Genomic DNA, 430,978 nt, shown 5'->3' on the forward strand with positions numbered 1-430,978 from the left:
ACGAAGCCGACAAGAAGAAACGCCTGGGTGAGGAAGGCGCCAAGCCGAAGCGTATCCGCTACAAGCCGCTGACCAACTAATCAGCCGCACCATGTCAAAGGGCCGGGCCTGCGTTAGCAGACCCGGCCCTTCTTACTTGAAGAGACTATGCGACGCTGCGCTTAGAAGTTGTAGCGCAGGCCCGCAGTAACGGCACCGGCTTTACGACCGGTGTCGATATCGCTCTTGCCGTAGTTTTCATACTCCAGCGACACTTTCACGTTCTTGTTGATGGCGTACTCGCCACCCACCGAAGCGTACAGCGCGGTTTTGTTGTCGCTGCCGTTCAGCGAGGCGACGCCGCTGGTGGTCACTTCATTGTGATTGCGGGCGACGCCCAGCTTGCCGAACACGGCGAAGTCACGCGCCACAGGCCAGGTGCCTTTGCCGGCCACGTAGTACGAGTGCGCGTCGGTGTTGATGCCGCCAGCGGCGCCGCCCTGGGTGTAGTTGTAGCTGCGCTTGCCGAAGTCGGTGTAGCCGGCTTCTACCGCCCAGGTATTGTCGATGTTGTAACCACCGTAGATTTTGCCCGCGGCCTTGGAGCCGGTCTTGTTGTCGCCGCTTTGCGAACCATCGCCTGCGGCGTCGAAGTTGTAGCGGCTACCCACCACGCCCGCGCCGATGTAAGCGGTGCCGGCGGCGTCTTGGGTGTTCGATTGGGCGTAGGCGGCGGTGCCGCTCAGAGCGGCTGCGGAAGCAACCAGGGCGAAGATGATTTTTTTCATGATTTTGATCTTTCAGCAAAAAGTTAAAAAGTGGTCTTGCTTGGGATCGCAGTTACTAGCGAATTGCGATGTGTCCAAGATAGCACTCGAACTCCCACACGTCACGACCGAATTAGTAAGAAGTGTGACGAGATGTAAGCCAAACGATCATTGGCAAATTTCAAGATGCGCCAAACTTAAAGATGGCTTAAAGCCGTCGCGCAAGCGCGTCAGGCGATCAGCCGGAAGGTCAGATTGATGCGCGGCCCGCGCGGCGTGCGTTCCTTGTTGATGCCGTGCACCCAGTGCCGCTGCAACGTGCCGGCCATCAGCAGCAGGCTGCCGTCGCCCAGCGCCAGCTTGAGCGTATGCGAGCGGCTGCGGTGCTTGAGGATGAAGGTGCGCGGCGCGCCGAAGCTGAGCGAGGCGATGGCCGGCTCCGGCCCCAGCTCGGGCTCATCGTCGGCATGAAAGCCCATGCTGTCGCGTTCATCGCGGTAATAGTTGAGCAGTACGCTGTTGAAGCGGCGTCCGGTGGCTAGCTCGACGGCCTGCTGCAGATGCCGTTGCAAGGCCGTGAACGGCTGCGGATGAAAGGTTTTGCCGGAGTAGCGGTAGCTGGCCTCGCCGTGCCAGGCGGACAGGCGCGGCTGCGCATGCCATTTGCCCCATACATGGATTTGCTCGTGCCGCCAATCGGTCTCGGCCAGCAGGCGGCGCATCACCTCGTCCGGCGCCAGGTCGAGCGCCAGCCGCTGCTGAAACCACAGCTCGCCGTCTTCCAGCGGTATCGGCGTCAGAGAGGTATCGTCAGCAAACAGGTCCATGCACGGTATGATACCGGCACTAAGGATTCGAGGAGTTCCCGCATGAAAAAACGCCAATTCCTGGGCACGGCCGGGGTGGCCGGCCTGGCGGCGGCCTTGCCTGGCGCCGCCACAGCAGCCACCGCGCCAGCCGGCCCGGCCTTGCTGACCGTCACCGGCGCCATCACCAAGCCCAACCGGGGCAAGTTCGATCCGGCGCGCGATGTGATGATGGCCAAGCAGCAGATCCGTTTCGAGCACGCGCACGCGTTCGACTACGCCGCGCTGGCGGCGCTGCCGGCCGTCACCATCCAGCCGACGCTGGAATACGACGCGCGGCCACACACGCTGAGCGGCCCGCTGCTGCTGGACGTGATGCAAGCGGCCGGCGCGCAATTGCGCGACGACACCCGGCTGATCCTGCGGGCGGTGGATGGCTATGCGGCGGCGGTGACGGTGGCGCAGGCGCGCGCGCAACGCTGGATCGTCGCCACCCGGATGGATGGCGCGGCGATGGCGTTGGGCGGACTCGGCCCGTTATGGGCACTGTGCGATGCGGGCAAGGTGCCGGCGCTGGCCGCCCTGCCGCTGGCGGCGCGGTTCGGCGGCGCGCCGTGGGCGCTCTACCACATCGAGGTGAGTGGCTAGATCAGGCGTAGGCTTCGGCCAGGCTCATCACCCGAGGGGTGACGGTGATGCCGATGCCGCCGAACAGCGCGTTGATGGCGGCCATGTTGGCTTCCTGCTCTTCCGGCTTCCAGCCTTCGAACAGGTCGGTGCCGGCTTTCTGGAAGTGCAGGTCCAGCACCTTGCCGCGGTCCTTATGGGTGTAGCCACCGCTGTAGGTCTGCTTGAAGCCGAGGGCGGCCAGCTGGGCCAGCACTTCGGTGGGTGGATTGTCGGGATCGGTGGCCAGGAACACGCCGAAGGTCTTGCCCGGCGGTTTGGCGGCGATGTCCACGTCGTAAATGCCTGGCGCTTTCGTGACGGTCGTACTCTTCAGAAATAACATGTTCTTACCCCTACTTTATCCAAATTTGGCGCCGGTTAGCTTGCAGATTGATTCTTATAGAAAACATTCTGAGAAACAAGCTTATTGCTAATTCCGTGGTTTGTCGACTAATCCCGTACTTATTTTTCACATTTCGTGTCATTCCGCCTTCAGCCTGTTGTGCAGTGCGGCGCTACATCTACTTAAAATATAGTTGTTAAGTAGTAATTTACAAGGAGATACGCGCTGAAGCGCTATTTCCGCTGTTTTCGCCGCGCCAGATCTGTGGTCGGAGCGACAAGAGACTGATACAACGCTCCGGTGTCCGGGTCCCACTGACTGACCGCCTGCTGCTGCCGCGCCACGGTGGCCATATCGCCGCGCGCGATCGGGCCGCTGAGCGCCGCCGCCGCGCCAAGTCGGAACACATTGGCCATCGACTCGCTGGCCAGCGGCTGCGCCAGCTGGCGCGCCACCGGCTCCGGAATGCCGGCCGCCTGGTAGGCGCGCAGCGCGGCGTCCAGCACCGTGACCAGGTAGTTGCTGGCGAACACCGCCGCCGCGTGATACACCGTCTTGGCCGCGGCGTTGATCGGCACTGGCTGCGCGCCGATCGCTTGCAAGGCCGGCGTCAGCATGGCCAACGCGCCGGCATCGCCCTCGACGCCGCAGAAGGTGCCGGCAAATTGCGCCGCCACCGCCGCCGGATCGGCGAAGCTGCGCACCGGATGCACGCTGGCCACCAGCGCCCCGGCGTCGCGCGCGGCCTGCAGCCGGTCGGACGCCAGCGCGCCGCTGCAATGGAACACCACGCTGTCGCGCAGCGGCACCGCGCGCGCCAGCGCCTCGCTGGCGGCGACGATCTGGTCGTCGCCCACCGCCAGCAAGTGCACGGCGGCCGGCAGCAGTTGGTCATAGGCGCTGGCCACCTGGCCGGCGCCGATGAACGCCACCGCTTGCCGCGCCGAGTCCACCGAGCGGGTCAGCACCTGTTGCAGCGCGAAGGCGCCGTGCTGTGCGAACAGCCGTCCCAGCACGCGGCCCACGTGGCCGGCGCCGATCAGATTGAGGGACGCGGCCGGCGTCTCAGCGTCAGTTGCGCGCATGGGTCAACTGGTAGCTGTGGATGCCGTCGAACTCGGCCAGCTCGGCCGACAGCACCGCCATCGGCGCGCCGCTGCGCTTGCTGAAAGCAATCGCCACAAAGCGCCACTCCTGCATGCCGCCTTCGCTGCCGATCATCAGCGAGCCGCCGGCGATTTCATAGCCGCGCTGGGCCGCCATGGCGCGCAAGGCCTGCTCCTGCGGCCGGTAACCGGCCTTGAAGCGCATGGTGATGGCGATCGCGTGGCGCGACGGCAGCCACGCCTCGACCTTGGTCAGGAAAATCATCGAACCGGCGCACAACATCGCCAGGCCGATCGCGCCCAGATAGAAGCCCACGCCCACCATCACGCCGATCACCGACGAGGCCCAGATCGACGCCGCCGTGGTCAGGCCGCTGATGTTGAAGCCTTCGCGCATGATCACGCCGGCGCCGAGAAAGCCGATGCCGGTGACGATGCCCTGCACGATGCGGGTCGGGTCCGAGTTCACCAGAAAGGTCGACACATGGCCGCCGAACCAGTGGCCGGGGTAGCCGCCGATCACGGTCAGCGCGGCCGACGCCATGCACACCAGGCCATAGGTGCGCATGCCGGCCGCGCGGCCGTGGTACGAGCGCTCATAGCCCACCAGCAGGCCGAGCAGCAAGGCCCCCAGCAAATTCAGCAAAATCACCGCGTTGGTGGCCAGCTCCGAGTGCGACCAGTAGGCCTGCAGGAATTCAATGGCGGGCATCAAGAGCCTTTTTTAGTGAGCTGCTTTTCAAAGGCAACATCCAGTTTGCTGACCCGCTTCGGCGCCGGCGGCGCGATGCCGTTGACGAAGGCGACGAATTGATCCAGCTCCATCGGCGCGTTCAGCGGCGCGTTGCCGGCGCCCTCGGACAGCAGAAAGTGGCCGTTGCCGGTGACGGTCATCGAATATTTCTCATTGCCGGTGCGGCGCTTGAGGCGGTCGATGGCGCTGGTGGCTCGGGTTGCGCGGCCGCTCATAAGGCCTCCGTGCGGGTGTGCAGCCAAGCCAGCGCGGCGCCGGACAGCAACGGCGCCAGGCGCTTGCGCACCGTGGCGTGATAGTCGTTCAGCCAGCGCAGCTCATCGGCGCGCAGCAGCGCGGTTTCGATGCAGCGGGTATCGATCGGGCACATAGTCAGGGTTTCAAAGTTGAGGAATTCGCCAAAGCCGGTCTGGCCGGCGGGACGGTTGAGCACCAGGTTTTCGATGCGGATGCCCCAGCGGCCGGTGCGGTACAAGCCCGGCTCGATGGAGGTGATCATGCCCGGCTCCATCGCCGTCTGCGGCTCCGGCATGGCCGACTGCGAGATCGATTGCGGGCCTTCATGCACGTTGAGGAAGTAGCCGACGCCGTGGCCGGTGCCGTGGCCATAGTCCAGGCCCTCGGCCCACAGCGGCGCGCGGGCGATGGCGTCCAGCATCGGCGAGCGGGTGCCGCGCGGGAAGCGGGCGACCGACAAGGCGATCAGCCCCTTCAGCACCAGCGTGAAATCGCGGCGGTGCTCCTCGGTGATGCGGCCGACCGCCACCACGCGGGTGATATCGGTGGTGCCGCCCAGATACTGGCCGCCGGAATCGATCAGCAGCAGACCGTTGCCCTCGATGGTGGCGTGGCGCGCTTCGGTGGCGCGGTAATGCATGATGGCGCCGTTGGCGCCAAAGCCGGCGATGGTGGCGAAGCTCGGGCTGATGAAGCCGGGGCGGCGCGCGCGGGCGGCGGTGATCTGCCGGTCAATGTCGACTTCGGTCAGCGGAGCGCGATCCGGGTCGGACAGTGTTTGCTCCAGCCAGGTGAAGAATTCGCACAGCGCGGCGCCATCCTGGTCCATCGTGGCGCGCACGTGGATGGCGTCCTGCTCGCTTTTGCGCGACTTGGCCAGCGTGGTCGGGTTGATCGCCTCGATGACCTGGACCGTGGCCGGTAGCCATAGACAGGTGCCGTAGGTGACGCGGCGCGGGTCGAGCAGCACGGTGGCGTCGGCCGGCAGCGCGCCGAGGGCGGCGGCGGCCGTTTCATACGGCGCGACATCGATCCCCTCGGTGGCCAGCGCGGCGCGCAGTGCGGACGGGATTTTGCCGTCGGCGACGTAAATCGTCGCACCCGCCGGCGTGATCAGCGCGTGCGACAGGAATACCGGGTTGAAGTTGACGTCGGCGCCGCGCAGGTTGAACAGGTAGGCGATGTCGTCCAGCGTCGACAGCAGGTGGTGATTAGCGCCGGCCTGTTGCAGGGCGTCGCGCAGCGCGGCCAGCTTGTCGCGGCGGCTGTGCGTGGCGTGGGGCGGCAGATGTTCGTCAATCGGCGCGGCCGGCAGCGCCGGACGGTCTTGCCAGACCTGCGCCAGCAGGTCGAGGTCCGTGTTCAATTTGACATGCTTGGCGCCCAGCGCGGTGTGCAGCAAGCGGGCGATGGCCAGGCCGAGCACGGCGCCGTCGACGGCCAGGGTCTGGCCGGATTCCAGATTGCTTGCCAACCAGTCAACATATTGCACGCTGGCGCCGGAGGTCAGCTTCATCAGCTGGATGCCGGTTTCGGCCAGTTGCTGCTCGGCCTGAGTCCAGTAGCGGGCGTCGGTCCACAGGCCGGCGAACGCTGGCGTGATGATCAGGGTACCGACCGAGCCGGTGAAGCCGGACGCCCATTCACGGCCTTGCCAGCGTTCCGGCAGGTATTCGGACAGGTGCGGATCGGCCGATGGAATCATCAGCGCGTCGATCTGGCGCTGACGCATCGCGGCCCGCAATCGGGCCAGGCGCTCGGCGACCTGGGAAGGGGTTGGGGTATCCATAAAAAACATTCTAAATAACTTGTTCCCATGATACCGCGATTACCTGATCTGCCGCTAAAGGGTCGGGACCGCGCAATGCTCAAATAGCTCAGCTTGTTGTAGCTTGTTGTAGCTTGTTGTGTTAACAACGCAGATCTATATTGATCATGATCGTCTCATTCCGACACCAGGGATTACGAAAGTATTTCGAGACCGGCACGCTGGCTGGAATACAGCCTCATCATGAGTCGCATCTTAAATATTTACTTGCAGCATTGGATAGCGCTGAACTAGTGGAGCATATCGATCGGCCAGGCCGGCATTTCCATCAACTGAAAGGAACCAAACCTCAACGCTGGGCGGTGAATGTTAATGCCAATTGGCGCCTGACGTTTGAATTTAAACAAGGAAAAGCGTATGCCGTTGATTACCAGGATTATCACCAATGGAAATGTACAATCCCCCTACCCCTGGTGAATTTATTAAATGGTGGTATTTTGATGCCAATAAAATAAGTGCGCGTCAATTCGGCGAGCAATTAGACGTATCACCACCGACTGTCAATCGTCTATTAAATGGACAAGGCAGAATTACACCCGCTATGGCAGAACGCGTATCCAGAGTCGTTGGCCGCTCGGTGGATAGTTGGATACGGCTTCAAGAAATGCAGGATCGGTGGCAGGAGCGGCTGCGCAGTGCGGCTTGATGAGATTTACATGCCGGAAACTGGTTAGTTCATGCTTATTTTTGGCATGACTTGGGCGAAAAAGCCCGCCTTCACTATCTCTGCAACAGGTGCAAAGTCTGATTCACACGCTGGCGTCTTCTTCCCGAATTTAATATAAGTGCGACTGAAATTAAAACACGCATATCAGCTTCCGTCCGAGCTCATTTAATTGCAATAGCAAAATCGGCTGAACGGAAGACTATTATCCGCCTGCGCCGTACGCCATTTTCTCGACGGTCGGATGTTTCGATCAGATGGCCGAACCACCACGATCCGCAGCATGTCCTTTCATCCATCGCGCCCTGCCAGATGACGACAAAATCATCACGGATGTGCCCGACTACCAATAAATGGAGGATAATATCGTCCTCCATATGTTTTCTTATGACAAAGATCATGCAAGATTTCCACCACAACCGCGCCCGCGCACTGATGCAGAACGCCGAAGAGCTTTACACCAAACAGGACGTCGATAAGGCCGTCACTGAAATGGCCAATACCCTGAACGCTCGCTACGATCAACCGGACAGCGAAGAATTCCCGCTGGTACTGGGTGTGATGGGCGGTGCCGTGGTATTCACCGGCAACCTGCTGCCGCAGCTGACCTTCCCGCTTGAATTCGACTATATCCACGTCAGCCGCTACGGCGACGAAGACCGGGGCGGCGAGGTGGTCTGGAAAGTGGTGCCACGTTCCAACGTCAGCGGCCGCACCGTCATCGTGCTGGACGACATTCTGGACGAAGGCGAAACGCTGGCCCACGTCAAACAGCGTCTGCTGGACATGGGCGCCAAGGAAGTGATCCTGGCCGTGTTCTGCGACAAGGCCATCGGCAAGGCCAAACCGGTGCGGGCGGACATCGTCGGCATCACCATCCCGAACCGCTTCGTGGTCGGCTTCGGCATGGACGCCTACGGCTACTGGCGCAACCTGCCGGGCCTGTGGGCGATCAACACCGAGAACTGATCTGCCCGGCCGCCGCCGGCGATTGCCACACGCGGCCGATAATGGCACGATGACGGGATGGTGAACACGATCATCTCCTGGCTCTTTCTTGCCGCCATCGCGCAGGCGGTGTTTCTCAGCATCTCGCTGATCCATCCGCGCCAGCCGGAGATGCGCACCGCTAACCGGCTGCTGTCGGCGCTGCTGCTTATTTTTTCAGCAATCATCGGCCATGCGTGGCTGGGGCTGAACCATCTGTACCAGGCTTATCCGCACAGCGCGCTGGCGATTGTCACGCTGGGGCTGGCGGTGGGGCCGCTGCTCTACCTCTACCTGCACGCCATACTGTCCGATGCGCCGCTGGGGCGGCGCGCGCTGCTGCATTTCCTGCCGTTTGCCGTCACCACGTTGGCGATGCTGCCCTTCTACTTGCGTACGGCCAACGAAAAACTGGCCTGGATGCGCGGATTCGACGGCTGGCCGTGGTATCTGGCGCTGTTCGCCGTGGTCAAAATGGCCATCCTGTTTTGCTACCTGCGCGCCGGCCATCGGCTGGTGCAACGTGTACCGGCCGAGTCCGCGCTGGTGGCCGATCTGCGCCGGCTGATGCGCGTCTGGCTCTTCAGCGCCGGGCTCAGCGTGCTCGCCGTGGCGATGGCGGCGGCGGATGCCGACCTGCCGCTGTCGGTGGAGGCGGTGGATGGCGGCGCGCTGATGCTGTTCGTGTTCGCCACCGCCTACACGGCAATGCGATTGCCGCTCGGCTATCGTCCGCAAGCGCTGCCACCCGCGCCACCGCCCAAGCCGCGCTACGCCGACAAGCCACTCGCCGCCACCGAGCGCGACGCCTTCCTGGCCAGGCTGACCAGCTGCATGGAGCAAGACCAGCCATTTCGCAACGGCGAATTGAAGCTGGAAGAGCTAGCCACGCAGGTCGCGTTGACGCCGCACGAACTATCCCAGATCATCAATCAACACTGCGGCGTCAATTTCGCCGATTTCCTGAATCGCTACCGCGTGGACGCGCTGAAAACCGCCCTGCACGACCCGAGGCAAGCCAGCACCAGCATTCTTGACCTGTCACTGATGGCTGGATTTAACAGCAAAAGCGCGATGAACCGCGCATTTAAGAAACACACCGGCATGACGCCGGGTGAATTCCGTGAACAGGCGCAAGCGCCCGCGTAGCGACGTGCCAAATCATGATCCGGGACGCAAATCGCGCCCCGGCACGCCACACTGGCTCCACCAACCCAAGGAGCCCCGCATGAAATTCCCCCAATTTATCGTCAGCTTGCTGATGTGCGCCCCGGCCATGGCCGGCCAGACCTGGATCACCAACGTCAAGCTGGTGTCGCCGGAAAAACTGGACCGCATCGAGTCCGGCAGCGTCCTGATCGAGAATGAGCGCATCGTCCGCGTCGAGCGCGGTGCCGATAACAGGACACCGGCCGGCGCCACCCGCGTCGATGGCCAAGGCTACTACCTGACGCCCGGCCTGATCGACTCGCATGTCCATCTGTTCGCCGTGCCCGGCATGAGCTTCGAGCAATCCGAACACATGCAAGCCATGGCCGACGCTTACTTCGCGCAAATGCCGCGATCTTATCTCTACTACGGCTACACGACCGTGATCGACCTGGCCGCCGGCAGCCGCGCCTTCATCGACCGGGTCAAGGCCATGCCGCTGCACCCGGACATCTACGACTGCGGCGCGCCGCTGGTGATCGCCAATGGCTACCCGTCGGCCTTCATCGCGCCGGCAAAGCGCTTCCAGATGTTTTCCAATTTCATTTACGATGCCGCGCAGAAGGACAAGATCCCCGCCCAGTACAAGCCGGAAGACTACACCGTGGCCCAAGGCGTGGCCCGCGTCAAGGCCGACCACGCCATCTGCCTGAAAACCCACTACGAGCGTGGCTTCGGCAGCCAGCGCAACCTCCCGGTGATGAGCCCGGAGATGTACGCCGACGTGCGCCGGCAGGCAAAGCAGGCCGATCTGGTACTGGTCACCCACGCCAATTCACTGGAAGCGCAAACCTTCGCCGTCAACGGCGGCGCCGATGTCCTGGCGCACGGCATGTGGCACTGGGGTGCACTGAACAATTCGAAGGAGTTACCGGAAGAAGTGACGACATTGCTGGACAAAGTCGTCGAAAAGAACATCGGCTACCAGCCGACGATGCAAGTGCTGTACGGTCTGCGCGCCTATGTCGATCCGGACTACCTGAACACGCCGGCACTGGCCAAACTGCTGCCGCCAGCCATGCTGGCCTGGCTGAAAACGCCGGAAGGCAACTGGTTCAAGGAAGAAGTGGCGGAAGAAGGTGAAACCGACGAGGCGGTTCGCCAGGGCATGGAAGCGCCGCTGCGCCGCCAGCGCCAGGTGGTGGCCTATTTGGCGGGCAAGAACGCGAACTTCCTGTTCGGCACCGACACGCCGTCCTCGCCAACCTACGGCAACATACCGGGCCTGAACGGCTATCTGGAGATGCAAAACCTGCGCAACGCCGGCCTGTCGCTGGCACAAATCTTCCAGGCCGCCACCATCAACAACGCCCGGGCCTTCCATCTGGACCGGGACCTCGGCACCATCGAAGCGGGCAAAGTCGCCAACCTGCTGCTACTGAAGGAATCGCCGCTGCAACATATCCGCGCCTACGACGCGGTCGACACGGTCTGGCTACGCGGCAAACCGGTGGCGCGGGACAGCCTGACCGCCGGGGGCGGCGACTAAAGCGCCAGGCGGGCGCGGGCGGCGTCGTACTCGCGCTTCAGGCGCGCGACCATCTCGGCGGTGGTCGGGATGTCGTCCATCAGGCCGACGCCCTGGCCGGCGCCCCAGATGTCGCGCCAGGCTTTGGCGCTGCTGGAGCCGAAGTTCATCGCGCTCTTGTCGGCGGTCGGCAGCGCGTCCGGGTCCAGGCCGGCGGCGACGATGGACTTCTTCAAATAATTGCCGTGAACGCCGGTGAACAGATTGGAATACACGATATCGGCCGCCGTCGATTCGACGATCGCCTCGCGGTAGTCGTCGCTGACGTTGGATTCCTGCGTCGCCAGCCAGCGCGAGCCGATATACGCGAAGTCGGCGCCCATGGCCTGGGCCGCCAGCACGGCGTCGCCGGTGGCGATCGAGCCGGACAGCGCGATCGGGCCCTGGAAGAATTTGCGCACCTCGCCCACCAGCGCGAACGGCGACAGCGGGCCCGCATGGCCGCCGGCGCCGGCCGCCACCAGGATCAGGCCGTCCACGCCCGCTTCCAGCGCTTTTTCCGCGTGACGGATGGAAATCACGTCGTGCAGCACGATGCCGCCATAGCTGTGGATGGCGTCCAGCATCTCTTTCGGCGGCGCGCGCAGCGAGGAAATGATGATCGGAATCTGGTGCTTCACGCACACTTCCACGTCATGCGCCAGGCGGTCGTTCGACTGGTGCACGATCTGGTTGACGGCGATCGGGCCGACCCGCTGGTCCGGGTTGGCGGCCTGATAGTCGGCCAGCTCCTTCTGCAGATCGGTCAGCCACACGTCCAGCAACTCGGCCGGACGCGCGTTCAGCGCCGGGAACGAGCCGACGATGCCGGCCTTGCACTGGGCCGCCACCAGCTTGGGACCGCTGGCGATAAACATCGGGGAGGCGATGACGGGAAGAGTGAGGTTTTGCAGGACTGCAGGCAAGGCCATGGCGTGCTCGCTGACGTGAGTTGATCGGGTCGAACGATTATAGATCGAAAATAGTACGACCGTGCCGCAAATAGACCTCGCCCTCTACATTTGCCTTATCACAAGCTTTCCGCCGCGTGCAGGATGAAATCGGCCACCCGCCGCGGCTGCGACTGCAGCGACATGTGGCTGGATTTCAACACCACCGTCCCGGCCTTGATCTGGACCGCCAGCTTGCGCTGCACCGCGAACGGCAGCGCCTGATCGTTCTCGGTCATCAGATACCAGCTCGGCTTGTCGTGCCAGGCGGCGCGCGAGATGGTATCGCGGAAAGCGCTGGCGGCGATCGGCTGTTGCGTCGCGGCCAGCAGCGCCACCGTCGCGGCGGGCACGTCCGCCGCCATGACCTTTTGGTAGGCGGCCGGATCGTCCAGCCAGATGCGGCCGTCGGCGTCCGGCGCCAGGCCGGTCATCGGTGCGCCGAGCCGGTCCAGTAGGCCCGCCACCGATTCGCCGCTGTCCGGCACCAGCGCCGACAGGTAGACCAGCCCGCGCACCTGGGGCAGGTTGCCCGCCTCGGTCACCACCGCCCCACCCCACGAGTGTCCGACCAGCAGCACCTTGCCCGGCTGGCGCTCGACCACCGCGCGCGTGGCGGCCACATCGTCCGCCAGCGAGGTCAGCGGGTTCTGCACGGCGGCGACATGACAGCCGCGATCCTGCAACGCCGCGATCACCGGCGACCAGCTGGCGCCGTCAGCGAAGGCGCCGTGCACCAGCACGATGCTGACGGCGGCGCACACCGCCGCGACCGTCATACGGCCCCCTGCGCCGTCAGCGCGGCCACCACGTCGGGCACGCCGTCGAGCGCGGCGCGGATCGACTGGCTGCGCAGCTCCGGCCCCTTGGACAGCAACTCGGCGCGCAGGATGTTAAAGCGCTTGATGCCGAGAAAGCCGAAATAGGCGCGGGTGTAGGTCTCATGGAAATCCATCGCCGCCGCCGGCCCCGAGGTGTAGCCGCCGCCACGCGTGGACGCCATGATCACTTGTTGATCGCCGGCGATGCCGACCGGGCCGGCCGCCGTGTACTGGAACGTCCGGCCCGGCTGCGCCAGCCGGTCGAACCACGCCTTCAACTGGCTGGGCACCGAGAAGTTGTACATTGGCACACCCAGCACGATGACATCGCTGGTCAGCAATTCGGTGACCAGCGTTTCCGACAGCGCATGCTCGGCCTTGTCGGCAGCGCTGAAATGTTCGATGCCGCTGGGACGGAAGCCGGCCGCGATCACCGCGTCCATGTGCGCCACCGGCTGCGCCGCCAGGTCGCGATACACATAGCCGGCGTCCGGATAACGGTCGCGCAGCTCGGCGGCGATCGCCGCGCTCAGGGTACGGGAGACGGAGGCGTCGCCAAAGATGCTGGTATCGATGTGAAGGATTTGCATGATGTTCTCCTGAAAGAAAGTACATGCAGCATATGCCGGCGACATTGTCCGCACCAGCCGTTAAAATAGATCAGTTCGTTCTACCGATGGGACAATGATGGAAGACTTCAACGATCTGGCCTTTTTTGCCGCCGTGGTCACGCACGGCAGCTTTTCCGGCGCCGCCCGCGCGCTGGGCATTCCGAAATCGCGTGTCAGCCGCCGCATTGCCGAGCTGGAGCAGCGGCTGGGCGTACGGCTGTTGCAGCGCTCCACCCGGGCCATGCGCGTGACCGATGTCGGCTCGGCGTTTTTTGCCCATTGCGAAGCGATGACCCAATCCGCCCGCGCCGCGATGGAGGTGGCCGAACAGGCCGGCGAGCGGCCGGCCGGCCGCGTGCGCGTCAGTTCGCCGGCCGGGGTGGCCCACCTGTTCCTGGCGCCGCTGCTGCCGCGCTTCCTGTGCGCGCATCCGGATGTCCGGCTGGAGCTGGAGCTGACCAACCGCCGCGTGGACGTCATCGGCGAGGGCTTCGACGTGGCCATGCGCATCCGCACCACGCTCGACGACTCGGAACTGGTGGTGCGCACCTTTGGCGTCAGCGACCAGGTGCTGGTCGCCAGTCCGGCCTTCATCGCCGCGCACGGCCCGTTTGCCGACGTCGGCGCGCTGCGCAACCTGCCCGGCCTGGGCAAGGGCGGCCAGGACGGTGAGGCGCCGCGCTGGCGCCTCACCGGTCCCGGCGACGAGATCGTGGAAATCGATTATCTGCCGGCGCTGGTGGTGGACGATGTCGAGCTGCTGACCATCGCCGCCGCCGGCGGCGCCGGCATCGCGCTGGTGCCGTTCAATGCCTGCGCCGAGGCCATCGCGTCGGGACAGTTGAGTATGCTGTTCCCCGAGTACCGCGCCGGCTCGCACCAGCTGCACGCGGTGTACGCGTCACGCCGCGGGCTGTTGCCGGCGGTCCGCGCCTTCATCGAATTCCTGGCGGCCGAGCTGCCGGAGACCATGCGCAGTCAGCGCATCACACGTTAAGTAAGTACTCACCTTTCACGCGTGCCGCCGCCGCGCGCACCAGCTGCTGTACCGCCCACCGGCCGAGCGCGTCCGGCGGCTGCTTCAGGTAGTGGTTGTTGGCGGCCGCAAACACCGGCATCGCGGTCAGCAACCCCGGCACATCGGCCAGGGCGATGCGCTGGCGCTCCAGCAGCAGGAACTTGAGCAGCACCTTCAGCGCGTTCTGCGCGTTGCGCAGCGGATCGGCGGCCAGATAGTCCAGCCGCGAACGGGCGCGGGCCAGCGCGCCGGCCACATCGGTGAACGGCGCGCCATGGCCGGGGATCACCACCGCCACGTCCAGCCCGGCGATCAGGTCCAGCGTGGCGCGCGCCTCGGCGAAACCGGACTGGCCGTCCAGCTCGGGAAAGATCACGCCGAAGCCGTTTTCCCACAAGGCGTCGGCGGAGATCAGCACCTTGGCTTCCGGACAGTAAAAAATCAGCGCATGCGGATCGTGGCCGGGCGCCGCCAGCGCCTGCCACGCCATGTCGGCCAGCCGCAGCACGTCACCGGGCGACACGGTGGCGTCGAAGGTAAAACGGTCGCAGCGCTGGCCGGTGGCCTTGAAGCTGAGCGCATCCTCGTCCCAGTGCCGCACCTTGTCGGCCTCGGCCACCGGGATCGCGGTGCGGCAGCCGAAATGCGCCTGCAGCATGGCGTTGCCGCCGCAATGGTCGGAATGCAGATGCGTGTTGAGGATCTGGTCCAGATGGCGGCCATGCAACACCTGGCGCACCAGCGCCAGCGTCTGCGGCGCGTGGCTGACGTAGCCGGTATCGATGATCGCCGTATCGTGGCGGCCCAGCAGCATGATATTGTTGGAGGAGAGCCAACCACGCTGCAGCACCTGGATCGCCTCCGGCAGCAAACTCATCTTTCCTCGTCGTCGCAACGGCGGGTGGCGCGCCGCCGCGGCAGCTCGGCCCAGACGGCGCGTTTGTACTCATCGTCGGCCTGGCCCCAGGCGATGATTTCCTCGATGCTGCGCAGGCAGCCCATGCAGTAACGCCGCTCCAGGTCCATCTTGCACAGGCTGACACAAGGCGAGGGGACCGGCGAGGGGCTTATGTTGTTTACTTCACTCATGGCTGCATTATGCCGCGAAGCCGCTTGACCGGGGGCGGCATCAGCGTAGACTCACCATCCATATAGATGGCAAATGGATGGAGACACCGTGGCCAAGCAAGAAATCAAGCTGAAGATTGCCGAATCAGAAAAAATCACCATCAATCTCGGTCCGATCGACCTAGGACAGATTGATCTGCTGGTGCAGGAAGGGTTTTACTCCAACCGTACCGATCTGATACGCACGGCGATCCGCAATCAGCTGAACCAGCACGCCGAGGTGGTCAAGCAGACCGTGGCGCGCAAGAGTCTGGTATTGGGGATGCAACATTTCTCGCGCGCCGATCTGGAAGCCAGCCAGGCGGCGGGCGAGCGGCTGCAAATCCAGGTACTGGGCCTGGCCAGCATCGCCAGCGACGTCTCGGTCGAACTGGCGCTGGCCACCATCGAATCAATCTTTGTACTCGGCTCGCTGCACGCCAGCGCTGTCCTCAAGACCGCGCTGGCACAACGCATCCACTAAGGAGTGCCATGAAACTGAATATTCTCAACCAGATGCGCGAGGCTGCGCGACAGATGTTGAACAAGGCCGCGCCGCCGCAACGCCCGGCCATGCGCGACATTAATCCACCGCCGGGGGCGGCGCCAACCGCCACCGAAGCGGCGCCGGCGCAAGCGCAGGAGCAAGCCCAGGCCCAGGCCACGCGCGCCAACATCAATCCGGCCACCCACCCGGCCGAATACGCGCAGGACATCCTGAACCGCATGGGCATCAAGCTCGACCTGCAAGCCAATCTGGACCGCGCCATCGATATCGGCTCGGTGCTGCATCCGGCGCCGGCCCAGCCGCTGCCGGCGGGAGCGCAGTTCGTCATGGGCAGTTACAGCAACCATGCGGGCACGCGCAATTACAAGCTGTACATTCCGTCCAGCTACCACGGCCAGGCGGTGCCGCTGCTGGTGATGCTGCACGGCTGCACACAGAATCCGGATGACTTCGCCACCGGCACGCAGATGAATCAGCTGGCCGAGGAAATGGGCTGGCTGGTGGTGTACCCGGAGCAGACCGCGCAGGCCAACCACTCCAAATGCTGGAACTGGTTCAACGCGATCGACCAGCAGCGCGGACAGGGCGAGCCGTCCATCATCGCCGGCATCGCGCGGCAGATCATCGACGAATATCCGGTCAATGAGCGGCAGGTGTATGTGGCGGGCTTGTCGGCCGGTGGCGCGATGGCGGTGATTGCCGGCACGCTGTATCCGGAATTGTTCGCGGCGGTGGGCGTGCATTCGGGCTTGCCGTTTGCGTCGGCGCAGGATTTGCCGTCGGCGCTGTCGGCGATGAAGCGCGGCGTCCATCACGCGCCCAAGGCGGGCAACGGTTCGCAGCCCATCATCGTGTTCCATGGCGACGGCGATACCACGGTGAATCCGCGCAATGGCGAGCAGGTGATGGAGCAGCGCCTGCATCATCATCGCGGCGCGCGGCCGCGGGTGCAGTCGGGCGCGGTGCCGAATGGTCATCGCTACACGCAGACCACGCACACCACGGCGGACGGCACGCCAGTGGGCGAACATTGGGTGGTGCACGGCGCCGGCCACGCCTGGTCCGGCGGCAGCGCGCTCGGCACCTACACCGACGCCAAAGGCCCGGACGCCAGCCGCGAAATGCTGCGCTTCTTCCGCACGGTGAGCTGATCAGATAGCGCCGCTCACCCGCAGGATCAAGCCGACCATGGTGACCAGATTGGTGATCGTCAGGCCGGCTACCCAGTACACCAGCCTGTCGATGCGGTTGTTCACCTGGTCAATCCGCTTGTTCACCTGGTCGATCCGGTTGTCCACCTGGTCGATACGCTTGTCCAGACGCTCCGCCACGCGCTCCTGCCGATCGATCAGATAGCGCTGGACGTCATCGAGCTTGTCATGCAGGGAGGCGAATCCGGCCAGCATGGCCTGATGATGTGCTTCTTGCGTACGCTGCAAGTTTTCCTGCGCGCGCCTCAAGTCAAGCAGCGCGCCGGTGACGTGGTCCATTTGGGTCTCCAGCCGCACGATGCGGACGATGTGGTCATCGTCCGCCGCGCCACCTGGCTTGTCAAGCGAGGGCGGGTTCATTTTCAGCGCACCCATCGAGGGTTATGCGCTATTGTCGGGCGGGGTATGGGCCGGGGTTTGAGGATGATCAATGATGTGCCGCCGCAGACACGCCGGGCACCAGCAACTGGCGCCGGGTACGGACGGAACCGGCAGCGATGGCGGCAAAAAAGTGCACCAGCACGGCTCGGCCGGAGCGGCTGGATCGGCGTCCTTCATGGCGCAGGAGAACTGCGCGCCGCAGCGGGAACAGGTGCTCATCGGCCCAGCCTAGCGGAGCTTGCGGGAAATTACAACAGGATGGCCCTATAATGCGTGCTTGAGTGCAGCCGCAGGCTGTAAAATTGCGCCCAAATTCTATCTACCGGAATCGCCATGACCCAACTGACCAATCTGAACCTAGGCAATGACGCCGACGACCTGACTTCCGTTGAACCACGGATCAAGGCGCAAATTCTGGCCGAGGCGCTGCCCTACATCCGTAATTACCACGGCAAAACCATCGTCATCAAATACGGCGGCAACGCCATGACCGACGAACGCCTGAAACACGGCTTCGCCCGTGATGTCATTTTGCTCAAACTGGTCGGCATGAACCCGGTAGTCGTGCACGGCGGCGGTCCGCAAATTGACAACGCGCTGAAGAAAATCGGCAAGCAGGGCACCTTCGTGCAAGGCATGCGCATCACCGACGAGGAAACCATGGAAGTGGTCGAATGGGTGCTGGGCGGCGAAGTGCAGCAGGACATCGTGATGTTGATTAATCACTACGGCGGCCAGGCCGTCGGCCTGACCGGCAAGGATGGCGGTCTGATCCGCGCGCGCAAGATGGCCATGCCGGACAAGGACAACCCGGGCCAGACGCTGGACATCGGCTTCGTCGGCGAAATCGAGGCCATCAACCCGGCCGTGGTCAAGGCGCTGCAGGACGACGCCTTCATCCCGATCATCTCGCCAATCGGCTTCGGCCAGGACGGCCAGGCCTACAACATCAACGCCGACGTGGTGGCCGGCAAGATCGCCGAAATCCTGAAAGCGGAAAAGCTGATCATGATGACCAACATCGCCGGCGTGCAGGACAAGCAGGGCAATCTGGTGACCGACCTGTCGGCGCGCGAGATCGACGAGATGTTCGCCGACGGCACGATTTCCGGCGGCATGCTGCCTAAAATTTCATCGGCCCTGGATGCGGCGAAGTCCGGCGTCAACACCGTGCACATCATCGATGGCCGCATTGAGCATTCTTTGTTGCTGGAAGTCTTGACCGAACAAGCTTTTGGCACTATGATCCGGTCTCACTGAAAAAAAGGCGGTCTCGCCGGCAATCGGTGAAACCGCCACATCAGTATGCCCTTTTAGCTCAGTGGTAGAGCACTCCCTTGGTAAGGGAGAGGCCACGTGTTCAATCCACGTAAAGGGCACCACTTCTCGCAGCACCCTCCCCCAGCTCAGTAAATTCGTTCCACCGTCAGCCCGCGTTCGCGCAGCAGTTCCGGCACGCTCGTTTTGCCGACCAGATGCAGCACGCCGATCGCCGCCACACTGTTGTTTTCACGCGCCATCAACGCGACGAGGCCATCGGCCAGCGCCGGATTGCGGCCCTCCAGCAACACCTTCTGCACAAAGCGGCCGGAAAAGCTCGCGTCCTGCTCCGCCTTCAGCGCCAGCGCGTCCAGCGCCTTCACATCGGCGCTGCGCCAGGCCTGGGCGATCTCGCGCGCCTGGCTGGCCTGCTCCTTGTCCTCGATGCCGCTGATGGCCTCCTCCAGGAAGGTCAGCTGCCCGGCCGGCGTCATCTTCTGATCGAACAGCGCCATCTGGCTCTCCGCCGATTCCAGCTCGACGACTTTCTGGCCGGCGGCATGCGCCTGTTTTGACAGATGCGCATCCACCGCCAGCGACGCGTCATAGCCTTGCGCGGCAAACTCGCTCACCGTCAGCATGGTGGCCAGCAGCCAGGGCTTCATCGACGCCACCGACTGCGGCGCGATGTTGTACTGCTTGAGCAAACGCTCAAGGCGCTGGCGCCACGCCGGCGCCAACGCGCCGCTGCCCTGGGCGCTCAGACCATGCTGCTGCACCGCGCGCGCCAGTTTTTGCGGATCGCCCAGGGGATCGATTTCCAGCGCCAGCACCGGCGCCTGTCGCAGCAGGCCGGCAAGGCGCGGCTCCAGCGGATAAAAATCCTTGGCGCCGACGTGGATGGTGCCGAACAAATACAGCGTCTGTCCGTTCTGCTGCACCTTGAACAGCGCGCCGCGGTTGGGCGCCGCGCCCTGCTCCGCGGCCCAGGCGGAACCGAAGGCAAAGAAGAACAAACTGCAGAACATCACTATAATCTGGCGCTGCATGATTTCCTTTTGTTGGTAGAGACAACGTGAATATTACCCGCTCCTCGCCCGTGTGGCTGTTTGATCTCGATAACACCCTGCACAACGCCTCGCACGCCATTTTCCCCGCGATCATGGCCGGCATGAACCGCTATCTCGCGCGTCTGCTGGGAGACGGCGTCACGCCCGCCAGCGAGGCTCTGGTGAACGCCACGCGCACGCTGTACTGGCAGCGCTACGGCGCCACCACGCTGGGCGTGGTCAAGCACCATGGCGTGAAGGCCGCGCACTTTCTCGATGAAACCCACCGCTTCGATGACCTGAGCGCGATGATCCGCGCCGAGCGCGGACTGCGCCAGCTGCTGCGCCGCCTGCCCGGCCGCAAAATTTTGCTGACCAACGCGCCGCACCGCTACTCGTCGCAGGTGCTCTGGCATCTGGGCCTGCAGCGCCACTTCAACCACCACATCGCGGTGGAGGCGATGACGGTGCACCGCCACATGCGTCCCAAGCCGTCGAAGCTGATGCTGCGCAAACTGATGCGCCGCCACCAGCTCACGCCACAACGCTGCATCCTGGTGGAGGACACACTGGCCAATCTGCGCAGCGCGCGCCAGTTGGGCATGCGCACCGCGTGGGTCACGCAATACCTCACCATCGGCGACAGCGCCGGCCTGGCGCATCCGCAAAAAAGGCTGATTCGCCCCGCTTACGTCGATGTCAAAGTAAAATCCGTCAGGAACCTGCCGTCACGCCTGCACCAGCTGCGCTGACCAACACTTTTAATCGCGAGATCATATGGCAAGCACACCGCCAGGCCAGCGCCGTTTGCAGATACTGCAGGCGCTGGCGGAGATGCTGGAACAGCCCAAGGGCGACAAGATCACCACCGCCGCGCTGGCGCGCAAGCTGGCGTTTTCCGAGGCCGCGCTGTACCGGCATTTCGCCAGCAAGGCACAGATGTTCGAGGGGCTGATCGAATTCATCGAATCATCCGTGTTCGGCCTGATCAACCAGATCGCCGAGCGTCAAAGCGACGGCATGGCGCAGGCGCGCGACATCGTCGCCATGCTGCTCAACTTCGCCAGCCAGAATCCGGGCATGACGCGGGTGCTGAACGGCGACGCGCTGGTCAACGAGGACGAACGCCTGCAACTGCGCATGAACCAGTTCTACGACCGCGTCGAGCTGGCGCTGAAGCAGGCCTTGCGCCTCGCCGCCAGCGAAGGCCAGGCGCACGAAGCCGATACCGCCGCGCGCGCGGCGATGCTGACCAGCTTCGTCATCGGCCGCTGGCACCGTTACGCCAAGAGCGGCTTCAAAAACAATCCGGCGCAGGACGCGGCGCTGCACATCACGTTACTGCTCTCGTAAATGAACACCGAAGTATTCGCGCTGCTGGACGACGCCAGCCCGGAAGCCACCCTGACCGGCGGACGTTCGCGCCTGTACACAGAGCACGCCGGCACGCTGCGCTGCGACGACATCGCCCAATGGCCGCAGCTGCTGGAACAGATGCAAGCGGCGCTGGCGCGCGGCGAATACGCGGTCACCGTATGCACCTACGAACTGGGTGAGGCTTTGCTTGAAGTGGCGCCGCCGCGCGCGGTCCCGCCGGGACAGACGCCGGCGCCATTGGCGCGGATCCTGCTGTTCCGCCGCTGCGCGCTGCTGTCGGCGGCGGAAGTCGGCGACTGGCTGGCCGCGCGCTCCTTTCCGATCGAACGCCCCGCCGGCGTGGCCAACATCCGCGCCAACATCGATCAGCAGGCGTTTAGCGGGGCGCTGGCGCGCATCCACGACTACATCGCCGCCGGCGACACCTACCAGGTCAATTACACCTACCGGCTGCGTTTTGACGCGTTTGGCGGCATCCATGCTTTATACGCGCGTCTGCGCGGCCGCCAGCCGGTTCCCTACGGTGCGCTGATCGCGCTCGATGACGGCAGCGCCGTGCTGTCGCTGTCGCCCGAACTGTTCGTGCGCCACGAGGACGGCGAACTGACCGCGCGGCCGATGAAAGGCACCGCACCGGCCGCGCCGCCGAAACAGCAGGCGGAAAACATCCTGCGCGCCACCAACCTCGCCGCCGATCCGAAGAACCGCGCCGAGAACCTGATGATCGTCGACCTGCTGCGCAATGACATCGCGCGCGTCGCCACCACCGGCAGCGTCGAGGTCCCGGCGCTGTTCGAGGTGCACCGCTACGCCAGCGTGCTGCAGATGACCTCCACCATCACCGCGCGTCTGCGCGCCGACGCCACGCTGGCCGACCTCTTCGAGGCGCTCTATCCATGCGGCTCCATCACCGGCGCGCCGAAGCGCCGCACCATGGAAATCATCCGCGAACTGGAGCCGGACGCGCGCGGCATCTACACCGGCGCCATCGGCTGGTTCGATCCGCGCCAGGACGGCAACGCCGACCAGGTGGGCGACTTCTGCATGGCGGTGCCGATCCGCACACTGACCTTGCGGCCGCCGGGCGCGGACGGCGTGCGCCGCGGCGAAATGGGCGTCGGCGCCGGCATCGTCTTCGACAGCGACGCCGACGAGGAATACGCCGAGTGCAAACTCAAGGCGCGCTTCCTCACCGGCCTGCAAAACGAATTTGAACTCTTCGAAACTATGCACGCCACGCCGGGCAACGGCGTGCGCCATCGCGAGCGCCACCTGAAACGGCTGGCCGCGTCGGCGCACTACTTCGGCTTCCCCTGGGATGAGCAGGCGGCGCATGCCTATCTGGATACCGCCTGCGCCACGCTGGAAGCACAGCACGCCGCCTATCGCCTGCGGCTCGCGCTCAGCGTCAACGGCGCCTTCTCGGTGCAGCACGCGCCGCTGACGCCGCTGGCCGAACCGGTGCGCGTGCTGCTGGCGGAAGACCGCAGTAGCAGTAACGACCTGTTCCTGCGCCACAAAACCAGCATCCGCCAGCGCTACGACGCCGCCTGGCGCGATGCCGAAGCACAAGGCGCTTTCGACACCCTGTTCTTCAACGAACGCGGCGAGTTGACCGAGGGCGGCCGCAGCAACGTCTTCGTCCGCCTCGACGGCCGATGGCTGACACCGCCACTGAGCGCCGGCGTGCTGCCCGGCGTGATGCGCGGCGTGATGCTGGACGATCCGGCCTGGAACGCCAGCGCAGCGGTCATCACCCGCGCCATGCTGGAAGCCGCCGACGAGATCGTCCTCTGCAACGCCCTGCGCGGCGCGTTGCGCTGCTTTTTGCGATAGGAAAACTTTCCTTTAAAAAATTTATGTTACCATAAGTAAATTCCAACAGGGAGAGGTAACGTCAGCATGACTACATGGGAAGCGCGATTAGAAAACGCCAATCAGGATGCCCGTATCAGGGACAACTACAGCCGGGATCGGGCACGGATCATTCACTCCGCTTTTTTCCGCCGCCTTCAGGGAAAAACCCAAGTCCTGGGCTTGGGCGAAAGCGACTTTTATCGCACTCGGTTGACTCATTCGATTGAGGTTGCGCAGATCGCTTCGGGTATCGTGGAACATCTGGAATCGCAGCAGCTCTCGGAAGATCAGAAACAGCTTTTGCCTTCTGCAAATTTAATCGAATCGATCGCTTTAGCGCACGACATTGGCCACCCGCCTTTTGGGCACGGAGGAGAAGTCGCATTGAATTATGTGATGCGCGATGACGGTGGCTTTGAAGGGAATGCGCAGACCTTACGCATTTGCACGAAGTTGGGTGAATATTCTGACGACAACGGCCTGAATCTGACGCGCCGCACGCTATTGGGTCTGCTCAAATATCCTGCCACCTATTCGAGCACAGTGAATGTGGCAGCGTATGGGGAAGAAAAGTCCTCTATCAATCTTGACGCCTACAAGCCGCCGAAATGCGTTTTTGACTGCGATAGCGATAGCTTGGATTTTATTTTACAACCCGTCGCAGCAGATCGTCCTTTGTTTCAATCTGTTGCTGCGGTAAACAACAAGCATCAACGCACGATGTATAAGGCGCTGGACACCTCGATCATGGAATTAGCCGATGACATTGCTTACGGCGTGCATGATCTCGAAGATGCCGTCGCGCTGTCGCTGGTCAAAGAGCGTCAATGGAATCTCGAAGTCACAGAAAAGTTCGATGCGCTGGGCGACGCCAGCGGCTTAAAACCTAAAATCGCGGACATTTCCGCTAATCTTTTCTCAGGCCTCAACAAAACCCGCAAAAAGGCAATCAGTGAGTTGGTTGGGTACTTCATACGATCCACACAACTAACCAGTCTCGAAAAATTTCAAGATCCACTGTTGGATACCAATGCGGTGATGTTTGAGACGGCAAAGAAAGAACTAAAAATCCTGCAGGGTTTCGTCGTCGATCATGTGATCAAAACTGCGGAAGTGCAAACCCTCGAATACAAAGGACAACAAATGATCGTCCGGTTATTCGAAGCGATCGACGCCAACCCGCAGCGTCTTTTGCCCGAAAAATATGCGCGTGAATATCAGGAATATCATGAGAAGAAGCAGCACGGTCAGTGTCGCCGGGTGATCTGCGACTATATTGCCGGAACAACGGACGATTACGCATCGCGGCTCTACCACAAGATTTTCACGCCATCGTCCGGCTCCATTTTTGATCGGCTATAAAGTCGAACGGCATGCTGGCGGGCGCCATGTATGAACGGCTACCTTAGCACGAAGCGTTTTCGGTAAGCGCCCGGTGTGGTGGCGGTGAGCCGACGGAAATGGTGGCGCAGCGTTTCCTCGGAGCCGAAGCCGGCGCGCTCGGCGATCCGCGCCAGCGGCACATCCGGTTCCTCCAGCAGCTCCTTGACGATGGCGACCCGCTCGCGGATCAGCCACTCGACCGGGCCAAGGCCGGTGGTCTGCTGAAACTGGCGCTGCAAGGTGCGCGGACTCATCGCCGCGCGCGCGGCCATGCTGGCCACCGTGTGCGCCTGCGCCGGATGGCTGCGCAGCCAGTCCATCAGCCGCGACAACCGGCCCTGCTCGCCCTGCGCCATCGGCCGCGGCAGGAACTGCGCCTGTCCGCCCTCGCGGTGCGGCGCCACCACCAGCCGCTGCGCCACCACGTTGCCGATCTTGGCGCCATGGTCGCGCCGCACCAGATGCAGCAGCATGTCCAGCCCGGCGGCCGAGCCGGCGGCGGTGATCACCTGGCCGTTATCCACATACAGATGATCGGGCTGCACCTCGATGCGCGGATAACGCTGCGCCAGCCGCTCGGCATAGCGCCAGTGGGTGGTGGCGCGCTGGCCGTCCAGCACGCCGGCAGCGGCCAGCACGAACACGCCCGAGCAGATCGAACACAGTCGCGCGCCGCGCGCGTGGGCGGCGCGTATCCAGTCCAGCAATGGCGGGGGCGGCGGTTCGGCGGCATCGCGCCAGCCGGGAACGATGATGGTGTCGGCGCGCGTCAGCAATTCCGGCTGGTACGGCGCCTGCACGGTGATGCCGCCGGCTGCGCGGATCGGTCCCTCCTCCACGGCGCAGACGGCGAAGTCGTACCAGTCCACGCCCAGTTCCGGGCGTTCCAGCGCAAACAGTTCGACCGTGCAGCCGAACTCGAAAGTGCACAGCCGGTCATACGCCAGCGCCACAACGAGGTGATTTTTCATGGCGCAATCTTACCGTAGATTGGCAGACGCGCCACTTCTGGCGCTGGCGGGACGGCGGCACAATCAACGCTCAACCTGAAAGGAGCGTCCGATGTCCCTGATTACCGCCATTCCCGCCGCCGACAGCGCCGCCGCGCTGGCCCACTTTGAAGCCAGCTTCCGTTACGAAACCGATTGCTGGGATGTGCATGACGCCATCAGCGGCGGCCAGCAGGACTTTGTGCTGCTCGATGTGCGCGGCACCGAGAAGTACGCGGCCGGCCACGTGCCGGGCGCGCTGGATCTGGCGCACCGCAAGATCATCGGCGCGAAGCTCGCCGAATTCCCGGCCGATACGCTGTTCGTGGTCTACTGCGCCGGACCGCATTGCAACGGCGCGGCCCGCGCCGCCTTGCGGCTGGCGCGACTGGGCCGGCCGGTCAAGCTGATGAGCGGCGGCATCACCGGCTGGCTCGATGAGGGCTTTGCGCTGGCCACCGCGACAAACGGGCGCGACAATCCATCAGCGGCGCTATAAACTGCGGCTGTTTGCAACGGAAGGGAAGGATGAGCAATGCACAAAACCAGCAGCCGATGGGCCGCATGCGCCGTGCTGATGGCCGTCGCGGGAGCGGCCTCGGCCAGCGCAGACAGAACGCCCAAACCGGGCGGCGTGTATCGCCTGAAACCGGGTATCTATGTGGCGGAAGGCTCGGAATGCGGCGCGCCACCCAACGCCGCCATCCGTCAGTATGACGGCAAGGGCATTTCCACCGCACATACCCGGTCGTGCAAGGCCAAGGTACTGAAACGTCAAGGCAAGAAATATACGGTGGAACAGTCCTGCATCGACGCCGGCGCCGGGTCGGCGCCGCGCAGTATCCAGCACCAGCAGGTGACGGTCGACAATGCGCTGACCTTCCAGCAGAACATCGCCGGCAACATCACCAACTATCGCTACTGCCCGATCAGGGAGTTACCGACCGACCTGCGCAAGGCGGCCAACGCCAAGCGCTGATCAGGAGCCCAGCGCTTTTTCGATGGCACCGACCAGCTGCTTGTCGCCCGGCGTGACCTTGCTGCCGAAGTTGTTCACCACATTACCGTGACGGTCGATCAGGTATTTGTGGAAGTTCCACGCCGGCGCCTTGCCGGTGGCCTTGATCAGGTTGGCGAACAGCGGGTTAGGCTCCTTGCCGGACACCACCGACTTGGCAAACATCGGGAACTTCACGCCATAGGTGTTGTAGCAGAAGTCGGCGATTTCCTTGCTGCTGCCCGGCTCCTGCTGGCCGAAGTCGTTGGACGGGAAGCCCAGCACCACCAGGCCTTTGCTGCCGTATTTGGCGTACAGGCCTTCCAGCCCTTCGTACTGGTTGGTGAAGCCGCAATAGCTGGCGGTGTTGACCACCAGAATCACCTTGCCGGCGTACTGGCACAGGTCCTGCGGCGTCTCGTCCTGCAGGCGCTTGAAGGTCTGTTTGAGGATGGCCGGGCAGCTGGCCGGCGCCGCTGCGGCGGGGGCGGCCGGAGCGGCGGCGGGAGCTTGCGCGAACGCGGGAGCGCCGGCCATGATGGTCAGCGAGGAAACGAGGCACAGGGCGAGGGACTTGGACATGGTGTCGGACCGGAAAGTGTGTAGAAAAATCCATTCTAGTTCAATTTAGTTCCCGTCGCACGATTGGCCCAGATTAAGCAAAATGCGCCCCCGCGCGATATCGTCATTGCCGCGCAGGCGAAAATCCACAGGCCATCAGCCGGCCACCTCGGCATGGATTCCCGCCATCGCGGGAACGACGGGGGGCGGCCATGCGAAAATTGTTTCTGTGCTTATTGTTGTGGATCGGCGCCGCGCAGGCGCAGGTGGTATCACTGCCGGCGCTGCGGGCGACGCAGGTCAGCGTGTCCGGACTGTCGTCCGGTGCTTACATGGCGGTGCAGTTCGAGGTGGCCTACTCGCGCACGGTGATGGGCGCCGGCGTCATCGCCGGTGGCCCGTATTTCTGCGCGCAAGGCAGCGTGTACATCGCCACCACCCGTTGCAGCTGCAACGAGGAACTGCTGGCCTGCCGCGTGCGCCCCGGCGGCACGCGCGTGCCGGAGCTGATCGCCCTCACCGACTGGTTCGCCGCCTCGCAAACCATCGACCCCACCAGCGCGCTGGCCAGCCACCGCGTGTGGATGTTTTCCGGCACGCTGGACTCGGTGGTGCCGCAGGCGGTCGGCAACGATCTGCTGACCTACTACCGCCACTACATCGACGCCAACCGCATCTCCTACAAGCGCAACCTGGCCGCCGAACACGCGATGCCCACCGACAGCTACGGCAACCCCTGTTCGGCGCTGGGCACGCCCTACATCAACCACTGCAACTACGACGCCGCCGGCGAATTGCTGAGCTGGATCTACGGCCCGCTGGCCGCGCGCGCCAGCACACTGTCGGGCCGCTTCATCGCGTTCGACCAGTCGGAATTCATCGCCCTGCCCACCTGGCACGGCATGGCGGACTTGGGCTATCTGTACATTCCGCCATCGTGCGAAGGCGGCGGCTGCCGTCTGCATGTGGCCTTCCACGGCTGCCAGCAAAACCCCGACAATATCGGCACGCTGTTTGTGCGCCGCGCCGGCTACAACGCCTGGGCCGACAACAACAAGCTGCTGATCCTGTATCCGCAAACCTCGGCCACCTTCTACAATCCGAAGGCATGCTGGGACTGGTGGGCGCACGACGACACGCGCTATGCACAAAAAGCGGGCCGCCAGATGGCGGCCGTCAAACGCATGGTGGACCGCCTGAGCGACGGCGGCACCGTCGCACTTATATGCCGCCGAGGCAGATGTACTTGACCACCAGGTAGTCCTCGATGCCGAGGTGCGAGCCCTCCCGTCCCAGGCCGGATTGCTTGACGCCGCCGAACGGCGCCACCTCGGTGGAAATCAGACCGGTGTTGACGCCGACCATGCCGCTCTCCAGCCCTTCCGCCACGCGCCAGATGCGGCCGACGTCGCGCGAATAGAAATAGCTGGCCAGGCCGAACTCGGTGTTGTTGGCCAGCGTGATGGCTTCCTCGTCGGTCTTGAAGCGGAACAGCGGCGCCAGCGGGCCAAAGGTTTCCTCCTTCGCCACCAGCATGTCCTCGCGGATGTCGGCGATCACGGTCGGCTGGAAGAAGCTGTGGCCCAGCGCGTGGCGCTTGCCGCCCAACAGCAGGCGGCCGCCCTTGGACAGCGCATCGGCGACATGCTGCTCGACCTTCTCCACCGCTTTGCCATCGATCAGCGGGCCTTGCGTGACGCCGTCCTCCACGCCGTTGCCGACCTTGAGTTTATCCACCGCAGCCACCAGCTTTTGCGCGAACGCCTCGTACACGCCGTCCTGCACGTAGAGGCGGTTGGCGCAGACGCAGGTCTGGCCGGCGTTGCGGTACTTGGAGGCGATCGCGCCCTCGACCGCCGCATCCAGATCGGCATCGTCGAACACGATGAACGGCGCGTTGCCGCCCAGTTCCAGCGACAGCTTCTTGATGGTCGGCGCGCACTGCTCCATCAGCAGCCGGCCCACCTCGGTGGAGCCGGTGAAACTCAGCTTGCGCACGAGCGGATTGGCAGTCATCTCGCCGCCGATGTCTTTCGACTTGCCGGTCAACACGCTGAACACGCCCGGCGGCACGCCCGCCCGTTCGGCCAATACCGCCAGCGCCAGCGCGCAGTAAGGCGTCGCCTCGGCCGGCTTGAGCACCATCGGACAGCCCGCCGCCAGCGCGGGGCCGGCTTTGCGGGTGATCATCGCGATCGGGAAATTCCACGGCGTGATGGCGGCGCACACGCCGATCGGTTCCTTCGTCACCAGGATGCGGCGGTCCGGCCAGGGCGACGCCAGCGTCTCGCCGGCCACGCGCTTGGCTTCCTCGCCAAACCATTCGATGAACGAAGCGCCATACGCCACCTCGCCGCGCGACTCGGTCAGCGGCTTGCCCTGCTCCGCCGTCATCAGCAGCGCCAGGTCGTCGGTGTTTTCCAGGATCAGGTCATTCCACTTGCGCAGGATGCGGGCACGCTCGGCGGCCGGCTTTTTGCGCCATGCCGGCCAGGCGGCGTTGGCGGCCTCGATGGCGCGTTTGGTTTCGGCCGCGCCCATCACCGGCACGGTGCCGATTTGTTCGCCGGTGGCGGGATTGGTGACGGCCAGCGCCTTGCCGCTGTCAGCGTCGCGCCACTCGCCGTTGAGGTAGGCCTGCTGACGCAGCAGGCGCGGATCTTTCAGTTGCAGCTTGATTGGCAACATCAGGCATTCTCCTTACTCCACGGTGAAAGACGACAGGTCCGGATGCGGCGGCGGATAATGCAGGTCCATGCTTTCCAGCGTTTCCAGCAGCAGGCTGGCGATCACCAGATTACGATGGGTCTTGGAATTGGCCGGCACCACATACCATGGCGCGTGCGGCGCGTCGGTCTCGCGGATCGCCTTTTCATACGCACGCTGATAGTCGCCCCATTTTTCACGTTGCTTGATATCTTCCGGATTGAACTTCCACTGCTTGTCCGGATCGTCCAGTCGTTCCTGCAGGCGCTCGCGCTGTTCTTCCTTCGAGATATGCAGGAACACCTTGATGATGACCGTGCCCGTTTCCGCCAGCATGCGTTCGAAATCGCGGATCTGCGCATAACGGCGCTTGCATTCCGCGTCGTCGATCCAGCCCTGTACCTTGGTGATCAGCACATCCTCGTAATGACTGCGGTTGAAGATGGCGATCTCGCCCAGCACCGGCACATGCTGATGCACGCGCCACAGATAGTCGTGCGCCAGTTCGTTGTCGGTCGGTCCCTTGAAGGACACCGCGCGCAACCCCATCGGATTGATCCCCTTGAACAGGGCGCGCACCGTGCCGTCCTTGCCGCCGGTATCGGTGGCCTGCAAGACCAGCAGCACTTTTTGCTTGCGCTGCGCGTACAGCTTGTCCTGCAGCGCCGAGATACGGTCGATCAGCGCGGCGGTGCGCTCCAGGTCCAGCGCCTTGGCGCGCGACTTGCCGAGTTTGGGGTTGGCGGCACGCGTCGAAAACGCGGTGTCGTCCGCATCCTCATCACGCAGCTTGAGTTTTGGGTTGGCGCGGAAGCGCTCGCGGGCATTATGGGTCATGCTTTGAGCATATCACTTTGCCGCCAGCTGTGCCGCGCGGATGCCCCACCAGGCGGCTTCCTCGAAGACCGAGAAGCCCGACAGGTCGGCGTGGGCGAACAGAATCGGGCCATCGACTTCGCGCAGTGCCTTCATGCCGGCGTTGCCGCGGAAGTTGGGCCAGGGGACCGCCATCGCGTGGCCACGCAGCGTGATGTCGACCCGCTCGACGCACGCGGCAAGCTGGCCGCCGTAAGCGGTTTTCAGATCGGCGCTGGCCAGCGCCAGCAACTCCTCCGGTTTGGCGGAGGCCATCCAGTGACGCGCGCTGCTGGCCTTGCGGTCCGACAGCGCGACGTAGGCGCTGAACACCGTCTTGGCCGGCGGCTGCACGCGGATGTCCTGGTGCGTGGAGACCACGTAGCCCAGTCCCGGCTCGCTGTACACCACGTTGTCCCACGATAGCGGCTGCGGGTTGGTCCCCCCTTGCAGCTCCTCGGGGAAGCGCTTGAGCAGGAAGTTCGCCACCATCCACGGCGCGTATTCCGGCGCGTGCCTGGCGGCGTCGAAACCGTATTCGCCGATGTTATCCACAACCCGCGCGGCGACGTAGGTCGGCATCGCGCAGATGGCCTTGCGGGCGCGCACCAGATAGCTGGTCGGCTTGCCGTTTTCCAGCTTGAAGCACAGCGCCTCGACGCCGCCCGCCGTTTTTTTCAGCGACACCGCCGTCCCGGCCATGCGCCGCACGGCGGCCGCGCGCTCGATGCCCGAGGCCAGCGGCTGCAAGCCGCCCGGCCAGGTCAGCCAGGCGCCGTCGCCGGCATTGGCGGCCTGCCCCCAGCGGCTGCAGTAGTAGTGCAGTCCCGCCCAGGCGGATACCTTGTCATAGCGGGTGCCGTAGTCGTCGCGGCAGCAGTAGTTCAGATACCAGTGCAGCGTCGGCGACTTGTAGCCGTTTTGATCCATCCACTGTTTGAGCGTGATGCGGTCCAGCGCCTGCCACGCCGGGTCTTCCGACGACATCACCGTCGGAAAAACGAAAACGCGCCGGCCATCCGCGCCGTGCGTCTGCCGCAGGCGGCGCACCTCGTCGAAGAAGCGCTTGTGCTCATCGAGCTCCCATTGCGGCACGCCGTCGGTGGGGATGAAGCCTTCCTGCCAGTGGCCGTTGTGCAGCAGGCGTTCCTCCGGCGCGTGCAGGATGAAGCGCTCGTCGTAGTAAGGCTTCTCGCCGTAAGGATCTTTCTGGATGATGCCCAGGTCCGCCAGAATTTCACGCACATGCGTTGATTCCGGCGACGGCAGCGGCAGATAATGCGCGCCGGTCGGATAGGCATATTCACCGAAGGCGCCGCCGGCCGCGTTGCCATAGGGCTGCGGGCCGTCGATCATCAGCACCTGCGTCTTGCCCAGCTTTTTGAGCTTCCACGCGGCAGTGAGGCCGGAGACGCCGGAACCGAGTATCGCGATATCGGTGTCGATAATCCGCGATGGCGGCGGCAGCGCGTGCTTGTCGCGCAGGAAGTGGCCTTCGTCGCGGCCGACGTAGTGCAGCGTTGGCGTAATCTCCTGCCAGCGCTGGAAGGCCAGCCCGCTGCCGGCCACGGTGGCGCCGGCCCAGACGAGGAAAGAGCGGCGCAGCATCAGCGTATCACCCGCCGCCAGTCCTGCTCGAATTCATGCACGAGCGACTGGGTGTTGAGGCGATTCGGCGCCATCGGCAGCGGCTTCATGTCCGGCGGGAAGATGAACATCTCGCGCGTGGTGTCGGCGTTCAGGTAGCGCATCGGCAAACGGTAGCTGACCGGCGGCGTGTACGACGCCTGCGGCGACGCCAGAATAAAGCCCCACTCGCCGAACGACGGCACATAGGCGTGATACGGCCAGGTCTTCATGCCGACATCGCGCAGCGTGGCGTCGATGGTCCAGAAGGCGTGCGGCGCGAAGAACGGCGACGTCGATTGCACCGTCATCAAACCGTTGGCCGCCAGATGCTTGCGCACCATGCCGTAGAACGGCACCGAATACAGCTTGCCCAGCGCGAAGCTGGATGGATCGGGGAAATCGACGATCACCGCGTCGAACATATCGTCGTTATGCTGCAGCCAGATCGCCGCGTCGGCGTTGATCACGCGCACCCGCTTGTCGCTGAAGGAGGCGTTATTCAGCTTGACCAGTTCCGCGCGCTGCGTGAAGGCGGTGGTCATGGCCGGGTCCAGGTCGACCAGCGTCACATGCTCGATATTTTTGTAGCGCAGGATCTCGCGCAGCGCCAGGCCGTCGCCGCCGCCCAGCACCAGCACGCGCCGGGCCCACGGCAGCGCCTCCAGCACCGGATGCACCAGCGCTTCGTGATAGCGGTATTCGTCGCGCGACGAGAATTGCAGGTTGCCGTTGATGTACAGGCGCGTATCGTCCTTCCAGCGCGTGATCACCAGGCGCTGATACGGCGTGGTGGTGGCGTAGACGATTTCATCGCCGAACAGGCCATGCTCGCCCCAGTGCGTCATCTTGTCGGCGAAGGCAAAGCCGAACACCAGCACGCACATCACCGCGCTGGCGCGCAGCATGCGGCCGGTGACGTTTTTCAGCTCTGTGCGAAACACGCTGATTGTCCACAGCGCCACGCCCACATTCAGCATGCCGAACATGAAACCGGTGCGCACCAGTCCCAGGTACGGTGCCAGCACCAGCGGGAACAGCACCGACACCGCCAGCGCGCCCAGATAGTCGAACGTCAGCACCTTGCTGACCAGTTCATTGAATTCGGTCTGCCGCGCATTCAGCGCGCGCATCACCAGCGGCACCTCCATGCCGACGAACACGCCGACCAGGAACACCATCGTGTACAGCATGGTGCGGAACGGCGCCGTCATCCACGAGAAGGTGAGGAACAGCACCGCCGCCGAAACGCCGCCCACCAGGCCGACCGCCAGTTCGATATCGACAAAGCGCGCCAGCACGTCTTCATCCTTGACGTACTTGGAGAAATGCGCGCCCACGCCCATCGCAAACAGGTAGCATCCGATAATGGTGGAAAACTGCAACACCGAATCGCCCAGCAGATAGCTCGATAACGCGCCGGCGATCAGCTCATACGCCAGGCCGCAGGAGGCCACCACAAAGACGGACAGGATCAGAATCTTTTTGTTCATTGAGCGCGTTTGCTTTATTATCAAGTAATAACTTTACATGAAGGTGTGACGTGCCCGCCATACTAAATTATCTGATCCACCTGTTGCTGGCCGCGTTGCTGCTGGCCGCGTTCTTCAAAGCCTACACCTGGATGACGCCTTTCGACGAGGTGAAACTGATCCGCGAGGGGAATCAGGCGGCCGCGCTGTCGCTGGGCGGGGCGCTGATCGGCTTTTCGATCACTATTGGTTCCGCGCTGATGCATACTCTCGATTACCAGCAGTTTTTCGCCTGGGCCTTCGGCGCCATGGTGATCCAGGGGCTGGCGTATGGGATCGCCACGCGCGTGCTCAACATGTCCAAAGACCAGATCGAGGCCAACAACACGGCCTTCGGCGGCCTGCTGGGCGCGATTTCACTTTCCATCGGCGTCATCAACGGCGCCTGCATTTCCTAAGCGAGGACCATCATGGGTATCGGCAGCTTTATCAAGAAGCAGTTTATCGATGTACTGCAATGGAACGAGGACACCGAGGGCGTGCTGGCGTGGCGCTTTCCGATGGCCGACCAGGAGATCCAGAACGGCGGCCAGCTGGTGGTGCGCGAGTCGCAGGTGGCGGTGTTCGTCAACGAGGGCCAGATCGCCGACGTGTTCGGCCCCGGCACCCACACGCTGACCACCCGCACGCTGCCGCTGCTGACCAACCTGAAAAACTGGGACAAGCTGTTTGATTCGCCGTTCAAGTCGGACGTGTACTTCTTCAGCACCCGCGTGCAGACCGGCCGCAAATGGGGCACGCCGCAGCCGATCACCATCCGCGACAAGGACTTCGACATGGTGCGCGTGCGCGCCTTCGGCATGTACTCGTACCGGGTGACCAACGCGCGCGCCTTCTTCACCGAAATCAGCGGCACGCGCGAGGTCTACACCCGCGACGAGGTGGAAGACCAGCTGCGCGGCATCCTGATGGCGACCATGGCCAGCTCGCTGGGCGCGTCGCAAGTGCCGTTCCTCGACATGGCGGCCAACCAGGCGCTGATGGCGCAGCAGGTCAAGGGCGACCTGACCGCCGCGTTCGCGCGCTACGGCATCGCGCTCGATGAATTCAATGTGGCCAGCGTCAGCTTGCCGGAGGAACTGCAGGCGGCACTGGACGAGCGCATCTCGGCCGGCATGAAGGGCGGCATGAGCGCCGACAAGATGGCCGGCTTTACCAAGTACCAGGTGGCCAGCGCGATCCCGCTGGCGGCCGGCAACGAGGGCGGCCTGGCCGGCATCGGCGCCGGTCTGGGCGCCGGCATGACGGTGGGCCAGGTGATCGGCCAGACGCTGGGCAACACGCTGGCGCCGCAAGCCGCCGCGCCGGCGGAGGACTCCATCGAGGCGCGACTTGAGAAGCTCAAAGGCCTGCTGGATAAAGGCCTGATCTCGGCCACCGACTACGACAGCAGCAAGGCTGAACTACTGAAAAAACTGATCGGCTAACACCGCATGCAAATCGTTTCCTGTCCCAGCTGCGGCGCGGAGGTCAAATTCCGCTCGCACGCCTCGGTCATGGCGGTCTGCGAGTATTGCAGCACGCGCGTGCTCAAGGACCAGGACGCCGTCAAAGACCTGGGCAAGATGTCGTCCGTGCTGGAGGACTATTCGCCGATCCAGATCGGCACCGCCGGCGTGCTCGGTGGCCGGCCGTTCACGGTGGTGGGCCGCATCCAGCTGCGCTATTCGGCCGGCATGTGGAACGAGTGGTTCCTGTTTTTTGACGATGGCAAAACCGCGTGGCTGGGCGATTCGTCCGGCATGTACACCATCACCGCCGAATACCAGGGCGAGACGCAGACCCAGGCCTTCGACGACCTGGTGCCGGGGCGCGGCTACCCGATCGGCGGCGGCGTCTACACGGCGGCCGAGGTGCGCTTGGCCGATTGCGTCGGCGGCCAGGGCGAGCTGCCCTTCAAGGTGGGCGACGGCTACCAGGCGCGCGTGGCCGACTTCCGCCGTGGCGCGGAATTCATCACGCTCGATTATTCGGACGGCCCGGTGCCGGTGGTCTACACCGGCCTCGCGGTCACGCTGGACAGCCTGCAATGCCAGTTGCTGCGCGACGACGACACCATCCAGCGCGCCGCCGGCCGCTATCGCGGCAAGCTCGATGCGCTGGACTGCCCCGCATGCGGCAGCCCGATCAAATATCTGCCCGGCGTGACGGCCAATCTGGTGTGCCCGGCCTGCGCCACGCAGATCGACGCCGCCAGTCCCAAAGCGCAAGTGGTGGCCGCCGGCGAACGCGTGGCCGCCGTGCCGCTGACGCTGGAACTGGGCGCCACCGCCAACATCAACAACCAGAACTTCACCATCATCGGCATGATGCGCCGCGCCGACGACGAAGGCACGCAGTGGAACGAATACCTGATGTACGGCCCGCGCGCCGGCTTCTCGTGGCTGGTGGAGACCGACGAAGGCTGGTCCGGCGCCAACGTGCTGTCCGATTGGCCGCTGACGTACACGCCGGGCGCCGGCACAGTGCTTGTGGATAAGGTCAGCTTTTCCCGCCTGTACGACTACGGCGCGGTGGTGACCTACGCGGTGGGCGCCTTCAACTGGCGCGTCAGCGTCGGCGACAAAACGCAGGTGGAGGAATTCCAGGCAGGTCAACTGCGGCTGGCGTCCGAGACCACGCCGCAGGAGATGACGTGGTCGCGCTCCTCGCCGGTATCGGCCGACCAGCTGGCGCTGTGGTTTGGCAGCGCCTTCAAGGGCAAGATCAAATCGCCGTCCAGGAACCAGCCGTTCGCCAACAACCGTCATCGCACGACGGCCAAGTACATCATCGGCCTCATGCTGGCGGTGAACGCGATCCCGCTGCTGTTCAACTTTGGCGACACCTGGTTCCTGAGCGCGATCGCCGCGCTGGCGATCTACCTGCCGGCGACCTTCCTCGATAACAATGACCAAGCATGACTAGATTCTTCATCTACGCGATTATCGTGGTGTTGTTCAGCGCCGGCACCAGCTGGAGCCGGATGGGCGGCGCCGGCGGCGGTGCCTCGCGCGGCAGCGCCTGGAGTTCGCACACCGGCGCCGGCGGCGGCAGCTGGGGCGGCGGTTCGGGCGGCGGAGGCCACAAGTGAAGCGCGCATCCTTGCCGGCGGGCGTGGCCGCGCCGGTGGCGCATGCGCCATCCGGTCAGCATGTGCTGGCCGATCTGAACGGAATCTCTGCCGAAAAATTAAGCAACTGCGCCGCGCTGGAAACGCTGCTGCGCGGCGCCGCCGACGCGGCCGGCGCTCAGGTTTTGTTCAGCCACTTCCACGCCTTCGGCGAAGGTCAGGGCGTGACCGGCGTGGTGCTGCTGGCCGAATCGCACATCACGATTCACACCTGGCCCGAATGCGGCTTCGCCGCCGCCGACATCTTCATGTGCGGCAATTCTCAACCGGAGTTAGCGCTCGCTCTCATCAAAAAGGCTTTGCAGCCTGGTTCTGCGCATGTGCATACCGCGCGGCGCGGGCCGCCAGTTTTTTAAGCAGCGCCGGCAAAAAGATAATCAGCGAGTCGATCAGCACGTGGGCGATCATGCAGGCGATCAGATCGCGCTGCCACAAGTACAGGCCGGTCAGCAGGCTGCCGCCGAACAGCACGCCCACCAGATGGCCCCACGACCAGCCGCCGAGATGGGCCAGCGTGAACACCGTCAGCGGGATCAGGGCGGCGATCCACAGGTTGCCGGTCAGTTCATGCAGACGTTCGATCGGGTAGCCGCGGAACATGATTTCCTCGGTGATGCCGGCGGTGACGACCACCGCCCAGCGGAACCATGCCGGCCTGCCAAGCAGCCGGTTCAAGCCTTCGGCTGACTCCTCAGGCAGCGCCGCCTTGCCGCCCTTGCTGGCCTGGATCACCGAAATGACCGACGTGGCCAGAATAGTCAGCCCCAGCGTGGCGCCGATCAGCCAGGCCAGGTAATTGCCCGGAACGATGCCGATGCTGGCCAGCGTGCGCCGCTCCCACAACAGCACCAGCGCCATCACGGCGATGCAGCCACCCCAGCTCTTGATCAGATGCGGCCACAGTTCGATGGGCCCCTGCTGCTTGCCGTGCTTGAGAAAGGCGAACAGCGACGGCAAGCCCATCGCCAGGATCAGACCGATGAGGGTTACGGTCACGCGGCGGCCTGTTCGGCGGCCAGCGCCGCGTCTTTCTCACGGGCGGCAATGGCGGCCGGACGGCGGTTGACGCGCTCGACGTATTGCTCGATGACCGGCAGTTTGGGCACGATGCCAAACATCAGCATCCAGCCGAAGGCCGTGCCCCACAACACGTCCAGCGCGCTGAACTGCTCGCCCAGCAGGTAAGGGCCTTTGCCCAGCTGTTCTACCAGCGTGTTGAACATGGTGTCGAAATCGCCGTAGTGGCAGGCCTGCTTGTCGGCCGGCTGGTTCTTCATCCACTGGTCGACGATGGCCGGCTCGAAGCAGCTGCCGTAGAAAGCCATCCAGCGCAGATAAGGGCCGCGCAGCGGATCGCCCAGCGGCGGCGCCAGATGCGCTTGCGGGAACAGGTCGGCCAGATACAGGTAAATGGCCACCTGCTCGGTGACGACGGCGTCGCCATGGCGAATCGCCGGCACCTTGCCCATCGGGTTGACGGCCAGATAGGCGGCTGCGCGGTTCTCGCCCTTCTTCATGTTCATCACCTGCAGCTCGTAGGGCGCGTGCAGTTCTTCCAGCAAGGTCAGCACGCCGGTCGAGCGCGTGTGCGGGCAGTGGAACAAGGTCAGTTGCTGATGCATGTGTTTCTCCTCGGTGGTGGTGAAAAACTCACGATAACGCTTGCTAAGATGGTGGTCTTGTAAAAACGCGAACGCATGATGACATCGCTGCAAAGTGTACCGCGTCCGACGCGCGGCGTGGTCAATCCGGCGGCCGGCGAAAAGATTTTCCGGCTGGAGCGCTATCTGCCCGAGGCCGACCTCGCTCCCTTCATCGAACATTTCTGGCTGGTGGCGTGGACGCCGCCGGATGGCGTGGTGCATGTGCAGCGCACACTGCCCTCGCCTTGTATCCATGTGGTGTTTGACGCCGGCCGCACGGCGGTGTTCGGCGTGATGACGGGGGCGTTTGAATACACGCTGCGCGGCAGCGGCCGCGTGCTGGGGCTGCGCTTCCGGCCGGGCGCGTTTCGCGGCTTCCTGCGCCAGCCGGTGCAGACGGCCACCAACCGCGAGCTGCCGTTGTCCGCCGTGTTTGATTGCGAAGACGCCGGGGCCGAGCAACGCGTACTGAGCGCGGCCGACGACGCCGGCATGGTGGCCGCCGCCAGCGCCATCATCCGTACGGCCCTGCCACCAGTCGATCCGATGACGGAGCGCATTGCCGCGATTCTGCAAGCCATCGAACACAACGCCGACATCACGCAGGTGCAGCAACTGGCGGACCATGTCGGCATCAGCGTGCGCAAGCTGCAGCTGCTGTTCAAGGACTATGTGGGCGCGACGCCAAAGTGGGTAATCCGCCGCAACCGCCTGCTGGACGCGTCCGATCTGCTGGCCAAAGGCAGCGACATCGACCTGTCCGCACTGGCGCAGCAGCTGGGCTACTACGACCAGTCACACTTCACCACCGATTTTGAAAAGCTGGTCGGCAAGCCGCCGGCCGGCTACCGGCGCAGTTGCAAGGATTGAGCGAACCGGTTTGCTGCCGTGAAAGACGTAAAAAAGGCAGCCGAAGCTGCCTTTTTGCTGATGCTGCTGTTGCGTTGCTTAGCGCTTGTCGCGCAGCTTGGCGATCGCTGCCAGCTGGCCGATGGCCGCCGCCAGTTCGGCTTGCGCTTTCGCGTAGTCGATGCCGGAGCTGTTGTTGGCCAGCGCTTCCTCGGCGCGTTTCTTGGCTGCGGCCGCTTTGGCCTCGTCCAGATCGGCGCCGCGAATCGCGGTGTCCGCCAACACCGTCACTGCGCCCGGCTGCACTTCCAGCAGGCCGCCGGCGACGAAGACGAACTCTTCTTCCGACTGGCCTGGGATCTGGATGCGCACCGCGCCCGGACGGATACGGGTGATCAGCGGCGTGTGCTTGGGATAGATCCCCAGCTCGCCCTGCTCACCCGGCAACGCGACGAATTCGGCTTCGCCAGAGTAGATCAACTCCTCGGCGGAAACCACGTCAACGTGAATAGTGTTTGCCATGTGTGTCCTATCGGGTAGAACGGTCCCGCCTCGCGACGGGACCGGTCAACTCAACTGATTAGTTGAGTTTCTTGGCTTTTTCGATGGCTTCTTCGATCGTGCCGACCATGTAGAACGCTTGCTCTGGCAGGTGATCCAGTTCGCCCGAGGCGATCATCTTGAAGCCCTTGATGGTGTCTTTCAGCGACACGTATTTACCAGGCGCGCCGGTGAACACTTCAGCGACGTGGAATGGCTGCGACAGGAAACGCTGCATCTTACGTGCGCGCGCCACCAGCAGTTTGTCTTCCGGTGCCAGCTCGTCCATACCCAGAATCGCGATGATGTCACGCAGTTCCTTGTAGCGCTGCAGGGTGCCCTGTACGGCACGCGCGGTGTCGTAGTGGTCCTGGCCGACGACCAGCGGGTCCAGCTGACGCGAGGTCGAGTCCAGTGGGTCCACCGCTGGGTAGATACCCAGCGAGGCGATGTCACGCGACAGCACGACGGTCGAATCCAAGTGACCAAAGGTGGTCGCTGGCGACGGGTCGGTCAAGTCATCCGCTGGCACGTACACGGCCTGGATCGAGGTGATCGAACCGGTTTTGGTCGAGGTGATGCGCTCTTGCAGACGGCCCATTTCTTCGGCCAGCGTCGGCTGGTAACCCACCGCCGATGGCATACGGCCCAGCAGTGCGGACACTTCGGTACCGGCCAGCGTGAAGCGGTAGATGTTGTCGACGAAGAACAGCACGTCCTTGCCTTCATCACGGAACGCTTCGGCCATGGTCAGACCGGTCAGCGCCACGCGCAGACGGTTGCCTGGTGGTTCATTCATCTGACCGTAGACCATCGCCACTTTCGAGTTGGCCGGGTTTTCCAGGTCCACCACTTTGGCGTCGGCCATTTCGTGGTAGAAGTCGTTACCTTCACGGGTACGCTCACCCACACCGGCGAACACGGACAGACCCGAGTGCGCTTTAGCGATGTTGTTGATCAGTTCCATCATGTTCACGGTCTTGCCGACGCCGGCGCCACCGAACAGACCGACCTTGCCGCCTTTGGCGAACGGGCAGACCAGGTCAATCACCTTGATGCCGGTTTCCAGCAGGTCTTGCGATGGCGACAGCTCATCGTAAGCTGGCGGGGCGCGGTGGATCGAGGCGATCTGGTCATGAGCGACCGGGCCGCATTCGTCGATCGGGTTGCCCAGCACGTCCATGATGCGACCCAGCGTCGCTTTGCCCACTGGCACCATGATTGGCTTGCCGGTGTTCTGGATTTGCATGCCGCGACGCAGACCGTCCGACGAGCCCAGGGCGATGGTACGCACGATACCGTCACCCAGTTGTTGTTGTACTTCCAGCGTCAGCTCGGAGCCTTCCATCTTCAAGGCATCAAATACCTTGGGCATTGCGTTGCGTGGAAACTCAACGTCAACCACCGCGCCGATACACTGAACGATTTTGCCATCAGCCATGTTCGTTCCTTCAAATATAGTTAAATTCGTTTAAACCGCTGCCGCACCGGCGACGATTTCGGAGAGTTCTTTGGTAATCGCGGCTTGGCGGGTCTTGTTGTAGATCAGCTTCAATTCGCCGATCACACTACCTGCGTTGTCGCTTGCCGCCTTCATCGCCACCATCCGCGCCGATTGCTCGGACGCCAGGTTTTCCGCCACCGACTGGTACACCAGCGCTTCTACATAGCGCTCCAGCAGTTCGTCGATGACCGTGCCCGCGTCCGGCTCGTAGATGTAATCCCAGTTGTGATTACCTGCGTCAGCCTGTTTGGTCGCGGCCGGCAGTGGCAGCAATTGCTGCACGACCGGTTCCTGTTTCATCGTGTTGATGAACTTGGTGTAGCAGAGGTAAACCGCATCGACCTCGCCGTTCTGGAACTTTTCCAGCATGACTTTGACGGGGCCGATCAGTTTTTCCAGGTGCGGGGTGTCGCCGATCTGGGTGACTTGCGCCACCACGGGAACGCCAACGCGATTCAGGAAACCCAACCCTTTATTACCAATCGCAACGGCGGCAATCTTGTTGCCGGCCGCTTCGAGCTCACGCGATTTGTTCGTCACCATACGCAGGATATTGGTGTTCATGCCGCCGCACAGACCCTTGTCGGTCGTGACCACGATGAAACCAATCGCCTTGGCCGTTTCCTTGGCTTCATCGGCCAGGAACGGGTGCGTGTATTCTGGATTTGCGTTGGCCAGATTAGCGGCGATGTTGCGAATCTTCTCACTGTAGGGACGGGCGGCGCGCATGCGATCCTGCGCTTTGCGCATTTTCGATGCGGCGACCATTTCCATCGCCTTGGTGATCTTCTTCGTATTTTCTACGCTTTTGATCTTGCCACGTATCTCTTTGCCTACTGCCATGAGTCCTTACTCCTTCTGCGCTGACGGCGCTCCAGGTTCACCCCGGAGCGCCAAGCACCTTAAAATGCGCCGGATTTCTTGAAGTCAGCGATAGCGGCGGACAGGGCGGCTTCGCCGTCTTTGTCCAGCTGCTTCGACGATTCAATCTTCGACAGCAGGTCAGCTTGTTTGGTCTTCAGGTACGCATGCAGGCCGGCTTCGAACGACAGCACTTTTTTGACTTCGACGTCATCCAGGTAGCCCTTGTTCACTGCGAACAGCGAGGCGGCCATCAGGGAGATCGACAGTGGCGAGTACTGTTTCTGTTTCAGCAGTTCGGTCACGCGGGCGCCGCGGTCCAGTTGCTTACGGGTCGATTCGTCCAGGTCCGAAGCGAACTGCGCGAACGCGGCCAGTTCACGGTACTGGGCCAAGTCGGTACGGATACCGCCGGACAGGTTTTTGATGACCTTGGTCTGAGCGGCGCCACCAACGCGCGACACCGAGATACCGGCGTTGATCGCGGGACGGATACCGGCGTTGAACAGCGACGTTTCCAGGAAGATCTGGCCGTCGGTGATCGAAATCACGTTGGTCGGCACGAAGGCCGACACGTCACCCGCCTGGGTTTCGATGATCGGCAGCGCGGTCAGCGAACCGGTCTTGCCGGTCACGGCGCCGTTGGTGAAGGCCGACACGTAGTCGGCGTTGACGCGGGCCGCGCGTTCCAGCAGACGGCTGTGCAGGTAGAACACGTCGCCAGGGTAGGCTTCGCGGCCTGGTGGACGGCGCAGCAGCAGCGAGATCTGACGATAGGCCACGGCTTGCTTCGACAGGTCATCGTAGACGATCAGCGCGTCTTCGCCGCGGTCGCGGAAGTATTCGCCCATGGTGCAGCCCGAGTAGGCCGAGATGTACTGCATCGCCGCCGATTCCGACGCCGAGGCGGCCACCACGATGGTGTACTCCAGCGCGCCGTGCTCTTCCAGCGAGCGCACGATGTTCTTGATGGTCGAGGCTTTTTGACCGATGGCGACGTAGATGCACGTCATGCCCTGGCCTTTTTGGTTGATGATCGCATCAACGGCCACGGCCGATTTACCGGTTTGGCGGTCGCCGATGATCAGCTCACGCTGGCCGCGGCCAATCGGTACCATCGCATCGATCGATTTCAGACCGGTCTGCATCGGTTGCGATACGGACTCACGGGCGATCACGCCCGGGGCGATTTTTTCGATCGGCGAGGTCAGCTTGGCGTCGATGGCGCCTTTGCCGTCGATCGGCTGGCCCAGCGCGTTGACCACGCGGCCACGCAGTTCGGGACCGACCGGCACTTCCAGGATGCGGCCGGTGGTTTTGACGGTGTCGCCTTCCGAGATGTGCTCGTAAGCACCCAGAATCACGGCGCCAACCGAATCGCGCTCCAGGTTCATCGCCAGACCGAAGGTGTTGCCGGGGAATTCCAGCATCTCGCCCTGCATAACTTCCGACAGACCGTGAATGCGGACGATACCGTCGGCCACGGAAATCACCGTGCCTTGGTTACGTACTTCAGCGCCACCATCAAGGCCTTGAATACGGCTCTTGATCAGCTCGCTGATTTCAGATGGGTTGAGTTGCATACTAACTAACTCCTAAATAGGGTTTCTCTCAGCTTGCGCGAGATGAAGAATCTGTTCTAAGCAGGCGGCGATCACGCCACCAGTGCAACACGCATTTGCTGCAGCTTGGCGCGGACCGAAGTGTCCAGCACTTCATCGCCGATCACCACGCGCACGCCACCGATCAACGCCGGGTCCACGGTCACGACCGGGTTCAGCTTGCGGCTGAATTTCTTTTCCAGCGTGGCGACCAGCTCACTGACTTGCGCGGCACTCAGCTCGAAGGCGCTGGTGACTTGCGCGTCTGCCGCGCCTTCCTCGGCGTTTTTCAACGCGTGGAATTGCGCGCCGATTTCCGGCAGCAGACTGATGCGGCCATTCTCGACCAGCATCGCCAGGAAGTTGTTCGCTTCCGGGGTCGAAGGCGATTTCACCAGGGCCGTGATGGCGGCGACGATATCGCTGGCCGACGCTTTCGGGTTGCGGGCGAACGCCTGTACCTCGGGGTGGCCGCCGATCTGCGCCAGTTCGGCGACCAGCTCGGACCACGCCGCGAGGGTGAACGATTCCTTACCTGCTTGGGCCACGCGGAAGAGGGCTTCCGCGTAGGGACGGGCGACGGTTGCGTTTTCTGCCATGATTACAGCTCGACAGACAGGCGCGACAACAGTTCGGCGTGGGCCGAGGCGTTGACTTCACGCTTGAGGATTTGCTCGGCGCCCTTCACAGCCAGGTCAGCCACCTGAGCGCGCAGCGCTTCGCGCGCCTTGGCCAGTTGCTGCTCGGCTTCAGCTTTAGCTTGCGCAATGATGCGGTCCGCCTCGGCTTGTGCATTCGCTTTGATTTCGTCCGCCACCAGTTGCGCGCGCTTTTCAGCGTCGGCAACGCGTTGCGAAGCTTCTTCGCGTGCACCGGACAGCGCTTCGGCGGCGCGCTTCTCAGCGGCCACCATGGCTTGCTGGCCCTGGTCGGCAGCGGCCAGACCATCGGCGATGCGCTTGGCACGCTCATCCAGCGCTGCGTTCAGCGATGGAAATACGAACTTCATCGAGACCCAAACCAACACCGCGAAGGTGATCATCTGGCCGAGAAGAGACATATTGATGTCCATACCTATGCTCCTAACTAAAAGTTTCTCCTAGTGTGGAGCAGATTACTGAGCGACGGTTTGCAGAGCGGCCAGGAATGGGTTGCTGAAGGTGTACAGCAGAGCGATACCAACGCCGATCATCGAGATCGCGTCCAGCAGACCGGCGATCACGAACAGTTTGGTTTGCAGTTGTGGCATCAGTTCTGGTTGACGCGCCGACGCTTCCAGGAATTTACCGCCCAGAATGGCGAAACCCAGAGCGGTACCGATAGCGGCCAGGCCGATGATGATAGCGGCTGCCAGAACGGTCATGCTTTGTACTTGTGCGATCAGAGCTTGCATTGAAATTTCTCCTAAGATTTAAAAAAGACTACAGATACTAAAAAGTTAAAAACGAAAGAATTAGTGCTTCTCAACCGCAATGGCCAGATACACAACCGTCAGCGCCATGAACACAAACGCTTGCAGGGTCACCACCAGAATGTGGAAGATCACCCACGGACCACCGAGCAGCCACTGCGCCCACCAAGGCAGCAGAGCGATCAGAATGAACAGCAGTTCGCCGGCATACATATTGCCGAACAAACGCAGCGACAGCGACAGTGGCTTGGCCAGCAACTCGATCAATTGGAAAGCCAGGTTGATCGGTGCCAGGATGATGGCCATGAAGCCATGCGCGTGGAACGGTGCCGTCAACAGTTCTTTACCCCAGCCGCCGAGACCTTTGGCTTTGATCGAGAAACCAATAATGCACAGCATGACGCCGAACGACATGCCGAAAGTGTGGTTGACGTCGGCAGTCGGCACGACGCGCAGCTTGTGGACGCCGAACAGACTCAGGATTTTAGGCAGCAGGTCGACCGGCAGGAAGTCCATGGCGTTCAGCAGCCATACCCAGCAAAAAATGGTGATCGCCAGCGGCGCGATGACCTTGCTCTTGGCGTGGAACGCCGAGTTGACCACGTCGTTGACCAGCTCCATCACGGCTTCGACAAAGTTTTGCAGCTTGCCCGGCACGCCGGCGGTGGCTCGGCGCGAGGCCATGTAGAACACGCCGAGGAACACCAGGCCCAGAATGGCCGAAACCCAGAACGTGTCCAGGTTAAACGTGCCGTCGGCCGATTTCAGGTGGCTTAAGTGGTGCTGAATGTACTCAATATTAGTGGGCGCTTCGTGCCCGACGTTTTCAGTGGTCATAAAAATATAAGATTTTGGTGATTAAATTGCGAGCAGTGAAAACCAGTACGCCATGGTTGCCACCGCGAAACCCAAGATCAGCCATAACCATGAGGCCGACTGAAACACCACGAGTGCGACAATAAACAGCACCACCGTGATAAAAATCTTTGTCACTTCAGCGCGCACATGCGCACGTAAAGCAATTTTGGCGTCATTTGAACCGCGCGCAACGATCATCGCGTACATCAGGCTCCCGATGACTGCGATGGCTCCGCCATAAGCGGCCGACCAAGCTTTGTTTACTCCGCCTAGGTTCCAGGCGAGCAAGGCGAATCCAGTGGCGATGACGAACTGGAGGGCGACAATGCGGAACACCGGCTTCGAGATGCTCGTCGAATTACTCACTCCCGAGCCTCCTTAAAAACCGATTAAACCCCAAAAGACGCGTGATTATATGTGTCTTTCCTGTAGCACGTCAAACATGCTGCACCGCAGCAGAGCATTTGGTGCACGAATGAGACGCTTTTAGAAACATTTCCGTCGTCTTTGCACCAAGTTGGAATCAGATAGAAAACCGGTGTCAGGTCTGACACCGGTTTTTGACGCTTAAGCGCGCAGGCGGGCCAGCACGCCGTCGAGGATGTCAAGGTCGGCGAAGTCGATGATCATCTGGCCGCGGCCCTTGGCGCCCATCTTGAAGATGACCGGGGTGGCCAGCTTGTCCGACAGTTCTTCTTCCAGGCGGGCGATGTCGCCGGACTTTTCCTTGGCGCGCGCTTCTTTCGGCGACGATTGCAGCTCTTCCAGCGTTTTGGTGACCAGTTTCTCGGTTTCGCGCACCGACAGCCGTTTGGCGATGACCATGTTGGCCAGGTTGATCTGCGTCGCGGCGTCGACCGCCAGCAGCGCGCGGGCGTGGCCCATGTCGATATCGCCGGCCATCAGCATGGTTTGCACCGGCGATGCCAGATTCATCAACCGCAGCAAATTCGATACCGCGCTGCGCGAGCGGCCGACGGCGTTGGCCGCCTGTTCGTGGGTGAAGGCGAAATCGGTGATCAGGCGGTGGATGCCCTGCGCCTCTTCCAGCGGGTTCAGGTCCTCGCGCTGCATGTTTTCGATCAGCGCCATCGCGGCGGCGGCCTGGTCGTCGACGTCACGCACCAGCACCGGCAGCGTTTCCAGCCCGGCCAGCTGCGCGGCGCGGAAACGGCGCTCGCCGGCGATGATCTCGTATTTGTCCTTGCCGATCGGACGCACCAATATCGGCTGCATGATGCCCTGTGTCTTGATCGACGCGGCCAGCTCCTGCAGGCCGCCCTCGTCCATGCGGGTGCGCGGCTGGTATTTGCCGGCCTGCATCTGCGTGACCTTGAGTTCGGATGGGGTGTTGGCATCCGCCTGGTTGATGTCGCCGTCGCCGCCCAGCAGCGCGTCCAGGCCGCGACCCAGGCCTTTGAGTTTTTTGGTTGCCATGTCTGTGCCTTACATTTTCTTGATGCGCTTGATCATCTCGGCGCCGAAGGCGATATACGCCTGTGCGCCCTTGGAGGTCGGATCGAAGGTGACGCCCGGCACGCCATACGACGGCGCTTCGGCCAGGCGCACGTTGCGCGGGATGATGGTCTTGAAGACTTTGTCGCCGAAGTGCTGCTCCAGCTGCGCCGACACCTGCTGCGACAGCGTCATGCGCGGATCGAACATCACCCGCAGCAGGCCGATGATCTTCAGGTCGGGGTTCAGGTTGGCGTGCACCTTCTTGATGGTGTTGACCAGGTCCGACAGCCCTTCCAGCGCGTAGTACTCGCACTGCATCGGGATGATCACGCCATGCGCGGCGCACAGGCCGTTCAGCGTCAGCATCGACAGCGCCGGCGGGCAGTCGATCAGGATGAAATCGTACTCTTTATCCACAAGCGCCAGCGCGTCCTTCAGGCGGCGTTCGCGGTTGTCCAGCTCCACCATCTCCACTTCGGCGCCGGCCAGCTCGCGGTTCGATGGCAGCACGTCGAACTGGCCTGGCTCGGAGCGCTGGCGCGCCGTCGCCACGTCGGCGGTGCCCAGCATCACCTCATAGGTCGATGCCTTCAGCCCTGCCTTGTTGATGCCTGCGCCCATGGTGGCGTTGCCCTGCGGGTCGAGGTCGACCAGCAGCACGCGCTGGTTCAGTTTTGCCAGACCGGCCGCGAGGTTAACGGTGGTGGTGGTTTTGCCTACGCCGCCTTTTTGATTTGCTACGCAAAAAATTTTTGCCATGTATTTCTTATCTGTGTTGATGCTTTTGATTTATACGGTATAAACGATATAAACTATTTATATCGTATATTTGATATAAACTGTTTATATCGTATAAACCATTTATATTGTTTATTCCGTTTCGGCTTTGATGAAAACCAGATGACGTTCCGCGTCCAGTCCCGGCACCGCCAAAGGCTGCAGTTTCTGCACTTTCCATGGTGCTGGCAGTCGCTCTCGCTCCTCCGCCGGCGCCGTGCCTTTCAAGGCGATGTATTGGCCGCCCTCGGCCAGCAAATGCCCCGACCAGTTGACGAAGTCCGACAGGTCGGCGAAAGCTCTGGAGGTGATGACGTCGAATTTGGTCTTCACTTCCAGGTCCTGCACTTTCTTCGTGTACACCGTGACGTTGCTCAGTCCCAGCTCCGCCTTCACCTGATTGAGGAAGGCGGTCTTCTTGTGCACCGTGTCGATCATCGACACTTTCATGTCCGGACAGCTGATCGCCAGCACCATGCCCGGCAGTCCGCCCCCCGCTCCCACGTCCAGCACGTTGGTGGCGCCGGCGAAGGCCGACACCGCCGTCAACGAGTCCAGCAGGTGCAGCTTGACCATTTCCAATGGATCGCGCACCGAGGTCAGGTTGTAGACCGAATTCCACTTGTTCAGCAGGGCCAGGTAGTCCAGCAACTGCGCCACCTGTGCCTCGCTCAGTTCCAACGGCAGCTGCTTGATGCCTTGTTTCAAAACATCCGCGACGACTTCGCGGGCTGGCGTGCCCCGGTCGAAAAACTTCATTAAGCTGCCTCTTCTTTATTCACAAAACCACCGAAACCGGCCTTCTTCAGGTGCACCAGCAGCAACGAAATGGCCGCCGGGGTCACGCCCGAAATACGCGATGCCTGGCCCAGCGTTTCCGGACGCTGTGCGTGCAACTTCTGGCGCACTTCCACCGACAGCGCGGTGATGTCCAGGTAGTTGTAGTTCTCCGGCAGTTTCAGGTTTTCGTAGTGCTCGTGGCGCTCCACTTCGCGCGTCTGGCGGTCGATATAGCCCGAATATTTGAGCTGGATTTCGATCTGTTCCTTGACCGCTTCGTCGGTTTCGCCAGGGCCGGCCAGGTCGCGGCCATCGGCGCCTTTCAGCGTCATCAGCTTGGCGTACGCGACGCCCGGACGGCGCAGCAGGTCGGCCAGCGAATACTCGCGCTCGATGGCCTGGCCAATCACGCGCTCCGATTCGGCCGCTTCCAGTATGCGCGGATTCACCCAGATCGAGCGCAGCCGCTCCAGCTCGCGCGCGACCGATTCGCGCTTGCGGTCGAAGGCTTCCCACTGCGCATCGCCAACCACGCCCAGCTGGCGACCGGCCTCGGTCAGGCGCATGTCGGCGTTGTCTTCGCGCAGGCTCAGGCGATACTCGGCGCGGCTGGTGAACATGCGGTACGGCTCCATCACGCCTTGCGTGACGAGGTCGTCCACCATCACGCCCAGGTAGGCTTCCGAACGCGCCGGCGTCCAGGCTTCCTTGCCCTGCGTTTGCAGCGCGGCGTTGACACCGGCCAGCAGGCCTTGTGCGGCGGCTTCTTCGTAGCCGGTGGTGCCGTTGATCTGGCCGGCGAAGAACAGGCCGCTGATGGCCTTGGTTTCCAGCGATGCTTTCAGGCCGCGCGGGTCGAAATAATCGTATTCAATGGCGTAGCCGGGACGCAGGATATGGGCGTTTTCCAGCCCTTTCATCGAGCGTACCAGTTCGATCTGCACGTCGAACGGCAGGCTGGTGGAGATGCCGTTTGGATAGAACTCGTGCGTCGTCAGGCCCTCAGGTTCCAGGAAAATCTGGTGCGATTCCTTGGACGAGAAGCGGTGGATCTTGTCTTCGATCGACGGGCAGTAACGTGGGCCGACGCCCTCGATCACGCCGGTGTACATCGGGCTGCGGTCCAGGCCACCACGAATGATGTCGTGGGTTTTGCTGTTGGTGTGGCTCACCCAGCACGGCATTTGCTCAGGGTGCATGGCGGTATTGCCCATCACCGAGAACACCGGCACCGGGTCCAGATCGCCCGGCTGTTCGGTCATCTGCGTGAAGTCGATGCTGCGGCCGTCGATGCGCGGCGGCGTGCCGGTCTTCAGGCGGCCTTGCGGCAGCTTCAGTTCTTTCAGGCGCGCCGACAGCGACACGGCCGGCGGATCGCCGGCGCGGCCGCCCGAGTAGTTGTTCAGACCGACGTGGATTTTACCATCGAGGAAAGTGCCGGCGGTCAGCACCACGGCTGGCGCCAGGAACTTCAGGCCGATCTGGGTGACGGCGCCGACCACGCGCTCGCCCTCGACCATCAGGTCGTCCACGGCCTGCTGGAACAGCCACAGGTTCGGCTGGTTTTCCAGGCGCGAACGGATCGCGGCCTTGTACAGAATACGGTCGGCCTGGGCGCGGGTGGCGCGCACGGCGGGGCCTTTGGAGGAATTCAGAATGCGGAACTGGATGCCCGATTCATCGGTGGCGATCGCCATGGCGCCGCCGAGCGCGTCGACTTCCTTGACCAGATGGCCTTTGCCGATACCGCCGATGGAGGGATTGCACGACATCTGACCCAGCGTCTCAATGTTGTGGGTGAGGAGCAGCGTCTTCTGGCCCATGCGGGCGGAAGCAAGCGCGGCTTCGGTGCCGGCGTGACCACCGCCGACAACGATGACGTCGAATTTCGTAGGGAATAGCATGGTGTGGAAACTTTAAAGCGAAGGGATCAAGGTCAAATTATAGAGTTTTTTTAGGGCTGCGACTTTTTTAGGCAAAAATATTCTTGGTTGTGTTCCACGTGAAACAATGAAAAAAGGGCACTCAGCGTGTCCACTGAGTGCCCCTTTAACTTTGTTCCACGTGAAACAGTGTCACCAACGCAACCAAGCGTCATGGCCGGTTTTGACGATCAGCACGGAGACCACGACCAGGAACAACTTGCGCACGAAGCCGCTGCCATGCTTCATCGCCAGGCGCGAGCCGATCAGCGAACCGGCGATCTGGCAAACGGCCATGGTCAGGCCCAGTTGCCAGATCAGGTGACCGGAGTAGCCGAACCACACCAGCCCGGCGAAGTTGCAGGCCACGTTGACGATCTTGGCCACCGCCGAGGCGCCGAGGAAGTCGAAGCCGAATACCCGCACGAACAGGAACACCAGAAAGCTGCCCGTGCCCGGACCGAAGAAGCCGTCATAGAAACCGATCGCCGCGCCGACCACCAGCGCCAGCGACTGCTCCCTGGCGCCCGAGTGGATGGGCGCGTGCACGCTGCCGAAGTCCTTCTTGGCGAAGGTGTAGATCGCCACCAGCAACAGCACCACCGGCAGCGCGGTACGCATGAAGTCGGCCGAGACGTGGGTCACCGTGTAGGCGCCGAGGAAGGCAAAGACCAGCGCCGCCATCGCCGCCGGCGTCGCCACCGACCAGGCGATCGCCACCCGCCGCGCATAGCTGACCGCCGCGACGCTGGTGCCGAAGATACTGGCCAGCTTGTTGGTGCCGATCAGCGTGGCCGGCGCCATGTTGGGAAACACCGTGAACATGGTCGGTAGCTGGATCAACCCTCCTCCACCGACGACCGCATCGACCAGACCTGCGCCAAACGCGGCCACACCCAACACCCAAAAGTCCACCATGATCCCGCTTTCCTCAACGTCCAAAGGCTCTATTGTACGGAAGAAATCTGCGTCGGCTGATGCCTATCCGACATGGGTTGGAGTAAGCTTGGCGAAGAACTCACCACCGAAGGGATGCCTTGTCATGCCTGATTTCCCCGCCTTTGCTTTCGACACCGTCGCCCATATCGTCGCCGAACCGGGCGCCGCCGGACGGCTCGGCGAGCACATCGCCCTGCGCTTTCCCGACGCCAGGCGCGCGCTGCTCGTCACCGATCCCGGCTTCCTGAAGACCGGGCTGGTCGATGCGCCGGTGGCCAGTTTGCGCGCCGCCGGGCTGACGGTGGCGCTCTATTCCCATGTGATGGCCGACCCGCCCGAGGCGGTGGTGCTGGAGGCGGTGGACACCGCGCGCGCTTTCGGGCCCGACATCGTGATCGGCCTCGGCGGCGGCAGCTCGATGGACGTGGCCAAGCTGATCGCGGTGCTGGCCGGCGGCGGGCAAGCGATCAGCGCGATCTACGGCATCGGCAACGTGAAAGGCACGCGACTGCCGCTGGTGCAGATTCCCACCACCGCCGGCACCGGTTCGGAGGTCACCAACATCGCCATCGTCACCACCGGCGCTACCACAAAAATGGGCGTGGTCGCGCCGCAACTCTATGCCGATTTGGCATTGCTGGACGCCGAGCTGACTTTGGGCCTGCCATCGCAAGTAAGCGCCGTCACCGGCATCGATGCCATGGTGCATGCGATCGAAGCCTACACCAGCAAGCACAAGAAGAATCCGCTGTCCGATATTCTGGCGCGCGAGGCGCTGCGGCTGCTGTCGGCCAATCTGATCACGGTCTGCGAGAACGGCAGGAATCTGGCGGCACGCCAGGCCATGCTGCTGGGGGCGATGCTGGCCGGACAGGCGTTTGCCAATGCCCCGGTCGCGGCCGTGCACGCGCTGGCCTACCCGATCGGCGGCATGTTTCACGTGCCACATGGACTGTCGAATTCGCTGGTGCTGCCGCACGTGCTGCGCTTCAACGCGGTCGAAGCGGCCGGCCTGTACGCCGAGCTGGCGGAGATTGTCGTGCCGGCCGCGAGCGGATCGGTCGAGGCCCGGGCGGAAGCGCTGGCTGTGGCGATGCAACAAATCGCCACGGTCACCGGCATCGAGCGCACGCTGCGGCAGATCGGCATCCACGAGTCGGATCTGGACCAGCTGGCCGATGACGCCATGCTCCAGACCCGCTTGCTGGGCAACAACCCGCGCACCGTCACCCGCGACGATGCGCGCGCGATCTACGCGGCAGCGCTTTAGTCCGGCACCGTCACCGTCGTGCCGCTGACCGAGATGGCGTTGCCGGCGGCTGGCGCGGTGGCGATCACCGGCAGGTTGGCGCCGGTCAGTGCCATGGTGTTATCGGCACGCGTCACCGTCCGCACCACTTGCGATGGCGGCAACGGCGTGCCGGTGCGCAGGTTGGCCAGCATCGCATCCAGCGCACGGAACAGGTACAGGTGCAGCGGCACCACGCTGGCCGGCAGCGCATTGGTGAATACGTCGAAGTGATTGGCATTCGTCACTTCGATGTAGCGCAGCTTGCTCGCCCCGCCCTCCACCGATGCGTTCAGCCCGGCATACGCGCGGGAGGCGAAGTTCACCGGAATCAGCGTGTCGCCGCGGCCATGGACGATGATGGCCGGCTTGCCTTGCAGATTGCCGCTCGCCAGCACCTCCGCAATGCCGGAGCGCACGCGCGCGCTGTTGGTCGCCAGCGTGCCGGTCAACGGCGCGCCGGTCACCGTATCGACGCCGGTCGCCAGCGAGCGCAGGCACAGGAAGCCATCCAGCGACTGGTCGGCGATGCCGCTGGCGGGCGATACGCCCAGGTTGTACGCCTTGGCGCCGCCGACCGCATCCTCATACACCACGCTGCCGATGATGCCGCTTTGCGTGGCGAAGCTGGACGCCTTCTGCTCCGCCGTGAAGGCCACCGGCGCGCCGCTGGCGTCCGTCGGCGCAAAGCTGAAGCCACAGACCTTGTCGGTGACGGAAAATTTGCCATAGGCATAGGCGTAGGTGACGGCGACCAGGACGTTGGTGCTGGCGTGCGCGGCTTGCAGCACGTCGGAATCGGCCAGCCAGCCGTAGGCCCTCAAACGCGCCCTTGCGTCGCTCTGCTGTGCGCTTAAATCGCCGCCGCTCAGCAAGCCTTTGGCGGCCAGCGCCGCACAGCGACCCGGCGCCGCCGCCGTGGCGGCGATACACGGCTGATACAGCGCCGCATAGGTCGAATAATCGTACAGGCCCTTGCCCTGCCCCGGCACCGCCGTCGCGCCCTGCCGCACCGTGTAGCCGCTAGAGGCGCGGGGCTGGATCTGCGGCTCGCTAACGGCCACGCCGGAAATCAGGCCCTTGGTGTCCTGCTCCGCCGCCAGCAGCGCCGCGCCGCCGCCGTTGGAGATGCTGGAGGCGATGGTGATGGTGTTTTTCGGCGTCAATGCCACCAGGTGGCTTTGGTTGTCGCGCGCCAGCGCGCCGTACTGTTCATTGAGCACGTAGAAGGCAAACTCCACCGCCTGCAGCGTGGTCTTGCCCCAGTTCTTTTCAGGATTCAGCTGCGCATGCGCGTGCTTGAAGGCGATGCGACCCGGATAGGCGGCGGCGAAGGCGGCGCGCTCGGCATCGCTCAGCTGCGGCGCGAACGTGGCATTCTTGCCGGCCACCGCGCGGGTGGCGCGCACGCCGTTCCGCAGGTTCACGCTGTCGTCGTCGAAGGTGTAGAGGCCGGTGCCGCCGCCCTTGTCGCTGTAGGCCACCGCGCAGTGGTTCTTCAGACCCCATTCGCCGGAAGTGCTGATGGCGCCGTAGATGCCGCGCGAGCCGCTCGACGTGCCGGTGACGATGCACGGGTTTTTCACGTCGAACCCGGCCGGCACCTGCACCATCAGGGTCGTGTTGTCGTCCGTGTAGGCGATATGTTCGCTGCCGGCGATCTTGCCCTCGCCCGCGCCTGCCACACCGCCGGCATCGACGTTGGGGCCGTACAGCGTGCCGTAGCCGCTGTTGGCGGCGATATCCAGCACCGCGCGGTAATTGCTGTAGATGGCGTTGCGGCGCAGTTCGGCGGGTGTGGGATGCGCGGGGTCGGTGTAGACCGGTGGCGCGTTGGCCGCCAGTCCGGTCTTGCCGAGGCCGGCGGTCAGCAGATCGTCGCTGGCGCCGTCGTAGGTGGTGCTGCTGATGTCGCCGAGGTAGGCCGGCTTGAAGTTCAGGTCTTGCGGATGGTCGTGCCCGTGACGGGAGCCGCAGGCGGCGAATGCGATGCCGGCCAGCGCCAGCACAATGGTTTTGATTTGCATAGCGTCCTCATACTGGTTTCTTCTTTCCGGCCAGAGCGATGAACTCACCGATGATTCCGCGCCGGAACAACAGCACACAAATAATGAAGATCAGGCCAACCACCATGTTGACCGCTTCCCCTATGGTGTTAAACCACTCGACGCCGGTGACGCGCGCCAGCAGCGCGCCCCAGTCGCCCAGCTTGTTCTCAAGCACGATGATGATGATGGCGCCGAGCATCGGGCCGGCCAGCGTGCCCATGCCGCCCACCAGCGTCATCAGAATAACCAAACCGGACATCGTCCAATGGACATCGGTCAAGGTTTCGAATCCCAGCACCACGGTTTTGGTGGCGCCGGCCAGCGCCGACAGCGCGGCCGACAGCACGAAGGCCAGCAGCTTGTACTGGTCGACGTCGTAGCCCAGCGACACGGCGCGCGGTTCGTTTTCCTTGATCGCCTTCAGCACCTGGCCGAACGGCGAATGCACGGTGCGCACGATCAGCGCGAACGCCAGCACGCAGATGCCCAGCACCACGAAGTACAGCGTGGTGTCGTTGCTGAGATCGACAGTGCCGAACAATCTTCCACGTGGAACACCCTGCAGCCCGTCCTCGCCGCCGGTGAACTCCCCCGCCCGCAGCGCGCCGAAGTACACCATCTGCGCCAGCGCCAGCGTGATCATCGAGAAGTAGATGCCCTGGCGGCGGATCGCCAGCGCCCCCATCACCAGCCCGATCAGCGCGCCGGCGGCGACGCCGGCCAGCAGGCCCAGTTCAAATGGCAGGCCCCAATGCTTCAGCGCGTTGCCGGCGAAATAACCCGCCATGCCAAAGAAGGCGGCGTGGCCGAACGACAGCAGGCCGGTGAAGCCGATCAGCAGGTTGAAGGCGCAGGCGAACAGCGCGAAGCACAACAGCTTGGACAGGAACACCGGGTAGCCGACCAACGGCGCCGCGATGGCAATCGCCAAGGCGATCAGGTAGCCGATTTTCTTGTTCATCATCGTTCCTTACCGAATAGTCCAGCCGGGCGCAGCAATAGCACCACCACCATCACCAGGAACACCACGGTCGACGAAAACTCCGGATAGAACACCTTGGTCAGGCCCTCAATGACGCCCAGCGCCAGCCCGGTCAGGATCGAGCCCAGAATCGACCCCATGCCACCGATCACCACAACGGCGAATACGACGATAATCAGGTTCTGCCCCATCAGGGGCTGCACCTGGATGATCGGGGCCGCCAGAACGCCTGCAAAGCCCGCCAAAGCGACGCCGAAGCCATAGGTCAGCGTCACCATCAGCGGCACGTTGATACCGAACGCCTCGACCAGCTTGGGATTCTCGGTGCCGGCGCGCAGGTAGGCGCCCAGTTTGGTCTTCTCGATGACGAACCAGGTGGACAGGCAAACCAGCAGCGACGCCAGCACCACCCAGGCGCGGTAGTTCGGCATCACCATGAAGCCGAGGTCGGTGGCGCCGGCCAGCGCCTCGGGCACCTGGAACGGCTGGCCGGAGACGCCGTAGAACGAGCGGAACACGCCTTCCACCAGCAGCGTGATGCCGAACGTCAGCAGCAGCCCGTACAGGTGGTCCAGCTGGTACAGATGGCGCAGCATGGTCTTCTCGATGACGACGCCGAACACGCCGACGATCAGCGGCGCGAGAATCAGCATCACCCAGTAATTCAGGCCCCAGTACTCGATGCCCATCCACGCCAGGAACGCGCCCATCATGTACAGCGCGCCGTGCGAAAAGTTGATCACATTGAGCAGGCCGAAGATGACCGCCAGGCCGAGCGACAGCATCGCGTAGAACGAGCCGTTGACCAGGCCCAGCAGCAACTGGCTCATAATCATGGGCAAGGGATAGCCGAAGATTTCCATGGGAATCCAGAATAGAGAGAGATCGTTTGAACCGTCATTCCGGCTTGCGCCGGAACGACGCTATTTCCACAAGCTACACTTGGTCTCCGCCTTGGTGGCATACGCCTGGTCGCCCGGTATGGTGGCGACGACCTTGTAGTAATCCCATGGATACTTCGACTCCGACGGCTTCTTCACTTCCATCAGATACATATCGTGGACCATGCGGCCGTCCGGACGGATCACGCCGTTCTTCGCGAACATGTCGTTGATCTGGTTCGCCTTCAGGTAGGCCATCACCTTGACCGAATCGTCGGTGCCGACCGCCTTCACCGCCTTCAGGTAATTGCCGGCGGCCGAGTAGTCGGCGGCCTGCAGCATCGACGGCTCCTTCTTCATCTTGTCGAAATAGCGCTTCGACCAGGCGCGCGTGTCGGCGTTCTGGTCCCAGTACCAGCCGTCGGTCAGGTACATGCCCTGCGTCAGGCTCAGGCCCAGCGAATGCACGTCGTTGATGAAGATCAGCAAGCCGGCCAGCTTCATCTTCTTGGTGACGCCGAACTCGTTGGCGGCCTTGATCGAGTTGATCGCGTCGCCGCCGGCATTGGCCAGGCCGAGAATCTGCGCGCCCGACGCTTGCGCCTGTAGCAGGAAGGACGAGAAGTCCGACGCCGACAGCGGATGCTTGACCGAACCCAGCACCTTGCCGCCGGCCGCCTTTACCAGATCGGCCGTGTCTTTTTCCAGCGACTGGCCGAAGGCATAGTCGGCGGTCATGAAATACCAGTTCTTGCCGCCCTGTTTGACGATCGCGCCGCCGGTGCCGCGCGCCAGCGCGATGGTGTCATACGCGTAGTGCACGGTGTACGGCGTGCACTCCTCGTTGGTCAGGCGGGCCGAGCCGGCACCGATCGCAATGAAGATTTTTTTCTTCTCCGCCGCCACCTTGGCCATGGCCAGATTGGCGCCGGAGTTGGTGCCGCCGATCAGCATGTCGACGCCCTGCTGGTCGAACCATTCGCGCGCCTTCGAGGCGGCGATGTCGGCCTTGTTCTGGTGGTCGGCGGAAACGAATTCAATCTTCTTGCCGTTGATGTTGCCGCCGGCGTCGGCAATCGCCATCTTGATGGCCTCGGCGCCGCCGGCGCCATCGATGTCGGTGTACAGGCCGGACATGTCGGTGATGAAACCGATCTTCACGGTGTCGTTGGAAATCTGCGCCTGCGCGGAGAAGGATGCACAAGCGGCGACTGCAAGCGTGATGGCTTTGATGTTCATTATCTGTCTCCCTACCAAGGTTTACACACCCAATAGCTCGGTCAACACCGGCATCTTGGCGCTCAACTCCGATGCAACAAAGGTCTCCACAATTTGCCCGTGTTCCATCACATAAAACCGGTCCGCCAGCGGTGCGGCGAAGCGGAAATTCTGTTCCACCATGACGATGGTGTAGCCCTTGGCCTTGAGGGTGGTGATCATGCGGGCCAGGCCCTGCACGATGACCGGCGCCAGGCCCTCGGAAATTTCATCAAGCAGCAACAGGCGCGCGCCGGTGCGCAGAATGCGCGCCACCGCCAGCATCTGCTGCTCGCCGCCCGACAGGCGGGTGCCCTGGCTGTGCTTGCGTTCTTCCAGATTGGGAAACATGCGGTAGATGTCCGCCAGCGGCATGCCCTTGTCGGCGCCGTTCAGTTGCGGCGGCAACAGCAGGTTTTCCTCGGCCGTCAGCGAGGAAAAAATGCCGCGCTCTTCCGGGCAATAGCCGATGCCGAGGTGGGCGATCTTGTGCGTCGGCAGGCCGATCGCTTCCGTGCCGCCGACCTTGATCGACCCCTTGCGCGCGCCGGTCAGTCCCATGATGGCGCGCAGCGTGGTGGTGCGGCCGGCGCCGTTGCGCCCAAGCAGCGTCACCACTTCGCCCGGCCGCACCGTCATGTTGACGTTGTGCAGAATGTGCGACTCGCCATACCACGCCTGCAGGTTGGCGATTTCCAATGCGGCCATCATCAGTGCGCTCCTGCCAGCGCCTGGGCGTCGGTGCCCATGTACGCCTCCATCACCTGCGCATTGCTCGACACCTCGGCATACGAGCCTTCCGCCAGCATGGCACCGCGCTGCAAAACGGAAATCTTGTCGCAGATGCCGGACACCACTTTCATATTGTGTTCGACCATCAGAATGGTGCGCCCCACCGACACTTTTTTGATCAGCTCGGTAACACGGTGCACATCCTCGTGGCCCATGCCTTGCGTCGGTTCATCGAGCAGCATCAGCTCCGGTTCCATCGCCAGCGTGGTGGCGATTTCCAGCGCGCGCTTGCGGCCGTAAGGCATATCGACGGTGACGGTGTCGGCGAACCCGCTCAGGTCGACCTCGGCCAGCAGCTGCATGGCGCGGTCGTTGAGCTTGTCCAGCGCGCGCTCGCTCTGCCAGAAAAAGAAACTGGTGCCGAGTTGGCGCTGCAAGCCGATGCGCACATTCTGCAGCACCGTCAGGTGCGGGAAGACGGCGGAAATCTGAAACGAACGGATCACGCCCATGCGGGCAATCTGCGCCGGCCGGGCGGCGGTGATGTCGCCGCCGTTGAACAGAATCTGGCCCGAACTGGGCACCAGAAACTTGGTCAGCAGATTGAAGCACGTGGTTTTGCCGGCCCCGTTGGGGCCGATCAGCGCATGGATATGCCCGCGCTGTACTTTGAGATTCACCTCATTGACCGCGGTAAAACCCTTGAATTCCTTGGTCAGGTGCTTTGTTTCCAAGATAACGTCGGACATGCTGTCTCCTTGTTATTCTTTTCAAAGTACTATCTTTTCCAGATCATACACAGTAACAAATTCGCTAACAATACAGTATAAATACGGTGATTTTTTGATCTGCATTCAAGCGGCGCGGATTAATTGCGCGGCTTTTTCAGCGATCATGATCGTGGGGGAATTGGTGTTGCCAGATGTAATGAACGGCATGACGGACGCGTCCACAACGCGCAATTTCGCCACGCCCAGCACGCGCAGCTGGCTGTCGACCACCGCGCTGGCGTCGTCGGCGCGGCCCATCTTGCAGGTGCCGACCGGATGGAAAATCGTCGTTCCGATGGCGCCGGCCGCCTCGGCCAGTTCCGCCTCGGTGCGGTAGTGGATGCCGGGCTTGTACTCTTCCGGCGCGTACCGTTTCAGCGCCGGCGCGGCGACGATGTTGCGCGTGAGCGTCAATGCTTCGGCGGCGACCTTGCGGTCTTCCGGCGTGCTCAAGTACATCGGCGAGATTTTTGGCGGCGCATACGGATCGGCGCTGGCGATGCGCACATGGCCGCGCGAGGTCGGCCGCAGATTGCACACGCTGGCCGTGAAGGCGGGGAACACGTGCAGCGGCTCGCCGAACTTCTCCAGCGACAGCGGCTGCACGTGGTACTGCAAATTCGGCGTTGTCTCGCTGGCGCTGGACCGCGCAAACGCGCCCAACTGCGACGGCGCCATCGACATCGGCCCGCTCTGGAACATCGCATACTCCAGGCCGATGCGCATCTTGCCGAACCAGCTGGACGCCATGGTGTTGAGCGTGCGGGCCTTGTTGCCGAGCTTGTAAATCATGCGCAACTGCAGATGGTCCTGCAGGTTCTCGCCGACGCCGGGCCGCTCGGCGACCGGCGTAATGCCGAGCTCATGCAAACGTTGCGCGGGGCCGATGCCGGAGCACTGCAAAATCTGCGGACTGCCAACAGCGCCTGCCGCCAGCAGGGTTTCTTTGTGCGCGGTGGCGCTGAAACGGGTGCCGCCGCCGGTAAAAATCACGCCGTTGCACACGCCGTTTTCGATCAGCAAGCGTTCCACATGACAGCCAGTCATGACGGTCAGATTCGGCCTTCTTGTGGCGGGTTTCAAAAACGCCTTCGCCGTGTTCCAGCGGATGCCGCGCTTTTGATTGACGTCGAAATAGCCGCAACCGGCGTTATCGCCGCGGTTGAAATCATCGATTTTAGGGATGCCGGTCTGCGCCGCCGCGTCGCGGAACGCGTCCAGTATTTGCCAGGACAAGCGCTGCTTTTCCACGCGCCACAGACCGCCGGCGCCATGGAATTCCGATGCGCCGCCGTGATAGTCCTCGCTCTTTTTGAACAGCGGCAGCACAGACTGCCAGCGCCAGCTGTCGTCGCCGGTCAACGCGGCCCAGCGGTCGTAATCGGCGGCCTGGCCACGCATGTAAATCATGCCGTTGATCGAGGAGCTACCGCCGAGGACTTTGCCGCGCGGGTAGAGCAGGCTGCGGCCGCCCAGGCCGGGATCGGCTTCGGTGCGGAACTTCCAGTCCGTGCGGGGATTGTCGATGCAATGCAGATAGCCGACCGGGATGTGGATCCACACATAATCGTCGCGGCCGCCCGCTTCGATCAGCAGCACCTCTTTGTCCTTGTCGGCGCTGAGACGGTTGGCCAGCACACAGCCGGCGGAGCCGGCGCCGATGATGATGTAATCGTAGTTGCCTGCTGATTCCAAAAACAGTCTCCCGTTAGCGTCTGCCGGTGCTAGCCGGAACGACGATTATTTTGCGCTGATCTCTGCCAGCAAAGTCTCCACCAGTTTCGCCGTCGGCATCGGCCGCGCGCGCGCAACGCCAGTACCGCACCAAAGCGACATCAGTTCAGTCTCGCCGCGCTTGGCCGCCTCCGCTCGGATCGGCGAAGTTAAAGCATTTTGAATTGGATATAAAGGCAAAAGCCGCTCGTTAGCAGACATTAGCTGCATGAAGCGATTTTCCAGCCCACGCGCGAAACGGCCGGAAAAAGTCCGCGTCAGCCGTGTCGGATGGTCGCCAGCCGTCAGCAAGCGTCGTTTATAGGCGGGATGAATGCCCGACTCGTCCGTGACCAGAAACGCCGTGCCCATCTGCACCGCCTGCGCGCCGCCATCCAAGGCACGCCGGATATCGGCGCCGCTCATGATGCCGCCGGCCGAAATCACAGGAATCTTCACCGCCGCCACCACCAGCGGCAGCAATTCAAACGTGCCCAGCGTCGCGTCTTCCTGCGCACCGAGAAAAGTGCCGCGATGACCGCCCGACTCCACGCCGGAGGCGATCACCGCATCGGCGCCGCGACTTTCCCAGGCCAGCGCTTCGTCAACCTGCGTAATCGTGCCGATCACCAGAATGCCGGCCTCGTGCAACCGGCGGATCTGTTCCGCGCTGAGAATGCCGAAAGTAAAGCTCGCCACGGCCGGGCGCAACTCTAACAAGGCCTCAAACTGGGCGGAAAAATCCTCACACCACTTGGCCGGCGTCGGCAATTCAGTCCAGCCCAGCGAAGACCAGACCGGTTTCAGCCATTCCTTGGCCTGTTCCACCTCTTCCACCGGTGGAGTTGGCGTTTCCAATACGAAAAAATTCAGGCAAAACGGCCGGTCGGTGAGGGCGCGGATTTGCGCGGTTTGCTCGCGGATGGCGGCTGGCGACAGCAAAGAGCAAGCCAGCGAACCGAGCGCCCCGGTATTCGACACCGCCGCCACCTGGGTCGGTGTGTTGTTCCCGCCAGCCATCGGTCCCTGGATGATGGGATGTTGAAAAACAGATGCCAAGTTCATCGATTCCCCTATTTACGCCTGTGGATAAGCATATGGATATCCACAGGCGCGAAATGTGAGTAAACAAACGAATTTTCGGGACGACTTTTTTTATCCCAAAACAGTTCTTCGCTCATACACGGTTTACGCGCCGGCTTATACGCCCCGTAAACGCCTGATTTTAATCCAGATTGATTACTTATCCACAGAAAACCGTGGTTGTTAACAACTATCACTATTTTTATATCTACATCTTTAGAGTAAACCATAAAACCTCCGATATACTGGACTTGTCAAATAAACAGCCCCAACCGGAGATGTTTTGCCTCTACAGCATAAAAACCCCCGGTCGCCTGCATACCTGCGGTTCCGGCGACGTTTGATCACAGGCCTGTTGTCGATGGCAGTGCTGGCCATTGCTGTTGTGGTGAACCAATTCCGTACTGCCCATCTGGAACGCGAACATTCCATCCAGATGCAAACCGAGCACTATGTGAAAGCGGTGGAAGCCCACGTCACATACTCGATTCAGTCGGTGGATTTGTCGCTGATCGGCTTCGCCAACGCCATCAAAGTTATGCCTGCCAAGCAAAGCCGTTCACCGGAAACGATGACCGAACTGCTCTCCTCGCGCGAATCCAGTTTCAACAGCGATTACTGGATCACTTTTATCGATCCCAAAGGCAATGCGGTCGCGGCTTCAATCGGCAACAGCGTCATCGGCGCCTCATATGCCGATCGCGACTACTTCAAGGTCCACGTCAACAATGACGCCCATGGCAAACTGTTCATCGGTGCGCCGTCGATTGGTCGAGTCAGCAAGAAAAAGCTGTTTTTCCTGAGCCGCAGGGTGGAAAACGCCAAAGGCGAGTTCATCGGCGTAGTGGCAGCGCCGCTGAACGTTGACCGCTACGTCCGGGTGTTTGAAAATTCGCGCCTGGATTCGGATGTGTCGATTGCGTTGATCCACGCCGGCGGCAAGGTGATTGCCCGCGTGCCGAACTTTGAAAAAGCGTTCGCGCGGGATATGCGCGCCACCCCGCTGTTCGACAATGTGAGCAAAGCGCCATCCGGTTCCTTCAAAAGCGTCAGCGTCATCGACAATTTGAGCCGGATTTTCAGCTACCGCGTGATCAATGGCCTGCCGCTGATCGTGGTGGTCGGCAACAATGACGCTGAAACCACCCGCTTGCTCCAGCAAAATTACCTGGTCGGTGGCGCCGGATTGGCGATGTTGTTATTGCTGATGCTGGGCGCCGGTCACTTTTTCCTGCGCACTTACCGCAGACAGGAAGAACGCGAACATCGCTACCGCGCGCTGTACAGCGCCAGCCACGACATGGAACGGCAACTGCGCGCCAACGAAGAATCGATGAAACAGGCGTCGCTGCTGTTTCAAAATAGCGGCGAAGGCATGATGGTGACCGACGCCCAGGGGCTGATTCTGACCGTCAATCCGGCATTTTCCATGCTGAGCGGCTACGCGGAAAAAGAATTAATCGGCCGTCACGCTCAGACACTGGCTTCCAGCCGCAATGACCAGGAGTTTTTTGACCGTCTTGTCGAGGGTGTCAACGAAACCGGACATTGGAAAGGCGAAATCTGGCATCGCAACAAGGACGACGAAGAACTGCTGGTGGCCATGGTGATCAACACCGTCTACGACGAGCACGGCAAACCGTTCCGCTACGTCGCCCTGATGAGCGACATCACGCAGAAAAAAGCCTCGGAAGAAATCATCTGGCGCCAGGCCAACTTCGATACGCTGACCGGACTACCCAACCGGCGCATGTTCCACGAACATCTGCGCAAGGAAATGAAAAAGACCGACCGCTCGCAGCTGCCGATGGCGCTGGTTTTCGTCGATCTGGACTATTTCAAGGAAATCAACGACACGCTTGGCCATGACATAGGTGACCTGCTGCTCAAAGAAGTGGCAACCCGGCTGCTCAGTTGTGTGCGCAGCACCGACACCGTGGCCAGGCTGGGCGGCGACGAGTTCACCGTCATCATCGGCGAGCTGCGCAACCCGGGCGATGTGATGCGCACGGCGCAGGAAATTCTCCAGCAAATGAGTAGGCCGTTCCAGCTGGGCGACAATATTGCCCATATTTCGGGCAGCATCGGCATCACGCTCTACCCGGAAGATGGCGCCGATGCCGAAACGTTAATCAAGAACGCCGACCAGGCCATGTACACGGCCAAGCAGCAGGGGCGCAACCGCTTCAATTATTTCGCCCCATTCATGCAGGAAAGCACGCACGCGCGAATCAACCTGGTCAACGATTTGCGGCAGGCGGTCAGCCATAACCAGTTGCGCCTCATGTACCAGCCGATTATCGACCTGACCAGCGGCGCCATCGTCAAAGCGGAAGCGCTGGTGCGTTGGCAGCATCCGCTGCGCGGATTGCTGAGTCCGGCCGACTTCATCACCGTGGCGGAAAGCAGCGGCATGATGATCGGCATCGGCGACTGGGTATTCCAGCAAGCGGCACGCCAGGCGCGGCAATGGCAGGCGATCGCCTCGCCGGCTTTCCAGATTTGCGTGAACAAATCGGCCTCGCAGTTCCGCGATGACAGCAGCAACTATCAGCAATGGCTGGATTTTCTGCACGAACTGCAACTCAAGCCCAAGAGCATCGTCGTCGAAGTCACCGACAAGCTGCTGTTGGACGTGGCCAACAGCAATATCGGCCTCGGCCATGAGCACATGCAGATCTGTCTGGACGATTTCGGCACCGGCTGCGCGCTGACTTTCCTCAAACGCTTCAGAGTGGACTACATCAAGATCAATCCGGCGGATGGATTGCTGATTTGTGAGGCCATGATCGCCATGGCGCACAAGCTGAACATCAAAGTAATCGCCGAAGGCATAGAAACACCTCAACAACTGAGCGCCTTGACGGCGGCCGGATGCGATTTTGGTCAGGGATATCTGCTTTCCAAGCCCATTTTGGCTGAGGAATTGCAGGAAAAACTACAAAAACAGGTTGAGCCTGTGAATAAGTGATTGGATATCCACAGGACGAGATGTGACCAAGCACCGGTTTTAACCACAGGCCGATATTTTATCCAAAATTTGTTCCTGAACTGATACAGCGCTTATGCAGCAGGTTGTTTACGCTGTAAACAGATGATTTGTAAACGTATACACGGGTTATCCACAGCAACTTATACGTTTACTACTACTACCATCTTTATATAAACCTTTTGTAAACAACTAAAACCGCGAATGCTGTGCCTCCGCAGACGCGATTACGCGGCTGCTCGCCGTTTGAAAGCCCGCTAGCCGGTAAAAAACGCCTTAAAATTCAGTTTTTTTCGCTACGCGTTGTGGAAAAGGCGCGCGAACTCCACAGGCAACATTCAAAAATTGAAGGAAAAATATGCGTTTAGGCATCATCAGCGCGTTGGCCGAAGAACAGCATGGGCTGCTGGAAGCCCTTCAGAGCCCCGCCAAGCACGTTCACGGCATGAGGGAGTACACCACCGGGAAACTCTGGGAAATCGACGCTGTGTGCGTTTTATCGCGGATTGGCAAGGTTGCCGCAGCCATGACGGCCGCAATCCTTGTGGAGAAGTTCGGAGTTACCCACATCATCTTCACCGGCGTCGCCGGTAGCGGGGATAAAAATGTCCATGTCGGGGACATCGTGGTCGCGGAATCGCTGGTTCAGCACGATTTTGACGCCAGCCCGCTGTTTCCAAAGTTTGAGATTCCGCTGACCGGGCTGTCCAGCTTTGCCACCGACGTGGCGTTGACTGAAAAATTGGCAGACGCTGCTGCGCCGTTCACGCGTGTGCATCGCGGTTTGATCGCCAGCGGCGATCAATTTATCGGCAAACTGACGCAAATTCAGGCGGTGAAAGCGGCTTTGCCGGCGGTATTGGCGGTGGAAATGGAAGGGGCCGCGGTTGCTCAGGTGTGTTTTGAGCTGGGCATTCCGTTTGCCGTGATCAGAACGATCTCGGACAATGCCAACGACGATGCCGCCGTTGACTTCATGCATTTCATCAAAACCGTGGCGTCGCGCTATGCGTTTGATGTGATACGAAACTTCTGTAAGCCATAATTTGACTTGTCCGGTCATTCCATGGCGGAATGACCGGGGCTTCAGGCTTGTTTAGGCGGTTTCCAGCGTCATCAGGCTGGCGTTGCCGCCGGCGGCCGTCGTGTTCACGCAGAGCGCGCGCTCTGCCAGCAAACGCCACAGCGGGATGCTGCCCTCCTCACTCGTGCCGATCAGGCCCACCAGGGCCCCGCTACGGGCCGCCAGCGTGCCGTATTGGCTCTTGGCGAGCATATCCTCCACCAGCGCGATCTGGAACGCGCAAGCGTCCAGGCTGGAAACGCTGTGGATGCGGTCCTTCACCGCCGCCGGCAGATCCGCCGGCAGCAGACCCACGCCTGGACCGGTGACCAGCGCCACATTGCCCGTCGCCAGCACGGCGGCGATCTGGTTCAGCAAGCCACCCAGCGTGCCGGCGACGCAGGCCACCGCGCCGCGGGCGACCAGCGCCAGCGTGTTGCGTTCGCCAGTCGGGCCCGGTAGCGTGGTCTGGCTGCCCAGCATGGTCGAGCGGCTGTATTGCTCCGCCAGATTGGCCGCGCGGTCGTGGCCATGCGCTTTGGCCCAGCCGATCAGCGCGTCCAGCGACGGCGTCGCTTGACGTTCATGCACCGGCGCCGTGATGGCGCCGCGTTGCAGGCGTTTCAGGTACAGCGGGCCGCCGGCTTTCGGGCCGGTGCCGGATTTGCCTTCGCCGCCGAACGGTTGCACGCCGACCACCGCGCCAACGATGTTGCGGTTGACGTAAATGTTGCCGACATGCGCGCGGCTGGCGATGTAGTCGATGGTTTCATCGATGCGCGAATGCACGCCCAGCGTCAGGCCAAAGCCGCTGGCGTTGATTTGCTCCACCACTTTCGGCAGATCGGCGCGCTGGTAGCGGATCACGTGCACCACCGGGCCGAACACTTCCTGCGTCAGTTCGGCCAGCGAGCGGATTTCCAGCACGGTCGGCGGCACGAAGGTGCCGGCGCCGGTCACGTCCGCCGGCAGGTCCAGCGAGTAGTAATCCACCGCCGTCGTCTTCAACTGGTTGATGTGGGCCAGCAGGTTTTGCTGTGCTTCGGCGTCGATCACCGGGCCGATGTCGGTCGCCAGGCGGTCCGGCGAGCCGACTTTCAACTCCTGCATCGCGCCTTTGAGCATTTTGATGGTCTTGTCGGCGATTTCTTCCTGCAGGAACAGCACGCGCAGCGCCGAGCAGCGCTGGCCGGCGCTGTCGAACGCCGACGAAATCGCATCCTGCACCACCTGCTCCGGCAGCGCCGACGAGTCGACGATCATGGCGTTCTGGCCGCCGGTTTCGGCGATCAGCGGAATATCGGCGTTCTCGGCCGTGGCGCGCTTGGCCAGCGTGCGGTTGATCAGTTGCGCCACTTCGGTCGAGCCGGTGAAGATCACGCCTTTGACGCGGCTGTCCGCCGTCAGCGCGGCGCCGACCACGTCGCCGCGGCCCGGCAGGAATTGCAGCGCGGCGCGCGGAACGCCGGCCTCGTGCAGCAGCTGCACCGCGCGGTGGGCGATCAGCGGCGTCTGCTCGGCCGGCTTGGCCAGCACCACGTTGCCGGCGGCCAGCGACGCGGCCACCTGGCCGGTGAAGATGGCCAGTGGGAAGTTCCACGGGCTGATGCAGGTGACCGGACCCAGCGCCAGCGTGTTGCTCGCGCCGCTCACTTCGGCGGCGTAGTAGCGCAGGAAGTCGACCGCCTCGCGCAGCTCGGCGATGGCGTTCGGTAGCGATTTGCCGGCTTCGCGGATCGCCAGCGTCATCAGTTCCATGGCGTTGGCCTCGAACAGATCGGCCGCTTTTTGCAGCGCGGCGGCGCGCTGCGCCGGTTCGGTGATCTGCCAATCCATCGCGTAGTGGCTGGCGCTGGTCAGCGCGAGTTCTACATCGCTGGCGCTGGATTCGACCAGTTGACCGACGATATCGTCGCGTTGAGCCGGATTGGTGATATTTTGCACTGGCTGGCCGACGCTCAGCTCGCCCGCGAGCAGCGGCGCGGCGTGCCAGCTGCGCGGCGTCGCCAGCGCTTCGGCTATGTCGCGCAGCACGTTTTCGTTGGCCAGATCGAAGCCGGCCGAGTTGCGGCGCGCGGCGCCGAACATGTCCAGCGGCAAAGCGATGCCCGGATGCGGCAGACCGCCCTGCTCGCGCGCGGCCGCCACCGGATCGCGCAGCAGCGATTCGATCGGGATGGCCTCATCGACGATCTGATTGACGAAGGACGAGTTGGCGCCGTTTTCCAGCAGGCGGCGCACCAGGTAGGCCAGCAGCGTTTCGTGGGTGCCGACCGGCGCGTAGATGCGGCACGGCTTGTCCAGATTGTCCTGGCCGACCACCTGGTCGTACAGCGATTCGCCCATGCCGTGCAGGCACTGGAATTCGTAGTCGGTGATGCCGTCGCGCTTGGCCCAGGTGTAGATGGTCGACAGCGTCTGGGCGTTGTGGGTGGCGAATTGTGGATAAATCAGGCCGTTTGCACCGAGCAGCTTTTGCGCGCACACCAGGTAGGACACATCGGTGTAGACCTTGCGGGTGTAGACCGGGTAGCCGCTCATGCCGTCCACCTGGGCGCGCTTGATTTCGGCGTCCCAGTAAGCACCCTTGACCAGGCGCACCATGAATTTGCGGCCGCTGCGCTTGGCCAGGTCGATCAGGTAGTCGATGACGAACGGGCAGCGCTTCTGATACGCCTGGACGACGAAGCCGATGCCTTCGAAACCGGCCAGGTCGGCGTCGTGCGCCAGCGCTTCCATCAGGTCCAGCGACAGTTCCAGACGGTCGGCCTCTTCGGCGTCGATGTTCAGGCCGATGTTGTAGTGCTTGGCCAGCAGCGCCAGCGCGCGCACGCGCGGCAGCAGTTCGTCCATCACGCGGCGGCGCTGGGCGCGGCTGTAGCGCGGGTGCAGCGCCGACAGTTTCACCGAAATGCCGGGGCCGTTGCGGATGCCGCGGCCGTTCGACGCCTTGCCGATCGCGTGGATCGCGGTTTCGTAGGAGGCGTAGTAGTTGCGCGCATCCGCTTCGGTCAGCGCCGCCTCGCCCAGCATGTCGTAGGAATAGCGGTAGCCGCGCGCCTCGTTGGCCTGGCCGTTCTTGATCGCGTCGTCGATGGTCTGGCCGGTGACGAACTGGTTGCCCAGCATGCGCATCGCCAGATCCACGCCCTTGCGGATCAGCGGCTCGCCGCCTTTGGCAATCAGTTTGCTCAGCGCTGAGCCCAGGCCGGCCTCGCTGGAGGTCGACACCAGCTTGCCGGTGATCAGCAGGCCCCAGGTGGCGGCATTGACAAACAGCGACGGCGATTCGCCCAGGTGTTTGCGCCAGTCGCCTTTGCTGATTTTGTCGGCGATCAGGCGGTCGGCGGTGGCATTGTCGGGAATACGCAACAGTGCTTCAGCCAAACACATCAGCGCCACGCCCTCGTCCGAGGACAGCGAAAACTCGTGCATCAGCGCGTCCACGCCGGAGGCGCGGGTGCGCTGCGCGCGCACCTGGCTGACCAGCTGATGGGCCAGTTGCTGCGCTTGCTGGAGGCTGACGTCGTCGTGATTTTGCAGCTGGTCCAGCAGCCACTGAACGGCGCTGCTTTCCTCCTTGCGATAGGCGGCCGTCACTGCGGCGCGCAGGGGAATCGGGTCGCGCAGCATCTCGGCTTGCAGGGCGGCGAACGGGGTAAAACCGGCAGGGGTGACAGCTTGCATTGGGTAACTCTCAGAAGAATAGTGGTGAGCCGGTCCACTTACAAAAACACGCCCGTCAGCGGGGCTGGCGAGCGTGAAATTTGCGAGGAATTCAGTGGACTGCTAATGATTCGATTGTACGAGGGTTTCTTCTGGATTAATTCTGGTAATGCAGGGGGCTAGCAATAGATTGTTTTTAGTGAGACAATTTAACCAAATAATATTTATTTGGGAGTTCCCGGAAATGTTAGACAAGATCAGCAAAAAAATCTTGATGGAATTGCAGAGCGATGGCCGTATCTCCAATGTGGAGCTGGCCGCGCGAGTGAACCTGTCGCCCGCCGCTTGCCTGGAACGTGTGCGCAAGCTGCACGAATCCGGCTATATCATGGGTTACACCGCGCAGCTGAACCCGCAACTGCTCGACGTTTCCCTGCTGGTCTTTATCGAGGTGGTGCTCGACCGCACCACGCCGGAGGTGTTCGACGCCTTCAAACACAGTGTGCAGGTGATCCCGGAAGTGCTGGAATGCCACATGGTTGCCGGTGGCTTCGACTATCTGGTCAAAGCCCGCGTCAAGGACATGGCGGCCTACCGCGAGTTCCTGGGTAAAACCCTGCTTCAGAAAGGCGTGCGTGAAACCCACACCTACGCTGTGATGGAAGAGGTCAAGAATACCACCAAGTTGCCCATAAAATAGCATCTCGGAAATAAAATGGTGAGACGCCCCAAGGCGCCTGTTGTAAAACGGGGGGACAGATGAAGCTTTTGCAGCATAAGTTGGTGCAACGTGGATTGTGGATGATGGGGGCGACGGCAGCCGGTACCGGCGTCGCTTGCCTGGTCAACCTGGCTGGGGCGGGGCCGGTCACGGCTGCCATGCCGGCGGCGTTGGCCAGCGCAGGCATCGCCTGGTGGGCATCGCGCCAGGGTAGCGACGAGGGCGGCGTGCGGCAATTTGCCCACACCGTCGGCGATGAGATCGACGCCATCATGATCGGCGCGGCGGAGACCTCGTATTTTGTCGACTCGGTCAAAAAGAAAATCGAACTCGACGTCAACACCGCCGGCGGCATCGTCCACAGCGCGGCGCAGAACGCCGACACCACCGAGCGCATCGCCGCCAACGCCGAGCGCGCCGCCAAGATCGCCGCCCGGGTGCGCGGCGAAACCGTGGCTGGCCGCGCCGAGGCCGACAACGGCCTGCAGCGCATCCGCACCGCCCGTGAAGATGCACAGACGGCCGCCGCCGTCATGACCGCGCTGCAAACCAATTCCCGCAAAATCTACGGCTTTACCGAGGCCATCAGCGAAATTTCCGCCCGCACCAACCTGCTGGCGCTGAATGCCGCCATCGAGGCCGCGCGCGCCGGCGAGCAGGGGCGCGGATTCGCCGTGGTCGCCAGCGAGGTGCGCCAGCTGGCGCTGCGCACCAAGGAAGCCACGGACGAGATCAGCGCCATGGTGCGCGAGATTAACCAGCAGGCCGAACAGGCGGCCACCGGCATGAACGCGCTGGCGGTCCGCGTCAGCGAGGCGGCCGGCAACGTCGAGACCGTGCATGGATTGCTGGGCAATATCGAGCAGTCGTCGGGCGTGTCGGAGCAGCAGATCGGCGAGATCGCGCGGGCCTCGCGCGAGCACGTCGCCACCACCGAGGAAATCGCCCAGGCCATCGCCAGCATCCGCGACAGCCTGTTGTCCACCGAGAAGGAATTGCCGCGCGCGGCCAGTTCGGCCATGGCATTGGCGGAGCGGGCGGAAATCATCACCGGCGCGCTGGGTGAATCGTCGATCGAGACCTCCCACGACGATATCCGTCTGGCGGCGCAGCGGGCGGCGGCGGAAGTGGGCAAGATTTTCGAGCGCGCCCTGGCCAGCGGGCAAATTTCAGCGGACGCGCTGTGGGATCGCAAGTACACGCCGATTCCGAACACCGATCCGCCCAAGCATAAAACCCGGTTCGACGATTTTACCGACCGCGTGCTGCCGCCGCTGCAGGAGGGCTTGCTGCAGGCGATGCCGCAACTGGCTTACGCCGGCGCTGTGGATAACAACGGTTATTTCCCCACACATAACAAGAAATTTTCGCAGCCGTTGACCGGCAACTACGATGTCGACATCGTCAATAACCGCACCAAGCGTATCTTCAGCGACCGCACGGGCAAGCGCTGCGGCGCGAATACCAAGCCGTTCCTGCTACAGACGTATAAACGGGATACCGGCGAGGTGATGCATGATCTGTCGGCGCCGATTTATGTTGATGGCAAACATTGGGGTGGGTTCCGCATCGGCTACAGGTCGAGCCACTAAGCAGCCACTGACACCCGGTCGTTCCGGTGCAAGTGCTTAGCGGGTCGACGCCGGCGCCTGCGTTGGCGCTGGCGCGGTATGCACCGCGCGCTGCGTCTGCGTGTTCATTTTTTCCAGATGGCTGCGCAGCCACTTGTGCGCCGGGCTGCGCGCATCGCGCTCGTGCCACAGCATGTCCAGGTGGACCGCTGGCAGATGGAACGGCAATTCCTTGTGCACCAGCGCGTCGGTCATGCCGGTCGCCGCGATCAAGTGGCGCGGCAGGACCGTCACCAGGTCCGAGTTGGCGACCACGCGGCCGGCGGTGAAGAACTGGTTCACCGTCAGCAGGATGCGGCGCTCGCGTTGCAGCTGCGCCAGCGCCTCGTCGACCAGACCGTGCGCGCGGCCGGAGAAGCTCACCAGCAGGTGATTGGCGGCGCAGTAGTTATCCAGATTCAGCTCGACCTTGGCCAGCGGGTGATCGCGGCGCATCACACACACGTATTTACCCGAGTACAGGCGCTCGTGGCGGATCGGCGAACCGGTCTCATACGACAGCTGCGCCGCCACGCCGGGGAAGAAGCCCACCGCCAGATCGATATCGCCGCGCAGCAGCATCGGCCGCGGTTCACGCGTGGTCAGCGGCACCATGCGCACATTGATGCCCGGCGCTTCGCTCTCGATCGAGCGCATCAGCGACGGCAGCCACATGGCGGCGGTGGCGTCGGCCATCGCCATGCGGAAGGTGGCGTGGGCCGCCGAGACGTCGAAGGTTTCCGGCGCCACCGCCGCTTCCAGACTGGCCAGCGCGCTGCGCACGGACGGCCACAGCGCCTCGGCGCGCGGCGTCGGCTTGACGCCGTAGGCGGTGCGGATCAGCAGTTCGTCGCCCAGGCTTTCGCGCAAACGCTTGATGGCGTTGGATACGGCAGGCTGCGTCATGGCCAGATGGCCGGCGGCGCGTGTCAGATTTTGCTCTGTCATCACGGCGTCGAACACGCGCAGCAAGTTCAGGTCCAGCGTCAAAAAGCTCATGGCGGCTCAGGGAAAGATGTTGGAGAAATAACGATAGCACAGTCCATTCACCAAACGCATAATTGTTATCGAGAATCACAATTGGCGAGTTATGTTGCGGCGCACTATAGTTACAGCAGATTCTAAAGCGCCCACCAAACTGTGTCCATCATGATTTCCGCATTACAAGATTTTTCTCTGATCGCCGCCATCAAGCTGGCGCTGCTGATCGCTGTCGGCGGTGGTTTGATCGTGCTGTTCAAGCCGCTGCTGCTGGGCTGCGTGCGCGCCGCCGTGCTGGTGGTCAAACCCAAAATGACGCGCGAACAGCGCCTGCAGCGCCGCCAGCTGGCGACGCGGTCCTGATACTGCGACGCAGCATTACTTTTCGCCGAGCAGCGCCGGTTTGAGCGCGCTGTCGGCCGGCTTATCACCCAGCCAGATGCGCAAGACGGCGTTGTAGAACGCCACGTCCGGCATCAACTCCCCGATTTTCTTCCCATTCAGATAGCACTGGGTGCCCTCGTTGGGCGTCCAGTCCAGCGACAGCTGGTCGCCCTTCTTCAGCACCGGCGTCTGCGCGAACACTTCGCCGAACTGCATGATCTGCGGCAGCATCTTGTTGCGTTCTTCCTTGCTGGTGTTGGCGTTGATGCCGTCGGTGAAGGCCTTGCCGAAGTCTTCCGAGCTGACTTCGCGCAGCATGGTGATGGCCACGCGGCGCGGGCCCGGCGCCGCCAGCACGTCCGGCACGGCGGTTTTCTTGTCCGTCAGGTAGAGACCGGCCGCATACACCTTGAAGATGAGCTTGGTGCGCACGCCGGCGCCGTTCAGCTTGAGCTGCTGGCCGGCGAGCGTGATCGTCTCGTCGAATTTGACGCCGGCCACGTCAACGGCGGCAAAGGCGAAGGAAGGCATGGCCGCCAACAGCGCGGCCGCGGCCAGGGCGTGCAGAGTGGTTCTACGGTTCATGAAGGTCTCCGGTATAGGTGTGATCGGACTATACCATCGTGGAGACGCCACGGCGTGTCAGGCTTTGGCGGCCTGCAGCAGTTCGAACTTGGCGAACAGTTGGTCCTTGGTTTCGCGGACTTCAGGATTGAACGGGATGCAGCTCACCGGGCACACCTGCTGGCACTGCGGCTCGTCGAAGTGGCCGACGCACTCGGTGCATTTGTCCGGATTGATTTCGTAAATTTCCGCGCCCATGTAGATCGCGTCGTTCGGGCACTCGGGCTCGCACACGTCGCAATTGATGCAGTCGTCGGTGATCATTAAGGCCATGATTCAGCTCGCTTACTTTGCCTGGCCGGTGGTCTTGTTGGCGGCGATTTTCTTCTGCAGCCAACGGTCCACCGATGGGAATACAAACTTGGACACATCCCCGCCCAGCATGGCGATTTCGCGCACGATGGTGCCGGAGATGAATTGATACTGGTCGGACGGCGTCAGGAACATGGTTTCGACGTCCGGCAGCAGGTAGCGGTTCATGCCCGCCATCTGGAACTCGTACTCAAAGTCGGACACGGCGCGCAGGCCGCGCACGATGACGCGCGCCTCGTGCGTGCGCACAAAATCCTTCAGCAGGCCGGAGAAACTCTCCACCTTCACATTCGGATAATGACCGAGTACTTCATTGGCGATTTCCAGGCGTTCATCCAGCGAGAAGAAGGGTTTCTTGTTCTGACTGTCGGCGACACCGACCACCAGCGTGTCGAACAGACCCGATGCGCGACGCACCAGATCCTCGTGACCACGGGTCAGTGGATCGAAGGTTCCTGGATAAACAGCTACTACCATTGCGGCTCCCTGCAAATGCACCAATATAGAACGCGCATTATGCCTGAAAAAGCGGTTTTACTTAAAATTGCATTAACTTGGCGCGGTTTTAGGCGCAAATACGGTTGACTTAGCCGTTGTATTTTAATAAATGATAGAACACCATCCCGGCCTTGTCGGCCCGGATGATTTCCCAGTGGGCCAGCCAGTCCGGCGTCTCGCCCTCGGGGAAGGCCAGCGCCAGCCCGGACTCGACGTAGACCAGGCCGCCTTCTTTCAGCAGCGTGACGCACAGCGGCAGCGTTTTTTCGAGCAAGCTCTGCTGGTATGGCGGATCGAGGAAGATCAGGCTGTATTTCTGGCCGCGCAATGCCGCCGACTGCGCCACCGAGACGGCGTCGCCGCGCATGATCTGCACATTGTCCGCCTTCAGCCTGGTCTTGATGTCGTCCAGCTGGCGCGTGACTTGCGCGTTGCTGTCGATCATGGTGACCGACTGCGCGCCACGGCTGGCCGCTTCAAAGCCCAGCGCACCGCTGCCGGCGAACAGGTCCAGCACTTGCGCGTCGGCCCAGTTGCCGTCGTGCTGATGATTGATCCAGTTGAACACCGTCTCGCGCACACGGTCCGGCGTGGGCCGCAGGCCCAGGGCGCTCAGCACCGGCAGCGGCGTGCGCTTCCATTGGCCGCCGATGATGCGCACCTGATTGGCGTGCTGCGGACCGTGGACCGGGACTTTGGCGGGTTTGGCTGGCTTGCTGGGCGGCTTTCTTGGCATGAGGCTGTTCTAAGTCATTGATTCAACAGGCCATCATACCATACCGCCATCTAGCGCTGTTGCGCCGCCAGGCTGCGGAAGTCGTCGATCCAGCCCTGCATGCGGCGCTGCGCGTGGGCTTTCTGCGTGGGCGTGGCGAGTTGGATCACCGTCAGCACCAGCTTGATGTTGCCCTCCTCGGCGGCGTCGAAGAAGGCGCTGCGCTCGGAATTGTCGAGGCGGCGGAAGCCTTCCTTGATCAGCGTCTGAATCAGCGCCTGCGTCGCCTCCTTACCCAGCTTCTCGCTCTGCACCTTGCGTACCAGCGCCAGGATGCTGTTCTGGCGGCGCGCGCGTTCGTCCAGCCAGATCTCATTGTTCAGCGGGCGGGCGTCGGACGCCTGGCGAATCTGCGCTTGCTGCTCGGCGGTGAAGTTGCCGAACCACAGCTCGAACTGCTCCATCGATTTCTTGAAGCGGTAGCGTTGCTGCGCCTCCTTGTCGCCGCGCATATTCTTCTTGCGGAACTCGGCGTTGTTGGCGGCGAACTTGCGCTCCAGCGTGGCGATCTGCTCCGGTTGCAGCGAACGCGCCAGCTCGGCCAGTTGCGGCGTCGCTTGCAGCAGCAGCGCCTCGGTGCGCCGTTTGATGTCGTCGTAGTCGTTCTGCAGGTCGGCCTGGGTTGGTCCGCTGCTGAGCTGGCGCTGCGCGGTTTGCAGCAGCTGGATGTAGTCCTGCAGCTGCGACTTGCGGTGCCACTGGAACAGGCGGTCGATATCGTCCTTGACCCAGCCCTTCTGCTCGCTGTTCAGGTCGACGTAGCCGTCCAGCCACCAGTACAGCAGCGTATCGCCATTGTTGTACGCCAGTTTGAGCGAACTGCAGCCGGCCAGCACGGCCAGCAACAGCATCACGAACAGGCCGTAAATGGTCCGGCGGCCACGCGGCGACATGTTAGACTGTTGCATTTCCACTCACTTTCTCGCTCACTTCTATGAACGTCGTTATCCTCGCTGCCGGCATGGGCAAGCGCATGCAATCCGCGCTGCCGAAAGTTCTCCATCCACTCGCCGGCAAGCCGCTGCTGCAACACGTGCTGGACACGGCGCGTCGTCTGTCCGCCAGCCGATTATGCGTGATCTATGGCCATGGCGCCGCCGCCGTGCAGGCCCTGCTCGCCAAGCAGGCGGAGCCGGTAGCCACCGCGCTGCAGGAAAAGCAGCTGGGCACCGGCCACGCCGTCATGCAGGCGCTGCCGGCGCTGGACGACAACGTCCCGACGCTGATTCTGTACGGCGACGTGCCGCTGACCACCGTTGCTTCGCTGCAGGCGCTGATTGACGTGGCCGGCAACGACAAGCTGGGTATTCTGACGGTCGAACAAGACGATCCTACCGGTTTGGGCCGAATCGTGCGTGAGAATGGCCACATTGTGCGCATCGTCGAGCAAAAAGACGCCAACGAAGCCGAACGCGCCATCAAGGAAATCAACAGCGGCATCCTGGTCGTGCCGACCCCGCGCCTGAAACAATGGCTGGGCGCGATCAAGAACGAAAACGCCCAGGGCGAGTACTACCTGACCGATATCGTCGCGCTGGCCGTGGCCGATGGCGTGCCGGTGGTGTCGGCGCAGCCGTCGGCGCAGTGGGAAGTGGCCGGCGTCAACAGCAAAGTGCAGTTGGCCGAACTGGAGCGCATCCACCAGCGCAACATCGCCAACCAGCTGCTGGAACAAGGCGTGACGCTGATGGACCCGGCGCGGATCGACGTCCGTGGCGAGCTGATCTGCGGTCGCGATGTCACCATCGACGTCGGCTGCGTGTTTGAAGGCACAGTGGAAATCGGCGACGGCGTGCAGATCGCCGCCCACAACGTGATCGTCAACGCCCGCATTCTGGCCGGCGCGCAGATCAAGCCGTTCTGCCACATCGAGGAAGCCGTGGTCGGCGAAGCGTCGCTGATCGGCCCGTATGCGCGACTGCGTCCGGGCACCGTGCTGGCGGAGGACGTCCATGTGGGTAACTTTGTGGAAATCAAAAACGGCCAGGTCGCCGCGCACAGCAAGGCCAACCACTTGGCCTACATCGGCGACGCCACCATCGGTTCGCGCGTCAACATCGGCGCCGGCACCATCACCTGCAATTACGATGGCGCCAACAAGTTCCGCACCGTGATCGAGGACGATGTCTTCATCGGCAGCGACAGCCAGCTGGTGGCGCCGGTCACCGTCGGCAAGGGCGCGACGCTGGGTGCCGGCACCACGCTGACCAAGGACGCACCGGCCGGCAAGCTGACGGTGTCGCGGCCGCGCCAGGTCACCATCGAAAACTGGACCCGTCCGGCCAAGATCAAAAAATAAGCGGGAATTATTCCTGTTTGCTGAACGGCGCCTGCGGGCGCCGTTTTTTTGTGGATAAATATGTGAGTAAGCCCTGAGTAGTCGCTGGAAAACAAGTGGGTAACCACGCCATTCATTTGCAAGCGAGGTGTACCGCGACTACCACTTGCCATCAGAGCCCTGAAATAGCCCACCGCTTCAACAAATGTGCATAACTCTGTGCGTAAGCATCTGGGAAGGTCTTGGATAAGTGGTGGAAAAGCGTGAATAACTTTTCTTGGCTAAAAATCGCTGTGGGTAAAGCTGGGGAAAAGCCATGGAATAGCGCTTGGATAAGCATGGGATAAATTGCCTGTGATCCAACAAAGTTGATCCCGCCATCCGAATGCCAATGACCTCTGTGGGTAACACTGTGGCTAACCCTGTGCAAAGCACAGGGATAAGCAAGTGCATAAACTGTTTTTAACTTCTGGATAAGCCTGTATAACTTTGCTCACACGGCGATGCGGGTTTCGAATTTGCTGCGGAAAGTGGAGAAGTAAGCCTTCACATTCCGCACATTCGCATGGCTCGCAAACAGGCGGTGCGCCAGCGCGTGATACGCCGGCATATCCGCCACCTGCACCACCAGCACAAAATCCGGCCCCGGCGCCACGCGGTAGCATTGCAGCACGGCCGCCTCGTCCGCCACCAGCGCTTCAAACGCGGCCATGCGCTCGGCGGCCTGCACATCCAGCGAGATTTCCACCAGCGCCGTCAGGCTGGGCCCGACTTTTTCCGGCGCCACGATGGCGACCTGGCGCTCGATCACGCCGCTTTCACGCAATTGCTTCACCCGCCGCAGACAAGTTGGCGGCGATACATGCACGGCGGCGGCCAATTCGGCGTTGGTTTGCGAGGCATCTATTTGCAGCGCATTCAAGATGCGGCGATCTATTTCATCCATTGTGGTGTTTTGAAATAATATTTCACGTAGTGACGATGATGAAATTTTATGCTAAATATGGGAGAAACAAGAAAGCTTATTTCATCAGGCCTGCTCTACGATGGCTGCATATATCATTTACAAGGATTCCTATGTGCGGCATCGTCGGCGCGGTAGCGCAACGTAACATCACCCCAATTCTGGTCGAAGGCTTGAAGCGTCTGGAATACCGCGGCTACGATTCCTGCGGCGTCGCCCTGCATGTGGACGGTCAGCTGCAGCGCTCGCGCAGCACCTCGCGCGTGGCCGATCTGGAACAGCAAATCAACGAAGCGCACCTGCAAGGCTACACCGGCATCGCCCACACCCGCTGGGCCACCCACGGCGCGCCGGCATCGCACAACGCCCACCCGCACTTCTCGCCGACCACCGAACAGGCGCGCATCGCGCTGGTGCACAACGGCATCATTGAAAACCACGACGAACTGCGCGCCGAACTGACCGCGCTCGGCTACGTCTTCCAGAGCCAGACCGACACCGAAGTCATCGCCCACCTGATCGATCACATGTACAACGGCGACCTGTTCGACACCGTGCAGCAAGCCGTCAAGCGCCTGACCGGCGCCTACGCGATCGCCGTGTTCTGCCGCGAAGAACCGCACCGCGTGGTGGCCGCGCGCCAGGGTTCGCCGCTGATCGTCGGCCAGGGCAACGGCGAAAACTTCGTCGCCTCCGACGCCATGGCGCTGGCCGGCACCACCGACCAGATCATTTACCTGGAAGAAGGCGACGTGGTCGACCTGCAACTGGGCCGCGTATGGATCGTCGACAGCAACGGCAAGCCGGTAGAGCGCGAGGTCAAAACCGTGCACGCGCACACCGGCGCGGCCGAGCTGGGACCCTACCGTCACTACATGCAGAAGGAAATCTTCGAGCAGCCGCGCGTCATCGGCGACACGCTCGAAGGCGTCACCGGCATCATGCCCGAGCTGTTCGGCGACGGCGCCTACCACGTCTTCAAGCAGATCGACCGCGTGCTGATCCTGGCCTGCGGCACCAGCTACTACTCGGGCCTGACCGCCAAGTACTGGATCGAATCGGTGGCCAAGGTGCCGGTCAATGTCGAAATCGCCTCCGAATACCGCTACCGCGACAGCGTGCCGCACCCGAACACGCTGGTGGTCACCATCTCGCAAAGCGGCGAGACGGCCGACACGCTGGCCGCGCTGAAGCACGCGCGCTCGCTGGGCATGGAACACACGCTGACCATCTGCAACGTCGCCACCAGCGCCATGGTGCGTGAATGCAAACTGGCCTACATCACCCGCGCCGGCGTGGAAGTGGGCGTGGCCTCGACCAAGGCCTTCACCACCCAGCTGGCCGCGCTGTTCCTGCTGACGCTGTCGCTGGCGCAAGTCAACGGCCATCTGAGCGACGAACAAGAAGCCGAGCACCTGAAAGCCATGCGCCACCTGCCGGTCGCGATCGCCGCCGTGCTGGCGCTGGAGCCGCAGATCATCGCCTGGGCCGACGATTTCGCGCGCAAGGAAAACGCCCTGTTCCTCGGCCGCGGCATGCACTACCCGATCGCGCTCGAAGGTGCGCTGAAGCTCAAGGAGATTTCCTACATCCACGCCGAAGCCTATCCTGCGGGCGAGCTGAAGCACGGCCCGCTGGCGCTGGTGACCGAAGAAATGCCGGTGGTCACGATCGCGCCGAACGACGCGCTGATCGAAAAGCTGAAATCGAACATGCAGGAAGTGCGCGCCCGCGGCGGCCAGCTGTACGTTTTCGCCGACGTTGACTCGCGCATCACCTCGGGCGAAGGCGTACACGTGATTCGTCTGCCGGAACACTACGGCCTGCTGTCCCCGATCCTGCACGTGGTCTCGCTGCAACTGCTGGCCTACCACTCGGCCCTGGCGCGCGGCACCGATGTCGATAAGCCACGTAACCTGGCCAAGTCGGTGACGGTGGAATAAGTAAGCTGTTATTGCAGTTAACTAGTGTTCTCTGCCAATAATGTCTGAGACATGACATTAGAGTCTGGGGCGCGACAATAAAGTTTGAGACATAGAGCGATGAAAGCGGATATTCTCAGAGCTGAGGATTGAAAATCCTTGTATCGGTGGTTCGATTCCGCCCCGGGCCATCAAGACATACTTCACGAAACGCCGATCCATGCAGATCGGCGTTTTTGTTTCCAGCGCAAGAAGTCCTTGGTAGCGCGGCGCCGCATTTGTGTAGCGCGGCGGCGAATTTGACACCGGTTTGCGGCGAATTTGACACCGTGAACATCTCATAAATTGCTGAAATTCGCATGATTTTTGTCCCTGATGTAATCACCAAACGCACCACATCAGTGTCAGTTATTGCGGCCGCCGTTTTTCAGAACCTCTTGCCGCATCAGATCGACTCGTGCCAGTTCGCTTTCGTAGCTTTTGCGGCAGTGATCGGGCTCAATCTGATCAAGCATCCAAGATAGCGACGTTGCCCACCTAGCCCCCTCCAATCCGGCCAGATATGCCCGCGTACTAATATACGCGCCAGCCTTACCGTTGAAGATCGGGTTACCTAGCAAATCATAGCCCTTTAGGATTTCAAACGCCCGTTCCAGATTAGTTACCAAAGCCCATAGCCAGCGAAGCGGAGCCAGCAGTGAAAATAAATAACAGGCAACCAATAGCAGGAAGATAATCAGGCGCTTCATTCCGGCCACACCAACACAGGCATAAGCGCCAGCAGTTCCGGCACCGAAGGCTGCGGCCTTGTATTGGACAGCACCTCCGCCATTATCCGGTATGCCAATGCATTGCATTCATCCATCCACGATGCGAACGCCGCCCCTTCCGCCTGGAAGGGGCCTGCATAGCCTGCGCGCAATGCACAGCTAATGCGGCCGTCATACCGACGTTCACGGGCTTTTGCTTCAAACATTCCGGTAAGGGCAGCGTCGTAATCCGCTACAGTCGGAAGCACCTCAACTGGTGGCATCAAGTTTTTCCCGTCCCAATGCCACCCGACACCACCAACTGTTGCCTCAATTAAACCAGGAACGATATCAAGCGAATCGACCTCGATTGTATTGATAACCACACCGTTTTCTACTACGAATGCACGCATTATTTAACTCCTGAGATAGTTACCAGACCACCGCCTCCATTGCCGCCCGCAGCGCCAGCACCAGCAGTGCAGCCACCACCACCGCCACCGCAGCCATAACCGCCATGCCCTCCACGGAATGCACCGCTACCGCCCCCGCCTGCGGCGAATGTACCTACCATGTCCTGCCCCTGTGCATTGAGACCGCCGATTCCGCCACCGCCGCTTAGGGTGGCTGGAACACGGGAAATTCCGCCTGGCCCACCCTGGTAGGAACTGTACTGACCAGTGCCGCCAGCCGCCCCCCCAACCAGAGAACCGTCTCCAGCAGTGCAGGGACTGTTGTTCCCAGAAGTCTGATTGGAAACACTTGCGCCACCATACTCGGGGTAATAGCCTCCCGCTGTGGAAGACAGGAAACCAGTGGGCGCGGCGTTGACGGTATAGGTGCCGCCGCCGTACGCACCGGAGATCGTATTTCCATAAGCAGTGCCAGCACCACCACCAGCACCACCTTTTGCCACTAGAAGCATGCCAACGCTAGTGGTACCGCCTACGCTTCCAATCGCGTCCTGCGCACCACCGGCACCACCTCCGCCGATGGTGACGAGGGTGGAAGCTGCCAGCGCAGATGCTAGGATCAATGCACGGATTGCCCCTGCGCCTGCACCACCACCACCACCGCGACCACCGGCCACGCTGCTGCCACCGCCACCGCCGCCGCCGCCTCCCAAGCCGAACGTATCGAACGCGAAATAGCCGGGCGGTTTTATAAAATTAGCTGTATTAGTGAACGTTTTCGTAAATGATTGAAGTATCACGCTATAAAACGCAGTACCATCGCATTGAATCAGCCGTACCTCGCCTGGGTACATGATGTAGCTGGTGAGTCCGTCAATTAGCTCAGTGCCGCTAGGGTCGAGCGTTATGTCGCCGGCCCCCGAATTGCGGATATAGCAAAACCATCCTGCGCCCAAAGTAGCGACTGCACCAAAGGTCTGCGTGAACGTTCCGCTGGTGATATCGATCAGTGCGCCTTTGTCGGCGACACCGAGGCTCGCATTCGCTGTGCGAGCTGAGCGAATAAGCGAGGCACTGACCCCTGCAACTGGCAATCCATTTGCCTTGATGTAGCTCACGCAATAGACCGTGACCCCATCGCTCTCATAGACCGCCCTATCGCCCGGAGCGGTAATAATATTTACGCCGCCCGGCAGGTTGTTGTTGGTTGCATGGTGGGTCAACGTCAGCACCCCATCGAAAATGACGGTCCGTGGGCCACGCGTCAGCGTCACCGCAGTGATAGGGTTGGTCCCTGTAATGTGAACGCGATTGCCGGTCGCTGCGTCGAGATTGATCGTAGCTGCGCTGGCGAGAGCAGCACCGGTCAGCAGATCAACAGCACCGGTGGCCACGCCAGCGAGCACGCCGGGAATGCCCTGCGGCCCCTGAGCACCACGAGGGCCGGAAAGCGACAGATTCCAGTCGGCACAGGTGCCGCTGCCACCGACCGTCTGCACGTCGATGACAAGCGTGGTGCCGATGTAAGAAGTAACCTCCCCAAACATCCAATTCGCTGGATTAGCTCGGCTCACGGCCGTCATCCAGATGCCTGCGCTATACTGCTCCCCGGCTTGCGTGATGAAGGTCTTGCTTCCCGCACCAATATTGAGCGAGCTGTCGCTTGTTCCAACAAATGCCCCAGCAATGGCGGCGGCAGAAGCAGCGCTTGCAGCGGCAGCAGCGCGATCAAGGCCAGTCTGCACGCGATCTGCGGAAGTCGCGGATGCGTCAGCTGCGGTCTGGCTTGCCTTTGCAGTTGCAATCGTCGCTTGTGCGGCACTATTGGCGGCCGACGCCGCAGCATCAGTAGCATTGGCATAGACATTGGCCGCAACAGCATTCAGCTGCGCGCTGTATGGACCAAGCGCGACGGACCACGGATAGGCCAAGGTATTGTAAGTGGCCCGGTTGTTTGGGTCGGGAGGAGCAGGCAAAGCGTTAATGGTTGGTGGGGCTGTTACCGCCATCAGATCATTCCTTTCACAGTAATATTCAAAGTCGCGTGGCCAAAGCTGTCGTATGTCAGCGAAGCCGATCCGAGTCCAAAGACGTTTAATCCCGCGTAGCCAGCAGCGTTGACGGCGATCCAGCTGACCGGAACATCGAGAACCTCTTGCACACAGGAGAGCGCATAGTCGGCAAATTCGCGGGGCATAATCACGCTTGCGCGCATGCTGGTGGCCGCAGTTCTGCGCACGATGCTGGTTGTCCCGTCAGGGTTGGTCTTGATATAGCTGTAGCTGATAGGCTCGGCGCTGGCACCGTATTGCGTCCCGCCCCACTCAGCCTCACCGAGCAGCGAGCGATAGTCGCCGACATTAATCATGCCGATGCCGACCTGTTGTCCTGCTGCGGCCGTGACCGTTACGGTCAGTTCAGCATTCGGGCGGATTGGAATTCCGGTCAGGAGCAATTTGGTGATTGGACGTGGCCGCAAAAACAGGTATTCCCACCAACCGGCAGGGTCTTCCATGAGCGGCACGACATAGCTGTAAATCTGTGCCCCGCCTGGCGCATCCTTGACCTTCACCGATATGCCCGTTCCAACCAAGCCGTATAAGGCCACCGCATTGAAATAGCCTGGCGTCAGGACGTAGGTGATAGACGTGGTGGCTTTCGCGGCCGTGTTGGTGTAGATGTCGAATGGCGCCCACTGCTGCGTTGGGCCTTTATCAAGCCAGTAAGCAGCATCGTTTTCAGGCAGCGCCTTACGTCCGGTGTGGGCTTGCACGCACTCATAGACGCGATGTGTGGTGGCGCGTATGCGCTGATCGCCTAGCGAGTAGGTGCCTTCCGATACCCAAGCTGTTTCAGTCGCTGCCGGTTCAGTTACCGAAGTTCCGGCAGCGATCATTTCGGCGGTGATTGCAATTGGGGTTACGATATTCATTCGATGGATACGCTCACATTATTTACAACCTCGACCAGCGTTGGCTGTTCTGGATTTCCGTTGACCGCATTGGCCGTCCGCTGGGCATACCCATTTCCCGTATCTACAATTCGCTGTAGTCGCTGTACCTCTGCGGTCAAGCCTTCCACCAGACTTTCCAGCCGCTCGTTGTTGCCACCGCCGCGCAGCATTGCGCGGGTCTGCCCCGCATTCCAGATGCGTGCCGGGCCGGTCGCTTCCAGCTCGGGGCCGTTTTCGCCTACAATCCGCAGGCCACCGATGTGGTCGCCACCCGTTGCGAAGCCTGGAATTTTTGAATACCGCTTTTTCGGATCGTAGGAATTTGGGTCCAGCAGTTGATAGCCATACCGAGCCATCAATGCGTCGCCCGACTCATTCGGGTCGTGGTAAATCCCCGAAACGGACTCGTAGCTGGCAAGCGCTTGAACGTCCTGCAGGCCCGATACGTATTTCAGGATTTCTTCCTGACTACCTTGGCCTGGATTGTTCTTAATCGCGTCGTAATAGGTCCGTTGAGCCGACGTCAGGCTTGCGACATTGGTTTCCTGTGCGGCTGTGGAGCCAACATTCGTGGAAGTGTTGCCCGTCGATTGCGACGCCGTATTGGTTGTTTGCGATGTGCCTGCCTTCTGCGCCGTGATTGCTGCCGACAGTTTGGAAACAGCATCAGCGACACTCAGCACGCCGGTATTGATTCCATTGAGCGCATCGACCTGCTTCTGTGCGTATTCAAGCTGCGAATCGAGCGCGGTGAGCTGGTCGTTGGCCGCTTTCAGCGCCTGTTCGGCTGTGCTCAATTGACGGCCCGACGCGTCTTGTATTTGCGTCAGCTTCCCGGCCATGACCAAGGCTGCTTTATCAGCCTCGAACTGGGTAGCATAATTATTGGCATCAAGACCACCGCGAGCAGCAGAGATCGCGGCAGCCAGCTTTTCTTGATCCGGCAGATAGCCGGAAGTCTTTAACGCCATCAAAGCCTGATCGATGAAGGCGTTGCCGTCATTCGCCAGCATCGTGGCCGTGCTGCTGACCGTCTGGTAAATCTGCGTGATCTGGTCTTTCAGAAGGTCGAACACGCCTTTGATCGAATTGACGGACTCGTTCGCCGCGTCCCGAATCGCGGTGACGCGTGTTTTCTCGGCCGCGATTGCCTTCTGCACGCTCTGCATAGCCGCATCGGTAGCAGCCTTTGCGGCACTGGTCATGGCCGTGTATGCAGCGGCCGAGTCTTGAGCGGCGTAGATTGCGCGCTGCGTTGCACGGAGCGATTCATCCATGCCAGCCAGCTCATCGGCGCGTTTGGCGGCAAGCGCCCCGGCGGTATCGCCGGTCGCTTCCATCAGCTGGATATCGAGCGCACGTTGCTTTGTGGCGATCTCCTTTGCCTTATTTGCCGCATTGGTCATGGCCGTGTATGCGGCGGCCGAGTCTTGAGCGGCGTAGATTGCGCGCTGCGTTGCACGGAGCGATTCATCCATGCTAGTCAATTCATCAGCGCGTTTGGCGGCCAGCGCGCCAGCGGCATCGCCCGTCGCTTCCATCAGCTGTATATCGAGTGCACGCTGTTTTGTGGCAATGTCTTTTGCCTTATTTGCCACCTCTTGAGCCTGTATCTCATCGAACAGGGCGCGGTTGCTCGCATCAAGCGCATCGCGCTGCTGGGCGAGCAACTGCGCCGAACTCATGGTCAGGTTGTCCAGTTGCGATTGCAGCTTCTCGCGCTCGCTTGCCACCGCTGCTTCTTTATTCAGCGCGGTCACACGATCAAACAGTGCCAGGTTGGACGCATCGATAGATGCACGCTCCTGTTCGCGCAACTGATCGCTGGTGAGCGTCAAGGCATCGATTTGCTTCTGCAAATCCTTACGCTCATCAAGTATCTCGGCAGCGCTCTTGGCGGCGGAAACGGTGGATTCTAGCTCGGGGTGCACCTGTGCGAACGCATCGGCCAGCTTCATCAACTGGGTGTACTGCTGTGCGCCCGCCTCGGTAGCGAGGGCACCAGACGCGCTCAGCTGGTTCACCACGTCCTTGAACTGTTCACGTGTGGTGACGCTGGCCAGCCCCATCGCGGCCATCTGGTCAGTGACGTATTTCGTGACCGGCGCAAGCTGCTCGGCTTCGGTCAGGAAGTTCTTGCTGTAGTTGCTGGTCAGCTGTGCCAGGTTGTCGATGCCACCGGCCATGTCGATGAGCTGTTCGCGTGCGGCGATGCTCGACACGCCGACAGCACCAAAACTCAGGTTTGCCGAGGACAGGATCAAGTCAACGTTTGCGTAGTCGGTGGCAATCCGGGTGAGCGTCTCAAAATAGCCTTCGCCAACCTTCTGGAAATTCTCCAAGCCCGGCAGCGCCGACTGGGCCATCTTGTCGCCCAGGGAGCTAAAGATTGCCTCAAACTGCTTCTGGATTTGGTCGCCGGTCAGACCTTTGAGGCTGATCTTTCCCAAGTCCACCACGAAGCCATTCATCTGCTTGGTGAACTCGTCGCTGCTCAGCCCCAAGAGGCTGGTCGCTGCTTGCGTGCCCGCAGCCAGGTTGTTGATGACCAGGCCGAGCTGCTGCTTAACTTCGCCGCTCAGTTCTGAGAATTCGGTGGATACGCTCTTGCTGTAGCTGATCCAGGCGAATTTCTTGGTCTTCTCGATATCAGCGTAAGCGGTCGCGTTGAGGCCGCTGGTTGCAATGGAGCCGACCGACTGCGCGCCGACGTAGATACCGTTGTCCACCAGCGAAGTCTTGGTGCCAAAACCCTTGCTAATGAAGTTGCCGACCGTGGACATCAGTCCACCCAGCAATTCGCCGACAACAGGGATTTTCTCCAGGGCTTTGGCAGTGACAGAATTACCGCCAAAAATGGCGTGGATTGCGGTGCCCACGTTGTTCGGATCAAAGCCTAGTGCCGTGCTGGTGGTCGGGCTTGTGATATTGAGCTGACGCGCCACCAGGCTGCCCAGCCCGGAGATGGAGCTTTCGATGTTCTGGAGTGAGCGCAGCATACCCGCCGTGTTCGACAGCTCCAGCGATGAATTCTTGGATACCTCGGCCATCGAGCGCGCAATGGAGTCGGACTTGGCAGTGGCATCCCCCAGCACCGTGCCGGTGCCTGCCGCTTCCTGGCGCTGCTTGGCGACATCGACACCCTTGCCGCTGCCACCCGCCACGGCAAAGCCCAGGGCGGCCATCAGCGCGGCCATAGCGGCCATGCGCGCAAAGGCGGTGTATGGATCGCCAGCCGCTTGTGCTGCGACGCCAGCAGTGGCGGCAGCAGCGCCCTTGGTCATCGATGCGGCCACGTCCGGGCCGACGCTGGCCACCGTGGCTGCGGTCTCGGTCGCCTTGCTGGCGACGAACAGGCCCGTAAAGGCCGTAATCAGGCCGCTCTTGGTCACCATATTGCTGATGGCCATTGCCAGCTCGGCGGCCCGGAACACTTGCTCGGCGGCTTGCAGCGCCTTGTAGCCCTTCGATTGCTCGCTGAAGAAGCCTTTGGCGGCACCGGCCATGCTGCTGTAGGCGCTCAGGCGTCCGCGCACCTCACGCTCCGTGATCTGCGCCGAAATAGCTTCCATGCCCTTGGCGTCACCAGCATAGGCAGTTGTGGCCGCTGCACGCGCCTTGGCGATCTGCGCTTCCTTCGCACCGTAGGTCTCCAGCGTTCCAATCAGCTTGCTCATGGAGTCGCCTGCCGCTCCCAGGGCACCGCGCAAGGCGTCTCCGAACGATTGGGCCTTGGTGGGATCAAACAGCTTGTCGAGTTCCTTTTTGGCCGCTGCCACACCTTCCAGCTGCGCGCCGGTCTCCAGCAACTTCGACAGTTCGCGGCGCTTCTGCACCTCGCTGTCCAGGTAGCTCAAACGCATGCGCAATGCCGTCTCGCTGGCCGCATCCAGACCGCCTTTGGCGATCAGGCCGCGCAGATATTCGGCATCGGCGGCAATCTGCGCCGTCGCCAGGTCTTCGGTAGCCTGGCGCGCCTGTTCGATTTTCTCTTTGGTCTTGCCAATCTCGGCGTTGTGTTGCTTCTGCTTTGCGATGGAGTCATCGAGACGCTTGCCGTCTGCAACACCTGTGTTCTGAATGGCCTTGATGACGTCGTCAAACTGTTTCTTGGTGTCGGCCATTTCATTGACCGAGTCTTCGCCGCTCTGCGCCCGCATACTGGCCGTGAATGCCAGATGCTGTTTGAGCAAGGCGTCATATTTTTCCTGGCGTGCGGCCAGCTCCTGCGGCGTATTGGCCTTGGTGCCCTGGATCAGCGCAGCTTCACGTGCATACGCCGCTGCCTCTGCCGCGATGTATTCGTTGCGTGCGGCTTCACGGCCAGCGTAGAAGTCCGCATCGGACAGACCGAACTTGGCGTGATACAGCGCGAGCATACGGTCACGCTGGCTGTAAATGTCCTTCTCGCGGTCAAGGGCGGTCTGCTCTTTAATCAGCGCATCTTGCAGCAGCTTGGCGCGGTCGTCATTGCCGCGTGCCTGGGCGGTATGCGCCTTGACGATTGCAGCCTCATGGGCGGCGACAGCATCCGGCGTGACCAGGATACTGTCTGGATTGACGGCCTTGATTTTTTCAATGTCAGAACGGTATTGATCGAGCTGCACTTGCATCTCGCTCATTCCCTTCTTTTGCAGCCTGCGGTCGTCCTCAGCAACCCGCGCCGCCGCGTGGTTGGCTTCCGACTCGGCAATACGTGCGTTCCCCTGCGCGATGGCCTGGGCGTCAGCCTCGTTGAGCTTGACGACGGCCGCCGTCAGTTCGCGGACGATCTTCATTCGCGCAGCTTCCATGTCCGCGCTCATGGCATCCGGCGCACGTCCCAGCCGCTTGTTGCTCTCGGCCAGTCCTTCGTCAAACATTTGCAGCTTGAAACTGACTTTCTTTACGTCGCTGGCGGGTGTGGCGCGAGCGCCGGCCTGGCCGATGGCGTCTACCGCAGTGCCTGCGGCTTCCTTGATGGCGTTCCATGCCCTGGCGATGCCACCAAGGTTCTGGGTAATCTGCTCGGCGCGCTCTTTGGTGACGTGGGCAAAAGTTTCAGTGGCCAGCGCAGAAGCTGCCTTGGCGTTACCTTCACGTTCCAGGGCACGGATTTGCTCGTAGACTGATTCCGTCAAGAAGTGATAGCTGTCGTCCAGCTTCAAGGCGGCACGAGATACGGCCTCGGTGGAGCGCGCAGCGCTGCCGGTGGTCTCCACGGCCAGCGATTCAAATTCCTTGATGATTGACTTCGCCGACCGACCGGTTGCATGCTCCCAGGCGACGGTCGCTTCCGTGATCTTGCCGATCTGGTCAATCGTCAACTTGCCGTTGGCCGCCAGCTCGGTGACAACCTTTTTGGCCTCGCCGATGCTACCGCCAGTCTCCACCGCCTGGTGTGCCAGATCGCTGAGCTTGTCACTTGTGGCACCGGCATAGTTGCCGGTCATAATCAGCGCATCGTCCATGTGCTTCTGGTCAGATGCGCCCTTAATCATCGCCACGCCAACGCCGACCACGGCCGCAGTCAAGGCAATGGCAGCCAGGCCGGTAGAGCTGAACAGCAGGCCAGCAGCGCCGGTTTGTTCGCCCAGCACCATGAGCGAGCCGCCGAAGCGCTGGAAGTTGCCTTGGCTTAGTTCATGGGCCAGCACCAGCAGCTCGCGTTTGGCACCGGCCGTGGAGAAGTTCAGGCCGTCCATGTGGCCGCTGGCGGAGCGCGCGCCGGAACCGGCTTCACCGATCTTGGCGATCATTGGCGCGGCGGCTTCCGCCACACCCAGCTGGGCGGCCTTGTATTCCAGGAGCTGGGTCTTGTTCATGCCCAGCGTAGCGGTCTGCTCGCGCAGCTTGTTCAGGAAATTTTCGGCTGCCTGGCCGCTGCGTTCTTCGGCCGTGATTTGTTCACGTAATGCCTGGGCGTTGTTCACCAGGGCATAGGCTTGCTGTTGCAGCGCCTTGGTGCCGCCTTGTAGCTTGACCTCATATGCGGCCTGCTCGGCGGCGTTCTTGCCCAGCATGTCGAACTGGCGCTGGAGCGCGGCGACGTATGCTTGGGATTCCTGGGACGAGACGTTACTGACGACGGTGGATGCGCCAGAGCGCGCCTGGAACATCTGTGCGTTGACGCGGGCGATTGCCTCGGAGAGGCTGCCCTGTTCTTCGGTAGTGCGTCGGGTGCTGGTGGACGCCCGCTCCATAGACTGGGCGGCTTCATTGGATGCGCTCGCCTGTTGCAGCGAGGCGGCGACCATCAGGCGTATGCGTTCGGCCGCTTGTTCTTCGGTTTCCGCCAGCGAGGTGACGGCTTGCGCGGTTTTTGACGCTGCGGCTGCGCCGTTGTTAAACGCGGCTTCCATAGCCTGGCCAGCATCCTGCATCTGGCCAGCCATCTTCGTGCCCGCTGCACCAATCCGTTCGATATCAGGGACGGCCGATTGCCCGTCAATTGCAACACGGATACCGAACTGGATTGGATTTGTCACTAAGCGTCCTTATCGTTAAAAATCTTTTTGGCGACCCTCTCCATCAGGCGAAGGTCTTCAAATACTTCCGGCCATTGCCGCCGTCGTATGCCCATCATTTCCATTGCTGCCTTGGCGCTGTCGTAATCGATTCCCTGGTAAATCACGGTCCCCATGTCGGAGATGATTCGCCACTGGGACTCCAGGGCAGCAAATACGCTGAACGGGATTTCGTTTTCGGGCCAAAGCTCGTAGCACTTGGGCTTGCGCTGGGCGAGGGCTTTGGCTTGAGCGTGCATTCCCAAAAACTTCAGGTCTTCCGCCAGCTCTTCCTCGCCCAGGAACGAACTGCCGCCCGCCCACCAGGCGGCAGCGCCTTCTAGTTTTTTGCGCGAGCGTTGGAGATGGTTTCGAAGAACTTGCGAACGAGGGTCGGGCGCACCGGGAAGATTTGCAGCAACGCGGTCAGGTTGGCGTCGTTGAATTCCAGCTGCTGGCCATCGTCGCCTTGCACGTCTTTCCAGCCCACCATCACGTCGCGCACCAGCTCGTCGTCGTTCAAAGTGGCTACGGTGGTGTCTGCGGTGCCGTCCGCATCGACGGTCGGGCCTGCCAGGCGCTTATGGATATCTTCGATTTCGGAAATGGTCAGGCGGCGGAAGACGGCGGTAAAAACGACCTTTTCGACACGGCCGTTGTCGCCTGGCAGCTCCACGGTGACTGGGGTGGAGTAGGTTGGGTTTGGAGTAATTTTAATCATGGTTTCGCTTTCAATGTAAGGGTGTTTGTTTGTGTGAATTCGGTGTTTGTTTGTTGGTGGCCAGACTTACAAACAGGTGATGGCCAGCTCGTCGTTGCCCATTACCGGTGGCGCATCCAGCGTCAACTTGTAGGCCAGCACGCCATCGACGTTGTCGTAGGCCACGTTGGTGACGCGCACTTGCAGATCGACCTGGACTTTCTTGCCAGGGACGCTGCCGTGCAGCACGCTCAGGGCAATCGTGGAACCGGAGTCGGACAGTGCGAACGGGTCGAAGTCGGCCAGCGGCGGGGCCAGTACGGTGATTTCGCCGCTGGCGGCGCGGTCGGTGATCGACACTTCGCGTTGCGGACCTGGCAGGTTCAGACGGGCGATCTTGTTGGCCTGATCCCAGCTGAAGTCGGACCACGCCAGGTGAACGCCGCCCAGCGATGCAGGGCCGGTGTTCTCGCTGTTGATGCCTTCTTCGATTTCCCAGCCGTCGGTGTTGACAACAGGCATATCCTGCTCGACTGGCGCGACATACATGGCGTCGAAGGCAAACGACAGCGTTGGCGTACCTTTGGCGGCCAGTTTGGCTTTCACACTGCCACGCGTGCCTAGGAGCTTGTGCAGCGTGCCGTCGATGTTGACGTACAGGGAAGCGCTGGAAATGAGTTTGCTGACCAGGTTGTATTGCACCGAGGTGGCGGCAACGATGGTCTGCGCGAAGGCGCAGGCCATCAGCAGCGCGCCCCATTTCGGTGGCGTGGCCAGCGTGCCGGATGCCACCAGGGCGATGTCAAACGACATCTTGGCCCACTTGCCGACGACGATCTTGCCGGAGCTGCCCATGTACGGCATTTCGATGTTGCGCTCGACCGTTTCGGTATCCATCGGCGTCAGCGAGACGTTGCGCGCTTCGATCCAGTTAGCTGGGCCGGGAGTGGCATCGCTGCCGTAAGCCGTTTCCAGCTTGAACAGAATGGCCTTGCTTTTCCAGGCGCGTGGCTTGCTCAACAGATTAGCCATGTGCTTTCTCCTTGTTGTTGGCCTTGGCTTTTGGCTCGGCCACGGTTTGTTCCGATTGCGCCGGGATGACGACGTGCGTGGTGCCGTCCAGGCGAGTACGTTGCTTGGTTGCCGGGTCGTAGGCGTAGCTGCCGCCCTGGCCCCAGTGCTTGCAGGCGCTCAGGTCATGCAACTTGTGCACGCCAGGCTGATCGTTCGTATTGCTCAAATTTCGCTCCTGTCGATGTACGACGTTAAATAAATGTCCTGCCACCACACATGCCCATCCCGGAATGCCAGGAGGTTGCTGTCACCGCGCTCCAGCGGGTCGTTGCCGTCCGCTGGCCGCCAGCCGTACACCACCTGCTTGACCTTATTGCGCAACGCATCGGTGTCTTCCAGGGCGGCCACGCCCTTGGCGTCGGTCAGGTTTTTGACCACCAGCACGATGCCCACCGAGGCGCGCACACGCTGGATCAGCCGTCCGGCAAACTGGCTTGGCGCTGGCGCTTCGCCCAGGGAAAACACATAGCAGGCTGGTGTGACGGTCGGGTTGCTTTCAACCGCGCTTTGAAAGTCCGCTGCGCCGCCTACTTGCTTTATTTCTGGCACCAGCTCGCGCAGCCTGGCTTTGATGTTTTCGATCAAGGCCGCCCCGTCCGCTTGAACACTGCCGGGGAGCTGGCCACCATCACCACAGTAGCCGGCTCATTGCCTGGCACCGGCGCTGCCTGCTGGAGCTGCACCCGGCCAGACTGGACATCGCGCAGCCATGCCAGGGCGTCCTGATAGTCGGTGCGGGCACGCTCGGTAGCTGCCTCGCCCAGCAGGTTGTAGCGGGCGATGGCTTCGGCGAACTGGGGCAGCGTGACAGGCACGACTGCCAGCGGCAGTGCGTAGCGGCCTGCCAGGTAGCCGTCGATCAGCGCGTCGGCCGCAGCAAGTGCCTTGTCCACCGCGCCTGGCTGCAAGGCTGCTTCGCGTTGGGCGATCTCGTCGGCACCGAAGCGCAGCTCCAGATCGTTGCGAGTGACGTAGGCCATTGCTTACTCAGCCTCAGCCACAGGGATATCCACTTCGGTGACGCGAATGTTGATATCCCATTCCAGCTGTTCCACTTGCCCTTCGGTCAGCTCGGACAGCGCGACGATGGTTGGCGCTTTAGTCCAGGCCCGGCCACCACGACGGTAACCGTCCACCGTCGAGGAAACTTCGAGGCCAGGAATACTTTGTGCGGTCTTCGCGCTTTCTTGCTCGGCGCTTTGGCCAGCTGGCTTGGCCTGGCTTGGTGCGTCCTGGCCGCCAGTGCCACGGTTGGCGGCCGTCGCTTTTTTTGGGTTCTTGGAGGTGTTCGCCATCGTATGAGTCCTGTTATGGGTTTCCAGTGATGCCCCGCCGAAGCGGGGCTATGCCGATTACGCGGTCGGTGCTGGGTCGGTGCCGGTCGAACCGAAGGCCAACTGCCAGAAGCCGTAGCCGCCAGCGGCACGTGCTTCAGCGCCGAACTTGAATTTCTTGCGATTGAAGACGTCGTCCGACTGTGGGTCGGTCTGAGCAACCGGCACAGGGGCTTTGCGCTCCTGGTAGATGAAAGGCTTCACCGGCTTGGTGGTGTCGAGCAGATACCAGGCAGTGCGCGATTTCAGGCGCGGATTGACGAAGACTTCGTAGGAGCCCTTGAACGGGTTGGCTTTGCCGTCGTCCAGGCGGTCAGCGGTCATCAGGGTATTGGCCACCGATTTCAGCGCTGGCGGCACCATCAGGATATTGGGGGTGATATTCAGCGGACGGCCTTCGTCGTCCTTGAATTCCATCATCGCGGTTTCAGCCGCACCCAGGCTGTTGATAGCGGCCTGCTGCGAGATTGCCGACAACTGCATCGTGCCCTTGTTGCTGACGCTGCCTGGCGTGCCGTCTTCTTTTTTGACGGGGTGATCGTCGTCGAAGTAATACTGGCCGTCATAGCACTTGGTTGCGAATGCGCCGTTGACGACGTCGGCGATGATTTCGTCAGGCAGCTGCTTGGACGATGCGCCTGCCGCTTCGGCCTGCGGACCGTAGATACCCAAGTTGTCGTCTTCGATGTCGTTGCGGTCAACTTCGACGGTTGCTTCGAAGTCGTCATTGCGTACCACGTACTTGAACGCTTCCAGTGCCTTGACGGTTTTCTCACCAATCCACTTGCGCATCTTGGGGAAGTTCGATAGCCAGGCGTAATCGTTTTGGCCGGTAGTCGAGGTGACCTTCATGGCGATCTTCTGCCAGGTCGAAGGGGCGGCGGCGAAGGCGTTATTGAAGCTCGTCTTCAGCGAGGTAAACAGATCAGTAACGTTTTGTTTATTGACCAGCATGTATGGTGTTTTCCTTATTTAATAGGTGGTTGGCGTTCTGGATTACTCAACCCAAACGCCGCTGGCATCGACGCCCACGACGCGGCCAGCGGCGGAGCGGGTGTTGGTGCCGTTGGTCTTGGCCACGGTCTGATCGTCCACCACGTAGCAGGTCTTGAACAGATCGGCCTGGGTGACGGGATCGGTGGCGCTGTTCGCCCACAGGAATGCTTTCTTGCGGCGGACGGTGATGGTCGCTGCGCCATCGGTGCCAGCGGTGTTGTCCACCGACATTTCGGCGCGGCCGAGGTAGGTCAGGTTGGTGGCGGTGGCACCAGGGACGCAAAAGCCAGCGGCATTGGCCATAGCGATGGCACCGGCAAAAATCTTGGCACCGCCTGCCACCAGTACGGGCAGGTTCTCCCTTTCCTTGTGCGGGGTGTTGCGGTCGGCGGTCAGGCTCAACTTGTTCTCCTATATATAGAGCAGTGGATGTTTCGCTTACGCGGCTTGTTCTTCCTGCTGGGTCTTGACGAAGTCTTCCGGGCTGACGCCGAAGGCTTTGCACAGCGCCTGCTGATTGGCAGTCAGGGCGACGGTCTTGGTATTTACTGGCGGCACACCTTTGGTTTGGGTGCCGGTCAGGATGGCCAGCTGCGGGGCGCTATCGAGGTAGGCGGTCAACGCTGCGATATCTTTGGCACCGAAGTCACGCGCCCAGGCTTCCTGCATTGGCAGCAGCTTGCCGTCGTCCAGCGCCTGGGTGACCAGGGCATCGATGCGAGTGGTGTTGGTCTCGGCGGTCAGTGCCGCGATGCGGCCCTGCAATGCCTGCATGGTTTCGATAGGCACGAACTTGGCCGGGTCAGGCGTTGCGGCCGACAACACGGCGATGGCACTGTGCTGTTTGCCCAGATAGGCGACCATGTCGAACGACGCGGCAGCGGTCACGGTGGTGTCTTGTTTCAGGGCGTCGATCAGTTTTTGCAGTTGCGTGGCGCAATCTTCGGCCGTGGAACCGACGGGCAGGTTCAGCAGCCAAATGACTTGCTGGATCAGTTCATCCATTGAGGACTCCTTTTCGGGTTGTGGATCGGATGGGGTGGTAATGAGCAGCGAGGCAGCAGCGATCAGCGCATCCATGCCGTCGATGGCCGGGTTATTGGTGATCGCGGCCATGAGAACCTGGAGAACTTCGCCAGTGGTCTCGTCGTACTGGAAAACAGGCGAGATATATTTGTATTCGCCAGCGGCGATCATCTCTTTGGCACGCGGGGTCCAATCGACATTGACGCCGAACAGGCCAGCGTCATCGCGCCATTCCAGTGTTTTGAACCAACCAGCAGCGGGAGCTGGCTGGCCGTTGGTCTTGGTCAGCAGGGTCTGGTGTTCGTAATCAATGACGCAAGGATTGGTGCGCTGCGCGGCCAGGGCGATGACGCGAGCGGCAATGGCGGCGTCGATGCGCCAGGCGGGAACTTCTTTAGGACGACCGTCCGCAGCGCGGAACTCGCCTACCGGCGTGAGCTGGATTTCACCGCTGGCCGTGACGGCCATCGTGCAGGCCGCAATGGCCGTCGCGTGCGTGCGAGCTTTAGTGGGGGAATCGGTGCGCTTTTTCATGCTGCCATGTTGGCAGCGCGCACGGCTTTAAATCAGAGTGACGAATGTCAGCGGTGGGTGGTATTGCTGGAGAAAACGGGGCAGCAATCGCTGCCCCAGTACGTCTTACAGGTCTTAGACCGCGAACACTTTAGACGCAATCAGATTTTTTACCAAGTAGACACGCAACGCATGGCCAACTACCGTCGCCGTGCTGGTGCCGAACTTTGGATTGCCAGGCGCGTCGGTCAAATGGCCCAGTTCATTCAGATAGAACTTAAACAACTCTACATCCTCGTCCTTGTAGCGGGTCGTAAAAGCGTATTCCATAAAGAACTGGTCGTCCGTATAGCGGACGATACGATTGCTCAGATTCATGGTCACGCTGCTGTAGGTCACACTGAGCTTGTCGCCAGTGGCAACCTCAAAGCGCGGTGGAAACGCGACATGGTCATGGCGAGGATTGTTCGCCTTAAGATTAGTCAAGAACTGCTCGTGCCCGCGCCACAAAAGCGAAATGTGGCCATCTACGATATCCAGCTTACCCTGTTCATCAGTTGCATTATTAGTCATCTATCTATCCCTGTCTGGTTGAGTGCAAACCATACCCATATGGCCGCACCTATGGATTTGGTAGCCCGACAGCAAAAGACAAGATCAAATATCAAAATTAACGCTGTTTTAACGGGTCTAGGCGCGTTTGTTTTCTTTTTCCGGTAGCGATACGCCAGTTAGCCCCTAAAACGCCTTGGCCGCCCGCGCACGAGATTTGGCAAAATCCATGCACGGGCCGCCGCCATCTAGAATAATCCGCCCGTTTCCAGCGGCTCCCAGTTCAGGATGACCAGCTCGCGGCTGGTCTGCTGCGCACCGGCATTGGCCACCGAATATTTGATATCCAGCTCCAGGATGTGGAAGCCTGCGAATGCCTGGCGGATTGCCGGATGGTCGTTGATGCTGACCATCGCCTTGCCCTTACAGGTACGCATGAAGGCGGCCATCTGCTCGTATTGCTCAAAACCGAACGGCAGGCCGTAGCCTTCCATTTCCCAGTAAGGCGGGTCCATATAGAAGAACGTATGCGGCCGGTCATACTTTTTAACGCACTCCTGCCAGTCCAGGTGTTCAACATAGGTTCCTGCCAGGCGCAGGTGCGCCGCGCTCAGGTTTTCCTCGATCCGGCACAGGTTGATCGGGCGGCCGGTGGTGGCGGTCCCGAAGTTCTGGCCAGACACCTTGCCACCGAAGGCGTGCTGCTGGAGATAGTAGAAGCGGGCGGCGCGCTGAATGTCGGTCAGCGTCTCCGGCCGTTTCATCTGCTCCCATTCAAATATCTTGCGGCTGCTGAACGCCCATTTGAACTGGCGGACGAATTCTTCCATATGGTGCTGGACGACGCGGTACAGGTTCACCAGTTCGCCATTGGCATCGTTCAGCACTTCGGTCTTGGCGGGCATGTTGCGCATAAAGTACAGCGCACCACCTCCACAGAACACCTCCACATAGCATTCATGCTGCGGGAACAGCGGCAGCAGCTTGTCGGCCAGGCGGCGCTTGCCACCCATCCAGGGAATAATGGGGCTTTCGGTCATCGGACTCCTTTAACAGGCGCTCCCTGGCGCTCTGGTTTGGGACTCGTGGCCCTCAGTAAATTCATCGTGCCGCATCGCGGGCACTTAATGTCCAGGCAGTGGTAAATCCCAGCACCCAGCTTTTTATGGCACTGGCCACAGCGTATGTCCTGCATATATATGTCTCTCCGTGCTAATATTCGCGCCCCCTACGGGAGGCAGAGCCTTGACGGAGCATGCGCTATGCGTGCCGAGTGGCCGACCAGGTGTTAGCGCACCTGGTCGGTCGCTCTGTTCTAATCGCCCACCAGGTAGTCGCGCAGGCTGGTGACGATAAACTCGACGTCCTGCGGATAGAGTTCACCCGCTGGCGTCACCGGCAGAAACGGCCGCGCCGGGATATCACCCCACAGGTGAGGGAATTGCGCCTTGGTGCCGCCGTAGTGCTGCATGGCCGCGTAGATCATCGACGAGCCGACAACCAGCTCCGAGGCCGAGGCGACGTAGAAAATCTGCCTGGCCAAGTCGCCACTCGCGCCCTGGAGTGGCCGCTTGCTGATCGCCAGGGTCCGGCCCTTGGCGCTGACCTTGCCTGTCTTCTTGGAAAAGCCGCCACGGCTTGCAATGTAATTAACAAGCGTGGCTTGCGAGTTGGGTTTCCATTTCGCGCCGTCCGGCGCGGTGGCCGTGGCAAATCGCTGCTTGATGCGGTCGACCTGATCTTCGCCGATTCCCTGGAGCACCGGCTGCATATCGTCCAGCCGGGCAGCCAGGTGCGTCAGCGCGTCGTTGAATGCCTGGTTGGAGACGGTAATCATTGACATCGTGTTTTGCTCTATACTTAAGGTTAGAACGGGCGAGGCGAGGAAAGGAGTCCACGCTCATGGGCAGTCCCAGCTGGGGCTGTCAAATGTATGGAGGAACGTCCGCCCTCCCGTCCGTTCACTTGACCACCTTCAAAAATCCCCCCTTGATATCCGCCTCGACCGCCTCGGCTGGCACCTTGAAGCCCGAGACGATCATGTTCAGTTCGCCCAGGGCGCGCTTCTGCTTGAAGTCGAATTCGACGGCCAGCTTGCCTACGCGATCATCAAGGCTCTCTACTATATAGAGCAGCTTCCCGGTCCGGGTGTCGAACAGCACCTGTTCGGGCTTGTCCAGCTGGGTGGGCAGGTTGGCCCATTCGTCTGGCGTCAGGGCATCGCCCGCTAGCTGGTGCCGCTGCGCCTTCTTGCCGATCAACAAACCATCCTGCACGGCGATCTCGGCGCTGGCCGGGGCGACGCCGACCTGTTCCGCTAACCATTGCAGGGTGCTGCGTTCAATAGCGCCGACGATGCTGGTGCGGCCGCGCTTAACCGGGTCGGCCAGCACTTCCGCCAGGAACTCGCCATAGGCCGCATTGCGCTCGGCCTTGAGCACCGGTGCCAGGACGGCATACATGGCAGCGCCGACCGGCGCATCCAGGTTAATCAGCTTGGCATCGATCAAGTCCTTAAACGAGCGTTCGGTGTTCGCGCCTGGCGCGTAGGCCCAGCCTTGGTCAATACCGACTGGAGCGCCGGTTTTCTCCGATATCTGGTCCCAGCCTGGTGGCGGTTCGGCGCGGCCTTCCGCTTGCGCTTTTGCATATTCTTTGGCACTGACTGCCACTACCGTGCAATGGCATCCCCATCCATTCGGCGGGAAGTGTGTCTGCCAGAACGGGTGGTCGTGTGGCAACACCAACCCATCCCAGGAGACGTGCAGCGGCCGTGGGTGCATGACTCCATCGGCGTGCACATACTTCCAGTATGGCCGCTCGGCCAGCAGTTTCGGATCGGTAAGCTGCTTCCAGCGCCCAGCCGCGTAGCTGGTGGCCATGTTGGTCTGGTAGATGACGCGGGTGCGCCATGCCTGGCCAGCCGTGCTGCCTTCACCGGCCCAGCCAGTCCAGCCGTGCTTGAGGACGATATCCTTAAATTCCTTGCGGAAGGCTTCTAGGCCGCGCCCGTCCTTGATGGCGCGCACGATGGCCCCGTTCAGGTCGTTCAGCAGATCGGCATCGGCGGCACCGGCCACAATAAAGGCGCGATCATGGGCAGACTTCAGAATGTCGTCATAGCGGTCCGTCGGCAGGTTGAGCTTGTTCTTGAAGAATGCCAGCTGCTCGGCGAACGGATTGGAGACCGTTACGCCATTCGCATCCTTCCCAGGGAAACTGATTGCCACCGGCATCAGCGTTCTTCCTGGGCATCGCTCATACCCTTCAGCTCGGCCAGGGCGAAGCCTGCCGCCATCAGCTTCACCAGCTGCTCGAATTGGCTGCCGCCATAGGCGTTGAGCAATTGGCTTTGCAGCTCCGCCAGGCTGGTGGCCTGTTCGACCAACTGGGCGATACGCTCAAGGTGCGACGCCCAGCTCGGCGCTGCACCTGCCGCCAATGTATCAGTCAGGTCGTCCGTGCTCAAGGCGGCCGTGGCCACCGGCACGCGCCGGGTCAGCTCGGCGGTGGGGGCCGGATCGCCTGGCGCTGTATTTGACACTGGTGCAGCCGTCAGCGGCTTGAGTACAGCCTCGCCGTCTTGGGGCTGCGGGATGTGCAGTCGCTCATGCGCCCAGTTCACCGGGATTTGCAGGCCAGCGCCGGCCAGCTTGGGCAGCGCCTCCGCGTAGCTGGTCAGGTCTTCCGCTTCGCCCAGGTCAAACGCCAGGCGCGGGCAGCGTGCCAGGCTCAAGGTGCCCGGACGGTTCAACGCTAGCAGTGGATAGACCAGGTCACGGGTCAGCGTTGCGGCGGCCTGGCGCGCATCACCGTTGCGGATATCGTGGCGTACCTCGTTGTGCACCTTGCCCAGCGCGTAGCTGCCACCGCCACCTTTTCCGGTATCGGCCGACAGCGTTTGGCCAAGGATGCTTTTCGACTGGGATTTATCGGCCCAGTTCATCATGGCCAAGTGCGCGCTTTCGCCAGCGCCGCCTGTGATCTTCTGGATTTCCAGTTTCATTTCTTCCGGCATGATGGCGCGGGCGTCATGACTCAGCTGGGTCACGGCGCGCATCAGGCTGGCCTTTTCCTCGGCGGTCGCACCGGCAAAGTATTTGCCCACGATGATGGGCAGACCATACGTTTCCAGAAACTCGGCGAAGTCGCCCAGCGCATACGCCTTATAGAGGAATGGCCACACCAGCGTGCGGAACAGTCCCATGCGCGCCGCATAGCCGGTCTTCGCTTCGCGCCTGGTGTGCATGATCCAGCCGAATGGACGCATCATCTCGCCGTCCGCAGACCCGTCGTTGAGGCGGATTTCGGTGCGAGCCTGGTTGAGCTTGAACCACTCCTGGGGGCGCGGGTAAAAGTCCGGCAGCAGGGTGCTGCCTTCGCGCCGCCACTCCAGCTCAACGGGCGCAAAGCCGTGACCTACTGCATCCATCATCGCCAGGCACAGGTTTTCCATTGGATCGGCGGCGTCTTGCAGCACCTCCTTTACCCATTGCGCCGATGCCTTCTCGGCGGCGGTCGCATTACGTGGCGGGACGATGTCCCACGACAGGCCGACGATGGCCGTCTTGCGCTTGTCCATCTCGGCCTGGATATGGCCGTCGCGTTCTTCCATATCCGCAAACAGGCGATGCTGCTCCAGCAGATTGCCGTTGTCGGCCTCCTGCAGGACGCGCGCCAGGCGTGCTGGCGTCAGGCCGCTCAGCATCGGCGTCAGGTACTGGTTTTGCAGGTTGGTGATGTGCGCCGTTTGCGGCTCATTCAACGTGCCCTGGTCGATAGGCTTGCCATACTGGTCAACGATTTTGCTCAACTTAACATGCTCCGGGAATTTTGATAGTGGTCGTCATCACCACGGCCTTGGTGAGGACGTGCGGCCGTTTGCAGACCGAGTACGCTGCGCCCGCGTGTATTGGCTATCCACCACAGCAGCTCCAGCGCTGTCAGGCCGTCGTAGTGGTGATGGCTTTGCGGCGCTGGCCATGTATCCATTTCGTCCAGCAGCTGCGTCAGGCCAGGGTGAAACACGATCTGCGGCACATGCGCATCGGTGATGTACGGCTCCAGCGCATCGATGCGCACCTCTGGCGCTACCGTGGCAGGATGGCCAACCAGCGGCAGCGGCACGCCCGCGTCTGCGCCCGCCTGAATGAAGGTCTGGCGCGAATGCTCATAGGCGTTGTTGTTCTCAAAGGCGATGGCGCGGCAGCGGAACTCGCGCTGCATGTCGATCAGGTCCGCTTCCAGCTTGGACGGTACGCGCCGTTTGATGGCGGCCATGATGACGTTGAGGCGGCGCTTATACGGATCGTAGCCACCCACGATCAGTGCCGACGGGTCGGCGCGGCGGCTGGCGCCCATCGACGGGTCACAGGCTCCGAACATGATCCAGTCAGGAAGACGCTGCACCCAGAACTGGTGGCGGGAGAATACCTTATCCTCATCGGTCAGCGGGTCGCCCTGCATCTCGGTGTTAAACGCCCGTTTTGACACCGCCCGCTGGCGCATCAGCCAGAACAGCGGGCGCACCGATGGCCAGGAAACGACCGCGCCTTCGTCCATTGCGGCCTTGTTCGCCAGGTAGAACTGGAACGACGGCAGCTGCACTTCGTCCAGGACTTCGCCGCGTGTGGCCGCTTCTTCGACCATAGGCTTATCGGCGTTAAGCATCATCTCCTGGCACTGCTCCCACAAGTCCATGTGGGTGGGCAGCGTGACGATGGCGCGGAAGTGATGGACGATGTGGCCGATGGTTTTCTTTGCGCGGCTGATTGGATCGTCCTTGTCCAGGATCGTGCCGACGCCGCAGTATTTAACCGTGCCATCAGGCGGGCCGAGATAGTCAATGGCCTTGGTCAGCCACGTCCAGCGGTTGTTGCGTTCAGTCGGGCTTTTTGCCTCGGAGTCGGTAATTAGATCATCGCCCAGCAGCAGCTTGGGACGGCTGGCACCGTGGAACGTGCCCCGGATCGCCTGTTCAGCGCCGAACGGCTCAACCTTGACGCCGGTCTTGGTGATGAATTCACCAACCTTCCACATCGGCCCTTTGCCGCAGGCTTCCGGGAAGTCGAGCGCCAAGGCCGCGTTCATGGTCAGCTCGGTCTTGCTCACCTCCACCAGCTTGGTCGGCAGCGAGGTTTCCGCGCCCAGCAAGATGATGTAGTCAATGAATGGCGGCAGTGGGCCGGTCGCGCCTATCTCGGTGCGAACCGCAGGCATTTGGTGCAGCGCCTGCACGGCGCACCAGACAGGACCGATCTTGGTCAAGAGCGATGACTTGGCCTCGCCACGCGGCGCGATCCACCATTCCTTGACACCACCAGCCATGCGCAGCAACTGCGGGAAGCGATTGCAGAACTGCTGGTGGAACAACGACGGCTCACCACGGATGTGATGCGGGAAATAGGTATAGGCGAAGAACTGGAAGTCTCCATCCAGTACACGCTTGCGGCGGGCACGGATCGCCGCTGGCGACGGATCAAGGCCGACCTTATGCGCCTCAATGTCACGGCGCAGCGAGCCGACCAGGTCGGCCAGCTCGTTCTGAAACTCTTTTTTTGACAGATCGTCGTGCTTCATTTGGCGTCCGCCAGAATCTTCGGCAGGATGTCGCCGAACGGCTCCAGAATCTCCAGCAGAACGCCGCCATGCTGCGGGTAGCGCTCCTGCACGAATTCTGCCAGGCCGCGCAGGACCAGCATGCCAATGGACAGGCTGTTCGCTTCCGGCAGGAACTTGCGCATCGCAGCCAGGCTCTTATGGATGTTGTCCATCAGGCTCGATAGCAGCTCCACGCGCTTGGTCGCGGGCATTTCGGTGTCGGCCTTGATTAACTCCAGCACCGCGTTGAACTGCACCAGCATCTCCGTCAGGATTTGCTGCGACAGCTGCTCCACATCGCCACCCGCCAGCGAGGTTGCGCTACGCAGCTTGTCCCAGTCGTCGCCCTCGGCCGCTGCCTTCTCTTTCCAGCGCTTGGCGGTGGTATAGGCGACATTGGCCATGCTCGCGCTCTGCTCCAGCGAGAGGCGGTCGAACACATAATGCTTGCGCACCAATGCGCGCACGTCAGCGCCCTTAGCCATTAATGCCCAATCTGGCGACGGATGAATTCGATCAGCGCGCCCACCACCACGCTGGTGCCGACACCGGCCAGCACGCCAGCCTTGGCCGCGCCTTTCTCCAGCGCCTGGATGCGCTGCTCGTGATCCTTGATCGAATCAGCCAGCTTCTTCGGATTGGCAATCTCGACCTCGCGCAGGCGCTGGTCATGTTCGTCCAGGCGGCGCGTGACTTTCTGCTCCAGATTGGCCAGGCCGACGCCGTGCGCGTCCAGCTTGGCTTCGATGCGGCCGAGGATGCGCGCCAGTTCGTCGTTACTAATTTGCATTCAGTTTTTCCGTTGAGGGTTAGCGGTGTGCCAGTTTCATCTGGCGTTCGTTGTCTTTAGCGCAGACGATGCAGCGCGTGCAGCCGTGGACGGCCTTGCGTCGCTTTGCCGGAATCGGCTCGCCACAGTCCACGCAATCGTGGACGACACCAGCGGCAACGGCCGGTGCTTGCGCTTGTTGGCGCTGGCGTAGGATGGCCGCTTCGCGGTCCAGTTCCTCCACCATCGTGGCGCGGTCATACAGGTCGGTCACTTCGTATTCCCCGTGTCGGTGTACCAGTCGATCCAGCCGCTCACTTTGTTGGCGCAGCGCTGGTACAGGCGGGCCACGTCAATGTGGTTGTTCACCGCGTTCTGGCCCGCCTTCGCTGGTGGCAGCTTCGGGCACTTCGTCATCAGGTTCGCCGCTGGCTGCGCCGTCTGATCCTGCGTTTGCGGCATTCCACCGGCGCAGGCTGACAGGATCAAGCACGCAGCCAATGGCAGGATTGTTCTGCTGGTCAGTTTCATATTCGGCTTTGATGGTCTGAAAGAGTTGATCGGTCTTGTCCTGGGCCTGCTCGGTGCGCACCCCCACCGCCGTGGCCTTGACGTTCTTGCGGGCGAGTTTTTCGCCTGCCTTACGTTCGGTCTTGACCGCTTTTGCCTGCCAGGCGTCGTTCGTCACGACGATGCCGCCGATGAATGCGCCAGTACCGACCGCGACGGTCCAGGCGAGGAAGGCGGCAATTTTTCCGCTTGTAGTCATAAGGGGCTCTCCAGGCAGACCGACTTGCCCCACGTCGCATAAAGAGGCTGATGGGTGAACAGGATGACGCGGGGATAGCGGCGGGAATAGGCGAAGTTTTTGTCACTCTGCCCGGCATTGATGTTTTCGGTTTGGCCGAACCACATACCGGGTTTGCTGGAAGTGCGCTGTGCGCGCTGTACATAGCCCAGTCCGGCGTTGTAGCCCTTCAATGCGGCGGCCCAGCGCTCGCAATCGGTATCGCCCTTGACACGCGCATAGAGCCAGCCGTCGTATCGCACAAGAGCGCGAATCGACCAGCGCGGTGAGTACGGATCGACGGGAACCAGCTCCGGGAAGCTGCGCGCCACCTGTTCGCTGGTGCTATCCATGAACTGGGCCAATCCACGGCCGTTGTCCCAGGCGGTAACGGAGGCACGGCAGCTGCTCTCCTGCTTCATCTGGCCAGCGAACATCGGGATAGGCGCGTTGATGCCGTGGACGGCTTGCGCCTCGCGGATCAGCATTGACCTGTACTGGTCGCACACATCGACTGCCTGAGCGCCGGTACACGCCACTGCAATGGCAGCGCCTACGGTCAGCACCAGCAGTTTGGGCGTCAACCAGATCAGGAGGTAGTCAGGCCAGCGCAGCTTGTTCATCACAGCCCCGTGCCCAGGGTGAACATGGATGCAGCCATGATGACGGCGCGGCGCATCATGAGCATCGGTGGCGTGCCGTAATCCATGCGGTCACGGAAGGCCATTCGGTCGAGCCAGTAGCCGATAAAGCCGCCGAGGGTCACATGACCGAGTTTCCACAGCAGCGTTTGAATCGCTGCCAGATGACCGGTGATGGGCAGTTGCGTGGCCAGCCAGTAGAACAGCGCTGCAACGAGCAGCCATTCAATCATTCGCACCACTTCACGCGTATGACTGACGACCTCTTTGGTCGCGGTGATGGTCACATGCAGCAGGAAGTACAGCAGGACTGCGCCGCCGAAAACGAGCCACTTGCAGAAGGTGCCGAATTTAATCAGTGCACGGCCAGCGCATTGCAGCGCCTGGCCGACTCGGTACAAAAATTTCATCAATCCCCCTTGGTGATGTTATGAACATCGGCCGATATCGGCCGTTAGGGGGACTTTACGTTTTGGGGAGAGGTGTCCCAAGGTTGACGGGTGTCAGCACCTTGGGCGGAGGGAGTGCGGAAAGGGACTAGATCAGGCTCATCTGGCGCGGGTCAACTTCTTCGACGTCGCCCGTGGTTTTCAGAATCCGCCAGATGGTACGCTCATGCAGGTACGGCGTAAATAGGCGCGTAATCTGCGCCACCGCCTGACGGGCCGACATGCCGTCAGGGCCAGCTGTCAGCTTGTCGAACTCCGCCAGCACTTCCTTGTTGCGGACCAGCTTCATCGCCTTCTGGCAGGTAGGCACCGTGAAGGGCACATTGCCGTAAAACTTGAACAGCTTTTCAGCAGCCTCACGCCCAATGGACAGAGACATTTTTTCCATGCTGTTCTCGCTGTTGTAGAGGTTGACTGTGCGCCCGCCGTAAGCATCAAGCAGGCGCAGCGCGCAAGGCAGGCCGATCACCGCAACCAGCTTTTGCGCGGTGGTCGGCAGATGGGAAAGGTCTGTTTGCATCGCTTTTGTCACTTCCTATTGTTTAGCCTGGCGGCGCTTCGCGTCGTAGCTCAGCGCCGCAATGATTTTGACGAGGTGTTCCGACTGGCAGAACTCGATACGCTCAATGCCGCAAATGCGCTTGGCCATGCCATCGGCATAGGCCCACGGCCGCTTAGCATCTGCGAGCTGGGCCTCGATCTTGTTGACCAGCTGGGCGCGTTGCGGCGCGGCTTTTGGCTTTGTCCGTCCGGCGTTGTTCTTCTCGATCTTGAACCCCACTTTTTTGAACCGATCCAGTACAGCCTGGCGCTCATCGGTGTTGAGACTGGCCGAGCTGGACTTGCCGGTGACGTTCACCAGGATGGCCCGGTAGGCGTCGTCGTCCAGCTGGAGCGCCTTCTTGGCCACGTGGATCAATGCCAGGTCAGCTTTACGCTGCTGCTCGCTGTTCTTCGCTCTCATGCTTGCTCTCTTTGGACTGTTTTGCGGCGGCAGCACCTGCCTCAATAATTGCCTGTGCCTCGGCCTTGCTTGGGATGGTGATGGATTCGCAGACCTTGCACAGATGATTGATAGCGGCCTTGCCTGTGCTCCAGTCCGGCAGATAGATAGTGTAGGAACCGCTAAAGTACGGGTCTTTGCTCACATGTCGTTTCCCCAGTGCCTTTTCCATCTTGCTGCGCTTTGCTGGCGACAGGTTTGGGCGAACGGATTGGCGCAGGAATTTCTGTTCAGGCGCTGGATTGCTGCCGATAACCCATGCCGCTTTCATCAGGCCGTTGACGTAGGTATAGACGCGAAACGTCATCGCGGTTTTACGCTCCACGTTCAGCGATACCAGATAACCGTCACACATCAGATTCACGCTCCCCCAAGGGAGCGACAATTCTTTTATCAGGTCTTCCTTCTGTTGCTTGCTTAACTTCATATTTCCTCTTGGTTGCTCATCAGTACCAGGCAACCCCGCCTGGCAGACTGGCCCGTTAAGGCCAGTTTCGCTTATGGAAAGTTAATCGTCGGACGGGGCGCTGTTAAACCTTGGCCACGTCCAGGGAAATGGGCTGATACTGGTCGGTGCTGCCGACGCGCTCATAGAAGCGCACATACTGGCTGGTGCCGATCACTTGCACCGATTCGCCGATGGCCTGCATGGCACGCTGCCAGCGCTCGTCTTTGATATCCAGACGGCGCAGGCCAAGGATGCGACCGGTGCTGATGTTGCCTTCCTTATCGGTGTCGAATGCCTGCTGGACGATGACCTTGATTTCAGGGCCGCTGTCACGGCTCCAGTCATGGATGCACTCGTCAATCAGGCCCTTCGCCGCTTGCAGGCGTTCATCGAATGTGATGTTTTCAGCAGTGGCGACATTGACCTTGTAACGGCCGTCGAACGACACCAGGGTGACGTTGCCTTTCTTGCCGCCAAGCTTGGCTTCATACTGCTCGGCCGACAGCGTCACGAAGGCGGCCACATCGGCGAACACACCGGCCTTGAACTGCGCCAGTGCCTTGTTCTGCGCCTTCGCGCCTTCAATCAATTCCTGCACCAGGCTGTCGCGTGCAAGATCGATAGGTTTGATGGTGTCCACCGGGATCAGGTGGCCTTGTGCGTTCTTGCGGAAGCCTTCCGGCACGTCGAGTTGTTGTGCGGTTGCGTTCATGCGTTTCCTTCTACGGGTTGAAAAATCTATGTGGTGAATCAGTGAGTGGCTGGAGCCGGTGCGGCAGGCGCGTCTGCTGCGTTATCTTCAACCTTGATCTTGACGCGCTCGGCGATGAACTCGCTCACTACGCCAGGCAGTCGGCTGCCATCGCCATCAAGGTGCGCTACCGTGATGCGGCTCAGCCAGCGCGCCATATCGCAGACGGTCTGTTCCATCGTGTTGCGCTCGACCAGCGCGCCGTGCAACGCAGCCTCCAGTTGCTCGTAGGTTGGCTTCTGGCCAGCTTCCAGTTTTGCGGCGAGTTCGTCTTTCCAGTTCTTCATTGCAGTTCCTTTTTAAGTTGACGCAGTGTGTTCTCCAGTTCAGCTTTGCGGCGGGCGATGTACTGCCCGCGCATGAAGTGCAGCTCCTGTGCGGTGTGCCGACCATCATCAACCGCGAGCATGAACTCGGCGACAGTGCGGCGGCGATGCGCCTCCAGGCGGCGCAGCTCCCAATGCACCAGGGCGATTCGCGCTTTTACGTACATGCGGTGCAGCTTGTTCATACTTGTTCCTCGTCTTTGCGTTTGTATTGGCACTGCTGGCACGCACGCCAGTGCTGCATGGCGACAGGGTTATGCGTCGGCGCGCGCCTGGTAGAAAAATCGTGGCACATAGCGGTCGGCAACTTCAGCGCCAGATACGGGCAGGCGATGGACATGGGCAGTTCCAAGACGGCGAGTACCTCGCGCTCCATCTTGGCCAAGTCCCCTGTGTACTTGCCAGCCAGCGCCAGGCTGACCGAAGTGCGCGAGTAGTTCACGCGGACAGCAGCGCGGCCGATGCTTGTCTTGGCGGCTTCAGTGCGCAGGAGCTGGAGCCAGCGCGGTTCAGAGGTCGTCATGGTTCTTCTCCTGTTCTTCCCAGACAACCTCATTCAAATTGGGGTCATACACGCTTTTCGTGCGCTGGATCATTGGTGGACGTGGTCCGGTGTATTTGCCTGCGGCCAGGCGATAGCGTGCAATGCTGCCCTGGCGGGCGTTCTGCGCTTCTTTGGTCAGCGTGAGATAGCCTGCCTGGAACAGCGCGCCAACGTATGCCTTGGCAGTGCCGTCCTTGACTTCGGTGCCGGACGTGCTGGCGTGGGCAGCCAGTTCGCGGTAGTTGAACTCGCCGATGATGCGCATTGAGCGCCAAAGTGCCTCAGTGCCCATGCCTTGCAGCAGTGGCTTGCCATCGCGGGTCAGGCGTGGAGCTTCGATGCCGTTGTCACGGACCAGCTTCCATTGCTTCTTCGCGGCGACCGGTGTGTTGGTCAGCATCTCGCCAGCGAGAAAGCCGCCCAGTTCCAGGGAGCGCAGATAGGTGTTCAGTGTCGCTTCGTTGATGTTGGTTTTGATGCTCAGTTTCGCGGTGGTGAAAGGTGTTTCCATTCCAAACTTACGAATCATTTCCCAAGCTCGCTGACGCGAGCCTTTGCCGCCGACCTGTTCTGCGTTGATCGGCTTGCGTTTAGTTTTGGTTGATGCCATTTACTCGTTATCTTTCTTCTTCGTTTTTCTTATGCTGCGCGGCGCTTCGGTGCTTCGCCGGTATAGAGGTCACGCTCGCCCCAGGCTTTCAGGGTCATGCTGGTTTCGGCGCTAATCATGGCCTGCTCGTGAATCAGTGTGAGGTTGACGCATACGCGGCGCACAGAGCCGTTGGCCAGCTGGACGATGTGTTCCAGCAAATCGGCGGAGATTTCGACGTCAGGGCAATAGATCGGTGCGAGCTTCTGCGCATCCGAGACGGACACGGGCATCGCGGGAATCCACGCCATGACGCGGCTATGAAAGCGCTCCCATTTCTTGAGCTTGTGCGGCAGCATTTCTTCGCCGACCAGGATCAGCGTGCCCTGGCTGCCTTCGTAGATATCGCGCACCAGCTCCACCATGTTGTCCGAGCGCAGGCAGAAGTCGAACTCATCGATAATCAGCGGGCGGCGGCTGGCGGCGATCTGTTCGCAGATTTGGTCTAGCATGCTTGCAATGGTGCTCATCGGCTTGATGCCCATTTCAAAGAGGATTTTCTCCAGCATGGTCTTACGATTCCAGGCGCTGCGCATTTGCACGTAGTAACCGCGTGCCTGGTTGGCCAGTGCCGAGCAGGCGATGGTCTTGCCACGCCCAGCCTCACCGTAGATGACGCCGATGCCTGGGAGGCCATCCACGCGGCTGATGAGCTTTTCAGCAGCGATGGCCACCAGATCGAGGTTAGAGATGCGGGCCGTGCGATTGACCATGTGATTGATAGTCGTCATACTTCGTCTTCCTTTGTTGGCGGCACCGTTGCAGCGGTGCCTGGTTGTTATGCGCTCTTGCGCTGGTACATACGGAATTCGGCGGTGGCTTGATATGTCTGCCGCCATTTCTTTTGCTTATCACTGCGGTCCTGCTGTGCTCCTTCAAATTCCATTCGCTGCCATTCGTCCCATCGTTCTTGCGGGGTGTTTGGCACGCTCCATTCCTGCTCATCGGGCACGACCGGCTGGGCCGTAGTCAGTGGCACGTCGATGACTTCCACATCCTTGACTTCGGCCGGGATCGCATCGCGGGCGCGCAGCGCCAGTTCGTCGCGGGTCATGTTGATGAAGCCTGGGATATGGACGCTTTCCATGTGCTCTAATGCAGGCGCGCCACGGCGTTCGCTGATCGCGGCATCACGCTTGACATCAAGGCGCTTGATCTTCGCGTCAAGCCGCTTGTCCCGCCCGCGATCCATTACGGACTGAGGCATGTATTCGCGGCTGTTACCGTTTAGTTCGGCGGTGCAGATGAAGCGCCCGTCGGGGTCATACACCCATACCTTTTCTGGATCGTGAATGTCGTAGCCAACACGCATCTGATCGGTGTGGAATTCCTCCAGGTACTTCGAGAAATAGCGATTCCCGAACACCTCAATTTCGCCCCGATGGATGGTGCGCAACACCTGTGGACGGAATAGGGGCCGCAGCTCATCGTCCGAAACCGTGTGCGGGACAAAACCTTTTGCAACTGCCAGCTCCCAAGCCTCGTTCGGCGTCATGTGCCGCCGACGGCCTGTTGCGGGATCGGTGATCTTGGCCAGCGACCGATGCGGACTGTTGTTGTATTCATCGACCTTCTGTTGGCAGAATTCGACAAAGCCGGGCCAGCCGATCAGCGGCATCGCCACCGCCTCGCCGTTCTTCTGCGCCTTGATCGCCTTGCGGGACAGCTTGAACGTGCCCAGCTTCGCCTGGCGGTCCATGTCGTGGCCGATATAGCCAGGCAGCTGCTTGGCCGCGTTGACCCAGATCGTCTGGTGTGACCGTTCGATGATGCCGCGTGCCTGGGAGTTGTACGGCAAGCTGTTAATCATTTCAGTGCCCAGGCGAGCCATCAGGCCGGTGCCGGTGTCGGTCATCAGCTCATTCTTGTAGCCCGAGCCGTTGTCCACATACAGGATGGCTGGGATGCCGCCGTTAATCACCGCGTTACGCAGCGCGTCCAGCACGGCGAAGGCGCTTTCAGCGAGGCCTACGGACCAGCCCACAGCGCGGCGCGTCGCCACGTCAAGCACAGAGGTAATTTCTGGCCTAAATGGCTGGCCGTGCAGCGGGTGCTGTACTTCGGCGTCGAAGCGGTGACCATCGGCGGTGTAGACGTCGCTGGGCAGCAGCGTGTCGAACGTGCGCCGGATAAATGGCTTGATCGACTTGATCTCGTTCGACCCCATGCGGCCCATTTCAAGCGTGACCTTGCCGACCTTGTCCAGGAAGCGGCGAACCTGCCAAATACTTGGCGTCGTGGCCATCTGCTTGGCTGCCCATTCGGTAGCAAACTGCCTGTAGGCATGCTCTACGGTAGGTTTTTCCGGGCGCTGGAAGTACCCCAGGAAGGTCGGCGCCCAGTCCGGCACGCTCATATCCCGTTCTTTCTTTTTCGGGGCCAGCATGCCTGCACGGTCGTACTCCACGAAGCGCAGGATGCTGCGCTCGGACGGCAGACCATCGGCGCTGGGGCGGCCGCGCTCATCGCGGGCCATCTTGAGCATGGCGACCAGCTGAGGATTGGCTTGACCTTCGCGGGCCATTTCAACCAGGGTGCGAGCGGCCTTTTTCAAGGGATAACCGGATAGATTCATCAGCGTTTGCAGGGCAAGCAGTACGCCTTTGCGTGCATCGGCCTTGAGAGCCTGGGTTTCGGTCTCGATCAGCGGAATCTGGTTTTCTGGCCCGACTTTTACTCGGCGCGGCTCGACCACCGCTACAGCTTTCTGCGCAGCTTTGTGGCGGATCGCCTCCATGATTTTTGCTGGCGGCAGATACTCCTTACGCAGTCCTCCGCGACCACCTTTGCCCGGCACTTCGATGAATTTCCACCCTTCGGATTTAGCTCGCTTAAATACAGCGGCGCGAGTAGTCGGGAGGCCATCAATTGCCATGCTCGCCAAGGTCTCGGCGTCGTAATGCGATTTCAAGATGACTGCATTCATGTTGTTCTTGGGGGGGCATTTAGTTGGATGCAACAGATTCCAGGGTTGCAGAAGTTGCTAATTTGTTCGGAAAGTTGGCAATCACAGAGATAACCGGCGTAAAATTACGTTTCGCATAACGTTCTGGCCAGATTTCTTCCGCCTCCTTGCCAATTGCTGCGGCGATGATTCGTTCAGCTTTGGGGTAAGGGGCAGTAAGAGCTGTTTTTAAGGTGTGCTCGCTCAAGCCATTTGCGCGAGATAATCCACGCATAGACCAGCCGTTTTTGTGTAACGCTGCGATTACGTCCGCCCGGTGCCAGTCGGCTCGTGCGGATTTTTTTGATGATGTGACTACACTCATTTGCTAACCCTTCGCGGTAAGTAAGTGGGTGCATTTTAGGTTGATTAGTTGTTTCTTGCAATAGAAAACAACCTGAAAAACAACTTAAAATTCAGTGTTTACGATAAGCTATTGATTTTATTGGGTTGTTTGTTGGTTGTTTCTTTGTGTTGCCTCCTCATCCAGAGGAAGCAACTTAGCGAATAGGGTTGTTTCCGTATGCCAGAGAATTTCCGAGAGCGGTTTTTGAAAGAGGCGGGCGAGCGTCCGTATGCCTGGGCTGCCACGATGGGCCTTCCTAAGGACTTGGTGACGGCGGTTATTAGGGGTGGTGAGGATTACCAGCCCATCCGGCGGACGCTGACCAAACTGGCCGAGGCTACCGGGAAAAGCGTTGCGTGGTGGCAAACAGGTGAAGAAGGCGAATCCTCGGGATTGCCTGCAAAAGCCGCTCAACCGCCCGCCAAATCACTCGCTGGCACTATCGCGGGTGGAACTGGGCAGGTGAACGTGCTCCAGCTAGAGCTGGCTATCAAGGCTGTTGACAAGTGGGAGCAGACCAGGGATGCAAAGATTGATCCCGAGCGACGTCCAGCCGTCATAGCCGTGCTTTACGAATTCCTATCTAAATCAGAGAACGCAGGCGATGCGGCAATAGACGTTGTGCTACGTGCGTTAGGGTGATGTGATAATTGGTGAGAATTGAAAAGTGGACTTTAGGTTTCATTGCTAAAATAATTGCTTTAAGAAAATGATTATTGCAATGAAAACACCTCAGAACGTAGAGAATGCCTTAGATTTGCTGATGAGCATGATGGATGACGCCGTCACGTATGGGACGCAGCAGGCAAAGAAAGCTTGGTTTACCTGTTTGTCTGCTGGACAACGTCGGGCAAGTGCGAACGAGCCGATTTACCAGACGAGGCGTCATTCGGCAGTAAGGTATCGGAGAGGTGTCAAAAAAAGCGCAATAGTGCGCACAATTCACTCGGTTTTGAGCAATCCGTGCCAAAACGTGTTGAGTAAGGAAAAGGGGCCGGGAGCCGCATGGTTACTGGGTTTCTGGCCCAAACTCTCGTTGATCTTCGGGTGTCAAAACAATCACTCCCTCACAATTTGGCACTGATTTGCGCTCCCTTTGGTAAGCCTGGTGAAAGAATCTTGAAGGACTTAAAAGCCGCACGCGACGCGGGCAACTTCATCCCAGTCAGTCTGGTCTATTCTTGGTGGTAGCTGCGTGCACGCTAGGCGATGCTACCTCAGTCGGCGTTTTCATTTCTGTGGAATCCCCACACCGCGCGGGGTGCGTGCGAGAGCGTGGGTGCCAAGCTGAGTGAAGTCGAAATTGAATTGTGGAATATATGTAACAAACGGGGGGACTGCGTCCGTCCAATCTGAGCCTGTTCGCACAAACATCGAATTGACGCGTCGTCGGTCTATTTAGGAGGCGCTACCGTGGAATTATTAGACTCAATCAAGAATGAGGCCATAGCCGTCGCGGAGCTCCCTGTCGACAAGATGGAACCGGTCCAGCTTCAATGAGGCCCTGCTACAGCCGGCGATCGCTGCTTTGCGTAGCAAGGATCAGAAACAGATGGCGATGTTCGAGGACCTTCTACCGGTTGGTGGTAAGCGTCCAGCGCACCCACCTATGAATCCTTGAAGCTCCAGGCCACACTCCGAATTTTTACTTGGAGATGAGGATGGTGAACACCGAACGCGAAGCGGTTTGGCAAGAGCGTGTTGAGCACTGGCGAGCAAGCGGACTGTCGCAGCGCGCCTTCGCCCTGCAAGAGGGCTATCCAATACGACAGGTGGGTTACTGGGTTCGCCGACTGACCCGGTCGCCGGCCACGCCTGGGCTCAATCTTTATTGCGAACCAGCGTGACGCTCGGTGATATCGATGCCGATACCCCGATAACCGATGAAGCGGCCGGCCTCATCGAATCGGGGTTCACCGCTCACTTGCAAGTACTGCCGCTCACCATTCACTTGCGTGCGGTGATAAATGAAATCGATAAAGGGTTCACGCCCTGCGATCAGGCGATCGAGTTCCTTGCGCTGTTCCGCTTCCCAACTGAGCCCCGGCTTCGCGACGACTGTCACGCCGTCTTCGCCCAGCATCAGGTCCAGCATTTCGAGCACGGGGCCGCACATGTTGGTGAACCTGCCATCGGCGTCCTGCTCCCAATACCAGTCGGATGACAACTCGGTAAAACTCTTGAAACGCGCCTCACTTTCCCTCAGCTCGGCGGTGCGTTGCGCCACGGTCTGCTCCAGCAGCACATTGTGCTGTTCCAGGCGCTGGTAGAGAAGCCGGAGCTCCAGCATATTGCGAATGCGGGTTTCGACTTCGACCAAATCGAACGGCTTGCTGATGAAATCCCTGGCGCCGGCTTGCAGCGCCCGCAGCTTGTGATTCGGTTGTGCCGTCAAAACCAGTACCGGCAGGTAGCCGCTCGGCTCAGTGGCCAGCAACTGCTGCATGACTGCAAAACCATCCATCACCGGCATTTGCAGGTCGAGCAGTATCAGGTCGTAGCGGCGCTGGGCGTGCAGCTTGACGACGGCGGTCGGATCCATCGTGCTACTGACGTGCTGGTATCCAGCATGACGCAGCAATTCGCACAGCAACAGGACATTGGCCTCCTGATCATCGACGATCAGGATATGGGCGTTCAGCATGTCGGGTACGGTGATCATAAATCTTTCTCCATTGGTTGCAAGGCCTGGTTTGCCGCGAAATCGAGTGCGATATCGAGTGCCAACATGAACTCGTCTATTTTGATAGGTTTGGTCAGATAGCGGAAGAAGCCAGCGCTCAGGCCCTGCTCGATATCTTGCTGAATGGCGTTGGCAGACAGCGCCAGCACAGGGATGCGCGCGGTCAGCTGGTCGGCGCGCAAAATCTTCAGGGCGTCGAGGCCACTCATGCCAGGCAGATTGATGTCCATCAGGATCAGGTCAGGGTGACGCTCGCGGGCCATCTCGATGCCGGCTTCACCATTCAATGCCACCAGCAAAGTCAAATCGCTGCGACGCTCAATCAGCTGTTCCACCAGATTGACATTGGCTTGGTTGTCTTCGACGTAAAGCAAGGTACGCATGGCGGCGTGAGGCGCGCCGCTCAGCTGCGCGACCGGCATGACCTGCGCTTCATGCCAGGCAGGCCCGTCATCGGTGACGGTGGTTAATTCGAACCAGAAGGTACTGCCGACACCGACCGTGCTGTCGACGCCGATGGTGCCGCCCATCAGTTCGATCAACTGCTTGGTCACCACCAGTCCTATTCCTGTTCCTTCCGTGTTACCGGTCTCCTGCCCCAGGCGGTTGAAGGGCTGAAACAGTTGCTTGATCTGTAAGGACGATAATCCGACCCCGGTATCGGAGACGCTCACGCGCAGCCGGCCACCAGGCGCCAACTCGCAACGGACGCTGGCCTGGCCATGGTCACGGTTGTACTTGATCGCGTTCGACAGCAGATTGATCATGACCTGCTTGATGCGTGTGCGGTCGGCATAAACGATGTGCGGTACATCGCCCATCGCAAACGTGATGGCAATATTGCGGGTGGCAGCCTGGGGCGCGATCATCACCTGGCAATCCTTCAATACTTCAGTCAAGGACATCGGCTCCAACGCCATGGCTAGTTTGCCGGACTCGATCATCGCCAGGTCAAGTATCTCGTTAATCAGGCGCAGCAGGTACCATCCGCCTTTGAGGATCTGCTCAATCGATAATTTTTGCGCCGGCGACGGTTGCGGCGTGGCGCTTTCCATTAACTGTGCAAACCCGAGGACGGCGTTGAGCGGGGTGCGCAACTCGTGGCTCATGTTCGACAAGAACTCCGACTTGGCCAAGTTAGCCTTCTCGGCCGCCGCGCGCGACAGTTCAAGCTCGACATTCTTTTCCTGGAGCACCTTTTCCAGCTGTTTGCGTTCCGCGATATTACGGGCTGCAGCAAACACGCCCTGCAAGCGACTTTCGCTGTCGTGATAGGTGGTGGCGTTGTAGGAGACCGGCGTGTGCACGCCGTCGCGGCTGATGGCAACCAGTTCGAAGTCCATCACCTTGCCTTCGCGTAGTACCTGGCGAATCGCCGCTTCCGCTCGCTCCGGGTCGATAAAATAGGTTTTGAACGGCGTGCCGATGAGCTGCTCTCGGCTACACCCGGTCAGCAACACCATTTGATGATTGACGTCGCTGATGACACCGTCCAGATCGCAGGTCATCAGCGCGTCGATATTCGATTCGATCAGGCTGCGCGTATAAAATTGCTGGTCGCGCAGGCGCTGGTCCAGCAAGGCCTGTTCAGCTTCCACCAGCTTGCGTTTCGTGTTATCCGTACCAATCAGCAGATAGCCGATGATCGCGTCAGCGCCATCGCGAAGTGCGCTGACCGACACGCTGGCGGCCAGGCGATCGCCGTTCTTGCACAGAAAGGTCAGCTCGACAACATCCTCCACGCCTTGTGCCGCCTTGACCAGCAGCGTCGGCAGGTTGGGCCAGCAGGCGCTGCGCAAGGCCGCACGCAGCGCCTGCTCGCGCGCGGCGATCTCCTGCGGATCAACCAGATTATCCGGCGTCACAGCGGCCACCACCTCATCACTGCTATAGCCCAGCATGCGTTCGGCGCCGACGTTAAATATTTGGATAATGCCAGCCGCGTCGGTGGCGATATAACAAAAGTGGGCGTTGTTGAAGATGGCGCGCTGGAGCACGTCAGTCTGCAACGCCGAGGATGGGTGGGACGCACCGGTTTGCTGAGTAGGGATCATTGCGCATTCGCTCGATAGTGATGGATAGGCCTGCAGGCCGGGGGCTGTGCGGTACAGGGAATCATGGGGTGGACGGCAGTAGCCGCGCGAATTCGCGCTTGACGACGTCATAGCACTCGCAGACATCGTCTTCCAGACCACAGCGGTCCACCACCGTGATATGCCCGCGCCGATAGCTGATATAGCCCTTGCGCTGCAAATTCCCCGCTGCGACCGTCACCCCCTCACGGCGAACACCCAGCATATTGGAAATGAGTTCCTGCGTAATCTTCAGCTCGTTGGTCGACAGGCGGTCCAGGGTCAGCAGCAACCACCGGCATAACTGCTGTTCCACGCTATGGTGCCGATTGCATACCGCCGTTTGCGACATCTGGGTCAGCAAGGCCTGCGTGTAGCGCAGCAGCAGCCGTTGCAAGGCGCCACTGCGCTCGAACTCTTCCAGCAAGATGGTGGCACTCAGGCGATAGGCGGCGCCGCTGGCCTGCACCACGGCCCGGCTCGACGTCGAGTTACCGCCCATGATCAGCGCCACGCCCAGCATGCCTTCATTGCCGACGCCGGCTATTTCGGAAGAGCCGCCATTCTCAAGCAGGTAATGCAGCGAGATAACCGCGCTAACGGGGAAATAGACGTAATGTTGGCGGTCGCCCGATTCATACAAGGCATCGCCAACCAGCAGAGAGACTTGCTCCAGATGCGGCAGCAATCGCGAAAAATCTTCCGCTGGCAGGGCTTTCAACAGAAAGTTACGCTGCGGTGCATTCAAATGTGTCATGTAATATTCCGAGGAATATTTCGTCATGAAAGATCCCGATAGTCGTCCTGAAAAAAAAGCCCGCGTAATCGCGGGCTTTTAAAATAAGCATGTCAATATTGTACTGAGACTTCTGCGAGACCCATTAAAATACAGGAACATCGACTAAACCATTTTCCATAGATCAGGGCTATCTGCCAGGTATCTAAAGCCGGTTGGAATCGTGTCATGACAAACTTTAATCTCGTGCGAGGTGAAATCACGCTGCCATGTGCTCTGGGCAGCATGGCATGGGTGACATATTAGTTCACCACTTGGATGTTCGCTGCCTTCTCGCCTTTTGGACCAACGCTGCGGTCATATGCCACGCGCTGATTCTCGGAGAGGCTCTTGAAGCCGTTGGACTGGATGTCCTGGAAGTGCGCGAACAGATCCGCGCCGCCTGCATCAGGGGTAATAAAGCCGAAGCCCTTGGCGTCGTTAAACCATTTGACAATACCTGTTTGTTGAATGCTCATGAATTTTCCTTCAGTGAAAAGAATGCCGGCAAGATCGCCGAAAAAGCACTTGAAACCAAGAAATTAAAACCGAAGGAGAAAAAACTGAACGACTTTGAAAACAGCCATGCGGAGTTGAGACCAACAAGATTACGACTTGATGCAAGTACAGCAATCAATATACATGCGACGCCCTTGTTTGCCTAATCTTTTATTTATTTTTTGCAAGAACTTAATTTACTGGCGGAAATGTACGCTGCCGTACAGAGCTGGTGGGGCGACTATTTGATACTGCGGCGGGGCTTGCTTTTCCCCCAGCCGATCATTTTCTTCGGTGTAAAAGCAATCACCGGAGAAATATATGATGATTTTAATCGTGGAAGATGACCTCGATCTGGCAGAAACCTGTTCGATGGTGCTGGAGACGTCAAATTTTGAGGTACAAGTGGCGCACAGTGCCGAAGATGCATTGGTCAAAATTGCCGGACGCAAGCCTGATCTGTTGATTTCCGACTGCGTGTTGCCTGGCCGCTCAGGCCTGGAACTCAGCCAGCAAATGCGCAGTCGTCATGATACGCGCGAGCTGCCGATTCTGCTGATGAGTGGTTCCTTGCGCAATCAGGTTGCGCATGGCGATAGCTACGACGGCTTCATCAACAAGCCGTTCCTGGCCGAGGCGCTGCTGTCAGAGGTCAGCAGACTGTTGCAGCTGGCCGGGTCTGCCGCAAATCGTTCAGCACGAGGCACCCCATGAAATTGTCGGCTTTCATCCGGGAAAATCTGGAGCCCATATTAAATGAATGGGAAGAGTTTGCGGCTTCGCTGGCGCCGCTGGAAGACGCTACCAAAGTTGAACTGCGCGACCATGCAGCAGCGGTGTTACGGTTTATCGCGACAGATCTGGAAACGCCCCAGGCCGAACATCAGAGCATTGCGAAATCAAGAGGACTGGATCGCGCTTTGAGCGGCAATACTGCTGCACAGTTGCATGCCGAAGAGCGCGTCGCCGCCGGATTTTCCGGCGAACAGGTGATGGCGGAATACCGGGCGCTACGCTCCAGCGTGCTGCGACTTTGGGCGAAAAATGCTGAGATCGCTACGCCCGATGATATTCAGGACATGATCCGTTTCAACGAAGCGATTGATCAGGCTCAGACCGAGTCGATGGCGCGCTATGCGCGCATGCTGCGGGAAGCACAGAACCTCTTCCTTGCCATTCTTGGGCACGATGTTCGCACGCCGCTGGGGGCCGTTAGCATGGGGGCGCAAGTGCTGCTGATGGATCAGACCTTGCCATCCAAGGCGCTCAAGGTCGGCCTGCGCATTCTCAACAGTTCGAAGCGCATGGACGCCATCGTACGCGACTTGCTGGATTTCTCGACCACCCACCTCGGTGATGGCATCCCAATTGATCCAAGTACTGTCGATCTGCTGGAGATATGCCAGCACACCATCGATGAGGCCAAAACCTTCCATCCCGACCGGCAGTTTGAACTGAAATCTGAGGGCGACTTGAACGGCGCCTGGGACGGCCAGCGCATGGGGCAGGCGTTCTCCAACCTGATATCGAATGCTATCCAGCACAGCACGCCGGAAAGCACCATCAAGGTTGTTATCTTCGGACTCAACGATGAGGTGGTGTATGAAGTCAAGAATGCTGCAGAGGTTTTTTCGCCGACTAAGCTGCGGACCTTATTCGACCCGATCAAACGGTTTGCCATTCGTCCCGCCAGTGAACGTGTGGGGGCACGCATGCAGAACCTAGGCCTAGGACTCTACGTCGTGAAAGAAATCGTCAGCGCCCACGATGGCAAGATCTCAGTCACCTCCAACGCCGATGAGGGCGTCACTTTTACAATTCGCCTGCCACGCCAGACGCCGCATCGTCGCAGCGACGATTAGTTGAAAATTTTCAAAAATCACCCCTCTACGGATGCTAACGATGCAGCCGCCGTTTAAGTCGGGAGTTGATTACGCGGCAGGTCGATGGTGAAGACACACCCATGACCGGCGACATTTCGCACGGTCAGTTCGCCCTTATTGCTTGCAACGCTTTGTTTTGCAATAGTCAGGCCCAGGCCTATGCCGGTACGGTCTGCGCCGGACTGAGAGAACGGCAAGAACATCGTCTCGGCGACCCCGGAAGCGAGCCCGCCGCACTGGTCTGCAACGGCGATCAGGATGCGATCTCCTGCGGCAACTGCGGTGAGCATGACTTCGGTGCCGGGTCTGGTGAATTTAAAAGCGTTCTGGAGCAGATTCGCCACTGCAGCGATCAGCAGATCCCTCGTACCATGCAAGGCCAGCGCTGGATCGACCTGCGGCGCGCGCAGGGTGCAGCCATGCTGTTTGGCCGACAGCGATGCGGCAGCGAAGATTTCGGTGATGAAATCAGCCAGCGAGAACACGCTTGCAGCGGCCGCTTTTGAGCGCATCGCCCTGACATCCTCCAGGGAACTTGAGATCAGTTTTTCCAAACCGCTCAAGCTGCGTTCAAGTATGGATCCGGTAGCGCCGCCGAGACTCAAATTGCCGGCCTTGGCTGCCGAAAAGGCCAGCGATGCCGTGCCTAGCAGGTTCCGCAATTCGTGCGCCAGAAATCCCATGCGTTTGCTCGACTCCAGGGCACTTGCATCAGCCTGCACCAGGTCCCGTTGGAAGCCAAATGCAGTGACAGCATCCGCGATGGCATTATCCAGGCAGCGGTTCAGCGTGCGAAATTCGTCGACCGTGAAGGGCGCATCGCGCTCAACTGCCAGATCGGTGATCGACTGGCAGAGATCGCCATAATCGTGGACTACCTGATCCACGGTCAGTCCAAGGCCCCACAGGTCTTTGCCGTGTTGGGTGGCAGAGACCCCCACCTCTGACACGGCAATACCGCCACCGGCAGGACCGGAAATCCGACGGCTATCCATCGGGGTTGGGGTTTGCTCGATCTGCAGGGTCTGGATGAGCTGCTGCAGGAATAGCGGGATGCCATCCTTCAACTGCGCTTCCGTTGCAGAGCGACCGACCCGCTCACCGACCTTCACGCGACAGCGTCGCGCAAGTTCGATGCGATTGTTCGACAAAAAATCATGCATCATCTGGACCTCCGAACTCAAGTGAACTTGATGGATACCGCAGATGTGCGAAGCAATCTTGACGATTACTTCATGTTACCACTGACATCTAATTTTGTTTATATATTTTGCAGTAAGCGGACTGCAACACGCTACGCAGCTTGGGCGAAGAGCGCGATGTGTCCGCCAGCAAATCAGCGGACGTGTGCTGCGCGTTCCCCGAGGCGGCCGAGCGCCCGCCACGCATGTACGCCTGGACACGAGCTTGATCCGTCCGCACCGGCGGGTGTTGAGCTTGCCGAACGATGTACCGGCCTGCTGGCTGGCCGAATTGATGCGAGCACTGTGATGGAACTGTCGGCCGATGCGATCTGGCTGGCGACGGCGGTGGTGGACTTCAGTGAGCAATTTCTTGCCCTCTTGAATCGCCAATCCCTTCGGTCCCGACGGGATGCTCGAGTCGGCCGGCACCGTGAATGGCGGCGCTGCTGGTTGCAAACCGCAACCAGCTTGTCCGCCGCCGCAACCATAACTTCGCTTGCCTTCAGCTCGGCCTTGGCGCGAAACAACTTCGCCAAGGTTTTACCAGAGGATGTGCGAGAGCCAATGGAAGGGCAGCCCATCGATATATTGAATTATAGAACGTATAAATATATAATGTGTTCGAGTAGATTGCAAACGGAAGGAGGCCAGGCATTGGCGCACGATCAAGACAAGCTGGATTTGCAAGCGATGCAAGCAGCCGCCGCGCGCGCCTGTTCGCTACTGAAGACGCTCGGCAATGCCGACCGTCTGCTGCTGTTATGCCAGTTGACGCAAGGCGATTTCTGCGTGAGCGAACTCGAATCAATGCTGGGCATCGTGCAGCCCACGCTGTCGCAGCAACTCGGCGTGCTGCGCGAGGAAAAGCTGGTCAGTACGCGGCGTGAAGGCAAGCAGATTTACTACAGCCTGGCCAGCGAGGAAGCAACCGAAGTGATGCAGGTGCTTTATCGCCTGTATTGCGTCAAACCGCAGGGAGAACACAATGGCAGTTGATTGGATCAATTTCACACCCTGGACGGCGCTGGCCGGCGGCCTTCTGATCGGTCTCGCGGCGGCCGCCTTGTTGTTGTTCAACGGCAGGATCGCCGGCATCAGCGGCATCCTGGGTGGCCTGCTCCATCCCAAGCGGGGCGACATGGCCTGGCGCGTCGCGTTCCTGGCCGGCCTGGTGATCGCGCCGCTCGCATACGGCGTGTTCGCGCCCCTTCCCGACGTACGCATCGACGCTGGCCCATGGACGCTGGTCGCCGCCGGCTTGCTGGTCGGCCTCGGTACCCGCTATGGCTCGGGATGCACCAGTGGCCACGGGGTTTGCGGTTTGTCGCGGATGTCGCCACGGTCGCTGGTCGCCACGCTGTCGTTCATGCTGGCCGGTTTCGTCACGGTGTACGTGCTGCGGCAGCTGCTTTCCTGAGGAGAAAATGATGCAAGTCTTGATGGCATTGATCGTCGGCCTGGTGTTCGGCATCGGCCTTATCGTTGCGGGGATGACAAATCCGGCCAAGGTCCAGGGTTTCCTCGATCTCACAGGCAACTGGGACCCGTCGCTGGCGTGCGTGATGGGCGGCGCCATCCTGGTCGGGCTGTTCACCTTCCGCTTCGCCGGCAAGCGCGAACGCTCGTTGCTGGGCGCTGCCATGCGCCTGCCGACCGCGAACCGGATCGACCTGCGCCTGGTGCTGGGCGGCCTGGCGTTCGGCGCGGGCTGGGGTCTGGCAGGCTTCTGCCCGGGACCTGCCCTCGCCTCGCTGGCGACGGGCGGCGCCAATGTGCTGATCTTTACCGGCGCCATGCTCGCCGGGATGATAGTCTTCGAACTGCTGGAACGCAGCACGGCCGCCCTGAGCCGGCCGCACGGCGGTTGAACGCCTATTCGAACTGCCAGTAGTCGATGCCGAATGGGACGTGGCGGCCATGGGCGTTTAACACGAGGTAGACATCCTGCGTGCCAGTCACGTTGGCCGACGGTACCGTGACGGTACGCCAGGCGGATGCGGCCCCCGTAGCGGGCACCTCGACGGTCGCGATCAATGTGCCTTCGGTTGAGCCGACCCGCACTTCGATCTTTCCTCCCGGCGTCGCGCTCGCCACGCTCACCTTGAACGTCTTCGGTGCCTTGCGCCCGAAGTCCACGCCCGCCACCTGCACGTAGGCGCGTGCGGCCACGGGCGTAATGTACATGCCCGCCTGCGGGTCCCTGGCGCTGCGTACGCCGGGAGCCCAGTCGAACGGCATGTCGCGATCGCGTTTCAGCCGGGATTCCCACGCTATCGTTTCGCCCTCCACGCGGCGATACGGCGACAAATGCTCCACTTGCTGGACTCCCGTCGTGTTCCAGAAAGGCAGTGTCGGGATGGTGCCGTCGGGACGATAAGTGAAATCTGCCACGGTCACGGAGCGGCGTTCGTGGTGTAGCGGTGTTTGGGCCCAGTTCAGGCGGTAGTTGAGCCCGAAAACATAGGATTTCCCCTTGAAGTCGATGATGCCAGGGTGATTGCCGGTCGACAGCGGGCTGGAGTCCATGATCTGCCCCTTGAATTCAAACGGCCCCGTCGGGCTGTCGCTGATCGCGTACCCGAGGCCTTCGGAACAGCAGGTCGACGCATACGCGAGGTAGTACTTGCCGTTGCGCTTGTAGACCCACGGGCCTTCCTGATAGTTGCGCGGCTTGGCGTCGATGCGGGTGATCTCGCCGGCATAGGACACCATGTCGCGATTGAGCTTGACGTACGAGAGGTGCGGATTGCCCCAGTAAAGGTAGGCTTGGCCATCGTCGTCGATCAGGACCGTGGGATCGAAGTTGCCTTCACCGCGTCCGATCAGGGGGCGGCCCAGCGGATCTTTGAACGGGCCGTAGGGACTGTCCGAGACGGCCACCCCGATGACGTTGCGGGGCGATCCGGCGACCGTCACCGGGGCGTACAAATAATACTTGCCGTTACGCGCAATCACTTGCGGCGCCCAAGCGTCGTTGTGCTGGTTCGCCCAGGGGAAGATGGAAAGGTCGGCCACCGTTCCGTGGTCGGTCCAGTTGACCATGTCCTTCGACGTGTACAGCTTCCAGTCGAGCATCTTGAACTCGAGCGCGTCGTCTTCGTCGTGCGTGGTGTACAAGAACACCGTGTCGCCAATCACCAAGGGGGCCGGATCGGCGGTGAAGCTGGTCTGAATGATCGGATTGGCAGCGAAGGCGGAGGCGCTGGTGAAACCGCACGCCACAAGGGCAAGGAGTGCCGCACGGGCATTGATGAAGGTGGGCATACGAACTATTTCCCTCATTAGGTAATCTTTCATCGGTGATGCCCGTAGGACTGATCGGTCGAAAAAATCCAACCTGGTTCAATTGCGCGGCCAATCCGAACCTTTTAGGTTTATGCCGTCCATGAACAAGTGTACCAGACGCCGAATACGCGATTTCGATGAGCGGTCATTTTCGACTGCGATGGAAATGAACGCACCTCACCTTGAGATACCGGGTTACTTTTTCACCCAAGCAGCCAACCGCTGCTTAAACGATACGGTAGCTTTTTGGAAAAACATGGAGATGGGATAATTGAAGAGAATTTCTCCAGGCAAATAGCGGTCCGCTTCGTCACGCTCATACATCACCACAAATCTTGCGGAGCTAACACCAGGCAGACCTTTCGTCACCATATCCCCTTCGATTTTGAGCGGTGCACCCGACTGCGAATCTAGCCATGCCTTTGCTTTGTATCCCGCGTGCCCTTTACTGCCTGGATATCCACATCGCCATTGCCCTTGTCGGCAATCCGCACATGGCCGTCGTTGCCCAGCAGGATCTGGTAATCCGCCAGCTTGCCGGTGTAGACCACGGTGTCCACGCCGTCGCCGCCGTCCTGGCGCGGCCGCAATTCCCACAGCCAACGCCAGCCTTGCGGCACCCACGGCGAGCTTGGTGACGGCTACCGCGCCGTCATTTCTCCGTTCCAAAACTGATCAATTTTCGCGCAGAGGCGCTGCCGCGCGTGACCAGCACACGCGCCTCGTTGACCTCCACGCACTGCCGGACTTCGAACGTGACGGGGACTGACTCGGCTGTTTCGCCGAGCCGCTGCCGGGAAGTGACGATGTCATAGCTACCGCGCTTGAAGATGAGTTGCTCAATGCCGGCTTCGCCCGTCGGGGCCGGCTTGATGACCACCAGCGACCAATGGCCTTCGTCACCGCTGAAGCGCTTCTTTTCAAGAAAGGCGTTGACCCGCTGCGCCGTGGGCGATGCGCCCGGCAATGCGCTCTCGTAAGGCGTGAGTGGGCAAAGCAGGGTTCCAGCCGGCCAATTTAATGACACCAGCGGCACCACGACGACTGGCTTTAGCCGGGATAGCTGCTGGTCAATCGGATGCTGCGCGTCGGTGCAGGCACCGAGCGCCGTTATCATCAGCACGCCGATGGCGCGAAACTTGACAATCATTGTCTTACCCCTGCTGTAGTGCGCGGCCGCCGCCGCAAGTTATTCCGGAATCGGCTTGGTCACCAGGAACAGATACGACATCGCGCCGAGGAAGGCGATGCCGGCGCCGGTCAGCAGCGCCGGCCCGAAGGACCAGGTCTGCGCGATGTAGCCGGTGAGGATGGGCGCCAGCGCGCCGCCGAGGAAGCCGCCAAAGTTCTGCAGCGCGCCCAGCGAGGCGATGCGGCTCGGCGGCGCCGCCACCGTCGCCAGCGACCACGCGCACGCCGACGACGCGTTCGCCAGGAAGATGACGATCGCAATGCAGGCCACCGCCACGACGTTGCTGTCCACCAGCGCCGCCGGAATGGTGAACCCCACCATGCCCAGTGTGGCGACCACCACCGCGTTGCGGCGGCCGGTGACCGGCGACGAGGCCACGCGCGCCACGCGGTCGGATGCCCAGCCGGCGATCAGCGCGCCGGCGAAGCCGCAGATGAACGGCACCGACGCGGCGATGCCGGCATACGCCAGATCCATGTGGCGCTCGGTGCGCAGATAGCCGGGCAGCCAGGTCAGGTACACCCAGTTCAGGTACACCGAGCCGAAGAAGCCGAGCATCATGCCCCACGTGACGCGGTAGCGGAACAAGGCCAGCCACGAGGCGAAGCCGGCCTTCGGCGCGGCGGCCGTGGTGACGGCGTCCACCTCAAGATAGGTGCGCTCTTGCGCCGTCAACTGCTCTGGCACCGGGTCGCGGTACAAGCTCACCCACACCAGCGCCGCCACGATGCCCATCGCGCCGGTGACGAAGAATGCCCAGTGCCAGCTGGTGGCCTCGATCAGCGGCGCCAGCAGCAAGGGCGCCAGCGCCACGCCCAGCGGCGAGGCCGAGTTATACACACCGGTCGGCGTGCCGCGCGCGCGCAGCGGGAACCAGTTGCTGACCACGCGCGCCGCCGCCGGAAACTGCGGCGCCTCGCCGATGCCCAGCGCGATGCGGGCGATGACGAAGTAGCCGAAGGTGGCGGCCAGGCCGCCGGCGGCCTGCGCCAGCGACCACACCACCAGGCCGATGCCGAGCAGCCAGCGCGGCCCGATCTTGTCGACCAGCGCGCCGACCGGCAATTGGCACAGCGCGTAGCTCCACGAGAACGCCGACAGCAGCAAGCCCATCTGCCCAAGCGACAGGCCCAGATCGGCGCGGATGTATTCATTGGCGACGGCCAGCGTGGCGCGGTCCAGGTAGTTGATGACGCCGCACACCACCAGCAGCAGCAGGGCCAGGGTTTGAGCGCGGCGAATCCGGGCTGGCGCGGCAAGGTGGGGGGAAGAAGCTGTCATGTCGCGTTATTAAGCGGAAGAAAATGACGGCGAGTATAGTACATGTCAGCGGGTACGCTGCGGCAACAGTTGGCGCAGCTTTCCGCCGTCAGACCTCGCTCCACTGCCGCAGCAGGTTGTGGTAGTGGCCGGTGATGCCGACCAGTTCGGGGCAGTCGCCCAGGCGCGCGCGCAGGCTTTGGATGTTCTGGTCCAGCTCCAGCAGCATGCCGCGCCGCATGTCGTCGCGCACCATGCTCTGGCTCCAGAAAAACGCGCAGACGCGGGCCCCGCGCGTCACCGGCTCCACCCGGTGGATGCTGGTCGACGGGTAGATGATGGCGTCGCCGGCCGGCAGCTTGACCTCGTGCTCGCCATACGCGTCGGTGACGATCAGCTCGCCGCCGTCGTACTCGTCCGGATCGCTCAGGAACACGGTGGTGGAGACGTCGGTGCGCACCCATGGGCCGTTGCCGGGCATGCGACGCAGCGAACCGTCGACGTGCGCGCCATAGTGCTCGCCGCCGGCGTAGTGGTTGAACAGCGGCGGAATGGTGCGCAGCGGCAGCACCGCCGCGAAGTACAGCGGGTGCTGGTTGAGCGCGGCCAGGATGGTCTGGCCCAGCTCCAGCGCCAGCGGCGAGGTCTCCGGCAACTGGCGGTTCTGCTTGACCTTGGCGCCCTGCTCGCCGACTGTGGCGCGGCCGTCGATCCAGTCTGCGGCGTCGAGCCGGCGGCGCATCGCGCTCACCTGGTCGCGCGTCAGCACGGCGGGGATGTGCAGCATCATGATGTCTCTCCTATAAAGCAAAAAACCTCGCCGCTACGGATAGCGGCGAGGCCAGCAACACGGAATCGGGTACCGCTGCTTAGAACTTGAAGTTCGCCGTCAGACTGGCCGAGCGTGGCGTACCCGGGGTGTAACGATAACCCGACTTGTTGATCGCCTGCACGTACTCTTTGTCGGCCAGGTTGTAGACGTTCAGGCGCAGATCAACGTGCTTGTTGATCGGGTAGGCCGCCATGGCGTCGAACACCCAGTACGAGTTGGCGTACTGCGGCGTGCCGACGGCGCCGTCGGTGCCGCGCGCCAGCTTGTCGCTGAAGCGCGCGCCGCCGCCGATTTGCAGGCCGAACGGCAGCGTGTACGAGGTCCACGCGGTGAACGATTGCTTCGGCGTGTAGCTCAGCTGGTTGTCGCCGCTGGCGGTGACCACCTTGCCGGACTCGACGCTGGTGTTCTGGTGCACATAGCCGGCGCTGACCAGCCACTTCGGCAGAATCTCGCCAGTGACGCTCAGCTCGATACCTTGCACACGCTTCTTGCCGGTCTGGTAGTACTGCGCGTCGACCGGGTCCTGTTCCACCTCGTTCTTCACCTCGGTGCGGAACAGCGCCGCCGACAGCGACAGTTTCTGGCCCAGCAGATCCAGCTTGCTGCCCAGCTCGTAGTTGGTGGTTTCCTGCGGGTCGAACTTCGGATTGGCGGCGCTGTTGGCGGCGGCGCTCAGCGCGAAGTTGGCGCTGCCCGGCGGCGCTTTCGACGAGGCCACCAGCGCGTAGACGCTGCTGTCGGCGGTCGGTTTGTACAGCGCCGACAGTTTGCCGTTGACCAGGTTGTCCGAGGCCTCGATGCTGCTGCCGACCAGCGTGCCGACCGGGATCAGTTGCGGCGTGGCGGCGGCCTGCACGGCGATGGCGTTGTAGGTGGTGTTGTAATGGTCGACGCGCACGCCGCCGTTGAAGATCCACTGCTCGCCGAACTTGATGGTGTCGAACAGGTACACGCTCTGGGTGTTGGTGGTGCCGTCGTTGCGCCCGCCGCTGCGCTGCAGGTTGACCTGGGCGCTGGTGATCGGCGTGTGCGGATTCGGGTGGTAGATGCTGGTCGCTGGCAGGCCGGCGGTGGCGGCCGGCGCGCGGTTCGCATACAGGTAGTTGGTCTGCTTCTCGTGGGTCAGCTCGACGCCGCCGACCACGGTGTGCTTCAGCGCGCCGGTGGTGAAGTCGGCGGTCAGCGTGGTCTGGTTGGTCAGGATCTCGTTTTCCTGATCCTTGGTGGTCAGGTTGGTGCGCAGCATGGTCCAGTCGGACGGATTGGTGGCCGCGGTGTTGGCCGCCAGATTGGTGTTGGTGGCCATGAACGCGGTCAGCAGGTAGTCCTGCTGGGTCTTGCCGTAGCGGCTGGTGTTGACCAGGCGGGCGCCGCCGGCGAAGTCGTGCTCGACACGCACGGTGGCCATGTCGGCCTTGACGTTGTCATGGTCCAGCACCGAGCCGTAGAAGTTCTTCGGGTTGACGGTGGCGGCGTTGGCCATGAAGGCGAAGCTCTTGGCCGGCGTGGCCGTGGCGGGTACCGCCGCGATGTCGGCCGGCGGGGTCCAGCCCGGCAGACCGATGGTCAGCACGCCGCCGTCCGGCACGTTGTCCTGCTTGACGTGGAAGTAGTTCAGGTAGACCCGGGTTGGGCCGTTCAGGCCGAACGCCACCGACGGCGCCACGCCCCAGCGCTTGGCCTTGACCATGTCGCGGCCGGGGTTCTCGCTGTCCTGGTCCAGCAGGTTCAGGCGGAAGGCGGTGCCGCTGTCGGCGTCGATGATGGTGTTGATGTCGGCGGTGGCGCGGCGTTGCTTGCCGCTGCCGACGGTGGCCGAGCCCAGGTAGGCGTTTTCCAGCTTCGGCTGTTTGCTGACCAGGTTGATCGAACCGGTCGGCGACGAGCGGCCGTTGTCGGTGCCGGCCGGGCCCTTGAGCACGTCGATCTGTTCGATGTTGAAGGTGTCGCGCGAGATCGAGCCGATGTCGCGCACGCCGTCGACGTAGATGCTGGACGAGGCGTCGAAGCCGCGCATGTAGATGGCGTCGCCGGTGTTGGTGTTGCCGTTTTCACCCAGGAAGAAGGCGCCCACGCCCGGCGTGTTGCGCAGCGCCTCGGTCAGCGTGGTGGCGCCTTGCTGTTCGATCAGCTCTTTCTTGATGACGGTCAGGGTCTGGGCGGTGTCGACCAGTTTTTCGGTGTACTTGGCGGACGCCGCGCGCTCGGCCTTGAAGTCGTTTTCGCGGCTGGCGTTGACTTGCACTTCCTTCAGCGTCTGCGGCTGGGCCTGGTCGGCTTCCGGCGCGGCGGCGGCCTCGGCGGCGTGGGCCGCGACCGGCAGCAGCATCGCGGCCAGCGCCGCGCTCATGTGTTGTTGAAAGCGCGTGTGCGCGTGTTTACGGCTCTTGATCATTGCCATGTCTTCTTTCTGTCTTGGAAAGGGGGTCAGTTGTAAAAATCAGTAAGATTGTAGCAATTCGCAGCGAAAAGGTAAATGCGAATTATTATCAATATGATTCACAGCGCAGAACGGGGCGTGGAACTGTGGTGAAAAAACCGCGGCCAGCGCCGCGGCGCGCTCAGGAAGATTGGCGTTCGAGCCAGGCGCGGGCCTCGGCCAGCGTGGCGGCCAGTTCGCGGCGGACGCTGCGGTACAGCGCGTCGAGCTGGTCGTCGCGCTGGGCGTGGATGGCCTCCTCGACCGCCAGCGTGGCCTGGATCAGGCGTTTGGCGCCGAGGATGCCGACCGCGCCGCGCAGGCTGTGGAACTGGATGGCGGCGTCGCGCAGCCGTCCTTCCTGCAGCGCCACGCCGGCCAGGTCGGCCGGCGCCATGCCGCTGTCGAGCGCGCCGCGCACCATCTTGGCCATGGCGGCGCGGCCCTTGGCGTCCTTGCCCATCACGCGCATCAGGCCGTCCATATTGAAGACGCTGGCCTCGCCGCCGGCGCCGACCACCCGCGCTGGCGTCGGCGTCGGCACCGGCACGAACGGCGTCGACGCCGGCACCGCAAACACCGGCGCCGGGGCGGCGGCGGCCATGGCTTCCAGCAGGTCGGCGGTGACCGCCATCGCCGCCGCTTCCACCTCCGCCTCCACCGCCGCCTCCGCCGTCTCGGGGGCGGACGCGACCACGGCCGGCGCCGGCGACGGCGGCAGCGCCAGATGGCGGCGCAGCACGCCCAGCATCTCCTCCACCTCGATCGGCTTGGGAATGAAATCGGTGATGCCGGCCTCGCGGCTGCGCTCGCGCTCGGACTCCAGCACACCGGCCGTCATGGCGATGATCGGCAGCGTCAGCCCCAGTTCCTGGCGCAGCAGGCGGGTGGCGGTGAAGCCGTCCATCACCGGCATTTGCATGTCCATCAGCACCAGGTCGTAGGCGGCGGCGTCGCTGCGCATCCGGTCGACCGCCTGACTGCCGTCGCCGGCGATGTCCAGCGTGGCGCCGGCGTGTTCCAGGATACCGCGCGCCACCGCCTGGTTCAGCAGATTGTCCTCCACCAGCAGGAAATGGCGCCCGACCAGGCTGTCGGCCACGTGGTTGTCGACCGGGTGCTGCGGGTCGGCCTCGCCCTGGGTGGCCAGCGCCTGGTGCAGCGCGTCGAACAGATTGGAGCCGGTGATCGGCTTGACCAGCACCACGTCGGCCTCCGGCGCGTGCGAGATTTCCTCGATGCGGTCACGGGCGAAGGCGTTCAGCATCACCACGATCGGCTGCGGCTTGCCGTTGGCGGCGGCGCGGATTTCCTTGGCCGTGACCAGCCCGTCCATGCCGGGCATGTGCCAGTCGGCCAGCACCACGTCGTAGGGCTGCTGCTGGTCCAGGCTCTGGCGGTAGCGGCGCAGCGCGGCCTCGCCCGAATCGACCTCGTCCGCCTGCCAGCCCCAGGCGCGGATCAGGCGCGCCACCAGTTCGCGGCTGGTGCGGTTGTCGTCCGCCACCAGCAGGCGCAACTGGCCCAGGCTCGGCTTGCGCCGCTCGTCGGTCTGCTCGGCGGCGATCTCGAATGGCAGGCTGAACCAGAAGGTCGCGCCCTGCCCCGGCCGGCTGCTGACGGCGATCTGGCCGCCCATCAGCGTGATCAGGCGGCGCGTGATGGCCAGCCCCAGGCCGGTGCCGCCGAAGCGCCGGGTGATGCTCTGGTCGCCCTGTGAGAAGGCGTTGAACAGCTGGCCCAGCTGGGCTTCGGACATACCCATGCCGGTGTCGCGCACCTCGAAGCGCAGCAGCGCGCTGTGTTCGTCGCGCGCGCTCAGCTGCACGCTGACCACCACCTCGCCCTGGGCGGTGAACTTGATGGCGTTGCCGGCCAGGTTGACCAGGATCTGCTGCAGCCGCATCGAGTCGCCGTGCAGGCGGTGCGGAATGGCGCTGTCGACGCTGATGGCCAGCTCCAGTTCCTTGTCGCCGGCGTTCATGGTCATCGTCGTGGCCAGCGCGTCCATCACCTCGTTGAGGACGAAATCGACCGGCGACAGCTCCAGCTTGCGCGCCTCGATCTTGGAAAAGTCCAGCACGTCGTTGAGGATGCCCAGCAGCGACTGGCCGGACACGCGCACCATGTTCAGGTACTTGCGCTGCTGCGGCGTCAGCTGCGTGTTGCCGAGCAGGTAGACCATGCCCAGCACCGCGTTCATCGGGGTGCGGATCTCGTGGCTCATGTTGGCGACGAAATCGCTCTTGGCGCGGTTGGCGGCCTCGGCGCGGTCGCGCTCGCTTTCCAGCTCCTGCGCCCGGCTTTCGACCTCGTGCTGCAGGCGCTGGCGTTCGGTGATGTCGGAAATCACCGCCAGCACCTTGGTGCCCTGGTCGGTGCGCACCGCGCTGAGGTTGACCTCGACCGGGAATTCGCTGCCGTCGCGGCGCTGGCCGGCGGTCGCCCGGCCGGCGCCCATGCGCACCGGCTCGGCGCTGAGGCGGTCGGCGAAAAAGCGCATGCGGTGCCGCGCGTGCTGCTGGCGCAGCCGCTCCGGCAGCAGGATCTCCAGCGGCTGGCCGAGCACCTCGTCGCGGCCATAGCCGAAGCAGCGTTCGCCTTCGCGGTTGAAGGTCTCGATGCGCCCGTCGACGCCGACCACGACAATGGTGTTGGGCGCGAACTCGACCAGGCTTTGCAGGCGCGCGTCGGCCGCCAGCCGTTCATGCATCAGGTCGTTGAAGGCGGCGGTCAGCTGGCCCACCTCGTCGCCGGCGCGTACCGGCAGCGGCGTGAAGCGGCCGGGATCGGCGCGCAGCGCGACGATGGCGTTGCGCAGTTTGATCAGCGGCGCCATGAGCCGCAGCGTCAGCAAGCTGATCAGCAAGGCCGCCAGCACGGCGGTGACGCCGCTCCACACCAGCACGCGCTTGAGCACGCCGTCGAAGGGTTCGAACGCCTCCTCGGCCGGCAGCGAGGTGGCCAGCAGCCAGTCGACCGACTTCAGCATCTTGTAGCTGTTGAGGGTGCGCTGACCGTCGCTGGTGTTGCCCATCAGCGTGCCTTCGAAGCCGTCGGCCAGCGCGCGCGTGGTGTTGGGGTTGGCGTTCGGCGCGCGCGGCTTGAGCAGGCGGTTGATGTCGGGATGCAGCACGTACACCGGGTTGGCGCCGCGGGTGACGGCGAAATAATAGCCGCTGCGCCCGACCTTGGCCATGCGCAGGTGGCCCAGCAGGTTGTCCTTGTACAGGCGCAGTACGCCGAGCAGCACGCACACCACCTCGCCCTGGTCGTTGAGCACCGGCGCCACCATTTGCACCACCGGCTGCTTGTTGGCGCGGCCGATGACCGGCTCGGTGATCATCGGCTTGCGGGTGCGCATCACGGTCTGGAAATAGGCGCGGTCGGCGACGTCGATGCCCACCCGGCCGGGCACCAGCGGCAGGTCCGAGATGACCTTGCCGTCCGGCCCCAGCACCAGCAAGTCGTCGAACAGCGCCAGCACGGCGCGGTTCTGGTAGTAGGCGCGCAACTGGTCGGTCGAGCTGGCCAGCGCTGGCGGCTGGTTGCGCGCCGACAGCGCGATGATGTCCAGCAGCATGGCCAGCTTGTCGTCCAGTTCCTGCGCGGTGCGGTTGACCAGCGCCGTCTGCTGCGTAAACAGCACCCGCGTGTAGTCCTCCTGCATGCGCTGGGTCTGCACCAGCGTCACCAGGCCGATCATCAGCACCGAGGTGATGCTGGTGGCGAGCGCGACTTTGGCCTTGATGCCGAGGGGCTGCATATCATCCTTGAAAGTCGAGGGCTGGGTCGATTCTCCTATCAACGCGACAAGTTGGCAAGGAACAAAAGTCAGCCGGCTGGTTGTTGCTTAAACTAGTATCATGCAAGCGCGGGCGGGCGGGAATACCCGATTGGATGAGTGCGGAATAGTCAGCAAAATTGATGCCGATGGGCTACACTAGCCGCATGATACGAGAACTTCCTTCGCTGGTGATCCCCGGCGCGACGATTGAGGTCCTGAAGGCGAGCTGCGCATCGTGCAGCATGCACCAGCTGTGCTTGCCGATGGGCTTGGATAACAACGACATGGAACGGCTGGACCAGATCATCGGTCGCCGTAAAAAAGTGGCGCGCGGCGCCACCCTGTTCCGCATTGGCGATCCGTTCCAGAACCTGTACGCGATTCGCCTCGGCCATTTCAAGACCTACCAGGTCAACCGCGAGGGCGCGGAACAGATCACCGGTTTCCAGATGGCCGGCGAACTGCTGGGCATGGACGCGATCAGCGCCGACCAGCACCATTGCACCGCCATCGCGCTGGAAGACAGCGAGGTGTGCGAAATTCCGTTCGCCACGCTGCAGTCGCTGCTGGCCGAAATGCCGACCCTGCTGCGCCATTTCCACCGCATGATGAGCCAGGAAATCACCCGCGAGCAAAGCGTGATGCTGTTGCTGGGCAATATGCAGGCGACCCAGCGCTTCGCCGCCTTCCTGGTCAACCTGTCGTCGCGCTACGAGGCGCGTGGCTATTCGTCGACCACGTTCCAGCTGCGCATGTCGCGCGAGGAGATCGGCAACTACCTGGGCCTGACCATCGAGAGCATTTCGCGTTTGCTGTCGAAGTTCAAGAAGGAAGGGTTGGTGCGCGTGAGCAACCGGGAAATCGAGTTGCTCGACCCGCACAAGCTGAAAGCCATCACCGCCGGCACCGAGACCTGCGGCTAATGGTGGCTGATGGCGGCTAATCCGGCAGCAGCGTGATCTCGCGCTGCTTCGGCCAGATCCAGGCGCCGGCCAGGCGCCAGTCGCGTTTTTCCCCCTCCACCAGCACCACCCAGCGGCTGCGTTCGAGCAGCGGCAGGCGCGCGCTGAAGCTGCCGTCGGCGGCCGGCACCACGATCAGTTTCAGATCCTTCTCCGGCTGCGTCGCGTGCGACAGGCTGACCATCAGCGGGCCGGTGTCGGCGCGGTTGACGCGCCCGGTCAGCAGGCCGTTGGCGGCGTCATAGCCGAGCCCGACCGACAGGCCCAGCTGCGCCGCCACGTGGTCGCGCCGCAAGTCCTGGTTGATGGCCTTGCCCTGCTTGTAGTAGTCCCCGACCACCACCGCGTCCGGCGTCTTGATGGCCAGGTAGGTGGCGTAGCCGGTGGCGGCCATGATGATGGCCGGGCCGGCCATCAGCAGCCAGGGCCAGCGGTGCTTCCACCATGGGGCGACGGGGGCGGCGAGTATGCTGCTCATAACGTTTCTCCTTAACGCGGTACGATGAATACCGCCGATTCCTTGACCCGCAGCGACGGCTCGTCGATGGCGGTCAGCGTGACTTCAATCTTGTTCGAGCCCGGCAGGCCGGCGCCGTGTTCGGCGCGCAGGCGGATCGGGTGGGCCCGGGTTTCGGTCGCTTCCACCCGTACCAGGTCGGCGGCGGCCACGGCCAGCGTCGGCAGGCCGCCGACGGTGATCTTGTAGATGTGCGCCTGCTCGGAGGTGTTCATGATCTGCAGGCGGTAGACGTTTTCGATCTTGCCGTCCTCCACCTCGCGGCCCATCGAGCCGCGGTCGCGGATCACGTCCAGCTTCAGCGGCGTCCGCAGGTACAGCGAGGTACAGGCGGCGATCACGATCAGGCCCAGCACGGCGGTGTAGATGCGCACGCGCGGGCGCAGGGCGCGGCGCCGGATCTCGGTCGGCGTCAGGTGCTCGTCCAGCGCGCGCTCGGTGCTGTAGCGGATCAGGCCGCGCGCCTGGCCGGTTTTGTCCATGACGATGTTGCAGGCGTCGACGCAGGCGGCGCAGCCGATGCATTCATATTGCAGGCCGTTGCGGATGTCGATGCCGGTCGGGCAGACCTGCACGCACAGCGAGCAGTCGATGCACGAGCCGCCGTTGCCGTGCTGCTGCTTGGCCAGCGGGCCGCGCGGTTCGCCGCGTTCGGTGTCGTAGGTGATGATCAGGGTGTCGCGGTCGAACATCGAGCTCTGGAAGCGGGCATACGGGCACATGTATTTGCACACTTGCTCGCGCAGCCAGCCGGCGTTGCCGTAGGTGGCGAAGCTGTAGAACAGCACCCAGAACCATTCCCATGGGCCGAAGTTGAAGGTCCACACTTCGCTCATCAGGTGTTTGATCGGCGTGAAGTAACCAACGAAGGTGAAGCCGGTCCACAGCGCCACGGCCAGCCAGGCCAGGTGCTTGGCGGTTTTCTTGCCGGCTTTTTTCACCGACAGCGGCTGCCGGTCGAGCGCGATGCGGGCGCTGCGCGGGCCTTCGATCTTGCGTTCGATCCACAGGAAGATTTCGGTGTAGACCGTTTGCGGGCAGGTGAACCCGCACCACACCCGTCCCGCGATCGCCGTCGCCAGGAACAGCAAGTAGGCGCTGATGATCAGCAGGACGGCCAGGTAAATGAAGTCTTGCGGCCACAGGACCAAGCCAAAGATGTAGAACTTGCGCGTGCCCAGGTCAAACAGCAGGGCCTGGCGGTCGTTCCATTGCAACCACGGCGTACAGTAGAAGGCCAGCTGCGTCAGCCAGACAAACAACCAGCGCAGACGCGCGTATTTACCGTCGACCTCGCGAGGATAGATCTCCTCGCGCTTTGCGTACATCTTGATAACTTGTTCCTGTGGGGCGTTCATTTTGTTTCTGCTATCGGTGGATCAGTCGGCGTGGCAGCGCTGGCTGCCGGCGACACTTCTGGAACCGCCTTTGTATCATTCGACAAGCTCCATACATACGCGGCCAACACATGCACCTTGGCTTCGCCGAGGAAGTCGGCGAACGCCGGCATGGTGGCGGTGCGGCCCTTGTTGATGGTCTCCTTGATGGTGTCGACACTGCCGCCGAACAGCCAGATCTTGTCGGTCAGGTTGGGCGCGCCGAGCGCCTGGTTGCCCTTGGCGTCCGCGCCGTGACAAGCCATGCAGGCGGCGAACTTCTCTTTGCCGAACACCGCCTTGATCGGGTCGTGGGTGGATTTCGACAGGCTCAGCACATAGTGCGCGACCGCCTCCACTTCCTTGTCGCCGCCCACCGCCGCGCCCATCGGCGGCATCATGCCGCTACGGCCGTGCAGGATGGTTTCCTTGATGGTTTCCGGCGCGCCGCCGAACAGCCAGTCCTTGTCGGTCAGGTTGGGGAAGCCCTTGTTGCCGCGTGCGTCAGAGCCGTGGCACTGGGCGCAGTAGGTCAGGAACAGGCGCTCGCCGATGGCGTGCGCTTGCGGATCGGCGGCCACCGCCTTCAGGTCCTGCTGCTGGAACTGGGCGAACAGCGGACCGTATTCGGCATCGGCTTTTTGCAGCTCCTGCTCGTACTGGCCGCTGGATTTCCAGCCCAGCTTGCCGACGTAGGAACCCAGGCCCGGATACAGGAACAGGTAGGCCAGCGAGAAGATGATGGTGATGTAGAACAGCCACATCCACCAGCGCGGCATTGGCGTGTTCAGCTCGGTCAAGTCCTCGTCCCACACGTGGCCGGTGGTGCCGGTCTTGCCGTCGGCGGTCTTGGCCACTTTGACCTTGGACTGCGAGTACAGCAGGATGCCGCAGCCGATGATGCCCAGCAGGGTCAGCGCGGCGATGTAGATGTCCCAGAAGCCGTTGGTGAAATCAGCCATGATGGGCCTCCTTCTCGTCGTCGGCGAACGGCAGCGTGGCTGCCGGGGCGAAGTCGGCTTCCTTGTGGTGCACGAAGGTCCACCACAGGATGCCGGCGAAAGTGATGAACGACACGACCGTCATCACGCTGCTGGCGTTGTCAAGCAGGATATCCATGCTAGTTCCTCGTTTTGATCAGGGTGCCCAGGCCTTGCAGATAGGCGACCAGGGCGTCTTCTTCGGTCTTGTCCTTGAGCTCTTCCGGCGCGGCGGCGATCTCGGCGTCGGTGTACGGCACGCCGATGCGGCGCAGCGCGCGCATCTTCGGCTGCACCTCGGCCGGCGCCAGCGCGGTCTTGGCCAGCCATGGATAGTTCGGCATGTTCGATTCCGGCACCACGTCGCGTGGATTGTTCAGGTGGGTGCGGTGCCATTCATCGGAATAGCGGCCGCCCACGCGCGCCAGGTCGGGACCGGTGCGCTTGGAACCCCACTGGAACGGGTGGTCGTAGACGAACTCGCCGGCCACCGAGTAGTGGCCATAGCGCTCGGTCTCGGCGCGCAGCGGCCGCACCATCTGCGAGTGGCAGTTGTAGCAGCCTTCACGCACATAGATGTCGCGGCCGACCAGGCGCAGCGGGCTATACGGCTTGAGGCCCGCCACCGGTTCCGTGGTCGATTTCTGGAAGAACAGCGGCAAGATCTCGACGGCGCCGCCGACGCTGACCACCAGCGTCACCAGCGCGATCAGCAGCCAGGGATTTTTCTCGATCCATTCATGTGAAAATTTCATACTGTGCTCCGGTTTCAGGCGTGGGCCGCGTTCACCGCCGGGATCGGCGCGACCGCGGTTTTGGTGTTACGCAAGGTCATCCAGGTGTTGTAGGCCATCACGCACATGCCGCTCAGGTACAGCAGGCCGCCGGCGACCCGCACCACGTAGTACGGATAGGTGGCCTTGACGCTTTCGGCGAAGGTGAAGGTCAGCGTGCCGTCCGGATTGACCGCGCGCCACATCAGGCCCTGCATCACGCCGGCGATCCACATCGCGGCGATGTACAGCACCACGCCGATGGTGGCGACCCAGAAGTGCAGGTCGATCAGCTTGGTCGAGTGCATTTTCTGCTGGCCGGCCAGACGCGGGATGATGTAGTAGATCGAGCCCATGGTGATGAAGCCCACCCAGCCCAGCGCGCCGCCGTGGACGTGTGCCACGGTCCAGTCGGTGTAGTGCGACAGCGAGTTGATGGTCTTGATCGACATCATCGGACCTTCGAAGGTGGCGATGCCGTAGAACGACAGCGAGACGATCATGAATTTCAGGATCGGGTCGGTGCGCAGCTTGTGCCAGGCGCCCGACAGCGTCATCATGCCGTTGATCATGCCGCCCCAGCTTGGCGCCAGCAGCACCAGCGAGAACACCATGCCGACCGATTGCGTCCAGTCCGGCAGCGCGGTGTAGTGCAGATGGTGCGGACCGGCCCACATGTAGGTGAAGATCAGCGCCCAGAAGTGCACGATCGACAGGCGATACGAGTACACCGGACGTTCGGCCTGCTTCGGAATGAAGTAGTAGACCATGCCCAGATAGCCGGCGGTCAGGATGAAGCCCACCGCGTTGTGGCCGTACCACCATTGGATCATCGCGTCCTGTACGCCGGCGTAGACCGAGTACGATTTGAACAGCGAGGCCGGCATCGACATGCCGTTCACCACGTGCAGAATCGTCACGGCGATGATGTAGGCGGCGAAGAACCAGTTGGCGACGTAGATGTGTTTGACTTTACGCTTGATCAGCGTGCCGAAGAACACCACGGCGTAAGACACCCACACCAGCGCGATCAGGATGGCGATCGGCCATTCCAGTTCGGCGTATTCCTTGCCGCGGGTGAAACCCATCGGCAGCGTGACGACGGCGCTCAGAATCACCGCCTGCCAGCCCCAGAAGGTGAAGGCGGCCAATTTGTCCGAGAACAGGCGCACCTGGCAGGTGCGTTGCACCACGTAGTATGACGTGGCAAACAAACCGCAGATACCGAACGCGAAAATCACCGCGTTGGTATGTAGTGGACGCAAACGGCCATACGTCAGCCATGGGATGTCCAGATTAAGGGCGGGCCACGCCAGCTGGGCAGCGATGATGACGCCGACTAGCATGCCGATGACGCCCCAGACTACGGTCGCGATCGCGAACTGCTTAACGACCTTGTAGTTGTAGTGTTGTTCCAATTTGTTCTCCTCAGAACACTTTGATGATGTAGGTCAAAGGTTACTTAGGAGAGACTTAAAAAACCTTGATATAAGTCAAAATCTGCCGGATCACCGTCATTCCAGCCTGCGCCGGAATGACGGCGGGGCTATTGAGGGTCGGCGGGTGGACGGTCGTCGTCCTGCAGGATGCGCAGCGCCGGGCCGACCAGGTCGTCGAACTGGCCGTCGTCGGCGGCGCGGAAGAAGATCCACAGCGCCACAAACACCAGAATCACGCTGAGCGGAATGAGTAAATAGAGCGCTTCCATCAAGCTTTCCTTCGCAGCCGTAGCGCGTTCAGCACCACCACCGCCGAACTGGCCGCCATGCCGACGCCGGACAACCACGGATTGAGCAGGCCGATGGCGGCGGCCGGAATCGCCGTCACGTTGTACAGCATGGCCCAGCCCAGGTTCTGGCGGATGATCCGCATGGTGCGCTCGGCGGTGCGGGCGCTGTCCGCCACCGCGCCGAGGCGGCCGTTGAGCAGCACCGCGTCCGCGTGCGCCTGCGCCAGCGCGGCGCCGCTGCCCATGGCGAACGAGACATCGGCCGCGCCCAGCACGGCGGCGTCGTTGATGCCGTCGCCGATCATCGCCACCACGCAGCCACGACGTTGCAATTGTTGGACGAAATTGAGCTTGTCGGCCGGCAGATAGCCGCCGACCGTGGTCTCGATGCCCAGCTGGTCGCCGACGCGGCGCGCCAGCACGTCGTCGTCGCCGCTGACCAGCACCACCGTCTTGCCGGCCTGGCGGAAATAGTCGACCGTCTGCTGCGCATCCGGCCGCAGGCCATCGTGCAGATGGAAACAGGCCAGCCACTGTCCTTCGGCGCCGAGGTAGACCGGGGTGGCGCCGTCGGCGTGCTCGCGCGCCGGCGGCAGACCGGCGATGCCGGCCACGAACTGCGCACTGCCCAGACGGTAGCGGCGGTGGTGCACCGTGCCCTCCAGGCCGCAGCCGGCGGTTTCGGTCAGCGCCGCCGCGCTCCAATGCGCGCGCCCGGCCGCGTCGGCGGCGTTGACGATGGCGCGCGCCAGCGGGTGGGCGCTGCCGGCTTCCAGCGCGGCCGCCACCTGCAGACAGAAGTCGGCGCGCATCGCGCCCAGCGCCTGCGTGGTTTGTAAGACCGGCCGGCCCCAGGTCAGCGTGCCGGTTTTGTCCAGCACGACGTGGGTGGTGCGATGCAGCGTCTCCAGCGTTTGCGGACCGGTCACCAGCACGCCCTGGCGCAGCAGCTGGTCGGTGGCGGCGGCCAGCGCGGTCGGCGTGGCCAGCGACAGCGCGCACGGGCAGGACACCACCAGCACCGCGATCGCGATCGGCCAGGCGCGCACCGCGCTGCCGTCGAGCCAGAACCAGACGCCGAAGGCGGCCAGCGCAAACAGCAGCAGCCCGGCGACAAAATACGCCGCCACGCGGTCGGCCCACAGCGCGATGCGCGGCTTCTCGCCGCCGGCGCGGTTGATCAGCTTGATCAGATCGGACAAGGTGCTGTCCTGCGCCTTGCGCGTGACGCGGGCGATGATCATGCTGCCGGCGTTGATGGCGCCGCCGGCGATGGCGTCGCCGACGTTCTTCGGCACCGGCGCGCTCTCGCCACTCAGCAGCGACAGGTCGAGCGAGGTGCGGCCTTCGAGGATGACGCAGTCGGCGGCCACCGCCTCGCCTGGCTTGATAACAATGACGTTATCCACAGCCAGCGCGGCGGCGCGCACGACGGTGGCGGCGCTGCTGGCCGGGTAGTTTTCCAGCAGCGAGGCGGCGGCCGGCAGCGCGTGTTGCAGGCGTTCCAGCGCGGCGCCGGCCTTGCGGCGCGCGCGCAGTTCGAGGAAGCGGCTGCACAGCAGCAGGAAGATGAACATGGTCACCGAGTCGAACCACACCTCGCCCTCGCCGCGGAAGGTGGCGATGACGCTGGCGCCGAAGGCGGCGGCGATACCCAGCGCCACCGGCACGTCCATGCCCAGCGTGCGCGCGCGCAGGCCGGCCCAGGCACCGCGCCAGAACGGCAGTGCCGAGTACAGGATGGCCGGCAACGTCAGCAGCAAACTGGCCCAGCGCATCAGCGAGGCCATGTCGCTGTCCAGCGTGCCGTCTTCGGCGGCCAGGTAGGACGGCGCCACGTACATCATCACCTGCATCATCGACAGGCCGGCGACGAACAGCTGGCGGCCCAGCGTTTTGGCGGCCCGGCGCTGCTGGTCGGTATGGCGGTCGAGGTCATACGGGTAGGCCGCGTAGCCGATGGTGTGCAGCGCGCCGAGAATGTCGCCGGGCTGGCAGCGCTCTTTTTGCCAGCGCACGTACAGGCGTTCGGTGGCCACGTTCAGCTGGGCGCTGTCGACGCCGGGCAGGCGCGCCAGGCGCTGTTCGATCAGCCACACGCAGGCGGCGCAACGGATGCCCTCCACCGTGAAGGTCGATTCGCGGCTGTCCTCATCGAGCGCGAAGCGCGGGTCGGCGTTGTCGTACAGTTGCAGTTCGGGCGGCAGCTGCTGCGCGCCTTCAGCGCTGGCGGCGTAGGCGGTGCGGTCGCGGTAGTAGTTTTCCTGGCCGAGATCGACGATGGTCTGCGCCACCGCCGCACAGCCGGGGCAGCACATGGTGTGGGCGACGCCGGCGATCCGCACGGTCCACGCGGCGTCGACGGTGTCGATGGTGTGGGGAAGCGGCTGGCCGCAGTGGAAGCACGGCGCCGCTTCCGGTACGGCGTCGTTCAGTGGTTTGGTGTGAGGCATAGCATGTCCATCCATTCGGGCGTCACGCCACCCGCCGCGCGGGCAAGCCCGATGACGCCGAAGGCCAGCACCAGCAGGCCGCAGGCGAGGCGCACGCCGCGCCGCTGCATCGCCCGCTGCACGCGCGCGCCGAGCAGGCCCAGGCTGGTCAGCATCGGCAGCGTGCCCAGGCCGAAGGCCAGCATCATGGCGGCGCCGTCGGCGACGGAACTGCTCAGCATGGCGGTGGTCAGGGCGCTGTAGACCATGCCGCAGGGCAGCCAGCCCCACAGCGCGCCGAGGGCGAAGGATTTGGCGGCGGTGTCGGCCGGCATCAGGGTTTTCATCGCGGGGCCGATGACGGGCTGGGCGCGCTGCCACAGCACGCGGCCGCCTTGTTCGAGTGTGGCCAGGCCGCGCCAGGCGTTCATCAGGTACAGGCCGAGGGCGACCAGCATCAGGTTGGCCAACCAGTAGAAACCCATTTGCACGCCGGCCACGGCGGCCATGTTGCGGGCGCCGCCAGCGAGGCCGCCGGCCAAGGCGCCGGCGGTCATGTAGCTGGCGATGCGGCCGGCGTTATACGCCAACACATGTCCGACGTCGGCGTTCCGGCGAACGCCGGAACCCATAGAACGCCGGAGGGGATACTCAACTATTCTATGGGCCGCAGCGGCGGACCGTCCGGCCTGCGCCGGAACGCCGGCTGCCGACATCGCGGTGACGATGCCGCCGCACATGCCGGCGCAGTGGACGCTGCCGGCCAGGCCGACAACAAACACTGGCAATAGCTGTGCGGCGTTCATGGCATCCTCAGATGGTCTTCGAATAGCGCAGCGGTTGCGGCGCGACGTCCTGCGCCACGCCCAGATAGCGGTCGAACACCATGCAGATATTGCGGATCAGCAGACGGCCCTTGGCCGTCACCGCAATCCATTCGTCATCGGTGGTCAGCAGGCCATCGTCCTCGAATACCTTCAGCTTGTCCAGCTCCGCCGCGAAATACTGGCGGAACTTGATCGGAAAACCCTGCTCGATCGACGACATCGACAATTCGAAATTGCACATCAGCTTGGCGATCACGATCCGCCGCAGCAGATCGTCGTTATCGAGCTTGATGCCGCGCGTGATCGGCAGCACGCCGCCGTCGAGTTTTTCGTAATACGCGTCCAGTGTTTTCTCGTTCTGGCTATAGGTCGCGCCGACCGCGCTGATGGCCGACACGCCGCACGAAATCAGCTCCGACTCGGCGCGTGTGGAATAGCCCTGGAAGTTGCGCTGCAAACGTCCCTGGCGCTGCGCCACCGCCAGCTCGTCGTCCGGCTTGGCGAAATGGTCCATGCCGATGTAGATGTAGCCGGCCCCGCACAAACGCTGAATGCTCATCTTCAGCAGTTCCAGCTTGACCGCCGGCGACGGCATGTCGGCGTCGGCGATGCGGCGCTGCGGCTTGAAGATGTGCGGCAGGTGCGCGTAGTTGTACAGCGCGATGCGGTCGGGCGAGGCGTCGATCACCTTGTCCAGCGTTTGCGTCATGCTGGCGATGGTCTGCTTCGGCAGGCCGTAAATCAGGTCGATGCTGATTGAGCGGAAGCCGGCGGCGCGCGCGGCGTCCATCACGGCGCGCGTTGCGGCCTCGGGCTGGATGCGGTTGACCGCCTTTTGCACCGCCGGATCGAAGTCCTGCACACCAAGGCTGATGCGGTTGAAGCCTTGCTTGCGCAGGCTGTGCACGCGTTCCACGCTGACCGTGCGCGGATCGATCTCGATCGAGTACTCGCCATGCGCGTCATCGGCGAAGTCGAAATTGGCGTGCAGGTGCGCCATCAGATCGCCCATCTGCCTGTCGCTCAGGTAGGTCGGCGTGCCGCCGCCGAAGTGCAACTGCTCGATCTGTCCCATGCCGTCGAACAAACGCCCCTGCATATCGATTTCCTGCTTCAGGTAGCCGAGGTAGACGGCCGCCTTGCTGTGATCCTTGGTGACGATCTTGTTGCAGCCGCAGTAGTAGCAGACCGTATCGCAAAACGGCACATGAATGTAGAGCGATAAGGGGCGGCGGCTGCGGCGCATGCGCAGACCCGCCACCGCCTCCAGGAACTGGCCGTAGCCGAAGTCGTTCTGGAAGCGATCCGCGGTCGGATACGAGGTGTAGCGAGGGCCCGATTGACTCAGCTTGCCGATGATCTCGGCGTCGAATTCAACGGGTGGGAAAGGCGTAATCATAATTTATGCCGCGAGGCGTTTCACGGAGGTTGGAGATTGCTGGGACGCAACCGCGCGTGCTACGCGCGAGCTGCGGGCCGGGCCAAATTTGAACAGGCTGACCGCTTGCGTCAGGCCGCCCGCTTCCAGCGCCAGGCTGGCGGTGGCCGCCGCCGCCTCTTCGACCAGTTGCGCGTTCTGCTGCGTCACCTGGTCCATGTGGGCGATGGCCGAATTGACCTGATCGACGCCGATGCTTTGCTCGTGCGAGGCGACCGAGATTTCGCGCATGATGGCCGTGACCTGCTGCACCGAGGCCACCACTTCCTTCATGGTGGCGCCGGCGCGGTCGACCTGCACCATGCCGGCGCTGACCTTGCCGACCGAGACGTCGATCAGGTTCTTGATGTCCTTGGCGGCGGTGGCACTGCGTTGCGCCAGGTTGCGCACCTCGCCGGCCACCACCGCGAAGCCGCGGCCCTGTTCACCGGCGCGCGCCGCCTCGACGGCGGCGTTCAGCGCCAGGATGTTGGTCTGGAAGGCGATGCCCTCGATCAGGCCGATGATGTCGACGATCTGGCGCGAGGAGTTGTTGATTTCGTCCATGGTGGCGATGACGTCGGCCACGATCACGCCGCCCTGCACCGCCACGTCGGAGGCGTTTTGCGCCAGCTTGTTGGCTTGCTCGGAGTTGTCGGCGTTCTGCTTGACGGTCGACGAGAACTGCTCGACGCTGGACGCGGTTTCCTCCAGGCTGGCGGCCTGCGCCTCGGTGCGGCCGGACAGGTCGGCGTTGCCGGCGGCGATCTGGCGGGTGGCCACGGCCATGGTCTCGACGTTGACGCGGACGTCGCGGATGGTGGCGATCAGGTTGCTGTTCATCTGTTCCAGCGCGCGCAGCAGCTGGCCCACCTCGTCGGTGGCCTGGGTTTCAAAGGTGCCCGACAGGTCGCCGGCGGCGATCGCGCGCGCGCCGTGCAGCGCGCGGTCCAGCGGCTGCAGCACCGACACGCGCAGCGTGTACCACAGGAACACGTTGATCAGCAGGCCGACGAAGGTGGCGGCGAAGATGCCGTAGTTGTTGGCGCTGGTGCCGTTGAGCAGCGCGGCGGCGCAGACCAGCACCTGCAGCACGTTGACCAGGCTGGTGGCGGCCCAGATGCGGAAGCCGAGCGAGGTGTGGCTCAAGCGCGACAGCAGCGTGCCGACGCCCGGCTCGATCACCTGGCCGTTCTTGATGCGGATGCCGTGGTTGGCGTCGGTGCGCATGGTGCGGTAGACCTGGTCGGCCTTGGCGATCTGCTGGCGGTCGGCCTTGACCCGCACCGACATGTAGCCGATGGTCTGGCCTTGTTCGCGGATCGGCGTGATGTTGGCGCGCACCCAGTAGAAATCGCCGTTCTTGCAGCGGTTCTTGACCAGGCCGGTCCACGGCGTGCCGGACTTGATCGACGCCCACAGGTCGGCGAAGGCCTCGGCCGGCATGTCCGGATGGCGGACGAGGTTTTGCGGCGCGCCCAGCAGTTCTTGTTCGCTATAGCCGCTGACCTGGGTGAAGTACGGATTTACATACGTGATGTTGCCGTTCAGGTCAGTCTTCGACACGATGGCCTGGTCTTCCAGGACTTCTACTTCGCGATTGGTGACTGGTTGATTGTTGCGCATTTTCGTCTCTCCGGGCGGTATTATTGCTTTGTCGCAATAAGTATGTTCAGTTTACGTAGTCCCCCCGTCAAATTTATTGATTTAGATCAAATTTGACCGGAATGGAGGGTGTAGGCCCCCGATCCGGCCTGGCAGACAGGGCGGGCATTTGGGGCGTAACGCTGGGCGCAAGCTGGGCGTTCCGCAGAGTAATTAATAGCAGCAAAATGGGCTGTCGTACAGCCAATCCGGCCCCGGTATGAAACTGGGATAGCTGCACCGCGCCGCAGCGGGGCGGAAGGCTCAGTCTGGCTTCTTGAGCAGGCGCAGCAGCTTGGCGCCGAGGGTGACCACCAGCAGCGCCAGGGCGCCGGCGATGACGCCGGCCACGGCGTCCAGCAGGCTGGGGACGACCACGCCCAAGGCCGGGCCGACGGCCGGCGCCGTGGCGACCGCTTCGCTGGCGTGGTGGATCAGGTCATGGGCGAACGGCAGGCCGTGGGTCAGGATGCCGCCGCCGACCATGAACATGGCCAAGGTGCCGACCACGCCCAGCAGTTTCATCAGCAGCGGCGCCGCCGACAGCAGCAGCCGGCCCAGCGCCTTGAGCGCCGCGCCGCCGCGCTGGGTCAGGTACAGGCCGGCGTCGTCCATCTTGACGATGGCCGCCACCAGGCCGTACACGCCCAGCGTCATCAGCAGCGCGATGCCGACCACCACCGTCACCTGTTGCGCGAACGGCGCCGTCGCCACCGTGCCCAGCGCGATGACGATGATTTCCGCCGACAGGATGAAGTCGGTGCGCACCGCGCCCTTGATCTTTTCCTTTTCCAGCGCCACCAGGTCGACCTCCGGATTGGCCAGCGCCGCGTGCAGTTGCTGCTTGTGCTCGTCGTCCTGGCCCGCGTGCAGCAGGCTGTGGGCGATCTTCTCGAAGCCCTCGAAGCACAGGTACAGGCCGCCGAGCATCAGCAGCGGCGTGATCGCCCACGGCGCGAAGGCGCTGATCGCCAGCGCGGCCGGCACCAGGATCGCCTTGTTCTTCAGCGAACCGACTGCCACCGCCCACACCACCGGCAACTCGCGCTCGGCGCGCACGCCGGCCACCTGCTGGGCGTTGAGCGCGAGGTCGTCGCCGAGCACGCCGGCGGTTTTCTTGGCCGCCACCTTGCTCATCGCGGCGACGTCGTCGAGGATCGTGGCGATATCATCGATCAGCATTAACAGGCTGGAACCGGCCATCGTGTGCAACTCCTTCATGTGTCATGTGGTGAGTCGGGCAATATTAACCCAAGCCAGCCGGCGCGCGATACCGCTACAATGGTGATTGCCGTCAACTAATGGAACCGCCATGACTTTCGCCACCTGGATCACCTTCTTTGTCGCCGCCTGCATCATTGCCGTGTCGCCGGGATCGGGCGCGGTGTTGTCGATGTCGCACGGCCTGTCGTATGGGGTGCGGCGCGCCAGCGCCACCATCATCGGCCTGCAGACCGGCCTGTTGCTGGTGTTCTTCATCGCCGGCGCCGGCGTCGGCTCGCTGCTGCTGGCGTCCGAGGTGGCGTTCAACATCGTCAAGACGGTGGGCGCGCTGTACCTGATCTACCTCGGCCTGAGCCAGTGGCGCGCCAAGGTCAGCGTCGGCGCCGAGCGGCACGCCGAGGTGGTGGTGCCGCCGGCCGGCAAACGCTTTCTGACCGGTTTCCTGACCAACGCCACCAACCCGAAAGGGATTATCTTCATGGTGGCGGTGCTGCCGCAGTTCATCACCCAGGGCGCGCCGCTGCTGCCGCAACTGCTGATCCTGGCGGTGACCATGTGCTGCATCGACCTGGTGGTGATGCACAGCTACGCCTTGCTGGCCTCGTCGATGCAGCGTTTCTTCCGCGACGCCAGCGCCCTCAAGAAGCAGAACCGCGTGTTCGGCGGGCTGCTGATGGCGGTCGGCGCGGCGCTGTTCTTTGTCAAGCGTGGCGGTGCCACGGCTTAATTTGTCACCGCGGTCGGCGTCGCCCGGGTGTGCGGCGTTAAGTTAAGTCAAGCCCAGCAACACCACAGGAGACGCAGCCATGAGGCGCACCATCATTTCACTCTTTGCGCTGGCCGCTTTGGCCGGCCACGGCGGCCTGGCCCATGCCGAGGATCCGCCCGCCATGGTCGGACGCATCTCCAGTGTCCAGGGCCAGGTGACACTGGTGGGCGACGGCGATCCGACCGCGGCGTCGCTGAACTGGCCGGTCACCGCCGACAGCCACATCAACACCGCCGGCGGCGCCCGCGCCGAGTTTCGCGTCGGCTCGACCGCCGTGCGGCTGGACGGCGACTCCGACCTGGAAATCACCGGCATGGACGACGACCTGCTGCGCCTGCGCCTCAACTACGGCAGCGTCAGCATCCGCGTGCGCAGCCCGGAGCTGCTGCGCGACTTTGAACTGAGCACGCCGCAGGCGCGCATCACGCTGCTGGCGCCGGGTGTGGTGCGGGTCGATGTCGAGCGCCAGCCGGACACCAGCCAGATCAGCGTGCTGGCCGGCAGCGCGCGGGTGGACGGGGCCGGCTCGTCGGTGGTGGTCAACAACGGCCGCCACGTTGATCTCACGGCGGAAGACGTGCGCACCAGCGTGGCCCGCCGCGACGGCTTCGACGTCTGGGCCGAGGACCGCGACCGGCTCGACAGCGCGACCACCACCACCCGCTACGTTTCCAGCGGCGTCACCGGCTACGAGGAGCTGGACCGCAACGGCCTGTGGACCGACAGCGTCGACTACGGCCCGCTGTGGACGCCGCGTAACGTGGCGATCGACTGGGCGCCGTACCGCGACGGCCGCTGGATCTGGCTGGCGCCGTGGGGCTGGACCTGGGTCGACAACGCGCCGTGGGGTTACGCGCCCTCGCACTACGGCCGCTGGGTGCTGGTCGAGCGCCGCTGGCGCTGGGCGCCTGGTCGTCCCGCCGGCCGGCCGGTATGGGCGCCTGCGCTGGTCGGCTGGGTGGGCGGCAACGGCGGCCCGCAGCATGCGGGACCGGGACCGGGACCGGGGCTGGGCTGGTATCCGCTGTCGCCGCGCGACCGCTTCGTGCCGAACTACCGCGTCTCGTCCGACTACGAGCGCCGCGTGACGTGGACGCACAACGGCCAGCCCCTGGCGCCGCGTGGCGAGGTCCACGGCCACCGCGACGGCCTGACCATGCTGCCGCGCGAGCAATTTGAAGGACGCCGCAACGTCAACGTCGGACGCGGCACGGCATGGCAGCCGCCGGCCAATTTCGTCCGGCCAGTGACGCCGGTGGCGCCACCGCAGCCGCGCTTGCCGTATCGGCCGCTGAGCACTGACCAGGGCGACCGGGGTGACCGCGACCACGACGGCATCCCCGACCGTTTCGAGCGCGGCGAGCGGCGCCAGGACCGTCCGGGACCGGGCCGCACGATCACTGCGCCCGCGCAGCCGCAAGCGGTGCCGGCGCAGCCGCCGCCAGGCCGCATCAGCACGCTGGCGCCGAACCAGTTTGGCCGGCCGGATACGCCGACGCAGACCATCAACCCGAACGACATGCGGCTGGAACTGCGTCCACGCTTCAATCCGGGGCCGCCGGGGCCGCCGCGTCCGCAGGCACCGCAGCCGCAGCCGGTGATGCCGCAGCCGGTATTGCAAGTCTCGCCGCCGCCGCCGCCACCCCAACCGCCGCGCGCCGCCCCGGCCCAGCGCGAACAGCGTGAGCAGCGAGAACCACGGGAAAACCGCGACCACCGCCGCAACGACAACCCCCGCGCCGCAGAACGTTAACCCGGTGTCAGGTCTGACATTCGCACACGGCCTCAACTGCTCCGCAGTTGAGGCCGTGTGCGAATGTCAGACCTGACACCGGACCTCCCGCAGGCGCTTGCAAAGGACTGATACGGCTACAATATAGGCTAGTGCCTCCATCGTGGAGGGCACTAACTTATTAGATTGGAAAGAATATGCGCGCCATCCCCCCATCCGAGTCCCTCATCGAGTATCCGAGCGACTTCCCGATCAAGGTCATGGGGCCGACTCACATCGATTTCGCTCCGACCATTGTGGTGGTCGTGCAAAAGCATGACCAGGATTTCCATGAAGGCAAAATGGAAGTGCGTCCTTCGGCCAAGGGCAATTACACCGGCCTGACCTGCACCGTACGCGCCACCAGCCGCGCCCAGCTGGACGCGCTGTACACCGAGCTGTCCGCCCATCCGATGGTCAAGATTGTCATGTAATTAAGTCTTGTTGGCGCTGGAAGGCGGCGATCTCTTCCAGCAGCCAGTCGCGGAACGCCTGCACCTGCGGCTTGGCGGCCGCATGCGGCGGCGTGACGAAGTAGTACTCATCCGGGCTGGGCGTGGCGATGTCGAACAGCCGCAGCAGTTGTCCGGAAGCGATCTCCTGCATCGCCACCACATGCCGCACCAGCGCCACGCCGTTGCCGTCGGCGGCCGAGCGAATCAGCATCGACAAATCCTCGAACATCACCCCGCCGGACGGTTCCGCCAGCGCGACGCCGGCCGCCCGCAGCCACGGCGTCCAGCGTTCCAGCGAACGCAGCAGCGTATGCCGCGCCAGCTCGGCCGGCTCTACCGGTAGCGCCCCGTTACGATAGTGGGGACTCACTACCGGGTAATACACATCCCCCATCAGCGGCACCACCAGCATGCCCGGATAGTTGCCGCGCCCGAAGCGGATGCCGACGTCCACGCCGTCGCGCGTCAGATCCTGCAACGCGCCGCTCGACTGTAGCACCACTTCGATCTCCGGATAGCGCTCGATGAAACGCCCGAGGCGCGGCGCCAGCCAGCGCGCCGCGAACGATGGGATCGAGCTGATCGTCAGCCGCTGGTTGCCGCCGGCCGCGCGCATGGTGTCGGTGGCGGCGGCGATGTCGGCAAAGGCCTTGCCGAGCAACTGGGCGAACTTCAGCCCGTCGTGAGTTATTTTCACCTGGCGGCCATGACGTACAAACAACGGCCGTCCCAGCTCCTCCTCCAAGCCGCGCACCTGATGGCTGATGGCGCCGTGCGTCAGGCGCAACTCCTCCGCCGCGCGCGAGAAATTCTCGTGGCGGGCCGCCGCCTCGAAGGCGCGCAATGCGGAAAAATTGGGCAGGCGACGCGCCATCCTGTGGATAACTATGTGAATAAAACTAACAAGAATTGCGAAAATATACCGTTATACAGGCACTTACACAAGGTTTACCATGTGAATAAATATAGCGAAGACGGGACCGTCGCGAATGCAAGCCGAGGCCGTGGCACCGGGCCCCGCCGGGAACGACGTGGCGCGGTGCTTTATAATGGCGGCATGACGTCTCCAACCTTCCCCGAGATCAAGCATCTCGGCAAAGCCGACTACGACAGCACGTTCGCCGCCATGCGCGCCTTCACCGACGCCCGCACGCCGGACACGCGCGACGAGCTGTGGATCGTCGAACACCCGCCGGTCTACACGCTGGGCCTGGGCGCCGATCGCGGCCACCTGCTGGCCGGGGCGTCGGACATTCCCGTGGTGCAGACCGACCGCGGCGGCGAAGTCACCTACCATGGCCCCGGCCAGGTGGTGATTTACCTGCTGATGGACCTGCGCCGCAACAAGCCCGGCGGCAAGCTGTACGCGCGCCAGTTCGTGCATAAAATCGAGCAGGCGATCATCAATGTGCTGCAGGCGTATAATCTCGTCGGTGAGCGCGTCGAGGGCGCGCCGGGCATCTACATGGCCGGCGGCGAACACCAAGGCGCCAAGATCGCCGCGCTGGGCTTGAAGGTACGCGGCAATGGCTGCACCTACCACGGACTGTCGCTGAATGTGGCGATGGATCTGGCCCCGTTTTCCTGGATTAACCCTTGCGGCTATGCCGGACTGGAAACAGTCGATATGCGCACCGTTGGTGCGCAGGCAACGCTGTCTGATGTGCAACAGCAGCTGGCCGAGGAGTTAGTCCGCGTCCTGGCGGCAAACGAATGAACTGATTATGACCACTGAAATCAACGCAGCTTACAACCCGAGCGAAAAGCAAAAAGGCGCCAGCAAAACCGCGCGCATTCCGATCAAGATCGTGCCGGTCGAGCAGGTCGAGCGCCTGAAGAAGCCGGACTGGATTCGCGTCAAGGCCGGTTCGCCGAACACCCGTTTCTACGAAATCAAGGAAACGCTGCGCGAGAACAAGCTGGTCACCGTGTGCGAGGAGGCGAGCTGCCCCAACATCGGCGAATGCTTCGGCAAGGGCACGGCCACCTTCATGATCATGGGCGACAAGTGCACCCGCCGCTGCCCGTTCTGCGACGTCGGCCACGGCCGCCCGGACCCGCTGGACAAGGATGAGCCGACCAACCTGTCGCATACCATCGCCAAGCTGCGCCTGAGCTATGTGGTGATCACCTCGGTGGACCGCGACGACCTGCGCGACGGCGGCGCCGCCCACTTCGTCGAGTGCATCTCCAACACCCGCGCGCTGTCGCCGAAGACGCAGATCGAAGTGCTGGTGCCTGACTTCCGCGGCCGTCTGGAAAAAGCGCTGGCGATCTTCGCCGACGGCCTGCCGGACGTGATGAACCACAATCTGGAAACCGTGCCGCGTCTGTACAAGGAAGCGCGTCCGGGTTCGGATTATATGCACTCGCTGAAGCTGCTGAAGGATTTCAAGGCCATGTATCCGCAGGTGAAGACCAAGTCCGGCATCATGGTCGGCCTGGGCGAGACCGACGAGGAAATCCTGCAAGTGATGCGCGACATGCGCGAGCACGACATCGACATGCTGACCATCGGCCAGTATCTGGCGCCGTCGAACAGCCACCTGCCGGTGCGCCGCTATGTGCATCCGGATGTGTTCAAGATGTTTGAGGAAGAAGCCTACAAGATGGGCTTCAAGCACGCCGCCGTGGGCGCCATGGTGCGCTCCTCGTACCACGCGGACGAGCAGGCGCACAACGTGCTGGCCGCCGGCTGATCAAGGCACATGAGTGTACGCATAGAGGCGTCATGGAAGCAGCGGTTGCAGGGGGAGTTTGAGCAGCCGTACTGGGATTCCCTGACGACCTTTGTGCGCGCCGAGTATGCGGCCACGCAGTGCTGCCCGGCCGGCAAAAATATCTTCCGCGCGTTTGACCTGACGCCGTTTGATCAGGTGAAAGTGGTGATTCTCGGGCAGGACCCGTACCACACGCCCGGCGCCGCGATGGGCTTCTGCTTCTCGGTCCCGGACGGCAACCGCCCGCAGCCCAGCCTGCAAAACATCTTCCAGGAACTGCACAGCGACCTCGGCCTCGATCGCCGCCAGACCGATCTCACCGATTGGGCCGAGCAAGGCGTGTTCCTGCTCAACAGCGTGCTGACCGTGCGCGCGCGTGAAGCCGGCTCGCATGCCAACCACGGCTGGGAGACCTTCACCGACAGCGCCATCAAGGCGTTGTCGCAGCAGCGTGAAAACATCGTCTTCATTTTGTGGGGCAGCTATGCCATCGCCAAGCGCGCGCTGATCGACAGCCGCAAGCACCTGGTGCTGACTTCGCCTCACCCATCGCCGTTCTCCGCGCATAAAGGCTTCTTTGGCAGCCGGCCGTTCTCGCGCGCGAACGATTACTTGACCGCCAACGGCCACGCGCCGATTCAATGGGCCTGAACATGGACGCCAGCACTTTCAATCCAGAATACTTCAACACCTTCGGCAAGGGCACGTTGCCGGATTTCCTGGGCATCGTCATCACCTCGGTGAAGGAAGGCGAGATCGTTGCCGAGTTCAACGTCGCCAAACACCATCTGGCGCCGAATGGCTTCCTGCACGCCGGCAGCGTGGTCACGCTGGCCGATACCGCCTGCGGCTACGCCTGCTTCTCGCATCTGCCCGAGGGCGCGCAGAATTTCACCACGATCGAACTCAAATCGAATCATCTCGGCACCGCCCGCGATGGCACGGTGGTGGCCACCGCCACCGCCGTCCATCTGGGCCGCACCACGCAGGTGTGGGACGCCATCGTCGTCAACAAGGCCACCGGCAAAACAATAGCGTTGTTCCGTTGCACACAAATGGTTTTGTTCCCCAAATAGCTGATAAATTGCCGGGTAGACACAACCACTGATGAGTTCTTTGATGTTCAAATTGACCCGCATGGCCACCATCGGCCTGCTGCTGGCCTCCACACTGGCCGTGGCGCAGACTCCCTACACCGACGACGCCACCTATCAGGGGCTGGGTGGCAAGGAGGGCATCCACAAAATCGTCGATAGCTTCCTGACCATTGTGCTGGCCGACCCGCGCATCAAGGACAACTTCGCCGACTTCGATATTGCGCAGCTGAAGGTGCGTCTGGCGCAGCAGTTGTGCGAGTTCGCCGGCGGCCCGTGCAAGTACACCGGTCAATACCGCGACAAGACGATGGATGGCGTGGGCACCGTGCGCGATATGAAGACCGTGCACCAGGACCTGCAGATCACCAACGCCATGTTCAACGCGCTGACCGAGGATTTGCAGATCGCGATGGAACAGCACCAGGTGCCGAGCGGCGTCGCGCTCAAGCTGGTCGCCAGGCTGGCGCCGATGCAGCGCGATATCGTGACCAAATAAGCCGCCAGGAATAGAACCATGAAAAAAATCATCTCAGCCTGCTTGGCGGTGTGTGCGTGCGGCGGTGTGGCCGCGCAGGATATGGGCAAGCTGCTGGCCACCGGCGGCGTCGCGCAGGTGGAAGGTGCGGGTGGTGGTGGCATCACGCCGTGGGCGCTGATCTCCGGCTATGGCACGCGCGACTCGTGGGGCGCCAATGCGCACGCCACGTATCTCAAAACGCAGGACTATCAGCTCAACAGCTACGGTGTGGCGGTGGGCGTGGCGGACCGAGTTGAAGTCTCCTTCGCCAACCAGGAGTTCAAGGGCAGCCTGGCGCCGCTGGATAAGCTGAACATCAAGCAGGACATCTTCGGCCTCAAACTGAAGGTGCTGGGCGACGCCGTCTACGAGCAGGATACGTGGGTGCCGCAAGTGGCCGTCGGCGTGATGTACAAGAAGAACAAGGGCGTCGGCGGCCTCGGTGCGCTGGGCGTCACCAACGTCAAGCAGCTGGGCGCGAAGGACGACAGCGGTTATGACTATTACGTCTCCGCCACCAAGCTCTATCTGGAATATAGCCTGCTGCTGAATGCCACGCTGCGCGCCACGCGCGCCAATCAGATGGGCCTTCTGGGCTTCGGCGGCGACCGCAATGACGCGATGCGCGTGAAGCCGGAGTTCTCGGCCGCCTACCTGATCAACCGCCAGCTGGCGCTGGGCGCCGAGTATCGCCGCAAGCCGCACAATCTCGGCGTGGACAACGAGAAGGCGTACTACGACGCCTTCCTCGCCTGGTTCCCTTCGCGGAATGTGTCGCTGACGGTGGCCTACGCCAACCTGGGGGACATCACCATCTTCAATCCGAAGCAGCAGAAGGGGGTGTATCTGTCGCTGCAGGCGGGCTTTTAACCCTTCAGCGATGCATCCAGCAGCTTGTGCAGCGCCGGGAAATCCGGCTCGCCCAGGTAGCGCTTGAGGATCTTGCCATCCTTGCCGATGACGAAGGTGGTCGGCGTCATCGACACATTGCCGTAAGCCTTGGCGGCCGAGCCGTCGACATCCAGCGCCACCTTGAACGGCAGCTGGCGCGTTTCGGTGTAGTTGACCACGTAGTCCGGACGGTCGTAGCTCATCGCCACGGCCACGAACTCCAGGCCCTGCGGCTTGTATTTGTTGTAGGTGGCGACCATGTCCGGCATCTCCTTGATGCAGGTGGCGCAGTCGGTGGCCCAGAAATTCACCATCACCACCTTGCCCTTGAGGCTGTCCGGCGTGATCTTGTCGCCCTTGATGCTGAGGAAGGTCAGTTGTGGCGCCACCTCGCGCTTGGATACCGTGGCGTAGGCGCCGATGCCGATGGCGGCCACCGCCACGGCGGCGATCACCGGCTTGATCCAGGCGCGCGAGGCGGTGCTCATGGGTTGCCGCTACCGCTGGTGCTGGCCGGCGCCGGCGCTGGCGTGGCCTGGTAGGTCTTCAGCTCTTCGTCGCTGATGTATTCGAACACCTTGACCACCTTGGTCACGCCGCTGACGCCGCGCGCGATGTCGGCGCCGATCTGGCCTTCGCGCTGGGTCACGCGACCCTGCAGGTACACCACACCGCGCTCGGTGACCACCTGGTAGGAGTTGGCCGAGATATCCTTGGCGTCCACCAGGCTGGCCTTGACCTTGCCGGTGATGATGGTGTCGCTGGAGCGCGAGGTGTAGCTCGACGGGCCGGCGATTTCCAGCTCGTTGATGACGTCGATCACGCCTTCGATGCCGCGGATTTCGCGCTCGATCTGCGCCTTCATCGCCTCGTCGCGGACTTCGCCGGTCAGCAGCGCGCGACGGTTGAAGCTGTTGATGTTGACGTGCGCGGCGTCGCCGCCGATGTTGTTGACCTTGATGCCGGCCTTGACCTCGATCGCCTTGTCTTCGGTTTGCGCGCCGAAGGTGCGACGGTCGGAGGCCGCCAGCGTACCGGAAATCGCACCGCCCGCGACCAGCGCGACACAGCCCGACAGCGATGCCAGCATGGCGCCGCACAGCACGCTCAGGGCCAGCGGACGTTGTACCTTGTTCCAGATAGCGCTGGATTTACTCATTCACATCTCCTCCGAACAGCGCGACGTCGATGCCGTCGCAAATAGCATGGATGGTCACCAGGTGGACTTCCTGGATGCGGGCGGTGCGGTCGTGCGGCACGCAGATGTGGACATCGGCGTCGGTCAGCATCTTGCCGATGGCGCCGCCACCCTTGCCGGTCAGCGCCACCACGCGCATTTCACGCTCCAGCGCCGCTTCAATCGCCGCCACCACGTTGCCGGAATTGCCCGAGGTGGAAAACGCCAGCAGGATGTCGCCGGCCTGGCCGAACGCCTGCACCTGCTTCGAGAAAATCTCGCGGTAGCTGTAGTCGTTGGCCACCGCCGTCAGGATCGAGGTGTCGGTGGTCAGCGCGATGGCCGGCAGCGGGAAGCGCTCGCGTTCGAAGCGTCCCACCAGCTCGGCCGCGAAGTGCTGCGAGTCGGCGGCCGAACCGCCGTTGCCGCAGACCAGAATCTTGTTGCCGTTGGACAGTGCCGTGAACATCATCTCGATCGCTTGCGCGATATGCGGCGCGAGGACGGTGGCGGACTGGATTTTAGTTTCGGCACTTTCGTGGAAGTGCGCCAGGATGCGTTGATTAGTCATAGTGTGCTGATTATAGTGCAGTCGTCCCGCAGACTCGACAAGCGCTGTTAAAAATGCTTACATCTCCAGTGCGTTTTGTATCCACGACAACTTTTCATCATCGATGGCGACCAGGTCGAAGCGGCATGGCGGCGGCAGTTTGTGGCGTAACAGATAATATTGCGCGGCGCGAAACAGCCGTTGCTGCTTGGCCGGGGTGACGCTGTAGACGGCGCCGCCGTAGCGCGCGTTGGCGCGGCGGCGGACCTCGACAAACACCAGCATCGGCCCGTGTTGCATGACGAGGTCGATTTCGCCCGATTTACACAGGAAATTGCGCTCCAGCAGCGTCAGGCCCTGGGCTTCGAGGTGGGCCAGCGCCCGGTCCTCGCCCAGCCGGCCCAGCCGCTGTTGTGGCGTGCGCGGCATGGCGACCTCATGGATTGACCGGCTCCGGCGCGCCGTTCAGGTACACGGCCGCGGGTTCGATGCGCTCAAAACTGGCCGGGCCGCGACCGAAGTCGATGCTCAGCCTGCCGGTGACGCCGTCCAGCCGGAAATGGCCGACCGGATGACGGCCGATTTCGCGCGCCACGCGGAAGGCGTCGATGCCCAGCGCGTACAGGCGCGCCATGTCGGCGCCGCCGACGCCGGCCTGCAGTGGTCGCGGATAAACCATCACCGCCGGGTGGTCGCGCTGGACCTGCCACGGCAGGTCCAGCAGGCGCACGCCTTCCAGGTCCTGGGTGGGGAAGCCGGCCTCGCGGCCCGGATTGAGCGCCGAGGTGCCGTAGATCGGCAGGCCGCGGAAGGACTCGGCCGGCGTCGCTGGTGGCGGTGGCGGCAGCGCATCGGCGGTGCTGAAGGTCGGGTTGGTCGCTTCCGGCGAGACGTTGCCGCCGAGGGCGATGCGCAACTGGCGCGTCTGGTCGGCGCCCATGGCCGAGAACAGCAGCGCCGGCGGCGACTGGCGCAGGCTGGCGCGCAGCTGCACCAGGTCGGGATCGCTGAGATAGCTGTCCGGCGCGTTCAGCTCCATCACGCGCACCGGACGGCCCAGGCGTTGCCATTCGGCGGCGAAGGCGTTGGCGACGCGCCGCTGCCATGGCGAGCTGGTGGTGAGCACCACGGCGGCGCCGTCGGCCTGCTCGCGCGCGGCCCACTGCGCGGCCTGGCGCGCCTCTTCCTCGATCGACAGGCCGATGGCCAGCATGTGCGGCGGCAGCGGCGTGGCGCCGGCCTGGCCGTAGCCTTCCGGATAATTCAGGGCGATGGTCGGCTTGCTGACCAGCGCGCTGGTGGCGATGGTGGCCACGGCCGAGCGCGACAGCGGGCCGACCACCAGATCCTCGCTTTGCAGCGCGCGGGCGTAGACCGACAGGATGTCTTGCGGCACGTCGCCGGTTTCCAGCACGGTGACGGTGATGTTGCCGCGATCGCGCTCCCAGGCGGCCATGAAGCCGGCGCGCACCGAGTCGGCGGCGGCGCCCAGCGTTTCCGATTGCAGCGGCAGCAGCAGGCCGATGCGGATCGGCGCGGTCGATGGCTGGCCGGCATCGTTGTCGGTGCGGTCGATGGCCGGCGGTTCGGCTCGTGGTGGCAACTGGCCGCGGTCGTCATCGCTGATGCCGGTCGAGCCGGGCGCGTCTGGCAGGTTGATGGCGAAGGTCTGCGCCGCCGGCAGCGCTGGCTCGGGCGGCGGTTTCGGCAGCGGGGCCGGCTTGGGTGGCGGCGGTGGCGGTGGCAGGCTTGTATTTGCCGCCTGGGGCGAGCACAATCCCCCCGGCGCGTTGCAAAACGGCGTGCTGCACGCACTTAAAACTGCGGCAACCATGCACAGCAGCGTCAACCTCACACTTTTCATCCTACCCCCAATGAGCGATCTTGAATCCAGTTCCATAGCCACTTTGCCCGTCATGGGCGAAATGGCGCATCAGACCTATCCTAGCGCAACCTTATACGTCGTGGCGACCCCCATTGGCAATGTCACCGATATTAGTCTGCGCGCGCTGCACGTTTTGAGCTTGGTCAATGCTGTGGCATGCGAGGACACGCGCAACACCGCCACGCTGATGGGACGCTTCGGACTGCACAAGCCATTGATCGCCGCGCATCAGCACAATGAGCGGGAGGCGGCGGAAATGTTGATTTCTCGACTACAGGCTGGCGAGCGCATCGCGCTGGTGTCGGACGCCGGCACGCCGGCGGTGTCCGATCCGGGCGCGCGCATTGTCGACGCGGTGCGGGCGGCCGGTTTGCGCGTGCTGCCGCTGCCGGGAGCGTCGGCGGCGGTGACGGCGCTGTCGGCCAGTGGCCTGGTGAATGATCAGTTTTACTTTGTCGGCTTCCTGCCGGCCAAGGCCAAGCAGCGCGAGAATTTCCTCGGCACGCTGCGCGCGGTGACGGCCACCATGGTGTTTTATGAGGCGCCGCACCGCATTCTGGACTGCGCCAGCGCGCTGGCGGCGGCGTTCGAGCCGACGCGCCAGGTGGTGTTTGCGCGTGAGCTGACCAAGATGTTCGAGGAAATCCACCGCTGCCCGCTGTCCGAGGCGGTGGCGTGGATCAAGGCCGATGGCCATCGGGAAAAAGGCGAATTCGTCGTGCTGCTGGACGGCGCGCCACCGGCGGATGATGAAAATGACGCCGAGGCGGACCGGATTTTGCAGATTCTGCTGGCCGAACTGCCGGTCAAGCAGGCGGCCGGACTGGCTGCCCAGATCACCGGGCGCAAGAAAAACGCGCTGTACGACCGCGCGCTGGAACTCAAGAACGACGCTTAAAACTTGCAGTGCTTGTCCAGCGCCCAGAATAACGGCGCCAGCAGGCCGGCGCCGGAGGCCGATTTGAGGCAATCGGTTTTGCCGGCCTTCTCTATTTTCCTGCCCAGTTCGGTGCCGTTGGGCTCGGCGGCGATCGGATGGGCTTCCAGCTGGGCGGCCAGCGTGCCGGGCGCGGCTTTCTCGGAGGCGGCTTTGCGGGCGGCTTTTTTGGCGGCCTCGATATCAAAAGCTTTCGGCTGCTGGTCGGCGTACAGCGGATCTTGCTCGCGCGGCAGCGTGATGGTCTGGGATTCGGCCGGCGGCACTGGCTCCCGCGCCGCCTCCTCGGTGCGCGGGGGTGTGGCGGCCACGGTGGTGCGCTCGCGTGCCGGCGCTGGCTGGCGTTTGCGTTCCGGCTTAGGCTCCGGCTTGGGCGGCTCGACCCTGGCAAGTGGCTTCGGCGCTTGCAACCACACCGTCATCGACCGGGCCGGTTGTTTGGCCGCTGGCGGGCTGGATAGCCGGTAGCCAAAAATCAAGACCGCGTGCAGCGCCAGCGAGACGACAATGCCCGCAGCGATGCCTGGTCTGCGCGGGCTTCTGGCCTCATCGAATGAAATCGTAGCGCTCATAGTTTTCAGATATTAGCATTGAAGCGATGGTAGCACTTGACGAGTTACCGGCCAGGCTGTATTATCTTGCTTCTTCGGAGTGTAGCGCAGCCCGGTAGCGCACCTGGTTTGGGACCAGGGGGTCCAAGGTTCGAATCCTTGTACTCCGACCAAAATCTAAAAACCCTGTTTGACGGCAACGTCAAACAGGGTTTTTTCCATTTCACGCCCGATTTTGGCCCTTCCGTCGCACGCGCCGTTGCCACCTTCCGCAGCCGTTAGAATGGGCGTGATGAATACGACACCTTTCCACCTCAAACAAGCGGTCACGCATGATCCCAAGCTGGTGCGCCGCTACAAGCGGGAGTCGGCGCTGCGGCAGTGGGGGCTCATGGCGATTTTCCTCATCGTTTTTGTACCGCCGCTGGCTTTGCTGATCTTGTCCGTCGTGCCACCGGGCCCGGGCAAGTCTACCTGGGCATGGGGGCCGTTGAGCAATGTGATGTTGCTGGTCTTGCTTCCCATCGCCATCACGAATGCGAGGGTGAAGCAGCGGTTGGCAGAGCTGACCGAAGCCGGCACCGCGCTGACCGAAGAGATGCTGTCCGCGCGTCCCCGGCGGACGCTGGTGTCGCCGCTGGACCAACTGGTCACGCACAACATCTGCACCGAAACGCTGTCCGGCCTGGCGCTGGGCACGGCGCTGGGTTATGGCGGGCCGGCGGTGTTTCGCTACTCGCCTTATGAAGGTCGCATCTTGATTTCGCCGCGGTGGCCGGTCTGGTTCTCCCAGTGCACCGAGGTGCTGATCGTGGCCGAGCGCGGGGCGCCAGTGGAAGTGCGCATCCGCCGCCGCATCGGCTACGATTTCTTCACCGTGCAGGTTGGTGGCGCGCTGCATGCGGTGGAAACGGTGGCCGCCCATCTGCGGACGCAGTTCGAGCAGCGCGAGCGCATGCTGCGCGCCATCAAACGCGAACAGGAACTGGAGCGCGCCGCGCTACACGCCAAGCTGTCGGCGTTGCAGGCGCAGGTCGAGCCGCACTTTCTGTTCAATACCCTGGCCAACCTCAAATACCTGATCCGCACCGACGGCGACACCGCGCAGCAAATGCTCGACCATCTGGTCGGTTATTTGCAAAACGCCCTGCCTGATATGCGCTCCGTGTCCTCGACGGTGGAGCGTGAGCTGGCGCTGGTGCGCAACTACCTGTCCATCATGCAGATCCGCATGGGGCAACGCCTGCGCTTCCATATCGAGGCGGATACCGCTTCGCTGGGACTGCCCTTCCCGCCGGCGATGCTGATATCGCTGGTGGAAAACGCCATCAAGCACGGTCTGGAGCGCGCCAGCCGGCCGGGTGAAATCGTCATCACCACGCTGCGGCGCAAGCATGATCTCTGTGTGCACGTCAGTGATGATGGCGTTGGCCTGACCGAGCAAATGGGCCAGGGCTTCGGCCTGGCGAATATCCACGAGCGCCTGCAATTGCTGTATGGTGAAGGCGCGTCGCTGTCGGTGACGGCGGGAGAAAACGGCGGCGTGGTGGCCACGCTGATCATCAAGGAGTGAGCATGCCGATCGCGTTGATCGTGGAAGATGAACCGCTGCTGGCAGCGGAATTGCGTGACCAGCTGGCCGCGCTGTGGCCGGAACTGGAGATCGCCGGCCAGGCTGAAAACGGCGTCGAAGCCATATCGCTGCTGGATACCCTGAAGCCGGATGTGGTGTTCCTCGACATCCAGATTCCCGGCCTGACCGGTATGGAAGTGGCGGCGCATGTGGGCGAACATGCGCAGATCGTCTTCGTTACCGCCTACGCGGAACACGCGGTGCAGGCGTTTCAGGCGGGTGCGGTCGATTACATCGTCAAGCCGGTGACGGCGGCGCGGTTGCTGCAAACGGTGAAGCGGTTAAAGACGCGCAGCACCGCGGCGGTGCCGGCTGGCGTGTGGCGGCAGATCGCGCCGGCGCCGGTGCAGCATCTCAAATGGATCAAGGCGTCGGCCGGCAACACGGTGCGGCTGGTGATGGTGCGCGATGTGCAGTACTTCCAGTCGGACGGCAAATACACGCGCGTGGTCACGCATGATGGCGAAGCGCTGATTCGCCTGCCGCTGAAAGAGCTGATCGAGCAGCTCGACGCGGCGCAATTCACGCAGATTCATCGCGGCGCCATCGTCAATTTGGAAGCGGTCGACCGTATCGACCGCGATGGCAGCGCGATGGAAATTCGCCTCAAGGGCCGCACCGAAAAACTCACCGTCAGTGAAACCTACAGCCGCCAGTTCCGCCAGATGTAACCACCGTCATTCCCGCGAAAGCGGGAATGGCTAGGTGGTGCGCTTGGCGGCGATGGCGTTGCCGGCCCGGCTGGCGCCTTTGCGGCCCAGGTACTGCGAGATAAACTGCCCGGCATCGACCACCATGTCCAGATCGATGCCGGTCTCAATACCCAGGCCCTGCATCATATACAGCACGTCCTCGGTGGCGACGTTGCCAGTCGCCCCTTTCGCATACGGGCAGCCACCCAGCCCCGATACCGACGAGTGATAAATCGAGATGCCCAGCTCCAGGCTGGCGTAGATGTTGGCCAGCGCCTGACCATACGTGTCGTGAAAGTGCCCGGACAAGCCATCAACGCGGAAAGCGCGGATGGCGCGCTCCATCACCGCCTGCGTCTTGCGCGCGGTGGCGACGCCGATGGTGTCGGCGATGTCGATTTCATCGCAGCCCAGGTCGCGCATGCGGCCCACTACATCGGCCACCGCGTCCAGCGGCACCTCGCCCTGATAAGGGCAGCCGAAGGCGCAGCTGATGCTGCCGCGCAGGCGGATGCCGTTGTCTTTCGCCGCCTTGGCCACGCCTTCAAAGCGGGCGATCGATTCGGCGATCGAGCAGTTGATGTTTTTTTGCGAGAACGCTTCCGAGGCGGAGCCGAAGATCACCACCTCGTCCGCGCGCGCCGCCAGCGCCGCCTCGAAGCCCTGCATGTTCGGCGTCAGCGCGGAATAGATCACGCCCGGCTTGCGCTCGATGGCGGCCATGACGTCGGCGCTGGTGGCCATCTGCGGCACCCACTTCGGCGACACGAAGGCCGCCGCCTCAATGTTCTGGAAGCCGGCGGCGGTGAGGCGGTTCACCAGCGCGATCTTGATCTCGGCCGGGGCGTTTTCTTTTTCGTTCTGCAGGCCGTCGCGCGGACCCACTTCGACGATTTTGACTTGTTTCGGTAAGCTGCTCATTTCAGTATCCCAGTGTGCGGTCGACCGCGCCGGCGATGGCTTCGCCCGCCTCGGCCTTGCGAATGTTGGCGGCAATCTGCTGCACGCTCTCGCGGCGCAAGGTCAGCGCGGAGATGTGCGGCGTGATGGTGATGCGCGGCTCCTGCCAGAACGGATGCTGCGCCGGCAAGGGCTCGTTGCGCAACACGTCCAGCGTGGCGGCGGCGATGTGGCCGGATTTAATTAACGTCAGCAGATCCGGCTCGGCGATGTGCGCGCCGCGCGCGACGTTGACGATGTACGCGCCCTGCGGCAGCTTGCACATATTGGTGCGGTCGATGATGTTGCTGGTTTCCGGCGTCAGCGGCAGCATGCAGACCAGCACGCGGCTGCCGCGCAGGAAGGTGTCCAGGCCATCGGCGCCGGTGAAGGTCTGCACGCCGGGCATGCTTTTGTCGGTACGGCTCCAGCCGCGCAGCGGGAAGCCGAACGGCGCCAGCGCCTCCAGCACGCGGGTGCCCAGCACGCCCATGCCCAATACACCGACGGCGAAATCCTCCTTGTGATATTGCGGCAGCGGCGCCCACTTGCCGGCGCGCGCCTGCGCTTCGTATTCGTCGAAACGGCGGAAGTAGCGCAGCACCGCGTGCGTCACGTATTCGGCCATCTGCACGCCCATGCCGGCGTCTTCCAGCCGGATGATGGGGATGTGCGCCGGCAGCGCGTCGCCGAACTTGAGCAGCGCGTCCACGCCGGCGCCGGTGACGAAGATGGCTTTAACGGTGGCCAGTTCCGCCAGCATCGCTTCCGGCGGCGACCACACCACGGCGTAGTCGCAGGCCTGGCATTTCTCGCCGGCGTGCCAGATTTCGATTTCCGCTTCGGGCAGGAACTTGGCGAAGTCCTTGATCCACGGCTCGGTTTTGCCGTCGGCGCGATGGAGCAGTATGCGCATGGTGGTTCTCCTTTATGCCGCCTGGAAGTCCAGCAGCGGCGCGCCATCCGCTACCTGGTCGCCGACGTTGTACAGGATGTCGTTGACGGTGCCGTCGTGCGGGGCGGCGATGGTGTGTTCCATTTTCATGGCTTCCATGATGACCAGCGCCTCGCCCTTCTTCACCGTCTGGCCCTTGCTGGCGAGGACGGCGACGACCTTGCCCGGCATCGGCGCGGTGAGGCGGCCGCCTTCGGCTTCGGTTTCGCCGGCGTGCGCCATCGGGTCGTTCCAGACCAGTTGGTAGTGCGCGCCGTTGCTGAAGACGTGGAAGGTGTCACCATCGCGCAGCACCGTGCCGCGATTGGCCTGGTCGCCGAGTTGAAGGCTGTCGTCGGCGGTGCTGAACAGGCAGCCGTCCGGGCGATAGGTGATGCTGGTGTCGTAGCTCGTGTGCTCGTCGGCGAAGGCGATTTTGCGGACGTAGGACTGGTTCATGCGCCAGCCGGTCGTCCGCGCCCATGGATCGGCGGCGTGCGTGCGTTCGTCGGCCAGCAGCGCGTCGGCGGCCAGTGCCAGTGCGGCGGCGGGCGCTGGCTGCGCGGCGGGAAACAGCGTGGTGTGATGGCGATCGATCAGGCCCGTGTCCAGATCGGCGTTGGCGAAGGGCTGGCCTTCAACCAGGCGTTTGAGGAAGGCGATGTTGGTGTGCAGGCCAACGATGTGATACTGCGCCAGCGCCTGCGCCATGCGGGCCAGCGCCTGCTTGCGGTCCGCGCCCCAGACGATCAGCTTTGCGATCATCGGATCGTAGAACGGCGAGATGGCGTCGCCCGCGCGCACGCCCGAATCGATGCGCACCGCCGCTGGCGCCGATGCGGCGCCGCCCAGTTCAAAGGAAACCGCATCAGGCGTGCCGAGATGGCGCAGCGTGCCGATCGACGGCAGAAAGCCCTTCTCCGGATTCTCCGCGTAGATGCGGGCCTCGATGGCATGGCCGTTGATCGTCAGTTCGTGCTGCTGCTTCGGCAGCGGCTCGCCGGCCGCAACGCGCAGCTGCCATGCCACCAGATCGGTCCCGGTAATCATCTCGGTCACCGGGTGTTCGACTTGCAGGCGGGTGTTCATCTCCATGAAGTAGAACGTGCCGTCCTGGTTGGCGATGAACTCCACCGTGCCGGCGCCGACATAGCCAACGGCGCGCGCGGCGGCCACCGCCGCTTCGCCCATCGCGGCGCGGCGTTCGGCCGTCATGCCCGGCGCCGGCGCTTCCTCCAGCACCTTCTGGTGGCGGCGCTGCACCGAGCAATCGCGCTCGAACAGATAGATGCAATTGCCTCGCGTATCGGCAAACACCTGAATTTCAATGTGACGTGGGCGTTGCAGGTATTTCTCCGCCAGCACCTTGTCGTCGCCAAAAGAACTGATCGCCTCGCGCTTGCAGGACGCCAGCGCATCCTTGAACTGCGCCGAGTTCTCCACCACGCGCATGCCCTTGCCGCCGCCGCCGGCCGAAGCCTTCAGCAGCACCGGATAGCCGATGCGGTCCGCCTGCGCATGCAGGAAGTCGGCGTCCTGCTGCTCGCCGTGATAGCCCGGCACCAGCGGCACGTTGGCCTTCTCCATCAACTGCTTGGCGGCCGATTTTGAACCCATGGCGCGCATGGCCGACGCGGGTGGACCGATGAACACCAGGCCCGCTTCCGCGCAGGCGTCCGCAAAACCGGCGTTCTCCGACAGGAAGCCGTAGCCGGGATGGATGGCTTGCGCGCCGGTGGCCTTGGCGGCGGCGATGATCTTGTCGCCGCACAGGTAGCTTTCCTTGGCGGCGGCGGGGCCGATCAATACCGCTTCGTCGCACACGGCGACGTGCTTGGCGTTGGCATCCGCTGCCGAATACACGGCAACGGTCTTGATGCCCAGGCGACGCGCGGTCGCGGCCACACGGCAGGCAATTTCACCACGATTGGCGATCAGAATTTTGGTAAACATCGTCTCTCTCTTTACGGCTTATGGCCGGAAGTTTTTTTGTCATCGTGGGAGTGGGCCTTTTAGCAGCCGCAGCTCTCCTTTTGCACCGATTCCAGCACCGCGCCACGGGTAAGCAGGCCCAGTTTCTCCAGCAGCGCGCGGTCGTCGTTCGCTTCCGGGTTATCGGTGGTCAGCAGCTTGTCGCCGTAGAAGATCGAATTGGCGCCGGCCATGAAGCACATGGCTTGCACCGCCTCGCCCAATTCGCGGCGGCCCGCCGACAAACGCACACGCGCCTTCGGCATGGTGATGCGCGCCACCGCGATGGTGCGCACGAATTCAAACGGGTCCAGTGGATCGAGGCCGTGCAGCGGCGTACCTTCCACCTGCACCAGGTGGTTGATCGGCACCGATTCCGGATATGGATTCAGGTTGGCCAGTTGCGCGATCAGGCCGGCGCGCTGGTCGCGTGTTTCGCCCATGCCGACGATGCCGCCGCAGCAGATTTTCAGGCCGGCTTCGCGCACATGGCCCAGCGTGTCCAGACGGTCCTGATACTGGCGGGTCGAGATCACGTTGTCGTAGAACTCGGGCGCGGTGTCCAGATTGTGGTTGTAGTAGTCCAGGCCCGCGTCCTTAAGGCGCTGCGCCTGGTGCTCTTCCAGCATGCCCAGCGTGGCGCAGGTTTCCAGGCCCAGCGCCTTCACCGAGCGCACCATCTCTTCAACCTTGTCCATGTCGCGGTCTTTCGGGCTGCGCCACGCGGCGCCCATGCAGAAGCGGGTGGCGCCGTTGTCCTTGGCCTGCTTGGCCGCATCCAGCACGGTGTCGATGTCGAGCAGCTTCTTGGCTTCGACGCCGGTGTCGTAGCGCGCCGCTTGCGGGCAGTAGCCGCAATCCTCTTCGCAGCCGCCGGTTTTGATCGACAGCAGCGTCGCCAGTTCGACATCGCCGTCCGGGAAGTTGGCGCGGTGGATTTGCTGCGCCTTGAACATCAGGTCATTGAACGGCAGCTCGAACAGCGCCAGCACTTCTTCGCGCGGCCAGGTGGCGGCGGCTGGCTGGATGGGCGCCGTCGGGCGGTGCAGGGAAACGACTTTCGGTTGCTGGAGGGTAGTTTCAGACATCTGTTTTCCTTCTTCGTTCAAATGGCGTTTTGCAGCGGCCAGTTGGGCAGCTGCGTAAAATCGATATAGTCGGCGGCCGCTTCGGCGCTCGGCTGGTCCAGGCGCGGCACGCGGCCGAGGAATGGCGCCGGAATGCGCTGCTCCAGCGCCAGCACGTTTTCGTCGGCGAAGGCCATGTCGGCCTGGGTTTCATTGGCCACCCAGCCAACCAGCTTCAGGCCGCGCGACAGGATGGCTTCCACCGTCAGCAGCGCGTGGCTGATGCAGCCGAGGCGCAGGCCGACCACCAGCACCACCGGCAGCGCCAGTTGCTCGGCCAGGTCGGCGGTGTCGTATTCGTCGTTCAGCGGCACGCGGAATCCACCCACGCCTTCCACCACCACCGCGTCCGAGGCGGCGTTGATTTCGACATAGGCCGCGAGGATCGGCACCGGCGAAATGGTCACGCCTTCCAGCGCGGCGGCGATGTGCGGCGCCGCCGGCTCCTTCAGCAGGAACGGCGTGGTGATCGACGGCAGCAGGTGCACGTTGCCGGCGGCGGCCAGCCGGTCGCAGTCGTCGTTGTGCCATTTGCCGTCGTCGCCCAGTTCAGTGCCGGCGGCCACCGGCTTCATGCCGCAGGCGCGCACGCCGCATGCCACCAGCGCATGCAGCATGGCCGAGGAAATCAGCGTCTTGCCGATTTCCGTATCGGTGCCGGTGACGAAGCAGTTGAAGCGCGGCGGCATGCCGCTGGCCGCGACCGTGGGTTCTGTTTGTGGAGTGACTGATAACACGGGATCGTCCAAGCTCATCTCAAGTCCTTTCCAATGCTTTCCAATGTATTAAGCGCTGCGATCAAGGTTGCCACTTCCGCGCTGGTGTGCCCCGCCGACAGCGTGACGCGCAGGCGCGCGGTGCCCGGCGCCACGGTGGGCGGGCGGATTGCCCCTACCCACAGCCCCTGTTCGTACAGGGCGGCGCCAGCGCGCATGGTTTCAGCATTATCGCCGATCAGGATAGGCTGGATCGCCGTCTTCGACGGCAGACGTTGCCAGCGCCGCAGGCGCAGGCCGTCGTCCAATTGTGCCACCAATGCCTGCAATTGCGCGCGCCTTGTGGCGCCTTCGTCGCCTTCCAGCAGATCGAGGCTGGTCAGCAGGGCATGCGCCAGCGCCGGCGGGGTGGCGGTGGTGAAGATGTAGGGACGGGCTTTCTGGATCAGCGTTTCGATCACCGTCTCGTGCGCGGCGATGAAGGCGCCACCCACACCGGCCGCCTTGCCCAGGGTGCCCATGTAGACCAGATAAGGGGAACGCAAGTTGAAGTGTTCCAGTGCGCCGTGGCCCTTGTCGCCCAGCGTGCCGAAGCCGTGGGCGTCGTCCACCACCAGCCAGGCGTTGTGCTGTTCGCACAGTGCCAGCAGCCGCGGCAGCGGTGCCAGGTTGCCATCCATGCTGAAGACGCTGTCGGTGACAACGATTTTGGTGGTCGCCCTGCTGGCTTTCAACAGCGACTCCAGCGCCGCCAGGTCGGCGTGCGGGTAGACGTGGGCCTTGACGCGCGACAGGCGCGCGCCGTCGATCAGCGAGGCGTGGTTCAGCGCTTCCGAAAAAATCTCGGCTTCCTTGTCGCCGGCGGTCAGCCCGGTGATGACGGCGAGGTTGGCCATGTAGCCGGTGCAGAAGCTGAGCGCGCGCGGCGCTTCCAGATGTGCGCCGACGAATTGCGCCAGCCGTTCCTCCAGCATCGCGTGGGCGCGGCCATGGCCGCTGATCAGGTGCGAGGCGCCGCTGCCGGCGCCGTAGAGCGCCGCGCCTTCCCGCAGCGCGAGCTTGATCTGGCTGTGGTTGGCGAGGCCAAGGTAGTCGTTGCTGCAAAAAGCCAGCAGTTCGCGGCCATCGACGCTGACGCGCGGGCCGCACGGCGACTCCACCGTGCGGCGCTTGCGGATCAGCTGTTGTTCGTCCAGCGCCCGCAGTTGCTGGTTGAGTCGATTGAGCAGTTCCATCGTCAGCCCGCCATCACTTGGTTGAACACGGCCAGCGTGTTGGCGGCCAGGCCGTCGATTTCCTCGTCGCTGAGGAGATACGGCGGCATCATGTAGACGGTGGCGCCGATGGGGCGCATCAGCAGTTCATGCTCGGTCGCGGTGGCGAAGAAGCGGCGCGAGAAGTCTTGCGGCGCGTCGATGGCGTCGAAGGCCCAGATCATGCCGCGCTGGCGGAAGTTACGCACTTGTTCGTGTTGCGCCAGCGGTTGCAGCGCCTTGGTCAGGCGCGCGGCCTTGACGCGGTTGGCGTTGAGGATGCCGTCTTCCTCGAAGATTTGCAGCGTCGCCAGCGCGGCGCGGCAGGCCAGCGGGTTGCCGGTGTACGAGTGCGAGTGCAGGAAGCCGCGCGTGACGTCGTTGCTGTAGAAGGCCTGATAGATCGCGTCGCGCGTCATCACCAGCGACAGCGGCAGGTAGCCGCCGCTGATGCCTTTCGACAGGCACAGGAAGTCCGGCCACACGCCGGCCTGCTCGCAGGCGAAGAAGGTGCCGGTGCGGCCGCAGCCGACGGCGATTTCGTCGAGGATCAGGTGGACCTTGTGTTGGTCGCACAGCGCGCGCACCAGTTGCAGATACAGCGGGTCGTGCATCGCCATGCCGGTGGCGCATTGCACCAGCGGTTCGATGATGATGGCGGCGATCTTGTCGCCGCGTTCGAGGAACAGGCGTTCGACGTGGGCGGCGGCGCGGCGGGCCACGTCTTGCGGCGTTTCGCCATCGGCTGCGGCGCGCCAGTCCGGCGACATCACGGTTTGCGAGGCGCGCAGCAGCGGGCCGTAGGCGTCCTTGAACAGCGCGACGTCGGTGACGGCCAGCGCGCCGATGGTCTCGCCGTGGTAGCTGCCTTTGAGGCAGACGAATTCCTGCTTGTCGGCGTGGCCGTTGTTGCGCCACGAGTGGAAGCTCATCTTGAGCGCGATTTCAACCGCCGATGCGCCGTCGCTGGCGTAGAAGCTGTGGCCCAGCACATGGCCGGTGAGCGCCGACAGCTTTTCGGACAACTCGATCACCGGTTCGTGCGTGAAGCCGGCGAGCATGGCGTGTTCCAGCGTATCCAGCTGGTCTTTCAGGGCGGCGTTGATGCGCGGGTTGGCATGGCCGAACAGGTTCACCCACCAGGAGCTGATCGCGTCCAGGTAGCGGCGGCCTTCATGGTCGTACAGCCAAGCGCCCTTGCCCCGGCTGACCGGGATCAAGGGGATGGTTTCGTGATGCTGCATCTGGGTGCAGGGATGCCATACGCTGCGCAGGCTGCGTGCGACCCAGTCGCTTTGTGTATTCAATTCCAAAACTGCTCCATTAATTCAACCAGGCGGGCTTGCGCTTCTCAAGGAAGGAAGCCACGCCTTCGCGCCCCTGGTCTGAGGCGCGGATTTGCGCGATGCGTTCGGCCGTATCGGCCAGCAGCGCATCGCTCACCGCTTGCCCGCTCACGTCGCGCACCAGCATCTTGGCTTGCTGCACGGCGTGCGGGCTGTTGTTGACCAGTGCCTTGACCACCTCCGCCACCTTGGCGTCCAGCGCTTCGGCGCCGACCACTTCATGCGCGAAGCCGATCCGCAGCGCTTCCCGCGCGCCGAATCGCTCGGCGGTCAGGCAGTAGCGGCGTGCCGCCTGCTCGCCCATGGCCTTGATCACATACGGCGAAATCGTCGCCGGAATCAGGCCGAGTTTCACTTCACTCAGGCAGAAGTTGGCCTCCTCCACCGCAACGACGATGTCGCACGCGGCCACCAGGCCCATGCCGCCGGCGTAGCAATCGCCCTGCACCCTGGCCACGACTGGCTTCGGGCACAGATAAATCGTGCGCAGCATCTGCGCCAGTTGCAGCGCGTCGGCATGATTTTCGGCGTGCGTGTAGCCCGCCATTTTTTTCATCCAGTTCAGGTCCGCGCCGGCGCAGAAGGCCGGGCCGTTCGCCGCCAGCACAATCGCGCGCAGGCCGGCATCGTCGCCGAGTTCACTGAAGGCTCGCTGAATTTCGGCGATGGTGGTTTCGTTGAAGGCGTTGCGCACGTCCGGGCGGTTCAGCGTGACGGTGGCGGTATGGCTGTCGCGCGTGATGGTGAGTGTGGTGTAGGTCATCTGATCGCTCCTTACATGCGGAAGACGCCGAATTTGGTGTCTTCGATTTCCGCATTCAGCGCGGCGGACAGGCCGAGACCGAGCACCGTGCGCGTATCGGCCGGGTCGATCACGCCGTCGTCCCACAGGCGCGCGGTGGCGTAGTACGGGTGGCCCTGATGCTCGTACTGCTCCTTGATCGGCTGCTTGAACGCCGCCTCCTCGTCGGCGGACCAGGTACCGCCCTTGCCCTCGATGCCATCGCGCTTGACGGTCGCCAGCACCGACGCCGCCTGGTCGCCGCCCATGACCGAGATGCGCGCGTTGGGCCACATCCACATGAAGCGCGGCGAGAACGCGCGGCCGCACATGCCGTAGTTGCCGGCGCCGAAGCTGCCGCCGATGATGACGGTGAACTTGGGCACCTTGGCCGTCGCCACGGCGGTGACCATCTTGGCGCCGTTGCGGGCGATGCCCTCGTTCTCGTACTTGCGGCCGACCATGAAGCCGGTGATATTCTGCAGGAACACCAACGGGATCTTGCGCTGCGCGCACAGCTCGATGAAGTGCGCGCCCTTCAGCGCCGATTCCGAGAACAGGATGCCGTTGTTGGCGATGATGCCGACCTTCATGCCGAAGATGTGGGCGAAGCCGCACACCAGCGTGGTGCCGTAGCGCGCCTTGAATTCATCGAATTCGCTGCTGTCGACGATGCGGGCGATCACCTCGCGCACGTCAAAGGGCTTGCGGGTATCGGCCGGAATCACGCCATACAGCTCCGAGGCGGCGTAGGCCGGCTCCACGGGTTCGCGCAACGCGCCCTGCCGCAGCTTGGTGCGGTTCAGATTCGAGACGATGGTGCGCGCCAGCGATAGCGCGTGCAGATCGTTCTGCGCCAGATGGTCGGCCACGCCGGACAGGCGCGTATGCACATCGCCGCCGCCCAGGTCCTCCGCCGTCACCACCTCGCCGGTGGCCGCCTTCACCAGCGGCGGGCCGCCGAGGAAGATGGTGCCCTGCTCCTTGACGATGATCGACTCGTCGCTCATCGCCGGCACGTAGGCGCCGCCGGCGGTGCAGGAACCCATCACCACCGCGATCTGCGGGATGCCCTTGGCTGACAGGTTGGCCTGGTTGTAGAAGATGCGGCCGAAATGGTCGCGGTCCGGGAACACGTCGTCCTGATTCGGCAGGTTGGCGCCGCCGGAATCGACCAGATAAATGCAGGGCAGGTTGTTCTGATCGGCGATTTCCTGCGCGCGCAGGTGCTTCTTCACCGTCATCGGATAGTAGGTGCCGCCCTTGACGGTGGCGTCGTTGCAGACGATGACGCATTCCTGTCCGGCCACGCGGCCGATGCCGGTGATGATGCCGGCGGCCGGCGCCGCGTCGTCGTACATGCCGTAGGCGGCCATCTGCGACAGTTCAAGGAAGGCCGTGCCGGGGTCGAGCAGCATCTGCACGCGGTCGCGCGGCAGCAGTTTGCCACGCGCCACATGCCTGGCCGACGCCGTCTCGCCGCCGCCCTGGGCGATTTTCGCGATCTTGTCGCGCAAATCGTCGACCACGGCCTGCATGGCGGCCGCGTTGGCCTTGAAATCCTCGCTACGAGGGTTGAGCTTGCTTTCGATATGCGGCATGGTGTTTCCTTTGTCTGTCTATTCTGGAAAACGACCGTCAACGTAAAACCAGCGCAGGTCTCCTCCCTCTGCCGGTTCGCGGACAAACTTGCTGATCTCGTGCAGGCGCTGCGCCCGGCCATTGATCTTGAACCGGGCGACAAACTCCACCGTGTCCTCGGTCAGGTCGGCGTCACCTGCTTTACGTTGACGTAAACGTAAAGCAGATTTTACCTCAAGTCCCAGCCATTGCAGCTTTTCCTCGTCGCTCATGATGGGCTCGGTCGGACGGGTGCTGGGGTGCCAGGTGGCCAGCAGATAAGGCTCGTTGCGCTGGCCGTAGGCGGTGTAGCGCGAGCGCATCAGCGCCTCGGCGGTGGGCGCGATGGCGGCGCCGTCGAGATAGGGGCCGCAGCAGGTGGCGAGCGCGGGGCCGCCGCAGGGGCAGCCGGCGGGCGCGGTGGACTTCTTGGACATGGTCGGAAACAGCCGGGGCTGGTGGTGCAAACCCCGCATTATCCGCCAAATACGGGCGTTCCGCCGCGTTCGGCGTTATGCTAGGTGTACAAATAATGTCGGTTGGCACCGCGCCGCGCGCACATCGTTACCGCATCGCTATTACACTAGCGGCGTGAGGAGAATTGAATGAGCCAGACCAGTGTTGAATTCAAGGTGGATGCCAACGACAGTTCGCCGTTGTACATGCAAATTGCGCGCAAATTGAGCGATGATGTGCTCAATGGCCGCTATCAGGTGGATCAGGCGCTGCCGTCCGAGCGGACGCTGTCGGAGTTGCTGAACGTGTCGCGGGTCACCGCGCGCAAGGCCATCGATCAGCTGGTGGACCAGGGCCTGGTGGTGCGCCGTCGCGGCTCGGGCAACTATATTGCGCCGCGCATTGAGCAGCCGCTGTCCAACCTCACCAGTTTTTCGGAGCAGTTGCAGCTGCGCGGCCACATTCCCGGTTCGCGCTGGCTCAAGCGCGCCATCGTCGCGCCGACGCCGGACGAGCAGCTGAGCCTGGGCTTGTCGCCGTATTCCAAGGTGGCGCGGCTGGAACGGCTGCGTCTGGCGGATGAGGTGGTGATGGCGTATGAGGTGTCGGTTTTGCCGCAGACGGTGCTGAACGATCCGAAGGCGGTCGGCAACTCGCTGTATCAGTATCTGGACAGCATCAACAAGGCGCCGGCGCGGGCGCTGCAGCACATCCGCGCGATGAACGCGCCGGCCGAGCTGGCCCAGCGGCTGGGCGTGCCGGAGGGCCAGGCGCTGCTGTACATCACGCGGATTGCCTACCTGGACAGCGGCGAGGCGATGGAGCTGACCCATTCGTATTGCCATAGCGACCACTACGACTTTGTCGCGGAGATGCGCCGCGCCACCTGACCATCATGCTCAAGACCGAGACGCCGAGTACGCAGCATCCCCAGCTGGACCTCTACCCGGTGGAGGACTTGGTCGCCGCGTTGATTGACGATCAGGCGCAGGCGGCGCAGGCCGTCAAGGGGGCCTCGGCCAGCATCAACGCGGCGGTGCTGGCGATGGCGCCGCGCATCGCCGCCGGCGGGCGGCTGATTTACGTCGGCGCCGGCACCTCGGGGCGGCTGGGCCTTCTCGACAGTGTGGAACTCAGTCCCACCTTCTCCTGGCCGCGCGAACGCGCGCTGGCGCTGCAGGCTGGCGGCCTGGGCGCGATGTTCGAAGCGGTCGAAGGCGCGGAGGATGACCGCGACCAAGGCGCCGCCGATCTGCGGCTGCTCTATCCCGGTTACAACGACGTGATTGTGCTGGTGGCCGCCTCCGGCACCACGCCCTACGTGCTGGGCGCGCTGCAAGCGGCGCGGACGGTCGGCGCGCTGACGTTGGGCATCGCCAACAATGGCGGCACGCCGCTGCTGGCCGGTGCCGACATCGCCATCTGCCTGGACACCGGCGCGGAAGTCATCTCCGGCAGCACACGGCTGAAGGCCGGCACGGCGCAAAAAATCGTGCTGAACACGCTCTCCAGCGCCCTGATGGTGCGGCTCAACAAAGTGTACGGCAACCTGATGGTCGACCTGCAGGCCACCAACGCCAAGCTGGTCGACCGCGCTATCCGCCTCACCATGCACGCCACCGGCGCCGACGCTTCGAGCGCCCGCAGCGCGCTCGAAGCGTGCCAATACCAAGTCAAAATCGCGATTCTCATGCTGCTCAAAAAACACACAGCCAGCCAAGCCCAAGCCCTGCTCGACCGCCACACCGGCAACCTCCGCAGCGCCTTGGAGTAAACCCCGGTGTCAGGTCTGACATTCGCACACGGGCTCAACTGCGGAGCAGTTGAGCCCGTGTGCGAATGTCAGACCTGACACCGGGTTGCGTTCCGTGAAAGGTGTGCGTATGGTGACTACGGTGAGCTTATCAGCTGGTAACGAAAGGATGTATGGTGCAGCAACGTAATCCCTGGGCCTGGGTGCCGAGTGTGTCTTTCAGCCAGGGCGTGCCGTATGTGGCGGTGATGATGTTGTCCACCGTGATGTACAAGAACCTCGGCATCTCGAACGCCGATCTGGCGTTCTATACCGCGTGGCTGTATTTGCCGTGGGTGGTCAAGCCGCTGTGGTCGCCCATCGTGGAGTTGTTCGGCACCAAGCGCCGCTGGACGGTGCTGATGCAGCTGGTCAGCGGCGCCGGCCTGGCGGCGGTGGCGCTCACTTTGCACGCGCCGGATTTCTTCCGCTGGACCCTGGTCCTTTTCTGGCTGATGGCGTTCAGCTCGGCCACCCACGATATCGCGTCCGATGGTTTCTACATGCTGGGCTTGCCCATCCAGCGTCAGCAGGCCGCGTTCGTCGGCGTGCGCAGCGCGTTCTACAAGCTGGCGATGATCGGCGGCCAGGGCGGCCTGGTCTACCTTGCCGGCGAACTGATCAAGTCGAGCGGCGATCCCGCCCATGCCTGGTCGGTGGTGTTCGCGCTGATGGCGGCGGGTTTTCTGGCCTTGTGCGTCTGGCATCAGTTCGTCCTGCCGCGCCCGCCGGACGATCACGCCCACACCGCCGGCGGCGCGCTGTGGCGCGACTTTGTGCAGACGTTTGCCAGTTTTTTCCGCAAGAAAGATATCGTCACCACGCTGGCCTTTCTGCTGCTGTACCGCCTCGGCGAGGCGCAGTTGCTGAAAATGGCGGCGCCCTTCCTGCTCGATCCGCGTGCCAACGGCGGACTCGGCCTCAGCACCTCGGATTTCGGCCTGGTCTACGGCACCATCGGCGTGTGCGCGCTGGTGATCGGCGGCATCGCCGGCGGCGTGGTGGTGTCGCGCTTCGGCCTCAAGCGCGCGCTGATGCCGATGGTGGTCATCATGCATGTGCCGGATCTGGTGTTTGTCTACCTGGCAACGGCGCTGCCGGCGCATCTGCCGCTGATCGCGTTCTGCCTGGCGGTGGAGCAGTTCGGCTACGGTTTCGGCTTTGCCGCCTTCATGCTGTACATGGTGATGGTGGCCGATGGCGCGCATAAAACCGCCCATTACGCCATCTGCACCGGCTTCATGGCCCTCGGCATGATGCTGCCGGGAATGATCAGCGGTTGGCTACAGCAACGGCTTGGCTATCAGCACTTTTTCATCTGGGCATGCATTTCGACGCTGCCGGCGTTTTATATGGCGCTGAAGGTGCGGATTCCTGCTGAATTCGGACGGAAATAGCCATTACAATACGTGCTCTACTGATTCGGAGAGTGGTTTTGGTTTTCAATGCGAAGAAGCGGCTGACCTTGTCGGCTGGCGTGGCGGCCGGCGTGGCGGCGCTGCTTGAGGGATGTTCCAGTACGCCGACCGCGCCGGTGCCGGCAGCGGGCACGGCGTTGCCGTCGCCGCAGCCGCAGCCGCAGCCGATGCCGGGTGGCCCGGCCACGGCCAGCGCAGAGCCGCGCACGCCGCCGCCGGCGCCGCGCGAATTCCGCGCCGCCTGGGTGTCGACCGTGGCCAATATCGACTGGCCCAGCCGCAGCAATCTGAGCATGGCCAAGCAGCAGGCCGAGGCCCTCGCCATTCTCGACCGCGCCAAGGCGCTGAACCTGAACGCCATCGTGCTGCAGGTGCGGCCGAGCGCCGACGCGATTTATCCGTCGGCGCTGGAGCCTTGGTCGGAGTTCCTGACCGGCCAGCAGGGCCGGCCGCCGGCGCAGCCGTGGGACCCGCTGCGGTTCTGGATCGAGCAGGCGCATGCGCGCGGCCTGGAGCTGCACGCGTGGTTCAATCCCTATCGCGCGCGCCACGCCACCGCCAAGACGCCGCTGGCCGCCAACCATATCGGCCGCACGCGGCCTGAGCTGATCAAGTCCTACGGCCGCTATCTGTGGATGGACCCGGGCGAAGCGGCCGCCTCGCAGCACACGCTGAACGTGGTGCTGGATGTGGTGCGCCGCTACGACATCGACGGCGTGCATATTGACGACTACTTCTATCCGTATCCGATCGATACGCCGAATGGGGCTGGGCCGGAAGGTGTGGCACTGGACGGCGGCGTGGGCGGCGCGCGGCAGGAGCTGGAGTTTCCGGACCAGCCGTCGTGGCAGCGCTATCTGCTGGAGGGCGGCACGCTGGACCGCGCGCACTGGCGCCGCCAGAACGTCAACACGCTGATCGAGGCGATGTACCAGGGCATCCGCAAGGAGAAGGCGTGGGTGCGCTTCGGCATCAGCCCCTTCGGCATCGGCCGTCCGGATCGGCGGCCGGCCGGCATCATCGGTTTCAGCCAGTACGACAAGCTGTATGCCGACGCCGAACTGTGGCTGCAGAACGGCTGGCTGGATTATCTGGCGCCGCAGCTGTATTGGCCGGTGGCGCAGGCGCCGCAGGCGTTCGATGTGCTGCTCGATTACTGGCTGGCGCAGAACACGCGCGCGCGCCATGTGTGGCCCGGTTTGTACACCAGCCGCATCGACAACAGCGCCAAGGCGTTCGGGCCGGAGGAAATCGTCAAGCAGATCGGCGTGACGCGCAGTCGCGGCGGCGTGCGCGGCCACCTGCACTTCTCGATCGCGCCGCTGATGCAGAACCGCAAGGGCATCACCGACCAGCTAAAATCGCAGGCCTACCAGACCGCCGCGCTGACGCCGGCCACGCCATGGCTGGGTTCAGACGCGCCGCCGGCGCCGCAGGCGTCCGCACGGCGCGAGGGCAATGGCGTGGCGCTGAAGCTTTCCGCTGGCGCGGGCAAGGCGCCGTCGCATTATGCGATCTGGTCGCGTTATGGCAATGAGTGGCGCTTTGCCGTGGCGCCGGCCTCGCGCCCGGTGCTGCTGCTGGCCGACGACGCGGCGGGCGGCGCGGCGCAGGTGGTGGTGGTCAGCGCGGTCGACCGGCTTGGCAATGAGAGTGAACGCGTCAACGCCTACGCGCGCGGCTGACGATGCGTGATCTCGGTCTGGGCATCGATGCCGGCGGCACGCAAACCCGCTGGGCGCTGGCCGATGCCGCCGGCATTGTGGCCGAGGGCAGCGTGGGCGGCATGTCGGCCACGCAGATGAGCAGTGCCGCTGGCCGCGACGCGGTGCGCGGCGTGTTCGCCATGCTGGCGTCGCAGGTGCTGTCCGCTGGACGGCCGGTACGCGCGTGCGCGGGCCTTACCGGCTTCGATGGCGCCGGCACGCAGGCCACGCAGTTGCTGGCGGAGGCGCTGAAGATGGCGCCGGCCGCGATCAGCATGCGCAACGATGTGGAGATCGCCTATCTGGATAGCTTTCAGCCGGGTGAAGGCTACCTGGTGTATGCCGGCACCGGCTCGATCGCCGCGTGGATCGATGCGGACGGCGCGTTGCACCGCGCCGGTGGACGCGGCGTGACGCTGGATGACGGCGGCGGCGGTTTCTGGATCGCGCGTGAAGCGATGCGGCATATCTGGCGGCTGGAGGATGAGCAGCCGGGCGTGTGGCGGCAATCGGCCATGGCGCGCGCCGTGTTCGCGCACATCGGCGGCAGCGATTGGTCGCTGTCGCGCCAGTTCATCTACGGCCAGGATCGCGGCGCGATCGGCACGCTGGCGCTGGCCGTCGCGTCCAGCGCGGACGCCGATCCGGTCGCGCGGGATATCCTCGAACGCGCCGGCGCCGAGCTGGCGCGGGTTGCGCTGGCGCTGGTCGGCCGCTATGGCGCGCGTCCGGTTGTGCTGAGCGGACGGGCGGCGCAGCTGCATCCGCTGATCGCGCAGAGCATGCGCACGGCGCTGCCTGCCGCGTTGGCGCTGACGCAGCGGCAAACGCTGGCGCACCACGCGGCGGCGCGGATTGCTCTACACTCTCATCATTGAACCCACGCTGATACGCTTATGAAAATTGTCCCGCTACTCGCTTTGACCGCATTGCTGGCCGGCTGCGCCACGGTGCCCGACCAGCCTCGCTTCGATCACTCGCTGACCGCGCGCGCGCAGAGTGACCGCGTCAAGTATGTGATCCTGCATTACACGGTGAGCGATCTGCCGCGCTCCATCAACACGCTGGCGCATGGCTCGACGGTCAGCGCCCACTATCTGCTGACCGACACCAACCCGCCGTTCTTCTACACGCTGGTGGACGAGTCGCGCCAGTCGAACCACGCGGGCTACAGCAACTGGAAGATCTATAACCAGCTCAACGCCGCGTCGATCGGCATCGAGATCGTCAATCCCGGCTTCAAGGAGACGCCGCAGGGACGAGTCTACGCGCCGTTCCAGCCGGCTCAGATCGATCAGCTGATTTTGCTGTTGAAGGATATCGTCAAGCGCCACAACATCCCGATGGGGAATATCCTCGGCCATAACGATATCGCGCCGCAGCGCAAGCAGGACCCCGGCCCGGCGTTCCCGTGGAAGCGGCTGGCGGATGCTGGCCTGATTCCGTGGCCGGAGCCGAGCCGCGTGGCGGCGCGCATGGCCGGCTATCAGGAACAGCTGCCGGAGGTGATCTGGTTCCAGCACAAGCTGGCGGAAATCGGCTACGCCGTGCCGCAAACCGGTGAGCTGGATCAGGCGACGCGCAATGTGATTTCGGTGTTCCAGACCAAATACCGCCCGGCGCTGTTCGACGGCACGCCCGACGCGGAAACGGCGGCGCAGCTGGATGTGTTGACCGCTCCGGTGCCGGCGCTGCCGTCCGCGCCGGCGGCGCCGCCTGAAGAGAATTAATCCTGTAGCGACGACAGAATGGTATGGGCGGCCTTGATGCGTTCCTCGCCAGGATAGTTGCGGTTGGCCAGAATGACGATGCCGATTTTCTTTTGCGGCACAAAGGCCACGTAGGCATTGAAGCCGCGGGTGGCGCCGGTCTTGTTGTACCAGGTGGCGTCCGACGCTGGCTTCGGTGGCGACAGCAGCTTGGCCGGATTGGCGTCGCGGCTCATTTTGGCGGAGTTCCCGGCTTGCAGCGCCGCCAGCGAGACCGGATACGCATACTGTTCCCATCCCAGTCCCTGCACCATGCCGCCGATCTGGTAGTAGCCCACATGCGTGGCCTCGATCGCGCGGCGCAGCGTGGCGTCCAGATGGCTTGGATCGATATTCGCCTGCACGTAGCGGATCAGGTCCGCGCTGCTGGAGCGCACGCCATAGGTCTGCACCGAGAACAGTTCGGAGCCCATGCGCACCGGCTGGTTGGCGGCGTTGTAGCCCCACGCGTAACGCGAGGCCGCGCTGTCCGGCACGCGCACATAGGTGCTGCTCATGCCCAGTTTCGGCAGGATCTGCTGTTCCAGCACGTCGGCTTGATCGGCCTTCAGCGCCAGGCTGGCCAGATGGCCAAACATGCCCAGGCTCGGATTCGAATACACACGCACCTCGCCCGGCGCGGCCTTGGGCTTGAAGTGACCGAAGTAATCGAGCATGCCCTGTTCGTTGTTGGCCACATCGTCCGGGAATTGCTGCGGCAGGCCGCCGGCGGTGTAGGTGCCGAAGTTCAGCACCGTGGCCTGATCGAGCGCGCTGCCTTTCAGCTTGGGCACGTAGCGGCTCGGATGATCGTCCAGCGACAGCTTGCCCTGCACCAGCGCATACGCGGCCATGGTGGCGGTGAAGGTCTTGCTGACCGAGCCCAGTTCGAACAGCGTGTTCTCGGTGACCGGCGTGTGCTCCTGCCGCGACGCCACGCCGTAGCTGAAGTAGGACGCCTTGCCATCGACGGTGACGGCGACCGCGATGCCCGGCACATCGTATTCTTTCATGATCGGTTTGATGGCCTGATCGACCACGGATTGCAGGTCGGCGGCGCCGGCGACAGGCGTGCAGCAGCACGCAGCGATGGCCAATGCCATGCGGCTCAGAGTAGACAAGGTAGCTCCTTTGGTTGGGGGGGATTAAAGCGTATCCAGTTGGGTGGCGACTTCGCTCAGGAAGGCTTGCCGCGCGCGGGCGCCGGCGTAGGATTCCTGTCGGTGGTCCAGCATCATGCGGGCGAACACGATGGTGCGCGCACCCTTGGTGGCCCAGCCGACGTACCAGCCGTAAACGCGCTGTTTGTCGTCGCTGCCATCCGGCAGCACCAGCGACGCGGTGCCGGTCTTGCCGTGGATGGTCCAGCCGTTGGCCAGCGTTTGCGCCGGCAGGATGCGGCCGGTCATCTGATAGGCCCTGGCCGATAGCGGCAACTGGCGATTGACGATCTTGCGCAGGAAGTCCACCTGCTCGTCCGGCGAAATTTGCAGCGACGAGCCGATCCACGACATCGTCAGGCCATTGTGCTTGCCGGCGTCGCCGCTGATATCGCGGTTGCCGTAGCCGAAGCCGTCGATGTAACGCTGCACGCGCGCCTCGCCCAGCTGACGGGTGACGTTCTGCGCGAACCACACGTTGGAGGTGATGAGCCAGCTGGTGGGGTCGGTCTCGGTGCGCCAGCTTTCGTTCCAGTCGGTGTAGCCAGGTTTGTATGGCATGACCGGGGTGTGCTCGTCCACCAGGATGCCGCTGTCAAAGCCCATCAGGCTGACCACGATGTTGAAGGTGGAGGCCGGCGTGGCGCGGGCGTCGCACTGGCCGTCGTGCAGCAGGCGCTGGCCGGTGGCGGCGTCCATCAGCGTGGTGCACGACAGTTGGGCCATGCGTTGCGAGGCCAGCGACGGTTGCAGCGCCAGGCTCGCGGCCAGCACGCCGGCCAGGCCGGCCACGGTGGCGATGCGCGCCCAGCGGCTGTGCAGCGCGCCGCGTGGATCGCGTATCAGCGCGATGCGGCTGGCCAGCGTGTCATGCGTGACGTTGCCGAAGGCGAGCGCGGTGGCGATCGGCGCCTGCTGCAGCTTGAGCTGGGCGACCAGCGCGGCGGCATAGGCCTTGCGTTGCGCTGGCGGACGGCCTTGCAGCACATCGCGGTCGCAGCCCAGTTCCAGCGCCCACGCCAGACGGTTGCGCAGCAGCCGCATGAAGGGATTAAACCACAGCAGCGTTTGCAGCAGAATGCCGGCGCCGGCCCAGTGCAGATCGCGGCGGCGCCAGTGCGTGAGCTCGTGGTCGAGGATCAGCTGGCGCTGGCCGCTGTCAAAGCCGCGCAGGTGGCGCGGCAGCAGCAGGCGCGGACGGAACAGGCCAAACAGCATCGGCGAGATCGGCGCGTCGACTTCAAAGGTGTCCATCGGCTGCGCGCTGGTTTGGTGGCCGGCGGCGGCCAGCGCGTGCAGCGTGCGGCGGATGCGCAGCAGACGGACCAGCGCTTCGCCCAGGCCGGCGGCGTACAGTACTAGCCAGCCATAGGCGGCCCAGGTCAGATAGATGCGCGGGCTGGCCGTTTCGCTGGCGACCAGCGGCTGGCTGGCGGCGGCAACGTTGGTCGTGTTGGCGGCGGCCGGGGCGCGCGGCGCGGCGAATTCTTCGATATCAATCGGCGGCAGCAGACGCAGGCGCTCGCTTTGTGGCAGCAGAATCAGCAGGAATGCGGCAATGATGGTGCACTGGCCCAGCAGCCACACCGAACGCTGGGCGGCGATGCCGGGCAGCCAGCGGCGACACAGCGTCATTACCACCCACACGCCCAAGCCGGCGGCCACGCAGCCGCCGCTGGCCAGCAGGAACTGGAACGCCAGCAGGTCAATGCCGGTGAAAAGATGGGATAGGGCCATGGGATACTCCGCGTGCGACTGTTGCCACCATTATGCGACAGTTGTCGCAATCAGGTCAAGCGTCCCGCATATCGCTTAGCGGTCCACGGTGGCCATACGCTCCTGACTGTAGCGCGGGCCGGCGATGGTCTTGAGGGCGTCTTCCAGCGTGGCGATTTCCTGCGGGCTGAGCACGATATCCGTGGCGGCGGCGTTCTGCTCCAGATTGACGCGGCGGCGGGTGCCGGGAATCGGCACGATGTCGTCGCCTTGCCGCAGCACCCACGCCAGCGCGATCTGCCCAGGCGCGAGGCCGCGCGCGGCGGCCAGGTCGCGCACGGTTTGCGCGGCGGCCATATTGGCGTCGAAGTTGGCGCCCTGCATGCGCGGGTCCTGATGGCGGAAATCGGTCGGTGGATACGCTTCGGCGCGCTTGGCGGTGCCGGCCAGGAAGCCGCGTCCCAACGGGCTGAACGGCACCAGGCCGATGCCCAGCTCGCGCAGCACCGGAATGATCCCGGCTTCCAGATTGCGTTCCCACAGCGAGTATTCGCTTTGCAGCGCGCTGATCGGATGCACGGCGTGGGCGCGGCGGATATTGTTCACACCGGCTTCGGACAGACCGAGGTAGCGCACCTTGCCTTCCTTGACCAGTTCGCCCATGACGCCGACCACGTCCTCGATCGGCACGGCCGGATCGATACGGTGCTGGTACAGCAAGTCGATGTAATCGGTGCCGAGCCGGCGCAGCGAGCCTTCGACGGCCACGCGGATATGCGCCGGGTCGCTGGTGACGGCGTTGGCCACGCCGATATGGAAGCCGAATTTGGTCGCCAGCACCACTTCGTCGCGGCGGCCCTTGAAGGCGCGGCCCAGCAGCTCTTCGTTGGTGTAGGGGCCGTACACCTCGGCGGTGTCGAAGAAGTTGATGCCCAGCTCGATCGCGCGGTGCAGCGTGGCGATCGATTCCGCCTCGTCGGCGTTGCCGTAGGCGTGGCTCATGCCCATGCAGCCCAGTCCCTGGGCGGAAACGGTTAATCCTTGAGTGCCTAATGCGCGTTGCTTCATGTGGGGCTCCGGTTAGTTGCTGCGCGCCACCCAATCGACCAGCGTGTCCAGCACGGCGCGGCCGGCGCCGTTGGCGACATGTTCGTCGTTGAGGATGGCGACCACGATGCACGGCTGGTTGTTGGCGTCGGTCACATAACCGGCGATGGCGATAACGCCTTTCAGGCTACCAGTTTTCAGCCGCGCGCGCTGGGCGGCGGGACTGTCCTGGAGCCGGCGGCGCATGGTGCCGTCGGTGGCGGCGATCGGCAGGCTGGCGAGGAACTCGGGCATCCACAGGCTTTTCAGACCGGCTTGCAGCACGCCGGCCAACTGGGCCGGCGTGGCGCGTTCGCTGCGCGACAGGCCCGAGCCGTTGTCCAGCACCAGGCCGTTGCCGTCGATGTTGTGTTGCCGCAGCCAGGCGCGGATCGCGGTCTCGGCCCGCATCGGCGTGCTGGCGCCGCCGGCGTCGGGCGGCAGCGGTTTGCTGCCCAGCATGGGGTCGGCTTCCAGACTGCCCAGGCTGAGGAAGATGGTGCGGGCCAGCGTGTTGTCGGACAGCTTGTTGGTGTCGCGCAGGATCTCGGGCAGCGAGCGCGAGACGTGTTCGGCCAGCAGCCGTGTCGGCTGGGCCGCAGACGATGTGGCCTCGCGCACCTCGCCGTTCAGGCTGCCGCCGAGCTTGTGCCATGCGGCCAGCAGCAGGCGTGCCAGATAGTCCTGGCTGTCCAGCACGTTGATGCTGGTGGCCTTGGTGCAGTCTTTCGGGAAGGCGCCGTGCAGGATCACTTCAATCCGGTCGCCCTGGCGCGCGTAGCTCGGCGTGCGCCAGCCGTTTTCCCAGGTGGCGCAGGGGGTGTCGCTCAGCTGCATGTCCGAGCGGATGCTGACCTTGTCCAGCTCCGGCTGCATCACCAGCGAGACCTGATCGGCGGTGGAGCGCATTGTCACTTTCAGCAGGTTGGTGTTGACCAGCGCGGCGTCCGGGATGACGTTGTAATACGCCCATGGATACTCGTCAAACGGCGGCTGCCCCAGCGCCGGCCGCGACGGCGTAAACAGCAGCCGGTCGATGACGAGGTCGCCCTGGATGCGGCGGATGCCCTGGTTGCGCAGCGCTTCCAGCATGTGCGTCAGCGCGTCCGCGTTGAGGTCGGCGTCGGCGCCGCCGCGCAGGATCAGGTCGCCCATCAGGACGCCGTCGACCACCTCGGCGTCGCTGCGCAATTCGGTACGGCCGCGGAAGGCCGGCCCCAGCTGCTCCAGCGCCGTCAGCGTGGTGAACAGCTTCATGGTGGACGCCGGCGACATGCTCTGTCCGGCGTTGTGCGACACCAGCACCGCCTCGCCGCGCAGCACGATCACGCCGGCGGCCTCCTGCGGGATGCGCGCGGCCTGCATCAGTTGCGCCACCGGCTCCGGCAAGGCGGCCTGGGCAACGCCGGTGACGAGAAAGGCGGCCGCCACCAGGCGGCGCAACAGCTTAGTAGAAGAAGACATAGGAAATCGCAATCGCGGCAATCACGCCGGCCAGATCGGCGATCAGCCCGCACGAGATCGCATAGCGCGTCTTGCGGATGCCAACCGAGCCGAAGTACAGCGCGACAATGTAGAAAGTGGTGTCGGCCGAGCCCTGGAACACGCAGGCCAGGCGGCCGACAAAGGAATCGACGCCGTAGGTTTGCATAGTGTCGATCATCATGGCCTTGGCGGCGCTGCCGCTGAGCGGCTTCATCAGCGCGGTCGGCAGCGCCGGCACGAAGTCGGTGTTGAAGCCGAGGAAGCTGAACAGCCAGCTGAAGCCCTGCACGATAAAGCCCAGCAGGCCAGCGTTGCGGATCACGCTGATCGCCACCAGCATGCCGACCAGGTACGGAATGACGGTGATCGAGGTCTGGATGCCGCCCTTGGCGCCTTCGATAAACGCCTCGTAGACATTGACCTTCTTGCGCAAGGCGCCAATGATGAAGCCGCCGATGACGGCGATCAGCACAAAGTTGCTGAACACCTTGGAGACTACTTCAATCTCCGGCTTGGTCAGATAATGGGTGAAATAAAAAACGATGCCGATGATGAAGGCGGTGATGCCGCCCAGCCAGCCCACCACCACGCGGTTGAACAGGTTGATGCGCTGGCGGATCGCCACGGCGATGATGCCGGTCATGGTCGCCACATAGGTCGCCACCATGCAGGGGATGAAAATATCCGAGGGATCGGCCGCGCCCAGGATCGAGCGCTGCGCCATGATGGCCAGCGGAATCAAGGTCAGGCCCGAGGTGTGCAGCACCAGGAACATGATTTGCGCGTCGGTCGGCTCGTCCTTGTTGGGGTTGAGCGTTTGCAGGCTTTCCATCGCCTTCAGGCCGAACGGCGTGGCGGCGTTGTCCAGGCCCAGCAGGTTGGCCGAGAAGTTCATCACCATGTGGCCGGTGGCCGGGTGATTCGACGGCACGCCCGGGAAGATGCGCGAGAAGAACGGCGCGATCAGCTTGGCCAGCAGGTCGATGGCGCCGGCCTTCTCGCCGATGTTCATGATGCCCAGCCACAAGGTCATCACGCCGGCCAGCGGCAGGGCGATGTCCATCACGCCGGTGCGGGCCGAGTCGAAGGTGCCGTCGATGATGCGCTTGAAAATTTCGGTGTCGCCCAGAAAGATGAACTGGGCCAGCGCGGCCAGGAAGCCCACCAGGAAGAATCCAGACCAGATGTAATTGAGCGACATATTTCTTGAGTGCAGTAATGTAGACGCAAAGTATAAGCGCTATCTGGACGCCGCCGCACATACCGCGCGTCGGGCTGTGCCTAGAATTGTTCGTATGAACTTATTCAACCGCCGGGCGCTGGCCTATGTGGCCGGTCATCCCATGGATTTCACGGTGCAATGCCTGAAGGGCTTTCGCGCCAATCAAGGCCTGCTGCTGGCGGGCGCGGTGGCGTATTACTCGCTGCTGTCCATCCTGCCGCTGCTGATGCTGGTGGTGGTGGCCTTGTCGCACGTCATCGATCAGGCCGAATTGCTGTCGGCGGTCGGCCGCTATCTGAACTATGTGGTGCCGGGGCAATCCAGGCCGATCGTGGCGGAGGTGGCGCATTTCCTCGAACATCGCGACCTGGTCGGCGGCGTGCTGGTGGTGACCATGCTGTTCTTCAGCTCGCTGGCGTTCACCGTGCTGGAGAACGCCATGTGCGTGATCTTCAAGCACCGGGTGGCGATCCGGCGGCGGCATTTCATGATCTCGGCGGTCATGCCCTACTGCTACATCCTGTCGCTGGGGGCCGGCATGCTGCTGGTGACGCTGGTGGCCGGCAGCCTGCAGGTGATGGGCGAGGAGAGTGTGCGCCTGTTCGGTTACAACTGGTCGCTGAACGGCGTGTCGGGTGTGCTGCTGTACCTGCTCGGTTTTGCCGGCGAGGTGCTGGTGCTGTCGTCGATTTATCTGGTGATGCCGGTCGGACGGCTGTCGCCGTCGCACGCGCTGATCGGCGGCGTAACGGCGGCGCTGCTGTGGGAAATCGCCCGCCACATCCTGGTGTGGTACTTCTCCACGCTGTCGCAGGTGAACGTGGTGTACGGCTCGATGACCACCGCCATCATCGTCATGTTCAGCCTGGAGATCGGCGCCACGCTGCTGCTGTTCGGCGCGCAGGTTATTTCCGAGTTCGAGCGGGTGGGCCGCGAACGGCCGCGCCGCGCCGCCCGGCCGCTGACCACGGAAGCACCGGCACAATAAATTTGTGCGCCGCACAAAATGTGTGGTACACTACGTCCGTGGTTGAGGTTTGCCTGCAAACAGTCCCACATCCGGCCGATGCGCCGCGCCCAGAGTTGTGTAAGTTCGATGGCGCAGGTGACGCAGACGCTGGAGTTGTAATCCCGAAAACGTTAGTCGATTTACACGTCAGGGGCACCACGCAGATAGCATGGGCGCCTGAGACGCCGCCTCACTTGGCATATAGCCCTGGAGCCCGGTACGATTGAAGCATAGGTAATACATTGGAACGAAGCCTGCAGCGATGCGGGCTTTTTTTTCGTCCGCAGCTTGCGTTCGCCCAAAGGGGGCGGACGGTGTCAGCTTATTCTGAAGTGCTGATGGAGGTGCACGATGGAATTCGCTTTTACGCTCCGCTACCGGTTGCCGAGCCAGTGCCGCGACGACGATCAGCTGGCCGGACAACTGGCCGCCTGCGACTGCGCGGACGCGCGGGTGAGCGTCAACCGCGCCGGCTATCTGGTGCTGGAATTCCTGCGTGCCGCCGACAGTCCCGCCGCTGCCCTGTCCAGCGCCATCGCCGACGTGCAGCGCGCCCTCCCCAGCGCCGAGCTGATCGATATTCGTTCCGACTTCATGTCGAACTGAATTTCGCTAATATTTCAATATTATTTGAAATGTAGAAGTGTATGCGCTAGTATGCCAGCATGAATACCAAACAAACCCTGGCCGCGCTGGCGGCGCTGGCGCAGGAAAGCCGGCTTGCCGTGTTTCGCTTGCTGGTGCAGACCGGTCCGGAGGGGCTGGCCGCCAGTAAAATCGGCGAGCGGCTCGCTATTGCGCCGTCCTCGCTGTCGTTTCACCTGAAGGAACTGTCGCACGCCGGCCTGATCGCCTCGCGCCAGCAGGGACGGTTCGTCATTTACTCGGCCGACATCGCCGCGATGAATGGTCTGATCAACTTTTTAACTGAAAACTGCTGCGGCGGTGTCCCGTGCAAACCATGAATATTCTTTTTCTGTGTACCGGCAATTCCTGCCGCTCCATTTTGAGCGAGGCCATTTTCAATCATCTGGCGCCGCTGGCTTGGCGCGCGATCAGCGCCGGTAGCCGGCCGGCCGGCCAACTGCATCCGCGCGCGCTGGCGCTACTGGCGCGCAAAGGTATCTCCACCGAGGGCTGCTACAGCAAATCGTGGGATCACCTGCCGGTCACGCCGGATATTGTGATCACCGTCTGCGGCAGCGCGGCTGGCGAGACTTGTCCTGCTTATCTGGCGCCGGCGCTGCGCGCGCATTGGGGTGTCGATGACCCGAGTCATGTGGTGGGAACGGAAGAGGAAATCGAAGCTGCGTTTGAGCAGGCTTACCGCATCATCCGCGCGCGCATCGAAGCCTTTCTGGCGCTACCGGCGATTTCGCAACAAGCACTGGAGCGTATCGGATGCTGAACGCTTTGCTGATTTTTATCGCCACGCTGGTGCTGGTGATCTGGCAGCCGCGTGGCCTGGGTATCGGCTGGAGCGCCTCGCTGGGCGCGGCGGCGGCCTTGCTGGCGGGCGTGATCCATGTCGGCGATATTCCGGTGGTGTGGCACATCATCTGGAACGCGACGGCGACGTTCGTCGCCATCATCGTCACCAGCCTGCTGCTGGACAAGGCCGGCTTCTTCGAATGGGCGGCGCTGCATGTGGCGCGCTGGGGTGGCGGCAGCGGCAAGCGGTTGTTCGTGCTGCTGGTGTTGCTGGGGGCCGCGGTGTCCGGCCTGTTCGCCAACGATGGCGCGGCGCTGATCCTGACGCCGATCGTCATCGCCATCCTGCACGAGCTGCGGTTTTCCGCGCGCGCCACGCTGGCGTTTGTGATGGCGGCCGGCTTTATCGCCGATACGGCCAGCCTGCCGCTGGTGGTGTCGAACCTGGTGAACATCGTCTCGGCGGATTATTTCGGCATCAGCTTCGCGCGCTACGCGGCGGTGATGGTGCCGGTGAATGTTGTCGCCGTCGCGGCCACGCTGGCGGTGCTGCTGTGGTTCTTCCGCCGCGATATTCCGGCGGACTACGATGTGCGGCAGATCAAAGATCCGGCGCTGGCGATTCGTGACCGCGCCACCTTCATCGCCGGCTGGTGGGTACTGGGCCTGCTGCTGATCGGCTTCTTCGTCATCGAACCGATGGGCGTGCCGATCAGCGTGGTGGCGGCGGTGGGCTCGCTGGTGCTGCTGGTGGTGGCGTCGCGCGGACACCGCATCTCCACGCGCGAGGTGCTGCTGCACGCGCCTTGGCAGATCGTGATTTTTTCGCTGGGGATGTATCTGGTGGTGTACGGCTTGCGCAACGCGGGGCTGACGGCTTACCTTACAGCGGCGCTCAACTGGTGTGCGCAATATGGCGTATGGGGCGCGGCCATGGGCACCGGCTTCCTGACCGCGATTCTGTCGTCGATCATGAACAACCTGCCGACCGTGTTGATCGGCGCCTTGTCGGTGGATGCCACGTCGGCGCAGGGCGCGGTGCGCGAAGCGATGGTGTATGCGAACGTGATCGGCAGCGATCTCGGTCCGAAGATCACGCCGATCGGCAGCCTGGCGACGCTGCTATGGCTGCACGTGCTGGCCAACAAGGGCACGCGCATCTCGTGGGGTTACTACTTCCGCGTCGGCATCTGCTTGACGTTGCCGGTTTTGTTTGTCACATTGGCGGCATTAGCAGTGCGCCTGGGGATAACGTGAAACCGAAGAAGTGGATTGCCGTAGTACTGAGTATCTTTGCCACGCCGCTGGCGTTCTTGTATGTGGGCGCTCCGCGCTGGGCTGTGATCAGCTTCACCATATCGCTGGCATTGGGCCTCGCCGGTTTCCTGCTGCCAGGCCAATTGGCCGAGGGTGCCGCCGGAATCCTGTCGTTGGCGCTGATTGCATTGTGGATCTGGCTTGCCTACCGGTTGGCCGCGGCCGCGCCGGAACAGGCGATCCGCCCGTGGTACGCGCGCTGGTATGGCATGCTGGCGATGGTGGCCGGCGTTGGCATTTTCGTCGTGCTGTTGCGGGTGTTTGCTTATGAGCCGTTCAAGGTGCCATCTTCGGCGATGCTGCCGACGCTTCCGGTTCGCTCCAATGTGCTGGTGCAGAAATGGGGTTACGGTCATTACAGCACGATGGGTTTCAGCTTCGGCAATGGCGGCATCTCGCAGCCGTTGGAACGGGGAGACATGATCGTGTTCGACTGGCCGCGTGATCCGCGCCAGAGCTTTATAAAGCGCCTGGTCGGCCTGCCGGGCGACCATATTGAATACCGCGACGACAAGCGCCTGTATGTCAACGGCGTCGACGTTCGTGGCAAGGCGCTACCGGAGTATCTGGATGAAAATCAGCTGGTGCCCCTGCAGCGCTATCGTCAGCGGCTGGACCGGATCGAACATGACTACCTGGTCAAGGAGGCGGCGGCATGGTGGATGCAGCAAGACGCACAGCTGCCGCCGCAATGCCAGGTCGGCGCTACGGCCTTGAGCTGCACGGTGCCGGCGGCCAGCTATTTCGTCATGGGCGACAATCGCGACAACAGCCTGGATAGCCGCTACTGGGGCTTTGTGCCGGCCAAATCGGTGATTGGCAAGGTGGTGTACATTGTTCCGCCCCGAACTTGAGGAGCCAGGATTGGATCAGCATATCAAACCGGTAGCACTTGAAAAAGCTTATCGCCTATTGAATCATGGACCGACGGTGCTGGTGTCGGCCAGCCATGACGGCGTGGAGAATGTGATGTCGGCGGCGTGGTCGTGCGCGTTGGATTTTGCGCCGCCGAAGGTGACGCTGGTGCTGGACAAGGCGACGGCCACGCGTCCGCTGGTGGAAAAGAGCGGCTACTTCGCGCTGCAGGTGCCGAATATGGCGCAGCTGCGGCTGACCTATGATGTCGGTCACACCAGCGCCAACGATACCCCGGACAAGCTGACCAAGGCTGGCGTGCGGCTGTTCCGTGTTGACGGTTACGATGTGCCGCTGGTGGCCGGATCGTCGGCATGGTTGATCTGCAAAGTGCTGCCGGAGCCGCGCAATGAGCAGGTCTACGACTTGTTCATCGGCGAAGTGGTGGCCGCGTATGCGGATGACCGCGTATTCCAGAACGGCCACTGGGCTTTCGAGAAGGCTGACCCGCGGTGGCGCAGCCTGCACTACATCGCCGGCGGCAATTTCTACGCCATCGGCGAAGCGGTGGTGGCGGATACCAACAAAACCTGACAAACGGATTCACCAAGCAATACAACGTGAAGAAGTTGATGTGGTTTGAGCAGCACGCGGATATCTGTGCTTGATGCGTTCCATGGGTTCCCGCCTGCGCGGGAACGGCGGTTAGAGGGCGCGGGCGATGAGGATTTTTTGGATGTCGCTGGTGCCTTCGTAGATTTGGCATACGCGCGCGTCGCGGTAGATGCGTTCCACTGGAAAGTCACTGACGTAGCCGTAGCCGCCGTGGATCTGGATCGCATCCGAACAGACCTTTTCCGCCATCTCGGAGGCGAACAGTTTGGCCATCGCGGCTTCCTTCAGGCACGGCAGGCCGGCGTCCTTCATTGCTGCGGCGTGCAGGATCAGCTGGCGCGCGGCTTCGATCTGCATCGCCATCTCGGCCAATTTGAATTGCACCGACTGATGCTCGAAGATCGGCTTACCGAAGCTTTCCCGTTCTCGCGCATAGCTCAGCGCCGCTTCATACGCGGAGCGCGCCATGCCCACCGACTGCGAGGCGATGCCGATGCGGCCGCCCTCCAATCCGGATAAGGCGATCTTGTAACCCTGGCCTTCCGCGCCGATCAGATTCTCCGCCGGGATACGGCAGTTCTCGAACACGATCTGCGCGGTGTCCGATGAGTGCTGCCCCATCTTGTGTTCAATGCCGGCGACGATGTAACCCGGCGTCGCCGTTGGCACCCAGAAGGCGCTGATGCCTTTCTTGCCCGCCGCTTTGTCGGTGACCGCCATGACAATCGCCACGTCCGCATGCTTGCCGCTGGTGATGAACTGTTTGACGCCGTTCAGCACATAGTGATCGCCATCGCGCGTGGCGGTGGTGCGCAATGCGGCGGCGTCGCTGCCGGTGTGCGGTTCGGTGAGGCAGAACGCGCCCAGCATCGCGCCTTGTGCCAGTGGCCGCAGCCATTGTTCCTTCTGCTGCGCGTTCGCATACATCATGCCGATGCTGCACACCGGGCAGTTGTTGACTGAGATGATGGTGGACGTGCCGCCATCGCCCGCCGCAATCTCCTCCAGCACCAGGGCCAGCGACACGTAATCCATGCCAGCGCCGCCCAGCTCCTCGGGCACGGCGACACCGAAGGCGCCCAGCGCCGCCAGCTCCTTCAGCTCTTCCTTCGGGAAGTGGTGCTCCTTGTCCCAGCGGGCGGCGTTGGGGGCGAGACGCTCTTGCGCGAAAGTGCGCAGGGCGTCACGGATCATTTCGTGTTCCTGACTTAGTAGCATCGTGTCTCTTCCCTTTTACCAGCCAATGGTGGTGCCATCGTAGGCGCGGTACACCGCTTGCTCGGACGTAGGGAGCGCCGCCAGCGTCGCGCGGATGCCGCTGGCGCTTTGTTCCACCGTGATGTCGGCGCCGGCGCCGCCCATGTCGGTCTGCACCCAGCCCGGATGGAAGGCGACGCAGGTGACGCCCTGCTTGCCATGCACCAGCGCCGTGTCGATCAGCACCGAATTGAGCGCGGCCTTGCTGGCGCGGTACAGCGAGCCTTGCGGCGATTGGCGCTCGCTCAAGGACCCCATGCGCGACGACAGCACCGCCAGCTTGCCCTGCGCCGCGCCCACCAGCGGCGCGAGGATCGGCAGCAGGCGCATGGCCGCCAGCACATTGGTGTGCATGACCGAGTTGAAATCGGCCTCGGTCGGGAAGCCATCGTGACGCGGGCCATACACACCGGCGTTGAGGATGGCGACATCCAGCTCTTCGCCATCCATCTTCCAGCCGATGCCGGCCACCGCTTCGACGTTGTTCACATCCAGCTTGTGTGGCTCGGCGCCCAACGCCGCCAGCGCGTCGCAGTCTTCCTGCTTGCGCGCTGTGGCGATCACGCGCCAGCCGTCCTTGCGATACTGCTTGACCAGTTCAAGGCCGATGCCGCGCGATGCGCCGATCACCAATACCGTCGCCATTACACCAGCTCCACGGCCATCGCGGTCGCTTCGCCGCCGCCGATGCACAGCGCCGCCACGCCCTTCTTGCCGCCGGTGCGTTTCAGTGCGCCCAGCAGGGTGACGATGATACGCGCGCCGGAGGCGCCGATCGGGTGGCCCAGCGCGCAGGCGCCGCCGTGGATGTTGACCTTGTCGTGCGGGATATCCAGGTCGTGCATGGCGGCCATCGGCACGGCGGCGAAAGCTTCGTTAATCTCGAACAGGTCAACGTCCTTGGTGCTCCAGCCGATTTTTTTGTACAGCTTTTCGATGGCGCCGATTGGCGCGGTGGTGAACCAGTCCGGCTCCTGCGCGAAGGTGGCGTGGCCGTGGATGCGGGCGATTGGCGTCAGGCCGAGTTCCCTGGCCTTCGATTCGCGCATCATCACCAGCGCGGCGGCGCCGTCGTTGATCGACGACGACGAGGCGGCGGTGATGGTGCCGTCCTTCTTGAACGCGGCGCGCAGCGTCGGGATTTTGTCGACCTTCGCTTTCAGCGGGCCTTCATCCTTGTCGATGACGGTGTCGCCGGCGCGCGAGGTCACGGTGACCGGTGCGATCTCCCACTTGAAGTAGCCCTCATTGGTGGCGACCTGCGCGCGTTTCACCGAGGCGATGGCGAAGTTATCCTGCGCCTCGCGGGTGAGCGCGTACTTGGCCGAGCACTCTTCGGCGAAGGTACCCATCGAGCGGCCTTCGCCGGTCTTTTCGTTGCGCGAGTAGGCGTCTTCCAGACCGTCGTACATCATGTGATCGAACATCATGCCGTGGCCGATGCGGTAGCCGCCGCGCGCTTTTGGAATCAGGTAAGGCGCATTGGTCATGGACTCCATGCCGCCGGCGATCACCACGTCGGCGCTGCCGGCCACCAGCTGATCGTGCGCGAAGATGGCGGCCTGCATCGCCGAGCCGCACATCTTGGACAGCGTGACGGCGCCGGTGGACGTTGGCAAGCCGGCCTTCAACAGCGCCTGACGCGCCGGCGCCTGACCCTGGCCGGCCATCAGGCAGTTGCCGAAGTAGACATGTTCGACCAGCTTGGCGTCGATGCCGGCGCGTTCAACGGCGGCCTGGATCGCGACGGCGCCCAGGTCGTGCGCGGCCTTGCTGGAAAAGTCGCCCTGGAAGGCGCCCATGGGGGTGCGCGCGGCACCGACGATAACGATAGGATCGTTCATGCTCAAATCTCCCTTAACAAGTTTCTGCGAACAGCTCGCGGCCGATCAGCATGCGGCGGATTTCGCTGGTGCCGGCGCCGATTTCATACAGCTTGGCGTCGCGCCACAGGCGGCCCACAGGGTATTCGTTGATATAGCCGTTGCCGCCCAGCGTCTGGATCGCCTCGCCGGCCATCCAGGTCGCCTTTTCGGCGCTGTAGAGGATGGCGCCGGCGGCGTCCTTGCGCAGATTGCGCACCTGTTCCGGCGTGACGGCGCGGTCGCAGGCCTGGCCGACCGCATAGACGTAGGCCTTGGAGGCCATCATGGTCGAGTACATATCGGCGATTTTGCCTTGCATCAGCTGGAACTCGCCGATCGCCTGGCCGAACTGCTTGCGGTCGTGGATGTAAGGCACCACCACGTCCATGCAGGCCTGCATGATGCCCAGCGGTCCGCCGGACAGCACGGTGCGCTCGAAGTCGAGGCCGGACATCAGCACATTGACGCCCTTGCCGACGCCGCCCAGCACGTTTTCGACGGGCACTTCGCAATCCTCGAACACCAGTTCACCGGTGTGGGAGCCGCGCATGCCCAGCTTGTCCAGCTTCTGCGCGATCGAAAAGCCCTTGCTGCCCTTCTCGATCAGGAAGGCGGTCATGCCGCGCGGGCCGGCGTCGAGGTCGGTCTTGGCGTAGACCACCAGCACATCGGCGTCGGGGCCGTTGGTGATCCACATCTTGGTGCCGTTGAGGACGTAGTGATCGCCCTTGAGGTCGGCGCGCAGCTTCATGCTGACCACATCGGAGCCGGCGTTGGGTTCGGACATCGCCAGCGCGCCGATGTACTCGCCGGAAATGAGCTTCGGCAGGTATTGCTGTTTTTGCGCCACGTTGCCGTTGCGCTTGATCTGATTGACGCACAGATTGGAGTGCGCGCCATACGACAGGCCGACCGAGGCCGAGGCGCGCGAGATTTCCTCCATCGCCACGATATGGGCCAGATAGCCCATATTGGCGCCGCCATACTCTTCCGGCACGGTGATGCCGAGCACGCCCAGCTCGCCCATTTTGCGCCACAGGTCCATCGGGAACTGATCGCTGCGGTCGATCTCGGCCGCGCGCGGGGCGATCTCGGCGGCGGCGAACTGCTGCACGGCCTCGCGCAGCGCGGCGATATCCTCGCCATGGTCAAAGGTCAGGCCTGGGAGATGGAGCATGTCTTCCTCTATTGTGTATGAAATCCGGAACGGCCATCATACGCCGCTATGACGTTAACGTAAACGTCAACTACGGCGTCAACCCCGGTGTCAGACCTGACACCGGGGTTAGGTTTGTGCGGCCAGCAGGCGCTTGCATTCGTCTTCGTGGGCCTGAATTTCGGCCAGCGACATTTCGATGTCTTCGCGTTGCTGTTCCAGCGTTTCGCGGTGCTGGCCCAGCACATTCAGGAAGCGGTGCATCTGCGCCGCCGAGTCCTTGGGCGTCTCGTACATGTCGACCAGGCCTTTGATCTCGGCCAGCGATAGCCCCAGACGCTTGCCGCGCAGCGTCAGCTTCAGGCGGGTGCGGTCGCGCCCGGTATACACGCGGTTGCGGCCGCCCGCACCTTCGCGCGATGGGCTCAGCAGCCCCTGGTCTTCATAGAATCGGATGGCGCGCGCGGTCACGTCGAATTCGCGCGCCAGTTCGGTAATGGTGTAGGTGGACATGTTTTATATGGATTTCCGTTTACGTCAACGTCAACGTCAACGTCAACGTCAACGTCAACGTCAACGTCAACGTCAAACCATTGTAGCGCGAAACACACTGGTAGAACGTAGACTTGGTGGCGACCCGTGACCAACAAGATGCGCAATGGTATCGTGCGACGTGAAAGGCCACGCGGCAGGATCATAGCCATCCCGCGCTGGCTGGCCGAATAAAATTCACCCGCAAATTTGCCCGTCGTTGGCTCTGGCAGAAGCTAGAATGTTAATTATAATGCCGTAGGAAGTTACGATTGCCGCGCCCCTCGCATAGACTGACTTTCATGACGCAACGTGAAATAGTGCAATGATGAATTCTTCTAATGAACGCGAAAGCTTTAGCCAGCGGCTTCAACAGGCTCTCAAGAATGCCCATTATTCGCCCGACAGTCCCACCCGGCTGGCGCGCGAATTCAACATCCGTTTCGATGGCCGGCCGATTACCGTGCACGCCGCGCGGAAGTGGCTCGTCGGTGAGGCGATTCCGACGCAGGAAAAGCTGCGCATGATCGCTCAGTGGCTGGGCGTGCCGGCGGAATGGCTGCGCTTCGGCGGTCCGGAGGACGGCGCGCCGGCGGGCGACAACGGCGCGGCGGCCTCGCGGTTCGAGTCGGCCGACGTCAAGCTGATCGCGGATTTGCAGCGCCTGGACGAACACCATCGCCAGATCGCGCGCGAATTTATCCGCATGCTGGTGCGGGTGAATTACCAAAAGTAGTTATTTTTACGTAGTACTACGGAGCAATGTTGACCGACACGCGACCGCCGCATCATGCATGATGTGAAACAGGTTTCATCTTTTGCCGGTTTTTGTTCGGATCAGCGCGCACCACAGGCGGCGTCCTTTTTATTTTCGCCACGTTTGCGAATAGTCATGGTCCCGACACGGATTTCAGGCACAATAGGACAGAACCTACTTTTTGGGGAGTCACGCTTTGAGCCGTTTGATGAAAAGCAACTACAGCAATGCCGCGCAGCTGAAAGATTTGATGACCGCCCCGCCCATGAGCGCCGCTCAGCATGCTGAAGTCATGCGCAAACGTATCGCCCAGCGCCGGATGCTGGAAGAGGCGCAGGAATTGAAACGCGCCAGCAGTTCTTACTACGACAAGCGCTGAGCTTAGCCCGCGTCGCCGCCAGAGGCGCTCTTCAGGCCCGCCCAGCGCGGCGCCAGCGCGTGCTCGATACTGAACAGGTCGATCACGCGCGCGACCGTGTGGTCGACCATCTCGTCGATGCTTTGCGGGTTGTGATAGAAGCTCGGCAGCGGCGGGAAGATGATGCCGCCCATTTCCGTGACCGCCGTCATATTGCGCAGATGCGCCAGGTTGAACGGGGTTTCCCGCACCATCAGCACCAGCCGGCGGCGCTCCTTGAGCACCACGTCGGCCGCGCGCGCGATCAGGTTGTCGGACAGGCCATGGGCCACCGACGCCAGCGTTTTCATCGAGCAGGGGGCGATCACCATGCCGTCGCTCTGGAACGAGCCGCTGGCGATAGCGGCGCCGACATCGCGCACCTTGTGCACCACATCGGCCAACGATTCCACTGCGCGCCGCTGCAAGCCGGTTTCCTGGTGCAGCGTGAGGACGGCGGCGTCCGAAATCAGCAGATGGGTTTCGACGCCGTTAAGATCGCGTAAATGTTGCAGCAGACGCACGCCATACACCGCGCCGGTGGCGCCGGTGATGGCGATGATGATCCGCTGCGGGCGATCAGGCATCCAGCAGCGCTTTCAGTTCGCCCGACTCGAACATTTCATTCATGATGTCCGAACCGCCGATGAATTCACCCTTCACGTACAGCTGCGGAATGGTTGGCCAGTTCGAATAGTCCTTGATGCCCTGGCGAACTTCCGGATCTTCCAGCACGTTGACGGTGGCGATGTTTTCCACGCCGCACGCTTTCAGGATCTGGATGGCGCGGCCGGAGAAGCCGCATTGTGGGAACTGGGCGGTGCCCTTCATGAACAGCACCACCGGAGTGTTGGTCACGGTTTCTTTGATCCAGGTTTGTACGTCGCTCATAGCTGCCTCTAGGGGTAAAAGATGTGGAATATCGGCATTTTATAAGAAATGCGCGCGCGATGTATTTGACGCGGCAAAAAATCCGCGTATGATCGCTATATCGAGTTCCGATATAGCGACTAGCGACATATGACCCAGTTTGCCAAGTACCTGCCCCTGTCCGAAGCCACGTTCTACGTGATGCTGGCGCTGAGCCAGCGGCCGCTGCACGGCTACGCCATCATGCAGCAGGCGCAAGCGATGAGCGCCGGTAGCGTCGCGCTGGGGCCGGGCACGCTGTACGGCATTTTCGGCACGCTGGAGAAGCAGGCATTGATCGTCAAGGTGGCGGAAGAGGAGCGGCGCAAGATTTATGCGCTGACGGAACTGGGCCGGTCGGTGCTGGCGGAGCAGGTGCGCCGGCTGGAAATCATGGTGAACAGCGCGCGCGGGGTGACATGGAAATGATAAAAAAGTTCAAAATCTGGTGGGTCTGGCAGGATGAGGAGCAGCAGGCGTGGCTGCAAGGCATGGCCGCGCGGGGATGGCATCTGAGCGCGGTGAACTCGTTGTTGGGCTTGTACACATTCCAGCGCGGGGCGCCGGCGAATATGGCGTATCGCTGGGCTTCGGCCTGATCGCCGCCTACAGCGCGGTGCGGCTGGGGCGGCGCATTGCCGCCCTCAAGCGCGCCGCTTAACCGCGCAGCTTGGCGAAGGCGGCGGCCATGCTGCCGCCGATCGCCGGCTCGCGCGCGGTCTGTTTTTGCTGCTGGCCCATGGCGCGGCGGTCGTTGCGGTCGCCACGCTGCTGCGGCTGCGAACCGGCTTGCGGCGCGCTGTCGGTCAGGCGCATGGTCAGGGCGATGCGCTTGCGCTTCTCGTCCACCTCCAGCACTTTCACCTTCACCACCTGGCCGGCCTTGACCACCGTGTGCGGATCTTTGACGAAGGTGTTCGACAACGCCGAGATGTGCACCAGCCCGTCCTGATGCACGCCGATATCGACAAAGGCGCCGAAGGCGGCGACGTTGGTCACCACGCCTTCCAGAATCATGTCCGGACGCAGGTCCTTGATGTCCTCCACGCCTTCCTTGAAGGTGGCGGTGGTGAATTCCGGACGCGGGTCGCGGCCCGGCTTTTCCAGTTCCTTCAGGATGTCGGTCACGGTCGGCACGCCGAATTTGTCGTCGGCGTACTTGGCCGCTTGCAGCCGCTTGATCAGCGCGCTGTCGCCGATGACGCCCTGGATGTCTTTCTGGATGTCGGCCAGGATTTTCTGCACCACCGGGTAGGATTCCGGGTGGACCGCCGAGGCGTCCAGCGGATTGTCGCCGCCGATCACGCGCAGGAAGCCGGCCGCCTGTTCAAACGTCTTGTCGCCGAGGCGCGGCACGGCCTTCAGCCCGGCGCGCGAGGTGAACGCGCCCTTGACGTCGCGATACGCGACAATCGCCTGCGCCACCGACGACGACAGCCCGGACACGCGCGCCAGCAGCGGCGCCGACGCGGTGTTGACGTCGACCCCGACCGCGTTGACGCAATCCTCGACCACCGCGTCCAGCGTGCGCGCCAGCTGCGTCTGCGAGACGTCGTGCTGGTACTGGCCGACGCCGATCGATTTCGGGTCGATCTTCACCAGCTCGGCCAGCGGGTCCTGCAGGCGGCGGGCGATCGACACCGCGCCGCGCAGCGACACGTCCATGTCCGGCAGCTCTTTCGACGCATATTCGGAGGCCGAATACACCGACGCGCCGGCTTCGGAGACGACGATCTTGTTCATCTTCTGCTCCGGGAAGCGCTTGAGCAGGTCCTGCGCCAGCTTGTCGGTCTCGCGCGAGGCGGTGCCGTTGCCGATCGAAATCAGCGACACATTGTGCTTGGCGGCCAGCTTGCCCAGCGTGTGCAGCGCGCCTTCCCAGTCGTTTTTCGGCTGGTGCGGATAGATCACGGCGGTGTCGACCACCTTGCCGGTGGCGTCCACCACCGCCACTTTGACGCCGGTGCGCAGACCCGGGTCCAGGCCCATGGTGGCGCGCTGGCCGGCCGGGGCCGCCAGCAGCAAGGCTTTCAAGTTGGTCGCGAAGACGGTGATGGCGTCCGCTTCGGATTTTTCGCGCAGCGCGCCCATCAGCTCGCTTTCGAGATGCATGAAACTCTTCACGCGCCAGGTCCAGCGGGCCGTGTCGGACAGCCATTTGTCGGCCGGGCGGCCGCTGTTTTTGATGCCGAAACGGGCGGCGATGCGGCTTTCGCACGGATTGTGCGGCGCGTCCCATTTCGGCTTTTCCGGCTCGGAATCGAGGCGCAGCGTCACGTCCAGCACGCCTTCGCGGCGGCCGCGCATCAACGCCAGGGCGCGGTGTGACGGCACCGTGGCCAGGGTTTCCGAATAGTCGAAGTAATCGGCGAATTTTTCGCCTTCTTCTTGCTTACCTTCAATAACCTTCGATTCCACGATGCCATGCTCTTGCACATATTCGCGCAGCGATTGCAGCAGCGTGGCGTCTTCGGCGAAGCGTTCCATCAGGATCTGGCGCGCGCCGTCGAGGGCGGCCTTGGCGTCGGCCACGCCCGGATTGTTGCCGTCGGCGGTGGTGAACGCCGCGCGCAGGTAGGTGGCCGCCTCGGTCTCCGGCTGCAGGTCCGGGTTGGCCAGCAGGGCGTCGGCCAGCGGCGCCAGGCCGGCCTCGATGGCGATCTGGGCCTTGGTGCGGCGTTTTTGCTTGTACGGAAGATATAAGTCTTCCAGGCGGGTCTTGTCTTCCGCGTGCGTGACAGCATCTAACAACTCTGGTGTCATTTTGTTTTGCTCGGTGATCGAGGCGATGATGCTGGCGCGGCGGTCTTCCAGTTCGCGCAGGTAGCGCAGGCGCTCTTCGAGCAGGCGCAGCTGGACGTCATCCAGGCCGCCGGTCGCCTCTTTACGGTAGCGGGCGATGAAGGGGACGGTGGCGCCTTCGTCCAGCAGGGCGATGGCGGCGGCGACCTGGGCCGGCTTGGCGGACAGTTCCAGGGCGAGACGTTGTTCGATGGAAGGCAACATGGTGGTGGTTCCTAGACAGACAAGCCCGGAATAATACGACATCAGCACGAAGTTGCCATTCTTTTGCCAGTCTTGTCACAAATCGACGGTGGGCGTGTGCAAGCCCACTTTTAGTGCAGGTTTTTAAAGAAAGCATAAACACGAACGCTTCAATGGCGGATAATATTGCCTGTTGCCGTTTTTGAACCATCTTTGACCAACAATGCGCCCTATGGATTTTACCCGCGACGACGCCACTGATGCTCCAGCTGCTCCGGCACCGGCCGCTCCACGCCACGCGCCGCCCGCGAACCAACTGTCCTATGCCGTGGCCACCTGGCTGCAGCGTGTGGATGCCGCCGCGCATCCCAAGGCCAAGCTGAGCCCGCCGCCGGTCGACAACGATCCGAAACAAACCCAGTACAAGCTGATCTACGTGCTGGCGCCCACCAGCGGTGGCCGCCATGTGGCGCTGTGCCTGTACAAAGCCCGCTTGCGCCCGAACGGCGACGTGGCGGCGGCCAGTCCGGTCAGCGAGGTGTTTTCGCTGCTGTCGACGCCACCGACTTTCATGACGCCAGCCGATGAGGACCTGATCCGCTTCTTCGTCGCCATGCGCAGCGGCCAGAATTCCCAGACCGGCTCGGCGACCGAGCCGCGCGGCAAAATCGGCGCGGCGCTGCTGCAGATGCTGGCCGAGCAGGACAAATTATTGTGGGCCAACTCGTGGGCCGACGTCGGCAACGGCCTGGTCTATCCATTGAAAGGCGGCGTGCTACGCGAGGCCAACCTGGCCTGGCGCGAGGAAGGCAAGGGCTTGCGCCTCGGCTGGCAGGTGGCGCCGCCGCCGGGCGCCAAGCATGTCGGCGCCGACCAGGTCGACTACATGCTGCCGACCGATCCGCCGTGGTACATCGACAATCTGTCCTGCGGCGTGCTGCAACTGAACCAGGGGGGCACGCAAATTCCGCTGGCCGACCTGCAGGCGCTGGTGGCGCAGGCGCCGCTGCTGACCAATACCGACAAGATGCGCGTCTCCCAGCTGCTGCTGGCGCACGGCCTGCAGGGCCTGATGCCGCTGCCGCAGGCGCTGCCGCAGCGGCTGCGCGACGACGTCAAGCCGCGTCCGGTGCTGACGCTAGACGCCGCCATGCTGGCCGACGGCCCCGCCCAGCGCTGGCACGACTTCGCCGTGCTGTCCTACGACTACGACGGCGAGCGCGTGTCGTTCGACCCGTCGCAGCGCGTGGTGCGCCAGAAGGGCGATGTCACCGAGATCATCCAGCGCGATGAGGCCGCCGAGGCCGCCGCGCTGGCGCTGCTGAACGAACGCCATTTCGTGCCGCCGACGGCGCTGCCGCTGAGCAGCGTCAAGGGCGGCCTGTTGCTGCCGAGCCAGGCCGAATGGCTGCGCTTCGCCCGCGACGGCATCGCCGCGCTCAAGCAGGCCGGCTGGAAAATCGAAAAAACCGTCAAATACCGCTACGACACGGTCGAAGTCGGCGACTGGTACGCCGAGGTGGTGGAAGACGAGGCCGACGGTGGCCACGCCTGGTTCGATCTGGAACTGGGCATCATGGTCAACCAGGAGCGCGTGCCGCTGCTGCCGGTGCTGGTGCAGCTGATCCGCAACGCGCCGAACGATTTCAATCCGAAAGTCATCGCCAACCACGGCGAGGACGACCAGATGCTGGCCACGCTGGCCGACGGCAGCCGCGTCGCCCTGCCGTGGGCCCGCGTACGGCCGATACTGAGCACGCTGGGCGAGTTGTATTTCAGCGACAAAATCAAAAACGCGCTGCACATGGCCACGCTGGACGCCGCCCGCCTCGACGAGCTGGCCCGCAACGTGGAAATGGCGTGGACCGGCGGCGAAGCGCTGCGCGACATGGGCGCCCGCCTGAACCAGTTTGGTTCGGTCAAACGCGTCGCCACCCCGGCCGGCCTGCAAGCCACGCTGCGCGACTACCAGACCGACGGCCTGTCGTGGATGCAGTTCCTGCGCGAATACGGCTTCGCCGGCATCCTGGCCGACGATATGGGCCTGGGGAAAACCGTGCAGACGCTGGCGCACATCCTGGTGGAAAAGGAAGCCGGCCGCCTGACCGCGCCGGCGCTGGTCATCGCGCCCACCAGCCTGATGGGCAACTGGCAGGAAGAAGCCGCGCGTTTCGCGCCCGGCCTCAAGGTGCTGCTGCTGCAAGGCAAGGAGCGCATGGGCCAGTTCGACCAGATCGACGAAGCCGACCTGGTGCTGACCACCTACGCGCTGCTGCCGCGCGACGAGGAAAAACTGCGCGAGCACGATTTCCACCTGGTCATCCTGGACGAATCGCACTACATCAAGAACACCCGCTCGAAAGCGGCCCAGAGCGCCGGCCTGCTGCGCGCGCGGCATCGGCTGTGCCTGTCCGGCACGCCGCTGGAGAACCACCTGGGCGAGCTGTGGTCGCAATTCCACTTCCTGCTGCCCGGTCTGCTGGGCGACGAGAAGGGCTTCAACACCGTGTTCCGCCACCCGATCGAGCGCCAGGACGATCCGCTGCGCCGCGCGCTGCTGAACCGCCGCATCAAGCCGTTCCTGCTGCGCCGGACCAAGGACAGCGTGGCGAAAGAACTGCCGCCGAAGACCGAGATGGTGCGCAAGGTCGAACTGACCGGCGCCCAGCGCGACCTGTACGAAACCGTGCGCCTGGCCATGGATCAGAAAGTGCGCGAGGAAATCGACCGCAAGGGCGTGGCGCGCAGCCAGATCGTCATTCTGGAGGCGCTGCTGAAGCTGCGCCAGGTTTGCTGCGACCCGCGGCTGGTCAAGTCCACCACCAAGAAACAGCAGCAGGCCGGCTCGGCCAAGCTGCTCGACCTGATGCAGATGGTCGAGGACTTGCTGGAAGAGAAGCGCAAGATTCTGGTGTTTTCGCAGTTCACCAGCATGCTGGAGCTGATCCAGGAAGAACTGGAGACGCGCGACATTCCCTACGCCTTGCTCACCGGCGACACCAAGGATCGCAGCGCCCAGGTGGCGGCGTTCCAGCAGGGCGCCGTGCCGATCTTCCTGATATCGCTGAAAGCCGGCGGCGTCGGCCTCAACCTGACGGCCGCCGACACCGTGATCCACTACGATCCGTGGTGGAATCCGGCCGCAGAAAACCAGGCCACCGACCGCGCCTGGCGTATCGGACAGGACAAGCCGGTGTTCGTGTATAAACTGATCGCCAAGGGCACGCTGGAAGAGAAGATTCAGCTCTTGCAGCAGAAGAAGTCCGACCTGGCGCAATCGATCCTGGCGGAAGGCGAGTCGCAGAAAATGGCGCTCACCCAGGAAGACCTGCAACAAATCTTCGCACCTTTGGTGGAGTAATCAATGGGCCAGACGATAGCGGAACTCCAGGCAGCGTTAGAAACATCCCAAGCCAACGAAGCCCGCTATCGGTTGCTGTTGGAACACAGCGGTGAGATCAGCTGGATGGCCGACTGCGCCACGCGGCGGCTCACCTGGCTTAGTCCGGCGGCCGAACGCCAGTTCGGCTACACGCTGGACACCGCGCACAGTCTGGCGCAGCGCTTGCTGGCGGACTTGCCGGCGCGCCTGGCTAGCCAGGCCGATGGCGACGCCAGCAGCCGTCACGCGCTGCGTGAAACCGAACTGGCCCACGCCGACGGCCATCTGGTGCCGGTGGAAATCGAATCGACGCTGATCCTCGGCGCCGACGGCGCGCCGGCCACGGTGGTCGGCGTGGTGCGCGACCTGCGCGCGCGGCGCGAGCTGGCGGCGCAGCAGAAAAAGTTCGCCTCCATGCTGTCGCACGAATTCCGCACGCCCTTGTCGACCATCGACGGCGCCGTGCAGCGGCTGGAAATGACCGGCGCCCACCACGACGAGGCCACCCGCAAGCGCTACCGCAAGATTCAGACCGCGGTCGACCGCATGCTGGCGATGCTGGACGAATACCTGTCGCCCGAGCGCATGGCCAGCCTCGGCCGCGAGCGCCAACCCAACGAAATCAATCCCGCCCAGTTGCTGGAAACCGCCGCCGAGCAGGCGCGGCAGCGCCGTAAGCAGATCAGCGTCCACACCCAGGGCCTGCCGCAAGGCATACGTTGTGAACCCGCCGGCATGCGTTTGTGTTTTGAGATGTTGCTTGATAATGCAATTAAGTACACGCAAGATGATATTCCGATAGAATTGGTTGGCAAGATTGCAGCGGAAGGTGGCATCGAGTTCCTGGTGCGCGATCACGGCGACGGTATCGCCGAGACGGAGTTGCCACGGGTGTTCGAGAAATCTTTCCGTGGCAGTAACGCCGTCGGCGTGGCGGGATCGGGGCTGGGGCTGTATATGGCGCGGTCGATTGTTGATGTGCACGGCGGTACGGTGACGGCCAGGAATGTTTCTGAAAGCGGCACGGAATTTCGGATTTGGCTGCCGGTCGCGGCCGACGCCGGGAAAAACCTTGCGCGGGTCGATGCCAGCAGTGATAATTCCCTGGACGCAAGCTAGTAGCGTTCCCAGGTCTGGGCGCAGCTGTGGTCAATTATTGAACGAATGGCGCATCAATGACGCAAATACTGATCGTGGAAGACAATCTGGACTACGCCGAAGAGATGGCGGAATTCCTGACTGAGCTTGAACACGAAGTGCATATCACGAATAACGCCGGTGATATGTGGTCCGCCCTCAGCCAGGGCAATGTCGGCGTGGTGGTGTTGGACCTTGGTCTGCCGGATGAGGATGGCTTTAATGTCATCCCGCGCATGCGCCAGCTCTATCCGCAAATCGGGCTGCTGGTGCTGACCGGCCGCGTGGCTTTCGACAACCGCATCCTCGGCCTGCGCCTCGGCGCCGACCACTACCTGACCAAACCGATCAAATTCCCGGAACTGGCCGCGCACATCGAGGCGCTCGACCGCCGTGTGGGGCCGCAGGAAACGATTCCGCTGCCCAGCAAGTGGACGCTGAAGGTGAGCGCTCGCCAACTGGAGCTGCAAGGGTTGGCGATCACGCTGACCGAGAAAGAATGCAATTTCCTGCATCTGCTGACGATCAACACCCGGCCGGTGCCGCGCCAGGTGATCGTGGCCGGCATCGGCGGCGACGATCCGGACGCCGGGCGCCGCGTGGACATGCTGGTCTACCGGCTGCGCAAGAAGGCGCGGACCGGCCTCGGTCAGGATCTGCCGCTGCGCAGCGCCTACGGCGAGGGTTACAGCCTGTCGGCCAGCTTCAACTTGTCTTAATCAGGGACAGAGTCAAACAACAAGGGTAGAATCGGGCTCCGATCTGCCCTTTTTGTTATCCGTATGGCTCGCCTGCCCCGTTTAATCGTTCCGCATCAGCCGCACCACGTCATCCAGACCGGCGCCAACAACCAGGATGTGTTCCTCGATACGGAGGATTATCAAACCTTCCTCGGCTGGCTGCGCAACGCCGCCAAAACCTACAAAGTGGCGATTCACGCTTACTGCCTGATGCCGAATCACCTGCATCTGCTGGTCACGCCGTCCGATGACACCGGGCTGGGCCAGATGATGCAATGGATCGGCCGCTACTACGTGCCGTATTTCAACCAGAAATATGTTCGTAGCGGCACGTTGTGGAACGGACGCTACAAAACGTCGCTGATCGATGCTGACGAATACTTCATGTTGTGTAGTCGATACATCGAATTCAACCCGGTTCGCAACGGCATGGTGGCGCGCGCCGAGGATTATCCGTGGTCCAGCTATTGTCACCATGCCGGCATCCGCCCGGATGGGCTGATCACCGACCACGCCAAGGTTTGGGAATTGGGCAACACGCCGTTCCAGCGCGAGGCGGCCTACAGCGCGCTGTCCGAGCCGCCGCTGACGCCGGAGGAGCTGACGTTGATCGGCAAGGCGCTGCTCAAGGGCTGGCCGCTGGGCTCGCAGCAATTTCAGACGGCCTTGCAGCATAAGCTGAAACGGCAAGTATTGCCGGCCAAGCGGGGGCGGCCTTTCAAAGCCAAGCCCACCGATTCATAACCGCCGGAATGACAATCACTCTGTCCCCAATTAAAAAATTGAGCTTATTTGGAAAATTTAATTCGACTCCGACCCTAATTGTTATGCTTGAGGTTTACGCTGCGTTGCACTAACCTTGTCTTTCAAGCCAATCAGTTTTGGAGTTTAGCCATGGAAGCACAAGGTCTGTACGATCCGTCCAACGAACATGACGCCTGCGGCGTCGGTTTCGTCGCCCACATCAAGGGCAATAAGAGTCACTCGATTGTGGAACAGGGTCTGCTGATCTTGAAGAACCTCGATCACCGGGGCGCGGTGGGTGCCGATCCGCTGATGGGCGACGGCGCCGGTATCCTGATCCAGATCCCGGACCAGTACTACCGTGACGAAATGGCCAAGCAAGGGGTCGAACTGCCGCCGCCAGGCGAATACGGCGTCGGCATGGTGTTTCTGCCGAAGGAAAACGCTTCCCGCATCGCCTGCGAACAGGAAATCGAGCGCGCCGTGCGCGCCGAGGGCCAGGTGGTGCTGGGCTGGCGCAACGTGCCGGTCGATACCGACATGCCGATGTCGCCGACCGTGCGCGCCAAAGAACCGGTGATCCGCCAGATCTTCATCGGCCGCGGCGCCGACATCATGGTGACCGACGCGCTGGAACGCAAACTGTACGTGATCCGCAAATCGTCCGGCCACGCCATCCAGGCGCTGAACCTGATCCACGGCAAAGAATTCTTCGTCGCCTCGCTGTCGGCCCGTACCATCGTCTACAAAGGCCTGCTGCTGGCCGACCAGGTGGGCGTGTACTACAAAGATTTGCAAGACGCGCGCTGCATCTCGGCGCTGGCGCTGGTGCACCAACGCTTCTCGACCAATACCTTCCCTGAGTGGCCGCTGGCCCACCCGTACCGCCTGATCGCCCACAACGGCGAGATCAACACCGTCAAAGGCAACTTCAACTGGATGCGCGCCCGCGAAGGCGTGATGAAGTCGGCCGTGCTGGGCGACGACCTGCGCAAGCTGTTCCCGTTGATCTACGAAGGCCAGTCGGACACCGCCTGCTTCGACAACGCGCTGGAACTGCTGCTGATGGCGGGCTACCCGCTGGCCCAGGCGATGATGATGATGATCCCGGAAGCCTGGGAAAATCACGGCACGATGGACGACAATCGGCGCGCGTTCTACGAATATCACGCCGCCATGATGGAACCATGGGACGGCCCGGCCGCCATGGCCTTCACCGACGGCCGCTACATCGGCGGCACGCTGGACCGCAATGGCCTGCGTCCGGCCCGCTACATCGTCACCGACGACGACCTGGTGGTGATGGCCTCGGAATCCGGCGTGTTGCCGATTCCCGAGTCGAAAATCATCCAGAAATGGCGTCTGCAACCAGGCAAGATGTTCCTGATCGACCTGGAAGCCGGCCGCATCATCGACGACAAAGAGCTGAAAGACACCTACGCCAACGCCAAGCCGTACAAGGCGTGGATCAACGCGGTGCGCATCAAGCTCAACGAAATCAAGCTCAGCGAAAGCCAGCTGGCGCACCACCGCGCCAAGGACAAGCCGGCCGCCGGCGAAAAAGCCGTGCCGTCGCTGCTGGACCGCCAGCAAGCCTTCGGCTACACCCAGGAAGACCTGAAATTCCTGATGGCGCCGATGGCCGTCGCCGGCGAGGAAGCCACCGGCTCGATGGGCAATGACTCGCCGCTGGCCGTCATGTCCAACAAGCTGAAACCGCTGTATTCCTACTTCAAGCAGCTGTTCGCCCAGGTAACCAACCCGCCGATCGACCCGATCCGCGAAGCGATGGTGATGTCGCTGGTGTCGTTCATCGGTCCGAAACCGAACCTGCTGGACACCAACAACGTCAATCCGCCGATGCGGCTTGAAGTGTCGCAGCCTATCCTGGGCTTCGACGACATGGAACGCCTGCGCAACATCAGCCTGCATACCGGCGGCAAGTTCAAGTCGTATGAGCTGAGCATCTGCTACCCGCTGGCCTGGGGCAAGGAAGGCGTCGAAGCCTGCCTGGCGTCGCTGTGCGCGGAAGCGGTGGACGCGGTCAAATCCGGCCACAACATCCTGATCGTGTCCGACCGTTCGGTCGGCCCAGAGCGTGTGGCGATTCCCGCCCTGCTGGCGACCTCCACCGTTCACCAGCACCTGGTCAGCAAGGGCCTGCGCGCCTCGACCGGCCTGGTGGTGGAAACCGGCTCGGCCCGCGAGACCCACCACTTCGCCCTGCTGGCCGGCTACGGCGCCGAAGCGATCCACCCGTACCTGGCGATGGAAACCCTGGCCGACATGGCACAAGGCTTGCCGGGCGATATGTCGGCTGACAAAGCCATCTACAACTTCACCAAGGCGGTCGGCAAAGGCCTGATGAAGGTGATGTCGAAGATGGGCATCTCGACCTATATGTCGTACTGCGGCGCGCAGATCTTTGAAGCGGTCGGCCTGAACAAGTCGCTGGTCAACAAGTACTTCCGTGGCACCGCGTCCAATGTGGAAGGCATCGGCGTGTTTGAAGTGGCCGAGGAAGCGCTGCGCCTGCACAACCTGGCCTTCGGCGCAGATCCCGTGCTGGCCAACAATCTGGACGCCGGCGGCGAATACGCCTTCCGCGTGCGCGGCGAGGACCACCTGTGGACCCCGGACGCGATCGCCAAGCTGCAACACTCGACCCGCGCCAACAATTTCTCCAGCTATAAAGAGTACGCGCAGATCATCAACGACCAGAGCAAGCGTCACCTGACACTGCGCGGCCTGTTCGAGTTCAAGATCGATCCGGCCAAGGCGATTCCGCTGGATGAAGTGGAGCCGGCGAAAGAAATCGTCAAGCGCTTCGCCACCGGCGCCATGTCGATGGGCTCGATTTCGACCGAAGCTCACGCCACGCTGGCCGTCGCCATGAACCGCATCGGCGGCAAGTCCAACACCGGCGAGGGCGGCGAAGATCCATCGCGCTACACCATGGAGCTGAAAGGCATCAAGATCAAGCAGGGCGAGACCATGGCCTCGGTCATGGGCAAGGAACAGATGGTGGTCGATATTCCTCTGCAGGAAGGCGACTCGCTGCGTTCGCGCATCAAGCAGGTGGCGTCGGGCCGTTTCGGCGTGACTGCCGCTTACCTGAACTCGGCCGATCAGATCCAGATCAAGATGGCGCAGGGCGCCAAACCGGGCGAAGGCGGTCAGCTGCCGGGCCACAAGGTGTCGGAATACATCGCCACGCTGCGCTTCTCGGTACCTGGCGTGGGCCTGATTTCGCCGCCGCCGCACCACGACATCTACTCGATTGAAGATCTGGCGCAGCTGATTCACGATCTGAAAAACGCCAACCCGCGCGCTTCGATCTCGGTCAAGCTGGTGTCGGAAGTGGGTATCGGCACCGTCGCCGCCGGCGTCACCAAGGCCAAGGCCGACCACGTGGTGGTCGCCGGCCACGACGGCGGCACCGGCGCCTCGCCGCTGTCGTCGGTCAAGCACGCCGGCACCCCGTGGGAGCTGGGCCTGGCGGAAACCCAGCAGACGCTGGTGCTGAATGGCCTGCGCAGCCGGATTCGGGTGCAAGCAGATGGCCAGATGCGTACCGGCCGCGACGTGGTTATCGCCGCCATGCTGGGCGCCGACGAAATCGGCTTCGCCACCGCGCCGCTGGTGGTGGAAGGCTGCATCATGATGCGCAAGTGCCATCTGAACACCTGCCCGGTCGGCGTGGCGACGCAAGATCCGGTGCTGCGCGCCAAGTTCTCGGGCAAGCCCGAGTATGTGGTCAACTACTTCTTCTTCGTTGCCGAGGAAGCGCGTCAGTTGATGGCCCAGCTGGGCATCCGCACCTATGACGAGCTGATCGGTCGCGTCGATCTGCTGGACAAATCGAAAGCCATCTCGCACTGGAAAGCGCAAGGTCTGGACTTCAGCAATATCTTCTACCAGCCGCCAACGCAGGACGGTCACTCGATCTACCACACGCTGGAGCAGGATCACGGCCTCGACAAGGCGCTGGACCACAAGCTGATCGCCCAGGCCAAGGCGGCGCTGGAAAAAGGCGAGCGCGTGTCCTTCATCTCGCCGGTGAAGAACTTGAACCGCACCGTCGGCACCATGCTGTCGGGCGAAGTGGCCAAGCGCTACGGTCACGCCGGCCTGCCGGACGACACCATTCACATCCAGCTGCAAGGCACGGCCGGCCAGTCGGCCTGCGCCTTCCTGGCGCACGGCATCACCATCGACCTGGTCGGCGAGGGTAACGATTATGTCGGCAAGGGCCTGTCGGGCGGGCGCATCATCGTGCGTCCGAATACCGAGTTCCGCGGCTGGGCGGTCAACAACATCATCATCGGCAATACCGTGCTGTACGGCGCGATTGCCGGTGAAGCCTTCTTCAACGGCGTGGCCGGCGAGCGCTTCGCGGTGCGTAACTCGGGCGCCACCGCCATTGTCGAAGGCACCGGCGACCACGGTTGCGAATACATGACCGGCGGCACCGTGGTAGTGCTGGGCAACACCGGCCGTAACTTCGCGGCGGGCATGTCGGGCGGTATCGCTTATGTCTACGATCCGGAGGGCGATTTCGACACGCGCTGCAACACCTCGATGGTGACGCTGGAACGCGTGCTGTCGGCCAAGGAGCAGCAGAAAGACAGCGCCACCTTCCACGTGCAGCACAAAGACCATGGCCGCGAGGCCGACGAAGTGATCCTGAAGCGTTTGATCGAGCGTCACTTCAAGCACACCGGCAGCACGCGCGCGCGCCTGTTGCTGGACAACTGGGCCGACAGCCGCGGCAAGTTCGTCAAGGTATTCCCAAGCGAATACCAACGCGCGCTGGCCGAAATGGCCGAGGACGTGGCGAACGAAGCCGCTGTTGTGCAACCAGTCGCTGCCTAAATTAAACGCACGTCGTCCCGGCGCAGGCCGGGACCCATAGAACGTCTGATCCGAGTCAGCATGGGTTCCGGCCGCCGCCGGAACGACGGTTCAAAGATTACGAAGGAAAAATATCGTGGGTAAAATCACCGGCTTCATGGAATTCCAGCGTCAGGAAGAAGGCTATCTGCCGCCAGCGACGCGCCTGAAAAACTACGCGGAATTCGTCATTCCACTGACCAATGAGCAAGCCAAGATCCAGGGCGCGCGCTGCATGGACTGCGGCATCCCGTTCTGCAACAACGGCTGCCCGGTCAACAACATCATCCCCGACTGGAACGACCTGGTCTATCGCGGCAACTACCGCGAAGCGCTGGACACGCTGCACTCGACCAACAACTTCCCGGAATTCACCGGCCGCATCTGCCCGGCGCCGTGCGAGGCCGCCTGCACGCTGGGCATCAGCGAAGATCCGGTCGGCATCAAGTCGATCGAACACAAGATCATCGACGAAGGCTGGGAACGCGGCTGGGTCGTGCCGCAGCCGCCGAGCAAGCAGACCGGCAAGAAAGTCGCCGTGGTCGGCTCCGGTCCCGCCGGCCTGGCCGCCGCCCAGCAACTGGCGCGCGCCGGCCATGCGGTGACCGTGTTCGAGAAATCCGACCGCGTCGGCGGCCTGCTGCGCTACGGCATTCCCGACTTCAAGATGGAAAAGTCGCACATCGACCGTCGCGTCAAGCAGATGGAAGCCGAGGGCGTGACCTTCCGCACCAGCGTGCTGATTGGCAAGGACTTCCCGGCCAACGTCAACAACTGGGCCAAGGAAACCATCTTCCCTGAAGACCTGCAGAAAGACTTCGACGCCGTGGTGCTGGCCGGCGGCGCGGAAGCCCCGCGCGACTTGCCGGTGCCGGGCCGCGAGCTGAAAGGCGTGCACTTCGCCATGGACTTCCTGCCGCAGCAAAACAAGATCAACGCCGGCGACAAGCTGAAAGACCAGATCAAGGCCACCGGCAAGCATGTGGTGGTGATCGGCGGCGGCGACACCGGTTCCGACTGCGTCGGCACTTCGAACCGCCAGGGCGCCGCCTCGGTGACCCAGTTCGAACTGATGCCGATGCCGCCGGAGCAAGAGAACAAGCCGCTGGTGTGGCCATACTGGCCGACCAAGCTGCGCACCTCGTCGTCGCATGAAGAAGGTTGCGAGCGCGACTGGGCGGTGGCCACCAAGCGTCTGGAGGGCAAAGGCGGCAAGGTTGAAAAACTGATCGCCTGCCGCGTTGAATGGAAAGATGGCAAGATGACCGAAGTGCCGAATTCGGAATTCGACATGAAAGCCGATCTGGTCTTCCTGGCCATGGGCTTCGTCTCGCCGGTCGCCAACATCCTGGACGCGTTCGCGGTTGACAAAGATGCACGCGGCAACGCCAAGGCCAGCACCGATGGCGACGGCTGCTACAAAACTTCCGTATCGAAGGTATTTGCCGCCGGCGACATGCGCCGCGGCCAATCGCTGGTGGTATGGGCGATCCGCGAAGGCCGCCAGTGCGCGCGCGCGGTCGATGAGTTCCTGATGGGCAGTTCCGAGTTGCCGCGCTAAGCTCAAGCACGGTATCAGGCTCGGCCTGACTACCCTGCCGGATGCAGTTGGGCGATCCCCGACCGCATCCGGTTTTTTTATTCAGGCGGCGTTTGACTGTAACATCTGGTGCCCGGTGTAAATTGCTGACTTTGGGTTCAGTAGTGTTGTATTATCAGCTACCCAACGTCGGCTCTTAATGGCCTCTTCAGCAGAGATTGACCTTTCTGCACTACAATACGGCATTCTAAAAAATGAGTTCAGTCGTGCCTAATCTAGTCGAAATCCGTGACCTACACTTCTCCTATGGCAAGCGGGCGATCCTGTCGGGCTTGAACATGGACTTCCCACGCGGGAAGGTGATCGCGGTCATGGGGGGCTCGGGCAGCGGCAAAACCACCGTGCTGCGCCTGGTCGGCGGCCAGCTGCGTCCGCGCAAAGGCCAGGTCACGGTGCAGGGCGAGGTGGTGCACAAGCTGAAGACCGCCGGCCTGTACCTGCTGCGCCGCAAGATGGGCATGCTGTTCCAGCACGGCGCCTTGTTTACCGACCTGACCGTATTCGAGAACGTCGCCTTCCCGCTGCGCGAGCACACCGACCTGCCGGAAGAGCTGATCCGCAATCTGGTGCTGATGAAGTTGCAGGCCGTGGGCCTGCGCAACGCCGCCAAGCTGAAGCCGGGCGAGATCTCCGGCGGCATGGCGCGCCGCGTGGCGCTGGCGCGCTCGATCGCGCTGGACCCGGAACTGATTATGTATGACGAGCCGTTCGCCGGCCTGGACCCGATCTCGATGGGCGTCACCGCCAATCTGATCCGCAACCTGAACACGGCGCTGGGCTCGACCACGATTCTGGTGTCGCACGACGTCAAGGAAAGCTTTGCCATCGCCGACTATGTTTATTTCCTGTCGCAGGGCAAGATTGTCGCGCACGGCACGCCGGCCGACATGATGGTCTCCACCGACCCGTATGTGAAGCAGTTTGTCCACGCGGAAGCGGACGGCCCGGTGCCGTTCCATTATCCAGGCAAGTCCCTGGCTGACGATCTGGGCCTGGGAGTGCAAGTATGAGTGTGAAAACCTGGTTATCCAACCTCGGCGCGCCGCTGCGCGACTATGTCGAGAGCATCGGTTATGGCGCGCGCGCCTTCGCCAATCTGCTGAGCGTGTCGCCCGGTCTGCTGAAGCGGCCGCGCCTGGTGGTCGAGCAACTGCATTTCATCGGCAACTACTCGATGCTGATCATCACCCTGTCCGGCCTGTTCGTCGGCATGGTGCTGGGTTTGCAGGGCTATACCACGCTGAATAAATACGGCGCCGAGCAGTCGCTGGGCGTACTGGTGGCACTGGGCCTGACCCGCGAACTGGGCCCGGTGATCACCGCGCTGCTGTTCGCCGGCCGCGCCGGCACCTCGCTGACCGCCGAAATCGGCCTGATGAAGGCCGGCGAGCAGTTGTCCGCCATGGAAATGATGGCCGTCAACCCGATCCAGCGCGTGCTGGCGCCGCGCTTCTGGGCCGGCGTGCTGGCGGTGCCGCTGCTGGCGTCGGTGTTCAGCGCGGTGGGCGTGCTGGGCGGCTGGCTGGTCGGCGTGCAACTGATCGGCGTCGATGACGGCGCGTTCTGGTCGCAGATGCAGGCCAGTGTCGACATCTGGAACGATATTTACAACGGCTTCATCAAGAGTGTGGTGTTTGGCATCGCGATCACCTTCATCGCCCTGTATCAAGGCTACGAAGCACAGCCGACGCCGGAAGACGTGGCGCGCGCCACCACCCGCACGGTCGTGATTTCGTCGCTGACGATCTGGTGGCTGGATTTCATGATGACGGCGCTGATGTTTAGCAAGTAATAAGAAAACAAGGAAGAATACAATGCAACGCAAATCTTTGGATGTCTGGGTCGGCCTGTTTATCGTTATCGGCGTGTGCGCGCTGATGTTCCTGGCGCTGAAAGTCGGCAGCATGAACTCGATCTCGTTCGGCAAGTCCTACGCCATCACCGCCAAGTTCGACAACATCGGCAGCCTGCGCCCGCAAGCGGCGGTCAAGGCCTCCGGCGTGGTGGTCGGCCGTGTGGGAGAGATCAAGTTTGATGACAAGACTTACCAGGCGCTGGTAACCTTGAACATGGAAGATGGCTATAAATTCCCGAAGGACAGCTCGGCCAAGATTCTGACCGCCGGTCTGCTGGGCGAACAGTACGTCGGCATTGAGGCCGGCGGCGATACCAACAATCTGGTGGCCGGCGACAAGATCGCCCGCACCCAATCGGCGGCGGTGCTGGAAGACCTGATCAATCAGTTCATCTACAGCAAGGCCGCAGACGGAAAGGACGACAAATGATCTCCAAACAATTGCGCCACGCAGCATTGGCACTGGGCGTCACGGTGCTGCTGGCCGGTTGCGCCGGCCCCAACCCGCGCGACCCTTACGAGGGCTACAACCGCGCCATGTTCAACTTCAACGACAAGGTCGACACCTATGCGCTGAAACCGGTGGCCACTGGCTACAAGAACGTCACCCCGCAGTTCGTGCAGACCGGCGTGAGCAACTTCTTCGGCAATCTGGGCGACGCCTGGACCTCGATCAACCAGTTTTTGCAAGGCAAGGGCGAAGCCGGCATGTCCGACCTCAGCCGCTTTGCGCTGAACTCGACGCTGGGCGTGCTGGGCCTGTTCGACATCGCGTCGGAAGCCGGCTTGCCGAAACATAAAGAAGACTTCGGCCAGACGCTGGGCGTGTGGGGCGTGCAGTCCGGCCCATACCTGGTGCTGCCGCTGATGGGCCCGTCCACGGTGCGCGACACCGTGGCGCTGCCGGCCGACATCGCCGGCGACATCTGGCGCTATAAAGACCCGACCTATGTGCGCAACATCGGCACCGGCGTGCGCATCATCGACACGCGCGCCGGCCTGCTGGACGCCTCGTCGCTGCTGGAGGACGCCGCGCTGGACCGCTACGAGTTCCTGCGCGACGGTTATTTGCAGCGCCGCGAGAGCCAGATCCACCCGGACGGCGACGGTGCGCCACGAAAAGTGCAAAAAGATGATACTGACGAAACTTCTGCGCCCGTGTCATCCGAACCGGCCGCAAAACAGTTAAACTCCGGCACACCACCGGCTGCGAATTGAACACCAGCCTGTGACCCGAAGAACCATTGATAAGGCATAGACAAGATGAACTTCATTCAAAAATTTGTTGCTCTGGCAACCGTGTCGCTGGCTTTCACCGGCGTTGCCGCCGCCCAGGAGGCGCCGGACGCGCTGGTCAAGCGCATCAGCGAAGATGTGATCAACACCGCCAAGGCCGACAAGGCCATCCAGGCCGGCGACACCAAAAAGGTGATCGACCTGGTGGAAACCAAGATTCTGCCGCACGTCGATTTTCAGCGCATGACCTCGCTGGCGGCCGGCCGCTTCTGGCGCCAGGCCACCCCTGAGCAGCAACAACAGCTGACCACCGAGTTCCGCAAGCTGCTGGTGTTCACCTACTCGGGCGCGCTGTCGCAGGTTAAAGACCAGACCATCGACTTCAAGCCGCTGCGCGCCGATCCGACCGACACCGACGTCGAAGTGCGTTCGCAGGTCAACATGCCGCGCGGCGAGCCGATTCCGCTGAACTACCGCGTCGCCAAGGGCCCGCAAGGCTGGAAGATCTACGATATCAACGTGCTGGGCGCCTGGCTGGTGGAAACCTACAAGGGCACCTTCGCTTCCGAGATCAGCAAGGGCGGCATCGACGGCCTGATCAAGGCGCTGGCGGACAAGAACCAGAAGCTGGCCAACAAGCCGCTGGCCACCAACGCACCTAAGAAGTAAGCCGACCTCATGTCCAACGCCGTTACCGAACCCATCGACGATCTGCAGTCGCTCACGTCCCTGACTGTGCTCAACGCCACCGCGGCGCTGGAGCGCGGCTATGCCGCCCTCAAGGCCGGCCAGACCGTGTTCGACCTGCGCCATGTGTTGACGGTGGATTCAGTGGCGGTGTCGGTCATGCTGTCGTGGCAGCGCGCGGCGCAGGACGCCGGCGTCCAGCTGCGACTGCAAAACCTGCCGCCGGCGCTGCAAAGCCTGACCAAGCTGTATGGCGTGTGCTCGCTGCTGTTCCCGGACCCGGCCGTCGCCGACAAGGCCGCCTTGACCGGCGCCGGCGATACCGCCGTCCACCATCCCCATTGACCTCCGCCCCACCCCGCCGCCTGTCGTAATTCCCCCGGTCCGGCTCGGACCGATTGAAATTCCAATATAATTGAACGTTGCCACAAACGCAGTGCTGCGGACCCCGCGGGACCGCCGCGCGCGCTGGCCCGGCCGCTGCAACCTTATAGATAAGTCAAGCATGACAGCAATCCAAATTAGCAATGTCGAAAAGCGCTACAAGTCGTTGCAGGCGCTCGGCGGTGTGTCCCTGAACATCGAGGAAGGCGAGTTTTTCGGCCTGCTCGGCCCCAACGGCGCCGGCAAGACCACGCTGATCTCCATCATTGCCGGCCTGATCCGGCCGGACGCCGGCACGGTCAAGATCCACGGCCACGACGTGGTCAGCGATTTCCGCGCGGCGCGCAAGAAGCTCGGCGTGGTGCCGCAGGAACTGGTGTTCGACCCGTTCTTCACGGTGCGCGAGACGCTGCGTCTGCAATCGGGCTACTTCGGCCTGAAAAACAACGACGCCTGGATCGACGAGGTGATGCACAACCTCAACCTGACCGACAAGGCCGACACCAATATGCGCGCGCTGTCGGGCGGCATGAAGCGCCGCGTGCTGGTGGCGCAGGCGCTGGTGCACAAGCCGCCGGTGATCGTGCTCGACGAGCCGACCGCCGGCGTCGACGTCGAACTGCGCCAGACGCTGTGGCAGTTCATCACGCGCCTGAACCGCGAAGGCCACACCGTGGTGCTGACCACCCACTATCTGGAAGAAGCCCAGGCCATGTGCAAGCGCGTGGCCATGCTCAAGCTGGGCCAGGTGGTGACGCTCGACAGCATGGCCTCGCTGGTCCGCCGCATCTCCGGCTCGCAGCTGATCGTCAACCTGACGCACGGCGACCTGCCGGACGACTTGCGCCCGCTGGTCACGCATCCGGAAACGACCGAGCACGGCAAGAAGTACAGCCTGCGCATCAATGAATACGCCGAAGTCGAGCAGATCCTGAAACGCCTGCGCGAGTCGGGCGCGGTGATCGACGAAATGCAACTGCAACAAGCGGATCTGGAAGATATCTTCTTGCAGATCATGGATAAGGGTACCGTATGAATTTCATCTCCGCCGGATTCCGCACGCTGGTCTACAAGGAGACGCTGCGCTTCTGGAAAGTGGCCACGCAGACCATCGCCGCGCCTATCCTTACCGCCATGCTGTACCTGATGATCTTCGGCCATGTGCTGGAGGGCCGCGTCACGGTCTACCAGGACGTCAACTACACCGCCTTCCTGATCCCCGGCCTGGTGATGATGAGCGTGCTGCAGAACGCCTTCGCCAACGCGTCGTCGTCGCTGATCCAGTCCAAGATCACCGGCAACCTGGTGTTCGTGCTGCTGACGCCTTTGTCGCACTGGGAGATTTTCTCGGCCTACGTGCTGGCCGCCATGGCGCGCGGCATCGCCGTCGGCCTGGGCGTGTTCCTGGTCACCACCTGGTTTGCGCACCTGTCGTTCGCCGCGCCGCTGTGGATCATCGTGTTCGCGCTGCTGGGCGCGGCCATCCTCGGCACCGTGGGCCTGATCGCCGGCATCTGGGCCGAGAAGTTCGATCAGCTGGCGGCGTTCCAGAATTTCCTGATCGTGCCGCTGACCTTCCTGGCCGGCGTGTTCTACTCGATCCACTCGCTGCCGCCGCTGTGGCAGGCGATCTCGCATCTGAATCCGTTCTTCTACATGATCGACGGCTTCCGTTACGGCTTCTTCGGCCAGTCCGACGTCAACCCGCTGGTGAGCCTGGCCATTGTGTCGGCCTTCCTGGTGGTGCTGGCGTTCCTGGCGATTCGTTTGCTGCGCAGCGGTTACAGGTTACGCCATTAAAGCCTGCGTCATTAATATTCAAGGATTCATCATGCCTACCACTCCAGAACTCATCCACGGCTACATCTTGGCCGGTCTCGAATGCACCCACCTCGAAGTGGACGGCGACGGCCAGCACTTCCAGGCGGTGATTGTGTCGCCGGCGTTCGCCGGCAAGCGCCCGATCCAGCGCCACCAGCTGGTGTACGCCGCGCTGGGCGACCGCATGCGCGAAGAGATTCACGCGCTGTCGATGAAAACCCTCACCCCTGAAGAATATCAAGGATAAGCATGGACAAGCTTCTGATTCAAGGCGGTAACCGCCTGCAAGGCGACATCATCATCTCCGGCGCGAAGAACGCGGCCTTGCCTATCCTGTGCGCGGGCCTGCTGACGGCCGGCGACGTTGAACTGTCCAACGTGCCGCACCTGCACGACGTGTCCACCATCCTCAAGCTGCTGGGCCAGACCGGCCTGAAAGTGACGCAGGACGGCGACAAGGTCACGCTGAACGGCAGCGCCATCGACAAGACCGAAGCGCCGTATGAGCTGGTGAAAACCATGCGCGCCTCGATCCTGGTGCTCGGTCCCCTGCTGGCGCGCTTCGGCACCGCCAAGGTGTCGCTGCCGGGCGGCTGCGCCATCGGCTCGCGTCCGGTGGACCAGCACATCAAGGGCCTGCAGGCGATGGGCGCCGACATCACCATCGAGGGCGGCTACATCTACGCCAAGTGCGCCAAGCTGAAAGGCGCGCGCATCGTCACCGACATGATCACCGTGACCGGCACCGAGAACCTGCTGATGGCCGCCACCCTGGCCGAAGGCGAGACCGTGCTGGAAAACGCCGCCTGCGAACCGGAAGTGACCGACCTGGCCAACCTGCTGGTGGCCATGGGCGCGAAGATCGACGGCATCGGCACCAACCGTCTGGTGATTCAGGGCGTGAGCGAACTGCATGGCGCCAAACACGCGGTGATTTCGGACCGCGTCGAGGCGGTGACCTTCCTGTGCGCGGTGGCCGCCGCCGGTGGCGATATCACCATCCGCAACACCCGCGTCGACATCATGGACGCGGCGCTGGACAAGCTGCGTGAGATCGGTGTGCAGCTGACGGTGGGCGACACCTGGATCCGCGCGCAGATGGACAAGCGTCCGCGCGCCGTGACCTTCCGCACCACTGAATATCCGGGTTTCGCGACCGATATGCAGGCGCAGTTCATGGCGGTGAACACCATCGCCGATGGCGCTAGCCGCGTGACCGAAACCATTTTTGAAAACCGCTTCATGCACGTCCAGGAGATGAACCGTCTGGGCGCGCAAATTGAAACCGATGGCAACACCGCCTTTATCAAAGGCGTGGAACAGCTGGTCGGCGCGCCTGTGATGGCGACCGACCTGCGTGCATCCGCTTCGCTGGTGATCGCCGGCCTGGCCGCGCGCGGTGAAACGCTGGTCGACCGCATCTATCACCTGGACCGCGGCTATGATCAGATGGAAGTCAAACTCTCCGCCGTAGGCGCCAACATCCAGCGTATTAAATAAAGCCATGACCGCATTCCAAGCCGACTCCCAGCAGCTGATTCTGGCGCTGTCGAAGGGCCGCATTTTCGAGGACACCCTGCCGTTGCTGGAAGCAGCCGGCATCACCGTCACCGAGAATCCGGAAACCTCGCGCAAGCTGATCCTGCCGACCAACGATCCCAATGTGCGCGTGCTGATCGTGCGCGCCACCGACGTGCCGACCTATGTGCAGCATGGCGCGGCGGACTTCGGCGTGGCCGGCAAGGATGTGCTGCTGGAGCACGGCGGCGAAGGACTGTACCAGCCGATCGACCTGCATATCGCCGAGTGCCGCATGTCGGTCGCGGTGCGCAATGGCTTTGATTACGACACCGCCGTGCGTCAGGGCGCGCGTCTGCGCGTGGCCACCAAGTTCGTCGAAACCGCGCGCGCGCACTTCGCCAAGAAAGGCGTGCACGTCGATCTGATCAAGCTGTATGGCTCGATGGAGCTGGCACCGCTGGTCGGCCTGTCGGACGCCATCGTCGACGTGGTCAGCACCGGCAACACGCTGCGCGCCAACGATCTGAAAGAGGTCGAGGCGATCATGGATATTTCGTCGCGCCTGATCGTCAATCAGGCCGCGCTGAAGATGAAACGCGAGCGCCTGCAACCGATTATCGAAGCATTTGAACGCGCATCCAAAAAATGATTACCAAGCTCGATTCCAGCCAGGCCGACTTCAAACAGCGTCTGGACACCCTGCTGGCCTTTGAAGCCAGCACCGATGACGCCATCGAATCCGCCGTCGGCAAGATCCTCGCCGACGTCAAGGCGCGCGGCGATGCCGCCGTCCTTGAATACACCAACAAATTCGATCGCCTGCAAAATGGTCCGAATGGCGTCGCCACCAGCATGGCCGCGCTGGACGTCTCGCAGGAAGAACTGCACGCCGCGTTGGCCGCCATCCCTGCAGCCCAGCGCAAGGCGCTGGAAGTGGCGGCGGAACGCGTGCGCGTGTTCCACGAGCGCCAGAAGCAGGAACTGAACGGCTTCACCTACACCGAACCGGATGGCACGGTGCTGGGCCAGCGCGTGACGCCGCTGGACCGGGTGGGCATCTACGTCCCCGGCGGCAAGGCGGCCTACCCGTCGTCGGTGCTGATGAACGCGATTCCGGCGCACGTCGCCGGCGTCGAAGAAATCATCATGGTGGTGCCAACGCCGGATGGCGTGAAGAACCAGATGGTGCTGGCCGCCGCCGCCATCGCCGGCGTCACCCGCGTGATCACCATCGGCGGTGCGCAGGCGGTGGCCGCGCTGGCCTACGGCACCGAAACGATACAAGCGGTCGACAAGATCGTCGGCCCGGGCAACGCCTACGTGGCCTCGGCCAAGCGCCGCGTGTTCGGCGTGGTCGGCATCGACATGATCGCCGGCCCGTCGGAAATCCTGATCGTCGCCGACGGCACCACCGATCCGGACTGGATCGCCATGGACCTGTTCTCGCAAGCGGAGCACGACGAGCTGGCGCAAGCCATCCTGCTGTGCCCAGACGCCGGCTACATCGCCAAGGTCGAAGCCAGCATCGCCAAGCTGCTGCCGACGATGCCGCGCGCGGAAGTGATCCGCACCTCGCTGGGTGATCGCGGCGCGCTGGTCAAGGTGCGCGACATGGACGAAGCCTGCGCCATCGCCAACAGCATCGCCGCCGAGCACCTGGAAATCTCCGCCGTCGAGCCGCAGCAATGGGCCGACAAAATCCGCCACGCCGGCGCCATGTTCCTCGGCCGCTTCTCGTCCGAGTCGCTGGGCGACTACTGCTGCGGCCCGAACCACGTGTTGCCGACCTCGCGCACCGCGCGCTTCTCGTCGCCGCTGGGCGTGTACGATTTCCAGAAACGCTCGTCGATCATTCACGTCAGCGAAGCCGGCGCGCAAACGCTGGGCAAGGTCGCCGCCGAACTAGCGTATGGCGAAGGCTTGCAGGCGCACGCCCGCAGCGCGGAGCTGCGCCTGAAATGACGGAGACGTGGCTCAATCAGGTCTTTTGCGAGGATGCGCTGGCCGGTCTGGCGCGCATCCCGGATGGTTCCATCGATCTGATTCTGACCGATCCGCCGTATAACCTCGGCAAGGACTACGGCAATGCCTCGGACCAGCAGACGGTAGACGACTACCTGCTGTGGACCGAGCAATGGATAGACGCGGCCCTGCCCAAGCTGAAACCGAACGGCAGCTTATACATTTTCCTCACCTGGCGCTTTTCGCCGGAGATTTTCGTCATGCTGAAAAAGCGCATGACGATGATGAACGAGATTATCTGGGACCGCCGCGTGCCGTCGATGGGCGGCAGCGTGCGCAGTTTCTCGTCGGTGCACGACACCATCGGCTTCTTCGTGCGCCGCAAGGATTACTACTTCGATCTGGACGCGGTGCGCATTCCGTATGACGCCGAAACCAAGAAGGCCCGCTCGCGCGCCATCTTCATCGGCGCCAAGTGGCTGGAAGTGGGCTACAACCCCAAGGATTTGTGGAGCGTGTCGCGTCTGCACCGGGAGCATCCCGAACGCGCCGACCATCCGACGCAAAAGCCGCTGGAGATCATCGAGCGCATGGTCAAGGCCTCGTGCCCGCCGGATGGCGTGGTGCTGGACCTGTTCATGGGCAGCGGCACGACGGCGGTGGCGGCCAAGCGTTGCGGCCGCAATTATGTCGGCTTCGAGCTGAATCCCGAATACTGCGCCATCATCAATCAACGGCTGGCGGCGCCCGAGACCCCCATCAAGAAATCACGAAGTTTAGTCAACTCATAGGAGCCCAAGTAAGATGTCCCCCATCGACACGCTGGTCAACAGCACCATCCGTCCCGACGTCCGAGCCGTAGCAAGCTACCACGTCGCCGACGCGAGCGGTTTCATTAAACTGGATGCGATGGAGAACCCTTACCACCTGCCGCATCACTTGCGCGAGGACCTCGCCCAGCGGCTGGCCGATGTGGCGCTGAACCGCTATCCGGTGGCCTCTTACGCCAGCATCAAGCGGCGCATCAACGACAAGCTGGGTGTGCCGGCCGGGTATGACGTCATCCTCGGCAACGGCTCGGATGAACTGATCTCGATCCTGTGCATGGCCTGCGCCATGCAGGACCGCCGCGCCACCGTGGTGGCGCCGACGCCGTCGTTCGTCATGTACCAGCGTTCGGCGCAATTCGCCGGCATGGACTACGTCGGCGTGCCGCTCAAGGCCGACATGACGCTGGACCTGCCGGCCATGCTGGCGGCGATCCGCGAGCACAAGCCGGCGCTGGTGTTCCTGTCCTACCCGAACAACCCGACCGGCAACCTGTTCGCCGAAGACGACATCGTCGCCATCATCCAGGCGCTCGACGGTTTCGGCCTGGCCGTGGTGGACGAGGCCTATGAGCCGTTCGCGCAGCAAACCTTGATGCGCCGCCTGCCGGAATTCAATAATCTGGTGGTGATGCGCACCGTGTCGAAGCTCGGCCTGGCCGGTATTCGCCTCGGCTACATGGCGGCGGCGCCGCGATTGCTGATCGAATTCGATAAAGTGCGGCCTCCTTACAACATCAACGTACTGACGCAGGTTGCGGCCGAATTCGCGCTCGACCATGTGGAGGTGCTGAACCAGCAGGCGGCCGCGTTGCGCGCCGCACGCGCCGATCTGACGGCTGCATTGGCCCGTATCCCGGGTGTGGAAGTTTTTCCGTCGGCGGCAAATTTTATCTTGATTCGCGTGTCGAATTCCGACGATGTCCACGCGAAACTACTAGCCCACAAGGTTTTAATTAAAAATGTGAGTAAAATGCACAGTGTGCTGGCTAATTGCCTGCGCATTACTGTCAGTACTCCGGAAGAAAATTCCGCCTTCCTCGATGCGTTCACCGCATCGCTGGCAGCCTGAGACCATCGCGAGCTTTTCATGAACCGCACCGCAGAAATCATTCGTAATACCAACGAGACGCAAGTCCGCGTTTCCATCAACCTGGACGGCACCGGCAAGCAGAAGCTGAACACCGGTGTGCCTTTCCTCGACCATATGCTGGACCAGATCGCCCGTCACGGCCTGTTCGACCTCGAAGTCGAAGCCACCGGCGACATCCATATCGACAACCACCACACGGTGGAAGACGTCGGCATCACGCTGGGCATGGCGGTGGCCAAGGCCATCGGCGACCGCAAGGGCATCGTCCGCTACGGCCATTCGTATGTGCCGCTGGACGAGGCGCTGTCGCGCGTCGTGCTGGACTTCTCGGGCCGTCCCGGCATCGAGTACCACATCCCGTTCACGCGCGCGATGATCGGCACCTTCGACGTGGACCTGACGCTGGAATTCTTCCGCGGCTTCGTCAACCACGCGCTGGTGACGCTGCACATCGATAACCTGCGCGGCACCAACGCCCACCACCAGTGCGAGACCGTGTTCAAGGCCTTCGGCCGCGCGCTGCGCATGGCGTCGGAACTCGATCCGCGCGCCGCCGGCACCATCCCGTCGACCAAGGGCACCCTCTAAACCACATCATGAAAAAAATCGTAGTAGTTGATTACGGCATGGGTAATCTGCGTTCGGTCGCGCAAGCGCTGCGCGCCGTGGCGCCGGACGCCAATGTGCTGATCTCCGGCGAAGTGGCCGATATCGCAAGCGCCGACCGCATCGTGCTGCCCGGCCAGGGCGCCATGCCGGACTGCATGCGCAGCCTGCGCGAGTCCGGCGTGCAGGAGGCCTTGCTTGCGGCCTCCCGTAACAAGCCGCTGATGGGGGTGTGCATCGGCGAGCAAATGCTGTTTGATGTCAGCGAGGAAGGCAACGCCGCCGGCCTGGGTCTGCTGCCCGGCAAAGTGGTGCGCTTCCAGCTCGACGGCCAGCTGCAGGAAGACGGTTCGCGCTTCAAGGTGCCGCAAATGGGCTGGAACCAAGTGCGGCAAACGGCGTCTCATCCGATGTGGCAGGATATTCCGGACCATGCGTATTTCTACTTCGTGCACAGCTATTTCGCCCAGCCGGAGCAGGCCGCGCATACCGTCGGTCAAACTGTCTACGGTGCGCCGTTCAGTTGCGCCGTCGCGCGTGATAATATTTTTGCGACCCAGTTCCATCCGGAGAAAAGCGCCGCGGCCGGACTGCAGTTGTACAAAAATTTTGTTCACTGGAACCCTTGATTTCTTTTTATCTCTAACTTAAACCATCATGCTGCTCATTCCTGCCATCGACCTCAAAGACGGTCACTGCGTTCGCTTGAAACAAGGCGATATGGAACTCGCCACCGTATTCTCCGAAGATCCGGCCGAGATGGCCCTGCATTGGCTGAAGCAAGGCGCGCGTCGCCTGCACCTGGTCGATCTGAACGGCGCCTTCGCCGGCAAGCCGAAGAACGAAGGCGCGGTCAAGGCCATCCTGAAAGTGGTGCAGGAATACGCTGAAGAAAACGACCTCGACGAAATTCCGGTGCAACTGGGCGGCGGCATCCGCGACCTCGACACCATCGAGCGTTATCTGGACGCCGGCATCACCTACGTCATCATCGGCACCGCCGCCGTGAAAGAGCCGGGCTTCCTGCACGACGCCTGCGGCGCCTTCCCCGGCCACATCATCGTCGGCCTGGACGCCAAGGACGGCAAGGTCGCCACCGACGGCTGGAGCAAGATGTCCGGCCACGAAGTCATCGACCTGGCCAAGAAATTCGAGGCCTACGGCGTGGAATCGATCATCTACACCGACATCGGCCGCGACGGCATGATGGGCGGCGTGAATATCGACGCCACCGTCAAGCTGGCGCAAGCGGTGAAGATTCCGGTGATCGCCTCGGGCGGCCTGCACAACCTGGCCGACGTCGAAGCGCTGTGCGCGGTGCAGGACGAAGGCATCGAGGGCGTGATCTGCGGCCGTTCGATTTACGAAGGCACGATCGACCTGGCCTCGGCGCAACTGCGCGCCGATGAGCTCAGCGGTGACCTGATCGAAGAAGAAGACGAAGGTTAAGAGTACATTCCATGTTAGCTAAACGCATCATCCCTTGCCTGGACGTGACCGATGGCCGCGTCGTCAAAGGCGTCAACTTCACCGAGCTGCGCGACGCCGGCGACCCGGTGGAAATCGCCCGCCGCTACGACGAGCAGGGCGCCGATGAGCTGACCTTCCTCGACATCACCGCCACCAGCGACAATCGCGGTCTGATCCTCGACATCATCGAGGCCGTGGCCTCACAGGTGTTCATTCCGCTGACCGTGGGCGGCGGCGTGCGCGAGGTGGCCGATGTGCGCCGCCTGCTGAACGCCGGCGCCGACAAGGTCAGCATGAATTCGTCGGCGGTGTCGAATCCACAGCTGGTGTACGAAGCGTCGCAGAAACACGGCTCGCAGTGCATCGTGGTGGCGATCGACGCCAAGCAAACCTCGCCCGGCAAGTGGGAGGTGTTCACGCATGGCGGCCGCAAGGCCACCGGCATCGACGCCATCGAATGGGCGAAAAAAATGGAACAGCTGGGCGCCGGCGAAATCCTGCTGACCAGCATGGACAAGGACGGCACCAAGTCCGGCTTCGACCTGGGCCTGACGCGCGGCGTGTCCGACGCGGTCGGCATTCCGGTGATCGCCTCCGGCGGTGTTGGCGGGCTGCAGGACCTGGCCGACGGCGTCAAGCTGGGCAAGGCGGACGCGGTGCTGGCCGCCAGCATCTTCCACTTCGGCCAATATTCGGTGCAGCAGGCCAAGCGCTTCATGGCGCAGCAGGGCATCCCGATGCGTCTGGATGGGGTGGCGGCATGAACGCGCCGATCCAACCGAAAGCCGCCTGGCTGAAAAAAGTGAAATGGGACGAGCACGGCCTGGTGCCGGTGATCGCCCAGGAAGCCGTCACCAACGACGTGCTGATGTTCGCCTGGATGAACCGCGAGGCGCTGGCCAAGACGGTCGAACTGGGCGAGGCCGTCTACTGGAGCCGCTCGCGCAAGAAGCTGTGGCACAAGGGCGAGGAGTCCGGCCATGTGCAGAAGGTGCTGGAAGTGCGCCTGGACTGTGACGAGGATGTGGTGCTGCTGAAAATTGAGCAGGCCGGCGGCATTGCCTGCCACACCGGCCGTCACTCCTGCTTCTTCCAGAAGTTCGATGGCGACGCGCAGGAAGGCGACTGGCAGAACACCGAGCCGGTCCTGAAAGACCCCTCCGACATCTACAAAGGCAAGTAAGCATGAGCACCATCCTGGACCGTCTGGCGGACGTGATCGAATCGCGCAAGCCGGCCAACGGCGGCGACCCCGCCACCTCCTACACCGCCAAGCTGCTGGCCAAGGGCGACGACGCCATCCTCAAGAAAATCGGCGAGGAAGCCACCGAGACCGTGATGGCCGCCAAGGATGCCCGCGCCGGCGGCGACAGCGGCAAGGTGCTGTACGAAGTGGCCGACTTGTGGTTCCATACGCTGGTGCTGCTGGCCCAGTTCGACCTGAAGCCGCAGCAAGTGCTCGATGAGCTGGCGCGCCGCGAAGGCGTGTCCGGCATCGAGGAAAAAGCGTCCCGCAAAGAATAAACGGAGTCCTCAGTGGAAAACTGCATCTTTTGCAAAATAGCCGAAAAGAAAATTCCTTCGACCACCGTGTACGAGGATGATGAGCTGCTGGCGTTCAAGGACATCAATCCGCACGCGCCGGTGCACTTGCTGGTGATTCCTAAAAAACACTATTCGACGTTGCAGGATGCCGCCGCCGCGCCTGATCTGCTGGGCAAGATGCTGGCGCTGGCACCCCGTCTGGCAGAGGAATTCGGCTGCTCGGTCAGCTATGATGCGGACGGCGCGCCGACCCGCGGTTACAAGGCGCTGATTAACAGTGGGCCGGATGGCGGCCAAGAGGTGTACCATTTGCACCTGCATGTGGTCGGCGGTCCGCAGCCATGGCGCGGCAAGCGTTGAACTGACGCTGAACGGCCTTATTTACCGGAGACAGGGCGCTTCGCGTATACTACCGCTGCGGTTCTGAGCATCAACGAATTTAATCCAGGCGCAATGCGCTTCAAGGGGAATATGATGGGTTCTACTAGCTGGGTACACTGGGCAATTTTGCTGGTTGTCGTGATTTTGATCTTCGGCACGAAAAAACTGGGCAATATGGGTTCGGACATCGGCAAGGCGGTCAAAGGCTTCAAGGATGGCGTGAAGGGCGGCGAGGAAGACAAACCGGCCGCGCCGGCCGCACCGGGCACGATCGACGTCGACGCCAAAGAGAAGAAGTAAGCGCCGGCGCTTATGATCGATCTCGGTCTCACCAAACTGGCGGTCATCGGCGTGGTTGCGCTGGTCGTCATCGGCCCTGAAAAGCTGCCGAAAGTGGCGCGCATGGCCGGCACGCTGTATGGCCGCGCCCAGCGTTATCTGAACGACGTCAAGTCCGAGGTGACGCGCGAAATCGAGATGGAAGAACTGCGCAACCTGCAAAAGGAAGTGCAGGAAGCCGCGCAGAACGTCAAGTCCGAGGTGGAAAACTCGATTTCGCAGAACATGGCGGACTTGGAGAACAACTGGAGCGACAGCTCGTCCTCGTCCGATACGGCGGCCTCGTCCGGGTATTCCGGGTATTCCGCTTACAGCCATGTCACCACCGATGACCTGGCGCGCAAGGCGCGTGAATTCCGCCGCAAGAAACTGGTACGCAATTCCGCCATCCCCAATTGGTACAAGCAGCGTCATGGCGGCAAGATGCATGTGACGTCCGGCGCCGCCCGCGTGGCGCGCTTCCGTCCGCGTGGTCCGACCAACAGTTCTTTCTACTAAATGAGTACACCTAACCAGGGCGAAGAGACCTTTATCTCTCACCTGATCGAATTGCGTGACCGCTTGGTCAAGGCGACGATCGGCATTGCCATCATGTGCATCGGCCTGATGATCTGGCCGGGGCCGTCGCGCATCTACGACATCATTGCCGAGCCGATGATCGCCTCGCTGCCGGTCGGCTCGAAGATGATCGCCACCGGCGTGGTGTCGCCGTTTCTGGTGCCGATGAAAGTGACGCTGGTGATCGCCATCATCCTGGCCTTGCCGTGGGTGCTGTACCAGCTGTGGGCGTTCGTGGCGCCGGGCTTGTACGCGCATGAGAAGCGGCTGATCGCGCCGCTGGTGATCTCGTCGTCGGCCTTGTTCATGGCCGGCGTGGCGTTCTGCTATTTCCTGGTGTTTGGCCGGGTGTTCCATTTCATCGCCGAATTCTCGCCGCAGTCGATCGCGGTGACGCCGGATATCGAGAACTATCTGGACTTCGTCATGTCGATGTGCCTGGCGTTTGGCGCGGCATTCGAGGTGCCGGTGGTGGTGGTGATCCTGGTGCGCATGGGCCTGGTGAGTGTGGCCAAGCTGAAGGAGATTCGTCCTTACGCCGTCGTTGGCGCCTTTGTCATCGCGGCGATTGTGACGCCGCCGGATGCGGTGTCGATGTTCTCGCTGGCGATTCCGATGTGCCTGCTGTTCGAGCTGGGTCTGCTGGTGGCCCCGATGTTCGTCCGCATCTCGACCGCCCCGGAAGAAGAAGCCTGAGCGTCACAAGCACCAGCTCGCTCGGCGCAACGCTTGCCTCGGCCAGCGCGTAACTCAGCGCCGCTGCTTGTGCCTCCGCCTTGATCGGAGCAGAAAACAGCTGCGCCGCAGCCGTTCTCCATCGTATCGAACCACTTGCCCATCGGTTTGAGCGCGCGCAGGATTACTGTGTCATCAGCCCCTTGATCACCCGCACCGGCGCGCTGCCGTAGCTGAGGAATTGCTCGTGGAATTCCTTCAGGTTGAAGCGCGCGCCCAACTGCTGCTTGCGCTGCTCGCGCAATTCCATGATCTCGCTGTAGCCGCTGAAATAGCTGGTCAGCTGCACCGACGACACCTGCACCCGGTGCCATTTCTCCACCGCCTCGGTGCGCGTCTGGAACGCCTGGCGCGTCAGCAGATCGATCGCCTGCTCTTCGGTCATGCCCAGCACATGCACACTGTAATCAAGAATGGTGTTGGTCACGCTGCGCAGATTCCACTTGGAATACATCAGCCACATCTCCGGCGCGTTGTCGCCATAGCCGGACTCCAGCATCATGCGCTCGCCATACACCGCCCAGCCCTCCACCATCGCGCCATTGCCGAAGATCGACTTGACGATCGACGGCGAACGGTTGGCATACACCAGTTGCGCGTAGTGGCCCGGAATCGCCTCGTGGATATTCAGGATCTGCAAGATCCAGTGGTTGTACTCGCGCAGGCTGCTTTCGGCCTGCTCCGGCGTGGCGTTGTCCAGCGGCGTCACGTTGTAGTAAGTGCGGTCCTGCGGACGATACGGTCCCGGCGCATCGATGCTGGCGCCCGCCACACCGGCCGCGTAGGCCGGCGTCGCGCGCACTTCCAGCGGCTTGTTCGGGTCCAGCGTCAGCAGGTTCTTGCTGATCACCCAATCCTGCAGCACCGGAATCTGGCGCTTGATCTCGTTGACGAAATCCTCGCGCGCCACATGGCGCTCGGACAGCTTGTCGATCACCATGCCGATCTTGGCGTAACGGTCGGTCGGCTTGGCGACGGTCCCCATGGTCTTGTCCCACAGCTCATCGGACAGCTTGTCCATATTCGCCAGCAACTCCTCGCGCGCCACCAGCGCCTTTTGATAGGTCTGCTCGGCGGTGCTGGCCGACTGGATATCGTAGGCAAATTTCTGTTCATACAACTCCTTGCCGAGGCGGAAGGTGCGGCGGCCCCGGGTGTCCATCTGCTTGTCCATCTCGGTCAGGAAGGCAACATAGCTGTCCACTGCGGTCAGCGCCTCATTGATGCGCTGGGTGTACTGCTGCTTCTCCATCGGCGTCAGGATCGACGCCTGCGCCGCCTTGTCCACCTCGACCAGCAAGCTCTGCACGCCGGGCGCTTGCTTGATCGCCAGACGTGTGTGCTCGCGGGTTGGATTGACGATGTTGGCGCGCGCCGCCTCGTAGTACGCCGGAATGCTGGCGATGCGCTTGAGCAGCGTGCGCAGGCGCTGCGGCTGGGCCGCGTATTCGGTATGCAGGATCAGATCGATCGGGCCGGCCACGTTGTAGCTGGCCGGATTCCACTCCCACTCGCGCAGCGTGGTCAGGCGGAAGCGGTCGGCTTGCAGCTTGTTGACCAGCAGCGCCAGGTCGGTACGCTGCTTGGCGGCCAGGCCGTTGGTCTTGACCGCGCCAAAGCGCTGCAGCCATTCTTCGATGAAGGCCAGTTCCTTGGCCTGCTCTTCCTTGTTCGGTACGGTCAGCATGGCGGCGGTGTCGTACTTGCCGGCGTAGATGGCGGATTCCGAATCGATGCGCCACAGCGCGTTGAGAAATTGGTTGCTGAGATTGTCGAACTGGCGATCCTGCCAGCGTTCCGACGCCACCTTGAGCGCCGGAACGCTGGCCGCAGCGGCCACTGTCCGGCCCTTGCCGGTGGCCCGGACGACCGGCTTGCCCTTACTCTTGCCCTTGCCCCTGACGGCCCTGGCCGATTTGGTGGACTTGCTGGTGTTGGTGGCTTTCGCCTTGCCGCTGCTCTTCTTGGTGGGCGCGGCCTTGTGGTGGTGGGTGGCGGCATCGGCCGGCGCGGCGGCCAGCGCCGCCATCAGCGCAGCCAATGCAAATTTCGTCTTGATCATCATGTGCAGCCTTGTGTCTGAAGCGGGGAAGATTATCACTAATCTCGCCGCTTGAGAGCGCTCGATACAAGACAAAACATGCAGCAAAAGGAAGCTTATTTTCCTGATAATGAAATATAGATGGTCTCTCCCGGTGGAATGGCGCCGGCTGGCGCCTCTGCTTAAGACGGCCAACATGGGGTGAAGTTGCGTTACTTCTTCAAGCCCTCCTGCAGCATCGCCAGCATCTCGGCGGCCGACATGCGGCCGCTGACATCGCTGCCTTCGAGCAGGCTGTCGGCCAGGTCGCGCTTGTGCTGGTGAAGGTCAACGATGCCTTCCTCGATGGTGTGGCGCGCCACCAGCCGGTAGATGGTCACCGGCCGTAACTGGCCCATGCGGTGCGCGCGGTCGGAGGCCTGGTCTTCCACCGCCGGGTTCCACCACGGGTCCATGTGGATCACGTAGTCGGCGGCGGTCAGGTTGATGCCGACGCCGCCCGCCTTCAGCGAGATCAGGAACACATCGCCGTCACCGGCCTGGAAGGCGTCGACACGCTTCTTGCGGTCGGCCATCGCGGTCGAGCCGTCGAGGTATTGATAGCTGACGCCCTGTGCATCGAGGTGGGCGCGGATCAGCGCCAGATGGTCGACGAACTGGCTGAATACCAGCACCTTGTGCTTGTTCTCCAGCAGGCCTTCCAGCAGATGCGCGAAGGCCGCCAGCTTGCTGCTGGCCAGTTGCAGGTCCGGCGCGATCAGGTTGGGATTGCAGCAGGCGCGGCGCAGCTTCATGATCTCGGCCAGGATCTGGATCGATTTCTTCTCGGCCGGGCCTTCGACCTTCTGCAGGTTTTCCAGCGCCGCGCGGCGCAGCGATTCGTACAGCGCCGTTTCGTCGGCCGACAGATCGACTTCCAGCGTGATCTCGGTGCGCGACGGCAGCTCGGTCAGCACCTGCGACTTGGTGCGGCGCAGGATGAACGGCTGGATCAAACGGCGCAGGCGCTTGCGCGCACCGAGTTCGGCGCGGTGGTCCTGCGGCTTCTCGATCGGCGCGGCGAAGCGCAGGTTGAACTGCTCGATGCTGCCCAGCAGGCCCGGATTGATGAAGCGGAACAGGTTCCACAATTCGCCGAGGTGATTTTCCAGCGGCGTGCCGGTGACGGCCACGCGGAAGTCACCCTTCAGCGCCATCACGGCGGCCGAGCGCTTGGTGGCGGCGTTCTTGATGGCCTGCGCCTCATCCAGCACGATGCTGTGCCACTGGACCTTGGCGAACAGCGCGGCCTCCAGTTGCAGCAGGCCGTAGCTGGTCACCACCACATCATACGGTTGCAGGTTGTTCAGCAGTCCGGCGCGGTCGCCGGGACCGAACAAGTGCATGTTCAGCGTCGGCGCGAAGCGCGCGGCTTCGCTCATCCAGTTCATGCAGACGGAGGTCGGCGCGATCACCAGCGTCGGGCCTTGTGGCGCGCGTGACAGCATCAGCGCCAGCGCCTGCAGCGTTTTACCCAGGCCCATGTCGTCGGCCAGGCAGGCGCCCACGCCCCAATGCGCGAGGCGCGCCAGCCAGTTGTAGCCTTCCACCTGATAGTCGCGCAGCTCCGCCTGCAAGGTGCTCGGCAGTTGCGGCTCGAACGCGGTCTGCGCCTGCATGCGCGACAGATGCTCCTTCCACAGCTTGTCGGATTTGAGACCGCCGACATCGTCGGCCAGTTCCTCCAGCGCGAACGAGGCCAATGGATGCACGCGCACGCCGTCGGCGGTGATCTCGCCGTAGGCGCTGACCTCTTGCAGGCGGCGATACAATTCCTCGGTCAGCGCCATGTAGCGGTTTTCGCCCAGTTCGACGAAGCGGCCGTGGCTCTTTTCCATCATCTCCAGCAGCGTGCGCAGGTCGATGACCTTGCCTTCATCGACTTGCAGTTCGCCGCTGGCGGCAAACCAGTCCTTGTTGCTCTTGATGGCCAGGCGCAGCTGCTTGGTCTCGACCTTGTTGGTCACGCGGAAGCGCTCGCCCTCCGGCCAGGCGATGACGATGCTGGCCGGGTCCAGCGCCTGCAATTCCACCAGCAGTTGCAGGCAGAGCGCCGGTTGGCCCAGCAGCCATTCGCCATGTTCCTGCTCGGCCGCCTCCAGCACCGGGCAGTGGGCGATCAGGCCGCGCTCCGCATCGCGTTCGTCGATCAGCTTGCGGCGCGCCTGCACCGGCTTGCCGCCGATGTCGGCGATCACGCTGTCGGCGCCGTCGCCTGGCTTGTAGTAGGCGCCATTGACCAATGGCCGCACCAGGATCTGCATTTTCAGGCCGTGCTGGTAGGGCAGCAGATGCAGATGCAGGCGCATGTCGGCTTCCATCTGCTCCATGTCCGGCGCGGCGCCGCCGATATCCGACTGCACCGTCACCAGCGACGAGATGGCGCTGATGGCCGACAGCACCTGTTCTTCCGCATGCGCCGGCACGTTGAGGGCATCGCCGACGATGGCGGCGATCTTGCGGTGTTCTTCGAGGATGTTGACCACGCGCAGGCGGGTCGGTGTCTCCCTGGTGATGACCACCGAGGAGTTATCGTCGGGGATCGCCGGTTGCAGGCGCAGCTCCAGGTTGCCGGGGCTGCGCTTGACCAGCAGTTCCGGCTCGCCGGCGAGCATTTCCACGCGCATGTCCGGCAGGTCGGACCAGAACAGCAGCGGGTGGCCCACCAGCACCGGCGCGGCGCGCTGCGGATCGATTTCGTAGGTCAGGCCGGAGGACTGGTAGCCGCGATGCGCGACGCTGATCGCTTCCGCCGCGCGGATGTCCTGCGGCGTCAGGAAGTTGAACTGCTCGCCGTCAAAGCGCAGCCGCTTCAGGCCGACCGCACGGCCCTTGCTCCACAAGCCGCGTGCATCGCGCTTCTGCTCCACCGGCGTGATGTCGGTCAGGCCGTGGCGTGGATCGTAGGTCAGCAACCACACCAGGCGCGAGCTGCCCGCCGCCTCGGCGGCCGACGGCTGGTGCAGGTTGATCAGCGCGGTCAGCTGGCGCTGCCAGCCTTCCTGCCGCTCGAACCAGGTGGTGAGATCGGGGAAGCCGTAGCGCGAGCGCAGCGCCTGGGCGTGGGTCTGCATGGCCGCCTCGCCCATCTGGCCGAGCAGCGCGGCGGCCTGGCCGGCGATGAACAGGTAGCCGGCGCGTTCGGCGTTCTGCACCAGCTCCTGCAACTGCTCCTTGCGCTGTTGCAGTTCCGGCAGCGATAACCAGAAGTACAGCAGGTACTGGAACATCTGCGTTTGCAGCGCCGGTTCCCACGGCAGCTTCGACACCGCCTCGACCGGCATGATGCCGGCGCGGATCTGGCGCAGCATGTCGATCTGCTGATGCACCGAGCTGTCATGGTTCTTCGGCAGCTTGACAGCGATCTCCAGATAACTGTCGGCGGCCTTCAAATGGCGCGCGTCGCCGCTACGCAGCGCCGCCAGCAGGTACAGCTGCGCGCCCATGCCGGTGAACAGCTGCTTGCGTTTTCCGGTGTCGCGGCGCAGGGTTTTCAGCGCGACGTCAAAGCCGGTGATGGCGGCGCTGGCGGCGCCGCGCAGCAGCACGATCACGCTGGCGAGGTACTGGCTTTGCGCGCCGGCGGTACGTTCGAGGTAGCGCTTGGCGTCGTCCAGACGGCCGCACAGCAGCGCGTCTTCCGCCATCGCCAGGCGCAGTTCGGCGCTGACGTCGCCGTGGCGCCGCTGCAGGTGCATCTGGCAGTATTCGCGGATTGCCAGCACGCTGGCCGGTTCGTGCTGGGCGTGTTGCTGCAGGACCGCCAGGATATCGTCCTGCAGCAGGGGGCTGACCAGCAGGATCATGCCCGGCTCGAACGGGCGGCCGAAGATGTCGACGATGGGATGCAGCTGCGCCGCCTCGTAGCTGCCCAGGCAGAACGCCAGCATTGGCTGGATTTGCTGCGGGCCGTGGCCGCGCAGAAGGCCCATGCGCAGGCGCGCCATGCCGGCGCGGTAGCTGCGCGGCTCCATGCTGTTCCAGGTCTGGCGCATCGGCACCAGTTCGGCGTAGGCGGCGCACAGGTCTTCCATCGCGTGCGTGCCGATGGCGGAGCGGATCGCCGGCCAGCGCAGCTTGGGATTGCAGACAAAGCCGCGCCCCGTCACCGCGCTGATGAAGGCCAGCCGCTCCAGCCTGGACATGGCATCGTCCAGCGTGGCGACGGTGTACAGATTGCCGTCGTCGTCACGCTCGATGCGCGCGTGCTTCAGGTGATCGAGGATGGCGGTGCGGCCCATCGGTTCGCCCACCAGCGCGAGCAGGGCGAGGATGGCTTTTTCATTGGCGGGCAGCGCGTCGAATTCGGCGAGCAGCTTGGGGTCGGTCATGCGTGGTTCAGCTTAAAGATGGTTTGATAGAAGCGCAGTTCCGCCTCCAGCGTGCGGATGATGTTTTCGGCTTTACGGAAGCCGTGGCCCTCGCCTTCCAGCTCGACGTATTCGACCGGGATGCCGCGCTTGCTCAGCGCCTCGACCATCATTTGCGATTGCTGCGGCGGCACGACCTTGTCGTCCAGTCCCTGGAAGAAGATCATGGGGCGCGACAGCTTGTCGGTGTGGTTGATCGGCGAGCGCTGGGCGTAGATGGCGTCCGCCTGCGCCTTGGGCGCGATCAGGTATTCGTTGTAGTGCGACTCGAATTTGTGCGAATCCTGATCCAGGCCTTTCAGGTCGGACACGCCGTAGTAGCTGGCGCCGGCCTTGAACACGTTGTGGAAGGTCAGCGCGCACAGCGTGGTCAGGCCGCCGGCGCTGCCGCCGCGGATGATCAGGCGCTCGCCGTCGGCCAGGCCGCGCGCCACCAGCGCCTCGGCGCCGGCCACGCAGTCTTCGACATCGACGATGCCCCATTGGCCCTTGAGCAGGTCGCGGTAGGCGCGGCCAAAGCCGGTGCTGCCGCCGTAGTTCACATCCAGCACGCCGAAGCCGCGGCTGGTCCAGTACTGGATCTTCAGGTTCAGCGTGTTGACGGTCATGCCGGTCGGGCCGCCGTGGCCGATGGTGATGACCGGCGGCTTGCCGCCCTCGGGCGCCCGCACGTTCTGGTTGCGCGGCGGGTAGTAGAAGGCGTGCGCGGTGCGGCCGTTGGCGCTGGGGTAGCTGATGCTGGTCGGGATGGACAGGTCGGCTTGGTCCGGCAAGTCTTCGATCGACTGGGCGAGGATTTCGACGCCGTCCTCGGTGAAGTCAATGCGCGCCAGTTCCATTGGAATGGCCGGGCCGCCGGCCAGCATGGCGATGTAGCCGTTGCCGACGCGTAGTTCGCGGATTTCCTCGTAGGGATTGGCGATGGCTTCCAGCTTGCCGCTGCCCGGCAGCAGGCGCGCCAGGCGGCTGACGCCTTGGTCGATGTAGGTGCAGATAATTTCGCTGGCCGAGCGGAAGCCGTACATGCTGTTGCCGAAGGTCCAGTGCGGCGAGGCGAATTCGGCCGCCATCGGGCACAGGCCTTCGACGCGCTGGCGGTCGGCGCACAGGCGGTACAGATTCCACCAGCCGCTGCGATCGGAGACGAAGTGCAGCAGGTTGTCGGGCGACCATTCGGGCTGGCAGATCGATTCGTCGGCGCCGCCGGCGATGCGGACGGCGGTCGACAGCGTGCCGTCGTCGTTAAAATCGGCCAGCCAGAGCGTGGTGCCTTGCCACGGCATGCGCGGATGGTCCCAGCTGATCCAGGTCAGCGAGCGGCTATCGGGCGACACCCGCGGCGACGAGTAAAAATCGGCGCCCTGCGCCAGCACCGTCTCAACGCCGGTCATGCTGATGGCGCAGATGGTGTTGGCCGGCTGCGCGTGCTCGTCATCGCCATGCAGTTCGCGCACGGCGATCAGGCGCTGGCGCGCGCGGTCCACCGCGAAATCGGCGAAACGCTGCTTGCCCGGCCGCGTCACCGCCACCGGCGCTTCGCCCGCCACCATTTTGTGGACGACGTTGTCCTTGAAATGGCTGAAATACACCGTGTCGCCGTCCACCACATAGGCGCCGCCGCCATATTCATGCACGCGCGAACGCACATTGAAGGGAGCCGGCGTCAACTCTTCGGTGGTCGCGCCGTGATAACGCAGCAGCGTGTTGCGTCCCGCCTCCGCCGCGCGGCCGGCCAGCCAGAAGATATCGCTGCCATCGGCCCCGCCCAGCATCAGGGACGACATCGGCGTCGCGCCGGCGGCCACGCGCGCCGCGCTGATGGGCGACGGCCAGGTGCCGTAGGGGGCGATGGTGGCGGGTGCGGAAGAGGTCATAACGCGGCTCCAGAAAGGTCTATGCGCAGCATTGTACCGGGGAGCTCCGGCCCCCGGACATCGCTTAACAATGGAAAATCGGCATGGGATGCGATAATAGCGCCTTTGAATGTTCAGAATTGCCTTCCATGCCACAATTTGCTCCGCTCAAGAATGACACCTTCCTGCGCGCGTTGCTGCGCCAGCCCACCGACTACACTCCCGTGTGGCTGATGCGCCAGGCCGGAAGGTATTTGCCTGAATATCGCGCCACCCGCGCCAAGGCCGGTTCCTTCATGGGCCTGGCCACCAATCCGGACTACGCCACCGAAGTCACCATCCAGCCGCTGGACCGTTTTCCGCTGGACGCCGCCATCCTGTTCTCCGACATTCTGACGGTGCCGGACGCGATGGGCCTGGGCCTGCACTTTGTTGAAGGCGAAGGCCCGAAATTCGAGCGTCCGCTGAAAACCGAAGCCGACGTGATGGCGCTGCGCCAGCCGGAAGCCGGTTCGCTGGACTACGTGTTCAAGGCCGTGACCCAGATCCGCACCGAGCTCAATGGCCGGGTGCCGCTGATCGGTTTCTCCGGCAGCCCTTGGACGCTGGCCTGCTATATGGTCGAAGGCGAAGGCTCGCGCGAATTCCACACCATCAAAAAGATGCTGTACAACCGCCCGGACCTGATGCACCGCATCCTGGAGATCAATGCCCAGTCCGTGGCCGAATACCTGAACGCGCAGATCGACGCCGGCGCGCAAGCGGTGATGATCTTCGACTCGTGGGGCGGCGCGCTGGCCGATGGCGCTTATCAGGCGTTTTCGCTGAAATACATGCAGCAGGTGGTGTCGCTGCTGAAGCGTGAGAAGGACGGCGTGAAAATCCCGGCCATCGTCTTCACCAAGGGCGGCGGCCACTGGATCGAGCAGATCGCCGACATCGGCGCCGACGCGCTGGGCCTGGACTGGACCGCCAACCTGACCAAGGCGCGCCAGCTGGTCGGCCACAAGGTCGCGCTGCAGGGCAATCTGGACCCGGCGATCCTGTTCGCCAGCCCGGAACAGATCACCGCCGAAGTCCACAAGGTGCTGGACGCCTTCGGCAAGCCGGACGCCAATGGCGGTGGCCACGTGTTCAACCTGGGCCACGGCATTTCGCAATTCACGCCGCCGGAAAACGTGGCCGCCATGGTCGAAGCCGTGCACAGCTACAGCAAGGTGCTGCGCGCTTCCTGACCGCCGCCGCGAACGAGGGCACGTTTCCTTCGGGAGCGTGCCCTTTTTCATTGGTGCGAACGGAGGACGCGATCCGACTTATGCACAATTTTTTTTGCTGCGGAAATAATAGGCATAGTGTTTTCGCTAGCCCTTGGATATATTTTAAATCATTGATTTGTAAGGGAAATCTTATGGACTTACAAGGCGATATTTAGCCAGCCGTAAACTTGCCGGCATAGTATGAACAGGTTTATTTCTTCATTTTCCACAAAGTTATCCACAAAAACTGTGGACAAGAAATAAAATGACTTAGTAAACCGTGACTTAGCCTTAACATTGCTGTTTTGTCTTAAGATTATGTTGCGTCGCACGACACTCAGGCAAAAATAATACCTTTGCCAAGCCTGTTGCCAAACCGCAAAGCTGGATGCGCGCAGCAGTATAAAATTTGCTACCTTTGTGCCCTGCAATTTCCCCTGTTTGCGCGAAAAACTGCTTGATTTCGGGAAAAAAAACGGTCTAAATACTTCACTTATGCACAGCTGGCGGACCGCGATGACGAATTTTCCGCCTCTGGGAAGCGTTTTCCAAGTTACTGATTTTAAAGAGAAAAAATTTTGAATTTTTGCCCGGTTCTCGACGATGCCGACTTGGATGTCACTGCTTTCCGGGGAATAAGATTCCATTGTCCACAAAGTTATCCACAGAAACTGTGGATACATACAGCATCGATAAATTTGCAGGGTGCAGCATGAATAATCCACGCCCTTGCTACCTCCAAATCGCCATTGATACGCCGCTGAACGCGGTTTTTGATTACCGCTGGCAATGCGAGGACCATGACCGGCCAGCCGTCGGCCAACTGGCGCTGGTGTCGTTTGCGCGGCGCGAGGTGGTCGGCCTGATTGTCGGCGTGGCCGACGAGACCGATGTCCCGGTGGATAAGTTGAAAGACGCGCTGGCCGTGCGCAGCCAGTTATCCCCGCTGTCGCAGAAATGGCTGGCGCTGGCCGGCTTTGCCGCCGATTACTATCAGCGTCCGCTGGGCGAGGTGGCGCTGCCCGGCCTGCCCAAGAACCTGCGTGTGCTGACCACCGTGGCGCTGGACCGGGCGCTCAAGAAACTGGCCAAGCTGGACGCGCCGCACGACGCCACCCCGGCCGATATGCCGGTACTGAACCCGCGGCAGCAGGCGGCGGCGGACGTCATCGGCGGCGCGCAGGGCTTCACGCCGGCGCTGCTGTACGGCGTGACCGGCAGCGGCAAGACCGAGGTCTATCTGCAAGCCTGTGCACAAGTGCTGGCGCGCGAGCCGGATGGCCAGATCCTGATCCTGGTGCCCGAGATTAACCTGACGCCTCAGCTGGAAGGCAATATCCGCGCGCGCTTCCCCGGCGTGATGCTGGCGACCTTGCACAGCAGCCTGTCCGAGGGCGAGCGCATGCTGCACTGGCTGGCCGCGCATCAGGGTAAGGCACGCATCGTGCTGGGCACGCGGCTGGCGATTCTGTCGTCGCTGCCGCACCTGAAGCTGATCGTCATCGACGAGGAACACGATCCGTCGTACAAGCAGCAGGAAGGCCTGCGCTATTCGGCGCGCGACCTGGCCGTGTGGCGCGCCTGGCAGTTGCAGATTCCGATCGTGCTGGGTTCCGCCACGCCGTCATTGGAGACGTGGCATCACGCGCAGTCGGGCCGCTACCGCAAGCTGGAGCTGCGCGAGCGCGCGGTGAAAAACGCCGTGCTGCCGCAGGTGAAGCTGGTCGACATGGAGCGCGACAAACCAAAGGACGGCCTGACCTCGCAACTGGTGGCGGCGATCCGCCAGCGCATGGAGCGCGGCGAGCAGTCGCTGTTGTTCCTCAATCGTCGCGGCTATGCGCCGGTGATTTGCTGCGAGTCCTGCGGCTGGATCAGCGAATGTACGCGCTGCACCTCGTTCATGGTGCTGCATCGTCCCGAGCATCGTTTGCGCTGCCACCATTGCAGTCTGGAGATGCGGATTCCGCGTCATTGCCCGACCTGCGGCAATGTCGACCTGCAGCCGCTGGGACGCGGCACCCAGCGCGTGGAGGAAGGCTTGCAGGCGCTGTTCCCGGAGGCGCGCGTGCTGCGTATCGACGCCGACTCCACCCGCAAGAAAGGCAGCGCGCAGCAGGCCTTCGATACCGTGCACCGGGGCGAGGTGGATATCCTGGTCGGCACGCAGATGGTCGCCAAGGGGCACGACTTCAAGAAACTGACGCTGGTGGGCATCATGAATCCGGATACGGCGCTGTTTTCGCAGGACTACCGCGCCAGCGAGCGGCTGTTCGCGCAGCTGATGCAGGTGGCCGGCCGCGCCGGACGGGCGGGCATTCCCAGCGAGGTGCTGATTCAGACGCGTTATCCACAGCATCCGCTGTACGGCGCGGTGGTGCATCACGATTACGATCACTTTGCGTCGGCCTTGCTGGAGGAGCGCGAGCAGGCGGCGTTGCCGCCGTATCTGTTCCAGGCCTTGCTGCGGGCCGAGGCGCGTGAACTGGCGACGGCCATCGAGTTTCTCAGCATGGCGCGCGATTGTCTGGCGCAGCCGGGGATCACCATCAACGATCCGATACCGATGACGATGACGCGGGTGCATAACGTCGATCGCGCGCAGTTGCTGGTGGAGTCGCCGTCACGCCCGGCGCTGCAGGCCTTCCTCAAGGAGTGGATGCAGGTGCTACGCTCGATGAAGAGCCGCGTGAAGTGGTCGCTCGAAGTCGATCCGCTGGATATCTGACGTCGCACCCGCGGACGCTAGGGCAGCAGGTGGCGTTTGGCGGTCGCCACGATCTGCTCGGACAGCGCGCGCGTGAACGGCGTATCCAGATTCCACGCATGCCAGTTCAGTGGCACATCGACGAAATGGCCGGGCGCCAGATCGACCAGCCGGTCATCATTGAGCGCCGCCGACACCAGCTGCCACGGCAGCAAACCATACGCCATGCTGCCGAACACGCATTCGGTGGTGGCCGCCGACAGCGGCAGCGTGTGATGCGGGTAGGCGCCGCGCAGCTCCAGCACCTGGTGCAGGAAGCCCGCCATCATGTCACGGTCGCTGACCACGGCCGGCGCCAGCCGCGCCGCCTCGATCACAAAACCATCGCCGAACCAGTGATTGGCAAACGCCTTGGTCGCCACGCACACGTAGCGCATGCGGCCCAGCGGCGTCACCTGCGGGCCGTTGGCCTGCGTCTCGGACGGCCCGGCCGCCACGCAACCGAACACGCTGCCCTCGCGCACCAGGTGCAGCGCCATGTCGGTCGTCGCCTGTTGTACATGTAACTGGCAGCGCGGTGGCGACAGCAGCGGTCGGAGTCCCTGCGGGAACCACGTCGCCAGGCTGGCCGCGTCCACCGCCAGCGCGATTTCCGGCATGCTGACCTGATTGCCCAGGTCGATATCCAGCGCCGCCTCCATCAGCTTGACGTTGCGGTGATGGGACACCAGCCGCTGGCCCAGTCCGGTCGGCACGGCCGGCTGGCCGCGCACGATCAGCAGGCGGCCGGTCGCGTCCTCCAGCGCCTTGATGCGCTGGGACACGGCCGATTGGCTGATGCCCAGCGCCGTGGCGGCCTTTTCAAAGCTGCCCTGGCTGACCACCGCGTCCAGCACCAGCAGCGCCCGATAATCCAGACTATCCATAAGTCAAACTTATAAAAATTAAAAACGATAAGCAATACTAATACCGATTTGCTTGGAAGTAAAACATGATCGGCAATCAGGAGTAGACTTATTCCCCATGAAAATCATCCGCACTGAAGTCGCCGTCATCGGCGCAGGCACCGCCGGCATGACCGGCTATCGCGCCGCCAAGGCCGGCGGCAAGCGCACCCTGCTCATCGAGAGCAATGTCTACGGCACCACCTGCGCGCGGGTCGGCTGCATGCCGAGCAAGCTGCTCATTTCGGCGGCGGACGCGGCGCACATGCTGCAGGCGGCGTCCGGCTTCGGCGTTCACGCCGGGGAGGTGCGCATCGACGGCATGGCGGTGATGGCGCGCGTGCGCAGCGAGCGCGACCGCTTTGTCGGCTTCGTGGTCGAGAGCGTCGATGGCTATCCGGCCGAGGACAAGCTCCACGGCCACGCCCGCTTCCTGAGCCCAACCCAGTTGCAGATCGACGCGCACACGCTGGTGGAGGCGGAGCGCTTCGTCATCGCCACCGGCTCGACGCCGATCGTGCCGGACGAGTGGCGCGCGGCCGGTGAGCGCGTCATCAGCAGCGACGCGGTGTTTGACTGGGACGATCTGCCAGCGTCGGTGGCGGTGGCCGGCACCGGCGTGATCGGGCTGGAGCTGGGCCAGGCGCTGCACCGGCTGGGCGTGCGCGTGACCATTTTCGGCCGTGGCGGCAGCGTGGCGCAACTGAGCGACCCGGCCGTGCTGGACGTGGCCCGCAGCGCCCTGCTGGAAGAACTGGACGTGCGTTTCAAGACCAAGGTGGTCAACGTGGCGCCGCAGGGCGACGGCCTGGCCGTCACCAGCGAGGACGCCAACGGCGACCAGCACACCGAACATTTCAGCTATCTGCTTTCAGCCGTCGGCCGCCGCCCGAATGTGCACCAGCTGGGGCTGGAAAACACCGGCTTGAAGCGCGACCACCACGGCATTCCTGTCTATGACAAGCAGACCATGCAGTGCGGCGACTCCGCCATCTTCATCGCCGGTGACGCCAACGACGAGCGTCCGCAACTGCCGGAAGCGGCCGACCATGGCCGCATCGCCGGCGAGAACGCGGCGCGCTATCCGGACGTCAAGCCGGGCCTGCGTCGCACGCCGCTGGCCATCACCTTCAGCGAGCCGCAGATCGCCACCATGGGCAGTGGCTACAGCGCATTGTGCGTCACGCACGCCGGCCGCTTCGCGGTGGGCCAGGTGTCGTTCCACAACCAGGGCCGCAGCCGCGTGATGCTGCAAAACAAAGGCATGCTGCGCGTCTACGCCGAGTACCATACCGGCCGCTTCCTCGGCGCCGAGATGATCGGCCCGCGCGCGGAAAACATCGGCCATCTGCTGGCCTGGGCGGTGCAGGCCGGGCTGACGGTGGAGGCGATGCTGGACATGCCGTTCTACCATCCGGTGGTGGAGGAAGGCGTGCGCACCGCGCTGCGCGACCTGGCGCACCATCTGGAAAACGCGCCGGCGCACGACGGTCCTTGCGTCGATTGCACGCCCGCGCCATAGATTGTTATTGGCAAGTCAACGATACAAAAAAAGTCACGCGGCGCCGCGTCAAAAGCCGTATGCTTCGGCCCCATGAACATACGTAAAGTGACCGCGGCGGATTTAAAGTTGGGCATGCTGCTGCCGTGGGATGTGTACGGCGAGAATGGCGCTGTGCTGGTTCGCAAGGGACACATGATCGCCGGCGCCAACCAGATCGCCTATCTGATCGAGCGCGGCGTGGTGGAGGACGGCGCGCCGGCCGAAGCGGCGGCGGAACCGCCGTCGGCGCTGCGCAAGCTGAACGGCGCCAGTGTTGAACTGCACACGCTGCTGCAGGCGGTGTCGCAGGGCGTCGCGCCGGCCGATGTGGTCCGCAGACTGGACGACATCGCGCTGATGGTGCACGCCGCCATCGACATCAACCCCGACGTCGCCACCGCTAGCGTGCTGCACAACCAGCAGGCCGCGCCCTACGCGGCGCGCCACAGCGTCGATACGGCGGTGATCGCGGTGCTGCTGGCGCGCGCCCGCCAGCGTTCGCGCAACGACGTCATGACCGTCACGCTGGCCGCGCTGACGATGAATCTCGGCATGCTGGCGCATCACCAGCGCTGGCATGACAGCGCCGAGCCGCTGGAGCGGGACGACCGCGCCCGCATGCTGGCGCACCCGGAACGCAGCGTGCACCTGCTGCGCCAGGCCGGCGTCAACGACGAGGCCTGGCTGCAATGCGTGCTGCACCATCACGAAAACGAGGACGGCAGCGGCTACCCGCAGGGCAAGGTCGGCGCGCAGATTCCCTTGCTGTCCAAGCTGGTGGCGCTGGCCGACCGCTATTGCGCGCGGGTCGCCGCGCGCGGCTACCTGCCGGCCATGACACCCAACGGCGCCTTGCGCGACATGCTGCTCGAAGCGCGCACCACGCTCGACACCCATCTGGTGTCGCTGCTGATTCGGGAACTGGGGATTTATCCGGTCGGCGCCTGGGTGCGCCTGATCAACGGCGAGGTGGGCGTGGTGTCGCGCCGTGGCCTGCAATCGACCACGCCGCATGTGGAGGCGGTGCTCGGCCCGCGCGGCGCGCCGCTGGCGGTGTTCCAGCAACGCGATACCCGCAACGCGCTGTACGTCATCCGCGAGGTGCTGACCAATGCCCAGGTGGCCGCGCTGGACGTCCCGCCGCTGCGCATGGCGCAGGTGTGGGGGCGGGCCGCCGAGGCATAGCCTGGCTTAATTGAGCATCGCGTCGAGACGGCCCTGCTGGGCCAGCTCGCGCAGCATGCCGATGGTGTCGATGTCCGACTCGACGTAGGCGGAGCGGCGGAACTCGTCGTACATGGCGTTGGCCTGGTCGGTGGCGGTGTCGTGGCTGTCTTCGTACTGGAAGCGCACGAACAGCGTGTTCTCGCTCGGCTGCTCGATGGTCATGGTCAGGCTGGACTCGGCGATGTCCTGCTGCGCCGCCACGCGGTAGCGCACCTGGCGCAGCGGTTCCAGTTCCACCTGGTCCTCGACCACCAGCTCGCCGTAGCGCAGGCGGCGGCGGAAGCCGTTGCCGGTGCGCTGGTCGATGATGGCCTCGTCCAGATGCGGCACAAACAGCTTGGGCGATTCGGCGCGCAGCACCAGGCCGGCCCAGACTTGCTTGACGCTCAGCGCATCGATCAGCGGGTTCAGTGGGTCGTTGACTTCGATTAAGTGTTCAAATTTCATGATTGCAACCAGTGTAAGGTGGGGCGGCGGCCCCGGTTTGCGCATGTTAGCGTATTGTCAGCCACACACCATGCGACAGATCAGTGGCGGCCGCCGCGACTGATACAATGTGGGGCTGTTTGTCTGTTTTCCTAGCCCTCGCCCCATGTCCACCAACGTTCCCGTTTTCGGCCTTAATTTGCCTCAGAGCCAGGCTGTGACCTACCTGGACGGCCCGTGCCTGGTGCTGGCCGGCGCCGGCTCGGGCAAAACGCGCGTCATCACGCAGAAGATCGCCCACCTGATCGAGGACCGCGGCTACGATCCGCGCACCATCGCCGCGTTGACCTTCACCAACAAGGCGGCGCTGGAGATGCAGGAGCGGATCGCCAAACTGCTCAAGCAACCGAAACAAGCCAAGCAACTGACGGTGTCGACCTTCCACTCGCTGGGGGTGAAGATCCTGCGCCAGGAGGCGCACGGCGTCGGCCTCAAGGACCGCTTCTCGATCATGGACGCCGACGATTGCGGCTCGCTGGTCCAGGACATGGCGCTGACCACCGACAAGCAGGTGGTGCGGCGCATCCAGACCGCTATTTCGCTGTGGAAGAACGGCCTGGTCGATCCGCTGGCCGCGCTGAATCAGGCCAAGGACGAGGACGAGGCGCAGTCGGCGCGCGTCTACGCCAGCTATGTGGCGACGCTGTCGGCCTACCAGGCGGTGGATTTCGACGACCTGATCCGGCTGCCGGTGGAGCTGTTCCGCAACAACGATCCGATCCGCGACAAGTGGCAGCGCCGCCTGCGTTATCTGCTGATGGACGAGTACCAGGACACCAACACCTGCCAGTACGAGCTGGTCAAGCTGCTGGTGACCGGCGTCGGCAAGAAACCGATGTTCACCGCCGTGGGCGACGACGATCAGGCGATCTACGCCTGGCGCGGCGCCTCGGTGGAAAACCTGAAGACGCTGCAGACCGACTTTCCCGACCTGCAGGTGATCAAGCTGGAGCAGAACTACCGCTCCACCACCCGCATTCTGCAGGCGGCCAACGCGGTGATCGGCAACAATCCCAAGCTGTTCGAGAAATCGTTGTGGTCGGAGCACGGCCTGGGCGAGCCGATCCAGGTGACCTCGATGCCGACCGACGACGCCGAGGCCGACCAGGTGGCGATGCTGATTTCGGTCGACCATTTCACGCGCAAGAACAAGTGGTCCGATTACGCCATCCTGTATCGCGGCAACCACCAGGCGCGGATCATCGAGCAGGCCTTGCGCAAGGAGCGCATCCCGTACACCATTTCCGGCGGCCAGTCGTTCTTCGACAAGGCGGAGATCAAGGACATCATCAGCTATCTGCGCTTGCTGGCCAACACCGACGACGACCCGGCCTTCATCCGCGCGGTGACCACGCCGCGTCGCGGCGTCGGCCAGTCGACCATGGAAACGCTGGGCACCTTCTCCGGCCAGTGGCAATGCTCGCTGTTCGAGGCGGTGTTCAAGGGCGGTATCGAGGGCCTGCTGCCGGACCGCCAACTGAACCCGCTGCGCGACTTCTGCAATTTCATCAACAACCTGGAGGCGCGCGCCAGCCGTCCCGGCCCGTCCGGCAGCGGCGACAACGCCGCGCAGGTGCTCGATGACCTGCTGGAGGCGATTAATTATGAAAACTATTTATACGATATGTTCGACGAGCGCGCGGCCCAGAGCAAGTGGCAGAACGTGCTGGAATTCGTCAACTGGCTGAAGGATCGCGGCCGTGGCGGCAAGGACCGCGACGGCGAGGAAAAGAACGTGCTGGAGCTGACCCAGATGGTGGCGCTGATGTCAATGCTGGAGGGCCAGGACGAAGACCCGGACGCGGTGCGCATGTCGACGCTGCACGCGTCGAAGGGGCTGGAGTATCCGCATGTGTTCCTGGTCGGCTGCGAGGAGGGCATCCTGCCGCACAAGGGCGACGCCGACGCGCCGGCCGAGTCGATCGCCGCGCGGGTGCAGGAGGAGCGGCGCTTGATGTACGTCGGCATCACGCGCGCGCAGCGCACGCTGCACATCACCTGGTGCAAGAAGCGCAAGCGCGCGGGCGAGCAGGTGCATTGCGACCCGTCGCGCTTTATCAAGGAAATGAAGCTCGACGAGGGCACCGCGGTGCCGCTGGAGTCCGAGGTGCTGACGCCGAAGGAACGGCTGGCGCGCATGAAGGAGCTGCTGGCCACGCCCAAGCCCACCGCCTAGCAAGCTGCTAGTGTTGCGGAAAAGTAGCGCCGCCGGTTTTCCGTTGCCGTTCGAGATGCGTGTTGATTGCCGCCGGGATACTATAAGCCGACACGAACGTCCGAATGGAGAGAGACATGCACCAGACACGCGCCCTGTTTGCCGCCGCCGTTTTCGCCTGTGCGTTGCCGCTGCATGCGGCCAATGGCGGCGCCAGCCGCGCCGACGCCGAGGCCATGGTCAAGAAAGCCGTGACGCATATCAAGAGCGGCGGCGAGGCCAAGGCCTATGCCGATTTTACCGGCAAGGCGGCGCAATTCATCGACCGCGACCTGTACATCGTGGTGTACAAGCTGGACGGCACCGTGCTGGCGCATGGCAGCAATCCCAAAATGGTCGGCAAGAATCTGATCGAGCTGAAAGACATCGACGGCAAGGCCTTCGTCAAGGAGCGCATGGACATGGCCAAGTCGAAGAGCAGCTTCTGGCAGGACTATAAATTCACCAATCCCGAAAACAAGAAGATCGAGCCCAAGCAGATGTACTGCGAAAAGCTCAGCGATACCGTGGTGTGCGGCGGCATCTATCTGTAACCCCACGGCGACGCAGCGTGAAGATCGCGCATAAACTGCTGATCGTGCCGGCCGCCGCCCTGGCGGGCCTGCTGTGCCTGGGCGGCCTGTCGTATTTCTCCATGCACGCCAACGAGCGGCGCATCCAGGACCTCAAGGATGTCACCTTCGTGGCGCTGCAGCAGGCCAGCCAGCAGAGCATTTCGCTGGGCCAGGTGCACGCGGCCACCTACGCCCGCATCGCCATCGCCGGCAGCCTGAGTGAGGATGAGCTGAAAAAATACGGCGCGCAGGCGAATGACGGCCTGGCCGCCATCGCAAGCGAGCTGGACAAACTGAAGACGATGCCGGGCGCGGCCGAGGCGGCGCAGGCGCTGCCGCTGGTGCAGCAGTACCGCGGCAGCGTGGCGCAGGCGCTGGACCTGGCGTCGATGGACCCCAACACCGGCGTGGCGGCGATGCAGGCGGCCGATGGCCACTACCAGCAGATCCGCGCGTTGCTGGGCCAGGTGATGGACAGCCTCAACCGCCAGACCGATTTGTCGCTGCAGGAAAGCAAGCGCGCCGGCCAGCAGGCCAACTGGATCACGCTGGTCACCATGCTGGGCGGGTTCGCCGCCCTGCTGGCGCTGACCAGCTGGCTGACCCGCTCGGTGCTGCGGCCGATCGCCGCCACCTGCACGGCGGCGGAACGGCTGGCCGCCGGCGACCTGGTCACCAAGGTGGAGGTCGATTGCGACGATGAAATCGGCGTGCTGGCGCGCCGGCTGGAAACCGTGGTGGCCAACTGGACCACGCTGCTGGGCGACATTCGCCGCGCCGGCGGCACCATCACCGAGGAAGCCGGCGAGATCGCGCAGGGCAATATGGCGCTGTCGCAGCGCACCGAATCGCAGGCCCACTCGCTGCAGCAGACCGCCGCCTCGATGCAGACCCTGACCGGCGCCGTGCGCGAGAACGCCGGCCACGCGCAGCAGGCCAACACACTGGCGGCGTCGGCCTCCGAGGTGGCCTTGCAGGGCGGCCAGGTGGTGGGCCAGGTGGTGCAGACGATGGCCTCGATCAAGGCCAGCTCCAGCCGCGTGGTGGACATCATCGGTGTCATCGACGCGATCGCCTTCCAGACCAACATCCTGGCGCTGAACGCGGCGGTCGAGGCGGCCCGCGCCGGCGAACAGGGACGCGGCTTCGCGGTGGTGGCGACCGAGGTGCGCGGGCTGGCGCAGCGCTCGGCGCAGGCGGCGCGCGAAATCAAGGAGCTGATCGAGGATTCGGTGGCCAAGGTGGAGGATGGCAGCCGGCTGGTCGACACCGCCGGCCAGACCATGGACAACATCGTCGCCTCGGTGCGCCATGTGACCGAGATCATGAACGACATCAACCTGTCCAGCCAGCGCCAGAGCACCGGCATCGAGGGCGTCAACAACGCCATCGCCGAGATGGACGATCTGACCCAGCGCAACGCCGCGCTGGTGGAGGAGTCGGCGGCGGCGGCGCAGAGCATGCGCGATCAGGCGCTGGAGTTGCTGCAGGTGGTGGGGCGCTTCCAGCTGCCCGGCGGCGGCGCGGCGGCGCGGCCGTCCACGGCGCCGGCGTTGCGGCCATAAGACGGTACAATGCCCGCTTTCTCACCGGGAGCATGCCGTGGGCAACACCGAAGACCGCTTTATCAATATTGAAATCAAACTGGCCTACGCCGAGGACATGGTCGATGCGCTGAACCAGCGCATCCACGAGCAGCAGCTGCAGATCGACAAGCTGGAGCAGTTGTGCGCCTCACTGGCTCAGCATGTGCGCAACCTGGCGCAGAACAACGGCGGCAGCGCGCTGCCGCACGAGCGCCCGCCGCATTACTGAGGCGCCGTGGCCAGCAGCGCGCGCAGCGCTTCAACCGCCAGCGCGTGGTCTTCCGCCTGGCGCAGGCCGGAAACGCAGACGGTGCCGATGATGCCGGTGCCGCGCAGGGTGATCGGGAAGGCGCCGCCGTTGGCGGCGTAGTCTTGCGGCGGCAGGTAGGGAATCTGTTCAAACGCCACACCGCGTTGCTTGTGGTCGATGCCGACATAGAACGAGCAGCGGCCGAAGCGCGCCACCACATTGTTCTTGCGCCGTATCCAGTCGGCCTGCTCTGCCGCCGCGCCCTGCATGGCGTGATGGAACAGCACCTTGCCGTTGATGGTGATGTTGACCGTGATGGTTTTCTCGCGCGCGCGCGCCAGCTCCACCAGCTTCAGGCCCAGCGCCAGCGCCGTGTCGCTGCTGAAGGCGGTGAACTGCAAATCCTGCTCCTGCTGCGTCAGCGTTGCCAGTAACTCGGCGTAGTTTTCCATGTGGGCTTTCTGTTGTTAAGAGATGTAAGACCGGAGTGTAGCCCAGGCTGGCTTGTTATACTGAACGCTCTCCTCCTTTTTTCCCTCTCCATGCATCTCGACGTTGCTTCTTTGCTCATAGCCATGACGCTCAACCTGCTGGCGATCACCGCCGCGTTGTGGTCGGTGATGGGCAAGGTCAGCCTGGCCGCGCGGCGCGCCCAGATCGGCATCCTGCTGCAGACGGTGGGCTGGGTGCTGCTGATGGCCTCGGGCCTGGTGGCGCCGGGGTCGGGCCTGGACCGCGCGCTGTCGACGCTGGCGATCGGCGGCATCGGCGCCGGCGTCGCCTACAACGCCGCCGCTTTCGACCGCTGGTGCGGCCGCGAAACGGTGGCCAGGGCGCCGACCGTGGTCGCCATCGCCATGGTGGCCGGCTATGGCATCGGCTTCAATGACTACGCCTTCCGCGTCGGCTGGGCCAACGGTTTGCTGACGCTGCAAGTGGGGCTGGTGCTGGTGGCGCTGTGCCGCAACACCGACGTGCCGGTCGGCCGCTGGCGCTGGCTGCTGGTGGCGTCGCTGGTGGTGCAGATGGCGGTGACCGCCGCGCGCGGCGTGCTGGGCGCCTTCTACAGCGAACTGTTCCCGAATTTCTTCACGCCGCACCCGGCCAATGTGCTGTTTGCGCTGGCCACCAACGTGACGGCGGTGATGTCCATGGTGGCGATCCTGCTGGCGCATCGCGACGAGGCCGAGCGCGAACTGGAGCGGCTGGCCTGCATCGACGGTGTCACCGGCGCGCTGAACCGCCGCGCCTGGATGGAGCGGGCGGCCGTGCTGGTCGCCGACAGCCGCCGCCTGCGCCAGCCGCTGTGCGCGCTGCTGGTGGATCTGGATCACTTCAAGGATATCAACGACACCTACGGTCACGAGGCGGGCGACCGCGCGCTCAAGCTGTTTGTCGACGGCATGCACCTGGTCTGCGCCAAGGACAACCTGATCTGCCGCTATGGCGGCGAGGAATTCAGCATGCTCAAGCGTGGTGCCGGCCTGGACGCCATGCGCGCCTACGACCAGCGTCTGCGCGCCTGGCTGGCCGAGACCGCCCCGCGCGAGCTGGGCATGGCGCTGACCTACAGCGCCGGCATCACCGTGCTGCTGGACGAGCACGACACGGTGGACGCCATGCTGCGCCGCGCCGACGCCCTGTTGTACAGCGCCAAGATGCTGGGCCGTAACCGCACGCTCGACGAGCAGATGCTGGAATCGCAGCTGCAGTAGCGGCGCGGCGCCAGCGGTGGCTCAGATCGTGAAGGGCTCGACCGGCGGCCGGGCGCTGAGCTCGTGCGCCTTCTGCCGCCATTCCTCGGCCTTGGCGGGATCGGCTTCCAGGCCCAGTTCGCCCAAGTGGTAAGCCTGGGCCAGACGCCGCATCGCCGCCGGGAAATTCAGGGCGGCGGCGCGCTCGTACAGCGCGCGCGCGGCGCCGATATCCTGCGGCACGCCCTGGCCGCTTTCCTGCAACCGGGCCATGCGCGTCATGCCGTCGGCGTTGTTGTGGCCGATGGCCGACTGGTACAGCGTGATCGCCTTGTCCAGGTCCACCGCGCCGCCGCGTCCCTGCTCGTACAGCCCGCCCAGCGCCGCCTCGGCGTTGCCATTGTCCTTGGCCGCCGCCTGCAGATACAGGCCGCGCGCGGTGGCGTAGTTCTGCGGCACGCCGCGGCCGCTTTCGTAGGCGTAGCCGAGATTGTTCAGGCCGGCACCATTGCCGCGATTGGCGACCTGGCGCAACCACGCCACCGCCTCGCCATGGTTGACCGGTATGCGCACGCCGTAGTTCAGCGCGTTTGCCAGGCGCAGCTGCGCCGACTGGTTGCCGCCGGTGGCGGCGCGGCGCAGCAAGTTCATCCCGGTGACGTCGTTGACGCTGACACCGAGCCCGTTGAAATACATCAGCGCCAGGTCCAGCTCGGCGGAATGGTTATTCTTGTCGGCGGCCAGGTGCAGCAGGCGCAGCGCCTCGGCCGGATTGCGCTCGACGCCCTGGCCGCGCATGTACAGCCGGCCGAGATTGGCCTGGGCCCAGGTGTGGTCGCTGGTGACGGCTTTCTGATACCACTCGGCGGCCTTGGCGTAGTCGCGCGGACCGATGCGGCCGTTGTGGTAGACCACGCCGATAGCGTTCTCGGCGTTGTGGTCGCCCTGGGCGGCGGCTTTCAGATACCAGGCCATCGCGGCATTGCTGTCGCGCTGCAGGCCCATGGTGCCGTAGTCAAGGAAGGCGCCGATGCGCTCCTGCGCGGGCGCGTAGCCGGCGTTGGCGGACAACTGGTACCAGGTCAGCGCCTCGGCGCGGTTGAGGGGGGCGCCGCGGCCGTTATACAGCCGGGTGGCCAGTTCAAACTCGGCGGCGGCGGTGCTGACCGACAGCGCCTCCAGCATGCGCTTGACGTCGTCGACCTCGTTCGGCGTGCCCTTGCCGTACTCCTGAGACAAGGCGAACAGCGCGTCGCGGTCGCCGGTCAGCGCGACTGGCAGGTAGACGCTGGGCGCGCGTGGCTTTGGTTCCAGCGTCCACACGTATTGCATCGACTGCCAGTGTTGCTGCGGCACGCCGTCGACGGTGGCCGGTTTGAAGCGGCACTTGCGGATGCCGTCGGCGGCTGCCTCGTCCAGCAACTGGTAGCCACTGGAGGTGACCACCCGGGCGTCGGCGACGGTGCCGTCGACGCCGATCAGGAAGCTCAGCACCACCTTGCCGGACTGCTCCTTGCGCAGCGCCTCCTTCGGCCACTCGGGCTTGGCGCAACTGGAGAAATCGGCGATGGCCGGGGTTTGGTTCACCTCGGCGGCAGCGATGGCGGGCGACAAGGCGGCAACGATCAAAGGGGCGGCAACAAGTAGGCGCAGCATGATTTTCGGTGGCGGGTTGAAAACCCCAGAATATGGCGCATTTGGCAATTTGTCCAACCCAATAATGCAAGCTATCGAACATGTAATGTTGGCCTCGGGTGGCGCGACATCGCCAGGCGCCGGACAGCGTATTCGCCGCTGGTCTCCATTTAGTCATAGCGTCGGTTTATGACGCCACGGTCTATACTCCGTTGCTAAATAAAGACTGAATTGGAGCATTATGGGCAAGAACCGTCTGGAAGCGTTCAGCGATGGCGTCATCGCGATCATCATTACGATCATGGTGCTGGAATTGAAGGCGCCGCACGGGGCGGATCTGACGGCGCTGGCATCGGTGTTGCCGGTGTTCTGTAGCTATGTGCTGAGCTTTGTGTATGTCGGCATTTTCTGGAACAACCACCATCACCTGCTGACCGCGTCCACCGTCGTTGACGGCCGGGTATTGTGGGCCAATCTGCATTTGCTGTTCTGGTTGTCGCTGGTGCCGTTCACCACCGCCTGGATGGGCGAGAACGATTTCGCGCCGCTGACGGTGGCGATGTATGGCGTGATCCTGTTCATGTCGGCGATCGCCTACACTTTGCTGGAAAAAGCGTTGATCGTGTGCAATCCCCGGGATGCGGTCATTACCGTCGCGCTGGCCAAGGAGCGCAAAAGCTATGCCTCCGTCGCCCTGTATCTGCTGGCGATTTTCACCGCCTTCCAGCATGTGTGGATTTCCTTCATCATCTACAGCCTGGTCGCGGTGTTGTGGTTCCTGCCGGAACGCCGTATCGAGGCGCTGTTCAAGCGCTGAACTCCGAGTGCGGATAGCACGGGTGCATTCCGCATTTCCCCGTCTTTTTCAACGAAATTTTCCGAACAGGCAAAGTATTCTTCGGGAAATGGCCAGCGATTCCAAGAAAGTGCAGTGCAGCATTTTTTGCCAGTGACCCCGCCGTGTCACGCTGCTATGATCTGACGCTTCCGTGCTGAACTTTTGAGCATTTCAGCATTTTCCCTGCCCTCCATAAGAGAAAAGAGATCTTCATGACCCGACCTCATATGCTTGTCGTTGCCGCCGCCCTGAGCGTGGCATTTTCGCAAACCGTCCTGGCCGCTCCGGCCGCCAGTCTGGCCGGCAATCCGCTGGCCACCGAGAGCGCGCTGCCGTTCCATTATCCGGCGTTCGACAAGATCAAGGACCAGCATTTCGTCCCGGCGTTCAATGAGGGCATGCGCCAGCAACTGAAGGAAATCGACGCCATCGCCAACAGCAAGGCCGCGCCGACCTTCGACAACACCATCGTGGCGATGGAAAAATCCGGCGCGCTGCTGATCCGCGTGCAAACCATCTTCGCCAACCTGCAAGGCGCCAACACCAACGACAAGCTGGACGCCATCGACAGCGAAATGTCGCCAAAGCTGGCCGCCCATGCGGATACCATCTACCTGAATCCCAAACTGTGGGCGCGCGTCAAAGCGCTGTACGAGAAGCGCGACGCGCTGAATCTGGACGCTGAATCGAAGCACCTGCTGGAGCGTTACCACACCGACTTCGTGCGCGCCGGCGCCAACCTGTCGGCCGCCGACAAGACCAAGTTGAAAGCGCTTAACGGCGACATCGCCAAGCTGCAAACCGCCTTCACTCAGAACGTACTGAAGGAAACCAATGCCTCCGGCCTGGTGGTCGACAACCGCGCCGACCTGGCCGGCATGAGCGACGCCGCCATCGACGCCGCAGCTGCGGCAGCGAAGGCCAAGGGCATGGACGGCAAGTTCCTCGTCGCCGTGGTCAACACCTCGGGCCAGCCGCCGCTGGCGGAACTGACCAACCGCGCGGTGCGCGAGAAGCTGATGGCGCTGTCGCTGGCGCGCGGCAGCCATGGCGGGGAGTTCGACAACCGCGAACTGGTGCTGAAGATCGCCAAGGCGCGCGCCGAGAAAGCCACGCTGCTGGGCTACGCCAACTTCGCCGCCTACTCGCTGGAAGACCAGACCGCGCACGACACCGCGTCGGTCAACAAGCTGCTGAGCGAGCTGGCCAAGCCGGCCGTCAACAACGCCAGGAAGGAAGCGGCCGATCTGCAAGCGGTGGTCGATGCGGAGAAAGGCGGCTTCCAGATTGACGCCTCCGACTGGGCCTACTACACCGACAAGGTGCGCGCGCAGCGCTTCGCCTTCGACGAGAACCAGCTGAAGCCCTATTTTGAGCTGGACAATGTGCTGATCAACGGCGTCTTCTACGCCGCCAACAAGCTGTATGGCCTGAGCTTCAAGGAGCGCAAGGATCTGCCGGTGTACAACCCGGACGTGCGCGTGTTCGACGTGTTCGATGCCGACGGCAAGCAACTGGCCATCTTCCTGGCCGATATGTACGCCCGTTCCAACAAGCAGGGCGGCGCATGGATGAACGAGTACGTGTCGCAATCGTCGCTGCTGGGCACCCACTCGGTGGTGGCGAATCACCTCAACATTCCGAAGCCGCCAGCCGGCGAGCCGACGCTGCTGACCTACGATGAAGTGAAGACCGCCTTCCACGAATTCGGCCACGCGCTGCATGGCATGTTCTCCAACGTGAAGTACCCGCGCTTCTCCGGCACCAACGTGCCGCGCGACTTTGTCGAGTACCCGTCGCAGGTCAACGAGATGTGGGCGGTGTGGCCCGAAGTGCTGGCCAACTACGCCAAGCATTACAAGACCGGCGCGCCGATGCCGAAGGAACTGCTGGACAAGGTGATCGCGTCGAAGAAATTCAATCAGGGCTTCATGACCACCGAATACCTGGCCGCCTCGCTGCTGGATCAGCGCTGGCACCAGCTGACGCCGGCCCAGATCCCGACCGACGTACTGGCCTTTGAAGCCAAGTCGCTGAAGGACATGGGCGTGGACTTCGCGCCGGTGCCGCCGCGCTACCGCACCACCTACTTCTCGCACAGCTTCTCCGGCGGCTACTCGGCCGGCTACTACGCCTATCTGTGGTCCGAGAAGCTGGACGCCGACACCGTCGAATGGTTCAAGGAAAACGGCGGCCTGCAACGCAAGAACGGCGACTGGTTCCGCGCCAAGCTGCTGTCGCGCGGCGGCACCGATGACGCCATGAACCTGTTCCGCAACTTCCGTGGCCGCGATCCGGTGATCGAGCCGCTGCTGGAACGTCGCGGTCTGAACGGAAAATGATATAAATAGTTTATAAGGATAATTGCATGAACCACTCCAATATCATCATCGCCGCCAGCATCGCGGCGGTCTTCAGCGTCGCGCACGCGGCGCAACCCGCATCGCTGCTGCCGGCATCGAACCCGTTCGCCAAGGCCAGCACCCTGCCGTTCAACTACCCGGCCTTCGACAAGATCAAGAACCAAGACTACGCACCGGCGTTTGCAGAAGGCATGCGTCAGCAGAAGGCCGAAATCGAAGCCATCGCCAACAACAAGGCCGCGCCGACCTTCGACAACACCATCGTCGCGATGGAAAAATCGGGCCAGCTGCTGTCGCGCGTATCGAGCGTGTTCGGCAACCTGTCGGGTGCCAACACCAACGATACCTTCAAGGCGCTGGAACGCGACCTGTCGCCGAAACTGGCCGCGCACAGCGACGCCATCCGCCTGAACGGCAAACTGTATGCGCGCATCAAAGCGCTGTACGACAAGCGCGACAAGCTGCACCTGGACGCCGAATCCAAGTACCTGCTGGAGCGTTACAACACCGACTTTGTGCGCGCCGGCGCCCAACTGTCGGACGCCGACAAGGCCAAGCTGAAAGCGATGAACGGCGAACTGGCCAAACTGCAAACCACCTTCGCGCAGAACGTTCTGGAAGAAGCCAACGCCTCGGCGCTGGTGGTCGACACCCGCGAAGAACTGTCCGGCATGTCGGACAAGGCGATCGACGCCGCCGCCAAGGCCGCTGCGGCCAAGGACCAGCCAGGAAAATTCCTGATCCCGGTGGTTAACACCACCGGCCAGGCCAGCCTGTCGGTACTGACCAACCGCGCCGTGCGCGAAAAGCTGATGGCGCTGTCGTTGGCGCGCGGCAGCCATGGCGGCAAGTTCGATAACACACAAGTGGTGCTGGCCATCGTCAAGCTGCGCGCTGAAAAAGCCGCGTTGATGGGCTACCCGAACTTCGCCGCGTACTCGCTGGAAGACCAGACCGCGCACGACACCACCGCCGTCAACAATCTGCTGAGCGAACTGGCCAAGCCTGCCGTCAACAACGCCAGGAAAGAAGGCGCCGAGATCCAGCAGGCGATCGACAAGTCCAACGGCGGCTTCCAGCTGGCCGCGCACGACTGGGCCTTCTACAGCGACAAGGTCAAGGCCGAGCGCTTCAACTTCGACCAGAACGAACTGCGTCCGTACTTTGAGCTGAACAGCGTGCTGACCAACGGCGTCTTCTTCGCCGCCCACGAGGTCTACGGCCTGTCGTTCAAGGAACGCAAGGACCTGCCGGTGTACAACCCGGACGTGCGCGTGTTCGACGTGTTTGACGCCGACGGCAAGCAGCTGGCCATCTTCATCGCCGACTTCTACGCCCGCTCCAACAAGCGCGGCGGCGCCTGGATGAACGCCTACGTGTCGCAATCGTCGCTGATGGGCACCCATCCGGTGGTGGCGAATCACCTCAACATTCCGAAGCCGGCCGACGGCGAACCAACGCTGCTGACCTTCGACGAACTGCGCACGCTGTTCCACGAATTCGGCCACGCGCTGCACGGCATGTTCTCCAACGTGAAGTACCCGCGCTTCGCCGGCACCCGCGTGCCGCGCGACTACGTCGAGTTCCCGTCACAGGTGAATGAAATGTGGTCGGTCGATCCGGCGGTGCTGGCCAACTACGCCAAGCACTATCAGACCGGCGCGCCGATTCCGAAAGAGCTGCTGGACAAAGTGGTCGCGTCGAAGAAATTCAACGAAGGCTTCCGCACCACCGAGTATCTGGCGGCGTCGATCCTGGACCAGAAATGGCACCAGTTGAGCGTATCGCAGATCCCGACCGACGTATTGGGTTTTGAAGCGGCCGCGCTGAAGGAAGCCGGCGTTGACTACGCGCCGGTGCCGCCGCGCTACCGCACCACCTACTTCTCGCACACCTTCGCCGGCGGCTACTCGGCCGGTTACTACGGCTACCTGTGGGCCGAGAAGCTGGACGCCGACGCGGTTGAATGGTTCCACGAAAACGGCGGCATGACGCGCAAGAACGGCGACTACTTCCGCAAGATGCTGCTGTCGAAGGGCGGCACCATGGACGCGATGGAAATGTACCGCAACTTCCGCGGCCGCGACGCCAAAATCGAGCCGCTGCTGGAGCGCCGTGGTTTGACCGAGAAGTAATCGGCCGCTAGATACAGCCTTCAATATCGTCCTTGTAATCCCGGTTGGGATATTCGGGCTGATATTGGGGGCGGACGGGCATCGGATATAGGCAGATGATTAGCACGTAGCTTCTCGATAGGGCCTTTTTGCTTATTCTCCACTGACGGCGTTTTGTCATGCGTATTGATGTCCATGGATGTCCATGTACCATGGATCCAATATTTGTTGAACTAGCTGATTTGCGATGAGCTCCTTTCTTATGTCTTGCATCAGCTTGGGCTGGTTGGCGCCGACTGGTTTCTTAATCATGGATTTTTTTACGCCACCTCGATTGACACTCACGTTCTGTTCGATATTGGCGAGAAAGTTGATATCCAATCCCCAGCCAGCATGGTGAGGAATGGCGCCCAGTGATGGCCTCCAGCATGAGGTGATATGTATTGCTGTTACTCCCAGCTTGCGCGCTCCGCTGAAAAGGGGGGCAAAAGCGCAAGGATGGGGGCGTGGCAGTACGTCGGCAAGAAGAGAGCATTGCTTTCTCCCAGGAATGAAAGAGGCTAATGTAATGCCCGGCCTGCCGTGCGGTACTGATCTTGCTCAAGTCGCAAGCTTGCGTGAACCATCACACTGGTTTCCGGCGTGATGTGTGTAGAATGGCCCATGCGGCGCCAACCGGCCCGCCGATTTGATTTGAGTACGCTATGAACAACCAACTGCACGGCGTGACGCTGGAAGCGATTGTGGCCCGTCTGCAAGACTATTATGGCTGGGAGCAACTGGCCCAGCGGATCGATATCAACTGCTTCCGCAGCGATCCCAGCATCAAGTCCAGCCTGAAGTTTCTGCGCAAGACGCCGTGGGCCAGGGCACAGGTCGAAGCCTTGTACCTGGCCACCAAATTTTAAGATGGGGAGAAACTTATGGACAGCAATCTGAAAACCTCGCTCAAGAACCTGCATGTCCACCTGGCCGATGCCGGTCCGGTCGATGAGGAGTTGCTGGAGCTGCTGCAGCAGCTGAACGGCGATATCGCCGCGCTGATCGAGCGTGGCCGCGATCCCGCGCCGGGCGAGACCACCACCTACGGCCTGGCCGAGCGCAGCCAGGAGCTGTCGGCCAAGTTCGCGGTTAAGCATCCGAAGCTGGAGTCGGGGCTGCGCGAGCTGGGCACCATCCTGTCAAACATGGGAATTTGACATTGTTTCTAAGTGTTTGAAAAGTATAAGAAATTTTTCAAACACCCATGAGCGTAGCGGGGGCAATTCCGGTACAATACCGCCCCATGAACCCCCCAACCAATTTATTTGCGGCCGTCCCGAAGCGGTCTGCCCGCGCTCCCGTTGCGCCTTTCCTGCCGATGTCCCGTCAAGAGATGGATGTGCTCGGCTGGGACGAGTGCGACGTCATCCTGGTGACCGGCGACGCCTATATCGACCACCCCAGCTTCGGCATGGCGCTGGTCGGCCGTCTGCTGGAGGCGCAAGGCTACCGCGTCGGCATCATTGCCCAGCCGGACTGGCAGTCGGCCGACGCCTTCCGCGCGCTCGGCAAGCCGCGCCTATATTACGGCGTGACCGCCGGCAATATGGACTCGATGGTCAACCGCTACACGGCCGACCGCAAGCCGCGCTCGGACGACGCCTACACGCCGAACGGCGAGCCGAACAAGCGTCCCGACCGCGCCGTCACCGTCTACGCGCAGCGCTGCCGCGAAGCCTATCCGGGTATCCCGGTGGTGATCGGTTCGATCGAGGCGTCGCTGCGCCGCATCGCCCACTACGATTACTGGTCGGACAAGGTGCGTCGCTCGGTGCTGTTCGAGTCCAAGGCCGACATGCTGATCTTCGGCAACGCCGAGCGCGCGCTGGTCGACCTGACGCGCCGCATGGCCGACGGCGAAAACATCAAGACCATCCGCGACCTGCGCGGCACCGCTTTCCTGGTGCCGTCCGGCTGGATGCCGGGCGAGGAGTGGGGCGTGCACAACAGCACGCGCGTCGACACGCCGGGCAAGATCGACAAGCACATCGACCCGTATCTGATGGTCGAGCCGAATTCGCCGACCTGCGCCACCAACAGCGATCCGAACGCCAAGCCGGCCGAGGAAGCCAATCCCGCCATGGTCGAGCCGACCAAGGCTGCGATCGAAGCCGCGCCACCGGCGCCGGCGCCGTCCGAGTACAAGCCGATCCGCATCATGAGCCGCGAAGAACGCCGCGCGATGGAGCTGGAGAAACACCACAAGACCGTGGTGCGTCTGCCTTCCTACGAAACCGTGGCCAACGACCCGATCATGTACGCGCACGCCTCGCGCGTGTTCCACCTGGAATCGAACCCAGGCAACGCGCGCGCGCTGGTGCAGGGCCACGGCGACCGCGACGTGTGGATGAACCCGCCGCCGCTGCCGCTGCAGATGGACGAGATGGACAATGTCTACGACATGAACTATGCCCGCGGCCCGCACCCGAGCTACGGCGACGCCAACATTCCGGCGTGGGAAATGATCCGCTTCTCGGTCAACATCATGCGCGGCTGCTTCGGCGGCTGCACCTTCTGCTCGATCACCGAGCACGAGGGCCGCATCATCCAGAGCCGTTCGGAGCCGTCGATCCTGCGCGAGATCGAGCACATCCGCGACAAGACCAAGGGCTTCACCGGCATCATTTCCGACCTTGGCGGCCCGACCGCGAATATGTACCGGCTGTCGTGCAAGGACAAGGAAATCGAGACCACCTGCCGCCGCCTGTCGTGCGTGTATCCGTCGATCTGCGTCAACCTCGGCACCAACCACAATCCGCTGATCAAGCTGTATCGCCGCGCGCGTGAAATCCCGGGCATCAAGAAGATCCTGATCCAGTCCGGCCTGCGCTACGACCTGGCGGTGCGTTCGCCCGAGTACGTCAAGGAACTGGTGACCCACCACGTCGGCGGCCTGCTGAAGATCGCGCCGGAGCACACCGAATCGGCGGTGCTGAGCAAGATGATGAAGCCGGGCATCGGCGCCTACGACGAGTTCAAGGCGCTGTTCGAGAAGTATTCGCTGGAGGCCGGCAAGAAGCAGTACCTGATTCCGTACTTCATCGCCGCCCATCCGGGCGCGACCGACGAGGACATGCTGAACCTGGCGCTGTGGCTGAAGAAGAACAACTTCCGCCTCGACCAGGTGCAGACCTTCATGCCGACGCCGATGGCCATGGCCAGCGCCATGTACCACTCGCGCCGCAATCCGCTGCACAAGGTGACCGAGGATTCGGAGGAAGTGTTCACGCCGCGCAGCCTGAAGCAGCGTCAGGCGCAGAAGGCGTTCCTGCGCTACTACGATCCGAAGAACTGGCCGATCCTGCGCGACGCGCTGCGCCGCATGGGGCGCGCCGACCTGATCGGCACCGGCGAGCGTCACCTGATTCCGCCTTACGTGGTGGGCGAGGAAAACTTCAAGGCGTCGCAGGGCAAGCGCGCGATGCCGATGATGGCGCCCGGCTCGGACAAGCGCGGCGGCAAGGCGGCGCCGCTGGCCGGCCATCGCGGCCGGCCGAACGCGCTGACCGGTTCGATGACCGCGCGCCAGACGGTCGAGACCAAGGCCAAGCCGTCGATCCTGGACACCATCAAGGTCAAGAAGGCGGCGCCGGCGCCGGCCAAGGGTGGCAACCCCGGCCGCGTGGCGGGCGGCAGCGCGCCGCGCAGGAAGTAATCTTTGCTAAAAAGCCAGAAAGCACCCATCCGGGTGCTTTTTTTTCGTTGGTTCCCATGGGAAATGTTGTTAAATTGCCGTATCGGCTTAATAAGATGGATAATCCAGCCCTGCTCGCATGATGTGTAGCCGCCATCGCGGGCTACACTGCTTGCTCCGCAGGCCTTATTCTGTGAACTGGACGATCATGAAAAACTTTAAATTCTCTTCCCTGTTGCTGGTGCCGTTGTTGGCCGTGTTGGCCGCCTGCGGCGGTGGCGGCGGTGGCAATAGCAGCAGCGGCGGCTCGACCGCCACGCCCACGCTGAAAAGCATCGCCGTGACGGCGCCGGCGTCGCAATCGACCACCCTCATCATCAACACCACGCTGCAGCTGACGGCCACCGGCACCTATTCGGATGGCAGCACCAAGGCCATGACCGGCCTGACCTGGACCACCAAGTCGGGTACGGCCACCGTGGCGCAGGTGGCCAGCACCGGCATCGTCTCGGCCAAGGGCGCCGGCACGGAAACCATTACCGCAACCTCGACCGCCGACAATATCGCCGGCTCGATCAACCTCACCGTGGTGACGCCGTGGACCCAGTTTGCCGCCGGCGGCAACCAGACCATCGGCCTGAAGGCGGACGGCAAGCTGTATAGCTGGGGCTCGAATATCCGCGGCCAGCTCGGCGACGGCACCAGCACCGACCGCAATGCGCCGACCCTGGTATCCGGCAACAGCACGCTGTGGAAGCAGGTGGCGGTGGGCGACCGCTTCGCGGTGGCGATCCGCACCGACGGCACGCTGTGGGCCTGGGGTTATAACCTGTTCGGCCAGTTGGGCGACGGCACCCAGATCGACCGCTTGGTGCCGGTGCAGGTTGGCACCGCCAAGAACTGGAGCTATGTCGCGGCCGGCAAGGCGCACGTGGTGGCCCTGCAGTCCACCACCACCGGCACCACATCGGTTAATTCCTTGTGGGTCTGGGGCAGCAACGCCAATGGCCAGTTGGGCATCACCGGCTCGGCCACCGACGGCTTCAAACCACGTATGGTTGGCTTGGCCACCGACAACTGGCTGACCGTGGCCGCTGGTGATGCCCATACACTGGCCATCAAGAGCGACCAGACGCTGTGGGCCTGGGGCGACAACAGCAACGGCCAGCTGGGCATCAGCGGCACCGGGACGACGCCGGCGCAGGTCGGCACGGCGCTGTGGTCGTATGTGGCGGCCGGCAGCGGCCACTCGCTGGCGATCCGCAATGATGGCACGCTGTGGGGCTGGGGCAAGAACGACGCCGGTCAGGTCGGCAACGCCACCAACATCACGCAGACCGCGCCGGTGCAGATCGGCACCGCCGCCGATTGGGCCCGCGTGGCGGGCGGTGTGTCGCACAGCATCGGCGTGCGCAACAACGGCACGCTGTGGGTGTGGGGCGCCAACACCGAGGGGCAACTGGGTAACGGCACCAACGATACCAATTTGCCGGTCCAGGTCGGTAACCTGACGGTGTGGAAGTCGGTCGCGGCCGGCGCTTATCACAGCGCGGCGCAGCGCGCCGACAGTTCGCTGTGGACCTGGGGCCGCAACACCGAAGGCCAGCTGGGCAACGGCGGCAATACCACCTCGTCGGTGCCGCAGAATATTCCTTACTAAACGCTAGCGACACCCCGCACGGACGGCAGGCGCCAGCCTGGCCGTCCGTTGTTTTTTGGCGCTGGGGGAAGGCGGGCGCTTACGCTACACTAAGCACCGTGCTTATCATTCTGGAATCGCCGTGTTTTTTGTTCTCCGCGTCGTTGCCCGCTGCTGTCTTGTCGTCGCCTGCCTGCTGGCGGCGCCGGCCATGGCGCTGGACACGGTCACGCTGCAGCTCCGCCACGCGCACCAGTTCCAGTTTGCCGGCTACTACGCGGCGCAGGAGCTGGGCTACTACCAGGACGCCGGGCTGGCGGTGCGCATCGTCGAGGGCGCGAACGGCAACGAGCCGGAGCGCGAGGTCATCGCCGGCAAGGCCGAGTACGGCACCGGCAGCAGCAGCCTGCTGCTGACGCGCATGGCCGGCAAGCCGGTGGTGGTGCTGGGCGTGATCTTCCAGCATTCGCCGTATGCGCTGGCGATGCGCCAGACCGGCGGCGATCCCGACATCCGCCGCCTGATCGGCCGGCGCGCCATGATCGGCTCGCTGACCGACGATCTCGGCAACGCCGATGAGCTGCTGGCCTACCTGAGCAAGGAAGGGGTGCCGGCCAGCAGCTTCCAGCGCGTCGAACACAGCTTCAAGCCGGAAGACCTGATCAACGACAAGGTGGCGGCGATGGCGGTCTACACCACCAACGAGCCGGACACCTTCGACCGGCTGGGCTTTCCCTACGATATCTACAGCCCGCGCGCGGTCGGCATCGACTTTTACGGCGACAACCTGTTCACCAGCGAGCAGGAAATCGCCAACCATCCGGCGCGGGTGCGGGCCTTCCGCGCCGCCAGCATGCGCGGCTGGCAATGGGCGATGAGCCATCAGGAGGAGATGGCCGATCTCATCCTCAGCAAGTATTCGCGCCGCGCCGACCGCCAGCACCTGCTGTACGAGGCGCGGCAGATGGTGCCGCTGGTGCAGCCGGTGCTGGTGGAGGTCGGTTACATGAATCCGGAGCGCTGGCGCCACATCGCCGACGTGTATGCCAGCCAGGGCCTGATGCCGAAGAACGCCCGCTTCGACGGCTTCCTGTACCAGCGCGATCGCGGCGGCCCCGGCCTGCCGTGGCTGAACCGCGCGCTGGTCGGCGCGGCGCTGTTGCTGGTGCTGGGGCTGGCGATCCACTTCAGCCGGCTGGCGCGCGAGCGCAAGCGGGCGCTGGACACCATCCGCACCGGCGAGCAGCGCTTCCGCACCATGTTCGAGGCCTCGCCGCTGGGTATCGCGCTGATCGATTCGGTCACCTATGAATACCGCGACATCAACGCGCGCTACCAGGAAATCCTCGGGCGCTCGCAGCACGAGCTGCGGGCGCTGCGCTGGCTGGCGGTCGGCCATCCGGACGATATCGTGCAGGTCAAGGCGCAGATGGCCTTGCTGACGACGCGGCGGATCAGCAGTTTCAAGTCGGTTAGCCGGCTGTTCCGGCCGGATGGCAGCCTGGCGTGGGTCGAGGTCTCGGTCAACGCCATCGAGGCGGTGGCCGGCGGTCCGGCGCTGCATTTGTGCATGATCGAGGATGTCACCGACAAGAAACACAGCGAACAGCTGATCTGGCGCCAGGCCAATTTCGACACGCTGACCCAGCTGCCGAACCGCCGCATGTTCCTCGACCGGCTGGCGCACGACATGCTCAAGAGCCAGCGTGATCGCACGCGCCTGGCCGTGCTGTTCATCGACCTCGACCACTTCAAGGAAGTCAACGACACGCTCGGCCACCAGCAGGGCGACGTGTTGCTGGTCGAGGCGGCGCGCCGCATCGGCGCCTGCGTGCGCAAGTCGGACACGGTGGCGCGGCTGGGCGGCGACGAGTTCACCGTCATCCTCACCGCGCTGGAGACCCCGGACCATGTGGAGCGCATCGCCCAGGCCATTCTGCAGCGCCTGCTGCAGCCGTTCTCGCTGGATCACGAGCAGGCCTTCGTCTCGGCCAGCATCGGCATCACGCTGTACCCGGACGACGCGCTGGACATCGACGACCTGCTCAAGCACGCCGACCAGGCGATGTACGCCGCCAAGGGCGCCGGCCGCAACCGCTACAGCTATTTCACGCCGACGCTGCAGGTGGCGGCGCTGAACCGCATGCGCCTGACCAACGACCTGCGCGGCGCGCTCAAGGCCCGGCAGTTCGAGCTGTATTTCCAGCCCATCGTCCACCTGGCCAGCGGCGCCATCCACAAGGCCGAGGCGCTGATCCGCTGGAACCATCCGCAGCGCGGCGTGGTCAGCCCGCTGGAGTTCATTCCGCTGGCCGAGGCGAGCGGGCTGATCATCGATATCGGCGACTGGGTGTTCCACGAGTCGGTGCGCTGGGCCCGGCTTTGGCGGCAGGAATGCCATCCGGATTTCCAGGTCAGCCTGAACCAGTCGCCGCTGGAGTTCCAGCGCGAGGGCGGCGCCTACCAGGGCTGGCTGCGGCATCTGGAGGCGCTGGCGCTGCCCGGCCAGGCGCTGGTGGTGGAGATCACCGAGGGCTTGCTGCTGGACGCCAGCAGCGCCGTCAGCACCCGCCTGCTGCAGCTGCGCGACGCCGGCATCCAGGTCGCGCTGGACGACTTCGGCACCGGTTATTCCTCGCTGTCCTACCTGAAGAAATTCGACATCGACTACCTGAAGATCGACCGCTCCTTCACCTGCAACCTGGCGCCGGAGTCCAGCGACATGGCCTTGTCCGAGGCCATCATCGTCATGGCCCACAAGCTCGACCTGCACGTCATCGCCGAAGGCGTGGAAACGCCGGAACAGCGCGACCTGCTGGCGGCGGCCGGCTGCGACTATGGCCAGGGTTATCTGTTCGCCAAGCCGATGCCGGCGGCAGCGTTCGACGCGCTGCTGCGCGATAATGCTATGCCGTTTGCTGAGTCGATAGTCAAAGTCAATTGAAACTATTGGAACAATCAATTTTGCAAATAGGGTAAAAACCCTTAAACTGGCGTCTCAATGATTCACAACCCAACGAGGAAACCACAATGTCCCTGATCAATACTCAAGTCAAGCCATTCAACGCCACCGCCTACGTCGACGGCAAATTCATCGACGTCAGTGACGAGTCGTTGAAAGGCAAGTGGTCCGTTCTGATGTTCTACCCAGCCGACTTCACCTTCGTGTGCCCAACCGAACTGGAAGATCTGGCCGATTTCCAACCTGAATTCGCCAAACTGGGCGTGGACGTCTACGGCGTGTCGACCGACACCCACTTCGCGCACAAAGCATGGCACGACACCTCGGACGCGATCAAGAAAGTGAACTACCCGCTGATCGGCGACCCAACCGGCAAACTGTCGCGCAATTTCGAAGTGATGATCGAAGAAGAAGGCCTGGCACTGCGCGGCACCTTCGTCATCAATCCAGAAGGCTTCATCAAAGTGATGGAAGTGCATGACAACGGCATCGGCCGCGACGCTTCGGAACTGCTGCGCAAAGTGAAAGCAGCTAAATACGTCGCCGAGCACCCAGGCCAGGTATGCCCAGCCAAATGGACCGAAGGCGCCGCGACCCTGACCCCATCGCTGGACCTGGTTGGCAAGATCTAAAGCTTGATCCAGGTTTGAACGCGCAAGCAGCAAACAAGTAGTTACCGCGATGCCGGACCGGGCGTCCGGCCCGGCATCCGCCTAAATATTTGTAAAGGAAACACCATCATGTTGGACGCAACCCTCAAAACCCAGTTGAAAGCCTACCTGGAAAAAGTGGTCCACCCACTGGAGCTGGTCGCCTCTCTCGATGACAGCGCCAAAGCCCGCGAGATGAAAGAACTGCTCCTCGAAATCGCCGAGTTGAGCGACAAGATCTCGCTGGTCGAGCGCACCGAGGCGGGCGTGCGGACCCCGTCGTTCAGCATCAACCGTGCCGGTTCCGGGATCGGCGTGCGTTTCGCCGCCATTCCGATGGGCCACGAATTCACCTCGCTGGTGCTGGCGCTGCTGCAAGTGGGCGGCCACACCATCAAGTTTGACGAAGCCGTGATTGAGCAAATCCGCAACCTGGATGGCGATTACGAATTCGAAACCTTCATGTCGCTGACCTGCCATAACTGCCCGGACGTGGTGCAGGCGCTCAACGCCATGTCGGTGATTAACCCGCGCATCAAGGTCACCACCATCGACGGCGGCCTGTTCGTCAAGGAAGTCGAAGAGCGCCAGATCCTGGCCGTGCCGATGATGTTCCTGAACGGCCAGCACTTCGGCCAGGGCCGCACGTCGGTGGAGGAAATCCTCGCCAAGCTCGACACCAACGCCGGCGTGCGCCAGGCGGCCGAGATCAGCAAGAAAGACGTGTTCGATGTGCTGGTGGTGGGCGGTGGCCCGGCCGGCGCGGCGGCGGCGATCTACGCGGCCCGCAAAGGCATCCGTACCGGTGTGTTGGCCGAGCGTTTCGGCGGCCAGGTGCTCGACACGCTGTCGATCGAGAACTTCATTTCGGTGAAAGAAACCGAAGGACCGAAGTTTGCGCTGGCGCTGGAGCAGCACGTCAAGGAATACGACGTCGACGTCATGAACACCCAGCGCGCCAGCAAGCTGGCGCAGGTGGGCAAAGTAGTGGAGATCCACACAGCCTCCGGCGCGCTGCTGAAAGCCAAGTCGGTGATCCTGGCGACCGGCGCCCGCTGGCGCGAGATCAACGTGCCGGGCGAGAAGGAATACCGCAACCACGGCGTGGCCTACTGCCCGCACTGCGACGGCCCGCTGTTCAAGGGCAAGCGCGTGGCGGTGATCGGTGGCGGCAACTCGGGCGTGGAAGCGGCGATCGACCTGGCCGGCCTGGTCAAGCATGTGACGCTGATCGAGTTCGGCGCGGAACTGCGCGCCGACGCGGTGCTGCAACGCAAGCTGCGCAGCCTGCCGAATGTCACCGTGATCGCCTCGGCGCAGACCACCGAGATCCACGGCGACGGCAAGATCGTCAACGGCCTGAGCTACACGGACCGCAACACCAGCGTGTCGCACAAGGTGGAACTGGAAGGGGTGTTCGTGCAGATCGGTCTGGTGCCGAACACCGAGTGGCTGAAAGGCACGCTCGCCTTGTCGCGTCATGGCGAGATTGAAGTCGATGCCCGTGGCCAGACCTCGCTGCCGGGCGTGTTCGCCGCCGGCGACGTCACCACGGTGCCGTACAAGCAGATCATCATCGCCACCGGCGAGGGGGCCAAAGCCGCGCTGTCGGCCTTCGATCACCTGATCCGTTCGGATGACGCGGAAGTGGTGGAAGAGTCGGCTGAAAAGCACGCGCTGACCGCGTAATCCAAACCGAACGCAAAACATAACGGGAGCCTCGGCTCCCGTTACTTTTGCGGCAATGGGCAATCGTTTGAGGCGGGTCTAGGCGCTCAAGTCGTAGCTGGCCTGGCGCGTGCGCAGAGCGATGGCGTTGCGGTGGCGCGCGCGCAGGCGCGGGTCGGTGATCAGCCGGCCCAGCGTTTCGCCGATCACCATCACCACGCCCAGCAAGGGCAGCACCAGCATCAGCCCCGCCACGCCCGCCACCGAGCCGCCGATGAAAATCATCAGCACGGTAATCAAAGGATGGATGTGCAGGCTGCGGCCCAGGGTCAACGGCATGAAGACGAAGTCATCCAGCAGGCGTGCGCAGATGAACACGCCGATCGCCAGATAAGCCACCGACGGATTCACCGGCGCGTCGGTCGAGGCCACCATCACCACCAGCATGCAGCCGACTATCGAGCCCACATACGGCACCCACGCCAGCACCGCCGCGATCAAGCCCAGCACCAGCGGCGACGACACGCCGATCATCCACAAGCCCAACGCCAGCACCGCCGTATCGAGGAGGGTCAGGCGGATCAAGCCCTGGAAGTAGCGATGCGCCGTCTGGTCCACCTCATGCAGCAAGCACAGCGTGCGCTCGAAGAAGGCGTTCGGCACGGCGCGCGCCAGAAATTTTTTGAAGCGCAAGCCATCGCGCAAAAAGAAGAACGTCAGGAACGGCGCCAGTAGCAGCGACGGCAGCCATGCCGCCATCGACACCAGAATATCGGTCAGGTGCGCCTGGATGAAATCGCCGGTGAACTCGCTCATGCGCTGGTTGACGGTGTCGGCCAGCTGCACCTGGTGCAGGATCGGGAACTGCGCCTCCAGTGACACCAGCGTGTGCCGCACAAATTCCAGCCCGCCCGCCAGATAGATGCCCAGCTTGTCTTGCCATGAGGTGGTCGGTGTCGCATTCCACAGGATCGCCGCCAGTATCGCCAGCGACAGCAGCAACCCAAACACCGCGCCCACCAGCATGATCGCCGCATTCTGGCTGAAGCCCATGCGCGTCAGCCGCTGCATCGGCGGTTGCAGGATGTAGTACAGCACGATGCCCAGCAGGAACGGCACCGTCAGGAACAGCGTCTGCTGCAGCAGGAACAGCAGCAGGCAGGTGGCGGCGATGATGCCGCTCCACACCACCGGCCCGCCGCGTTGTTGCGCCGGCAGCAGATTCATAGCGCCTCGACTTGCGGCTTGCCGGTCATCCAGTCGCGCAGGCGTTGCGCGACGTGGCGCGCCAGGGCCAGCGAGATCTTGTAGCCGATGACCGGATCGGTTTCCATCAGGCCCATGAAGTCGTCGCGGAAGAACACCGCCAGTTCGCAGTTCTCCAGCGCCCGCGTTTGCGCGTTGCGCGGTGAGTTGTCCAGCAGGGCCAGGTCGCCAAAGAAGGCGCCGGCCGCCAGCTCGGCCACCAGCTCGCGCCCGCCATCGTGCGCGCGGCTGATGATCACGCGGCCCGACATCACCAGGTACAAGGCCTGGCCTTCCTCGCCCTCGTCAAAGACGATCTCGTCGGCCAGATAGCGGCGCTCGTGCATCAGACCGTCGACGATCTTCAACTCCAGCGGGGTCAGCGACGCAAACAGCGCCGAGTCCTTCAAGCGCAGCAAGCGCGGGGATAGGGCAGGTGACTTGAACAGGCCGAACATGCAACCGCGCTCCTGAAAAATATAAATAATACGACAACACGGATTGTCGCACATCGCCAGCCGGGAAGTCACTTGCAAAGTCACACCCTTGAAATACGCAGTCATTAAGCTACCGCTCGCCTCTTCCACAACCACTCACGAGTAGCGAAAATGAAACGTAGCCAAATTGCCAGCGCGGTCACGCTGTTGTGCGCCTGCCAGGTAATCAGCAGTGCCCATGCCCAGAACACCACTGCCACCGCCGCCGTGAGCGCCGAGGCGCAACCGTCGGTAATCGTCACCGGTACCCGCGCCAGCAACCGTACCCAGTTCGACACGCTGGCGCCAGTCGATGTCTTCACCCGCGAGGAAATCGGCGCGGTGGAATCGTCCGATCTGAACGATGTGCTGGCGCAGCTGGTGCCATCCTACGTGGTGCAGCGCCTGCCGATGGCGGACGGCCAGGTATTCGTCCGCCCGGCCACCTTGCGCGGCCTGTCGCCGGACCAGACGCTGGTGCTGGTCAATGGCCGCCGCTTCCACCGCAGCGCGCTGCTGGGCGCGCGCGGCGCCCAGGCGCCCGATCTGGCGCAGATCCCGACCAGCGCCATCAAGCGCATCGAAGTGCTGCGTGACGGCGCCTCGGCGCAATATGGCTCGGATGCGATTGCCGGCGTCATCAACATCATTCTCGACGACAGCCTGGGCGGTGAAATCAGCGCCCAGCATGGCCAGTACAGCGAAGGTGACGGCAAGGCCAACGAACTGCGCGCCAGGTATGGCTTCATGCTGGGCGAGAACGCCCGCGTGACGCTGTTCGCGGAAGCGTCACAATCGGATCCGACTTCGCGCACGCGCCAGCGTCCGGACGCCATCGCCTTCCAGGCCGCGCATCCGCAACTGACGGTGCCGAACCCGGTGCAGCGCTGGGGCCAGCCGGAGCTGGAAAGCCAGCGTGCCGGTTTCAACGCCAACTGGGATCTGGGCGGCGACACGGTGGCTTACAGCTACGGCTTGTTCGCCCACAGCGACGGCACTTCGGACTTCAACTGGCGTAACCCGGACACCAGCACCTCGGTCTACAAGCTGAGCACGGTGTTCCCCGGCTGGGACGTGCGCAGCATCTTCCCGCTCGGCTTCAGTCCGCAGTACACCAATAAGCAGAACGATCTGCAACTGCTGGCCGGCCTGCGCGGCCAGTTCAATGATGCGTTCGGCTGGGACGTCAGCGCCTCGTATGGCCGCAACGCCATCGACTATGGCCTGCATAATTCGATCAACGCTTCGCTGGGGCCGAACAGCCCGACCTCGTTCAAGCTTGGCCGCCTGACGCAGGAAGAAAAACTGGTCAACGCCAACTTCACCTACGAGTGGAAAGTGGCCGGACTGTCACAGCCGGTCAACGTCGCCTTCGGCGCCGAGTACCGCAACGAGAGCTATGCTGTGAAGGCAGGCGATCCGGCATCGTATGCGGTGGGGCCGGGCGCTTCGGTCGGGCTGGACGCCAACGCCAACGGCGCGCCCGGCTTTAGCGCCATTCAGGCCGGCAAGTGGGATCAGGACAGCTACGCGGCCTATGCCGACATTGAAGTCCCGCTGAGCAAGCAGGTGTCGATCGGCGCGGCGGTGCGCTATGAGGACTTCGCCGAATTCGGCAACACCGTCAACGGCAAGCTGTCTGGCCGCTTCGAGGTGACGCCGGACTTCGCACTGCGTGGTTCGTACTCGACCGGCTTCCGCGCGCCGACCCCGGGCCAGCTCAACACCAACAGCACCAGCCAGGGCCTGGATACCAAGACGCTGCTGGTGTTTACCACCGGCCGTCTGGCCAACAAGGACCCGCTGGCGGTGGCGCTCGGCGCCCAGCCGCTGCAGCCGGAAAAGTCGAAGAACCTGTCGCTGGGCCTGACCTGGAAGAGTCGCATGGGCCTGTCCGGTTCGGTGGATGCGTATCGCATCCGGCTGAGCGACCGTTTCAGCACCTCGGCCTCGTTCGCGGTCCCGGCTGGCATGCCTAACCCGCTGCGCTACACCTCGGTCAGCTACTTCACCAATGACTTCGACACCACCACCAAGGGCGTCGACGTGGTGGGCAATTATCTGAGCCGCCTGGGCGCCGGCAAGCTGAATCTGACGGCGGCGTATAACCACAACGCAACCAAGATCGATGGCGGCAAGTCCAGCATTGTCACCAACGAGAGCCAGCGGGTGGTGTTTGAAGAACGGCTGCCGCGCCAGAAGGCAACGTTCAGCGCCGCTTACGACCAGGGCGTGTGGAATGTGCTGGCGCGCTTACGCTACTACGGCGCCTGGACCGATAGCTCCGGCAATGCCACCGGCGACATCTTCCAGCGTTTCGGCGCGATGCGTTTCCTCGACCTGGCCGCCAGCGTCAAGCTGGGTGAGAAGCAGTCGCTGCGCTTTGGCATCGACAATGTGCTCAACAAGTATCCGGACGAGGCGCTATTCCAGGCCAGCCGTGGCTTGATTTACTCGCGCAACGCACCGTACGATACCGATGGCCGCAACCTGTACCTCGAATACACGGTGAAGTTTTGAGTACTGCCGATCAACAACGCCGCGCGTGGCTGAAAGCCGGCGCGCTGCTGCCGCTGGCGCCAGCCACTGCGCTGGCGTCGCCGGCATCGGCGATGCCGGCGCGCCCGGCCGGCACGCCGCAGCAGGTGGCGGCGGATCAAGCGTATTGGCGCAAAGTCGCGGCGCAGTACGACATCACCAACGAAGTCACCATGCTGGACAACGCTTTCTGGGGCGCGATGTCGCGCCCGGTGCTGGCGGCCTATCAACAGCATGTGGCGCAGGTGAATCGTGGTAACGCCTTCTATGGGCGCACGCAGTTTCCGCCGGCGTTCGGCGCGGTGCGGCGGCGCGCTGCCGAGGCGCTGGGCGTGTCGCCCGACGAGATCGTGTTCACGCGTGGCGCAACCGAGGCGCTGCAAATCCTGATCAGCGGCTACAACCAGCTGCGGCCGGGCGATGTGGTGCTGTGCGCCGACATCGATTACGACAATATGCGGACCGTCATGCACTGGCTGACGCAGCGGCGCGGTGTGGAGGTGGTGTCGATTGCGTTGCCGGAGCCGTTCACCTATCAGACGGTGATTGATACGTATGCGCAGGCCATGGCGCGCCATCCGAAGCTGAAGATGATGCTGCTGACGCACGTCAACCACCGCAACGGCATGGTGCTGCCGGTGGCGGAGATCAGCCGCATGGCGCGCGAGCGTGGCATCGACACCATTGTCGATACCGCGCATGGCTTCGGCCAGCTGGAGATGCGCATCCCCGATCTGCGGGCGGATTTTGTCGGCATCAACCTGCACAAGTGGATCGGCGCACCGATCGGCGTGGGCGCGGTCTACATTCGTCGCGGCCGGGTGCGGGATATCGATCCGTATCTGGGCGAGCAGGAGGGCGACGAGATCCGCACGCGCGTGCATACCGGCACCATCAACTTTGCCGCGTATCTGGCCTTGCCGCTGGCACTCGACCTGCATGAACAGGTAGGCGTCGCGTATAAACAGGCGCGGCTGGCGCGTTTGCGTCACCGTTGGCTGGATGCGGTGCGCGATGTGCCGGGACTTCAGTTGCTGGCGTCGGACGATCCGCGCCTGAGTAGCGCGATTGCTTCGTTCCGTTTGCGCGGCCGCACGTCGATGGCGGATAACGTGGCACTGGCGCGCCGCTTGGTGACCGAGCACGGCATCTTTACCGTGGAGCGTGACGGCCTGGCGGCTGGCGCTTGCGTGCGCGCGACGCCGTCGGTCTTCACCTCGGAGGCGGAGGTGGACCGATTGAGCGCGGCGCTGCGCAAGATTGCGGCTTAAAGCTGCACGGTTTGCGTCAGCGGCAGTTGCGGGTCGACGTGGCTGGTCAGCAGGATAGTCTGGCGCGCCAAACGCTCCGGCATGGAGAGCTGCTGGCGCAGGTAGGCTAGCGCATCGACATCGAGTCCGTTGAAGGGTTCGTCTATCAGCAGCAGGCGCACCGGCAGTGACAGGGCCAGTGCCAGTTGCATCTTCTTGTGCTGGCCCAGCGAGAGTGTGGTGATTGGCTGGTCCAGTGTCGGCAGCAGGTGGAAGGCTTGCAGCTGTGCGTTCAGCAGCGCGATATCGGTGCCGGCATAGAGGCCGACGTGCATGTCGAGAATTTCCTGCACCGTTAGCCACGGCAGTTGCGGCGTGTCGCCGCCGCAGTAATAGCAGTGCAGACGGTAGGCCAGCGGTTGGGCCTGAAGTTCGATGTCGTCCAGCCAGATCCGGCCGCCGTGCGGCGTCAGTGCGCCGCCGGCCAGTTTCAGCAGCGTGGTCTTGCCGGCGCCGTTTTCGCCGCGCAGCCAAGTGATGCCGGCGCTTAGTGTCAGGCCGAATTGCTGGAACAGCGGATGGCTGGCGTATTCAAAGGTCAGCTGTTCGATGCTTAATTCCATAGTTCGCTTCCAATGGCAGTCAGGATAATGATGGCGCCGATGACCAGGCCCACTCGGCCGCGCGTGCTCAGACGGCGCAGCGCCACCACGGCGATTTGCGCGAGCGCGGCGAAGCACAGCCAGACGATGGCGACGGTGTGGCTATAGCCGTTGGCATTGCGGCCCAGCGTCAGCGCGGCAAACCAGGCCAGCACGCAGCTGGCAGGCAACAGCGTGAACAGCATGGCCAGTCGGTACAGACGCTCCACGTTCAGTGGCCAGCCGGCGGTGACCGGGCGCAGTAGCGTGATTTGTTCGGCCACGGCTTTGTCGCCGCGATCGGTCAGCAGCATGGTGGTCAGCGCGCCGCAGGCGCCCCACAGCGCGGGCGGGACGATGGGCGGATGCCACAGCCACACGCCGATGCTGGCGAAGGCGCCGGCCAGCAGCAAGGTTTGCTGAATGCCGACCACGTTTTCAGCACGCCAGAAGGGCAGCCAGAATAGCTGCTTCCAGAAATACGGCAGGTGCGTGCCGGTGCCCGCTACAGTTGTCGGCCGCGATGCGCTGGCGGGCGGCGCGGGATGCGGCGGATCGACATAGGCGACGGTGCGCGATGGGGTATAGGCGGCTGGCGCTGGCCGGCGCCGGCGTGGCGGGCTGGCGTTGGGGAGGCGGGCGCGGTGGGCCAGCGCCAGCGTGGACAGCAGCCAGGCCAGCAGCAACGAGGCCAGCGTCAGCAACAGCGCTTGCGGCACGACGGGACTCAGCCAGTCCGGCCACTGAGACAGCCAGATGGCGCAGGAGACCAGGTACGCGATGCTCAAAGGACCGACGATCATGCCGGCCACCGCCGCATCGGCCAGCCAGCGCACGCGGGCCGGCACAGGCAAGGGCCTGCTCCACAACAGTACGGCTGCCGGAAGCAGGCGCTTGCGCAGCAGCCATACCGGCGCGCTGGCCAGCAAGACCTGGCCTGCCAACCATCCCAGCGCTTGCGGCCACGGCTGCGTGGCGGCAAACAAGCCCGGCAAGGCGACGCAGGCGAACAGGCCGAAGATCACCGGCGCAAAGCCCAGCAGAATATATTCGAGCGAACTACGCAGACTGACCGCAAACTGTAGCAGCGCATGGCGGGCCAGCCGGAGACGAAAGCGGAGGTAGGAGGTGTTCATTGCCAACCAGCATACATCGGAATACTGAGGCGGAAATGAAAAAAGCCCGATGCGAACATCGGGCCTTCTTCTGAATATTGGCGGAGTGGACGGGGCTCGAACCCGCGACCCCCGGCGTGACAGGCCGGTATTCTAACCAACTGAACTACCACTCCATTCGTTCTGCACAAGTTTTGCTGGTGGGTGCTGAGAGGCTCGAACTCCCGACCTACGCCTTGTAAGGGCGCCGCTCTACCAACTGAGCTAAGCACCCAGAAAACTTATCAGCGTTGCGTCACTTAACTGCTACAACTGCTGAACGAGGCCGTATTCTATAGGAGCCTGATTCAGTTCCGCAAGAGGTTTTGAAAATTATTTAGCAAATTGTTTGCGCGCCGCCTGGCGCGCGGCGCGGCAACTTGCGTGCGCACGGCTTTCGGTGGATACTGTGTTTATTTACAGTGTTCCGCATCATGGCTGAATCCGGTCGCCGCATTGCCCACATCGACATGGACGCGTTTTTCGCGTCGGTCGAGCTGTTGCGTTACCCGCAGCTGCGGGGTCAGCCGGTGGTGATCGGCGGCCGCGGCGACGCGCCCGCGCAGCGCGCCGACGGCTCTTACGCGTTCCGCCGGCTGCGCGAGTATGTCGGGCGCGGCGTGATCACTACCGCCACCTACGAGGCGCGCGCCTTCGGCGTCGGTTCGGCGATGGGCATGATGAAGGCGGCCAAACTGGCGCCGGACGCGATTTTGTTGCCTGCCAATTTCGACGCCTACCGCCATTACTCGCGGCTGTTCAAGGAAGCGGTGGCCAGCATCGCGCCGGCAATCGAAGACCGTGGCATCGATGAAATCTTCGTCGACCTGACCCGGGTCGAAGGCGAAACGCACGAGCTGGGCCTGCGCATCAAGCAGGCGGTGCGGGATGCCACCGGGCTGACCTGCTCGATCGGCGTCACGCCCAACAAGCTGCTGTCGAAAATCTGCTCCGACCTGGACAAGCCGAACGGCTTGACAGTGCTGGGCCTGGACGATATTCCGGCGCGTATCTGGCCGCTGAGTGTGCGCAAGGTCAACGGCATCGGCCCCAAGGCCACCGCCAAGCTGGCCGCGCTGGGTATCGAGACGGTCGGCCAGTTGGCGCAGGCCGATCAAGGGTTGCTGCAGGATTATTTCGGCGCGCATTACGCGGCGTGGCTGGCGCGGGTGGCGCAGGGCATCGACGAGCGCGAGATTTCCACCAGCCGCGAGAGCAAGTCGATGTCGCGCGAAACCACGTTTGAACGCGACCTGCACGCGCGCCAGGACCGCGAGACGCTGTCGGCCATTCTGGTGACCTTGTGCGCGCGGCTGGCGGAGGATCTGGAGCGCAAGGGCTACGTCAGCCGCACCATCAGCATCAAGCTGCGCTATGACGATTTCCAGATCGTCAGCCGCAACGTCACCCTGCCGCAACCGGTGGCGGACGCGGCGGCGATCCTGCAGGCGGCGCGCGAGTGTCTGAAGCGGGTGCCCTTGCAACGCAAGCTGCGCCTGCTCGGCGTGCGCGCCAGCACGCTGGAGCCGCCCGGCGCCATGGCGCGCGCGTCCCAGCCGGTGCAGGGCGACTTGTTCGCCTGAGCCCGCGCGCTGCGCCAGCGTGTAAAATGGCGCTCTTTTTGTCTAACTCCGAAACAAGGCCTGTCAACTTTATGTGGTTCAAGAATCTACAGATTTACCGTCTGCCGGCCCCTTGGGCCTACACCCCCGAACAACTGGAAGAAGCGCTGAGCTCGAACGCCTTCACGCCGGCCAGCAGCAATGAGTTGCTGCGCCAGGGCTGGGACAAGCCGCGCCCCAACGGCGGCCTGGTGCACGTGGTCAACAAGCAGATGCTGATCCTGCTGGGCACCGAGAAAAAACTGCTGCCGAATTCGGTCATCAACCAGGTCGCCAAGGCGCGCGCCGCCGAGATGGAAGAAGCCCAGGGCTTCGCTCCGGGCAAGAAGGCCATGAAAGAACTGAAGGAACGCGTGGCCGACGAACTGCTGCCGCGCGCCTTCTCGATTCGCGGCAATGTGTGGACCTGGATCGATCCGGTCAACGGCTGGCTGGTGGTTGACGCCGCGTCGCCGGCCAAGGCCGACGAAGTGATCAAGCTGCTGCTGAAAGCGGTGGACCGCATGCCGCTGGAAAGCCTGCGCGTGCAGCGCTCGCCGGTGGGCGTGATGACCGAGTGGCTGCAGACCGACGAGGCGCCGGCCGGCTTCACCGTTGATATGGACACCGAACTGCGCGCCACCGGCGAGAGCAAGGCGGCGGTACGTTACGTCAAGCACTCGCTGGACCCGGAAGAAGTGCGCCGCCACATCGCCGCCGGCAAGCAGTGCACCCGTCTGGCCATGACCTGGGACAGCAAAATCTCGTTCGTGCTGACCGAGTCGCTGGCGATCAAGGGCGTCAAGCCGCTGGACGTGCTGAGCGAAAAAGACGCCGGCGTGCGCAACGACGACGAACGCTTCGACGGCGACTTCATGCTGATGACCGGCGAGCTGTCCAAGCTGATGGCCGACGTGGTCGAAGCGCTGGGCGGCGAAGCCAAAGCCTAAGCCCGGCACGCGCATTTCCTGTTCCCCCGGCTAGCCGCGTGTGCGGCGGCCGGGTTCGTCCGCCGATCCACTTCAGCGTTCGATAAAAAGGAAAACAATGAGCTTACCCGCCAACTTGACGACCGCGCAGTTCGCGGCAGGCGGCACCCGCCTGATCGTCAGTCTCACCACGGCCGACCTGGCCGCCCTCTCCACCGACCACCTGGTCGCCCTGACCACCGCCCAGGCGCGCGCGCTGAGCCCCAAGCAGTTGCTGGCGCTATCCGCCGCCGGCGTCGCCGCGTTGGAGGACGCCGATGTCGCCGCCCTCAGCGGCTACGCGCTGACCGTCGCCAGCCAGGCGAGCGACTTCATGGCCGCGCTCACCGCCAGCCAGGTCGGCGCGCTGCTGACGACGCAGGTGCAGGTGCTCAAGCCGCAAGGCCTCGCCGCGCTGCGGCCCGAGGTGCTGGCCGCCATGCGGCCCGAAGGCGTGAAGACGCTGCGCGAGGCGCAATTGCGCGCGCTGAGCGCCGACCAGGTGCGGGCGCTGACCACCGACCAGATCGCCGCGCTGGCGGTGCTCCAGCTGCGCTACCTGCCGACCGCCCGCGTGGACGGCCACGATATGTTCCGTAGCGACCAGATCGCCGCCTTCAGCACGGCGCAGATCGGCGCGCTGGGCACGGCGCTGCTGAGCCAGTTCAGCGCCAGCGAACTGGCCGCCATCGAGACCCAGGATATCGCCGCGCTGAGCGCGCGCCAGCTGGGCGTGCTGAACGTTCAGCAGGTGCTGGCGCTGCGCACCGACCAGCTGGCGGCACTGCGCAGCCTGCAGATCGGCGCGCTGGGTGACGCCACGATGCAGGCGTTCGACGCCGGCCGGTTGCTGGCGCTGAGCACCGCCGCGCTGGGCGGGCTGGGCAGCCGTCAAGTGAACCAGTTGTCGGCCGACGCCTTTGCCGCGCTGGGCACGGCGCAACTGGCCGCGCTGGGCGTGGCCGCCATCAAGGGGCTGGACCTGCGCCTGCTGGCGCTGCTTGACGGCGAGCGCATCGCCGCCCTGACGCCGCGCCAGATCAACGCGCTGAGTTCGTCCAGCCTGAGCGCGCTTAGCAGCGACCAGTTCGTCGCGCTGAGCACCACGCAATTGGCCGCGCTGAGCGCCAGCCAACTGGGTGGCCTGAGCAGCGCCAACCTGGCCGCCCTGCAGCCACAATCGCTGAGCGCATTGCCGGCCACCATCCTCGGCGCGCTGACGTCGGCGCAGTTCGCCGCGCTGGGCGGCGCCGCGCACGACATCAGCTACCTCAGCGTCGCCCATATCAGCCAGTTGCGCACGGCGGCGCTGTCCGGTATGAGCGCCGGGCAGGCCGTGGCGTTGACCACCGCCCAGGCCGCGCGCCTCAGTGCGGCCCAGGTCGGCGCGCTGTCCACCAACGTCATCGCCGCGCTGGAAGCGCAGGATTTCGCCGCCTTGAGCGGTGGCGCCATTTCCGGGCTGACCGCCGGCCAGTTCGCCGTGCTGCGCAGCGACCAGATTTTGGGTCTGAGCACCGCGCAGGCCAGCGGCCTGGGCAGCCATCACATCGGCGCCCTGGGCACCGCCTTGCTGGCGCGGATGCAGCCGGAGGAAATCGCCGCGTTGAGACCGGCGGCCATGGCCGGCCTGCGTACCGATCAGATGGCGGCGCTCTCCAGCGATCAACTGCGCGCACTGACGGCGGCGCAAGCGGCCAGCCTGAGCAGCACACAATTCCGCGCCCTGGGCGACGCCGCCATCGCCCGCCTGGAAACGGCCGACGTGGCGGCGCTGAACAGCAGCGTGATCGCCACGCTGTCGACCGACGCCGTGGCCGCGCTGGGCACGGCACAAGTGGCCGCGTTGACCGCCCGCCAGATCAGCGCGATGAGCGCCGGCGCGTTTGACGCGCTGCGCGACGAACAGTTCGCCGCGCTCGGCTCACAGCAACTGGCCGGCCTCAGCTCGCGTCAGTACCAGGCGCTATCGACGCGCGACATGGTCGCGCTGAATGCCGCCCAGTTCGGTGGCTTGTCGACGCAAGTCATCGCCAGCCTGAGCACCGCCCAGGCCGTGATGCTGACGACAGAACAAATGGTGGCGCTGAGCGCCGCCCAAGTGGCCGCGCTCAGCAAGACAAGCGTCGCCGTGCTGGAGACGGAAGATCTGGCGGCGATGGAAACGGCGGACCTGCGCGCGCTGAGCAGCGCGCAACTGAACGTCCTGTCGACCACGCAGATCAGCGCCTTCAGCACCACCCAGGCGAACGTCTTCACCACCGCACAGATGGCAGGCCTCGGCAGCGCCCAACTGGCCGCGTTGACCGCCGCCAAAACCGCCACCGCCACGGCAGCCAGCGCGCTGAGCATGCGCGTACAGGACCTGGCGCAAGCACTGTCCGCCTACCAGGCCGACGTCGCCGCGCCCGGGCTGGACGGGCTGCGCGGATCAGCCGTCAGCCATGTCGAGCTGAACCTCTACGCACCGGAGATCCCACCGCCGCTGGCCACCCCGCGACGTTAAAACCGGTTCACAGCGGCTGGAAGACGCCGGCGGCCTTGTTTTTCTGGACGTTGTCCCAGGCGAAGATCTTGCCGTTCATGGCGACGTAGACGCCCGCCGGCAGCGTCTGCGCCACGCCGGCCGCGAAGCCGAGGTTGAACAGCGCGTCGGAGTTGGCGATTTCATACGGGATCATGGCGCCGGTCAGCACAATGGTCTTGCCCAGATTGGCCGGCCCCAGCACTTGCGCGGTCTGCGGCATCGTGTCGGTGCCGTGGATGATGACGATGGCTTGCTCCGCCGCGCCCTGGCACGCGCCCAGGATGCGCTGGCGGTCGGCGTCCGTCATGTCCAGCGAATCCATCAGCGGCAGCTGTTCCAGCGCCACGTCGATGGTCAGGCGGCAACGCTTGAGCAGGTCCGGCACGTGGCTGTCGGCGAAGCCCAGGGTACCGTTGAGTTCGTTGTAGTGTTTGTCGAAGGTGCCACCGGTGGCCAGGATGCGCAGGGTCATGATAAAAATCCAAGCTAACTGAAAGATCCGCATCATAACCCAAACGCCGCACTGGAAACTTCGGCGTACTATGTCTACACTGGTTTCTTTGTTCGCCCGCAGACTATGAAAGCGCTCGCTCCCGGCACCGTTATTTTCCACCGCCACCGTGGCTATGGCGTGATCACGACCGTCAATCTGCTGACCGGCTGGATCAGCGCCCGCTTCGGCAACGAGGCGCGCACGCTCGATCTGAACCTGTCCACCGACGAGGTCCAGTTCGCCGATGGCGAGGCCATCCTGTTCCGCCGCGCGCCGCCCGACCGCATGCCGCACGCGCGCCTGATGGCGGTGGTGCGTGCGCTGCACCAGGCCGGCTATCAGAAGTTGTATCTGTATGCGTGGCCCAAGCCGTCCGGCCTGCACTGGCGCTGGCATCTGTTCACAGGCCGGCGCGACTGGATGCAGCGCTCGTGGCGCGAGGGCTGGTATGGCTCCGGCGCCGACTACAACAGCAATCCGGTCATGGGCTGGGGCGACTCGCCCGGCGCCACCACCGAGGAACTGATCCATGCGCTGGCCAAATTCGACCCCCAGGGCCTGGCCCAGGCGCTGGGCCGCGACGAGGATCACACCGCCTGGTTCGCCAGCGTCTGCGACGCGCTGCTCCCCGGCTATATGTACAGCCTGGACATGCAGCGCCGCGACGGCGGCCCGCTGACCGAGATGCCGCCGGTGCCGGTGATCCCCGTGCGCGCCACGCTGCCGCCCTATGCCGGCCCGGTCATCACCTGGCCGCCTGGCTGGGCCGGCCTGTGGAGCAAGGTGCATGTGATGCCGGCGTCGCCGATCAATCTTACCGGCGAGCCTGACGCGCGTAGTCTGGATTATTGATGTTGGCCGGCGTGCCGTTCGCGAACTCCACCACGTTCTGGAAGGCGTGGCGGAAGTACAGCTCGTAGCTGTCCTGCTCGACGTAGCCGAGGTGCGGCGTCGCCAGCACGGTCGGCATGCGCAGCAACGGCGCATCGGCCGCCAGCGGCTCGGAGGTAAACACGTCGACTGCGGCGTAACCCGGCCGGCCTTTCTGCAGCGCCTGCTCCAGCGCCTCCGGCTCCACCAGCTCGGCCCGGCTGGTGTTGACCAGCAGCGCATCCGGCCGCATCTGCGCCAGGTCGGCGGCGGTGACGATGCCGCGGGTGGCGTCGTTCAGCCGCAGATGCAGGCTCAGCACATTGGCCTGCGCGAAGAACGCCTCGCGCGACGGCGCCGCCTCGTAGCCGTCGGCCACCGCCTTGTCGCGGCTGGCCTGGCTGCCCCACACCACTACCTGCATGCCGAAGGCGCGGCCATAGCCGGCCACCATCTGGCCGATCTTGCCGTAGCCCCAGATGCCCAGCGTGCGGCCCTTGAGCACAAAGCCCAGCCCGTTCAGCGCCGGGTTGATCGAGGCGGTCTGCCACAGCCCGTCCCGCAGGTTGTTCGCATACGGCACGATCTTGCGCGCCGCCGCCATGATCAGCGCCCAGGTCAGCTCGGCCGGCGCGGTCGGCGAGCCGACCCCTTCGGCGATGGCGATCCCCAGCTCGGTCGCGGCGGCCACATCGACGTGGCCGGCCAGCTTGCCGGTCTGCGAAATCAGCTTCAGGTTCGGCAGTTTCGACAGCAGCGCGCGGTTGAAGGCGGTGCGCTCGCGGATCAGCACCAGCGCCTCGTAGGGCTGTAGCCGGAGCGCCAGCTGGCCCAGTCCGCGGGTGCCGCTGTTGAACACTTTGACCTCGTGGCCGGCCAACAACGCCATGCAGTTCAAGCTGGCAGTTGCATTTTGGTAATCATCGAGAATGGCGATTTTCATGGGAGATGAACGATGTTTTAAGAAATTTCGTAGGGAAATAACAGCTTGCCGCAGCCGTCGAATAGCTTACTACGTTACTCAACAATTTCTCCTACATTTTTGTATGGAACCCCTATTGACGGGTGTACAATCGCCCGACAAACCAGAGCCCGACCACCAGATCCGGGCCCGCGCCACGACCGCCGTAACGACCGCCGACCCATTTCGAATGGACCTCTGAGCGCCTAGCCATAAGCTGACGACGATCTGCCGCCCCCTATTCTTTATTAGCATTGGAGGTACCATGAATCAGCCCTTGATGGGAGGCGTCGCGCCATTGAACGCCCCAGCTTACATCAAACAGCAAAAGCTTATCAATTGGGTCGCGGAAATCGCCGCCCTGACCAAGCCGGACCGCATCGTCTGGTGTGATGGCTCGCAGCAAGAGTACGACCGCCTGTGCGCCGAAATGGTGGCCGCCGGCACCATGAAAAAGCTGAACCAGGACAAGCGTCCGAACTCCTACCTGGCGTGTTCGGACCCGAGCGACGTCGCCCGTGTCGAAGACCGCACCTTCATCTGCTCGGCCACCAAGGAACAGGCCGGCCCGACCAACAACTGGATGGACCCGGCCGAGATGCGCGCCACGCTGCATCCGCTGTTCGACGGCTGCATGAGCGGCCGCACCATGTACGTGGTGCCGTTCTCGATGGGCCCGCTGGGTTCGCCGATCGCGCACATCGGCGTGGAACTGTCGGACTCGCCTTACGTGGCGGTCAATATGCGCACCATGACCCGCATGGGCAAGGCCGTCTATGACGTGCTGGGCACCGACGGCGAATTCGTGCCGTGCGTGCACACCGTCGGCGCGCCGCTGGCGGCCGGCCAGAAGGATGTGGCATGGCCGTGCAACCCGACCAAGTACATCGTGCACTATCCCGAGACGCGCGAAATCTGGTCCTTCGGTTCCGGCTACGGCGGCAACGCGCTGCTGGGCAAGAAATGCTTCGCGCTGCGCATCGCCTCCAATATGGGCTTCCAGGACGCCAAGGACGGCCATCCAGGCTGGCTGGCCGAGCACATGCTGATCCTCGGCGTGGAATCGCCGGAAGGCAAGAAGCACTATGTGGCGGCGGCATTCCCGTCGGCCTGCGGCAAGACCAACTTCGCCATGCTGATCCCGCCGGCAAGCTTCAAGGGCTGGAAGATCACCACCATCGGCGACGACATCGCCTGGATCAAGCCGGGCGCCGATGGCAAGCTGTACGCCATCAACCCGGAAGCCGGCTACTTCGGCGTGGCCCCTGGCACCAACGAAAAAACCAACTACAACTGCATGGCCTCGCTGCGCGAGAACACTATCTTCACCAACGTCGCGCTGACCGATGACGGCGACGTCTGGTGGGAAGGCCTGAGCAAGCCGGCGCCGCAGCACCTGATCGACTGGCAAGGCAAGGACTGGACGCCGGAATCGACCAGCAAGGCCGCCCACCCGAACGCCCGCTTCACCGTGCCGGCGACGCAAAATCCGGTGATCGACCCGGCCTGGGACGATCCGGCCGGCGTGCCGATCTCGGCCTTCATCTTCGGCGGCCGCCGTTCGACCACCGTGCCGCTGGTGACCGAGGCGCGCAACTGGGTGGAAGGCGTGTACATGGCCGCGACCATGGGCTCGGAAACCACCGCCGCCGCCGCCGGCCAGATGGGCGTCGTGCGCCGTGACCCGTTCGCGATGCTGCCGTTCATCGGCTACAACATGAGCGATTACTTCCAGCACTGGCTGAATCTGGGCGAGAAAGTCGGCAAGATCGACGGCGCCACGCTGCCGAAAATCTTCTGCGTCAACTGGTTCCGCACCGACGAGCAGGGCCACTTCGTGTGGCCTGGCTTCGGCGACAATATGCGTGTGCTGAAGTGGATGCTGGAACGCATCGAAGGCGAAGCCGGCGGCGTCGAAAACATTTTCGGCACCACCCCGCGCTTCGGCGACCTGAAGTGGGACGGCATCCCGTTCTCGCCGGAAGAGTTCGAAACGATCACCTCGATCGACAAGGACGCCTGGCGCGAAGAGCTGAAGCTGCACGACGAACTGTTCACCAAACTGGCTTACCACCTGCCGCAGGAACTGATCGCTGTGAAAGCAATGCTCGAACAGCGCCTGGCCTGACCGGCCGCGGCAAACGCATAAAAAAAACGGCGCGTAGTTTCTACGCGCCGTTTTTTTATCGCGGCGATGCCGCGATTGTTTTTACTGACCTGCGACCAACTGGGCGATGGTCGCGTCGACCGTCGCCTGGAAGGCGTTGACGTCGGTGCTGCCGTTCACCTGGGCCAGCATCGCCCGCACTTTCGTGACGGCGTTCAGACCGCTGTAGGCGGCGATTTCCGGCGCGAGATCGAGCGACTTGGTGAAGTTGACCGCGACCGTGCTTTTGTTGGTCACGCTGGCGCCGTCGCTGTTGTTGGGCGAGGCCGCCGCCAGGATGCTCAGCGCCGCTCTGCCGCGCGTCAGGCTACCGTTGTTGAGTGCGTTGACCCAAAACGCCAGCCCGGCCGCTTCCGGCGCCCGGTTGAACAGGTTTTTGTAGACCGCCGTCACAAAGGCGGTGTTGTCGCCGCCATACAAGGCGTTCGACTCGGCGCTGTTGCTGAAGTTGTCGAGCAGGGACTTCACGGTGGCATTGGTGGCGTACGCGTTCTCCAGGCCTACCGCGTCCTTGGGCGCGCCGGAGGATTTGAGGGCATCAGCGAACCAGTACAGTCCGCCTACGTCGGCGGCGCGTCCAAAGTAGGCCAGATAGATCTGTTGCGTCACGAAACGGTAGTCCGGATCGGGAATCAGGCCGCGCAGCGAGCCGGCCAGATCGAGCCGCGGCTTGCTCACGCCATTGCGCGGGTCGGTGATGGCGACGCCGCTGTTCAACAGGCGGGCAACGGTGTCGGACACGGTGTCGTTGGGCGCGGCATTGGCGCCGCGCAGCACGGCGATCGCCCCGGCCACATGCGGGGTCGCCTGCGACGTCCCGCTCATGCTCTGGCCGGCGGCCGTGACACTCACGCCCGGCGCCAGCAGCGTCACCAGATTGCTGCTGTTGGAGAAGCATGCGACGGTATTGGCGTTGGGCGCGGCGTCGTTGCAAACACCCCAATTGAGTGGTCCCTGGTAATTCACGTCGTAGTTCGCGCCGACCGCGACCGCGCCGGGCACGCACGCCGGGAAGGCGACGGCGTTGGTGTAACCGTTGTTGCCGGTGGCAACGACCGGCGAAATCCGCGCGGCGCGCAGACGCGCGAAGGCGTCGGCGAAGGCGGTACCGGTGACGGCGTCGCTGCAACTGGCCGTAAATTGCCCGATGCCGAAGCTCATGTTGGCGGCAACGATGTTGTACTGGTCGCGGTTGGCGATGGCCCAATCGATGCCGCGGCTGGCCGCCGCCAGATCGACCTGGGTGTCGTTGATCGAGATATCCAGCGAGGCGACCTTGGCGCCGCCGGCCACGGCCGCGACGATGCCCGCCACGTTGGTGCCGTGCGGCGTGACCTTGTAGGTGCCGGGGGTGCCGAATGGCACGGTGGCGACCACGCGGCAAGCGGCCGGCGCGCCGGCGCTGCTGCAGGAGCCAAAGGCCGGCTGCGCGATATTGGCGCCGCCGTCGAGCACGGCCACGGTGGTGCCGGCGCCACCGCGACCGGCCGTCACCGCGACCGGCTGGTGGATGCTAGGCAGGGTTTCCGCCGTGAACAAATTCATCTTGATGTTCTCGACCACCAGCTTGACGTCCGGGTGGTTCATCAGCGCCACCAGCGCGGCGCGGCTGTTGACCCGCGCCTGCGCCCAAGGCAGCGTGGTGTACTCATGGGTAAAAGCGACGTCGCTGGAGCTCAGATCGGCGCGGACCTTGGCGCGCGTGGCCTGATAGGCGGCTTTTTGCATGGACAGGCTTTCGGCCAGCGTACTGGCCACCGCGGCGCGGGCCGGGGCGCTATCTTTGAAGATGATGATGAAATCGTTGGTCTCGCTGTTAAGCAGGCGGTCCAGATGGTTGGTATCGGCTTTTTTCAAGGCGGCGCTCGACAGGCTGGCCTTGGCGGCGGCTTTGCTCAGCGTGGCGGCGGCGGTGCTGGGGCTGGTGCCAAATGGGCTGGTCAGCGGCGAACTCGATTGCGCATGGGCAAGGGAAGCCGCGACAAGGGAAAAGGCAAGGATAGACAGCGGATAGCTTGGTTTCATTGGTGATTCTTTCAAAAAAAATCGTAAATGTCCACGCCCGCACTAACCGGCCAACCGCAAAGCCGGCAATGCGACGAAGGGTATGACTTTTGTAATTGCAAAGCCGCAACAATTATATTGATATATTAGCAAAATGAGCAAGTTAACATTTTATTTTCGGTAATAATTTTTTTTTGATAATTGCCCAGTGGAGCGATGGCTAGCTGTTGCTTACATTGGAACAATGTCAACGCCCTGGCTGCCCGGCGTCTGCGGCTGAGGTACAGTGCAAGCTCGACATTTTTATGGATCGTCCGACATGACCCTGATCACCACCCGCCTTGGCGTCGCCAGCGCATTGCTGTTTTCGCTGCTGTTCGGTGCCGCCCTCGCCCAGACCACGGCCGCCGCTCCCGACCTGGAAGCACGCCGCGCGGCGCTCAACTCGCTGCTGAAGGAACAGTGGGACTACACCATGCGTACCAGCCCTGAATGGGCTTCGTTGATCGGCGACAAGCGCTTCAACGACCGCTTGTCGGACTTCTCGCAGGCCGGCATCGACGCCGACATCAAGGCCAGCGCGGAATTCCTCAAGCGCTTCGAGGCGGTGGACACCACCGGCTTCCCGCTGCAGGAACAGCTGAACCGCGAACTGATGCTGCGCCAGCTGCGCCAGAACCTCGACGGCGCCCGCTTCAAGGACTGGGAAATGCCGCTGGCGCAGAACTCCGGCGTGCATATCGACACGCCGATGATCGTCTCGGCGCTGTCGTTTGAAACGGTGAAGGATTACGACGACTACATCAAGCGCCTGCACGCGCTGCCCAAGCTGTTCGAGCAGACCCGCGTGCAGATGGAAAACGGCGTCAAGGACAAGCTGATGCCGCCGCGCTTCCTGATTCCGCAGATCGTCAAGCAGTGCGAGGACGTGGCGGCGATGAAGCCGGCCGATTCGCCTTACGCCGAGCCGCTGAAGAAATTCCCGAAAGCGTTTTCGGCCGCCGACAAGGCGCGCCTGAGCAAGGCGATTCTGGCGGCGGTGAAGAACGATGTGGCGCCGGCCTACAAGAAGCTGGCCGTCTACACCAAGACCAAATACCTGCCATATGGCCGCGCGGAAGTGGGCATGTGGTCGCTGCCGGATGGTGCGGCGCGCTACGCCTTCAAGGCCAAGGCTTCCACCACCACCGACATGACGCCGGAAGAGATCCATCAGCTTGGCCTGTCGGAAGTGGCGCGTATCGAAGGCCAGATGCTGGCGACGGCGCAAAAGCTGGGCTACAGCGATCTGAAAACCTTCAACCAGGCGCTGGCCGACAAACCCGAGCTGCATCCGACATCGCGCCAGCAGATCATCGACCTGTATCAGAAGTACACCGACCAGATGTACCTCCAACTGCCGGCGCAATTCGGCATCCTGCCCAAGGGGAAAGTGGAGATCAAGCCGGTGGAGGCGTTCCGCGAGAAGGGCGCGGCCGCCGCATCCTACATGCCGGGCTCCCCGGACGGCAAGCGCCCCGGCCGCGTGATGGTCAACACCGGCGATTTCGCCAAGCGTTCCACCATCAGCATTGAAACCACGGCGCTGCACGAGGGCGTACCGGGTCACCACATGCAACTGACCATTGCGCAGGAGATCAAGGGCCTGCCCGACTTCCGCCAGCAAGGCAACTACACCGCTTACGCCGAAGGCTGGGCGCTGTATTCCGAGCGGTTGGGCGAGGAGCTGGGCTTTTTCAAGGACCCGTACAACTACTACGGCCACCTGCAGGATGAAATGCTGCGCGCGATTCGCCTGGTGGTGGACACCGGCCTGCACGCCAAACAGTGGAAACGCCAGCAGGTGGTGGATTACTTCCACGACCATTCGGGCATCGAGGAAGTGGATGTGCAGAGCGAGACCGACCGCTACATCGTCTGGCCCGGCCAGGCGCTGGGCTACAAGATCGGCCAGCTGAAGATTCTCGAACTGCGCGACTACGCCCGCAAGGAACTGGGTGAGCGCTTCGACATCCGCGCCTTCCACGACCAGGTGCTGGGCGCCGGCGCGTTACCGATGGATGTGCTGGAGACCCACATCAAGCAGTGGGTGGCCGATCAGAAGAAGGCCTGACGCCCTTATCTCCGCAGGTCTATCTTCGTCACCCACCACGCGCGATTGCGGAAAGTGAAGTCCAGCGGCCCGATGCCAACCACCTTGCCATCGGCCGCCTGGATTTCACCGGACTTCGGCAGCGTGCCCAGGTCCGGATTGCGGTCGGCCAGCATGTCCAGCGCCTGCAACAAGCGCGGATCATCGCGCTTCAATGCGGCGCACACACCGTATTGATCGCATACCTGCAAAGGGAAATCGATGAAGCGCATGGCGCGGTCCAGCATATCCTCGCTGCCCAGATAGTTGAAGACCCAGCCCGCCGTATCGGCCAGGTCGCGCGCGCGGGCCAGTACCGCGTCGTTTTCCTGCTGCAGTTCCTCGCGCATCGAGCGGCCTTGCGAGAAGTGCATGTCGTCCACGCGCCAGCCCTTGTCCTCCTCAAACACCAGCGAATAGCGGATCTGGCGTTCGTAGGCCGGGCCCATGTCCGGATAGACGTTGAAGCTCGCCTCCACCGTGTTCTCGTCCATCCGCTCGACCTTGAAGCCGGAGCGCTCGAAGTCCAGGCTGGGCGGCACCTCCTGCGTATCGAGGAACACGTCGCCGTCGGCGCCATAGCCGCAGATATCGTCACCGCGCGACAGCGCGTAGCATAGCTGGCTGTTGGCGTCGACCAGTTCTTCCAGCCCTTTCGAGTAGAAGCTTCCCGCCGGCACCTGGCTGGCTTGCCGCTGGTCCGGCCGTGACAGATGGTCCTGATAGAACTCGGTGATCAAGTCGATCTGCTGCTGCTTTTGAGACCACTGCTTGTCCGCCATCAGCGCCACCATGGCGAAGGCTAATAAACAGACGCCCAATGGCAGCAAGCGTTTCTTGTTGAATTTCATGGCGAGTTCGCAGTTACTTCAACAGCGGCACCAGGTATTTGCCGGTGACGCTGGCGGTATTGGCCGCCACTTCCTCCGGCGAGCCGGTGGCGATGATCCGGCCGCCGCCGGCGCCGCCTTCCGGTCCCAGATCGACGATCCAGTCGGCGGTCTTGATCACATCCAGATTGTGCTCGATGATGACCAGGGTGTTGCCCTGGTCGCGCAGGCGGTGGATCACCTTCAGCAACAGGTCGATATCGTGGAAGTGCAGGCCGGTGGTCGGCTCGTCCAGGATGTACAGCGTGCGGCCGGTGTCGCGCTTGGACAGCTCCAGCGACAGCTTGACGCGCTGCGCCTCGCCGCCCGACAGCGTGGTCGCGCTCTGGCCCAGCTTGATGTAGCCAAGGCCCACGTCGAGCAGCGTATGCAGCTTGCGCGCGATCAGCGGTACCGGCTTGAAGAACTCGTGCGCGTCTTCGACCGTCATGTCGAGGATTTCGGTGATGTTCTTGCCCTTGTACTGCACTTCCAGCGTTTCGCGGTTATAGCGCTTGCCGTGGCAGACGTCGCACGGCACGTAGACGTCCGGCAGAAAGTGCATTTCCACTTTCAGCACGCCGTCGCCCTGGCAGGCTTCGCAGCGGCCGCCCTTGACGTTGAACGAGAATCGCCCGGCGCTGTAACCGCGTTCCTTCGCGGTCGGCACGGTGGCGAACAGTTCGCGGATCGGCGTGAACAAACCGGTGTAGGTCGCGGGATTGGAGCGCGGCGTGCGGCCGATCGGCGCCTGGTCGACCGAGATCACCTTGTCGAAGTGTTCCAGGCCGGAGATGGCGTCATGCGGCGCCGGCTCGGTCTGCGAACCGTACAGGTGGCGCGATAGCGCCGGGAACAGCGTGTCGTTGATCAGCGTCGATTTGCCGGACCCGGAAACGCCGGTCACGCAGGTCATCAGGCCGACTGGCAGTTGCAGGCTGACTTTTTTCAGGTTGTTGCCGGTGGCGCCGGTGATCACCAGCTGCTTGTCCGGATCGGCGACATGGCGCTGCTTCGGCACGTCGATCTTGCGCGCGCCGCTCAGGTACTGCGCGGTCAGCGACTTCTTGTTCTTCATGATGTCCTTCAGCGAGCCGGCGGCGATCACTTCGCCGCCATGCACGCCGGCGCCCGGTCCCATGTCGACCACATAGTCGGCGGTGCGGATCGCGTCTTCGTCGTGCTCCACCACCAGCACGCTGTTACCGATGTCGCGCAGGTGCTTCAGCGTGTCGATCAGGCGGTCGTTGTCGCGCTGGTGCAGGCCGATCGACGGTTCATCCAGCACGTACATCACGCCGGTCAGGCCGGAGCCGATCTGCGACGCCAGGCGGATACGCTGCGCCTCGCCGCCCGACAGCGTGTCGGCGCTGCGGTCCAGCGACAGGTAGTCCAGGCCCACGTTGTTGAGGAACTGCAGGCGCGAGATGATTTCCTTCACCACGCGGTCGGCGATTTCCTTCTTCGCGCCCTTCAGCTTCAGTTGCTCGAAGAAGGACAGCGTTTCGCGCAGCGGCTTTTCGGCGATCTCGTAGATCGCCCGTTCCTGCTTGCCGCTGCCGACCTTGACGTAGCGCGCCTCCACGCGCAGGCGCGCGCCCTCGCACGACGGGCACTTTTTCTCATTGATGAACTTCGCCAGTTCCTCTTTCACCGCCATCGAATCGGTTTCGCGGTAGCGGCGCGCCAGGTTGTTGACCACACCCTCAAAGGTATGTTCCTTGACCACGGTGCGGCCACGCTCATTGATGTAGGTGAACGGGATCGTGGTTTTGCCGGAGCCGTGCAGCACCGCGTCCTGCGCCGCCTTCGGCAGTTTTTCAAACGGCAGGTCCAGATCGAACTCGTAGAAGGCCGCCAGGTTGGACAGCATTGAGAAGTAGAACTGGTTGCGGCGATCCCACCCCTTCACCGCGCCGGAGGCCAAGGATAAATTCGGGAAGGCGACGATGCGCTTCGGATCGAAGAATTCGATATGGCCCAGGCCATCGCACTCCGGGCACGCGCCCATCGGGTTATTGAACGAGAACAGGCGCGGCTCCAGCTCCTGCAGCGAGTAGCCGCAGGTGTTGCAGGCGAACTTGTTGGAGTAGACGTGTTCCGTGCCGCTGTCCATTTCCAGCGCCACGGCGCGGCCATCGGCGAGGCGCAGCGCGGTCTCGAAGCTCTCGGCCAGGCGCTGCTTGATGTCGGCGCTGACCTTGATACGGTCGATCACCACATCGATGGTGTGCTTCTCGGTTTTCTTCAGCTTCGGCAGGTCATCCACTTCGTAGATTTTTGCCTCGTGCGTGCCGCTTTGCACGCGGAAGCGCACGAAGCCCTGCGCCTGCATCGCCTCGAACAGATCGACGTGCTCGCCCTTGCGGTTGGCCACCACCGGCGCCAGGATCATCAGCTTGGTGTCGGCCGGCAGGGCCAGCACCGCGTCCACCATCTGCGACACGGTCTGCGCGGCCAGCGCCTGGTCCGGGTGGTTGATGCAGTAGGGCGTGCCGACGCGCGCGTACAGCAGACGCAGATAGTCGTGAATCTCGGTCACGGTGCCGACCGTCGAACGCGGATTGTGCGAGGTGGCTTTCTGCTCGATCGAAATCGCCGGCGACAGGCCCTCGATCAGGTCCACATCCGGCTTTTCCATCAGCTGCAGGAACTGGCGGGCGTAGGCCGACAGCGATTCCACATAGCGGCGCTGGCCCTCGGCGTACAGCGTGTCGAACGCCAGCGACGACTTGCCGGAGCCGGACAGGCCGGTGATCACAATCAGCTTGTTGCGTGGCAGGTCAAGATTGATGTTTTTCAGGTTGTGCGTGCGTGCGCCGCGAATGCGGATCTGTTCCATGGGATTTTTTGGCCTTTAGAGTCAACCCGACACTATAGCCGGGTTTGAATTCCCGCGCCGGACGCTGGATGGATCGTGCAGACGGCGCGCTACACTGTATATAATACCAGTATTTTCTTGCGCCGCTTCAACTCGCCTGTTGCGGGCGTTGCTGCAATGCTTCACCGATCATCACCAGCACCGGGCCCTGGGCGTCATCCAGGCCGTTGGCCAGGCCGGTCAGTGTCAAACGCACAATGCGCTGGTCGGCGCGGCTGCAGTTTTCCACCACCACCACCGGCAAGTCCGGACGGCGGCCTTCGGCCAGCAGGCGCGCGGCGGTGGCGGCGGCTTCGCGCCCGCCCATGTACTGCACCAGGGTGTCGGTTGCCGGCAGCGCGGGATGATCCGGCTCGCCGGGCGCGGTGCTGGAGGTGAAAAAGGCAACGCTGCGCGCGATGCCGCGACGGGTCAGCGGCTGCTTGGTGGCCGCCGCCGCCGCCAGCGCGGTGGTGACGCCGGGGACGACTTCGACCTCGATGCCCTCCGCCTCCAGCGCGCGCAGCTCCTCGTCGGCGCGGCCGAACAGCATCGGGTCGCCCCCTTTGAGGCGCACCACCCGCTGATAGCGCCTGGCGCATTCGACCAGTTGCTGATTGATGACGGTTTGCGCGGTCGAGCGCTGGCCGGAGCGCTTGCCGACCGAAATCAGCGTCGCCTGCGCACACAGGGCCAGCATCTCCGGCGTGACCAGCGCGTCGTACAGCACCACTTCGGCCTCGCCCAGCAGACGCGCCCCGCGCATGGTGATCAGGTCCACTGCTCCCGGTCCCGCTCCGATCAAATACACTTTACCCAGCGCCGTCATACCTATCCTTTTTTACGTTACAAGACACATGATACCGGCTTGGCACGCATTTGGGGCTAGTGTAAGATGCGATCCTTGGGTGCGCCGAATCCTTCAGGGATGGCGTTAAACGGGAAACCGGTTCAATTCCGGTGCAGCCCCCGCTGCTGTAAGCCAGACAACTCCGTCATCACGTCACTGCGAAAAATCGCGGGAAGACACGGAGAAGGATGAAGGCGAGCCAGAATACCGGCCCAAAGAGTCAGCATCATTCCCGGGTTGGGGAAGCCGCTGTCGACCGGCTCTCTGCATCTTCTCCCGTCGACCGTCCTTCTTCTCGCCCGCCTGATGTCCGTATAGACCATTCGACGGGAGGTTTCGAATGCACATCATGGAAGGCTTTTTGCCGCCCGTGCATGCAATGGGGTGGGCCGCCGCTTCCTTGCCTTTTCTGGCCTGGGGCTTGCGCTCCATCGGTCGCGACCTGCGCGTCCATCCTGAACGGCGCATGCTGCTGGGCGTGGCGGCGGCGTTCGCGTTTCTGCTGTCCGCTTTAAAACTGCCGTCGGTGACGGGCAGTTGTTCGCATCCCACCGGGGTGGGCTTGGGCGCGGCCTTGTTCGGCCCCGCCGCCATGGTGCCGGTGGGCTTTGTGGTGCTGCTGTTCCAGGCGCTGTTGATGGCGCACGGCGGTTTGACCACGCTCGGCGCGAACGTGTTTTCGATGGCGATTGTCGGCCCCTTTGTATCGTATGGCGTGTTGCGCGCGGCTGCGGGCTTGGGCTTGTCGCGTTCCGTGTCGGTGTTTCTGGCGGCGAGCCTTGGGGATCTGGCGACGTATGTGACGACTTCCGTGCAGCTGGCGTTGGCGTTTCCGGCGGCGGTGGGCGGCTTTAGCGTGTCGTTTGCCAAGTTTGCCGGCATCTTCGCGTTGACGCAGGTGCCGATTGCGATCAGCGAAGGCTTGCTGACGGTGCTGGTGGTGAACGCCATGGTGCGTTTCAATGCGCACGAACTGCGTGCGTTGCCGGTGATGGCGATCGGCGCGCGCAAGGAGGCCGCATGAAAATACGTAACTGGATGCTGGCGCTTGCGGTGGTGTTGATCTCCGTGCTGCCGCTGCTGCTGGTTAGCGCGCCACCCGCCGCGCCGGGCGCCGAAGCGCCGGAAGCCTTCGGAGGCGCCGACGCGCGCGCGCAGCAGGCCATCGGCGACATCGCGCCCGGCTACCAGCCCTGGTTTAAGCCGGTGTTTGAGCCGGCCAGCGCAGAAATCGCCTCGCTGCTGTTCGCGCTGCAAGCCGCCATCGGCGCCGGCGTGATCGGCTTCTGGCTCGGCATCTCGGTCGCCCGCGAGCGAGCCCGCCGCGAAGTATTAGCCGCACAGGACCAACGTGCTGATTGAGACGGCGGCATATGCGAGCCGCTGGCGCGATGTCGCGCCGTCGGCTAAGGCGCTGTTCGCGGTCGCCGGCATCGTCGCGTCCTGGCTGGCCCAAAGCCCGGCCGCATTGGCCGCGCTGATCGCCATGCTGATGCTGACCGCCTTGCTGGCCGCCCGCGTCCCGCTGCGCAGCTACATCGCCATCGCCCTGCCGCCGCTTGGCTTCCTGCTGCTCTCCTGCCTGACCATGTTGTTCGGTCCCGACGAAAACGGCCATTGGCACTGGACCACCACCATGCTGCCGACCATCCAGCACACCGCCCTGCGTTCGCTGGCCATGCTGGCCGCGCTGCTGGGCCTCGTCCTCACCACGCCGCTGCCGCATCTTCTGGCCTTGCTGCGCCGTCTGCGCACGCCGGAACTCCTGCTGGACTTGATGGTGCTCTGCTACCGCATGCTGTTCGTGCTGCGTCAGGCCTGGGACGAAAGCATCACCGCCCAAACCGCGCGTCTCGGTTACCGCAACTGGCGCCAGGCATGGCGCTCCACCGGCCTGCTGGCCGGCCAGATGGCAGTCCAGGTCTGGCAACGCGCGGCCGCGCTGCAAACCGCCGCCGATGCCCGCGTCTACCAAGGCACGCTGCGCTTCCTGCCTGCCATTTACCCGCAAGCGCAGCGCCAGCAAGTCATCGCCGCGTTGGCCGGCTGCGTGATGCTGGCGATCGCGGTGGGAGACCGCCTGTGAGCGCGCTCCTCGAACTGCGCGCCGTCGGCCACACTTATCCCGACGGCAGCATCGGCCTGCAGGAGTGCAGCTTGGTGCTGCAACGCGGCCGTCGCTACGCTCTGCTGGGTGAGAACGGCGCCGGAAAAACCACCGTGCTGCAGCACCTCAACGGTTTGCTGCGCCCGGGTGCCGGCACACTGCACTACGATGGTCAGCCGTTTGACTACAGCCGCAAGGGCCTCACCACGCTGCGTAGCCGCGTCGGCCTCGTGTTCCAGAATCCGGACCGACAACTGTTCTCCGCGCTGGTCGAAGAAGACGTTTCCTTCGGTCCGCTCAACCTCGGGCTGCCCGACGACGAGGTGCGCCAGCGTGTTGCCACCGCACTGGATGCGGTAGGCTTGCGCGATCACGGCCGTCGCGCGGTCCACCAACTGAGCTTCGGCCAAAAGAAGCGCGTTTGCATCGCCGGCGTCCTCGCCATGGAGCCGGAGGTGCTGCTGCTGGACGAGCCCATGGCCGGGCTGGACGCACCGATGCAGGCAGAACTCACCGCACTGTTGGACCGCCTCGCCGCGCGCGGCGTCACGATCGTGTTGTCCACGCACGACATCGACTTCGCGCTGCGTTGGGCGGACGATATTCACATCATGTCCGCCGGCCGCTGCATCGCCTCCGGCCCCGCGCAGCAACTGGCCGCGCAAGCCGACACCCTGCGCGTCGCCGGCCAACGCCCGCCCGCCGCATTGGCGCTGCACGCGGAACTGGTCGCCCTCGGCGTGCTGCCAGCCGGCCATGCACCGCGCAGCATCGACGCGCTGCTCGACCAGCTGCGCGCACTCAAACAATCAGGAGTAAGCACCGTATGACCACCCTCGGAAAAATCTGGTTCGTCGGCGCCGGTCCCGGCGACCCGGAACTCATCACCGTCAAAGGGCAGAAGTTGCTGTCCCAGGCCGGCGCCGTGCTGTTCGCCGGTTCGCTGGTCGACCACGCCGTCACGCTGTACGCGCCGCCCGGCTGCGCCATCCGCGATTCCAAGGACATGACGCTGGAAGACATGACCGCCTGGCTGATCGATCAGGCCAGCCGTCACGCCACCGTGGTGCGCCTGCAAACCGGTGACCCATCGCTGTACGGCGCGCTGATTGAACTCGCGCGCCCGCTGACCGACGCCGGCATCGAATGGGCCGTGGTGCCGGGCGTTTCGTCCGCCATGGCCTCGATGGCCGCCGCCGGCGAATCCATGACGCTGCCGGAAGTGACGCAAACCGTGATCCTCACGCGCGTTGAAGGCCGCACGCCGATGCCGGAGGGCGAAGACCTCGCCAGCCTGGCCGCGCACCGCACCACGATTTGCATCTTCCTGTCGATTACCCTGATGCACAAGGTGGAAACCGCGTTGCGCACCGCCGGCTGGCCGGAAGACGCGCCGATGATGGTGGTGCACAAGGCCAGTTGGCCGGGGGAGCAGAAGATCGTTCGCGGCACGCTGGCCGACATCAAACAGCAATGCCGGGAGGCCGGCATCGCAAGCCAGGCGATGATTGTCGCCAGCCCCACGCTGGGCGCGCTGCACTGGGAAACCCTGGCGCGTTCCAAATTGTATGACCCAACATTTACCCATCGTTTCAGAAAGGCGACCGCATGAACCCAGCTAATTTCGACACCATCCTGATCGTCGGCCACGGTTCCCGCGAGGATTCCGGCAATCAGGAGATCCGCGAATTCACCGAGCAATGGCGTGCGCGTCGCCCTGACTGGCGCATTGAGTTGTGCTTTATCGAATTCGCGCCGCCGGAAATGAACGCCGCCTTGCTGAAAGCTGCGCAAACGTCCAGCCGCGTGCTGGTGGTGCCGCTGATTCTGAACGCGGCCGGCCACGTGAAGATGGAAATCCCCGAGGCGATCGAGCAGGCGCGCGCCGCATGTCCGCAAACGGAAATTCTGCTGGCGCCGCACCTGACGGCCTGCGATCCGATTCTGGCGATCCTCAAGCGTCGCCTGCGCAAGTTGATGAATACGTTGGACATGCCCGACCCAACCACCACCGGCGTGGTGGTGCTGGGCCGTGGCTCGTCGGATCGCGGCGCCAATGGCGAGATGGCCAAGATGGCGCGCTGGCTGATGGAGGAGGGCGATCATGAGCTGGTCGACCTGGCGTTCACCGGCATCACCTGGCCGCGTTTGGAGAAGGTCGTGCAGCGCCATGTTCTGCTGGGCATGCGCCAGATCGTCGTGCTGCCTTACTACCTGTACACCGGCACGCTGATGCAGCGCATTCACCGCCAGGTGGAGCATCTGCGCACCCAGTACCCGCAGATTCGCTTTGCCTGCGGCGATCATTTCGGCTTTGAGAAAGAAATCTTCGAGCTGATGGACCAGCGCGTGGAAGACCTGCGCGCCGGCGTGCAGGATAGCCGCCTGCCATGCGATGGTTGCAGCTACCGCGAAATCGCGCATGACATGGGGCATGGCCACTCGCACGCCCACACGCATGATCACGCACACGCCCCAGCCGAAGCCGCGCATGGCCATGATCATGCACATGACCACGCACACGGCCACGCACACGGCCACGATCATGCACACGACCATGATCACGACCACGCGAAAGGCCAGCCAGCATGAGCACCGTGAACACCGTCACCGAACAACTCACGCGTGCAGGCCAGGTCATTGAGCACGACAGCTTCGCCATCATCGACGCCGAAGTTGGCCCGCACGCCTACACGGAAGCCCAATGGCCCATCGTGCGTCGCATGATCCACGCCAACGCCGACTTCGACTTCAACGGCCTGACCGACTTCCATGCAGACGCGGTGGAAGCCGGCATCCAGGCAATGCTGAAAGGCGGCACACCCGTGGTGGCCGACGTCGAAATGATTTGCTCCGGGCTGTCGCAACCACGCCTGGGCCACTTCGGCATGAAGACCCACCAGTTCATCAGCGACGCCGACGTCATCGAAACCGCCAAAGTCGAAGACACCACCCGCGCCGTGCAAGCGATGCGCAAAGCCCACCGCAAAGGCCTGCTGAACGGCGCCATCGTCGGCATCGGCAACGCGCCCACCGCACTGATCGAGCTGGTACGCCTGATCCGCGAAGAGGGCGCCAAGCCGGCGCTGGTGGTCGGCATGCCGGTGGGCTTCGTCTCCGCCGCCGAATCCAAAGACCTGGTGGCCGAATTGAACGACGTGCCATGGATCGTCATCCGTGGCCGCAAAGGCGGCTCCACGCTGGTAGTCGCCACGGTGCACGCCTTGCTGTCGATGGCCGAAGCTCGTCAAAAGGCCCAGCCATGAAAGAAAAAACGGCTGCCGAAAAAGGCACCCGTACCGGTTTCACCACCGGCGCCTGTGCCGCCGCCGCCGCGCGCGCCGCGGTGCTGGGACTCGTCCATGGCCGCGTGCCGGAAGAAATCGAAAGCCTGCTGCCCAACGGCAGCCGGATCACGTTCGCCATCCATGACGGCCAATGCGACAAGGACCATGCCCACGCCATGGTCATCAAATTCGCCGGCGACGACCCTGACTGCACCGACGGCGCCCACATGACCGTGGATCTGCGCCTGCTGCCAGGCCAAGCCGGCGAAGTAGTGTACGTGGCGGGCGACGGTGTCGGCACCGTCACCATGAAAGGCCTTGGCCTGGAGGTCGGCGGGCCGGCCATCAATCCCGTCCCGCGCAAGAACATCGCCGACAACCTGCGCGAAGCCGCGCCGGAACTGCTGGCGCAGCACGGCATCGAAGTCACCATCAGCGTGCCGGATGGCCAGGTGATGGCGAAGAAGACCACCAACGCGCGCCTCGGCATCCTGGGCGGCATCAGCATCCTCGGCACCACCGGCATCGTCAAGCCGTATTCGACAGCCGCCTGGCGCGCCAGCGTGGTGCAGGGCATTCAGGTGGCGTCCACCTCGGGCCACAATCTGGTGGCGTTGACCACCGGCGGCCGCACCGAAACCTTCGCCATGACCACGCTGCGCGCCGAGCGCCCGGAGCTGCCTGCCGCCTGCTTCGTGCAGATGGGCGACTTCCTGCGCTACGCGCTGGATGAAGTGGTGGCGCAGGGCATCCAACTGGTGGTGATGGCGGTGATGGTCGGTAAGCTGACCAAGATCGCGCAAGGCGAAACCATCACCCACGCCAACCGCAGCGAAGTCGATACCGACCTGGTGGCGGAAATCGGCCGCCGCATTGGCGCCACCGAAGAGGACTGCGCCGCCATGGCCGCCGCCGAAACCGCGCGCTTTGGCGCTGAGCTGATGGTGGAGCGTGGCCTTGGCGACGCCTTCCACCACGCACTGGCGCAAGCCGCCATCGACACGCTGACCGCGCCGGACCGCTACGGCCGCAAGTTCCAACTGCGCGTGCTGGTGTGCGACTTCAGCGGCGTGCAGGTGGCCGACGTCTGGTCGGCTCCCGCCGAGCCGCACGAACGTCCCGCCAGCGCCGGCCGCATCGGCATCGATCATTTACCGGAAGCCTAGAATGGAAATCAAAGACCCCAATCCCTGTCGCGTGATCGGTGTGCTCGATGACGGCATCGCCAGCTTGAGCGGCACCGCGCTGGCGCTGCTGCGCAACGCGGACGTCATCATCGGCGGCGCACGCACGCTGGCGCTGCTGGAACGCGAGTTCAAAGCGGGCGCCGTGCGCCACGACCTGACCGGCAAGCTGAAAGAAGTGCCCGAGTGGGTACGCGCCGCGCGCGCCGACAACCTGGCTTGCGTGGTGCTGGCCACCGGCGACCCGCTCTGCCACGGCATCGCCCCGTATCTGGCGCAGCACCTGTGCGTGGAAGCGCTGGACATCTTGCCCAACCTGTCCACGTTGCAACTGGCGTGCGCGCGCATCGGCCTTGCATGGCAGGACGCACGCATCGTATCCGTGCATGCGAAGGATGCCGGCGAATGGCAACGCGGCGCCACGCCAACGCATGGCATGTACGCACTGGCGCAAGCCGCGCGCCAGCACGCACGCCTGCTGATCCTGACCAGCCCGGACAACTCGCCGGACCGCATCGCGCGCCTGCTGCTGGCCGAAGGTCTGGGTGACGATTTCCTGATGGCGGTGGCGGAAAACCTGCTGCAGCCGGAAGAGCGCGTGCTGGCCGAACTCACGTCACAAGAAGCGGCCGGGATGAAATTCGCCGCGCTGAACGTCGTGCTGCTGTGGCGCGTTACGCCAGCCACGCGCCCGGTGCGCTTTGGCTTGGCCGACGCCGAATTCGTGCAACGCCAGCCTGAGAAGGGCCTGATCACCAAACAGGAAGTACGCGCCGTCAGCCTGGCGCGCATGCAGCTGCGCGCGGACAGCGTGGTGTGGGACATCGGCGCCGGTTCCGGCTCGGTGGGCCTGGAGGCCGCGCGTCTTTGCCCGCAAGGCCACGTCTACGCCACCGAAAAGAACGAGGCCGACTACGCCATCGCCGGCCAGAATCACGCCGCCTTCGGCATCAGCAATTACAGCCTGTATCTCGGCAAAGCGCCGGAAGGGCTGGACGCGTGGCCCGATCCGGATGCGGTATTCATCGGCGGCTCCGGCGGCGAACTGGCGGGGCTCATCGACGGCATCATCAAGCGCCTGCGCCCGAACGGCACGCTGGTGATGAACTTCGTCACGCTGGAAAACCTGGCCACCGCCACGGCCACGCTGCAATCGATGGAAGGCGTCAGCTGGGACGTGCTGCAACTGCAAGCGGCGCGCAGCAAGCCGATACTGCATATGCATCGCATGGCCGCCGAGAATCCGGTATGGATCGTCTGCGCGCGCCGGGAGATCAACAATGACTAAGCCGGGCACCCTGTGGGGCATCTCGCTCGGCCCCGGCGACCCTGGCCTGATTACGCGCGCCGCATGGGAAGCGCTGCAACGCCGCGACACCATCTGGGTCTATCCGGCGCGCAGCGGCAAGACGCCAAGCTACGCCTTCGACATCGTGCAGCGCGCCGGCGTCACCCCGCCGGAGCATCACACGCAACTGCTGTTCCCCATGACGCATGACGGCGAGAAGCTGGGCCGCGCATGGCTGAAGGCGGCGGATACCGTGCTGCCATGGCTGCGCGAAGGCCGCGACGTGCTGTTCCTGGTGGAAGGCGACGCCAGCACCTACGCCACCTTCGGCCACCTCGCGCGCACCGTCAGCGCCATTGATGAACAGGTGCCGGTGCGGATCATCGCCGGCGTCAACTCATTCACGGCGGCGTGCGCGCAAGTGCCGGTGCCGTTTTCCGAACAGGACGACACGGTCGCCATCGTGCCCGCCGCTTATGGCGTCAGCGCGGTCGACCGCCTGCTGCCGGACTTCGACACGCTGGTGCTAATGAAAGTGAAGCCCATTCTCGATGACCTGATCAACTGGATGGAACGCCGTGACCTGCTGGCCGGCGCCCACTTCATTGAACGCGTCGGCGCGCCGGACGAACGCCGTTACAGCGGCGACGACATTCTGGCACTGCGCGGTACCAAGGTCAGTTACCTGTCGCTGCTGATCATCAAACACGCGCACCGCATTCGCGGTGAACGCATCAAGGGCTGCCTGCGCAAGGACGGCCCACAACCTCTCTCCCTGGAGACCGCATGAGCACCATCACCAATCAGCCGGCGCCGCGCGTATGCCTGGTCGCCATCACCAAGCACGGCGCAGCGCAGGCCGCGCGCCTGGCAGCCGATCTGCCGGAAGCGGACATCTGCACCTCGGCCAAATTCGCCGCCACCTTCGCGGAAGCCAGCAACACCGTGCGCGCCTATGACGGCGCGCTGCGCGACGAGATCGGGCCGCTGTTCGCTGGCTATGACCAGATCATCTTTTTCGTCTCGCTGGGCGCCGTGGTGCGCCTGATCGCGCCGCACCTGCGCAGCAAGGACGAAGACCCAGGCATCATCGTGGTCGATGACGCCGGCCAGTACGTGATTCCGGTGCTGTCCGGTCACGTTGGCGGCGCCAATGAATGGAGCGAACGCGTGGCAGACCTGCTGGGCGCCGCGCCGGTGCTGACCACCGCGTCGGACGTCGGCCGCACGATTCCGGTCGATATTCTGGGACGCCACCTCGGTTGGAAGGTAGAGGCGCCGAAGATCAACATCACGCGCGTGTCCGCGCATGTGGTCAACGGCGAACCGATCGCCTTCGTGCAGGAAGCCGGCAGCCCGGATTGGTGGACGCGTCCGACGCCGCTGCCGGAGAATATCCACCGCTTCACGCGCTTTGATGATGTGCCGCTGGACCGCTACGCCGCGCTGCTGTGGGTGACGCATGCCGACGTGCCGGCCGATCGCTGGGATACGCTCAAAGAGCGCCTGGTGGTCTATCGCCCGCCAGTGGAAGCATGAGCGATCAATTCACCGTGGGACTAGGCTGCGACCGCGGCGTGCTGCTGGAGACGGTGCGCGAAGCGCTGCAAGCCGCACTGACCTTGGCCGGCGCGCGCGCCGACCAGGTGATCGCCGCCGCCAGCATCACGTTGAAGAAGGACGAAGTGGCGCTGCTCGCGCTGGCCGAGGAAAACGGCTGGCCGCTGCACTTCTACGAAGCGGAGCAATTGGCCGCGGTCGAAGTACCGCATCCATCCGAGACCGTGCGCAAGTACACCGGCACGCCATCGGTGAGCGAAGCGGCGGCGCTGCTGGCAGCAGGACCGAATACGCCGATGACCGCGCTGGTCGTCGAAAAACATAAACTCAAAGGAGCCGATGGCCGCAACGCCACCGTCTCCATCGCAAGGAAAACACCATGAGTGGAGCAGGAAAAATCATGCTGGTCGGGATCGGCCCCGGCAGCGTTGAACACATGACGCAGCGCGCGCGCGACGCCATCGCCGAATCGGACGTGGTGATCGGCTACGTCACTTACATCAAGCTGGTGGCGGACCTCATCGAAGGCAAGGAGATCATCCGCAAATCGATGACCGAAGAACTGGACCGCGCCGTCAGCGCATTGGAGGCGGCGCGCGCCGGCAAGAAGGTGGCGCTGATCTCGTCGGGCGACGCCGGCGTCTACGGCATGGCCGGCCCGACCTACGAGGTGCTGTTCCAGGCCGGCTGGACGCCGGAGGACGCGGTGCAGGTTGAAATCGTCCCCGGCGCCTCGGCGCTGAACAGCTGCGCCGCGCTGGTCGGCGCGCCGCTGACGCACGACTTCTGCGCCATCTCGCTGTCCGACCTGCTGACGCCATGGCCGACCATCGCCCGCCGGCTGGACGCGGTGGCGATGGCCGATTTCGTCGTCGCGCTGTACAACCCGAAAAGCGGTCGCCGCACGCGCCAGATCGTTGAGGCGCAGCGTCTGTTCCTGCGTCACCGCCGTCCGGATACGCCGGTGGCCATCGTCAAGAGCGGCTATCGTCGTCGCCAGAACATCGTCTTCACCACGCTCGATTCGATGGCCGACGCCGACATCGGCATGCTCAGCACCGTCCTGATTGGCAACAGCAACACCTTCGTACGCCACGGCCTGATGGTCACGCCGCGCGGCTACGCCAACAAGTACGACATGGAAGAGGGCGGCGCCACGCGCGAGGGCGAGAAGGCCGGCCGTTCGCTGTCCACCGGCCTGCTGGGCTGGCTGGAGACGCTGCAGGCCGAACATGCGGCCGGCGACAGCGTCGAACTGCTGGCCGAGCGTCACCGCCTGCCGGCCGACTACATTCGCGCCACGCTGGAAGAACCGTGGGAAGCGACCGAGGCCGCCGCCACCGAGGAGGGCGAGGCATGACCGAACCTGTCGTCAAGCCGAAAATCGGCAACTACCACCGTCACATCCTGATCTGCACCGGCCCACGCTGCAGCCAGGACGGCGCCTCGCAGGCGCTGTTCGACAGCCTGGGCGACAAATTCAAGGCCGCCGGCCTGAACGAAGGCCCGTTGCGCGTCAAGCGCAGCCGCGTCAGCTGCTTCGCGGCCTGCAAGGGCGGCCCGGTCATGTGCGTGCAGCCGGATGGCACGTGGTATTACAACGTCACGCCGGAGAATATGGACCGCATCATCGAAGACCACCTGTGCAATGGCAAGAAGGTCGAGGATCTGGTGTTCCACCAGGCGGGCGAGGCCGACGCTTGAGCCGTCGCAAGACGCTGCGAACGAAATCCGGGGATATCAGGGCAAAAGTGAGCTAAACTTCTAGTTTGGCCGAACACATTGGAGTTTTAATAAAATGGCATCAGTTAATAAAGTCATCATCGTCGGCAACCTGGGTCGCGATCCGGAAATTCGCTACATGCCTAGCGGTGATGCGATCGCCAACATCGCGGTGGCGACGTCGTATAAATCGAAAGACCGCAACACCGGCGAGCAGAAAGAGCTGACCGAGTGGCACCGTATTTCGTTCTTCGGCCGTCTGGCGGAAATCGTCGGCCAGTACCTGAAAAAAGGCTCGTCGGTCTACGTCGAAGGCCGTCTACAGACCCGTAAATACACCGACAAGGACGGCGTGGAAAAATACGCCACCGACATCATCGCTGAAAACATGCAAATGCTGGGCGGTCGCGCCGGCATGGGCGGCGGCGACAACATGGACGATGGCGGCGGCTACGAAGCCCCGCCACAGCGTCAGGCTCCGGCCCCGCGTCCACAAATGGCGCCACCGGCCCCGGCACCACGCCCGGCCCCACGTCCAGCGCCGAACTTCTCGGATATGGATGACGATATTCCGTTCTGAGACCCAGTTAGATAGTAGATGTAAACTACGCCTTGCAAGTCATTGATTTGCAAGGCGTTTTTCATTGTTTACACTTTTATCTTGACACCGCCTTGAGCCAACATATAACCTAGTCGCCAATATTGTAAACAATGGCGAGATGATGTCACGGTATGAGGTTGGCCTGGTTGATATGGGGAATGGTGAAAAAATGCCATTGCTCATTGACTCTACAACGGGTGTCGGGCTGTACGAGCCTACAGCGTTCTCTCTCGCTCTACGCTCAACAGGAGCCAAACGCAACACTCTAACCATAGCGCTTAGAGCTGTTCAATTCCTCTATGAATCAATCAGCGATGCTGGTTTCGACTTAATGGAGCGGGCAAAAAATAATGATTTACTCACGCTCGGTGAGGTTGAAGCGCTCGTCGCTCAATGTAAATATTTTAAATCTGACTTGCCCGAATCGGATAATACAAAAACCTATAGCAATGTCTCAGCTATCGGTGGAAAATTGCGACGTAAAGTTTTATATGGCACTAAGCCGGTCAAAAATGGAACGACTGCAAGTCGGCTGATTTATATAACTGCTTATATCACTTGGTTTTCCGATTACGTATTTATGTTGAAAACTCCAGAGAATCGCATGGAATTCAAAACGGTTTCGGAGAAAGTGATCAAAGCACTCAAGGCGCGCACACCAAAGAAATCGAGCAAAAAGGTAAAAAAAGGAATAACTAAAAAACAAGAGTCTTTGTTGCTCGAAGTTGTCGGCCCCGCTGCACCTGGAAATCCTTGGAATGGTGAGTTCGTTAGAAAGAGAAATAACTTAATTATTAGGATCTTGCTTAGTTTTGGGATTCGAAAAGGCGAGCTTTTAGGGTTGAAAATAAAAGATATAAGTTTTAAAGATAATACGGTATTCGTTGCGCGTCGCCCAGATGACCCAGAAGACCCTAGAAAACGTCAGCCTGAAGCCAAAACGGCTGAGAGAATACTACCGATGGGGCCTAGCCTTGTTGAGCTGTTGAAGCAGTATTTGGTTGATCGAAATAATTTGGACGCCGCGAGGCGACATCCATTTGTTATCGTAAGCGACGATGGCGCACCATTAGCTTTAAACTCGGTAGATTATTTATTTTCAACATTGAGAAATGCTTTTCCAGCACTGGCTCCAATTAGTGCTCACATATTAAGACATACGTGGAATGACCGTTTCTCGGAGGTGGCTTCCAAGATGATGAATCCAGCGGAGGAGAAAAAGGCTCGGAACTATTTTATGGGTTGGAGCGAAGAGTCTGAAATGGCCGAGAATTACACAGTTCGATTTGTCCAAGAACTAGGTTATGAGGCAATGTCGAAAATGCAAGATGTAATGTATGCGATGGGAAATAAATGATTCAGAATAATTTGAAATTTGATGATGAGTTGCCACGAGTTTCTAGTTCTTCGCAGGAGAAAGATGAATGGAGAGATATAAGCGAAGAATTGCCTCCGATTCTTATTCTAAGAAGCGGCGGTCGTATCAATCCAAGAGATATCCATTGGTCGTTTATTGATGGGGTTACGCCAGTCTCTATTAATTTCGCCTCACTGCCATTTCAGGTCGAGCCTTTAATAATTAATTTAAAGAGAGTTCTAATTGACGCGCTCGAAAGAAATTCGCCGTCATATGCTATCAATCTATTTCGGTCTTTTGCGCGATTGGCAAGTTTGATCGCAGAGGTTACTAAAGATCCTATTCATGAAATTTCTCAGTGGCATATTTCGAACTTCATTGGAAAATATTCGCTCAATGATCCACTCGGCAGAGTTGGTCAACTATCCGCACTTATCACGCGTTGGTCAAAAATGGATTACCCTGGCGTGACAGAAGATGCAGTGAAGCTGTTATCCAAGGTGAAGAAAAAAGGGAATGTCAAAGGTGAAGCGGTCAGAACTCTTGATCCAGTCGATGGCCCATTTACTGAATACGAGCTTCAACAATTAATTAGCGAGCTGAACAATGCATATGCTACACGACAGTTGGAGGAGCAATTTTATTATCTAGTTTGGCTTGCAATTTTAACTGGCCAGCGAGTGTCCCAATACTGTGCGCTTAAGGTAAAAGATTTAATAAGAACTGTTGATGACCAAGGCGACGTTAGTTATGAAATTCTTATTCCGAAAGCCAAGCAGCGAGACGAATTGATTCGGGATTCGTTTTTATCTCGTCCTTTGACGATCCAGTTCGGTGAGAAATTATGGAGCTATAGCCAGCGTGTTATTAGCCAAAATCCAACCCTTAAAAGTGAGGCGGCGCTTTTTCCGTCCCCGGTTGAGTATAGAGTTCGTGAGCAGCTAAATCCACAGTTTAATGGCCATTGGAACTCTCCTGATTTATCTAGGGCGTTTCGAGAAGCTCTAGCCGATATTGCACCGATCAGCCCGCGTACTATGGAGCCAATGAATCTGGCAATTGGGCGGTTTAGGGATACGTTAGGCACACGTGCTGCTCAAGAGGGATTCGGGGAACTCGTTATCGCCGAGATTCTTGGTCACAGCGATACACAAAACGTTGGAGCCTACGTTGCTGTGATACCGGAAATTGCGAATCGGCTCGATGAGCAAATTGGTGGTGACCTCGCGCCGATCGCACGTGCTTTTTTAGGGGCGATTCTGATCCGTCCAGAGGACGCTACGCGAGCGGAAGACCCATCGAGCACAATTATCGACTATCGGCATTCCAGAGGTGGGGTAGGCAGTTGCGGAACGAAGTATGACTGCAAATTCCGTGCGCCTCTTGCTTGTTACACTTGTTTTAATTTTGAAGCTTGGTTGGATGGACCGCATGAACAATTGCTCGACCATCTGGTGCAGGAACGTGAGCGGCTATTGACGACTTCCGGCCCCAGGGTTGCTGCAATTAATGACTTGACTATATCTGCAATTCGAAGTGTTATTCGTGAATGCAATCTGATAAAAAGTGGCATTACCAAGAGTGATTCTGATGAGTAATGAAAACGTTTTTGTTTTTACTCGCCGCGCAGATCTGAGCGCCAAGCAAAATCTTGATTTATTTATTCAACGTTGCAGAGATGATTTAGTGACGTTTGGAAAAAATATATCGTTCGATAATACTGTATGGAATGTTAGTGATTCGATCCATCTGAAAGGACGCAAGAAGGACGTTCGCGTAATTTTCTCAAGTTATGCAGCTGCCAAAGCCGGAGCGGAAATCCCTGCGATGTCGGAAAATTACCGCTCCTTTGCAATGGCATATTTCAGGTATTCCTTCAGTCTACGCCCTACTACAGCATGGGCCAACCGCTTGACTGCTCTCCGTGCTATCGATGAGGTTTTAACTCGACGCGGGTTAAATGGGCAAGTTACACTTATTAGCCATGATTTGCTCGATGATGCACGCTCATTGATCATTGACGGATATTCACATGATGTTGCCGTGCACGTAGCAGCGGAACTCCAGGCTATTAGTGATTTTCTAATTGAAAATGAGTTTGTTTCGTACAGAGTACAGTGGCGGAAGGGCATAAGCCGTAATCGTGATTCAGGAACACGTGTTGGGGCTGAGGCCGAAAAAGCCCGACTTGAGAAAATGCCGAGTCCTCGCGCAATTGAGGCTATGGCCCATCTCTTTTGTCACGCGAATGAACCGGATGAATTATACGTCGGGGCCACGCTCGCACTTTTGCATTGTGCCCCACAACGCATCAATGAGACTGTTAGGCTGGCGGTGGGATGCGAAGTTGAGTCCCCAGATTTGAGCCAAGTATCTCATTATGGCCTGCGTTTACCTCCATCTAAAGGATATAGAGACGAGATCCGTTGGATCGTTCCGACGATGGTGGAAGTGGCGCAAAGAGCTATAGCGATGCTTTCGAAAGCCTCAGAAGAGGCTCGAAAGATCGCGTTGTGGTACGAAGACAATCCCAACGACGTGTATCTCCCGGATGCATTGGAATACCTACGCGGCAATGACCAAATTGACTTGTCCGAGATTAGTACAATCCTTTACGGAAAAGTGAACGAGCATAATGCCAAAGCTTGGTGCGGACGCGAAAAAGTTCGAGTAGTCAAGCCGGGTTCGGGCTTGTACTTATTCCGCGACGTTCAAGCGGCAATAATCAATAAGCTCCCAAAATCCTTCCCGTATGTGGAAGGCGACTTGCGATTCAGCCAATCGCTGTATACCTGCCGACGATTTGAGTTAGATGCGACCCTCGGAACTTACCAGTGTCTCATTGATTACGTTACCTCTGACCAAATCGCCTCCAGAATTGGTGGAAGTGGTAGCGTAGCTCAAACCATATTTGAGCGCTTTAACCTCACTGAGGATGATGGTAGTCCTGTTGTCATTAATTCGCATCAAGTGAGGCATTATCTGAACACGTTAGCGCAGTCGAACAACGTTTCACAGATTGACATCGCCATGTGGTCGGGACGTGCGGATGTTTTTCAGAATGCTGCTTATGATCACGTTTCTGGCGAAGAAATTGTGAGTCGAGTACGCGACGTTGTTGCTCAATCTAACTTGAATGTATTCGGCGGCGACTTAAATGTTCGAAAGATTCGCGTTATCTCACGGCGAGACGAGGCTACTGGGAACCTCCAGTACAAAAGCGCGCACATTACTGACTATGGCATGTGCATGCATGACTATGCCTCGTCGCCATGCCAGATTCATCTAGACTGTCTAAATTGCAATGAGCTTGTTTGTGTTAAGGGTGATCAAGTGAAGTTGGCAAATCTTATTCGTTTCAAGGATGAAACTGAGGTATTGCTGGCCAACGCCGAAGCCGCTGAGAGAGACTCCGCTTACGGTGCTTCTCGATGGGTAGCGCATCAGCGCCAAACCCTCAATCATGCCAAGAAGCTGATTGCCATTTTGACTGACTCAAGTATCCCGGACGGTTCAATGGTCAAGCTTACAGGTATCAAACCGGCATCCAGGCTAGACCAAGCGGAAGCTATGCGGGGCGAAGCAAAGGTAATCTCTATGCCTGCTCGCATGAACAAATTATTGGAAAAGGTAAAGAGCCGTGGCTAAATCGAGAGGCCGTATCATAGATGATCTCGTTATTGAGGTAATTGAACACCTTCTGGATACGTGGCAAGGGAAGTTGACTTGGGATTTGTTGATCGCGGCCATCAAGGCATCGATTGCAACGCAATACACGAGGCAAGCTCTCGCTAACCATGAGCGCATCGCGCACGCATTTTCAGATCGACAAAAGGCTCTGCGAAATCGCGAAGAGTCGCCTCTTCCTGGGAGTCCTCAAGTTGCGGCTTTGATGAAGAAAATCGAAACCCTTGAAGCGGAGAACGCACGTCTTCAGCTTGAGTGTCAGAGACATCGTGCAATGTTTATCCGCTGGGTTTCTAATGCCCAGAAAAAGAACTTAACAGCGGAGGAATTGAACGCAGAATTGCCTCCAGCGCAACGAAGGGCTACCAGCGAAGAAAACGTCGTTCCTCTTACGAAGGCTAGGAAGAAGACGCGCAAGTAGTTCGGTCAAAACTGAATGCCCGTCCACCGTCCTAAGCTAGAGATAGCGAAGCTTTCTGCACCAGTTCAGGAAGCCTTCGCTAGCTTCTTCTGAAATTCCTTAATAAATTTTGAGACGTCGATGCCCAGCACCGCAGCTATTTCCAGGAATTCGGGCAGGTCGATTCTTCGCTCTCCACGCTCGTACTTGCTTACGAATGCTTGGGCCTTGCCAAGCTGATCTGCCACCTCACTTTGAAGCATCCCTTTCGATGCACGCGCATTGGTGAGCATCTCGCGAAAGATCTGGTATTTCAAGTCATGTAGTGAGTTAGCCATGCCATAAGGCTAAAACCGGTTGTGGAATATACCAAAACCGGTTTTGGTATATAATCGCCAGGAATTTCCATTTGGCAATATCTATGACCCTCAGATTTATTTGAGGGGTGATATCAAATTGACGGGCAAGAAATCTGACTATGACGACGTTTATCGCACGTGGGAAGTTAGGCGGCATCCCTGCTGGGATCTGGGATAAGAGCGGCAGCACAGTGTTTGCTTATCTAGAGGTGGGTGATCAGAGGATTGATGGAGTCTCTGTAGGGGTATACCTCGATGGTGCCCTCCAAGACTGCGTGGGAGAACAAGTCGAGCTGTCGTTCTGTCGGATCGGTAAAGGTCGGATCTATCTATGCGCTATCAAAGCCGAGAGCGGCAAGGTTATTAGCTTGCCAGATCCAAGCGGTACGCTTGTCACCGAAACTATCGTGTCTACAGTTGTTTTTGGTGTACTGGCACTCATCACCACCTTCTTGGTCAGCCCCATCTTGTTCGGGATACCTTTGTACGTATTCCGATCCCTTCTGAACTACATAAGCGACGCGGCCTTTGAGCACATGATGTTCGTGGCCATCGTTGGACTATGGGGCGCGCAGCTTACGTGGATGCTCTTCTATTCCAAGAGGTTTTCGCCTCGATTACGCATCCGCACAATTAACAAAGCTCGTACGGCATTGGACTAATGCCGTTTGCTCGTTCTCTCAACCACCTTAAAGGAAACAATGCATAAGAAAGCATGTGTGTTCGCTGCAATCGCGATCTCGACCCTGGTAAGCGCTTGTGGAGGCGGCGGAGGCGCTAACACGGTGACTACTGCGCCAACTGGCCCAACCACGCCAAGTGCCCCTATCGTAACCCCAGGCGACACCCAGACGACTGTTCCAGCGCTAACTTATGCGGCCACTAGCCAGGAGTACGCGTTCGTGTCGGCGCTGAACGACTTCCGCAGTAAGGTAGGTCTGGGTCTGCTGGCGCAGAACACCAAGCTGGACACGGCCTCGGCCAACCACCTGAGTTACCTCCTGGCGAATGACGTGAACAACGGTGGCACCGTCAACTTCAACAGCTACGACCCGGCCACTGGACGCTCGATGCTGCACATAGAAAACGGCGCTCTGGCCAAATTCACTGGGGTGCAGGAACTGGACCGTGTCAAGTTCGCTGGCTATGATGGTTCTTACGCTGGCGAGGAAGTTACTTTCGGCGGCAACCAGGGCGGCGCTGCGGCATTCGGTACGCTGGCACAAACCGTCTACCACCGCGCCGGTCTAATGCTCCAAAACGTGCGTGAAATCGGCGTGGCAGTCGGCACAGACAAATCGCAAACCGTGGTCATGGAAATGGGCCTGAAAACCAATCAGTCGGTCGCGTCGGACTACGTTGGCGTTTATCCTGCGAATGGTCAGACGGGCGTAGCGCTGCATGCGTATGTGGAAGCGCCTAATCCGTTCCCGGACCTGTCTACGGCCAACGATGACTTCCCGACTAAAACCAGCTATCCAATCAGCGTATCGGTCGTGACCGGCAATACCATTGCCGTGACAACCTTTACTGTGACCGAAGCTGGCCAGGCCGCTCCGATGGATGTACGTCTGATGACCCGCTCCAACGATCCCAACTCCTACTTGACCAGCAACGTTGCCTTCCTGATCGCTAAGGTTCCGTTCAAGTCGGCTACCACCTACAACGTGAAGTTCGTCGGCACCAACAACGGCGCGGCCTTTACCAAAGAATGGTCGTTCAAAACGAAATAAACGATTTGCGGGCCTTGGCTTGGTTAGTCACGTTTAATCTTAGATGATTATTGACATGAGTGAAGAACTATTTGAAATTAGTGTCGATGACATGCTATTTCATGTGGATGTTGTGCTTCCAGCTCGCTATTCTCGCGATCAGAAGTTCTCCCGGTATATTTCCTCGGATTTGAGATCCGTGATCGATTTTTTGACCACTCGTCATCCCACTGAAACTCGGGTAACTATGCAGTCCAAGTTCCTGGACGGGGAGGCATATACTTTGAGACGTGTGGCACAGATCTATTCTGGCATCGATCAACATGGGCGTCAGCAGTTCATTTGCAGGTGCGATGACGACGATGTTGTAATTGGTTCGTGTGATGACACGATAGACTTAGAAAATACCAGGTTGCTTTGGCCACGAGCAAGTCATCTAAGCTGGAATTCTTTACCGGCTATGAAAGGTATGTTGGGGTCTGCGAGCTGAGAGAGGCACGAGCCGGTGGGCTGGCATGGGAGTGCGACTGGCGACAACTTCCAAAAAAACCAATTATCTGATATCCGGCTATCTTGGCATTATCCGATATGCAGATAAAGGAACGCTATCTACATATTAGATACTTAGAATATGCTCACCCCACCGATTTCTCAACGACTCATTACCGCACCACAGCTTGGTCAGCTTCTCGTATCCGCTCGCAAGCACATGAAGCTTACGCAGACCGCTGTAGCGATCCGCGTCGGATTGAGTCAAAACCGTATATCTCATTTAGAGAAGCACGCCGATGAAATCAGCTTCAAGCAGTTGCTCAGTTGGTGCGCTGTACTTGAGCTAGACCTACATTTGGCAGTAAGAGATACCGGCGGCGCAAGCAGTTTGGCGGAGTGGTAATCCGAGACGAAAATGGGCAGTGCTGCACCAGGGATAAGCTACTTCAGGAGCAAGGGAGGAATCTGAAGTACGTTTCAACTAATCGGGAAAACGCTCGACGTGTGTTTCGCTTTTCCGCCCGTAATAGGTGACGTGTCTGCAGGCTAGCCAGACCGTGTAGCCGACACAGCCTGCCGCCTGTGACAGAGAATGGTTTGGCAGTCGGCAGATGCATCAAATACTGGCGGCTTAGTCGAAGCCTAGTCAAGCTGGTGGCAATAAATTTACCAGTCAGGTCATGAAGCGTAAAGATGACGAAAATCGCTAAGTTTCTCGCCAGACCATGCTGCAAATGCCTTTCTGAAGCTGGAACTATCATAGTATCCAAGTTTCGCAGCTATTTCTTCAATTGTCATTACATTATTTTTTAGGTAGGCGATTGCTTTAGACATACGCTGTTCGCTGACGATCTCACTAAATGTCGTGCCCTCATCTTTGAGTCGCCTACGTAAAGTCCTTGCATTCATAAGCAGCATATTTGCAGCGTCTTCAATGCCTAATTGTTTATCCAAATGAATTTGGACTAATCTAGCAATCTCGCTAGATAAAGTAATTCTTCGGCGTATTCGCTGCGCTTCATTTTCACACAAATCTAGAATTAATTTATGTGTAATGTGATCCGGGTTAAATCTTGCTGTCGGAGTCAGTGCGATATTAGGGTAGATCATCTCATTTCGATCACATCCAAACTGAACTTCGCATCCTAGTATTGATAAATAATCTAATGCATTTTTCGGTTTGGGATATTTCACCCGCACAAGTTTTAGTTTAAAGTCACTCCCGTACAAATCTTTGCAGAATCGCACAGAACTAGCGAGCTTTATTTCAATGGAAAATTTATATAGTGGATTATTAGGGTCATCTGAAAAATATGGAACAATCTGCCACACAGACTCCTTACTGCTGCTTTTATACGATACTCTGGTAAACGGATCGATGAAGTGGGCATATTTCTCAACAGTATCGATTAAATGCTGGCGATCGGGGCTGCTGATCATTGCATATCCATAAATGCCGCAAGCGACTAAGCCCAGGTGTCCTCCCACACGTATGCCCACATCAGGCGAAACCTTCAAGCAGTTTAACGCTATGCGCAATAGCTGTACTGCTGATACGCGGCCACTTCCTTTCCCCAGTGAAGCATCGCTGATACCTGTATTTGCTAGCACGTCGGCACTGTTTGCGCCATGTTGAAGCATGTCAGAGTGCAAAAAACTGACCCAGTGAAGTGAATATTCTTCGGCTGTGTGGCAAAACGGGAGTGATGAATTGAAAAATCTACTATATTCCCGAATTAAAGATTGCATGATGCCTTGTGTCCTCTACTGCCCTAAATCGTTTCCTACAATCACCTGTTCATTCATCATTATTAAACTTAAACTGCAATTTGGCAACTTTCATGCGAAATCGGCTGCATTCGCCATCATGTACATAGTGGTGCGAGTGATCTCGCCTGTGCTTCCACCAGAAATCGTTTCGACTGTTAACTGGCCGCTAGTGGGGACGGCGCCACTTAAGTGGCGGGAACAATATTAAATATAATTCTAGGGATCAAAGAAAAAATGAAATTGACAATTGCTCGAAAGCTGTATCTTCTCATTATCTTGGTTGTTGCCGGACTACTATTTTTAATGTTCGCTGGCATCCAAAAGATGAAAAAAATTCACGTGGAGGCTAGTTACTCGGCTGTTAACGTAGTGCCAAGCTTACTTATAATTGCACAGAATAATCAAAGCATGAATTCTGTGCGAATATCAACATGGAAATATTTGGCACTGAGCGAGGCGGCCGATAAGAGCGCCCTGACCAACTCCATGGAAGACGCTAAGCAAAAGGTAAAGGATGGAGTTCAGAAATATAGGGACAGTTTTATCGCGGATGAAAAAGACAGGGAATTGCTTAATTCTGTAAATGACGCATTTTCCAATTTTTTAGAGCTACAAGCAAAGGTAATAACACTTGCAAATTCAGGTATGTGGGATGATGCAAGAAAATTAATGAACAGTAACCAGCCTCTCGTTGATAAGCTTAACGCAAGTCTGGAAGCACATAGAAGGTACAACGAAAAAATAGCGGACCAGGCGACTGAGAATGCCTTAAAGACTATCAATAGCGCCACTTGGTCTGCTGGAGCCGTGAGTATGAGTGTCATATTAGTTGTGGCTGTGATGGGCATTTTGATAGCACGTAAAATCGTTAGTTCAATTTCTGATGCTGTAGAGGTAGCAGAGGCGATCGCATCTGGTGATCTAACAAAAAAAATATCTGTTACGTCAACGGATGAGATTGGCCTATTGATGCTGGCGATGTCTAAAATGAATGCTGGGCTCATTGAGATTGTGGGCAATGTTCGTACTGGCGTTAGCACGATTGCCGCAGCATCTAGTCAAATTGCAATGGGAAACATCGACCTCTCAGCTCGTACTGAAGCACAAGCTAGCTCGTTAGAAGAGACTGCGTCTGCCACAGAGGAACTGACCTCCACTGTGAAGCAAAATGCTGAGAACGCTCGCCAGGCTAATCAATTGGCATCGTCGGCGTCTACCGTCGCGGTGCAAGGGGGGGAGGTAGTTGGGCAAGTAGTATCCACTATGAGCGACATTAACGCTTCATCAGCAAAAATTGTCGACATCATTAATGTCATTGATGGCATTGCATTCCAGACGAATATACTTGCGCTTAACGCGGCAGTAGAGGCGGCACGTGCAGGTGAGCAAGGTCGAGGATTTGCAGTCGTCGCATCAGAAGTACGTAATCTTGCTCAACGTAGTGCCAGCGCAGCAAAGGAAATCAAGCAGCTTATTGATGATTCAGTCACTAAAGTTGATGTTGGAAGCAAACTGGTTGAACAGGCGGGGGCGACAATTCAAGAGGTTGTCAACAGCGTTCATCGTGTTAGTGACATTGTTGGCGAAATTACTTTAGCGAGCAATGAGCAAAGCGTAGGCATCGAACAGGTTAATGAAGCCATCGGTCAAATGGATCAGACAACTCAAGAAAATGCTGCTCTTGTTGAAGAGGCTGCCGCAGCAGCTCAGTCCCTCCGGGAGCAGGCGCATCAGTTGGAACAGACTGTTAGTCTATTTAAACTCGAATCAGATCAACATGGTCTTTACAAAACGCAATCGGTGTCTAGTCCTGTTAAGTCGATTACAAAGCCTGTATCAATAAAACTGGTGCCGACGCGAAAGAAACATCTTAGTCTGATTTCTGATGGCTCGAATGCAGGCTCCTGGGAACAATTCTAAGAACCATTTATCACATTTTTTGTGGGGTTTGTTTACTCAAACTCCATACAATTTGTTTCATCTTCAGAATAAAGTATGAAGAAAATTTCATTGCCGACTATCAATGGTGAGGGGGAGTACATTGATGCTGAGAACTTTCAATGGGCTTACATCTTCAAAAAAGATAGCGTCAAGTTTGTTCATTGTTTCATAGGTAAAAAACTCCATTTTTTACACTATTCACTTCCGCTAGAGAATTGGTTCAAAGAATCAGGTGTCTATTTGATAGAGTTTGGTAATGTAGCCGATGGGGGGAAGCTAGTCTTGGTAAATAACATACCTGAAAAATATAAAATTCCACATATGTGATGGTTTATTAAAATTCCCTCTTAAAGATAAATATTTATTAAAGTGAAAAATAATTTTTATCTGTTTTTTTTGAGAAATATGTTTTATTAAATAATATGTAGTGATCGCGACTTGATCTGACAGTTACCCGGTTTGAAGCCTGCGACTGTCAGGTCAGATTCAGTCGTTCAATGTGGTGATTTTATCGCGCCACGCCTCCTTTCCGTCAATTAGGGTTTGCATCGGTGTCCGTCCGCAGCACATCTTGCCCTGATGCGTACGCTCGTTGTTGTAGTAGGCGATCCAGTCGTCAAGGTCACGCTGAAGCTCTTCGATGCTGCGGTAAATCTTACGGCGGAAAGCGACCTGGTAGAACTCTTGTAGGATCGTCTTGTGGAAGCGTTCGCAGATGCCGTTTGTCTGGGGATGCCGGACTTTGGTCTTTGTGTGCTCGATGTCATTGAGGGCCAGGTAGAGCTGGTAGTCGTGCGACTCAGGCTTGCCGCAAAACTCGGTGCCACGATCCGTCAATATGCGAATGACGCCCATGCCTTGCTCGTCCATGAATGGCAGCACCCGGTCGTTTAGCAGATCGGCGGCCGTGATCGGTGTCTTGGTGCTGTAAAGCTTGGCTGCAGCCCACTTCGAATAAGTGTCCACGTAGGTTTGCTGGTAGATGCGTCCGACGCCCTTGATCGTTCCGACGTAGAAGGTGTCCTTGCTACCGAGATAGCCAGGATGGGCGGTTTCGATTTCACCGCAGGCCACATCATCCTCCTGCTTGCGCTCCAGCGCGGCAACCTGGGCTTCAGTCAGCACATCACCCGTTTGCGCGACATGGCGCTCAAGCGCTGCCAGGCGCTTTTTGAATGATTCCAGATCCCGGCGCAGCCAAACAGAACGCACTCCAGACGGGGAAATGAAAACGCCACGCTTACGCAGCTCGTTGGAGGCTCTGGCCTTTTGAGTTCTCTGCGGTGTAAAACTCTGTTGCGCTTGTTAGCTCAAAGGATTTATCGATCTGCTTCAAGATGCTGAGCAGACCAGAAGATAGAAGGTCGCCTGGCGCTGACAAAGTAAGCTGCTTGCACTCATGCCACATGACGCTGGCCGGCTCCGAGGCGGGAGTCGTTTGCTCAATACGTACGCCCGCAGCTATCTCGTAAACGATCTTTTGAAGTCAATTGGGGCGAAGATTTGTTAGTCAAAGCCCCATTGCCCTCCAGGTCGACTATACCTCGGCAGGTGGCCCGCTTGAGTCAGCTCGCGTTGACGCAAGCATTAACGGACTGCTAGCGTTTTCCGTTGATCTTGTCGAACATTTCTTGATACGCCGTTTGTCCTTTTTCCAACGCAAAGCGCTGAGGCAATACCCGCTGCACAAGAACCTCCTGAATCTCCGGTTGCGTTTCCAGAACGCACAGAACCTCATCAATGAATGCGGCGAGCGGCATCGCATTAGGATCGCTAGCTTGACGCTTCCCCATCAATTCAGTTTGCAGATACGGGGGAGCTATCTCGATTACATTAACGCTAGTTCCTTTAAGTTGATGGCGCAATGATTCGCTGAACGAATGGATCGCGGCCTTTGTTGCAGAGTAAGTGGGGGTAGCCGCCAAGGGGAGAAATGCGAGCCCAGATGAGACTGTGACAACGGTTGACTCGCGCTGCATGCGGAGTAGGGGCATTAATCCAGCTGTGAGAAGGATAGGGCCGAGGAAGTTCGTCTCGATAATTGCCTTCGCTGTTCTCGTATCAACTACATCTGCGGTCCAATCCTCTGAGTGCATTATCCCCGCATTATTGATGACTACGTTGAGGTGCGGATAATCGTGAGCAGCCTGTAGCACAAACCGATCAATATCCTTTGAGTCCGTGACGTCTAGTATCGCCGTTTGCATGCCAGGGTTAACTTGAGTTACTTCATCAAGTAGGGCTTGGCGGCGGCCTGCGATGATTACCTGATTGTCACGTTCGTGGAAGGCTTCAGCTAGTGCCCGTCCAATGCCAGAGCCTCCGCCAGTAATAAGGATTGTGTTTCCTGAAGTTTTCATGCAAGTTATCCCTTTAGCTCAGGCTGGTTAGAAGTGGGCGGAGAGGTGATTGGCGAATCGCTCTAAGTCCTTCTCAATTTGAGCATTCTTCATAACATCATAGGCCCAGAATGCTGGAACCTTATCGAGGCCGATCCATTTGAAATTCAAGTCGATAGGCAGAGTCAAATCGTCTTCACTTCGCCCTGAAAAATATTCTTGAGATTGATCATTGAACGCTTCCTTCGGTGCGTTGGCGGTTACCGACAACATATAGCGACCGTTAAGTAGTCCACCCATGCCATAGTTTTCTGTTGGGGCCTCTGCACTGCGGCCATCACCGGCAGACATCTTGCCCATCATTCCTGCAGTCCACACTTCATCGGTATACTTTTTGAAGATCCATGGTGTTCCCATCCAATTCAGTGGCGTCTGGACAAGGATGATGTCTGATGAAGTAATTTTTGCAATTTCAGTTGTCACGTCATAGCCTTCCGCAACGACAGTTTTTTGCACTTCGTAGCCTTTGTTTTGGAAGTGCCTAACTGCCATTTCCGCCAATGTTGCATTGAGTCGTCCTGCCGCGAATGCATATGGCAGATGTGCGTTGATGATATGAACTTTCTTCATAGTTTTCTCCTTAAGTAATCGGCGTGAATATTCTGTAGTTTAAACTACAAAATTGGGAAAAAAAATTATTCGAATTGGTCTACATAGGAATTGACAGCCTCCATCAATGAATCGAACTCAATGCCACTAGCAGCTTGAGTAGCAATGCCAGTAAGGACCATCGTGGTTAGCCGGGCCATTGCGTCAGGTTCACCTGGCAATGTTTTGTCGCCGCGCTGTTCAGCTTCACGAAAGCGAGCTGCTAGTGCGGCAGTATTGGCTTCGCGCTCAAAACGTAAAGCATCTCGTATGCCCGAAGCACTGTCACTTGAAACAAGTGCACTTTGCACTAGGAGGCAACCACGTGCAGTCGGATGGCTGGTTGCCGCCTTTGCCATGCCAGTTAGCAAATACTTGACTACTTCGCGAGCGGTATCCTGCGCCAACGCCTCACGCGTTGCAGCCTTTGCCAATGTTACATAGCGTTCAAGTACACGACGGAATAGTTCCTCTTTACTACCGAAAGCTGCGTAAAAGCTCGGTGGACTTATTCCCATTGCCCTAATAAGCTCGCCAAATGACGCTCCTTCGTATCCTTTCTCCGTGAAGAGATTTAAGGCGGTATCAATAGCAATCTCGATATCAAACTGACGTGGGCGGCCTGCCATGTGAACTTCCAAACTTTTGAGTACCGCAATTCTATAGCTGCGACTATAAAAAAGCAACTGAGCTGTGGAATGGGAGGTTGCGAGTTGTGCTCGGCATAATAGATTTAGCAACGTCAGTAGACCAAAGTGGTGGTCCTCTGAAATCTCCGTCCCAAAATTATGAAAACTTAACAACCATTTAGTAGTTTGATCGCTACCTTATGATTACGGTCGACCAGTGGTCATTAAGACCAGTAGCACATGATCCACAATTCCTGCCAGTCGTTCAGCCGCAACCGGCAATGAGGTTGGGCCAGATATGTAGATGAGTAAGGCAACCGCTGTGTCAGATATGTGACTGATCTTGGTATTAGTCAGTGGAGCATAGCCATAGTTGACGGCACGCTCTGCTACCCAAGTGATCTCTTTATGTACATATTCTACAAACCGGCTACGCAAGCTTTTGCCAAGTTCAGGTGATGAGCGAGCCACCTCCATAGCTGCCGTAACAATCGTTTGCTGACTGGATGAGCCACAGGCTTGCTCTAGCAATGCTAGCAGGTCATTTCGCAGAGAAGTGCCTGGATAAACAGGGCGCTTCGCATAGCCTATGGTCGCGATTGAGTCTGCAACGAGATCTTCCTTGGTAGTCCAGCGCCGGTAAATCGTTGCCTTTGATACGCCAGCACGAGTAGCCACCGCTGCCATGTTTAGACGGTGATAGCCGCTTTCCACCAGTAGTTCAAGAGTTGCGTTGATGATTGAATTATCACGGCTGACGTCCTGTGTACGTCCGCGTGATGACGGCGGCAGCCGATGACGGTGTTGTGTAGTTTTGTCTGTCAATTCACATGCTCCAGCGGTCGCAACGTAAAGAAAAGATATATGATACCATTCGGTTTCGGTACTCTATGGTTTCGTATATAAGGGGATTTCATGAAGCAACGTATTCTAGTAACCGCTGGTGCAGGAGATCAAGGACGAGCTGCAACGCGGCATTTAATCGCAGCAGGGCATACAGTCGTGGCTATGGATCGATTGCCCGCCGATGATCACAGGCCCCAGGAGTTGGTTGCTCTCGGGGCAGAGTATGTCCAGGCAGATCTTGCAGATGAGGCGCTGGTAGCAAAAGCCCTAACGGATGTATCCGTAGTGTTTTCAGTGCCTGTCGGCCCATTAGACAATGAGATGGCAAAGGTCGACAACGTGGCAATGCTTGTCAAGGCAGCAGAAAAGGCGGGTGTGGAAATGTTCATTCAGACCTCGACAGCCGCTGCTGAATATCACATTGGAGTGAGCGATTACGGCACTGGCCATACCTCAGATTCTTACGGTACAGCAAGGTTGCGGCTAGAGGCGTTGGTGCGTCGTTCTAACATTCCACAGTGGGTAATTCTGCGCCCTGTTGCGTTAATGGAAAACTTCATCGCGCCGAAGGTGCGGGGAATGTTTCCATGGCTCAAAGACGGCCGCTTGGATTCGGTGCATGAGGACTATATGCCCGCCCAACTGGTATCTGTACAGGATGTAGCTAAATTTGCGGTTGCTATTATCGCGGATCCATCACGCTTCGATCACGAGACCATTGACCTCTGTGGCGACGAGTTGACTATGCCAGAGGCGGCGCTAATTTTCAGCACACTAACTGACAAGCACGTAACTCATGCCCACCTTTCCATCACCCAAGCAATCGCAGCAGGTTTACGACCAGGCGTTGCTCATAGCCAAGAATGGGCGAATCGCGTTGGCTATCATGCCCCGTCTGCCGCTGACACAAAGGCACGCTGGGGGGTGGAAATGACGTCGTTCGAGCAGTGGGCATTGGCGCATCAAAATCAGATAGAAGTGAACCAATAAGCCACAGTTGACCGTAGTACGCGCCATGCAAAGTTGATCTGGTGCTGGGTGTTACTTCGCGCTGTTGTCGAGGACAAGAACGTTAGGCAGGAATCGAACTAAATTGGTCGGGTGTTGACTAACGTTCAACTGAATATACCCAGTTAGTTGTGAGGCATGTGTACAACCTCATATAAACTTCCCTTCCCCTAATGCGTCCACAGTAAGGCGTACGGCATGTGGAGTTTTGCCGGTCCAGACTTGGAAAGCTCTGGCGAACGAGTTGGAGTCTTCAAAACCCAATAGAAAAGAAATTTCGGCGCTCGACATTTCTGTATTCCGCAGGTAGTGATGTGCAAGCGACTGCCGGAGTCCATCGAGCGTTTGCTGGAAACTCGTCCCTTCGTCCTGGAGTCGGCGCTGAAGCGTACGGACGCTCACGGCAAGTTTTCGGCTCACAGATTGCATCGACACATCCCCCGCTGGTATTGCCTCCAACAGGGTTCCACGAACCCGCTCTGCCATACTGGCAGTCTTGTCCAGATCCGCTAGTCTCTGGCGTAAAGAGGGTTCAAAAAACAACCACATCTTGTGATTTTCTGTCAGGAACGGCCGCTCCATATCTTCATTTGAAAATACCAACGTAGTGAGCGGAGCGTCGGTCACAGCGATACCAAAGTAATGCTGATAAGCCTGCGCATTGTGGTGTTCATCACCGATTGAGGGCAAGCTGACCCGCAGAGGCTGTACGGGACTCCGTGTAGCCAACCTTGCAAGTTGGACAAAAAATACCAGCTTGAATGCCAGAAATACTGCCGGTGGCGTCAGCGTATGGTCCATGAAATCAACAGTCACCGTTGTGTGAGCAACACTGCGATCGATCTTGATGATCATTGGCGCAATCAATTTGACGTATTTGGCGATGCGGTCGAGCGCCCCCGCCAAATTTGCGCTGCATAGCGCAGCAAATAGCTCGGGATCGAACCAGTCGGACGACATGACCTTCGCGATTTGGAGCGCAGTCGGCAGTCCAGGATTATTGGATTCTGCCTCTGCTTCGATAGCTATCCACAGCTTAAAGAAATTTACCGAGTCCAGGCGGACATTTTGGCGGGCGAACAGATCCCCCGGTAGCTGTGCGCGCCGCAAAACTGGCGACGATGCAATACCGGCGTCCTGCATCAAGAGACGCCAGCCTGGCCAGATTGCATAGTCAAGCGTCTTGGCTTGGCGAGTAGTTGAATTATTGATGGATACAGTGTTCACGAGCTGAGTGTATCTCGCCAAATATGCCATAGCAACAGCGGAACGCGCCAATTTAAGGCGTGCATTGATTGGCGTGTTCCGCGACGAATTGGCGTGTTGCGCTAGTGAGGCTGGCGTGAATTGCAGGCAAAGTGACGGTAATGGTGAGGGCACAGGAATGACTGCCCTACGAATACTGCTACTACCAGCCACTTAACCTAACCAGTACGAGATAACACAATGAAAAAAACAGTATTAATTACGGGCGCGTCTTCCGGCTTTGGCCTACTGCTGGCCAACAAACTTCACAACGAAGGTTACACTGTGATTGGCACCTCCCGTCAACCCGAAAAGTATGCGCGCAGCATGCCCTTTAAGCTGCTGGCCCTGGATCTCGACGACGAGCGCTCGATTGAGTCGTTCACTCAAGAACTCTTCACACATGTCCGCCACCTCGACGTCCTAATCAACAACGCCGGTTATATGGTGACGGGCATCGCTGAGGAAACGCCACTTGAAGTTGGCCGCCAACAGTTCGAGACTAATTTCTGGGGCACGGTGAAGCTCACAAACGCTTTATTGCCGCATTTCCGCAAGCAGAAAGGTGGTCAGATCGTCACGGTCAGTTCGATCGCAGGTCTCATGGGGCCTCCAAATCTGTCTTATTACTCCGCCTCAAAACACGCGCTGGAGGGTTACTTCAAATCGCTGCGTTTTGAACTACACGACTTTAACATCAAGGTGAGCATGGTAGAGCCAGTCTGGTTTAAAACCAATCTCGCAGAGAATTCCGTGGCATCCACTGGGGTCAATATTGCGGACTACGACACCTACCGCAAACAGGTACGCGCTGCAACCCAGAAAGGCATCGATGAGGCTGAATCGCCGGATGCGGTTGTCAACACCATCAGCAAGATCATCGACACGAAAGAGCCGAAGTTCAGCAACCCGGTGGGCAAGATGACTGGAATGATTCTGTTCTTGCAGAGCTATGCACCCAAAATGTTCGAAGGCGCGATTCTCAAAAGCGTCAAGACCGCTACGTAGATCGCGCTATTTGCGGGCATAAATCTCCAGGTCGCTCAGCCCCCCCGCCGAGATGATCAGTATCCAAACAAACTCAAGAACTTAACAGGAAGTGCTTATGAACCAGATCAAACTCATCGTAGCTGCGATTTTTTCCGGCGTCTTGTCTTTCAACGTGGCCTACGCTCAAGACACCAATGCTGCTACTAGCGCGGCATCGCCTCAGGCAAAAAGTACGATCCGCGTGGAACGGCTGTCCGCGTCGGTCGCAAAGGTACATTTTTACAATGCGCCCATCAATTTTATTGTGCCCGAAACCATCGCAGCGGTGAACGATGCCGTGAAGGCGCTAAGCAAGGACGATCAGATCAAAGTAGTGATTTTTGTCAGTGATATGAAGGGCTATTTTTTCAATCACTTCGACACCACTCAGTTTCCTGCCTTCCTCGGTCAGCGTGGCACCGATAATCGACCGCTATGGGTGGAGCTCATTACCAACCTGTCCAATGCACCATTTGTCACCATCGCTTCAATACGCGGACGGACGCAGGGCGGCGGTAACGAGCTGACGTTGGCTTTCGACTTGCGTTACGCCAGCAAGGAGAAAGCGATCTTCGATCAGCCTGAGGTCGGCATCGGTTTGTTCCCCGGTGGTGGTGGTACGGATATGCTGACTCGATTGGCCGGTCGTGATCGTGCCTTGGAAGCGTTCTTGAGCGGCGACGATTACAGCGCAGAGTTGGCGGAGAAGTACGGCTGGGTTACTCGTGCAATTCCTGATGCACAACTAGATGGCTTTGTGGAGCGAATGGCATATCGCCTCGCATCGTTCGACAAGACCGCCCTGGTGGCAACCAAGCAGCGTATTAACGAGACCGTGTTCCCCAACGAGACCGAGCGGATGACCTCGTACACTACTTTCACAAAATCCCTGGCCTGGCCTGGGCTTCAGCAACGACTGCCCGTGTTCGGCAAGATGTACCAGGAAGTCGGACTTGAAAAGGTCGAAGGCAATATGGGCTATTACGTTGGTGAAGGAAACAAGCAGTTGCAAGCAAATGGAAAGGCTAAAAAATGAAATACTACCTCTGCAAATTCGTGCCGCCGAGAGATAACTTTCTCGCTACTATGTCCGCCGACGAACTGACGTGGATGAAACAACACGGCGACTTTCTCAACGACCTGCTCGCTAAGAATGTGATCGTCGCTCACGGTCCGGTGATCGATGGCACCGGTGGCTACGGCGTCTCGCTCTACCAGATTGCCGATGATGAAGATATCGCTTCTCTCACCTCGCAAGACCCGATCGTGAAAAACGGTGTGGGTCACTATGAACACTATGTGATGCTGCATTTGGCGTCGCGTCATTAACCTAACTAAGGAGAGTCACTACCATGAAAATTGAAGGTGCGATCGCCCTCGTAACCGGCGCTAATCGCGGACTGGGTGCAGCATTTGTACGTGCGTTGCTGGCCGCTGGCGCAGCAAAAGTCTACGCCGCTGCACGCACCCCATCGGAAGTCACTGCACCGGGTGCAATTCCCGTGCTTCTAGATGTTATCCGCCCCGACCAGATTGATGCACTCGTCCGCGAACTGGGTGACGTTAATCTGCTGATCAACAACGCCGGGATCGGTGGGACTGGCCCGGTGCTGGACACCACGTCCATTGACGCGCTACGCCAGCAGTTTGAAGTTAATGCGGTAGGCCCGCTGCGTATGGCGCAGGCTTTCGCACCGACCCTGGCCACAAGCAGTCAAAGTGCAATCATTAATGTGATCTCGGCCCTCAGCTGGGCCACACTGCCGGGTGTGACGGGCACCTACAGCGCTTCCAAATCGGCAGCCTGGGCGCTAAGCAACGCGATGCGACAGGAATTGAAGGCACAGGGTACAGAAGTGCTTTCCCTGCACGTCGCTTTCATGGACACTGATATGGCACGTGGTGTTCCTGGAGACAAAGCTTCTCCCGACGATGTTGCACAGATGACGCTCGCCGCACTGGTTGCAGGCCAATCCGAAATCTTGGCCGATGACGTTACCCGCAGTGTACATGCCGGTCTGACGGCTACACCTCCACTCTATCTCGGCATGCTGGGTTAGTAGTACGAGGCAGCGGCATTGATGTTAGAAGGATGCCGCTGCATTTGGCATACGTTCACTTGAATGGTGCTACCTGGCATTGCTCTTTGTGCTAGCGTAACTGCACTAGCTAACGAAAAACGCTCGTTGACCCGGTATGATCAACAACGCCATCCTTGGCCCATAGCATTGAACTAAAATGGGGATGCCGTATGAGTTGCCGCGTGCTAATTGTGGACGATAATGAAGATGCGGCTGATATGCTTGCACTGCTTTTGCGGACTTTAGGATATATCACTGCGGTTGCATATAATGGAGTAGCGGCCTTAGCCGAATTAGACTCCTTCCAGCCGAACGTGATCTTATTGGACATGAACATGCCTGTCCTAAATGGCTATGACACTGCATTAGCGGTGAGGGCGCGACCGGATGGGAAATCATTCCATATCATCGCTTTAACAGCGTATGATGATCCCGCTGCCATAGAGAGAATGGTTAAGGCTGGCTGTGACGCAAGGATAACTAAGCCAGCGCCTACTGAAAAACTCCTGGCCTTGTTCCCGTGACTTCTCCACTACTCACTCTTCTTAAATATTACTCTCACAATTTGCCCATGCCATTCAGGATGGAGAATTCGCTGGCATTGGCTCATTAAGCGAAGTGGGTTCCCCTCTCATTTCTTGCTGCCGCTAGAACTGCCTCCCGATCTTCAAGTGCATGCATCGGTGCGACGGAAACGATTTTCCCATCAACTATTTTTTCTATCCAGCCGTTCTTAAAGATGAACCACGCCGCAATCGCAATCGAGTCGTCCTTCGCTAAAAGTGCGAGGATGTCTTTGATAACTAGCACAGGTTTCATCGTCTCATCGAACTGAAATCTTGGATAGAGTTTTCCGTCCTCACTAGGAATGCTAAAAATTCTTTGCTCGGTTTCCCACTGCACTATTGCTTCTTCCGCCCAAGGCTGACCGATGCGTTCAACCAGTGCATCATGCGTAAGCCATTCGCACATGTTCAGCATTTTCTTGATCGTACGCTCTCGCGCTGCGCGGTAGTCTTCATCGTTACACATAACTGAATTTAGTTTCGTTGATTGGGTTGGAAGATGACGCAAGCGACCGTATTCGTCAACGGAAGTTTGGTGCCGTCGTTAGAGCGATGTGTGCCACTGCTAGAGAAGGATGATGGCAAGACAGCATGAGGGTACGTGAGGGTCGGGTGTATAGTCGATGATGCTTAGTCTAAGCGGTATTGGGGCAGGTATTGAGCGATGAGGTCTGTGAGTAGGGCAGCTAGCACCGCATAGTGATGGCGATCTGATGTATCGAGGCCGTCGTGCTCCGACATCCATTTCCAATAAAGTGCAAAGGCGCGAGGATCCAGAGTGGTCATCTGGCTCATTGCCCCTTTTTTGTTAATCACGGTGGATTGAAAAATAGGGGCGCGGAGTAGCCAGCTTAAATTTTTGTCAGCGATGGCCCAAAAGTCGTTGTCATGTTCGCTTCGGGAGTGGCGATCGCTTGCTGAGCGTGTTTGTCGCAACAGCTTAACTTGGTAGCCATTAGAGTTCACCGCAGTATGGAACTCCGTTGAATTCCGCAATTTGAAGGACTTATCGATTTTCGTCAATATGCTTAGGAGACCAGACGGGAGAAGGTCGCGTGGTGCCGTTAGAGTGAGCTGGGTACAGTCATTCCATATAACGCCAGTCTGACGTGCAGGCGATGCGTACTCGATACGGACACCGGCACCGGTCTCGTAGCAGAACAGCGCATTGGGATCGACGACCACTATGTTGTCGCTGATTCCGGCTAGGTAGAAACCGTTGAGGACGTCAACAAGCATCGAATCCGCTCTGGCGATGTTCTGAGCGCGGTTAAGCCTAGCGTGGACTTGCATCTTCCGCCTGAGCGCTGCAAGACGTTCCAATACGATTGCCTTTCGGCGATGAAATTCCAGATGCACGGCCTCGGTCTTAGCAGATCTTGGACCGAGACTTGTCTGTGAACCACGGGTGGATACCTGGATCAGATACTCACGCTTATTTTGAACGCGCCAGGCTAAACTCCCGGTCAGCTTTAGAGCTTCTTGCTCAGCTGCGCGGGTCGCAGCCAGTGCATCTCGCGCATTGATGTACTGGCGGCGTGAGTCGCCATCGAGGGGCACAAATTCGTATGAGTTGGCCATACCGAATTTCCAAGGTAAGTGATTGATTTTATTTGATTTTCACAAAATTTCGCATTAGTTTAGATTTTTTTGTGAAAATCTTTAAAAATCATATACTTAATTGGATATTCCGACTCAAGTAACGTACGCATTTACCGCCGTGAACTAGTTCTACTCGTAAGCGGACTTGTGGCTCATGATAAAGGCCCAGCCAGCGGCGATTCCTGTAGTCTCACCGTAAGACATTGGATAGCCATCCAGGCTGACTAGCCAGCCCTCAGCCGCCCGCAAAAAAGTCAGGCGCTGCGCTTTGATTAACTGCTCGCACCACTCGACCATGTGAGCTTTTTCATGAGTATTCATCGCAGCGCTTTCCGTAAGATGACAGACTGTGTTTCTGGAATTTAGTACGGCTTATTCGGCAAGAACTTGCCGTCCAGGGTGATGACGGCGCGGGAGCCGCCTTCTGGATCATCGACCTTCTTGATGTCCAGTTTGAAGTTGATGGCACTAATGATGCCGTCGCCGAACTGCTCGTGAACTAGTGCCTTCAACGTGGTGCCATAGATTTGCACCATTTCGTAGAAGCGGTAAACGGTGGGGTCGGTTGGAACGCCGCCAGGGATGCTGCCGCGCAGAGGAATTGCTTGCAGCTGCTTTGCGTCTCCAGCGTCGAGGCCCAGCCGTTCAGCGACCAGTTCAGCCGCTTCCTTCGGCAAGGCGTGCTGTCCAAGCAGGGCTGCGGTGACATAGGCCACGCGCAGACCGGTGCCTTCCGCCAGTTGAGCGAAGCTCAGGTCCTTAATTGCCTTTGCGGCGATAGCGCGGGCAGTGAGTTCGATACGAGCGTCTTGAGTTACATTGCTTTGGATCATGATCGGTTTCCTTTCAGGGGGACGGGGGAGTTAAGCTGCTTGCTGCTGCGGGTATGATTCGACAGCCACAGCGTCAGGGTGCTTGGCCAGATTTACGAAAGTATTGCGCTTGCCGTCTAGCGCGTTGATTTCGCCGGTCTCGATGTCATACACCCAGCCGTGCAGGCTGACCTTGCCTTGTTCCAAGGCCAAAGCAACGGTCGGGTGGGTGCGGATGTTAGTCAATTGGGCCACCACATTGGCGTAGACCATTGAGCTGACCTTTGCTTCAGGCGTTTCATGCGTGTGCGCTTCGTTCACGACCTTTGCGGAGTCGGCATGACGCAGCCAGCTTGCCACTGCTGGCAAGTGGTCCAGGCATTTATGCTTGGCGATTGCCGTCATCGCACCGCAGTCGCTGTGTCCGCACACCACGATATCAGTCACATCGAGGACACCTACCGCGTATTCAACGCTGGCAGTCACGCCGCCTGGTTCCGAGCTGTACGACGGCACGATGTTGCCAGCGTTGCGGATCACGAATACGTCGCCTGGCTGCTGCTGCGTCATTAGTTCGGGGACGACCCGACTATCCGAGCAAGTGATGAACAGAGCGTTGGGATTTTGGCTGGTCGCCAGCTTTTTGAAGAGGTTCGACATTTCAGGGAAAACCTCTGCCTGGAACTTCATCGCGCCTTCGATAAACTGTTTCATTTAAGTCGCCTCACTGGTTTCGATGGAGTGATCTTCGGCTTTTTGGACTATTACGTCCAAGACCGGTTTCGGATAGACTCAATAGGATTTACCAATACCTGGCACGACAATCGAACCATCAAAATGCAACTTCGACATATCCGCTACCTACTTGCTGTCGCTGAACACGGCAACTTCACTCGTGCCGCCGAGGCTCTTCATGTTTCGCAGCCGACGCTGTCGCAACAAATCATCCAGCTTGAAGAATCACTCGGAGTAGCATTGCTTGATCGAAGTGGTCGTACAGTTAAAGTGACGGATGTAGGATGCGTGTACATTGAGCATGCACGAAAGGCACTCCTTGAACTGGCGTCAGGGCGACGAGCTATTTTGGATGTGCAAGACCTTGGGCGGGGCGAACTGCGGTTAGCGACGACGCCGACCTTCACCGCCTACTTGGTTGGCCCTCTGTTGGCTGCGTTTAATGCCAAGTATCCAGGTATCATAGTGCGGTTAAAGGAAATGTCCCTTGACACAATCGCTGCCGCCGTCGCAGCGGACGAAGTCGACTTGGGTATCGCATTCAGTATTTCGCGGTCAGCCGATGACATTGAGTGCGAGCCTCTGCTGGTAGAACGACTGAGCGTGGTGGTGGGCAGCAACCATCGCTTTGCTTCACGCAAGCGCAGTATCACGCCTCAAATGCTGGCCACAGAGAGGCTTGGTGTATTGAGTCCTGATTTTGCAACTCGCGACCACGTTGATGACTATTTGAGATTGCATGCGGTTGCTCCCGCCATCGCGATTGAAGCAAACACAATCAGCGCTTTAATCGAAGTGATCAAGCATAGTAGCTTGGTAACCATTCTTCCCGAAGCGATCGGAAGGCAGCATGCTGGCCTATGCAATATCTCGATATCGCCAGCACCAAAATCTCGAACGGCAGCATTGCTTCGCCGTCGAGATGCGTACCAGTCAGCTGCTGCAATGGCCTTTGCGAAATTGTGCAAAGAAACTTGTGAATGATTGTGTGTACTAGCTCAGACCAATTTTCAAGCTGTTGTTGAGCACCCGCTCCAAGTCATCCCGAAATTCTTCAGCGTTTGTGTACAGACCGGCATCTTGGAAGTGATGCTGACCGTCATAGCGAGGTCCTTTAATGATAGGTCCGCCTAAGCCACCAGATGCAAAACTTCTAATGAATATTTGGGAGTCCTTGCCTTCTACATGTTCGATGAGCTTGTTTCTGACGTCCCGAACTCCTTTACATTCGAACCCTGAAAGACCAAGAACTCCTGCCTTGGGGTTTTGCAGAATTTGGCGCGTACGAAAGGCAAAGTAGTAGAAGGTTTCTGTGAACAATTGCAGCTCGAAGGACGCCTTCGACATTTCCTGCTTTTCGTCCTCAGTAATATCTATGTTAATGGCGGCCATTGAAGGTTCTCGACATTGTTCGACCGCAGCCTTCTGCTCAGCTTCATAGGACTCCATGAATTTTCGGCGTGGTAAACCTACCAAGTGTTCCAGCTCTCGCGCTCGTTCTACGATGTAGTCCAACTGCTGCAAGCGTTCGCGAACCTCCATTGCGAGATCACGGTTAAAGCCGGGCTGCTCGGCATCCATTTTGCGGTAATACTCATCAAATAATGCAATTGTTCCTTTAAACATTGCGGATCACCATCTTTCATTATTGGGGCTTTAGTGAGCCAGGAAAGCATGTACCGTCCCTAGTCCACTGCTTTCCCTTGGAGGCTTGGTTCTTCTAACAGTTTCTAATAGATGAAGTTAGAGCTAGTGCAATATGGAAGGTGCGAGCGCGCCATCGGTTTTTCCTGCAACGGGTGATTCGATCATTTACTTCCATCCTTAATCTCCTGAACCACAGAGCAAATCCTTACTGCGTGGGCAATTTTACCTCCGTCGATTTCTAATTGGCATTTTCCCAGCTGACTGGCGCTAAATCGCCCTTTGTGTAGAGCTATTGCGTCGGCGAGCTGCTGAGCATCAATGTCGCATCGCTCACACTCCATCAAAAGTATCAAGGCCATCCTGTTCTGATGGCATAGATACCGTTCGTCCCGAAAAAAAGCTTGCAAAAGGAAATTAAGCGGCCTATAGTCTCTGTACTGATCGGTACATTGTGTTCCGATCAGTACAAAAAAGGAGAAATAACATGTCTATCCGTCCACCACTGCCACCTTTTACCCGTGAAACCGCAATCGAAAAAGTCCGCCTGGCCGAGAACGGCTGGAACACCCGTGACCCCGAAAAAGTCGCACTCGCTTATACCGAAAATAGCTGGTGGCGCAATCGTGCCGAGTTCGTTCAAGGCCGCGAAGCCCTCACCGCGCTGCTGAAGCGCAAGTGGACCCGTGAGTTGGACTACCGGCTGATTAAAGAGCTGTGGGCCTTTGACGGTGCGCGCATCGCCGTGCGCTTCGCTTACGAATATCATGACGACTCCGGCCAGTGGTATCGTGCGTACGGCAATGAAAACTGGGAATTCGACGAGAACGGCCTGATGCATCATCGCCACGCTTGCATCAACGAGCATCCGATCAAGCCTGAAGAGCGCAAGTTCCTGTGGGACAATAGCGGCCCACGCCCAGCCGATTATCCTGAGCTGAGCAGTTTCGGTTTTTAAGGAAAATGAATGGCTAGAGTAATTGCTGAACGGGAGGATGTGATCCCGATGCTAGGAGAAATATTCCGAACCTATGGTTTCGAGGGGGCGAGCTTGGCTCGCATCAGCGAAGGCACCAAATTAGGCAAGGGCAGCATCTATCACTTCTTCCCAGGCGGCAAAGAGGAAATGGCTGAGGCCGTGCTGGCCCAGGTAGATGAGTGGTTCAAACACCATGTTTTTGAACCGCTGGTTGAGCGTGCGGATGCCGTAGAAGGTATCAGAGCAATGTTCGACGACGTGGGCCGCTACTTCCTCTCGGGTCGTCGCGTCTGCTTGGTCGGCGTCTTCGCGCTTGGTAGCGAGCGTGACCGCTTTGCAGATCGCGTCCGTGATTACTTTGCGGCCTGGATTGAGGCACTTGCAGCCGCCTTGGTGCGGACTGGGCGCGGAGAGCAAGAAGCCAATGCACTTGCTAAGGAAGTTGTAGGTGGTATTCAAGGTGCCTTGGTTTTAGCCAGGGCGTTAGACCAAACAGAAGTTTTTACTGATACGTTGAGTAGCCTTCGAGATCGCCTGTTGGCTGTTTAGTCCAGCAGCAAATGCGTGACAGCAAACTAAGCATCAGCTGCCATTTTCTTTCGCTGACTACTCGATCTTTGAAAGGACTGAGATGACCAATAAGCCCAATACGCCGCCGCCGGACAAAAAGCCCGCCAACGCCGAACCTCCGCTCAAAGGCCAAGACCACGACGACATCGCACTCGACGAAGCGCTGAGAGAGAGCTTCCCGTCAAGCGATCCAATCGCCATCAGCATCGAACCGCTCGCCGATAAACCACATTAGTGTAGTGCCTCATCCCCTAGTAACACTCAAGCGCCTTTCGCAGTATAGCGAGAGAGTTCTTCCAAGCGGCCAAATCTCCATTTGCCTCCACTAGCTGTTGGAGGCTTTGATCGTTTGCCTTGACGATATCCGGGAATGATTGCAACTCGTCTGCGCTTATGGATGTTGAGAAGATCGTATACGAGTCCTTCTGCCTGTTCACTTGTGGTGCCTCGTCAGATCGGCCCGCAAGCTCGCGTTCTTCAGTCAAGTGGTTGGTCCTCTCTCAGTGTCTTTAATGAGATCAATCAATCCTCGGATTGCTCAAGTAGTCGTAGACGTTGATAGATGGCGATCTTCTGACCGTTAAGGGGCGCACGGCTGGCATCCTCGTGCCAATCCAACATTACGACCTCTGACACGGTCACCCCCTTACTCCATAGCAGGTCAGCTAGACAGACGGCGTCCTTATGCGACAGGCGCACATTGCCTGGAAGCTCGGCAACCAGTTCGTCATCATTAAGAAAAATTTTCGCATTCACAGGAAAATCCATTGAGCTTGGTGCCAAATAATACGTGGAAGTCATGGTCGGCTGGCCGTGATGGACAAGGAGCAGGTGTTGGTTACATCCAGCTTAGCGCATGCAGCTGGTCTGCGAATCGGTAGCCAATCTTCACACACCTCGATCGCAAGGGCGTAGCGTTCTCTCTGAACATCCATAGGCGCGTCAAATGAGCCTAAAGTCAGCTGCCGAACCCTCTTGATGACCTCTTGGATCGTCATTTCGTAGATCTGCGTGGGATCGCTCGGATCGGTCACTACGGGACGGCTGACCATCAAATGCTGGCGTTGGCAAATCTCCCAGCGCCCTTCATCATCTTCACGCCATATGCAATAAACGCCGTTTCTAACGCCTTCCCAGCAATGGTCTTCCCCTAATTCTGGCGTCGATACAAACATGACTTTCCCGCCAGAGTAAGTTTGGACTAAGTCCGCCCAGGCCAGCTTCGCTTCGTCCATTACGCAATCATCAGTGTCGATAAGAAAGTGTGCATTGAACTCATAGCCAGCGCAAGGCGAACTCATGGGAATGCTATTAGGAGTTGTTCAGGCGGAACACCCCACATTTTTCGCCCATTCGGTACGTACAGTTCGACCCATTGGAGCATTCATACTCGTGCTGGGTAAAAACTTGGTCGCTACCGATACCTGCGTCGATTCGGAACGTTTGACGGGTGACCGTGATGCGCTTCTGTGCCGTTGCGCAATGATGGTTCGAGGTCTTGAACTGATTCATACATGCTCCTTGATAAAACAAGAAGCATGGCGTCACGACTACGCCGTTAGCAAATGCTGTCGTCTGTATGACGCTGAGACTTCGTCATTGTATAGTTAATAATGTTTTGGCGACATTGTAAGGCTGGCCAAGTCTGACCCGTCGATACCCGAAGTCATTTTTCCAATGCTGGTGGCCGCAGGGCAGCTGGCCTCGAAATTCGCTATGAGATCTCCTATGCTGATCTCGCGGCCTGCTTCGATTACCTCGGCTTGGTCTCCCGCGAAAACGCTTAGCATTCGTTTTATGTTGCCGCAAAATTCATGCTACATTGCCACATGGCAACCCCCCTCCTGTGCTTACTTCAATAGGACTACGATGGACGCAAGCTCACCGGTCGTGATAACGACAGAGAAATTTACATTTGGAACTGCTGCTAAGGACTTGGTAGCGTTGAAAAATCAGTTGGATGGGTTGGATCGCAATCCATTGGGGGCAGTTCTGGCTCGCCACCTGTTCCCTGACTTCATGGGGAACTCCACAATTGCACCGTTCACCTTTGCGGATTTTGTGCTTCCATTTTTTAACTCTCAGCGTGCTTCTTTTGAGAGTAAAAAGGGCTACAAAGCATTGGTAGCAACTTCAATGGTGGTCGGTGAAAGTTGGAGGTGGCGACCAAGCAGCTTGGATGAAGATGAAAAAGAGCATGTCATAAAAAAGGCATTTGAAGACTTTGAAAAGTCAGATGCTTCACGCGCACAAGGCGAGTGTGCGAGTTACTCCTACATAAAACCATTAGGAATTGTGTTAGCCCACGAGGGGAAAAATAGGGTTGCACTATTCAGGGAAAAAGATCTTCCTTATATCCCTGCAATTGTTCATGATGAAGGCTATCCTGAGGCTGAGCGCATAAAGATCTTTGAGATTGGTAGTGAATGTTTTGCAGTTTTAGATGACTCGTTGGTCGAGAAAGTAAACGGTGCATATTTAGCTAAGCCGCTTCTGGCCAAATACGGAATAAAGTTTGAAAATAAATGGCCTAACAACTATCCAAAGTTAGAGCGGGTTAGAAAAGCATTTGCTGAAGATAGAGTGATTAAACCTTATGGCACGCCTGTGGTTGATTTTTCTCCTCTGCGATTAGATGAGGAGGTTGAAAACACATATGTTGATGTCTCCATTCTTGATATAAATGGAATTATTCTTCCGAGCTGGAAATTGTGGGCAGGAGGTTGCTGTTTATGGTTTGCACTACTAGCTAGCGCTAAATTTGCAGTTGTATTCCCAATTTTGGAGTACGTACTTACCTTTTCACTTGGCGCACTTAGCGTTGCACTTTTCGTTCCAATTATGCCTATACTGAAATGTAAGGTGAAGTTGCTGAAGGAGCGGCCATATTGGCATCACCGATTTGAAGTTCGAAGACAGATTGAGAGCAAGAAAGACGGGCAGGACCACTCGTAGTCCAACCCACTAAGAGTTTAGTGTTCCCTTGCTGCGAAACGAAGAGGATTAAAGTAGATTGAACGTAAAGTCGTTACCTGTACAATAGCTCTTTCCACATCCATAGGACTAGAAATGACCTCTTACGCAGATTTGAAAGCCCAGATCGCCGCCCTCGAAAAACAGGCAGCGCAAGTACGCGATACCGAAATTGCGGCTGCGAAGCAGCAGATCCGTGAAATCATGCAGACGTATGGTTTGACGGTCGCTGATCTGGGTAGCACCGCAAAGGTAGCGCAGGTTCGTAAGCCTGTTCCTGCGAAATATCGTGATACGGCAACCGGGGAAGAGTGGACTGGGCGTGGCCGTGCTCCCAAGTGGCTCGATGGCAAAAATAAAGACGATTATCTGATTAAATAACTGTACTTTTCGTAAACTTCAAATGGCGCGGAAGAAAAGAAAATTCAACCAGCGATTTCATCGGACGCCCCCGAGGTTACGGACTGCTGCTCAGGCATTCGACATGATCGAGCTGTCCGAGTCGGCGATGCGGAAGCTTGCGCTTGGAGAAGATTTGACTGATGCCGAGGTTACAGCATTATTTGAGTCGGACTACGTGAAGGAAGGCAGTCCTTATCCTGAGTTTCTCAGTGCTGGTACACCTTTGTACGAAGCTCCTGGCAGCTTGAGTTTAATTCAGTTGGTTGATGTTGAACGCGAGATGTTCGCATACCTTGCGCGCCATCCAGAGCAAATGCGGCTGATCACACCGCGTCGGTTTGAAGAACTAGTCGCCGCCATTTTCAGAAATAACGGTTTTGAAGTAACTTTGACGCCTGAAACTCGTGATGGCGGCATTGATATTTTCGCCGTGCAGAAAAATGTCTTTGGCGGCGACCTGCTGCATCTGATCGAATGTAAGCGATATGCAGCAAACAATAAGGTTGGGATTGGCGTGGTCCAGAGGATGGCCGGTGTTGTAGATCAACACCGGGCCAATCGGGGGATTATCGTAACAACCTCAAGTTTCACAGACGCTGCGGAAGATGTTCGACGCACAATGCCACATAAATTAGCGTTTGGTCCCTATATTGACCTAAGCCAATGGGTGGTCGAAATACACCAACGCAATCAGGCCAAGAAATCGAACACCTGATCGATCGGTGTTCGATATTCTTTAAGGTTTCAGAACCCTGTTATCAGGTTCCTGGCACTTCAATTTGGATTTGAGTTACCGTTGCCGTCGCCGTCGTTGAAATCACAGTAGTTGTAGGCGAGGTTGTTGTCGAAGTGCGTGCTGTCGGCGCAGGGAATGGATATTTCTGAGCAGCCAATGTTTGGAGCCGTTGTTCAGTCGCAGCGGTTATTCTAGGCATATAACCATTTGCACCCGCAAAACGACAGAAATAGGGCTCAATCATTTTGTACCCACGGTCATCACCCGATTGGAAATACCTGAATGTCCAATAAGCGATAAGATCTGCCAGCTGAATCAAACGCGACGCTTTTGAATCTAAAAATAGCGGAACCTCAGCAAAGTTCCGTACTTTTCCATTAGCATTTCCCTGATGTTTGAATACCTGAGAAAGAGCTTGAAGTTTTTGCTCGTAATTGCTTTTATCAAAAATAACTAACCCGCGCTGAGGATCGTTTTTTCTTCGATAAAGGCTCTGAAGGTATTGATCGAAGCAAGAGGCGATATCCTCAAAACTTTGCTGAAGGATCGCCTCGGGTGCGAAAAGGCTTTTTTCAATTACTGAAACATAAACTCTCAATTGCAGTTGGCGATCAGAGAGCAAATCCAGGATGTCAACCACTGCTTGGACTCGATCAGCGGGAGCAACTCCTTCCCACTCGTCCTTGCCAGACCTCATCGGAGCGCCGTGAAACTCTATCGCACTCGGATTGCTCTTGCTGAACCGCTCTGCAACAGGAGTAATCTGCGACTCCAGCCAATGAGTTTGTCGTTCGAAAACGCTAAAGCCAGCGAGCACAAAAAACTGAGAGTTGGGATCATGTGAATGCCCTGACTCATCTAAGTAAAGTAGATGCATGGAGACCCTAAACGAAAAACGGACCGCATTGCGGTCCGTTGGAATTTGGTAAGCCGAGTGGAACAATCGCCCAACGTACCGAAGCATCAGCACTCTCGACTAGAAGCCCATTTTATACGTACATCGCATAATTTGCAACCGCACTCGACAAATTGTCGATTTCTGAGGGATGCGAAGCCTCAAAACGTCGCATCCGAACAGATTTGCGTGTCATATCGTAACGTAAACCGTTGTTGTTATGCAATATGTTGAGTAAGTTGTACAGCCGAATGTACACTAAGAGTTTCCAATCGGAACTATTCTGGGAGCCTTAATGAAAAATCCGCTGTACATTCGCACAGACGCGCAGTCCACAAGCTCGTTTCTAGACACCACCCTCGCGTATGCAAAACTCTCCAACGTAAGTCAGATTCGCTTGATCGTTACAAAGCGCTACGTCGAAGGCAACATCCTTCCGGTTGAGGATTTTTCGCTCGTTCACAACACCCCACTGATGCTAGTGCTGATCGAGATCGCGTTACCAGGCATCGCAACACCCCTTCAAATCGTACATGACTATCCGGGACTCAACGTACAGCGGGATAGTCGCGAATCAGAGGTCCGCGACCTACTTACCGGTCTACTGAAAATTGATTCAGGCAAGGTCGTGTACGGAACCCAGCCCGTAGAACCAACCGCGCACCTCGACGTGGAGTCCGCTGCAAAGGTCTTACGGAGCAGTGACTACGTCCAGCTCACCAGCACGAACGAGCATGACTTATTGCGTCGCATGAAGGGTTAATGATGACCGGAGCATCATTCGACTCTACATGGGAGAATGGCGCTCCTGTCAGTCCAACACTCCAGGTGCTTGAAGTCCGAAATCGGAAAAATCCAGAACGACCGTCGATGGGCTTCTTTTTGGTCGAACGGATAGAGCAAACACGCGCCTGTGATCGCTATGCGACCGCCGACAACACAATCAACATCATTTATCGAGAAATCTCCGACGACGGATATCCACGTGACCCTGCCAGGGGCGAGTTCAGTGGCAGTTATCATGCTCATGTGAATACGGTGTCCATTACCGCTGGATCGTTGACTGGCGGCATGGTTGTTATCAATCCTCCGTCTCTCCAGGGACATGGGTTAGGGACCTACCTGATGAATGAGGTCGTCAGGTGGGCCAAGCGCTGGCCGGATGCCACGGTGCACACCATCAATCTACTGGAAGGGCAAGCACGCGAGGAGAACCGAGAGCGTAGAAATCGATTCTATGAGCAGTTCGGATTGAAGTTTGAATACGCTTCCGCTGAGCGCAAGTCTGGGATCTCGCTTCCCATTCCGGCGAAGGATCTGGTTCTCACCGATCGCTGGAAGCAAAACATTTCAGAGCACAATCTGATGGAGTTTTTAGCTAGTACCTTGTATCGCAAAAGAATGGCGGAAGACGAGTTAGTTCATCGAACCCGAGCAGTGAAAGAGCTGTTTGCTGAGCAAAGGCGGAGGGAGGCAAGGCCATTACGTTGGGCAATGATGCAGCATATGCACAATATATTGTGGGGGGCTGCAACGATCGTTGTCGCCACCCTCGTCTGGAGCAAGTATTTTAAGTAAGCTACAGGCGAGTGCATTCGCCTCTTCGACCATACAAATACCTAGAAATTCAATGAAAATTCTTAGCCTTTTGTTCGCGGCACTTTCCGTCCTCACCGGGCTCTGTTCTGCATATTATTGGTGGCGATCTAGCAGAATAGTTCCAACCTTGGAAACAGAGATGGAGCCGGTACTTCCTGATCTTAAGCAGTTGGCGTGGACTGCTGCGGTGTTGCGTGCGGTCCAGGAGTCAGGGGAGTTGAATAAGAAAGCGTCGGTCTACACAGCATTCTCCGTGTCGCTCAGTGGGCTTTCAGCTCTTTCTGGCAGCATGAGCTAATCGAAACCATCTCGCCCGTTGCCGCGTAAGAGTCAGTCGGGATTTTAGACCCGCCTATAGATCAGCGCTTAAGTGCCGAAAGTCATCGAAGTGTGACAATCGGATAGTATTTGTCGAACGGCAATACGTAGAATGCCTATACCTGTCGTGAACTACAGTCGCTGCAAGCGGCCATCAGTTCATAGACATTTGAAAATAGCATTGAGAACCTAAGATATGTTGCCTCCAGAGAAGGATCTCTCCGAGCCTCACTCACCAGAAGAAATGTTGACCGCTTTAGCGGTTGCAACGGGTTCCCCCATCAGTCCACTAATGCGGTTAAACACACTGGATGAGGATGCGTGGGAAGACTTTACAGTTGAATTTGTTTCTGGGATAAAAAATAAATACACAAAAGTTACCCGATGCGGTGGCGGTGGCGATATGGGGCGTGACGTAATTGCATATACAGCCACCGGATGGGTAAATTATCAATGCAAATATTACGGAACTAAGCTCAGCATAGCTGACGTCGTGCTCGAAATAGGAAAACTCGTCTACTATAGCTATATCGGCGAATATACCTTACCTTCCGAATATTATTTCGTATCCCCGAAGGGGAGTAGTACGAATTTAATCAAAGCAATTAACGATAAGACAGGAAATTCACTTAAGAAGGAAGTTCTAGATCGATGGGAAAAAACCATCAAAGCCGGAATTACTTCAAAGGTTGATGTGGAACTGACGTCGGAATTGAAAAAATATATCGACGAAAAAGTTGATTTTAGGATTTTTGATGACATTCCACCAATAAGAATAATAGAGCTTCACCGTGCTACTCCTTACCATGATATACGGTTTGGTCTTTACTCTAGAAAGCGACCGATGCCGCAGGCCGCCCCGGCGGACGTAGATTGGTCTGTTGAACAAATATACGTTCAAGCCTTGTTGGACGCGTTTAGTGATTTCACAAAAACTACCGTAAGCATGGCTACATTGCCCTCACGCGTCAAACTTCAGAATGAATTAATCAATGCTCGCAACAATTATTTTTGCGCAGCGTCTTTGGATCTGTTTTCAAGAGATTGGCTTCCTGCCTCGGCATTCCAAGAATTAAAAGCCGAATGCTATGAAGCCATCTCAGCAACAGTGAACTTACCTCATCCTGAAGGCTATACGCGTTACCTCAAGGTCTCTGAGATGGCCGTGCATACGTCTTACGAATCACATCCTTTAAAGTTTTATATGAAGGTTCAGGACAAAAAAGGACTGACGCATCACATCGTAAATGACAAGAAATTTAGGTGGAAGAGCGATGACTAATACATCTACAACGTCCTCGTTTTTCAATAATCGTATTGAGTTGGCGACGCGCTCCAGTTTTATCTTGGCATGTCTGGCTGACCGGGTATTGGACATCGATCGCCTAGTCTTTTTTGACTATGTGTTGCTTTACGCCAAAGAATTTGGTGGACCGATTAATGTCCACACAGATTTGCCGAACAAGATTGCTGAACTAATCTATCGCCGGGAGTCGCTGCCAGCTGCTTTGAAGTTGTTTCTGAGTCGCGGCATAATTTCTTCGGAGATAAATTCAACGGGAATTTATTTCAAAGCCAATGAGGAAACTGCCCAGTACATTGGCTGTTTGAAATCTGAATACTATAAGGATATTTGGACTAATTTGCTATGGCTTGAATCAAATTATGAAAGTTTGGACAACAAGCGTATAGGTTATGTACATGGATTCTCAGAGCGAAAATGATAATAAAATCGATTGAAGTTTGCGGTGAAAATGTAAGGTCAGCATTTCTCTATTTCTCCAGCGGCCTTAACGTTGTGGCTGGCCCATCAAATACAGGGAAATCATATGTTATTGAATGCATAAAATTTGCATTTGGCTCGACTTCTATTCCTAAGTCAATCAAGGAGTCAAGGGGTTACAACACCGTAATTTTGACTATTGAAGAGAATGAAAAGACTTTTGAGATTCGAAGAAAATTTGAGGCGAATGCTGCAACTGTGGTGACAGAGTTCGGCGAAAAACCCGTTGTGCTAAAAGGTAGTCATAAGGCGAATTTCAAAAATTTATCAAATTATTTTTTGAAGAAAATAGGCTTAAATAACAAATTGCTGCTAAAAAGCAAAGAAAATCACACTACTCAAGCATTGACGTTGCGAACACTAGAGTCGGTATTTTTAGTAGATGAGAAACGTATTGTCGCTGATTACTCACCTCTCGGAACTGGCCAGCGCACCGAAAGGACACTTGAAAAATCCCTGTTGAAGACGCTTCTAACAGGCATTGATGATAGTCGTGCGAAAGAAAATTACAAAGAGGAAGAGAGCGGCGAGGCAGTTAAAAAAAGAATTAGAAATCTTGAAGAACTAATGCTGAAGATTTTTCCAGATGTTCCGCTGACGGCTGGTTCGGATGACGAAATTAAAGACCAAATCATCAGGCTAAATAAATCAATCGTCGACATTGATGGGGCAATTCAGCAATTGATCTCTTCAAAATCTGAAATGCTTATGGAGCGCAAGAGCTACATAGACCAAGCTTTGCTCAAGGAAACAGAGGTCAACGAAGCAAAAGTTCTTGCTCAGCGGTTTGGCTTGCTCATGGAGAAATATAAGTCGGATTTATCGAGAGTTGGTGGTGTTTCAGAAGCGGCTCACCTCTTGGAAAATTATAGTGAAGTAACCTGTCCTACCTGTGGCGCAGACTTTTTAGAAACCGACGTCGACGCTGATATAGAACTTGTATTGCAGAGCGCTCACGCGGAGGCTCACAAAATCGAAGTTCAAATGGATGACCTAAGAGACACGATTGATCACCTTGATTCAAATATATCGCGGGTTGGCGATGAGCTGAATGAGATTAGGTCGCTGATCAGCGAGATAGATGGGAATATTAATGTCGATATCTTCGAAAAGTTAAATGAACTAGTAGCTGAGAAAAATAATTTCTTCAATAAGAAGGCCGAATTGACTGGAGCACTTGCCAGGCTTGAAGGACGCAACTCTGCTCAGGTTGAACTCGACAAGCTTCGAAGCTTCACAGCACCCGAAAAACTTTCTTATGTATTTGACGATTTTTCCAGTCAGACTGAGTTATTTATCGCGAACGTCGAGGAAATTCTGAAATGTTGGGGATTCCCCGATTATCATCCCTCTCGTTTTGTCGATGAGTCGCGTGATCTAGAAATAGGTGGAACACCAAGAAAGGACTTTGGAAAAGGATACCGAGCCGTAGCATGTTCTGCTTTTGTTATTGGCTTAATGAAGACATTGATGGAGTCAAAACGTCATCCAGGCTTTGTTATCCTGGATTCTCCATTGACAACATACAAGAAGGCGGATATTGACCAAGGGGAAGAGGACGAATCTATCGAAAGCGATATGGTGTATTCAGTTTATCGGGATTTATGCGATTCTTATAATGATAATCAGATCATAGTTTTTGATAATCAAGAGCCTGAATCAGACTTAATACCTATGATGCACTATCAACATTTTACAAAAAACAAAAATATTGGACGTTATGGTTTTTTTGCTATATCCGATTAGTTCTTGATGAAACTAGGTTGATTGAATTGTTTAAATAGATATTGCGACCATTAAGTATGCGCTGGCTGTTGAGGAGGATAATTTGGAGCTGACGTTTGATGCAGTAAGAAGTACAAAGCTTTACAGTAATTTGTGTGCAATTTCATCGGAGACTGGATTTCACATTGCTCACAATATAAAGCATCCTGCGGACATCTTGCGGTTGCAATTTGATAAGCTCAACGCTGCTTTGAATGAATTTTTGAAATCTATCGAAAAGAATCCTTTCGATAAGTCAAAAGATGCTGCGATTTGCAGTTACATTCTTTCTCTGGATACGTTTTACGACAATCTTTTGTTAATAATAAAGGCGATCTCCCCTGTTGCAGAGAACGATAATAGTGATGTAAATATATGGCTTAAATCTAATAAATCGGTGATTTATGGCGAGTTCTTAGACTCTACCTCTAAAGCACATGCATTTGTAAGAAAGTTGTCCAATAAGGTTAAGCATGATGCCGTGGACGTAAATTATATACAGCTCTCCGATCATCAGGGTGTTGCTGTTGAAGGTTTTTATCTATCAAATGCTGTCGGTGAACGTGATTTAACAGGACCAGATCCCGCTGTACATAAGTCATATAAAGGGTCGAGCACAGCGATATCATATAATTTTTTTACGTTGTATTCCTTTGGGTTTGTTGCTCTAACTTTATTTCATCTTAATAGATTAATTTTTTCGAAACAGAAAGCTCATAGCGTTGCTGCTCCTAATCTTCATTCGTACTTTGTGCGTGGCGCAAACGTTCATCATAGATTTTTCCCGAATGAATATGGTGAGGAATTTGGCATGATATCTGATAAGAAGAATGTGCTGTCTATCAAGTATCCGTTCAAAATTAAGGCCGATAAAGCGTATGACGCCATCAACGGAATTCGTCCTACGTTTAAAGCCAATCAGCGCACAAATTCGGCTCACGTAGAGTGGCCTTATTTTAAGCTCCTCGGAAGGATCACCGGCTGAAGCAGTCGGGGTTGTGCACTGGAAGCGACCCCTTGGATCCTCAACATACGACTGCAAAGAGCGAAGACGTTCAGCGGTAAGGCTGGGCTTCGAAAAGTGTAAACAACTGGGCACAAATCAGAGGTTTGTTGACGATTTTATGAATGGATTGGCTGGATGCGGCCTAATCAAACACATCCAAGACTGTTTACACTTTTCACTGCGCATAACCATTTTAACGGCGTACCGTAGGGAAATGAAAAACCCCATAACTCGCTGAAGTTATGGGGTTTTTTGTTGCCGCCTAGAGATTTTATTGTTAGCTGATATTGATGACAAACAGCGATTCCATCACTCAACACTGCCAGACGCCGAAGCCCAGACGACTTCCCGCGTATTTTGCTTGTCTGATGCTCTCGCTGTTTTGGCAGAGCCGCTTCGCCTATGCCGCCGACTTTTCAAGTAAGCGCGTTGGGGAGGTGCTGTACTTCACTGGCAAACTCACTGAAACATCGGTCACGGTTATTCGAAATTTTATTGCTGAAAAAGGCGCGTCAATTGTGATTGATTCGGAGGGTGGCGATGTGCTGGCTGGCCTCAGTGTCGGCAAAGATCTTACCGCCAGCGACGTCGAGGTGATTGTTCGGAATTACTGTATTTCGGCCTGCGCAAACTATATTTTTCTTGGCGCAAAAAGAAAACAACTCATGGAAGGCGCTGTTTTGGGGGTTCATGGCGCTCCAACGTATAGCGGGGTGCAATCGGACGTCGGCAGAGCGATTGATGGTGTCGCGAAGGAGAGCGTCGAATTTTTCAAATCTATAGGTGTTGATGAGGTGCTGCTGTCCAAATCCTATGCGCTGACGAAGCTGGAAACGCCCGAGATCACTTTTACGTTGTCGGTTAATGGCGTCACCAAAGAATACAAGAGCCAAGCCAGTGCCCTTGACGCACTCACCGCCTGCCTCCGTAAAAAGAAGCAATGCTCAATCGCGATGGCGAAAAGAGGTGTGTCTGACAGCAGGCTGTATTTCCCCAGCCTTCAGGCGATGACCGCTGCTGGCGTCAAAGGAATTGAAGCGTATCCATACCCTAAGAGCAGCTCGGAGATGAGTGCATGGGCTAAGAATTTAGGCGAGCATGTTGAATTAATCGGCGATTTCCCCATTTGAAAAGCCAAGTGTTATGACGAACGACTTGTTGACGTTCTGATTTTCGCTGGCGGAGCTAGAAGTTGTTGTGCAGGTGTGATGACTGCCCACAGACTTTCGACTGCCTGAAGAAATGGTTCCAATTGCGGATGCGCGCGTAGTTGTGCTTCTGATGTCTTGCCTATAGCCCGTTGCAATGCTGGCAGCTTGTCGCGTTTCAACCCTTTAATTTCTAATTGCGTAGCTTCGGCGATGACCGTATCAAGATCAGGCCAGAAAGCAAAAGCGTCGATCATATTCGACGGCAAGAGCGTTGACAGCGCCTTGATGTGATCGTTTCTGAAGTGCCGGGACTCGGCCTTGTCCAGTGAGTCTGTGTCGCCAATTATCATTACCGGACTGCGGAGATCCGCTGCTATATTGCGCGCGACCGAGGCGAGCATCATCTTGCCTTGCGCTGCAAAGAAGCGAGAAGACACGTGGGGCATGCATAACTGCAGTACTTCACGCAGTAATATGGCATCGTTTTTCCCTTCGACTACGAATATCAGAGAAATATTCACTTGAACACCTCCAGGTCACGCCAGTGAGACGAGCCGTCGATGAGCCCGTAGCGGCAGAGCTTACGATATTTATGCTGTAGCGCGCTGTGGAAATCTTTCGCCATCATGGCGGCCTCAATGTCCTGCTGTTGCCAGATCAGGATGCGATGTGGTGGGCTGAGTGATGTCAGTTCAAGAACTGGCATGGTGAGATTGCCCGTCAGGAAGATCATGCCGAAGACCGTTGGCGGTCGACGGTCCAATTGCATTTTCAACTTGGCAATAACGGCGATGTCCTCGCTGTTTGTGTCTTTGCTTTCCAGTAGAAAGACCAGTGAGTGGTATCAACGCTGGGGCGGCAAGATCTCTTTGCGGAACCACGCATCGAGCATTTGTTTTTCGTAAGCGTACAGCTCTTGGCTGTACATGTTGACGCCCATCTGGTAGTTCGGGTCGGCCAGCTTGCCCTCGCCGCTGCGCAGCACCTTGCCGTCCTGTTCGATGCTGTAGCGCAGATGGATGCGCGGCCAGTCGGCCTGGCCTTTGGTCACGCGGATGTCGCGCACGGGCACGCGCGGGAACACGTCGCCCGCCAGGTCGATATCGAGGAATTCCACTTTCAACACCTGGCCGGCGGGCAGCCGGTCGGAAAGCTGCTTGAGCTGCTCGGTGAAGGTGTACTCCATCGACGCCAGGTCTTTGGGGTGACGCGGTACGTCGGTCATTTCGGCGGTGTTGAGATAGCTAACGTTCGCCTCGGCGCCGGCGCTGGTGGCGGCGACGGTGAAAATGATCGCGGCGGCGGCTTTCCATGCAGACGTTTTCATGGCGGGTCTCCGGTGTCAGTATGATTCCGCGTGACTATACGCCTTTCGCCAGCCGCCGTCTTTACACAACTTTACACGACACGTGGTCGGCGTGAAAATCTTTCCATGTGGGAATTTTGATACCATGGACCGACCTTCTCTCATGCGACATTGCCATGTCAAAATTACCACGTCATCACGTTGTGCTCTGCATTGCCGCGCTGCTGAGCGCATGCGGTGGCGGCAGCGATACCGCTTCCGTCACCCCGCAGGCCGCGCCGCTGGCGACCGCCGCGACCATTCTGCAACTTGATGACGGCGCGTTGACGCCGGCCGATGCGACGCAGTTTGCCCAGCCGTCGTTCCACATGGCGCCGCTGTTGCTGGAGGCGCCGGCCGAGGCGCAAACGGCGGTGCACACGCAAACCGTGCCGGCGGCCTTCCGCCGTCTCAACACACGCCGGTTGACGCTGGAGTCGCTGCGCGTCGCGCAGGCCAACCGCTTGGCCAATGTGGACACCGATACGTCGTCGGCCACGCCGCTGGCGAGCAGCACCACCGTGGCCACCTACACGCCGGCGCAGATCCGCGCCGCGTATGGCTTGCCGGCGCTGCCGGGCAGTTATACCGGCCTGAGCGCGACGCAGGCGGCGCAACTGGGCGCCGGCCAGACGATCTATATCGTCGACGCCATGCACAATCCCAACGTGGCGGCTGAACTGTCGGCCTTCAACAGCAAGTTCGGCCTGCCGGCCTGCGCCACCAAAACCATCGCCACCACGGCCAGTCTGCCGCTGGCCGCCGCATCCGCCAGCGGCTGCGAATTATCGGTGGTCTACAGCACGGCCAGCGGCGGCATGAGCGCCACCGCGCCGGCCTACGATGCCGGCTGGGCCACCGAGATCGCGCTCGATGTGCAATGGGCGCACGCCACCGCGCCGCTGGCGCGCATCGTGCTGATCGAAGCGGCCAGCGCCAGTTACGACAATCTGCTGGGCGGCGTGCGGCTGGCCAACAGGCTGGGCGCGGGCGTGGTGTCGATGAGTTTTGGCGGCAGCGAAACCAGTACCACCAGCGCGGCCGACAGCGTGTTCTCCGGCGCCAACATGACCTACCTGGCCGCCACCGGCGACTCCGGCGCCGGCGTCGCCTGGCCGTCGGTCTCGCCCAAGGTGCTGGCGGTCGGCGGCACCACGCTGAGCTACAGCGGCGTGGGCGCGCGGTCCGAGGTGGTGTGGTCCAACACCGGTGGCGGCGTCAGCGCCTACGTGGCGACGCCGGCGTATCAAAGCGGCGCGGTGCCGGGCATGGGGACGGCCGCGCGCCGCACCGTGGCCGATGTCGCCTTCAATGCCGATCCGAGCAGCGGCCAGTACGTGGCCATCATCGCCGCCGGTAGCGGCACCGTGAAGTGGTCCAGCGTCGGCGGCACCAGCCTGGCGACGCCGCAATGGGCCGGCCTGATCGCCATCGCCAACGCGCTGCGCGTGGTCAACGGCAAGGCCGCGCTGGCCGCGCCGCACGCGGCGCTGTACACCAATATCTCGACCGTGGCGGGTACCTATGCCAGCGTGTTCAAGGACATCACCAGCGGTCGGCACGGTAGCTGCGCGGCTTGTGGCGGCGAGACCGGTTACGATCAGGCCACCGGCCTCGGCACGCCGAACGGCGGTGCGTTGCTGTCGGCCTTGTCCGGCCTGACGGTGCAGGCGGCGCCGGTGGTCACCGCCGCCACCATCAGTGGCAAGGCCGGCGCCGCGCTGAGCTTTACCGCGCCGGTCACGGCCAGTAACGCGGTAACGTATGCGTTGACCGGCGCGCCGTCGGGTATGAGCATCAGCGGCGCCGGCGTGGTGACGTGGGCGACGCCGGTGGCCGGCACGTATGGCGTGACCATCACCGCCAGGGACAGTGTGAATGGGCTCAGCGGCTCGGGCGTCCTCACTGTGGTGATTGCCGCCGCCGGCAGCACGTCGACCTCCAATACTCCCACTGCCCCCACCGCCAGCGGCGGTCCGATCATCAATGCCAGCGCCATGGTCGGTGTGGCCAACCGCGCGCTGAGCGGCACCATCGGCATTAGCGATGCGACCAGCAAATCGGTGGCCGTCAGCCTTTCCGGCGCGCCGCTGGGCATGACCTTTCAGGTCAGCGGCATGCAGATCACGGCCACCTGGGCGGCGCCGAAGGTCGGCAATTACACGCTGAAGGTGGTGGCCACCGACAGCAATGGCGCCAGCGCCACCGCCTCGATCCCGGTCACCGTGAGCGCGCGCTAAGCGTCGCTCCGCCTTTGGCATGAGGCCCTGGCCACCCCTGTGCGGGGTGGCCAGGCGTTTTTTTGGGGCTACATTGTGCGTATGGTGTCTGGTGATTGGTCAGGCCAATTGCCTTTTTGGTCAGGCCATATGTTTATCAATGAAATATTTTGACTGTGCAATAAAACTGTTTTAAACTGCCTTGAGCTTTTGCGCTATATCAAGTTTTACGCCCGTTGCAGCCGTCTGCCAACCGGTGTTTTCCTCCCCCAAACTTACCATTCGCTACCTATGTCCTCAGGCAAATTCAGTCCTTCGCGACGGACTATTCTCATGGCCACCGCGGCGGCCGTTCCTATCGCGTCCATTCCGCTGGTCCGTCAGGCACACGCCGACGGTCTGGAAAATGTTCAACTCAGCCAGTACCAGCCGGTGTTTTTCTCGGCGCCGGAATGGCAATTCATCCTGGCCGCCTGCGACCACCTGATCCCGGCCGAAGGCCGCGGCCCTGGCGCGCTGGAAACCAATGTGCCGGTGTTCATCGACCAGCAACTGCACAACGGCCTGGGCGATGACGTCTACATGGACGGCCCGCATCCGGAAAACCCGGCGCCGACGCTGGGCTTCCAGGGCACGCTGACGCCGCAGCAGAACTACCGCGCCGGCATCAAGCTGTCGCAGCAGCATGCCAGGCAGAAGTACGGCAAGCCGTTCGAGCAACTGGCGGACGCCGACAAGGACGCCCTCCTGACCGCGCTGCAAAAGAACGAGATCAGCTTCGCCGAGCTGGGCGAGCCGGCGCTGAAGGCTTCGTCCTTCTTCAACCAACTGCTGGGCGACGCCAAAAACGGTTACCTGGCCGACCCTATGTACGGCGGCAACAAGGACATGAAGGCATGGGTGGCGATCGGTTTCCCCGGCGCCCGCGCCGCCTACACCGAATGGGTGGACACGCACAACGTCAAGTATCCGTTGGGTCCGGTCAGCGTCAGCGGCAAGCGTGCTTAACCGCCGCGCTCAAGAACAGAAAGAACATCATGGCAAACATTAGCAACGACGAAGTCGACGTCGTCATCGTCGGCCTCGGCTGGGCCGGCTCGATCATGGCCATCGAACTGGCCAAGGAAGGTCTGAAAGTGCGCGCGCTGGAGCGCGGCCCGGACCGTCCGCCGGAAGATTTCGCTTACCCGAAACCTGCCGACCAATACGCTTACGCGATCCGCAACAAGGTCTTCGCCACCCCGCGCGACGCCGCGTTGACGGTGCGCTACAACGACAGCGAAACCGCGCTGCCGACCCGCAAGTGGGGCGCGTTCGCGCCCGGCACCGGCGTCGGCGGTTCCGGCCTGCACTGGACCGGCGTGCTGATCCGTCCGACCACCACCGACATCAAGCTCAAGACCTACGCCGACCACGCCTACAAGCGCGGCACGCTGGACCCGGACATGCGCATCAAGGACTTCCCGTTCAGTTGGGAGGAGATTGAGCCATGCTTCGACAAGTTCGACAAGATCTGCGGCCTGTCCGGCAACACCGGCAACCTGAACGGCGTGATCCAGCCGGGCGGCGATCCATTCGAGGGCCCGCGTTCCAGCCCGTATCCGCTGCCGGCGCTGCACGACACCTACAACAGCTCGCTGTTTGCCGCGACCGCGAAGAAGATGGGCTACCATCCATTCCCGAATCCATCGGCCAACGTGTCGCAGGCGTGGACCAATCCCTACGGCGCGCAACTGGCGCCCTGCAATTACTGCGGCTATTGCTCCAAGTACCCGTGCCTGAACTACTCCAAGGCCTCGCCGCAGACCACCATTCTGGACGTGGTCAAACGCATGCCGAATTTCAGCATGCGCACCAACGCCAACGTCATCAGGGTTGACCTGCACGCCGACAAGAAGACCGCCAAGGGCGTTACCTATGTCGACGAGCACAAGAACGAAGTGTTCCAGCCGGCCAAAATCGTCATCCTGTCCAGCTTCCAGTTCGCCAACGTGCGCCTGATGATGTTGTCGGGCATCGGCCAGATCTACAATCCGCTGACCGAGACCGGCACCATCGGCCGCAACTACGCCTTCCTGAGCAACGGCGACGCCACGCTGTTCTTCAAGGACAAGCACTTCAACCCGTTCGCCACCGCCGGCGCCACCGGCGAAATGTTCAACGACATCTCGCCAGGCAACTTCGAGGACGGCATCAAGCTGGGCTTCATCGGCGGCGCCAAGATCCACAGTTCGCAAGCGACCGGCGCGCCGATCGGCACCGCGCTGCCGAAGGGCACGCCGGGCTGGGGCAAGGGCTGGAAGGAAGGCATGGTCGACTGGTATGGCCGCTCGATGAAGATCGGCATCACCACCACCTGCATGTCGTATCGCGGCCACCACCTGGACCTGGACCCGAACTACAAAGACCCCTGGGGCCAGCCGCTGCTGCGCATGACCTTCGACTGGCGTCAGAACGAGCTGAAGCTGCAACGCTATCTGCGCGACATCGTGCTCGGCATCGCCAAGGAACTGGGGCCGGACCATATCAGCGAAAACTTCCTGGCGCTCGATTCGCACTGGGACATCACCAAGTACGTGTCGACCCACAACGTCGGCGGCGCCGTCATGGGTGATTCGCCGCGCGACTCGGCGCTGAACCGCTATCTGCAATCGTGGGACGTGCACAATGTGTTCGTACCGGGCGGCAACGCCTTCCCGCAGAACTTCCAGGCCAATCCGACCGCGACCATCGGCGCCATCACGCTGTTCGCCGCCGAAGCGATCAAGAAGCAATACCTGAAAAACCCTGGCCCGCTGGTGCAAGTATGAACAACAAACTGACGCAATTCCTCACCACGGCGGTGCTGGCGCTGGCCGGCGCCGCCGTTCACGCCGCCCCGGACCCGGCGCTGATCCAGCGCGGCGCGTATCTGGCGCGCGCTGGCGACTGCATCGCCTGCCACAGCGCGGCGGGCAAGCCGGCCTTTGCCGGCGGCCTGGCGATCGATAGCGGTCACGGCATCATCTACTCGACCAACATCACGCCGGACAAGCAGAAGGGCATCGGCGGCTACACCGAGCAGCAGTTCTCGGACGCCGTGCGCAAAGGCGTGAAGCCGGATGGCACACACCTGTATCCGGCCATGCCGTACACCAGCTACGCCAAGGTCAGCGACGCCGACATGAAGGCGCTGTACGCCTTCTTCCAGTCGGGCGTGACGGCCTCGAACTTCACGCCGCCGGCCACCAGGATGAGCTTCCCGTTCAATCTGCGCTGGGGCATGGGCCTGTGGAACTACTTCTTCGCCGACACCAAGCCGTTCGTGGCGCAAGCCGGCTGGAGCGACAAGGTCAAGCAGGGCGCGTATCTGGTGGAAGGCCTGGGCCACTGCTCCAGCTGCCACACGCCACGCGGCTTCGCGATGAACGAAAAGGCCAGCAACAGCGGCCAGGCCAGCTTCCTCGCCGGTGGCGAACTGAACGACTGGCCGGTGCCATCGCTGCGCGGCCTGCCGCGCTGGAGCGAGGCGCAGATCGTCGACTACCTGCAGACCGGCCGCAACCACGGTGCGGCGGTGGCGGGCGAGATGACCGCCGTGGTCGAGCACAGCACGTCGCACCTGCGTGAAGACGACCTGGGCGCCATCGCCGCCTACCTGAAGGCCTTGCCGCCGGTGCCGCCACGCGGTCCCGCCGTCAAGCCGCAGGGCCGGGACGAGACCGCGCGCAAGCTGACCGCCGCCGTCAACCTGAAGCTGGGTGAACGGCTGTACCTGGACAACTGTTCGGCGTGCCACTTCGTGAACGGCAAGGGTGCCTCGCGCGTGTTCCCGGAGCTCGATGGCGCCACCGTGATCAACGCCGATAATCCGACCGCGCTGGTCAACGTCATCCTGCACGGCGCGCGCACGCCGTCGACCGCGAAGGCGCCGTCGATCCTGGTGATGCCGGGCTTCTCGCGCCGCTTGAGTGACGCCGAAGTGGCGACGCTGGCGACCTTCCTGCGCCAGGGCTGGACCAACACCGGCGACAGCGTCGCCGAACGCGACGTCGCCAAGATCCGCGCCAAAGCAGTCCACTAAGCCTTCCCTGGGTCCCCGCGCAAGCGGCGACCCAGGTTGCGTTGGCGATTCGCCGGACGCGGCCCTCTCCTTATAACTTTTCCACCTTTGTGAAGTTGTTTTTATTCGTTTTGTTTGGTTTTAACGAATCGTATGCTGGTGTCTATCGCCACCAACGCACAAAGGTGTTCCATGTCAGAAGTCCTCGATCTGCCGCAGCAACTGGCAGCCATCAAATCCCACGCTGAAGCGTCGGGCCTGCCGTATGCTGGCGGCGTGCCGCCGGCCGTCGCCTGGCAGCTGTTCTCATCCGGTCAGGCGCTGCTGGTCGATGTGCGCACCGCCGAGGAGCGCAAGTTCGTCGGCCATGTGCCGGACAGTCTGCATGTGGCCTGGGCCACCGGCACGGCGCTGACCCGTAATCCCCGTTTCGCCCGCGAACTGGAAGCCCGCATCGGCGGCAAGGACGCCGTCGCGCTGCTGTTGTGCCGCAGCGGCAAGCGCTCGGTGCTGGCGGCGGAGGCCGCCGCCAAGGCCGGCCTGACCAATGTCTTCAATGTGCTGGAGGGCTTTGAGGGCGACCTCGACCCGCTGCAGCAGCGCGGCAAGGCCGACGGCTGGCGCTTCCATGGCCTGCCTTGGGTACAGGACTGATCCGCCATGGCCACCTTCGACATCACCGGCATCGTGCAGTCGCTGCACGCGGTGCGCCACAACTGGCGCCAGACGCAAAGCCGCAACAGCGAGGCCGGCAACCGTGCCTTTCCATCGCGCGACGCGCTGGCGTCGATCATCGATTCGCTCAAGGGCGTGCTGTTCCCCATGCGCCTCGGACCACCCGACCTGCGCCAGGAGAGCGAGGATTTCCACGTCGCCCACGCGCTGGACGCGGCGCTGCATGCGCTGCTGCATCAGGTCAAGCGCGAGCTGACCTATCACGCCAGTGTCGGCGACGGCGGCCGTCACGCGATCGACGAGCAGGCGCTGGCCGCCGTGCGCCGTTTCGCCGCCGCCTTGCCCGGCGTCCGCACGCTGCTCGATAGCGATGTGCTGGCCGCCTACCAGGGCGACCCGGCCGCCGGCAGTGTCGACGAGGTGCTGCTGTGCTATCCGGGCGTGCTGGCGATGATCCATTACCGTCTGGCGCACACGCTGTACACGCTGGGCCTGCCGCTGCTGGCGCGCATCGTGGCCGAACTGGCGCATGCCGCCACCGGCATCGACATCCACCCGGGCGCGCGCATCGGCGCCGGCTTCTTCATCGACCATGGCACCGGCGTGGTGATCGGCGAGACCGCCGTCATCGGCGAGCGCGTGCGCCTGTACCAGGCGGTGACGCTGGGCGCCAAGCGCTTCCCGACCGACGCCGAAGGCAATCTGCAGAAGGGCTTGCCGCGCCATCCGGTGGTCGAGGACGATGTGGTGATCTACGCCGGCGCCACGATACTCGGCCGCATCACGCTCGGCCGGGGCGCCGTCATCGGCGGCAATGTGTGGCTGACGCACGACGTGCCGGCCGGCGGCCGCGTGGCGCAGGCCGCCTCGCGCGAGGGCGCGCTGGCCAACGGCATCGGTGCCGCATGACGGCGCCGCTGGCGATCGCCCGCACGCTGGTGCAGGGCTTCGGCCTCGGCGTGCGTCAGCTGCGCGAGGCGCAGGGCTGGTCGCAGGAGCGGCTGGCCGAGTATTCCGACCTGAACCGCTCCTACATCGGCGAGATCGAGCGCGGCCTGGTGATCGCGTCGCTGGTGACGGTGGAGAAGCTGGCCACCGCGCTCCAGCTGACGCCCGCCGCGCTGCTGCTGCACGGCGAACGCCTGCGCCGGCCGCCGTCTTGATGGCGATAGCCTGTTGAGCCCGCGGGCGGCACGCCGCACACTGGCCGCGCCAGATTTTTTTAACCAATCCAGATGGGAGTCATGATGTCGGCAACAGTAGGTGGAACCACGGCGCTGGGCGATAACGCCGCGCGGCAATTAGCGAACGCAACCAAGACCGCGCCGCAGCTGGCGACCATCAGCCCGCGCTGGCTGACGCATCTGCTGCAATGGGTGCCGGTGGAGGCCGGCATCTATCGCCTGAACAAGGTGAAGAACCCGGAGGCGATCAAGGTCACCTGCACCGCGCGCGAGGCGGAGAACCAGTTGCCGCGCACCTATGTCGACTATGAGGAGCAGCCGCGCGAGTATTTCCTCAATGCCGTCTCGACCATTCTGGACGTGCACACCCGCGTGTCCGATCTGTACAGCAGCCCGCACGACCAGATCAAGGAACAGCTGCGCCTGACCATCGAGACCATCAAGGAAAACCAGGAATCCGAACTGATCAACAACCCCGACTACGGCCTGCTGGCGCAAGTGACCGAGGAGCAGCGCATCTTCCCGCTGACCGGCGCGCCGACCCCGGACGATCTGGACGAGCTGCTGACCAAGGTGTGGAAAGAGCCGGCCTTCTTCCTGACCCATCCGCTGGCGATCGCCGCCTTCGGTCGCGAGGCGACCCGCCGTGGCACGCCGCCGCCGACCATCAGCCCGTTCGGTTCGCAGTTCATCACCTGGCGCGGCATTCCGCTGATTCCGTCGGACAAGGTGCCTGTGGCCGATGGCAAATCGAAGATCATCCTGCTGCGCGTGGGCGACAAGCGCCAGGGGGTGGTCGGCCTGTTCCAGCCGGGGCTGCCGGGCGAGCAGAGTCCGGGGTTGTCGGTGCGCTTCATGGGCATCAACAACCACGCGATTTCGTCCTACCTGATTTCGCTGTATTGCTCGCTGGCGGTGCTGACGCCGGACGCGCTGGCCGTGCTTGACGATGTGGAAATCGGCAAGTACCACGACTATCCAGACACCTATAAATAAGGCGCGCCGTGAGCCATCCAACTTCTTACCAGCCGGACGGCGCGCCGTTCGATCCGGTGGCGCTGGCGCGGCTGGCCAACGCGCTGTTCCAGGCGGCGCCTGGTGTGCCCGACGTGCCGGGCACGCAGGCGCCGGTCAATATCGCGCCGCCGGGGTCGCCGCTGGTCAGTCCGGCCGGACTCGGCCCGAACGTGCCCGGCACGCCGATTCCGCAAGGCCAGCTGCCGGGCGCCAACCTGCTGCCGGCCTCGCCCACGCCGGTGCTGTCGCTCGGCAATCGGGTGCCGGCGCTGGCGCCGGTGGCGCCGGCCGGCAATGGCGTGCCGGACAAGGTCTACAGCACGCTGCCGGCGTATGAGCCGCGCATCGGCGGCGCGGTGCTGGGCCTGCCCGGTGTGCCAGTATTGCCGGTCGCCGATGCGCCCTCGCGCGACGGCGCATCGCCGTTTTACTTCCTCAACGAGCGCCACGGCTATGCTGGCGCCGGCTTGCCGGGGGCGGCGTCGGTCATCGACCGTCACCCGCCGTTCGACGTGCACGCGATACGCCGCGACTTCCCGATCCTGCAAGAGCGTGTCAACGGTCGCCAACTGGTGTGGTTCGACAACGCCGCCACCACGCACAAGCCGCAATCGGTGATCGACCGCATCAGCCACTTCTACACGCACGAAAACTCCAACATCCACCGCGCCGCGCACGAACTGGCGGCGCGCGCCACGGATGCCTACGAGGGCGCGCGTGAGCGGGTCCAGCGCTTCATCAACGCCCCTGATGTGAACGAAGTCATCTTCGTGCGCGGCACCACGGAGGCGATCAACCTGGTGGCGAAAAGCTGGGGCGCGCAACACATCGGCGAAGGGGATGAAATCATCGTCTCGCATCTGGAGCACCACGCCAACATCGTCCCGTGGCAGCAACTGGCCACCGCCAAGGGCGCCCTGCTGCGCGTGATTCCGGTCGATGACAGCGGCCAGATCCTGCTCGACGAATACCGCCAGCTGCTCAACGCGCGCACCAAGCTGGTGGCCGTGACGCAGGTGTCGAACGCGCTGGGCACGGTTACGCCGATCAAGGAAATCGTCGCCCTCGCGCGGCGTGCCGGGGTCAGGACGCTGGTCGACGGCGCGCAATCGATCTCGCACATGCGGGTGGACGTGCAAGAGCTGGGCGCCGACTTCTTCGTCTTCTCCGGCCACAAAGTGTTTGGCCCGACCGGCATCGGCGTGGTGTGGGGCAAGCGGGAAGTGCTGGAAGACATGCCGCCATGGCAGGGCGGCGGCAACATGATTGCCGACGTCACATTTGAAAAGACGGTATTCCAGCCGATTCCCAACAAATTCGAAGCCGGCACCGGCAACATCGCCGACGCCGTCGGCCTGGGCGCGGCCATCGACTACGTCAACCGCGTGGGCATCGACAACATCGCCCGCTACGAGCACCAACTGCTGGAGTACGGCACCGAACAGTTGAAGCGCATCAACGGCGTGCGGCTGATCGGCACGGCGGCCGACAAAGCCAGCGTGATGTCCTTCGTGCTGGCCGGCCACAGCACCGAAGAAGTGGGGCGCGCGCTGAACGACGAAGGCATCGCCGTGCGCACCGGCCACCACTGCGCGCAACCGATCCTGCGCCGCTTCGGCGTGGAAACCACGGTCCGCCCGTCGCTGGCGTTCTACAACACCCACGACGAGATCGACCGCCTTACCACCGTCATCCGCCGCCTGGCCGGCCAGCGTTAAACCCAGGGGTTTATTTTGGCGGGCGGGTGCGGATGGCGTTGATCTGTTTCAGTTCGCGCTCGCTGGCGTTGGCCAGCAGCGCTTGGTGCGCTTTGCCCAGCTCGATGTAGTGGGCTTGCTCCGGCGTCAGCGCCTTGCCACGCAGCGCCCAGCTGGTCAGCGCGCCGGTGGCCAGGCAGCACACCAGCACCAGGACGGTGTAGACGGCGATCCAGCCGCCGGTCTTGAATTGCAGGATGTTTAGCGACAGGCTGGTCTTGCGCGCCGCTTCGGTGGCTTGCTGCATCTGCTCCAGCATGCCGCTGACCGCCGCCTGCGTGGCGACGGTGGCGGCGGCGCTGGCTTGCGCGGCGGCGACGTCGGCGATCTGCCGCGCTTCGGCGCTGACCCGCACCGCTTCGGCGATCTTGCCGTCTATCTGGCTCAGACCGGCGTTGGCTAGCCGCACCAGCTTGTCACAGTTGGCGATCTGCCGCGTGACGTTGGCCACTTCGCCGTGGAAGCGCTCGACTTCCTTGGCGTGGGCGTCGAGCTTGTCGTTGAAGAGATCGAGTTCGGCTTGGTTCATGGCGCGGTCGGCGAGGGGAACGATGCCTCATCATACTGCGGAATGTTGCCGGTGGTACTGATATTGACCAGATTGACGCATCGTCCGGTTGCTAGCGGACGATGCGTCGGCCATGCCGCTTAGCCCAGCGTGAGGCTCAGCGCGTTGCCGCTATAGTTGGCGGTCACGGTGCCGAAGCCGTCCACGGTAATGGTGCCGAACCGGCCTTTCAGGCTGCCGGCCGTGATCACGTTCAGCACGTCGCCGGCCTTCGGCTTGTAGCCGTTGGCGAACTTGATGCGCAGCGTGCCACCGGCGATGGTGGCGGTGCCGCCCACCATCAGCGTGCCCTGGCTGCCGGCGGCGGCGCCGCCAACGTCCAGTTCCAGCGTGGTGTTGCCGCTCAGCTGGGTGTACTTGCCGCTCAGCTTCAGCGCCGCTGGCGCGTTGGCCACCAGTGTGCCGCCGCTGTTGTAGACATCGCCGGCGCCGAACGCCGCCACCGAGTCGCCCTGCAGCGTGCCGGCCGTCAGCTCGGTGCCGCCGGTCCAGGTGTTGGCGCCGGTCAGCTTCAGCGTGCCCGTGCCTTGCTTGATCAGCTTGCCCGAGCCGCTGATGTCGTTGCGCCAGCGGTCGGCCGCGTTGAAGCCGCCTTTGGCCGCGTCCATGACGATGGTGACGTTGCCACTGAACGAGGCGTAGCCGTCGGCGGCGGCGAACAGGTTCAGGCGGCCCCAGCCTTCAGCGTCGTCCATCACCGGGTAGCCCGACGGCAGCGCAGTGGTTTTCAGCACCACGCGGCGTTGCCCCTGGTCCAGGTACGGCAGACGGGTTTCCAGCAGCACCTCGGCGCCCTTCGGCACCACGGCCGGCGCGTTGGCGGCGGCGATCTGCGGGAAGCCGTAGGTGCTGCGGCGCAGGTAGTTGGCCTTGTTGGTGGCGTAGTCGGCGAAGCGGTCGTTGGCCGTGGTGCCGGACTGCGCGTAGCTGGCGAAGGTGGCGGCGGTGGTGTTGGTGGCGGCCATCAGCGTGGCGTGCGCCTGGGCCACGGCGGCGGCTTTCTTGGCCTGATTGGCCGGATCGGCGAGGTTGGCGGCGGCGCTGGCCTGGCCAAGAATGCGGCCGCTCAGCACGTCCAGCGGCGAGTGCATGCCGGCGATGATGCGCATTTCGCCCAGCTCCAGGCCACGGCTGAGCATTTCCTGGAAGCGTTCCGGCACGGCGTAGGCCATGGCCACCGCCACGCGGGTGGCTTCGGCCGAGTGGCCGCTGGTGAAGCCGCCGTCGGTGGGCGGGGTGCTGCTCTTGGCCGGCACCAGCGCCGGCAGCAGCTGCACGCTGGTGCTCCAGCGGAATGGCCGCGCGTACTTGAAGAAGCGCTTGGATGGCTCGGTCGAGGCGTTGTTGCCGATCAGGTTGGTCAGATCGACCACGTCGCCGAAGGTCGGGTTGGCGCTGCCGCTGATGCCGGTGTTGTTGCCGCCATCGTTGTAGACCTTGGTGGTGGCGTCGGCCGCCACGCTGGTGATGGTGGTGGTCTGCTGGGTGGACGCGCGCCAGGCGGCCGTCAGCGGACCCATGCCGTCGCTGATGCTGTAGGCCTTGCCGCGGCGGTCGTCCAGGTAGGCTTGCACCGCCTGCTCCGGCGTGCGGTTGGTGGTGGCCTTGATGACGTAGTCGATATTGGCCTGGTGGATGGCGGCGTTGACCACCTTGCCGTCCGGCGTGCCGTCGCCCGGTACGCCGCTCCAGGTCGAGGGCACCACGGCCGGGAAGCCGTCGATGGCCGGCGCGCTGACGCCGGCGTCGACGATTTCGGTCAGCGGTTTCCAGATGTTGAGGAAGCCGCCCAGCAAGCGCACGGCGGCGTTGGTGGACAGCGTGGCGAAGTGGGCATCGCCGCGCTGGTTGGTGGCGGCGGTGTCGACGAAGGCGGTGACCGTGGGCACGGGCGCCACTTCCGCCGCGCCCTGGTCGGCCGGCGCCGCTGGGATCAGCAGCGGTTGGTCACTGTCGGAACCGCCGCAAGCGCTCAGCGCGGCGGCGATGCTCAGGGCCAGAATCAGGGGGCGGGCGGGAAGGAGTTGCATGGTGTGGTCCGTGGGGAGTTGGAAAAAGGCCACAGGGTAACGACTGGATATGACAGGGGTGTTACTTGAGGTCGATCGGAGCGCTTTCCAGCAAATAATTTTCATGCGCAAGGGTAACGTCACCCCGCGCCCGGTGGCAAAAAGCACGGGCGGCGGCGGACTGCTACAATAGCCCGATGAAAAGGCTACTGCTCATCCTGCTGCTGACCATTTTGCCGATCCAGTATTCCTGGTCGATGGCGGCCGTGTATTGTCAGCATGAGTCGAGCAAGGTCACGCACTTCGGCCACCATGGTCACGCGCATCAGGCGCAAGCCGGGGATGACGACGCCGGCAAGAGCAAGCTGGCCAAGCATGGCGACTGCGAGGTATGCCATCACGCGGTGCAGGCTTCCGTGCCGGCCGCCGGGGCCTTGCTGACGGTGGCGCCGGCCGCCGCGTTTGCGCCACCCGGCGCGCTGCAATACCACTCCTATATCGCCGACGGGCCGCCACGGCCCAACTGGTTCCGCCGCGCCTGACGCGGCGAGGCCTGATTCTATTTCCCTTTCACGTCTCGTCGAATTCCCTTCCTGTTAATCGGAGTAATCGGAGAATTCGATGTACAAATTGTTATTGCCGCTATGGTTAGCGGCTTGGCCGGCGTGCGCGCTGGCCGAAGTTGAGCCGTCCGTGCCTTTGACGCTGCCCGCGGCGCTGACGCTGGCGGATCGTTCCCATCCCGAGCTGGCGGCGGCGCGCCATGATCTGCTGGCCGAGGACGGCATGGTGCGGCAGGCCGGCTTGCTGCCCAACCCCTCGCTCACCATGGAGCGCGTCGATACGCGGCGCGATACCAGGGAGACCACGATTCAATTGAGTCAGCCGCTGGAGCTGGGCGGCAAGCGCGCGGCGAGGGTGCAGGCGGCGCAGCGCGGGCGCGAGGGCGTGGCGGCGGCGCTGGTGCAGCGTCGGGCCGAGGTGCGGGCGGAGACCGCCGCCGCTTGGTTTGCGGTGCTGGCGGCGCAGGAGCAGTTGCGCTTGGCGCGGCAGGCGTCCGAGCTGGCGTTGCGCGCGGCCACGGCGACCGGGCGGCGCGTGGTGGCGGGCAAGGTGTCGCCGGTGGAGGAGACGCGTGCGCGGGTGGCGGCATCCACGGTGAAGCTGGAGCTGATCAAGGCGCACGGCACGCTGCTGACGACGCGCGCGAAGCTGGCGTCGTTGTGGGGCAATCCGTCGCCGCGCTTTGAGCAGGTGTCCGGCGAGATCGGCGTGCTGCCCGAGTTGCCGTCGCTGGCGGCGCAGCGCGCCTTGCTGGCGCAGGCGCCGGCGGTGCAGGTGGCGCGCGCGGAGCTGGAGCATCGTCAGGCGCTGGCCAAGGTGGAACTGTCGCGTCGCATGCCGGATGTGGCGCTCAATATCGGCAGCAAGCGCTCGGAGGAACTGGGACGGTCGCAGGCGGTGTTTGGGCTGTCGGTGCCGCTGCCGCTGTTTGACCGCAATCAAGGCGCGGTGCTGGCGACGGCGCGGCAGGTCGACAAGGCACGCGACGGGCTAACGGCGGCGTCGGCGCGGCTGGAGGCGGAACTGGTGACGGCGCGCGAGGAATACGCGGCGGCGCGGGCCCAGGCCCTGGCGTTGCAGGACGAGATTCTGCCGGGCGCGCAGAGCGCCTATGATGCGGCCAGCACCGGTTTCGAGTACGGCAAGTTCGGCTTCCTCGATGTGCTGGACGCGCAGCGCACGCTGTTGCAGGCACAGTCCCACTATCTCACCACGCTGGCCGATGCGCACCGCGCGCAGGCCGCCATCTCCCGCATTCTCGGAGCAGAACATGAATAACATGAATAAAAAACAGAAAATCACCATCGCCGTCATGGTGGGCATTGCGCTGCTGCTGGCGGCGCTCATCCTCAAGCCGCGTGGCGGCGACGCGCATGGCGACGACAGCCACGCGCCTGGCGACAGCGCTGCCGCCGTACCCCATGCCGCGGCGCCGGAGGCCATCACGCTGAGCGAGGCGCAGATCAAGGCCGCCGGCATCGCGCTGGCGAAGGCCGGTCCGGCGGACATCAGCACCATTCTCACGCTGCCGGGCGAAATCCGCTTCAATGAAGATCGCACCGCGCACGTCGTCCCCAAGCTGGCCGGCGTGGTGGTGGCCGTGCATGCGGACCTGGGCGAAACCGTCAAGCGCGGGCAACTGCTGGCGGTGCTGGCCAGCAGCGCGCTGTCCGAACAGCGCAGCGAGCTGCTGTCGGCGCACAGGCGGCTGGCGCTGGCCAGCACCACGCTGGAGCGCGAGCGCAAACTGTGGCAGGACAAAATCTCCGCCGAACAGGATTATCTGCAAGCCAGACAGGCCATGAACGAAGCCGAAATCGCCGTGCAAAACGCCAAGCAGAAACTCAGCGTGCTGGGTGCCGGCGCGGCGGCGGGCGCACAACTCAATCAGCTGGAACTGCGAGCGCCGTTCGACGGCGTGGTGATGGAAAAGCACCTCGCCCTCGGCGAAGCGATCAGGGAAGACGCCAACGTCTTCACCATCTCCGACCTGTCCACCGTGCTGGCCGAATTCGCCGTGCCGCCGCAAGACCTGAACCGCGTGCGCGTCGGCGAAACGGTCATCGTACGCGCCTCGGCGTTTGAGGCGCAGGCCAGCGGCAAGATCATCTACGTCGGCGCGCTGCTGGGTGAACAGACCCGCACCGCCAACGCCCGCGTGGCCTTGTCCAATCCGGCCCTCGCCTGGCGTCCCGGCCTGTTCGTCAACGTCGACGTGCAATCGGGCCTGAGCACCGCCGCCGTCACCGTGGCCGCCGGCGCGGTGCAGACGGTCGATGGCCAGTCCGCCGTCTTCGTGCGCAACGCCAACGGCTTCGCCATGCAGCCGGTCACGCTGGGCCGCAGCGACGGCAAGCTGACCGAAATTCTTCAAGGCCTGCCAGCCGGCGCCACCTATGCCGCCGCCAACAGCTTCGTGCTGAAGGCGGAACTGGGCAAGGGCAGCGCCGAACATGCGCATTAACGCGGGAGACGACCATGTTTGAACGTATCATCCGCTACGCCATCGACCAGCGCTGGCTGGTCCTGCTCATGGTGGCCGCGATGGCGGCGCTGGGCATCGTCAGCTACAACAAGCTGCCCATCGACGCCGTGCCGGACATCACCAACGTGCAGGTGCAGATCAATACCTCGGCGCCGGGTTACTCGCCGCTGGAGACCGAGCAGCGCGTCACCTTCCCGTTGGAGACGGTGCTGGCCGGCCTGCCGAAGCTGGAGCAAACGCGCTCGCTGTCGCGCTACGGCCTGTCGCAGATCACCGTCGTGTTCAAGGACGGCACCGATATCTACTTCGCCAGACAGATGGTCAGCGAGCGCTTGCAGGAGGCGCGCGGCCAGCTGCCGCAAGGCGTAACGCCGTCGATGGGGCCCGTCTCCACCGGCCTCGGTGAAATCTACCTGTGGACCGTGGAAGCGAAACCGGACGCCAGGAAGCCCGACGGCACGCCCTACACGCCGACCGACTTGCGCGAGATTCAGGACTGGATCGTCAAACCGCAGTTGCGCAACGTACCCGGTGTCACGGAAATCAACTCCATGGGCGGCTACGCCAAGGAGTATCAGGTGGCGCCGCAGCCGCAGCGGCTTGCCTCGTATGGCCTGACGCTGCAGGATGTGCTGACGGCGCTGGACCGCAACAACGGCAACGCCGGCGCCGGCTATATCGAAAAGCGCGGCGAGCAGCTGCTGGTGCGCGCGCCGGGACAAGTGCGTTCGCTGGAGGACATCCGCAACATCGTGCTGCGCACCGCGAACGGTGTGCCGGTGCGCGTGCGCGACGTGGCCGATGTTGATATCGGCCGCGAACTGCGCACCGGCGCCGCCACCGAGAACGGCCGCGAAGTGGTGCTGGGCACCGTCTTCATGCTGATCGGGCAGAATAGCCGCGCCGTCTCGCAGGCGGTGGACCAGCAGATGGCGGTGATCAACCGCAGCCTGCCGCCGGGCGTGGTGGCGATCACGGTGTACGACCGCACGGTGCTGGTGGATAAAGCCATCGCCACCGTCAGGAAAAACCTGCTGGAAGGCGCGGTGCTGGTGATCGCGGTACTGTTCATCTTCCTCGGTAATCTGCGCGCGGCACTGATCACCGCCATGGTGATACCGCTGTCGATGCTGTTCACCTTCAGCGGCATGGTCGCCTACAAAGTCAGCGCCAACCTGCTCAGTCTCGGCGCGCTGGACTTTGGCATCATTGTCGATGGCGCGGTGGTCATCGTCGAAAGCTGCGTGCGGCGGTTGGCCCATGCGCAGGCGGCGCTGGGCCGTCCGCTGACACGCGCCGAAAAGTTCGAGGAGGTCTTCGCGGCGGCCAAGGAGTCGCGCAGGCCGCTGCTGTTCGGGCAATTGATCATCATGGTGGTCTACCTGCCGATCTTCGCGCTGACCGGTGTCGAGGGCCGCATGTTCCACCCGATGGCGCTGACGGTGGTGATGGCGCTGGCCGGCGCCATGCTGCTGTCGATCACCTTCATCCCCGCCGCCGTGGCGCTGTTCATCGGCGACAACGTGGTGGAGAAGGAGACGCGCCGCATCAACGGCTGGTATGGCGCGCTGCTGGAGCGCGCGCTGGCCAACACGCCGGTGGTGCTGAGCTTTGCCGGCATCGCGGTGGCGCTGTCGCTGCTGCTGGCGACGCGCATGGGCAGCGAGTTCGTGCCGTCGCTGAACGAGGGCGACATCGCCATGCAGACCTTGCGCATTCCCGGCACCAGCCTGACGCAATCGGTGGAAATGCAGAAGCAGATCGAGACCACGCTGATGCGCCAGTTCCCCGAGATCGACCGCGTGTTCGCGCGCACCGGCACGGCGGAAATCGCTTCCGATCCGATGCCGCCGAATATCTCGGATGGCTACATCATGCTGAAGCCGGAGTCGCAGTGGCCGAAGCCGAAGAAGACGCGCGCGCAGCTGCTGGCGGCGATTCAGCAAACGGTGGAACAACTGCCGGGCAACGCCTACGAGTTCTCGCAGCCGATCCAGCTGCGCTTCAACGAGCTGATATCGGGCGTGCGCAGCGATGTCGCCGTCAAGCTGTTTGGCGACGACGACCAGGTGCTCAACGCCACCGCCGCGCGCATCGCCACCATGCTGGGCAAGGTGGCGGGCGCGCAGGAGGTGAAGGTCGAGCAGACCAGCGGCTTGCCGGTGCTGACCATCGACATCGACCGCGCCAGGACCGCGCGCTATGGCCTCAACGTCATCGACGTGCAGGACGTGGTGGCGACGGCGGTCGGTGGCAAGGAGGCGGGCACCATGTTCGAGGGCGACCGCCGCTTCGACATCGTGGTGCGGCTGCCGGAGTCGCTGCGCGGCGATCTGGAGGCGATGCGGCGCTTGCCCTTGCCGCTGCCGGCCGCCGCCAACGGTGCCACGCATTTCATCCCGCTGGGCGAGGTGGCGACCTTCAACGTGGCGCCGGGACCGAACCAGATCAGCCGCGAGAACGGCAAGCGGCGCGTGGTCATCAGCGCCAATGTGCGTGGACGCGATATCGGTTCCTTCGTCGCCGAGGCGGAGCGCAAGCTGCAAGAGGTGAGTATCCCGGCCGGCTACTGGACCGCGTGGGGTGGCCAGTTCGAGCAGCTGCAATCGGCCGCGCAGCGTTTGCGTATCGTCGTGCCGGCGGCGCTGGCGCTGGTGATGCTGCTGCTGTTCGCCATGTTCGGCAATCTGAAGGATGGTTTGCTGGTGTTCAGCGGTATTCCGTTCGCGCTGACCGGCGGCCTGGCGGCACTGGCGTTGCGCGGCATTCCGTTGTCGATCTCGGCGGCGGTGGGCTTTATCGCGCTGTCCGGGGTGGCGGTGCTGAATGGGCTGGTGCTGATTTCCGCGATTCGCAAATTACGGGATGAGGGGCGGACTGTTGAGCAGGCGATCCGTGAAGGCGCGCTATCGCGGCTGCGGCCGGTGCTGATGACGGCGCTGGTGGCGTCGCTGGGGTTCATTCCAATGGCGATCGCCACCGGCACCGGGGCGGAGGTGCAGCGGCCATTGGCGACGGTGGTGATTGGCGGCATTCTGTCGTCCACCGCGTTGACGCTGCTGGTGCTGCCGTTGCTGTACCGCCTGACCTACGCCGGGCGCACGCGGCAGCCGGATTAGGAAAGAAAGCGCCCGCCTACTCGCCTTTTGGATCGCGCGACAGCAGGCGGGCGACCATCGCTTGCGGCTGGTCGCCGTCGAACAGCACGCCGGCCACGGCGTTGGTGATCGGCATCTCGACGCCCAGCCTGGCGGCCAGCTCGCGCACGGCCTTGGCGCAAGGCACGCCCTCGGCCACATGGCCCAGCTCCTGCACGATGACATCCAGCGCCTTGCCCTGCGCCAGCCCGAGGCCGACGCGGCGGTTGCGCGACAGGTCGCCGGTGCAGGTCAGAATCAGGTCGCCCATGCCGGTCAGACCCATGAAGGTTTCGGTCTGGCCGCCCAGGGCCACGCCGAGGCGGGTGATTTCCGCCAGGCCGCGCGTGATCAGCGCGGCGCGCGCATTCAGACCCAGGCCCAGGCCGTCCGCCGCGCCGGTGGCGATGGCCAGCACGTTTTTCACCGCGCCGCCAACTTCCACCCCAGCCAGGTCTTCGCTCGAATACACGCGCATATTGCCGCCGTGCGCGGTTTCCACCACGCAGGCGCGCAGCGCCGCCGACGCCGAGGCGATGGTCAGCGCGCACGGCAGGCCCCTGGCCACTTCCTGCGCGAACGATGGGCCGGACAGCGCGCCGCCGGCGACGGTGTCGCCCAACACTTCGCGCACGATCTGGTGCGGCAGCAGGCCGGTGTCGTATTCAAAGCCCTTGCACAGCCAGACCAGATTCGGAATCGGCCGGCCTTTCAGCTGGCCCAGCAGCGGACGCAGACCGGCCACCGGGCAGGCGGCGATCAGCAGGCTGCCGGGTTCGGCCACATGGGCCAGCGCGGCGTCGAAATCGGCCGCCACTTGCAGACCGGCGGGGAAAATATAGCCGGGCAGATAGCTGCTCTCGCGCGTCGCGCGCATGGTTTCCAGCGCGGCGGCGTTACGGCCCCACAGCAGCACGTCGTGGCGTTGCGCCAGCGCCATGGCCACGGCGGTGCCCCAGGCGCCCGCGCCGAGCACGCTCACCTTGCGGGCGAGGCCCGCTTGTTTGCTAGTCTTTTCTTGCATGGAATCTCATTCGGCGCGCAGGGAGGGCGCCGCTACGGCAATTATATGCCCCAGACTTCGGATTGTTTGACGAAACCGATCAGGCCGTCGCGGTGACGCACCTTGATCCAGCCGCCGGCCACCGATTCGCTCAGTTCCAGCAGCACGCCCTTGTCGGCGGTAAAGACGGCGGCGGCGGCTTCTTCCGGCGCGGCGCGGACTTTCAGGTTGGGCGTCTTGACGATGACGGTGCGTTTGGCGCTCAGGCCCTTGGCCTCGGTCCAGGCCAGCTCGCCGTTGACATCGCGTACTTTGAGCCATTCGCCATAGGCCAGCACCACCTCCAGCGGGGCGCCGCGCGGCACGACGAACAGTTTGCCCCCTTTGGTGGACGGCGCGTCGTACAGGATGACGGGCGCGGCGCCGACCGATTTGAAGTCGTAGGCCTGGCTGGCGGTGGTGGCCAGCGTCATGGTCAGCGCAGCGATCAAACGGGGAAATGTCATGGCTTACCTTGAAAATAAAACTGCCGCCGGACGCGTTGCCCGGCGGCGGGGTGTTGCGGCGAACGCTTAGTGGGTCGCGTCGGCGGCTGGGGCCTGGGCCGCGGCTTCAACGATTGCTTGTTGACGCTGCTGGTAGAACACTTCGAAGTTGATTTCCGCCAGATGCACTGGTGGGAAGCCGGCGCGGGTGATCACGTCGGCGATGTTCGAGCGCAGGTAAGGGTAGACGATGTTCGGGCAACCGATGCCCAGCAGTGGGTCCAGCTGGTCTTCCGGAATGTTGCGCGCCTCGAAGATGCCGGCTTGCTTGCCTTCCACCAGGAACGCCACTTTGTCCTTGACCTTGGCGGTGACGGTGATGGTCACGGTCGATTCGAAGATGCCATCGGCCAGCGGTTCGGCGCCCACATCCAGCGCCACTTCGATGCTCGGGGCTTCCTGTTCCAGGAAGATCGCCGGCGAATTAGGTTGTTCCAGCGACAGATCTTTCAGGTAGACGCGTTGGATTTGGAATACTGGTTGCAGATTTTCTTCAGACATGGAACGCTTTCGTTGTGGTTTCGATGATGTTTGCTTGGTATGGCTAGAAGACAGCGCAAATCAAACGCGAAGGCAATTGTATCAAAACCATTATGGATTTAAAGCTTTTGCCGACCCGCGTAGTCATATGAGGTGCATTAGCCATTTAACAAGGGGGTCAAACCCCCGGCTTGGTCCAGCGCATACAAATCGTCAAAACCGCCGACATGGGTGTCGCCGATGTAAATCTGCGGCACGGTGCGGCGACCGGTCTTTTGCATCATGGTCATCCGTTGCTCCGGGTCGAGGTCGACGCGGATCTTCTTCAGCGCGGTCACGCCCTTGGCTTCCAGCAGCCGCTCGGCGCGGATGCAGTAGGGGCAGACGGCGGTGGTGTACATAATCACTTCGGCAGTCATGATGACCTCCTTATTTTTTGACCAGCGGCAGGCCGGCTTTTTGCCAAGCGGCAACGCCACCTTCCAGATTGACCACATCGGCGAAACCCGCCTTGCCCAGTTTGCCGGCGGCCGACGAGGCGCGCGCGTCGGTCTTGCCGACCACGATCAGGCTGCGGCTCTTGAATTTGTCCAGTTCGCCGATACGCTGGTCGAGGTCGGCCAGCGGGATATTCTTGGCGTCAGGCAAGTGACCGTCGGCATAGTCCTTGGCGTCGCGTACATCGACAATGGTGGCTTTACCGCGATTAATCAACATGGTGATGTCTTGCGGACTGCCGCGTTTGCCGCGCACCGTCAGCGACGGCCACAGCAGGGCGCCGGCGGAAACCAGTACGATGGCGATCAAAAAAATGTTATCAATGAAGAATTTCACAGGAATCCAATGGTTGAACTTAATCCGCGCATTATAAAATAGAAGCTGTTAGAAGTTCTTACTACCGGTTTTCCACCTTTTCTTGAAAAGATAGTCCTCATGTACAAAATCGTTTTCATGCGCCATGGCGAATCCACCTGGAACCTGTCGAACCGCTTCACCGGCTGGACCGACGTCGACCTGACCGACAAAGGCATCAATGAGGCCAAGCAGGCTGGCAAGCTGCTCAAGGAAGGTGGCTTCACCTTCGACCTGGCCTACACCTCGGTGCTCAAGCGCGCGGTGCGCACGCTGTGGCTGGCGCTGGACGAGATGGACATGATGTATCTGCCAATCAAGAACGACTGGCGCCTGAACGAGCGTCACTACGGCGCCCTGCAGGGCCTGGACAAGGGCGAGACCGCCGCCAAGTACGGCGACGAGCAGGTGCTGGTCTGGCGCCGCAGCTACGACACGCCGCCGCCGGCGCTGGAAGAGGGCGACGACCGCGCCTCGTTCAACGATCCGCGCTACGCCGGCCTGACCAAGGCGCAGATCCCGCTGACTGAGTGCCTGAAAGACACCGTGGCGCGCGTGGTGCCGGTGTGGGACGAGGACATCGCCCCGGCCATCAAGGCCGGCAAGAAGATCATCATTTCGGCCCACGGCAACAGCCTGCGCGCGCTGATCAAGATGCTCGACGGCATCAGCGACAGCGATATCGTCGGCCTCAACATCCCGAACGGCACGCCGCTGGTCTACGAGCTGGACGAGAACCTGAAACCGCTGCGTCACTACTACCTGGGCGACGCCGCCGCCATCGCCGCCGCCCAGGCGGCGGTCGCCAACCAGGGCAAGGCCAAGTAATTTGTCTTCCACTTCGTTCCGCCATGCGGCAGTCGCGCTGCTGCTGATGTTGTCGCTGGGGGCCGCTGGTGTCACCTCGGCCGCTCCCTTCGGCAAGACCACCAACCGCAGCAAGCAGAAAGCGGCGGCCGAGGCCGAGCGCGCCGGCCTGCAGCAAAAGTTGTCGTCGCTGAAGAAGGACATCAGCAAGACCGAAAACGCCAAGGACGAGGCGGCCGATACGCTGGCCGAGTCCGAAAAGGCGATTTCCGACGCCAACCGCGCGCTGCGCGACCTGCAGCAGGAGCAGCGCGACACCAACGTCAAGCTGAAGCAGCTGTCGGCCGAGCACGACCGGCTGGCGGCGACGGTCGAGCAGCAGAAGCAGCAGCTGGCCAAGCTGCTGCGCGACCAGTACGTGGCCGGCAACGAAGACCGCATCAAGCTGCTGCTGTCCGGCGACAACCCCAACCGCATCAACCGCGACCTGCAAATGCTGGCCTACGTGTCGCAGGCGCAGGCGCGGCTGCTGGAGTCGCTGCGCGCCAACCTCAAGGCCGTCGAGGTCAATCAGGAGGAGGCGCAGAACGCCAAGGACGAGCTGGAAGAAATCGCTCAGGAACAATTGCAACAAAAAGCCAGGCTGGAACAGGAAAAAGGCCGCCGCGCGGCCCTGCTGTCCACCTTGTCGAAGAAACTGGTGGCCCAGCGCAAGGAAGCGGGCAGCCTGGAAAAAGACGAGCAGCGCATGGCCGGCCTGGTCGACAAGCTGGGCAAACTGATCGCCGAACAGGCCGCCGCCGCGGCCGCCGAGAAGCGACGCCAGGAAGAGGTCGCCGCCGCCAGGGCCAAGGCCGCCGCCGAAGCGCGCGCGCTGGCCAAGGCCCGCGCCGCCGCCGAGGCAGAGCGCAAGCGGCTGGCGGCGAATCAGAACAAGTCCGGCACCATCAAGCCGGCCCAGCCGACCCAGCCGGCGCCGAATCCGGCCGACGCCATCGACAGCGACGAGCCGCCCAAGGTCGCGGTGATCAAGCCGGCGCCGGTCGAACCCGCCGCGCCGCCGGCCAGGGCGGCCGACATCGCGCTGGCGCCGGCCGCGCCGGCGGGCGCTTTCGCGGCGCTCAAGGGCCAACTGCGGCCGCCGGTCAGCGGCAAGATCGTCAACAAGTTCGGCGCCAAGCGCGGCGACGGCCCCAGCTGGAAAGGCGTGTTTATCCGCACCGGCGAGGGCGCCGACGTGCACGCCGTGGCTGGCGGCCGCGTGGTGTTCGCCGACTGGCTGCGCGGCTTCGGCAATCTGATCATCGTCGATCACGGCGGCCAGTACATGAGTATTTATGGCAATAACCAGTCGCTGCTGAAACGCGCCGGCGACATCGTCAAGGCCGGCGACGCCATCGCCAGCGCAGGTAACAGCGGCGGCAACGAGGAATCGGGGCTATACTTTGAACTTCGCCATCAGGGCGCGGCATTCGACCCGGCTGGCTGGGTCAAGTTTTAAGGTTTGCGGAAAAACATGGGCAACAAAGTCAAGAGCATCGGCCTGATCGGCCTCGGTATGGTGGCCGGCGTTGCCGCCTCTTTCCAGTTTTCCGCCATCGCGCAAAAGGTCAGCGGCTCGCCGCTGCCGCTGGAAGAGCTGCGCCAGCTGTCCGACGTGTTCGGCCTGATCAAGACCGACTATGTCGAAACCGTCGACGACAAGAAGCTGCTGACGGAAGCGATTTCCGGCATGGTGTCGTCGCTGGACCCGCACTCGGTCTACCTCGACAAAAAAGCCTTCCGCGAAATGCGCGAGACGGTGGCCGGCAAGTTTGTCGGCATCGGCGTCGAGGTCGGGCTGGAGGACGGCTACATCAAGGTCGTCTCGCCGATCGAGGACACGCCCGCCTTCAAGGCCGGCATCAAGGCCGGCGACCTGATTACCCGCATCGACGGCATGCTGATCAAGGGCATGTCGCTGGATGAATCGGTCAAGAAGATGCGCGGCGAACCGCACTCCAAGGTCAGCGTCACCATCAGCCGCAAGGACGAGGACAAGCCGCTGGTGTTCAACGTCACGCGCGAGGAAATCCGCGTCCAGAGCGTCAAGGCCAAAATCATCGAGCCGGGTTATGCGTGGGTGCGCATCTCGCAGTTCCAGGAACCCACCGTGGACGACATGGCGAAGAAGATCACCGCCCTGTACCAGCAGGACCCGCATATCAAGGGCCTGGTGCTGGACCTGCGCAACGATCCGGGCGGCGTGGTGCCGGGCGCGATCGGCGTTTCGGCCGCCTTCCTGCCGAAGGACCGGGTGATCGTCTCGACCAACGGCCAGCTGCAAAGCGCCAAGGAGACTTTCTACGGCCGCCAGGAATTCTATGCGCCGCGCGCCAAGCACGACCCGCTGGCCAAGCTGCCGGCGGCGTTGAAAGAGGTGCCGATGGTGGTGCTGGTGAACGCCGGTTCCGCCTCGGCCTCGGAGATCGTCGCCGGCGCGCTGCAGGATTACCAGCGCGCCATCGTCATGGGCCAGCAGACCTTCGGCAAAGGCTCGGTGCAGACCTTGCGCCAGCTTACCGCCGATACCGCCGTCAAGCTGACCACCGCCCGCTACTATACGCCGAAGAACCGGTCGATCCAGGCACGCGGCATCACGCCGGACATGCTGGTCGATGAAACCGCCGAAGGCGATGGCCTGAACGGCCTGCGCGTGCGCGAGGCCGATCTGCAAAAACACCTGGGCAACGACAAGGAGCCGGAAGGCGAGGCTAAACGCGATGTGCTGGAAGACGAGCAACGCATCGCCGCGCTGTCGAAGAAGTACAAGCCGGTGGAATTCGGTTCCAAGGACGACTTCCAGTTGGCGCAGGCGCTGAATCATTTCAAGGGCTTGCCGGTCAAGCTGTCGAAGGCGGAGGCCAAGCCGGCCAACGATGTCGGCGAAACCAAGCCGGATACGCCGGTCAAGACCGAGACGCCGCTCAAGCCCGACTCCAAGGCCAAATAACCCAACGCGCGACGCCGCACAGAGAAGATGGACGACTCACAACTGCTGCGCTACTCGCGCCACATCCTGCTGGACCAGATCGGCATCGAAGGCCAGCAAAAGCTGCTGGCCGCGCATGCGCTGGTGATCGGCGCCGGCGGCCTCGGTTCGCCGGCCGCGATGTACCTGGCCTCGGCCGGCGTCGGCCACCTCACGCTGGTCGACGACGATACGGTCGACCTGACCAACCTGCAGCGCCAGATTGCCCACACCACCGAACGCGTGGGCCAGCCCAAGGCGGCATCGGCGGCCGTCACGCTGCGGCAGATTAATCCCGACATCACCATCACCGCCTTGCAGGAGCGGGTCGATGACGCGCGCCTGGCGCAACTGGTGGTCGCCGCCGACGTGGTGCTGGACTGCACCGACAACTTCGCCACGCGCCACGCGGTCAACCGCGCCTGCGTGACCGCCGGCAAGCCGCTGGTGTCGGGCGCGGTGATCCGCTTCGATGGCCAGATCAGCGTGTTCGATCCGCGCGGCGGCGATCAGCCCTGCTATGCCTGCCTGTTCCCGCAGGACCAGCAATTTGAGGATGTGGCCTGTTCCACCATGGGCGTGTTCGCGCCGTTGGTGGGCGTGGTCGGCGCCATGCAGGCGGCCGAAGCGCTCAAGCTGTTGATGGGCGTGGGCGTTTCGCTGGCGGGGCGTTTGTTGATGCTTGATGGTTTGCATATGGAGTGGACCAGCATAGGCGTCGGCCGCAATGCCGCCTGCCCGGTCTGCGCGAATAAAAACTAGGGGAGAATGATCTTGCTGATGAAACGACTCGCGGTACTTCCACTGGCGCTGGCCGCCGCTTTCGGCGCGCACGCCACCACCACCACCCGCTACCTGATCATCTCGGAGAACCAGAAGCAGATCGGCGAGCAGGTTGTCGAGCGTCTGGACGATGGCCTGACCAAAGTGCGTTTCATCTTCAAGAACAATGGCCGCGGCCCGGAACTGACGGAGCAATTCCGCCTGGGCGCGGACGGCGTGATGACCGAGTATTCGGTCAAGGGCAACTCCACCTTCGGCGCCGTGGTCGATGAACAATTCAGCCGCAAGGGCGATCAGGCCGAGTGGAAGTCCACCAGCGAGCAGGGACGCAAGACCGTCACCGGTCCGGCGACCTATCTGCCGCTGAACAGTTCTTTCGAGGTGGTGTCGATGACGATTACCGCGCTGGCGAAGAACCCGGGTGGCAAGCTGGCGCTGCTGCCATCGGGCACGCTGTCGCAGCGGGAACTGGACCAGGTGGAAATCACCAGCGCCAGCGGTCAGAAACAGACGGTGCGCCTGCTGGCACAGACCGGCGTGGGCTTGTCGCCATCGTTCTTTTGGGCCACCGCCGGTGATCAACCGCGCCTGTTCGGCGTGATCATGCCCGGCTTCGCCAATATGCTGGAGGAGGGCTGGCAGGCCGCCGCCCCGGCGCTGGCCGCGCGCCAGAAACAGGCCGAGAACAAGATGCTGACCGAGGTCGCCGCCAAGTTGCAACACCCGCTGACCGGGCTGACCGTGGTGCGTAACGCGCGCATCTTCGACAGCGAAAAAGCCAGCGTTGGCCAAGCATCGGATATCTACCTGCTGCGCGGCCGCATCACCTCCGTGCAGCCGGCCGGCTCGCCGGTGCGCGAGGCGGACAACGTGATCGACGCCGCCGGCCGTGTCGTGCTGCCTGGCCTGTTCGATATGCACGGCCACGTCGACCGCTGGTCTGGCGCGCTGAATATGTCGACCGGCGTCACCAGCGTACGCGACATGGGCAACGACAACCAGCAGTTGCAGGCCATGCTGGACGAAACCGCCGCCGGCAAGCTGCTGGCGCCGCAGGTGGTGCCGGCCGGCTTCCTTGAAGGCGAAAGCCCGTTCAGCGCCAACAACGGTTTCGTCATCAAGGACCTGAAAGGGGCCAGGGACGCCGTCGACTGGTACGCGGAGCGCGGCTACCCGCAGCTGAAGATCTATAACTCCTTCCCGAAAGCCATCCTGAAGGACACCGTGGCCTATGCGCACAGCCGCGGCATGCGCGTTTCCGGCCACATCCCGGCCGGCCTGCGCGCGCAGGAGGCGCTGGACGCCGGCTATGACGAGATCCAGCACATCAACCAGGTGCTGCTGAATTTCCTGGTCAAGCCGGACACCGAAACCCGTAACCTCAACCGCTTCGTGCTGCCGGCCGAGAAAGTGGCGGACCTCGACTTCAATTCCAAACCGGTGAAGGACTTCGTGTCCTACCTGGCGAAGAAGCAGATTTCCATCGACCCGACGCTGTCTGCCTTCGCCTTCCTCAAGCAGCGCGACGGCGACATCAACGAGCCGTATGTGGCGGTGGAGGCGCATATGCCGCCGGATGTGGCGCGCGGCTTCCGGGTCGGCAGCATGAAGATCGACGGCGACGCGCAGCTCAAGCGCTACGAGAAGTCCTACGCCAAGATGGTGCGGTTCGTCGGCATTCTGTACCAGGCCGGCGTGCCGATCGTGGCCGGCACCGACGACATTCCCGGCTACACGCTGCACTCGGAGCTGGCGCTGCTGGTCAAGGCCGGCCTGACGCCGGCGCAGGCCTTGCAGGTGGCCACGCGCAACGGCGCACGCTACACCCGCACCAGCCATGACCGCGGCAGCATCACGCCGGGCAAGCTGGCCGACATCGTGCTGGTGGACGGTGATCCGACGAAAAATATCGAGGATGTGCGCAAGGTGGCGGCGGTGATCACGCGCGGCTTCCTGATCTACCCGCAGGAAATCGACGCGGCGCTGGGCATCGCGCCGTTCGTGACCGGGGCGCCGCAAGTGATCAAAGCGGCCACGCCGGTTGCCGCCGCGTATGGCGGCGGCAACGATGGCGCCCGCGCCCGCATCGAGGGCAGCGCCGGCAAACACGATTAGGGCGTAAGGTCTTGTAAAGAAACTGTCATATTGAGCATGGTTTAACCGTTATTTAAGCGCCAAAACGGATAAAACAGGGCCAGATGTCGCCATCGCCGTGATTCCGTCTTATACTCTGCACTCTTTAAATTTGTTATCAGATTATGAAAAAGCTGAACCTTCGCCGCCGCGCCGCTCAACACCTGCAACGCGGCTTTACGCTGATCGAAATCATGGTGGTGGTGGTGATCATGGGCGTGCTGGCCGCGCTGGTGGTGCCCAAGCTGCTGAACCGCGCCGGCGAGTCGAAGATCGCCGCCGCCAAGGTCGATATCGCCACCCTGATGCAGGCGCTGAAGCTGTACAAGCTGGATAACCAGCGCTACCCGAGCACCGAGCAAGGCCTGCAGGCGCTGATCGAAAAACCGGCCAGCGGCCCGGCCGCCAATGGCTGGAAAAGCGGCGGCTATGTCGAGAAAATGCCGAAAGACCCTTGGGGCAATCCGTACCAGTACCTGTATCCGGGCGCCAAGGGCGAGGTCGACGTGTTCTCCTATGGCGCCGACGGCCAGCCTGGCGGCACCGGCGACGACGCCGACATCGGCTCCTGGGATAACTGATCACTGAAGGGAGTCGGCATCATGGGCGCGGGCCAGCGTGGCTTCACGCTGATTGAACTGCTGGTGGTAATGGTCATTCTGGGCATTACCCTGGGCCTGGCCACGCTCAGCGCCGCGCCTAGCCAGAAACAATCGCTGGAGCAGGACGCCAAGCGCATCGCGCTGCTGCTGCAACTGGCGCGCGACGAGGCCATCGTGCGCAACCGGCTGATCGCCTTTGAAGCCGGCAGCGACACCTATCGCTTCATGGTCCGCAACGACAACCGCGAATGGGAACAGGTGACCCAGGACGACCTGCTGCGCCAGCGCGAATTCAAGCGCGCACCGGTGACGCTGATGCTGGAGCCGCAGCCGGCGGCGCAGGATGACACGCTGCGCATCGTCTTCGGCCGCGAGCCGGTCGACAAACCCTTTGTGCTGACCATGGCCGCCAATGACGGCAGCCGGGTCGCCATCCGCGCCGACGGCATCGGCCATTTCACGGTGGACTGACATGCGCCGCCGCTCCCAAGGTTTCACCATGCTGGAAGTGCTGGTCGCGCTGATGATCGTCGCCACCGCGCTGATCGCGTCGCTGCGCGCGGTCGGCAGCCTGACCGCCAACAGCGACGGTCTGCGCGCCCACATGATGGCCACCTGGTCGGCTGAGAACCGGCTGGTGCAACTGCGCCTGTCGCGCGTGTTCCCGGCGATCGGCAAGACCACCTACGAATGCCCGCAGGGCGACATGCCGCTGATGTGCGAGGAAGACGTTATCGCCAGTCCCAATCCGCGCTTCCGCCGCGTCGAAGTCAATGTCTACGACGCCCGCAATCCCGAACGCCGCATCATCAAGCTGGTGCAACTGGTGCTCAATTCATGATGGCGCGCGCGCGCGGCGGCTTTACGCTGATCGAACTGCTGCTGGCCATCTCCATCCTGGCGATGATGGCGGTGCTGGGCTGGCGCGGGCTCGATAGCATCGTCCGTTCGCGCGGCGCGCTGACCGATGAAATGGACCAGTCGCGCGGCCTGCAACTGGCGTTCGCGCAAATGCAGAGCGACTGCGCCCACCTGGCCGACAGCGCGCTGCTGAGCAACCGCGCCTACCTGCAGGCCGAAGACAACCGCATCACGCTGGTGCGGATGGTGATGAACGATAACCAGCCGACGCGCCTGCAGGTGGTGTCCTACCGCGTCAACGCCGACGGCGTGCTGACGCGGCGCGAGTCGAACGCCACGCGCGATCTGACGCAGCTGGACAACCTGTGGCAGGCCGCGCTCAGCGACGTCGACACCAGCGGTTCGGTGGCGTTGCAATCCCGGGTGCAGGGCATGGGCATGCGCCTGTGGGTGACTGGCGCGGCGACACAGCCGCAGGTGCCGGTCGCCGCCAGTGCCGGCAACTGGCAGCCGGCGGCCGGCGTCGGCACCAGCGGCGTTGCCAACCGCGTCACTGGGCTGGAAGTGTCGCTGTCGCTGCAAGGACAGACGGTGCCGATGGTCAAGGCTTTCCTGCTGGGGGCACTGTGAGGCTGCGGCGGCAGCAGGGCGTGGCCATCATCACGGCGCTGCTACTCAGCACGCTGGCAGTGACCATCGTCACCAGTCTGTTCTGGTTGCAGCAGGTGCAGGTGCGCTCGATGGAAAACCAGCGGCTGCAACTGCAAACGCGCTGGATACTGCGCGGCGCGCTCGACCTGAGCCGCCTGGTGCTCAACGAGGACCGCGCCCACACGCCGCTGTGGACGGAATTGAACGGCGTCTGGGCCACGCCGCTGGAGGAAACGCGGCTGGACGATTACGTCGAGCGCGAACGCTTGCAGGGCGAGCGTTATGATGCGACCTTATTAGGCCGCATGACCGACGCGCAGGCGCGTTACAATCTAGGCAATCTGGCGACCAACAAAGCGCTCAATCCGGCCGAGGTGGAGGTGTTCAAGAAGCTGTTGCGCAACCTGAACCTGGACGCCGGCCTGGCGCAAGGCGTGGCCAATCTGGTGGCGCAGTCGGGGGCGGCGCCGGCCGGCCAGCAAGGGCAGCCGGTGCAACAGTCATCCGTCGGCAATCAAACGATGGCGCTGGTGCGGGTAGAGGATTTGCTGGCGGTGAGCGGCTTCACGCCGACGGCCATCGACAAGCTGCGCGATTATGTGATCGTGCTGCCGGCCCTCGGCGTGGTGACGGTGAATGTGAACACGGCGCCGCCGGAGTTGCTGTCGGCGCTGGTGCCGGACCTGTCGCTGTCGGATGCGGCGGCCATGGTCAGCGCGCGCAAGACGGTGTATTACCGCGATGCGGCGGGCTTCACCAGCCTGCCGCAGATGAACGGCAAGAAGATTAACGCGGCATGGGGCGTGCGCAGCGATTACTTCCTGGCCTACAGCCGGGTAAAGCTGGACCGCGCCACGCTGGAAACGCAGTCCCTGCTGGACCGGACCGGGGGACTCACCAAGGTGGTATGGATACGGGAATACTAGAATAGCGATGAACGAAAGCGAGATCCTTTGACGACATTATTTATCCGCTATCCGGCCAAGGCCAGCATCGACAGCGGTGCAGCCCAGAGCTGCCCGTTCGCGCTGGTGGGCGACGGCGGCAATCTGCTGCAGCAGGGCACGGCCCCGCTGGGCAACCTGGGCGCCATGGTGGCCTCGGCGCGCCGCGTCACGCTGCTGCTGGCGGCGTCGGACGTGACGCTGCTGCGGGTGAAAACGCCGCCGCTGTCGGCCACCAAGCTGAAAGCGGCGCTGCCGGCGCTGGTGGAGGAGCATGTGCTGGGCGACCCGGCCGACTGCGCGCTGGCCGCCGGTCCCGCCGATGACGACGGCATGCGCACCGTGGCCGTGGTGCAGCGTGCCTGGCTGGAGGTGCTGGTCAAGGCGCTGGTGGCGCAGGGCGCGCACGCGGTGACGGCGGTGCCGTCGCAACTGTGCCTGCCGTTCCAGCCGGGCGCGGTGTCGGCCGCGCTGGTGCCGGGCGACGCCGGCTACGACCTGGCGCTGCGCCAGTCGCAATCCGAAGGCCTGGGCATGACGCTGCCGGCGCAGCCGCAGGCGGCGCTGCACACCGTGCGCGTGCTGGCCGGCGAGCAGCCGGTCACGCTGTACGTGTCGGCGGCGCAGAAGGCGCAATTCGCACCGCTGGCGGCGGAGATCGCGCACCTGACGCTGGAAGAGGATCACTGGGCGCACTGGATCGCCGCCGCGCGCGGCGCGGGCCTGAACCTGGCGCAGGGCGTCGGCGACAGCGGCGCGGCGGCGCGAGCGTGGCAGCGCTGGCGCTGGCCGTTGCGCATCGGCGTGCTGGCGCTGCTGGTCAATGTGGTGGGCGTGAATGTCGAATGGTTGCGCCTCAAGGCCGAGGCCAAGGCGGTCAATCGCGCGATGCTGCAGACCTTCAAGTCGGTCTATCCGAGCGAGCCGCTGGTGGTGGCGCCGCAAGACCAGATGAGCCGCAATATCCGCCTGGCCAAGGCCAACAGCGGTGAAGCCGGCGGCGACGAATTCGTCACGCTGAGCGCCGCCTTCGGCGAGGCGCTGGGCGTGCTGCCGCGCAAGGACATCATCGCCACGCTGGACTACAAGGACCACGCGCTGCTGGTCAAGCTCAAGCCGAACACGGTGGACGCGGCGGCGGCGCAGACGCTGCGCCAGTCGCTGGCCGGCCGCAAGCTGGAGATGCAGGAGCCGTCGCCGGGCACATGGCGGATCGCGCCGGTCGGCGCTGGAGCAAAATCATGAGCAAACAACCTTCCCTTCAAACGCTGCGTGCGCGCGCCGACGCCTTCTGGCAGGTGCGCAGCGAGCAGGAACGCAAGCTGCTGCGCATCGGCGGCGTGGTGGTCGGCCTGGGCCTGTTTTACAGCCTGCTGATCGACCCGGCGCTGAGCGGCCGCGCGCAATTGCAAAAAGAACTGCCGCGACTGCACCAGCAGGCCGCCGAAATGCAGGTGATGGCGCGCGAGGCGCAGGCGCTGAAGGGCCAGAACAGCATCGCCCCGACGCCGATGACGCGCGATGGCCTGAGCGCCGGCCTGACGGCGCGCGGCCTCACGCCGCAATCGCTCAACGTCACCGGTGACTACGCCAAGCTGGTCTTCACCGGCGTCCAGTACGCCGGCGTGGTGGCGTGGCTGGACGCGATCCGCAGCGAAAGCCGCATCAACGTCATGGACGCCAGCTTTACCGCGCAGGACGCGCCGGGCGTGGTCAACGCCTCGCTGACGCTGCGCCAGGGAGCGCGATGAAACGCGCCGTGCTTTGGCTGCTGACCATCGCGCTGACGATGGCGCTGACGCTGCTGGGTTGCTTTCCGGCCGCGTGGCTGGGCGCCATCGTCGAACAGCGCACCGGCGGGCGTTTGACGCTGGGCGACGCGCAGGGTACGCTGTGGCGCGGTTCGGCCTTCATCGGCGGCGCGGCGGGCAATAACGGCCCGGTCACGCCGCTGCTGCCGGGGCGCTTCAGCTGGAAGATTTCGCCGCTGGCGCTGATCGGCATGGTCGAGCTGCAACTGGAGAATCCGGCGGCGCTGGCGCAGCCGGTGACCTTCCGCGGCGACTGGTCGCAATGGCAGTTGAGTCCTTCGGCGCTGCTGCTGCCGGCCGAGAGCTTGTCCGGCCTGGGCGCGCCGCTGAACACGCTGGCGCCTAGCGGCAACATGCGGCTGTCGTGGACCAGCCTGGCGCTGGCGCTGGCCAACCGCCAGCTCAGCGTCCATGGTCGCACCACGCTGGATATGACCGACATGGCGTCGCGCCTGTCGCCGATCCGCCCGCTGGGCAGCTACGCGCTGGCGCTGGACTGGCAGGGGCAGCAGGCGCGGTTGGCGCTCAGCTCCGTCAAAGGGCCGCTGCTGTTAAGCGGCAAAGGTCAGTTGGCCAATGGCCGGCTGCAGTTTTCCGGCCAGGCCGAGGCCGCACAAGGATACGACGACACGCTGGCCAACCTGCTGAGTTTGCTGGGGCAGCGCAAGCCGGGCAACGACCGTAACGTGATCGCTTTAGAGTTCCATTAAAGATAAAGTTCAGACTATGAAAAACCCGTCCGTTAGCAAAACCACCCTCCCTGCGCTGCGCCGCCTGAGCGCGGGTGCGATGCTGTGCTGCGCGATCAGCGCCGCGCCGACCGCCGCGCTGCTGATGCCGGTGCCGGCGCAGGCCGCGGCCGACGACGCCGCGCTGAACTTTGTCGGCGCCGACATCGAATCGGTGATCAAGGCCATCGGCCATTACACCAACATCACCTTCGTCATCGACCCGCGCGTCAAAGGCACGCTGACGGTGGTGTCGGAAAAACCGGTGACCAAGTCGCAGGCCTTCGGCCTGCTGACCTCCGCGCTGCGCCTGCAGGGCTTCGCGGTGGTCAGTGGCGACGGCTTCGCCAAGGTGGTGCCGGAAGCGGACGCCAAGCTGCAGGCGGCGCCGACCCAGGTGGGCGCGGCGCAGGCCTCGGCCAAGGGCGACCAGATCGTCAGCCAGGTGTTCCACCTGAATTACGAGTCGGCCAACAACGTGGTGACGGTGCTGCGGCCGCTGATCTCGCCGAACAACACGATCAACGCCAATCCCGGCAACAACAGCGTGGTGGTCACCGACTACGCCGACAACGTCAAGCGGCTGGCCAAGATCGTCGCCGCGCTGGACGCGCCGGCGGTCACCGACCTCGATGTGATCCCGGTGCGCTACGCTATCGCCAGCGACCTGGCCACCATGATCAACAAGCTGATGGACGCCGGTGGCGGCGCCGCCGATGCCGGCAAGGTCACCGTGCTGGCCGATCCGCGCACCAATGCGCTGATTTTGCGCGCGCCGTCGGCGGCGCGTTCCAACCTGGCCAAGTCGCTGATCGCCAAGCTGGATCAGCCGACCCAGGAGCTGGGCAATGTGCACGTGGTGTACCTGAAGAACGCCGAGGCGACCAAGCTGGCGCAGACGCTGCGCGCGGTGGTGTCGGGCGAAAACACGACCCAGGGTGGCGGCAATAACAATACCGGCACCGGCGGCCTGAATGCGCAGAACAACAGCGGCTCGAACAACAACAGCTTTGGCAGCAATAGCGGCAGCGCCGGTAGCGGCAGTTCGGGCGGCAACAACTCCGGGCCGACCAACCCGCTGCTGAGCAACTCGGGCAGCACGCAGAACAGCGGCAGCGGCGGCGCCGGCGGCTTCATCCAGGCCGACGCCACCACCAACACGCTGATCATCACCGCGCCGGAAGCGATGTACCGCAACCTGCGCGCCGTCATCGACCAGCTGGACGTGCGCCGCGCCCAGGTCTACATCGAGTCGCTGATCGTCGAGGTGACGTCGGACAAGGCGTCGGAATTTGGCGTGCAGTGGCTGGGCGCGACCGGCAGCGACACCAGCAAGTACCGCCTGGGCGCGCTGCAGTCGTTCACCACCGGTGGCACCGACAACCCGTCGCTGACGTCGATCTACGCCAACAAGGGCGCCAACCTGCCGAGCAACGGCTTCACGGTCGGCCTGTTCAAGCAGGTCGGCGGCGCGCTCGGTCTCGGTGCGGTGGCGTCCGCGCTGGAATCGGACGGCAACGCCAACATCCTGTCGACGCCGAACATGGTCACGCTGGACAACGAGCTGGCCACCATCCGCGTGGGCCAGAACGTGCCGATTCTGACCGGCCAGTTCACCACCACGTCCGGCACCAACAGCAATCCGTTCCAGACCATCGACCGCAAGGACGTCGGCCTGACGCTGAAAGTGCGGCCGCAGATTTCCGAGGGCGGTACCATCAAGCTGGCGATTTATCACGAGACTTCCAGCGTTGACAAGTCGACGCTGACCGCCGCTTCCGGCATCACGCTGAACAACCGCGTGATCGAGAATAACGTCATCGCTGACGACGGCCAGATCGTGGTGCTGGGTGGTCTGATCGAGGACACCGAAGGCGATGGCACCGACAAGGTGCCGGGCCTGGGCAGCATCCCGGTGCTGGGCAACCTGTTCAAGTCGCAATCGCGCACCCGCAAGAAGACCAACCTGATGGTGTTCCTGCGTCCGGTGGTGATCCGCAGCAAAGAGCAGAGCACCAGCCTGGCCACCGACCGCTACGACTACATGCGCAGCCAGCAGCAGGCCATCCTGCCGCCGGACAGCGCGCTGGTGAAGGATCTGGGCCAGCCGATCCTGCCGCAATTGCAGAACGGCGCGCCGGTCAGCGGTGGCGCGGTGGCCGCGCCGGTGCCGCCGGCGCCGCTGCCAACGCGTCTGCCGGGCGGCGCCTCGAATATCCAGCCCGCCCAGCCAGTGCAGCAGTGATATGAGTAACCTGCTACCCTACGCCTTCGCCCGCGATTTCGTGGTGCTGGCCCAGTACAGCGAGGATGCCGAAAGCACCGTCGATGTACTGGTGTGCGGCGCCACCGCGCCGGCCGCCATCGCCGAAGTGTCGCGCCGTTTCGGCCGCATCCAGCTGAAGAACCTGACGCGCGCCGATCTGGAAAGCGCGATCGCCGCCGCCTACGCCAGCTCCGGCGGCAACGCCTCGATGGTGGCGGAGGAATTCGACGCCGACCTCGATCTGACCAAACTGCTGCAGGACGTGCCGGCGATCGAGGATCTGCTGGAATCGTCCGACGACGCGCCGGTGATCCGCATGATCAACGCGCTGCTGACGCAAGCGCTGCGCGACGGCGCCTCCGATATCCATATCGAACCGTTCGAGCAAACCTCGGTGGTGCGCTTCCGCGTCGACGGCACGCTGCGTGACATCGTCCGTCCGCGCAAGGCGATCCACGGCTCGCTGATTTCGCGGATCAAGATCATGGCGCAGCTGGACATCGCCGAAAAGCGCCTGCCGCAGGACGGTCGCATCACGCTGCGCATCGGCGGCAAGCCGGTGGACGTGCGGGTGTCGACGCTGCCGACCGGCCATGGCGAGCGCGCGGTACTGCGTCTGCTGGACAAGGAAGCCAACCGCCTCGATCTGAACCACCTGGGCATGAGCGACAGCATGCTGCCGAAGTTCGGCGCCATGATCAACCAGCCGCACGGCATCGTGCTGGTGACCGGCCCCACCGGTTCCGGTAAAACCACCACGCTGTACGCCGCGCTGTCGCTGCTGAACGCCAGCACCACCAACATCATGACAGTGGAAGACCCGATCGAGTACGACCTGGCCGGCGTTGGCCAGACCCAGGTCAACACCCGCATCGACATGACCTTCGCCAAGGCGCTGCGCGCGATTTTGCGCCAGGACCCGGACGTGATCATGATCGGCGAGATCCGCGACCTGGAAACCGCGCAGATCGCGGTGCAGGCCTCGCTGACGGGCCACCTGGTGCTGGCGACGCTACACACCAACGACGCCGCCGCCGCCGTCACCCGCCTGCTGGACATGGGCATCGAGCCGTTCCTGCTGTCGTCCACGCTGCTCGGCGTGCTGGCGCAGCGTCTGGTGCGCAAGCTGTGCCCGAGCTGCAAGACCTTCGACGGCACACTGTGGCACGCGGCCGGCTGCGAGCATTGCGGCCACACCGGCTATCAGGGCCGGGTGGGCGTCTACGAATTTCTGGAGACCACGGAGCAGATCCGCGCGCAGATCCACAACCGCGCCTCCGAAGCCGAGATCAAGGCGGCGGCGATCGCCGACGGCATGCAGACCATGCGCGACGACGGCGACCGTTGGCTGGAGCAGGGTGTCACCACCCAGGCCGAGTTGATGCGCGTGACCAAGGACTAGGCCAGAGACCATGCCCGCATTCCGTTATGAAGCCGCCGATGCCGGCGGCGCCACCAAAAAAGGCGTGCTCAATGCCGACAGCGCGCGTTCGGCGCGCGCCGAGTTGCGTTCGCAGGGACTGGTGCCGCTCAAGGTCGACGCCATCGCCGCCCAGGTGGACGCCGCCGGCGTCACCCGCGGCCGCGGCTTTGGCGAACGCCTGACGACGACCGAGCTGGCGCTGTTCACGCGCCAGCTGGCCAGTCTGCTGGAAGCGGGGCTGCCGCTGGAGCAGGCCTTCACCGCCTTGCTGGAGCAGGCCGAGCGCCCTTATGTGCGCGACCTGATCGCCTCGGTGCGTTCGGAGGTGATCGGCGGCGCTTCGCTGTCCGCCGTGCTGGCGCGCCATCCGCGCGACTTCGCCGAGATTTACCGCGCGCTGGTGGCCTCCGGTGAACAGATCGGCCAGTTGTCGCGCGTGCTGTCGCGCCTTGCCGACTACATCGAGCGGCGCAATGCGCTGATGCAGAAGGTCAAGCTGGCGTTCACCTATCCGGCCATCGTCACGGTGGTGGCGTTCGCCATCGTGATTTTCCTGCTGACCTATGTGGTGCCGCAGATCGTCTCGGTGTTTGCCAACACCAAGCAGAAGCTGCCGTTCCTGACCATCGTCATGCTGGCGGTGTCGGATTTTGTGCGCCATTACGGTATCGTGGTGGCGATCGCGCTGGCGGGCGCCTGGGTGGGCTGGCGGCGCGCGTTGCAGAATCCGGCGTTGAAGCGGCGCTGGCACACCTGGCTGCTGACCGCGCCGCTGTACGGAAAATTCGAGCGCAGCCTGAACACCGCGCGCTTCGCCAGCACGCTGGCCATCACCACCGGTTCCGGCGTGCCGATACTGCGCGCGCTGGAGACCAGCCGCGATACGCTCAACAACGTCGCCATGCAGGAGCTGGTGGAGGAGGCCAGCGACGGCGTGCGCGAGGGCGTCAGCCTGGCGCGCGCGCTGTCGGCGCAGAAGCACTTCCCGCCGATGCTGATCCACATGATCCGCGCCGGCGAAATCACCGGCGAGCTGCCGGCCATGCTGGACCGCGCCGCCGCCGCGCAGGAAGCCGATCTGGAACGGCGCACGCTGACCATCGCCGGCCTGCTGGAACCGGCGCTGATCCTGGCCATGGGCGTGGTGGTGCTGCTGATCGTGCTGGCGGTGCTGATGCCTATTATCGAAATCAATCAGCTGGTACGCTGATCGTCAGGAATACAACAAGGACACCATGAAGCGTTTGCCCTTACTCGTTACTGTTCTCGCCGTGGTGCTGCTGTCGGCATCGCTGGCCTATTGGGGACTGCAGTTGTTCAAGCCCGAGCAGCGCGCGATCGCCGCGCCGCCGGCGCCGGCGCCGATGGGGCTCAACCTGGACGCGGCCAAGGGCCTGTTCGGCGGCCAGGTGACGGTGGCGGCGGTCAGCAACTACCAGCTCAAGGGCGTGGTGGCCGCGCGCGGCGACGACAGCGCCGCCATCATCTCGGTCGACGCGCAGCCGGCGTTGGCGGTCGCCGTCGGCAAGGAAGTGGTGCCGGGTGTGACGGTCAAGGAAGTCCACGCCAGGCATGTGATCCTGTCCGAGGGTGGCGTCAACAAGCGCCTTGAACTGCCCAGCGACGCCGGCGTGAGCAGCGTGCCGGCGGTGATGCCGCCGCCACCGCAGCCAACCCCGGCGGCGCCGCCGACGGTGATGCCGGCGCCGCCGCAACCGGTGGCGTCGCCGCAGCCGCAACAACAGCAAGCGCCGATTGCGCCGATGGGCATTCCGCCCATTCCGTCCAATCATCCCGCTAACAATCAGTAGGCGAGTCCATGGCTTATTTGCGCAGGCTGGCCGCGGCGTTATGCTGCGGCCTTTTCATTTTGGTGGCACACGCGGCGGAGCCGCCGGCCGCCGGCGCCGTGACGTCGGACGCCACGCCCAAGCGGCCCAAGGTGGCGCTGGTGCTGTCCGGCGGCGGCGCGCGCGGCTTCGCCCACATCGGCGTGTTGCGCGCGTTGCAGGAGTTGCGCGTGCCGGTCGATATGGTGGTTGGCACCAGCATGGGCAGCGTGGTCGGCGGCGCCTACGCCGCCGGCAGCTCGGTCGAACAGCTGGAGCAGCTGGTGCGCCGCACCGACTGGAACGCCGTGGTGGCGGACCGCGCGCCGCGCGATGAACTGGTCTACCGGCGCCGCGAGGAGGACTTGTTGCTGCCGTCGCGGATTGAATTCGGCGCGCACCTGGACGGCGTCTCGCTGCCGCCTGCGGCGGCCGGCAACGAGGCGCTGGAGCTGGCGCTGACCCGCGTGCTGCCGCCGGGCGCGCGCGACAAACCGGCCAATCTGCTGCAACTGCCGTTCCGCTCGGTCGCCTCGGACCTGGTGACGGGCGAGCTGGTGGAGCTGAACGACACGCCGCTGTTCCTGGCCATGCGCGCCTCGCTGGCGGTGCCGGGCGTGTTCGCGCCGGTGCGCGTCAATCAGCGCCTGCTGGTCGACGGCGGCCTGGTGCGCAACCTGCCGGTGGACGTGGCGCGCGAAATGGGCGCCGACATCATCATCGCGGTCAACGTCGGCACGCCGCTGGCGCAGGAGAAGGAGCTGGTCAGCGCGGTCAGCGTGGCGCAGCAGATGCTGCAGATCCTGACCGAACAGAACGTACAGCGCTCGCTGAAGGAGCTGCGCGCCGATGACGTGCTGCTGCAACCGAACCTGGGCGGCATCGGCTTCCTCGATTTCGCCCGCCATGACCGCGCCATGCGCGAGGGCGAGGCGGCGGTGCGGGCGATGAGCGCCAAGCTGGTCAAGCTGGCCTTGCCGGAGGCGCAGTACGCGGCGTATGAGGTCAAGCGGCTGTCGGCGCCGCTGGCGATCGACCAGCCGGTGCGGCTGGTCAAGCTGGAGGTGGCGCCGAGCGGGCGCATCAATCCGAAGGAGCTGGAGGTGCAGTCCGGCCTCAAGCTCGGCGAGCCGGTCACCAGCGAACAGGCGGCCGCGGCCGGCAATCATCTGTTCGGCCGCGGCGACCTGGCACGGGTGGAAACCGAGGTGCGCGACGATGAAAACGGCCGCAGCGTGCTGATCAAGCCGACCGAGGCCGACTGGGCGCACAGCCGCCTGCGCATCGGCATCGAACTCAATAGCGATTTCAGCGACAACAGCGCGTTCCAGCTGAAGGCCATGCATGTGCTGTCGTCGCTCAACGACTGGGGCGGCGAACTGCGCAGCCTGGCCAGCGTCGGCACCGACCGCGCGCTGGGCACGCAGTTCTTCCAGCCGCTGGGGGTGGGCTCGCCGTGGTATGTGGCGCCGGCGCTGGAGTTCGGCGCCGGCGCGAGCGACCTGTTCAGCGCGAGCGGCTTTCGCCAGGCGCGCTACGCGTATGACTACAGCGTCGCCAGCATGGCGCTGGGGCGGCAGCTCGGCCGCTGGGGCGACCTGCGCTACACGGTCGCGCGCCAGCTCAGCAACCGTCGCCAGACGATCCCGGAGGACGAGCGCCGCGACAGCGCGTTCCAGACCATCCAGCAGCTCAGCTTCAACGTCGATACGCTCGACACCATCGCCTTCCCGACGCGCGGCTCGCTGGTCAGCCTGGAGTGGCAGCGCGCGGTGCGGCGCGCCGGCAACAGCGGCAGCGAGCCGGTGCCGGCGCTGCAGGAGCTCAAGGGCCTGGAGGCGTTCCACGTCGGCCGCTGGGCCGGACATGTGTACGGCGAATGGTCGCGCAGCCTGGGCGGCGCCAGCGGCAACAACCTGGGGGGCTTCCTGCGGCTGTCGGGCACCGAGCCGAACTCGGTGGTGGGCAGCCGCACGGTGCTGGGGCGGGTGGTGGTGGCGCGCAGCATCGGCGCCATGCCGGCCGCGCTGGGCGGCGATGTGCGGCTGGGCTTTTCACTGGAGGCGGGCGGCGCCTACAGCCCGGACGACCCGCTGCGCTGGGGCAAGCTCAAACAGGCGGCCAGCGCCTTCATCGCGGTCGACACGCGTTTTGGCCCGCTGTACTTCGGCACCGGCACCACCAAGGAAGGCAAGAGCAGCGGCTACCTGTTCCTCGGTCCTATCTGGTAAGTGTAATGCGGTCCAGACGGCGCTGCACTTCAATCACCGCGGTTCGGTTGCTGCGCACACTGGCGGCCCGTTCATCCATGGTCTCCAGCACGGTTTCGAACTGGTTCAGCTGCGGTGCAAAGAAGGCGAACATCTTTTCATCGTCGGCCAGCAGCAGGTAGATGTCCTTGAACGCATCCTTGATCAGGTTGCCAATCTGTTCGCGCGACTCCGCCAACTGCTGTTCCAGTTCGTGTGATTTGTACATGCCGTAGATATCGCTGCCGAGCGAGAACACCGCACCGGCTGGTCCCGCCCATTTGGAAACCGCGCCCGCGAGTTTGGTGGCTTCCCAAGGCTTGAATTTGATGGCGATGCCGGTCACCTGCTTTAGCACGTCGCGCGCCATGACGATGGTCGCTTTGATGGCGGCCGGGCTGATTGTTGATACGCTTTTCAGCACATTGCCCATCGACGACGCGGCTTTCTGGCCCAGCGCCTCCGCAAAGCTTTCACTGGAATCGAGCTGGCGTGAGATGTCCAGCGAAATCCGGTTGACCACGGCCGACGACTGCTCGAAGAAGCGGTCCACCGTGGTCTTGATCAACAGGTGCAGCTTGTAGCCGGCGCCGTCGGCCGTGTAGCCGATTTCATCTTCGAGGAAGGGACGGATGCCTTCCAGCGACAGCGGTCGCAGCTTGCCCATCAGGCGCGCTTCCATGGCTTGCAGTTCACGGAACAATTCCGCCGACAGTTGCTTGACTTCGCGTCGACCGGCGCGGATATCCTGCTCAATGCGCTCGCGCTCCTGGGCGGCTTGCGTTTCAAAGACATCCATCGCCTCCAGTTGCGCATGCACCGCGCGCAGCTTCTGCTGCACCAGGTCGCGCACCACATCGAGGCCGGTCTTGGCGATCAGCACTTCCGCCACATTCGATTGCAGGATGCGGCTGGTCGATTCCTTCAGCGTGTTGATGCGCGAACGGCTTTCATAGTGCTCCGGTTTTCCGAACCAGAATTCCAGCCCGCGGCCATTCGGGTCGGCCGACATGCAGACCAGGTTCAGGCGCGCCTCTTCTTCCGCCGTCAGGTTGGCGACGCGCTTCAGCTTGGACTTGAGCGCTTCCTTCTTGATGGCGGCCTGGTCGTCGAACATGGCTTGGTCAGTCAGGTCGCTCACCTCGTCCATCTTGTTGATCACGAACAGCGTCGACGACAGCTTGTTCAGGTCGCGCAGCAGCCACTTGGCGATGTCGCCATGGCTATCCTTGAGCGGATTGGTGGCGTCCACCACGTACAGGATCAGATGTGCTTCCGAGATGTAGCGCTTGGTGATGTCCTGATACATGACCTGCGTGCCGGCCACGGTTTTTTCCTTGTCGCCGAACAGGCCGGGCGTATCGACAATCTCGCACTTGCCCGGTAAGCCTTCCGGATGGTAGATGGCAAGGCGGTCGGACGATTCATCCATGTCGATTTTCATGTCGCTCATGACGCGCCCCAGCCAGCCGGCGATCACGCTGGTTTTGCCGTCCGAGAAAGCGCCGAGCAGAGCGATGCGCAGCACGTCGGCTTCGATGCCGGTGAGCGCATCCTCGATCTTGCGCATATCCGCCTCGGTATCGACGCCCAGCTTGCCCAGTGCCGCCAGCGCGTCGCGCAGCTCTTGCAGGGCGCCGATGGCCGCCTGTTTATCGAGGTCGAATTGCTTGAATTGTTCCATGTGGCATTTGCTCCAGAAGTTGCTTGATACGCGCCATTAGCGCCAGTTGTTTTTTTATGATCGCCAGCGGCTCGGTGATATGGGCGAGCTGCTGGTCGACCGCCGCGACGCAGTCTTCGTCCACCGCCTTGCGTATGGTGCCGACCAGGATGTCGGCATCTTTTTCGATCCGGCCCATCACCTCGTGGCGCAGGTCATCAATCTTGTCCTGTACCTGTGCTTGCGCTTTGCGGATGCGCGACTCGCGGCTGGTGAAGAATTTTGCCAGCGACACCAGCGCACCCACCACCGCGCCGGCGATGGCGCCAATCGCGTTGCCGATGCCGGGGAAGGCCGAACCGATGGCAAAGCCGGTGGCGGCGTAAGAGCCGATGTCGAATGCGATCCAGCCCCAGTCCTTGAGGTCCAGATCCATGTCGATGCCGGTGTCGGCAAACCGGAACGCGGCACCTTGCGCCTGGCTGGCGGCGCGGTGTTCGAAGTCGACTCGCTGCACATCCTCCATCAAGCGGTTCAGGGCCTGCTCCAGGTTTTCCTGCAGCACCGCCTGTTGTTCGTCCAGCTGCGTCGTCAGCTGTTCCTCGGTGACCTCCCGGCGGTTGCGGAAGCTGCGCTTGATCAGGCGGTCGATTTCGTCGTTGTCGCCAAAGTTATCGGCCACGATGTCATGGGCATCGTCCGACAGACGATTGAAAAAACCGCTCCAGGCATTGCTGCGCCCGGCCCTGAGCACGCGCTCGAATGAATCCAACGCCCCATCAATGGCCTCTTTGCATTTCTTGAATTCAGGCTTTAGCCGTTTGACGAAAGCGCTATGGTGGTCGTGCCGCGCCTGCAGCAGCTGAATATTCTCAGCCAGCAGCTCGCGCACCTTGACCTTATTGCTCTCAACGATGTCTTCGCGGAAGGTGCGCGCCTTGGCACGCAGCACGGCCGCTACTTTGTCGATGCGGCTCAGCTGCTCTAGTTCCCCGGGCGAGTCGAAGCAGGCCAGCAGCCCGCGCTGGCGTGCCAGTAAGTCATCGCGCGAAGGATGGATGGTGGTGGCGCCATCCAGCATGGCCAGGCCGGAGAAGGCCATCATGCCCTGGATGGTCAGGCCGGGCAGCAGCACTTCGTCGCCCAGTGCGTCGCGCAGGACTTCCATGGTCTGTTTCATCGCCGTGCCTGGCAGGCCGCGGGTGCGCAGCGCCTCGCGGTCTTCGTCGAATTCATACGCATCGGCCAGGCCGCGCACATTGACCACCGGGCATACCTGGCTGCCGCGGCGCAGATAGCGGCCGATTTTCTGCGCCGTTTCCTTCTCGGGCTTTTTGTTGGTGCCGTTGACGTAGAACACCAGATGCGCCTTGGCGACTGCCGCTTCCACCAGCGGCGCATATTGCCGCTCGTCGCCTTCGATGCCAGGCACGTCGATCAACTGGAATTCTTCGTTAGCGTGGCGCAGCGTGTAGCTGACATTGTCCTTTGTGAAGTCGCGCTGGCCAGTGCCGACGATCAGGCCGTCCACCCGGCAGGCGTCGCGCCGCTGCCGTTCCAGCGTCACTGACGCTTGCACAAAGCCGGACAGTTGCTGGTCCAACTGTGCCGCTGCCTGGGCCAAGCCGCCGCTGCGCAGAATCGCTTCGTCATAGGCGCCCATTTACGCACCCACCAGCAGCCATGCGCCAGCGGCCGCAGCTGCGCCCAGCAGCGCGCCGCCGACCGCCGACAGCCAGGCACGGCGGCGGATGCGGGCCGACGATTCCTGTTCGGCTATCTGACGCAGGCTGGCAATCGATTGCTGCAGGCCAGCGATTTCGCTGGCGTAGGCGGTGTATACGGCGCCCATGCCGGCGCGGATTTCGTCGGCCTGTGCCGACAGCGCTTGTTCTGCCTGCTGCAGATTCCGCGCGTTTTGCTCCAGTTGCTGGCGGCGCAGGTCTTCGTTGAACAGGATGCGCAACGACTCGATCACGGTGCTCTTGCCGGCGTTGGTTTCGCCGAAGAAGGCCATGGTGAACTTGTCCCACTCGGCATGCTTTTCGAGGAAGTTCAACTCGTCGTTAAAGCGGTCCTGGATCTGTGACAGTTGTTGGCGGATTTTGCCAATTTCCTGTTTGCCGTCCTCGTGGTCGACGTTCAGCGCTTCCATCTCGCGCATGGCGCTGGCAAGACTGGACGACACATCGGAATATAACTGGTTGAAATGCTGTTTTGAGCTAGCGGTCATAGGCAGTCTGTCAGGAAAGAGTCTTCAATTATCGATGAACGCTATCATCAAAACTCTCACCAAAAGTAACACATCGTAATATTTATTTCCTTGTGGAAGTAGTCGCGTTGCGGCGCAGCGCGGTGAAGGCGGCGAATTCCCACGAGCGGAAGCCGACCAGCAGCGTGAAGCCGTCGCGCTCGTGCGGCGCCAGCCGGCGGTCGCTCTGGTGCAGCCGCGCCAGCTCGCCGGCCAGTTGCTGGATGCGGCCGGCCAGCTCCTGGGCGCTGGCTTGCGACAGCCGCGCCGGCAGGCATAGCAGCGTTTCGCCGGCGCCGTTGAAGCTGCCGCTGAAGTAGTCGTCCACCGCGTGTTCGCGGAAGAACTGCTGCACCGGGCCGTCCGGCAGCCAGCGGAAGGCGTTCGAGACGCGCAGCCGATAGCGGTTCAGCGGCTTCAGTTCGATCAGGCCCAACCGGTCCAGCTCGGCCAGCAGGACGATGCATTCCGGCGCGGTCAGGTCGTAGGTTTCCAGCACCTGTTCCAGCGTCCAGTGGCCCAGGCAGCAGATCGCCATCAGCAGCAGGTGCGGATTGGCCAGCAGCGATTTTTCCTGTTGCAGCGTGAGGCAGTCGGCCTGCGGCGTGGCGTCGGCGGCGCCGCGCAGCACGTCCTCCATCGGCACCCCGGCGGCCTTGCAGATCTGCGCCAGCCGCGTCAGCGACATGTCCTGTTGCCCGAACATGCGCTTGACGCTCGATTCGCTCATGGCGATCCGCTCGGCCAGCATTTTGTAGGTGACGCCGGCGGCCCGCATCTGGGTCCGCAGCACTTGCAGCAGTAATTCCGGTGAGCTCATAGGTTGCCTTGTTGAAGATGCAAGGTATCGTAACATGATACCCGCCGGCGTGAAAACCGCGCCTTGGAATATATAATTAGTACATTCCGGCCTTGTGCCGCAAACTTGAGCTGTATCACCCCGTGGAGCGTAATATGAAAGTCGTACCAGCAGTCCTGATCACCCTGTCCGCCCTGAGCCTGAGCGGCCTCGCCGCCGCCGCCGAGCAATCGCCGTGGTATGTGGGCGGCGAGGTCGGCGCGCAAACCAGCCGCGTCCATGGCCCGAGCGGCCGCGCCTATGTCGGTTATGAACTGGGCAGCGGCCTGCGCGATCCGGAGGAGCGTCATGCGGTGGAGGTGGCGGTGTTCACGCGCGGTCTGGCCGACAACGGCCACGAGGCGCGCGCCAACAGCATCGCCATCAACTGGGCGACGTTGCTCAAGGTGACGGACAACGTCTCGGTCAGCGGTCGCCTGGGCGCGCACTACACCACCAGCACGCTGCGCCATAGCCCGCAGTGGAGCGAAACGGAAAACCGGCCGGGCGTGTTCGCCGGCGTCGGCCTGGCCTACCGGCTGACGCCGCAGGTGGCGATCACCACCGAGGTGACCTATATGCCACTCCATGTCACCGAACGCATCAAGTCGAAGACGCCGGTCGTGACCATCGGCCTGCGTTACGGCTTCTAGCGAATAACCTGAGAGCGGGCGCCATGCCCGGCGCCCGCTGACGGTTACCCTTCCGGGTTACAACACCCGCTTACAGCACGTAGCGCGACAGGTCCTCGTTGACCGCCAGCGCGTCCAGACGCGCATTCACATACGCCGCATCGACCACGATGGTCTTGCCGCTGTCTTCGCTGGCCTTGAAGGACAGCTCTTCCAGCAGTTTTTCCATGACCGTGTACAGCCGGCGGGCGCCGATGTTTTCGGTGCGCTCGTTGACCGAATAGGCGATCTCGGCCAGGCGGGTGATGCCCTCCGGCGCGAATTCCAGCCGCACGTCCTCGGTGGCCAGCAGCGCCTCGTACTGTTTGGTCAGGCAGGCGTCGGTGCTGGTCAGGATGCGTTCGAAGTCGGCGATCGACAGCGATTCCAGTTCCACCCGGATCGGGAAGCGGCCCTGCAACTCGGGAATCAGGTCCGATGGCTTGGCCAGATGGAAGGCGCCCGAGGCGATGAACAGGATGTGGTCGGTCTTGATCATGCCGTACTTGGTGTTGACGGTGGTGCCCTCGACCAGCGGCAGCAGGTCGCGCTGCACGCCGGCGCGCGAGACGTCGGCGCCGCCCACTTCCGAACGCGAGGCGATCTTGTCGATCTCGTCGAGGAACACAATGCCGTTCTGCTCAACGTTCTGGATGGCTTTCTGCTTCATCTCGTCTTCGTTGACCAGCTTGGCGGCCTCCTCGTCGATCAGGAACTTCATCGCCTCCTTGATCTTGACCTTGCGCGCCTTCTTGCGCTGGGCGCCGATGCCGGAGAACATCGACTTGATCTGCTCGGTCATTTCCTCCATGCCCGGCGGCGCCATGATTTCCATCTGCGGGCCGGCCTCGGCCAGTTCGAGCTCGATTTCTTTATCGTCCAGTTCGCCCTGACGCAGGCGCTTGCGGAAGGTCTGGCGGGTAGCGTCGTCCTTCGGCGGCTCGGCGCCGGTCGGCGCGAAGCCGAAATCGCGCGCCGGCGGCAGCAGGATGTCGAGCACACGGTCCTCGGCCGCGTCCTCGGCGCGGGCGCGCACCTTGGCCATCTCGCCCTGGCGGGTCTGCTTGACGCCGATGTCGACCAGGTCGCGGATGATGGTGTCGACATCGCGGCCGACATAGCCGACCTCGGTGAACTTGGTGGCCTCGATCTTGATGAACGGCGCGTCGGCCAGCTTGGCCAGGCGGCGCGCGATCTCGGTCTTGCCGACGCCGGTGGGGCCGATCATCAGAATGTTCTTCGGCGTGATTTCATGGCGCAGCGGCTCCTCCACCTGCTGGCGGCGCCAGCGGTTGCGCAGCGCGATGGCGACCGCCTTCTTGGCATTGCCCTGGCCCACCACGTGCTTGTCGAGTTCGCCGACGATTTCCTGCGGAGTCATGTTCATGCTGGGTCCAGTGTCTCGATGATGTGGTTCAGATTGGTGTAGATGCACAGTTCCCCTGCGATGGTCAGTGACTTTTTGACCACGTCCGCCGGCGATAGTTCCGTGTTCTCGACCAGCGCCTTGGCCGCCGATTGCGCATAGGTGCCGCCGGAGCCAATGGCGCCGATGCCGTCCTCCGGTTCCAGCACGTCGCCATTGCCGGTGATCACCAGCGTCGATTCGCTGTCGGCCACCAGCAGCATCGCCTCCAGGCGGCGCAGCACGCGGTCGGTGCGCCAGTCCTTGGCCAGCTCGACCGAGGCGCGCAGCAGATTGCCCTGGTGTTTTTCCAGCTTGCCCTCGAAGCGGTCGAGCAGCGTGAAGGCGTCGGCGGTGCCGCCGGCGAAGCCGACCAGCACCTTGCCCTGGTAGACCTTGCGCACCTTGCGGGCCGTGCCCTTCATGATGATATTGCCCAGCGTGACCTGACCATCGCCGCCCAGCGCGACCTGCTTGCCGCGGCGCACGCACAGGATGGTGGTGCCGTGAAATTGTTCCATAGTTACCTCAAAGTAATGACGCGAACTGCCTCAAGACCGAAAAGTGGGGCTGGAAATGGCAATTGCAAGTTGCACAGCAAGCGCCACGCGCGTAAAAAAAGCACGCGGTGTCGGGCGCGTGCTTTTTTAGCGGGGTGGGGCGGGATTAATCGCCGTACAGTTTTTGTTTCAGCTCACGCCGCTGCTGGGCTTCCAGCGACAGGGTGGCGGTCGGACGGGCGATCAGGCGCGGAATGCCGATCGGCTCGCCGGTTTCCTCGCACCAGCCGTAGTCGTTGTTGTCGATCGCAGCGATCGATTGCTGCACTTTTTTCAGCAGCTTGCGTTCGCGGTCGCGGGTGCGCAGCTCCAGCGCGTGCTCTTCTTCGATGGTGGCGCGGTCGGCCGGGTCCGGGACCAGCACGGTTTCGCGCAGGTGTTCGGTGGTTTCGCCGGCGTTTTTCAGCAGCTCTTTTTCCAGGGCTTGCAGCTTGGCCTTGAAGAACGCCATTTGCGCTGGATTCATGTAGTCCTTGTCATCCATCTTCAGAATTTCTTCTTCGGTCAGGATGCGCTCGGCGGCTGCGGGGGTCGATTTATTAGTTTTGGTCATAACTTCGCTTACCTTCGATACGACAGAGTTTTCAAATTAATCAGCCCAGATTTTGTGGCTGTTTAGCCATCCCCACAAAACCGGGATAGTTTATACCAGACATTGTTCTAAACCGCTAATAAAGATGTCTTTGGGCAGATTTTTACCAATAAATACCATTTTGCTGCCACGAACGTCGTTTTCTGCCCATTTGGCGCCCAGGTCGCTGCCCATGATCTGGTGCACGCCCTGGAACACCACTTTGCGATCAGCGTCCTGCATGAACAATACGCCTTTGTAGCGCAGCATGCGAGGACCGTACACATCGATCAGGCCGCCGAGAAACTCATCGAGCTTGGCGGTATTGAACGGACGGTTGCTCTTGAACACGAAAGCGGCGATATCGTCGGTGTGGTGGCTGTGGTGATGGTCGTGCGCATGCTCATCATGATGGTGATGGCCGCAGTGCTCGTCGTGGACATGGCCTTCCTCGTGGGTCTGCTCGGTCAGCAGGAAGTCGGGGTCGAGTTCCAGCTTGTCGTTCAGGTTGAAGCCTTTCAGGTCCAGCACGTCCGCGATCGGCGCCCGGCCAAAGTCGGACGTGCCGATCGGCGCGCGCGGGTTGATGCGGCGCAGGCGCGCGGTCAGCTCGGCCGCCTGCGCTTCGCTGACCAGGTCGGTCTTGGACAGCAGGAGCTTGTCGGCGAAGCCAACCTGGCGCTGGGCTTCCTCGTGCTGGTCCAGCTGCGCCATGGCGTGGCGGGCGTCGACCACGGTGACCACGGCGTCGAGCATGTAGTTGGCGCCCACTTCGTCGTCCACGAAGAAGGTTTGCGCCACCGGGCCCGGATTGGCCAGGCCGGTGGTTTCGATCACCACGCGGTCGAACTGGATCTCGCCGGCCTCGCGCTTGCGCGCCAGATTGCTCAGGGCGACGATCAGGTCGCCGCGCACGGTGCAGCAGATGCAGCCATTATTCATTTCCACAATCTGCTCGCTGCTGTCCTGGACCAGGATTTCATTGTCGATGTTTTCCTGGCCGAACTCGTTTTCGATGACGGCGATCTTCATGCCATGCTCTTCCTGCAGGATGCGGTTGAGCAGGGTGGTTTTGCCGGCGCCAAGGAAGCCGGTGAGGATGGTGGTGGGAATCATAGCCATAGTGCATCTGCCGTTCAGTTGTGGGGGATCACCATATGGGGATCCCATGCGAAAATGCAATCGGCTGATTATGCCGGAATTTTTGTGACGCTAGTATTTCGTCCAATTGAGCAATATCAGCACCTGTGCGTTACTTCACTTTTGCGCGCGGGTGGGCTTCGTCATACACCTCGGCCAGGTGCTGGAAGTCCAGCGCGGTGTAGACCTGGGTCGAGCTGATGCTGGCATGGCCCAGCATTTCCTGCACCGCCCGCAAATCGCCCGACGATTGCAGTACGTGCGAGGCGAACGAGTGGCGCAGCATGTGCGGATGGACGTGCACCGGCGCGCCGTGGGCAATGCCGTGCTGCTGTAGCCGCTGCTGGATCACGCGCGGCGAGACGCGGGTGCCGCGCGTGCTGACGAATAGCGCGTCGCTGCCGTCGGTGGGTGCCGGGCGCACCGCCAGCCAGGCGTGCAGCGCCGCCAGCGCGGCGGCGCCGACCGGGACCACGCGCCGCTTGTTGCCCTTGCCGGTGACGATGACCTCGCGGTTGCCTTGGTCGATCCAGCCCAGGCTGCTCTTGCCGGGCGTCAGGTCGAGGCCGGCCAGTTCGGACACGCGCAGGCCGCTGGAATACAGCAGCTCGAACATGGCGCGGTTGCACAGGTCGGCCGGCTCGCCGCCGGTGCCGGCCGCCGGCCGCGCCGGCGCCACCAGTTGCACGGCGTCGTCCACTGACAGCGCGCGCGGCAGGGTTTTGGCTTGCTTGGGGGCGCGCACGCCTTGCACCGGGTTGGTGGCCAACGGTAGTTGCTCGCCCAGCCAGTTGAAAAAGCCGCGCCAGCTGGACAGCTTGCGGGCGATCGAGCGCGGATCGAGCTGTTGTGCGTGCAGTTTGGCGGTCAGGCGGCGCACGGCGTGGTGGTCGAGCGCGGTCCAGGGCTGCTCCGCCACCAGCCCGGCCAATGCGTGCAGATCGCGGGCGTAGGCGGCGACAGTGTGTCGGGACAACTGACGCACGCCCGTCAAATGGGCCAGATAGGCGTCGATCCAGTCCAGCTTGCTGTCCGGCGCGCCGCTCATGGCATCCCGCTTAATCCAGCAGCCAGGCCATCGCGGTGCTGGCCGTTTCGCCGATGTGGACCAGGAAGTCGGTCGCCATCAGCGAGGTGAAGCGGTTGGCGTCTTGCGACCCCAGGATCAGCAGGCCGAAGGCTTGCTTGTCGCCCGGCTTGCGCAGCGGGATGATGACGGTCGATACCACTTCCGCCGGCTGGTCCAGCCAGCGCACCGCTTCGAAGTCCTTGTTGGCGCCGCAGTACGGGGCGTGCAGGCTGTTGGCGAACAGGCGCGCGTCTTCCGACACGCCCTTGACGAACCATTCGTCGGCGTAGTCCGGCGCGGCGCCCCACAGGCGCAGCGTGACCTGCGGCACCTCGAAAGCGGTCTTGAGGCCGCTGGTGACGGCGTGCGGCATCGAGCCGACGTCTTCCGATTGCAGCAGTATCTGGGTCCAGCGGTGGAAACGGTTGGCGATGGCTTCGTTTTCCGACGCCAGGCGCATCAGGTTGCCCATGCGCAGTTCCAGGGTTTTGTATTTGTCGCGCAACACTTCCATTTGGCGTTCCTGCAGCGACACGGCGCGGCCCGTCAGCGGGCTGGCCAGTTTGATTTCACCCAGCAAGTCAGCATGTTCTTCGAAGAACTGTGGGTTGTCGGTCAGGAATTGTGCGACGAGTGTGGAATCCAGTGGGGCGGTCATGAGGTACTTTGGTGGCAAGGTTAGTGTGTAATTTTAAACGAAAAAAAACGGGCATGGGGTCAGCCATGCCCGTCCCGCGGCAAGTGAGGTAGCAAGTGAGGTAGCAAGTGAGGTAGCAAGTGAGGTAGCAAGTGAGGTAGCAAGTGAGGTGGCAAGTTGCACCGGCGGTTTTGCCGCCGGCGCCACGTTAAAAGTTGTGATGGATGCCGAGGCTGTAGAAATTGAAGGTGGCCGCCGTGGTGGCCTTGCGCCGGGTGCCATCGACATACAGGTAGGTGCGCGGCGACAGGTTGTAGTCGTAACCGAGCGAAAACTGCCTGGTCTTGGCGATGGTGGGCACGTTGAGCGCATTGTCCGGCGTCTTGTGGCCGAAGCCGGCGCGCACCAGGCCGGCGCCGATGGTGTAGTTGGCACCGATCAGCCAGGCCTTGGTGATCGGATTGATCGGCACGCTGAAGTCCTGATCCTGGCGCTGGTAGGAGCCCATCAGCTTGAGGTCGGGGATCGGCTTGAACGAGGCGCCGACCGACCACAGCTTGGTGTCGACACCGTTGCGCTCGGCCGCCGCGTAGGCCGCGAACGGGCCCTGGGTGACCGTGGCGCTGACCGAGTACGGATACACGGCGGCGCTGCTGTTGGCCGGGAACTGCGGCGCCGCCGCCGTGCCGCGGCCGATGATCAGCGGATTGTTGTTGGCTTCGCGCGTGGCCACCGTCACGTTCAGCTGGAAGATGCCGCCGATCATCGGGCTGTTGTAGAACACCGCGTTGGAGAAGCGGTTCAGCGAGTTGCCGGCCACGCTCAGCGGGTCGCTGGTGTAGCCCGCCACCTGCAGGTCGGTCTGATAGCCGGCCACGGCGGGCATGCCGGACCACGGTTCGAACGCGGTGCTGGTTTCCTGGAAGGCGGTCAGGCCGCGCCCGAGGCGTAGCGTGCCGAAGTCGCCCTGCAGGCCGACCCGGCTCTGGCCCTGGAACAGCGGACGCACCGTGCTTTCGACCACGCCGGTGTCCGGTTCGTAGCGTATCTCCAGCTGGAACAGCGCTTTCAGGCCGTTGCCCAGGTCTTCGACGCCACGAAAGCCCAGCTTGTTGTTGTCGCGCTTGCCGACGGCGGTGACGTCGGTATCGGTGCGCCGCGACATGCCGGCGTCCAGCGTGCCATAGATGCTGACGGACGATTGCGCCAGCGCGCCGGAGAACACGCCCGTGAGCGCCAGAGCCACCAAAGTTTTTTTCATTGGTTCTTCCTTTAAGTGTGATTCGCATCCCCTCACTCAACCTTAACGGGCTGGTGTCGCAATTGTGCTGGAATGGTCGTTTGTGACGGCTTGTTGTGGTCGAAAGCCGCGGAACCCCGGCATCTTGTTGTATTTCTGTAACGCTTGTCAGCCGCGCCATTGAGGCCTGTTTTGCTTTCATTGAGGCATCAAAACAGCTCTAGCGTACAAGCTGGAGAGGGGGGCGGTGCTTGTGGAAGATCAAGCCCCCAAGCATATATTGACTAGGGTGTGGCGCGGATCGCACGCTACACTGGGGACAGAGGGCACCGCGGACAACACAGCGGGCCACCCCGCTTCGACGACATGCAGACAGAGACCATGGCCAATCGAGAAGAGTTAGGGATTATCAGGGGCGCCCGCGCCGGCGACGCTGACTGCCAACTGGCGCTGGGCAAGCTGTACTTGTACGGCGGCGCCGGCCTGCCGCTGAATCTGCCGACCGCGCTGTACTGGCTGGACCGCGCGGCGCGCCAGCAGCGCGATGAGGCATGGCGCCTGATCGGCGGCCACATTCCATTTGACGTTGCACGGCAGGCTATGCCGGAGGCGCTGCGCTGGTATCAGCTGGCCTGCGCGGCCGGCATTGCGCCTGCCGCGCGGGTGCTGGCGCAACTGACGCGGCAGCAGGCCGCGCCGGCGTCGCCGCCGCAACCACAACCGCAATCGCCGCCGCGCCGGCCGTCACCGGTCGCGCGGACGTCGCGCGGCGACAACAATCTGATCGTGGGCCACTATGCCGCGCTGGCGCAATTGTGGCAGCGCGACCACGACGCCTTCGTGCACCAGGCGCGCACGCGCTTGCGCCTGCAGCCGCACGACCCCGATCCGGACTTGCCGCAATGCCGGGACCGCGCGGCGCAAGGCGGCGACCGTGACGCCCAGCTGGCGCTGGGGCTATGGTGCGCGCGCATGGATGGCAGCGGGCGACGTCTGTGCCACGGCATCGCCGCCGTCAACTTCAAGCAAGCCATCCGATGGTTGACGCTGGCCGGCGAGCAGGGCTTGGCGGCGGCGTGGTTCGCGTTGTCGCGCATCTATCTGAAACCGGAGTTTTCGCAGCGCTGCGTGGCCGAGGCGCAACGCTATCTGGAGCGGGCGGCTGCGCTGGGTCATGTGGGCGCGCAACTGGAATGCGGCATGTACGCGTGGCGCAACCGCCGCGCCGACGAACACGGCGACGTGCGCGCCGCCTACTGGTTGCAGAAGGCCGCCGCGCAGGGCTGCGCCGAGGCCGAGGCGGCGCTGGCCAGAATTGTCGCCACGCCGCCCGAGGCGCGCTGGACGGACAGCCTGGTGCTGTGCCTGACACGCGAGTTATTGGAAAGCCAGCCCTTGCTGGCGGCGCGGCTGGAACTGGCCGCGCTGTTCGGGCTGCGCCGGGCGGAAGCGCTGCTGCTGGACGTCAAGCGGGCCGACCACGGGCACTGCCTGGTGATCGACATCCGTGCCAGTTACGGCCGGGGCAAGCGCCGTCTGGTGCTGCTGCGCACGGCGCGCGAACGGCAGGCGCTGGACCGCATCGTGCGGCGGTTCGAGTCGATCGACAGCGGCCCGGATGGCTGGGAGGGCAACTATCGGCAGCGCCTGTACCGGCTCAAGACCTGGCTGGCGGCCGGCGTTGCCCATCCGTTGCTGGCGGCTTAAATCTCGATTTCGCCGTCGAACACCGTAACCGCCGGGCCGGTCAGGAACACCGGCTGGCCTGCGCCGGCCCAGGTGATCGACAAGCGGCCGCCGCGCGCGTCGACCCGCACCGGGCTGTCCAGCAGGCCGCGGCGGATGCCGGCCACCACCGCCGCGCAGGCGCCGGTGCCGCACGCCAGCGTCTCGCCGACGCCGCGCTCGAACACGCGCAGTTTCACCTGCTGGCGGTTGACGATCTGCATGAAGCCGGCGTTGACGCGGTTCGGGAAACGCGTGTGATGTTCGATCAGCGGGCCGGTCAGTTCCACCGGCGCGGCGTCGACGTCCTCGACCACCTGCACCGCGTGCGGATTGCCCATCGAGACCGCCGAAATCAGCACGCTCTCGCGCGCGCCGCCCAGTTCCAGCACCAGCGGCCACAGCGTGTCGTCGCCCTGCCGCTCGCCGCGCAGACCGTCGGTGTCGAACGGCACGCGGCCCGGTTCCAGGATCGGTGCCCCCATGTCGACCGTGATGCTGCCGTTGGCTTCCAGGCGCGGGGCGATGACGCCGGCCTTGGTTTGCACGGTGATCGACTGCTTGTCGGTCAGGCCTTTTTCCGACACGAATTTGACGAAGGCGCGCGAGCCATTGCCGCACTGTTCCACCTCGCCGCCGTCGGCGTTGAAGATGCGGTAGCGGAAATCGCAGCCGGCCGCGGTCGGCTTTTCCACCAGCAGGATCTGGTCGGCGCCGACGCCGAAGCGGCGGTCGCCCAGCAGCTTCCACTGCGCGGGCGTGAAGTCGATGTGCTGGTTGACGCCGTCGATCACGACGAAGTCGTTGCCGGCGCCGTGCATTTTGGTGAATTTCAGTTTCATGGGCAGTTAAGGTTGGCGGTACAGCGAAGGCTCGCCCTCGGGGCGCGTCTTGAAGCGTTTGTGGGTCCAGAAATATTCGGCCGGCGCCTCGCGCACGCGTTCCTCGATGAACGCGTTCATGCGGCGGGTGGCGGCCACCATGTCGTCGCCCGGATAATTGTCCCACACCGGATAGAATTTCACACGGTATCCCTGGTAATCGGGCAGGAAGGTGGCGATCACCGGCATCACCTGGGCGCCGGTGGCGGCGGCGATGCGGCCGGTGGCGGTCAGCGTGGCGGCCGGGACGCCGAAGAACGGCACGAACTCGGCGTCCTTCTCGCCGAAGTCCATGTCCGGCAGCATGAAGTAGGGCAGCTTGTCGCGCAGCGCGCGCAGGATGGGCTTGATGCCGTCCTGGCGGGTGAACAGCTTGACCGGCTTGAAACGGGCGCGGCCGGCGCGCAGCACCTGGTCGAAGGCGGCGTTCTTCTGCGTCACGTACATCGACGAGGCGCTGGCTTGCATGGCGATGGCGGCGCCGGCCACGTCCAGGCAGACAAAGTGCGGGCACAGCAGAATGGTCGGCTTGGTGGTCATGTCCGCCACCGGAATTTCGCCGCCCGGCTCGATCTGGATCAGGCGCCGCAGCCGCGACTCGGGCGCCCACCACAGGATGGCACGTTCCCACACGCTGCGCGAGTAGGCCTGGAAGTGGCGGCGCGCCAGGTCGACCCGCTCGGCCTCGCTCAGCTCGGGCATGGTCAGGCGCAGGTTGGTCAGCGCGATATGGCGGCGCGCGCGCAGCGTGGCGAACAACAGGCTGCCGACGGCGTCGCCGAAGCGGCCCAGCAGCGGCAGTGGCAGCCAGTGCAGCAGCCACATCAATCCTAATAACAATTTCATGCGTTTTCTCCCGCCTTGGTGGCAGACGGTGCGTCGATACCGTTCGGCACTTTGTAGCGGTTATAGCTCCAGTAATATTGCGACGGGTTGCGGGCGATCAGGCGCTCCATGGCGTGGTTGATCGCTTGCGCCTGGGCGGCGCTGTCGCCGTCCAGCGAGCCGTCGAAGGGCACGAAGCGTACCACATAGCCCTTGCCGCCCGGCAGTCGCTCGGCGTAGGTGATGATGACGGTGGCGTCGCCCAGCAGGGCCAGCTTGGCCGGCAGGGTCATGGTGTAGGCGTCGCGGCCGAAGAACGTGGCCCACACGCCCTCGCCCTCCTGCGGCACCTGGTCGGGCAGCACGCCGACCGGCTGGCCCTTCTTGAGGAACTTGGCCAGCATGCGCACGCCGGACATATTGGCTGGCGCCAGCAGCAGGTTGTGGCGCGCGCGCGCGCCTTCGATCAGCGGCTTGAGGGCGGCTTTTTTCGGCGGGCGGTACATCACCATCAGCTCGTTGCGCAGCGCGATTTCCTGCGCGACGATCTCAAAGCAGCCCAGGTGTGGCGTCATGAACACAATGCCGCGACCGGCGTCCAGCTCGGTTTGCACCAGCGCCCAGTTCTCCAGCGTGGCGTGGCGCGACACGCGCGCCGGGTCGGCGCACCAGATGAACGGCAGCTCGAACATGCTCTTGCCGGCCTCGCCGATGGCGGCGTTCAGGTAGTCGCCATAGCCGGCCTGGCGCAGATTGTCGCGCATGCGGCGGCGGTAGGAGGGCGAGGCGGCGTACACCAGCCAACCCAACGCGGCGCCGGCCGCGTGCAGCACGGACAGCGGAAAGATCGATAAGAAACGGAAAAGTGGAACCAGCATGAATAAATCTGCCCTGTATTGAAAGCAAGTTTTTTTAAAAAAGCGTAAAATACCACGTTAAGTAGTAACCGCTGAGTTAATGACAACTTGCGATGCGGAATATAAATCTCGCTAAAGCGTCGCAAGCCGTGTTGGTATGCGACAGTAACATTCACACCATCTCAGGAGCTTGCGATGTCTAATGATTACCTCTTCACCTCGGAATCCGTTTCGGAAGGTCACCCGGACAAGGTCGCCGACCAGATTTCCGACGCCATTCTCGACGCGATTCTTGCCCAGGACCCGAAAGCCCGTGTTGCCGCTGAAACGCTGTGCAACACCGGTCTGGTCGTGCTGGCCGGTGAAATCACCACCCACGCCAACGTTGATTATATTCAAGTCGCGCGTGAAACCATCAAGCGCATCGGTTACGACAACACCGACTACGGTATCGACTACCGTGGTTGCGCGGTGCTGGTGGCTTACGACAAGCAATCGCCGGACATCGCCCAGGGCGTGGACGAGGGCGCGGGCCTGGATCTGGACCAGGGCGCCGGCGACCAGGGCCTGATGTTCGGCTACGCCTGCGACGAAACCAATGAACTGATGCCGGCCGCGATCCATTACGCGCACCGCCTGGTCGAGCGTCAGTCGCAGCTGCGCAAGGACGGCCGCCTGCCATGGCTGCGTCCGGATGCCAAGTCGCAAGTCACGCTGCGTTATGTGAACGGCCGTCCGGTGGCGGTGGACACCGTGGTGCTGTCGACCCAGCACGCGCCGGAAATGCAGCACAAGCAGATCGAAGAGGCGGTGATCGAAGAGATCATCAAGCCGGTGCTGCCGAAGGAATGGCTGCAGGACACCAAATACCTGGTCAACCCGACCGGTCGTTTCGTCATCGGCGGCCCGCAGGGCGACTGCGGCCTGACCGGCCGCAAGATCATCGTCGACACCTATGGCGGCGCCTCGCCGCACGGCGGCGGCGCGTTCTCCGGCAAGGACCCGTCCAAGGTCGACCGCTCGGCCGCCTACGCCGCCCGTTACGTGGCCAAGAACGTGGTGGCCGCCGGCCTGGCGCGCCAGTGCCAGGTGCAGGTGTCCTACGCCATCGGCGTGGCGCGCCCGATCAACATCACGGTCTACACCGAAGGCACCGGCGTCATCCCGGACGAGAAAATCGCCCAGCTGGTGATGGAGCATTTCGACCTGCGTCCGAAAGGCATCGTGCTGATGCTGGACCTGCTGCGCCCGATCTACGCCAAGACCGCCGCCTACGGCCACTTCGGCCGCGAAGAGCCGGAATTCTCGTGGGAACGCACCGACAAGGCCGCCATCCTGCGCGCCGCCGCCGGCCTGAAGTAACTCCGCCGCCCGGCCACGGAACCGGCGCCCGCCTCGCGGCGGCGCCGGTTTTATTTTGTCCGCGTCAAATGGTAGACATGCCGCAGCAACCAGGGCTGGCCGGGCAGGCGCGTGGCGCGGCTGATGGTCAGCGTGTCGCCGCGCCGTAACACCACCGCGCGCACCGCGACCTCGGCGCCGTTGTCACGTCCCGTGCCGAGCGCGACCAGCGTGAGGTCGTCGCCGTCGCCGCTGCGATAGGCGCTGACCGACAGCGGCGCGCCGGCCTGCTCCATCTGTAGCGTGTCGCCCGCCAGCGCCCAGCGGTCGCTGGAGCGCACGATCTTGCCGGGCCCGTCGTCGTAGACGAAATCGATGACGAGCGCGGCGCTGGGACCGGTGATGCCGGCGCTGGTGGGCAGTACCACGCGGGCGTCGCTGCGGTAGTCGCGGTAGGTGAGCGTGCCGCGCCACTGGCCGGCCAGCGCCTCGCCCAGCCGCGGCGCGGAGGCCGGTTGACCGGCGGTCAGATCGGGCAGTACGCTGGCGGCCTCAGCCCACTGGGGCGGCGCCGTGTCGGCGGCTTGAACAGGGATGTTGAACAGGCAGAGCAGCAGCGCGGCCGCGCCCAAGACAGAAATATGCATAGGTGTTCCCGGTGATGCGGCGAGACCATCCCGCCGCGTCAGCCCAGCTTAGGCGCGACCGGCGGGCGGCGTCGCCTCAGTTCCGGGCGGGCGCGCGGTTTTCGTGATCTGAGCCGTGCGCCACGCCGACGGACTCATGCCCGTGCGCTCATGGAACACGCGGTTGAAGCTGGCCTTGGAGGCGAAGCCGCATGCCAGCGCCATTGTCAACAGATCGGTGGCATCGTCCCGCATCATCCTGCTTTGGATGGCTTCCACCCGCATCGCATTGATGGCGGCATTGAAATTCTGTCCCAGCCCAAGGTTGAAGGCGCGCGACACATAGCTCTCGTTCGTGCCCAGCCTGTGCGCCACGTCGGCCAGTGTCAGGCCCGGTTGCTGCCACCAGCCGCCAAGACGGATCTGCTCGCGCCAGGCGGTCCCGGCCGCTTGCCAGTCGCGGCCAACGGGCTGGGGCAGCGTATCCAGCCTACCCAGGCTATCCTGCTGGGGCGCGCGCATTTGAGGAAAGCGGTGCCCGGTGTAGCGCCAGCCTTCCAGACCCAGCCACAGGATAATCGCCGAGAACGCCAGATATTGCGGAAACCGATCGTAATACGTCAGGGGCGCCAGCCAGCGGCTGTAGAGATCGAATCCGGCGGAGAGCGCCAGCCACAGGCCCAGCGCCAGCAGCACGCTGGCGATCCACGGCTGCCGGTGCTCCTCGGCGTCGCTGACATGTTCGCGCAGCCATGCCAGGTAGCGTTGCCGCCAGCGCAGCGACAGCAGCAGATAAACGGCCAGCGACAACCCGCCGGCGGCGTCCTGCAGCGGCGAAATCCACGGCCGCTGCACGGCCGCATCCCACGCGTTCTTTTGCTCCAGCGGCAGCGCGAACGCCCACAGCATGTAGACGAGATCGATGGCGGCCGGCAGCAGATGCCAGCCCCAGCGCGGCGGCAGCGCCGGCGTGACCAGTCGTCGCAGGTATAAATATAGCAATGGCCCCACCGCCAGACGCAGGTCAAACGGCGCAAACGACAGCCAGGGCCAGGCGTCGTAGGCGCCGGCGAAACCCAGCACATACGGCATCAGTCGCAGCACGGCGACCAGCAGCAACAGGGCCACCAGCGCGCCGAAGCCGGCGGCCAGGCCCAGTGTGGTGCTCCAGGGGCCGAAACGGATCACGCGTCCTCCCGCAAAATTGGTGTGGTGTGCCGGCCAGTATAGCGAGGCGCACACGCCCGCCTGCGCTTTATTTGCTGATTTCCGTCCAAGGTGATGCTAGAATGCACCTTCCGAGGAGCGCTGCGACGAACTAGCTTTCGCCAGGCTCGGAGATCCCCAACCGCGCTCACGTTACTTTTTTCTAACATGAAAGGAGGGCGTGATGAACGCCGTACTCAAATCCACGCAAGACTACCTGGTTGCCGATATCTCCCTGGCGCCATGGGGCGACAAAGAAATCAAGATCGCTGAAACCGAAATGCCTGGCCTGATGGCCATCCGCGAGGAATTCGCCGCCGCCCAGCCGCTGAAGGGCGCGCGCATCACCGGTTCGCTGCACATGACCATCCAGACCGCCGTGCTGATCCAGACGCTGGAAGCGCTGGGCGCGCAAGTGCGCTGGGCCTCGTGCAACATCTACTCGACCCAGGACCACGCCGCCGCCGCCATCGCCGCCGCCGGCACCCCGGTGTTCGCCATCAAAGGTGAAACCCTGGACGAATATTGGGACTACACCCATCGCATCTTCGAGTGGCCTGCCGACGCCTCGGGCGCGCCGGTCTACTCCAACATGATCCTGGACGACGGCGGCGACGCCACCCTGCTGCTGCACCTGGGCGCGCGCGCCGAGAAAGACATCTCGGTGCTGGCCGCGCCAGGCTCGGAAGAGGAAATCTGCCTGTTCAACGCCATCAAGGCCCACCTGGCCATCGATCCGGCCTGGTACTCCAAGCGTCTGCCGCACATCCTCGGTGTGACCGAAGAGACCACCACCGGCGTGCACCGCCTGTATCAGATGCACAAGGAAGGCAAGCTGGCCTTCCCGGCGATCAACGTCAACGACTCGGTCACCAAGTCGAAGTTCGACAACCTGTACGGCTGCCGCGAATCGCTGGTGGACGGCATCAAGCGCGCCACCGACGTCATGATCGCCGGCAAGGTCGCCGTCATCGCCGGTTACGGTGATGTCGGCAAGGGCTCGGCGCAAGCGATGCGCGCGCTGTCGGCGCAAGTGTGGGTCACCGAGATCGATCCGATCTGCGCGCTGCAAGCGGCGATGGAAGGCTACCGCGTGGTCACCATGGACTACGCCGCCGAACACGGCGACATCTTCGTCACCTGCACCGGCAACTACCACATCCTGACCGAAGCGCACATGCTGAAGATGAAGGACCAGGCCATTGTCTGCAACATCGGTCACTTCGATAACGAGATCGACGTCGCCGCGCTGAAGAAGTACACCTGGGAAAACATCAAGCCGCAAGTCGATCACGTGATCTTCCCATCGGGCAAGCGCATCATCCTGCTGGCCGAAGGCCGTCTGGTCAACCTGGGTTGCGGCACCGGTCACCCGTCGTATGTGATGTCGTCGTCGTTCGCCAATCAGACCATCGCCCAGATCGAGCTGTACGCCAACACCGACAAGTATCCGGTCGGCGTGTACGTGCTGCCGAAGCATCTGGACGAGAAAGTCGCGCGCCTGCAGCTGAAAAAACTGAACGCGCAACTGACTGTGCTGACCCAGGAGCAGGCCGACTACATCGGCGTGACGCAAGAGGGTCCGTACAAGCCAGATCATTACCGTTACTAATCCCAAGGCGGGGCCTCCGGGCCCCGTTTTTTTGCAGCGAGAACTATCACCATGCGTTTGCTCCTTACCTGGTTAATCAATGCGGTTGCCCTGCTGGCAGTGCCTTACCTGATGCATTCCGTCGATGTCACAAGCATCGGCGCAGCCCTCGTCGCGGCTCTTGTACTGGGCCTGGTAAATACGCTGATACGCCCTGTGCTGCTGTTGCTGACCTTGCCCGTGACCTTGTTGTCGCTGGGCCTGTTCATCTTCCTGGTCAACGGCTTCATGTTCTGGCTGGTGGCGCAGTGGGTCGATGGCTTCCGCGTGGACAGCTACCTGTCCGCCGTTGGTGGCGCCGTGTTGTACAGCATTATTTCCTGGGCTCTGTCGACTTTACTTTTGAAGAACTCAGATGACTAACCCGAATTTCAGTATCGAATTCTTTCCGCCAAAAACGGCGGAAGGCGCGGAAAAGCTGCGCGCCACGCGCACCAAGCTGTCCGAGCTGAAACCTAAATATTTTTCGGTCACCTTCGGCGCCGGCGGCACCACGCAGCAAGGCACGCTGGACACCGTGGTCGAGATCATGGCCGCCGGCCAGGATGCCGCGCCGCACCTGTCCTGCGTCGGCGGTACGCGCGAGTCGATCCGCCAGATCCTGACCGAATACAAATCGCACAACATCAAGCGCATCGTCGCGTTGCGCGGCGACCTGCCGAGCGGCTACGGCGCCGGCGGCGAATTCCGTTATGCGAATGAGCTGGTGGAATTCATCCGCCAGGAAACCGGCGATCACTTCCACATCGAAGTGGCGGCCTATCCGGAAGTGCACCCGCAGGCGCGTTCGCCGCAGGATGACCTGCTGGCCTTCGAGCGCAAGATCAAGGCCGGCGCCAATTCCGCCATCACCCAGTACTTCTACAATGCCGATGCCTACTTCCAGTTCGTCGAGCAGGCGCAGAAATTGGGCATCGACGCGCCCATCGTGCCGGGCATCATGCCGATCCTGAACTACACGCAGCTGATGCGCTTCTCTGACATGTGCGGCGCCGAGATTCCACGCTGGGTGCGACTCAAGCTGGCCAGCTTCGGCGACGACAGCGCCTCGATCAAGGCCTTTGGCCTGGATGTGGTGTCGGCGCTGGGCGAGCGGCTGCTGCAAGGCGGCGCTCCGGGCCTGCACTTCTACAGCATGAACCAGGCCGCGGCCACCACCGCGCTGTGGCAACGGCTGGTGTAATCACTCGGTGATGATGCGGTCCAGCGCCACATCATGACTGTCGCCGGCGAACAGCACCCGCAGGCACTGGTAGGCGATGCCCAGTGTCCGCGGGGGCGGCGTGTGGCGCGCCAGCGTGCGGTCATAAAAACCGCCGCCGTAGCCTAATCGATAACCTTGTTGATTAAATCCCAGACAAGGCACCAGCAGCGCCGGCGGATACGCCGCCGCCAGACGCAAATCTGCCGGCACGGCCACTCCCATCTTGTCCTTTACCATCGTCTCGCCGATGCGCCATTCGGCAAACTCCAGCGCCGCGTCCTTTTGCACCACCACCGGCAGCAGCAGCCGCGCGCCCAGGCGCGCCAGCTCCACGTAGGCCGGATGCAGCTCCGGCTCGTCGCGCAGCGGCCAGTAGACGCCCAACGCCGCCGGCCGCGCCGCCCGCCACCATGCGACGACTTGATCGCCGATGGCGCGGTCCCAGGCCGCGCGCGTGGCCGGATCGAGCGCGCGCCGTGCCGCCAGCAACCGCTGGCGCAATTCCGCCTTCTCTACTGGTGATACGGACGCGCTGCGTGGTATTCTAGGGTCGCTGGTCATATTTGGTTCAAGACTTTAGAGAGTTGCACATTGATTTCTGCTTCGAAATGGATTGCCGGCGCTGTCGTCGTTGCCTTTACCTCGCTTGCCCACGCCGACGACATCAGCGCGGATAACCGCAGGGACGACGATGCCTTCCTGCTGCTGCGCGACGCCGTGCGCCAGGACGACGCCAGCAAGGCCGATTTCTACGCCGCGCGCCTGAGCAGCTACTCGATTCCATCCTACGTTGATTATTATCGGCTGAAATCGCGCCTGAAGGATGCCTCCGAGGCCGATATCCGCGGTTTCTTCCAGCGTTACCAGGGCCAGGCCATCGTCGACCGCCTGCGCAACGACTGGCTGCTGGAGCTGGGCCGCAAACGCGACTGGGCCACCTTCGACGAACAGTATCCGCTGTTTGTGCTCAACGACGACACCCAGGTCAAATGCTACGCGCTGATCTCGCGCGCGCTCAAGGGCCAGAAAGTGGCCGACGAGGCGCGCGCCTTGCTGACTTCTCCGTCGGTGTACGGCCAGCCGTGCGCGGACCTGATCGCCACGCTGTACCAGGCCGGCCAGTTCAACACCGAGGACCTGTACGCGCAACTGCGCCTGGCCGGTGAATTCAACGCCACCGGCCAGGCGCGCCGCATCGTCGCCCTGCTCAATGGCCCGGAAAAGAAAGCCGTGCAAGCGGTCGATTTGCCGACGCTGGTGGTGGCCAAGGGCATAGACGCCGGCAAGGTGGAACACCAGATCTTCATCGTCGCCCTCGGCCGGCTGGCCAAGACCAGCAGCAAGCTGGCGGTGCTCGGCTTGAACAAGGCGATGCCGAAGATGTCGTCGCAGGAGCAGCAGCAGGCATGGGCGGCGATCGCGCTGCAGACCTCCTATTCGCTGTCGCCGGAGACCACCGATTACTGGAAACGCGCCAACGGCGCGCAGCTGTCGATCGATCAGATTCAATGGAAAACCCGCATCGCCATGCGTAACGGCGACTGGCGCCAGGTGGAGAACAATATCCGCGCCATGCCGCAATCGCTGCGCAACGATCCGACCTGGATCTACTGGCTGGGCCGCGCGCTGATGGCGCGCGACGGCGTCACCAGCCAGCCGACCGGCGAGGCGCTGCAACTGTTCCGCGGCATCTCCGACCAGTCCAACTACTACGGTCAGCTGGCGCTGGAGGAAACCGGCAAGCTGATTACCATTCCGGCACCGGGCGCGCCGATCTCGCAGGCCGAGATCGCGCCGATCGCCGCCAACCCGAACATCCAGCGCGCGCTGAAGTTCTTCGGCATGCGCCTGCGCTTCGAGGGCACGCGCGAATGGAACTGGGCGCTGCGCGGCATGAACGAACGCGAACACCTGGCCGCCGCCGAATACGCGCGCCAGAACAATATCCTCGACCGCATGGTCAACACCTCGGAACGCACCCGCATCCAGGTCGATTATTCGCAGCGCTTCCCGTCGCCGCACAACGATGTGATGCATCCGGCCACGCAGACGCTGGGTCTCGACAAGGCCTGGGTGTATGGCCTGATCCGGCAAGAGTCGCGCTTCATCATGGACGCGCAGTCGCACGTCGGCGCCTCGGGCCTGATGCAGGTGATGCCGTCCACCGGCCGCTGGGTCGCCAAGAAACTGGGCCTGACCGACTTCGCGCAGGAGATGCTGAGCGATGTGCGCTACAACATCATGCTGGGCACGAACTACCTGAATATGGTGCTGGGGAATATGGACGGCAACGAGGTGCTGGCCACCGCCGCCTACAACGCCGGGCCGGGACGGTTGCGCTCCTGGCGCGCCACGCTGACCAAGCCGATGGACGCCACCGTGTTCATCGAGTCGATTCCGTATTACGAGACGCGCACCTACGTCAAGAACGTGATGTCGAACGCCACCTACTACGCGGCGCTGTTTGAAGGGCGGCCGCAATCGCTGAAGGCGCGCCTGGCCACCGTCGGCCCGAAAGGCTACACCCAGGCCGAGGAACAGGAAACCAGTTTCGCTCCGCGCTGATTCAATCCCTACAGGACGTAACACCATGCAGACTACCCAACTCGATCCCAGCCTGTCGCAGACGCTTGCGGCGGCGCGCTCGCCGGGCCTTACGCTCGTCATCGGTAACAAGAACTATTCGTCATGGTCCATGCGGCCATGGGTGGCGATGACCGCCTTCGGCATTCCGTTCCAGGAAGTGCGCGTGCTGCTCGACCAGGAAGACACCGCCAACCGCATCTGCGGCTATTCTGCCTCCGGCCGCGTGCCGGTGCTGCTGGCCGGCGAAGAGATGACGATCTGGGACAGCCTGGCCATCTGCGAATATCTGGCCGAGCAGTTCCCCGAGCTGCATCTGTGGCCACAAGACGTGGCGGCGCGCGCCATGGCGCGCTCGGTGTGCGCCGAGATGCACGCCGGCTTCAGCGACCTGCGCACCTCGATGTCGATGAACATCCGCGCCAGCTATCCCGGCAAGGGCCGCACGCCGGGCACCCAGGCCGACATCGGCCGCATCAGCGAAATCTGGGAAGAGTGCCTGTCGCGCTTCGGCCATCACCAGTTCCTGTTCGGTGACTTCTCGATCGCCGACGCCTATTACGCGCCGGTGGTGATGCGCTTCCGCACTTACGGCGTGACGCTGGCGCCGGCGCTGGACGCCTACTGCCAGCGCGTGCTGGCGCATCCCGCCGTGGCGCGCTGGGTCAGCGAGGCGCTGGCCGAAACCGAAACGGCGCCCCGGCACGACGCCGACATGCCGGACTAAGCTATGCAAACCTATGTTGTCGGCGGCGCGGTACGCGATGCGCTGCTTGGCCTGGCGGTCAAGGACCATGACCACGTGGTGGTGGGCGCCACGCCGGAGCAGATGATCGCCAAGGGCTTCCGCCCGGTGGGCAAGGACTTCCCGGTGTTCCTGCATCCGCAAACGCAGGAGGAATACGCGCTGGCGCGCACCGAGCGCAAGACCGCGCCCGGCTACAAAGGCTTCGTGTTCCACACCTCGGCCGACGTCACGCTGGAAGAAGACCTGGTGCGGCGCGACCTCACCATCAACGCCATGGCGCGCGCCGACGACGGCGCCATCACCGATCCTTACGGCGGCCGGCGCGATATCGAGCAGCGCGTGTTCCGCCACGTCTCGGACGCCTTTGCCGAAGACCCGGTACGCATCCTGCGCGTGGCGCGCTTCGCCGCCCGCTTCAGCGACTTCACCGTGGCGCCGGAAACCAACGCGCTGATGAAGCGGATGGTGGACGAAGGCGAAGTCGATGCGCTGGTGGCCGAACGCGTGTGGCAGGAACTGGCGCGCGGCCTGATGGAGCACAAGCCGTCGCGCATGTTCGATGTGCTGCGCGACTGCGGCGCGTTGACGCGCATCCTGCCGGAGCTGGACGCGCTGTGGGGCGTGCCGCAACCGGCGCAATGGCATCCCGAGATCGACACCGGTGTCCACGTGATGCAGGTGATCGACTGCGCGGCGCGGCTGGAGCGCGACCTGCCGGTGCGCTTCGCCTGCCTGACGCACGATCTCGGCAAGGCCGTGACGCCAGCCGACAACTGGCCCGCGCACCATGGTCACGAAGGCCTTGGCGTCAAGCTGGTGGAGCAGGTGTGCAAGCGCCTGCGCGTGCCGACCGAATGCCGCGACCTGGCGGTGATGACCACGCGCGAGCATGGCAACGTCGGCCGCGCGCTGCAACTGCGGGCCAACACCATCGTCACCTTGTTCGAGCGTTGCGACGCCTTCCGCAAGCCGGCGCGCTTCACGCAGATGCTGCTGGCGACCGAATGCGATTCGCGCGGCCGCATCGGCGCCAACGCCAGCTTTGCCGAGGCGCCGTTCCCGCAACTGGCGCATCTGGAAACGGCGCTGGCGGCGGCGCGCGGCGTCAACGCCGGCGAAATCGCGCAAGCCTGTGCCGACAGTCCGCAACGCATCCCTGAGCGGGTGCACGCGGCGCGCGTTGGCGCCGTCAAGGCGGCGCTGAAGGAAGAAGACGTGGAATGAACGCGGACCTGTTCCAGAACCCGCTGCGCCGTTTGAGAAACCGGGACGGCAAACGTCCCACGGTGCCGGTCAAGGAACTGCGCGAGCGTGACCGCCGCCGCATGCTGCGGCATTTTCTGGAGCTGGAAGACGCCGACCGTCTGCTGCGCTTCGGCTCCGTGCTGCCGGACGAGCAGGTGAGCAACTACGTCAACCGCATCGACTTCTCGCGCGACATGGTGTTCGGCGTGTACAACCGCGTGTTCCGGCTGGTGGCGGTGGGGCATCTGGCGTTCGCGCCGCGCGACGAATCGAGCACCGTCACGGACAAGGAACGGGTGGCGGAATTCGGCGTCTCGGTCAGCCGCTCGGCGCGCGGCATGGGCGTTGGTTCGCGGCTGTTCGAGCGCGCCGCCATCCACTGCCGCAACAACGACGTCGACACGCTGTACATGCACTGCCTGTCATCCAACAAGACCATGATGCACATCGCCAAAAAGGCCGGCATGGAAATCCACCGCGACTACGGCGAGGCCGACGCCTATCTCAAGCTGCTGCCGGCCGATCCGTCCAGCGTGCTGCAAGAGGCGTTGCACGAACAGCTCGCGGTGCTGGACTACACCTACAAGGCCAACAAGCGCATCGCCGCCAAATGGCTGGGGCGTCTGTTGGGCCGTAAAACGCCTTAGCCGGAAAGCGGCAACGCCGTGGTGTCCTTGATGCGCTGCAGGGCGAACGAGGATTTGACGTCCAGCACCGCCGGGTGGCGCAGCAGCGTGGCCATCATGAAGCGCGAGAAGTGGTCCATGTCTTCCACATGCACGCGCAGCAGGTAGTCCATTTCGCCGGTCATGGCGTAGCAGGCCACCACCTCCGGCCATTGCGCCACCGATTCGGCGAAGTCGGCGCGCGGCGATGGCGGCGCGTTGGCGGCGCCGAGCGCGCGGGCGTTGCTGTGCGCCGCCGCGTCGCTGTGCTTTTCCAGCCGCACATTCACATACGCCAGCAAGCCGAGGCCGATCTTGTCCGGGTCCAGCAGCGCCACGTACTGGCGGATCACGCCGGCCTCTTCCAGGCGCTTGATGCGGCGCAGGCACGGCGACGGCGACAGCGCCACCAGTTCGGCCACGTCCTGGTTCGACAGGCGGCCGTCGGATTGCAGGATGGAAAGAATCTTGCGGTCGGTTTTGTCTAGCGTAATTTTGGTCATAAATACCTCAAAAATTCAATATCAAGGCAATATTATTGCTCAAATTCGCCAGACGTGCGAATCGTTTGCAATTTACTGCCGGCGGACCGGATCTATACTGTGCCTTATTCAAATAAGGAGAGACGCATGCAATTCCAGCCATGGGACAACCCGATGGGCACCGACGGTTTCGAGTTCGTCGAGTACGCCGCGCCCGATCCGCAAGCCCTCGGCGCGCTGTTCGAGCGCATGGGCTTCAGCGCCATCGCCCGCCACCGCCATAAAGATGTGACTTTGTACCGCCAGGGCGAGATCAACTTCATCATCAACGCCGAGAAGGATTCCTTCGCCCAGCGCTTCGCCCGCCAGCACGGCCCGTCGGTGTGCGCGATCGGCATCCGCGTGCAGGATTCGGCGTTCGCCTACAAGTCCATGCTGGAGAAGGGCGCCTGGGGCTTTGACAACAAGACCGGCCCGATGGAACTGAATATCCCGGCCATCAAGGGCGTCGGCGATTCGCTGATTTATCTGGTCGACCGCTGGCGCGGCAAGAACGGCGATGCACAGCAGGGCGCCATCGGCGACATCAGCATCTATGATGTCGACTTCGTGGCGATTCCCGGCGCGAATCCGAACCCGGTCGGCCATGGCCTGACCTACATCGACCACCTGACCAACAACGTCCATCGCGGCCGCATGAAGGAGTGGGCCGACTTCTACGAGAAGATGTTCAACTTCCGCGAGGTGCGCTACTTCGACATCGAGGGCAAGCTGACCGGCCTGAAGTCGAAAGCCATGACGTCCCCATGCGGCAAGGTGCGCATTCCGATCAACGAATCGTCGGATGACAAATCGCAGATCGCTGAATATCTGGACGAGTACCATGGCGAGGGCATCCAGCACATCGCGCTGGGCACCGATGATATCTACACCTCGATCGAGGGCATGAAGAAAGAGGACATCGCCTTCCAGGACACCATCGAGACTTACTACGAACTGGTGAACCGCCGCCTGCCGAATCACGGCGAACGTCTGGAAGACCTGCGCCGCCTGCGCATCCTGATCGATGGCCAGAGCAATGAGCAGGAGCGCGAGCTGTTGCTGCAGATCTTCACGCAGAACGTGATCGGTCCGATCTTCTTCGAGATCATCCAGCGCAAGGGCGACCAGGGTTTTGGCGAAGGTAACTTCCGCGCGCTGTTCGAGTCGATCGAGCTGGATCAGATCAAGCGCGGCGTGCTGCAGGACCCAAGCAAAGCCACCGCATAAGGTGTAGAGTGATACCAGGCCGGTAGCAACGCATATAGACGGAGCACCGGCGCCACGCGGCAGAGCCTACCCGGCTCTGCCGCGCGCGTACCTAAAAATTTGGAGACAAAACAATGAATGCACCTCAAAAGGGTTTGCTATTGAATCCGTCCGCCGATGCGGCCGACATCACGCTGGACGATAAATGGACGCTGGAGCGCGGCCGCGCTTTCATGACCGGCACACAAGCGCTGATCCGCCTGCCGATGATGCAGCGCGAACGCGATCTGAAGGCAGGCCTGAACACGGCGGGCTATATCACCGGCTACCGCGGCTCGCCCGTCACCAGCGTCGACATGACGGCGATGAAGGCCAAGAAGTACCTCGACGAACATCACGTTAAATTCCATCCAGGGATGAACGAAGACCTCGCGGCGACCGCCGTCTGGGGCACCCAGCAAACCAATCTGTTCAAAGACGCCAAGTACGACGGCGTGTTCGCCATGTGGTATGGCAAAGGCCCCGGCGTGGACCGCTGCGGCGACGTCTTCAAGCACGCCAACAACGCCGGCTCGGCCAAACATGGCGGCGTGCTGGTGCTGGCCGGCGACGACCACGCCGCCAAGTCCTCTTCGACCGCGCACCAGTCGGATCATATTCTGAACGCCTGCGGCATTCCGGTGCTGTATCCATCGTCGGTGCAGGAGTACATCGACTACGGCCTGCACGCCTGGGCGATGAGCCGCTACACCGGCCTGTGGGTGTCGATGAAGTGCGTCACCGACATCATCGAATCCGGCGCCGTGGTGGACTTCGATCCGGACCGCGTGCAGATCCAGCTGCCGACCGACTTTGATCTGCCGGAAGGCGGCCTGAATATCCGCTGGCCGGACACCGTGCTGGATATGGAAGTCCGCATGAACAGCTACAAGTGGTACGCCGCGCTGGCCTACTGCCGCGCCAATAAGCTGAACAAGATTATCTGGGATTCGCCCAAGCCCAAGATCGGCATCATCACCGCCGGCAAATCGTATCTGGACACGCGCCAGGCGCTGGCCGACCTGGGCATCGACGAGCAGGCCGCCGCCGATATCGGCATCCGCCTGTACAAGATCGGCATGACCTGGCCGCTGGAGGCGGAGGGCGTGCAGGAATTCGCCAAAGGCCTCGATGAGATTCTGGTGGTGGAAGAGAAGCGCCAGATCCTCGAATACGCGCTGAAGGAAGAGCTGTACAACCTGCCGGACGGCCAGCGTCCGCGCGTGGTCGGCAAGTTCGACGACACCGGCGAATGGAGCAACCACGGCAAGACCGGCCACGGCGACTGGCTGCTGCCGGCCACCTATGAACTGAATCCGGCGCAGATCGCGCGCGCCATCGCCTCGCGCATCGCGCACTATTGCAAGGACCATCCGGTGGCCCAGCGCGTGCGGCAGCGGGTGGCGTATCTGGAAGCGAAAGAGCTGGCGCTTAAAACGCTGCCGGCCAAGGCCAATCCGCAGACCGACCGCACGCCGTACTTCTGCTCCGGTTGCCCGCACAACTCCTCGACCAAGGTGCCGGAAGGCTCGCGCGCGCTGGCGGGCATCGGCTGCCATTACATGGTGCTGTGGATGGACCGCGAGACCTCGACTTTTACCCACATGGGCGCGGAAGGCGTGACGTGGGTGGGGCAGGCGCCGTTCACCAACGAGAAGCACGTCTTCACCAATCTGGGCGACGGCACCTACTTCCACTCGGGGATACTGGCGATCCGCGCGGCGGTGGCGGCCAGGGTCAACATCACCTACAAGATTCTGTTCAACGACGCGGTGGCCATGACCGGCGGCCAGCAGTTCGACGGTCCGCTCGATCCGGGCATGATCTCGCGCCAGATCGCGGCGGAAGGCGTGTCGCCGATTATCGTGGTGACCGACGAACCGGAAAAATATCCATCCGATTACAACTGGGCGCCGGGCGTCACCGTGCGCCATCGCAGCGAATTGATGGAGGTGCAGCGCGAACTGCGCGACAAGCCGGGCGTGTCGGCGATGATCTACGACCAGACCTGCGCGTCCGAAAAGCGCCGTCGCCGCAAACGCAACGAGTATCCTGATCCGGCCAAGCGCGCGGTGATCAACGAGGCGGTGTGCGAAGGCTGCGGCGATTGCTCGGTGCAGTCCAATTGCCTTTCGGTGGAGCCGCTGGAGACGGAGCTGGGCCGCAAGCGCCAGATCAACCAGTCTTCGTGCAACAAGGACTTCTCCTGCACCACCGGTTTCTGCCCGAGTTTTGTGACGGTGGAAGGCGGCGCGCTGAAGAAGCCGAAGAAGGCCGCTGTCGGCGAAGGCCCGCAGGCCGTGCTGCCGATGCCTGTGCTGCCATCGACCGAGACCCCGTTCGGCATCCTGATCACCGGCATCGGCGGCACCGGCGTGGTGACGGTCGGCCAGATTCTGGCCATGGCGGCGCACGTCGAAAACAAGGGCGCGATTGTGCTGGACATGAGCGGCCTGGCGCAGAAGGGCGGCCCGGTGATGTCGCACGTGCGGCTGGCCGATCATCAAAGCGATCTGCACTCGACCCGCGTTGGCACCGGCAGCGCCGATCTGGTGATCGGCTGTGACCTGATCGTCACCGCCTCGCGCGACGCCTTGTCGCGCATGGGCGAGGGCCGCACGCACGCGATGATCAACTCGACCGGTTCCTCGACCGCCGCGTTTGTGAAGAATCCGGACTGGCAATTCCCGGACGCCGGTTCGCGCGGCGAAATCATGCGCGCCTGCGGCAACGGGAACGTCGACTTTGTCGACGCCGGCCAGATCGCCACCGCATTGATGGGCGACTCGATCGCCACCAATATGTTCATGCTGGGCTACGCCTTCCAGAAAGGCCACGTGCCGCTGAGCGAGGCGGCGTTGATCAAGGCGATTGAGTTGAACGGCGTGTCGGTCGCCTTCAACCAGGCCGCCTTCCACTGGGGCCGCACCGCCGCGCACGATCTGGCGTCGGTCACCAGGCTGACCACACCGGCCAAGGTGATCGAGTTCAAACGCACCCAGACGCTGGATGACATCATCGGCAAGCGTGTCGAGCTGCTGACCGCGTACCAGAACAGTGATTATGCTAAACAGTATAAATCGTTTGTCGATCAGGTCCGCGCGCAAGAGGTAAAGCTGGGTAACAGCACCCGCCTGACGGAAGCCGTGGCGCGCTACTACTACAAGCTGATGGCCTACAAGGACGAATACGAAGTCGCCCGCCTGTACACCGACGGCGCCTTCCAGCAAAAGATCGCCGGCATGTTCGAAGGCGACACCACGCTGAAATTCCACCTGGCACCACCGATCTTCGCCAAGACCGACGCCCAGGGCCACCTGGTCAAAAAGGAATACGGCCCATGGATGATGAAAGCCTTCGGCGTGCTGGCCAAGCTAAAAGGCCTGCGTGGCACGGCGCTGGACCCGTTCGGCCGCACAGCGGAGCGCAAGATGGAGCGCGCGCTGATTGCAGAGTATCGCAATACCGTCTCCGGCCTGCTGCTTAAATTAAGCGCAGAGAATCTGGCGCAAGCCGTCGTGATCGCCAGTATTCCGGAGGACATCCGCGGCTACGGTCATGTGAAAGAGCGGCATTTGCTGGCGGCCAAGCAGAAAGAGCTTGCTTTGTTGGCGCAGTTTTACAGTCCGCATGTCACCACAGACAGCGAAAAGGCCAGGGGCGTCGCGTAGTTTGCCTTCCAACCTAAACAGGCGGCGCATGTGATCGTTCAGCCGCCTGTTTATTTTGAGAACTCTGCAAAGCTCAGGAACGGCATCGCATACCTTTTTGTCGCGAGCACTATAGTGGACCCCGAATTTGAGACGGTGGTTTAAGCTGTTGTCCGTGAAAGGATGATAGCGCATGAGTGAAGGCAAAAAACGCAGGGTGCATACGGCGGAGTTCAAGGCCAAGGTCGGCCTGGAGGC

424 protein-coding genes, 5 tRNA genes, 1 other RNA gene, 2 pseudogenes and 2 riboswitches (1 of these 434 running past the window's edge) are annotated in these 430,978 nt (G+C 62.1%); of the genes and pseudogenes, 216 read left to right on the top strand and 216 right to left on the bottom strand.

Going from position 1 to position 430,978, the window contains the following annotated elements; genetic code table 11:
* On the top strand, nucleotides 1-80 hold the 3' portion of the coding sequence (ettA, locus tag GTP44_RS00525) for an energy-dependent translational throttle protein EttA (RefSeq protein ID WP_090188862.1). Its footprint begins 1,588 nt before the window's first position; only the last 80 of its 1,668 coding nucleotides appear in the window; the start codon falls outside the window, past its left edge; the stop codon is at nucleotides 78-80.
* An 81-nt stretch (nucleotides 81-161) separates the two neighbouring features.
* Here the strand turns inward: ettA and GTP44_RS00530 are convergent, their stop codons facing one another.
* Entirely contained in the window at nucleotides 162-767 is a 606-nt protein-coding gene (locus GTP44_RS00530) for an outer membrane beta-barrel protein (RefSeq protein ID WP_160988462.1), read from the bottom strand.
* Between the two features lie 209 nt (nucleotides 768-976).
* Entirely contained in the window at nucleotides 977-1,573 is a 597-nt protein-coding gene (locus tag GTP44_RS00535; RefSeq protein ID WP_161017890.1) for an alpha-ketoglutarate-dependent dioxygenase AlkB family protein, read from the bottom strand.
* Between the two features lie 42 nt (nucleotides 1,574-1,615).
* Between GTP44_RS00535 and GTP44_RS00540 the strand changes: the two genes are divergently transcribed.
* A complete protein-coding gene (locus tag GTP44_RS00540; protein WP_160988460.1) occupies nucleotides 1,616-2,200 on the top strand; it encodes a molybdopterin-dependent oxidoreductase in 585 nt (194 codons plus the stop codon).
* Between the two features lies 1 nt (nucleotide 2,201).
* Here GTP44_RS00540 and GTP44_RS00545 read toward each other — a convergent pair whose 3' ends face one another.
* The 5 genes from GTP44_RS00545 to GTP44_RS00565 form a co-directional block, all read right to left on the bottom strand.
* Nucleotides 2,202-2,564: a hypothetical protein gene (locus GTP44_RS00545; protein WP_161017891.1), complete on the bottom strand. Its 363-nt coding sequence runs from the start codon at nucleotides 2,562-2,564 to the stop codon at nucleotides 2,202-2,204.
* A gap of 233 nt (nucleotides 2,565-2,797) precedes the next feature.
* Nucleotides 2,798-3,649 (bottom strand): Rossmann-like and DUF2520 domain-containing protein, encoded by an 852-nt coding sequence (locus GTP44_RS00550; protein WP_161017892.1) that lies wholly within the window; start codon nucleotides 3,647-3,649, stop codon nucleotides 2,798-2,800.
* Nucleotides 3,636-4,382, bottom strand: a complete 747-nt coding sequence (locus GTP44_RS00555) for an MgtC/SapB family protein (RefSeq protein WP_160988457.1) — start codon at nucleotides 4,380-4,382, stop codon at nucleotides 3,636-3,638. The genes GTP44_RS00550 and GTP44_RS00555 overlap by 14 nt, the downstream gene beginning before the upstream one ends.
* Complete coding sequence (locus GTP44_RS00560) at nucleotides 4,382-4,639, bottom strand: hypothetical protein (protein WP_161017893.1); 258 nt, start codon at nucleotides 4,637-4,639, stop codon at nucleotides 4,382-4,384. Before GTP44_RS00560 ends, GTP44_RS00555 begins: the two co-directional genes overlap by 1 nt.
* A complete protein-coding gene (locus tag GTP44_RS00565; RefSeq protein ID WP_161017894.1) occupies nucleotides 4,636-6,450 on the bottom strand; it encodes an aminopeptidase P family protein in 1,815 nt (604 codons plus the stop codon). The genes GTP44_RS00560 and GTP44_RS00565 overlap by 4 nt, the downstream gene beginning before the upstream one ends.
* 146 nt (nucleotides 6,451-6,596) lie before the next feature.
* Between GTP44_RS00565 and GTP44_RS00570 the strand changes: the two genes are divergently transcribed.
* Together GTP44_RS00570 and GTP44_RS28150 are read left to right on the top strand one after the other, a co-directional pair.
* Nucleotides 6,597-6,944 carry a type II toxin-antitoxin system RelE/ParE family toxin gene (locus GTP44_RS00570; protein ID WP_161017895.1) on the top strand — a complete coding sequence of 116 codons (348 nt, stop codon included), beginning with the start codon at nucleotides 6,597-6,599 and terminating at the stop codon, nucleotides 6,942-6,944.
* A complete protein-coding gene (locus GTP44_RS28150; RefSeq protein ID WP_371867128.1) occupies nucleotides 6,881-7,135 on the top strand; it encodes a HigA family addiction module antitoxin in 255 nt (84 codons plus the stop codon). The genes GTP44_RS00570 and GTP44_RS28150 overlap by 64 nt, the downstream gene beginning before the upstream one ends.
* Nucleotides 7,136-7,317: 182 nt before the next feature.
* On the opposite strand, the gene GTP44_RS00580 is transcribed toward GTP44_RS28150, so the two are convergent.
* Nucleotides 7,318-7,554, bottom strand: coding sequence for a hypothetical protein (locus GTP44_RS00580; RefSeq protein ID WP_161017897.1), 237 nt, complete (start codon nucleotides 7,552-7,554; stop codon nucleotides 7,318-7,320).
* Between GTP44_RS00580 and GTP44_RS00585 the strand changes: the two genes are divergently transcribed.
* From GTP44_RS00585 to GTP44_RS00595, 3 genes are all read left to right on the top strand, one after another.
* Nucleotides 7,553-8,122 carry a hypoxanthine-guanine phosphoribosyltransferase gene (locus GTP44_RS00585; RefSeq protein WP_160988452.1) on the top strand — a complete coding sequence of 190 codons (570 nt, stop codon included), beginning with the start codon at nucleotides 7,553-7,555 and terminating at the stop codon, nucleotides 8,120-8,122. The two genes, GTP44_RS00580 and GTP44_RS00585, sit on opposite strands and share 2 nt — an antisense overlap.
* A gap of 57 nt (nucleotides 8,123-8,179) precedes the next feature.
* Nucleotides 8,180-9,289: an AraC family transcriptional regulator gene (locus GTP44_RS00590; protein WP_161017898.1), complete on the top strand. Its 1,110-nt coding sequence runs from the start codon at nucleotides 8,180-8,182 to the stop codon at nucleotides 9,287-9,289.
* 79 nt (nucleotides 9,290-9,368) lie between these two features.
* Nucleotides 9,369-10,838 (top strand): amidohydrolase family protein, encoded by a 1,470-nt coding sequence (locus GTP44_RS00595; RefSeq protein WP_160988450.1) that lies wholly within the window; start codon nucleotides 9,369-9,371, stop codon nucleotides 10,836-10,838.
* Here the strand turns inward: GTP44_RS00595 and GTP44_RS00600 are convergent.
* The 3 genes from GTP44_RS00600 to GTP44_RS00610 all read right to left on the bottom strand — a co-directional run bounded on the left by GTP44_RS00600 (nucleotide 10,835) and on the right by GTP44_RS00610 (nucleotide 13,217).
* The gene (locus GTP44_RS00600; protein ID WP_160988449.1) at nucleotides 10,835-11,788 is read right to left on the bottom strand and encodes an NAD(P)H-dependent flavin oxidoreductase; all 954 of its coding nucleotides are present in this window, start codon (nucleotides 11,786-11,788) and stop codon (nucleotides 10,835-10,837) included. The genes GTP44_RS00595 and GTP44_RS00600 overlap by 4 nt on opposite strands.
* Nucleotides 11,789-11,886: 98 nt before the next feature.
* Nucleotides 11,887-12,585 carry an alpha/beta fold hydrolase gene (locus GTP44_RS00605; RefSeq protein ID WP_161017899.1) on the bottom strand — a complete coding sequence of 233 codons (699 nt, stop codon included), beginning with the start codon at nucleotides 12,583-12,585 and terminating at the stop codon, nucleotides 11,887-11,889.
* A complete protein-coding gene (locus GTP44_RS00610) occupies nucleotides 12,582-13,217 on the bottom strand; it encodes an FMN-dependent NADH-azoreductase (RefSeq protein ID WP_161017900.1) in 636 nt (211 codons plus the stop codon). The genes GTP44_RS00605 and GTP44_RS00610 overlap by 4 nt, the downstream gene beginning before the upstream one ends.
* Nucleotides 13,218-13,314: 97 nt before the next feature.
* On the opposite strand from GTP44_RS00610, the gene GTP44_RS00615 reads away from it, so the two are divergent.
* Nucleotides 13,315-14,235, top strand: coding sequence for a LysR substrate-binding domain-containing protein (locus tag GTP44_RS00615; RefSeq protein ID WP_161018189.1), 921 nt, complete (start codon nucleotides 13,315-13,317; stop codon nucleotides 14,233-14,235).
* On the opposite strand, the gene GTP44_RS00620 is transcribed toward GTP44_RS00615, so the two are convergent.
* Both GTP44_RS00620 and GTP44_RS00625 read right to left on the bottom strand, forming a co-directional pair.
* Nucleotides 14,225-15,133 carry an MBL fold metallo-hydrolase gene (locus tag GTP44_RS00620; RefSeq protein WP_161017901.1) on the bottom strand — a complete coding sequence of 303 codons (909 nt, stop codon included), beginning with the start codon at nucleotides 15,131-15,133 and terminating at the stop codon, nucleotides 14,225-14,227. The two genes, GTP44_RS00615 and GTP44_RS00620, sit on opposite strands and share 11 nt — an antisense overlap.
* On the bottom strand, nucleotides 15,130-15,345 hold the full coding sequence (locus tag GTP44_RS00625) for a DUF1289 domain-containing protein (protein WP_161017902.1): 216 nt from the start codon (nucleotides 15,343-15,345) through the stop codon (nucleotides 15,130-15,132). The genes GTP44_RS00620 and GTP44_RS00625 overlap by 4 nt, the downstream gene beginning before the upstream one ends.
* A gap of 88 nt (nucleotides 15,346-15,433) precedes the next feature.
* Between GTP44_RS00625 and GTP44_RS00630 the strand changes: the two genes are divergently transcribed.
* Together GTP44_RS00630 and GTP44_RS00635 are read left to right on the top strand one after the other, a co-directional pair.
* Nucleotides 15,434-15,847 (top strand): ribbon-helix-helix domain-containing protein, encoded by a 414-nt coding sequence (locus GTP44_RS00630; RefSeq protein ID WP_161017903.1) that lies wholly within the window; start codon nucleotides 15,434-15,436, stop codon nucleotides 15,845-15,847.
* Between the two features lie 8 nt (nucleotides 15,848-15,855).
* The gene (locus tag GTP44_RS00635; RefSeq protein WP_229256719.1) at nucleotides 15,856-17,022 is read left to right on the top strand and encodes an extracellular catalytic domain type 1 short-chain-length polyhydroxyalkanoate depolymerase; all 1,167 of its coding nucleotides are present in this window, start codon (nucleotides 15,856-15,858) and stop codon (nucleotides 17,020-17,022) included.
* On the opposite strand, the gene GTP44_RS00640 is transcribed toward GTP44_RS00635, so the two are convergent.
* Nucleotides 17,023-17,442, bottom strand: a complete 420-nt coding sequence (locus GTP44_RS00640) for a prefoldin domain-containing protein (RefSeq protein WP_161017904.1) — start codon at nucleotides 17,440-17,442, stop codon at nucleotides 17,023-17,025.
* Nucleotides 17,443-17,463: 21 nt separating this feature from the next.
* Nucleotides 17,464-17,682 (bottom strand): cysteine-rich CWC family protein, encoded by a 219-nt coding sequence (locus GTP44_RS00645; RefSeq protein WP_161017905.1) that lies wholly within the window; start codon nucleotides 17,680-17,682, stop codon nucleotides 17,464-17,466.
* Between the two features lie 114 nt (nucleotides 17,683-17,796).
* On the opposite strand from GTP44_RS00645, the gene argB reads away from it, so the two are divergent.
* Nucleotides 17,797-18,723: an acetylglutamate kinase gene (argB, locus tag GTP44_RS00650; RefSeq protein WP_160988443.1), complete on the top strand. Its 927-nt coding sequence runs from the start codon at nucleotides 17,797-17,799 to the stop codon at nucleotides 18,721-18,723.
* 47 nt (nucleotides 18,724-18,770) lie between these two features.
* Nucleotides 18,771-18,845: transfer RNA gene (locus tag GTP44_RS00655), tRNA-Thr, on the top strand.
* 24 nt (nucleotides 18,846-18,869) lie between these two features.
* On the opposite strand, the gene GTP44_RS00660 is transcribed toward GTP44_RS00655, so the two are convergent.
* On the bottom strand, nucleotides 18,870-19,772 hold the full coding sequence (locus GTP44_RS00660) for a TraB/GumN family protein (RefSeq protein ID WP_229256720.1): 903 nt from the start codon (nucleotides 19,770-19,772) through the stop codon (nucleotides 18,870-18,872).
* A 26-nt stretch (nucleotides 19,773-19,798) separates the two neighbouring features.
* Between GTP44_RS00660 and GTP44_RS00665 the strand changes: the two genes are divergently transcribed.
* From GTP44_RS00665 to GTP44_RS00680, 4 genes are all read left to right on the top strand, one after another.
* Nucleotides 19,799-20,524, top strand: coding sequence for an HAD-IA family hydrolase (locus GTP44_RS00665; RefSeq protein WP_371867121.1), 726 nt, complete (start codon nucleotides 19,799-19,801; stop codon nucleotides 20,522-20,524).
* Nucleotides 20,525-20,549: 25 nt separating this feature from the next.
* Nucleotides 20,550-21,125, top strand: a complete 576-nt coding sequence (gene slmA, locus GTP44_RS00670) for a nucleoid occlusion factor SlmA (protein ID WP_160988442.1) — start codon at nucleotides 20,550-20,552, stop codon at nucleotides 21,123-21,125.
* Complete coding sequence (locus GTP44_RS00675; RefSeq protein WP_161017906.1) at nucleotides 21,126-22,985, top strand: chorismate-binding protein; 1,860 nt, start codon at nucleotides 21,126-21,128, stop codon at nucleotides 22,983-22,985.
* A gap of 66 nt (nucleotides 22,986-23,051) precedes the next feature.
* Nucleotides 23,052-24,368: an anti-phage deoxyguanosine triphosphatase gene (locus GTP44_RS00680; protein WP_161017907.1), complete on the top strand. Its 1,317-nt coding sequence runs from the start codon at nucleotides 23,052-23,054 to the stop codon at nucleotides 24,366-24,368.
* A 38-nt stretch (nucleotides 24,369-24,406) separates the two neighbouring features.
* Here GTP44_RS00680 and ftrA read toward each other — a convergent pair whose 3' ends face one another.
* Nucleotides 24,407-25,360 (bottom strand): transcriptional regulator FtrA, encoded by a 954-nt coding sequence (gene ftrA, locus GTP44_RS00685; protein WP_161017908.1) that lies wholly within the window; start codon nucleotides 25,358-25,360, stop codon nucleotides 24,407-24,409.
* Nucleotides 25,361-25,451: 91 nt separating this feature from the next.
* Here ftrA and GTP44_RS00690 point away from each other — a divergent pair, with 91 nt between their 5' ends.
* Nucleotides 25,452-25,877, top strand: coding sequence for a rhodanese-like domain-containing protein (locus GTP44_RS00690; RefSeq protein WP_161017909.1), 426 nt, complete (start codon nucleotides 25,452-25,454; stop codon nucleotides 25,875-25,877).
* A gap of 36 nt (nucleotides 25,878-25,913) precedes the next feature.
* On the top strand, nucleotides 25,914-26,357 hold the full coding sequence (locus GTP44_RS00695; protein ID WP_161017910.1) for a hypothetical protein: 444 nt from the start codon (nucleotides 25,914-25,916) through the stop codon (nucleotides 26,355-26,357).
* Here GTP44_RS00695 and GTP44_RS00700 read toward each other — a convergent pair whose 3' ends face one another.
* The gene (locus GTP44_RS00700) at nucleotides 26,358-26,957 is read right to left on the bottom strand and encodes a glutathione peroxidase (RefSeq protein WP_161017911.1); all 600 of its coding nucleotides are present in this window, start codon (nucleotides 26,955-26,957) and stop codon (nucleotides 26,358-26,360) included. It lies immediately after the preceding gene.
* A gap of 191 nt (nucleotides 26,958-27,148) precedes the next feature.
* Between GTP44_RS00700 and GTP44_RS00705 the strand changes: the two genes are divergently transcribed.
* Nucleotides 27,149-28,186, top strand: a complete 1,038-nt coding sequence (locus tag GTP44_RS00705) for an extracellular catalytic domain type 2 short-chain-length polyhydroxyalkanoate depolymerase (protein ID WP_229256722.1) — start codon at nucleotides 27,149-27,151, stop codon at nucleotides 28,184-28,186.
* Here GTP44_RS00705 and GTP44_RS00710 read toward each other — a convergent pair.
* From GTP44_RS00710 to GTP44_RS00725, 4 genes are read right to left on the bottom strand one after another with little or no spacing between them, the layout of a single operon-like run.
* Entirely contained in the window at nucleotides 28,158-29,624 is a 1,467-nt protein-coding gene (locus tag GTP44_RS00710) for an NAD-dependent succinate-semialdehyde dehydrogenase (protein WP_161017912.1), read from the bottom strand. The two genes, GTP44_RS00705 and GTP44_RS00710, sit on opposite strands and share 29 nt — an antisense overlap.
* 12 nt (nucleotides 29,625-29,636) lie before the next feature.
* Nucleotides 29,637-30,479 carry a polyphosphate kinase 2 family protein gene (locus tag GTP44_RS00715; protein WP_161017913.1) on the bottom strand — a complete coding sequence of 281 codons (843 nt, stop codon included), beginning with the start codon at nucleotides 30,477-30,479 and terminating at the stop codon, nucleotides 29,637-29,639.
* Nucleotides 30,480-30,491: 12 nt separating this feature from the next.
* Nucleotides 30,492-32,105: an NAD(P)-binding protein gene (locus GTP44_RS00720; RefSeq protein WP_161017914.1), complete on the bottom strand. Its 1,614-nt coding sequence runs from the start codon at nucleotides 32,103-32,105 to the stop codon at nucleotides 30,492-30,494.
* The gene (locus GTP44_RS00725; RefSeq protein ID WP_160988433.1) at nucleotides 32,105-33,616 is read right to left on the bottom strand and encodes a polyamine aminopropyltransferase; all 1,512 of its coding nucleotides are present in this window, start codon (nucleotides 33,614-33,616) and stop codon (nucleotides 32,105-32,107) included. The genes GTP44_RS00720 and GTP44_RS00725 overlap by 1 nt, the downstream gene beginning before the upstream one ends.
* Nucleotides 33,617-33,666: 50 nt before the next feature.
* Between GTP44_RS00725 and GTP44_RS00730 the strand changes: the two genes are divergently transcribed.
* Genes GTP44_RS00730 through speD form a run of 5 tightly spaced genes read left to right on the top strand, consistent with a single transcriptional unit; the run spans nucleotide 33,667 to nucleotide 37,123 of the window.
* Nucleotides 33,667-34,053 (top strand): DUF350 domain-containing protein, encoded by a 387-nt coding sequence (locus GTP44_RS00730; RefSeq protein WP_160988432.1) that lies wholly within the window; start codon nucleotides 33,667-33,669, stop codon nucleotides 34,051-34,053.
* A gap of 12 nt (nucleotides 34,054-34,065) precedes the next feature.
* Nucleotides 34,066-35,082: an SPFH domain-containing protein gene (locus GTP44_RS00735; RefSeq protein WP_160988431.1), complete on the top strand. Its 1,017-nt coding sequence runs from the start codon at nucleotides 34,066-34,068 to the stop codon at nucleotides 35,080-35,082.
* 6 nt (nucleotides 35,083-35,088) lie between these two features.
* A complete protein-coding gene (locus tag GTP44_RS00740) occupies nucleotides 35,089-36,558 on the top strand; it encodes a DUF4178 domain-containing protein (protein WP_161017915.1) in 1,470 nt (489 codons plus the stop codon).
* Nucleotides 36,555-36,728: a hypothetical protein gene (locus GTP44_RS27095; RefSeq protein WP_202412608.1), complete on the top strand. Its 174-nt coding sequence runs from the start codon at nucleotides 36,555-36,557 to the stop codon at nucleotides 36,726-36,728. Before GTP44_RS00740 ends, GTP44_RS27095 begins: the two co-directional genes overlap by 4 nt.
* 11 nt (nucleotides 36,729-36,739) lie before the next feature.
* Nucleotides 36,740-37,123 (top strand): adenosylmethionine decarboxylase, encoded by a 384-nt coding sequence (gene speD, locus GTP44_RS00745; RefSeq protein ID WP_202412607.1) that lies wholly within the window; start codon nucleotides 36,740-36,742, stop codon nucleotides 37,121-37,123.
* On the opposite strand, the gene GTP44_RS27785 is transcribed toward speD, so the two are convergent.
* The gene (locus GTP44_RS27785) at nucleotides 37,056-37,763 is read right to left on the bottom strand and encodes a CPBP family intramembrane glutamic endopeptidase (protein WP_161017917.1); all 708 of its coding nucleotides are present in this window, start codon (nucleotides 37,761-37,763) and stop codon (nucleotides 37,056-37,058) included. The two genes, speD and GTP44_RS27785, sit on opposite strands and share 68 nt — an antisense overlap.
* Nucleotides 37,760-38,389 carry a glutathione S-transferase family protein gene (locus GTP44_RS00755; RefSeq protein ID WP_161017918.1) on the bottom strand — a complete coding sequence of 210 codons (630 nt, stop codon included), beginning with the start codon at nucleotides 38,387-38,389 and terminating at the stop codon, nucleotides 37,760-37,762. The genes GTP44_RS27785 and GTP44_RS00755 overlap by 4 nt, the downstream gene beginning before the upstream one ends.
* Before the next feature lie 75 nt (nucleotides 38,390-38,464).
* Here GTP44_RS00755 and GTP44_RS00760 point away from each other — a divergent pair, with 75 nt between their 5' ends.
* Nucleotides 38,465-39,280 carry an AraC family transcriptional regulator gene (locus tag GTP44_RS00760; RefSeq protein WP_308494288.1) on the top strand — a complete coding sequence of 272 codons (816 nt, stop codon included), beginning with the start codon at nucleotides 38,465-38,467 and terminating at the stop codon, nucleotides 39,278-39,280.
* 78 nt (nucleotides 39,281-39,358) lie between these two features.
* Here GTP44_RS00760 and GTP44_RS00765 read toward each other — a convergent pair whose 3' ends face one another.
* The 14 genes from GTP44_RS00765 to GTP44_RS00830 form a co-directional block, all read right to left on the bottom strand.
* Nucleotides 39,359-39,781 carry a F0F1 ATP synthase subunit epsilon gene (locus tag GTP44_RS00765; RefSeq protein WP_160988426.1) on the bottom strand — a complete coding sequence of 141 codons (423 nt, stop codon included), beginning with the start codon at nucleotides 39,779-39,781 and terminating at the stop codon, nucleotides 39,359-39,361.
* A 58-nt stretch (nucleotides 39,782-39,839) separates the two neighbouring features.
* Nucleotides 39,840-41,240, bottom strand: a complete 1,401-nt coding sequence (gene atpD, locus GTP44_RS00770) for a F0F1 ATP synthase subunit beta (RefSeq protein WP_072782968.1) — start codon at nucleotides 41,238-41,240, stop codon at nucleotides 39,840-39,842.
* A 30-nt stretch (nucleotides 41,241-41,270) separates the two neighbouring features.
* Nucleotides 41,271-42,146 carry a F0F1 ATP synthase subunit gamma gene (atpG, locus tag GTP44_RS00775; RefSeq protein ID WP_160988425.1) on the bottom strand — a complete coding sequence of 292 codons (876 nt, stop codon included), beginning with the start codon at nucleotides 42,144-42,146 and terminating at the stop codon, nucleotides 41,271-41,273.
* Nucleotides 42,147-42,205: 59 nt separating this feature from the next.
* A complete protein-coding gene (gene atpA / locus GTP44_RS00780) occupies nucleotides 42,206-43,747 on the bottom strand; it encodes a F0F1 ATP synthase subunit alpha (RefSeq protein ID WP_160988424.1) in 1,542 nt (513 codons plus the stop codon).
* A gap of 71 nt (nucleotides 43,748-43,818) precedes the next feature.
* A complete protein-coding gene (locus GTP44_RS00785; RefSeq protein ID WP_161017919.1) occupies nucleotides 43,819-44,364 on the bottom strand; it encodes a F0F1 ATP synthase subunit delta in 546 nt (181 codons plus the stop codon).
* A gap of 2 nt (nucleotides 44,365-44,366) precedes the next feature.
* On the bottom strand, nucleotides 44,367-44,837 hold the full coding sequence (locus GTP44_RS00790; protein WP_161017920.1) for a F0F1 ATP synthase subunit B: 471 nt from the start codon (nucleotides 44,835-44,837) through the stop codon (nucleotides 44,367-44,369).
* A gap of 42 nt (nucleotides 44,838-44,879) precedes the next feature.
* On the bottom strand, nucleotides 44,880-45,158 hold the full coding sequence (gene atpE, locus GTP44_RS00795) for a F0F1 ATP synthase subunit C (protein ID WP_090188637.1): 279 nt from the start codon (nucleotides 45,156-45,158) through the stop codon (nucleotides 44,880-44,882).
* A gap of 60 nt (nucleotides 45,159-45,218) precedes the next feature.
* The gene (gene atpB, locus GTP44_RS00800; RefSeq protein WP_161017921.1) at nucleotides 45,219-46,013 is read right to left on the bottom strand and encodes a F0F1 ATP synthase subunit A; all 795 of its coding nucleotides are present in this window, start codon (nucleotides 46,011-46,013) and stop codon (nucleotides 45,219-45,221) included.
* A 21-nt stretch (nucleotides 46,014-46,034) separates the two neighbouring features.
* Complete coding sequence (locus GTP44_RS00805; protein ID WP_371867122.1) at nucleotides 46,035-46,400, bottom strand: ATP synthase subunit I; 366 nt, start codon at nucleotides 46,398-46,400, stop codon at nucleotides 46,035-46,037.
* A gap of 201 nt (nucleotides 46,401-46,601) precedes the next feature.
* Entirely contained in the window at nucleotides 46,602-47,471 is an 870-nt protein-coding gene (locus GTP44_RS00810; RefSeq protein WP_161017922.1) for a ParB/RepB/Spo0J family partition protein, read from the bottom strand.
* A 9-nt stretch (nucleotides 47,472-47,480) separates the two neighbouring features.
* Nucleotides 47,481-48,251 (bottom strand): ParA family protein, encoded by a 771-nt coding sequence (locus GTP44_RS00815; RefSeq protein WP_160988418.1) that lies wholly within the window; start codon nucleotides 48,249-48,251, stop codon nucleotides 47,481-47,483.
* A 111-nt stretch (nucleotides 48,252-48,362) separates the two neighbouring features.
* A complete protein-coding gene (rsmG, locus tag GTP44_RS00820; RefSeq protein ID WP_161017923.1) occupies nucleotides 48,363-49,028 on the bottom strand; it encodes a 16S rRNA (guanine(527)-N(7))-methyltransferase RsmG in 666 nt (221 codons plus the stop codon).
* The gene (gene mnmG / locus GTP44_RS00825; RefSeq protein WP_161017924.1) at nucleotides 49,028-50,953 is read right to left on the bottom strand and encodes a tRNA uridine-5-carboxymethylaminomethyl(34) synthesis enzyme MnmG; all 1,926 of its coding nucleotides are present in this window, start codon (nucleotides 50,951-50,953) and stop codon (nucleotides 49,028-49,030) included. The genes rsmG and mnmG overlap by 1 nt, the downstream gene beginning before the upstream one ends.
* 171 nt (nucleotides 50,954-51,124) lie before the next feature.
* Nucleotides 51,125-51,889 carry a sulfite exporter TauE/SafE family protein gene (locus tag GTP44_RS00830; RefSeq protein WP_160988415.1) on the bottom strand — a complete coding sequence of 255 codons (765 nt, stop codon included), beginning with the start codon at nucleotides 51,887-51,889 and terminating at the stop codon, nucleotides 51,125-51,127.
* Nucleotides 51,890-52,013: 124 nt separating this feature from the next.
* Here GTP44_RS00830 and GTP44_RS00835 point away from each other — a divergent pair, with 124 nt between their 5' ends.
* Entirely contained in the window at nucleotides 52,014-53,180 is a 1,167-nt protein-coding gene (locus GTP44_RS00835; RefSeq protein ID WP_161017925.1) for an iron-containing alcohol dehydrogenase, read from the top strand.
* On the opposite strand, the gene GTP44_RS00840 is transcribed toward GTP44_RS00835, so the two are convergent.
* The 8 genes from GTP44_RS00840 to GTP44_RS00875 all read right to left on the bottom strand — a co-directional run bounded on the left by GTP44_RS00840 (nucleotide 53,177) and on the right by GTP44_RS00875 (nucleotide 62,646).
* Nucleotides 53,177-55,225, bottom strand: a complete 2,049-nt coding sequence (locus tag GTP44_RS00840) for a 3-hydroxybutyrate oligomer hydrolase family protein (protein ID WP_161017926.1) — start codon at nucleotides 55,223-55,225, stop codon at nucleotides 53,177-53,179. The genes GTP44_RS00835 and GTP44_RS00840 overlap by 4 nt on opposite strands.
* A gap of 7 nt (nucleotides 55,226-55,232) precedes the next feature.
* Entirely contained in the window at nucleotides 55,233-56,207 is a 975-nt protein-coding gene (locus GTP44_RS00845) for a branched-chain amino acid ABC transporter permease (RefSeq protein ID WP_161017927.1), read from the bottom strand.
* Nucleotides 56,207-57,091: a branched-chain amino acid ABC transporter permease gene (locus GTP44_RS00850; RefSeq protein ID WP_161017928.1), complete on the bottom strand. Its 885-nt coding sequence runs from the start codon at nucleotides 57,089-57,091 to the stop codon at nucleotides 56,207-56,209. The genes GTP44_RS00845 and GTP44_RS00850 overlap by 1 nt, the downstream gene beginning before the upstream one ends.
* A gap of 60 nt (nucleotides 57,092-57,151) precedes the next feature.
* On the bottom strand, nucleotides 57,152-58,348 hold the full coding sequence (locus GTP44_RS00855) for an ABC transporter substrate-binding protein (protein ID WP_161017929.1): 1,197 nt from the start codon (nucleotides 58,346-58,348) through the stop codon (nucleotides 57,152-57,154).
* Nucleotides 58,349-58,369: 21 nt separating this feature from the next.
* On the bottom strand, nucleotides 58,370-59,077 hold the full coding sequence (locus tag GTP44_RS00860) for an ABC transporter ATP-binding protein (RefSeq protein WP_161017930.1): 708 nt from the start codon (nucleotides 59,075-59,077) through the stop codon (nucleotides 58,370-58,372).
* Nucleotides 59,077-59,847: an ABC transporter ATP-binding protein gene (locus GTP44_RS00865; RefSeq protein WP_161017931.1), complete on the bottom strand. Its 771-nt coding sequence runs from the start codon at nucleotides 59,845-59,847 to the stop codon at nucleotides 59,077-59,079. The genes GTP44_RS00860 and GTP44_RS00865 overlap by 1 nt, the downstream gene beginning before the upstream one ends.
* A 105-nt stretch (nucleotides 59,848-59,952) precedes the next feature.
* Nucleotides 59,953-61,563 carry a GMC family oxidoreductase gene (locus GTP44_RS00870; protein WP_161017932.1) on the bottom strand — a complete coding sequence of 537 codons (1,611 nt, stop codon included), beginning with the start codon at nucleotides 61,561-61,563 and terminating at the stop codon, nucleotides 59,953-59,955.
* Between the two features lie 45 nt (nucleotides 61,564-61,608).
* Nucleotides 61,609-62,646, bottom strand: a complete 1,038-nt coding sequence (locus GTP44_RS00875) for an NAD(P)H-dependent flavin oxidoreductase (protein WP_160988406.1) — start codon at nucleotides 62,644-62,646, stop codon at nucleotides 61,609-61,611.
* 358 nt (nucleotides 62,647-63,004) lie between these two features.
* Between GTP44_RS00875 and GTP44_RS00880 the strand changes: the two genes are divergently transcribed.
* Nucleotides 63,005-65,635 carry a bifunctional diguanylate cyclase/phosphodiesterase gene (locus tag GTP44_RS00880; protein WP_229256724.1) on the top strand — a complete coding sequence of 877 codons (2,631 nt, stop codon included), beginning with the start codon at nucleotides 63,005-63,007 and terminating at the stop codon, nucleotides 65,633-65,635.
* A gap of 376 nt (nucleotides 65,636-66,011) precedes the next feature.
* On the top strand, nucleotides 66,012-66,698 hold the full coding sequence (locus tag GTP44_RS00885) for a 5'-methylthioadenosine/adenosylhomocysteine nucleosidase (protein ID WP_160988405.1): 687 nt from the start codon (nucleotides 66,012-66,014) through the stop codon (nucleotides 66,696-66,698).
* A gap of 51 nt (nucleotides 66,699-66,749) precedes the next feature.
* Here GTP44_RS00885 and putA read toward each other — a convergent pair whose 3' ends face one another.
* Nucleotides 66,750-70,403: a trifunctional transcriptional regulator/proline dehydrogenase/L-glutamate gamma-semialdehyde dehydrogenase gene (gene putA / locus GTP44_RS00890; RefSeq protein WP_161017933.1), complete on the bottom strand. Its 3,654-nt coding sequence runs from the start codon at nucleotides 70,401-70,403 to the stop codon at nucleotides 66,750-66,752.
* A 223-nt stretch (nucleotides 70,404-70,626) separates the two neighbouring features.
* Here putA and GTP44_RS00895 point away from each other — a divergent pair, with 223 nt between their 5' ends.
* Complete coding sequence (locus GTP44_RS00895; protein ID WP_008443393.1) at nucleotides 70,627-71,082, top strand: Lrp/AsnC ligand binding domain-containing protein; 456 nt, start codon at nucleotides 70,627-70,629, stop codon at nucleotides 71,080-71,082.
* 59 nt (nucleotides 71,083-71,141) lie between these two features.
* Nucleotides 71,142-72,695, top strand: coding sequence for a methyl-accepting chemotaxis protein (locus tag GTP44_RS00900; RefSeq protein WP_161017934.1), 1,554 nt, complete (start codon nucleotides 71,142-71,144; stop codon nucleotides 72,693-72,695).
* Nucleotides 72,696-72,731: 36 nt separating this feature from the next.
* Here the strand turns inward: GTP44_RS00900 and GTP44_RS00905 are convergent, their stop codons facing one another.
* Nucleotides 72,732-73,712 carry a LysR family transcriptional regulator gene (locus GTP44_RS00905; protein ID WP_160988402.1) on the bottom strand — a complete coding sequence of 327 codons (981 nt, stop codon included), beginning with the start codon at nucleotides 73,710-73,712 and terminating at the stop codon, nucleotides 72,732-72,734.
* Between the two features lie 150 nt (nucleotides 73,713-73,862).
* On the opposite strand from GTP44_RS00905, the gene GTP44_RS00910 reads away from it, so the two are divergent.
* Nucleotides 73,863-74,057, top strand: coding sequence for a hypothetical protein (locus tag GTP44_RS00910; RefSeq protein ID WP_160988401.1), 195 nt, complete (start codon nucleotides 73,863-73,865; stop codon nucleotides 74,055-74,057).
* Between the two features lie 15 nt (nucleotides 74,058-74,072).
* Here GTP44_RS00910 and GTP44_RS00915 read toward each other — a convergent pair whose 3' ends face one another.
* The 5 genes from GTP44_RS00915 to GTP44_RS00935 form a co-directional block, all read right to left on the bottom strand.
* Nucleotides 74,073-74,663: a chalcone isomerase family protein gene (locus GTP44_RS00915; protein ID WP_161017935.1), complete on the bottom strand. Its 591-nt coding sequence runs from the start codon at nucleotides 74,661-74,663 to the stop codon at nucleotides 74,073-74,075.
* A 57-nt stretch (nucleotides 74,664-74,720) separates the two neighbouring features.
* Complete coding sequence (locus GTP44_RS00920; RefSeq protein ID WP_154358018.1) at nucleotides 74,721-74,975, bottom strand: YfhL family 4Fe-4S dicluster ferredoxin; 255 nt, start codon at nucleotides 74,973-74,975, stop codon at nucleotides 74,721-74,723.
* Nucleotides 74,976-74,987: 12 nt separating this feature from the next.
* On the bottom strand, nucleotides 74,988-75,491 hold the full coding sequence (coaD, locus tag GTP44_RS00925) for a pantetheine-phosphate adenylyltransferase (RefSeq protein WP_160988399.1): 504 nt from the start codon (nucleotides 75,489-75,491) through the stop codon (nucleotides 74,988-74,990).
* Between the two features lie 109 nt (nucleotides 75,492-75,600).
* Entirely contained in the window at nucleotides 75,601-76,248 is a 648-nt protein-coding gene (gene rsmD, locus GTP44_RS00930; RefSeq protein WP_161017936.1) for a 16S rRNA (guanine(966)-N(2))-methyltransferase RsmD, read from the bottom strand.
* A gap of 50 nt (nucleotides 76,249-76,298) precedes the next feature.
* The gene (locus GTP44_RS00935; RefSeq protein WP_229256725.1) at nucleotides 76,299-77,195 is read right to left on the bottom strand and encodes a DUF6279 family lipoprotein; all 897 of its coding nucleotides are present in this window, start codon (nucleotides 77,193-77,195) and stop codon (nucleotides 76,299-76,301) included.
* 26 nt (nucleotides 77,196-77,221) lie between these two features.
* On the opposite strand from GTP44_RS00935, the gene glmU reads away from it, so the two are divergent.
* Nucleotides 77,222-78,586: a bifunctional UDP-N-acetylglucosamine diphosphorylase/glucosamine-1-phosphate N-acetyltransferase GlmU gene (gene glmU, locus GTP44_RS00940; protein WP_160988397.1), complete on the top strand. Its 1,365-nt coding sequence runs from the start codon at nucleotides 77,222-77,224 to the stop codon at nucleotides 78,584-78,586.
* 472 nt (nucleotides 78,587-79,058) lie between these two features.
* Here glmU and GTP44_RS00945 read toward each other — a convergent pair whose 3' ends face one another.
* Nucleotides 79,059-79,511, bottom strand: a complete 453-nt coding sequence (locus GTP44_RS00945) for an Lrp/AsnC family transcriptional regulator (protein ID WP_160988396.1) — start codon at nucleotides 79,509-79,511, stop codon at nucleotides 79,059-79,061.
* 131 nt (nucleotides 79,512-79,642) lie between these two features.
* Between GTP44_RS00945 and glmS the strand changes: the two genes are divergently transcribed.
* On the top strand, nucleotides 79,643-81,472 hold the full coding sequence (glmS, locus tag GTP44_RS00950) for a glutamine--fructose-6-phosphate transaminase (isomerizing) (RefSeq protein WP_161017937.1): 1,830 nt from the start codon (nucleotides 79,643-79,645) through the stop codon (nucleotides 81,470-81,472).
* A 95-nt stretch (nucleotides 81,473-81,567) separates the two neighbouring features.
* Nucleotides 81,568-81,642, top strand: a tRNA-Phe gene (locus tag GTP44_RS00955).
* A 213-nt stretch (nucleotides 81,643-81,855) separates the two neighbouring features.
* Here GTP44_RS00955 and GTP44_RS00960 read toward each other — a convergent pair.
* The 40 genes from GTP44_RS00960 to GTP44_RS01155 all read right to left on the bottom strand — a co-directional run bounded on the left by GTP44_RS00960 (nucleotide 81,856) and on the right by GTP44_RS01155 (nucleotide 114,482).
* A complete protein-coding gene (locus tag GTP44_RS00960; protein ID WP_161017938.1) occupies nucleotides 81,856-82,200 on the bottom strand; it encodes a hypothetical protein in 345 nt (114 codons plus the stop codon).
* A complete protein-coding gene (locus tag GTP44_RS00965) occupies nucleotides 82,197-82,613 on the bottom strand; it encodes a hypothetical protein (protein ID WP_161017939.1) in 417 nt (138 codons plus the stop codon). Before GTP44_RS00965 ends, GTP44_RS00960 begins: the two co-directional genes overlap by 4 nt.
* Nucleotides 82,613-84,622 carry a hypothetical protein gene (locus GTP44_RS27790; protein WP_161017940.1) on the bottom strand — a complete coding sequence of 670 codons (2,010 nt, stop codon included), beginning with the start codon at nucleotides 84,620-84,622 and terminating at the stop codon, nucleotides 82,613-82,615. Before GTP44_RS27790 ends, GTP44_RS00965 begins: the two co-directional genes overlap by 1 nt.
* Nucleotides 84,622-85,545: a hypothetical protein gene (locus GTP44_RS00975; protein ID WP_161017941.1), complete on the bottom strand. Its 924-nt coding sequence runs from the start codon at nucleotides 85,543-85,545 to the stop codon at nucleotides 84,622-84,624. The genes GTP44_RS27790 and GTP44_RS00975 overlap by 1 nt, the downstream gene beginning before the upstream one ends.
* Nucleotides 85,542-92,033, bottom strand: a complete 6,492-nt coding sequence (locus GTP44_RS00980) for a phage tail length tape measure family protein (RefSeq protein WP_161017942.1) — start codon at nucleotides 92,031-92,033, stop codon at nucleotides 85,542-85,544. The genes GTP44_RS00975 and GTP44_RS00980 overlap by 4 nt, the downstream gene beginning before the upstream one ends.
* Nucleotides 92,033-92,311, bottom strand: a complete 279-nt coding sequence (locus GTP44_RS00985; RefSeq protein ID WP_161017943.1) for a DUF1799 domain-containing protein — start codon at nucleotides 92,309-92,311, stop codon at nucleotides 92,033-92,035. Before GTP44_RS00985 ends, GTP44_RS00980 begins: the two co-directional genes overlap by 1 nt.
* Nucleotides 92,312-92,391: 80 nt before the next feature.
* Complete coding sequence (locus GTP44_RS00990; RefSeq protein WP_161017944.1) at nucleotides 92,392-92,772, bottom strand: phage tail assembly chaperone; 381 nt, start codon at nucleotides 92,770-92,772, stop codon at nucleotides 92,392-92,394.
* A 66-nt stretch (nucleotides 92,773-92,838) separates the two neighbouring features.
* A complete protein-coding gene (locus tag GTP44_RS00995; RefSeq protein ID WP_161017945.1) occupies nucleotides 92,839-93,783 on the bottom strand; it encodes a phage tail tube protein in 945 nt (314 codons plus the stop codon).
* A complete protein-coding gene (locus GTP44_RS01000; RefSeq protein ID WP_161017946.1) occupies nucleotides 93,776-93,991 on the bottom strand; it encodes a hypothetical protein in 216 nt (71 codons plus the stop codon). The genes GTP44_RS00995 and GTP44_RS01000 overlap by 8 nt, the downstream gene beginning before the upstream one ends.
* A complete protein-coding gene (locus GTP44_RS01005; RefSeq protein WP_161017947.1) occupies nucleotides 93,988-94,410 on the bottom strand; it encodes a phage tail terminator protein in 423 nt (140 codons plus the stop codon). Before GTP44_RS01005 ends, GTP44_RS01000 begins: the two co-directional genes overlap by 4 nt.
* On the bottom strand, nucleotides 94,407-94,805 hold the full coding sequence (locus GTP44_RS01010; RefSeq protein ID WP_161017948.1) for a gp436 family protein: 399 nt from the start codon (nucleotides 94,803-94,805) through the stop codon (nucleotides 94,407-94,409). The genes GTP44_RS01005 and GTP44_RS01010 overlap by 4 nt, the downstream gene beginning before the upstream one ends.
* 3 nt (nucleotides 94,806-94,808) lie before the next feature.
* Complete coding sequence (locus GTP44_RS01015) at nucleotides 94,809-95,120, bottom strand: HI1506-related protein (protein ID WP_161017949.1); 312 nt, start codon at nucleotides 95,118-95,120, stop codon at nucleotides 94,809-94,811.
* Between the two features lie 57 nt (nucleotides 95,121-95,177).
* Entirely contained in the window at nucleotides 95,178-96,113 is a 936-nt protein-coding gene (locus tag GTP44_RS01020) for a Mu-like prophage major head subunit gpT family protein (protein ID WP_161017950.1), read from the bottom strand.
* A 42-nt stretch (nucleotides 96,114-96,155) separates the two neighbouring features.
* Nucleotides 96,156-96,557 (bottom strand): hypothetical protein, encoded by a 402-nt coding sequence (locus GTP44_RS01025; protein WP_161017951.1) that lies wholly within the window; start codon nucleotides 96,555-96,557, stop codon nucleotides 96,156-96,158.
* Nucleotides 96,558-96,593: 36 nt separating this feature from the next.
* Entirely contained in the window at nucleotides 96,594-97,715 is a 1,122-nt protein-coding gene (locus GTP44_RS01030) for a phage protease (protein ID WP_161017952.1), read from the bottom strand.
* A gap of 114 nt (nucleotides 97,716-97,829) precedes the next feature.
* Nucleotides 97,830-98,267, bottom strand: a complete 438-nt coding sequence (locus GTP44_RS01035; protein WP_161017953.1) for a hypothetical protein — start codon at nucleotides 98,265-98,267, stop codon at nucleotides 97,830-97,832.
* A gap of 227 nt (nucleotides 98,268-98,494) precedes the next feature.
* Nucleotides 98,495-99,286, bottom strand: coding sequence for a DNA adenine methylase (locus GTP44_RS01040; protein WP_161017954.1), 792 nt, complete (start codon nucleotides 99,284-99,286; stop codon nucleotides 98,495-98,497).
* Complete coding sequence (locus GTP44_RS01045) at nucleotides 99,283-99,441, bottom strand: Com family DNA-binding transcriptional regulator (RefSeq protein WP_161017955.1); 159 nt, start codon at nucleotides 99,439-99,441, stop codon at nucleotides 99,283-99,285. Before GTP44_RS01045 ends, GTP44_RS01040 begins: the two co-directional genes overlap by 4 nt.
* A 120-nt stretch (nucleotides 99,442-99,561) precedes the next feature.
* Nucleotides 99,562-100,089 carry a phage virion morphogenesis protein gene (locus GTP44_RS01050; protein WP_161017956.1) on the bottom strand — a complete coding sequence of 176 codons (528 nt, stop codon included), beginning with the start codon at nucleotides 100,087-100,089 and terminating at the stop codon, nucleotides 99,562-99,564.
* A gap of 118 nt (nucleotides 100,090-100,207) precedes the next feature.
* The gene (locus tag GTP44_RS01055; RefSeq protein ID WP_161017957.1) at nucleotides 100,208-101,482 is read right to left on the bottom strand and encodes a phage head morphogenesis protein; all 1,275 of its coding nucleotides are present in this window, start codon (nucleotides 101,480-101,482) and stop codon (nucleotides 100,208-100,210) included.
* Nucleotides 101,482-103,059: a DUF935 domain-containing protein gene (locus GTP44_RS01060; protein ID WP_161017958.1), complete on the bottom strand. Its 1,578-nt coding sequence runs from the start codon at nucleotides 103,057-103,059 to the stop codon at nucleotides 101,482-101,484. Before GTP44_RS01060 ends, GTP44_RS01055 begins: the two co-directional genes overlap by 1 nt.
* On the bottom strand, nucleotides 103,056-104,825 hold the full coding sequence (locus tag GTP44_RS01065) for a hypothetical protein (RefSeq protein ID WP_161017959.1): 1,770 nt from the start codon (nucleotides 104,823-104,825) through the stop codon (nucleotides 103,056-103,058). Before GTP44_RS01065 ends, GTP44_RS01060 begins: the two co-directional genes overlap by 4 nt.
* Nucleotides 104,822-105,331 carry a DUF1804 family protein gene (locus GTP44_RS01070; protein WP_161017960.1) on the bottom strand — a complete coding sequence of 170 codons (510 nt, stop codon included), beginning with the start codon at nucleotides 105,329-105,331 and terminating at the stop codon, nucleotides 104,822-104,824. Before GTP44_RS01070 ends, GTP44_RS01065 begins: the two co-directional genes overlap by 4 nt.
* Nucleotides 105,331-105,636, bottom strand: coding sequence for a hypothetical protein (locus GTP44_RS01075; RefSeq protein ID WP_161017961.1), 306 nt, complete (start codon nucleotides 105,634-105,636; stop codon nucleotides 105,331-105,333). Before GTP44_RS01075 ends, GTP44_RS01070 begins: the two co-directional genes overlap by 1 nt.
* A 19-nt stretch (nucleotides 105,637-105,655) precedes the next feature.
* The gene (locus GTP44_RS01080; protein ID WP_161017962.1) at nucleotides 105,656-105,889 is read right to left on the bottom strand and encodes a TraR/DksA C4-type zinc finger protein; all 234 of its coding nucleotides are present in this window, start codon (nucleotides 105,887-105,889) and stop codon (nucleotides 105,656-105,658) included.
* 78 nt (nucleotides 105,890-105,967) lie between these two features.
* On the bottom strand, nucleotides 105,968-106,384 hold the full coding sequence (locus GTP44_RS01085) for a hypothetical protein (protein ID WP_161017963.1): 417 nt from the start codon (nucleotides 106,382-106,384) through the stop codon (nucleotides 105,968-105,970).
* Complete coding sequence (locus GTP44_RS01090) at nucleotides 106,381-107,025, bottom strand: transglycosylase SLT domain-containing protein (protein ID WP_161017964.1); 645 nt, start codon at nucleotides 107,023-107,025, stop codon at nucleotides 106,381-106,383. The genes GTP44_RS01085 and GTP44_RS01090 overlap by 4 nt, the downstream gene beginning before the upstream one ends.
* Nucleotides 107,025-107,453, bottom strand: a complete 429-nt coding sequence (locus GTP44_RS01095) for a putative holin (RefSeq protein ID WP_161017965.1) — start codon at nucleotides 107,451-107,453, stop codon at nucleotides 107,025-107,027. Before GTP44_RS01095 ends, GTP44_RS01090 begins: the two co-directional genes overlap by 1 nt.
* 127 nt (nucleotides 107,454-107,580) lie before the next feature.
* Nucleotides 107,581-108,012, bottom strand: coding sequence for a Mor transcription activator family protein (locus tag GTP44_RS01100; protein WP_161017966.1), 432 nt, complete (start codon nucleotides 108,010-108,012; stop codon nucleotides 107,581-107,583).
* A 15-nt stretch (nucleotides 108,013-108,027) separates the two neighbouring features.
* Nucleotides 108,028-108,456: a gp16 family protein gene (locus GTP44_RS01105; RefSeq protein ID WP_161017967.1), complete on the bottom strand. Its 429-nt coding sequence runs from the start codon at nucleotides 108,454-108,456 to the stop codon at nucleotides 108,028-108,030.
* Nucleotides 108,425-108,922 carry a hypothetical protein gene (locus GTP44_RS01110; RefSeq protein ID WP_161017968.1) on the bottom strand — a complete coding sequence of 166 codons (498 nt, stop codon included), beginning with the start codon at nucleotides 108,920-108,922 and terminating at the stop codon, nucleotides 108,425-108,427. Before GTP44_RS01110 ends, GTP44_RS01105 begins: the two co-directional genes overlap by 32 nt.
* A gap of 6 nt (nucleotides 108,923-108,928) precedes the next feature.
* An RNA gene (locus GTP44_RS01115) (hammerhead ribozyme type II) lies at nucleotides 108,929-108,995 on the bottom strand.
* Nucleotides 108,996-109,025: 30 nt separating this feature from the next.
* On the bottom strand, nucleotides 109,026-109,655 hold the full coding sequence (locus GTP44_RS01120) for a DUF3164 family protein (RefSeq protein ID WP_161017969.1): 630 nt from the start codon (nucleotides 109,653-109,655) through the stop codon (nucleotides 109,026-109,028).
* 38 nt (nucleotides 109,656-109,693) lie between these two features.
* Complete coding sequence (locus tag GTP44_RS01125; protein ID WP_161017970.1) at nucleotides 109,694-109,981, bottom strand: hypothetical protein; 288 nt, start codon at nucleotides 109,979-109,981, stop codon at nucleotides 109,694-109,696.
* A complete protein-coding gene (locus GTP44_RS01130; RefSeq protein WP_161017971.1) occupies nucleotides 109,978-110,205 on the bottom strand; it encodes a hypothetical protein in 228 nt (75 codons plus the stop codon). The genes GTP44_RS01125 and GTP44_RS01130 overlap by 4 nt, the downstream gene beginning before the upstream one ends.
* Nucleotides 110,202-110,543: an XRE family transcriptional regulator gene (locus tag GTP44_RS01135; RefSeq protein ID WP_161017972.1), complete on the bottom strand. Its 342-nt coding sequence runs from the start codon at nucleotides 110,541-110,543 to the stop codon at nucleotides 110,202-110,204. The genes GTP44_RS01130 and GTP44_RS01135 overlap by 4 nt, the downstream gene beginning before the upstream one ends.
* Nucleotides 110,530-111,174, bottom strand: coding sequence for a hypothetical protein (locus GTP44_RS01140; protein ID WP_161017973.1), 645 nt, complete (start codon nucleotides 111,172-111,174; stop codon nucleotides 110,530-110,532). The genes GTP44_RS01135 and GTP44_RS01140 overlap by 14 nt, the downstream gene beginning before the upstream one ends.
* A gap of 29 nt (nucleotides 111,175-111,203) precedes the next feature.
* The gene (locus GTP44_RS01145) at nucleotides 111,204-111,926 is read right to left on the bottom strand and encodes an AAA family ATPase (protein WP_202423934.1); all 723 of its coding nucleotides are present in this window, start codon (nucleotides 111,924-111,926) and stop codon (nucleotides 111,204-111,206) included.
* A 65-nt stretch (nucleotides 111,927-111,991) separates the two neighbouring features.
* The gene (locus GTP44_RS01150) at nucleotides 111,992-114,139 is read right to left on the bottom strand and encodes a Mu transposase C-terminal domain-containing protein (RefSeq protein ID WP_161017975.1); all 2,148 of its coding nucleotides are present in this window, start codon (nucleotides 114,137-114,139) and stop codon (nucleotides 111,992-111,994) included.
* A gap of 19 nt (nucleotides 114,140-114,158) precedes the next feature.
* The gene (locus tag GTP44_RS01155; RefSeq protein WP_161017976.1) at nucleotides 114,159-114,482 is read right to left on the bottom strand and encodes a helix-turn-helix domain-containing protein; all 324 of its coding nucleotides are present in this window, start codon (nucleotides 114,480-114,482) and stop codon (nucleotides 114,159-114,161) included.
* A gap of 198 nt (nucleotides 114,483-114,680) precedes the next feature.
* Between GTP44_RS01155 and GTP44_RS01160 the strand changes: the two genes are divergently transcribed.
* Both GTP44_RS01160 and tnpA read left to right on the top strand, forming a co-directional pair.
* Nucleotides 114,681-115,145 carry a hypothetical protein gene (locus GTP44_RS01160; RefSeq protein ID WP_161017977.1) on the top strand — a complete coding sequence of 155 codons (465 nt, stop codon included), beginning with the start codon at nucleotides 114,681-114,683 and terminating at the stop codon, nucleotides 115,143-115,145.
* A 1,019-nt stretch (nucleotides 115,146-116,164) separates the two neighbouring features.
* Nucleotides 116,165-116,350 (top strand): IS66 family insertion sequence element accessory protein TnpA, encoded by a 186-nt coding sequence (gene tnpA, locus GTP44_RS28385; RefSeq protein ID WP_443093263.1) that lies wholly within the window; start codon nucleotides 116,165-116,167, stop codon nucleotides 116,348-116,350.
* Here the strand turns inward: tnpA and GTP44_RS01165 are convergent.
* The 4 genes from GTP44_RS01165 to GTP44_RS01180 form a co-directional block, all read right to left on the bottom strand.
* Nucleotides 116,332-117,165: a response regulator gene (locus GTP44_RS01165; protein WP_161017978.1), complete on the bottom strand. Its 834-nt coding sequence runs from the start codon at nucleotides 117,163-117,165 to the stop codon at nucleotides 116,332-116,334. The genes tnpA and GTP44_RS01165 overlap by 19 nt on opposite strands.
* Entirely contained in the window at nucleotides 117,162-119,240 is a 2,079-nt protein-coding gene (locus GTP44_RS01170; protein WP_202423935.1) for a PAS domain-containing hybrid sensor histidine kinase/response regulator, read from the bottom strand. The genes GTP44_RS01165 and GTP44_RS01170 overlap by 4 nt, the downstream gene beginning before the upstream one ends.
* A gap of 61 nt (nucleotides 119,241-119,301) precedes the next feature.
* Nucleotides 119,302-120,015 carry a Crp/Fnr family transcriptional regulator gene (locus tag GTP44_RS01175; protein WP_161018198.1) on the bottom strand — a complete coding sequence of 238 codons (714 nt, stop codon included), beginning with the start codon at nucleotides 120,013-120,015 and terminating at the stop codon, nucleotides 119,302-119,304.
* A 281-nt stretch (nucleotides 120,016-120,296) separates the two neighbouring features.
* Nucleotides 120,297-120,512, bottom strand: a complete 216-nt coding sequence (locus tag GTP44_RS01180) for a cold-shock protein (protein WP_161017980.1) — start codon at nucleotides 120,510-120,512, stop codon at nucleotides 120,297-120,299.
* A 340-nt stretch (nucleotides 120,513-120,852) separates the two neighbouring features.
* On the opposite strand from GTP44_RS01180, the gene GTP44_RS01185 reads away from it, so the two are divergent.
* Nucleotides 120,853-121,245, top strand: coding sequence for a response regulator (locus tag GTP44_RS01185; RefSeq protein WP_161017981.1), 393 nt, complete (start codon nucleotides 120,853-120,855; stop codon nucleotides 121,243-121,245).
* A complete protein-coding gene (locus GTP44_RS01190; RefSeq protein WP_161017982.1) occupies nucleotides 121,242-122,393 on the top strand; it encodes a sensor histidine kinase in 1,152 nt (383 codons plus the stop codon). The genes GTP44_RS01185 and GTP44_RS01190 overlap by 4 nt, the downstream gene beginning before the upstream one ends.
* A gap of 53 nt (nucleotides 122,394-122,446) precedes the next feature.
* Here GTP44_RS01190 and GTP44_RS01195 read toward each other — a convergent pair whose 3' ends face one another.
* The gene (locus tag GTP44_RS01195) at nucleotides 122,447-123,580 is read right to left on the bottom strand and encodes a sensor histidine kinase (protein WP_202423936.1); all 1,134 of its coding nucleotides are present in this window, start codon (nucleotides 123,578-123,580) and stop codon (nucleotides 122,447-122,449) included.
* Between the two features lie 324 nt (nucleotides 123,581-123,904).
* Here GTP44_RS01195 and GTP44_RS27970 point away from each other — a divergent pair, with 324 nt between their 5' ends.
* Genes GTP44_RS27970 through GTP44_RS01210 form a run of 3 tightly spaced genes read left to right on the top strand, consistent with a single transcriptional unit; the run spans nucleotide 123,905 to nucleotide 125,466 of the window.
* Entirely contained in the window at nucleotides 123,905-124,594 is a 690-nt protein-coding gene (locus GTP44_RS27970) for an ArsR/SmtB family transcription factor (protein ID WP_308494290.1), read from the top strand.
* Nucleotides 124,584-125,015 (top strand): YeeE/YedE family protein, encoded by a 432-nt coding sequence (locus GTP44_RS01205; RefSeq protein WP_161017983.1) that lies wholly within the window; start codon nucleotides 124,584-124,586, stop codon nucleotides 125,013-125,015. Before GTP44_RS27970 ends, GTP44_RS01205 begins: the two co-directional genes overlap by 11 nt.
* Nucleotides 125,016-125,025: 10 nt before the next feature.
* The gene (locus GTP44_RS01210; protein WP_161018200.1) at nucleotides 125,026-125,466 is read left to right on the top strand and encodes a YeeE/YedE family protein; all 441 of its coding nucleotides are present in this window, start codon (nucleotides 125,026-125,028) and stop codon (nucleotides 125,464-125,466) included.
* Between the two features lie 4 nt (nucleotides 125,467-125,470).
* Here the strand turns inward: GTP44_RS01210 and GTP44_RS01215 are convergent, their stop codons facing one another.
* From GTP44_RS01215 to GTP44_RS01250, 8 genes are all read right to left on the bottom strand, one after another.
* The gene (locus tag GTP44_RS01215; protein WP_161017984.1) at nucleotides 125,471-126,862 is read right to left on the bottom strand and encodes a glycoside hydrolase family 43 protein; all 1,392 of its coding nucleotides are present in this window, start codon (nucleotides 126,860-126,862) and stop codon (nucleotides 125,471-125,473) included.
* Between the two features lie 216 nt (nucleotides 126,863-127,078).
* The gene (locus tag GTP44_RS01220) at nucleotides 127,079-127,255 is read right to left on the bottom strand and encodes a hypothetical protein (RefSeq protein WP_161017985.1); all 177 of its coding nucleotides are present in this window, start codon (nucleotides 127,253-127,255) and stop codon (nucleotides 127,079-127,081) included.
* 38 nt (nucleotides 127,256-127,293) lie between these two features.
* Nucleotides 127,294-127,503, bottom strand: a complete 210-nt coding sequence (locus GTP44_RS01225) for a hypothetical protein (protein WP_161017986.1) — start codon at nucleotides 127,501-127,503, stop codon at nucleotides 127,294-127,296.
* A 32-nt stretch (nucleotides 127,504-127,535) separates the two neighbouring features.
* Nucleotides 127,536-128,033 carry a hypothetical protein gene (locus tag GTP44_RS01230; RefSeq protein WP_161017987.1) on the bottom strand — a complete coding sequence of 166 codons (498 nt, stop codon included), beginning with the start codon at nucleotides 128,031-128,033 and terminating at the stop codon, nucleotides 127,536-127,538.
* Nucleotides 128,034-128,072: 39 nt separating this feature from the next.
* Nucleotides 128,073-129,356, bottom strand: coding sequence for an MFS transporter (locus GTP44_RS01235; RefSeq protein WP_161017988.1), 1,284 nt, complete (start codon nucleotides 129,354-129,356; stop codon nucleotides 128,073-128,075).
* Between the two features lie 88 nt (nucleotides 129,357-129,444).
* On the bottom strand, nucleotides 129,445-130,125 hold the full coding sequence (locus GTP44_RS01240) for a Fe2+-dependent dioxygenase (RefSeq protein WP_161017989.1): 681 nt from the start codon (nucleotides 130,123-130,125) through the stop codon (nucleotides 129,445-129,447).
* A gap of 79 nt (nucleotides 130,126-130,204) precedes the next feature.
* Nucleotides 130,205-132,571: a catecholate siderophore receptor Fiu gene (locus tag GTP44_RS01245; RefSeq protein ID WP_161017990.1), complete on the bottom strand. Its 2,367-nt coding sequence runs from the start codon at nucleotides 132,569-132,571 to the stop codon at nucleotides 130,205-130,207.
* A 160-nt stretch (nucleotides 132,572-132,731) separates the two neighbouring features.
* Nucleotides 132,732-136,355 carry a response regulator gene (locus tag GTP44_RS01250; RefSeq protein ID WP_161017991.1) on the bottom strand — a complete coding sequence of 1,208 codons (3,624 nt, stop codon included), beginning with the start codon at nucleotides 136,353-136,355 and terminating at the stop codon, nucleotides 132,732-132,734.
* Between the two features lie 185 nt (nucleotides 136,356-136,540).
* Between GTP44_RS01250 and fnr the strand changes: the two genes are divergently transcribed.
* Entirely contained in the window at nucleotides 136,541-137,299 is a 759-nt protein-coding gene (gene fnr / locus GTP44_RS01255; protein WP_161017992.1) for a fumarate/nitrate reduction transcriptional regulator Fnr, read from the top strand.
* A 16-nt stretch (nucleotides 137,300-137,315) separates the two neighbouring features.
* On the opposite strand, the gene GTP44_RS01260 is transcribed toward fnr, so the two are convergent.
* From GTP44_RS01260 to GTP44_RS01315, 12 genes are all read right to left on the bottom strand, one after another.
* Nucleotides 137,316-137,816: a FixH family protein gene (locus GTP44_RS01260; RefSeq protein ID WP_161017993.1), complete on the bottom strand. Its 501-nt coding sequence runs from the start codon at nucleotides 137,814-137,816 to the stop codon at nucleotides 137,316-137,318.
* 11 nt (nucleotides 137,817-137,827) lie between these two features.
* A complete protein-coding gene (ccoG, locus tag GTP44_RS01265) occupies nucleotides 137,828-139,213 on the bottom strand; it encodes a cytochrome c oxidase accessory protein CcoG (RefSeq protein WP_161017994.1) in 1,386 nt (461 codons plus the stop codon).
* Complete coding sequence (gene ccoP / locus GTP44_RS01270; RefSeq protein WP_161017995.1) at nucleotides 139,210-140,193, bottom strand: cytochrome-c oxidase, cbb3-type subunit III; 984 nt, start codon at nucleotides 140,191-140,193, stop codon at nucleotides 139,210-139,212. The genes ccoG and ccoP overlap by 4 nt, the downstream gene beginning before the upstream one ends.
* A complete protein-coding gene (locus GTP44_RS01275) occupies nucleotides 140,186-140,350 on the bottom strand; it encodes a cbb3-type cytochrome oxidase subunit 3 (RefSeq protein ID WP_161017996.1) in 165 nt (54 codons plus the stop codon). The genes ccoP and GTP44_RS01275 overlap by 8 nt, the downstream gene beginning before the upstream one ends.
* 1 nt (nucleotide 140,351) lies before the next feature.
* Nucleotides 140,352-140,966, bottom strand: a complete 615-nt coding sequence (gene ccoO, locus GTP44_RS01280) for a cytochrome-c oxidase, cbb3-type subunit II (protein ID WP_160988381.1) — start codon at nucleotides 140,964-140,966, stop codon at nucleotides 140,352-140,354.
* Nucleotides 140,967-140,980: 14 nt separating this feature from the next.
* On the bottom strand, nucleotides 140,981-142,402 hold the full coding sequence (ccoN, locus tag GTP44_RS01285; protein WP_160988380.1) for a cytochrome-c oxidase, cbb3-type subunit I: 1,422 nt from the start codon (nucleotides 142,400-142,402) through the stop codon (nucleotides 140,981-140,983).
* 128 nt (nucleotides 142,403-142,530) lie between these two features.
* On the bottom strand, nucleotides 142,531-142,692 hold the full coding sequence (gene ccoS / locus GTP44_RS01290) for a cbb3-type cytochrome oxidase assembly protein CcoS (RefSeq protein ID WP_160988379.1): 162 nt from the start codon (nucleotides 142,690-142,692) through the stop codon (nucleotides 142,531-142,533).
* Nucleotides 142,692-145,166 carry a heavy metal translocating P-type ATPase gene (locus GTP44_RS01295; RefSeq protein ID WP_161017997.1) on the bottom strand — a complete coding sequence of 825 codons (2,475 nt, stop codon included), beginning with the start codon at nucleotides 145,164-145,166 and terminating at the stop codon, nucleotides 142,692-142,694. The genes ccoS and GTP44_RS01295 overlap by 1 nt, the downstream gene beginning before the upstream one ends.
* Nucleotides 145,145-145,951, bottom strand: a complete 807-nt coding sequence (locus tag GTP44_RS01300) for a sulfite exporter TauE/SafE family protein (protein ID WP_160988377.1) — start codon at nucleotides 145,949-145,951, stop codon at nucleotides 145,145-145,147. Before GTP44_RS01300 ends, GTP44_RS01295 begins: the two co-directional genes overlap by 22 nt.
* A 7-nt stretch (nucleotides 145,952-145,958) precedes the next feature.
* Nucleotides 145,959-147,371 carry an oxygen-independent coproporphyrinogen III oxidase gene (gene hemN / locus GTP44_RS01305; protein WP_161017998.1) on the bottom strand — a complete coding sequence of 471 codons (1,413 nt, stop codon included), beginning with the start codon at nucleotides 147,369-147,371 and terminating at the stop codon, nucleotides 145,959-145,961.
* 3 nt (nucleotides 147,372-147,374) lie between these two features.
* Nucleotides 147,375-149,015 (bottom strand): methyl-accepting chemotaxis protein, encoded by a 1,641-nt coding sequence (locus GTP44_RS01310; protein WP_161017999.1) that lies wholly within the window; start codon nucleotides 149,013-149,015, stop codon nucleotides 147,375-147,377.
* A 282-nt stretch (nucleotides 149,016-149,297) separates the two neighbouring features.
* Nucleotides 149,298-150,236 carry a DUF808 domain-containing protein gene (locus GTP44_RS01315; RefSeq protein WP_161018201.1) on the bottom strand — a complete coding sequence of 313 codons (939 nt, stop codon included), beginning with the start codon at nucleotides 150,234-150,236 and terminating at the stop codon, nucleotides 149,298-149,300.
* A gap of 109 nt (nucleotides 150,237-150,345) precedes the next feature.
* Here GTP44_RS01315 and GTP44_RS01320 point away from each other — a divergent pair, with 109 nt between their 5' ends.
* The 3 genes from GTP44_RS01320 to GTP44_RS01330 all read left to right on the top strand — a co-directional run bounded on the left by GTP44_RS01320 (nucleotide 150,346) and on the right by GTP44_RS01330 (nucleotide 153,231).
* A complete protein-coding gene (locus tag GTP44_RS01320) occupies nucleotides 150,346-150,984 on the top strand; it encodes a LysE family transporter (RefSeq protein ID WP_161018000.1) in 639 nt (212 codons plus the stop codon).
* A 79-nt stretch (nucleotides 150,985-151,063) separates the two neighbouring features.
* Nucleotides 151,064-152,779 (top strand): FecR family protein, encoded by a 1,716-nt coding sequence (locus tag GTP44_RS01325; protein ID WP_161018001.1) that lies wholly within the window; start codon nucleotides 151,064-151,066, stop codon nucleotides 152,777-152,779.
* Between the two features lie 176 nt (nucleotides 152,780-152,955).
* Nucleotides 152,956-153,231 carry a DUF493 family protein gene (locus tag GTP44_RS01330; RefSeq protein WP_160988371.1) on the top strand — a complete coding sequence of 92 codons (276 nt, stop codon included), beginning with the start codon at nucleotides 152,956-152,958 and terminating at the stop codon, nucleotides 153,229-153,231.
* Here the strand turns inward: GTP44_RS01330 and GTP44_RS01335 are convergent.
* Nucleotides 153,224-154,126 (bottom strand): transcriptional regulator GcvA, encoded by a 903-nt coding sequence (locus GTP44_RS01335; RefSeq protein ID WP_161018002.1) that lies wholly within the window; start codon nucleotides 154,124-154,126, stop codon nucleotides 153,224-153,226. The genes GTP44_RS01330 and GTP44_RS01335 overlap by 8 nt on opposite strands.
* Before the next feature lie 183 nt (nucleotides 154,127-154,309).
* Here GTP44_RS01335 and lipB point away from each other — a divergent pair, with 183 nt between their 5' ends.
* Genes lipB through GTP44_RS01365 form a run of 6 tightly spaced genes read left to right on the top strand, consistent with a single transcriptional unit; the run spans nucleotide 154,310 to nucleotide 158,456 of the window.
* The gene (gene lipB, locus GTP44_RS01340) at nucleotides 154,310-154,969 is read left to right on the top strand and encodes a lipoyl(octanoyl) transferase LipB (RefSeq protein ID WP_160988369.1); all 660 of its coding nucleotides are present in this window, start codon (nucleotides 154,310-154,312) and stop codon (nucleotides 154,967-154,969) included.
* 7 nt (nucleotides 154,970-154,976) lie between these two features.
* Nucleotides 154,977-155,951 (top strand): lipoyl synthase, encoded by a 975-nt coding sequence (gene lipA / locus GTP44_RS01345; protein WP_160988368.1) that lies wholly within the window; start codon nucleotides 154,977-154,979, stop codon nucleotides 155,949-155,951.
* A 9-nt stretch (nucleotides 155,952-155,960) separates the two neighbouring features.
* On the top strand, nucleotides 155,961-156,623 hold the full coding sequence (locus GTP44_RS01350) for a uracil-DNA glycosylase (RefSeq protein ID WP_161018003.1): 663 nt from the start codon (nucleotides 155,961-155,963) through the stop codon (nucleotides 156,621-156,623).
* A gap of 2 nt (nucleotides 156,624-156,625) precedes the next feature.
* Entirely contained in the window at nucleotides 156,626-157,048 is a 423-nt protein-coding gene (locus GTP44_RS01355) for a PaaI family thioesterase (RefSeq protein WP_160988366.1), read from the top strand.
* A 43-nt stretch (nucleotides 157,049-157,091) separates the two neighbouring features.
* Nucleotides 157,092-157,565, top strand: a complete 474-nt coding sequence (locus tag GTP44_RS01360) for a group I truncated hemoglobin (RefSeq protein WP_161018004.1) — start codon at nucleotides 157,092-157,094, stop codon at nucleotides 157,563-157,565.
* An 18-nt stretch (nucleotides 157,566-157,583) separates the two neighbouring features.
* On the top strand, nucleotides 157,584-158,456 hold the full coding sequence (locus GTP44_RS01365) for a DUF3034 family protein (protein ID WP_160988364.1): 873 nt from the start codon (nucleotides 157,584-157,586) through the stop codon (nucleotides 158,454-158,456).
* Here GTP44_RS01365 and GTP44_RS01370 read toward each other — a convergent pair.
* Genes GTP44_RS01370 through GTP44_RS01390 form a run of 5 tightly spaced genes read right to left on the bottom strand, consistent with a single transcriptional unit; the run spans nucleotide 158,453 to nucleotide 162,068 of the window.
* Complete coding sequence (locus GTP44_RS01370; protein ID WP_160988363.1) at nucleotides 158,453-158,965, bottom strand: peroxiredoxin family protein; 513 nt, start codon at nucleotides 158,963-158,965, stop codon at nucleotides 158,453-158,455. The genes GTP44_RS01365 and GTP44_RS01370 overlap by 4 nt on opposite strands.
* Nucleotides 158,962-159,636 (bottom strand): BON domain-containing protein, encoded by a 675-nt coding sequence (locus GTP44_RS01375; protein WP_160988362.1) that lies wholly within the window; start codon nucleotides 159,634-159,636, stop codon nucleotides 158,962-158,964. The genes GTP44_RS01370 and GTP44_RS01375 overlap by 4 nt, the downstream gene beginning before the upstream one ends.
* The gene (locus GTP44_RS01380; RefSeq protein WP_090190818.1) at nucleotides 159,629-160,225 is read right to left on the bottom strand and encodes a phosphoheptose isomerase; all 597 of its coding nucleotides are present in this window, start codon (nucleotides 160,223-160,225) and stop codon (nucleotides 159,629-159,631) included. Before GTP44_RS01380 ends, GTP44_RS01375 begins: the two co-directional genes overlap by 8 nt.
* Before the next feature lie 57 nt (nucleotides 160,226-160,282).
* On the bottom strand, nucleotides 160,283-160,633 hold the full coding sequence (locus GTP44_RS01385; protein ID WP_161018005.1) for a YraN family protein: 351 nt from the start codon (nucleotides 160,631-160,633) through the stop codon (nucleotides 160,283-160,285).
* A gap of 7 nt (nucleotides 160,634-160,640) precedes the next feature.
* Nucleotides 160,641-162,068, bottom strand: coding sequence for a penicillin-binding protein activator (locus GTP44_RS01390; RefSeq protein WP_161018006.1), 1,428 nt, complete (start codon nucleotides 162,066-162,068; stop codon nucleotides 160,641-160,643).
* Between the two features lie 10 nt (nucleotides 162,069-162,078).
* Here GTP44_RS01390 and rsmI point away from each other — a divergent pair, with 10 nt between their 5' ends.
* On the top strand, nucleotides 162,079-162,987 hold the full coding sequence (rsmI, locus tag GTP44_RS01395) for a 16S rRNA (cytidine(1402)-2'-O)-methyltransferase (RefSeq protein WP_160988359.1): 909 nt from the start codon (nucleotides 162,079-162,081) through the stop codon (nucleotides 162,985-162,987).
* Here rsmI and GTP44_RS01400 read toward each other — a convergent pair.
* A complete protein-coding gene (locus GTP44_RS01400; protein ID WP_161018007.1) occupies nucleotides 162,984-163,598 on the bottom strand; it encodes a hypothetical protein in 615 nt (204 codons plus the stop codon). The two genes, rsmI and GTP44_RS01400, sit on opposite strands and share 4 nt — an antisense overlap.
* Before the next feature lie 75 nt (nucleotides 163,599-163,673).
* On the opposite strand from GTP44_RS01400, the gene GTP44_RS01405 reads away from it, so the two are divergent.
* The 3 genes from GTP44_RS01405 to GTP44_RS01415 all read left to right on the top strand — a co-directional run bounded on the left by GTP44_RS01405 (nucleotide 163,674) and on the right by GTP44_RS01415 (nucleotide 165,881).
* Nucleotides 163,674-163,750, top strand: a tRNA-Pro gene (locus GTP44_RS01405).
* 119 nt (nucleotides 163,751-163,869) lie between these two features.
* Complete coding sequence (locus tag GTP44_RS01410; RefSeq protein ID WP_161018008.1) at nucleotides 163,870-165,150, top strand: sensor histidine kinase; 1,281 nt, start codon at nucleotides 163,870-163,872, stop codon at nucleotides 165,148-165,150.
* 2 nt (nucleotides 165,151-165,152) lie between these two features.
* On the top strand, nucleotides 165,153-165,881 hold the full coding sequence (locus tag GTP44_RS01415; protein ID WP_161018009.1) for a LytR/AlgR family response regulator transcription factor: 729 nt from the start codon (nucleotides 165,153-165,155) through the stop codon (nucleotides 165,879-165,881).
* A gap of 30 nt (nucleotides 165,882-165,911) precedes the next feature.
* On the opposite strand, the gene GTP44_RS01420 is transcribed toward GTP44_RS01415, so the two are convergent.
* From GTP44_RS01420 to GTP44_RS01465, 10 genes are read right to left on the bottom strand one after another with little or no spacing between them, the layout of a single operon-like run.
* Nucleotides 165,912-166,823, bottom strand: a complete 912-nt coding sequence (locus GTP44_RS01420; protein ID WP_161018010.1) for a hydroxymethylglutaryl-CoA lyase — start codon at nucleotides 166,821-166,823, stop codon at nucleotides 165,912-165,914.
* Nucleotide 166,824: 1 nt separating this feature from the next.
* Nucleotides 166,825-167,757 carry a 2-hydroxyacid dehydrogenase gene (locus GTP44_RS01425; RefSeq protein WP_161018011.1) on the bottom strand — a complete coding sequence of 311 codons (933 nt, stop codon included), beginning with the start codon at nucleotides 167,755-167,757 and terminating at the stop codon, nucleotides 166,825-166,827.
* 12 nt (nucleotides 167,758-167,769) lie between these two features.
* A complete protein-coding gene (locus GTP44_RS01430) occupies nucleotides 167,770-169,728 on the bottom strand; it encodes an acetyl/propionyl/methylcrotonyl-CoA carboxylase subunit alpha (protein ID WP_161018012.1) in 1,959 nt (652 codons plus the stop codon).
* Between the two features lie 59 nt (nucleotides 169,729-169,787).
* Entirely contained in the window at nucleotides 169,788-170,834 is a 1,047-nt protein-coding gene (gene bioB / locus GTP44_RS01435) for a biotin synthase BioB (protein WP_161018013.1), read from the bottom strand.
* Nucleotides 170,835-170,851: 17 nt separating this feature from the next.
* The gene (gene bioD, locus GTP44_RS01440; RefSeq protein WP_161018014.1) at nucleotides 170,852-171,628 is read right to left on the bottom strand and encodes a dethiobiotin synthase; all 777 of its coding nucleotides are present in this window, start codon (nucleotides 171,626-171,628) and stop codon (nucleotides 170,852-170,854) included.
* On the bottom strand, nucleotides 171,625-172,824 hold the full coding sequence (gene bioF, locus GTP44_RS01445; protein ID WP_161018015.1) for an 8-amino-7-oxononanoate synthase: 1,200 nt from the start codon (nucleotides 172,822-172,824) through the stop codon (nucleotides 171,625-171,627). The genes bioD and bioF overlap by 4 nt, the downstream gene beginning before the upstream one ends.
* A gap of 2 nt (nucleotides 172,825-172,826) precedes the next feature.
* Nucleotides 172,827-174,155: an adenosylmethionine--8-amino-7-oxononanoate transaminase gene (gene bioA, locus GTP44_RS01450; RefSeq protein ID WP_202423937.1), complete on the bottom strand. Its 1,329-nt coding sequence runs from the start codon at nucleotides 174,153-174,155 to the stop codon at nucleotides 172,827-172,829.
* Between the two features lie 10 nt (nucleotides 174,156-174,165).
* The gene (locus GTP44_RS01455; protein ID WP_161018016.1) at nucleotides 174,166-174,951 is read right to left on the bottom strand and encodes an enoyl-CoA hydratase/isomerase family protein; all 786 of its coding nucleotides are present in this window, start codon (nucleotides 174,949-174,951) and stop codon (nucleotides 174,166-174,168) included.
* Between the two features lie 11 nt (nucleotides 174,952-174,962).
* Nucleotides 174,963-176,570, bottom strand: a complete 1,608-nt coding sequence (locus GTP44_RS01460) for a carboxyl transferase domain-containing protein (protein WP_161018017.1) — start codon at nucleotides 176,568-176,570, stop codon at nucleotides 174,963-174,965.
* 18 nt (nucleotides 176,571-176,588) lie between these two features.
* Nucleotides 176,589-177,026 carry a YchJ family protein gene (locus GTP44_RS01465; RefSeq protein WP_161018018.1) on the bottom strand — a complete coding sequence of 146 codons (438 nt, stop codon included), beginning with the start codon at nucleotides 177,024-177,026 and terminating at the stop codon, nucleotides 176,589-176,591.
* A 168-nt stretch (nucleotides 177,027-177,194) separates the two neighbouring features.
* Here GTP44_RS01465 and GTP44_RS01470 point away from each other — a divergent pair, with 168 nt between their 5' ends.
* From GTP44_RS01470 to GTP44_RS01495, 6 genes are all read left to right on the top strand, one after another.
* Nucleotides 177,195-177,935 carry a GntR family transcriptional regulator gene (locus GTP44_RS01470; RefSeq protein ID WP_161018019.1) on the top strand — a complete coding sequence of 247 codons (741 nt, stop codon included), beginning with the start codon at nucleotides 177,195-177,197 and terminating at the stop codon, nucleotides 177,933-177,935.
* Nucleotides 177,936-177,940: 5 nt separating this feature from the next.
* A complete protein-coding gene (gene murQ, locus GTP44_RS01475; RefSeq protein WP_161018020.1) occupies nucleotides 177,941-178,819 on the top strand; it encodes an N-acetylmuramic acid 6-phosphate etherase in 879 nt (292 codons plus the stop codon).
* A gap of 152 nt (nucleotides 178,820-178,971) precedes the next feature.
* Complete coding sequence (locus GTP44_RS01480; RefSeq protein ID WP_161018021.1) at nucleotides 178,972-180,234, top strand: MFS transporter; 1,263 nt, start codon at nucleotides 178,972-178,974, stop codon at nucleotides 180,232-180,234.
* 32 nt (nucleotides 180,235-180,266) lie between these two features.
* The gene (locus GTP44_RS01485; protein WP_161018022.1) at nucleotides 180,267-181,940 is read left to right on the top strand and encodes a glycoside hydrolase family 10-like protein; all 1,674 of its coding nucleotides are present in this window, start codon (nucleotides 180,267-180,269) and stop codon (nucleotides 181,938-181,940) included.
* 2 nt (nucleotides 181,941-181,942) lie between these two features.
* Nucleotides 181,943-182,839, top strand: coding sequence for an N-acetylglucosamine kinase (locus GTP44_RS01490; RefSeq protein WP_161018023.1), 897 nt, complete (start codon nucleotides 181,943-181,945; stop codon nucleotides 182,837-182,839).
* 18 nt (nucleotides 182,840-182,857) lie between these two features.
* Entirely contained in the window at nucleotides 182,858-183,691 is an 834-nt protein-coding gene (locus GTP44_RS01495; protein WP_161018024.1) for an N-acetylmuramoyl-L-alanine amidase, read from the top strand.
* On the opposite strand, the gene ampC is transcribed toward GTP44_RS01495, so the two are convergent.
* The 6 genes and pseudogenes from ampC to GTP44_RS01520 all read right to left on the bottom strand — a co-directional run bounded on the left by ampC (nucleotide 183,688) and on the right by GTP44_RS01520 (nucleotide 190,357).
* On the bottom strand, nucleotides 183,688-184,812 hold the full coding sequence (gene ampC / locus GTP44_RS01500) for a class C beta-lactamase (RefSeq protein ID WP_161018203.1): 1,125 nt from the start codon (nucleotides 184,810-184,812) through the stop codon (nucleotides 183,688-183,690). The genes GTP44_RS01495 and ampC overlap by 4 nt on opposite strands.
* 42 nt (nucleotides 184,813-184,854) lie before the next feature.
* On the bottom strand, nucleotides 184,855-185,595 hold the full coding sequence (gene blaOXA / locus GTP44_RS28390; RefSeq protein WP_443093264.1) for a class D beta-lactamase: 741 nt from the start codon (nucleotides 185,593-185,595) through the stop codon (nucleotides 184,855-184,857).
* Between the two features lie 126 nt (nucleotides 185,596-185,721).
* Nucleotides 185,722-186,606: pseudogene (locus GTP44_RS28395) on the bottom strand (M56 family metallopeptidase); the annotation flags it as partial.
* Nucleotides 186,607-186,681: 75 nt separating this feature from the next.
* Nucleotides 186,682-187,653, bottom strand: a complete 972-nt coding sequence (locus tag GTP44_RS01510; RefSeq protein ID WP_160988340.1) for an aldo/keto reductase — start codon at nucleotides 187,651-187,653, stop codon at nucleotides 186,682-186,684.
* A 12-nt stretch (nucleotides 187,654-187,665) separates the two neighbouring features.
* Nucleotides 187,666-189,135 carry a D-alanyl-D-alanine carboxypeptidase/D-alanyl-D-alanine endopeptidase gene (dacB, locus tag GTP44_RS01515; protein WP_308494291.1) on the bottom strand — a complete coding sequence of 490 codons (1,470 nt, stop codon included), beginning with the start codon at nucleotides 189,133-189,135 and terminating at the stop codon, nucleotides 187,666-187,668.
* Nucleotides 189,119-190,357, bottom strand: coding sequence for a spore maturation protein (locus tag GTP44_RS01520; protein WP_161018026.1), 1,239 nt, complete (start codon nucleotides 190,355-190,357; stop codon nucleotides 189,119-189,121). Before GTP44_RS01520 ends, dacB begins: the two co-directional genes overlap by 17 nt.
* A 94-nt stretch (nucleotides 190,358-190,451) precedes the next feature.
* Here GTP44_RS01520 and GTP44_RS01525 point away from each other — a divergent pair, with 94 nt between their 5' ends.
* The 7 genes from GTP44_RS01525 (at nucleotide 190,452) to GTP44_RS01555 (ending at nucleotide 195,584) form a co-directional block, all read left to right on the top strand.
* Nucleotides 190,452-191,366 (top strand): YihY/virulence factor BrkB family protein, encoded by a 915-nt coding sequence (locus GTP44_RS01525; protein WP_161018027.1) that lies wholly within the window; start codon nucleotides 190,452-190,454, stop codon nucleotides 191,364-191,366.
* Nucleotides 191,367-191,738: 372 nt separating this feature from the next.
* A complete protein-coding gene (locus tag GTP44_RS01530) occupies nucleotides 191,739-191,993 on the top strand; it encodes a hypothetical protein (RefSeq protein WP_160988337.1) in 255 nt (84 codons plus the stop codon).
* 59 nt (nucleotides 191,994-192,052) lie between these two features.
* Nucleotides 192,053-192,352: an ArsR/SmtB family transcription factor gene (locus tag GTP44_RS01535; protein WP_161018028.1), complete on the top strand. Its 300-nt coding sequence runs from the start codon at nucleotides 192,053-192,055 to the stop codon at nucleotides 192,350-192,352.
* Entirely contained in the window at nucleotides 192,349-192,795 is a 447-nt protein-coding gene (locus GTP44_RS01540; protein WP_161018029.1) for an arsenate reductase ArsC, read from the top strand. Before GTP44_RS01535 ends, GTP44_RS01540 begins: the two co-directional genes overlap by 4 nt.
* Nucleotides 192,789-194,075, top strand: coding sequence for an arsenic transporter (locus GTP44_RS01545; RefSeq protein WP_161018030.1), 1,287 nt, complete (start codon nucleotides 192,789-192,791; stop codon nucleotides 194,073-194,075). Before GTP44_RS01540 ends, GTP44_RS01545 begins: the two co-directional genes overlap by 7 nt.
* Complete coding sequence (gene lepB / locus GTP44_RS01550; RefSeq protein ID WP_161018031.1) at nucleotides 194,072-194,989, top strand: signal peptidase I; 918 nt, start codon at nucleotides 194,072-194,074, stop codon at nucleotides 194,987-194,989. Before GTP44_RS01545 ends, lepB begins: the two co-directional genes overlap by 4 nt.
* A gap of 10 nt (nucleotides 194,990-194,999) precedes the next feature.
* The gene (locus GTP44_RS01555) at nucleotides 195,000-195,584 is read left to right on the top strand and encodes a flavin reductase family protein (protein ID WP_161018032.1); all 585 of its coding nucleotides are present in this window, start codon (nucleotides 195,000-195,002) and stop codon (nucleotides 195,582-195,584) included.
* A gap of 111 nt (nucleotides 195,585-195,695) precedes the next feature.
* On the opposite strand, the gene GTP44_RS01560 is transcribed toward GTP44_RS01555, so the two are convergent.
* From GTP44_RS01560 to GTP44_RS01580, 5 genes are all read right to left on the bottom strand, one after another.
* Nucleotides 195,696-196,823: an acyl-CoA dehydrogenase family protein gene (locus GTP44_RS01560; protein WP_161018033.1), complete on the bottom strand. Its 1,128-nt coding sequence runs from the start codon at nucleotides 196,821-196,823 to the stop codon at nucleotides 195,696-195,698.
* A gap of 15 nt (nucleotides 196,824-196,838) precedes the next feature.
* A complete protein-coding gene (locus GTP44_RS01565; RefSeq protein WP_161018034.1) occupies nucleotides 196,839-197,507 on the bottom strand; it encodes an SDR family oxidoreductase in 669 nt (222 codons plus the stop codon).
* The gene (locus tag GTP44_RS01570) at nucleotides 197,507-198,706 is read right to left on the bottom strand and encodes an acetyl-CoA C-acyltransferase (protein ID WP_161018035.1); all 1,200 of its coding nucleotides are present in this window, start codon (nucleotides 198,704-198,706) and stop codon (nucleotides 197,507-197,509) included. The genes GTP44_RS01565 and GTP44_RS01570 overlap by 1 nt, the downstream gene beginning before the upstream one ends.
* 13 nt (nucleotides 198,707-198,719) lie before the next feature.
* Nucleotides 198,720-199,904: an isovaleryl-CoA dehydrogenase gene (locus GTP44_RS01575; RefSeq protein WP_161018036.1), complete on the bottom strand. Its 1,185-nt coding sequence runs from the start codon at nucleotides 199,902-199,904 to the stop codon at nucleotides 198,720-198,722.
* Nucleotides 199,905-200,012: 108 nt separating this feature from the next.
* On the bottom strand, nucleotides 200,013-200,396 hold the full coding sequence (locus GTP44_RS01580; RefSeq protein WP_161018037.1) for a MerR family transcriptional regulator: 384 nt from the start codon (nucleotides 200,394-200,396) through the stop codon (nucleotides 200,013-200,015).
* A gap of 343 nt (nucleotides 200,397-200,739) precedes the next feature.
* Here GTP44_RS01580 and GTP44_RS01585 point away from each other — a divergent pair, with 343 nt between their 5' ends.
* On the top strand, nucleotides 200,740-201,150 hold the full coding sequence (locus tag GTP44_RS01585) for a hypothetical protein (RefSeq protein WP_308494292.1): 411 nt from the start codon (nucleotides 200,740-200,742) through the stop codon (nucleotides 201,148-201,150).
* 217 nt (nucleotides 201,151-201,367) lie between these two features.
* Nucleotides 201,368-201,550, top strand: a complete 183-nt coding sequence (locus tag GTP44_RS27100) for a hypothetical protein (protein WP_202423951.1) — start codon at nucleotides 201,368-201,370, stop codon at nucleotides 201,548-201,550.
* 2 nt (nucleotides 201,551-201,552) lie between these two features.
* Here the strand turns inward: GTP44_RS27100 and GTP44_RS01590 are convergent, their stop codons facing one another.
* On the bottom strand, nucleotides 201,553-202,155 hold the full coding sequence (locus tag GTP44_RS01590) for a UbiX family flavin prenyltransferase (RefSeq protein ID WP_161018038.1): 603 nt from the start codon (nucleotides 202,153-202,155) through the stop codon (nucleotides 201,553-201,555).
* The gene (grxD, locus tag GTP44_RS01595) at nucleotides 202,148-202,459 is read right to left on the bottom strand and encodes a Grx4 family monothiol glutaredoxin (protein WP_008443113.1); all 312 of its coding nucleotides are present in this window, start codon (nucleotides 202,457-202,459) and stop codon (nucleotides 202,148-202,150) included. Before grxD ends, GTP44_RS01590 begins: the two co-directional genes overlap by 8 nt.
* 129 nt (nucleotides 202,460-202,588) lie before the next feature.
* Between grxD and GTP44_RS01600 the strand changes: the two genes are divergently transcribed.
* Entirely contained in the window at nucleotides 202,589-202,906 is a 318-nt protein-coding gene (locus GTP44_RS01600) for a PadR family transcriptional regulator (RefSeq protein WP_161018039.1), read from the top strand.
* Nucleotides 202,907-202,968: 62 nt separating this feature from the next.
* Complete coding sequence (locus GTP44_RS28155) at nucleotides 202,969-203,076, top strand: hypothetical protein (RefSeq protein ID WP_371867129.1); 108 nt, start codon at nucleotides 202,969-202,971, stop codon at nucleotides 203,074-203,076.
* Between the two features lie 58 nt (nucleotides 203,077-203,134).
* Here GTP44_RS28155 and GTP44_RS01610 read toward each other — a convergent pair whose 3' ends face one another.
* Nucleotides 203,135-205,483: a Tex family protein gene (locus GTP44_RS01610; RefSeq protein WP_161018041.1), complete on the bottom strand. Its 2,349-nt coding sequence runs from the start codon at nucleotides 205,481-205,483 to the stop codon at nucleotides 203,135-203,137.
* Between the two features lie 211 nt (nucleotides 205,484-205,694).
* Here GTP44_RS01610 and GTP44_RS01615 point away from each other — a divergent pair, with 211 nt between their 5' ends.
* The 30 genes from GTP44_RS01615 to tatC all read left to right on the top strand — a co-directional run bounded on the left by GTP44_RS01615 (nucleotide 205,695) and on the right by tatC (nucleotide 234,939).
* Entirely contained in the window at nucleotides 205,695-208,823 is a 3,129-nt protein-coding gene (locus GTP44_RS01615) for a DEAD/DEAH box helicase (RefSeq protein WP_161018042.1), read from the top strand.
* 3 nt (nucleotides 208,824-208,826) lie between these two features.
* The gene (locus GTP44_RS01620) at nucleotides 208,827-209,963 is read left to right on the top strand and encodes a PAS domain-containing sensor histidine kinase (RefSeq protein WP_161018043.1); all 1,137 of its coding nucleotides are present in this window, start codon (nucleotides 208,827-208,829) and stop codon (nucleotides 209,961-209,963) included.
* Between the two features lie 56 nt (nucleotides 209,964-210,019).
* A complete protein-coding gene (locus GTP44_RS01625) occupies nucleotides 210,020-210,700 on the top strand; it encodes a response regulator transcription factor (protein WP_160988322.1) in 681 nt (226 codons plus the stop codon).
* A gap of 63 nt (nucleotides 210,701-210,763) precedes the next feature.
* Nucleotides 210,764-211,465 carry an REP-associated tyrosine transposase gene (locus tag GTP44_RS01630; protein WP_161018044.1) on the top strand — a complete coding sequence of 234 codons (702 nt, stop codon included), beginning with the start codon at nucleotides 210,764-210,766 and terminating at the stop codon, nucleotides 211,463-211,465.
* 150 nt (nucleotides 211,466-211,615) lie between these two features.
* A complete protein-coding gene (locus GTP44_RS01635; RefSeq protein WP_160988320.1) occupies nucleotides 211,616-216,340 on the top strand; it encodes a glutamate synthase-related protein in 4,725 nt (1,574 codons plus the stop codon).
* A 115-nt stretch (nucleotides 216,341-216,455) separates the two neighbouring features.
* The gene (locus GTP44_RS01640; RefSeq protein WP_160988319.1) at nucleotides 216,456-217,919 is read left to right on the top strand and encodes a glutamate synthase subunit beta; all 1,464 of its coding nucleotides are present in this window, start codon (nucleotides 216,456-216,458) and stop codon (nucleotides 217,917-217,919) included.
* Nucleotides 217,920-218,164: 245 nt separating this feature from the next.
* Entirely contained in the window at nucleotides 218,165-218,968 is an 804-nt protein-coding gene (locus GTP44_RS01645) for an ABC transporter ATP-binding protein (protein WP_160988318.1), read from the top strand.
* Nucleotides 218,965-219,750, top strand: coding sequence for a lipid asymmetry maintenance ABC transporter permease subunit MlaE (mlaE, locus tag GTP44_RS01650; protein WP_160988317.1), 786 nt, complete (start codon nucleotides 218,965-218,967; stop codon nucleotides 219,748-219,750). Before GTP44_RS01645 ends, mlaE begins: the two co-directional genes overlap by 4 nt.
* A gap of 22 nt (nucleotides 219,751-219,772) precedes the next feature.
* Entirely contained in the window at nucleotides 219,773-220,243 is a 471-nt protein-coding gene (gene mlaD, locus GTP44_RS01655; protein WP_160988316.1) for an outer membrane lipid asymmetry maintenance protein MlaD, read from the top strand.
* Nucleotides 220,240-221,031 carry an MlaA family lipoprotein gene (locus GTP44_RS01660; RefSeq protein ID WP_160988315.1) on the top strand — a complete coding sequence of 264 codons (792 nt, stop codon included), beginning with the start codon at nucleotides 220,240-220,242 and terminating at the stop codon, nucleotides 221,029-221,031. The genes mlaD and GTP44_RS01660 overlap by 4 nt, the downstream gene beginning before the upstream one ends.
* A 45-nt stretch (nucleotides 221,032-221,076) precedes the next feature.
* A complete protein-coding gene (locus GTP44_RS01665) occupies nucleotides 221,077-221,718 on the top strand; it encodes an MlaC/ttg2D family ABC transporter substrate-binding protein (protein ID WP_160988314.1) in 642 nt (213 codons plus the stop codon).
* Nucleotides 221,719-221,727: 9 nt separating this feature from the next.
* Nucleotides 221,728-222,081, top strand: coding sequence for an STAS domain-containing protein (locus GTP44_RS01670; RefSeq protein ID WP_161018045.1), 354 nt, complete (start codon nucleotides 221,728-221,730; stop codon nucleotides 222,079-222,081).
* Between the two features lie 160 nt (nucleotides 222,082-222,241).
* Nucleotides 222,242-223,156, top strand: coding sequence for an ABC transporter ATP-binding protein (locus GTP44_RS01675; protein WP_160988312.1), 915 nt, complete (start codon nucleotides 222,242-222,244; stop codon nucleotides 223,154-223,156).
* The gene (locus GTP44_RS01680) at nucleotides 223,153-223,920 is read left to right on the top strand and encodes an ABC transporter permease (protein ID WP_161018046.1); all 768 of its coding nucleotides are present in this window, start codon (nucleotides 223,153-223,155) and stop codon (nucleotides 223,918-223,920) included. Before GTP44_RS01675 ends, GTP44_RS01680 begins: the two co-directional genes overlap by 4 nt.
* 31 nt (nucleotides 223,921-223,951) lie before the next feature.
* Nucleotides 223,952-224,188, top strand: coding sequence for a BolA family protein (locus tag GTP44_RS01685; RefSeq protein WP_160988310.1), 237 nt, complete (start codon nucleotides 223,952-223,954; stop codon nucleotides 224,186-224,188).
* 2 nt (nucleotides 224,189-224,190) lie between these two features.
* Nucleotides 224,191-225,441, top strand: coding sequence for a UDP-N-acetylglucosamine 1-carboxyvinyltransferase (gene murA, locus GTP44_RS01690; RefSeq protein ID WP_161018047.1), 1,251 nt, complete (start codon nucleotides 224,191-224,193; stop codon nucleotides 225,439-225,441).
* A gap of 4 nt (nucleotides 225,442-225,445) precedes the next feature.
* Nucleotides 225,446-226,111 carry an ATP phosphoribosyltransferase gene (gene hisG, locus GTP44_RS01695; protein WP_160988308.1) on the top strand — a complete coding sequence of 222 codons (666 nt, stop codon included), beginning with the start codon at nucleotides 225,446-225,448 and terminating at the stop codon, nucleotides 226,109-226,111.
* A complete protein-coding gene (gene hisD, locus GTP44_RS01700; RefSeq protein ID WP_202412600.1) occupies nucleotides 226,108-227,424 on the top strand; it encodes a histidinol dehydrogenase in 1,317 nt (438 codons plus the stop codon). The genes hisG and hisD overlap by 4 nt, the downstream gene beginning before the upstream one ends.
* On the top strand, nucleotides 227,421-228,215 hold the full coding sequence (locus GTP44_RS01705) for a DNA-methyltransferase (protein ID WP_161018048.1): 795 nt from the start codon (nucleotides 227,421-227,423) through the stop codon (nucleotides 228,213-228,215). The genes hisD and GTP44_RS01705 overlap by 4 nt, the downstream gene beginning before the upstream one ends.
* A gap of 13 nt (nucleotides 228,216-228,228) precedes the next feature.
* Nucleotides 228,229-229,323, top strand: coding sequence for a histidinol-phosphate transaminase (gene hisC, locus GTP44_RS01710; RefSeq protein ID WP_161018049.1), 1,095 nt, complete (start codon nucleotides 228,229-228,231; stop codon nucleotides 229,321-229,323).
* 18 nt (nucleotides 229,324-229,341) lie between these two features.
* Nucleotides 229,342-229,932 carry an imidazoleglycerol-phosphate dehydratase HisB gene (gene hisB / locus GTP44_RS01715; protein ID WP_092280997.1) on the top strand — a complete coding sequence of 197 codons (591 nt, stop codon included), beginning with the start codon at nucleotides 229,342-229,344 and terminating at the stop codon, nucleotides 229,930-229,932.
* An 8-nt stretch (nucleotides 229,933-229,940) separates the two neighbouring features.
* Nucleotides 229,941-230,579 carry an imidazole glycerol phosphate synthase subunit HisH gene (hisH, locus tag GTP44_RS01720; protein WP_160988305.1) on the top strand — a complete coding sequence of 213 codons (639 nt, stop codon included), beginning with the start codon at nucleotides 229,941-229,943 and terminating at the stop codon, nucleotides 230,577-230,579.
* A 28-nt stretch (nucleotides 230,580-230,607) separates the two neighbouring features.
* Nucleotides 230,608-231,399: a 1-(5-phosphoribosyl)-5-[(5-phosphoribosylamino)methylideneamino]imidazole-4-carboxamide isomerase gene (gene hisA / locus GTP44_RS01725; RefSeq protein WP_160988304.1), complete on the top strand. Its 792-nt coding sequence runs from the start codon at nucleotides 230,608-230,610 to the stop codon at nucleotides 231,397-231,399.
* Nucleotides 231,400-231,410: 11 nt separating this feature from the next.
* Entirely contained in the window at nucleotides 231,411-232,184 is a 774-nt protein-coding gene (gene hisF / locus GTP44_RS01730) for an imidazole glycerol phosphate synthase subunit HisF (protein ID WP_160988303.1), read from the top strand.
* A complete protein-coding gene (gene hisI, locus GTP44_RS01735; RefSeq protein WP_160988302.1) occupies nucleotides 232,181-232,603 on the top strand; it encodes a phosphoribosyl-AMP cyclohydrolase in 423 nt (140 codons plus the stop codon). The genes hisF and hisI overlap by 4 nt, the downstream gene beginning before the upstream one ends.
* A gap of 2 nt (nucleotides 232,604-232,605) precedes the next feature.
* Complete coding sequence (locus GTP44_RS01740; protein WP_160988301.1) at nucleotides 232,606-232,944, top strand: phosphoribosyl-ATP diphosphatase; 339 nt, start codon at nucleotides 232,606-232,608, stop codon at nucleotides 232,942-232,944.
* Nucleotides 232,945-232,956: 12 nt separating this feature from the next.
* Nucleotides 232,957-233,325, top strand: coding sequence for a histidine triad nucleotide-binding protein (locus tag GTP44_RS01745; RefSeq protein ID WP_161018050.1), 369 nt, complete (start codon nucleotides 232,957-232,959; stop codon nucleotides 233,323-233,325).
* Between the two features lie 114 nt (nucleotides 233,326-233,439).
* Nucleotides 233,440-233,646, top strand: coding sequence for a Sec-independent protein translocase subunit TatA (tatA, locus tag GTP44_RS01750; protein WP_160988566.1), 207 nt, complete (start codon nucleotides 233,440-233,442; stop codon nucleotides 233,644-233,646).
* Between the two features lie 12 nt (nucleotides 233,647-233,658).
* Nucleotides 233,659-234,183, top strand: a complete 525-nt coding sequence (gene tatB / locus GTP44_RS01755; protein ID WP_160988299.1) for a Sec-independent protein translocase protein TatB — start codon at nucleotides 233,659-233,661, stop codon at nucleotides 234,181-234,183.
* Nucleotides 234,184-234,939 (top strand): twin-arginine translocase subunit TatC, encoded by a 756-nt coding sequence (tatC, locus tag GTP44_RS01760; RefSeq protein WP_160988298.1) that lies wholly within the window; start codon nucleotides 234,184-234,186, stop codon nucleotides 234,937-234,939. It begins immediately after the preceding gene.
* 163 nt (nucleotides 234,940-235,102) lie between these two features.
* Here the strand turns inward: tatC and GTP44_RS01765 are convergent, their stop codons facing one another.
* The 3 genes from GTP44_RS01765 to GTP44_RS01775 all read right to left on the bottom strand — a co-directional run bounded on the left by GTP44_RS01765 (nucleotide 235,103) and on the right by GTP44_RS01775 (nucleotide 243,302).
* Nucleotides 235,103-237,040 (bottom strand): DUF885 domain-containing protein, encoded by a 1,938-nt coding sequence (locus tag GTP44_RS01765; RefSeq protein WP_161018051.1) that lies wholly within the window; start codon nucleotides 237,038-237,040, stop codon nucleotides 235,103-235,105.
* Nucleotides 237,041-237,231: 191 nt separating this feature from the next.
* On the bottom strand, nucleotides 237,232-241,389 hold the full coding sequence (locus tag GTP44_RS01770) for a DEAD/DEAH box helicase (protein ID WP_161018052.1): 4,158 nt from the start codon (nucleotides 241,387-241,389) through the stop codon (nucleotides 237,232-237,234).
* The gene (locus GTP44_RS01775; RefSeq protein ID WP_161018053.1) at nucleotides 241,386-243,302 is read right to left on the bottom strand and encodes a S9 family peptidase; all 1,917 of its coding nucleotides are present in this window, start codon (nucleotides 243,300-243,302) and stop codon (nucleotides 241,386-241,388) included. Before GTP44_RS01775 ends, GTP44_RS01770 begins: the two co-directional genes overlap by 4 nt.
* A 128-nt stretch (nucleotides 243,303-243,430) precedes the next feature.
* On the opposite strand from GTP44_RS01775, the gene hemE reads away from it, so the two are divergent.
* The gene (gene hemE / locus GTP44_RS01780; RefSeq protein ID WP_161018054.1) at nucleotides 243,431-244,516 is read left to right on the top strand and encodes a uroporphyrinogen decarboxylase; all 1,086 of its coding nucleotides are present in this window, start codon (nucleotides 243,431-243,433) and stop codon (nucleotides 244,514-244,516) included.
* Nucleotides 244,517-244,695: 179 nt separating this feature from the next.
* Here hemE and GTP44_RS01785 read toward each other — a convergent pair whose 3' ends face one another.
* Complete coding sequence (locus GTP44_RS01785; protein WP_161018055.1) at nucleotides 244,696-245,184, bottom strand: hypothetical protein; 489 nt, start codon at nucleotides 245,182-245,184, stop codon at nucleotides 244,696-244,698.
* A gap of 65 nt (nucleotides 245,185-245,249) precedes the next feature.
* Between GTP44_RS01785 and GTP44_RS01790 the strand changes: the two genes are divergently transcribed.
* Entirely contained in the window at nucleotides 245,250-247,265 is a 2,016-nt protein-coding gene (locus GTP44_RS01790; RefSeq protein WP_161018056.1) for a primosomal protein N', read from the top strand.
* Nucleotides 247,266-247,282: 17 nt separating this feature from the next.
* Here GTP44_RS01790 and GTP44_RS01795 read toward each other — a convergent pair whose 3' ends face one another.
* Complete coding sequence (locus GTP44_RS01795; RefSeq protein ID WP_161018057.1) at nucleotides 247,283-248,170, bottom strand: ArgP/LysG family DNA-binding transcriptional regulator; 888 nt, start codon at nucleotides 248,168-248,170, stop codon at nucleotides 247,283-247,285.
* A gap of 97 nt (nucleotides 248,171-248,267) precedes the next feature.
* Here GTP44_RS01795 and GTP44_RS01800 point away from each other — a divergent pair, with 97 nt between their 5' ends.
* Complete coding sequence (locus GTP44_RS01800) at nucleotides 248,268-249,710, top strand: dihydrolipoyl dehydrogenase (RefSeq protein WP_161018058.1); 1,443 nt, start codon at nucleotides 248,268-248,270, stop codon at nucleotides 249,708-249,710.
* A 72-nt stretch (nucleotides 249,711-249,782) separates the two neighbouring features.
* Nucleotides 249,783-250,916 carry an HD-GYP domain-containing protein gene (locus GTP44_RS01805; protein ID WP_229256729.1) on the top strand — a complete coding sequence of 378 codons (1,134 nt, stop codon included), beginning with the start codon at nucleotides 249,783-249,785 and terminating at the stop codon, nucleotides 250,914-250,916.
* A gap of 6 nt (nucleotides 250,917-250,922) precedes the next feature.
* On the opposite strand, the gene GTP44_RS01810 is transcribed toward GTP44_RS01805, so the two are convergent.
* Complete coding sequence (locus GTP44_RS01810) at nucleotides 250,923-251,405, bottom strand: SRPBCC family protein (protein ID WP_160988289.1); 483 nt, start codon at nucleotides 251,403-251,405, stop codon at nucleotides 250,923-250,925.
* A gap of 145 nt (nucleotides 251,406-251,550) precedes the next feature.
* Here GTP44_RS01810 and GTP44_RS01815 point away from each other — a divergent pair, with 145 nt between their 5' ends.
* The 4 genes from GTP44_RS01815 to GTP44_RS01830 all read left to right on the top strand — a co-directional run bounded on the left by GTP44_RS01815 (nucleotide 251,551) and on the right by GTP44_RS01830 (nucleotide 256,028).
* A complete protein-coding gene (locus GTP44_RS01815; RefSeq protein WP_161018059.1) occupies nucleotides 251,551-253,620 on the top strand; it encodes a UvrD-helicase domain-containing protein in 2,070 nt (689 codons plus the stop codon).
* A gap of 116 nt (nucleotides 253,621-253,736) precedes the next feature.
* A complete protein-coding gene (locus GTP44_RS01820) occupies nucleotides 253,737-254,192 on the top strand; it encodes a cache domain-containing protein (RefSeq protein WP_161018060.1) in 456 nt (151 codons plus the stop codon).
* A gap of 17 nt (nucleotides 254,193-254,209) precedes the next feature.
* Complete coding sequence (locus GTP44_RS27975; RefSeq protein ID WP_161018061.1) at nucleotides 254,210-255,778, top strand: methyl-accepting chemotaxis protein; 1,569 nt, start codon at nucleotides 254,210-254,212, stop codon at nucleotides 255,776-255,778.
* Nucleotides 255,779-255,815: 37 nt separating this feature from the next.
* Nucleotides 255,816-256,028 (top strand): SlyX family protein, encoded by a 213-nt coding sequence (locus GTP44_RS01830; protein ID WP_160988285.1) that lies wholly within the window; start codon nucleotides 255,816-255,818, stop codon nucleotides 256,026-256,028.
* On the opposite strand, the gene GTP44_RS01835 is transcribed toward GTP44_RS01830, so the two are convergent.
* On the bottom strand, nucleotides 256,022-256,501 hold the full coding sequence (locus GTP44_RS01835; protein ID WP_161018062.1) for a heme-degrading domain-containing protein: 480 nt from the start codon (nucleotides 256,499-256,501) through the stop codon (nucleotides 256,022-256,024). The two genes, GTP44_RS01830 and GTP44_RS01835, sit on opposite strands and share 7 nt — an antisense overlap.
* A gap of 123 nt (nucleotides 256,502-256,624) precedes the next feature.
* Between GTP44_RS01835 and GTP44_RS01840 the strand changes: the two genes are divergently transcribed.
* A complete protein-coding gene (locus GTP44_RS01840; RefSeq protein ID WP_161018063.1) occupies nucleotides 256,625-257,764 on the top strand; it encodes a GGDEF domain-containing protein in 1,140 nt (379 codons plus the stop codon).
* Nucleotides 257,765-257,785: 21 nt separating this feature from the next.
* Here GTP44_RS01840 and GTP44_RS01845 read toward each other — a convergent pair whose 3' ends face one another.
* The gene (locus GTP44_RS01845) at nucleotides 257,786-259,399 is read right to left on the bottom strand and encodes a TonB family protein (RefSeq protein WP_161018064.1); all 1,614 of its coding nucleotides are present in this window, start codon (nucleotides 259,397-259,399) and stop codon (nucleotides 257,786-257,788) included.
* Between the two features lie 220 nt (nucleotides 259,400-259,619).
* Here GTP44_RS01845 and GTP44_RS01850 point away from each other — a divergent pair, with 220 nt between their 5' ends.
* The 10 genes from GTP44_RS01850 to ahpF all read left to right on the top strand — a co-directional run bounded on the left by GTP44_RS01850 (nucleotide 259,620) and on the right by ahpF (nucleotide 275,309).
* Nucleotides 259,620-260,195, top strand: coding sequence for a TMEM175 family protein (locus GTP44_RS01850; protein WP_160988281.1), 576 nt, complete (start codon nucleotides 259,620-259,622; stop codon nucleotides 260,193-260,195).
* Nucleotides 260,196-260,428: 233 nt separating this feature from the next.
* A complete protein-coding gene (locus tag GTP44_RS01855; RefSeq protein WP_229256730.1) occupies nucleotides 260,429-262,558 on the top strand; it encodes a M3 family metallopeptidase in 2,130 nt (709 codons plus the stop codon).
* A 26-nt stretch (nucleotides 262,559-262,584) separates the two neighbouring features.
* On the top strand, nucleotides 262,585-264,714 hold the full coding sequence (locus GTP44_RS01860; protein WP_161018065.1) for a M3 family metallopeptidase: 2,130 nt from the start codon (nucleotides 262,585-262,587) through the stop codon (nucleotides 264,712-264,714).
* 683 nt (nucleotides 264,715-265,397) lie between these two features.
* Complete coding sequence (locus GTP44_RS01865; RefSeq protein WP_161018066.1) at nucleotides 265,398-265,601, top strand: VF530 family protein; 204 nt, start codon at nucleotides 265,398-265,400, stop codon at nucleotides 265,599-265,601.
* A gap of 15 nt (nucleotides 265,602-265,616) precedes the next feature.
* On the top strand, nucleotides 265,617-265,892 hold the full coding sequence (locus GTP44_RS01870; protein ID WP_160988277.1) for a DUF4404 family protein: 276 nt from the start codon (nucleotides 265,617-265,619) through the stop codon (nucleotides 265,890-265,892).
* An 86-nt stretch (nucleotides 265,893-265,978) separates the two neighbouring features.
* The gene (locus GTP44_RS01875; protein WP_161018067.1) at nucleotides 265,979-268,390 is read left to right on the top strand and encodes a YgiQ family radical SAM protein; all 2,412 of its coding nucleotides are present in this window, start codon (nucleotides 265,979-265,981) and stop codon (nucleotides 268,388-268,390) included.
* 187 nt (nucleotides 268,391-268,577) lie between these two features.
* Nucleotides 268,578-270,029 (top strand): RCC1 domain-containing protein, encoded by a 1,452-nt coding sequence (locus GTP44_RS01880; RefSeq protein ID WP_161018068.1) that lies wholly within the window; start codon nucleotides 268,578-268,580, stop codon nucleotides 270,027-270,029.
* 121 nt (nucleotides 270,030-270,150) lie between these two features.
* Nucleotides 270,151-272,952: an EAL domain-containing protein gene (locus tag GTP44_RS01885; RefSeq protein ID WP_371867123.1), complete on the top strand. Its 2,802-nt coding sequence runs from the start codon at nucleotides 270,151-270,153 to the stop codon at nucleotides 272,950-272,952.
* A gap of 86 nt (nucleotides 272,953-273,038) precedes the next feature.
* Complete coding sequence (gene ahpC / locus GTP44_RS01890; RefSeq protein WP_160988274.1) at nucleotides 273,039-273,602, top strand: alkyl hydroperoxide reductase subunit C; 564 nt, start codon at nucleotides 273,039-273,041, stop codon at nucleotides 273,600-273,602.
* Nucleotides 273,603-273,710: 108 nt separating this feature from the next.
* Nucleotides 273,711-275,309, top strand: a complete 1,599-nt coding sequence (gene ahpF, locus GTP44_RS01895; RefSeq protein WP_161018069.1) for an alkyl hydroperoxide reductase subunit F — start codon at nucleotides 273,711-273,713, stop codon at nucleotides 275,307-275,309.
* Between the two features lie 78 nt (nucleotides 275,310-275,387).
* On the opposite strand, the gene GTP44_RS01900 is transcribed toward ahpF, so the two are convergent.
* Together GTP44_RS01900 and GTP44_RS01905 are read right to left on the bottom strand one after the other, a co-directional pair.
* Nucleotides 275,388-276,515: an AI-2E family transporter gene (locus tag GTP44_RS01900; RefSeq protein ID WP_161018070.1), complete on the bottom strand. Its 1,128-nt coding sequence runs from the start codon at nucleotides 276,513-276,515 to the stop codon at nucleotides 275,388-275,390.
* Nucleotides 276,512-276,991 (bottom strand): cyclic nucleotide-binding domain-containing protein, encoded by a 480-nt coding sequence (locus GTP44_RS01905; RefSeq protein ID WP_160988271.1) that lies wholly within the window; start codon nucleotides 276,989-276,991, stop codon nucleotides 276,512-276,514. The genes GTP44_RS01900 and GTP44_RS01905 overlap by 4 nt, the downstream gene beginning before the upstream one ends.
* 150 nt (nucleotides 276,992-277,141) lie before the next feature.
* Here GTP44_RS01905 and GTP44_RS01910 point away from each other — a divergent pair, with 150 nt between their 5' ends.
* The gene (locus tag GTP44_RS01910) at nucleotides 277,142-279,529 is read left to right on the top strand and encodes a TonB-dependent receptor plug domain-containing protein (protein ID WP_161018071.1); all 2,388 of its coding nucleotides are present in this window, start codon (nucleotides 277,142-277,144) and stop codon (nucleotides 279,527-279,529) included.
* A complete protein-coding gene (locus GTP44_RS01915) occupies nucleotides 279,526-280,818 on the top strand; it encodes an aminotransferase class V-fold PLP-dependent enzyme (RefSeq protein WP_202423939.1) in 1,293 nt (430 codons plus the stop codon). Before GTP44_RS01910 ends, GTP44_RS01915 begins: the two co-directional genes overlap by 4 nt.
* On the opposite strand, the gene GTP44_RS01920 is transcribed toward GTP44_RS01915, so the two are convergent.
* From GTP44_RS01920 to GTP44_RS01935, 4 genes are all read right to left on the bottom strand, one after another.
* The gene (locus tag GTP44_RS01920; RefSeq protein WP_161018072.1) at nucleotides 280,815-281,420 is read right to left on the bottom strand and encodes an ABC transporter ATP-binding protein; all 606 of its coding nucleotides are present in this window, start codon (nucleotides 281,418-281,420) and stop codon (nucleotides 280,815-280,817) included. The genes GTP44_RS01915 and GTP44_RS01920 overlap by 4 nt on opposite strands.
* Nucleotides 281,411-282,574: a hypothetical protein gene (locus GTP44_RS01925; RefSeq protein ID WP_161018073.1), complete on the bottom strand. Its 1,164-nt coding sequence runs from the start codon at nucleotides 282,572-282,574 to the stop codon at nucleotides 281,411-281,413. Before GTP44_RS01925 ends, GTP44_RS01920 begins: the two co-directional genes overlap by 10 nt.
* A 78-nt stretch (nucleotides 282,575-282,652) precedes the next feature.
* Nucleotides 282,653-282,729 (bottom strand) — tRNA-Asp (locus GTP44_RS01930).
* Between the two features lie 22 nt (nucleotides 282,730-282,751).
* Nucleotides 282,752-282,827 (bottom strand) — tRNA-Val (locus GTP44_RS01935).
* A 199-nt stretch (nucleotides 282,828-283,026) separates the two neighbouring features.
* On the opposite strand from GTP44_RS01935, the gene dinB reads away from it, so the two are divergent.
* The 3 genes from dinB (at nucleotide 283,027) to GTP44_RS01950 (ending at nucleotide 287,667) form a co-directional block, all read left to right on the top strand.
* Nucleotides 283,027-284,175, top strand: coding sequence for a DNA polymerase IV (dinB, locus tag GTP44_RS01940; protein ID WP_161018074.1), 1,149 nt, complete (start codon nucleotides 283,027-283,029; stop codon nucleotides 284,173-284,175).
* A gap of 71 nt (nucleotides 284,176-284,246) precedes the next feature.
* Entirely contained in the window at nucleotides 284,247-285,143 is an 897-nt protein-coding gene (locus GTP44_RS01945; protein WP_160988264.1) for a recombination-associated protein RdgC, read from the top strand.
* A 97-nt stretch (nucleotides 285,144-285,240) separates the two neighbouring features.
* A complete protein-coding gene (locus GTP44_RS01950) occupies nucleotides 285,241-287,667 on the top strand; it encodes a hypothetical protein (protein ID WP_161018075.1) in 2,427 nt (808 codons plus the stop codon).
* Between the two features lie 7 nt (nucleotides 287,668-287,674).
* Here GTP44_RS01950 and GTP44_RS01955 read toward each other — a convergent pair whose 3' ends face one another.
* The gene (locus GTP44_RS01955) at nucleotides 287,675-288,160 is read right to left on the bottom strand and encodes an asparaginase domain-containing protein (RefSeq protein WP_160988262.1); all 486 of its coding nucleotides are present in this window, start codon (nucleotides 288,158-288,160) and stop codon (nucleotides 287,675-287,677) included.
* 105 nt (nucleotides 288,161-288,265) lie between these two features.
* Between GTP44_RS01955 and GTP44_RS01960 the strand changes: the two genes are divergently transcribed.
* Complete coding sequence (locus GTP44_RS01960) at nucleotides 288,266-289,033, top strand: L-asparaginase (RefSeq protein ID WP_160988261.1); 768 nt, start codon at nucleotides 288,266-288,268, stop codon at nucleotides 289,031-289,033.
* On the opposite strand, the gene GTP44_RS01965 is transcribed toward GTP44_RS01960, so the two are convergent.
* Nucleotides 288,996-289,994, bottom strand: a complete 999-nt coding sequence (locus GTP44_RS01965) for a D-2-hydroxyacid dehydrogenase family protein (protein ID WP_161018076.1) — start codon at nucleotides 289,992-289,994, stop codon at nucleotides 288,996-288,998. The genes GTP44_RS01960 and GTP44_RS01965 overlap by 38 nt on opposite strands.
* A 283-nt stretch (nucleotides 289,995-290,277) precedes the next feature.
* Between GTP44_RS01965 and GTP44_RS01970 the strand changes: the two genes are divergently transcribed.
* A complete protein-coding gene (locus GTP44_RS01970) occupies nucleotides 290,278-292,140 on the top strand; it encodes a phosphoenolpyruvate carboxykinase (GTP) (RefSeq protein ID WP_161018077.1) in 1,863 nt (620 codons plus the stop codon).
* 81 nt (nucleotides 292,141-292,221) lie between these two features.
* On the opposite strand, the gene GTP44_RS01975 is transcribed toward GTP44_RS01970, so the two are convergent.
* A complete protein-coding gene (locus GTP44_RS01975) occupies nucleotides 292,222-294,204 on the bottom strand; it encodes a S8 family peptidase (RefSeq protein WP_161018078.1) in 1,983 nt (660 codons plus the stop codon).
* A 298-nt stretch (nucleotides 294,205-294,502) separates the two neighbouring features.
* On the opposite strand from GTP44_RS01975, the gene GTP44_RS01980 reads away from it, so the two are divergent.
* Nucleotides 294,503-296,296, top strand: coding sequence for a DUF885 domain-containing protein (locus GTP44_RS01980; protein ID WP_161018079.1), 1,794 nt, complete (start codon nucleotides 294,503-294,505; stop codon nucleotides 296,294-296,296).
* A gap of 5 nt (nucleotides 296,297-296,301) precedes the next feature.
* Here GTP44_RS01980 and GTP44_RS01985 read toward each other — a convergent pair whose 3' ends face one another.
* The 3 genes from GTP44_RS01985 to cobA form a co-directional block, all read right to left on the bottom strand.
* Nucleotides 296,302-297,165 carry a hypothetical protein gene (locus GTP44_RS01985; RefSeq protein ID WP_161018080.1) on the bottom strand — a complete coding sequence of 288 codons (864 nt, stop codon included), beginning with the start codon at nucleotides 297,163-297,165 and terminating at the stop codon, nucleotides 296,302-296,304.
* A 13-nt stretch (nucleotides 297,166-297,178) separates the two neighbouring features.
* On the bottom strand, nucleotides 297,179-300,025 hold the full coding sequence (gene uvrA, locus GTP44_RS01990; protein WP_160988256.1) for an excinuclease ABC subunit UvrA: 2,847 nt from the start codon (nucleotides 300,023-300,025) through the stop codon (nucleotides 297,179-297,181).
* Between the two features lie 127 nt (nucleotides 300,026-300,152).
* Complete coding sequence (gene cobA, locus GTP44_RS01995; RefSeq protein WP_160988255.1) at nucleotides 300,153-300,872, bottom strand: uroporphyrinogen-III C-methyltransferase; 720 nt, start codon at nucleotides 300,870-300,872, stop codon at nucleotides 300,153-300,155.
* Nucleotides 300,873-300,932: 60 nt separating this feature from the next.
* Nucleotides 300,933-301,123: riboswitch (cobalamin riboswitch) on the top strand.
* 110 nt (nucleotides 301,124-301,233) lie between these two features.
* On the opposite strand from cobA, the gene GTP44_RS02000 reads away from it, so the two are divergent.
* From GTP44_RS02000 to GTP44_RS02090, 19 genes are all read left to right on the top strand, one after another.
* Nucleotides 301,234-301,917 (top strand): energy-coupling factor ABC transporter permease, encoded by a 684-nt coding sequence (locus GTP44_RS02000; protein ID WP_161018081.1) that lies wholly within the window; start codon nucleotides 301,234-301,236, stop codon nucleotides 301,915-301,917.
* On the top strand, nucleotides 301,914-302,255 hold the full coding sequence (locus tag GTP44_RS02005; RefSeq protein ID WP_161018082.1) for an energy-coupling factor ABC transporter substrate-binding protein: 342 nt from the start codon (nucleotides 301,914-301,916) through the stop codon (nucleotides 302,253-302,255). The genes GTP44_RS02000 and GTP44_RS02005 overlap by 4 nt, the downstream gene beginning before the upstream one ends.
* Complete coding sequence (gene cbiQ / locus GTP44_RS02010) at nucleotides 302,245-302,979, top strand: cobalt ECF transporter T component CbiQ (RefSeq protein ID WP_161018083.1); 735 nt, start codon at nucleotides 302,245-302,247, stop codon at nucleotides 302,977-302,979. The genes GTP44_RS02005 and cbiQ overlap by 11 nt, the downstream gene beginning before the upstream one ends.
* Nucleotides 302,976-303,830, top strand: a complete 855-nt coding sequence (locus tag GTP44_RS02015; RefSeq protein ID WP_161018084.1) for an energy-coupling factor ABC transporter ATP-binding protein — start codon at nucleotides 302,976-302,978, stop codon at nucleotides 303,828-303,830. Before cbiQ ends, GTP44_RS02015 begins: the two co-directional genes overlap by 4 nt.
* A complete protein-coding gene (gene cobM, locus GTP44_RS02020; protein WP_160988250.1) occupies nucleotides 303,827-304,612 on the top strand; it encodes a precorrin-4 C(11)-methyltransferase in 786 nt (261 codons plus the stop codon). The genes GTP44_RS02015 and cobM overlap by 4 nt, the downstream gene beginning before the upstream one ends.
* On the top strand, nucleotides 304,609-305,592 hold the full coding sequence (locus GTP44_RS02025) for a sirohydrochlorin chelatase (RefSeq protein WP_161018085.1): 984 nt from the start codon (nucleotides 304,609-304,611) through the stop codon (nucleotides 305,590-305,592). Before cobM ends, GTP44_RS02025 begins: the two co-directional genes overlap by 4 nt.
* Nucleotides 305,589-306,266, top strand: coding sequence for a precorrin-8X methylmutase (locus tag GTP44_RS02030; RefSeq protein WP_161018086.1), 678 nt, complete (start codon nucleotides 305,589-305,591; stop codon nucleotides 306,264-306,266). Before GTP44_RS02025 ends, GTP44_RS02030 begins: the two co-directional genes overlap by 4 nt.
* Nucleotides 306,263-307,453 (top strand): cobalt-precorrin-5B (C(1))-methyltransferase, encoded by a 1,191-nt coding sequence (locus GTP44_RS02035; protein ID WP_161018087.1) that lies wholly within the window; start codon nucleotides 306,263-306,265, stop codon nucleotides 307,451-307,453. The genes GTP44_RS02030 and GTP44_RS02035 overlap by 4 nt, the downstream gene beginning before the upstream one ends.
* Nucleotide 307,454: 1 nt before the next feature.
* Nucleotides 307,455-308,759: a precorrin-6y C5,15-methyltransferase (decarboxylating) subunit CbiE gene (gene cbiE / locus GTP44_RS02040; protein ID WP_161018088.1), complete on the top strand. Its 1,305-nt coding sequence runs from the start codon at nucleotides 307,455-307,457 to the stop codon at nucleotides 308,757-308,759.
* The gene (cobI, locus tag GTP44_RS02045; RefSeq protein ID WP_161018089.1) at nucleotides 308,752-309,549 is read left to right on the top strand and encodes a precorrin-2 C(20)-methyltransferase; all 798 of its coding nucleotides are present in this window, start codon (nucleotides 308,752-308,754) and stop codon (nucleotides 309,547-309,549) included. Before cbiE ends, cobI begins: the two co-directional genes overlap by 8 nt.
* On the top strand, nucleotides 309,546-310,298 hold the full coding sequence (locus GTP44_RS02050) for a cobalamin biosynthesis central domain-containing protein (RefSeq protein WP_202412598.1): 753 nt from the start codon (nucleotides 309,546-309,548) through the stop codon (nucleotides 310,296-310,298). The genes cobI and GTP44_RS02050 overlap by 4 nt, the downstream gene beginning before the upstream one ends.
* On the top strand, nucleotides 310,295-310,702 hold the full coding sequence (locus GTP44_RS02055; RefSeq protein WP_161018090.1) for a cobalamin biosynthesis protein: 408 nt from the start codon (nucleotides 310,295-310,297) through the stop codon (nucleotides 310,700-310,702). Before GTP44_RS02050 ends, GTP44_RS02055 begins: the two co-directional genes overlap by 4 nt.
* Nucleotides 310,699-311,679 carry a precorrin-3B C(17)-methyltransferase gene (gene cobJ, locus GTP44_RS02060; RefSeq protein WP_161018091.1) on the top strand — a complete coding sequence of 327 codons (981 nt, stop codon included), beginning with the start codon at nucleotides 310,699-310,701 and terminating at the stop codon, nucleotides 311,677-311,679. The genes GTP44_RS02055 and cobJ overlap by 4 nt, the downstream gene beginning before the upstream one ends.
* Complete coding sequence (locus GTP44_RS02065; RefSeq protein ID WP_161018092.1) at nucleotides 311,676-312,023, top strand: (2Fe-2S) ferredoxin domain-containing protein; 348 nt, start codon at nucleotides 311,676-311,678, stop codon at nucleotides 312,021-312,023. Before cobJ ends, GTP44_RS02065 begins: the two co-directional genes overlap by 4 nt.
* A 94-nt stretch (nucleotides 312,024-312,117) precedes the next feature.
* The gene (gene ssb, locus GTP44_RS02070) at nucleotides 312,118-312,621 is read left to right on the top strand and encodes a single-stranded DNA-binding protein (RefSeq protein WP_161018093.1); all 504 of its coding nucleotides are present in this window, start codon (nucleotides 312,118-312,120) and stop codon (nucleotides 312,619-312,621) included.
* Between the two features lie 139 nt (nucleotides 312,622-312,760).
* Entirely contained in the window at nucleotides 312,761-313,999 is a 1,239-nt protein-coding gene (locus GTP44_RS02075) for a tyrosine-type recombinase/integrase (RefSeq protein ID WP_161018094.1), read from the top strand.
* Nucleotides 313,996-315,597, top strand: a complete 1,602-nt coding sequence (locus tag GTP44_RS02080; protein ID WP_161018095.1) for a site-specific integrase — start codon at nucleotides 313,996-313,998, stop codon at nucleotides 315,595-315,597. Before GTP44_RS02075 ends, GTP44_RS02080 begins: the two co-directional genes overlap by 4 nt.
* Entirely contained in the window at nucleotides 315,590-317,647 is a 2,058-nt protein-coding gene (locus GTP44_RS02085) for a hypothetical protein (RefSeq protein WP_161018096.1), read from the top strand. The genes GTP44_RS02080 and GTP44_RS02085 overlap by 8 nt, the downstream gene beginning before the upstream one ends.
* Nucleotides 317,640-318,107, top strand: coding sequence for a hypothetical protein (locus GTP44_RS02090; RefSeq protein ID WP_161018097.1), 468 nt, complete (start codon nucleotides 317,640-317,642; stop codon nucleotides 318,105-318,107). The genes GTP44_RS02085 and GTP44_RS02090 overlap by 8 nt, the downstream gene beginning before the upstream one ends.
* 65 nt (nucleotides 318,108-318,172) lie before the next feature.
* On the opposite strand, the gene GTP44_RS02095 is transcribed toward GTP44_RS02090, so the two are convergent.
* Nucleotides 318,173-318,424 carry a helix-turn-helix domain-containing protein gene (locus GTP44_RS02095; protein ID WP_161018098.1) on the bottom strand — a complete coding sequence of 84 codons (252 nt, stop codon included), beginning with the start codon at nucleotides 318,422-318,424 and terminating at the stop codon, nucleotides 318,173-318,175.
* A 140-nt stretch (nucleotides 318,425-318,564) separates the two neighbouring features.
* Here GTP44_RS02095 and GTP44_RS02100 point away from each other — a divergent pair, with 140 nt between their 5' ends.
* From GTP44_RS02100 to GTP44_RS02110, 3 genes are all read left to right on the top strand, one after another.
* A complete protein-coding gene (locus tag GTP44_RS02100; RefSeq protein ID WP_161018099.1) occupies nucleotides 318,565-319,107 on the top strand; it encodes a hypothetical protein in 543 nt (180 codons plus the stop codon).
* A 240-nt stretch (nucleotides 319,108-319,347) separates the two neighbouring features.
* The gene (locus GTP44_RS02105) at nucleotides 319,348-320,178 is read left to right on the top strand and encodes a CAP domain-containing protein (protein ID WP_161018100.1); all 831 of its coding nucleotides are present in this window, start codon (nucleotides 319,348-319,350) and stop codon (nucleotides 320,176-320,178) included.
* 688 nt (nucleotides 320,179-320,866) lie between these two features.
* Entirely contained in the window at nucleotides 320,867-321,052 is a 186-nt protein-coding gene (locus tag GTP44_RS02110) for a helix-turn-helix domain-containing protein (protein ID WP_503826636.1), read from the top strand.
* 275 nt (nucleotides 321,053-321,327) lie between these two features.
* On the opposite strand, the gene GTP44_RS02115 is transcribed toward GTP44_RS02110, so the two are convergent.
* Nucleotides 321,328-322,398 (bottom strand): AraC family transcriptional regulator, encoded by a 1,071-nt coding sequence (locus GTP44_RS02115; RefSeq protein ID WP_161018102.1) that lies wholly within the window; start codon nucleotides 322,396-322,398, stop codon nucleotides 321,328-321,330.
* Between the two features lie 255 nt (nucleotides 322,399-322,653).
* Here GTP44_RS02115 and GTP44_RS27360 point away from each other — a divergent pair, with 255 nt between their 5' ends.
* Both GTP44_RS27360 and GTP44_RS02125 read left to right on the top strand, forming a co-directional pair.
* A complete protein-coding gene (locus tag GTP44_RS27360) occupies nucleotides 322,654-324,339 on the top strand; it encodes a methyl-accepting chemotaxis protein (protein WP_161018103.1) in 1,686 nt (561 codons plus the stop codon).
* 75 nt (nucleotides 324,340-324,414) lie between these two features.
* Nucleotides 324,415-324,687 carry a hypothetical protein gene (locus tag GTP44_RS02125; protein ID WP_161018104.1) on the top strand — a complete coding sequence of 91 codons (273 nt, stop codon included), beginning with the start codon at nucleotides 324,415-324,417 and terminating at the stop codon, nucleotides 324,685-324,687.
* Between the two features lie 159 nt (nucleotides 324,688-324,846).
* On the opposite strand, the pseudogene GTP44_RS02130 reads toward GTP44_RS02125, so the two are convergent.
* The 5 genes and pseudogenes from GTP44_RS02130 to GTP44_RS02150 form a co-directional block, all read right to left on the bottom strand.
* Nucleotides 324,847-325,623, bottom strand: a pseudogene (locus tag GTP44_RS02130) (integrase core domain-containing protein); the annotation flags it as partial.
* Nucleotides 325,624-325,958: 335 nt separating this feature from the next.
* Nucleotides 325,959-326,720, bottom strand: a complete 762-nt coding sequence (locus GTP44_RS02135) for an SDR family oxidoreductase (RefSeq protein WP_161018105.1) — start codon at nucleotides 326,718-326,720, stop codon at nucleotides 325,959-325,961.
* Between the two features lie 27 nt (nucleotides 326,721-326,747).
* Nucleotides 326,748-327,329 (bottom strand): NAD(P)H-dependent oxidoreductase, encoded by a 582-nt coding sequence (locus GTP44_RS02140; protein WP_161018106.1) that lies wholly within the window; start codon nucleotides 327,327-327,329, stop codon nucleotides 326,748-326,750.
* 65 nt (nucleotides 327,330-327,394) lie between these two features.
* Nucleotides 327,395-327,976 carry a TetR/AcrR family transcriptional regulator gene (locus tag GTP44_RS02145; RefSeq protein ID WP_161018107.1) on the bottom strand — a complete coding sequence of 194 codons (582 nt, stop codon included), beginning with the start codon at nucleotides 327,974-327,976 and terminating at the stop codon, nucleotides 327,395-327,397.
* Nucleotides 327,977-328,180: 204 nt separating this feature from the next.
* A complete protein-coding gene (locus GTP44_RS02150) occupies nucleotides 328,181-328,801 on the bottom strand; it encodes a TetR/AcrR family transcriptional regulator (protein ID WP_161018108.1) in 621 nt (206 codons plus the stop codon).
* Between the two features lie 90 nt (nucleotides 328,802-328,891).
* Between GTP44_RS02150 and GTP44_RS02155 the strand changes: the two genes are divergently transcribed.
* Nucleotides 328,892-329,812 (top strand): SDR family oxidoreductase, encoded by a 921-nt coding sequence (locus GTP44_RS02155; protein WP_161018109.1) that lies wholly within the window; start codon nucleotides 328,892-328,894, stop codon nucleotides 329,810-329,812.
* Between the two features lie 168 nt (nucleotides 329,813-329,980).
* On the opposite strand, the gene GTP44_RS02160 is transcribed toward GTP44_RS02155, so the two are convergent.
* Nucleotides 329,981-331,057 carry an AraC family transcriptional regulator gene (locus GTP44_RS02160; protein WP_371867125.1) on the bottom strand — a complete coding sequence of 359 codons (1,077 nt, stop codon included), beginning with the start codon at nucleotides 331,055-331,057 and terminating at the stop codon, nucleotides 329,981-329,983.
* 219 nt (nucleotides 331,058-331,276) lie between these two features.
* Here GTP44_RS02160 and GTP44_RS02165 point away from each other — a divergent pair, with 219 nt between their 5' ends.
* From GTP44_RS02165 to GTP44_RS02185, 5 genes are all read left to right on the top strand, one after another.
* Nucleotides 331,277-332,083: an SDR family NAD(P)-dependent oxidoreductase gene (locus tag GTP44_RS02165; RefSeq protein WP_161018110.1), complete on the top strand. Its 807-nt coding sequence runs from the start codon at nucleotides 331,277-331,279 to the stop codon at nucleotides 332,081-332,083.
* Nucleotides 332,084-332,180: 97 nt separating this feature from the next.
* The gene (locus GTP44_RS02170) at nucleotides 332,181-333,140 is read left to right on the top strand and encodes an enoyl-CoA hydratase/isomerase family protein (RefSeq protein ID WP_161018111.1); all 960 of its coding nucleotides are present in this window, start codon (nucleotides 332,181-332,183) and stop codon (nucleotides 333,138-333,140) included.
* Nucleotides 333,137-333,433 carry a YciI family protein gene (locus tag GTP44_RS02175; protein ID WP_161018112.1) on the top strand — a complete coding sequence of 99 codons (297 nt, stop codon included), beginning with the start codon at nucleotides 333,137-333,139 and terminating at the stop codon, nucleotides 333,431-333,433. Before GTP44_RS02170 ends, GTP44_RS02175 begins: the two co-directional genes overlap by 4 nt.
* A gap of 23 nt (nucleotides 333,434-333,456) precedes the next feature.
* Entirely contained in the window at nucleotides 333,457-334,164 is a 708-nt protein-coding gene (locus GTP44_RS02180; protein WP_161018113.1) for an SDR family oxidoreductase, read from the top strand.
* Between the two features lie 191 nt (nucleotides 334,165-334,355).
* The gene (locus tag GTP44_RS02185) at nucleotides 334,356-334,709 is read left to right on the top strand and encodes a response regulator (RefSeq protein WP_161018114.1); all 354 of its coding nucleotides are present in this window, start codon (nucleotides 334,356-334,358) and stop codon (nucleotides 334,707-334,709) included.
* Between the two features lie 85 nt (nucleotides 334,710-334,794).
* On the opposite strand, the gene GTP44_RS02190 is transcribed toward GTP44_RS02185, so the two are convergent.
* The 5 genes from GTP44_RS02190 to GTP44_RS02210 all read right to left on the bottom strand — a co-directional run bounded on the left by GTP44_RS02190 (nucleotide 334,795) and on the right by GTP44_RS02210 (nucleotide 337,879).
* A complete protein-coding gene (locus GTP44_RS02190; RefSeq protein WP_161018115.1) occupies nucleotides 334,795-335,217 on the bottom strand; it encodes a hypothetical protein in 423 nt (140 codons plus the stop codon).
* Nucleotides 335,218-335,381: 164 nt separating this feature from the next.
* Nucleotides 335,382-336,332, bottom strand: a complete 951-nt coding sequence (locus GTP44_RS02195) for a GSU2403 family nucleotidyltransferase fold protein (protein ID WP_161018116.1) — start codon at nucleotides 336,330-336,332, stop codon at nucleotides 335,382-335,384.
* Nucleotides 336,333-336,482: 150 nt separating this feature from the next.
* Nucleotides 336,483-336,674, bottom strand: a complete 192-nt coding sequence (locus GTP44_RS02200; RefSeq protein WP_161018117.1) for a hypothetical protein — start codon at nucleotides 336,672-336,674, stop codon at nucleotides 336,483-336,485.
* A 41-nt stretch (nucleotides 336,675-336,715) separates the two neighbouring features.
* On the bottom strand, nucleotides 336,716-337,186 hold the full coding sequence (gene cynS, locus GTP44_RS02205) for a cyanase (protein ID WP_161018118.1): 471 nt from the start codon (nucleotides 337,184-337,186) through the stop codon (nucleotides 336,716-336,718).
* A 30-nt stretch (nucleotides 337,187-337,216) separates the two neighbouring features.
* Nucleotides 337,217-337,879 (bottom strand): carbonic anhydrase, encoded by a 663-nt coding sequence (locus GTP44_RS02210; RefSeq protein ID WP_161018119.1) that lies wholly within the window; start codon nucleotides 337,877-337,879, stop codon nucleotides 337,217-337,219.
* A gap of 123 nt (nucleotides 337,880-338,002) precedes the next feature.
* Between GTP44_RS02210 and cynR the strand changes: the two genes are divergently transcribed.
* The gene (gene cynR, locus GTP44_RS02215; protein WP_161018120.1) at nucleotides 338,003-338,884 is read left to right on the top strand and encodes a transcriptional regulator CynR; all 882 of its coding nucleotides are present in this window, start codon (nucleotides 338,003-338,005) and stop codon (nucleotides 338,882-338,884) included.
* A gap of 9 nt (nucleotides 338,885-338,893) precedes the next feature.
* Here cynR and GTP44_RS02220 read toward each other — a convergent pair whose 3' ends face one another.
* The gene (locus tag GTP44_RS02220; RefSeq protein ID WP_161018121.1) at nucleotides 338,894-339,526 is read right to left on the bottom strand and encodes a hypothetical protein; all 633 of its coding nucleotides are present in this window, start codon (nucleotides 339,524-339,526) and stop codon (nucleotides 338,894-338,896) included.
* A gap of 505 nt (nucleotides 339,527-340,031) precedes the next feature.
* Between GTP44_RS02220 and GTP44_RS02225 the strand changes: the two genes are divergently transcribed.
* From GTP44_RS02225 to GTP44_RS27105, 3 genes are all read left to right on the top strand, one after another.
* The gene (locus tag GTP44_RS02225) at nucleotides 340,032-340,502 is read left to right on the top strand and encodes a nuclear transport factor 2 family protein (protein WP_161018122.1); all 471 of its coding nucleotides are present in this window, start codon (nucleotides 340,032-340,034) and stop codon (nucleotides 340,500-340,502) included.
* A 9-nt stretch (nucleotides 340,503-340,511) separates the two neighbouring features.
* Nucleotides 340,512-341,072, top strand: coding sequence for a TetR/AcrR family transcriptional regulator (locus tag GTP44_RS02230; protein ID WP_161018123.1), 561 nt, complete (start codon nucleotides 340,512-340,514; stop codon nucleotides 341,070-341,072).
* An 82-nt stretch (nucleotides 341,073-341,154) separates the two neighbouring features.
* Complete coding sequence (locus tag GTP44_RS27105) at nucleotides 341,155-341,328, top strand: hypothetical protein (RefSeq protein ID WP_175048163.1); 174 nt, start codon at nucleotides 341,155-341,157, stop codon at nucleotides 341,326-341,328.
* 287 nt (nucleotides 341,329-341,615) lie between these two features.
* Here the strand turns inward: GTP44_RS27105 and GTP44_RS02235 are convergent, their stop codons facing one another.
* The 3 genes from GTP44_RS02235 to GTP44_RS02245 form a co-directional block, all read right to left on the bottom strand.
* A complete protein-coding gene (locus GTP44_RS02235; RefSeq protein WP_161018124.1) occupies nucleotides 341,616-341,894 on the bottom strand; it encodes a hypothetical protein in 279 nt (92 codons plus the stop codon).
* Entirely contained in the window at nucleotides 341,891-342,328 is a 438-nt protein-coding gene (locus GTP44_RS02240; protein ID WP_161018125.1) for a hypothetical protein, read from the bottom strand. Before GTP44_RS02240 ends, GTP44_RS02235 begins: the two co-directional genes overlap by 4 nt.
* 76 nt (nucleotides 342,329-342,404) lie before the next feature.
* A complete protein-coding gene (locus GTP44_RS02245) occupies nucleotides 342,405-342,605 on the bottom strand; it encodes a hypothetical protein (protein WP_161018126.1) in 201 nt (66 codons plus the stop codon).
* Nucleotides 342,606-342,962: 357 nt separating this feature from the next.
* Between GTP44_RS02245 and GTP44_RS02250 the strand changes: the two genes are divergently transcribed.
* From GTP44_RS02250 to GTP44_RS02260, 3 genes are all read left to right on the top strand, one after another.
* The gene (locus GTP44_RS02250) at nucleotides 342,963-344,048 is read left to right on the top strand and encodes a hypothetical protein (protein WP_161018127.1); all 1,086 of its coding nucleotides are present in this window, start codon (nucleotides 342,963-342,965) and stop codon (nucleotides 344,046-344,048) included.
* 114 nt (nucleotides 344,049-344,162) lie between these two features.
* Nucleotides 344,163-344,447 carry an H-NS histone family protein gene (locus GTP44_RS02255; protein WP_161018128.1) on the top strand — a complete coding sequence of 95 codons (285 nt, stop codon included), beginning with the start codon at nucleotides 344,163-344,165 and terminating at the stop codon, nucleotides 344,445-344,447.
* A gap of 103 nt (nucleotides 344,448-344,550) precedes the next feature.
* The gene (locus tag GTP44_RS02260) at nucleotides 344,551-345,183 is read left to right on the top strand and encodes a restriction endonuclease (RefSeq protein WP_161018129.1); all 633 of its coding nucleotides are present in this window, start codon (nucleotides 344,551-344,553) and stop codon (nucleotides 345,181-345,183) included.
* 43 nt (nucleotides 345,184-345,226) lie between these two features.
* Here GTP44_RS02260 and GTP44_RS02265 read toward each other — a convergent pair whose 3' ends face one another.
* A complete protein-coding gene (locus GTP44_RS02265; protein ID WP_161018130.1) occupies nucleotides 345,227-346,081 on the bottom strand; it encodes a DUF3800 domain-containing protein in 855 nt (284 codons plus the stop codon).
* 313 nt (nucleotides 346,082-346,394) lie between these two features.
* Here GTP44_RS02265 and GTP44_RS02270 point away from each other — a divergent pair, with 313 nt between their 5' ends.
* The 7 genes from GTP44_RS02270 to GTP44_RS02300 all read left to right on the top strand — a co-directional run bounded on the left by GTP44_RS02270 (nucleotide 346,395) and on the right by GTP44_RS02300 (nucleotide 353,699).
* Nucleotides 346,395-346,862 carry a hypothetical protein gene (locus GTP44_RS02270; RefSeq protein ID WP_161018131.1) on the top strand — a complete coding sequence of 156 codons (468 nt, stop codon included), beginning with the start codon at nucleotides 346,395-346,397 and terminating at the stop codon, nucleotides 346,860-346,862.
* Nucleotides 346,862-347,677 carry a GNAT family N-acetyltransferase gene (locus GTP44_RS02275; protein WP_161018132.1) on the top strand — a complete coding sequence of 272 codons (816 nt, stop codon included), beginning with the start codon at nucleotides 346,862-346,864 and terminating at the stop codon, nucleotides 347,675-347,677. Before GTP44_RS02270 ends, GTP44_RS02275 begins: the two co-directional genes overlap by 1 nt.
* A gap of 535 nt (nucleotides 347,678-348,212) precedes the next feature.
* The gene (locus GTP44_RS02280; protein ID WP_161018133.1) at nucleotides 348,213-349,298 is read left to right on the top strand and encodes an ABC-three component system protein; all 1,086 of its coding nucleotides are present in this window, start codon (nucleotides 348,213-348,215) and stop codon (nucleotides 349,296-349,298) included.
* Nucleotides 349,291-349,740 (top strand): ABC-three component system middle component 2, encoded by a 450-nt coding sequence (locus GTP44_RS02285; protein ID WP_161018134.1) that lies wholly within the window; start codon nucleotides 349,291-349,293, stop codon nucleotides 349,738-349,740. The genes GTP44_RS02280 and GTP44_RS02285 overlap by 8 nt, the downstream gene beginning before the upstream one ends.
* Entirely contained in the window at nucleotides 349,737-351,545 is a 1,809-nt protein-coding gene (locus GTP44_RS02290; protein WP_161018135.1) for an AAA family ATPase, read from the top strand. The genes GTP44_RS02285 and GTP44_RS02290 overlap by 4 nt, the downstream gene beginning before the upstream one ends.
* Before the next feature lie 82 nt (nucleotides 351,546-351,627).
* On the top strand, nucleotides 351,628-352,548 hold the full coding sequence (locus tag GTP44_RS02295; protein WP_161018136.1) for a hypothetical protein: 921 nt from the start codon (nucleotides 351,628-351,630) through the stop codon (nucleotides 352,546-352,548).
* Nucleotides 352,549-352,859: 311 nt separating this feature from the next.
* A complete protein-coding gene (locus GTP44_RS02300) occupies nucleotides 352,860-353,699 on the top strand; it encodes a hypothetical protein (RefSeq protein ID WP_161018137.1) in 840 nt (279 codons plus the stop codon).
* A gap of 11 nt (nucleotides 353,700-353,710) precedes the next feature.
* Here GTP44_RS02300 and GTP44_RS02305 read toward each other — a convergent pair whose 3' ends face one another.
* From GTP44_RS02305 to GTP44_RS02315, 3 genes are all read right to left on the bottom strand, one after another.
* Nucleotides 353,711-354,241 carry a hypothetical protein gene (locus GTP44_RS02305; protein WP_161018138.1) on the bottom strand — a complete coding sequence of 177 codons (531 nt, stop codon included), beginning with the start codon at nucleotides 354,239-354,241 and terminating at the stop codon, nucleotides 353,711-353,713.
* Nucleotides 354,238-354,489 (bottom strand): hypothetical protein, encoded by a 252-nt coding sequence (locus GTP44_RS02310; protein WP_161018139.1) that lies wholly within the window; start codon nucleotides 354,487-354,489, stop codon nucleotides 354,238-354,240. The genes GTP44_RS02305 and GTP44_RS02310 overlap by 4 nt, the downstream gene beginning before the upstream one ends.
* A 75-nt stretch (nucleotides 354,490-354,564) precedes the next feature.
* On the bottom strand, nucleotides 354,565-355,047 hold the full coding sequence (locus GTP44_RS02315; RefSeq protein ID WP_161018140.1) for a DUF3016 domain-containing protein: 483 nt from the start codon (nucleotides 355,045-355,047) through the stop codon (nucleotides 354,565-354,567).
* 155 nt (nucleotides 355,048-355,202) lie between these two features.
* On the opposite strand from GTP44_RS02315, the gene GTP44_RS02320 reads away from it, so the two are divergent.
* The 9 genes from GTP44_RS02320 (at nucleotide 355,203) to GTP44_RS02360 (ending at nucleotide 365,920) form a co-directional block, all read left to right on the top strand.
* Nucleotides 355,203-357,305: a S53 family peptidase gene (locus tag GTP44_RS02320; RefSeq protein ID WP_161018141.1), complete on the top strand. Its 2,103-nt coding sequence runs from the start codon at nucleotides 355,203-355,205 to the stop codon at nucleotides 357,303-357,305.
* Nucleotides 357,306-357,617: 312 nt separating this feature from the next.
* Nucleotides 357,618-358,292: a gluconate 2-dehydrogenase subunit 3 family protein gene (locus GTP44_RS02325; RefSeq protein WP_371867126.1), complete on the top strand. Its 675-nt coding sequence runs from the start codon at nucleotides 357,618-357,620 to the stop codon at nucleotides 358,290-358,292.
* Nucleotides 358,293-358,321: 29 nt separating this feature from the next.
* Nucleotides 358,322-360,094 carry a GMC family oxidoreductase gene (locus tag GTP44_RS02330; RefSeq protein ID WP_161018143.1) on the top strand — a complete coding sequence of 591 codons (1,773 nt, stop codon included), beginning with the start codon at nucleotides 358,322-358,324 and terminating at the stop codon, nucleotides 360,092-360,094.
* A complete protein-coding gene (locus GTP44_RS02335) occupies nucleotides 360,091-361,347 on the top strand; it encodes a c-type cytochrome (protein WP_161018144.1) in 1,257 nt (418 codons plus the stop codon). The genes GTP44_RS02330 and GTP44_RS02335 overlap by 4 nt, the downstream gene beginning before the upstream one ends.
* 171 nt (nucleotides 361,348-361,518) lie before the next feature.
* Entirely contained in the window at nucleotides 361,519-361,980 is a 462-nt protein-coding gene (locus tag GTP44_RS02340; protein WP_160988231.1) for a rhodanese-like domain-containing protein, read from the top strand.
* Between the two features lie 6 nt (nucleotides 361,981-361,986).
* Nucleotides 361,987-362,910: a serine O-acetyltransferase EpsC gene (gene epsC, locus GTP44_RS02345; protein ID WP_161018145.1), complete on the top strand. Its 924-nt coding sequence runs from the start codon at nucleotides 361,987-361,989 to the stop codon at nucleotides 362,908-362,910.
* Nucleotides 362,907-363,164 carry a helix-turn-helix domain-containing protein gene (locus GTP44_RS02350; RefSeq protein WP_160988229.1) on the top strand — a complete coding sequence of 86 codons (258 nt, stop codon included), beginning with the start codon at nucleotides 362,907-362,909 and terminating at the stop codon, nucleotides 363,162-363,164. Before epsC ends, GTP44_RS02350 begins: the two co-directional genes overlap by 4 nt.
* 84 nt (nucleotides 363,165-363,248) lie before the next feature.
* Nucleotides 363,249-364,181, top strand: a complete 933-nt coding sequence (locus GTP44_RS02355) for a family 2A encapsulin nanocompartment shell protein (RefSeq protein ID WP_161018146.1) — start codon at nucleotides 363,249-363,251, stop codon at nucleotides 364,179-364,181.
* Nucleotides 364,182-364,189: 8 nt separating this feature from the next.
* Nucleotides 364,190-365,920, top strand: coding sequence for a family 2A encapsulin nanocompartment cargo protein cysteine desulfurase (locus tag GTP44_RS02360; protein WP_371867127.1), 1,731 nt, complete (start codon nucleotides 364,190-364,192; stop codon nucleotides 365,918-365,920).
* Between the two features lie 10 nt (nucleotides 365,921-365,930).
* Here the strand turns inward: GTP44_RS02360 and GTP44_RS02365 are convergent, their stop codons facing one another.
* Nucleotides 365,931-366,488 (bottom strand): hypothetical protein, encoded by a 558-nt coding sequence (locus GTP44_RS02365; protein WP_161018147.1) that lies wholly within the window; start codon nucleotides 366,486-366,488, stop codon nucleotides 365,931-365,933.
* 119 nt (nucleotides 366,489-366,607) lie between these two features.
* The gene (locus GTP44_RS02370; protein WP_161018148.1) at nucleotides 366,608-368,557 is read right to left on the bottom strand and encodes a phosphatase PAP2 family protein; all 1,950 of its coding nucleotides are present in this window, start codon (nucleotides 368,555-368,557) and stop codon (nucleotides 366,608-366,610) included.
* A gap of 176 nt (nucleotides 368,558-368,733) precedes the next feature.
* Here GTP44_RS02370 and GTP44_RS02375 point away from each other — a divergent pair, with 176 nt between their 5' ends.
* The 4 genes from GTP44_RS02375 to GTP44_RS02390 all read left to right on the top strand — a co-directional run bounded on the left by GTP44_RS02375 (nucleotide 368,734) and on the right by GTP44_RS02390 (nucleotide 374,704).
* The gene (locus GTP44_RS02375) at nucleotides 368,734-369,078 is read left to right on the top strand and encodes a DUF2946 family protein (RefSeq protein ID WP_160988224.1); all 345 of its coding nucleotides are present in this window, start codon (nucleotides 368,734-368,736) and stop codon (nucleotides 369,076-369,078) included.
* Between the two features lie 79 nt (nucleotides 369,079-369,157).
* The gene (locus tag GTP44_RS02380; protein ID WP_161018149.1) at nucleotides 369,158-370,378 is read left to right on the top strand and encodes a TolC family protein; all 1,221 of its coding nucleotides are present in this window, start codon (nucleotides 369,158-369,160) and stop codon (nucleotides 370,376-370,378) included.
* Between the two features lies 1 nt (nucleotide 370,379).
* Nucleotides 370,380-371,564 carry an efflux RND transporter periplasmic adaptor subunit gene (locus tag GTP44_RS02385; protein ID WP_161018211.1) on the top strand — a complete coding sequence of 395 codons (1,185 nt, stop codon included), beginning with the start codon at nucleotides 370,380-370,382 and terminating at the stop codon, nucleotides 371,562-371,564.
* Between the two features lie 14 nt (nucleotides 371,565-371,578).
* Entirely contained in the window at nucleotides 371,579-374,704 is a 3,126-nt protein-coding gene (locus GTP44_RS02390; RefSeq protein WP_161018150.1) for an efflux RND transporter permease subunit, read from the top strand.
* A gap of 16 nt (nucleotides 374,705-374,720) precedes the next feature.
* Here GTP44_RS02390 and GTP44_RS02395 read toward each other — a convergent pair whose 3' ends face one another.
* The 5 genes from GTP44_RS02395 to GTP44_RS02415 all read right to left on the bottom strand — a co-directional run bounded on the left by GTP44_RS02395 (nucleotide 374,721) and on the right by GTP44_RS02415 (nucleotide 377,584).
* Nucleotides 374,721-375,746 (bottom strand): NAD(P)H-dependent glycerol-3-phosphate dehydrogenase, encoded by a 1,026-nt coding sequence (locus GTP44_RS02395; RefSeq protein ID WP_161018151.1) that lies wholly within the window; start codon nucleotides 375,744-375,746, stop codon nucleotides 374,721-374,723.
* 41 nt (nucleotides 375,747-375,787) lie between these two features.
* Nucleotides 375,788-376,231, bottom strand: a complete 444-nt coding sequence (locus GTP44_RS02400; RefSeq protein WP_160988220.1) for an SH3 domain-containing protein — start codon at nucleotides 376,229-376,231, stop codon at nucleotides 375,788-375,790.
* A gap of 66 nt (nucleotides 376,232-376,297) precedes the next feature.
* Nucleotides 376,298-376,771: a protein-export chaperone SecB gene (gene secB / locus GTP44_RS02405; protein WP_160988219.1), complete on the bottom strand. Its 474-nt coding sequence runs from the start codon at nucleotides 376,769-376,771 to the stop codon at nucleotides 376,298-376,300.
* A gap of 137 nt (nucleotides 376,772-376,908) precedes the next feature.
* Nucleotides 376,909-377,169, bottom strand: a complete 261-nt coding sequence (gene grxC / locus GTP44_RS02410) for a glutaredoxin 3 (protein WP_160988218.1) — start codon at nucleotides 377,167-377,169, stop codon at nucleotides 376,909-376,911.
* Between the two features lie 10 nt (nucleotides 377,170-377,179).
* On the bottom strand, nucleotides 377,180-377,584 hold the full coding sequence (locus tag GTP44_RS02415; protein WP_160988217.1) for a rhodanese-like domain-containing protein: 405 nt from the start codon (nucleotides 377,582-377,584) through the stop codon (nucleotides 377,180-377,182).
* Between the two features lie 99 nt (nucleotides 377,585-377,683).
* Between GTP44_RS02415 and gpmA the strand changes: the two genes are divergently transcribed.
* From gpmA to GTP44_RS02505, 18 genes are all read left to right on the top strand, one after another.
* A complete protein-coding gene (gpmA, locus tag GTP44_RS02420; RefSeq protein WP_160988216.1) occupies nucleotides 377,684-378,430 on the top strand; it encodes a 2,3-diphosphoglycerate-dependent phosphoglycerate mutase in 747 nt (248 codons plus the stop codon).
* Nucleotides 378,431-378,476: 46 nt separating this feature from the next.
* Complete coding sequence (locus GTP44_RS02425; RefSeq protein WP_161018212.1) at nucleotides 378,477-379,910, top strand: murein hydrolase activator EnvC family protein; 1,434 nt, start codon at nucleotides 378,477-378,479, stop codon at nucleotides 379,908-379,910.
* Nucleotides 379,911-379,925: 15 nt separating this feature from the next.
* Nucleotides 379,926-381,401, top strand: coding sequence for a S41 family peptidase (locus GTP44_RS02430; RefSeq protein WP_161018152.1), 1,476 nt, complete (start codon nucleotides 379,926-379,928; stop codon nucleotides 381,399-381,401).
* A 27-nt stretch (nucleotides 381,402-381,428) separates the two neighbouring features.
* On the top strand, nucleotides 381,429-382,181 hold the full coding sequence (locus GTP44_RS02435) for a HesA/MoeB/ThiF family protein (protein ID WP_161018153.1): 753 nt from the start codon (nucleotides 381,429-381,431) through the stop codon (nucleotides 382,179-382,181).
* Between the two features lie 18 nt (nucleotides 382,182-382,199).
* Nucleotides 382,200-384,317, top strand: coding sequence for an amidohydrolase family protein (locus GTP44_RS02440; RefSeq protein ID WP_161018154.1), 2,118 nt, complete (start codon nucleotides 382,200-382,202; stop codon nucleotides 384,315-384,317).
* A 143-nt stretch (nucleotides 384,318-384,460) separates the two neighbouring features.
* The gene (gene gspG / locus GTP44_RS02445) at nucleotides 384,461-384,916 is read left to right on the top strand and encodes a type II secretion system major pseudopilin GspG (protein ID WP_161018155.1); all 456 of its coding nucleotides are present in this window, start codon (nucleotides 384,461-384,463) and stop codon (nucleotides 384,914-384,916) included.
* Nucleotides 384,917-384,937: 21 nt separating this feature from the next.
* On the top strand, nucleotides 384,938-385,408 hold the full coding sequence (gspH, locus tag GTP44_RS02450; protein WP_160988211.1) for a type II secretion system minor pseudopilin GspH: 471 nt from the start codon (nucleotides 384,938-384,940) through the stop codon (nucleotides 385,406-385,408).
* 1 nt (nucleotide 385,409) lies between these two features.
* A complete protein-coding gene (gene gspI, locus GTP44_RS02455) occupies nucleotides 385,410-385,778 on the top strand; it encodes a type II secretion system minor pseudopilin GspI (protein ID WP_160988210.1) in 369 nt (122 codons plus the stop codon).
* Entirely contained in the window at nucleotides 385,775-386,428 is a 654-nt protein-coding gene (locus GTP44_RS02460; RefSeq protein ID WP_308494293.1) for a PulJ/GspJ family protein, read from the top strand. Before gspI ends, GTP44_RS02460 begins: the two co-directional genes overlap by 4 nt.
* Complete coding sequence (gspK, locus tag GTP44_RS02465) at nucleotides 386,425-387,375, top strand: type II secretion system minor pseudopilin GspK (RefSeq protein WP_161018156.1); 951 nt, start codon at nucleotides 386,425-386,427, stop codon at nucleotides 387,373-387,375. The genes GTP44_RS02460 and gspK overlap by 4 nt, the downstream gene beginning before the upstream one ends.
* Before the next feature lie 27 nt (nucleotides 387,376-387,402).
* Nucleotides 387,403-388,638 (top strand): type II secretion system protein GspL, encoded by a 1,236-nt coding sequence (gspL, locus tag GTP44_RS02470; protein WP_161018157.1) that lies wholly within the window; start codon nucleotides 387,403-387,405, stop codon nucleotides 388,636-388,638.
* On the top strand, nucleotides 388,635-389,144 hold the full coding sequence (locus GTP44_RS02475) for a type II secretion system protein M (RefSeq protein ID WP_160988207.1): 510 nt from the start codon (nucleotides 388,635-388,637) through the stop codon (nucleotides 389,142-389,144). The genes gspL and GTP44_RS02475 overlap by 4 nt, the downstream gene beginning before the upstream one ends.
* Nucleotides 389,141-389,914 (top strand): type II secretion system protein N, encoded by a 774-nt coding sequence (locus GTP44_RS02480; RefSeq protein WP_161018158.1) that lies wholly within the window; start codon nucleotides 389,141-389,143, stop codon nucleotides 389,912-389,914. Before GTP44_RS02475 ends, GTP44_RS02480 begins: the two co-directional genes overlap by 4 nt.
* Nucleotides 389,915-389,930: 16 nt before the next feature.
* Nucleotides 389,931-392,177 carry a type II secretion system secretin GspD gene (gene gspD / locus GTP44_RS02485; protein ID WP_161018159.1) on the top strand — a complete coding sequence of 749 codons (2,247 nt, stop codon included), beginning with the start codon at nucleotides 389,931-389,933 and terminating at the stop codon, nucleotides 392,175-392,177.
* 1 nt (nucleotide 392,178) lies between these two features.
* A complete protein-coding gene (gspE, locus tag GTP44_RS02490; RefSeq protein WP_161018160.1) occupies nucleotides 392,179-393,600 on the top strand; it encodes a type II secretion system ATPase GspE in 1,422 nt (473 codons plus the stop codon).
* 10 nt (nucleotides 393,601-393,610) lie between these two features.
* On the top strand, nucleotides 393,611-394,831 hold the full coding sequence (gene gspF / locus GTP44_RS02495) for a type II secretion system inner membrane protein GspF (protein ID WP_160988203.1): 1,221 nt from the start codon (nucleotides 393,611-393,613) through the stop codon (nucleotides 394,829-394,831).
* A gap of 25 nt (nucleotides 394,832-394,856) precedes the next feature.
* Nucleotides 394,857-395,432 (top strand): type II secretion system protein N, encoded by a 576-nt coding sequence (locus tag GTP44_RS02500; RefSeq protein WP_161018161.1) that lies wholly within the window; start codon nucleotides 394,857-394,859, stop codon nucleotides 395,430-395,432.
* Nucleotides 395,433-395,440: 8 nt separating this feature from the next.
* A complete protein-coding gene (locus GTP44_RS02505) occupies nucleotides 395,441-397,681 on the top strand; it encodes a patatin-like phospholipase family protein (RefSeq protein WP_161018162.1) in 2,241 nt (746 codons plus the stop codon).
* On the opposite strand, the gene GTP44_RS02510 is transcribed toward GTP44_RS02505, so the two are convergent.
* The 4 genes from GTP44_RS02510 to GTP44_RS02525 form a co-directional block, all read right to left on the bottom strand.
* Nucleotides 397,671-399,383 (bottom strand): LeoA/HP0731 family dynamin-like GTPase, encoded by a 1,713-nt coding sequence (locus GTP44_RS02510; RefSeq protein ID WP_161018163.1) that lies wholly within the window; start codon nucleotides 399,381-399,383, stop codon nucleotides 397,671-397,673. The genes GTP44_RS02505 and GTP44_RS02510 overlap by 11 nt on opposite strands.
* Nucleotides 399,352-401,025, bottom strand: coding sequence for a hypothetical protein (locus tag GTP44_RS02515; protein ID WP_161018164.1), 1,674 nt, complete (start codon nucleotides 401,023-401,025; stop codon nucleotides 399,352-399,354). Before GTP44_RS02515 ends, GTP44_RS02510 begins: the two co-directional genes overlap by 32 nt.
* Nucleotides 401,026-401,595: a hypothetical protein gene (locus GTP44_RS02520; RefSeq protein ID WP_161018165.1), complete on the bottom strand. Its 570-nt coding sequence runs from the start codon at nucleotides 401,593-401,595 to the stop codon at nucleotides 401,026-401,028.
* An 82-nt stretch (nucleotides 401,596-401,677) separates the two neighbouring features.
* Nucleotides 401,678-402,433: a helix-turn-helix domain-containing protein gene (locus GTP44_RS02525; RefSeq protein WP_161018166.1), complete on the bottom strand. Its 756-nt coding sequence runs from the start codon at nucleotides 402,431-402,433 to the stop codon at nucleotides 401,678-401,680.
* A 134-nt stretch (nucleotides 402,434-402,567) separates the two neighbouring features.
* Between GTP44_RS02525 and GTP44_RS02530 the strand changes: the two genes are divergently transcribed.
* On the top strand, nucleotides 402,568-403,104 hold the full coding sequence (locus tag GTP44_RS02530) for an outer membrane beta-barrel protein (RefSeq protein WP_160988199.1): 537 nt from the start codon (nucleotides 402,568-402,570) through the stop codon (nucleotides 403,102-403,104).
* 70 nt (nucleotides 403,105-403,174) lie between these two features.
* On the opposite strand, the gene hslU is transcribed toward GTP44_RS02530, so the two are convergent.
* From hslU to GTP44_RS02565, 7 genes are all read right to left on the bottom strand, one after another.
* Nucleotides 403,175-404,509, bottom strand: coding sequence for an ATP-dependent protease ATPase subunit HslU (hslU, locus tag GTP44_RS02535; RefSeq protein ID WP_161018167.1), 1,335 nt, complete (start codon nucleotides 404,507-404,509; stop codon nucleotides 403,175-403,177).
* On the bottom strand, nucleotides 404,506-405,048 hold the full coding sequence (hslV, locus tag GTP44_RS02540; protein WP_161018168.1) for an ATP-dependent protease subunit HslV: 543 nt from the start codon (nucleotides 405,046-405,048) through the stop codon (nucleotides 404,506-404,508). The genes hslU and hslV overlap by 4 nt, the downstream gene beginning before the upstream one ends.
* A gap of 145 nt (nucleotides 405,049-405,193) precedes the next feature.
* Nucleotides 405,194-405,640 carry an RNA polymerase-binding protein DksA gene (dksA, locus tag GTP44_RS02545; protein WP_160988196.1) on the bottom strand — a complete coding sequence of 149 codons (447 nt, stop codon included), beginning with the start codon at nucleotides 405,638-405,640 and terminating at the stop codon, nucleotides 405,194-405,196.
* Between the two features lie 90 nt (nucleotides 405,641-405,730).
* Nucleotides 405,731-406,780, bottom strand: coding sequence for a CobW family GTP-binding protein (locus GTP44_RS02550; RefSeq protein WP_161018169.1), 1,050 nt, complete (start codon nucleotides 406,778-406,780; stop codon nucleotides 405,731-405,733).
* 130 nt (nucleotides 406,781-406,910) lie between these two features.
* Nucleotides 406,911-407,846, bottom strand: a complete 936-nt coding sequence (locus GTP44_RS02555) for a tyrosine recombinase XerC (RefSeq protein WP_161018170.1) — start codon at nucleotides 407,844-407,846, stop codon at nucleotides 406,911-406,913.
* Nucleotides 407,847-407,856: 10 nt separating this feature from the next.
* Nucleotides 407,857-408,525 (bottom strand): DUF484 family protein, encoded by a 669-nt coding sequence (locus tag GTP44_RS02560; protein ID WP_160988193.1) that lies wholly within the window; start codon nucleotides 408,523-408,525, stop codon nucleotides 407,857-407,859.
* A gap of 187 nt (nucleotides 408,526-408,712) precedes the next feature.
* On the bottom strand, nucleotides 408,713-409,765 hold the full coding sequence (locus tag GTP44_RS02565) for a porin (protein WP_161018171.1): 1,053 nt from the start codon (nucleotides 409,763-409,765) through the stop codon (nucleotides 408,713-408,715).
* A gap of 360 nt (nucleotides 409,766-410,125) precedes the next feature.
* Between GTP44_RS02565 and GTP44_RS02570 the strand changes: the two genes are divergently transcribed.
* The gene (locus tag GTP44_RS02570) at nucleotides 410,126-411,451 is read left to right on the top strand and encodes a tetratricopeptide repeat protein (RefSeq protein ID WP_161018172.1); all 1,326 of its coding nucleotides are present in this window, start codon (nucleotides 410,126-410,128) and stop codon (nucleotides 411,449-411,451) included.
* Here GTP44_RS02570 and dapF read toward each other — a convergent pair.
* Genes dapF through GTP44_RS02585 form a run of 3 tightly spaced genes read right to left on the bottom strand, consistent with a single transcriptional unit; the run spans nucleotide 411,448 to nucleotide 414,053 of the window.
* Entirely contained in the window at nucleotides 411,448-412,311 is an 864-nt protein-coding gene (dapF, locus tag GTP44_RS02575) for a diaminopimelate epimerase (protein ID WP_161018173.1), read from the bottom strand. The two genes, GTP44_RS02570 and dapF, sit on opposite strands and share 4 nt — an antisense overlap.
* A gap of 6 nt (nucleotides 412,312-412,317) precedes the next feature.
* Nucleotides 412,318-413,196, bottom strand: coding sequence for an LpxL/LpxP family acyltransferase (locus GTP44_RS02580; RefSeq protein ID WP_160988189.1), 879 nt, complete (start codon nucleotides 413,194-413,196; stop codon nucleotides 412,318-412,320).
* A complete protein-coding gene (locus GTP44_RS02585; protein ID WP_161018174.1) occupies nucleotides 413,193-414,053 on the bottom strand; it encodes a lysophospholipid acyltransferase family protein in 861 nt (286 codons plus the stop codon). Before GTP44_RS02585 ends, GTP44_RS02580 begins: the two co-directional genes overlap by 4 nt.
* Nucleotides 414,054-414,227: 174 nt before the next feature.
* On the opposite strand from GTP44_RS02585, the gene metK reads away from it, so the two are divergent.
* Nucleotides 414,228-415,394: a methionine adenosyltransferase gene (gene metK, locus GTP44_RS02590; RefSeq protein WP_160988187.1), complete on the top strand. Its 1,167-nt coding sequence runs from the start codon at nucleotides 414,228-414,230 to the stop codon at nucleotides 415,392-415,394.
* A gap of 50 nt (nucleotides 415,395-415,444) precedes the next feature.
* Here the strand turns inward: metK and GTP44_RS02595 are convergent, their stop codons facing one another.
* Entirely contained in the window at nucleotides 415,445-416,020 is a 576-nt protein-coding gene (locus GTP44_RS02595) for a hypothetical protein (RefSeq protein ID WP_161018175.1), read from the bottom strand.
* Between the two features lie 48 nt (nucleotides 416,021-416,068).
* The gene (locus tag GTP44_RS27980) at nucleotides 416,069-417,187 is read right to left on the bottom strand and encodes a helix-turn-helix domain-containing protein (RefSeq protein WP_161018176.1); all 1,119 of its coding nucleotides are present in this window, start codon (nucleotides 417,185-417,187) and stop codon (nucleotides 416,069-416,071) included.
* A 106-nt stretch (nucleotides 417,188-417,293) separates the two neighbouring features.
* Nucleotides 417,294-417,362, top strand: a riboswitch (S-adenosyl-L-homocysteine riboswitch).
* A 27-nt stretch (nucleotides 417,363-417,389) separates the two neighbouring features.
* Between GTP44_RS27980 and ahcY the strand changes: the two genes are divergently transcribed.
* From ahcY to metF, 3 genes are read left to right on the top strand one after another with little or no spacing between them, the layout of a single operon-like run.
* The gene (gene ahcY, locus GTP44_RS02605) at nucleotides 417,390-418,817 is read left to right on the top strand and encodes an adenosylhomocysteinase (protein ID WP_161018177.1); all 1,428 of its coding nucleotides are present in this window, start codon (nucleotides 417,390-417,392) and stop codon (nucleotides 418,815-418,817) included.
* Between the two features lie 51 nt (nucleotides 418,818-418,868).
* On the top strand, nucleotides 418,869-419,219 hold the full coding sequence (locus tag GTP44_RS02610; RefSeq protein WP_161018178.1) for a phage holin family protein: 351 nt from the start codon (nucleotides 418,869-418,871) through the stop codon (nucleotides 419,217-419,219).
* The gene (gene metF, locus GTP44_RS02615; protein ID WP_160988182.1) at nucleotides 419,212-420,039 is read left to right on the top strand and encodes a methylenetetrahydrofolate reductase [NAD(P)H]; all 828 of its coding nucleotides are present in this window, start codon (nucleotides 419,212-419,214) and stop codon (nucleotides 420,037-420,039) included. Before GTP44_RS02610 ends, metF begins: the two co-directional genes overlap by 8 nt.
* Here metF and GTP44_RS02620 read toward each other — a convergent pair whose 3' ends face one another.
* Complete coding sequence (locus GTP44_RS02620; protein WP_161018179.1) at nucleotides 420,040-420,621, bottom strand: 5-formyltetrahydrofolate cyclo-ligase; 582 nt, start codon at nucleotides 420,619-420,621, stop codon at nucleotides 420,040-420,042. It lies immediately after the preceding gene.
* Nucleotides 420,622-420,651: 30 nt separating this feature from the next.
* Here GTP44_RS02620 and GTP44_RS02625 point away from each other — a divergent pair, with 30 nt between their 5' ends.
* From GTP44_RS02625 to GTP44_RS02640, 4 genes are read left to right on the top strand one after another with little or no spacing between them, the layout of a single operon-like run.
* A complete protein-coding gene (locus tag GTP44_RS02625; protein ID WP_161018180.1) occupies nucleotides 420,652-422,625 on the top strand; it encodes a lytic transglycosylase domain-containing protein in 1,974 nt (657 codons plus the stop codon).
* 25 nt (nucleotides 422,626-422,650) lie between these two features.
* Nucleotides 422,651-423,370 (top strand): glutathione S-transferase family protein, encoded by a 720-nt coding sequence (locus GTP44_RS02630; RefSeq protein WP_161018181.1) that lies wholly within the window; start codon nucleotides 422,651-422,653, stop codon nucleotides 423,368-423,370.
* A 3-nt stretch (nucleotides 423,371-423,373) separates the two neighbouring features.
* On the top strand, nucleotides 423,374-424,615 hold the full coding sequence (locus GTP44_RS02635; protein ID WP_161018182.1) for a multifunctional CCA addition/repair protein: 1,242 nt from the start codon (nucleotides 423,374-423,376) through the stop codon (nucleotides 424,613-424,615).
* On the top strand, nucleotides 424,612-425,283 hold the full coding sequence (locus tag GTP44_RS02640; RefSeq protein ID WP_161018183.1) for a GNAT family N-acetyltransferase: 672 nt from the start codon (nucleotides 424,612-424,614) through the stop codon (nucleotides 425,281-425,283). The genes GTP44_RS02635 and GTP44_RS02640 overlap by 4 nt, the downstream gene beginning before the upstream one ends.
* Here GTP44_RS02640 and GTP44_RS02645 read toward each other — a convergent pair.
* The gene (locus tag GTP44_RS02645) at nucleotides 425,280-425,804 is read right to left on the bottom strand and encodes an Lrp/AsnC family transcriptional regulator (protein ID WP_160988176.1); all 525 of its coding nucleotides are present in this window, start codon (nucleotides 425,802-425,804) and stop codon (nucleotides 425,280-425,282) included. The genes GTP44_RS02640 and GTP44_RS02645 overlap by 4 nt on opposite strands.
* A 126-nt stretch (nucleotides 425,805-425,930) precedes the next feature.
* On the opposite strand from GTP44_RS02645, the gene hppD reads away from it, so the two are divergent.
* The gene (gene hppD, locus GTP44_RS02650) at nucleotides 425,931-427,052 is read left to right on the top strand and encodes a 4-hydroxyphenylpyruvate dioxygenase (protein WP_161018184.1); all 1,122 of its coding nucleotides are present in this window, start codon (nucleotides 425,931-425,933) and stop codon (nucleotides 427,050-427,052) included.
* A 113-nt stretch (nucleotides 427,053-427,165) separates the two neighbouring features.
* On the top strand, nucleotides 427,166-430,741 hold the full coding sequence (locus GTP44_RS02655; protein WP_161018185.1) for an indolepyruvate ferredoxin oxidoreductase family protein: 3,576 nt from the start codon (nucleotides 427,166-427,168) through the stop codon (nucleotides 430,739-430,741).
* Nucleotides 430,742-430,978: the final 237 nt, after the last annotated feature.

Source organism: Duganella lactea (genome assembly GCF_009857505.1).
Taxonomy (GTDB): Bacteria; Pseudomonadota; Gammaproteobacteria; order Burkholderiales; family Burkholderiaceae_D; genus Rugamonas; species Rugamonas lactea.

Coding starts and splice junctions, on each gene's coding strand:
- GTP44_RS01480 (WP_161018021.1), top strand. CDS start 178,972: ATGGTGCAGCAACGTAATCCCTGGGCCTGGGTGCCGAGTGTGTCTTTC.
- cobA (WP_160988255.1), bottom strand. CDS start 300,872: ATGACGGCGCTGGGTAAAGTGTATTTGATCGGAGCGGGACCGGGAGCA.
- GTP44_RS02560 (WP_160988193.1), bottom strand. CDS start 408,525: ATGACCGCCCCACTGGATTCCACACTCGTCGCACAATTCCTGACCGAC.
- GTP44_RS01415 (WP_161018009.1), top strand. CDS start 165,153: ATGCCGATCGCGTTGATCGTGGAAGATGAACCGCTGCTGGCAGCGGAA.
- GTP44_RS01230 (WP_161017987.1), bottom strand. CDS start 128,033: ATGATTGTCAAGTTTCGCGCCATCGGCGTGCTGATGATAACGGCGCTC.
- GTP44_RS02480 (WP_161018158.1), top strand. CDS start 389,141: ATGAAACGCGCCGTGCTTTGGCTGCTGACCATCGCGCTGACGATGGCG.
- hisI (WP_160988302.1), top strand. CDS start 232,181: ATGAACGCGCCGATCCAACCGAAAGCCGCCTGGCTGAAAAAAGTGAAA.
- GTP44_RS02530 (WP_160988199.1), top strand. CDS start 402,568: ATGAAAGTCGTACCAGCAGTCCTGATCACCCTGTCCGCCCTGAGCCTG.
- GTP44_RS01855 (WP_229256730.1), top strand. CDS start 260,429: ATGACCCGACCTCATATGCTTGTCGTTGCCGCCGCCCTGAGCGTGGCA.
- GTP44_RS01795 (WP_161018057.1), bottom strand. CDS start 248,170: ATGGATAGTCTGGATTATCGGGCGCTGCTGGTGCTGGACGCGGTGGTC.
- GTP44_RS28150 (WP_371867128.1), top strand. CDS start 6,881: ATGTACAATCCCCCTACCCCTGGTGAATTTATTAAATGGTGGTATTTT.
- hisF (WP_160988303.1), top strand. CDS start 231,411: ATGTTAGCTAAACGCATCATCCCTTGCCTGGACGTGACCGATGGCCGC.
- GTP44_RS00815 (WP_160988418.1), bottom strand. CDS start 48,251: ATGGCAAAAATTTTTTGCGTAGCAAATCAAAAAGGCGGCGTAGGCAAA.
- GTP44_RS00590 (WP_161017898.1), top strand. CDS start 8,180: ATGGTGAACACGATCATCTCCTGGCTCTTTCTTGCCGCCATCGCGCAG.
- GTP44_RS01900 (WP_161018070.1), bottom strand. CDS start 276,515: ATGAATCTGCTGCCGGCGCAACAACGCGGCGGGCCGGTGGTGTGGAGC.
- GTP44_RS00920 (WP_154358018.1), bottom strand. CDS start 74,975: ATGGCCTTAATGATCACCGACGACTGCATCAATTGCGACGTGTGCGAG.
- secB (WP_160988219.1), bottom strand. CDS start 376,771: ATGTCTGAAGAAAATCTGCAACCAGTATTCCAAATCCAACGCGTCTAC.
- GTP44_RS01250 (WP_161017991.1), bottom strand. CDS start 136,355: ATGCAGCCCCTCGGCATCAAGGCCAAAGTCGCGCTCGCCACCAGCATC.
- hppD (WP_161018184.1), top strand. CDS start 425,931: ATGCAATTCCAGCCATGGGACAACCCGATGGGCACCGACGGTTTCGAG.
- GTP44_RS01135 (WP_161017972.1), bottom strand. CDS start 110,543: ATGACGACCTCTGAACCGCGCTGGCTCCAGCTCCTGCGCACTGAAGCC.
- grxD (WP_008443113.1), bottom strand. CDS start 202,459: ATGAGCGACGTACAAACCTGGATCAAAGAAACCGTGACCAACACTCCG.
- GTP44_RS01120 (WP_161017969.1), bottom strand. CDS start 109,655: ATGAACGCAACCGCACAACAACTCGACGTGCCGGAAGGCTTCCGCAAG.
- GTP44_RS00785 (WP_161017919.1), bottom strand. CDS start 44,364: ATGGCAGAAAACGCAACCGTCGCCCGTCCCTACGCGGAAGCCCTCTTC.
- GTP44_RS02365 (WP_161018147.1), bottom strand. CDS start 366,488: ATGAACCAAGCCGAACTCGATCTCTTCAACGACAAGCTCGACGCCCAC.
- GTP44_RS00905 (WP_160988402.1), bottom strand. CDS start 73,712: ATGAGCTTTTTGACGCTGGACCTGAACTTGCTGCGCGTGTTCGACGCC.
- GTP44_RS01215 (WP_161017984.1), bottom strand. CDS start 126,862: ATGCCCACCTTCATCAATGCCCGTGCGGCACTCCTTGCCCTTGTGGCG.
- GTP44_RS02235 (WP_161018124.1), bottom strand. CDS start 341,894: ATGACTTCCACGTATTATTTGGCACCAAGCTCAATGGATTTTCCTGTG.
- GTP44_RS01375 (WP_160988362.1), bottom strand. CDS start 159,636: ATGAGTAAATCCAGCGCTATCTGGAACAAGGTACAACGTCCGCTGGCC.
- GTP44_RS01665 (WP_160988314.1), top strand. CDS start 221,077: ATGAACTTCATTCAAAAATTTGTTGCTCTGGCAACCGTGTCGCTGGCT.
- GTP44_RS00760 (WP_308494288.1), top strand. CDS start 38,465: ATGATGACATCGCTGCAAAGTGTACCGCGTCCGACGCGCGGCGTGGTC.
- GTP44_RS01580 (WP_161018037.1), bottom strand. CDS start 200,396: ATGTCCACCTACACCATTACCGAACTGGCGCGCGAATTCGACGTGACC.
- GTP44_RS00690 (WP_161017909.1), top strand. CDS start 25,452: ATGTCCCTGATTACCGCCATTCCCGCCGCCGACAGCGCCGCCGCGCTG.
- GTP44_RS02250 (WP_161018127.1), top strand. CDS start 342,963: ATGGACGCAAGCTCACCGGTCGTGATAACGACAGAGAAATTTACATTT.
- GTP44_RS01570 (WP_161018035.1), bottom strand. CDS start 198,706: ATGAACGATCCTATCGTTATCGTCGGTGCCGCGCGCACCCCCATGGGC.
- GTP44_RS02315 (WP_161018140.1), bottom strand. CDS start 355,047: ATGAAAACGTCTGCATGGAAAGCCGCCGCCGCGATCATTTTCACCGTC.
- blaOXA (WP_443093264.1), bottom strand. CDS start 185,595: ATGGCCCAACTGTCGTGCACCACGCTGATGGACGCCGCCACCGGCCAG.
- GTP44_RS01835 (WP_161018062.1), bottom strand. CDS start 256,501: ATGGAAAACTACGCCGAGTTACTGGCAACGCTGACGCAGCAGGAGCAG.
- GTP44_RS02390 (WP_161018150.1), top strand. CDS start 371,579: ATGTTTGAACGTATCATCCGCTACGCCATCGACCAGCGCTGGCTGGTC.
- GTP44_RS02400 (WP_160988220.1), bottom strand. CDS start 376,231: ATGACATTTCCCCGTTTGATCGCTGCGCTGACCATGACGCTGGCCACC.
- GTP44_RS00700 (WP_161017911.1), bottom strand. CDS start 26,957: ATGTCCAAGTCCCTCGCCCTGTGCCTCGTTTCCTCGCTGACCATCATG.
- GTP44_RS00585 (WP_160988452.1), top strand. CDS start 7,553: ATGCAAGATTTCCACCACAACCGCGCCCGCGCACTGATGCAGAACGCC.
- GTP44_RS01545 (WP_161018030.1), top strand. CDS start 192,789: ATGCTGAACGCTTTGCTGATTTTTATCGCCACGCTGGTGCTGGTGATC.
- GTP44_RS02460 (WP_308494293.1), top strand. CDS start 385,775: ATGATGGCGCGCGCGCGCGGCGGCTTTACGCTGATCGAACTGCTGCTG.
- GTP44_RS01815 (WP_161018059.1), top strand. CDS start 251,551: ATGTCCACCAACGTTCCCGTTTTCGGCCTTAATTTGCCTCAGAGCCAG.
- GTP44_RS02175 (WP_161018112.1), top strand. CDS start 333,137: ATGAAATACTACCTCTGCAAATTCGTGCCGCCGAGAGATAACTTTCTC.
- GTP44_RS01235 (WP_161017988.1), bottom strand. CDS start 129,356: ATGACAGCTTCTTCCCCCCACCTTGCCGCGCCAGCCCGGATTCGCCGC.
- GTP44_RS01985 (WP_161018080.1), bottom strand. CDS start 297,165: ATGAAATTCAACAAGAAACGCTTGCTGCCATTGGGCGTCTGTTTATTA.
- GTP44_RS02385 (WP_161018211.1), top strand. CDS start 370,380: ATGAATAAAAAACAGAAAATCACCATCGCCGTCATGGTGGGCATTGCG.
- GTP44_RS01860 (WP_161018065.1), top strand. CDS start 262,585: ATGAACCACTCCAATATCATCATCGCCGCCAGCATCGCGGCGGTCTTC.
- GTP44_RS01660 (WP_160988315.1), top strand. CDS start 220,240: ATGATCTCCAAACAATTGCGCCACGCAGCATTGGCACTGGGCGTCACG.
- GTP44_RS02085 (WP_161018096.1), top strand. CDS start 315,590: ATGAGTAATGAAAACGTTTTTGTTTTTACTCGCCGCGCAGATCTGAGC.
- GTP44_RS00885 (WP_160988405.1), top strand. CDS start 66,012: ATGCGTTTAGGCATCATCAGCGCGTTGGCCGAAGAACAGCATGGGCTG.
- GTP44_RS01210 (WP_161018200.1), top strand. CDS start 125,026: ATGCAAGTCTTGATGGCATTGATCGTCGGCCTGGTGTTCGGCATCGGC.
- GTP44_RS01125 (WP_161017970.1), bottom strand. CDS start 109,981: ATGAAGAACTGGAAAGACGAACTCGCCGCAAAACTGGAAGCTGGCCAG.
- GTP44_RS01970 (WP_161018077.1), top strand. CDS start 290,278: ATGAATCAGCCCTTGATGGGAGGCGTCGCGCCATTGAACGCCCCAGCT.
- ampC (WP_161018203.1), bottom strand. CDS start 184,812: ATGGCATTGGCCATCGCTGCGTGCTGCTGCACGCCTGTCGCCGGCGCC.
- GTP44_RS00695 (WP_161017910.1), top strand. CDS start 25,914: ATGCACAAAACCAGCAGCCGATGGGCCGCATGCGCCGTGCTGATGGCC.
- GTP44_RS01490 (WP_161018023.1), top strand. CDS start 181,943: ATGCGTGATCTCGGTCTGGGCATCGATGCCGGCGGCACGCAAACCCGC.
- GTP44_RS01495 (WP_161018024.1), top strand. CDS start 182,858: ATGAAAATTGTCCCGCTACTCGCTTTGACCGCATTGCTGGCCGGCTGC.
- GTP44_RS00715 (WP_161017913.1), bottom strand. CDS start 30,479: ATGACCCATAATGCCCGCGAGCGCTTCCGCGCCAACCCAAAACTCAAG.
- GTP44_RS01820 (WP_161018060.1), top strand. CDS start 253,737: ATGCACCAGACACGCGCCCTGTTTGCCGCCGCCGTTTTCGCCTGTGCG.
- GTP44_RS00545 (WP_161017891.1), bottom strand. CDS start 2,564: ATGTTATTTCTGAAGAGTACGACCGTCACGAAAGCGCCAGGCATTTAC.
- GTP44_RS01925 (WP_161018073.1), bottom strand. CDS start 282,574: ATGAACACCTCCTACCTCCGCTTTCGTCTCCGGCTGGCCCGCCATGCG.
- atpG (WP_160988425.1), bottom strand. CDS start 42,146: ATGGCAGTAGGCAAAGAGATACGTGGCAAGATCAAAAGCGTAGAAAAT.
- GTP44_RS00865 (WP_161017931.1), bottom strand. CDS start 59,847: ATGTCCGACGTTATCTTGGAAACAAAGCACCTGACCAAGGAATTCAAG.
- GTP44_RS00900 (WP_161017934.1), top strand. CDS start 71,142: ATGAAGCTTTTGCAGCATAAGTTGGTGCAACGTGGATTGTGGATGATG.
- GTP44_RS02655 (WP_161018185.1), top strand. CDS start 427,166: ATGAATGCACCTCAAAAGGGTTTGCTATTGAATCCGTCCGCCGATGCG.
- GTP44_RS02430 (WP_161018152.1), top strand. CDS start 379,926: ATGGGCAACAAAGTCAAGAGCATCGGCCTGATCGGCCTCGGTATGGTG.
- ccoS (WP_160988379.1), bottom strand. CDS start 142,692: ATGGAAGCGCTCTATTTACTCATTCCGCTCAGCGTGATTCTGGTGTTT.
- GTP44_RS02525 (WP_161018166.1), bottom strand. CDS start 402,433: ATGAGCTCACCGGAATTACTGCTGCAAGTGCTGCGGACCCAGATGCGG.
- GTP44_RS02285 (WP_161018134.1), top strand. CDS start 349,291: ATGACTAATACATCTACAACGTCCTCGTTTTTCAATAATCGTATTGAG.
- GTP44_RS00610 (WP_161017900.1), bottom strand. CDS start 13,217: ATGCAAATCCTTCACATCGATACCAGCATCTTTGGCGACGCCTCCGTC.
- GTP44_RS27105 (WP_175048163.1), top strand. CDS start 341,155: ATGACCAATAAGCCCAATACGCCGCCGCCGGACAAAAAGCCCGCCAAC.
- GTP44_RS02170 (WP_161018111.1), top strand. CDS start 332,181: ATGAACCAGATCAAACTCATCGTAGCTGCGATTTTTTCCGGCGTCTTG.
- GTP44_RS01530 (WP_160988337.1), top strand. CDS start 191,739: ATGGAATTCGCTTTTACGCTCCGCTACCGGTTGCCGAGCCAGTGCCGC.
- GTP44_RS01070 (WP_161017960.1), bottom strand. CDS start 105,331: ATGGCTAAGGGCGCTGACGTGCGCGCATTGGTGCGCAAGCATTATGTG.
- GTP44_RS01955 (WP_160988262.1), bottom strand. CDS start 288,160: ATGACCCTGCGCATCCTGGCCACCGGTGGCACCTTCGACAAACACTAC.
- mlaD (WP_160988316.1), top strand. CDS start 219,773: ATGCAACGCAAATCTTTGGATGTCTGGGTCGGCCTGTTTATCGTTATC.
- GTP44_RS02005 (WP_161018082.1), top strand. CDS start 301,914: ATGAAAATACGTAACTGGATGCTGGCGCTTGCGGTGGTGTTGATCTCC.
- GTP44_RS02155 (WP_161018109.1), top strand. CDS start 328,892: ATGAAGCAACGTATTCTAGTAACCGCTGGTGCAGGAGATCAAGGACGA.
- GTP44_RS00710 (WP_161017912.1), bottom strand. CDS start 29,624: ATGTTGCCAATCAAGCTGCAACTGAAAGATCCGCGCCTGCTGCGTCAG.
- GTP44_RS27360 (WP_161018103.1), top strand. CDS start 322,654: ATGAAATTGACAATTGCTCGAAAGCTGTATCTTCTCATTATCTTGGTT.
- GTP44_RS02290 (WP_161018135.1), top strand. CDS start 349,737: ATGATAATAAAATCGATTGAAGTTTGCGGTGAAAATGTAAGGTCAGCA.
- GTP44_RS00740 (WP_161017915.1), top strand. CDS start 35,089: ATGCAAATCGTTTCCTGTCCCAGCTGCGGCGCGGAGGTCAAATTCCGC.
- GTP44_RS00550 (WP_161017892.1), bottom strand. CDS start 3,649: ATGCGCGCAACTGACGCTGAGACGCCGGCCGCGTCCCTCAATCTGATC.
- GTP44_RS00860 (WP_161017930.1), bottom strand. CDS start 59,077: ATGATGGCCGCATTGGAAATCGCCAACCTGCAGGCGTGGTATGGCGAG.
- dksA (WP_160988196.1), bottom strand. CDS start 405,640: ATGACCAAAACTAATAAATCGACCCCCGCAGCCGCCGAGCGCATCCTG.
- GTP44_RS00675 (WP_161017906.1), top strand. CDS start 21,126: ATGAACACCGAAGTATTCGCGCTGCTGGACGACGCCAGCCCGGAAGCC.
- epsC (WP_161018145.1), top strand. CDS start 361,987: ATGGCCACCTTCGACATCACCGGCATCGTGCAGTCGCTGCACGCGGTG.
- GTP44_RS00725 (WP_160988433.1), bottom strand. CDS start 33,616: ATGAACAAAAAGATTCTGATCCTGTCCGTCTTTGTGGTGGCCTCCTGC.
- GTP44_RS02050 (WP_202412598.1), top strand. CDS start 309,546: ATGAGCACCATCACCAATCAGCCGGCGCCGCGCGTATGCCTGGTCGCC.
- tatA (WP_160988566.1), top strand. CDS start 233,440: ATGGGTTCTACTAGCTGGGTACACTGGGCAATTTTGCTGGTTGTCGTG.
- GTP44_RS01240 (WP_161017989.1), bottom strand. CDS start 130,125: ATGATGCTGCACATCCCCGCCGTGCTGACGCGCGACCAGGTGAGCGCG.
- GTP44_RS01870 (WP_160988277.1), top strand. CDS start 265,617: ATGGACAGCAATCTGAAAACCTCGCTCAAGAACCTGCATGTCCACCTG.
- metK (WP_160988187.1), top strand. CDS start 414,228: ATGTCTAATGATTACCTCTTCACCTCGGAATCCGTTTCGGAAGGTCAC.
- GTP44_RS01510 (WP_160988340.1), bottom strand. CDS start 187,653: ATGAAGCAACGCGCATTAGGCACTCAAGGATTAACCGTTTCCGCCCAG.
- argB (WP_160988443.1), top strand. CDS start 17,797: ATGACCCAACTGACCAATCTGAACCTAGGCAATGACGCCGACGACCTG.
- GTP44_RS00855 (WP_161017929.1), bottom strand. CDS start 58,348: ATGAACATCAAAGCCATCACGCTTGCAGTCGCCGCTTGTGCATCCTTC.
- GTP44_RS02000 (WP_161018081.1), top strand. CDS start 301,234: ATGCACATCATGGAAGGCTTTTTGCCGCCCGTGCATGCAATGGGGTGG.
- GTP44_RS02075 (WP_161018094.1), top strand. CDS start 312,761: ATGATGTCACGGTATGAGGTTGGCCTGGTTGATATGGGGAATGGTGAA.
- atpA (WP_160988424.1), bottom strand. CDS start 43,747: ATGCAACTCAACCCATCTGAAATCAGCGAGCTGATCAAGAGCCGTATT.
- GTP44_RS01875 (WP_161018067.1), top strand. CDS start 265,979: ATGAACCCCCCAACCAATTTATTTGCGGCCGTCCCGAAGCGGTCTGCC.
- GTP44_RS00555 (WP_160988457.1), bottom strand. CDS start 4,382: ATGCCCGCCATTGAATTCCTGCAGGCCTACTGGTCGCACTCGGAGCTG.
- GTP44_RS01350 (WP_161018003.1), top strand. CDS start 155,961: ATGAGTGTACGCATAGAGGCGTCATGGAAGCAGCGGTTGCAGGGGGAG.
- hisD (WP_202412600.1), top strand. CDS start 226,108: ATGATTACCAAGCTCGATTCCAGCCAGGCCGACTTCAAACAGCGTCTG.
- dapF (WP_161018173.1), bottom strand. CDS start 412,311: ATGAAACTGAAATTCACCAAAATGCACGGCGCCGGCAACGACTTCGTC.
- GTP44_RS01460 (WP_161018017.1), bottom strand. CDS start 176,570: ATGCCGCATATCGAAAGCAAGCTCAACCCTCGTAGCGAGGATTTCAAG.
- GTP44_RS00560 (WP_161017893.1), bottom strand. CDS start 4,639: ATGAGCGGCCGCGCAACCCGAGCCACCAGCGCCATCGACCGCCTCAAG.
- fnr (WP_161017992.1), top strand. CDS start 136,541: ATGATACGAGAACTTCCTTCGCTGGTGATCCCCGGCGCGACGATTGAG.
- GTP44_RS00600 (WP_160988449.1), bottom strand. CDS start 11,788: ATGGCCTTGCCTGCAGTCCTGCAAAACCTCACTCTTCCCGTCATCGCC.
- GTP44_RS01740 (WP_160988301.1), top strand. CDS start 232,606: ATGAGCACCATCCTGGACCGTCTGGCGGACGTGATCGAATCGCGCAAG.
- GTP44_RS02435 (WP_161018153.1), top strand. CDS start 381,429: ATGGACGACTCACAACTGCTGCGCTACTCGCGCCACATCCTGCTGGAC.
- GTP44_RS02275 (WP_161018132.1), top strand. CDS start 346,862: ATGATGACCGGAGCATCATTCGACTCTACATGGGAGAATGGCGCTCCT.
- GTP44_RS02220 (WP_161018121.1), bottom strand. CDS start 339,526: ATGTTTAAAGGAACAATTGCATTATTTGATGAGTATTACCGCAAAATG.
- GTP44_RS02110 (WP_503826636.1), top strand. CDS start 320,867: ATGAAGCTTACGCAGACCGCTGTAGCGATCCGCGTCGGATTGAGTCAA.
- uvrA (WP_160988256.1), bottom strand. CDS start 300,025: ATGGAACAGATCCGCATTCGCGGCGCACGCACGCACAACCTGAAAAAC.
- GTP44_RS27790 (WP_161017940.1), bottom strand. CDS start 84,622: ATGGCGGTAACAGCCCCACCAACCATTAACGCTTTGCCTGCTCCTCCC.
- GTP44_RS02620 (WP_161018179.1), bottom strand. CDS start 420,621: ATGACCAGCGACCCTAGAATACCACGCAGCGCGTCCGTATCACCAGTA.
- GTP44_RS01295 (WP_161017997.1), bottom strand. CDS start 145,166: ATGCCTCACACCAAACCACTGAACGACGCCGTACCGGAAGCGGCGCCG.
- GTP44_RS00835 (WP_161017925.1), top strand. CDS start 52,014: ATGCCTGATTTCCCCGCCTTTGCTTTCGACACCGTCGCCCATATCGTC.
- GTP44_RS00580 (WP_161017897.1), bottom strand. CDS start 7,554: ATGATCTTTGTCATAAGAAAACATATGGAGGACGATATTATCCTCCAT.
- ftrA (WP_161017908.1), bottom strand. CDS start 25,360: ATGAAAAATCACCTCGTTGTGGCGCTGGCGTATGACCGGCTGTGCACT.
- hisH (WP_160988305.1), top strand. CDS start 229,941: ATGAAAAAAATCGTAGTAGTTGATTACGGCATGGGTAATCTGCGTTCG.
- GTP44_RS01095 (WP_161017965.1), bottom strand. CDS start 107,453: ATGAAATTTTTGTACCGAGTCGGCCAGGCGCTGCAATGCGCTGGCCGT.
- GTP44_RS01905 (WP_160988271.1), bottom strand. CDS start 276,991: ATGTTCGGCCTGTTCAAGTCACCTGCCCTATCCCCGCGCTTGCTGCGC.
- GTP44_RS01220 (WP_161017985.1), bottom strand. CDS start 127,255: ATGGTGACGAAAGGTCTGCCTGGTGTTAGCTCCGCAAGATTTGTGGTG.
- GTP44_RS02320 (WP_161018141.1), top strand. CDS start 355,203: ATGTCAAAATTACCACGTCATCACGTTGTGCTCTGCATTGCCGCGCTG.
- GTP44_RS01620 (WP_161018043.1), top strand. CDS start 208,827: ATGGGCCAGACGATAGCGGAACTCCAGGCAGCGTTAGAAACATCCCAA.
- GTP44_RS02265 (WP_161018130.1), bottom strand. CDS start 346,081: ATGCATCTACTTTACTTAGATGAGTCAGGGCATTCACATGATCCCAAC.
- cynS (WP_161018118.1), bottom strand. CDS start 337,186: ATGATCCAAAGCAATGTAACTCAAGACGCTCGTATCGAACTCACTGCC.
- GTP44_RS01075 (WP_161017961.1), bottom strand. CDS start 105,636: ATGCAAATTAGTAACGACGAACTGGCGCGCATCCTCGGCCGCATCGAA.
- GTP44_RS01910 (WP_161018071.1), top strand. CDS start 277,142: ATGAAACGTAGCCAAATTGCCAGCGCGGTCACGCTGTTGTGCGCCTGC.
- bioF (WP_161018015.1), bottom strand. CDS start 172,824: ATGGAACTGCTCAATCGACTCAACCAGCAACTGCGGGCGCTGGACGAA.
- GTP44_RS02260 (WP_161018129.1), top strand. CDS start 344,551: ATGATCGAGCTGTCCGAGTCGGCGATGCGGAAGCTTGCGCTTGGAGAA.
- GTP44_RS01355 (WP_160988366.1), top strand. CDS start 156,626: ATGGACGCCAGCACTTTCAATCCAGAATACTTCAACACCTTCGGCAAG.
- GTP44_RS02335 (WP_161018144.1), top strand. CDS start 360,091: ATGAACAACAAACTGACGCAATTCCTCACCACGGCGGTGCTGGCGCTG.
- GTP44_RS01585 (WP_308494292.1), top strand. CDS start 200,740: ATGATGAATTCTTCTAATGAACGCGAAAGCTTTAGCCAGCGGCTTCAA.
- GTP44_RS02245 (WP_161018126.1), bottom strand. CDS start 342,605: ATGAATCAGTTCAAGACCTCGAACCATCATTGCGCAACGGCACAGAAG.
- GTP44_RS01090 (WP_161017964.1), bottom strand. CDS start 107,025: ATGAACAAGCTGCGCTGGCCTGACTACCTCCTGATCTGGTTGACGCCC.
- GTP44_RS01850 (WP_160988281.1), top strand. CDS start 259,620: ATGGGCAAGAACCGTCTGGAAGCGTTCAGCGATGGCGTCATCGCGATC.
- GTP44_RS02370 (WP_161018148.1), bottom strand. CDS start 368,557: ATGCAACTCCTTCCCGCCCGCCCCCTGATTCTGGCCCTGAGCATCGCC.
- GTP44_RS01055 (WP_161017957.1), bottom strand. CDS start 101,482: ATGCCGGTGGCAATCAGTTTCCCTGGGAAGGATGCGAATGGCGTAACG.
- lipB (WP_160988369.1), top strand. CDS start 154,310: ATGACGTCTCCAACCTTCCCCGAGATCAAGCATCTCGGCAAAGCCGAC.
- GTP44_RS02520 (WP_161018165.1), bottom strand. CDS start 401,595: ATGACCGCTAGCTCAAAACAGCATTTCAACCAGTTATATTCCGATGTG.
- GTP44_RS01670 (WP_161018045.1), top strand. CDS start 221,728: ATGTCCAACGCCGTTACCGAACCCATCGACGATCTGCAGTCGCTCACG.
- GTP44_RS01175 (WP_161018198.1), bottom strand. CDS start 120,015: ATGACACATTTGAATGCACCGCAGCGTAACTTTCTGTTGAAAGCCCTG.
- GTP44_RS01245 (WP_161017990.1), bottom strand. CDS start 132,571: ATGGCAATGATCAAGAGCCGTAAACACGCGCACACGCGCTTTCAACAA.
- GTP44_RS01300 (WP_160988377.1), bottom strand. CDS start 145,951: ATGAACGCCGCACAGCTATTGCCAGTGTTTGTTGTCGGCCTGGCCGGC.
- GTP44_RS01560 (WP_161018033.1), bottom strand. CDS start 196,823: ATGCTACTAAGTCAGGAACACGAAATGATCCGTGACGCCCTGCGCACT.
- GTP44_RS01975 (WP_161018078.1), bottom strand. CDS start 294,204: ATGAAACCAAGCTATCCGCTGTCTATCCTTGCCTTTTCCCTTGTCGCG.
- GTP44_RS01625 (WP_160988322.1), top strand. CDS start 210,020: ATGACGCAAATACTGATCGTGGAAGACAATCTGGACTACGCCGAAGAG.
- GTP44_RS01800 (WP_161018058.1), top strand. CDS start 248,268: ATGAAAATCATCCGCACTGAAGTCGCCGTCATCGGCGCAGGCACCGCC.
- GTP44_RS01105 (WP_161017967.1), bottom strand. CDS start 108,456: ATGAGAGCGAAGAACAGCGAGCAGCAGCGTAAAGCTGACCTGGCATTG.
- hemE (WP_161018054.1), top strand. CDS start 243,431: ATGCCACAATTTGCTCCGCTCAAGAATGACACCTTCCTGCGCGCGTTG.
- GTP44_RS01575 (WP_161018036.1), bottom strand. CDS start 199,904: ATGCTCCATCTCCCAGGCCTGACCTTTGACCATGGCGAGGATATCGCC.
- GTP44_RS02030 (WP_161018086.1), top strand. CDS start 305,589: ATGAGCACCGTGAACACCGTCACCGAACAACTCACGCGTGCAGGCCAG.
- GTP44_RS00790 (WP_161017920.1), bottom strand. CDS start 44,837: ATGGACATCAATATGTCTCTTCTCGGCCAGATGATCACCTTCGCGGTG.
- GTP44_RS01400 (WP_161018007.1), bottom strand. CDS start 163,598: ATGAGCGCTACGATTTCATTCGATGAGGCCAGAAGCCCGCGCAGACCA.
- hslU (WP_161018167.1), bottom strand. CDS start 404,509: ATGAACATGACTCCGCAGGAAATCGTCGGCGAACTCGACAAGCACGTG.
- GTP44_RS00645 (WP_161017905.1), bottom strand. CDS start 17,682: ATGAGCACCTGTTCCCGCTGCGGCGCGCAGTTCTCCTGCGCCATGAAG.
- GTP44_RS02230 (WP_161018123.1), top strand. CDS start 340,512: ATGGCTAGAGTAATTGCTGAACGGGAGGATGTGATCCCGATGCTAGGA.
- GTP44_RS00895 (WP_008443393.1), top strand. CDS start 70,627: ATGTTAGACAAGATCAGCAAAAAAATCTTGATGGAATTGCAGAGCGAT.
- GTP44_RS01130 (WP_161017971.1), bottom strand. CDS start 110,205: ATGAACAAGCTGCACCGCATGTACGTAAAAGCGCGAATCGCCCTGGTG.
- GTP44_RS00680 (WP_161017907.1), top strand. CDS start 23,052: ATGACTACATGGGAAGCGCGATTAGAAAACGCCAATCAGGATGCCCGT.
- GTP44_RS02115 (WP_161018102.1), bottom strand. CDS start 322,398: ATGCAATCTTTAATTCGGGAATATAGTAGATTTTTCAATTCATCACTC.
- rsmG (WP_161017923.1), bottom strand. CDS start 49,028: ATGAAGTTTTTCGACCGGGGCACGCCAGCCCGCGAAGTCGTCGCGGAT.
- GTP44_RS00810 (WP_161017922.1), bottom strand. CDS start 47,471: ATGGCAACCAAAAAACTCAAAGGCCTGGGTCGCGGCCTGGACGCGCTG.
- GTP44_RS02095 (WP_161018098.1), bottom strand. CDS start 318,424: ATGGCTAACTCACTACATGACTTGAAATACCAGATCTTTCGCGAGATG.
- GTP44_RS01040 (WP_161017954.1), bottom strand. CDS start 99,286: ATGACCGAAAGCCCCATTATTCCCTGGATGGGTGGCAAGCGCCGCCTG.
- glmS (WP_161017937.1), top strand. CDS start 79,643: ATGTGCGGCATCGTCGGCGCGGTAGCGCAACGTAACATCACCCCAATT.
- GTP44_RS01810 (WP_160988289.1), bottom strand. CDS start 251,405: ATGAAATTTGAACACTTAATCGAAGTCAACGACCCACTGAACCCGCTG.
- GTP44_RS01520 (WP_161018026.1), bottom strand. CDS start 190,357: ATGTCGCTCAATTACATCTGGTCTGGATTCTTCCTGGTGGGCTTCCTG.
- atpE (WP_090188637.1), bottom strand. CDS start 45,158: ATGCAAGCTCTGATCGCACAAGTACAAAGCATGACCGTTCTGGCAGCC.
- mnmG (WP_161017924.1), bottom strand. CDS start 50,953: ATGCTATTCCCTACGAAATTCGACGTCATCGTTGTCGGCGGTGGTCAC.
- rsmI (WP_160988359.1), top strand. CDS start 162,079: ATGAGCGATCTTGAATCCAGTTCCATAGCCACTTTGCCCGTCATGGGC.
- metF (WP_160988182.1), top strand. CDS start 419,212: ATGACTAACCCGAATTTCAGTATCGAATTCTTTCCGCCAAAAACGGCG.
- GTP44_RS01680 (WP_161018046.1), top strand. CDS start 223,153: ATGAATTTCATCTCCGCCGGATTCCGCACGCTGGTCTACAAGGAGACG.
- GTP44_RS02640 (WP_161018183.1), top strand. CDS start 424,612: ATGAACGCGGACCTGTTCCAGAACCCGCTGCGCCGTTTGAGAAACCGG.
- GTP44_RS01065 (WP_161017959.1), bottom strand. CDS start 104,825: ATGAAGCACGACGATCTGTCAAAAAAAGAGTTTCAGAACGAGCTGGCC.
- GTP44_RS00530 (WP_160988462.1), bottom strand. CDS start 767: ATGAAAAAAATCATCTTCGCCCTGGTTGCTTCCGCAGCCGCTCTGAGC.
- GTP44_RS01980 (WP_161018079.1), top strand. CDS start 294,503: ATGACCCTGATCACCACCCGCCTTGGCGTCGCCAGCGCATTGCTGTTT.
- GTP44_RS02135 (WP_161018105.1), bottom strand. CDS start 326,720: ATGAAAACTTCAGGAAACACAATCCTTATTACTGGCGGAGGCTCTGGC.
- GTP44_RS01315 (WP_161018201.1), bottom strand. CDS start 150,236: ATGGCCGGTTCCAGCCTGTTAATGCTGATCGATGATATCGCCACGATC.
- GTP44_RS02165 (WP_161018110.1), top strand. CDS start 331,277: ATGAAAAAAACAGTATTAATTACGGGCGCGTCTTCCGGCTTTGGCCTA.
- GTP44_RS01420 (WP_161018010.1), bottom strand. CDS start 166,823: ATGAGCAGCTTACCGAAACAAGTCAAAATCGTCGAAGTGGGTCCGCGC.
- gspG (WP_161018155.1), top strand. CDS start 384,461: ATGAAAAAGCTGAACCTTCGCCGCCGCGCCGCTCAACACCTGCAACGC.
- GTP44_RS01785 (WP_161018055.1), bottom strand. CDS start 245,184: ATGGAATCTTATTCCCCGGAAAGCAGTGACATCCAAGTCGGCATCGTC.
- GTP44_RS01160 (WP_161017977.1), top strand. CDS start 114,681: ATGCCAGAGAATTTCCGAGAGCGGTTTTTGAAAGAGGCGGGCGAGCGT.
- GTP44_RS00850 (WP_161017928.1), bottom strand. CDS start 57,091: ATGGAAATCTTCGGCTATCCCTTGCCCATGATTATGAGCCAGTTGCTG.
- GTP44_RS02585 (WP_161018174.1), bottom strand. CDS start 414,053: ATGCTGGTTCCACTTTTCCGTTTCTTATCGATCTTTCCGCTGTCCGTG.
- GTP44_RS01190 (WP_161017982.1), top strand. CDS start 121,242: ATGAAATTGTCGGCTTTCATCCGGGAAAATCTGGAGCCCATATTAAAT.
- GTP44_RS02140 (WP_161018106.1), bottom strand. CDS start 327,329: ATGAAGAAAGTTCATATCATCAACGCACATCTGCCATATGCATTCGCG.
- cobJ (WP_161018091.1), top strand. CDS start 310,699: ATGAGTGGAGCAGGAAAAATCATGCTGGTCGGGATCGGCCCCGGCAGC.
- GTP44_RS01325 (WP_161018001.1), top strand. CDS start 151,064: ATGAGGCGCACCATCATTTCACTCTTTGCGCTGGCCGCTTTGGCCGGC.
- GTP44_RS01035 (WP_161017953.1), bottom strand. CDS start 98,267: ATGACTAATAATGCAACTGATGAACAGGGTAAGCTGGATATCGTAGAT.
- GTP44_RS01150 (WP_161017975.1), bottom strand. CDS start 114,139: ATGAATGCAGTCATCTTGAAATCGCATTACGACGCCGAGACCTTGGCG.
- GTP44_RS02475 (WP_160988207.1), top strand. CDS start 388,635: ATGAGCAAACAACCTTCCCTTCAAACGCTGCGTGCGCGCGCCGACGCC.
- GTP44_RS02225 (WP_161018122.1), top strand. CDS start 340,032: ATGTCTATCCGTCCACCACTGCCACCTTTTACCCGTGAAACCGCAATC.
- gspH (WP_160988211.1), top strand. CDS start 384,938: ATGGGCGCGGGCCAGCGTGGCTTCACGCTGATTGAACTGCTGGTGGTA.
- GTP44_RS01425 (WP_161018011.1), bottom strand. CDS start 167,757: ATGCGCATACTGCTCCATCGCGCCGACGGCAAAACCGAGCCGTGGATC.
- gpmA (WP_160988216.1), top strand. CDS start 377,684: ATGTACAAAATCGTTTTCATGCGCCATGGCGAATCCACCTGGAACCTG.
- mlaE (WP_160988317.1), top strand. CDS start 218,965: ATGAGTGTGAAAACCTGGTTATCCAACCTCGGCGCGCCGCTGCGCGAC.
- bioB (WP_161018013.1), bottom strand. CDS start 170,834: ATGTCTGAAACTACCCTCCAGCAACCGAAAGTCGTTTCCCTGCACCGC.
- GTP44_RS02355 (WP_161018146.1), top strand. CDS start 363,249: ATGTCGGCAACAGTAGGTGGAACCACGGCGCTGGGCGATAACGCCGCG.
- GTP44_RS00595 (WP_160988450.1), top strand. CDS start 9,369: ATGAAATTCCCCCAATTTATCGTCAGCTTGCTGATGTGCGCCCCGGCC.
- GTP44_RS01805 (WP_229256729.1), top strand. CDS start 249,783: ATGAACATACGTAAAGTGACCGCGGCGGATTTAAAGTTGGGCATGCTG.
- gspD (WP_161018159.1), top strand. CDS start 389,931: ATGAAAAACCCGTCCGTTAGCAAAACCACCCTCCCTGCGCTGCGCCGC.
- GTP44_RS01765 (WP_161018051.1), bottom strand. CDS start 237,040: ATGATCAAGACGAAATTTGCATTGGCTGCGCTGATGGCGGCGCTGGCC.
- GTP44_RS00755 (WP_161017918.1), bottom strand. CDS start 38,389: ATGCATCAGCAACTGACCTTGTTCCACTGCCCGCACACGCGCTCGACC.
- GTP44_RS01260 (WP_161017993.1), bottom strand. CDS start 137,816: ATGAGCAGCATACTCGCCGCCCCCGTCGCCCCATGGTGGAAGCACCGC.
- GTP44_RS02210 (WP_161018119.1), bottom strand. CDS start 337,879: ATGAAACAGTTTATCGAAGGCGCGATGAAGTTCCAGGCAGAGGTTTTC.
- GTP44_RS02610 (WP_161018178.1), top strand. CDS start 418,869: ATGCGTTTGCTCCTTACCTGGTTAATCAATGCGGTTGCCCTGCTGGCA.
- GTP44_RS00535 (WP_161017890.1), bottom strand. CDS start 1,573: ATGGACCTGTTTGCTGACGATACCTCTCTGACGCCGATACCGCTGGAA.
- ccoO (WP_160988381.1), bottom strand. CDS start 140,966: ATGAAATTTTCACATGAATGGATCGAGAAAAATCCCTGGCTGCTGATC.
- GTP44_RS02570 (WP_161018172.1), top strand. CDS start 410,126: ATGGCCAATCGAGAAGAGTTAGGGATTATCAGGGGCGCCCGCGCCGGC.
- GTP44_RS02280 (WP_161018133.1), top strand. CDS start 348,213: ATGTTGCCTCCAGAGAAGGATCTCTCCGAGCCTCACTCACCAGAAGAA.
- GTP44_RS01145 (WP_202423934.1), bottom strand. CDS start 111,926: ATGGTCAATCGCACGGCCCGCATCTCTAACCTCGATCTGGTGGCCATC.
- GTP44_RS00910 (WP_160988401.1), top strand. CDS start 73,863: ATGATTTCCGCATTACAAGATTTTTCTCTGATCGCCGCCATCAAGCTG.
- GTP44_RS00915 (WP_161017935.1), bottom strand. CDS start 74,663: ATGAACCGTAGAACCACTCTGCACGCCCTGGCCGCGGCCGCGCTGTTG.
- GTP44_RS01675 (WP_160988312.1), top strand. CDS start 222,242: ATGACAGCAATCCAAATTAGCAATGTCGAAAAGCGCTACAAGTCGTTG.
- GTP44_RS02395 (WP_161018151.1), bottom strand. CDS start 375,746: ATGCAAGAAAAGACTAGCAAACAAGCGGGCCTCGCCCGCAAGGTGAGC.
- tnpA (WP_443093263.1), top strand. CDS start 116,165: ATGGTGAACACCGAACGCGAAGCGGTTTGGCAAGAGCGTGTTGAGCAC.
- GTP44_RS02025 (WP_161018085.1), top strand. CDS start 304,609: ATGAACCCAGCTAATTTCGACACCATCCTGATCGTCGGCCACGGTTCC.
- GTP44_RS00635 (WP_229256719.1), top strand. CDS start 15,856: ATGAAACTGAATATTCTCAACCAGATGCGCGAGGCTGCGCGACAGATG.
- GTP44_RS01110 (WP_161017968.1), bottom strand. CDS start 108,922: ATGAAGTTAAGCAAGCAACAGAAGGAAGACCTGATAAAAGAATTGTCG.
- lipA (WP_160988368.1), top strand. CDS start 154,977: ATGACCACTGAAATCAACGCAGCTTACAACCCGAGCGAAAAGCAAAAA.
- dacB (WP_308494291.1), bottom strand. CDS start 189,135: ATGTCTTCTTCTACTAAGCTGTTGCGCCGCCTGGTGGCGGCCGCCTTT.
- GTP44_RS00605 (WP_161017899.1), bottom strand. CDS start 12,585: ATGACGGTCGCGGCGGTGTGCGCCGCCGTCAGCATCGTGCTGGTGCAC.
- tatB (WP_160988299.1), top strand. CDS start 233,659: ATGATCGATCTCGGTCTCACCAAACTGGCGGTCATCGGCGTGGTTGCG.
- GTP44_RS01275 (WP_161017996.1), bottom strand. CDS start 140,350: ATGGATATCCTGCTTGACAACGCCAGCAGCGTGATGACGGTCGTGTCG.
- gspE (WP_161018160.1), top strand. CDS start 392,179: ATGAGTAACCTGCTACCCTACGCCTTCGCCCGCGATTTCGTGGTGCTG.
- GTP44_RS01455 (WP_161018016.1), bottom strand. CDS start 174,951: ATGACCTACACCACACTCACCATCACGCGCGACAGCCATACCGCCACC.
- GTP44_RS00720 (WP_161017914.1), bottom strand. CDS start 32,105: ATGCTGCGCCGCTCTTTCCTCGTCTGGGCCGGCGCCACCGTGGCCGGC.
- GTP44_RS01365 (WP_160988364.1), top strand. CDS start 157,584: ATGAAAAAAATCATCTCAGCCTGCTTGGCGGTGTGTGCGTGCGGCGGT.
- GTP44_RS01155 (WP_161017976.1), bottom strand. CDS start 114,482: ATGAGTGTAGTCACATCATCAAAAAAATCCGCACGAGCCGACTGGCAC.
- GTP44_RS02145 (WP_161018107.1), bottom strand. CDS start 327,976: ATGGCAGGCCGCCCACGTCAGTTTGATATCGAGATTGCTATTGATACC.
- GTP44_RS01140 (WP_161017973.1), bottom strand. CDS start 111,174: ATGGCATCAACCAAAACTAAACGCAAGCCGATCAACGCAGAACAGGTC.
- GTP44_RS01185 (WP_161017981.1), top strand. CDS start 120,853: ATGATGATTTTAATCGTGGAAGATGACCTCGATCTGGCAGAAACCTGT.
- slmA (WP_160988442.1), top strand. CDS start 20,550: ATGGCAAGCACACCGCCAGGCCAGCGCCGTTTGCAGATACTGCAGGCG.
- GTP44_RS02380 (WP_161018149.1), top strand. CDS start 369,158: ATGTACAAATTGTTATTGCCGCTATGGTTAGCGGCTTGGCCGGCGTGC.
- GTP44_RS01410 (WP_161018008.1), top strand. CDS start 163,870: ATGAATACGACACCTTTCCACCTCAAACAAGCGGTCACGCATGATCCC.
- ahpC (WP_160988274.1), top strand. CDS start 273,039: ATGTCCCTGATCAATACTCAAGTCAAGCCATTCAACGCCACCGCCTAC.
- putA (WP_161017933.1), bottom strand. CDS start 70,403: ATGCAAGCTGTCACCCCTGCCGGTTTTACCCCGTTCGCCGCCCTGCAA.
- GTP44_RS00965 (WP_161017939.1), bottom strand. CDS start 82,613: ATGCGTGCATTCGTAGTAGAAAACGGTGTGGTTATCAATACAATCGAG.
- hisC (WP_161018049.1), top strand. CDS start 228,229: ATGTCCCCCATCGACACGCTGGTCAACAGCACCATCCGTCCCGACGTC.
- GTP44_RS02195 (WP_161018116.1), bottom strand. CDS start 336,332: ATGGCCAACTCATACGAATTTGTGCCCCTCGATGGCGACTCACGCCGC.
- GTP44_RS02555 (WP_161018170.1), bottom strand. CDS start 407,846: ATGAGCGGCGCGCCGGACAGCAAGCTGGACTGGATCGACGCCTATCTG.
- GTP44_RS02340 (WP_160988231.1), top strand. CDS start 361,519: ATGTCAGAAGTCCTCGATCTGCCGCAGCAACTGGCAGCCATCAAATCC.
- GTP44_RS02500 (WP_161018161.1), top strand. CDS start 394,857: ATGAAGCGTTTGCCCTTACTCGTTACTGTTCTCGCCGTGGTGCTGCTG.
- GTP44_RS01705 (WP_161018048.1), top strand. CDS start 227,421: ATGACGGAGACGTGGCTCAATCAGGTCTTTTGCGAGGATGCGCTGGCC.
- GTP44_RS01920 (WP_161018072.1), bottom strand. CDS start 281,420: ATGGAATTAAGCATCGAACAGCTGACCTTTGAATACGCCAGCCATCCG.
- GTP44_RS01465 (WP_161018018.1), bottom strand. CDS start 177,026: ATGTCCAAGAAGTCCACCGCGCCCGCCGGCTGCCCCTGCGGCGGCCCC.
- atpB (WP_161017921.1), bottom strand. CDS start 46,013: ATGACCACTGAAAACGTCGGGCACGAAGCGCCCACTAATATTGAGTAC.
- gspI (WP_160988210.1), top strand. CDS start 385,410: ATGCGCCGCCGCTCCCAAGGTTTCACCATGCTGGAAGTGCTGGTCGCG.
- ssb (WP_161018093.1), top strand. CDS start 312,118: ATGGCATCAGTTAATAAAGTCATCATCGTCGGCAACCTGGGTCGCGAT.
- GTP44_RS02180 (WP_161018113.1), top strand. CDS start 333,457: ATGAAAATTGAAGGTGCGATCGCCCTCGTAACCGGCGCTAATCGCGGA.
- GTP44_RS02270 (WP_161018131.1), top strand. CDS start 346,395: ATGAAAAATCCGCTGTACATTCGCACAGACGCGCAGTCCACAAGCTCG.
- GTP44_RS01470 (WP_161018019.1), top strand. CDS start 177,195: ATGAGCCAGACCAGTGTTGAATTCAAGGTGGATGCCAACGACAGTTCG.
- GTP44_RS00945 (WP_160988396.1), bottom strand. CDS start 79,511: ATGGATGAAATAGATCGCCGCATCTTGAATGCGCTGCAAATAGATGCC.
- GTP44_RS00990 (WP_161017944.1), bottom strand. CDS start 92,772: ATGATTAAAATTACTCCAAACCCAACCTACTCCACCCCAGTCACCGTG.
- GTP44_RS02375 (WP_160988224.1), top strand. CDS start 368,734: ATGAAAAGGCTACTGCTCATCCTGCTGCTGACCATTTTGCCGATCCAG.
- GTP44_RS02100 (WP_161018099.1), top strand. CDS start 318,565: ATGACGACGTTTATCGCACGTGGGAAGTTAGGCGGCATCCCTGCTGGG.
- GTP44_RS02055 (WP_161018090.1), top strand. CDS start 310,295: ATGAGCGATCAATTCACCGTGGGACTAGGCTGCGACCGCGGCGTGCTG.
- hisA (WP_160988304.1), top strand. CDS start 230,608: ATGCTGCTCATTCCTGCCATCGACCTCAAAGACGGTCACTGCGTTCGC.
- GTP44_RS01790 (WP_161018056.1), top strand. CDS start 245,250: ATGAATAATCCACGCCCTTGCTACCTCCAAATCGCCATTGATACGCCG.
- GTP44_RS01615 (WP_161018042.1), top strand. CDS start 205,695: ATGGATTTTACCCGCGACGACGCCACTGATGCTCCAGCTGCTCCGGCA.
- GTP44_RS00625 (WP_161017902.1), bottom strand. CDS start 15,345: ATGAGTGAAGTAAACAACATAAGCCCCTCGCCGGTCCCCTCGCCTTGT.
- GTP44_RS01165 (WP_161017978.1), bottom strand. CDS start 117,165: ATGATCACCGTACCCGACATGCTGAACGCCCATATCCTGATCGTCGAT.
- GTP44_RS00660 (WP_229256720.1), bottom strand. CDS start 19,772: ATGCAGCGCCAGATTATAGTGATGTTCTGCAGTTTGTTCTTCTTTGCC.
- GTP44_RS00565 (WP_161017894.1), bottom strand. CDS start 6,450: ATGGATACCCCAACCCCTTCCCAGGTCGCCGAGCGCCTGGCCCGATTG.
- GTP44_RS00570 (WP_161017895.1), top strand. CDS start 6,597: ATGATCGTCTCATTCCGACACCAGGGATTACGAAAGTATTTCGAGACC.
- cobI (WP_161018089.1), top strand. CDS start 308,752: ATGACTAAGCCGGGCACCCTGTGGGGCATCTCGCTCGGCCCCGGCGAC.
- GTP44_RS02440 (WP_161018154.1), top strand. CDS start 382,200: ATGAAACGACTCGCGGTACTTCCACTGGCGCTGGCCGCCGCTTTCGGC.
- GTP44_RS01960 (WP_160988261.1), top strand. CDS start 288,266: ATGAAAGCGCTCGCTCCCGGCACCGTTATTTTCCACCGCCACCGTGGC.
- GTP44_RS00985 (WP_161017943.1), bottom strand. CDS start 92,311: ATGCACGCTCAAGCCAAAGCCCTCGCCCAGCGCAAGCCCAAGTGCTAC.
- GTP44_RS01685 (WP_160988310.1), top strand. CDS start 223,952: ATGCCTACCACTCCAGAACTCATCCACGGCTACATCTTGGCCGGTCTC.
- GTP44_RS01010 (WP_161017948.1), bottom strand. CDS start 94,805: ATGGCCTACGTCACTCGCAACGATCTGGAGCTGCGCTTCGGTGCCGAC.
- GTP44_RS01320 (WP_161018000.1), top strand. CDS start 150,346: ATGACTTTCGCCACCTGGATCACCTTCTTTGTCGCCGCCTGCATCATT.
- GTP44_RS02550 (WP_161018169.1), bottom strand. CDS start 406,780: ATGGCTATGATTCCCACCACCATCCTCACCGGCTTCCTTGGCGCCGGC.
- GTP44_RS02240 (WP_161018125.1), bottom strand. CDS start 342,328: ATGGACGAAGCGAAGCTGGCCTGGGCGGACTTAGTCCAAACTTACTCT.
- GTP44_RS01630 (WP_161018044.1), top strand. CDS start 210,764: ATGGCTCGCCTGCCCCGTTTAATCGTTCCGCATCAGCCGCACCACGTC.
- hisB (WP_092280997.1), top strand. CDS start 229,342: ATGAACCGCACCGCAGAAATCATTCGTAATACCAACGAGACGCAAGTC.
- GTP44_RS01390 (WP_161018006.1), bottom strand. CDS start 162,068: ATGAAAAGTGTGAGGTTGACGCTGCTGTGCATGGTTGCCGCAGTTTTA.
- GTP44_RS02310 (WP_161018139.1), bottom strand. CDS start 354,489: ATGCAATTGGACCGTCGACCGCCAACGGTCTTCGGCATGATCTTCCTG.
- GTP44_RS00845 (WP_161017927.1), bottom strand. CDS start 56,207: ATGAACAAGAAAATCGGCTACCTGATCGCCTTGGCGATTGCCATCGCG.
- murQ (WP_161018020.1), top strand. CDS start 177,941: ATGCTCAAGACCGAGACGCCGAGTACGCAGCATCCCCAGCTGGACCTC.
- ccoP (WP_161017995.1), bottom strand. CDS start 140,193: ATGGCTGATTTCACCAACGGCTTCTGGGACATCTACATCGCCGCGCTG.
- GTP44_RS01430 (WP_161018012.1), bottom strand. CDS start 169,728: ATGTTTACCAAAATTCTGATCGCCAATCGTGGTGAAATTGCCTGCCGT.
- GTP44_RS01195 (WP_202423936.1), bottom strand. CDS start 123,580: ATGATGCATGATTTTTTGTCGAACAATCGCATCGAACTTGCGCGACGC.
- GTP44_RS02125 (WP_161018104.1), top strand. CDS start 324,415: ATGAAGAAAATTTCATTGCCGACTATCAATGGTGAGGGGGAGTACATT.
- GTP44_RS01385 (WP_161018005.1), bottom strand. CDS start 160,633: ATGCCGCGCACGCCACAACAGCGGCTGGGCCGGCTGGGCGAGGACCGG.
- GTP44_RS02595 (WP_161018175.1), bottom strand. CDS start 416,020: ATGCATATTTCTGTCTTGGGCGCGGCCGCGCTGCTGCTCTGCCTGTTC.
- GTP44_RS01030 (WP_161017952.1), bottom strand. CDS start 97,715: ATGAAAAAGCGCACCGATTCCCCCACTAAAGCTCGCACGCACGCGACG.
- GTP44_RS00540 (WP_160988460.1), top strand. CDS start 1,616: ATGAAAAAACGCCAATTCCTGGGCACGGCCGGGGTGGCCGGCCTGGCG.
- GTP44_RS00875 (WP_160988406.1), bottom strand. CDS start 62,646: ATGAACTTGGCATCTGTTTTTCAACATCCCATCATCCAGGGACCGATG.
- GTP44_RS00620 (WP_161017901.1), bottom strand. CDS start 15,133: ATGAGTTTGCTGCCGGAGGCGATCCAGGTGCTGCAGCGTGGTTGGCTC.
- GTP44_RS02200 (WP_161018117.1), bottom strand. CDS start 336,674: ATGAATACTCATGAAAAAGCTCACATGGTCGAGTGGTGCGAGCAGTTA.
- GTP44_RS01085 (WP_161017963.1), bottom strand. CDS start 106,384: ATGACTACAAGCGGAAAAATTGCCGCCTTCCTCGCCTGGACCGTCGCG.
- GTP44_RS02425 (WP_161018212.1), top strand. CDS start 378,477: ATGTTGTCGCTGGGGGCCGCTGGTGTCACCTCGGCCGCTCCCTTCGGC.
- cynR (WP_161018120.1), top strand. CDS start 338,003: ATGCAACTTCGACATATCCGCTACCTACTTGCTGTCGCTGAACACGGC.
- cbiE (WP_161018088.1), top strand. CDS start 307,455: ATGGAAATCAAAGACCCCAATCCCTGTCGCGTGATCGGTGTGCTCGAT.
- GTP44_RS00995 (WP_161017945.1), bottom strand. CDS start 93,783: ATGGCTAATCTGTTGAGCAAGCCACGCGCCTGGAAAAGCAAGGCCATT.
- GTP44_RS02645 (WP_160988176.1), bottom strand. CDS start 425,804: ATGACCAAAATTACGCTAGACAAAACCGACCGCAAGATTCTTTCCATC.
- hemN (WP_161017998.1), bottom strand. CDS start 147,371: ATGATTACGCCTTTCCCACCCGTTGAATTCGACGCCGAGATCATCGGC.
- GTP44_RS01610 (WP_161018041.1), bottom strand. CDS start 205,483: ATGTTGCCTTCCATCGAACAACGTCTCGCCCTGGAACTGTCCGCCAAG.
- GTP44_RS02580 (WP_160988189.1), bottom strand. CDS start 413,196: ATGAAATTGTTATTAGGATTGATGTGGCTGCTGCACTGGCTGCCACTG.
- atpD (WP_072782968.1), bottom strand. CDS start 41,240: ATGGCTGATGGCAAAATCGTTCAGTGTATCGGCGCGGTGGTTGACGTT.
- GTP44_RS01775 (WP_161018053.1), bottom strand. CDS start 243,302: ATGACCTCTTCCGCACCCGCCACCATCGCCCCCTACGGCACCTGGCCG.
- GTP44_RS00615 (WP_161018189.1), top strand. CDS start 13,315: ATGGAAGACTTCAACGATCTGGCCTTTTTTGCCGCCGTGGTCACGCAC.
- GTP44_RS02515 (WP_161018164.1), bottom strand. CDS start 401,025: ATGGGCGCCTATGACGAAGCGATTCTGCGCAGCGGCGGCTTGGCCCAG.
- dinB (WP_161018074.1), top strand. CDS start 283,027: ATGGCTGAATCCGGTCGCCGCATTGCCCACATCGACATGGACGCGTTT.
- GTP44_RS01050 (WP_161017956.1), bottom strand. CDS start 100,089: ATGTCAATGATTACCGTCTCCAACCAGGCATTCAACGACGCGCTGACG.
- GTP44_RS01950 (WP_161018075.1), top strand. CDS start 285,241: ATGAGCTTACCCGCCAACTTGACGACCGCGCAGTTCGCGGCAGGCGGC.
- GTP44_RS01840 (WP_161018063.1), top strand. CDS start 256,625: ATGACGCTCAACCTGCTGGCGATCACCGCCGCGTTGTGGTCGGTGATG.
- GTP44_RS01380 (WP_090190818.1), bottom strand. CDS start 160,225: ATGACTAATCAACGCATCCTGGCGCACTTCCACGAAAGTGCCGAAACT.
- GTP44_RS01945 (WP_160988264.1), top strand. CDS start 284,247: ATGTGGTTCAAGAATCTACAGATTTACCGTCTGCCGGCCCCTTGGGCC.
- coaD (WP_160988399.1), bottom strand. CDS start 75,491: ATGGTAGTAGCTGTTTATCCAGGAACCTTCGATCCACTGACCCGTGGT.
- GTP44_RS01330 (WP_160988371.1), top strand. CDS start 152,956: ATGCGCGCCATCCCCCCATCCGAGTCCCTCATCGAGTATCCGAGCGAC.
- GTP44_RS01600 (WP_161018039.1), top strand. CDS start 202,589: ATGACCCAGTTTGCCAAGTACCTGCCCCTGTCCGAAGCCACGTTCTAC.
- bioD (WP_161018014.1), bottom strand. CDS start 171,628: ATGAGCTTGGACGATCCCGTGTTATCAGTCACTCCACAAACAGAACCC.
- GTP44_RS01535 (WP_161018028.1), top strand. CDS start 192,053: ATGAATACCAAACAAACCCTGGCCGCGCTGGCGGCGCTGGCGCAGGAA.
- ahpF (WP_161018069.1), top strand. CDS start 273,711: ATGTTGGACGCAACCCTCAAAACCCAGTTGAAAGCCTACCTGGAAAAA.
- GTP44_RS00975 (WP_161017941.1), bottom strand. CDS start 85,545: ATGAATATCGTAACCCCAATTGCAATCACCGCCGAAATGATCGCTGCC.
- GTP44_RS01100 (WP_161017966.1), bottom strand. CDS start 108,012: ATGCAAACAGACCTTTCCCATCTGCCGACCACCGCGCAAAAGCTGGTT.
- GTP44_RS02300 (WP_161018137.1), top strand. CDS start 352,860: ATGACAAACAGCGATTCCATCACTCAACACTGCCAGACGCCGAAGCCC.
- GTP44_RS00840 (WP_161017926.1), bottom strand. CDS start 55,225: ATGCAAATCAAAACCATTGTGCTGGCGCTGGCCGGCATCGCATTCGCC.
- hisG (WP_160988308.1), top strand. CDS start 225,446: ATGACCGCATTCCAAGCCGACTCCCAGCAGCTGATTCTGGCGCTGTCG.
- GTP44_RS02255 (WP_161018128.1), top strand. CDS start 344,163: ATGACCTCTTACGCAGATTTGAAAGCCCAGATCGCCGCCCTCGAAAAA.
- GTP44_RS02330 (WP_161018143.1), top strand. CDS start 358,322: ATGGCAAACATTAGCAACGACGAAGTCGACGTCGTCATCGTCGGCCTC.
- GTP44_RS00705 (WP_229256722.1), top strand. CDS start 27,149: ATGCGAAAATTGTTTCTGTGCTTATTGTTGTGGATCGGCGCCGCGCAG.
- GTP44_RS02630 (WP_161018181.1), top strand. CDS start 422,651: ATGCAGACTACCCAACTCGATCCCAGCCTGTCGCAGACGCTTGCGGCG.
- GTP44_RS01170 (WP_202423935.1), bottom strand. CDS start 119,240: ATGATCCCTACTCAGCAAACCGGTGCGTCCCACCCATCCTCGGCGTTG.
- GTP44_RS02350 (WP_160988229.1), top strand. CDS start 362,907: ATGACGGCGCCGCTGGCGATCGCCCGCACGCTGGTGCAGGGCTTCGGC.
- GTP44_RS01865 (WP_161018066.1), top strand. CDS start 265,398: ATGAACAACCAACTGCACGGCGTGACGCTGGAAGCGATTGTGGCCCGT.
- GTP44_RS01015 (WP_161017949.1), bottom strand. CDS start 95,120: ATGGCGAACACCTCCAAGAACCCAAAAAAAGCGACGGCCGCCAACCGT.
- GTP44_RS27095 (WP_202412608.1), top strand. CDS start 36,555: ATGACTAGATTCTTCATCTACGCGATTATCGTGGTGTTGTTCAGCGCC.
- GTP44_RS01565 (WP_161018034.1), bottom strand. CDS start 197,507: ATGGCGACGGTATTGGTGATCGGCGCATCGCGCGGCATCGGCCTTGAA.
- tatC (WP_160988298.1), top strand. CDS start 234,184: ATGAGTACACCTAACCAGGGCGAAGAGACCTTTATCTCTCACCTGATC.
- GTP44_RS01770 (WP_161018052.1), bottom strand. CDS start 241,389: ATGACCGACCCCAAGCTGCTCGCCGAATTCGACGCGCTGCCCGCCAAT.
- GTP44_RS02505 (WP_161018162.1), top strand. CDS start 395,441: ATGGCTTATTTGCGCAGGCTGGCCGCGGCGTTATGCTGCGGCCTTTTC.
- GTP44_RS02190 (WP_161018115.1), bottom strand. CDS start 335,217: ATGTGTAACGATGAAGACTACCGCGCAGCGCGAGAGCGTACGATCAAG.
- GTP44_RS00640 (WP_161017904.1), bottom strand. CDS start 17,442: ATGAACCCGCCCTCGCTTGACAAGCCAGGTGGCGCGGCGGACGATGAC.
- murA (WP_161018047.1), top strand. CDS start 224,191: ATGGACAAGCTTCTGATTCAAGGCGGTAACCGCCTGCAAGGCGACATC.
- GTP44_RS01540 (WP_161018029.1), top strand. CDS start 192,349: ATGAATATTCTTTTTCTGTGTACCGGCAATTCCTGCCGCTCCATTTTG.
- GTP44_RS01205 (WP_161017983.1), top strand. CDS start 124,584: ATGGCAGTTGATTGGATCAATTTCACACCCTGGACGGCGCTGGCCGGC.
- grxC (WP_160988218.1), bottom strand. CDS start 377,169: ATGACTGCCGAAGTGATTATGTACACCACCGCCGTCTGCCCCTACTGC.
- gspF (WP_160988203.1), top strand. CDS start 393,611: ATGCCCGCATTCCGTTATGAAGCCGCCGATGCCGGCGGCGCCACCAAA.
- GTP44_RS01525 (WP_161018027.1), top strand. CDS start 190,452: ATGAACTTATTCAACCGCCGGGCGCTGGCCTATGTGGCCGGTCATCCC.
- GTP44_RS01045 (WP_161017955.1), bottom strand. CDS start 99,441: ATGCAGGACATACGCTGTGGCCAGTGCCATAAAAAGCTGGGTGCTGGG.
- GTP44_RS01635 (WP_160988320.1), top strand. CDS start 211,616: ATGGAAGCACAAGGTCTGTACGATCCGTCCAACGAACATGACGCCTGC.
- GTP44_RS01370 (WP_160988363.1), bottom strand. CDS start 158,965: ATGAGCACCGCCTCGCGCGCCTGGATCAAGCCGGTGATCGCCGCCGTG.
- GTP44_RS00960 (WP_161017938.1), bottom strand. CDS start 82,200: ATGAAGCGCCTGATTATCTTCCTGCTATTGGTTGCCTGTTATTTATTT.
- GTP44_RS01180 (WP_161017980.1), bottom strand. CDS start 120,512: ATGAGCATTCAACAAACAGGTATTGTCAAATGGTTTAACGACGCCAAG.
- GTP44_RS00765 (WP_160988426.1), bottom strand. CDS start 39,781: ATGGCAAACACTATTCACGTTGACGTGGTTTCCGCCGAGGAGTTGATC.
- GTP44_RS01310 (WP_161017999.1), bottom strand. CDS start 149,015: ATGCGCAACAATCAACCAGTCACCAATCGCGAAGTAGAAGTCCTGGAA.
- GTP44_RS02065 (WP_161018092.1), top strand. CDS start 311,676: ATGACCGAACCTGTCGTCAAGCCGAAAATCGGCAACTACCACCGTCAC.
- GTP44_RS02635 (WP_161018182.1), top strand. CDS start 423,374: ATGCAAACCTATGTTGTCGGCGGCGCGGTACGCGATGCGCTGCTTGGC.
- hslV (WP_161018168.1), bottom strand. CDS start 405,048: ATGGAACAATTTCACGGCACCACCATCCTGTGCGTGCGCCGCGGCAAG.
- GTP44_RS02510 (WP_161018163.1), bottom strand. CDS start 399,383: ATGGAACAATTCAAGCAATTCGACCTCGATAAACAGGCGGCCATCGGC.
- ahcY (WP_161018177.1), top strand. CDS start 417,390: ATGAACGCCGTACTCAAATCCACGCAAGACTACCTGGTTGCCGATATC.
- GTP44_RS02325 (WP_371867126.1), top strand. CDS start 357,618: ATGGCCACCGCGGCGGCCGTTCCTATCGCGTCCATTCCGCTGGTCCGT.
- GTP44_RS02565 (WP_161018171.1), bottom strand. CDS start 409,765: ATGAAAAAAACTTTGGTGGCTCTGGCGCTCACGGGCGTGTTCTCCGGC.
- GTP44_RS02185 (WP_161018114.1), top strand. CDS start 334,356: ATGAGTTGCCGCGTGCTAATTGTGGACGATAATGAAGATGCGGCTGAT.
- GTP44_RS01965 (WP_161018076.1), bottom strand. CDS start 289,994: ATGAAAATCGCCATTCTCGATGATTACCAAAATGCAACTGCCAGCTTG.
- GTP44_RS00935 (WP_229256725.1), bottom strand. CDS start 77,195: ATGCAACAGTCTAACATGTCGCCGCGTGGCCGCCGGACCATTTACGGC.
- GTP44_RS01020 (WP_161017950.1), bottom strand. CDS start 96,113: ATGCTGGTCAATAAACAAAACGTTACTGATCTGTTTACCTCGCTGAAG.
- rsmD (WP_161017936.1), bottom strand. CDS start 76,248: ATGCCAAGAAAGCCGCCCAGCAAGCCAGCCAAACCCGCCAAAGTCCCG.
- GTP44_RS02080 (WP_161018095.1), top strand. CDS start 313,996: ATGATTCAGAATAATTTGAAATTTGATGATGAGTTGCCACGAGTTTCT.
- GTP44_RS00735 (WP_160988431.1), top strand. CDS start 34,066: ATGGGTATCGGCAGCTTTATCAAGAAGCAGTTTATCGATGTACTGCAA.
- GTP44_RS27970 (WP_308494290.1), top strand. CDS start 123,905: ATGGAACTGTCGGCCGATGCGATCTGGCTGGCGACGGCGGTGGTGGAC.
- GTP44_RS01845 (WP_161018064.1), bottom strand. CDS start 259,399: ATGCTGCGCCTACTTGTTGCCGCCCCTTTGATCGTTGCCGCCTTGTCG.
- glmU (WP_160988397.1), top strand. CDS start 77,222: ATGAACGTCGTTATCCTCGCTGCCGGCATGGGCAAGCGCATGCAATCC.
- GTP44_RS01590 (WP_161018038.1), bottom strand. CDS start 202,155: ATGCCTGATCGCCCGCAGCGGATCATCATCGCCATCACCGGCGCCACC.
- GTP44_RS28155 (WP_371867129.1), top strand. CDS start 202,969: ATGGCCGCGCGGGGATGGCATCTGAGCGCGGTGAACTCGTTGTTGGGC.
- GTP44_RS02035 (WP_161018087.1), top strand. CDS start 306,263: ATGAAAGAAAAAACGGCTGCCGAAAAAGGCACCCGTACCGGTTTCACC.
- GTP44_RS01360 (WP_161018004.1), top strand. CDS start 157,092: ATGTTCAAATTGACCCGCATGGCCACCATCGGCCTGCTGCTGGCCTCC.
- GTP44_RS00830 (WP_160988415.1), bottom strand. CDS start 51,889: ATGGTGGACTTTTGGGTGTTGGGTGTGGCCGCGTTTGGCGCAGGTCTG.
- ccoG (WP_161017994.1), bottom strand. CDS start 139,213: ATGAACGCCCCACAGGAACAAGTTATCAAGATGTACGCAAAGCGCGAG.
- GTP44_RS01335 (WP_161018002.1), bottom strand. CDS start 154,126: ATGGCGCGTCGCCTGCCCAATTTTTCCGCATTGCGCGCCTTCGAGGCG.
- GTP44_RS01880 (WP_161018068.1), top strand. CDS start 268,578: ATGAAAAACTTTAAATTCTCTTCCCTGTTGCTGGTGCCGTTGTTGGCC.
- cobM (WP_160988250.1), top strand. CDS start 303,827: ATGACCACCCTCGGAAAAATCTGGTTCGTCGGCGCCGGTCCCGGCGAC.